We start from the raw sequence: 363,466 nt of genomic DNA on the forward strand, positions 1-363,466 counted from the left end.
ATGCATCCAGTATGCGGCAGAATGAAAATGATTGTCAAAATCCAGCGCCCGGCGGGTGCCCGCGAGGGAGCGCCGTCACCTGGAGGAGCGGCGGGAGCCTGCGAGGGAGTGCCGTCACCTGGAGGAGCGGCGGGAGCCTGGCGAGGGAGTGCCGTCACCTGGAGGAGCGGCGGGAGCGCAGCGACCAGAGCGGGGGAAGGTGGCGGCGTCTGGCGACCGAGCCCGCCTCCACGGAGTGGAGGCCATGAACACAGCGACCAGAGCGGGGGAAGGTGGCGGCGTCTGGCGACCGAGCCCGCCTCCACGGAGTGGAGGCCATGAACAGGGCCATGAACAGGATGCCGGACGGCGGCTGGGGGCCCAGGCACGCCGTTCGGCATCCCGCGGTCGCCCGGTGGTCGTACGCCGGCAGAGCCGTTGCCGGCGCACGGAGCGACGTTCGCGGCCCCGTTCCGCGAGGCGCGCGTTCGCCCGGCGCCTCGCGGAGCGGGGTTCAGTCGGGGAGCAGGGCCTCCTCGGCCAGCCGGTGCTCGCCGGCGTAGACGTTCATCGAGTCGCCGCGGAGGAAACCGATGAGCGTCAGCCCCTCCTCCGCGGCCAGCTCGACCGCGAGCGAGGAGGGCGCGGACACCGCGGCGAGCACGGGGACGCCTCCCATGACCGCCTTCTGCACCAGCTCGAACGACGCCCTGCCGGACACCATCAGCACGGTGCCCCGCAACGGCAGCCGCCCGTTCCTGAGCGCCCAGCCGAGCAGCTTGTCGACGGCGTTGTGCCGGCCCACGTCCTCGCGCACGCACAGCGCCTCGCCGTCCGCCGTGAACAGGCCGGCCGCGTGCAGCCCTCCGGTCCTGTCGAAGACCCGCTGGGCCGCCCGCAGCCGCAAGGGCAGGGACGTGATCACCGGCTGCGTCAGCTCGACGGGGTCGTCGCCGGCGCTCCAGCGGGCCACGGTGCGCACCGCCTCCAGCGACGCCTTGCCGCAGACGCCGCAGGAGGAGGTGGTGTAGAAGTTGCGCGGCTCAGGCGCCGGGACGCCTGGTGCGAGCCGCACGTCGAGCACGTTGTACGTGTTTCCGCCGTCCACCGTCGCGCCCGCGCAGTAGCGGATCGTGGCGATGTCGTCCGGCGAGCCCACGGCCCCCTCGCTGACGAGGAAGCCGGCGGCCAGGTCGAAGTCGTCGCCGGGCGTGCGCATGGTGACCGTCAGCGGCGTGCCGTTGAGCCGGATCTCCAGCGGCTCCTCGGCGGCCAGCGAGTCGATCTTGCGCGTGCGGGCGGTGTCCTTCACCCGCAGGATGCGGCGTTTGACGGAGACCCTAGACATAGCCGTACCCGAAGCGGCCCTTGACGCAGAGGTTGCCCTTGGTGACCGGGTTGTCGTGCGGCGAGGTCACCTTGACGATCTTGTTGTCCTGCACGTGCAGGGTCAGGTTGCACCCGACCCCGCAGTAGCTGCAGATCGTCGTCGTCTCCGTCTGCTTCGACTCGTCCCAGGTGCCCTCGGCCCGCATGTCGAACTCGGTCTTGAACGACAGCGCGCCCGTGGGACACACCTCGACGCAGTTGCCGCAGTAGACGCAGGCCGAGTCGGTGAGCGGGGCGTCGAACTCCGTGGAGATCGTCGTGTCGAAGCCCCGGCCCGCGACGCCGATGGCGAAGGTGTTCTGCCACTGGTCGCCGCAGGCGTCCACGCACTTGTAGCACATGATGCACTTGCTGTAGTCGCGTACGTAGAGCTCGTTGTCGACCTTGGCGGGCTGCTCGACGGTGGCGGCGTCGTCGCCGAACCTGGCCGGGTCGGCGGCATATTCCTCCACCCACTCGGCCGCCCTCGGGGTGGTCGACATGTCCACCGAGGAGCCGAGCAGTTCGAGCACGACCTTGCGGCTCTGCCGGGCGCGCTCGGTGTCGGTGCCGACCTTCATGCCCTTCTCGGCCTTCCTGGAGCAGGCGGGCGCCAGCGTCCGCGCGCCCTCCACCTCCACGACGCAGACCCGGCAGGCGTTCTTCGGGGTGAGCGTGTCGCCGTAGCAGAGCGTCGGGATGTCCTTGCCCGCCGCGGCGCACGCGTCGAGGATCGTCGAGCCCTCTGGCACGCGCACGGGCTCGCCGTCGATCTCGACGTCGATGAGCCGGCGGGGCGGCTGGAGCGGGATCATCTGAAAACTCCCAGGCGGTCGATGGCTGATTCGACGGCGTTCCAGGCGGTCTGTCCGAGGCCGCAGATGGAGGCGTCACGCATGGTCTGTCCGACCTCGCGCAGCAGCACGAGATCGTCCTCGTCGACCCGGCGCGAGAGCCGGTGCAGGGCCTCCTCCTGGCGTACCGTACCCACCCGGCAGGGCACGCACTGGCCGCACGACTCGTCGCGGAAGAACTCCGCGATGCGCAGCAGCAGGCTCTTGAGATCCACGCCGTCGTCGATGACGAGCACCACGCCGGAGCCGAGCGTCGCGCCGGCGGCCCTGGTGCCCTCGAAGGTGAGCGGGATGTCCAGGTCGGTGACGAACGCGCCGGCCGCGCCGCCGAGCAGCACCGCCCTGGTCGTCCCGGTGGTGCCGGACAGGTCGAGCAGTTCGCGCAGCGTGGCGCCGAACGTCAGCTCGTACACGCCGGGGCGTTCCACCGCGCCCGAGACGCAGAACAGCTTCGGCTCGGCCGCCGCGTACGCCTGCGCCCCGTTCTCCAGGATCGGCAGCACGTTGACCAGCGTCTCGACGTTGTTGACCACGGTCGGCTTGCCGAACAGCCCCTTCTCCACCGGGAACGGCGGCTTGCTGCGCGGCTCGCCCCGCTGCCCCTCGATCGAGTTGAAGATCGCGGTCTCCTCGCCGCAGATGTAGGCGCCCGCGCCCCTGCGCAGCTCGATGTCGAAGGACAGGCCCTTGCCGAGGATGTCGTCGCCGAGCAGGCCCCGCGCGCGGGCGGTCGCGATCGCGTGCTGGAGCCGCGCGACCGCCCGGGGATATTCGCCCCTGATGTAGAGGTATCCCTTGGCGCAGCCGGTGGCGTAGGCGGCGATCGTCATGGCCTCGACCAGCGCGTACGGGTCTCCCTCCATGATGACCCGGTCCTTGAACGTGCCCGGCTCGCTCTCGTCGGCGTTGCAGACCAGGTAGTGGGGGTGGTCCGGCTGGCGGGCCGTGGCGTCCCACTTGCGTCCCGTCGGGAACGCCGCGCCGCCCCTGCCGACCAGCCCCGACTCCAGCACCTCGCGGATCACCCCCGCGGGGCCGAGGTCGAACGCCCGCCTGAGCGCGGTGTAGCCGCCGGCCGCCCGGTAGTCGTCCAGGCTGGCCGGGTCGACGGCGCCGATTCTCCTGAGCAGGAGCAACCCGTCCTGCCCGGCCTGCGGCACCGCCGCCCGTTCTGGGGTCTCACCGGTGACCTTGACGCTCGGCGTGCTGCCGTTGGAGCTCGGCGGCGCCTCGGCCATGGTGGTGATCGTGTCGGGGGTGGCGGGGGCGTACACCTGCGCCACGGGCGGCGTGCCCGCCTCCAGGGCGAGCGCGGCCGGGGCCCGCTCGCACATCCCCAGGCAGGGGCTCTCCTGCCACGACGTGCCCGCCGGGCCGAAGTGGTCCTCGACGCGCCTGCGTACGGACTCCGCGCCCTTCGCCTGGCAGGCCAGGTCGGTGCAGACGTGCAGCATCCGTTTCGACCTGGGCTTCACGGAGAACAGCGCGTAGAACGTCGCCACCCCGTACGCCTCGGCCGGCGGGATCGTCAGGCGGCGGCAGATGTACTCCAGCGCCCCCTCACTGATCCACCCGACCCGGTCGTTGACCGCGTGCAGCGCCGGCAGCAGCTGGTCGCGGGCGGCCTCGGCACGGGCGGCGAAGCGCAGGTCGGCCGCGGTCCTCGATCCGCCGTCCCAGGCGGAGGCGGGTGGCCCGAGCAGGGCGTCGACCGCCGCGCGCTCCTCCTCGGACGGCTCCGCACCACGAAATCTCAGATCCATCTGATCACCCAGCCTTGACGAGCTTCTCGACGCGTACGGCGGCGGCCTTGAACTCGGCCGTGCCCGAGATCGGGTCGGTGGCCTCGATGGTCAAGGAGTTGGTGTCCACCTCGTCGGGGAAGTGGAACGTCATGAACACGAGCCCCGGCCGCAGGGCGGGGTCGATGTACACCGGCGCGGTCACCGAGCCGCGCCGCGAGGTGATCCGCACCTCCTCGCCCTCGGTCAGCCCGAGCCGCTCGGCGTCCTCGGGGCAGAGCTCGATGGTCTCTCCGCGGCGCAGCGGAGAGGCGAAGCCGGACGACTGCACGCCGGTGTTGTAGGAGTCGAGCCGGCGGCCCGTGGTCAGCCGCAGCGGATACTCGTCGTCCAGCAGGTCCACCGGCGGCGAGTGCCGCAACACCGCGAACGGCGCCGGCATGCCTCGCCTGGACGGGTCGTTCTCCCAGAGCCTGCCGTGCAGGTATGGGGGCTCCAGCTCGTCCTCCGACGGGCAGGGCCACTGGATGCCCTGAAGGTCGGCCAGCCGCTGGTAGGTCATGCCCGTGTGCTGGGGGGACAGGGCGCGCAGTTCGTTCCAGACCTCCTCCGCGCCGTCGTAGTGCCAGTCGTGGCCCAGCCTGCGGGCGATCTCGCACATGATCCAGATGTCGTCGCGCGCCTCGCCCGGCGGCTCCAGGGCCTTGCGCACCCGCTGGACGCGGCGCTCGCTGTTGGTGAACGTGCCGTCCGCCTCGCACCAGGCGGCGCTGGCCGGCAGCACGACGTCGGCCATCTGGGCGGTCTTGGTGAGGAAGATGTCCTGCACGACGAGGTGGTCGAGCATGGACAGGCGCTTGACGCAGGCCAGCGAGTCGGCCTCCGACTGCACGGGATTCTCACCGATGAGATAGCAGGTGGTGACCTCGCCCTCGGCCATCGCCTCGAGCATCTCGGTGAGGTTGTGCCCGTACGTCGGCTGGATCGGCCGGCCCCACACGCTCTCGAACCTGGCCCTGATGTCGGGGTCGAGGATGTCCTGGAAGCCGGGCAGGCGGTTGGGGATGGCGCCCATGTCGCCGCCGCCCTGCACGTTGTTCTGCCCGCGCAGCGGCGACAGGCCCGACCCGTAGCGGCCGACGTGGCCGGTCAGCAGGGACAGGTTGATCAGTGCCCGTACGTTGTCGGTGGCGTTGTGGTGCTCGGTGATGCCGAGCGTCCAGCACAGCTGGGCGCGGTCGGCGCGGGCGTAGGCGTGGGCCAGCTCGCGGATGGCGGCCGCGGGCACGCCGGTGACCTGCTCGGCCGCGCTGAGCGTCCACGGCTCGACCGACTCCTTGAACTCCTCGAAGCCGATCGTGGCCCGCTCGATGAACGCCTCGTTGTGCAGGCCGGAGTGGATGATCTCGCGGGCCACCGCGTGGGCGAGCGGGATGTCCGTGCCGACGTTGAGCCCCAGCCACAGGTCGGCCCACTGGGCGGTGCCGGTGCGGCGGGGGTCGACCGCGAACATCCGCGCGCCCTTGCGGATGCCCTTGAGGACGTGCTGGAAGAAGATGGGGTGGGCGTTCCTGGCCGCCGAACCCCACATGACGATCACGTCGGTGTCCTCGACCTCCTGGTAGGAGGAGGTGCCGCCGCCACTGCCGAACACCGCCGACAACCCGGCCACGCTCGGCGCGTGGCACGTGCGGTTGCAGGAGTCCACGTTGTTGGTGCCTATCACCACGCGGGTGAACTTCTGCCCGACGTAGTTCATCTCGTTGGTGGAACGGGCGCACGACAACATGGCGAAGCAGTTGGGGCCGTGCTTGGCGACGTTGCGGCGGAATCCCTCCGCCGCGCGCTCCAGCGCTTCCTCCCAGCTCGCCCTGCGCAGCACGCCGTTCTCGCGCACCAGTGGATGGGTCAGGCGGTCATAGCTCATGATCCCTCCATTCTGTATACAATCACGGTATTCCCAGCTAGACCGCGCGGACAAGGTTCGCGTTCAGCAGATCGCTCACAGCGTGGATCGCGCGCAGGGTCGGCACCTCCGCTCCAGTGAGGTCGGCCAGCTCGACCACCGCCGCCAGCAGCACGTCGAGCTCCAGCGGTTTACCCTTCTCCAGATCCTGGAGCGTGGACGTCTTGTGCTCGCCGGCCTTCTCGGCTCCCCGCAGCCGGCGCTCGATCGAGATGCCGGGATCGCAGCCCACCCGCCGCGCCACCTCGACCGTCTCCCGCATCATGGCCACGACCAGCTCCCTGGTGCCGTCGTGGCGGCAGATCCCGGCCATCGTCGCCCTGGCGAGCGCGCTGATCGGGTTGAAGGCGATGTTGCCCATGAGTTTGATCCAGACATCCCGGCGCAGATCACGCTCCACCGGGCACTTCAGCCCACCCTCCACCGCTGCCTGGCTGAAGGCGGTGCACCGCTCGGTCAGCTCGCCGTTCGGCTCGCCGATGGAGAACCTGGTGCCCTCGAGGTGGCGGATCACGCCCGGCTCCTCGATCTCGGTGGCGGCGTAGACGACACAGCCGATCGCCCGGTGCAGCGGCAGCGCGGCCGTCACCGCGCCGCCCGGGTCGACGCTCTCGATGCGGTAGCCCTCGTACGGGCCCTTGAGCCCGTGGAAATACCACCACGGGATGCCGTTCTGCGCGGCGATGACGCTCGTGGCCTCGTGCAGAAGCGGCCGGATCATGGGGCCGGCGGAGGCGTAACTGTTCGCCTTGAGGCCCAGGAAGATGTGGTCCACCGGGCCGACCTCGGTGGGGTCGTCGGTGGCATGGGGATGGGCGACGAAATCGCCCCTGGGGGTGAGCACCCGCACACCGGCGGCGCGTATCGCCTGCAGGTGCTCGCCTCTGGCGATGAGGTGCACCTCGACTCCCGCTCTGTGGAGGGCGGCCCCCACGTATGCGCCGATGGCGCCGGCGCCAAGAACAGCGACCTTCATCATCCGCTCCGTTCTCGCGTCGGACTGTTTGTACGGCCCCCGTACCGTGCATTCGGTATACAGTATGGAAAAAGTCGGGTCAAGGAGCGTACCTGTGACCGTTGTTCGGCATGAACCAGTGGTGGAAGCGATGTCATGGGCCGCCGCGCGGGCCCTCGCGGCACGGTCGGTGGGGCGGTTGGAGCCGGCGCGAGTCCCGCTCCAGGAGGCGCTGGGCCGCCGTCTGACCGCCCCCTTGAAGGCGCTGGTGCCGGTGCCGGGCGTGGACGTCGCGGCGATGGACGGCTACGCCGTGGCGGGCCCTGGGCCGTGGCTGGTCGTGGGCGGCGTCCTGGCCGGGGGAGCGCCGTACGGGGGAGTGTTGCGGGCGGGGGAGGCGGTGGAGATCGCTACCGGCGCCCCCGCCCCGGCGGGGGCGGAGGCGGTGCTGCCCTACGAACACGCGGTCGCGGCACCGCCTCCCGGACGTCCCGACGCCCGTGCGGTCCCGGGGCCGCACCGGCGTCCGGGGGCGGATCCCCGGTGGGTGGACGGCGCGGTCGAGGCCGGGCGGCACATCCGGCGGCGGGGCGAGGACATCGCCGAGGGCGCGGTCGTGCTCGGGGCGGGCGCCATGGTCACTCCCGCCGTGCTCGGACTGGCCGCCTCGCTCGGCCACGACACCCTGCGGGTACGGCCCCGGATCCGGGTGACGGTCCTGGTCACCGGCGACGAGGTGGTGCACGAAGGGCTCCCCGCGCCGGGCCGGGTCCGCGACGCCATCGGGCCGTTCCTGCCCGGCCTCGTGGAGTGGGCGGGCGGCCGCGTCGTCGGCACGGCCCGCCTGCCCGACGGCCCCGGCGCCCTCCGCGAAGCCCTCTCCGCGCCGCCCTTCACGACAGGGACGGGCGGCGACGTGGCCGTCGTGTGCGGGGCGTCGTCGAAGGGGCCGGCCGACCACCTCCGGGGTGTGCTGGCCGAGCTCGGGGCGGAGCTCCTCGTCGACGGCGTGGCCGTGCGTCCGGGGCACCCGCAGATGCTGGCCCGCCTGCCGGGCGGCGGGCTGGTCGTGGGGTTGCCGGGCAACCCGTTCGCGGCCCTCGCCGCGGCGCTCACCCTGCTGGCCCCGATCGTACGCGAGGCGGCGGGCACGTCGGCCGGCACGTCGGCCGGCAGGTTGGCCGGCAGGGAGACGAGCGCGCTCGCCGGCCCGGTCAGGGCGCACCCGAGGGACACGCGGCTGGTGCCGGTCAGGAGGTCCGGCCGCGGGGCCGTGCCTGTGGGACATGACCGGCCCGGTTCGTTGTGGGGCGCCGCGCTCGCGGATGCCCTGGCCGTGGTGCCTCCGGGGTGGTCCGGTGAGCAGGTCGAGCTGATCGAGTTGCCCCCGGGGGGCTAGACAGGCCGTTCAGGAGGGAGTAACCATTGCGTTCATACGGTATGCAGTATGCGGAAGACAGCGCTCCGTCCCCCGGAAAGGGTTGAAGGATGTCGGAAACGATCTCTGGCGGTCATCTCGTAGCCAAGGCACTCAAGGCCGAGGGCGTAGAAGTGATCTACACGCTCTGCGGCGGCCACATCATCGATATCTATGACGGCTGCGTCGATGAGGGCATCGAGGTCATAGACGTACGCCACGAACAGGTAGCCGCGCACGCCGCGGACGGATACGCGCGCATCACCGGCAAGCCCGGCTGCGCGGTGGTCACCGCCGGACCGGGCACGACCGACGCGGTCACCGGCGTGGCCAACGCCTTCCGCGCCGAGAGCCCCATGTTGCTCATCGGCGGCCAGGGGGCTCTGAGCCAGCACAAGATGGGCTCACTCCAGGACCTGCCGCACGTGGACATGATGGCCCCCATCACCAAGTTCGCGGCCACGGTGCCGAGCACGGAACGGGTGGCCGACATCGTGTCCATGGCCTTTCGCGAGTGCTACCACGGCGCTCCCGGCCCGTCGTTCCTGGAGATCCCGCGCGACGTGCTCGACGCGAAGGTCCCGCTCGAGAAGGCGCGGATCCCGGAGACCGGGCGCTACCGCGCCTCCACCCGCCAGGCCGGCGACCCCGAGGCGGTCGAGCGGCTGGCCGACCTGCTGGCGCACGCCGAGAAGCCGGCCATCCTGCTCGGGAGCCAGGTCTGGACGTGCCGGGCGACCGACGCGGCGATCGACTTCGTCAGGGCGCTCAACGTGCCCGCGTACATGAACGGCTCGGGCCGCGGCACGCTCGCGCCGGGCGACCCGCACCACTTCCAGCTCAGCCGCAGGTACGCCTTCACCGAGGCCGACCTGATCATCATCGTCGGCACCCCGTTCGACTTCAGGATGGGGTACGGCAAGCGCCTGTCGCCGACCGCGACCGTCGTCCAGATCGACCTCGACTACCGCACCGTCGGCAAGAACCGGGACATCGACCTGGGCATCGTCGGCGACGCCGGCCTCATCCTCTCCGCCGCGGCCCAGGCGGCGAGCGGCCGCATCGGCGACGCCGCGGCCAAGCGCAAGGCGTGGCTCGAGGAACTGCGCACGGTCGAGACCCAGGCGTACGAGAAGCGCCTGCCCCGCCAGCACTCCGACGCCCAGCCCATCGACCCCTACCGCCTCGTCCACGAGATCAACGAGTTCCTTACCGAGGACACCATCTACATCGGCGACGGCGGCGACATCGTCACCTTCTCCGGCCAGGTCGTGCAGCCGAAGTCGCCCGGCCACTGGATGGACCCGGGACCGCTCGGCACGCTCGGCGTCGGCACCGCCTTCGCGATGGCGGCCAAGCAGGCGCGGCGCGACAAGGAGGTGCTGTGCCTGTTCGGCGACGGCGCCTTCAGCCTGACGGGCTGGGACTTCGAGACGATGGTCCGCTTCGACCTGCCGTTCATCGGGGTCATCGGCAACAACTCCTCGATGAACCAGATCCGGTACGGCCAGGCCGCCAAGTACGGCGAGGATCGCGCACGCGTCGGCAACACCCTCGGCGACATCCGCTACGGCGAGTTCGCCAAACTCCTCGGCGGCCACGGCGAGGAGGTCCGGGACCCGGCCGACATCCGTCCCGCGCTGGAGCGGGCCAGGGAGTCGGGCAAGCCCTCACTGATCAACGTATGGGTCGATCCGGACGTCTACGCCCCCGGAACGATGAACCAGACCATGTACAAGTAGGGGAAAAGCGACATGAAGGCTCTCGAAGGTGTCCGCGTCCTCGACATGACCCATGTCCAGTCCGGCCCGTCCGCCACCCAGATGCTCGCGTGGCTGGGCGCGGACGTGGTCAAGCTGGAAGCACCCAAAGGCGACATCACCCGGCAGCAGCTCCGTGACGTGCCAGACGTCGACAGCCTCTATTTCACGATGCTCAACTGCAACAAGCGCAGCATCACCCTCAACATGAAGAGCGAGCGCGGCAAGGAGCTCTTCACCGAGCTCGTGAAGAACGCGGACGTCCTGGTGGAGAACTTCGGGCCGGGCGCTGTCGACCGCATGGGCTTCACCTGGGAACGCCTCCAGGAGCTCAACCCCCGCCTCATCTACGCCTCGATCAAGGGCTTCGGCTCCGGCCGGTACGCCAAGTTCAAGGCGTACGAGGTGATCGCGCAGGCGATGGGCGGCTCGATGAGCACCACCGGCTTCGAGGAGGGCCCGCCGCTGGCCACCGGGGCGCAGATCGGTGACTCGGGCACCGGCATCCACGCGGTCGCCGGCATCCTGGCAGCCCTCTACCAGCGCCAGCAGACCCAGCGCGGCCAGCGCGTACAGGTGGCCATGCAGCACGCCGTGCTGAACCTGTGCCGGGTCAAGCTGCGCGACCAGCAGCGGCTGGCGCACGGCCCGCTGCGCGAATATCCCAACAGGACGTTCGGCGACGAGGTGCCCCGCTCGGGCAACGCCAGCGGCGGCGGCCAGCCGGGCTGGGCGGTGCGCTGCGCTCCCGGAGGCCCCAACGACTACATCTACGTGATCGTGCAGCCGGTCGGCTGGGAGCCGATCGCGAACATCATCGGCCGTCCCGAGCTGGCGGACGACCCCGAGTGGGCGACACCGGAGGCTCGGCTGACCAAGCTGGACAAGATGTTCCAGCTCATCGAGGAGTGGACGATCCGCCACGACAAGTGGACGGTGCTCGACCGGCTCAACGGCGCCAACGTCCCTTGCGGGCCGATCCTGTCGACCAAGGAGCTGGTGGAGGACGAGAGCCTGCGCGAGGAGGGCATCGTCGTCAAGGTCGACCATCCGGAGCGCGGTGAGTTCGTGACGGTCGGCAGCCCGCTGCAGCTGTCGGACTCTCCGGTGGACGTCGTCACCCCGCCCCTGCTCGGCGAGCACAACCAGGACATCTACGGCGAGCTCGGCGTCAGCGCGGACGAGCTTGCCGAACTCAAGACGAACGGAGTCATCTAAGTGGAGCGGCGAGTAGGGCCCGACAGCGGTAGCCCGCGTAACCAGGGAGGGCCCGTAGCGAGCGCGACCATAAGCGTGGTCAGGGAAGTCATCGACAAGGCGCTCGCCGAAGGGCGCACCGCCCTGACGGCACCCGAAGGGCGCAGGCTGTGCGAGGAGTACGGCATCGCGACCCCGGGCGAGGGGCTGGCCACGTCGGCCGCGGAGGCGGCGGAGATCGCCGAGAAGATCGGGCTCCCGGTCGTCCTCAAGATCGTCTCGCCCGACATCCTGCACAAGACGGACGCCGGCGGCGTGCTGGTCGGCCTGAAGAGCGCCGACGAGGTGCGGGAGGGCTACGACACGATCCTGGCCAACGCCCGCGCCTACGACCCCGACGCGAAAATCGACGGCATCCAGGTGCAGCAGCTGGTCGGCGGCGGCCACGAGGTCATCGTCGGCGCCGTCACCGACCCCACGTTCGGCAAGGTCGTCGCCTTCGGACTTGGCGGTGTCCTGGTCGAAGTTTTGCAGGACGTTACCTTCAGGCTGGCCCCGCTTTCGGGCGAAGATGCCTTTGGGATGCTGGACGACATCAGGGCGGCAGAAGTCCTCCGTGGTGCTCGCGGTGCCGAACCCGCCAACCGGGAGGCGCTCGCGGGCCTGATCGAGCGGGTCGGCCGGCTGGTCTCCGACTTCCCCGAGATCATCGAGGTCGACCTCAACCCCGTCTTCGCCGACGCGAACGGCGCGGTCGCCGCCGACGTGCGCATCCTCATCGGGGACAAGCCCGCGGAGGTCACCCGGCTGCCGCGCGAGGAGATCCTCCGGCAGATGACGCGGATCTTCAAGCCGCGCTCGGTCGCGGTGATCGGCGCCTCCGCGGAGACCGGCAAGATCGGCAACTCCGTCATGCGCAACCTCATCAACGGCGGCTACCAGGGGCAGATCCTGCCGATCAACCCCAAGGCCGACGAGATCATGGGGTTGCCCGCGTACAAGAGCATCTCCGACGTCCCCGGCGACGTGGACGTGGCCGTGTTCGCCATCCCCGCCAAGTTCGTCGCGGCGGCGCTGGAGGAGACCGGGAAGAAGGGCGTGGCGGGCGCCGTCATGATCCCGTCGGGGTTCGCCGAGACGGGCAACGTCGAGGGCCAGCAGGAGATCGTCGAGATCGCGCGCAGGCACGGCGTGCGCATGCTGGGCCCCAACATCTACGGCTACTACTACACGCCGGAGAACCTCTGCGCGACGTTCTGCACGCCGTACGACGTCAAGGGCAGCGTGGCGCTGACCTCGCAGAGCGGCGGCATCGGCATGGCCATCCTGGGCTTCAGCCGCACCACCAAGATGGGCGTCTCCGCCATCGTCGGCGTCGGCAACAAGGCCGACGTGGACGAGGACGACCTGCTCACCTTCTTCGAGCAGGACGACAACACCAAGGCCGTGGCCATGCACCTGGAGGACCTCAAGGACGGGCGCGGCTTCGTCGACGCCGCCCGCCGCGTGGTCAAGGAGAAGCCGGTCATCGTGCTCAAGGCGGGACGCACCGCGATGGGCGCGCGGGCGGCCGGCTCGCACACCGGGGCCCTGGCCGGCGACGACAAGGTCTACGACGACATCCTCCGGCAGGCCGGGGTGGTGCGCGCGCCGGGCCTCAACGACATGCTGGAGTACGCTCGCGCGCTGCCGATCCTGCCCGCGCCCAAGGGCGAGAACGTCGTCATCATCACCGGGGCGGGCGGCTCGGGCGTGCTGCTCTCCGACGCCATCGTCGACGCCGGGCTGACGCTCATGGACATCCCGCCCGACCTGGACGAGGCCTTCCGCGCCTACATCCCGCCCTTCGGAGCGGCGGGCAATCCCATCGACATCACCGGCGGCGAACCGCCATCGACGTACGAGAACACGGTCCGCCTCGGCCTGGCCGACGAGCGCATCCACGCGCTCGTCCTGGGCTACTGGCACACGATCGTGACGCCGCCGATGGTCTTCGCCGAGCTCATCGCCCGCGTCGTGGCGGAGGAGCGGCAGAAGGGCAACGTCAAGCCGGTCGTGGCGTCGCTCGCCGGGGACACCGAAGTTGAGGAGGCCAGCGAATACCTGTTCGAGCATGGCGTGGTCGCGTACCCGTACACGACTGAGAAGCCCGTGGCGGTCCTCGGTGCGAAGTACCGCTGGGCCAGGGCGGCCGGGCTGCTGAGCTAGAGCCGATTGATCGCACAGCAGCCAGGCGAGGGGGCCATTCGGGGCAGCAGCGCAGAAAGGCAACAACCCCCCAGGAGGTCCGTAGGTGGACACATCGAACACACCGCCGGCGGCGCAAACCGCGCCACCAGCGGAGGACGAACGAGTATGGAAAGCGGGCCGGCTCGAGCCGATGCCCATCAGGAAACTCCCCGACGCGCCTCCTTCGGTGCACATTCTCGGGCCGACGGTCTTCCTCGTCGCCCTGGGCGTGGGCATGGGCGAGTCGTACATGTGGCCCCGGCTGGTGCTGCTGTTCGGGCCGGAGATCCGGTGGCTGTTCCTGATCGGCGTCACCCTGCAGGCCGTGGTGATGCTGGAGATGGCGCGGTACGCCATGGCCACGGGGGAGAGCATCTTCTCCGGCGCGGCCAGGGTGTTCAAGCCGCTGATGTGGTTCTTCTTCGTCGTCGCCATCGCCGTCTACATCTGGCCGGGGCACCTGTCGGCGGGAGCGGCGGCGTTCGAGGAGATCACCGGAATACCCTGGGTGGTGACCGCGGTCGCCGGGTTGCTCCTCGTGGGCGTGATCTTCAGCCTGGCCAAGGTGATCTACAACGTGCTGGAGAACGTGCTGTCGCTGCTCATCGGCGCGCTCGTGCTCGGCACGGCCGTGGTCGCCGCCATGGTCGGCACCTTCAACGACGTGGTCACCACGATCACCGGCATGTTCTCCTTCGGCTACCTGCCGCAGGAGGCCATGACCGCGGCCTGGTTCCCGGTGATCGTCGGGGCGTGCGCGTTCGCCGGACCGTCGGGCATGCAGCAGATGTGGTACACGCTGCACCTGCGTGACTCCGGCGCCGGCATGGGCGCGCACATGCCGAAGGTCCGCGGGCTGCGGCACGCGGGCGAGCAGGAGGAGATGCCCGCGCGCGGGTTCATGTTCGACACCGACGACCCGGCTGAGATGGCCAAGTGGAAGGGCTGGCGGCGCTGGGTCACCTTCGACGCCCTCCTGCTGTTCTGGGGCATCACCATGCTGGTCACGATCTCCTTCACGGTGATCGCCCAGTCGGCGGTGCGGCAGAACCCGGGCGTGCGCGAGGTGATCGCAGGCGATGACCGGGAGGTGGCGCTCACCGCGATGGCGGACGCGGTCTCCTCCGCGGGCAGCTCGGTACTCGGGGTGGTTTTCCTCGGGTTCATCGCGCTCATCGGCCTGAACGCGACGCTGGGGTTGTTCGACTCCTTCTCCAGAGGCCAGGCCGACATGACGTACAACTTCGTGCCCGGCGCGAAGAAGGTCCGCATGTCGCACCTGTACGCGATCTTCCTCTGGGGCGTGATCATCTTCGGCATCCTGATTCTGCTGTTCGGCCCGGCCGACGGACCCAGCGGGATCCTGGACACGCTGGCGTTCCTGTCGACGTTCGCGATGGGCGCGTACTGCGTGACCCTGCTCCTGGTGAACAACCGCATGTTGCCCAAACCGATCAGGCCCAAGTGGTGGACCAACCTGATCATCGGGTTCGGCGCGGTGTTCTACCTGGGGATGTTGTTCTACAGCCTGTTCGCCTACGGCGTGGTCGTGGGCTGATGATCGGACGGCACAGCCTCGAACTCGCCCTGCCAGGGGCGTCGATCGGAGCCGCCGCCGGTGCCATGGCCGGTGGGCTGACCCTGCTCGCGGGGCAGCCCACCGGGATGGTCGCGCTGTCGGCCCTCGCGCTCGCCGTGCCGCTCGGCCTCTTCGGCGGGCTGTACGGCGTGCTCCTGGGCCACGGCGTGTTCCGGCCCGGGACCTTCGGGCCCGTCGGACTGTTCTGGATGGCGGCCTTCCCCGTGTCCCGGCTCATGCAGGAGAGCGTGGCCGGGGTCGGCATGGCCGACGGCGTGCTGCCGTTCCTGGCATACCAGGCGATGGTGGCGCTCGGCTTCGCGATCGGCTTCGTCTGGCTGCACGAGCGGCTCATGCCGCACTGGCTCATGCGCAGGGCCGGCGCGAACCCTGAGGCCGAGGCGCTGCTCGGTGAATACATCAAGCACGCCCAAGCCCTGCAGGCGGCCAGGAAGGGGTCGCGTCGATGAACCTGCCCGTCTGGGTCTGGCTGGTCACGATCGGCGGATTCTGCATCGTGCTCGCGTTCGACTTCTACCTCGTCGCCCGCAACCCGCACGAACCCTCCTTCAGGGAATGTGTGGCCTGGGTGTCGTTCTACGTGGGTCTGGCCGTGGCCTTCGGCGCCGGCCTGCTCCTGTTGTCGGGCCCCGCGCACGGCGGGGAGTTCTTCGCCGGGTGGATCACCGAGTATTCGCTCAGCGTGGACAACCTCTTCGTCTTCCTGCTGATCATGAGCCGATTCCAGGTGCCGCGTCAGTATCGCCAGAAGGTGCTGCTCATCGGGATCATCCTGGCGCTGATGATGCGCGGCGCCTTCATCGCGGCCGGCGCCGAGGCGGTCTCCAGGTTCGACTGGCTCTTCTACGTCTTCGGCGCGTTCCTCGTCTACACCGCGTGGAAGCTGATCGGCCACGAGGACGACGACGCGGAGTTCTCCGAGAACCTCGCCCTGCGCACGGTGCGCCGGGTGCTCCCGACCACGGACACCTATCACGGCGCCCGGCTCACCGTGCATCTGGGCCGCAGGATGGTCACCCCGATGCTGATCGTGATGGTCGCCATCGGGACGACCGACCTGTTGTTCGCGCTCGACTCCATCCCGGCCATCTTCGGGCTCACCAAGGAGCCCTATCTGGTGTTCACCGCCAACGCCTTCGCCCTCATGGGGCTGCGGCAGCTCTTCTTCCTCATCGGCGGGCTGCTGGACCGGCTCGTCTACCTGAGCAAGGGGCTGTCGGTGGTGCTGGCCTTCATCGGGGTGAAGCTGATCCTTGAGGCCCTGCACCACGACGGCGTGTCGTGGGCGCCGGAGATCCCGATCATGGTCTCTCTCGGCGTCATCCTCGGCACCCTGGCGGTGACCACGGTGCTGAGCCTGATCAAGTCGGCTCGCGACGCCAGGGCGGAGGTGGCGGAGCCGGAAACCGCCGATCGTTGACCCCGGGACCGGCGCCGCGCTGCCAGCCCTCGCGCTCTCCGTGCCGCCCGCCGGGTCCGGCGGGGTGACGCCGGCGCCGGGTCCGGCGGGGTGACGCCGGCGGTCGGGCCCATGCACCCCGCCGTGCTCGGCCCCGCCCGCCCTGGGCGAGGTCACGACGTGTCGTTCCCGGTGTGGCCGGGGGACCGGCTCAGGGGATGACGCGGCGTTCGCGCATGTCGGCCAGGATGCCGAGGAACATCTCCTCGGTGTCGACGAACTCGTGGAAGCCGAGGCGCCGGGCCTTGGTGCCGTCGGCGAACATGTCGTAGTCCCAGGAGAACACGAAGTCGCCGAACCCCCACGATGACAGCTCCTCGTACGTGTGCGGCTCCAGGCCGTACTTGCGCGTCATCTCCTCCCAGAGCGGAGCCTTGTCGGCCATGACGGTCGCCAGCGACATGGGAAGCGGGTCGGAGACCTCAAGGTCGAAGAATCTGGCGATCTTCGGCCACATGTCGTTCCACCGGAACAGGTCGCCGTTGTTGATGTTGAACGCCTGGTTGGCGCATCGGGGATCGGTCGCAGCCCAGACGGTCGCCCTGGCGAGCAGCCCGGCGTCGGTCATCTCGAGGAGGCTGTGGTAGGCCCCCGGCTTGCCGGGGAAGCGCATGGGCACGCCGAGTTCCTTGGCGATGGAGCCGTAGACGGCGATCACCATGGCCAGGTTCATGGGGTTGCCGAGGGCGAAGCCGCACACGACGGACGGGCGGATCGCCGACCACGTCCAGGACTTGCCCCGCTGCCGCTGCTCCAGGAACTCCTGCTGGTCGACGTTGAACTCGGGCGGCATGTGGGGCGGGTCCGACTCGCGGGCCGGCGTCTTGAACGGTCCGAGGTGAGCGCCGTACACCTTGTAGCCCTGCATCAGGCTGATGTGAGCCAGGTCGTGTGCGAAGGGCTCGACGGCGTCGACGACGTTGACGAGTATCGCGAGGTTCGGCGGTACGAGTTCGGCCCAGGTCGGCCGTTCCTGGTAGGCGGCGTAGAAGATGTGGGTGACCTCGTTCAGGCCGGAGAGTTTCTTGCCGCAGTCCTCCGGGTCGAGCAGGTCGACCGAGATGTTCCGGACGCGGCCGCTGTCCGGCGCGGAGCGGCGCGACAGGCCGATCACCTCCCAGTCGTCGCAGCCGGAGAGGTGGTCGACCAGGTTGCGGCCGATCACCCCCTGGGCGCCGACGACGAGGGCGACCTTGCGCTGGGTGCTCATGGGGTGGTTCTCCTGTTCGAAGGGTGGTGGTCGGTTACTGCAGAAGGTGCTCGCGCGTCACGTCGCCGATCTGGGCGTAGAGCGCGTCGGTGCGTCGGAAGGCACGACCGGCCAGGTAGAAGGCGTGGATCATCCCGTCGTAGCGGGTGAGTGTGACGGGCGTTCCGGCCGCGGCCAGGCGCGCGGCGTACAGTTCGCCTTCGTCGCGCAGCGGGTCGAACTCCGCGGTGGTCACGAGCGCGGGCGGCAGCCCGTCGAGCCGGGCCCGCAGCGGCGAGGCGTAGGGGTCCGCCGGGTCGTGGGTTCCCAGGTACTGGGCCCAGTTCCATCGCATGGTGCGGCTTTCCAGCCCGTAGCCGCGCGCGTAGGTCTCGTGGGAGGCGGTTGCGCAGGCCGCGTCGGTGGCCGGATAGATGAGGATTTGGAGGCGGAGCGCGGGCCCGCCCGCGTCGCGGACGCGCAGGCACGTCGCAGCGGCCAGGTTGCCGCCGGCGCTGTCGCCGGAGACACCGATCCGGTTCGCGTCGATCTGCAGGTCGGCGGCGTTCCCGGCGATCCACGACACGGCCGCGTGGCAGTCGTCGAGCGGGGCGGGAAAGCGGTTCTCCGGAGCCTTGCGGTAGCCGACCGTGATGACGGCGCAGCCTGTGGCGTTCGCCAGCCTGCGCGAGGCCCGGTCGTATATCCCGGGGTCGCCGCTCACCCAGCCGCCCCCGTGGAAGTGGACGAGGCACGGGTACGGCGGCTCGCCGTGGGGATAGTGGGCCCGGGCTGGCAACGCGGAGGCAGGCCCGGGAATGGCCACGTCCCGGACACGGGCCACGGGCTCCGGCTCGCCCTGCAGCTCCAGGTACTTCACGATGCCGGCGCGGGCCCCGGCGACCGTCATGCGGCCGGCGGGGGTGTGGTTTCTCGTCGCGCTGTCCAGCAGAGCGGCGGCCTGCGGATCCAGGGGCATGGCTGCGTGCTCACCGCGTCGCGTGAAGGGCGGCGCGGTTGCGGTGCAGCAGAGCGCCGCCGATCATGGTGGCCAGGCCGGACAGGCCCATCATCGTCATCATCGGCACGGACGATCCGCCCAGAGCGCCTACGGCGGTCAGAGTCGGGAGCGGCAGCAAGCCGCCGCCGACCAGCGCGCTGATCGCGATGACGGTGGCGACGCCGACGTAGCGCACCTCGACCGGGAACAACTGCGACATCATCGCCGGCACCACCCCGCCGAAGATCCCGTACGAGACGGCGCCGACGGTCATGGCCAGCCACAGCGCGTACCGGTCGCCTGTGCCGATCAGCAGGTAGGACGGGACGGCCCACGCCATCGTCAGCACGCCTGAGACGATCACGACGCGCTCGCGGCCCCACGCGTCGCCGTACCTGCCGCTGACCGCCACGAGGACGACCAGGGTCAAGCCGGTCAGCACCAGCCCGAGCTGCACGTCCATGGCGGACAGCGTCGGCTGGTACGTGCCGACGTACGCCAGCAGGCTGGTGAGGAACGCGTAGCCGAAGGTGACCGGCCCGATCCACATCAGCACGCAGATCAGCAGCGGCCGCCGTGCCTGGCGGAACAGCGTGCCGAGCCGCCCGTGGGATGCGCGGCGCTGCGCGGCCACCCGGCTCGACGCCTCGACGAACTCCGGCGTCTCGGAGAGCCGGGTGCGCAGGAGGAGGCCGAGGACGACCAGCACTCCGCTGAGCAGGAACGGCACCCGCCAGCCCCAGGCCTGCCAGGTGGCCTGCCCGACCACGAGGTTGACGACCAGCATCGACGCGCCGGCGGACAGGATGCCGATCATGTTCCCGATCTGCGGGAAGGCGCCGTAGAGCGTGGCGAGCCTCGGAGGCGCGTGTTCGACGGCGACGACGACGGCGCCGGGATATTCGCCGCCCACGGCCAGTCCCTGCAGCATCCGCAGCGCCACCAGGATGACGGGAGCGGCCACGCCGATCGCGGCATAGGTCGGGAGCAGCCCGATGCCGACCGTGGCCACTCCCATGATGGCCAGCGACGCCAGCAGGGCGGGTCTGCGGCCGAGCCGGTCCCCCATGCGCCCGAACACCGTCGCCCCCAGCGGCCGGACGAGGAAGGCGACCGCGTGCCCCGAGAACGCGGCCAGGGTGCCGAGCCACGGCTCGAAGCCGGGGAAGAACAGCGGGCCGAACACGCTGGCCGCGATGAAGGAGTACAGGATGAAGTCGTAGAGTTCGATCGCGTTCCCGATCATGGCCGCGAAGCCGACCTGGCGGGGGGTCAGGGTTCCGCGCCGCCGTGTGGTGGTGGTCGCGTCTGGGTCGGTGATTGCCATGGGACCATGCCTTTGCCGTGGTGCCGTCGTCAGCTGAGTGGGAGCGGGGGGTTCGCGCTGCGGAGGTGTTCCACCGTGATGAAGGCCAGTTCGTCGCCGCCGACGTTCTCCAGGTCGTGCAGCAGGTACTCCCCGGCGCCGAAGACGTACTCACGGGTTTCGCCGCGGCGGTAGGAGACTTCGCGCGTGGTGCCGTCGTGGGTGTGCTGGCGGCTGCGTCCGTCGGTCAGCGCCGTCCAGAAATAGTCGAGCACGTGCCGGTGCGCCGGCAGCCGCTCGCCGGGGGCGAGCGTGATCTGCCAGACGCGCACCCGCTCGGACTCATGGAGCAGCAGCCCGCCGACCTGGCCGTTGTGAGCGTTGGCCCGGAACTCCTCCCGGAGGCTCGCCGGCCAGTCTCTGAAGTCCGTCGCCACGACGTCGCCTGCGAGGGGGAGCTCGTCCAGGTAGGTCACAGTGGCCTCTTTCCGTCGAACGTGGGCTGTGGAAAGAGTTTCGTGGCAGGCGCACCGATTAGTCGAACTCATATATGTCATAGATCCGATAGGCTCTGTTTATGGTGAGCCTGCGTCAGATCGAATACCTCGTCACCGTCGTGGAAGAGGGCTCCTTCACGCGGGCCGCCGCGCAGCTCCACGTCACGCAGCCCGCGCTGTCCCACCAGATCCAGGCGCTCGAACGGTCCGTAGGCGCCACGCTGCTGGAACGAGCATCACGCGGCGCGCATCTCACCCCGGCCGGACGCGCCTTCCTGCCCCACGCCAGGGCCGTCCTCCTCGACGCGGCCAGAGCTCTGTCGGCGGCCAGGCAGTCGGTGGGGCTGGCCGGCGGCGAGCTGCGGCTCGCGACCACCTACTCGATCAGTCTCGGCCTGCTGCCCGCCGCCCTGCGGCTGTGGAGCCGGCGCCACCCCGACGTCGACGTACGCCTCCACGAGCACCGGCACGCGGACGAGCTGACCAGGGCCATGGCGGAAGGGCAGGCGGACCTGGCCATCGGGCCCCGCCCGTCGGACTGGACGGGCCCCATCCACACGCTCGGCATCGAGAACTTCGTCATCGTGGTCTCGCGCGACGACCCGCTCGCCGTCCGCAGGGCCACGGAGGTGCGGCTCGGCGAGCTCCGTGAGCGCCGCTGGGTGCACTACGCACCCGACAACGGCCTCGCCGACGTCCTCAACGCGGCGTGCGCGAAAGCGTCGTTCCAACCCGGCATCGCGGTGCGGACCGAACAGACCGCGTCCGCGCCCGTCCTCGCGGCCGCAGGCCTCGGGCCGGCGATGGTGCCTGCCAACATCGTGCCGGACGGATACGAGGGCTACGCCCTTCAGCCGTCACCGGCGGTGCACCGGGAACTCACCGCCTACACGCGTACCGTTCCCGATGCACTCGGCAAGGCCTTCCTCGTCATCCTGCAGGAAAGCACGCGTGAGCGTCTGTCTCGTTCCGCATCATGACCTGGCCATCGGCCTCAAATCGCGGGACATCTCCGCGCCGGCTCCCAGACCACGATCCACATCGCTCTTCCTCGCCGGCGCGTGGATCAACCGCCCCGGCGGAAATCGTTCACTGACGTTGCGACCCGCTCAGCATCGGGGGCTCTGGCGTACGTCGTGCTCCGCGGTCCACTGGCGCAGGTAGCGCTCCGCGTCGTCGGCGGAGTAGTGCTTCCTGAGCGCCGTGCTGAGGCCGAGGCCGATCATCCGGCCGTCGGCGGAATGCCCCGCGGGATCACCTAGGAGAAAGCGGATCAGCGCCTTCACGGTCATGCACCTCCCATCTCTGCTACGCATCCTCTGCCCGAGGTGTTACGCAGCATGTCGTCTTCTGTGAACGTCAGATCACCCCGCGGGTCATCCCCGCAGGTCACCCCGCGGCGGGTCCGAGCAGGTCCTTCTGGACGCTCCGCGCGGGTCGCCCCGCGCGGGTCTACACCGCGGTCAGCCCGCGGACGGAGTGCGGGGGCGGCGCCGGCGCACCGGCTTGGGCGCGGGCTCCACGGGCTCGTTCTCCCGCTGCTCCATGTAGGAGGCGCGGGTGTGCTCGGTGTGGTCGCGCATGATCTTGGCGGCGCGGTCCTCGTCGCCCGCCTCGATGGCGTCGATCAGTGAGGCGTGCTCGTCCCACGAGGCCATGCCCCGCTGGCGGGCCACCGGCGTGTGATACCACCGCACGCGCCTGGCCACCTGGGCGGCCAGCTCCGCGAGGACCTTGTTGCCCGACAGGTCGGTCACCAGGGCATGCAGCTCGGAGTTGGTGGCGACGGCCGCGTCGACGTCGTCGGACTGCACCGCGGCGATGCCGCGTGAGCACAGCGCGCGCAGCCGTTTCACGCCGTCCTCGCCGGCGTGCACGGCGGCCAGCCGGGCCGACTCGGTCTCGAGCAGCGTGCGGACGGCCAGCAGCTGGTCGGCCTCCTCAAGCGTCGGGACGTGCACGAACGCCCCCTGGCCCGGGTGCAGGTCGACCCAGCCCTCGCCGCTGAGCTGCTGCAGCGCCTCGCGGACCGGCTGCCGGGAGACCCCGAGCAGCTCGGCCAGCTCGCTCTCGACGAGGTGCTGGCCGGGCTTGAGCTGGCCGGAGACGATGAGCTCTTGGATAGCCTCTATGACGCTCTCCCGGAGCGTGGCGGGACGGGGAATCTTCGCGGCCGCCGTCTGACCGGCCTGATCCGACAGCAACATGGGCACGTCTCCAGGGCTGAGCTAAAAAGTTTTTGGTCGACTGCCTACAGCATACCGGCCAACGATTGTCCATGGTCGTGAGTCTCATCACAGCGGGATCGTCGCGGGCAGGCCGGGGATGCGCAGGCGGGGCGCCGCCAGCGCGGGCAGCGCGGCCAGGGCGGCGGCGGTCAGCAGCGTGGCGCCGGGAGCGGTCAGGGCCGCCACGGCCAGGGCCACGGCGCCGACGCCCGCCAGCGCCTTGGCGCTGTAGATGACGGCGTGGATCTCGCCGGCGCGCTCGGTGCCGAAGAACTCGCGCACCAGGCTGGCGAGCAGCGGGTAGAAGGCGCCACCGCCCAGCCCGGCCGCGATCGCGCCGAGCCAGAGCAGACCGGCGCTGACGTTCGCCTGCGCCGGCGAGCCGCCCACGTGTGCGCCGCCGGCGGCCAGCAACACCTGGCCGACCGCGAGCGCGCCCAGCACGGCGGCCAGCACCCGCCTGCGGCCGAACAGTTCAGAGCAGCGCATGGCCACCGACCTGCTGGCGCCGTTCAGCGCCACCATGAGGGCCACCGCGCCCCACGTCCCCGTGCCCGCCACCACGATCACGTCGAAGACCGACACGGCGCCCGAGCAGGTCAGGATCAGGGCGAGCGCGGGCAGCGTCCGCGTGCGCAGCGCCTGGGCGAGCAGGAACTGCTTGGCCGCCTCCGGGGTGACGCGCAACCGCGCCGCGTCGAGGGCGTGCGTGCGTGGGTCGACGTCGTCGGGCCACCACAGGGCCGGAGGGAGCCGGAGGTGGCGGGCGGCCGTCCCGATGACCGCCACCGCGACGGCCGCGGCGGTCAGGAAGGCGGCCTGCGTGGCGCCGGGGGCGATGCCGGCCCAGAGCAGCAGGGGTACCGCCCCGTACCCGAAGGCGCCGGTGATCAGGCCGACCCGGGCGGCGGGCCGTTCCGGGAACCAGGAGGAGACGACCTCGCCGCAGACGCCGTAGACCAGGCCCGCGCCCAGCCCGCCGAGCAGCCCGTAGCCGGTGAGAGCGGCCAGGCTCACGGAGCCGAGGGCGCCGCCCGCGAGCGCGGTGGCGGCGCCCTCGGCCGACGGCGCCGCGACCGTGAGGGCCGCCGTGACGAGGCCGAGCCCGCTCAGCGCCGCTCCGAGCGCGAGGCTCACGCGTACGCTGAGGCGCCCGCGCCGCACCAGGTGAAGGGCGGGCAGCGCGCCCGCGGCCTGGCAGGCGATCCAGACGGCCAGCAGGGTCGGCTCTTTCTGGGCGAGCAGCGCGGCGTAGCCGTACTGCAGCGGGCTGATCGCGGCCATGGCGGCCAGGGACAGCCAGAACATGCGCTTGCGGTCGGCGGGGACGGGCCCGGGAAGGTACGAGCGGCCACGCCAGTCTCGAACTGCATTCTCCATACTGTATGGAATATCCAGTAGACGGAGCCCTGTCGAGACCCTAGACGAGGGATATTCCATACGGTATACCGTCTACAAAGGAGGCTCGAATGGACCTGTACGAATACCAGGCGAAGGAGCTCTTCGGGCGTCACGGGATCCCGGTCCCCGCCGGCAGGGTCGCCACCACCCCCGCGCAGGCCGGCGCGATCGCGGCCGAGCTGAACGCGCCCGTTGTCATCAAGGCCCAGGTCAAGACCGGCGGACGCGGCAAGGCGGGCGGCATCAGGACCGCGGCGGGGCCGGTCACCGCGGAAGTGGAGGCCGACCGCGTCCTCGGCATGGACATCAAGGGGCACGTCGCGCGGAGCGTGCTGGTCGAGACCGCGACCGTGCCGTTCGAGGAGTACTACGCGGCCTTCCTGGTCGACCGGGCCGAGGGCGGGTTCCTGGCCATGGTGTCGAGCCAGGGCGGCATGGAGATCGAAGAGCTCGCCGCCACCGACCCAGACGCGCTGGTGAAGCTCCCCGTCGACCCGGTGTCCGGAGTGGACGCCGAGACCGCTCGGGCGCTCGCCGCCAAGGCGGGCCTGCCCGAGCAGGCGGCCGAGACGCTGGAGAAGCTGTGGCGGGTGCTGGTCGCGGAGGACGCCCTGCTGGTCGAGGTGAACCCGCTGATCTGCACCACCGACCAGCGGATCGTGGCGCTCGACGGCAAGGTGACCCTGGACGGCAACTCCGCCTTCCGGCACTCCTGGGAGCAGGAGGAACACGCGGACGGCCTGGAGGCCCGCGCCCGGGCCAAGGGACTGAACTACGTCAAGCTCGACGGCGAGGTCGGCGTGATCGGCAACGGCGCGGGCCTGGTCATGAGCACGCTCGACGTGGTCGCCGGAGCGGGGGCCGCCCCCGCCAACTTCCTGGACATCGGCGGCGGCGCGTCCGCCAAGGTCATGGCCGACGGGCTGGAGATCATCCTGGACGACCCCGGCGTGCGCTCGGTGCTGGTCAACGTCTTCGGCGGCATCACCGCCTGCGACGCGGTGGCGAACGGCATCGTCACCGCACTCGAGCTTCTCGGCGAACGCGGCCACGGCAGGCCCATCGTCGTACGGCTGGACGGCAACAACGCCGAGGTGGGCCGGCGCATCCTGAGCGACGCCAGGCATCCGGCCGTCCGCCAGGTCTCGACCATGGACGGCGCCGCCGAGACGGCGGCCAGACTCGCGGCAGGTGCATGATGGCGATCTTTCTGACCAAGGACAGCCGGGTGCTCGTGCAGGGCATGACGGGCGCCGAGGGCAGCAGGCACACGGCCCGCATGCTCGCCGCGGGCACCGACATCGTGGCCGGGGTGACACCCGGCAAGGGCGGGCGCTCGGTGGACTTCGGCGAGCGGACGGTGCCCGTGTTCGGCTCCGTGGCCGAGGCGATGACCGAGACGGGGGCCGACGTCTCCGTGGTCTTCGTGCCGCCCCGGTTCACCGGCTCGGCCGTGGAGGAGGCCGTCGAGGCGGGGATCCCGCTCTGCGTGGTCATCACCGAGGGCGTACCCGTGCACGACGCCGTACGCTTCCGCGCGCTGGCGAGCGGCCGCACCAGGATCATCGGGCCCAACTGCCCCGGCCTGATCAGCCCCGGCCAGTCCTCCGCCGGCATCATCCCCGCCGACATCACCTCCGCCGGGCGCATCGGGCTGGTCTCCAAGTCGGGCACGCTGACGTACCAGCTGATGTACGAGCTGCGCGACCTCGGCTTCTCCACCGCCGTCGGCATCGGCGGCGACCCGGTCATCGGCACCACCCACATCGACTGCCTCCAGGCGTTCGAGGAGGACCCGGGCACCGACGCCATCGTCATGATCGGCGAGATCGGCGGCGACGCCGAGGAGCGAGCCGCCGCCTACATCGCCGCGAACGTCACCAAGCCGGTGGTCGCCTACGTCGCCGGCTTCACCGCGCCGGAGGGCAAGACCATGGGGCACGCGGGCGCGATCGTGTCCGGCTCGTCCGGCACCGCCCAGGCCAAGAAGGAAGCCCTTGAGGCCGTCGGCGTCCGCGTCGGCCGGACCCCCTCAGAGACGGCCCGCCTCCTCCGCGCCACCCGCGAAGGGAGGTCTTCGTGAGGTTCACCGTCAATCTGTCCATCCTGTTCACCGACCTGCCGCTGCTGGAGCGTCCGGCCGCGGCGGCCAAGGCGGGGTTCGACGCCGTGGAGATGTGGTGGCCGTTCGACGGCCCCGACCCCGCGGGCGCGGAGCTGGCGGCGCTGCGGCAGGCCGTCGAGGACGCGGGAGTGCGCCTCACGGGGCTCAACTTCGACGCCGGGAACATGGCGACGGGCGATCGCGGCCTGCTGGCCAGGCCCGGCGGCTCGGCGAGGTTCCAGGCGAACGTCGACGTCGCGGTCCGGCTGGCGGGCGAGCTGGGCTGCGGGGTGCTCAACGCCCTGTACGGCAACGGCCCCGGCACCGACAGGGACCTGGCCGTGGCGAACATGAGGAGGGCGGCGGACGCGGCGGCGGAGATCGGCGCGACCGTGGTCGTCGAAGCCCTCAACTCCCACGAGAACCCGAAATATCCAATCACGTCGTCGCAGGCGGCGTTCGAGCTGATCGACGAGGTCGGCAGGGACAACGTGGCCTTCCTGGCCGACCTCTACCACCTGCACCGGATGGGCGAGGACGTGCTCGCGCTCATCGACGGGCACGCGGAACGCTTCGGCCACGTGCAGATCGCCGACGACCCCGGCAGGGGACGGCCGGGCAGCGGGCGCATGCCGTACCAGAAGATCTTCGCGCGGCTGGAGGCCGCCGGCTACCGCGGCCACGTCGGCCTGGAGTACCGGCACGAAGGGCCGGGCGCATTCGACTGGAGGCGCACATGAACGTCGGCTTCATCGGCTTGGGGATCATGGGCAGCCCCATGGCCGCCAACCTCGTCAAGGCCGGGCACGCCGTGACCGGGTACGACATCAGCGCCGAGCGGGTCGAGCAACTCGCCGGGCTGGGCGGCAAGGGCGCGGCCGGCGTGGTCGACGCGGTCGCCGGCGCGGACGTCGTGATCACCATGCTGCCCGACTCGCCGCAGGTGGAGGAGGTCGCGCCGCTGGTCGTCGAGTACGGCAAGCCGAACCTGCTCTACGTCGACATGAGCACCATCAAGCCGGAGACCTCCCGCAGGGTGGCGCGCCAGGCGGCGGCCGCTGGGGTACGGGCGCTGGACGCCCCGGTCAGCGGCGGCGAGCGCGGCGCGATCGACGGCACCCTGTCGATCATGGTGGGCGGCGACGCCGAGGACGTCGCGGCGGCCGGGCCGGTGCTGGGCAGCCTCGGCACGACCGTGGTGCACGTCGGCCCCGCGGGCGCGGGCCAGACCGTCAAGGCGGCCAACCAGCTCGTCGTCGGCGGCGTGTACGGGCTCGTGTCGGAGGCCATCGTGCTGCTGGAGGCCTCGGGCGTCGACCCGGCCGCCGGCCTGGACGTGCTCGCGGCCGGCCTGGCGGGCTCCAGGATCCTCGAGCTCAAGCGCCACACCATGGTCAAGCGGGAGTTCGCCCCGGGGTTCCGCATCGACCTGCACCACAAGGACATGGGCATCGCGGTCGCCGCGGCCCGCGAGGCCGGGGTCAGCCTGCCCCTCACCGGGCAGGTCGCCCAGCTCATGGCGGCGGCCAGGGCGCAGGGCCACGGCTCGCTCGACCATTCCGCCCTGCTCAAAGTGATCGAAAGGCTGAATGGATGAATCGCATTCCATGCATGGAGGCCGTGGTCGCGGTGCTGGAGTCGGAGGGCGTGGACACCGTCTTCGGCATCCCCGGCGCGGCCATCCTGCCGCTCTACGCGGCGCTCCAGAAGAGCTCGATCCGGCACATCACGGTACGCCACGAGGAGGGCGGCACCCACGCGGCCGACGGCTGGGCCAGGGTGACGGGGAACGCCGGCGTCTGCATCGGCACGTCGGGCCCCGCCGGCACCAACATGATCACCGGTCTCTACACGGCGATGGCCGACTCGATCCCGATGATCTGCGTCACCGGCCAGGCCGCCACGTCGAAGCTGCACCAGGAGGCGTTCCAGGCGGTCGACATCGTGGAGATCGCCCGTCCGGTGACCAAGTGGGCGGTGCAGCTCAAGGAGCCCGCCCAGGCGCCGTGGGTGTTCCGCGAGGCGTTCAGGATCGCCAGGTCGGGCCGGCCGGGGCCGGTGCTCATCGACCTGCCGATCGACGTCCAGCGCGGCACCTGCCTGTACGACCGCGACGTGGACGCGCCGCTGCCCGTCGAGGCGCCGCGCCCGCTGCCGAAGGCCGTGCGCAAGGCCATGGACCTCCTGGCGGAGGCCAGGCGGCCCGTCATCCTGGCCGGCGGCGGCGTCATCATCGCCGACGCCTGCGGCGAGCTGCGCGCGCTGGCCGAGCACCTCCAGGTGCCGGTGCAGGTGACGCTCATGGGCAAGGGCGCCTTCCCCGAGGACCACCCGCTGTTCGCCGGGATGCCGGGCATCCAGACCCAGACGCGGTGGGGCAACGCCGCGTTCCTGGACAGCGACCTGGTGCTGGCCGTCGGCGCCCGCTTCGGCGACCGGCACACCGGCGACCTCGACGTCTACCGCCGGGGACGCAAGTTCGTGCACGTCGACATCGAGCCCATGCAGATCGGCCGGGTCTTCGAGCCCGACCTGGGGATCGTCGGCCACGCCAAGCCGGTGCTCGCCGACCTGCTGGCCGAGGCGCGCGGGCGGAGCGGGCCGAAGGAGCCGGGCAAGTGGGTGCGCAGGGTCTCCGACCTGCGCCGCACGATGACGCGCCGCGACGACTTCGACGACGTGCCGATCAAGCCGCCCAGGGTGTTCAAGGAGATCAACGAGTATTTCGGCAGGGACACCACGTTCGTCACCGCCATCGGGCTCTACCAGATCTGGTCGGGTCAGTTCCAGACGACCTACCTGCCGCGGCGCTACCTGGTCTGCGGGCAGGCGGGGCCGCTGGGCTGGGAGGTGCCCGCGGCCATGGGCGTCAAGTGCGCGCATCCCGAGCGGCAGGTGGTGGCCGTGGTCGGCGACTACTCCTTCCAGTTCCTGATGGAGGAGGTCGCGGTCGCCGCCCAGTACCGCGTCCCGTTCGTCATCGTGATGATCAACAACGAGTACCTGGGACTCATCCGGCAGGCGGAGATCCCGTACGACATGAACTTCGCCGTGGACCTGCACTACGGGGAAGGCGGCATCGACCATGTCAAGGCCATGGAGGCGTTCGGCTGCCCGGCGCGCCGCGTGGAGCTGCCGGGCGACCTGCCCGGCGCGCTGGCGTGGGCGTCGGCCGAGTCTGCGCGCGAGCGGCTGCCGGTGCTGGTGGAGGTGATGGTCGAACGCGAGGCCAACGCCGCCATGGGTCCCTCGCTCGACGCGGTCAAGGAGTTCGAGCCGCTGCCCGAGCTCATCACCGCCGACTGGTCCGACTGAGAGGAGCTCTCATGCAGCTCAAACCGGGTACGGCCTGGCAGGACGCCTACGACCGTTGCCACACGGCGGCTCCCGAGGCCTTCCACGACGACCGCGTGCTGAACCACTGGGGCGGCATGTGGCACCGCGACGGGCGCCCCGTGCCGGGGTTCTCACCGCTGGACGGCACGGCCATCGCCGGCCTGCCCCGGCTCGACCGGGCCGGGGCCGCGCGGGCGGTGGCCGGGGCCGTCGAGGAGCACAACCGGTGGCGGTACCTGCCGATGGCCGAGCGCAAGGCGATGGTCGCGGCGGCCGTGGAGTCCATGGCCGCCCACCGCGACCTGCTGGCCCTGCTGCTGGTCTGGGAGATCGGCAAGCCGTGGAAGACGGCCTGCGCCGACGTGGACCGCTGCCTGGACGGCGTGCGCTGGTATCTCGACGAGATCGACCGCATGGTGGCGGGACGCTCGCCGCTGCCGGGGCCGGTCAGCAACATCGCGAGCTGGAACTATCCGATGAGCGTGCTCATGCACGCCATGCTCGTGCAGGCGCTGGCCGGCAACGCGGTGATCGCCAAGACGCCCACGGACGGCGGGTTGTGCTGCCTCACGCTGGCCTGCGCGCTGGCCGTGCGGGAAGGGCTTCCGTTCACGCTGGTCAGCGGGGGAGGGGCCGAGCTGTCACCGGTGCTGGTGGCGGGGCGCGCGCTGGGCTGCGTGTCGTTCGTGGGCGGCAGGGACGCGGGCGCCAAGGTGGCGACCTCGCTGGCCGACCTCGGGCGCCGGCACGTGCTGGAGCAGGAGGGGCTGAACTGCTGGGGCGTGTGGGAGTACGGCGACTGGGACCTGCTCACGAGGCAGATCCGGGCGTCGTTCGACTACGGCAAGCAGCGGTGCACGGCCTATCCGCGGTTCGTGGTGCAGCGGTCGGCGTTCCACGAGTTCCTGGGCGCGTACGTGTCGGCTGTGGGGTCGCTGCGCTTCGGCCACCCGCTCGCGGTCGCCGAGCCGGACGACCCGCTGCCGGAGCTGGCCTTCGGCCCGCTGATCAACGCCTCGAAGGCCAAGGAGCTGGCCGACCAGGTGGACGAGGCCGTGGCGCGGGGCGGCGTGCCGATCCACCGCGCGGCCATCGAGTCCGGACACTTCCTCCCAGGGCAGGATATTTCCGCATACTTTGCCCCGACCGCGATCCTCAACCCGCCCCCCTCCTCACCCCTGCACCACGCCGAGCCCTTCGGCCCCGTCGACACGATCGTCCTGGTGGACACGGAGGCCGAGTTGCTGGCCGCCATGAACGCCAGCAACGGCGCGCTCGTCGCCACCCTTTCCTGCGACGACGAGGAGACCTTCCACCGCCTCGCCCCCGAGGTGCGGGCGTTCAAGGTGGGCCACAACAAGCCGCGCTCGCGCGGCGACCGCGAGGAGTTGTTCGGCGGGCTCGGCGCGTCGTGGCGCGGCGCGTTCGTCGGAGGCGAACTGCTGGTGCGCGCCGCCACGAGCGGCCCCGACAACGAACGCCTGCCGGGCAACTTCCCGCACTACACGCTGCTGCCCTGAGGCGATCCCTCAGGAAGGCCGCGCAGGCGCCACAGCGGGTCCGTCAGAAGGCGGCCGAAGCGGGCCCGCAGAAGGCGCCGAAGCGGGTCGCCGCGAGCAGGACGAGAAACGTCAGCATGGCGACCCGCAGCAGCTTCCCGCCGGCCCCCAGAGAAGGCCACGACAGATAGGCCAGCCACCCGATGAACGCGATCACGGGCAGGACGGCGACCCCGCCCAGCGGATTGCTCACGGCGAACCCGGCCAGCAGCAGGACCACCAGCACCACCGGCGCCACCCACCGGGGCACCTGCGTGAAAAGGAACGTCATCGGCACGGCGCTGCGCTGCTCGACGGCCTTGCGCAGGCCCGTCGCGCCCGGCGTGAAGAACTGCTCGCCCTGCGGGACCGGACGTTTGCCACCGGGCCGGTCGCCGGGCCGGCCGGCACGCCGGTCGTTGTGCTGGTCGCCGCGCTTGCCGCCGGGCTTGCTGCCGTGCCTGCCGCCGCGTTCACTGTCAGGGGCCACGGGGAAGAGCCTACGCGTGTCGCGCGGACGCGGTGCTCCGGAAGGGGCCTCTAGGCTGGTCGCGTGCTCGCCGTGATCCGATACTCCGTTCCAGAGTCCCAGTCGCAGGACTTCGTCAAACAGGGCCACGCCATCCTCGACCTGCTCGCCACCCAACCGGGCTATCAGCGCGGCCGGCTGGCCCGCTCGGTCGACGAGCCCAACCTGTGGGCCCTGGTCAGCGAGTGGGAGGGCGCCGGTTTCTACCGCAGAGCCCTCTCCGCCGCCCGGATGGTGATGTATCCATTGATGATTCTCATGGTCAACGAACCCAGCGCATATGAGGACGTCCACGTTCGGGACGGTGCGTAACAATACTCGCGCGCGAGAGCGTTCGAGAGTCCCCTAAGCTGGGATCTCACCAATTTCACTCGCCGACCTCCAGCCGGAAAGAGAATCACCGACATGGCACGACGCACCGACGTCATGGACACCATCGTCAGCCTCGCCAAGCGCCGCGGGCTCGTCTACCCGTCGAGCGAGATCTACGGCGGACTGCGCGCGTCGTGGGACTACGGTCCACTGGGCGTCGAGCTGAAGAACAACGTCAAGCGGCAGTGGTGGCTGTCGATGGTCCAGTCGCGCGACGACGTGGTGGGCCTCGACTCCTGCGTCATCCTGGCGCCCGAGGTGTGGCGGGCCAGCGGCCACGTCGACACCTTCAGCGACCCGCTGACCGAGTGCCTGTCCTGCCACAAGCGCTTCAGGGCCGACCACCTCATCGAGGCCTACGAAGAGAAGAACGGCAAGACGCCCGAGGGCGGCCTGGCCGACATCACCTGCCCCAACTGCGGCAACAAGGGCACCTTCACCGAGCCCCGGCAGTTCAGCGGGCTGCTCAAGACCTACCTCGGCCCGGTCGAGGACGAGTCGGGCCTGGCCTACCTTCGGCCCGAGACCGCGCAGGGCATCTTCATCAACTACCTCAACGTGCAGCAGTCGGCGCGCAAGAAGATCCCGTTCGGCATCGGCCAGATCGGCAAGTCGTTCCGCAACGAGATCACGCCGGGCAACTTCATCTTCCGCACCCGCGAGTTCGAGCAGATGGAGATGGAGTTCTTCGTCAAGCCCGGCACCGACGAGGAGTGGCACCAATACTGGATCGACGAGCGCTTCCGGTGGTATTCCGACCTCGGCATCAACAAGGACAACCTGCGCCTCTACGAGCACCCGCAGGAAAAGTTGTCCCACTACTCCAAGCGCACCGTCGACGTCGAATACCGCTTCAACTTCGTCGGCTCCGAGTGGGGTGAGCTCGAGGGCATCGCCAACCGCACCGACTTCGACCTCACCTCCCACGCCAAGGCGTCCGGCGCCGACCTCAGCTTCTTCGAGCAGGACAGCGGGGAGCGCTACGTCCCCTACGTCATCGAGCCGGCCGCCGGTGTCGACCGCGCCACGCTGACGTTCCTGATCGACGCCTACACCGAGGACGAAGCGCCCAACGCCAAGGGCGTCATGGAGAAGCGCACGGTCATGCGGCTCGACCACCGGCTCGCCCCGGTCAAGGCCGCGGTGCTGCCGCTCTCGCGCAACGCCGACCTGTCGCCTAAGGCGCGCGATCTGGCCGCGCAGCTGCGCCGCCGGTGGAACGTCGAGTTCGACGACGCGGGCGCGATCGGCCGCCGCTACCGCCGCCAGGACGAGATCGGCACGCCGTTCTGCATCACCGTCGACTTCGACACCCTCGAGGACAACGCGGTGACGATCCGCGAGCGTGACTCCATGGCCCAGGAGCGCATCTCCATCGACGGCGTCGACGCCTACCTGCGCCAGCACCTGAACGACTGATCGCGCCGTTGCCGTCAGGGCCGCCCGCCGTCGTCCGGCAGGCGGCCTTCGGTGTTTCCGCAGGAGCAGTCCAACAGTTGGTGGGCGCGGCATTTGCTGGTCCTTGGATGGGCGCCTACCACGAGGTCGGCAACGGGGTCCACAGCCGATCGGCGGGCATCACGAAGAGCCTGTCGTCGTGTCTGAAGGACTGCTGACCGAGATTGATCAGGACCCCTCCTGCGAAGGTGGCGCCAAGCCGGTCTCTGAGCAGGCGGAGACCGCGGAAGTCGGCTTCTTCGACCGAAGATTTCGCCTTGACTTCGACACCGATGACCTCGCCTTCACCTGACTCGATGACCAGGTCCACCTCTCGCTGGTCACGGGTGCGGAAGTGGCTGAACTCCACCACCGACTCGGCCCAGCCCGCTTGCTTGAGCAACTCGTTGACCACGAAGGTCTCCACCACCTTGCCGAACTCGGTCAGCGTGGCTGGGTCGCGTCTGTTCAACTTGCGCTGGCTGATGCCGAGCAGGTGTGCGGCCAGCCCGCTGTCAACCAGGTGAATTTTTGGTGATCTGCCTACTTTGCTGCTCAGGGTGCGACCATAGGAGTCGAGCCGATGCGCCAGGAAAACCGACTCCAGCAGCGTGATGTAGTCGCCGACCAGTCGCTGATCGACCCCCACGTGCTGCGCGATGTCCGCGGCATTGACGACGCTTGCCGTGCGCGCCGCGAGATGGCGCAGGATGAGCGGCAGAACGTGGCGCTGCCTGACCTTCCTGATCTCCAGCACGTCCCGGTCGATCACCATGTCCACGAAATCCCTGAACCAGTGACCGCGCTCCGCGTCAGGCATGTCCAGCACCATCGGGAACCCGCCGGCGAGAATCATGCGCTCGTAATCGGCGCGTGTGGTCTTTGAGGGGATCGCCGTCACCAAGCTGCCAGGTTCGGCGAACATCGCGTCGATAAACGTCTCTTTGTGTCCCCCGAGCTCGCCCTGCGACAACGGCCACACCGTCATGATGTGCGCGCGCCCCGTGAGCGCCTGCCCAAGCCGTGGGAGCGCGCTGTAGCGAGTTGAGCCGGTGAGGATGTATCGGCCGGGTCGCAGATCGACATTGAGCTCCGCCTTGATGGCGGAGAGGATCTCGGGCACGTGCTGGAACTCATCGATGCAGACCGGCTCCAGCGGGCCGGCGGCGAAATGTGTCGGGTCTTGGGCGACCTGTCGGCGAACGGGTGGGCTGTCCAGATCGATGACGGGAACCTGATGCTTGCGGGCGCACGTATTGAGCAGTGTGCTTTTGCCGATCGTCCGGGGGCCGGTCAGGACGATGACCGGTCGCGTGGCGAGGCGATGCCGGATCACCTCGATCACATGCCGTGGGACAAGCGCTCCCTGATCCATCGCCCCTCCATATGTCAGCATCGTCTCCCCGAAAATATCAGATCTGTCCGGGGCCAAACGCGGGAATCGTCGCCTGTTGTATGTCAGGAGTGTCCCTGGAGGTCGGGGCTGGATCGCGGTGTCTGTGTCGCGTCAGGGGGAGGCGGGACGGAGACACTGGAGACCGAAAAATCGTATAAAGGCGGGAGTTACGCGGGCTTTCGCGCTTGCCTGATGACATGCCCTCTAAGCCGATAACGGCCATACGAGGGACGAGGGTCATCATGCGTACATCACGTTTCGCTCTTGTGCTGCTCGCCGCGGGCGCGGTGCTCATGACGGGGAGCGCCGCGTTCGCCGAACCCGAACCGACCGCGCTGGAGCTGCGGCTGGTCGTGGACGACTGCCCCGACAAGGTCGTGCAGCCATGACCGACCCGGCACTGCTCGAACGGGCGCTGTTCGAGGTCAAGCGGGTGATCGTGGGCCAGGACCACATGGTCGAGCGGTTGATCGTGGCGGTCGTCGCCAAGGGGCACTGCCTGCTCGAAGGTGTCCCGGGCATCGCCAAGACGCTGGCCGCCGAGACCACGGCGAGCGTGGTCGGGGGGACGTTCGCCCGCATCCAGTTCACGCCGGACCTGGTGCCGTCCGACATCATCGGCACGAGGATCTACCGGCCCTCGACCGAGTCGTTCGACATCGAGCTCGGTCCCGTCATGGTCAACCTGCTGCTCGCCGACGAGATCAACCGGGCGCCCGCCAAGGTGCAGTCGGCCCTGCTGGAGATCATGGCCGAGCGGCAGGTCAGCATCGGCGGCGTCACCCACGAGGTGCCCAGGCCGTTCCTGGTGCTGGCCACCCAGAACCCCATCGAGTCCGAAGGCGTCTACCACCTGCCCGAGGCGCAGCGCGACCGCTTCCTCATGAAGATCGACGTGGGCTATCCCAGCGAATCGGAGGAGCTGGCGATCGTCTACCGCATGAGCGTGGACCCGCCCGCGCCGCACGCCGTCCTCGACCCGGCGCAGGTCCTCGCGCTCCAGCGGCGGGCCGAGGAGGTCTTCGTGCACCACGCCGTCGCCGAGTACGCCGTCCGCCTCGTCTACGCCACCCGCGACCCCGACCGGTACGGGGTGCCGGACGTGCGGCGGTTGCTGGCGTTCGGGGCCAGCCCCAGGGCCACGCTCGGCCTGCTGTCGGCCGCCCGGGCACTGGCGCTCCTGCGGGGGCGCGACTACGTGCTGCCGGAGGACGTACGAGACCTGGCGCACGACGTGATGGCGCACCGGCTGGTGCTCTCCTTCGACGCGCTGGCCGACGGGGTCGTGCCCCGGGAGATCGTGGACCGGGTGCTGGCCGCCGTGCCGCTGCCCCTCATCGCGCCCCAACAGGAGGCGACGCGGCAGGAAACGATGCGGCAGGACGCGGTGGCATGAAGCCGTATCTGATCGCGGAGCCCGCGCTGCGCAGGCTCGAGCTGACGATCACCAGGAGGCTGGATGGACTGCTCCAGGGCGAACACCTCGGGCTGGTGCCAGGTCCCGGGAGCGAGCCCGCGCAGTCGCGGCCGTACCAGCCGGGGGACGACGTGCGGCGGATGGACTGGAACGTCACCGCCCGCACGAACGAGCCCCACGTGCAGGATCTGGTCGCCGACCGCGAGCTGGAGATCTGGGCCCTGCTCGACTCCACCGCGAGCATGGACTTCGGGACCGCCGCGCTGGAGAAGCGGGAGCTCGCCCTGGCCGCGCTGGCGGCGGTCGGTTTCCTCACCCAGCGGACCGGCAACCGGATCGGCACCCACCTGCTGCACGGCGGCGGCGTCAGGACGCTGCCCGCCAGGACGGGCCGGCCGCACCTGATGGCGCTGCTGCAGGCGGCGTTCGCGCTGCCGCGGACCCCGCCCGGCGTGGCGGAGCCGCTGCTCGGCGTGGCGGCCGAACAGCTCAGCCGGGTCGTACGGCGGCGCGGTCTCGTCGTGGTCGTGTCCGACTACCTGGACGCGCCGGAGACCTGGGAGCCGCCGCTGCGCAGGCTCGCCGCCCGACACCAGGTGCTGGCCGTGGAGGTGGTCGACCCCCGCGAGCTGACCCTGCCGGACGTAGGGATCCTCACGCTGATCGACCCGGAGACGGGACGGCGGCGGGAGGTCGCCACCGGCAACGCCCGGCTGCGCCGCCGGTACGAGGAGGCGGCGGCCGGGCAGCGCGACGCCATCACACGGGCGCTGCGCCGGGCCGGAGCCACCCACCTGCGGCTGCGTACGGACCGGGACTGGGTACGGGACCTGGTCCAGCACGTCGTACGGCAGCGCCGCCTGGCCGCACTGGCCCCGAGCCCGATGTTGCCCGCCCGGGGACCCGCCCGGGGACCCGCCCGGGGCTGCGGCACGCCTGGCACAGGAGGTGAGGTGGCGTGAGGCTGATCTCGCCCGTCTGGTTGCTGCTGCTCGTCCCCGTGGCGCTGCTCGCCGTCGCCTACGTGCTCATGTCGCTGCGCCGCAGCGCGTACGCCGTCCGGTTCACCAACCTCGACCTGCTCGACAGGGTGGCTCCGACAAGCCCCGGGTGGCGCAGGCACCTGCCGGCGGCGGCGCTGCTGCTCATGTTCGCGCTGGTGGTCGTGGGCTTCGCCAGGCCGACGGCCGAGGTGCAGGTGCCGAGGGAACGGGCCACGATCATGGTGGCGTTCGACGTGTCGGCGTCCATGAGCGCCACCGACGTCAGCCCCGACCGGTTCTCGGCGGCCCGGCAGGCGGCCAGGCAGTTCGTGGAGGGGCTGCCCGAGCGGTTCAACCTGGGCCTGGTGTCGTTCTCGTCGTCGGCCTCCGTGGCGGTGCCGCCGACCACGGACCGGCAGGCGGTGCTGAGCGCGCTCGGCCGGCTGAGCACGGCGTCGGGCACCGCCATCGGCGAGGCCGTCTACTCCTCGCTGGAGGCCATCGCCTCGCTCGACTCGGAGGAGGAGGCGCCGCCCGCGCACATCGTGCTGCTGTCGGACGGCTCCAACACGACCGGCCGCACGCTGAACGACGCGGCGGCCGAGGCGTCCTCGAAGGGCGTCCCGGTCACCACCATCGCCTACGGCACCGCGGGCGGCACCATCAGCCTCTCCGGTCAGGAGGTCCCGGTGCCGGTGGACGGTCCCGCGCTGCGCGGGCTGGCCGAGGCGGCGGGTGGCGGGTTCTACGAGGCGGCCAGCGGCAGCGAACTGCAGGCGGTCTACGAGGACATCGGCACGTCGGTCGGCTACCGCACCGAGCAGCAGGAGGTATGGCAGTGGTTCGTGGCGGCGGGACTGATCTGCGGGCTGATCGCGGCGGTGACGTCGATGGTGTGGTTCTCGAGGCTGCCGTGAGAGGCCTGGGCCGGCCGAGCGGGCCGGATTTCCGTACGGTGCCGCCCGGCGCCCGCCGGGACCCCGTACAGGAGCCGCCGCCCATGCTCGGCCCGCCACCTCCGGCGCAGCCGCCGCCCATACCGGGACCGCCGACCCCCGCGCAACCGCCGCCCGCGCAGGGCTCGCGGCCCGCGCAGGCGGCGGTGGGGAGAGGACGCCTGCTGGTGGTCGCCGCGCTCGTCGCGGCGGTCGCCGGCGGGGCGGCAGGAGCGGCGGGGGCCCGGCTCTCCGGGGTGTCCGAGCCGGCCCCCGTCGCGGCCCTGCCGAGGGTCGCGCCCGCGCCGTCGTCCGGCCTGGCCGGGCTGAGCGCGACGGCGGCGCGGGTGCTGCCCAGCGTGGTCTCCGTGGAGGCCGGCAGCCGGGGCGGGTCCGGCTTCGTGGTGGACGGGCGCGGCCACATCCTCACCAACGCGCACGTGGTCGGTGACAGCGGTCTGGCGACCGTGGTGCTGAGCGACGGCCGCAGGCTGAGCGCCCGCGTGGTCGGCGCGGACGACGACGAGGATCTGGCCGTGCTGGCGGTCGACCACCCCGGCGACCTGGCGCCCGTCACCCTCGGCCGGTCGTCTGACCTGTCCGTCGGCGACCAGGTGCTGGCCATCGGCTCGCCGCTGGGCCTTTCCGGCACGGTCACCGCGGGCATCGTCAGCGCCCTGGACCGGGAGGTGCGGCTGGGCGGGGCGCGGCGCACGGCCGTGCAGACGGACGCGTCCATCAACCCGGGCAACTCGGGTGGGCCGCTGGTGAACGACAGGGGCGAGGTCGTGGGGGTGAACACCGCCATCGCCGCCGGCCGAGGGGGCGGGAACATCGGCATCGGCTTCGCCATCCCCATCGACCGTGCCGCGCCCGTCGCGGAACGCATCATGCGAAATTAGGGTCACAAGCATGCGACTGCTGGTGGTGGAGGACGAGGAGGACCTGGTCGACGCGTTGCGGGTGGGCCTCGCCCGCGCGGGCTACGCGGTGGACGTGGCCTACGACGCGCCGTCCGCGCACGAGAAGTTGCAGGTCAACACGTACGACCTGGTCCTGCTCGACCTCAACCTGCCCGGCGGCGACGGCTTCCAGCTCTGCCGCACCGTGCGAGCGGCGGGCCAGGGCGTGCGGATCATCATGGTGACCGCGCGCGACCGGCTCGACGACCGTGTCCGCGGGCTCGACGAGGGGGCGGACGACTACCTGGTCAAGCCGTTCGCGTTCCCCGAGCTGCTGGCCCGGGTGCGGGCGCTGCTGCGCAGGGAGAGCGGCGGCACCTCCGTGCTCGAGGTGGGCGGGCTGCGCATCGACACGGCCAGGCTGGAGGTGTCGCTGGACGGCAGGTCGCTGGCGCTCACCCCCAAGGAATACGGCGTGCTGCACTACCTGATGACCAGGCCGGGTCACGTGGTCTCCAGCGAGGAACTGCTGGAGCACGTCTGGGACGAGCACGCCGACCCGTTCACCAACACCGTGCGCGTCACGGTCGGCAACCTGCGGCGCAAGCTCCAGGAGCACGGCCTGATCGAGACGGTGATCAGCCGGGGCTACCGGCTCAAGGAGCCGACATGATCCACACCATCCGCTTCCGGCTCACCGTGCTCTACTCGGGCCTGCTGTTCGTGCTGGCCGCGCTCGTGCTCGGCGGCATCTATTTCGCCGTCTCGAAATCCACCGACCAGCGCCCCTACACCACCGAGTACGCCAAGGCCTACTCGGGCAACCAGTACCTGGGCAAGCGGGAGGTCGTCTTCGTCCAGGAGGTCGAGAACGCGGTCAACGTCAAGACGCTGGCCACGCTGCGCGACTATTCGCTGGTCACGCTGGTCGGGCTCTATCTCGCCAGCCTGGGCATCGGCTGGGTGCTGGCCGGCCGCGTGTTGCGCCCCGTCAGGTCGATCACCCGCACCACGGAGGAGATCCAGGCCACCGACCTGGCCCGGCGCATCAAGCTCAACGGGCCGCGCGACGAGCTCAAGGACCTGGCCGACACCATCGACACCATGCTCGACCGGCTGGAGGAGGCGTTCAGCGCGCAGCGCCAGCTCATCGACGACGCCTCGCACGAGTTGCGCAGCCCGCTGACGATCATCCGGGCGAACGTGGACGCCGTGCTGTCCGCCCCCGACGCCAGCGACGAGGAGCGCGCCAGGGCCGTGGCCATCGTGGACCGCGCGACCACCCGCATGACGCGGCTCGTCGAGGACCTGCTGGCCAGCGCCAGGCGCCAGGGCACCGCGTTCGCCGACGCCGATCTCGACCTGGCCAGGGTGGCGGCGGAGGCGTGCGAGGAACACGCCACCCCGGCCGCCGCCCGGCACGTGCGGATCACCCGCGACCTGGGCTCCGGCCTGGACATGACCGGCGACTCCGACGCCCTGCGCCGCGCCGTGGCCAACCTGCTGTCCAACGCCGTGCGCCTCTCGCCGCCCGGCGCCACGATCCGCGTGGTGGCGGGCCGCGCGGAGGGCTGGCTGTGGGTGGCGGTCCGCGACGACGGGCCCGGGCTGGGTGAGGCGGACCAGCAGCGCGTCTTCGACCGCTTCTGGCGCGGCGAGGCCAGCCGCCGCGACCGCCACACGGGGCTCGGCCTGGCCATCGTGCGCCAGATCGTGGAGTCGCATGGAGGGCGGGTGGCGGTGTACTCGCGGCTGGGGGAGGGCGCGACGTTCGTGCTGTGGCTGCCGCCGCGTGACGGGGCGCCGGGCTCGCCGCCGGAGGACAATCCGCTCGCCTAGCGCCGTACGGAGGCGCCTTCGCCGGTCGGCGGGGGCGCCTTCGCCATGCGTGGGGAGGGGACCCGGATCGCGTGATCGCGGACCGCGATCCGGGCCCGCCTGCCGTTCTCCTTTCCCAAGAATTGGTTTAAACCAATTGGTCTAATCCAATTTTCTGACTTGCGGTCGTATAATTGGATTAGACCTGTGTACGGGTGTTCACCTGCATAAATGTTGTCTTAGGGGAGGGGTGAAGTTTCGTCATCAATTTCGCCGGTAGAGTCCGGTTCAGAGGCGTCGGATTGGAGTTGTGGTGGCGAAGTACGTTTACGATTTCACCGAGGGCAACAGGAATCTCAAGGATCTTCTCGGCGGTAAGGGAGCCAACCTCGCCGAAATGACCAACCTCGGGCTGCCCGTTCCTCCCGGATTCACGATCACCAGCGAGGCCTGCCGCCACTACCTGGCGGAAGGCTCGACACCGGGAGGCCTGGAGCAGGAGGTCGCGCAGCATCTGAACGCGCTCGAGGGCCGGATGGGCAGGAAACTCGGGCAGGCCGACGACCCGCTGCTCGTGAGCGTACGCTCCGGGGCGAAATTCTCCATGCCGGGCATGATGGAGACGGTGCTCAACATCGGGCTCAACGACGAGTCGGTGCACGGCCTGGCCAAGCAGGCGGGCGGCAACGAACGTTTCGCCTGGGACTCCTACCGCCGGCTCATCCAGATGTTCGGCAAGACGGTGCTCGGGATCGACGGAGACCTGTTCGAGCGGGCGCTCGACGCCGTCAAGGGCAGGCGCAACGACACCGACCTCGACGCGGGCGAGCTGCAGCGGCTCGTGGAGACGTACAAGGGCATCGTCCGCGAGCAGACGGGCGACGACTTCCCCGCCGACCCGCGCGAGCAGATGCGCCTGGCCGTCCGGGCCGTCTTCGACTCGTGGAACGCACCACGCGCCATCCTCTACCGCCGCCAGGAACGCATCCCCGCCGACCTCGGCACCGCCGTGAACATCATGGCCATGGTCTTCGGCAACTACGGCGACGACTCCGGCACCGGCGTCGCCTTCACCCGCGACCCCGGCTCCGGCCGTCAGGGCATCTACGGCGACTACCTGCAGAACGCCCAGGGCGAGGACGTGGTGGCCGGCATCCGCAACACGATCCCGCTCCAGGAGCTCGAAGGCATCGACAAGCACTCGTACGACGAGCTCCTCGGGATCATGGAGATCCTGGAGAACCACTACAGGGACCTGTGCGACATCGAGTTCACGATCGAGCGTGGCAAGCTCTGGATGTTGCAGACGCGCGTCGGCAAGCGCACGGCGGCGGCCGCGTTCTGCATCGCCACCCAGCTCGTCGACCAGGGCCTGATCACGCTAGACGAGGCCGTCACCCGCGTCACCGGCGACCAGCTGGCCCAGCTCATGTTCCCGCGTTTCGACGCGGACGCCGACCGGAAGAGGATCGGCAAGGGCATGAACGCCTCACCCGGCGCCGCCGTCGGCAGGGCCGTCTTCTGCTCGGAGCGGGCCGTCGAGTTGTCGGAGCAGGGCGAGGACGTCATCCTGGTCCGGCGCGAGACCAACCCCGACGACCTGGCCGGCATGATCGCCGCCAGGGGCATCCTGACCAGCCGCGGCGGCAAGACCTCCCACGCGGCCGTGGTCGCCCGCGGCATGGGCAAGACGTGCGTGTGCGGGGCGGAGGAGCTGGAGGTGTCCACGGAGGAGCGCAGGTTCACCGCGCCGGACGGCGTGGTCGTCTCCGAGGGCGAGCTCATCTCCATCGACGGGACCACGGGGGAGGTGTTCCTCGGGGAGGTGCCGGTGGTGGACTCTGCGGTCGTCGAATACTTCGAGGGCGCCGAGCCGGACGACGAGCTGGTCAGGGCCGTCGACCGGATCATGCGCCACGCGGACGCCGCCCGCCGGCTCGGCGTGCGGGCCAACGCGGACACCCCGGACGACGCGGCGCGGGCCCGCCGGTTCGGCGCGCAGGGGATCGGGCTGTGCCGCACCGAGCACATGTTCCTGGGGGAGCGCAGGCGGCTGGTGGAGGACCTGGTCCTGGCGTCGGCGGACGACGAACGCCAGGCCGCGCTGGACGCCCTGGAACCGCTCCAGAAAGCGGACTTTGCAGAGATTTTTAGGGCTATGGACGGCGATCCCGTCACCATCCGCCTCATCGATCCGCCCCTGCACGAGTTCCTTCCCGACATCGTGGACCTGTCCGTCAAGGTCGCCACCTCACCGGACGTCACCGACAAGGACCGCGGGCTCCTGGCCGCGGTCAAGCGCCTGCACGAGCAGAACCCGATGCTCGGGCTGCGCGGCGTACGCCTCGGCCTGGTCATCCCCGGCCTGTTCGCCATGCAGGTGCGCGCCATCGCCCAGGCGGCGAAGGAGGTGCCGGGTGCCCGGCCGGAGATCATGATCCCGCTGGTGGCCGCCGTACAGGAGCTGGAGTCCGTACGTGAGGAGGCCGTCAGGATCCTCGCGGAGGCCGGCGTCGAGGCCCTGATCGGCACCATGATCGAAGTGCCCAGAGCGGCGCTGACGGCGGGCAGGATCGCCGAGGCCGCGGAGTTCTTCTCCTTCGGCACCAACGACCTCACCCAGATGTCCTGGGGCTTCTCCAGGGACGACGTGGAGGCGTCGTTCTTCTCCCGCTATCTCGACCTCGGCATCTTCGGCGTCTCTCCCTTCGAGACCCTCGACAGGGAGGGCGTCGGCCGCCTGATCGAGATCGCGGTCGAAGAGGGCAGGGCCACCCGCCCCGGCCTGCATCTGGGAATCTGCGGCGAGCACGGCGGCGACCCGGACTCCGTGCACTTCTGCCACGACGTGGGCCTCGACTACGTCTCCTGCAGCCCGTTCCGCATCCCGGTGGCCCGCCTGGAAGCCGGCCGCGCCGCGCTGAAGGACACCGACTCCGACACCCGCTGATGAGTCGGTGATGAGGATGGGCCGGCGTTACGGGCACCATGAAAACGGTGCCGGCTGACGTCACCTGGTATTGCGCTGGGCGATCCGGAAAGCCTCAACATCATTGCCGTGGAAACAGCGCGCATCGATTCTGTAGGGCCCGCGGCCGGCACGTTTGTGGACGTGATGAACCGCCGCCGGTTCGCGCACTTCACCATTTAACCGTTGATTTCGGGTATGCAGCTGAACCCGCGGAACGGCCTGCCGCTCCGCGGGTAGACTGCTCGGCGTGTCTGTAGTTCCGGTTCGCACACGTTTTGCGCCTTCCCCCACAGGGATGTTCCACGTTGGAGGCGCGCGGTCTGCTCTCTATAATTGGGCAGTAGCGCGACAATCAGCTGGCAAGTTCGTGCTGCGGGTGGAAGACACCGACACGGCGCGAAATCGCCCAGAGTGGATGGAAGGCATTATCCAGGCTCTGGCCGCGATCGGCATCGATTCCTCAGATCCCGCTTTCGAGGGCCCTTACCTGCAGTCGCAGAGCGCCGATCGGCACCGGCAGGCGGCGCTCCAGCTTTATACGAGTGGCCGGGCATACTTCTGCGACTGCACGCGTGAACAGCTCACGGAGCGGCGCGAGTCCGAGCATCTGGGATATGACGGATTCTGCCGCGAGCGCGGGCTGGAGCCCGCGCGGGGACGCGCGTTGCGGTTTCGGACGCCGGATGACGGCGAGACCCTGGTCGTGGATCTGATCCGCGGCAAGCCCGCCTTCCCCAACAGCGCGATCGAGGATTTCGTCATCGCCAGGGGCGATGGGTCGCCGGTCTTTCTCCTGGCCAACGTCGTCGACGACCTGGACCAGGGCATCACGCACGTGATCCGGGGCGAGGAGCATCTGTCCAACACGCCCAAGCAGCAGCTCCTGTGGGAGGCCCTGGGCTCGGCGCCGCCGATGTGGGCTCATCTGCCGGTCCTCGTCAACGACAAGCGGCAGAAACTGTCCAAGCGGCGGGACAAGCTGGCGCTGGAGGATTATCTGGCAGAGGGGTTTCTGCCGGATGCTCTGGTCAACTACCTGATGTTGCTGGGCTGGGGGCCGGGCGACGATCGGGAGATCATGCCATATCCGGAGATGGAGCGGCTGTTCAGAATCGAGGACGTCAACACCTCGCCGGCGTTCTTCGATGTGAAGAAGCTGAGCGCGTTCAACGGTGAATACATCCGGGCGTTGTCTGAAGAGGCGTTCGTCGCCGCATGCGCGCCATGGCTCGCCGGGCCACACGTGCCGTGGCGATCGGACGCCTTCGACCCGGACGTGTTCGCGGCGGTGGCGCCGCTGGCGCAGACCCGGCTGGCGTTGTTGTCGGAGATCACGGGTTATGTGGATTTCCTGTTCCTCGACGAGCCCGTCTTCGACGAGGCGTCGTGGACCAAAGCCATGAAGCCGGGCGCCGCGCAGCTGCTGCGCGATGCGCGGACGGCGTACGCCGCTGCGGCGTGGCGGGCGGAGACGCTGAAGAACGTGCTGATCGAGGTGGGCGAGCGCCACGGGTTGAAACCGGGGAAGGCGCAGGCCCCCGTCCGGGTGGCGGTGTCGGGGCGGACGGTCGGTCTGCCGCTGTTCGAATCACTGGAAGTCCTTGGCCGCGACCGGACGGTGCAACGTCTGGACGCCGCGCTCGCACGCTTGACCGGGCCGTGACGCTGCGCGGCCGGCCGCCCGCGCCCGCGGTGCCCGCCGGTGCGGGTGGCCACGTCGGCGGTCAAGCTGTGAGGTCCCGCACCACACCGGACATGTCCTGGGCGGTCAGACGCGGCCGCCACGGCGAGGGACTCCATCGCGCAAAGGTGGCAGGAGTGACGTGTCGGCCCGCAGTGAACAACCAAGGGCCGGCGGTGATCGGCGACACCGGCTATTCTCCGCCCGCCGGCCGGGCTAAGACGGAACGGCGCCGAGCTGTCTCAGCTGCGTCAGGAGGTCGACGACGCCCCATATCTCGGCGATCCGGCCTTCGGCGAAGCGGAAGATGAAGATCTCGTTGTACGTGACGGACCGGCCGGTCGGCGGAAGGCCCCTGAACTCGCCCCGGTGGGTGCCGGTGACCGTGTTCCTGGAGACGATCTTGTCTCCTTCGGCGATCACGTCCTCGACCTCGACGCGCATGTCGGAGAATCCGCGAAGAAGCACCGCCCACACCTGCTTGAGCGCCTGCGGCCCCGGCAGGTCCGTCGGCACCGGCGCATGGAAGATCAGGTCAGGGTCGACGACCTCGTCGATCGTCGTCGCGATGAGCTCCGCGTCGCCGCTGTTGACGGCCTCGTGGAAGCGCTGGAACGTCGCTCTGTTGCTGGACATGGGCTTTCCTCGGATCGACGGGGCCGCCGGTGGCGACTGGACGGTACTCCACCGGTCTGACGACGCACCGCCGCGGAATGTGACGGGCAGCGCCGTCACAGCGCCGTCACAGCGCCGTCACGGCCGGCGGATCGCGCGGATCACGCCCCTGGTCCAGAAGCCGAGCACCACGACGCTCGCCGTGCCGAGAATGGTGATCAGCAGCCAGTCCGAGGAGCCGCTCACCGGATAGACGATGTACGGGTTGCCGGTGTCCTCGGCCGGAACGCTGTCGCCCACCCGCTCCAGGCCGTCGCCCGTCGCCAGGGTGACGCGTCGCCGGACCGGCGAGTCGTCGGCGACGAAGTAGCCCACCCACGTACACGTCCGGCCGCCGCAATCTCGCTTGGTGGCGGTGAAGACGCCGGGGACGCCGGAACCGAACTGGGCGGTGTACGCGGGCACGATGTCGCGCGCCGCCAGGACCAGCAACATCCCGGCGAGGACCGGCGCCCCCAGCCACCAGAGCCAGCGCAACAGCTTCCCTTCCGTGCCGGACCTCGGTCGGCTCGGATGCTCTCCGGCCGACCGGGTCGCGCTCAGTTCGGACGTTACCCGTTCGACCGGGTCGCGGGCTCGTCGTGCCAGTCGGGGAGCGTCACCGTGCCAGAGAGCCAGTCGCGCCGGAGCACGGCGTAGCCGACCGAGTCGTGGAGGGTGCCGCCGTCCCGGCTCGGCCAGGCCTCGCGGTAGTGCGCCTCCTTGGCGTACCCGCTGCCGCGCAGGATCGCGCGCATGGCGTGGTTGTCCTGGCGGGTCGTGGCCTCGATCCGCATGACGTGGGGGAACTCGGTGAAGACGTACGGTGTCAGCCAGGCGACCGCGGCCGTGCCGAGGCCCTGACCGCGCCGGGCCTCACGGATCCGCAGGTCGAACATGGGGGTGTCGTCAGCGAGATCCTGCAGCCGCACCAGGCCCGCGCGCTCTCCGTCGGCCAGCACCCAGAACGTCCGGCTCTCGTCGTTCCAGTAGAGCCCGTCGGCGGCCCGCCGCTTGACCGTCTCCGCGTCCTGCGTGCCCGCGTGGAAGGGCCAGTCGTTTCCCGTCAGGAAGTCCGCCAGCGGGCCGATGTCGTCGGACGAGAACGGGGAGAACTCGATGCGCATTGCCGGATTTTTCCACACAGCCGCCCGCCGGTCATACCGGTTTTCCGCCAGCTCAGCGGTAACCCCAGGCCTTGGCGTACTCGGCGAGCTCGGGTGAGAGCGCGGTGTTGTCGAAGGTGCGGGCGGGCTGGATCCGTCCGGACTTGATGGTGTCGCTGCGGTCGCCCAGGTTGGGGACGAACCGGCCCTGGTCGTGCTTGCTGTACTCGAGCATCTCCGGCTCCCACGCCACGCCCAGATATTCGCAGACCTCGCGGGTGACCCGTTCCGGCTCGGCGGTCAGCTCCTCGTAGCGCAGTGTGAGACCGTCGAGGGTACGGCGGGCCTGTTCCAGGGGCTTGAAGTATTTCAGCGCGTTCGTCTCCAGCGCTTCGCGGGTGGAGGTGTTGGTCTTGCGGTTCTCCAGCGAGGACACCACGCCCTGCGGATGGCGCAGCAGGAAGAGGAACTTCGCCTTCGGCCAGGCGTAGTGCAGCCGCTCCCAGACGAAGACGTTGCCCGGGGTCTTGTCGACGATGATCTCCTTGCCGCTGCGCTCCAGTTCCAGGCGCAGGATGCGGTCCCACAGCGCGTGCTCGAGCTCCACCTTGTCCAGCCCGAGCTCCTGCATGGACTGCTCGGAGAAGTCAGGGGTCAGGTGGACCTCGACGGTGCGCAGGTGCAGCTCATGCGGGGCGCGGATGCGGGAGTGACTGTTGAGCAGCATGCGCAGCAGCGTGGAGCCGGAGCGCACCGAGGCGATCACGAAGACCGGCGAGTCCACCTGCCGCGGCAGGATCGGGATGGAGTAGTCGACGACGTGCGTGCGCTTCGGGGGACGCGGGCGGGAGGCCTTGAGCAGCGGGGCCGGCTCGGGCGCCGAGCGCTGACGCGGTGGGCGCAGCGCCTCGTTCAGCAGCCGAATTCTTCGCTTGATGCCGGTTCTCACAACGCCCATGCGCGCCTGCAGCCCTTTCGTTACCGCGCGTTACCTCATTCCCCTCGGGAATGGGCAGCCGAAACCCGAGGTAACGGCCGCCGTAGTCGGACAAAGGTAACGTAAGAGGGAGGGGTCAGAAAGGCGTTGGCGCAGGTTCACAGCGCATTCTCAGGGAGGGGTGGCGGCGAGCCGTCCAGCGGGCGATCGGGGAGGCGTCCCGGCGCCGCCCATGGCTGACGGTTACCTCGCTGGTAATCGACGGGCATACCCCGGGCCGGGCAGGCTGTGCGGCATGACCAACGAGATGCAGAACACCCGTGACATCGTGCAGGAATTGCTGCGGCGCATCGCCGGGCGCGACCACGACGGCGTGGCCGGGATGTTCGCCGAGCAGATCGACTGGCGGCTCAGCTGGCCCGCCGAAGGGCATTCCGAAGTGCCGTGGATCCGGCCGCGATCGACCAGAGCCGAGGTGGCGGAGCACTTCCGCGCGCTGGACGCGCACCACGTGCCCGAGCTGAACGGCACGTCGGTCGCCCGGATCCTGGTCGACGGGGCGGACGCCGTGGTGCTCGGGGAGATCGTGCAGACCGTGCGGGGAGGCGGGGCCGCGTACACGTCGCCGTTCGCGCTGCACCTCACCGTCGAGGACGGCTTCATCACCCGTTACCACATCTTCGAGGACAGCCTCACGGTCGCCCGCGCCCTGAGCGCCGCGAGCCCGCTCACGGGCTCGCGGCGGTCACGGCTGGTGTCCGCTCACGGTCACGGTGTGCAGGAGCGCGTTCAGGCAGCCGCCGGCCTCCCAGCCGCCGAGCGCGCCGGGGTGGTACCGATAACGACGCATCGGCGCTGATCGCGCGACGCCGGGGCCCTCCGCACGGACCCCCGCACGCCGGCCGGCCACGGAAACCGGTCCTCCAAGCCGTGGCCCGGCCGATGGAGCGGCGTCCCCCGGCCTGATCGGGCAGGCTGGGACGCATGCCCGAAACACACCTACCCGGCGGCTACGTGAACGCCGTCGTCCGGGTCGGCGACACCGTCCGCCGCCCGCCCGCGCAACGGGCCGCGTACGTGCACGAACTGCTGCTCCTGCTGGAACGCGGCGGATGGCCGGGCGCGCCGAGGTTCCTGGGGACGGACGAGCGCGGCCGCGAGATCCTCAGCTTCGTGGACGGCCACGTGGCCTGGGAGGACGTCCAGCCCGACGGCGTCACCTCCGACGAGAGCCTGGCGCGGGTGGCGGAGCTCGTACGCGCGTTCCACGACCTGACCGCGGGCACACCCCTGGCCGGCGACGACGAGGTCGCCTGCCACAACGACCTGTCCCCGAAGAACACCGTCTACCGCGACGAGGGCGCGGGCCTGCGGCCGGTGGCGTTCATCGACTGGGACATCGCGGCGCCGGGACGGCGGATCCACGACGTGGCGCACGTCTGCTGGCAGTACCTCGGCCTCGGTCCAGGAGCCGTCGACGCCGGCAGGCGGATCCGGCTGATCTGCGACGCGTACGGGCTGCGTGAGCGGGGCGGCGTGGTGGAGGCGATCCTGTGGTGGCAGGACCGCTGCGCGCGCGGCATCGAGACGGACGCGGCCGCCGGGACGCCGCACGCGATCAGGCTGCGTGACGACGGGGTGGTGGCCCGGATCCGCGCCTGCCGCGACTGGGTCGCCGAGCACCGGGACGAGCTGGAACGCCCGCTGCGCTGACCACCTTCCCGCTAACGGGGGGCGTCCGGGTTCGGGTCGCCCAACGTGTGCGGCACCGGCTCTCCCTCCGAGAACAACCAGGAGTCTCCGGAGGTGTCCGGGGCGGCGGGGCCGGACTCGTGAGCCCCGGGTTCTGGGGTGGCAGGTCCCCAGGTGTTCGGGGCCGCGGGTGCCGGGTCGTCCGGGGCTGCGGGGCGGGACTCGTGAGCCGCGGGTTCTGGGGCGGTGGGTCCCCAGGTCTGCGGGGTCGCGGGTTCCGAGGTGTGTGGGGCGGCCGGTCCCCAGGCCTGCGTGGTCTCGGATTCCGGGGTGTGGGGGACGGCGGGGCCCGAGGCGTGCGGGGGGACGGGTCCTGAGAAGTGGGGGGACTGGTCGCCAGGGGCGGGGGGAGCGGATTGTCCCGGGGAGGGCGGCGCGAACGGTTCCGGAACGTGCGGGCCCGGGATTCCAGGAGCAGGCCCGGCAACGGGTCCCGAGACGGGTCCCGCACCGGAGGGAGGCCCCGCAGTGGGGCCAGGGGTGGGTCCCGCACCGGAGGGAGGCCCCGCAGTGGGCCCAGGGGTGGGTCCCGCACCGGGTCCCGCACCGAATCCCGCACCGGGTCCCGCACCGGGTCCCGCACCGGGGCCGGAGGGGGGTCCCGCGGCGGGCAGGGCGCCCGGCGGGGGCGGTTGCTCGATGGGTACGTAGTCGTGGCGCATGCCGTGGTCGCCCAGCCATTGCCGCAGCCCGCCCACCGCCGACGGATCGGCCGCCACCCGGGCCGCGTACTCCGACAACGCCACCTCCTCGCCGTCGTCGAAGAGCAGCCGCGCGGGCCCCGACCAGGACAGCGTCCACCTGGCCTCGCCGAGCTGGATCATGACGGCCTCCAGCGCCTGCCCGAGCACCCCGGCCAGCAGGGTGTCCGACGCGTTCCAGCCGAGCTCGCGCAGCTTGTACTCGAGCTCCGCCTGCCGCCCCCGCGCGATCGCCTCGAAGGCGGCGTCCAGGTACGGCCGTGACGCACCCATCACCTGCTGCCCGGCCAGGGCCAGGTCGCGCAGGGCGTCGGCGTTGCGGGTGGCGTACATGCCGTGCGCGACGAGCTCCTCCCACGAGACCGCCCGCAGCGTCAGCAGCGCCTCGGACGACCACATGGACTGCTCGACCGCCTGCACGGCCACGTTCGGGTCGCGCAGCAGGGTCAGGGCAGAGCGGGGGTCGGGCACCTGCTGCGGCTCCGGCAGGCGCTCGATGGCGGCCAGGCGGTCGGCCAGGCTCGGGTGGGAGTCGTACGGGGAGACCTCCTCGGGCTGATCGCTCAGCCTGGCCAGCTCGGCCTGCCGTTCGGCGTCGCTCATGAAGGCGTGGAAGCCGCCGAACACCGACGCGGGCCTGGTGCCGCCCGCGCCCGTCATCGACAGGTACGCGTTGACGTACAGGTCCCAGCCGATCGCGGTGGTGTGGATCTTGTGCAGGGCGCCCGCCATGGCCTGCCGGCCGCCGATCGCGACGGCGAACTGGTCGGCCTCCAGCTCCTGCTTGCGCGAGACGGCCTGCGACACCCGCAGGTAAAGCTTGGCGTACCAGGTGAACAGGCGCTGGACGAACGGGTGGTTGCGCAGGCCCTGCACGGTGGCGATCAGCGAGACGCGCCCGCGGTAGACGGGCGCGCCCAGCCGCGTGTGGGCGCCGCTGTAGTGGCCGAGCTCGTGCCCGAGCACCGCGCGCAACTCGTCCACGGTGAGCGTCTGCAGCAGCGGCAGCCCGACGAACATGCGCCGCCGCGTCGCCTTCATGCCCAGGAACCGCGTGTCCTCCGAGACGGCCGCGTTCACCTCCGCCACCAGCCGGATCTCGTCGGGCGGCGCGGTGCGTACGCGCTGGGCGAGCTCCTCGACCGTCTGCCACAACACCGGCTCGTCCTCGCGCGTGACCGGGACGCCGGGCTGCTCACCGCCCCGGCGGCGGCTCACCATGATCAGGGTACGGACCAGCGCGAGCGCGGCCAGGGTCAGCACGGCCGCGAACTTGATGAGGTTGACGTGGAAGTCGACCACTAAGAGGACGTCGAAGAAGACCGCCGCGGCGAGGATCAGACCGACCAGAACGTAGAAGCCGGCGAGCAGGGTGAAAGCCAGGACCGCTCGGAACGCTGTCGTCATGGGGGAGGGCTCCCGGGGAAGGGGTACTCGCGAGGCTCGACACTAGCGGAGACGGGAAACTGGATAAAATCGCTGCACCCATGTCGTACTACGACCAACATGACCAGGACCGATGGGTTCCGGAATCTTCCGGCAATCCGGATCGTTCCGCGTTCGAGCGTGACAGGGCCCGCGTGCTGCACAGCGCGGCGCTGCGCAGGCTGGCCGCGAAGACGCAGGTCGTCGGCCCCGGCGAGACGTTCGGTGGCGGCCAGCACATCCCGCGCACCCGGCTGACCCACTCGCTCGAATGCGCCCAGGTGGGCAGGGAGATGGGCGCCACCCTCGGCGTCGACCCCGACCTCGTGGAGACCGCCTGCCTGGCGCACGACCTGGGGCATCCGCCGTTCGGGCACAACGGGGAGGTGGCGCTCAACGCGCTGGCGGAGTCGTGCGGCGGCTTCGAGGGCAACGCGCAGAGCCTGCGCCTGCTCACCCGGCTCGAGGCCAAGGTGCTCACCGAGGACGGCAGGAGCGCCGGTCTCAACCTGACCCGGGCGGCACTGGACGCCTCGATCAAATATCCATGGACGTGTGACAAGTCTCCCAAATTCGGCGTCTACGACGACGACCTTCCCGTGTTCGAGTGGATCAGGGAGGGCGCGCCGGACGGGCGGGTCAGCTTCGAGGCGCAGATCATGGACTGGGCCGACGACGTCGCCTACTCCGTACACGACCTCGAGGACGCCCTGCACCTCGGTCATGTCACCCCGGAGGCGCTCCTGTCCGCCGAGGAGCGCAGGCAGGTGTGCGAGATCACCCGCACCTGGTACGCCCCCGGCGCCGACCTGAACGAGTTGGAGGCCGTCTTCGCCGAACTGATCACCGATCCGCTCTGGCCCCGCAGCTTCACGGGCACGCTCGCAGACCTGGCCGGCCTCAAAGCCCTCACCAGCGGTCTCATCGGCCGCTTCTGCCGCTCCGCGCAGGCCGCCACCAAGGAGGTGTACGGCAGCCGCCACCGCGCCGACCTCGTCGTGCCGCCCGCCACGCGGCTGGAGTGCGCGCTGCTCAAGGGCGTCGTCGCCCACTACGTCATGACCACGAAGGACCACCACGCCAACCAGGCCAGGCAGCGCGATCTCATCACCGAGTTGGCCGCGCTGATCACCCGCGGCGCGCCCGGCACGCTGGAGCCCGCCTTCCGGCCCGCGTACCAGGATGCCTCGGACGACGCGGCCCGCGTCAGGATCGTGATCGACCAGATCGCCTCCCTCACCGACACCTCGGCGGTGGCCTGGCACAAGCGGCTCACCCGGTGAGGCAGGCCGTCTGACCCAACCCGCTTCCCCCGGCGCCCCCGGCGGGCGGATACTGCGCCCATGGCCACATTTGTGATCGCCGGCGCCGGGCTGGCAGGAGCCAAGGCCGCGCAGGCCCTGCGCGAGGAGGGCTTCGACGGCGAGATCGTGCTGATCGGCGCGGAGGCCGAGCGGCCCTACGAGAGACCGCCCCTGTCCAAGGACTACCTGAGCGGCAGGAGCGAACGAGACCAGATCTACGTCCACCCGCCGGAGTGGTACGCCGACAACGACGTCGACCTGCGGCTCGGCCGGCGGGTCACCCGCATCGAGCCTGGCAATCACCTGGTCAGGCTCAGTGACGGGTCGCGGCAGCCGTACGACAAGCTGCTCCTCGCGACCGGATCCGTCCCCAGGCGCCTGCCGGGACCCGGCTACTACCTGCGCACCGTCCAGGACAGCGACGCGCTCAAGGAACGGTTCGCCGCCGGCGCCAAGGTGCTCGTCGTCGGCGCGTCCTGGATCGGGCTCGAGACCGCGGCGGCGGCCCGCACGGCCGGCTGCGAGGTCACCGTCGTCGAGCCCGAGCCCACCGCGCTCAACCGGGCGCTCGGTCCCGAACTGGGTGACCTGTTCGCCCGCCTGCACGCCCGCAAGGGCGTGCACCTGCGCTTCGGCACCGCCGCCGCGGAGATCACCGACACCGGCGTGCGGCTCAGCTCGGGCGAGCGGCTCACGGCAGACCTCGTCGTCGTCGGCATCGGCGCCGCCCCCGAGGTCTGGCTCGCCCGCGACGCCGGCCTCGACGTCGGGCAGGGCGTGCTCACGGACGCCGCCCTGCGCACCTCGCACCCCGACGTGTTCGCCGCCGGCGACGTGGCCGAGCACTTCCATCCCGTGTACGGCCGCCGCGTGCGCGTCGAACACTGGGCCAACGCCCTGCACGGCGGCCCCGCCGCCGCGCGGTCGATGCTGGGTCAGGACGTCACCTACGACCCGATCCCGTACTTCTACACCGACCAGTACGAGCTCGGCATGGAGTTCTCCGGCGACGTCGAGGGCTACGACGAGATCGTCTACCGCGGCGATCCGGACAAGCTGGAGTTCATCGCCTACTGGCTGCGCGCCGGACGCGTGATCGCCGGGATGAACGTCAACGTCTGGGACGTCGTGGACGACATCCAGGCCCTCATCAGGTCGGGCGCCGTCGTCGACCAGAAGGAACTGCCTACGGGGTGACGCTGACCACGCCGCCGTCACCGTCGTCATCGACGGACGGCGGCTCGCTCCTGGCCGCCTGCGGCGTCGTCTTCGGCTTCTTCGGCTGCTTCGACGCGCACAACACGGTGCAGCGCGGCGTCTCCCCGAGCTTCGCGCGCAGTTTCAGCGTCTCCTCCCTGGGGGAGAGCGTGCGGTTGCCCGTACGCCAGGCGTCGAGGTAGTCCCACGGCTTGACCATGCCCCTGCGCACCCACCAGAACGTCGAGCCGGTCTTCCACGAGATCGCGAAATACAGGTTGGTGGCGGTGTCCCGGGCGTTGCCCGACCTGCCCACCCGGCCGAGCAGCCGGCCGGCCTTGACGCGGACGCCCGGCCTGATGCCGTCGGCCACCGTGTCGAGGTGCCCGCCGAGATAGCGCACGCCGTCGTCACCGATGATCGTGACGAACCTGCCCTCGCGGTCGGCGCCCGCGTCCGTGGACGGACGCCACCGGTTTCTGGTGTTCACCTCGTCCACGACGCCGTCGACGGGCGCCACGAACGCGCACCCCGCCTGCGCCCAGATCGTCGTCTTGGGCAGCACGAGCAGCTTGCGCGCGTAGGTGACCTCGCAGCCCTTGACGGGGAACGTGTAGGTGTATTTCGACAACTTCGGCGGCGGCACCTTGACCGGGTCGTCGCCCTCGGGCGGCTCCCCGACGGCCGGCTTCCCGGCCGTCGGGGTCGGCGTCGGGTCGGCGGGTGAGGCGGCCGTGCCCGCTCCGGTCGCGGGGCCGGAGGGTACGGCGGAGCGCAGGGTGGCGCCGACGCCGGCCAGCCCGGTCGCCTGGCTGCATGCGCCGGTCAGCAGCACGGCGCCCATGACGGCCGCCCATCGCGCGATATGCCCCGATTGCATGGTCTCCACCCGTGTCACCGTTTCCCTACGACCTTTACCTTTGTAGCCGACCAGGGGTGCGCGTACAGCGGCTTTCCTGCTTTAGCAACCCACAGGTAATGCCCCTCTTCCCCCAGCCGCACGCGCCAGAGTGCGCACCGCGGGGGCGGGAACCGTCGGCGGGGCGGAATAGACTCACGGGCGTGGCTGGCCGGATCCGTGATGTCGACATCGCGCTCGTTCGCGAGCGCTCACCCATCGCCGACGTGATCGGCGAGCACATCCAGTTGCGCAACGCCGGAGGCGGCAACCTCAAGGGGCTGTGCCCGTTCCACGACGAGAAGAGCCCGTCGTTCAACGTCACCCCCGAGCGCGGGATGTTCTACTGCTTCGGCTGCAGCCAAGGCGGCGACGTGATCACGTTCGTCGAGAAGATCGAGCACCTGCCCTTCGGCGAGGCGGTCGAGCGGCTGGCGCAGCGGGCCGGCGTCCAGTTGCAGTACGAGCAGGGCGGCTACGTCCCGAGGCGCGACCACGGCGAGCGGGCCAGGCTGGTCGAGGCGCACCGGGTGGCGGCCGAGTTCTACGCCGACAAGCTGCTGAGCCCCGACGCGGCGGCCGGGCGGCGGTTCCTGTCGGAGCGGGGGTTCGAGCGGGCCGACGCCGAGACGTTCGGGGTGGGATACGCGCCGGCCGAGTGGGAGGCGCTCGCCCGCCATCTCATGGGGCGCGGCTTCTCGGCCGACGAACTGGTCAAGGGCGGGCTGGCCAAGGAGGGGCGGCGGGGGCCGATCGACCGGTTCCGCGGGCGGCTGATCTGGCCCATCAGGGACGCCACGGGCGACGTGATCGGTTTCGGCGCGCGTAAGCTGCTCGATTCCGACGATGGCCCGAAATATCTGAATACACCTGACTCGCCGCTTTACAAGAAGAGCCAGGTGCTTTACGGCATCGATCTCGCGAAACGGGAGATCTCCAAGCGGTCCCAGGCGGTGATCGTCGAGGGCTACACCGATGTGATGGCCTGCCATCTGGCCGGCGTGCCGACCGCCGTGGCCACCTGCGGCACCTCGTTCGGCGAGGAGCACATCAAGATCCTGCGCCGGTTCCTGCTCGACCAGGCCGAGTTCAGGGGCGAGGTGATCTTCACCTTCGACGGCGACGCGGCGGGCCAGAAGGCGGCGCTGCGGGCGTTCGCCGACGAGCAGAAGTTCGTCACCCAGACCTACGTGGCGGTGCAGGCCGACGGGCTCGACCCGTGCGACCTGCGGGTCAAGCAGGGCGACGCGGCCGTGCGCGACCTGATCGCGAGCAGGGAGCCGCTGTTCCAGTTCGCGATCAGGAGCACGATCTCGCGCTATGACCTGCGCAGCAACGAGGGCAAGATCGCCGCTCTCGACGCGGCCGCCCCGATCGTGGCCGGCATCAAGGACGTGGGGTTGCGCAAGCGCTATGCCATCGACCTCGACCGGTGGCTGGGGTTCATGGACGAGCGGTTCGTCATGCAGCGCATCTCCGAGGTGTCGGGCGCGCAGCAGGGCCGCGGCCGGCGGGCGCCCAGGGCGGCGCCCGCCGACCCCAGCGTGCGGGTCGAGGGCGAGCTGCTCAAGCTGGCCGTGCAGCGGCCGGCGTTGCTGGGGCCGCGCTTCGACGCGCTCGACGCGCAGGCGTTCACCACTGCCGACCACGCGATGATGCACAAGGTGATCGCCGCCGCCGGGGGCGTCGCCGCGGCGGGGCACGGCGGGCGGGAGTGGGTCGACCGGTTGCTCGAGCACGCTCACGAGGAGGGCGCCAGGGCGCTGGTGACCCGGTTCGCGGTGGAGGCGATCCAGACGGACGCGCACACCGAGGAGCGTTACGCCGGCGACATCATGGCGGCGGTCGAGGCCATGCCGGTCGATCGGGCCATCGCGCAGGTGAAGTCGCGGATCCAGCGGCTCAACCCGGTGGAGGAGCAGCAGGAGTACAACAAGCTGTTCGGGGAGCTGGTGGCGCTGGAGCAGCAGCGCAGGGTCCTGCGCGACCGGCTCGCGGGCAGCTGACCAGGCAGCACCGGCGCCTGCCGGCCCCGGACCTGCGCCGGTCCGTGCGCGGCGACCGGTCCGCGCGGGACGGGCGGAAAGCGGCGGCTGCGCGGCTCGCGCATGCGCGTGGAACGCCTCATTCCCGTCATGGCGCGGCGGGGGTAGATAACGGTTCGGCTGCGATCGCCGGCTGGAATACCAGGCGGTTGACCCGGGAATGTGGCGCGGTCCAATCGGCGGTGAAGCGCGGCAGGCGGCGCTTCGGGGCAGCGAAAGAGGTGCGTCCGGCTGGCGGCGTCGCCGGGCGCGTGAATCCAGAGCGCGTAATTGACTTTACTTTCCTGATCAAACTCGGCCCAAACCTTTAGGCGATCTCAATTCGGTAAGGACAGCGGCCTTACCTTCGGTGACAAAAATGGGTCTGCCATTTGATGGAACCAATACTGCAGACTGTCTCCCGTGGGTGCATCGGTGCTGCCAAGCGGACCGCCATCGGTAGATCAGGTGGCGGACCTCGTCGCGAAAGGAAGGGAGCGCGGGAGCGTAACCGTCGATGACGTCGCAGCCGCGCTTGACCGATCCGAGTTGCCGTCCGACGCGCTGGAACGCGTCGTGCGGATGCTCGCCGAGAATGGTGTGGAGGTCCTCGAGCCCCAGGGCGACGAGGAGCCTGCCCGCGCCGATGAGGAAGACGTAGGCAAGCGGGCGCCGACCAGCGATCTCGTCCGTATCTATCTACGGGAGATCGGCCGCGTCCCGTTGCTGACCGCCGAGGAGGAGGTGGAGCTCGCCAAGTCGATCGAAGCCGGTCTGTTCGCCGAGGACAGGCTGGCCAACGGGGTCTCGCGTCTGGCCTTCCCGGAGCTCAGGGAGCTCGTCTGGCAGGGCACCCGGGCCAAACAGCGGCTCATCGAAGCCAACCTCAGGCTCGTGGTGTCGATCGCCAAGCGATACGTCGGCCGCGGCATGTTGTTCCTGGACCTGATCCAGGAGGGCAACCTCGGGCTCATTCGAGCGGTCGAGAAGTTCGACTACACGAAGGGCTACAAGTTCTCCACCTACGCGACCTGGTGGATCCGGCAGGCGATCACGCGGGCCATCGCCGACCAGGCGCGCACCATCCGCATTCCGGTGCACATGGTGGAGACGATCAACAAGCTCGTCCGCGTGCAGCGCCAGCTCCACCAGGACCTCGGCCGCGAGCCGATTCCCGAGGAGATCGCCAAGGAGATGGACCTCCCTGTCGATCGTGTGGTGGAGATCCAGCGCATCGCCCAGGAGCCCGTGTCGCTGCAGTCGCCGATCGGCGAGGAGGACTCCGACCTCGGTGACTTCATCGAGGACTCCGACGCGGTCGTGCCGATGGAGGCCGCGGCCTTCATCATGCTGCAGGACCAGCTCGACGACATCCTGGCCACGTTGTCCGACCGCGAGCAGCGCATCATCCAGCTCCGGTTCGGCCTGGCCGACGGGCATCCGCGCACGCTGGAGGAGGTGGGCAGGGAGTTCGGCGTCACGCGGGAGCGCATCCGGCAGATCGAGTCGAAGACCCTGGCCAAGCTCCGCCATCCGACGCGGGCCCAGATGTTGCGTGACTACCTCGACTGATCCAAGGGGAACGGGCCCGGGCGAGCGTGCCCGGGCCCGTCCCATGTCCAGGAGCAGCCCTCCGGTCAGGAGCAGCCCTCGAACTGCGGCACGGCGATCGTGTCGAGGTCCAGCCCCGACGTGCCGAACCACTTCTTCAGCAGCTTCGCGGCGGTGCCGTCCTGGTACATGTCGGTGATCGCCCGGTTGACCGCCTCGCAGGCGGGCACGTCGCCCTTGGGCAGGCCGATGCCCGAGCGCTGCTCGTTGAACTGCGCGTTGGCCAGCCGCAGCCCCGAGCCGTCCTGCGCGGCCAGCCCCGCCAGGATGACGTCGTTGGTGGTGACCGCGTCCACCTGGTTGTTCTTCAGCGCCGCCAGGCACTGCCGGTAGTCGGGGAACGGCACGACCCGCGCCGCCACCTTCCGCTCCTCCACGACGCGCTGGGCCGCGTTCGCGCCCGTGACCTCGCAGATCCGGCGGCCCTCCAGGTCGCGCACGTTCTTGATCGTCTCGTCGGCCCGGGTCAGGATGTCCTGGTACGAGATGTGGTACGGCCCGGCGAACGACACCTTCGCCTTGCGGTCCTGGCTGATCGTGTACGTCGCCACCACCATGTCGGCCCGCCCGTCGACCAGCACGTCGTCGCGGGCGGCCGCCAGCGTGGGCAGGAAGGTGAACTCCTTGTCCAGCTTGCCGGCGACGTAGCGCGCCACGTCGACGTCGAAGCCCTCGAATTGGCCGTCGGGTCCGCGGAACCCGACCAGCGGCAGGTCGGGGCGTACCCCGATGACGATCTCGTCCTTGTCCAGGATCGACTCCTGGTCGCTCATGCCGCAGCCGGTCACGAGGACCGTGGCCACGGCGAGCACCACTGCCAGCGCCCGTTTCACCGGTACTCCTTGAGTCGGGGCCACACTCCGGCGATCACCAGCAGGCCGATCGCGCCGATGGCGAAGGGAAGCAGCAACCACAGGGTGTTCAGCGCGCCCTCGCCCCTGTCGATCGCGCGTTTGAAGACGCCCTGGTGCGTCTCGGCGAGTTCGAGCAGCGCCTCGTCGTAGGCGGTGAACGTGGTGGTGACCGGCCCGAGCCGTTCGGCGACCGCCTCGTTGGCCTGGCCGCCCAGCACCAGCCGGCGGAACTTCACGTCGGCGGCCTGGAAGGCGCGGTAGGCCTCCAGCGCGTCATTGCCCTGCTTGCCGAAGAGTTCGGGGCCGAGCAGCCCGAGGAAGTCCTTCGCGCCGGTGGTCACCTTGCGGTGGTAGGCGTCGAGGTTGCCCGCCTCGAAGTAGATGACCGACATCGACTTGTCGAGGTAGGTGTGCTCGTAGGTGTCGGCCCGCTCCTTGTCGAGCAGGTAGCGGCTCTGGTCGCCCTGCATGCTGTTGCTGATCGCGCGCGCCTTGGCCAGGGTCAGCACCGAGTCGAAGCCGTCCGACTTGGCGGTGCGCAGCGCATGCAGGTCCTGGCCGAGCACGCTCACCCCGGACACCAGCGCGACGGCCGTGATGAGCGTGGCGGCCATCAGCGCGGGCCCGAAGATCCGGCGAAACCGCCGGGCCAGGAAGATCTGCAGCCAGATCAGGCAGCCGATCGCGACCACCCCCGCGACCACCACCGCGCCGCGCACGAGAGGCACCGTGAACGCCTTCTCGTCGTAGGTGCGCCGGACGATCGTGCCGTTCTCCAAGGTCAGGTTGTACGCCTGCGGCAGCAGCACCTGGCGCATCAGGTCGGTGGCGTCGCGGTAGGCCCGCACCACCTCGCCCGGCGGCGGTCCCGGCGCGTGCCCGGACCGCTCGGCGAGCAGCAGCGCCTGCCCGGCGAGCCGCTCGTAGCGGCCGAGCGCGTCGAGCACCGACTGCACGGTCCGCCGCTCCGCCGGATTGTCGCCGGACAGCTCGAACGCCTTCAGCAGCGCCTGGTTGGCGACGGAACGTTGCTGCTCGTAGCGGGTGACCGCGGCCGCGCGCTCCCGGGGATAACCGTCGCCCATCACCAGGACGTTGGCCACCTGCGCGTCCATGTCGCTCAGCGCCAGGTAGAGCCCGGCGGTGGCGACGACCTGCGGGCCGGCGTCGCGGCCGATGACCCGCAGCCCGTCGCGGGCCGCCGAGCTGCCGACGGCGAGCGCCACGAACAGCAGCGCCAGCGAGGCGACGGTGATGCCGGAGATGACCCGGATGCGGCCGGGTACGCCGCGCTCCACGGGTAACGGGGCGCCCGGCCGGGTCCGCACCAGGGTCACGGCGTGCCCTCCCTGATGGTGATCACGGTCCAGGCGCCCAGGTGGACGCGGTCGCCCGGGCCGATCCTGACCGGCACGTTGACCTGGAGCGGCCTGCCGTTCACCTGGGTGCCGTTGGACGAGCCCGGATCGACCAGCATCCAGGAGCCGTCCGGCTGGGCCAGCAGCACGGCGTGCAGGTGCGAGACGCCCGGGTCCTCCGGCGGGCCGGTGAGGTCGATCTCGGGCGCCAGGTTCCTGGCCTTGCTGCGCCGCCCGATGCGGACCTGCTCGCCGTGCAGCCCGAACGAGCGTTCGGGACAGTACGGCGGGAACGCCACCGCGTCGGCGTCGGGGCCGCCCTCGGCGATGACCTTCTCGTAGTAGGTGCGGTCGGCGGCGGTGACGGCCTCCCACCGGGTCCCGGTCACGGGGAGCGGGACGGCGCCGGCGGCGCCGCTGTAGTCGTGGCCGCACACCTCGCAGAACTGTCCGGCCCGCGGCGTCTGGCAGATCGGGCAGCTCTCGGCGCCGGGGCTCTCCTGGGCCGGCGGCTGTACGGACGGCTGGGGCGCGGCGGGGGCCGGGGAGGCGCCCGCCATCTGGGTGCCGCACACGTCGCAGTAGTCGTCGGCGCCCGACGGGTGCCCTTGCGGACAGGTCGCCATCAGCTTCCTTCCCCGCGCAGGCGGCTGGTGCGGACGGAGCCGGTGTCCAGCTCGATCGTGTCCTCCTTGTCCACGTTCTTACGCAGCCGCGCCGTACCGGTGGCCGGATCGACCTCGACCACCCGGTCGAGCAGCTTGGCGGTGTTCTCGCGCCCGGACGCGCCGGCCAGGTCTCGCGCCTTGGCCAGGCGGGCCGTCGCGGTTTCGACGTCGCCCATCGCCCGGGCGCTGAGCCCGTCCTGGATGAGGTCGTGCAGCTCGGCCTGGCCGGTGTAGTGGGCGACGTTGCCGTTGATCTGGGTGGACAGGGCCAGGTCGTCGGTCCACTGGGCGAGCACGTTGCCGCTGGCCAGGACGTCCTGGGTGTCGGGGTGCACGAGCTTGACCCAGCCTGCCCTGATCTCCTGCCCGATCCGCCCGGGGGGCACCTCGACGCAGATGTGGTATTTGCGCTCCTCAGCGCCCCAGGAACCCGTCGGGTAGTCGCCGGTCAGCGGGTTGACGTCGGCGCGTTTGCCGGTGAGGTCGAGCAGCACCGGGTCGACCTGCTTGACGAACATCAGCCGGGCGGCCTGCGGCACCCACACGCGCAGCGACAGGTCGGCCACGGTCTTGCTCATCGACGCCTGCGTGAGCCGGCGGAAATACTCCGGCAGGTCCCCCTGATCGCGCACGTAGTCGAACGTGCCGAGCATCGCCTCGGCCACCTTGCGCAGCTCGGCGGGCGCCCAGTCGGCGCCGATCCCGAGGCAGTCGCACACGAACGTGCCGCTCCACGCCGACAACACCGAGGCGAACACGTCGGCGCGCTCGTTGTTCTGGCCATCTGTCATGAGCAGCGCGTGTTTGATCGCCTGAGGGCGGGTGGACAGCAGGTGCCCGGCCAGCTTCAGCCACTCGCCCATGGCGGTGCCGCCGTACGAGAGCAACCTGTCGACGGCCTTGGCGGCCTCGGCCCTGGTGGCCGGGTTCGCCTGGACCAGGCTCGGCGTTGCGCCACTCGGATAGACGACCTTGGCGCTCCCCGTGCCGGAGACCACCGCGAAGTAGACGCCGTCACGCAGGGTCTGCACCGCCGTGGCGGCGGCCTGCCTGGCCTCGCGGATCTTGGAGCCGCTCATCGAGCCCGACGTGTCCACGATGATCACTTCGGCGGCCTCCGCGGGGACGGCCTGCGTGGTGAGGCCGCCGGTCGAGCTCACCGTGAGGATGGCGTGCACCTCGCGCCCGTCAAGCGGAAGGAACTTGTTCTGGTCGATGGTCAACGTGAAAGCGGCCTGATCACTCATGTGCTTCTCCTAAGGGGATCACGACAATGGTCACGTTGTCCTGGCCGCCGGAGTCCAGCGCGTGGCGCAACATCTCGCGTGCCAGCTCACGCGGGGTGCCCGCGCGGGGGAAGGCGTAGCCCTCCAGATAGCGCCAGAGGCCGTCGCTGCAGACCAGCAGGTGTCCTGGTCGGCGCGGGGTGAGCGTTCGCACGTTGAGCCTGACGCCGACGGCGTCGGCGCCCAGCCAGGCGGTGATCTCGCCGGTCGGCACGGCGTCGTCCGTGGTCAGCGGGGTCCCGTCGGGGATCCAGTACGCGCGGCTGTCGCCCGCCCAGCCGAGCGTCACGCGGCCCGGCTCGACCACGGCGGAGACGTACGTGCAGGCGGGGGCGTCGTGCACGGAGGTGGCGAGCTTGCTCACCGCCCGCCCGGCCAGGTCGAACGCCTCCTCCGACGACAACCCCCTGGCCAGCGCGGCCGCCGCGGTCTCGACGGCGACCGCGGACGCCTCGTCGGCCCTGGGCGAGCTGCCCACGCCGTCGCAGACCACGGTCACGGTCGAGCCGCCGGCGGTCAGCAGGGCCATCGCGTCCTCGTTGCGGCTGCGGCGCAGCCCTCTGTCGGTGACGCCCGCGGCGCCGCCGACGAGCACGATCTCGGCGTGGTCCCGCTCGGTGGGCTGGCGCAGGCCGCACCGCTCGCAGTAGCCGTCGGAGTCGACCGCCGCGGCGTCGCAGAACGCGCACACCGGGGAGCCGAGCGCGTGGCCGCACGCCTCGCAGTAGACGTCGCCTTCGAGTACGGAGGCCTGGCACACCGGGCAGGCGGCGCCCGGCGTGTCGTGCTGGATGGCCTGGGGATCTGTCACACCCACGTCCTCGGTCGTACGGCGTTGGCCTGGTCGATGAGCGCGTGGCGCTCCTGGCGGGAGTCGGCGGCCCCGGCGAGCCTGCGGAAGATGGACTCGATGCGCCTGCGCAACCCCGGCCCGGTGAACGGCGCGCCCGCGAGCTGCCCGTTCGCCGGCGCCTTGTTCGTCTCCAGCCAGGTCAGCGCCGCGCCGAGCAACTCAGCGGTGAGCAGGTCCCGGCGGCGCGGATCGAGGTCGGCCTGGGCGGCCACGCGCTCGACCGCGCCCGTCAGGTCGGCGGCGGTGAGCCCGCTCAGGTCGGCCCGCCGCACCACCGACGCGGCCAGCGCCACCTGCGCCGGCACCCGGTAGAACGACGTGGCGGGCACCTCGTCGAGCACGCTCATCCGGCCCGTCCTGGCCAGCCCGAACGCCGCGCTCACGTAGGCGTGGTCGGTCCGCCAGACACACTCGTACCAGGTGGCGGCCGGCTTGCCCGCGTGTTCCAGCGCGAAGGCCAGCGCCAGCTTCGGCGCCGGCTCTCCCGGCAGCGCCGACAGGCAGGCGTCGAACATGGACACGGCCACCTGCTCCTGGCGCAGGGCCAGCACCCCGCGGTACCAGGTGGGCCGCCAGTCGCCCGGCAGCTCCGCGGCCAGCTCGTCGAGCACGTCGCGCGCCTCGTCCGCCCCGCGCTCGGCCAGCAGCCTGGCGCGCATCAGCTTCGTCTCGGGGGTCTGCGGCATCGCGGCGAGCTGGTCGACCAGCGTCGCGCTGTCACGGCCGAGCAGCCCGGCCAGCGCTCCGGCGGCCGGGTCCGCAGGATCGACCAGCGGCACGGGTAAGGCCGTCGCGACCGCCGCGGGATCGAGCGGCTCGAACACCTCGTCGTACGCGTCCGACAGCGCCGTCCCCACCGCCGTACGCTCCGGCCCGAACAACGTCGAGAGCGCCGGGTACGGCACCCCCTCCTCCATGGCGCTGATCTCCCGCAGCACCCCGACGAGCTGCTCCTCCATCTCCCACGCGCTCTGGAACCGGTCGGCGGGATCGGCGGCGGTGGCCTTGCGCAGCAGCCGGGTGAACGACGGATGCCCGCAGTCCACCGGCAGCGGGACCTCCATGTCGTCCCTGGCCGGGCTGAACCCCGGGATCGCCAGGACGGCCATGGTCCTGGCCACGGTGTAGAGGTCGGAGGCGACCGACGTCGGCCGGGTCTCCAGCTCGGGGGCGTGGTAGCCGACCGTGGCCCACGACGAGCCGGGCGGCGAGCCGATGGGCTGCACCGCGCCCAGGTCGATGAGCTTGAGCCGCTTGCCGACCCTGATCACGTTGGCCGGCTTGAGATCGCAGTAGGCCAGGCCGTGCTCGTGCAGGTAGCCGAACGCGTGCAGGATCTCCCTGCCGTACATGAGGGTCTCGCGCAGCGGCAGCGGGCCCTGGCGGCGCAGCTCGTGCAGGGACTGGCCGCCCACGTACTCCATGACGATGTAGCCGAGGCCGGCCGAACGCTGGAAGTTGAAGATCTTGACGATGTTGGGGTGGTCGACCGTGGTGAGGAACTTCCGCTCGGCCTCGGCCGCCGCCAGCGCCTCGGCGTCGTTGGTGTTGAGCAGGCCCTTGAGCACGACCCACCGGCCGTCGAGGTTCTCGTCGGAGGCGAGGTAGATCCAGCCGAGCCCGCCGTGCGCCAGGCAGCCGAGCACGCGGTACTGGCCGGCCACCAGATCGCCCTTGCCCAGCTTGGGGGTGAACGAGAACGCCGTACGGCAGTGCGGGCAGAACCCGTCCGTCAGGCCCGGCCGGCCGTTCCTGGAGCGGCCCACGGGTTTCCCGCACGCCGGGTTGGCGCAGCGCCTCTTGTTCTCCGGCACCTCGGGGTCGGCCATCACCGCCGTGGCCGGGTCGCGGTAGGGCACCGACGGCAGGTCCGCGATGGTGGCCAGCACGCCGGCCCGCGACCTGCCGCTGCTGCCCGTCGGCCCGCTCATCGACCTGCTCACCGGCTGGGTCACCACCGGAGCGGACGCGGGCCCGGAAGCGGATCCCGGCGCCGGCCCGGCAGGGGACGCTGAAGCCTGCGCCGGCGCGGCCCGCGGCGGGCTCTCGGCGGTGCCGCACAGGTCGCAGTAGCCCTCATCGATCGTTCCCGTGCAGCCGGGCTGCGCGCAGCGGGTCATCACGTACCTCCGTGGATCGCGCGCTGGTAGTTCTCGACGGCCGCCGCCGCCTTCGTCAGGTCGCAGGGGGCGTTCCACAACAGCCTGTGGGCGCGCGCGAACGACTCGAACACCGCCTGGTCCTCCGCCAGGCCCTTGCGGGCGGCCATCGCCTCGCAGGCGCCGAGGCGCCCGCGCAGCTCGTCGCGCCTGCTGATCAGGCCGTAGAGCGCCTTCGCCGTGGTCCGCGCCTGCTCGGCGGCCTTACGGGTGTCGTCTTCGAGACGGGCGAGGCGCTTGGCCCTCACCACCCAGGGGTCGGCCGAGACGTCGAGCGCGTCGAGCTCGCCGGCCAGCGCGCCGACGCGGCTGCGCGGCTGGGCCTGCGGCGGCAGGGCGATCTTGACCACGACCGCGCCGTGGGCCAGCCGGGCCTCGCTCTCGGCCGCGCGTACCAGGTCGAGAGCGGCCACCAGGTTCTCGCGCCGCGCGGCGAACTCCCGTTTCACGGTGATCGCCAGGTCGAGCTCCGCGCGGGAGGAGGCGAGCAGGCGCGTCAGCCGGTCGAGGCGCGGCTCGACGGTCGCGCCAAGCGGGTCCTCCAGCACCGCGGTCCTCAACCGCGCCAGCTCGCCCGCCTCGGCGGTCAGGCCGGCGGTCTCGCCCAGCTCGTTCTCGAGGTCGTGGATCTTGATCAGGTCGGCGTCGGCGCCGTCGAGCCGCGGCAGCACGCTGTTCCACACGGCGTCGACGTCGTTGAGCGCGGAGGTGACCTCGCGGAAAGCGGCGTCCATCCGGGTCACGGCCTCGTCGAGGGTCAGCCGCAGGTCCGCCTGGGGGATGAGGGAACGCTGCTCGACCGGCCTGGCGGCGGCCCGCAGCACGACGGAGGAGCCCGCGAGCAGCTCGGTGAGCGCCGTGAGCTGCTCGGCGCCGGGCCGGGCGCGCGAGGCCCTGATCTGCTCGGCGCGGCGCAGCACGGCGCGGTAGGCGTCGTTGAGCCGCCACAGGGCGGTCAGGGACTCCTGCGTCGCCGTCCATCGTTGTTCGGTGGTCCCACGTAAGGAGGCGCCTTTGAGCACCTGGTAGGTGGTGTGGGATTCAAGATCGAGCAGGTCCCCGGAGATCCGGTCGCGTTCGTCCGCGCGGGCACGCAGCGCATATTCCGCGGCTTCCCTGCTCATGGGCGGTCCCAGGCTCATCACGCTCCCCGTGAAGCGGGCCCCCGATGCCCCGGTGCTCCTTACCGACTCAACGCGAAGGTGATGCCGGTTGGTTCCGGGGTGGGGGGAACCCCTGACTTGCCCCTGATTCAACCCTGTGTCACCTGCAAATGACTTAAAAGATCTCGTACCGTTTCGAACATGGGACGTATTCTTCTGATCATCGCGGCGGTCGTCGCCGCGCTCGTGCTCCTCGGCCCCCTCGTGAGCTTCGCCCTCACGCTGCTCAAGTGGGGCCTGATCATCGGCGGCGTGGCGCTGGGCGTCATGTTCCTGGCGAAGTGGGCGAAGAGGGCCTGACGAGCGGCGGGTTCCCGCGCAGTAGCTTCCCGCGGGATCCCCAGGCATAGTTGGGTGATGGAGGCGCGGCCGGCGGTCGACGACGCCGCGCTCGGGCGCGAGGCAATGGCCGTGCTCGAGGCGAACTGGACAGGCACGGGCACCGTGCCCGCGCCGGGCCTCTACCCGCACCAATGGAGCTGGGACTCCGCGTTCGTCGTCATCGGCCTGGCCAGGCACCGGCCCGACCGGGCCCGCGAAGAGCTGCTCAGCCTGCTGCGCGGGCAGTGGGCGACCGGGATGGTGCCGCACATCGTCTTCCACACGCGGGAGGCGTACTTCCCGGGGCCCTCCGTCTGGCGCTCCCAGGAGCACGACGCCGCGCCGCGCGTGCTCACCTCGGGGCTCACCTCGCCGCCGCTGCAGGGACTCGCCCTGTGGTGGCTCTACCGGCACACCGGCGATGTCGCTTTCGTCAGGAAGGCGTTCCCCGCGCTGGTGGCCCAGCACGACTACCTCGCCTCGGCCCGCGACCTGGGCGGGGCCGGGCTGGCCGCGATCGTGCATCCGTGGGAGTCGGGCATGGACGACAGCCCGGCCTGGGACGACGCGCTCGCCGCCCTCCCCGTGATCAGGTACGGCTACCGCAACGTCGACATGGAGGAGCGCCACCCCGACAGCGCCCACGACCGCTACGTCTGGCTGGCCATGCGCTACCGCGACGCCGGATACAACGCCGGCTACCTGCGCGACGAGCATCCGTTCGCGATCGAGGACCCGATGTTCAACGGCATCTGGCTGGCCTCCTGCCAGGCGCTGGCGGAGCTGGCGCCGCTGGCCCGCGCCGATCCCGCGCCCCACGCCGAGCAGGCCGAGCGCATCCGGCGGGCCATGATCGAGCGCCTCTGGGACGGCTGCTTCTACGCCAGGGACCTGCGTACCGACCGGCTGATCAAGGTGTGCACGGTGGGCGGGTTCGGGCCGCTGCTCGACCCGTGGCTGCCAGGCGACCACGTGCGCGCCACCGTCGAGGTGCTGGAGTCGGCCAGGTTCATGGGAGCCACCGGCTACCCGGTGCCGAGCTGCGAGATCCGCGCCGCCCAGTTCGACCGCACCCGCTACTGGCGCGGCCCCTCCTGGGTGAACACCAACTGGCTGCTGCGCAGGGCCGCCGCCGTGCACGCGCTCGACCCGCTCGCCCGGCAGCTCACCCACGGCACCCTGCGCCTGGTGCGGCAGGCCGGCTTCCGCGAGTGCTTCGACCCCTTCGACGGCAGCGGGCGCGGGTGCCGGGACTTCTCCTGGAGCGCGGCGCTCACCCTGGATCTGCTCGCCGATACCGTTGTGGAATGAGCATTTTCCGCCGGCTGCCCGCCGACGTGCGCAGGTCCCTGACGATGGAGCCTGGAGAGCGGGTGCTGACCTTCACCCCTGCCGAGGACGGCCACGTGGTGGCCACGAACCTCGCCCTGCACCTGGCCGACGGCACGCGCCTGCCGTACGAGGAGATCGACAGGGCGTCGTGGGACGACGAAGGGGTGCGGGTGCTCACCACCGACGGCAGGTGGCACGCCGGGCGGATCGCCGAGCCGCGCATGGTGCCCGAGACGCTGCGCGAGCGCGTCAACGCGACGATCGTGGTGAACAAGCACGTCAACCTGCCGGGCAGGGGCGGCGTGCGGCTCGTGGCCCGGCGCCGGCCGGGAGGTGAGGTGCTGGGCTGGACCTTCGTCTTCGACGACGGCCTCGACCCCGAGGACCCCGGCCTGCGCGCGCAGGCCGAGCAGGCCCTGGAGGGGGTGCGGCGCAGCATGGGCGTGTGAGCCGCGGCCCCCACGCCCACGCGCCGCTCAGTAGGGGATGCCGGTCTCCTTCGCACTCCTGCCCTCGACGCCGTCGTCCGGCCAGCCGGTGCCCGTGTCGGGCTTGTGGTCGTCATGCAGGAACGGGATCCGCTGCTGCAGCGTGTCACCCACCCTCGTCCTGGCCATCCCGGCGAACTTCGACGCCTGCGCGCCGACCACCCCGGCCGCCTCCTGGAACCTGGGGTTGTCCGCGACACGCTGCGCCGTCCGCTTGATCTGCTCGTACCGCTCGCGTCCTGCCCGGCTGCCCAGCACGTAGCCGACCGCCAGTCCAACAGCGAATGTCATCCGATAACGCATTTCGCACCTCCGCTGCCTCCGGGCCTACCCCGCTTATGATGCGACACGCACTCCCAGAGTGCGCTAATCTAGTCGTGCGCACGGCGGAGGGGCCCGAAAGCCCCGATGACGTGGGCAGAAGCCCGATCCCGCGTAGCTCAACGGCAGAGCAGCCGGCTGTTAACCGGCAGGTTATTGGTTCGAGTCCAATCGCGGGAGCTTCGATAGTCACCGAAGGCCCTCTTCCTGGATCGGGAAGGGGGCCTGAGTCGTTCCTGGAACAGGCACCACCCAGGGGTCCTCGGTGGCCCGCATCTTGCTCGCGAACTCATCGCCCGGCCCTACAAGGTGTCCGGGGTCCCGTCCGGGTGCCAGGCCTGGCTCGAGACGAGCTTCCCGTGATCGTAGTTCTGATCCTCGGCAAGCTGTCCGTTCGGGTGCCACCGCAGATGTGAGCCGTGCCGGCGGCCGTGGTCGAGCCGCCACTCCGACTCGACGCTGCCGTCCGGGTAGAAGGCGCGCGCGATGCCGTGCGGGACGCCCTGGTCGAAGGTCTGCTCGGTCATGACCGTGCCGTCGGCGTAGAGCTCGCACGCGGTGCCGCTGTAGAGAGCGCCCTGATAGCGGACCCGCTGGTCCAGGTCATATTCCAGATCGTTCATCGTGATGCGCATGGTTTTTCCCGACCGTCATATTGCCCAGGGTGGTGTGAACTCGGCCAGCGGGGTGTCACCCAGGGAGGGATATCGGGTGAAGTATCCGGCGGAGTTCGGCGTGTCGTACAAGAAGTTCGTGCAGTTGGCGCAGCACGGTATGCGTTGCCGGGCGGCGATGCCCTGATAATGGTCGGACAGTAACCGATTGTCGAAATAGAGTTCGCGCAACGTCTCGGGCGTCACCGTCTCGCCGTTGCGCGTGCGATCCCAGAGGGCCCGGCTGGTCGCGGTGACCTCGGAATGTGTGCCCGGCTCGCTCCAGTGCGGGAATCCGCCCGCCGGCCAGCCCTCGTCATGCTTGAAAGGGCCGTTGGCGCGAGCCCAGCGGGCGAAGTTCTCGTAACGCTCACGAAGGAGAGGGTGCAGGTCGTCGGGCACGTGCCGCAACATGTCGTTCAGACCTTCGTACAACTTGCCTGTGCGCCGATCCATGAGCAGCGTGTACACCGGACCGGCCTTGGCTCTCGAGTAGGCGAGGTCGGTCGCCTGCTCGCGACGAGCCAGATATTCCGCTGACCTGATCGACGTCATCTCCTCCACGAATTCCCGTGTCGGTTTGCCGTTCACGGCGGTGATGAGTCCTTCGTCGTTGCGTTCGAAGCGCAGGTCTGCGGGCCTGGGCAGCGGCATGTCGCGTTCGAGCGGCCCGGACGGCTGCGGGCGGTCGATGGCCTGACGTTCTCGAGCGGAGATCGCGGTCGCACGCCCGGTTCCGGCTCGAACCACCCCACGGTTGATGCCATCGGGTGCCCGGCTCGTTCTCGACGCGATTCTGGCGATGAGCTTGCGGTAGATGTCTCCGAATTTGGCCAGGATGCTGCGGAACTGTTGATACAGGCGGTGGGCTCTGGCTCTGACCCAGGCGCGGACTTGGGGGACGGCCAGGGCGAGCGCGGCGGCGGCGGCCGCGTATGCCGCGATCCTGGCCTTCCCGTGCTGGACGAACTGCGCGGCGCTGTTGTGGATGCCGGCGGCGAGGCTGAAGTGGTCGGCGAGGCTGCTGGTCTGGGGGAGGGTGCCACCGGGGCCGCTGATGTGCTGGTCCGCGGCGGTCGCGGCGGGGCCCTGGTTGAGGGCGGCGCGGCGGGAGGCCAGAGCACCGTCGCCGGTGAGCCGGGTGTGGTGGTCCGCGAAGGCCCGCAGGGTGTCGGCTCGCAAGTAGGCCGGGGAGGGGTCGGGGATGGAGGGGAGGCCCAGGATGTTGAAGTCGGCGGCGATCGCGGGGTCGTCGGTGACGCTGGTCACAGCCGGGCCTGGACGTTGGCGCTGTTGAGCTGCTCGACAGCGAGGTTCCGCTCGGCCATGACGACCTGTCCGGCCCCGGCGACGCGCAGGCCGTCGCCGGCCGCGATGTGGTGGTGCAGCAGGTGTTCGGCCAGTTGGTTGAACGGGCCCTCGATCTCCTCGAAGGGCAGGCCGCTGCCGGCCTGCAGGCTGCCGCGCAGTGCGGCCGTCAGCTGCTCGTGTTGATCGGCCAGTGCCTGGAACTCTCGTCCGGAGGTGCGCCGGCCGTCGGCGTCGATGGCCAGGACGTCAGGATCGGGTGCGGTCACGTCACCTCCCACATCAGGTGGACACTGTACTACCGGCAAGATCCACTTTGTGAAGCGCTTGCGACCATGTTTCCTTCGGGCCCTGCCGTCGGGCACACCTGGTGCGGCCCGGGGTGCTCGCTGCGGTGTTGTTTCACGCTTTGTAGTGGGATCATCACGTATTTTCAGGTTGGCCGGACAAAGCGGGTCTCGGCGGGGAAAGATGGTGCCTCCGGTCCGGTGGACCGGAGCCGCGGGACATCATGCCGGGGGCGAGGAGAGGGCGCCCGCCACCAGGACGTGCCGCCGACCCGGAATCGGCGGGGCGATCCGACGACGGAGGAACGGGTTGCCGCGTGCCCACCTGGATCAAGTCATTGCGCCCCTTCGAAACGCCCGCCGTGCAGGCCATGAACGCCGTGCTCGGGCGAACCGCCGACCTGCGCGAGGCGGAGCGTTTCCTCAGGCTCTTCCACGCCGAGAACCCCGCCGCGGGCGGACTTAACGCACGGCTGCGGGACGTCACCAGGGAGGTGGCCCGCACCGGGACCTACACGCACACGTACGAGGAACTCGAGTTCGGCGCCCGGGTGGCCTGGCGCAACAACAACCGGTGCATCGGCCGGCTCTACTGGCGGTCCTTGCGGGTACGCGATCGCAGGCAGGTGACCACGGCCGAGGGAGTGGCCCTCGAATGCGTCGCCCACCTGCGCGAGGCGACCGGCAACGGCAAGATCAGGCCCACGATCACCGTGCTGCCCCCCGACACCCCCGCCATGCGCGGGCCGCGCGTGCTCAACGACCAGCTCATCCGGTACGCCGGCTACCGCACGCCCGGCAGCGTCGTCGGCGACCCGCGCAACGTAGGGCTGACGGAGCTGGCCCAGAGCATGGGGTGGCGTGGCGGCTCCGGCCGGTTCGACGTGCTTCCGCTGATCATCCAGCCGGGCCTCGGCGAGGCGCTGCTGTGCCACCTGCCCGGGGACGCGGTTCTGGAGGTGCCGCTGACGCACCCCGAATATCCGTGGTTCGCCGACCTCGGCCTGCGCTGGCACGCCGTTCCGGCTATTTCGGATATGTGCCTGGAGATCGGCGGCATCTGCTACCCGTGCGCGCCCTTCAACGGCTGGTACATGGGCACCGAGATCGGCGCCCGCAACCTGGCCGACGAGGACAGGTACGACCTGCTCGGGGTGACCGCCGAACGGCTCGGCCTGGACACCTCCACCGAGCGGTCGCTGTGGCGCGACCACGCCCTGGTGGAGCTGAACGTGGCGGTGCTGCACTCGTTCGAGCGGGCCGGAGTCACGATGACCGACCACCACACGGAGTCGCGCCGCTTCCTGACGCACCTGTCGAAGGAGGAGAAGGCGGGGCGCGCCTGCCCGGCCGACTGGTCGTGGATCGTGCCACCGCTCTCGGGCGCCGCCACCCCCGTCTTCCACCGCTACTACGACACCCGCGTCCTCACCCCGGCCTTCGTCCACCACCGTTAGGCTTGCCACCCACGGCTAGAACATGGTTCGGTTGGGGTCATGGCGGAACTCGTGCTCTCAACGGTCGACCAGGGCGTGCTCACGCTGACCTTCAACCGTCCCGACACCCTCAACGCGTGGACGGACGCCATGGGGCGGCGCTACTTCGACCTGCTGGCGGAGGCGGAGAAGGACCCCGCGGTCCGGGCCGTCGTGGTCACCGGCGCGGGCAAGGGGTTCTGCTCGGGCGCCGACTTCAAGACGCTCGACGCCGTCCGCGCCGGCACCTACGACGAGCGGCCCGACCCCCGGCCCCACACCTTCCCCACGACCATCGGCAAGCCGATCATCGCCGCGGTCAACGGGGCGTGCGCGGGGCTGGGCATGGTGCACGCGCTCGTCTGCGACCTCGTCATGACGGCCGAGGAGGCCAAGTGGACGACGGCCTTCGCGCGGCGCGGGCTCATCGCCGAGTACGGGCTCTCCTGGGTGCTGCCGCGCCTCGTGGGGCAGCAGCGGGCCATGGACCTGCTGCTGTCGGGCCGGGTGTTCACGGGGCGGGAGGCGTACGAGCTGGGGCTGGTCAACCGGGCGGTGCCGGGGGAGCACCTGGTGGCGCAGGCGCGGGCGTACGCGCTCGAACTGGCGGCGCACAGCTCGCCCGCGTCGATGGCGGTGATCAAACGGCAGGTCTGGCACGACTGGGAGTCGACGCTGGAGGAGTCCGCGCAAACGGCCGTCCGGGAGATGCTCGCCTCCTTCGAGCGGCCGGACTTCGCGGAGGGCGTCGCCAGTTTCCTGGAACGCCGCCCGCCGGACTTCCCCGCCCTCTGACCGCCGCCACTCAGACGCGGTGGGCGCCGCGGGCAGGGGTGGCGGGCAGGAACCGGGGGGCCTGGAAGCCGCGCTCGGCGTACGCGGCGGCCACCGACTCCTGGACGCGGTCGAGCCGATCGACCGGCACCAGGGCGATGGCCGAGCCGCCGAAGCCCCCGCCCGTCATGCGCGCGCCCCTGGCCCCGCCCTTGACCGCCGCCTCCACGGCGACGTCCAGTTCGGGTGACGACACTTCGTACTGATCCCTGAGCGAGAGGTGTGAGGCGTTCAGCAGCGCGCCGATCTCCGTGACCGCGCCCGCGCGCAGCAACCCGACCAGGGCCTCCACGCGGTGGTTCTCCGTGACGACGTGCATCGTGCGCCTGCGCTCGTCGCCCTGGAGGAGCTCGAGCGCCGCGGGCAGGTCGGTGACGTCGCGCAGCGCGGAGACGCCGAGCTTGCGTGCCGCCGACTCGCACTCGGCGCGGCGCTTGGCGTATTCGCCGCCCGCGTGCTCGTGGTGCGCCTGGGTGTCGATGATCAGCATGGCGAGGCCGTGGGAGGCCAGGTCGAGCGGGATGGTCCTGGAGGCGAGGGAGCGGCAGTCGAGGAACAGCGCGTGCCCCTCCTCGCACAGCGCCGAGGCCGCCTGGTCCATGATGCCGCAGGGCATGCCGACGAAGTCGTTCTCGGCCTTCTGCCCGAGCAGGGCGATCTCCATGGGGGTCAGGCCGAGGTCGTGCAGGTCGTTGAGCGCGGAGGCGACGGCCACCTCGAGGGCGGCGCTGGAGCTGAGGCCCGCGCCCTGGGGGACGTCGCCGTCGATCGCGATGTCCGCGCCGGAGACGCGGTCGCCGAGCATGGCGAGGACGCCCACGACGTAGCGGGTCCAGCCCGTCGACTCGTCGTGGCTCGCCATCGTGACGGGGCCGCCGTCGGCCTGGAGGGACAGCAGGCGGATGGTCCCGTCGGTGCGCGGGGTGATCGCCGCGGTGACGCCCCACGGCACCGCGAAGGGCAGGACGAAGCCGTCGTTGTAGTCGGTGTGCTCGCCGATCAGGTTGACCCGCCCGGGGGCGTGCCAGACGGTTTCGGGGGACGCGCCGTAGGCGGCACGAAAAGCTTCAACAATGCGCATTATCGAACACTCCTCAACATAGGCCCGACCGTAGACTAGCGGCATGGAGGAACTCCTGGACCCAGGGCTCGGTTAGGTCCGGGTGTTCCTGGCGCACGACGACAACAAACCGCGCAAGCTGAAGTACAACCTCGGGCATTCCCGGCTGCTGACGTTCGGCGGCGCCTACTCCAACCACATCAGGGCCGTCGCCGAGGCCGGCCGGCGGCACGGGATCGAGACCATCGGCGTCATCAGGGGCGAGGAGCACCGGCCGCTCAACCCGGCACTCGCGTACGCCGCCGCCTGCGGCATGACGCTCACCTACCTCGACCGGGCCTCCTACCGGCTCAAGCACACCGATGAGATGCAGGCCCGGCTGCGGGAGCGGTGGGGTGACGACGTGGTGATCCTGCCGGAGGGCGGGAGCAACGCCGCGGCCGTGCGCGGGTGCGCGGAGCTGCCGGGGGAGATCGCGGAGGACTACGACGTCATCTGCTGCCCGGTCGGCACCGGCGGCACGCTGGCCGGGATCTCGGCGGGGCTGCCCGAGGGGAAGCGGGCGATCGGGTTCGCGGTGCTGAAGGGGGCGGGGTTCCTCGCCGGAGAGGTGGCCAGGTTGCAGCGGGAGGCGTACGACCGTACGTGGCCGAACTGGGAGATCAACCTGGACTATCACTTCGGCGGATATGCCAAGTCGACGCCAGTCCTAGAGCGATTCATCGCGAAATATCGTGTCGAACGGATCTACGTGGCGAAAATGCTCTACGGCATCCTCGACCTGGCCCACCAGGGCGCCTTCAAGCCCGGCACCAGCGTCGTCGCCGTGGTCACCGGTCAGCCCTCCACCCCCGTTGAGGCGTGCGGCGCCCCGACCGGCTTCGACTCGGGCGAGCCGCGCTGCCGCAGGTAGATCGAGAGCACCACCATCGACAACACGGCGAGCAGTTCCGACTGCCAGTTCTGCAGGCTCCGGTTCCAGAACTCCGGCGAGGTGACGTACGCGCTCCACGAGACCGGATCGCGCAGGTCTTTCAGCCGGTCGGCGTTGTAGGCCGCCTGCCCGGCCACCGACTGGGCCAGCCACGACAGCAGGAAGACGGCGCCCATCACCAGCCCCAGCGAATTGCTGAACAACCACAACCGCGGCCCTCTGGCCCGCGCCCAGGCGGGCGAACCGGCTTCGGCGTACCGGCCGATCCGCTGCTGCTCGTCGGACTCCGCCCCCTCCTCGCCCGGCTCCTTCGACTCGGGCGAGCCGCGCTGGACGAACCAGACGGTCACCGTGATGAACAGGAAGAACTGCAGGTACTCCGACTGCCAGTTCTCGGCCACGTCGACCGCGAAGGACGACGAGGCCACGTAGTCCGGCAGGGAGACCGGCTCCGCGCCCGCGGCCATCTGCCGGTCGTTGTAGTCGAGCAGCCCCGCCACGGCCTGCCCGCACACCGCCAGCACGAACAGGACGAGGAACATCAGGGAGAGGGCGTTGTCCTTGAGCCACCTCACAGCCGCGACCATCCGATCGCGAAGAACCACGCCAGCCCCACGACGATGACGAGCGTGGTGAGCGTGAACATCACCCGCATCAGTCCTCCACCTCGCACTCGTAGGGAAGGTCGGGAACCGGCCGGCAGCCCGCGGCCCTCACCCGCCAGCCGTCGCTGAACCGGTGCAGGAAAACCGTGTCGCCGGTCAGGCGCACCTGGGCCTCCTCGCCCCACACGCTGACCGCGGTGGGCCGGCCGCCGGGACCCAACCGCACCTCGCGCAGCGCGTCGGCGCACGTCTGGCCGGGGCCGGGCAGCTTGTCGGCCGTCCTGCGGGCGAGCATGGAGCACGCGCTCGCCTCCTGCCGCCCGGCGATCGCGGCGTGGAAACGCTCCGCGGCCCGCGCGGGGGACGCGGTGTCCACGGAGCAGCCGGCGACGGCGAGGACGGCCAGCGCCGGCACGGCGAACGGGAACCTCATGCGCCTCCCGCTACCCGGCCGTACGCCGGGCATGCCGGAGCGGCCGCCCGTCAGCCCAGCTGGTCGAGCACCGGCGACACCAGGGCGTTGAGCTCGCGGGCCAGCACCACCACCGCCCGGTGGGCGCTCTGCTCGACCTCGTCGTGCGGGCCCTCGGGTTCCGGCGGCAGGTCGTCGAGCGGCACCGGCGCCTCGACCAGCAGCGTGGCCCGCAGGAACGGGATCCTGGCGAGATCCTGCTGGGTCGGCTCGACGTACTGGCCGAAGGTCTCCTGCCAGCCCAGCCATCCCCGGTCGCGCCACCAGGCCCGCGACCGGGTCAGCTCCTCCGGCAGCGGCGAGACGACCCTGACGCGCGCGTAGAGGGTGCCGTCCCAGGTGTTGCGGTGGCAGGTCGCCTCGAGGACGCGGCGGTCCCACCGTACGTAGCCGGGGGTCAGCGACGGCGGCGTGGCCAGCCGCCAGGCCGCGCACGCGAACCTGACGGGCGCGATGTCACCCCACTCGAACTCGTCGAGGTTCTTGCGCACGTGTACGGCATAGCGCCCGTCACGGTCCCTGTCGAACTCCTGGTCGATCCAGAACGCTTTGCCCATGGACTCCACGCTACGGCGCGGCCCCGCTTCCCGGTGCGTCGACTCCGAGATCCCGGAATGGCTGTGACCAAGCATGGCGTATGTGTAGCTTTTTCACATTATTGGATGACCTTGGAGAGATGATGGCGTCAGAACAGCTCGACGCGGCCATGAAGCACTGGGAGGCGGGAGATCTCGACGAGGCCGCCGCGCTGTTCAGGCAGATCGCGGCCACGGGTGACCCGGAGGCGTCCCACCTGCTGGCAGGGGTGCTGCAGGAGCAGGGAGACCTGGACGGCGCCGAGGCGGCGCACCGCTCGGTGATCCAGTCTGGGGATCCGGTGTTCGGGCAGCGCTCGGCCATGGCCATGGGCATGATGCTGGTCAACGCCAAGGAGTGGCCGGCGGCCCACCGGGTGCTGACGATCGCCTCCGACGGCGCCGACTTCGAGGTGGCCGCGCTCGCCGAGACGGCCATGGTCCTGGTGTGCACCCAGCTGGGCGACGCGCAGGGCGCCCAGGAGGCGCTCGAACGTGCCCGCAGGTGTGACAGCCCCGCCGTGGCCGAGCTGGCCGCGCGGCTCGAACTGCCGGACTTCGAGCAGGATCCCGCCTCGGCCCACGACCTGTACGAGGCGGCCGACGGCGAGGACGACTACCAGGCGCTGCTGACCTGCGGCGACCCCGAGGTCGTGTCGCTGTCGGCGTTCCGCCTCTACCAGCTGTACGCCGAGGCGGAGGAGTTCGACGCGGCCCGTGAGGTGTGCGAGCACGCCATCGCCGTCGGTCACCCCGACCACCTGGCCATGGCGCACAAGCTGCTCGGAGCCGTCCTGGTGGACCTCGGCGAGTACGCCGACTCCGCGGCCGCCTACCGAGTGGCCGCCGAGGACCCGAGGCCCGACATCCGGTTGCCGTCGCTGATCGAGCTGGCCAAGGTGACCGCGCAACTCGGCGACGAGGACGAGACCAAGGCCATCTTCCGCAGGGTGATCGCCAGCGGGCAGCGCGAGCACGCCGTCGAGGCCCAGGCGTGCCTGGCCCAGATGCACACCGAGGCGGGCGAGGTGCCCGAGGCGCTGGCCGCGCTGCGGGCGGTGCTGGAGGCCGGCGAGAGCGAGTGGGCCTCGATCAGCGTCACCCTGCTCGGCATCCTGCTCGAACAGCACCCCGGCGCCCACGACGAGATCATCGAGCTGACGGAGTCCGCGGCCGGGCACGCCGACGCCGACGCCGCGTACAAGGCCGGGCTGCTGCTCGACCACGACGCCATGCAGCAGCCGCTGCCCGACCCCGTCGAGGAGCAGGCGCTCCAGGACACCGACAACGGTCTCGCCCGGCTGCGCGGCGGCGACCTGGCCGAGGCCAGGCGGCTGCTGCGCAGGGCCGCAGACTCGCAGGCGCCGGCGCAGTCGCTGCGGGCCATGGTGGCGCTGGCCGAGCTGGAGCTGGGCGAGGGCGACCGGGAGCAGGCCGACGAGCTGCTGACGTACGTGGCCGAGAGCGACGACCTGGTCCAGGGGTTCAGCGCGACGTTCCTGCTGCACCTGCTGGGCGAGCCGGGCGACCAGCCCCACCCCGTGCTCGCGGCGATGCTCGACCACCAGCGGCTGGGCAGGGAGGAGGGCCTGGCCCGCTACCGCGCGACCATGGACCACCCCGATCCCGGCGTGGCCGCGATCGGGACCGTCGTGTTCGCCCAGATGCTGGTCTCCATCGGGTTCGACCTCTCCGACGCGGCCGAGCTGTTCGAGCGGGCGGCGGGCTCCGGCGATCCGCTGGCGCTGTCGTACGCCGCCCTGATCCGCAAGGACGTGCTGCAGGACCCGGACGAGGCGACCGCGCTGCTGCGCCGGGCCTGGACGGACGGTCATCCCGCGCTGGCGGCCTGGGTGGCGTACGCGCTGGGCGGGTTCGTCGCCGAGGACGACCCGCTCCTGGCGCGGGCCGCGTACGAGCGGGCGACGGCGGCGGAGCACCGGGGCCTGCGCGTGGAGGCCGCCGCCGACCTCGTGGGCCTGTACGAGCAGCAGGGCGACCTGCTGGCCGCCTGCCGCCTGCACGAGCGGCTGATCGCCCAGGGGGAGGGGGAGCGCAGCGCGCTGCTGCTGGGGTACACCAGGGTCAGGCTCGACGATCTCGACGCCGCCCGCGCGGCCTTCGCGCTGGGCTCCGACGAGGTCAGCACGTTCGGGCACGCGCTGCTCGGCCAGGACTTCGAGGCCGCCGCGGCGGCGTTCCCCGAGGGAGACGCGCAGGGGATGGCCGGCGCGCTCGCGATGGAGTGCGCGCACGCCTGGCAGCGCACCCGCCAGGCCGGCGCCGCGGACCGGGCGCTCTCCCTGGTGGTCGCGGCGGGCGGCCCGGACCTGCGGCAGCGGGCCGGCTGCTACCTGGGCGCCCTGCGCGACGACGCCGGTGACAAGCGCGGCGCCGTGGACGCGTGGCGGCAGGCCGCCACGGGAGGCGACGACCACCTGACCGCGGTGGCGCTGCACTCCGCGGGACGGGCGCTGATGAAGCTCGGCGAGCACGCCGAGGCCGCCGAGGCGTTCGCCGGGGTGCCGGAGACCGGCGACGAGAGCCTGCGGGCCCCGGTGGCCCTGGGGCTCGGCGAGGCGCTGGTGGCCTGTGGCCGCGTGGACGAGGCCGGCGAGCGGCTGGTCGCGGCGCTGGGCGAGAACGCGTCGCTGCACCTCGCCCGGTTCCTGCTCGGCCACGGCGACGCGGAGGGCGCGCTCGCGGCCATGACGGCCGCGCCGCCCGAGGTGACGGGGGAGTCGGAACGGCTGCGCGGCACCCTGCTGGCCAGGACCGGCGACCTGGAGCCCGCGCGCGCGGCGTTCGAGCGGGCCGCGGCCATCGATCCGGCCTCGGAGCCGCGGACCATGCTGGAGGCCGGCCGCTGCCTCATGGCGGCCGGTGACAGCGAGTCCGCGCACTTCGCCCTGGAGCGGGCCGCCGCGCAGGAGGACGACGCGTACGCCGCCGCCGTCTCCCGCCACCTCCTCGGCCGGGCCACCCCCGAGGAACTGCCCTGGGTGCTGGCGGCCGAGGGCGACCGGCAGGGCGCCCTGGCGGCGCTGACGGAGCAGACCGGCTCCGAGCTGACGGCCGGGCTGCTGCTCGCGCTCGACGCCGAGGACCTGCCCGGCGTCCGCGACCTGCTGGCCGGCGCGGACCCGGCCGGCCTGCAGGAGGCCCTGCGGGAGGTCCTGTCCAGGGCGCAGGACATGGACGACGGCGTGGCGGGCCCGTTCTGCGAGCTCGTGGCCGAGCTGGGCGAGCCCGCGCTCGCGGCGGAGGCCAGGATCGACCTCGGCGTCGTCCTCACGAACGAGGGCCATCACTGCCGGGCCGAGCTGAGCCTCCTGCCCGCCACCGAGCGGGCGGAGACGGCCGCGACGGCCTGGCGCAACATCGCGGTCGTACGCCGTCGCCGCGGCGACCTCGACGGGGCCGTGGAGGCGGCCAGGGCCGCGCTGCCCGCCACCGCCATGGTCCTGGCCGATCTGCTGGGCGAGCGCGGCGACACCGGAGGCGTGCGCGTGGCGCTGGCCGAGGGGGCGGCGGCGGGCGACCTCGAATGCCGCCGCCACTTGCTCGTCCATCTGCTCCAGGAGGAGGACCACGACGCTCTGGAGCGGGAGGCCGAGCAGGCCGTGGCCACCGGTGACCCGGAGACCGTCGCCATGGCCCACTGGACGCGGGGCGACGCCTGCAAGGCAAGGGGCGACATGGAGGCCGCGGCGCGCGCGTACGGCATGGGCGTCGACGCCGGCTTCCCCGCCACCACGTCGAGCATGCGGGTGGACCTGGCCAGGGCGCTGCGCGAGCTGGGCGACACGGAAGGGGCGGCCCGCGAGGTCCGGCTGGCCATCGAGTCCGGCGACCCGGACGCGATGGCCAGGGGCGGCGTGCAACTCGGCGTCTGGCTGCACGAGGAGGGCGACGATCTCGGCGCCGCGCGGGCGTTCGAGGCGGCCGCGGGCACCGGCACCGACCTGGCCGGGACCGCCGTGAACAACCTCGGAACCCTCGCCCATCAGGCCTGCGGGCGCGGCGATCACCCGCTGGCCATGCAGGTGCTCGCGCTCATGGGGGAGAGCGCCGCCGAGGCGGCCCGCGGGCTGGGTGACCTCTGCGAGGACCCGGAGGCCGTCCGCGGGTACTACGAACTGGGCGGAGCCGGGCCCTTCACCGACCTGCGGGTGGCCGAGCGGCTGGCCGAGCTCGGGCGTACGGAGGAGGCCCGCGCGATCTACGAGCGGTTGCACGAGCACGACAACCCCGACGTGCGCTTCGTGGCCGGCGGCAGGTTGCTTGAGCTGCTCGACCCGGAGGGCGACTCCGAGGCCCTCTACGACCTGACCGAGCGCCAGGCGGGCGACGCCGACAGCCCCGCGAGAGGCGTGTTCGCCAGCCTCCTCGGCATGCTGCAGAGCGACCAGGGCGACACCGAGCAGTCGCTGCGCACCCTGCGGGAGGCGGCGGAGGGCGGCGACCCGACCGCGCTTGTCGCGTTCGCCCAGGCGCTGGTCCGGGCGGGCGAGGTCGACGAGGGCCGCGAGGTCTACCGCCGGGTGCTCGACGCCGGCGACGCCGACCGGGCCGTGCGAGCCATGATCGGGATCGGGCACACCTACCACGACGAGGACGGGGCGCGGGCGCGCGAGTGGTACCGCAGGGCCGTCGACGCGGGAGACGGGCACAACGGCGCCCTGGCGGCCATGTACCTGGGCGCGCTGGCCAAGCGCGAGCGGGACTTCGGCGAGGCGCTCACCTGGTACCAGCGGGTCATCGACGCGGGCGACTCCGAGTCGGGGCTGGCATCCGCGCACCTCGGCGAGCTCTGCTACTGGCTGGGGGACCGCGACGGAGCGCTGCGGTACTACGAGCAGACCCTGGGTCTGACCGAGCAGCCGGACCTGGTGGCCGAGGCGGCCTGCCGGCTGGGCGAGATCCGGTACGAGCGGGGCGACCTGGAGCAGGCCAGGCGGATGTTGCGCAGGGCGGTGGACACCGGCGACGCGTCGTTCGCCACGGAGGCGGAGGCGCTGCTCGCGAAGATCGGCTGACCGCGGCACGAGCTTGCGCATAATTTAATGACCGTTTAATCTCATCTAGTCAAACAAACGGGGTGAGATGCATGGTCAAGCCAGGACGACCGCCACAGGATCCGGCGCGCCAGCGCGAGCGGGCGCACCGGATCCTCGACGCCGCAAGCGAGCTGGTCCTGCGGTGGGGCTACGACAAGACCACGATCGACGACGTGGCCAAGCGCGCCGGCGTCGCCAAGGGCACGATCTACCTGCACTGGAAGACCCGCGACGAGCTGTTCACGGCGCTGCTGCGCCGCGAGCGGGTCCTCATGCTGGACGACGTGCGCCGCGGCGAGCCCGCCACGCTCAGCGCGCTCTACGGCGCGTTCGCCCGCGAGCTGCTGCGCCGGCCCCTGCTCCACGCGCTGCTGGGCGACGACTCCGCGATGCTCGGCAAGCTGACCCGCCAGAAGTTGCGCGGGACGAGCGCTCCGGAGCTGCTCCCGGCCCTCGACTCCTACCTGGCCGAGCTGATCAAGCGCGGCGCCGTGCGCGAGGAGCCTGGAGACCACGCCATGGTGGTCGGCGCGACTCTTTACGGGTTCCTGCTCATGCCCGAAGGCATGCAAGGGATCACCCGGCCCTCCGACGACCAGGTCGCCGACCTCGTGGCCGACACCATCGAGCGCACGATGAGCACCGGCCACCCGCCCTCCGGCGACGACGCGGACGCCGTGGCCCGGGCCACGCTCGACTACCTCGACGCCGTCATGGAGATCGCGCAGGCGAAGCTGGCGGCCTCGATGAACGGCAGCACCGCGGGGAGTGCGCGATGAAGGCCGTGATCCCCCTCGACGACGCCGCCGCCGACCTGGCGACCGCGGGCGGCAAGGGCGCCTCACTGGCCCGGCTGGCCAGGGCGGGGCTGCCCGTCCCCGGCGGGTTCCACGTCACGACCGGCGCCTACCGCGCGTTCGTGGCCGACTTCCGTGACGAGGTCCTCAGGGCGTCCTCCGCCGACCCCGCCGTGATCGCCCGCATGTTCGCCGAGCACGACATGCCCGCCGAGATCGCCGAGGAGATCCGCCACGCGTACGCGGCGCTCGGCGGCGACGTGCCCGTCGCCGTCCGGTCCTCGGCCACGGCCGAGGACCTGCCCGGCATGTCGTTCGCCGGGCAGCAGGACACCTACCTCAACATCAGGGGCGACGCCCTGCTCGACGCGGTCAAGCGCTGCTGGGCCTCGCTGTGGAACCCGCGAGCCATCGCCTACCGTGACCAGAACGGCGTCCCCCACGACGACGTGGCGCTGGCCGTGGTGGTGCAGGAGCTGGTCGACGCGGACGCGGCCGGCGTCATGTTCACCGCCAACCCGGTCACCGGCGCCCGCGACGAGACCGTGATCAACGCCTCGTGGGGGCTGGGCGAGGCGGTCGTCGGCGGGCAGGTCACCCCCGACACGGTGGTGGTGTCCGGCGGAGCGGTCGTCCAGTCGCGCATCGCCGACAAGACGGTGATGACCGTCCGCACCGCCACGGGCACCGAAGAGCGGACCATGCCCGGCGACCTGCGCGGCACGGCCGTGCTCGACGACGCGCGGGCCGTGGAGCTGGCCGGGATCGGCGCGCGCATCCAGACGCTCTACGGCACGCCGATGGACGTCGAGTGGGCCTCGCGCGACGGCGCGTTCGCCATCGTGCAGGCCCGCCCGATCACCGGCCTCGCCCCCGAGGTCGAGGAGTGGAACGACAGCCTCAAGGGCGACTACCTGTGGACCGGCGGCAACCTGGGCGAGGCCATCCCCGACGTGATGACGCCGCTGACGTGGTCGTTCGTGCGGCTGTTCATCGCCGAGGCGATGTCCGCCTCGACCCTGCCCGGCTTCGACCTGGTCGGCAACATCGGCGGCCGCTTCTACATGAACCTGAGCGTCGTCCACTCCATCGCCACGGCCCTCGGCATGAAGAGCCGGCTCAGCGCGGTCGAGCAGGTCTTCGGCAAGGTCCCGCCCGGCCTCGACGTGCCGCTGGTGAAGGTCTCCCGGTGGGAGATCCTCAAGCGCGTGCTGCCCATGGCCGTGCGCATCCGCCGCCGCGTGCGTACGAACCTCAAGGGCATGCACGCGTTCCTGGCCACCTCCCAGCAGCGCTGCGAGGACCTGCGGGAAAGGGTCGCCGCCACCGGCTCCGCCGCCGAACTGGCCGCCCTGTGGGACACGGAGATCCGCGAGCACACGGTCACCGCCTGCAGCATGCTGGAGGCGGCCGGCCGCCAGGGCGGCACGACCCTGGTCTTCACCCGCGACCGCCTGCGCCGGCTGATGGGCGAGCTCGACGCGGAAGCCATGCTGACCGGGGTCAACAGCGGCGGCGAGCTGGCCAGCCTGGGCCCGGTGATGGGGCTGTCCAGACTGGCCAGGGGAGAGATCACCAGAGCCGAGTTCGCCCGCACGTACGGGCACCGCGGCGCCCACGAGTTCGAGGTGTCGATTCCCCGCCCGGGCGAGGACCCCGGCTGGATCGACGCCCAGCTCGCGGGGCTGGGCGGCCTGCGGGACGACACGGAGGCGCTGCTCACCCGGCAGGCCAGGGCCAGGGAGGATGCGTGGGCGCGTTTCGCCGAGCGTTATCCCCGCAAGGAGGCCAGGATGCGCGCCCGGGTCCAGCGGTGGAGCGCCGTGGTGCGCGACCGCGAGGCGACCCGTTCCGAGAACATCAGGGCCTTCTGGGTGCTGCGGGCCTTCGCCGTACGCGCGGGGGAGCTGACCGGCCACGGCGACGACGTGTTCTTCCTGTACCTGGAGGAGCTGCTCGCCCTGCTGCGCGGCGACCCGGCGGCGCTGGAGCGGGTGCCCGTGCGGCGGGCCACCTACGAGCGGTACGCCGCGCTGCCGCCCTACCCGGCGCTGATCGTCGGGCACTTCGACCCGGTGCGCTGGGCCGCCGATCCCGGCCGCCGGGGCGACCTCCACGACGCGCGCGGATCCTCCGTCACGGTGAGCGACACCGTGACCGGCTTCCCCGGCGCGCCCGGCGTGGTCGAGGGCGTCGCCCGCGTGCTCTCAGGCCCCGAGGAGGGCGAGCGGCTCAAGCCGGGCGAGATCCTGGTCACGACGCTGACGAACGTCGGCTGGACGCCGATGTTCCCGCGGGCCGCCGCCGTGGTGACCGACCTGGGGGCGCCGCTGTCGCACGCCTCGATCGTCGCCCGCGAGCTCGGCATCCCGGCCGTGGTCGGCACCGGCAACGCCACCATGCGGCTGCGCGACGGCGACCGCATCAGGGTCGACGGCGAGCGGGGCACGGTCGAGTCGCTGGAGTCACAAGACTCCGCCAAGGCGGTCGCGCCCGCGGGCGAGGTGTGATCAGGCCGGCCGCCCTGAGCGCGGCGGCCGGCCTGGTCGAGCGTCCAGGAAAATTCGTTTGCCCCGCCGGTCGCGGCTCTGGTGTGCTGACCTCAGCCGAACGATCAGAAGGAGCACCACCATGCGAGCACCTGTCATGTCCACCCAGGAAGGAAGCCCCATCTCAATGAAGGACATGACGTTCGGTGCCTATCCTCAATCTCGGGATCCTCGCGCATGTAGACGCCGGTAAGACCAGCCTGACCGAGCGGCTGCTGCACGCCGCCGGCGTCATCGACGAGCCCGGCCGCGTCGATGACGGAAACACCCAGACCGACTCCCTGGCCCTGGAGCGGCAGCGCGGCATCACGATCAAGTCCGCGGTGGTCTCGTTCGTCGTCGGGGACACCACGGTCAACCTCATCGACACGCCCGGACACCCCGACTTCATCGCCGAGGTGGAGCGCGTGCTGAGCGTGCTCGACGGCGCGGTCCTGGTCGTCTCGGCCGTGGAGGGCGTGCAGCCGCAGACCCGCGTGCTCATGCGCACGCTGCGCCGGCTCGGCATCCCCACACTGATCTTCGTCAACAAGATCGATCGCCGGGGCGCCGACCCCGGCCGCGTGCTGGGCGAGCTCGCCGAGAAGCTCTGCCCGGCCGTCGTCTCCATGGGGTCGGCCGCCGGTCACGGCACGGCCGGCGCGTCCTTCACGCCGTCCGGCGACGAGCCCGCCTTCGCCGGCCGCCTGCTCGACGTGCTCGCGGACCAGAGCGAGTCGCTGCTGGCCGCGTACGTGCACGACGAGAGCTCCGTCTCCTACGCCGGGCTCCGCGCCGAGCTCGCCGCCCAGACGGGGGAGGCGCTGGCGCACCCGGTGTTCTCGGGCTCGGCGATCACCGGCGCCGGCGTCGACGCGCTGATCGCCGGCATCGAGGAGCTGCTCCCGGCCGCCGAGGGCGATCCTGAGGGCCCGCTGTCCGGCACGGTCTTCAAGGTCGAACGCGGCCCGGCGGGAGAGAAGATCGCCTACGTGCGCATGTTCTCCGGCAGGATCCGCATCCGCGACCGGCTGACCTTCGCCCGCGAGGGGGAGTCCGGCGCACCCCGCGAGGGGAAGGTCACCGCGATCAGCGTCTTCGACCGGGGCGGCGCGGCGCCGGGCCCTGAGGTGGGCGCGGGCCGCATCGCCCGGTTGTGGGGCCTGGCCGACGTCCGCATCGGCGACACGATCGGCCTGCCGCGCAAGGCCGAGGCGCAGGGCCATTTCCCGCCGCCGGCGCTGGAATCGGTGGTGACGCCGGTGCGGCCCGGCGACCGGGGCGCGCTCCACGTGGCCCTCGCCCAGCTCGCCGAGCAGGACCCGCTGATCTCCCTGCGCCAGGACGACGTGCGCCAGGAGGTGTCGGTCTCCCTCTACGGCGAGGTGCAGAAGGAGGTCATCGAGGCCACGCTGCGCGACGACTACGGCATCGACGTCGCCTTCCGGGAGACGACCACGATCTGTGTCGAGCGGCCGATCGGCACGGGAGCCGCGGTCGAGGTGATCGCCAAGGATCCCAACCCGTTCCTCGCCACCGTCGGGCTGCGCGTCGAGCGGGGCCCGCGCGGCGGCGGGGTGGAGTTCCGGCTGGAGGTGGAGCTGGGCTCGCTGCCGTACGCGTTCATGAAGACGATCGAGGAGACCGTGCACGAGACGCTCCGGGAGGGTCTGCACGGCTGGCAGGTCGTCGACTGCGTGGTCACGCTGACCCACACCGGCTACTGGGCCAGGCAGAGCCACATGGGAGGCGGGTTCGACAAGAGCATGTCGAGCACCGCGGGAGACTTCCGCAACCTGACGCCGCTGGTCCTGATGAGCGCGCTGGCGCAGGCCGGCACCATGGTGGAGGAACCGATGCAGAGCTTCCGCATCGACCTGCCCGCGGACACCGCCGGTCAGGTGCTGCCCGTGCTGGCCCGGCTGGGCGCCGTGCCGCGCGCCCAGTTCCCCGGCATGCTGGCGGGCGACATCCCGGTGGCCGGGGTGCACGCCCTGGAGCAGCAGCTGCCGGGGCTGACGCGGGGCGAGGGCGTGCTGGAGTGCGACTTCGACCGCTACCAGCCCGTACGCGGGCCGGTTCCCGAGCGCCCGCGCACCGATCACAACCCGCTCAACAGGAAGGAATACCTGCTGCGCGTCGTCCGGCGGGTCTAGCGGCCGTCCCGGTCGGGGTCGGCCGACAGGACGATCGCGCCCAGGTAGCCGTCGCCGTCCTCCACGACCGTCATGAGCATGCCGTCGCGGTAGTCCTCGTCCTTCTCGTTGACCGTGTCACGCCCCGGGTTCGCGGAGTACGGGGGCCTCGCCAGGACCGCGGCGTTGAGCGACTCGTCGAACATCAGCTGCGTGCACAACACGCGCCGGTCGCTGACGTGGACCATGACGTGGATGTGCACGGTGCGCCCGGGGTACCAGCCCGGCCAGATCGTGGTGAACTGCACGATGCCGTCGGGGTTGGTGACCTGGGCGCCCCGCAGGTAACGCTTGTCGTCCGTGGGCGTCATATCGGTCATGAGCGGCATGCCGACGCTGCCGCTCTTCGACTCCTGCTCCGCCCCCGAGTACAGGCCGGCAGCGTCGCAGTGCCAGATCTCCACCACGGCGTCGTGCACCGGCCGGCACGTCGCGCTGTCCTGGATCCTGATGCCCAGCCGCAGCCGCACGCCCGGCTTGCCCTCGCGGATGTCGCTGCGGATCCGGCCGGCGTCGAAGTAGAAGGGTCCCTGCGTCGCGCTGGGCGTCAGCGTGCACGTGCCGGCGCCGGCGAGCAGCGAGGAGAGATCCGTGGTGACCGTGCCGGCCCTGGCGCCGGAGGCCGACAGCAGGCCGCCGAGCCCGAGCGAGCTGACACCGGCGATCAGCCGCCGCCGGCTGACCCGCTGTCCCTCATGATCGTGTCGCATCTGAGTTCCTTCTGGGCGTTCCGTCCCCTCGCACGAACGTCTCACGGAACGACGGAAATCCTCCGAAGGCGCGGCGGTGACCAGGCGTTCTCGCCTGCACGCCGACCGATCCTTTACGGCGGGGCATCGCGTACGCGCTCCGGCCGCTCTGATCGATCAGGGCCCCGGCGGCGGGCCGTAGATCTCCGGGATCGCCCGCTTGATCACCGCCACCGTCCGCTCGGGCGTCATCCCCGTGTTGTCGATGCCGAGGTAACGGTAGCCGTCCTGATCGGCGGCGATGGTCGTGTCGCCGGTGTCGACCAGGCCCACACGGCCGCGCCACGCCGGCGGTCAGCGCTGCCGTGCCGGACGGATGATCAGCTCGTTCACGTCCACCTCCGGCGGCTGGCCGACCGCGTACGCGATGGCGTCGGCGATCGCGGAGGGCGGGATGGAGTCCGCCCGGTAGGTGCGCATCGCCTCCTGGGCGCCGGCCTCGGTGATGGTGTCCGCGAGCTCGGACTCCACCACGCCCGGCGAGACGGTGGTGACGCGGATGCTCGGGTCGAGCTCCAGGCGCAGGCCCTCGGTGATCGCCCAGGCGGCGTACTTCGTGGCGCAGTAGACCGCGCCCGTCGGCACCACCTCGTGGGCGCCGATGGAGGCGACGGTGACGAAATGGCCGCCGCCCTGGCGCTGGAAGTGCGGGAGCGCGGCGGCGATGCCGTGCAGCAGGCCGCGCACGTTCACGTCGATCATCCGGTCCCACTCCTCCACCAGCAGGGAGTCGAGCCGGGACAGCGGCATCACGCCCGCGTTGTTCACGATCACGTCGATCCGGCCGTGCCGTTCGGCGGCGGTGTCAGCGAACGCGGCGACGTCCTCGCGGTCGGTCACGTCGAGGCGCCGCACGTCGACCGTGCCGCCGGCCTCCTTGATCCGGGTGGCGAGGTCATCGAGACGGTCCGTGCGGCGGGCGCCGATGACGACGTGGTTCCCGTCGCCCGCCAGCCGCAGCGCGGTGGCCTGGCCGATGCCGCTGCTGGCGCCCGTGATCAGGACGATCTTCTCGGTGGTGGTCATGTCGGTCGCTCCCTTTCGTTGCGGTACGTCGGCCGGCTTCGGACTGCCGTCCTATTTCGGGAAGTCGGCGCTGAGTGTGAGGTCACGCCAGGCGTCGAAGCCGGTTCTGAGGGTGTCCAGCCGGGCCGAGGCGACGTCGTACGCCGCCCTGCCCAGCAACAGGCGGAGCGGCGGAGCATCGGCTCCGACCGCGGCGATGATCGCCTGGGCCGCCCGTTCAGGGTCGCCGGGCTGGTTGCCGTAGGTCGCCAGCGTGGCGGCGCGGCGCGCGCCCGCCGTCTGCGCGTAGTCGTCGATCCGCACGGGAGACTGGCGCATGGAAGGGCCGGACCAGTTGGTACGGAACGCGCCGGGCTCCACGATCGTGACCTTGATGCCCAGCGTGGCCACCTCCGCGGCCAGCGACTCCGACACGCCCTCCACGGCGAACTTGGTGGCGTGGTAGTAGCCGGTCGCGCCGAAGGCCGCCAGGCCGCCGAGCGAGGAGACGTTCACGACATGGCCGGCGCGGCGGGCGCGCATGCCGGGGAGCACGGCCTTGGTCACGTCGAGCAGGCCGAAGACGTTCGTGTCGAACAGCGCGCGGACCTCGCGGTCCTCGCCCTCCTCGACGGCGGCCAGATAGCCGTACCCGGCGTTGTTGACCAGGACGTCGATGCGGCCGAAGACGGACTCCGCCCGGGTGACGGCCTCCTTGATCTGGTCCTGGTCGGTGACGTCGAGCGGCAGGGGCAGGGCCCGGTCGCCGTGGCGGGCGGCCAGGTCCGCGACCTGCTCCGGGTCGCGGGCGGTGACGGCCGCGCGCCCGCCGCCCGCCAGGACGGCGGCGGCCAGCGCCCGGCCGAGACCGGTGGAGCAGCCGGTGATGAACCAGACGGGCGTGTCATGGGTGGTCATACGAGGGGTCACTCCAGAGTGGTGTTCCACATGTTCACGTGGTGGTCGTTGTGCGTGGTCGTCGTGCGTGTGGGCGGCATGGCCGTTGGCCGGTAGCCGGTGGTTGTCGGTCGTGTGCGGGCGTGGTCGGTGTGGGTGTTGCCGGGCGTTTTCCGGCATGACATATCGGCGCGCCGGCCATCGGGGCGGGCGCGTGGCTGGTGTGGGGGATCAGTCCTCGGTGACGGGCGGTCGTTCGGTGGCGTGCGCCGGGCGCCGTACTTCCTGCTCGGTCGTCAGGCTGCCCAGCAGGGCCAGCGCCTCCTCGGAAGGGCTGCCCGGGTCGGCCTGGTAGACGACCAGCTGCTGGCCGGGGGTGCCGTTCACGGTCAGTGACTCGTAGTGGAGCGTCAGCTCGCCCACCAGCGGGTGGCGGAACCGCTTGGTCTCGCGGGTCTTCTGGCGGATGTCGTGGCGGGCCCACAGCGTGCGGAAGGTCTCGCTCCTGACCGACAGCTCGCCCACCACCTCGATCAGCTTCGGGTCGTCGGGGTCGGCGCCGGCCGCCGCGCGCAGCCCGGCGACGGTGTTGACCGCCACCCGGTCCCAGTCGGGATAGAACTCCCGCGCGTCCACGTCGAGGAACACCAGCCGCACCAGGTCGTCGCTGTGGGCGTGTCCGGCGAACAGGGCCTTGCCCAGGGCGTTGCCCGCCAGCACGGTCAGGCAGCGGCCCAGCACCACCGCCGGCGTGTGCGGCCAGGCCCGCATCATGCGCAGCAGGTGCGGGCTGACCTGCTCGCGTCCGGGAGCCGGCCGCCGCCCGGTGGACGCTCCGGCCAGCCGGTGCAGGTGGGCGGCCGCGTCCTCCTCCAGGACGAGGGCGCGGGCCAGCGCGTCGACCACCTGCGCGGACGGGTGGCGCTCGCGGCCCTGCTCCAGCCGTACGTAATAGTCGGTGCTCACGCCCGCCAGCTGGGCCACCTCTTCGCGGCGCAGCCCTGCCACCCGGCGGCGCGCGCCCAGTGGCAGGCCCAGATCCTCCGGCCGGAGCAGCTCGCGGCGGGCTCGCAGGAACTGGCCGAGCGGGTTGTCCCTGTTCATACCTTCGAGGCTAGGACAGGAGCCGCCCGAGCAGGAGCTCGGAGGGTGGGTGGGCTACTCCCACGCTCCGGGCGGCAGCGGGTCAGGCCGCGCAGGGCGCTTTGTACGGGACGCCGGGAAGGTGGTGGGTCCACTCGGCCTTGGTGATCGTCATCCCCGAGGTCTCGCAGACGTTGGCCCGCGCCTGCTCCACGTCCAGCCCCCACAGCTGGGCCGCGACGCCGGAGGTGCCGGCCAGGACCGTGCCCTCGGGGCCGAACTCGACGTCGTTGACCGAGCCCGACCCCGTGAGCACCGCCCACAACACCGGCCGGGCGCGGTCGGCGATGTTCCACACCCGGATGGTGTCGTCCCGTGACGCCGTGGCCAGCGTTTTGCCGTTCGCGTTGAACGCGGCGGCGGTCACGTCGGCGGAGTGCCCGGGCAGGATCGACAACCGTCGCGGCCGCTCAGGCCGGGTGACGTCCCAGAGGCGGGTCGTGCCGTCGGTGGCCGTCGTGGCGAGCGTCTTGCCGTCCGGGCTGAACCGCACGTCCAGCACGCCGCCGGTGTGGGCGGGGACGTCGGCCAGCCGGCGCGGCTCGGTGGGCGTGGACACGTCCCACAGCCGCAGGTTGGAGGAGCGCGAGCCGGTCGCGATGACGCGGCTGTCCGGCCGGAACGCGACCGTGTCGAGCATCTCGTCGGCCACGCCCGGCGCCGCCACCCGCTTGGGGGCGGCGGGTGTGGACACGTCCCACAGGTAGAGCTTGCCGTCCTTGCCCGCCGTCACGACCTTCTTGCCGTCAGGGCTGTACGCCGCCGACCGCACGCCGTCGGTGTGCCCCTTGAGCGTGGCCACGAGCTTGGGCGTGGCGGGCTCGGAGACGTCCCACAGCCGGGCGGTCCTGTCGAGCGAGGCCGTGACCAGGTGCGTGCCGTCAGGGGCGAACGAGGCCGCGACGACGGCGGCGGTGTGCCCCGACAACGTCGACAGCGGCGTGGACACCGCGGGGTCGGAGACGTCCCACAACTTCACGCTCTCGTCGTCGGAGGCGGTGGCGAGGGTGTCGCCGTCCTTCGACATGGCCAGCCCGCCGACAGTGGACGTGTGGCCGGTGAGCCTGGCGCGTGGCGAGACGCGGGCGGCGTTGGCGACGTTCCACAGGCGGGTCGTGCCGTCCACGCCGGAGGTGGCGAGGTTCTGGCCGTTCGGGCTGAACGCCACGCCGGTGACCGCGCCGCCGGCGCCCGCCAGCGTGGCGACGGCCTGCGGCGAGCTCGGGCTGGACAGATCCCACACGCGGGCGGTGCCATCGGTGGAGGAGCTGGCCAGGATCTTGCCGTCGGGGCTGAACGCCACGTCACCGACCGTCGAGCCGTGCCCGCTCGCCGTGCCGACGAGCTTGGTGGCGGTGACGTTCCACACGTGCACCTTGCCGGTGTCGGAGCCGGTGGCGAGGTAGACGCCGTCGGAGGAGAACGCCACGCTCCTGACCGCGCCGTCCTGCGCGGGCAGCGTCGCCAGGCTGGTCGGCTTGGCGGGGGTGCGCACGTCGAGCAGCGCGACGCCGCCGGTGGACGACGTCACGGCGATCAGGCTGCCGTCGGGGCTGAAGGCCACCTCGGAGATGTCGGAGCTCTGCTGCAGCACGGCGACCCGCTTGGGCTTGCGCGGGTCGGCGAGATCCCACAGCAGGACGGTCCGGTCGGCGGACGCGGTGGCCATGATGGTGCCCTTGGGGCTGAACGCCACGGAGAGCACGCGCTCTTTGTGCCCCTTGAGCGTGGCCATGGCCGCGGGCTTGGCGGTGTCGGAGACGTCCCACAGCCGGGCGGTCCTGTCGGCGGACCCGGTGGCGAGGATCCGCCCGTTCGTGCTGAACGCCACCGCTCCCACGCCGCCCGTGTGACCCTTCATGACGCCCAGAGCCTTCGGGCGGAGGGGGTCGGCGACGTTCCACAGCCGGGCGGTGAGGTCGCTGGACACGGTCGCGGCCACCCGGCCGTCGGGGCGGTAGACCACCCGCTCGACGGGCGCGGTGTGCCCGACGAGCCGCGCGCCGATCGGGCGCGAGAGCGTGCCGAGCAGCGCCCCGCGGGCCTCGGCCGTGGGCGAGACCTGGAAGGCGCTGAGCGCGAGCTGCGCCGCGAGCGACGTGTCGGGCATGTGGCCGGCGGTGGCGGCGACCTGGCGCGACAGGGCCTGGTCGCGTTGCGTGGCCGCCGTCGTGGCCCGGCTGCTCGCCTGACCCCGCTGCACCAGCGCCACCACGGCGCCGCTCACGGCCACGAGCAGGAGCACCGAGAGGGCGGCGATCACCCCGCGGGCGATCTGCACGCGGCGGTTCTGCCGCTGCTCCGACGCGTCGAGGAACTCCCGCTCCGTCCGGGAGATCGCGTCCTCGACGGGCGCCGGGCCGGGGCGCGCGGCGCCGTCGGTGCCCGCGGGACCTGGCACGTCGCCGTGGGAGGCGGGGCGGCCGCCCACCACCGCGAGCGCGGCCGCGAGGCGGCCCGCGTCGTACAGGTAGGCGGGATCCTGCTCCTGTTGCTGCCAGAGCCGGGCGTCCTCGGTCAGGCGGCGCTGGACGAGCAGCCCGGCGCGGCCGGCGTCGATCCAGCCGCCGAGCCTGGGCCAGGCTCGGATGAGCGCCTCGTGGGTGATCTCCGCCTCGTCGTTCCGCACGGTGACGAGCCGGGTGCGGACGAACTCGGCCAGCACCTGCCCGGCCACCGAGGGGTTGCCCGGCAGCAGGTCGGCGAGCGCGACCCGGCGTTTCGTACCGCCGATCTGGTCGTCCACCTGGACCAGCCGGATCAGCAGGTCGCGCGCCATCGGCTCGAACTCCGCGCCGAGCCCTCGCAGGGTGTCCTCGGCGCTCGACGCCAGCGCCCCGGTGACGCCGCCGGCCGACCGGTAGCCGGTCATGGTGAGCATGCCGCCGGAACGCCGCTGCCAGGTGGCCAGCAGGGCGTGGGAGAGCAGCGGCAGCGGGCCGCCCGACCGTTCGAGCGCGTCGGCGTTCGCCTGGAGATCCTCCAGCAGCAGGTCGGTGAGCCCGGGCTCGAGCGAGAGGCCGGAGCGCAGGGCGGGCTGCTCGATCACCGTGCGCAGCTCGGCCCCGGTCATGGGCGAGACGATCTCGGGCCGCTTCATGGCCTCCAGCAGGCCGGGGTAGGCCGCGCAGCGCCCGAAGAAGTCGGCGCGCACGGCGAGTACGACGGCCACGTTCCTGGACAGCCCGGCGAGCGCCTCGACGAACCGGCGCCGGGCCCGCTCGTCGGTGCAGGCGATGAATAGCTCCTCGAACTGGTCGACCACCAGCAGCGTGCGTCCCTTGACGCCCGTGAGCGCCCGCCGCGCCGCGCCGGGATCGGAATCGATGGCCGCGCGCAGCCGGTCGGGCGCGCTGCCGCCGAGCGCCGCCAGCTCGCGCGCCAGCGCCGCCGTCGGCTCCGCGCCGGGGGTCAGCACGAGGCACGACAGCTCGTCACCGAGGTCGCGCCGCATGGCGGGAACCAGCCCGGCCCGCAGCAGCGACGACTTCCCGCAGCCCGAGGCGCCGGTGACGATGAGCGGCCCGCCGGCCTCGAACGCCTGCGAGCCGACGACCACGGGCGGAGGGTCCTCCCGCAGGGCCTGCCGCACCCGCGTGGCCAGGGACCTCGTCGCGCTCTCCCGGCCGAAGAACAGCTCGGCCTGCTCGGCCGTGTAGGGGACCAGGCCGCGGTAAGGGCTGGACAGGTCGCCGGGCGAGGCGATCGGCGGGCCCGCATGGGGGCGGCGGGCCGTCTGGGCGGGGTTGGGCGCGAGCGGCGGGCGTTCGGCCAGGATGGCCGGCCGGCCGGCGGCCTGGCGGCGCGGGCGGGGGAACCCGCCTTCGGGGAGCACGCGGGTCAGGTGGTGATGGACGTGGTCGAGGGTTAAGTCGTGGGGCCCTGCGGGGTCGCCTTCGTTCAGCAGCCGCAGCAGCGCCCCGCTGAGCGCCGTGTGGCGGACGCCGGGCAGGGCCCACGAGTTCTCGTCCTTCGCGGACGACGTGAGCACGTAAGCGCCCGGCCAGGGCGCGCCGGTCACCTTCTCCATCGCCTTGGCCGGCACGGGCCGGCCGGCGCCGGTGAAGCAGCAGTCGAGGACCACGACGGTGAGCTCGGCCCGCGAGGACGCCAGGATGTCGCGCACCGCGGACCAGGGGAGCGCCTGGTAGCCGGGCATCCCGTCGCCGAGGTCGACGGTGGCCTGCGTCGCCAGGTGCGGCTCGTCGTCAGGCCCGAAGACGGCGTGGCCGATGTAGTGGAACATCAGCACGGACGTCGCCTCGCGCGCCGCCCGCTCGAGCGCCTCGCCCAGGGCGGCCGGGGTCGCCGGGTCGAGCAGCACGTTCAGGCCGGACGCGGCCAGGCCCGCCCGCTCCACCAGGCACTGGGAGACGTCGTTGACGGTCGGCGGCACGGCGGGCACCTGCGGCAGCCGCGACGGCGCGCGGTGCGCGCCCGTGCCCGCGACCAGCACGCGGGCGCCTTCGTCGGACAGCAGCAGGGAAGGACCGCTTCGCCGTGGAGGCCACACCAGCCGGGTCTTCTCGAGCGTCGCAGCATCGTCCTCGGTCATCCGGCGCTCCACGGCATGGGGAGATGGGTGCGTCGAGGGCGCCGTGCGCAGCGGCATCAGCTCACCGGACGACCCCCCGATCGGCGTACGCAGGGAAACGAACGGGCTGGCCCGCCTTCCCCGGGTGACAGGGTACGCAGGTCTCCGCCCGTCGTCGAGTCGGTCGTCACCAGTTGGCGGGCAGCCCGGGAGTCGTTGCGGGCAGGGTGTGGCCGGGCGGGTGGATGACGTACGCCACTCCGCCGCTGCTCGAACTGCGGAGCCACACGTTCTCGAAGTTCGCGCGCGGATATACGCGGCGTACGGCGGAGTTGGAGGAGGAGGCCGGGTCGTTGGCGATCACGTCGCCGCCGGAGGTGAAGCCGACGATCGCCATGAGGTGACCGTTGGTGCCGTAGCCGGCTCCGGGCAGCTCGCTCGCCTTGAACGACTGCGAGGTGACGACCGGGATGCCCGCCTTGATCAGGTGTTCCAGCTCGGTCAGCGAGCGCAGCCGGGTGACGAACCCGTCCATTCCGTACCGTCCCGCGTAGGCGGTGTTGAACGGCCAGTTGCCCGCGCCCTCGTACGCGTGGTCGTAGGTGTGGCGGGCGGCGTGATCGACCTCGGGGTCGGGGTCGGAGGGGTCGACCCAGGAGGTGTCCTGGGCGCTGGGCCACCTGTCCCAGTAGCCGAGGACCATGGTGGTCGAGGTCGGGCTGCACCATGCCTCGCCGCCGCCGTCCCACTCCGGGTAGTGGCCCTGGTGCACGTTCTGGGAGCGGCGCGGCACGTCCAGCTCGGTGCCCCACGCGCCGCCGCCGGGGCTGACCGGCACCGTCGCGCGGTCGGGCACGTTGGAGGCCATGACGCCGGACGTGCGCACCCGCGGCGTCGCCGAGGAGCCGGGCGCGCGGTAGAGGGTCAACCGCAGCTGGTAGGCGGTCATGGGTTTGCCCGCGGCCGCGACCAGGGTGTCCACGGCCACCGACGCGTCGCCGTCGCCCTGCCCGGGGACCGACGTGCGGCGGATGTCGCCCTCCGCGTACGCCCACCTGCCCAGCGAATACCACTTCGTGAGGCCCTCGGCGTTCCTGGCGCGGGTCTCGACCTGCATCCACGAGCCCGCCGGGACGTCCGCCGTCCAGGAGGCGATCAGTTCGGTGGCGGGGAACCCGACGGCCCGCTCGGGGCCCGTCCAGCGCGCGTACTCCCAGGTCCTGGTGCCGAGCGCGTCGGTGTGGGAGACGGTGCCCGCGGCCGAGCCGAACGTCAGCCCGTCGCCCGCCGCGGTGCCCTCGGACGTGCCGGTGGCGAAGTCGGCCCGCTGGAAGACGACGTCGGGGACGACCTTCGCGGGCCTCGCCGCCGCGCCTGCCGGAGCGGCGGACGTCGCGGTCACGAGCAGGCCTGACAACAACGACAGGAACACGGGCAGCGTACGCATGGACCCACCTTCTCCGAAGGCGCTCGATCTTGCTGACAATAGGCGCAACCGGCCCGTAAAGCATCGGGAAATCTACGTATCGCCCTTCCGGTTTCATGACAGCATTTGCCGGTCCGGCGCGCATGAACACTGATGGGATGGTGACGATGCGCAAGAGATAAGAAATGACCCCCGGGAAGTGTGACATGCGGAAATATGTGATCATGGGCGTGCAGGGGAGCGGCAAGGGCACCCAGAGCGCCCTGCTCGCCGACGACCTCGATCTGGTGCACATCAGCGTGGGCGACATCTTCCGCTGGCACGTCAAGAACCACACCAAGCTCGGCGCCCAGGTGCGCCGCGTCGTCGCGGCGGGGGAGCTGGTGGGGGACGACCTGGTGGAGGATGTCGTCAGCGACCGGCTCCACCTGCACGACTGGAACTACGGGTTCATCATCGACGGCTTCCCGCGCAACCGCCGCCAGGCGGAGTTCTTCCTGGAGAGCTACGACATCGACGGGGTGATCCATCTCGACCTGCCGGACGAGGAGGTACGCCGGCGCGTCCTCGCCCGGCGGCTGTGCTCGCGCTGCGGCATGGACTACAACCTGATCGCGCACCGGCCCACGACCGAGGGGCGCTGCGACGTGTGCGGCGGCGAACTCGTCACCCGGACCGACGACACCCCTGACGCCCTGGCCAGACGGCTGCGCGACTACCACACCAAGATCGATCCGGTGCTGGAGCTGTTCCGGCGCAAGGAGTACGTCATGACGGTCGACGCCCGGGCCGGCAAGACCACGGTCCAGCAGGCCATCCGCACCAGCCTCGGCCTCCCGCCCCACCCCGGCGAGACCGCCTGACCGCACCTCCCGGCGGGTCCTCCCGCAACCGGTGAAACCCGGTCGAGGGCGCCGTGAAACCGCCGCCGCCCAGAGTGAGGCCATGAGCATCACAGAACTCGGCCGCACCCGCGGCGGCCCGGCCCTCCGCGGGTCCACGGAACCGGCCGTACGCACGGAAGGGCTGGTCAAGACGTTTGGCGAGCACCGTGCCGTCGACGGGATCGACCTGCACGTGCGCGCCGGTGAGATCTTCGGCGTCCTCGGCCCGAACGGCGCCGGCAAGACCACCATGCTCCGGATGCTGGCCACCCTGCTGACGATCGACGCGGGCCGCGCCGAGATCTTCGGCGTCGACGTGGGCGGCAACCCGCACGTGATCCGTCAGCTGATCGGCGTCACCGGACAGTACGCGTCGGTCGACGAGAACCTGACGGCCCGCGAGAATCTCTGGCTGTTCAGCCGCCTGCAGGGCGTCGCGGCGCCACGCGCCCGGCGCGTCGCCGCCGCACTGCTGGAACGCTTCGGCTTGGAGGAGGCCGCCGACAAGGCCATCGCGCAGTTCTCCGGCGGCATGCGCCGGCGCCTCGACCTGGCGGCCAGCCTGATCACCAGGCCACCGCTGATCTTCCTCGACGAGCCGACCACGGGTCTGGATCCGCGTACGCGCGGCCAGATGTGGGACACCATCCGCGGCCTGGTCGCCCAAGGGTGCACGGTGCTGCTGACCACGCAGTATCTGGACGAGGCCGACCAACTGGCCGATCGCGTCGCCGTCATCGACCACGGCCGCAAGGTCGCCGAGGGCACTCCCGACGAGTTGAAGAGCGCGGTGGGCGACTCCGCACTCCAGCTGCTGCTCGCCGAGCCGGACGAGGTGCCCGCCGCCGTGGAGGTGGTGCGGCGCGTCCTCGGCTCCGATCCGGTGCTCAGCCCGGAGCGGGGCCGCCTCAACGTCGCACTCGGCCAGGCCGACCTGGCCGGCGACGTGCTGATCGCGCTGCGTACCGCAGGGGTGTCGATCTCCTCGGTGAGCGTGGCCAAGCCCAGCCTGGACGAGGTGTTCCTCGCCCTCACCGGCCACGGAACGGAGGAGACCCGATGACCACCACGCTGGCTCCCGCCCACGAGACGGTCCGCGCCGCCGACCGCGTGGCGGCCGCCCGGCGGCGCGTCACCATGGGGGAGACGATCGGCCAGACCATGACGATGGCGTGGCGGGCGCTCAAGAAGATGGTGCGCAACCCGGAGCAGTTCTTCGACGTGGCGCTGCAGCCCATCCTGTTCACCGCGATGTTCGCCTACATCTTCGGCGGCGCCATCTCCGGCGACGTGGGAAGCTACCTCCCCCTCATGATCCCCGGCATCCTCGCCCAGACCGTGCTGACGACGTGCATGGCCACCGGCACGCAACTGCGCGAGGACATGGAGAAGGGCGTCTTCGACCGGTTCAAGTCGCTGCCGATCGCCCGGATCGCGCCGCTCGCCGGGCCGATGGTGGCCGACCTCCTGCGCTACACGATCGCGGCCACGCTGACCTTCGGCATGGGCCTGGTGATGGGCTACCGTCCGGGCGGCGGCGCGGGCGGCGTGCTCGCCGCGATCCTGCTGGCGATCTTCACGGGCTGGTCGCTGGCGTGGGTGTTCACGTGGATCGGCACGATCGCGAGGAGCGCCCAGGCCGTGCAGGGCATCTCCATGATGATCTTGTTCCCGCTGACGTTCCTGTCGAACGCGTTCGTCCCCGTCGAGACCCTGCCCGGCTGGCTGGCCGCGTTCGTCCGGGTCAACCCGGTCTCCCACCTGGTCACGGCCGCCCGCGACCTCGCCAACAGCGCCCTGGTCAGCGGAGAGGTGGCCTGGACGCTCCTGGCCTGCCTGATCGTCATCGCGATCTTCGCGCCGTTGTCGGTGCGGAGCTACAAGCGGCACATGTGACCGCCGCCGTCGCGGCCGGACACCTGCTCGACCTGCCTGCGGGCCTCGTCGAGCAGGTCGGAGCCGCGCCGGCCGCCGTATCCGGCCCGCACGGCGGCGATCACGCCCGGCGCGGCCCGCTCCGCATGCGGCTCGATCCGCTCGAAGGCCATGGTCGGCATGCCGCTGTTGAACGAGAAACGCTCGGCCAGCACCAGCAGCCTGATCGCGTCGCGGGGGGACGTCACCTCCCGCAGCAGCCCCCACGCGCCGAGCGCGAAGAGCATCGAGCCGCACAGCGGGAAGTCGAGCACGGGGGAGGACCCGGCCAGCAGGTCGTGGCCCCGCACGGCGGCGAACAGCTCCTCGCCGTAGCGGACGTCGTCCGGCCCGGCGTGGTACGCGTACGCCGTCAGGGCGACCGATTCCGCGACGATCGTCCAAGGAGTGGTGTCCGTGCGCGGCACCCCGGGCGGCCGCAGGTCGCGCGCCCGCTGGACGGCCCGGCGGTATTCCGCGAGCGCGGCGGCCGTCTCGCCCCGGGCGAGGGCGAGCTCGGCCGCGCACAGCGACACGAGCGCGACCCCGCCCAGCACTGCCTCGTTGTCGTTGATCCGGACGATCCTGGCGAGCTCGGCCTCCGCGGCGCCGACCTCGCCGTCGGCCAGCGCCGAGGTCAGCAGCACCGCGCGGAGCTGGGTCTCGTCGTCGACGGCGCCCAGCCGGCTCAGCGCCGGAATGGCGGTGCGCGCGTGCCCGACAGCCCGCCGGTGGTCGCCGAGGTGCGTGGCCAGGTGAGCCAGCACGGCATGCATGGTCGCGGCGATCCACGGGCCTTCGTCGTCGTGGAGCATCGCCAGGGTCTGTTCCGCGGCCTCGGTCGCCCCGGTCAGGTCCCCCGCGTTCTCCAGGACGTGCACGCTCGCCTGCGCCGCCGCCAGGGCCACGTCACGGTCGGCGCTCCCGCGCAGCTCCTCCAGCCGGGGGCGTACGTCGTCGCCGTCGGCGCTCGCCAGCACCACCGCTGCCATCGCCGCCACACGGGGATCGGTCGCGTCGCCGGCGGGCAGCCTGCGCAGGAGGTCGCGCAGGGGGTCGCCGCGGCGGTCGGTGATGATCATGGTGTTCATCAGCGTGATCAGAACGGCGACCCTGGTCGCCTCGACGAGGTCCGGCGGCGGCGCCCAGCCGCCGACCACGTCGGTGATCGCGTCCAGGTGCACGAGGATCCTGACGTGATCGCCGCGGATCGACCACAGCGCGCCGGCGCCGACCAGCAACCGGACCGCCGTGGCGGGATCGGGCTCGCCGAGGGCCCTCCTGAGCAGATCGGCGAGGTTGCTCTCCTCGGCCCGCAACGCGTCCGCCGCCGCGAACTGCGCCGGGCCGAACAGGGCGGAGGCGTGTTCCTCGGAGTATGCCGTCGCCCAGGCCAGTTGCGCCGCCCGTGCGGACGCCTCCTCGCCGGCCTCCTTGAGCCGCATCCGCCCGAACTCCCTGACGGTCTCCAGCATCCGGTAGCGCAGGCCGTACGCCGTCTCGCGGACGCTCAGCATCGACTGCTGGGTCAGCGCGTCCACGGCGCCCAGGGCGTCCTGGCCGAGGACGTGCTCCGCCGCGGCCAGCGTGAAGCCGTCGCCGAAGAGCGACAACCACCGCAACGCCCGCCGTTCCGGCTCACCCAGCAGGTTCCACGACCAGTCGATGACCGCGAGCAGCGTCCGGTGCCGGTCGGGGGCCGTACGGTTCCCGCCACGCAGCAGGGCGAACCGGTCCGCCAGGCGGCGCTCGATCTCCTCCACCGACATCACCCGCACCTTGGCCGCGGCCAGCTCGATCGCGAGCGGCAGTCCGTCGAGGCGGGCGACGACCTTCTCGACCGCGCCCGCCTCGATCCGCACGTCCGGGCGGGCGGCCGTGGCGCGCTGGCGGAACAGCGCGACCGCGTGGCCCGGGGGCAGCTCGCCGAGGAGGTAGACGTGTTCGGCGGGGATCGACAAGGGGGCCCGCGAGGTGACGAGCACCCGCAGGTCGCGGGTCGTCACGGCCAGGAAGGCCACCAGGTCGGCGACGGCCTCGATCACGTGCTCGCAGTTGTCCAGGATGAGCAGCGCGGGAGCCTGGTCGAGATGCTGGGCGATCCGGGCGCGTACGTCTGAGCGCTGCTCGGCGGTCAGGGCACGCCGGCCGCTGACCGAGTCGCGGACCCCGAGCGCCGAGCCCACCTCGCCCACCACGCCCTCCGGCGAGGAGACGCCGACGAGCTCGACGAAGTGAGCGACGGGCTGCGCGGCGTTCCTGCCCACGACGTGGGCGAGCCGCGTCTTGCCCAGCCCGCCGGGGCCGACGATGGAGACCACCCGATTGGCCTGCACCAGCGCGCGCACCGCGCTGATGTCGCCGCCACGGCCGAGCAGCGAGGAACCGTCGAACTGGATGCCCGTGCGCACCGGCCGGTCCGCGGCGAGAAGCTCGGCGTGCACGCGGGTGAGCCCGGGCCCCGGCCCGGTGCCGAGCCGGGCGGCCAGGCGCGCGCGATAGCGCTCGTAGCGCTCCAGAGCGGCGGCGGCGCCGCGTACGGAGGCCTCGCTGCGCAGGAGGCAGGCGAGCAGCTCCTCGTCGTGCGGACGGTCGGCCGCGGCCTCCTCCAGCAGCGGCAGCGCGCTCTCGTGAGCGCCGCTCCTGCCCCGCGCGATCGCCGCCACCCGCCGCGCCTCGGCCGCCCGCGCCGCCGCGGCGTCCTTCAGCTCTGCCACCGCGCCCGTGGCGCCGTCCACGCCGCCGGCCGCCAGACTCATGGCCTCCTCCGCGCGGCGGACCGCGAGCGCCATGTCGTCCTGGGCCAGCGCGGCCCGTGCCTGCTCCACCAGCGTGCCGAGCAGCAGCGCGTCCACCTGGTCGGCGGCCAGCCCGAGCCGGTAACCGCGCCGGACCCGCACCACGACGTCGGCGCGGGTCGCCGCCCTGGTCCGCGAGACGACCACCTGCAGCGCCTTCGTCGGGTTGGCCGGCGCCTCGTCGGGCCACAACTCCTCGACCAGGCGCTCGTCACTGGCCCCTGCCCGCCCGTGCAGGGCGAGCACGGCCAGCAGGGTGTGCGCGCGATCACCGACCACGCGGGCACCCCGCCAGCGGACGCCGTCGAGCAGGATCAGTGCGGGGGACACACCCTCAGCTTACGGAAGCCGGGCCGGGGGAGCTCCTCGCGCGAGGGTTTGTCGATGACGGCCGGCCGGGACTACGTTCGAATGCCATGTGCGGCATCGCGGCTCTCTACAGCGAACAGAACGGAACCGACCCCCTCCATACCCGCGCCGCGGGCGAGTGGATGCTCTCCCGCATCACGCACCGCGGCCCGGACGACAGCGACCACCGGCTCGTCGGCGAGCGCGCGTGGCTCGGGCACACCCGGCTGTCCATCGTCGACCTCGAAGGGGGAAGGCAGCCGATGGCCGCGCCCGACGGCTGGTCGCTGGTCTGCAACGGGGAGATCTACAACCACGTCGACCTTCGCAAGAGCCTCGGGCAGGAGTGGTTCGCCACCGCCTCCGACAGCGAGCCGGCGCTCGTGCTGCTGCGGACGTGCGGGCCGGACGCGCTGGACCGGCTCCAGGGGATGTGGGCGCTGTGCGCCGCCGCGCCCGACGGCCGGTTCGTCGCCGCCCGTGACCCGCTCGGCATCAAGCCTCTCTACTGGGCGCGCACCGCGGACGGCGTGCGCTTCGCCTCCGAGCTGCGGGCCTTCCCGCCCGAGGCGCAGGCCGCCGCCGAGGCGTTCCCGCCCGGGTGTCACTGGACGCCGGAGACCGGCCTCGTGCGCTTCGCCGAGGCCGTGCCACGGGTCCGCACGCGCCGGTGGGACGGCGTCCCCGCCGCCGACGCCGAGTCGGCCACCCGCGAGGTGCTGGCCGACTCGGTCGTCCGGCACCTGATGGCGGACGTGGACGTCGGCGTGTTCCTCTCAGGCGGCCTCGACTCCAGCATCGTCGCGGCCGTCGCCGCCGCCGAGTACGGCTCGAAGGGCGAACGGCTGAAGACGTTCGCCGTCGGCACCCCTGACTCGCCCGACCTGCTGGCGGCCCGCGAGGTGGCGGAGTTCCTCGGCACAGAACACCACGAGACCCTTCTCGACGCCGACCGGGCCATCTCCGTCGTGGACCAGGTGGTGACCTCGGTGGAGTCGTTCGACGCCAGCCTGATCCGCAGCGCCGTACCCAACTGGTTCCTGTCCGAGCTGGCCTCCCGGCACGTCAAGGCGGTGCTGACCGGGGAAGGGGCCGACGAGCTGTTCGCCGGCTACGACTACTACCACCGCGGCCACGCGGCGCCCGGCCGGCTGGAGGTCGAGCTGCAGCGCACCCTCGGCCAGCTGCACGGGCTCAACCTCCAGCGCTGCGACCGCGTCACGATGGCGCACGGCCTGGAGGCCCGCGTCCCCTTCCTCGACGCGGACGTCATCGCGCACGCCATGTCCCTGCCGCCCGAGCTCAAGTCGCTGGAGCCCGGCGGCATGGAGAAGGGACACCTGCGCCGCGCGTTCACCGGCTGGCTGCCCGAACGGCTGCTGTGGCGGCGCAAGGTGCAGTTCGGCACCGGCAGCGGCGCCCAGGACCTGCTGACGCCGCACTTCGAGGCGCGCGTGAGCGACGGCGAGCTGGCCGCGGCGGTCAAGGAGTCCGGCATCGAGCTGCGTACCAAGGAGGAACTGGCCTACTACCAGGTGTTCCGGCGGGCGCTGCCCCTCGTCCGTCCCGAGGCGGTGCTCACCCGCTTCGCCACCGCCTGAACCGGCCAACGGCGATGCCGAGGAAAACCTCAGTGGCCGAGCACTCCGGCACCATGCATCGCTCCATGAACCAGCCCCACGTCAGATCCCCGGGCAATGAGGCCCGGGATCCCGACGACCGCCGTGCTCATAAGCACTCCTGGGTACTGCGGAGACATCCGCGTGCGGCGAAGTCGCCGACGCGTATCCTCGCGTCCATGGACGACAAGAGCCCGCTCATCACGGACGTCTCCTGGGGCCGGATGGCGGTCGAGCGAATCGGCGAAGGCAAGGACTTCAAGCTCTACCCGGGCGGTGGCCGCCCATGGGACTGGAACGAGACCGGCACCAGGCATTCGCCCGGCATTCAGCCCGCCGACGTGCGCGAGCTGCTCGACCGAGGCTGCCAGGTCGTTGTGCTGTCCCGCGGCATGCATCTGGCGCTGCAGGTCTGTCCCGAGACGCTTAGCGAGCTGGCGGACAAGGGCGTCGAGGTGCATGTGGAGGAGACGACGGCCGGCGTCGGACGTTACAACGCGCTGGCCGCGGCGTCGGTGGCCGTGGGTGGGTTGTTCCACTCGACCTGCTGAGCTCCGCTCGGGGTGCGGACACGGCTCTGGTCACCCTCGTTACCGCCACCTTTCTGTGTCGCCGACGGGGACAATGACTGGTATATACGGTCTGCAAAGCTTTTATCCTGATGAAGGGGAGTTTGTGGCGGACCAAGAGGGGCTTGGTGTCGAAGGGCTCGATCGGATGATCGAGCGTGCCCGGGAAGCCCTGGCCTCCGCCCAGGCCCTCGGCGACGGCTCGGCCGATGGCACGTCCACGGAGCAGACCACCGTGCTCCAGGGCGAAGGCGCGGCGGCCAAAGGTCGGGTGCGGGTCACGGTCGTGGCCGGTGGGCGGCTCTCGTCCCTGACAGTCGATCCGCGCCTGATGCGGTCCGGTTCCGAGGAGATGTGCTCGGAGATCGTCAGGGCTGTCAACGCGGCCGTCGACGATCTGAGGGCGAAGGCGGTCGAGCAGGCCGGCGCGTCGCCTGACGCGGAGGAGGTCTCGTCAACGTTGCTCACCCTGCAACAGGAATCAGTACGCCAGATGGAGAAGTTCACCCAGGCGATCAACGACGTCGTCATGCGGTTCGAAAGGCGAGCATGAATAGAAATGACGGCGGGATGGAGTTACACGGTCCGAGTCTGCGGTCCGCGAGCTCCGGTCTGCACGCGTCGATGGAGGACCTGAGCAATCACTGGGTGGCGCTGGGCAACGCGTTGAACGCGCTCGAACCCATGGTCGGCGAAGACCTCATCAGCCAGCTCGTCGGAGCGTCGTACAAGGCGATTCGCGAGGCCGCGGATGAGACCCTCGGCTCGGTGATGAGCGGCCTGCACAGCTACGGGGCGGGCGTGCTGCAGATGGACGTCAACCGCTCGTCCGCGGAGCAGCGCTCTGTCGTCGACCTCGGCCAGGAAACCCGGGCATGAGCCTGCAACCCCCGGGGTGGGCGGCCTCGCTGCTCGAAGACCTCGGCTACTGGTGGACGAACGCCGACGAGGGGAAGCTCGGCCAGGCGGGCACCTTGGTCGTGGAGGCCGAGCCGCTGCTCGACGCGGTGAGGGATCTCGCGCGGATATCGGCGGCCAAGGTGCGGGACGACAACGCAGGTGAGGGGGTCAACGCGTTCCAGACCGCCTGGGACGACGAAGACGCGCCGGACAAGGTGCTCTCCGACGCCACGACCGGCATGCTCACCGTGGGCGCGGGGCTGTTCGTCTCAGGGGCGATCGTGCTGGCACTCAAGGTCCATGTTCTTACCCAGCTCGCCTCGCTGGCCACCGCGATCATCCGGGCGATCGCCGCCGCGGGCCCGACCCTGGGCGCCTCTCTGCTGCAGATACCGGTCTTCAAGGAGATAACCGGCCGGCTGATCGGCCTGCTGATTGTCATGGCCGCTACCCCGCTCATGGACTGAATTGGCGGCGAGAGGGGGAAAAGGAGTTTCCCGTAAGGTCGGAGGGCTGTTCGGCAAACTTGGGGCGCCTTTCTTCCGCAGGTCGAGGAACGCGCGGGCCGCGGCGGTGGCGACCGGCGTACGGGTGCGTGAAGGCCTGACGGGACCGGAGGCCTGGAACTCGCTGACCAATCTCAGGACCAGCAGTCCGGCCCGTCTGGACGACTTCCGGCCCGGCTCCGCATTTTCGGGGGTGTACGACCCCGGTTCGCGCCGGTTCCTCGCCTATCCGAGCGGCGAAGCGAAACTGCGGTCCGGTCTGGTGCCCGAAAATACGGTGCCGCGCTACGGCGGGCACGGCGACGTCAGCGATATTTTTGGTTATTTCACGACGGCGGGCATGGACGAGATCGTCGGTTTCACCGCGACTCTGCGTAGTGACGGGTCCATCGGTATGCATTGGGTCTCCCGATCCGTCAATGGGCTGAATCGCTCCTTCGAGGGGAACGAGGTGCCCCAGAGCCTGCGAGGGCCCATCATGGACCTCATCCAGCAAACTACCAACCGACAAGTCTGGCCTAACCGGTGAACAGTAACGTGATCAATGGGTTGACACTCCCGGTGGCGCTTCTCGCCGCAATGAGGGAGGGCCGGTGGACGCCGCCCGACTCCGCCGTACTGGCGAAGGTGTTCGGCGAGCAGCCAGAGGAGCCTTCCTTCTACACCCTCGATCAGATGGAATTCGAGAACCGCCATTGGCTGAAGCGTACGCGGCCAGTGTTTCTGGGCACGTCCGATCCCGCGCACCCACCCGGCGATCTCGATCCCCGAAGCTCGCTCATTATCGGGGACCTGGGACCTGACATGCCGTTCGCGCTCGACTACCGGCCCTTCGACGGGGCCACGGTCGTGTACCGCAAGGCCGACGGCAAGTGGGTGATGGTCGCCCCTTCGATCGACCGGCTCCTGGCGCGTCTCGTGGAATGAGGCCGGGGTGGACGTGAGCGCCGAGCGTCGCGTCACCAGATTCCTGACAAGTACCTGGCCGCCCTGTACCGAGGCGGGATGCTGGAATGCGGCGACCGGACGGATGGACCCGCCGCCGCCGGGCGTGCGGCCTCACATGCGGGCTCTCAGCACGTCTACCTCGCAGCCGGGTGCGCCTGGGTCGAAGCCGTGCTCGAACAGCCAGCGGATCGCCAGCAGGCTTCGCAACGACCACCACGCGCGGATCACGTCGACGTCGACGGGGGCGCCGTAGCCGGCGATGACGTCGCCAAGGCGCTCCTCGTGCCCGAGCGTCAGGACGGCGAGGTCGTACAGGGCGTCCCCCGGGGCCGCCTCGGTCCAGTCGATCACGCCGGTGATCTCGTCACCGTCCACGAACACGTGGGTGATCTGCAGGTCGCCGTGCGCGAACACCGGTGTCCACGGCCGGAGCGCGGCCTCGGCGACCTGGCGGTTGCGCGTGACCAGGTCGGTGGGAAGGACACCGTTCGTGACGAGCCACTCGCATTCGCCGTCGAGGCGCGAGGTGATCTCGTCGAGGCTCCGGCCGGGCCACGGCGGCAGCGGCGCGTCGTGCAACATCCGTGCGGCGGCGCCCGCCGCACGCCACGCCGCCGGCGACGCGGTCGACGGCTCGCCGAGCCGGCCGAGCGCCGTCCCCCGGAGGGCGGCGAGCGCGAGCACGGGCGGCCTGCGCCACAGGACCTCCGGAGTCGGGATCGGCGCCCTGGCCATCGCCTCGACCTCGACGTCGCTGCGCGTCTGATCGCCGTCGATCTTCAAGAACACGTCGCCGACGCGCAGGGTCGCGCACTCGTCATGGGCGACGACGACCTCGACCTCTTCCACGCCGGTCATTATCACGGGATGATCACCGGCGTCGCCACACCTTTTTCGCGCGCTGCCGCGACTCCCTGTACTGCTGAGGGGGTGTCAGAGCCGGAAGCCGATGCGGCCGGCCACGAGCTCGGCACGGACCAGTTCGAGCAGCCGGCCCACCCAGTTGCGCCCGGCGGAGCCGCGAACATCCCAGAATTGCGAATTGGCGGAGCCGTAATGGATGCGCCCGTCGCCTGTGGCCAGGAGCACCTCGCCCAAGTCCGGATGCTGGACGAACTTCGCGCGCAGCAGATCGGCCATGACCGTGAGACGCACGTCCGCCCAACGCGGTCGCCGCTCGGCCCCGACCCCGATGTCACGCACGGCCTGGGAGTTCGGTGCTGTACGGATGCGCTCGCGCAGGGATTCGTCGTCGGTGGACAGGGCCCAGTAGGCGTGCTCGACCGTCGGATAGAGAACATCGGCGACCTTGATCACGGCCGGGAACTCGTTCCGCAGCCCGTGCGCACGCGGATCCATGGGACGGCCGTAGTTGACGTGCACGGTCGGCGATCCGGCTTCGGCGGGCCCGTCGGCCTCCCGCAGCGCCTCTGCGGCCGGATGCGGCGCCCGCCAGTCCGCGAAGTACCGGAACGCCCCGCGCCGGCCGCCCTCGGTGACGACGCCGTCCTCGTCCAACGCCTCACTGCCGTCCTCGAACTCGAAGAACACGTACTCATCCCAGGTCTCGCCCGCCTCTGAAATGAGCAGGCGCAGCGGGATGTCGCGGGCATCCATGTCCCCGAGCGCGTAGATCCGGTGATGCGCCGGGATCGCCAGGTAGGCATCGCGCAGCACGATCCGGTCGGTCTCCGAGCGCGAGTCGACGTAGCGCAGCGCCGCCGCGACGCACCGGTCCGTGGAATCCGGACGCCCGTTCAGGCGGTCGATCGCGTCGACGACCTCCCCGAGCAGTTCCTCGGCCGTGGTCCAGCAGACGACCTCGCCGAACCGCCAGCGTGCCAGATCATGCGCGCTCGCCCAGGCGCCCTCCTCCAGAGCCGTCGCCACCCAACCGGCCTCAAGCTTCGCGCGGAGCCCGTCGAGGTCGCCCCACTCCCAGTAGAAGATCGCACCGTCCGCGAAGACCTGCAGATCGGTCAGGTAGTAGTCGCCGCCGTTCCGAATGAAGATCGGCCGGAGGACTCCCTCGATCCGCTCCCCGTCGACGATGCGATAGGTCTGTTTTCCCACCATCCGAGCCAGCGTAGGCCCTGCGCCCGAACAGGGCTCAACGCCCGGTTCCCGTCACACGGTCATGGCTACTTGACCAAGCTGCTGATCACCATGAGCTGGATCTGGTTCCTGCACTCGAAGATCTGCATGGTCTCTGACCCGTGACCTGGCCAGCTGCGAAAATAGCTCGATCATGTTGGTGAGCAGTAGTTACGCTTGTGGACGTCTCGCATCACTTGCCGCTGCTTCGGGGGTTCCCACGGAACAGCGACGGAACAGAGGGGAGCTTGGAGGCGACTGTGGCGATCCCGAAGAAGGGCTCGCGGCTCATCACCGTCGATGGCGCCGTCTTCCGCTGGCGTATCCGCCACAAGCCGACCTATTGTCAGGGCGATGGCTGGACCCCGCTCCGCTTCGCCGTCGAGCGAGCATGAGGTCGTACGACCACCGTCATGCGAGGTCCTACGCGTACACCACCACCCACAGCACGTCCGCAGCGACCGCGGTGAACTTCCGCCTCACCAAGTCCGGCGCCGCCGGCCGCTTGCCCTGCCGGGTCAGCGAGCGCAACCTTTTCGGCGGGCCGCGCTTGGTCGATCCCGAGGCGGACTGAGCAGCAAGATCCATGCCGCGGTCGATGAGTCCGGGCTGCCTCTGGTCTTCGTGCTCACGCCCGCGCAGGCCGCCGACTGCCCGCGATTCATCACCGTCCTGGACAAGATCCTACTCCTCCAAGGCGAACCGTGCCTATCTGCGCCGCCGTGGGATCGGCGCGGTCATCCCCGAGAAGAGGGACCAGCAGGCCAACCGGAAGAAGAAGGGTCGAGCTGCCATCACAGGCCACCCTCTACCGAGCCGTCGGTAAGTCAGCTCGGCGCGTTTGGCGAAGGACATGTGTAAGAGCGGAGAAGGGCGCCGTGGACAGCAGGGCGCGCGCCAGGGTTCGTGATGGTCGGCGAAATGCGGCCCGAAGAGCGCGGCGGCCAGGTGGGATGACGTGGCGGACAATTCACAACTCCACATGTAATCCTTGTGCAAAGTCGCCATAGTGCTACTTTCAGTCACCGACCTGTCCGTCCGCGCTCAACGCGCGAGCCGTCCGATCACTTAGAGCGCATTGCCCGTTTAATCACGAGGATCCCGACCAGCCAGATAGCTGCGTATGCCAGGGGCCGCATCGTCAAGTAGATCACCGTGATTTGTCCTGGATCCTCGAAAAAGTAGTCGATGGCCAGATTGGCTAGAAAGGAACCCGCGACGACGCAGGTCCAGGCCAGCCAGGCCATCCGTGCCTCACGGCTCCATCTCTTGGGGCCGATCATTGGCTAATGTAGATCTTGTCGGTTTGCCTCCAGGCCGTGTATGAGACGGAGATAGTGGCGCGCTCCACCTTCCATCCTGTGTCGCGGGCGATCCTGCTCCCCCAGCGGAACACGTAGTAGGTGACCTCCCTGATCCAGTGGGTGCGCTCGGTTTCAACGCGATTCCGCTTCCACACGATAAGGTAGGTACGCCCCTTGCACTTTTCGTAGAGTTTTCTCCCCCAACACGGATTGAAGATCTTCTGCTTTGTCTGTACATAAGTTCTGATTCGGGTGACATCCTTCACGTACTGACGTACCTCCGTTCCTTTAAAGGCGAGCATGCATGCAACAGAGGCGTAACCTAGACAGGCGACGTTGACGGCGATGTCGTTGGCGTTCTCCAACCACGTCGATGTGTACATGCCATGGTCGACCACGTGCTCCGTGTAGCCGGTCTGCTCTTCCGGATAGGTTCCCGCCAGATCGAGTTTGCCGATCGGATCGGCGTCGCAGTAGTCGTAGGCGTTGGAGCTGCCTCCCACGACCGGGTCCTCCTGCAGGAAACGCCCAGTGATGGGATTGTAGAGCCGCACGCCCATTAGCACGAGGCCGCCCTGGGCGTCTCCGGCGCGCTGTTTGCTGCCGAGCCAGCCGTAGCGCGGGTTCGTGTCGGCGGTGTCCCGGGAGACGCCGTACTCGGTGGTTTCGGTGTAACTGTCGACGCCGACGGCGGCACCGCTGACCGTTGAGACGATGTCGCCGTCCAGGTTGATGAGTTGGAGCGTGACGGCGCCGCTACTGCTTTGGATGGCGCCGAGCCCTTCCAGGCTCGCGACGTTCCTGCTCCACGTTCCATCGGCCTCGCTGATCCAGGCGGGGGAGTCCTCCAGCCCGGAATAGTGGTGGGTGACCGTACCCGGGTTTGCGCCACCCGTGGTGGTCGCGCTCTTGACCCTGCCGGCCGGGTCGCGAGTGTAGGTGGTCGTCGTGCCGTTCTGTGTGATGGAGGCCACGGTGTCGTGCACGAAGTAGCCGATGGACAGGGCGGCGCCGCCGAGCACGTCCGATGCGGGCACGGACGTCGTCCTGCCGAAGGCGTCGTACGCGTAGCCCTGGCGGGTCAGCCGGTCGGCTTGGTCGTATGTGTAGTTCACTGTCGTCGGATCGGTGCTCGTGGTGCACTGCCCCGAGTCGTCGGCGGGATGGGTGATGAGGCTGGTGCGGTTGGTGTTCTGGTCGAACGCGTAGCTGCGGGTGACGCATTCTCCCTGGTACGCGTCCTGAACGCGCTCCAGCCGCCCCGCGAAGTCGTAGCCGTAGTCCTGGCGGCTGCCAGGACTGTGCTGCGTGACGGTCCGCCCCTGGAAATCGGGCACCGCGGAGAACGACAGCCAAACCTGGTCATCCTTGGTGTAGGCGAGCCTGGTCCGCTTACCGTTGCTGTCATAGTTGCTTGCCGCGACTATGCCGTTCGGGTAGACCTGTTCGATCAGCTTTCCCGCCTGGTCGTAGGCGCCGCGGAACGTGCCGGCCCCGCCAGTCTCCACCTGCGTGATCATGCCACGGCGCTCGGCCTTGCCGTTTGCGTCCGTGCCGTTGTAGGTGAAGGTGACGGTGCCCTTGCCGTCGTTGGTGGTGGCGATGCGGCCGTCCAGGTCGTAGGTGACAGTGGCGAGGTTTCCCGTGGCGTCGGTGGTTTTCCACGGGCGGCCGAAGCTGTCGTAGGTGACGACGACCGTATCGTTCCCGGCCTCCTTCCTGGTCTGCAGACCGGTCGCCTCGTCGTAGACGTAGCTCATCTCCGGGAACGGCGCACCGCCGGCGGTCTCCGGAGAGACCTCGGCCTTGGCTTTGATCGAACGACCCGCGACGTCGTAGGTGGTCGTTGCTGTGCGGATCACGTCCTGCACGGTCTCGGTCTTGGTCGTGATCGCGCCGTAGATGTTGTAGCTGGTGGTGTGCTCGACGGCGAGTGGCTTGCCCGTCGCCGGCTGAGTCACAGGCGTGACCTTGCACGTCCAGCCTGCCCAGGCGGGGCGGTTCCCGCACTCGGCCGCCACTGGGTGCGCTTCGGCGGCGTAGGTGTAGGTGGCGATGCTGCCCGCGTCGCGGCCGGACGAGGCGGGCTGTCTGCGCTCGACCTCGCGCCCCGCCACGTCGTAGCGGATCCGGCTGACAATGTCGTCGCCGTCCGGGTTGACCGTGGTAGTGCTCGTCGGCTTGCGCAGGCTCCAGCCGGACGCGTCACCCGAGGCGATCGGGTCGTAGCCGATCTTCTGCGTGCTGACGTCGTCGTCTGTGGGGACCGCCGTACCGTCCACCACCACGGGCACGGTCTTGGACTCGGTCACCAGGTGGTAGGCGAGGTCGGAGACGGGCTTGCCCACGTCGTACTGCTGGGTCGTGCGCTGCCTGGCGGTGACCAGTTGCCCGTCACCGAGCGCGATAGTGGACGCGGGGCCGTCGGTTGACACGAGGTCCCCATCGGCGTTGTACTCCGAGATCGTCGCTAGCAGGTTCGCTCGCTCCGCAGAGTCGGCCCGCGCGGCCGTGTAAGGATCGGTGTCGGCCGTCGGCGTCACTGCCCGCGCCCGGTTCTCCCTGGTGAGTTGCCAGACCGCGTTGTTCTCCTTGTCGTAGCGTGTGGCATCGATCTGCCACTCGCCCGCGCCGAATGCGGCCGTGTTCACGGCCCGGCCGAGGCCGTCCATGTAGGTGAGTGATCCGTGCTCCCAGTCGGCGGCCTGAGGGTGGTACGCGCCGTCCGCGCCTCGGGCCGGGACGTGCGAGGCGGGAAAGACTGCGGCTCCGACCACGGGCAGGTTATCGGTCTGCCCCCACGTCGCGGTGCGCGCGAGCGTGAGGTCGTTGGGCGCGGACGCCCCGCCGACGGGAACGTCGTAGGCCACCGCCCAGGTGGGGTCCTGATCGCCGTTCTCACGCTGGGCGTGGGCCAAGCGGCCCGCGGCGTCGTACTCCAGCCGCCACGGCGCGAGCCCGGGCGGCGTCACCTGTGAGATGCGGCCCTCGCCTGTGTAGTAGTAGAGCGTGGCCAGGTTCGAACGGGGATCCGTCACCTGACGTAGCCGCCCCGTGGAGTCGTAGGCGTATGCCGCGAGAGTAACGGTCTTCATAGCGTTGGACTCGGGGTCGAAGGCGGTCAGCGACAGGCTCTTGACGTTGCCCTTGTAGTCGCCCCACCCGGAGGGCACACCCGTCGCGGTTGTCTCGGCGGCGTACTGCAGTTCGAGCGCCCGGCATCCGGGCACCAGCGTCGTCCCGCACTGCACGCCACTGGCGGCGGGCGTCAGGACGCGCGTGATCCTGGCCTGGTCGTCGCGGAAGTAGGTCACAGCCGACTCGGCCGCAGGCCCTTCCGTACGTGCGACCACCCAGGTCCCGTTGACCTTCACGAAGGTGGTCTTGGCGCCGGTCTTGTCGGTGACCGTCAACTGCTCGTCGGTGACAGAGATGAAGGTGCCGTCAGCCGCGTCGCCGGTCCCGGTGTAGACGTCGCCGTTCTTCGTGTAGGTAAACGTGGAACCGTCCGGGCCGATGAGCTGCATCCAGCCCTTGTTGGAGCCGTCCACGGGGACGTACGCAGCCACCCACGACGGAACCGCCGGAAAGGCCACTTGCCAGCCAGGGCCGAACACCTTGTACTCGTCCGGCACGGTCGAGTCGAACTCGGTGCTCAGCGTCCTGTGCACGCGAGCGACCTTGACCCCGAAGACCTCGGCGTCCGTGGCCTGCAGCGCGAAGTCGCCGTTGACCAGCGCCACAGAGCCGGGTCCCATCTCGCTGCTGGCATGGTGGTCACCGGTCGCAGCCTTGGTGAGCGAGACCTCGATCGGGTTGGAGCACTCGAAGCCGACCGAGCCGCCCTCGAAACAGGCCCGCAACTGGACGAAGCCCTCCGCCTCCTGGCTCTCCTTCAGGGTCGCGGCGAGGTCCCACGACAGGGCGCCGAAGTCCTTCGTGGTGTCGGTGCGGGTCTGCGGCCAGGAGGCGATCGGGGTGCCACTGCCCGCCGCGAAGACGTGCTTGGTCGGAACAGGGCTCCATTCGGCCCACGGCATCGTGCTCGTCGTGTACTCGTACGTCACCTCGTCGCGGGCCGGAGGCGCGGACGCGTCGAGGGTCACAGTGCGGTAGGTGCGGGGCTGCCTGCGCGCGGTCACGATGCCGCCGGGGCCGACGCCCAGGGTGTAGGCAGCGACATCGGAGGTGTTGTGCGCCTTGTCCCGCGTCCTGACGTAGAGCGTGTGCCAGCCGTCGCCGAGCGTCTCCTTGATCTCACGCGTCTCACCGAGGGAGTCCTCCCAGACGCCCGCCTCTTGGATGGTCGAGGGGACGGGGTTGTCGAAATCCCAGAGGTACTCCGTGACGTCCTTCGAGGCCGATTCGACGGAGCAGGTGATTTCCCCTCGCGGCCTCCACGCGCCTTCAGGGACCGTGCCGTTGCAGTGCACCGTCGGCTCCTGCGGTCTGGACGCGTCGATGCTCACCGGCTGCCACTGCGACCAGGCCGATTCGACGTCGCCATCCACAGCCCTGCTGCGCCAGCGGATGCGCCAACCGTCTTGGAGCGTTCCTTCAGGAACGGTCAGCTTCGCCACCTCGCCGGCGGGCGCTTCGGCGCTGCCCGACCAGATGAACCCGCTCCCCTGCCCAGTGGCGGCGGGATCGTGCTCGATCTCGAAGTCCGCACGTAGGGTGGTGCCCGTCCCTCGGAGCCCGCTCTGCAGCGTGGGACGTGTGGTCGTGGTGAACAGGCGCCCGGAGATCTGCGGCTGCTCGCCCACCGGGGGTTCGAGCTTGCGGGTCGGGCTGGACACCGGCACTGTGCGCAGGTGCTCGACCCAGGGCGCGGCGCCGTACGTGACCACGAGCTTGGGGGCGTCGTCCACGGTGTCGTGGAAGTCGAAGCTGAACATCGGCCGCGACTTGTCCTCGATGGTGGCCCGCAGCATGAGGCCGCGCCCGCTCGATCCAGTCGCCCAGGACTTGGCGATGTCGGTGATGGCGATGCTCCACGGCACGTTGGCGGTCGGCTCCGACGCCGGGTTGCAAATCGCCGGAGGAGGCGAGGTGACCGCCCCGGCGTCCGTAACGGCGGGCTGGTTGTCCCAGAAGACGTCATTCGGGTACCACGCGCCGGTGATGCGCTGGACCATGAGTTGCTGCCCCGTCGGGCACGTCCACAGGTCGCCGACGAGGTCGAGGCGCGCGTTGACGACCTCCTGCCCAGCCAGCGAGGTGGTGTCGAAGTCGAGCAGGGCCCGCGAGAAGATCTTGGCCGACCAGTTGGAGGAGCAGTTGTTGTCGCTCAGACCGACGTGGACCGCCCAGTCCGTCGTCAGGTCGCCGTCGGGACACGGCGAGTTGATGCTACGGCCCTCCCTTATAGGGAGGGTGAAGGCGGGATCGACAGTGACGGGGTAAGTGGTCGCAGGGTCCTCGAGGAACTCCGGATCGGGCCGCAGGACCAGTTCGGAGCCAGTGATCTGCACGTCGATGTCACCGACCTCCGGAGCGGAGGCGCCGTCGAGCCGCTCGGCCTGCGTGACACGGGCGTCCAACATGTACGACCGGGGCGCCGCCGCGAGCACTTCGCCCTTGTCCGTGGTGACCTTGAGCCCGCCCTGCTTCGTCTTGGACAGCGAAAGGTTCTTGGTCCTCATGGGGAATCGGAACTCGAGGGGACCCTCCGGCCGCTGCCGCAGGAGCACGTCGTGCCGTACCCCCGTCGGCAGCGCCGTCACTACGATGTCCGCGCCGGGGCCCGCCGCATCGGTGTAGACCGCCTTGTTCCCCTGCACCACCGGGGCCGGCAGCTTCACCGGCGCGGAAAGCGCGTACTCCGTGTCTTCGCCGGGGACGAGCTTCACCAGCGGCTTCTCGTCACCGCCCGCGGAAATCTCCAGCCCGCCGAACGCGGCACGCGGTTTGAGCACGCCCTCGGCCTCCACGAGGGTGGTGTCGATGTTGGACCAGGTGTCGCCCTGCCTGATCCTGGAGGGTCCGCTGGACGCCTCCAGGGTGACGGTCCCGTCGGGATTGACGTACGTGGTGGTGCTCTCGGTCAGCTCATCCATGACCAGGACTCGGCTGCCCTGGAGCCGGGCCGACAGCGCCGCGGAGACACGGTCCGGCCGTTCCGCGACGGGCTTCGGCGCGGTTTCCACCTGCGCCGCGGGGTCGGCGAGCGCACTCACCCCAGCTTCCGCCGCGTGGGCAGTGCCCAGGAGCAGCGTGGCCGTGGTGCCGACGGCCAGCACCGCCCGCGCGCGGGCCGAGCCGCGCCGACGCAGCGGTGGGCTGTCCGATAAGAAACGGCGGCGGTCACGTTCAGACCCCGATGAGAAGAAGCCCACCCAATCCTCCATAGATGTCGGTGCTCGCTGACCTGAGGCATTAGCCCCGATCAAGAACGGAAACTTAAGTCTGGAAGACGGCTCTGTGAAGATTCTCCGGCGATTGTCGCGATCTTGTAATTCCGAATGGTGCGGAACGTGAGACACGAGTACTCGATCATGAAGACTCGTGACTTCAGCGGATGGCACGTGCGGTTTCGGGTGCTGGGGCCGGCCGGCGGAGACCTGGCGGGACGGGAGCAGTTGGCCGGTCGTCGGGGAGAAACAACGCACGCCGCTTGCGCTGCTCATCCCGCGGGCCAACCAGGTGGTGCCGCACGATGCGCTCCTGCACGCCCTGTGGAGTGAGCACCGGCCCGGCACCGGGCGGCGGACGCTGCACAACCACTCGTGGTCCCTGCGCCGGCCGGGGCGGACACGTGCCTGTCCACCAGCGGGGACGGCTACTCGCTGCGGTCTCGCCCGGCAGCTCCGACTTGTCGGCGTTCCTCGCCGAGGTCGCCGCGGGCGAGGCCGCCCGCGGCACGGACACCTGTTCTTGGCCACCGAATGCTTGCGCGCCGCTCTATGAGCCTGATCCCCACACCAAGAACCCCGCCTCCCATCACAGGGAAGCGGGGTTTCCGCACGTCAGGGGCTACTTTGCCAGGTGACGGCTGATCACCAGGCGCTGGATCTGGTTCGTGCCCTCGAAGATCTGCATGATCTTGGCCTCGCGCATGTACCGCTCGACCCGGAACTCCCGCGTGTACCCGTACCCGCCGAACACCTGCACCGCGTCCGTCGTCACCTTCATCGCCGCGTCCGTGGCGACCAGTTTGGCGATGCTCGCCTGCCGGCCGTACGGCAGCCCCGCGTCGCGGCGGCGGGCCGCGTCGAGGTACGTCGCCCGCGCGCTGTCAACCCCGGCCGCCATGTCGGCGAGCAGGAACCCGAGCCCCTGGTGGTCGATGATGCGCTTGCCGAACGTCTGCCGCTCCTTGGCGTAGGCGACGGCTTCGTCGAGCGCGGCCTGGGCGAGGCCGGTGGCGCAGGCGGCGATGCCGAGCCGGCCGGAGTCGAGGGCGCTGAAGGCGATCTGCAGCCCCTGACCCTCCTCGCCGATGAGCCGGTCGGCGTCCAGGACGGCGCCGTCCCAGTGGGCGCTGGTCGTGGGGACGGCGTGCAGGCCCATCTTCTCCTCCGGGCGTCCGAAGGAGAGCCCTTCGGCGGTCCCGGGGGCGAGGAAGCAGGAGACGCCGCGCGACCCCTCACCGGTGCGGGCGAACAGGGCGTAGAAGTCGGCGATGCCGCCGTGGGTGATCCACGCCTTGTTGCCGGTGATCCGGTAGCCGGTCTCGACCCGCTCCGCCTTGCAGCTGAGGGCGCCGGCGTCGGATCCGGCCTGCGGCTCCGACAGGCTGTAGCCGCCGATGACGCGTCCTGCCAGCATGTCGGGCAGCCACCGCTCGCGCTGCTCGGGGGTGCCGTAGGCGTGGACGGGGAAGCAGGCGAGGGTGTGCACGCTGGTCGCGACCGCGACGGCCGCCCACCGCATCGCCAGTTCCTCGATCACCTGCAGGTAGACCTCGTACGGCTGCCCGCCGCCACCCATTTCCTCCGGGTACGGCAGCCCGAGCAACCCCGCGCCGCCCAGCGTGGCGAACAGCCCGTCGGGGTAGGTTTCGGCGCGTTCGTGCTCGTCCACGCGGCGCGCGAGCTCCTTGTCGGCGATCTCGCGCGTCAGGTCGATGAGGTCCTTGGCGTCCTGGTCGGGAAGCAGACGGTCGACGGTCACGGTCACTCCTGGGTCGGGGCGGGCTCGTCCAGCCGCGCCAGGGCGGTCCTGGCGCGCTCGCGGAAGTCGGCGACCCGGGCGAGCTTGATGTCCTCGTACCCGCGGACCAGGTCGGGCAGGCCCGCGATCTCGGTGACGGCGGCGGCGGTGCCGGGGGTGAGCCGGGACAGGGCGGCGCGCATGAGATCACGATATTCGGTGACGAGCTCGCGTTCGACGCGGCGTACCTTGGCCTGGCCGAACACGTCGAGCGCCGTCCCGCGCAGCACCCGCGCGGCCCGCAGCCCGCGGAACAGCACGGGGGCCGAGCGGCGCAGCCTGATCTTGCGCTTCATGCCCATAGCGCGCAGCAGCGGCGGGTGCAGCAGCACGGACACGGCCGCGTCGGCGCCGAACTCGCGCTCGCGCCGCTCCTGCTCGGCCGGGTCGAGGTGGAGGCGGGCGACCTCGTACTCGTCCTTGTAGGCCATGAGCTTGTGCAGGCCGCGGGCGTAGGCGAGGGCGATCTCGGCGCCCGCCTCCTTACCGGCGCGCTGGACGGCGGCGGCGCGCACCCGGCGCACGTCCTGGGCGTACGTGCGGGCGTACGTCGCGTTCTGGTAGCCGGTCAGGTCGGCGGCGCGCGCCGCCACCACCTCGTCGAACCCTTCCGGCACGGGCGCCGGCGCCATGATCTCGCGCACCGCGGCGGGGTCGGACACGGCGGTGCGGCCCCAGCGGAAGGCGGCGAGGTTCTGCTCGACGGAGGCCCTGTTGAGGGTGATGGCCCGCTCGATGGACGCGGCCGAGACCGGCAGGCAGCCGAGCTGGTAGGCGGCGCCGAGCAGCAGCAGGTTGGCCGGCATGTGGTCGCCGAACAGGACGTCGGCCAGCTCGTGGGCGGCCACGCACTCGACGGCCTTGACGGCCGGCTCGACGCGGGCGACCGCGCCGGCGTGTCCCGGCACCGGCGCGCGACCGGTCACCATGGCGGCGGTGGGCACGACGGAGGTGTTCAGCACGGCGATGGTGCGTTCGGGCGCGGCCACGGCCAGGTTGGCGTCGGCCGCCGCGCCGAGCAGGTCGAACCCGATGAGCACGTCGGCCATGCGGTGCGAGGCGCGTACGGAGCCCGCGAGCGGGCGCGGCGAGATCCGCACGTCGCTGACCACGGGCCCGCCCTTCTGCGCCAGCCCGGTCTGCTCCAGCCCGGCCGTGTGCAGGCCGTCGAGGTGCGCCGCCATCTGCAGGATCTGCGAGACGGTGACGACGCCGGTGCCGCCGATGCCGGGCATCCTGATGAGCACGTCGTCGCCCACCCGGACGGCGGGCTCCGGCGGTTCCGCGGGCAGCGGCGGAGCCTGGTGCGGCCGCCTGGTGCCCGGCTCGACCAGCAGGAACGAAGGGCAGTCGCCCTTGAGGCAGCTCAGGTCGGTGTTGCAGGACGCCTGGTGGATGCGGGTCTTGCGGCCGTACTCGGTCTCGACCGGCTGCACGGACAGGCAGGTCGAGACGTCGCCGCAGTCGCCGCAGCCCTCGCAGACCCGCTCGTTGATCACGACCTTCTCGGTGGGCGTGGGCAGCTTGCCGCGCTTGCGCAGCCGCCGCTCCTCGGCGGCGCACCGGTCGTCGTGGATGAGCACGGTCACGCCGTCGAGCGCGGCCAGTTCCTTCTCGACCTCGGGCAGGTCGTCGCGGTGCCGTACGGACGCGATCGGCGCCAGCCGCACCCCGCGGTACGTCTCCGGCTCCGGCGTGGTGACCACGACGCGGCGCACGCCCTCCAGCGCCAGCTCCCGCGTCAGCGTGGGCACGTCGAGCCGGCCCTCCGCGCGCTGCCCGCCGGTCATGGCGACGGCGTCGTTGTAGAGCAGCTTGTACGTCATCGTCACCCCGGCGGCCACCGCCGCCCTGATCGCCAGCGAGCCGGAGTGGTGGAAGGTGCCGTCGCCGATGTTCTGCACGAAGTGCCGGTCCTCGGTGAACGGCGCCAGCCCGATCCACTGGGCTCCCTCACCGCCCATCTGGGTGATGCCGACCTGGGTGCCGCGCCCGTGCCCGTCCAGCGCGATCATGGCGTGGCAGCCGATGCCGACGCCGACGAGCGTCCCGTCGGAGGTGCGGGTGGAGGTGTTGTGCGGGCAGCCCGAGCAGAAGTACGGCGTGCGCGCGGCGACCAGCGGAAGCAGGGGCCGCGGCTTCTTCGCCGCGTTCTTGGCCGCGTCCTTTGCTGGGCCGGTGGTGACGGAGGCCCGGGGCAGCCGGTCGGGGTCCAGGCAGGCGACCAGGGCCTTGGCGACGTCCTCGGAGCTCAGGGTGCCACGGGCGCTCAGCAGTTCCCTGCCCAGCACGGCCGGCACCCGGTCGCGGCCGTACAGGGCCTGCTTGAGCTGCCCTTCCAGGAACGGCACCTTGTCCTCGACCACGAGCACCCGGTCGAGGTCGCACGTCATGGCGGCCAGCTCGGCGTGGTCGAGCGGGAACGGCATCGCGAGCCGGATCAGCCGCAGCCCGGCGTCGTCCAGGGCTGACCGGTCGAGGCCCAGGTCGGCCAGCGCCCGCAGGACCACCGCGTACGTCGTGCCGGACGCGACGATCCCCAGCGCGGTGTTGCCCTCGCCGGCCATCACCCGGTTCAGGCGGTGCGTGCGGGCGTACGCGCGGGCCAGGTCGAGGCGGCGGGTCAGCAGGTCGTGCTCGGCGTCCAGCGCCGCCGCGCCCAGCAGGATCGGGGACGACGCGCGGGCGGCGCGGTCCGGGAACGGGATGTGCTCGCGCAGCGGGCCGAGGTCGACCGTGGCGGACGCGTCGGCGATGTCGGCCACGATCTTCAGCCCGGCCCAGAGCCCGGTCGCGCGCGACAGGGCCACCGCGTGCAGCCCGAACTCGATGATCTCGGCGATCGAGCCGGGCGCGAGCAGCGGCATGGCCAGGCTCTGGCACATCGGCTCGCACGAGCTGGGCAGCGTGGACGACTTGCAGCCGGGGTCGTCGCCGATCCAGGCCACCGCGCCGCCGAGCGGGGCCGTGCCCGCCGTGTTGGCGTGCCTGATGGCGTCGGCGGCCCGGTCGAGGCCGGGGTTCTTGCCGTACCAGAAGCCCGTCACGCCCTCGTGACGGCGGCCCGGCACCTGGTCGAGCAGCTGGGTGCCGGCCACCGCCGTGGCCGCCAGCTCCTCGTTCAGGCCCGGCTTGAACACCACGCCCATGTCGTCCAGGAACCGCGACGCCCGCCCCATCTCCAGGTCGACACCGCCCAGCGGGGACCCTTGGTAACCGGACACGAACGCCCGCGTGTCCAGCCCGCGCGCCCGGTCGAGCCTGCGCTGCTCCAGCGTCAGGCGGACCAGGGCCTGCACGCCGGAGATGAGCACCCGGCCGTCGAGCGCCGCGTACTTGTCGTCGAGTGACACGGGGGCGGGAGTCTCGCTGGGGCTCATGCGGACCTCCTGGCTTCGTACGTGGGATTCCCAGCACAGCAATGCGGGCACACTATGCGCAAGTATGAGCCGAGAAAGCGCTCGCAAGACGCAAACAAAATACGGCGTCGTGCCTGATGTCCGAAGTTGTTTGCGCCCAGGGGAAGGTTCTCGCATGCCCGACGTCGACGACATCGACCACCAGGTGCTGCGCCTGCTGCGGGAGGACGGGCGCAGGACGTTCTCCGAGATGGCCGAGCGGGTCGGCCTGTCCGTGGCCGCCGTCAAGCGGCGCGTCGACCGGCTCAGGGACCTGGGCGTCATCACCGGGTTCACCGTGCAGATCGACTACGCCAAGCTCGGATGGGGCATCGAGGCGTTCACCGAGCTGCGCTACCCCGGCACCACCCCGGTCAGCGAGATCGTCCGGACGGCCACCGACGTGCCCGAGGTGCAGGAGGTCTTCACGATCGCCGGCGACCCGGACGCGCTGATCCACGTACGGGTGCGGGACCTCGGGCACCTCCAGCAGGTCATCGACCGGCTGCGCAGGGCCGGCGACGTGACGGGCACGAAGACGCTGCTGGTGCTCGGGACGTGGACGCGCGACGCGCTGGCGCCGCGCAGCGGCTGGAATCAGGGCATCCCGCTGGCCCGGTCGCGGCGGGAGAAATAGCGTACGAGCAGGCCGATCGCCAGCAGCACCGCCGTCCCGAGACCGAGCATCCAGATCGACACGCCGGTCATGGGGAGCGGCCGCTGGTCTTCGAGCCCTTCCGCGCGCGGCGCCCGGTCGTGCGCCGCGGAACGGTGCTCGTGCCGGCCCGCCCGCTCGCCGGGGGCGGCCTCGCGCGGCCCGGGCCCCGGCGCCGCGCCCTTGACCTCCGTGGGCTCCGCGGCAGGGGTGGGCTCGTCGGGGGCGGGCTCGTCCGTGGTGGCCGCCCGTACGGGTTTCACGGCGGTGGAGGTGCAGGAGCGGTTGTTCGCGGTGTTCGCCTCGTCGCCGTCGGCGCTGACCGTGGCGCAGTTCCTGACCAGACCGGGCTCGCCGGGCGCGAGGGTGAACATGAACGTCCTGCGTTCCGACGGCGCGAGCGTGCCGAGGGAGCAGACGAGGGCAGGACCGGTTCCAGGGCACTCCGGCGGGCGGTCGGCGATCGTCGCGCCGCCGGCCGGATGGCGTACCGTGACGCCGGTCGCCGGCGTGAGCCCCTCGTTGACGACCGTCACCGCATAGGCGATGGCGCCGCCGGCGGTGAGCGTCGCCGCCTTGGTGATCGTGACGTCGGCCCTGGCGGCCCTGGCCTCGGTGAGCAACTGCGCGGAGTCGCCCTGCGCGCCCGAGGCGATGACCTCGGCCCGGCTGCTGAGCGCCGTGCCGTCGGAAAGATCGGGGTCGATCACGACAGGGAACGAACGGGTCACGCTCCGGCCCGCCGGGATCGTCAAGGCCGGCCCGCCGCAGGTGATGGTCCGGCCGTTGAGGACGCAGCCGTCGGGGAGCGGGCCGGGGGCCACGTGCTCGTCGAGGGTGCCGGTGATGGTCACGGCCTCGGCGGCCGAGTCGCCCACGTTCGTGACGGTCACCGTGTAGACGGCCTGACCGCCGATGACCAGCGGGTCGGGAACGGCGGCCTGGCCGATGCGCAGGCTCGCGGACGGCGGCCCGACCGGTCTCGGCCCCGGCGCCCCCCGCCCGCTCTTCGGCGCCGGTTCGCCTGCCGACGGCGATCCGGTCCTCGACCGTGGTCCGCTCGCCGACGCCGGCCCGCTCCTGAACGGTGGTTCGCTCGCTGACGGTGGTCTGCTCCTGAACGGTGGTTCGCTCGCTGACGGTGGTCTGCTCGCCCAGGGTGGTCCGCCCACCTCCGGTCCGCTCGCCGCTGATCCGCCCGCCACGGCCGGAGCGGCTCCGCCGCCGCTCAGCGCGGCCAGCGCGATGACCGCCGCGACCCGGGCCATGCCCATCTCCTACCCCCGCGTTGACCGCCGTGCCTGCTCGACCCCGGAGCCGATCTTTCTATCGCCCGGAGAGGCGGCGGCGGGATGCACACCGGAATCATGCGCTGCCGTGGCACAGTCTTTGCCGGAAGGCCGTTCCGTGCTCGACGAACATCCCTCGGCCCGCCCCTCGGTGGCGCGTAGGGCCGGCGTCATGCCGAAGGCCGCCCGCTATGACGACGTCGCCGGCTTCTACGCGGCCGGCTGGTCCGACGACGTCGATGAATTTCGCTGGGGAGCCGGGTGCCGGTCTTTGGCGTGCTGGTCGGTGCTACGACCTGGCCATGGCCGAGGTGCGCTTGAGGCAATGGAGTCGCCATCCCTCGTGAGAGCTACCGCGACTGTTCGTTCCAGGGGGATGGTAGGCCCCGTTCCGATCTCTAATCTTCCATGGACCGCGGAGAACACTGCGGGAACCTGATCGAGAGGATCGCGGTCGTGGCGTCCACGGAGCACCAGGAGAACACCTTTCCGCAGGACGGCCTCTCCCCGGGCCGGCACCGGTTGCGCAAGTTCCGGTTTCCCGTGCTGCTGGTCGCGTTGTTCGGCGTGATGATGGCGACCGCCGGGATCAACCAGATTGTCTCGCCCGTACCGGTTCTCGCCCTGCCGGTGGGCGTCGGTCTGGCCGTCGCCGCTCTGACCTGCTACCGCTGGCTTGGCCGGACCGTCGAGCTCCGCCCCGGCATCCCCGAACTCGGGAAGACGGGCAGATGGTCGCAGTTGCGGCGCGGGGCGCTGCTCGGGTCCGGCCTGTTCATCGTCTTGATGGCGCTGATCGCGGTGTTCGGTGGCTGGCAGGACGTGTCCTGGGGCTCCTTCGGCGGCTTCCTCGGCACCGCGGGCATGATGGCGAGCGTCGCCGTCGCCGAAGAACTCCTGTTCCGCGGGGTCCTGTTCCGCATCATGGAGGAACGAATCGGCACCGTGATCGCCCTGATCGTGTCCACGCTGCTGTTCGGTGCCACACACCTGGTCAACGTCAACGCCACACTGTGGGGCGCGCTCGCGATCGCCCTGACGGGCGGGACCATGACGACCGCCGCCTACGTCGCCACCCGCTCGCTGTGGCTGCCCATCGGCCTGCACTTCGCCTGGAACTTCACCCACGCCGGGGTCTTCGGTGTCATGCTCTCCGGATCGGACGCGCCGCCCCACGGCCTGCTGAACGTCACGCTCTCCGGCCCGTCCGCGCTGACCGGCGGCGCCTTCGGCCCCGAGGCCAGCCTGCTCGCCCTGCTGGTCTGCCTGGCGCCCACGATCGTCCTGCTGCGGCGGGCGGCACGTGCCGGCCAGATCCGGCGGCGCTCCCACCGCACCAAGCTCCCCGCCTGACCGCTTCAGCAGTCGGCCCCCGCGGTTTCGAAGGTCCTTCCGTCGTTGATCTGGAGCGCTCCGATCCATTTGCGGTCACACGGATAACTGACGTTCCAGGTCCTGGTTATGCTCTGCCCCGCGAACACGGTGTACCACGTGGAGTCCCATTTGACGGTGCTTGTTTGGTTGCTCCTGTATCCGACCCGTGCGGTGACGGCCGACCCGCCCGTCTTGTTGTAGGTGACCCTGATGCGCTGCGGGCTCTGGAGCAGCGTGATGCAGACGGTTCCGTTCTTGAGAGGCTCACACTGCCTGGGCGGGGCGGCCGAGGCACCCGCGTCGGATTGCGCGGACGCCGCCGCCGGGGCGCACGCGATCACAGAGCCGGCAACGGCTACGGCGGCCCCGAGAGAGGCGAGTCGGTAGCGCATCATCTTTCCTTTCGATCCAGAACTGCCAGGAGAATCGGTCGGCGCCGGCAGTGCCTCCGGCGCATCCCCTCAATGGCGACATGTTTAGTCCTTGAGCTGTTTCCTCTGTGTTTCCAGGCGAGCCCAGGCGGCCAAGGCAGGACGTGCCGTTCGAAAGGCGTCCGCCGCCGCGGCGCACAGATGTCGTCCTGAACTTGCCGATCGTGGACTGGATCGAGCGGGTCGCCTGCCCGCGGCTGAAACCCCACGGACGGGGGTGGAGCACGCCGGTGGCGGCCGCCCCGTGAAGGCGGCCGCCACCGGACGAGAAGTCAGGAGCTGGGGCAGGTGTCGCGGTACTCCTCGATGGCGAGCCCGCCGGGCGGCGGGCACAGGAACTGCTCGTAGCGGGTGTCGTCGTCGACGAACCGCTTGAGCCAGGCCACCATCGACTTGGCCATCGTGGTGTTGGGGGTCTGCGGGAAGAAGTGGCTCGCGCCGTTGAGCTCCAGGTACGCCTTCTCCGACGAGGACGGGATGCTCTCGTAGAAGCGCTCGGAGTGGGTGGAGACGGGGGCGATGCTGTCGCTCTCCCCGCCGATGATCATGGTGGGGACGCGCACGCCCGACCAGCTCTTCGTCAGGTTCCACGGCGCGATCGGCACGGCCGCCTGGAGCGAGGACCGGTCGTCGGCGGCCTCCAGCGAGCCTCCGCCGCCCATCGAGTGGCCGGCCACGGCCAGCCTGGACGGGTCGATGCGGCTGCGTACGGTCGACGGGCTGTCCTCCACCAGGTAGTCGAGGGCCGCGAGGAGCTGGCGGCCCCGGCTGTCGGGCTGGTCGTAGAGGGTGTTGGTCTCGATGCCGATCACCACGAAGCCGTGCGAGGCGATTCGCGGGCCGAGCCAGGCGAGGCTCGACCACCTGGCGGTGTAGCCGGGCGAGATGGCGATCGCCCCGAACGTGCCCTGGCTGGTGTCGTCCGGGTAGTAGATCTCTCCGCCGCCGAAGCCGAGTACCAGCGAGGAGACGCTCCGCTGGGACGTCGAGAATGGGCCGCGGCTCGCCTCGAGTAAGGCGTCCGTGGGGTCCGGGCCGCGCTCGTACGGGCCGGCCGCCTGGGCGGCGGGAGCGGCGGCGAGGCCGCCGCCGAGGAGTGCGAGGGCGAGGGCGAGGGCGGTCAACGTTCGCGCGCCGCGGTGGGGGGTGATGAGCTGCACGTCGTCATACTCCCTGCTCGAAGTGGGGGTGACTGCTTTCTGTCGCCATTGTTCGGATGAGCGGTCAGCCGTGCATCGGTGAAATCACCGGTCTCCGATCAGGACATGAGGCGTACCAGATCGACGCGGGAGCGGACGCCGAGCCGGTCGAAGATGTTCCTGAGGTGGTGCTCGACGGTGCGCCTGCTCAGGAACAGCCGCTCGGCCACCTCCTTGTTGGTGGCGCCCTCGGCGACCATGCGCGCGATCCGCAACTGCTGCGCCGTGAGCTGCCGCGTGGTGTCCGGCCTGGTGAGGCGTACCGGGTCGCCGGACGCGCGCAGCTCGGTCCTGGCCTGTTCGGTCCACAGGCGGGCGCCGTGGCGTTCGAACGTCTCCAGCGCCGCGTGCAGGTGGTTCCTGGCGGCGCCCGGGCGGCGCTCGCGGCGCAGCGCGCTGCCGTACAGCAGCCGGGTGCGGGCCGACTCGAACTCGCACACCCCCTGCCCGTGCAGGTCGAGCGCCTCGCGGAACAGCTCGTCCGCCTCGCCGGGCGCGGCGAGCAGCGCCCGGCAGCGGGCCACGAGAGCGCGCAGGTCGGGGCTGCGGGTGCTGCCGACCCAGCGTTCGAGCACGCGCAGCGCGGCGGCGGCGCGGTCGCGGTCTCCGGTACGCGCGCACGCCTCGATGAAGTGCGGCGTGGCCATGACGCGGATCACGACGTGGTTGTTGCGCCGCTCGGCGCGCAGCCGGGCGGCGGCGTCGGCGGGACGACCCGCGGCCAGGTCGAGGCAGGCCAGCGCCCAGGTGCCGATGGCACCCGCGATGCCCAGCTCGTGGGCGTCGGCCAGCTCGATCGCGGCGTTGGCACGCACCCGGCAGGTTTCCCTGTCGCCTTCGACGGCCGCCGTCATCGCCAGCCAGGCCAGGTGCTGGGCCGCCGTGTTGAGCTGGCCGGTGTCCTGGGCGAGGCGCAGCCCTTCGGCCGCGGTCGTCGCGACGGAGGCGTACCTGCCCATCCAGAACTCCGGGTAGATCATGTACTCGAGCAGTTGCGGCACGGCGGAGGCGGCGCCGCGCACCCGGGCGGCCTCGACGGCGCGGGCCGACAGGCGGTGCGCGGTGGCGTCCTCACCGAGCAGCAGGCTGGCCACGCAGGCCCACACGAGCACCGCCGGATCGCGGACGGAGCCGGCCAGCTCGACCACCCGCCGCAGCGGCCCGGCGGCCTCCTGGTGCGAGCCGCTGAACGTGGAGGCCATGCCCGCCAGGTACTCGAACATGAGCTGGGCCGGGGCGGCATCGTCGGGGCGGCGCAGCGCGGCGGCCTGGCGGGCGATCGCGATGAACGCCCGGTTGTCGCCCGCACGGTAGCTGGCGTCGGCGGCCCTGACGAGCGCGCGCACACCCAGCGTGCGGTGGCTGGTCAGCAGGCGGGCCGCCGCGGCCAGCAGCTCCTCGCGGGCGCTGCCGGTCTCGCCGCGCAGCAGCTCCAGGCTGCCGTGCAGGAGCTGTACGCGGCCACGCACCTCGTCGGGCGCGGTGAGCGAGCGCAGCCTGGCCAGCAGCGCGCGGGCGACCTGGGGCCGTCCCGCGATCCACGCGTGCCTGGCGGCGGCGGCCAGCCGCTCGACCTTGGCCGGACCGTGCCCGGTGAGCTCGGCGGCGCGTTCGAGCGCGAGGTAGGGCTCCGGCCCGCCGGGCGGCCGGGCGTTCGGCGCCGCCGCCGCCAGCTCGCCGGCCAGCCGTTCCGCGTCCGGTCCTGCCGGCGCGTCGAGCGTCCAGGCGCGGTGCCAGGCCCGCCGCAGCCGGCCCTCGGGGGTGTCGGCGTGCTGCTCCTCCAGAAGCCCTGCCAGTACGCGGTGGGCGTCGCGGCGACGGGCGAGAGGAGCGCCGTGGTAGGCGACCCCGCGTACGGCCGGATCGTGGAAGTCGTAGCGGTCACCACCGGTGTGCAGGATGCCCGCGCTCTCGGCCGGTTCCAGCGCTGTGAGCGCGCAGGCGGGGCGGGCGGCGCGGACCAGCGTCGCCACGTCCAGGCCGGGATCGGCGGCGATCAGCAGCAGGAGCCGCCGGGTGTCCTCCGGGAGGGCCGCCAGGCGGGCGGCGTACGTCCGCCACAGCCGCCCGTCACGGGGGAGCGTGGCGGGCGGGGCGGCCAGGCCCGCGAACTGGTCCGGGGTGAGACCGCCGATCAGCTCGGCCAGGGCGAGGGGGTTGCCGCGGGCGATCTGGTCGAGCGCCGCCAGCAGGTCGCCGGCGATCCTGCCGGGCGCCAGGTCGTCGGCCAGCTCCCGCACCGCCGCCTCGTTAAGCCCGCCCAGCACCCGGACCGGCACACCTTCCAGCCGGTCCGCTGTCGTGGTGAACAGCAGCGCCACCGGCTCGTACGACACCCGCCTCGCCACGAAGGCGAGCACCTCCCGGCTGGCCGGATCCAGCAGGTGCACGTCGTCCACGCAGGCCAGGACCGGCTGGCACGCCGCCACCGCCGTCAGCAGGCCGAGGACGGCGGCCGGCAGGGCGAGGCCGGAGGGTGTCCCCGCCTCCATGGCCTCCGTCAGGGCGCGCTGCTGCGTCCCGGGCAGCGTCGTGGCGTGCGCGGCGACCGGGCGCAGCACGGCGTGCAGCCCGGCGTACGGAAGGTGCGACTCCGACGCGACCCCCGAGACGCGCAGCACGCGAAAGTCCTGGCCGGCGTGCGCGGCGGCCAGGTCGAGCAGCGCCGTCTTCCCCATCCCTGGCGCTCCCGCCAGGAGCAACGCGCCGCCGGAGCCGGAGCGGGCGCCGTCCAGTAACCGGAGCAGGACACGTTCCTCCTCGCCCCGGCCGCGCAGCGGGGGAGCGGGTGCGATATTGGACATGCCGTCCAGTGTCGCCCGGGGACGTCGTACGAGAAAGGGATGATCCGGGCCGGCCGATGATCTCACGCCTGCAGGTATCTATCGGAGGTGGCCCATGAGGAGGGCGTTCCACTGTGCCGCCGCGATTCCGCGCGCCACCGATCGCTCTCCTCGACCAGGGCGTTCCTCTTCTCGATCCTGCGGATGAAGCGCAGGCCGCAGGCTTGGCGCAGCTCGTAGAAGGTCGGTTCGCAGTCGCACGTCCAGGCCAGAACGCGCCCCGCGGGAGCCCATCGTTCTGGAACGGTCCAGACGAGCTGTTCGCAATGGGACGTCGGCGGGCTCACGTGAGGGCTGAAGCAAGGGGGCGGCCGGTCGCGCCGGCTGATCCATCGGGGGTCGCCCGCCGGTTCGCGCGGCGGAGTCACGTGTCCGGCCTGCTGGTCGGGCCCGAGGTGATCGCCTCGGGAAGTTCGCACCAGGCGATGTGGCCGCCTTCCATGGACGTGCTCGTGCCGAAGCCCCTCACCATGCAGGAGATCTTCGCCCAGCAGCCGACGTGCGGAGCGGCGGGCGAGTTGGGGTCCTTGACCTCGATGACGAGCCCGCCGTTCCGTGCCGGGATCAGCTTGATCTCGACGACGCCGTCCTTGGGAGTGTGGCGGACTGCTGTGGCCACCAGGTGGGTGCCGACGTGGACGGCGTCGGCGACGGAGATCTGGGGGCGTTGTCTGGCGCTCAGGGCTTTCTTGATCCACGTACGAGCGTCTTCGACGGCCTCTGGGGTGCCGGGAAGTGTCTGGTGAAGCATTGGGGGCTCACCTGCATCCTAGGAAGGATTGTGCGTGTCATAGATAGCTTGCTGCCTGACTAGGTAACCCGTCAAGCTGTCTTCGTGAATCAGGACGCCGAGCGGCCGAAGTATCTGCGCATCGCGGACGAACTCCGAGCCAAAATCCGCTCAGGGGAGTTGGCCGTAGGTGATCGCCTGCCCTCCATTCCGGAGATCGCGAAGGAACACGGCATCGCGCGCAATACCGCAGCCGCGGTACTCGACGTGCTCACCGGAGAAGGGCTCGCCACCGCGCGACCCGGCTCAGGCACGTATGTGCGTAAGCAGCCGGAGAAACGCCGACTCGTTCGGAGCTGGAATCGGAATGCCCGGGGCGGGAGTCCCTTCGCCGGTGAGATGGCAGATCAGGGCTTGGCGGGATCCTGGGATTACAACAGCAGGACGACGTTGGCGCCCGAAGAGGTCCGGGAGCGGCTCGCGCTCGATGAGGCGGCCGGGGATGACCCCGACGTCGTCCGGACGGACTACCTGTTCCGTGGGGACGGCCGTCCCGTCATGGTGTCGACCACCTGGGAACCGTTGGAGCTCACCCGGGGAACGCCGATCGTGCTCCCTGAGGACGGGCCGCACGCGGGCAAGGGCGTGGTCGAGCGCATGCGGCAGATCGGCGTTCAGGTGACCCACGCGGCCGAGGTGGTGTCCGCCCGCAACGCGACCGTGGAGGAGGCGAAGCTGCTCGACATCGGGGCTCCTGCCATCGTGCTGACGATCGAGCGTACGTACTACGCCGATGCGCGCCCGGTCGAGACCGCAGACCTGGTCATCCCCGTCGATCAGTACCAGGTGCTCTACGGCACCTCGACCTGGGACGAGCCTGCGGCGCACTAGGCCGGTTGTTCGCCCTCCGGTCGTCCGGCGAAGCGCACCGAGGAGACAGACGTGCGGCGGCTTGTGCAATGCATCGCGATGGTGGGCCTGCTGTCGTTGTTCGCCGCTGCGGTGGCCGGCATGGCGTGGGCGATCACCGCCGGGCCGGACGACATGAAGGGTGGGGCGCTGCTGGCGTTCGTCGTGGCGGCTCTCCTGATGATGAGGGGATGGTTGGCCCTGTTGGCCAAGGCCGGCGCGCACCCGCTTGGCGTGGTCGTCGCCGGGCTCGTCGCCTTGTTCTTCACCGGTACCGTTCCGGCCGCGTTGGCCGGTGACGACGAACCTGTGTCGGGGGTGGACGCCTCCGTGCTCGCCGGTGTCGCACTGGGCCTGCTCACACTCGCGTCCCTCGGTCTGATCATTTTCGGCCGTCCCGACTCATGAGCCGACTCATGAGATCGCGCCGCCCCTCATCGAGCGCGCGCCGGAAACGTCGCCGGGACCCCTCCCGGACCCGGGCGCCCACAATGGTGGGCGGCTTGAACAGGGGCGATGAACCGTTCACAGGAGGAGGCGCCACGATGGATCCGATCCCGGTGAGCCCCGGTGACCGTTCGTCTCGACCGGAGCCGGCCCCCGACTCGCCGGCCGTGGCCCTCGGCAATGCTTCACTGCTCGGCCTCGGCTACCTGATGATGGGCCGGCGTGGACTCGCCCTCGGCACCGGGGCGGTCACGGTCGTGCTCCTCGCCGTGCTCGTCCTGGTCGCGCGGGTAGCCTGGTTCGAGGGTGTGGTGCTCCTGTGGTGGGCCGGTGTCGTCGTGCACGGCTGGTGGCTTGCGGGCGGGCGACTGCGGCGGAGCGAACCGGTGCGGACTGCCGGGCCGGCGGCCTCGGCGGGAGGACGCGGGTGGGTGCGGCCGCAGCGGCTCGTCGGACTCGGTACGGCCCTCGTCGTGCTGCTGGCCGTCGGTTACCTGAGGTTCGACGCCTCCAGGATCGAACAGGACGCCGCAGCGGCCCACCGCCGGGACGACTGCATGCGGGCGCTGTCGATCCTGGGAGAGCTGTGGGCCGGGCACCGGGTGGCCGACGCCCCACGGACCGCCCGGGCCGAGGACAGCATCGCGGCCTGCCGGCTGCTGGTGAAAGCTGGGCGGCAGGCCGCGGACGATCCGCTGCTGGCCGCCGGCACGCTCGAGACCTACCGCGCTCATCCGGGGGCGTTGTGGCAGGGCGTGGAGGGGCGCAGGGCCGACCTCTTCCTCGCGCAGGCCGCCGGCGAACTGAACACCGCCCTGACCGGCGACACCAAAGCCCTGGCGGCGGGCTTCGGCCGCCTGTCGCAGGTGCTGGGGGAGTTCGCCGGCCAGGAGAGCGAGGTGGGCAAGGTCCTGGACGGGTTCTTGGGCGGCCTGCCCGTCAAGGACGCCTGCGACACCAAGACGATCACCGACTGGCTGGCCGAGCGTCCGGCCGGCGGCGGCGTACTGGACCGCGCCGCGGACGTCGTCCCGAAGGTCGCGCCCGCGGCGATCGTCGGATGCGGCGACGACCTCGCGGAGGACAAGGACTGGAAGCAGGCCAAGGCGCAGTACGAGCAGCTGCTCGACCAGTACCCCAAGGACGACCTCGTGGCCAGGGCGAAGAAGGGGAAGGACCGGGCCGGGCTGCAGATCGAGCTTGCGAACGTACGGCGGCTGCTCAAGGGCGGCTCCGGTGACGAGCCGAAGTACTGCGCCAAGCCGGCGCCCTATCGCGGCGCGGCCCCCTACCGGGGCAAGGGGCCGCACCGCGCGATGTTGTTCGGCAGGGGCGATCACAAGAAGAACCTGCCCTCCTCATGGCTGGCCAAGGACGCCGCCGACGCGGTGCTGGTGATCTGCGCCGGCGACACCAAGGACGGGACCGCGGTCAGAACCTGCCCCTACAACTCCACCTTCGTCATCGGCGGGATCCAGAACGTGACCTTCAGGAAGCGGAAGATCCCTGTTCGCGTCTACGAATTGCGGACCGGCAAGCGCGTGGGCCCGCGCAGCGTGCAAATCGGTGGCTCCAGCTGCCCGCCTCGCATCCACTACACGTACTACGGCCCTATCGACACCGGCCCGCCCTCGGAGAAGTTCGTCAAGTCGTCCAGGTCGGACGTGCGTGCGGCGTACGGATCGCTGATCAAGCCGTGAACCGGGACCGCTGTCACGAACAGGGCTGCAAGGACGTGTGGCTCTCAGGTGACGGTGGGGACCGGGTCCTTGCCGAAGACCCAGGGCGCGAAGACGATCATCCACCCGTCAGGGTCGGCGAAGGCGACGGCGCCGCGGTCGGCCCAGTAGGGGTTGTCCAGCGGGGTGGGCCGGTGGCCCAGGCCCGCCAGCCGTTCGACGACGGCCGCCACCACCTCGGCGCCGGGCAGGTAGAGCACGAGCTGGTTCTCCGCCGACGGCGCGGGGATCTCGGGTGTCTCGCCGTGCTGGGTGAGCTCCAGGTGGACCGGCGTTCCCGGCAGGCCGAAGACGGCTCCGTCGTAACCGTCGTGCCCGCGCCAGGACGCGATCACCGGTAGTTCCAGCACGTCGCGGTAGAAGACGAGGCAGTCGTCGAAGCGGGCCGTCGGCCGGGCGAAACGGATCGCCCCCACCGGCAGGAACTTCGGCCAATCGTGCGCCATGCCGTACCTTTCCCCGATATATCGTGGCGCGGGCCACCTTATCCAGTACGGCGTCAGCGGGTCCGCGCGGGAGCGGCCTGCCGTTTCCTGGACAGCCGGTCGGCGACGGCGGGTAGGAGGCCCTGGGGGAGGAAGAGCACGACCACGATGAGGAGCAGGGCGTAGACGGCGTACGACAGCACGCTGGGCGCGTACGTCGGCATGCCGGGCAGCGAGCTCAGCGTGCTGAGCCCCTGCAGGAGCAGCGTGATCGCGCTCGCCCCGATGACGGCGCCCCACGTCGTTCCGAGCCCTCCGACGACGGCCATGACGATGTACTGGATGGATATGAGCACCGGGAACGACCCCGGGGCCACGTAGCCGGTGTAGAAGCAGTAGATGCCGCCCGCCAGCCCGGCGAAGGCCGCCGACAGCGCGAACACGGTCAGCTTGTAGCGGCCGACCGGGATCCCCGAGGAGGCGGCCGCGGTCTCGCTGGTGGCCAGGGCACGCAGGGCGCGGCCGGGCCGCGAGGTGATGACGTTGTGCGTCACCAGCATCACCAGCGCGACGCCCGCCCAGGTCAGGTACGCGTACGTGGTCGCGTCCTGCGCCTCCCACGACCCGAGGGAGAATTGCGGGATGGCCTGCAGCCCGATGTCGCCGCCGGTGAACTCGAGCTGGCCCGCCAGCGACAGCAGGATGAGCTGCATGGCGAGCGTGGCGAAGGCCAGGTGGTGCCCGCGCAGCCGCAGCAGCGGCGTGCCGATCACGAGCGCCGACAGGGCGGCGACCACGGGTGCGGCGACGAGCCCTGCGAGGGGCGGCACGCCGTTCAGGGCGAGCAGCGCGGCGGTGTAGGCGCCGATCGCGTAGAAGGCGCCCTGGCCGAGCGAGACCTGCCCGGCGTACCCCATGAGCAGCGACACCCCGACCGTGACCATGGCGGCCAGGCCGAGCAGGATGTACACGGCAAGGGCGCTGTCGTCGAGCACCGCGGGGAGGGCGAGCGTGACGGCGGCGATCAGCAGCCCGGCACCGGTTTTCAGCGGCAGCCTGATCATGTGGACTCCAGGGAGATGGCCGAGCGGCGGCCGGCCTGGACGATCATGACGACGAGCATGAGCCCCAGAGCCACCTCCAGCTGGTGGGAGCCGTAGCCGTAGCCGGCGGCCATGGTCTCGGCCACGCCGAGCACCAGCGCGCCGATGAGCGTGATGACGGGCCGGGTGAGCGCGCCGAAGACGGCGGCGGCGAAGCCGTTCACGATGAGCGTGACGTCGGTGTCGAACGAGATGGGCCGCAGCGGCGTCACCAGCACCCCGGCGATGCCGCCGAGCAGCCCGCCGAGCACGAACGCCAGCAGCCCCATCTTCCTGACGTCGATGCCGACCACCCGGGCCGCGTACGGGTTGGACGCGCAGGCCGTCAGCGCCTTGCCCAGGTAGGTACGGCCGAAGAAGAGCGCCAGCAGCACGAACGTGGCCACCGTCACGCCGATGACGAGCAGGTGCTGGGTCTGGATACGCGCGCCCGCCACGATCACCGAGCCGGCCAGACCGGGCGCCGAGCGCGGCTGGTCGCCCCACAGGACGATCTCGACGGCGTACGCGAGCACCCCCACGCCGAGCGTGACGATCAGCGCCGACAGCGGCGTGGTGCCGCGCTTGCCGATGGCGGCCAGCCCGGTGAGCAGGCCCGCGACCGCCGCGGCCAGCACGGCGGCCAGCTCGCTCAGCCCGTGGGGGAACCCGAGCCCGAGCAGCGAGGACGTGCACAGCCCCGCCACGACGGCGAACGTGCCCTGCGCGAAGTTGACCACACCGGTGACCCGGTGGATGGCGACCAGGCCGCTGCCGATGAGCGCGATCGCGCACCCGACCGCCAGGCCGTTCAGGAGATAGGTGAGGAAGGCGCTCATGCGGCCGCCTCTCGCCGGCGCGTTCTCATGTGACCGCCCTTCCGAGGTGCGCTCAAGTGATCGCCCCTCCCAGGTACGCGCTGGCCACGCGCGGGTCGTCGGCCAGCACCGCGCACTCGCCCTCGGTCACCAGCCGCCCCGACTCCAGCACGTACGCCCGCCGGCACAGCTCGAACGCCAGGCGCGCGTTCTGCTCGATGAGCAGCACGGTCAGCCCCTGCTCGGCGTTGAGCGCGGCGAGGTGCGCGGCCAGGTCGGCGGTCACGTTGGGAGCCAGGCCCAGGGAGAGCTCGTCCACGACGAGCACGTCGGGCCGCGACATCATGGCCCGCCCGAACGCCACCATCTGCTGCTCTCCGCCGGACAGCACGCCCGCCCGCCGGCCGGCGAGCTCGGCGAGCCGGGGCAGCAGGCCGTAGACGAGGGACGGGTCGCGCTGCCCGGAGCGCCAGCCGCCGAGCGCGAGGTTGTCGGCCACGGTCAGGTCGGGGAAGAGCTGGCGGCCCTCGGGGATGAGCGCGACCCGGCCGCCGGCCTCCACGGTGCCGGAGGTGGGTGCGAGCAGGCCGGCGAGCGTGTTGGCGAGCGTCGACTTGCCGGCGCCGTTCGGGCCGAGCAGGGCGACCATCTCGCCGCGCCGCACGGTGAGGGTGACGTGTTCGAGCGCGGTCGCGGTGCCGTACGAGACCACCAGGTCCTTGACGTCGATCATGAGGCCTGTCCGAGATAGGCGGCGAGCACCAGCGGGTCGGCCCGCACCTCGGCGGGGGTGCCGTCGGCGATGACCTGCCCGAGGTCGAGCACCACGACGCGGTCGGCGAGCCGGGTCACGAACGCCACGTCGTGCTCGATGAGCAGGATCGTCAGGCCGCTCGCCCGCAGTTCCTCGATCAGCGTGGCGAGGTGTTCGCGTTCGTTGCCGCGCAGGCCGGAGGCAGGCTCGTCGAGCAGCAGCAGCCTGGGCCGCGCGCACAGGGCGCGGGCCAGTTGCAGCGCCCGCTGCTGTCCGATGGGCAGCAGGTCGGCGGGCCGGTCGGCCCATTCGGCCAGGCCCACGCGCTCGAGGGCGCGGTCGGCCTCGGCGGCGATCTCGCGCTCGTCGTGCCGGTGCCGCGGCAGCCGCAGCGCGGCCGAGACGAACCCCGCCCGGGTGCGCCCGTGCAGCCCCACCATGACGTTCTCCCTGACCGTCATGCCGCGGAAGACGCGGGCGGCCTGGAAGACGATGGACATGCCGAGTTTGGCCCGCCGGTGTGCCGCGAGCCGGTCGACGCGGTGCCCGAGGAAGGAGATGCGGCCGTGCTCGGCGGCCAGATGGCCGGTGATGAGGTTGAACAGCGTGGACTTGCCGGCGCCGTTCGGGCCGATGACGCCGCAGACTTCGCCGTCCGCGACGCTCAGCGAGACGTCGCGGACGGCGTAGACGCCCCCGAAGGATCGGGACACTCCGGTGACCTCCAGCACGCGCTACCCCGCCGCGGCGACGGTCTTGGCGAGCTCGTCCTTGGCCCATTCGGTGGGGACGAACTGGCCGTCCTTCACCGTGTTGACCGAGATGTACTCGGGGGAGAGCCCGGAGTGGTCGGTGGGGGAGTAGCGGAAACGGCCGTTCGGCGTGATCAGGTCCATGGTCTCCAAAGCCTGCTGGATCTTGGTCTTGTCGGTGCTGTTCGCCTTCCTGATCGCCTCGAACAGCAGCAGGCTCGCGCTGTATCCGTCCTGCGCGAACTGCGGGGGCGGGTAGCCGTGCTTCTGCTCGTACGGCGTGGCCATCTGCTCGATCACCTGTTTCTGCTTGCCGTCGGGCAGGTGCTCGCCCACCACGCCGATGGCGCTCTGCACGGTCATGCCCTCCGCGGCGTCGCCCATCGGCTCCAGCCACAGCTTGCTGGCCTGCGACGCGGTGAGGAACAGCGGCGTCTTGAGCCCGGAGGCCACGTACTGCTTGGCGGCGGTCACGCCGGGCGCGCCCGAGCCCCAGAACACGAGCGCCTCGGCCGGCGAGTCGCGCACGTGCTGGAACAGCGGGCTGAAGTCGGAGGTCGTGGTCTCGTACGACTCGTCGACGGCGATCGTCACGCCGTACTTGGGGGCGAGCTCGACCATCGCCTCGTGTCCCGAGACCGAATAGGCGCTCTTGGAGTCCCAGGCGACGGCGACCGTCTTGATGCCCTCGGCCTGGATGTACTGCAGGTAGCGCTCGGCGTACATGCTGGACAGGGCCGGGGTGACGAAGATGTACGGCTTGATCGGCTCGACCTGCTCCTGCGTGGGCGCCAGTGACAGGTACGGCATCTTGTCGCGCTGCGCGAGCGGCTCGATCGCGAGCGCCGAGTTGGAGAACACCGGGCCGATCAGGGCGTCGATCTCGCCCTTGATCTGGTTGTAGGCCACGATGCCCTGGTCGGGGGCGGTCTTGTCGTCGCGGGTGACCAGCTCGACGGTGCGGCCGAGCAGCCCGCCCTGCGCGTTGACCTGCTCGACGGCCAGCTCGACGGCCTTCTTGTCCTCGCTGCCTAGCGGGGTGTAGTTGCCGGTCAGGGAGACGATGAGGCCCACCTTGATCGGATCTTGCGCGCCTGGTCCGTCACCGCCGCCGCTGCCGCCGCACGCGGCGACGGCGAGCACGAGAACGGCCAGGGACGGGAGCAACCTGCGCATCAGGACCTCCGTGCTCACTGCGTGAAGCGGCTCGGTCGCTAGGGAGCCGTCGCGTGTGGCCTGAATGTAGGCAGGTACATTACGGCTGTCAATAGATTGCCGAATATCTGGGGAGGGCTGCCATGCGGCCTCAATCGGTGATTCTCACCTTTCTTGGAGATCACGTATACGGCCGCGGGGTCTGCGTCGCGTCGAGAAGTTTCATCGAGGCGTTCGCCAGGGTGGGGATCTCGGAGGAGGCCACGCGCTCGACGCTGACCCGCATGGTCCGCCGTGGCCTGCTGCGCCGGCGCCGCTCGGGCCGCCGCATGTACTTCGGCCTCACCCCGACCAGCGCCGAGGTGCTCAAGGACGGCGAGCGGCGCATCTGGCACAGCGGCGTGGTCAACGACGCGGGCGACGACCGCTGGACGCTGATCGGCTTCTCGCTGCCCGAGTCGTGGCAGCGGCAGCGGCACGAGTTGCGCTCGCGGCTGATCTGGGCCGGGTTCGGGCCGCTGCAGAACGGGCTCTGGATCGCTCCCGGCGAGGTGGACCCCGCTCAGGTGGTCGAGGATCTCGGCGCGAACGTGAAGGTCTTCTCCGCCGAGCCGAGGTGCCCGACCGACATGCACACGCTGGTGCGCGACGCGTACGACCTGGAGGGCCTGGGCGATCGTTACCGGGAGTTCCTGAGCCGCTGGGACCGGGCCGATCCCGCGCCGGAGGCGCCCGACGACCTGGCCCGCTCCCTGATGTTGCTCACCGGCTGGCTGCAGATCATCAGGGCCGATCCGCGGCTCCCGCTGCGCTACCTGCCGCACGACTGGCCCGCGGAGAAGGCGCAGCGGGTCTGCCACGCGCTGCACGAGCGGTTCAGGGCGGAGGCGGTGGCGGTCGCGGATGGGCTCCTCGACACCGTCCCCGACGAAAGTTGGGCAGAACGATGACAGCGATCGTGAAGTGGCCTAACTTGAGGACTTGAGCGTCAAGGAGTGCCGATGCGGAATCAGGGGACGGGATCGTGGCCGGCACGCAGGGCGCGCATGACGCCCGAGCGGGTGGCGCTGAGCCATCTTGGGCGCGACCACACCTACCGTGACCTGCGCGATCGTTCGTACCGGCTGGCTTCGGCGCTGGCCGGTCTCGACGTGGGGCGCGGCGACCGGGTGGCCTTCCTGGGGGCCAACCAGCCCTCGATGGTGGAGACGTTCTTCGCCGCCGGGCTGCTGGGCGCGGTGTTCGTCCCGCTCAACACCCGGCTGGCCACGCCCGAGCTGCGCTACATCCTGGAGGACGCCGGCGCCGAGATCGTCGTGCTGGGCGAGGGGCAGGACCGCGAGGATCTCCCCGGCGGGCTCCTCCGGCCGGATGCGTATGAGGACTTCCTGCAGAGCGGGTCGTCCGAACCCATCGACGAGCCCGTTGGCCAGGACGACGTGTGCCTGATCATGTACACGTCCGGCACGACCGGCCGCCCCAAGGGAGCCATGCTCACCCACGGCAACCTGACGTGGAACACCGTCAACCTGCTGGTCGACGTGCCGCTCGCGCATGACGAGGTGACGCTGGTCAGCGCCCCCATGTTCCACATCGCGGCGCTGGCCCAGACGCTGATCCCGACCGTGCTCAAGGGCGGCAGGGCGATCCTGGAGCCGTCGTTCGACGTGGAGCGCACGTTCGACCTGATCGAGTCGGAGCGGGTCACGGTGATGTTCGGGGTGCCGTCGATGTTCGGCTTCCTCGCGCGGTCGCCGCGCTGGGCGGGCGCCGACCTGTCGAGCCTGCGCCACCTGCTGTGCGGCGGCGCGCCGGTGCCCGAGCCGCTGATCAGGACCTACCAGGAGCGGGGGCTGACGTTCCTGCAGGGGTACGGCATGACCGAGACCGCGCCTGGCGCCCTCTTCCTGGGGGCCGAGCACTCGATCGCCAAGGCGGGCACGGCCGGGGTGCCGTGCTTCTTCTCGGATGTCCGCCTGGTCGCGTCCGACGGCTCCGCGGCGGGTCCCGGCGAGCCGGGCGAGGTGTACGTCCAGGGCCCGAACGTGATGCCCGGCTACTGGGGGCGGCCCGAGGAGAGCGCGAAGGTGCTCTCGCCCGACGGCTGGTTCCGCTCCGGAGACGTCGGCGTCGCCGACGCGGACGGCTACGTACGCATCTCCGACCGGCTCAAGGACGTCATCATCTCCGGAGGCGAGAACGTCTACCCCGCCGAGGTGGAGAGCGTCCTCTACGGCCACGAGGCGGTCGCCGAGTGCGCGGTGATCGGCGTGCCCGACGACAGGTGGGGCGAGGTCGGCAAGGCCCTGGTCGTGACGCGGCCCGGCGCGAAGGCCGAGCCCGCCGAGTTGCTGGCGCACCTGGACGGCCGGCTGGCGCGCTACAAGATCCCGAAATATCTGGAAATCGTCCCCGAACTGCCCAAGAACGCGGCGGGCAAGCTGCTCAAAGCCCCGCTCCGCACGCTCTACGGAGGCCCCGACGGCCTCGATCCGAGGAGATGATCAGCAGTGCGCACCACACCCCCTTTCCGCGCTGACCACGTCGGCAGCCTCCTGCGCCCGCCCGCGCTGCTCCGCGCCCGCGAGAGCCTCACCGGCGACGCGCTGCGCGAGGCCGAGGACGAGGCCATCAGAGAGGTGGTACGCCGCCAGGAGGAGACCGGGCTGCAGAGCGCGACCGACGGTGAGTTCAGACGGGCCTCCTGGCACATGGACTTCATCTACCAGCTCGGCGGCATCGGCCAGGCCTCCGACGAGCACATCACGGTCCGCTTCCACAACGAGCAGGGCGACATCGAGTTCACCCCGGCGGCGCTGCGCGTCCACGACCGGATCAAGCTGAACGAGCCCGTCTTCGCCGACGACTTCACCTACCTGCGCGACACGCTCGCCGTCCGCGGCGCCGGCGTCGTGCCCAAGCTGACCATCCCCTCGCCCAGCATGGTCCACTACCGGGGCGGGCCCGCGGCCATCGACCCCGCGGTCTACCCCGACGTGGAGGAGTTCTGGAGGGACCTCAGCGCCGCCTACGCCGAGCAGGTGCGCAGGATCGGCGCGCTGGGCTGCACCTACCTGCAGTTCGACGACACCAGCCTGGCCTACCTCAACGACCCGGCCCAGCGGGCCGAGCTGGCCTCGCGCGGCGACGACGCCGACCACATGCACCTGCGCTACATCCGGCAGATCAACGCCGCGCTCGCCGCCAAGCCCGACGGCATGACGATCACGACGCACATGTGCCGCGGCAATTTCCGTTCCTCCTGGGCGGCGGAAGGAGGATACGACTTCGTCGCCGAGGCGCTGTTCAGCGAGCTGAAGGTGGACGGGTTCTTCCTGGAGTACGACGACGAGCGGTCGGGCGGGTTCGAGCCGCTGCGGTTCGTGCCGCCGGGCAAGATGGTGGTGCTCGGGCTCGTCACCACCAAGTCGGGCGAGCTGGAGTCGAAGGACACGCTCAAGCGGCGCATCGACGAGGCCGCGAAGTTCGTCGACCTCGACCAGCTCTGCCTGTCGCCGCAGTGCGGGTTCTCCTCCACCGTCGAGGGCAACCAGCTCACGGCCGACCAGCAGTTCGCCAAGCTCGCCCTGATCGTGGAGACCGCCCAGGAGATCTGGGGCTGAGCGTCAGGATCCCTGGAGGGTCACGACCGTGCCCGTGAGGCGGGCCTGCTCCGCGGTGCTGCAAAATATCGATAAGTCAGATTTGGTCCGGCTTCCAGGCGGTCAAATCGTATTTCGTTGCTATTGAGCGCCACATCTCGGAAAAGCGGACTTTCGCCGCCTGTGCGTCTTCGGATCTGTCGATGCCGCGGCGGAAGTCGCGGTCGCCGGCGGTGGATCCCGTACAATTCCCGCCGCTCTGCCGCCGCGCCCAGGCGAGGAACGCCGCGTCGGCTTCGTACGAGGCGCTGAGCGCGGCGACGAGGGCGTCCTTGAGCTCCGTGCCGCCCGCGAGCGCCGTGACCTCCAGCGCGCGGGCTTCGGTGAGCTGCCCGCGCCGGCGGTCGGTGATGTCCTGGATGGTGTCGCGCCCGCGCCGCTCGCACCTCCGTGCGCGCTCGATCGCGTCGGAGAGGCTGGTACGGGCGGAACTGCTGCTGGACAGCAGATCGTTCACGGCTGCGGCCTGCTGCTCCGCCGACGCGCCCGGCGAGGGGGTGGGCTCGCCCGCCGGCGAGGCGGGTGCGGTCTCGCCGGCGGACGGTGGGAGCGCGTCGCCCGCGGGCGCGGACGCCGTGGCCTCTCCCGCGCCGGCGGTCTCGGCGGGCGCCGGGGCGCGGCCGGCGACGGCCCACCAGGTCACGGCGATCACCAGACCGGCGGCGGCCAGGCCGGTGAGCAGGGGCATCCGACGCCAGAGGGGTGCGCGCCGCCGGGGACGGCAAGGCCCTGGGCGGTGCGTGCCGGGTGAGGGCGTGCCGGGGGAGGAGAGCCGGGCCCGGCAGCGCGGGCACTGGAGCAGGCCGCCGACGTCGGACCCGCATCGTCCGCACAGACGGCTGGAGCCGGGGTCGTGGGTCAACGCGTCCTCCCGCATATTTCATCAATTCTGGCGAAATGCTGCATTTGTCCTACGCCTTTTTACGTGCGCTTTGCTGACGCCGAGACTATTTGAATAAGCTCCCCTAGGGTCGGTTCCGAACGTAAAAGGAAGGGCGGAACACATGGCCGTCGACAGCTCGTCCGCGAAATTCCGGCGCACCGCGGATTCATCATCGGGCCCGCCGCCCGTCAGCAACGCCACGCGCTACCTCTGCGCCGCCGCCTACCTCGACCACGGCTTCCGTGACCGGGTGCTCGAGGAGCTGTTGTTCGACCCCTATCGTGCGATCCCGCCCTCCTACGGCGGATTCGACCTCATGCCGGTGCTGCACCACTGCCGGCGCGCCCGCGCGATCCTCACCGTCCGCGACGCGCTGATCACCCTGCTCTTCGCCGCCGGCCTGCTGCTCACCCCGTTCACCACGATCATGTGGATGCTCGTCCTCGTGCCCTTCGTCCTGCTCACGGTCGACAGCGTCCGCCGAGCGCCGCTGCGGGTGCGCGTGACGATCCTGCTCGCGGGGGCGTTCCTCGTCCTGTGGCCCTTCATGTACGGGCTGGCCCCGATGCTGGACGACCTGACCGGTTCGGGATCGTCCTACTCCAGCGCGTACGAGCCGGAGTCCTCTCCCGGCGACGGCGGCGGGAGCACGCTGGTCGAGATCCTGTCCATCCCGGCCGTCACGCTCACCATCGTCGTGGTCTACCGCGTGGCGATCTACCTCACGCTCGCCGGCACGCTCAGGCCGGGCACGCCCGAGCCGGTCACCGGGGTCACCCACCCCAGGACGGCCCGCCGCCTCGACTACATCCGCAGGGCCCAGTGGGGCAACGTGACGATGTACGCCAACGAGGACGCCTTCATGGGCGCCGGGTCCATCGAGCGCAGCTGGTCGATCGCCGTCGAGCTCGACCGCGTCCGCCACGACCACGTGAGCAGGCGGCGCAACGACCCCGTCGACATCGACCCGGTGGAGTTGCACGCGTTCGTCCGCGAGCGCCTCAGGGACATGCGCGACCGCGTCCTGCGGCCCAACGAGGGCATCCAGCGCCTCGACATCGGCGACCACGTGGTGACCAGGGGCATCTTCACGGTCAGCGACTGGCACGGTGATCGCACCAGGACGGCGCATCCGATGATCGGCCAGCACGGCCTGCCGAAATGCGAGGTCACGCCCGAGGAGATCGAGGCCATCATCCGCCACCCCCAGGGCGGCGTGCGCTACTACCAGCGGCTCACCATCAACAACGACGGCCAGGAGATCCGCGACCCCGGCGGCAACCTCGTCGCCCCCGCGGAAGACCAGGAGGCGCTGACGTCCGCCTTCATCTACCTCGCGGTCGAGGGGCGGATGCTCTACACCCAGTTCGTCGTCACCGTGCTGCCGCCGGCCCTCGGCGCCTACCACGTGGTCGATCAGCTGCCGACGATGACCGGCGTGCGGATCGCGTGGGAGGCGGTCAAGATGTTCAAGCTCCGGTTGCTGCGCGACGTGCTGGCCGCCCCAGCGCGGGTCGCCCGCACCGCGGTGCAGGCCGTGCGCCAGAGCCTGATGACGCCCGACCCGCACAAGCACATCGTCTACCCCTACGGCGCCCGCTTCAGCGTCCGCGAGCTCGGGGCGAGCGAAGAGCTGCAGACCCACATCCAGGTGCTCGACGTCGCGAAATACACCCGGATGATCGAGCAGCGGCTCACCGAGGCAGTCCTCGACTTCCTGGAGGACCACGAGGTCGACACGGGGGCCTACCGGTTGCAGGCGGCCAGCGTGACCATGAACACCGTGTCCGTGGGCGCGGGCGGCTCGGTCAGCGGCCCCATCGCCTTCGGCCGGCACGCGTCGGCGACCGTCCACACCAGCGCCCGGCCGGGCGCGTGACGAGCGAGGAGACTCCATGGGCGACGAATACGGCGTGCACGTCAGCGGCGACGGCCGGATCAGCGGCCCGATCGCGATGGGCGCCCACGCCCGCGCGGTCGTCGTCAACGCCGGCGATCCGGCGGGCGGCGAGGCGGGGGCGCTCCTGGAACGACTGGAGCGCCTGCTCGCGGCGCACGAGGCCGACCTCGCCGAGCCGGCGCGGGCGCGCAGAGACGCGGGTGACATCCGGCAGGAGCTGGCGGAGACCGAGCCCGACCGGTCGCGCATCCTCGACGCGCTCAGCCGGCTCTCCGCCCGCGCCGCCGAGGTGGCCCCCATCGTCGAGGTCGTCTCACAACTCCGCGCCCTCTTCCCCTGACGCCCTCCCCGCCCTGCGGCCGCTTCCTGCGGGCCCGTCGGTGGTCCGGCCGCTTCCTGCGGGGGCGGTCGGTCAGCGGTAGACGGCGACGGCGGCCTCGCCGACGAGCGCGTCGACCACCGTGACCACCTCGCCGACCACAGGGGAGCTCTCGCGGGCGATCTCGCGCAGGCGGCCGACCAGCCGGGAGCTCGGCTGGTCCAGATAGAGCTCCTGTTCCACCCGCAGCACGGCCACGAGCCCGCACAGCGCGGCGCACCGCGCGTCCGGCTGTTTCCAGCCCTCGACCGCCGAGCGCGCCCCGGCGGAGGCCCGCACGATCGAGGCGATGTCGGCGGGCTCGTACCGCGTGTACGGCAGCACGCCCAGACGGCGCCCGCTCACCTGGACGAGCACGCCCGAGGCGAGCAGCGCCTCCCGGGTGCGGTCGTGGATGCCGTGCGCCGTCTTCTTGAGCAGATACCTGAGCTCCCTGCCGGCGTGGTGGCGCAGGAGGAGGGAGACCAGGTCGTCGGCGATCGCGTCGCCGGTGGGAGCACGCCGGGTGGCGGCGGCCTGGCTCTTGGCGACGGCGACGCGTCCGCCGAGTGCGAGGTCGAGCAGCACGGCGCCGGCCAGCCCGAGCGACATCGACGACGGATGGATCAGGGGCCTGCCCGACTGGTCGTGGGCGATGAGGTAGAGGTCCTGGTGGAGGGGCAGCGCGTTCATGGAGCGGAGGTCCTCGTCGGCATCCGGCCAGCCTCGGAGGGCATGCCGTCGAGGGCCGGCCGGCGGCCCAGGGCATAGAGGACGGCCAGCGCCACGACGCCGGCGCCCAGCCAGGCGAGGCCCACCACCTGGGCGAGGACGTTGGCGTTGATCACCACGAAGACCAGGATGCCCATGCCGATCAGCGGCGCGACGAGGTGCGACCACAGTTTGTCGGAGCCGCGCCGCAGCGCGTAGTGCACGATCACCGACACGTGCAGGACGATGAAGGCGGCCATGGCGCCCATGTTGATCAGGCTGGTGAGGAGGTCGACGCCGTCGGAGCGGTTGGACATCCACAGGCCGATGCCCACGGACAGCAGGGAGACGAAGACGATGGCGTTGGCCGGGACCGAGTGCCTGACCGACACCTTGGCGAGGAACGACGGGAGCTGCCGGTCGCGCGCCATCGCGTAGAGCAGGCGCGACACCGCGACCTGGGCGACCATGGTGTTGGCCACGCCCCAGGAGAGCGCGGTGGCCGTCAGGGTGACGTCCTTGAGCCATTCGCCGCCCGCCACGGCGGCGGCGTCGTAGAACGCGGTGCCGCTGTCCTTGACCAGCAGCTCGCCGGGGTCGGGCACCAGCAGGGAGGCGACCCAGACCTGGGTGACGAAGAGCAGACCGGCGAGCAGCAGCGCCACCCGCATCGCCCTGCCCACCTGGGCCGAGCCGCCGGTGGACTCCTCGACGAGCATGCTGATGCCGTCGAAGCCGATGAACGACAGGACCGCCACGGAGACCGCGGCGAACATCACCGGCCAGGAGAAGGTCTCCAGGTTGAACAGCGGTGAGAGGCTGAACCCGTGGCCCTTGCCCTGCAGCAGCGCCCAGAGGCCCACGACGAGGAACAACCCCAGGACGAGCAGTTCGAAACCGATCATCAGGCGGGTGAGCCGGACCGTCATGCGGATGCCGCGCAGGTTGATCCCGGTGTTGACGGCCACGAAGACGATCAGCCAGGCCCAGACGGGGACGTCCGGCACGAGGTCGTGCATGGCGAGCGAGGCCACCAGATAGAGCAGGCAGGGCACGAGGATGTAGTCGAGCAGGACCATCCACCCGGTCATGAAGCCGACCGGCGGGGCGATGCCGCGCCCGGCGTAGTTGTAGACGGAGCCCGACAGGGGGAACGCCTTGACCATCTGCGCGTACGAGGCGGCGGTGAAGAGGAGCGCGATCATCCCGACGAGGTACGCCAATACCAGCATGCCGCCGGAGCGGGAATAGACCAGGCCGAAGATCGCGAAAGGTGCGATCGGCACCATGAAGGCCAGGCCGTAGGACACGAGGTCGGTCAACCCGACCCCGCGGCGTAACTCCTGCCGGTAACCGAACTGCTCGATGTTCTCTGAAGCGCGCACGACAAGCCTCTCCGTGTCGTCATGCAGGGTGGGGATCCAGTCCGGCGATCCTCGCGTAGCCCGGTGCCGGGTCGCAAGAGTGATCAAAGTGATGTGCCACATGGCAGTGCCGGCGCGCGTCAGTGGCCGCCGTGGCGGCTCTTCTCACCAGATGAGTGGCTCTCCTTGCCGGAGGTGTGTCCGCCGTGGATCATGCCGGGGCGCAGCGGCGGGGCCTGGCCGTAGCCGATGGCGCCCATCATGCCCTGCTCCTGGTGGTACAGGTTGTGGCAGTGGAACATCCACTCGCCGGGGTTGTCGGCGTGCACGTCGATGTGCAGGCGCTCGCGTGGCTTGATGTTCACGGTGTCCTTGCGCGGCCCGGACCGCCCGCGGGCGCGCAACTGGAAGGTGTGGCCGTGCAGGTGCATCGGGTGCCACATGGGCGACTGGTTGTCCAGGACGACCCTGAGCGTCTCGCCCGGTTCGACGCGCAGCCGCAGCGGGTCGCTCGCGAGCCGGCCGTTGAGCGTCCACTCGTTGCCCGACTCGCGCATGCCGAGTGTCACGGCGACGGCTCTGGTCGGGAGGGGGAGGTGGTCGGTGGGCCGGGCGTCCATGTCCTGATATTTCAGCATCCGTCGTTTGAGCTCCGGCACCTTGACCCGCGGCGGCGGCGTGTCGGCCTTGCGCGAGGTCCGCACCACCGCGTACGCCCGCCCGCCCTTACCCTCCGCCTGCGCCACCAGCGGGAACGCGCCCGATTTGAGGGTGACGACGAAGTCGTACCGCTCGCCCATGCCGATGACGAACGTGTCCACGGTGACGGGCGAGCACGGGAATCCGTCGGCGTGGGTGATGGTCATGCGGTGCTCGCCGAGCGCGACCCGGAAGGCGGTGTCGGCAGCGGCGTTGACGACCCGGAACCTGACGCGCCGCTTGGGAGAGCTGGTGAGCGTCTCGGGGGCGGCCGGCGGGCGGCCGTTGATCAGGTAGAGCGGGTGTCGCAGCTCCGCGGCCACGCCGCCCAGCGCCTCACTGCGCAGCGTGTCGTCGTGCTCGGTGGAGGAGTTCAGACGGCGCAGGGCGTCGTCGGGGGTGCCGTTGATGCCGTCGAGCCAGTCGTCGAGCACGATCGTGAACTCCTCGTCGTACCGGAGCGGCTCGTGCGGGTCGGCCACGACCAGCGGGCCGTACAGCCCGCGGTCGAGCTGGGTGCCGACGTGCGAGTGGTAGAAGTACGTGCCGGGGTCGGGCACCCGGAAGACGTAGTCGAAGGTGCCGCCGGGCCGGGTGGGATCCTGGGAGAAGCCGGGTGCGCCGTCCATGGGGAAGTCGATCCTGATGCCGTGCCAGTGCACGGTGGTGGGCGCGGGCAGGTCGTTGACCAGCCGGACGGCGACCGTCTCGCCGGCCGTGGCCCTGACGAGCGGGCCGGGGAGCAGGCCGTTGTAGGTCCAGGTGGAGACGGTGCGCTTGCCCAGCCTCACCTTGGCGGGCGTGGCCCGCAGCACCGTCCCGCGAGGCCGCGCCACGACACCGGCCGCCGGCGCCTCCAGGGCCGCGCCGAGTCCCAGAGCCGCGAACGTGCCGGTAACGAACGTCCGGCGTGATACCCGCCCGATTGCCAGATTCTCCACAGTTCCTCCCCCGTTCACCTGGCAAGGTAACGGAGAGTGACTGAAAACGCCTTGCGCCACGCTGGGGGATCGGGCAAGGGCCTGGAACTCCGGGCGCGCTCACCTATTGATCGGGCGGGGTGGCGCAAAATATGGTGTTAATCGATTCACACGCCTGAGGATGCTTGGGCGTGAAGCCTCCTACATGTCCACCCTGGTCGCGATGTTTCCCCAGAAAGTTTCCCTGTATCCCAGTCGGAAATGCTACGTTATTCGACTAACATGAGACCTACCGCACGACAAGTGGCCGAGCTGGCGAACGTGTCCGTGGCGACCGTCTCCTACGTGCTCAGCGGCCGGGACCGCCCCGTGGCCGCCGAGACGAGGAAGCGGGTGCTCGAGGCCGCCAGGCAACTCGGCTACACCCCCAACCAGGCCGCCAGGAGCCTGCGCAAGCGCCGCACGCAGCGGGTCTGCCTGGTGCTCAGCTCGCTTGGCGGCGTTCCCAGCGACGAGCGGCTGGCCACCGACCTGCACGAGATGGCCGACGCCCGCGGCTATTCCGTGGTCACGCTCACGGTCTACTCAGAGGCGCGCGCGGCCGCGGCCATCGACGTGCTTCGCGGCGGCATCGCCGACGGCGCGCTGGTCAACGTCGTCGGTGACCACTTCACCCACGACCTGCTCACCGGGCTCGCCGCCACCGGCCTGCCGATGGTGGTGCTGAGCAACGAGAGCGGGCTCGAGGGCTGCGACGTCGTCCACACCCCCGAGACCGAGGCGTGCGCGCAGGCGGTCGCGCACCTGCTGGCGGAGGGCAGGCGCCGCATCGCGTTCATGGCGCACCGCTTCGAGCTCTACCGCGACAAACCCGCCGGACGGCTGCTCGGCTACACCACCGCCCTCGAACGACACGGTGTCGACCAGCGGATCGTCACCTCCGGCGCGGACGACCGCGTCTCGGCCTACCAGACGGCCGTCGAGCTCCTGAGCTCCCCCGACCGTCCCGACGCGATCTTCGCCGCCTCCGACCGGGCCGCGATCAGCGTGATCTGGGCCGCCAGGGACGCCGGGCTGCGCGTGCCCGACGACGTGGCCGTCGTCGGCGTCGGCAACATCGACGAGGGCCTCATCAGCAATCCGCAGCTCAGCACCGTCGGCCCGCTCCACCACGACTACACCGACGTCGTACGCCTGCTCTTCGACCGCCTCCAGGCCGAGGAGCCGCCGCCCGCCCGCGAGATCGTCCGCTCCTGGACCTTCCTGCGGCGGGGCTCCTCCTAGAAGGGAATCCGAGATGTCTTCCCACGCCCCCCACATGACCCGCCGCGACCTGCTCCGCCTGGCCGGCGCCGCCGCCGCGGTGCCGGTGTTGTCGTCCTGCGCGGGAGCGCCGCCCGCGCAGACCGCCGCCCCCGGCACCTTCACCGTCTACTGGAACGCCGGCCACGACTACCAGGCCTACCGCAAGGTGATCGCCGAGTTCGAGCAGGCCAACAAGGTCAAGGTCAACCTGCAGAAATACCAGTGGCCCGACCTGCGGACGAGGCTGCTGGCCGACTTCGCCTCCGGCACGGTGCCCGACGTGGTCGAGGAGCCCGGTGGGTGGGTGCAGGAGTTCGCCATCTCCGGCAACGCCCGCTCGCTGCAGGACTACGTCGACCGCGACGGCGAGGCGATGGGTTTCCCCTCCGACTGGCAGCCGGTCACCGTCGAGCGCAACTCCTACCAGGGCAAGGTGTACGGCGTGCAGCTCCACCTGACCTGCAACACGCTGCTCTACAACAAGGGCATGCTCAGCGAGGCCGGGCTGGAGGCGCCGACCACGTGGGAGGAGTTCCTCGCCGCGGCGAAGAAGCTGACCACGGACGGCGTGCACGGCGTCGCGCTCAACCAGGACCACGCCTACATCTGGCCGTGGATGATGCAGGCCGGCGTCACCCCCTTCGACCCGGAGACCGGCAAGGTCATGACGCCGATCGAGGACGCGATCGCCGCCCTGCAGTTCCAGGCCGACCTGATCCACAAGCACAAGGTGGCCCCGGTGCCGGTGTCCAGCACCGACTACTCCGGCCCGCAGAAGTTGTTCTCCGCCAAGCGCGCCGCGATGATTCTCACCGGCCCCTGGGACCTCGAACCGATCAAGAAGACCAGCGCCGACATCGACCTCGGCGTCGCGCCGCCGCTGAAGAACAAGGAGCAGGTCACCCAGGCGGCCGGCACCAGCATGCTGGTGCCGGCCAAGGCCACCAGGCCCGACCTGTCGTGGGACTTCATCAAGCGCATCACCGCGGTCGAGGTCGAGCAGGCCGCCACGAAGGAGACCGGCATGCTGATGCCGCGCGTCTCCTGGGCCAAGCTGCCCGAGGTGCAGCAGGACGAGGCCATCAAGGTGTTCGCCGAGGCACTGCCGATCGCCAAGGACTCGACCCAGGAGGTGCGGCTGACCGGCCAGCTCGGCAAGTGGGACGAGCAGCTCAAGGTCGTCTACCAGCAGGTCATCATCCAGAACAAGCCGGCCGCCGACGCCCTGCGGGCGTTCGCCGAGGCCGCGGAGGGCTTCCTGCGATGACGATGTTGCGGCCACGCACCCTCTCCGGCCGCTACGCCAGGACCGCCTACCTGTTCCTGATCCCGGCGATCCTGTTCTTCGCGGCCTTCTTCTACCTGCCGATCGGCAACGTGATGGCCACCAGCCTGCGCACGGGGCCGCAGGCCGACCAGTGGGCCGGGCTGGGCAACTACACGCAGGCCCTGGCCGACCCTGCGGTGCGGCACTCGTTCCTCGTCACGGTGATCTTCTCGGTGATCGTGGTGGTCGGCTCGATCGTGCTCGGGCTCGGGCTGGCGCTGGCGCTCGACCAGCCGCTCAAGGGCCGGGTGGTGTTCCGGGTGCTGCTGCTGGTGCCGTACCTGACCTCGGTGGCGATCGTCGGGCTGTTGTGGCGCAACATCCTCGACCCCGAGCTCGGGGTGCTCAACCGGGTGCTGGGCGCGGCCGGGCTGCCCGAGCAGACGTGGCTCAACACCTCCCCGCTGCTCACGATCGCCGCCGTCACGCTCTGGCAGAGCGTCGGCTACACGATGGTGTTGTTCCTGGCCGGGCTGCAGGGCATTCCGGAGACCTACCACGAGGCCGCGAAGATCGACGGGGCGGACGCGTGGCGCCGCTTCTGGCGGATCACGCTGCCGCTGCTCGCGCCGACGACGTTGTTCGTCTCGGTGATGGCGGTCATCTCGGGGCTGCAGGCGTTCGGGCAGGCGTACATCATCACCAACGGAGGTCCTGGCGACGCCACCGACCTGTCCGTCTTCCACATCTTCAACGTCGCCTTCCGCGCCAGGGACTTCGGCTACTCCTCGGCGCAGTCGGTGCTGCTGCTCGTCGTCATCGTGGCGTTCACGCTGGTGCAACTGCGGGCCGGGCGGCGCGGGGAGGTCACGTACTGATGCGCAAGCCGCTGCTCTACGTCCTGCTCGGGCTGGCCTCGCTCGCGACCGTTGTCCCGCTGCTCTACATGGTGTCGCTGTCGCTGCAGACCGAGGCGGAGACGCTCTCGGCGAACGCGGTCATCGTGCCGGACTCGCCCCAGTGGGGCAACTACGCGGAGCTGTTCACCCGCGCGCCGTTCGGCAACTTCATCATCAACAGTCTCGTCGTGGCGGGCGCGATCACGCTCGCGCACCTGCTGTTCGACCCGCTCGTCGGGTACGTCTTCGCGAAGTTCCGCTTCCCGCTGCGCAACACGCTGTTCGTGGCGCTGCTGGCCACGCTCATGGTGCCGTTCTTCGTGCGGATGATCCCGTTGTACGTGCTGATGGCCACCATGGGGTGGCTCGACACGTACCAGGGGTTGATCACGCCGTTCCTCATGGACGCGTTCGGGATCTTCCTCATGCGGCAGTTCATCCAGCCCATCCCCGACGACCTGATCAGCGCGGCGCGCATCGACGGCGCCTCCGAGCTGCGGATCTACCGGAGCGTCATCCTGCCGCAGACGCGGCCCGCGCTGGCCGTGCTCGGGCTGTTCACGTTCGTCTTCCAGTGGAACGAGTTCCTCTGGCCGCTGGTGGCCACCACGACGCCCGAGATGCGTACCATCCCGGTCGGGCTCACCCTGTTCAACCAGGAGTACTTCACGTTGTGGCATCTCACGGCTGCGGGCTCGGTGATCCTCTTCGTGCCCACCGCCGTCCTGTTCATCTTCACGCAGCGATACTTCGTGCGTGGCATCGCGCTGACCGGCATCAAATAGTCAGTCCGTTAGGAGAGTTCCCTTTTGCGCCCGAACGTGCCCCCGAACGTGCCCCCGAACGTGCCCCCTAACGTGATCGTCGTCTTCACCGACCAGCAGCGGTGGGACACCGTCGGACCCTTCACCCCCAACCTCGACAGAATGGCCAGGCACGGCACGCAGGCCACGGTCGCGCTCACCCCGCAGCCCGTGTGCGCGCCCGCCCGTTCGGCGTTGCAGACGGGGCGCTACCCGACCACGACGGGCGTCCACCGCAACGGCCGCGTCCTGCCGGCCGGGGAGCGCACGCTGGCGCACCACTTCGGGGAGGCCGGCTACGCCACCGGCTACATCGGCAAGTGGCACCTGGCGGGCAGCGAGCCGGTGCCGGAGGAGGAGCGCGGCGGCTACCGGTCGTGGCTGGCGGCGAACGCGCTGGAACACACCTCCGACGCCTACCGCACGATCATGTACGACGAGGCGAACGAGCCCGTCATGCTGCCCGGCTACCGCTCCGACGCCCTCGTGGACGCGGCCGTGCGCTTCGCCGCAGACCACCACGACGAGCCGTTCTACCTGTTCCTGTCGTTCCTGGAGCCGCACCACCAGAACGAGGTGGACAACTATCCCGCCCCCGACGGCTACGAGGAGCGCTATCAGGGCCGCTGGATGCCGCAGGACCTGGCCGCGCTCGGCGGCACGGCCCACCAGCACATGGGCGGCTATCTCGGCCAGGTCAAACGCCTGGACGAAGGGCTCGGCCGGCTGCTCGACGCGCTGCGCAGCATGGACCTGCTGGACAACACGATCGTGGCGTACACCTCCGACCACGGCAACCACTTCAAGACCCGCAACGGCGAGTACAAACGTTCCTGCCACGACGCGTCGCTGCGGGTGCCGCTCGCGCTGCGCGGGCCGGGCTTCGACGGGGGCGGGGCGATCTCCCGTCCCGTCAGCACCGTCGACCTGCCGCCGACGCTGCTGGAGGCCGCAGGGTTGCCGGTGCCCGCGTCCATGCAGGGCCGCTCGTTCCTGCCGCTGGTGCGCGATCCGCGCGCGCCGTGGCCCGAGGAGGCGTTCTTCCAGGTGAGCGAGTCGGAGGTGGGGCGCGGCATCCGCACGTCGCGGTGGAAGTACTACGCCGTCGCCGAGGACGCCGACCCGTGGGACGTCCCGGCCGCCGCCCGCTACCGCGAGCAGGCCCTGTACGACCTGGACAACGACCCGCACGAGCTGGTCAACCTGGCGGGGCGCACGTCGCACGCGGAGGTCGCCGCGGGGCTGCGGGAGCGGCTGGTACGGCGGATCGTGGCGGCGGGGGAGGCGGAGCCGGTCATCGAGCCGGCCGCCGAGCTGGCCGGTCCCGACCAGGGCATGACCGACCCCGCCGTCCGCCTCCACGGCCCGCAGCCGGTCAGGTTCGGCCACCGGCGCGGGCGATAGGGCTTCAAGGGATTGGAGTTGTTCGTCTATCCGTTATCACTATCGAGGCCGACGGATCCCCACATCATGGACAACCAGCCTGGCATACGTCTGATCCAGCGGCATGGCTTCGTGCAGAGCCCGCCCTTGTGCGGCGCCTCTGGGCACAGGACGATCGCGAGTCGCAGGTCCGGACATGACGTAGAAGGAGCCCTGGTAGAAAGGTTGATCACCCCCGGTTCGCCCGTCGCCACCAAAGGCCTCGGAACAGCACGACGCAAGAACCTGTGCTCGTGGCGCTGCGGTGCGTAACCACTTCAGGTTATGAGAGATCCACGATCGCATCTGTTTCGTAGCGTCGTTTCCAAATCGTTTCAAGCGCCGACCTTGCCGAAGTGCGAACCTCGGGTTCGACCTGGAGCATGTCGTCGGTCACCCGGCCCATGATGAAGTCCTGATCCACCGTGTTCGATGGAAGGGTGAGCTGGCCGGAGTCGTCGAGCACGATGAACCAATCCCGCTGAGAGTAGTCATGAACTTTCGTTCCTCCCGGTAGGTGGTTGGCGCAGCCGGACACCGCATCTCTGAGTCTCTCAATGGCCTGCTGCGTGTTCTCAAGCGCAAATCTGCGATCGATATGCGTGCGCCGGTTGTATATGTAGGTCTGAAACAGTACGTCGTTGAATCCGTTCGTTGCCATGTCGTCCATGAATGCCCCGAGGTGATCCATCGATTTCATGGACAGCATGTAGTTGGCGCCGACTGTGACATTGTGGTCCGTTATCAGCCGGTTGGCCAGTGAAAGCTGCTGATCGTAATTTCCTTTTCCCATCAAGCTGTCGTGCACAGGACGTGATCCATAGAACGACAGTTTCACATGCTCGAAAGATTGGATCCAGTTGGGGATGCCGGTGAACAGCTGATCCCCGTTCGTCGTGACGAGTTGGAGTATGCCAAGTGTGCGGACATGTTTCACCAGACGGGAGAACAACGGATACTCGAAGGGCTCGCCGCCGGAGTAGGAAATCTTTCCCACTCGTAAATCCAGCAAGCGATTAGCTATTATGAGCGGATCGTGTCCTGGGTGCTTGATACGTGGGCCACTGGCGGAGAGGCAGAAAACGCATGCCCGATTGCAATGACGAGAAAGGCGCCAGCAAACCATACGGTGGGTGCTGAAGTGGCGTGCCACGACCGACCACGACCCCTAAGAATCAAGAGACAGCTTGGAAATCCAAGGGCTCAGCCAGACATCAGAAGGACTGCGAGCTAAGACGTTCCGTAGCGTCACCCTTGATCCGGATATTTGTTCAAGGCCGCATAGTATCCACGAGAGGTGATGAAGGTACACTACCTGCTTGGCAGAGGTACGTATACGTACCCTGCGGGGCATGCCGAAACTTGATCCCAAACTAGGCTCGATGACACCCGAACAGTCTGTCAGAAGGAGATCCTCCAATTGGATGTCCGGAATTCTCGTTCCACTGCCGGCCAGGAAGAAATCGACCACTGCTCCATCGAGGCTCAGTGCGCACCAACTTCTGCCGAGTATCTGAAGAACGTCTTCTCTGCTGACCGAGCCGATAGTGTTGGCCTCATACGAGGTGGCAATACTGGAGATCGCCCGCAGCCCCAGAAAAGGGCCAGGACGCGATCGGCAGCTTTCCAGAAGTTCGGCGAGGTTTCCCTGATGGTCGAGGATGAAGTCCCAGTCGGAGCCGACCGACCCGCGCCCGAGCAGACGCGACCCGTAGAGGTAGACGTGGACCCCTCGGGAACGCAGTTCGGAGATGAGATTGCGTAGACCAGCAGGATGCTCGCCTTCTGAGGATCCCGATGTGTCAGGTGTCTGAGACCTCCACGAGGTCACGAGCGTGACCTCTTCCTGCCGGACCAGCGCACAGTCTCGGTCGAGCAGGAGATGCCTCCGCCCAGGGAGAGCCGCTGCTGTAGGCGATGTCAACTTGGTCCAGCTGTCGCCGGAGCGCTGGTAGACGGGTCGAAAAGCTATGTCCCCGCTCTCCGTGCAGGCACGGAACGCGCCCAGGATACCGCTTGAGGTGACGACGTAATCATATGGCTCATACATAAGAATTGATCATGGGGAGACTAGTTTGAGACATTCGTCGCGCATAAATTCTTCGTGCAGTCTGAGAATGGGTGTGCCGTGTGCCACCACGTAGGATGCCTTTATGCTGATCTGGCGCCACGAGAAGCTTGGGCCGGACTTGCGGGCGAAGTCAGAAGAATCCTCCAGGCACGCCCCATAGACGATGCCCTCTACCTTGGCCCATATAGCGGCGGATGTGCACATCGGGCATGGTTCCAAGGTGGTGTATAGGAAGCAGTTGGGCAAGTATCTCCTGTTCACACCTGCGCACGCACGACGAAGGGCGAGTATCTCGGCATGCGCGGTCGGATCTGGCTGTGAGTGCAATTCGGTGAAAGCTGACCCGATGACCTCCATCCGACTGTCGATGACAATCGCGCCGATTCGGTAGTTTCCCGATAGTTCTGCTTGCTCGGCGACTTTTATCGCTTCGCCCATCGCCTGCTCGTTGGGATGTACGTTATGCATGCGCAGTCGCCTCTTCTTCCGACTCCAATGCCTTGAGTCGGACAATGACGTCTGTCACGCCCACGGCCAAGCTCTGAAAACTTCGACGGACGGTTGCCTCTGTCAACACTCTTTTATTTCCGAATGCGCACAGAACTCCCGCCGGGGAATCGTTCTCGCGATGCATCGGAAGCGCCAGAACCCATGTTATCTGCGGATCCACCTTGTTCTTGATCCTCGCGTTGTATCGTTCTGGGTGCGTCGCCGGCAGCTCTTCATAAATAATCTCGTCACTCCTGAAGGAGTCACATATGACCAGCTCGTCAGTTTCCGGATATGCTATATCGAGGGAAAAATTGTGCGGAAGATCTTCACACTCGTAATACACTAGACGATCTTTGCGTAGCACCGTGCGATCGTCGATCACGTCGGCGTAGAAGAGGTGTATGTTCACGTTCCCTCGTCGCGGGCTTCGACCTATCAGTTGCAGGAGTGATGAAATTATCTGCCTGTTGTTTTCCTTGAGCCGCTTCAGGGATTCCAAGTGGGCATTTCGTTCTGCGGTGGCGGCCGCGCGCCGCGTCAAAATGTCGTTCATAAGGTCAAAGACAAGCAAGGCAACTCCTAGAGGCAGTAGGAGGTTCCACCAGCCGAGGCGGCTTGGCACCGATTCTAATTTGTGCCCGTCTGAGACGGCGTTTGCTGCTAAATTGGCAAAAAATCCCAATGTTGCCGGTACGGCGAGTTTTATCAAAATGCGCAGGGTGACTGAGTTCTTCCGCCCGTACCATCGGCGTGAAGCGCCTGAAGCTTTTGATGCAATCATTGTCCGGGGCATCCTTCCCTGTTGGCTTCCGGCACAGTGCTGTAAACGTGCGAGGCGAACAAGGGAGCAAGTATTCACCTGTACTTGTATCACGGTTGCAAGTCTTCTTCCAGGGTGGACCATCGTTGGTTGCGCCTTCGTCTCAGAAGATCCAGCGCTTCGAAAAGTTTCGAGGCGTTTGCGGCGCATATTCCTCGTTTCAGAGATTTTCGCAACCTGTATTGGCATGACCGAAAGTCGGTGACCTTGCCTGGCGGTGCAAATGCCTGGCCTGGTTTGTGGGTTGGTTCGGTAGTGGACCGCTGCGACCGTTACCGGTACGCACCGCTGAAGTGATGTCGCCGAGGCGGCGGCTCAGTCCGCGGGTGGGCCAGGGACGACTGGGATGATGCTGGAGCAGGGTAAGAGCGGGAGTACCAGCCGGCCAGGGCACGGAATCCGTGCTGCTGGTAGACAGGAGCCATCGACGTCTTGGCGGGGTGTTGCGCATGTCCATAGATTTCGAGTCGCCCGGCACGTTCACCGTCGGCGGCAAGGCCGTCCGCCGGCTCGGCTTCGGCGCCATGAGCCTGACGGGTCCGGGCGTCTGGGGGCCGCCGCGCGACCACGACGAGGCCGTCCGGGTGTTGCGCAGGGCCGTCGAGTTGGGCGTCGAGCTCATCGACACCGCCGACTCCTACGGGCCGTACGTCAACGAGGAGCTCATCCGGGAGGCGCTGCACCCGTACCCCGAGCGGCTGCTGATCGCGACCAAGGCCGGGTTCGTCCGCCCGCGACCGGGCCAGTGGGAGCCGGTGGGACGGCCCGCGTACCTGCGGCAGGAGGTCGAGATGAGCCTGCGCAGGCTCGGCGTGGACCGGATCGACCTGCTGCAGCTGCACCGCATCGACCCGGCCGTGCCGCTGGAGGACCAGGTGGGCGAGCTCGGGGCGCTGCGGGACGAAGGCAAGATCGGCAGCGTCGGCCTGTCCGAGGTGAGCGTCGAGGAGCTGGAGCGGGCGCGGCGCGTCGTCGAGATCGCCACCGTCCAGAACCGCTACAACCTCACCCTCAGGGTCTCCGAGGGAGTGCTGGAGCACTGCGAGAAGGAGGGCATCGGGTTCATCCCCTACAGCCCCATCGCCAAGGGCCGGCTGGCGGAGCCCGGCGGCCCCGTGGACCACGTCGCCCAGGCCGTCGGCGCCACGCCCGCGCAGGTCAGCCTGGCCTGGCTGCTGGCCCGCTCCCCGGTGACGATGCCGATCCCCGGCACGTCGACGGTCGCCCACCTGGAGGAGAACCTCGCCGCCTCGGCCGTGTCGCTGACGGCCGAGCAGGTGCGCGAGCTGGGCTGAACCCGGGAGGGCCGGCCCATGGCGGGGCCGGCCCTCGACGGTCAGGTCAGCCCAGGCCGTTCCGCATGGCCGTGAGCAGCTCGGCGTTGGAGGTGTCGCCGCTGAGCTCCCAGAAGAACGCGCCGCCGAGGCCCTGGTTCTTCGAGTAGCTCATCTTGCCGCCGATCGTGGCCGGCGTGTCGTAGCTCCACCATTGGTTGCCGCAGTGGGCGTACGCGGTGCCCGCGACGGTCCCCGTGGCCGGGCAGCGGGTCTTGAGCACCTTGTAGTCCTCGATGCCCGCTTCGTACGTGCCGGGCGCCGCTCCGCTCGCGGTGCCGCCCGGCGCGGCCTGCGTGACGCCGGTCCAGCCGCGGCCGTAGAAACCGATGCCCAGCAGCAGCTTGCTCGCCGGGATGCCCTTGGCCTTCAGCTTCTGGATCGCGGCGTCGGAGTGGAACCCGGGCGTCGGGATGCCGTTGTAGGAGGTGAGCGGAGAGTGCGGGGCGGTCGGGCCCTGCGGGGCGAAGGCGCCGAAGTAGTCGTAGGTCATGACGTTGTACCAGTCGACGTACTGCGCGGCGCCGGCGTAGTCGGCCGCGTCGATCTTGCCGCCGTTGGTGCCGTCGGCCGTGATGGCGGAGGTCACCAGGTTGCCGGAGCCGAACCGGGCGCGCAGTGCCTGCATCAGGTTCTTGTACGCGGCCGGGCCGCTGCTGTCGCAGGACAGGCCGCAGGCGTTCGGATATTCCCAGTCGATGTCGATGCCGTCGAACACGTCCGCCCAGCGCGGGTCCTCGACCAGGCGGTAGCAGGACTCGGCGAACGCGGCCGGGTTCCGCGCGGCCTGGGTGAAGCCGCCGGACCAGGTCCAGCCGCCGAACGAGAACAGCACCTTCAGGTGCGGGTGCTTCTGCTTGAGCTTGCGCAACTGGTTGAAGCTGCCGCGCAGCGCGCCGGCGTCCCAGGTGTCGGCGACGCCGTCCACGCTCTCGTTCGCCTGGTAGAAGCGGTCGTAGTCGGCGTAGCTGTCGCCGATCGTGCACTGGCCGTTCTGCACGTTGCCGAAGGCGTAGTTGATGTGCGTCAGCTTGGCCGCCGAGCCGCTGGTGTCGATGTTCTTGACGTGGTATCCGCGCTGGTAGACGCCCCACTGCACGAAGTAGCCGAGCACCTTGTTCCCGCCGTCGCCCGGGCCGCCGGGGTCGCCGCCGTCGTCACCCTTGGCGGTGGTGGCGTTGACGGTGCCGCTGGCGGCCGAGCGGTTGCCCGCGGCGTCGCGCGCCCTGACGGTGTAGGAGTAGCGGGTCTCGGGGCTGAGCCCGGTGTCGGTGTGGGTGGTGCCGGTGACCGTGGCGACCCGGGTGCCGCCCCGGTAGACCTCGTAGCCGGTGACGCCGACGTTGTCGGTGGAGGTGTTCCAGGCGAGGGAGACGCTGCGGTCGGTGACGCCCGTCGAGCGGAGGTTGCCGGGGACGCTCGGGGCGCTGGTGTCGCCCCCGCCGTCGCCACTGACGGGCTTCCACAGTGCGGGGACGTTCGGCGGCTCCCAGCCGGGCTGGGAGGTGTGGCTCTGGATGCACTCGTACGTGACGCCGTTGTAGGTGACGCGCGTGCCCGCCGTGTAGGCCGTCCACGCGGACCAGTCGGCCATGGCGGCGCTGGCGGAGGAGGTGGCGGCCCAGGAGGGGGCGGCGGCGAGGACGGTGAGCGGCAGCACTAACGCCGCCAGCCCGGCGAGGGCCTTGCGCAGGATGGTGTGTCTCATGATGCTCCGACATCCGGTTGGGGGGTGTACGGGATGGGATGCCACAGAAACTATTAGTAAAGTTTCCTTATAAAATGGACGGTAACCGCAGGCCGGGGAGGCGTCAATACGCGACGCACAGATGGTGAAATCTCATCAGAATCCGGAGCGGGTTCCGTGCGGTTCGCCGGGCTGGTCGTGCGCGCCGGCGATCTCACCCGGAGGGTAGATAACGGTTGCGGAACGGTCGCTGACGTGGAGGTGTACCGTGCCTCAGCATTGAGGCGTGGCAGGGATTACCGCCTGGCGGCGGACCGCTGAACGCCACGGCCCCTACGTGGTCCGTGCGGTGGCCGAATTCCGATCCTGGCCGGCGCTGGCGGTGAGCGACACCCGGCGCGGCCCCAGATTCGCCGTACACGGCACCGAGATCCTGCGACTGGCCGGCGCCGACGAGGTCCAGGTGCGCCTGACGGCGCCGGCGATCGACCGGCTGGCCCCCTACCTGCGCGAGTGCGGCCAGGTGCAGGCGTGCCCCGATCGGGCCTGGGTGGCCGTGCAGGTCGACGCGGAGCCCGACCTCGACCTGCTGTTCGCCCTGACCAGCGTGGCGATCAAGGAGCACGTGGCGTAACCCGCCGATTGTCGACACCTTCATCGCCAATCACTGCGAGAGGCGGGCGATCCGGCGGTCAGGCGCCGGAGGCTTCCAGGGCCTTGGCGACGCTGCGCAGGTGTTGCTGCATCGCCGTCTGGGCGGCCTCGGGGTCGCCGGCGACGATGGCCGCCACGATCAGCTCGTGCTGCGGCAGCGACACCGAGGCCCGCCCCGGCTGCCGGGCGAGACGGAACTTGTGCCGCACCACCTGCGCCCCCAGCCGTTCGACGATCTTCGCCGAGGTGCGGTGGCCGGCGATCTCGCGGATCTCGGCGTGCAGGGTCGCGTTCAGCTCGGAATAGCGGTCGAGGTCGTGGGACTCCACGGCCGTGCGCATCGCGGCGACGATCTCCCGCAGCCGCGCACCCTGCTCGGGGGTGACCCGTTCGGCGGCCTTGGCGGCCGACAGGCCCTCGAGCACCATCCGCACCTCGGTGATCTCGACGGCCTCCGCCTTGGAGACCGCCCGCACGCGGGCACCCTTGTTCTTGAGGATCTCGACCAGGCCCTCGGCGGCCAGCTCCTTGAAGGTCTCGCGCACCGCGGCCCGGGTGGCGCCGAACTGCTCGCACACGTCGGCCTCGACGAGCCGCTGGTTGGGCACGAAGTCCCCGCTGAGCACGGCCGCCCTGACCCGGCCGGTCAGCGTCTCCTCCTGCGGGGACCCTGGGGCCACGCGATCCTCCCGATGCCGTGCGAACTCGTCCTGGTCAGCAATATTATCGACAACCCGCCCCCGCGCGTGGGGTGTGCCGCAGGATCGAAGCCTGTGATCGTTCGGCCCCGTTCTGTCGGTCGTGTGGGGTAAGTTCCCGGACCATGATCAGCCGTTCGCGGCGGCGTGGGCACTCCCGCCCGCGCCCGCGCACCGGCTGGGGCGGGAGGTTCTGAGGTCGTGGACGCGGACGGAACCGCGTGGGAGCGGCGCAGCGTGGTGCGTGTGGTGCCGCCTGTCGCGCCGCGCAAACTGGCGAAGGTGCCCTTCGTCGAGCTGGCCGACGGGCGGCTGCAGGGGGTCGTGTCGAGCGGATCCGACATCGAGCGGGTCTACGTCTCCTCGATCACCGCCGGCACCCATGCGCTGAGCTGCAGCACCAACAACAACCGGCCGTGCGGCGCGCTGCACGGCTACGCCTGCAAGCACATCCGCATGCTGGCCGACGAGGCGGTCGTGCAGTACGGCCTCGACCGGGTGGCCCGCTACCTGCGGGTCGAGGTGCCGGAGGGTGACGCGCTGATGAGCTGCCTCCACGGGCAGCCCGAGCGCACCCCGGCGGCCGTGGTGTTCAGCAGGTTCCTGCGCCATCTGGCCTACCTCGAGGTGCCCGACAGCACCGACCCGCTGGTCGAGCTGCACTGGTTCCCCTCGACGGCGGCGGAGACGGGAGCGGCGCGCTGATGCTGGACGTACAGCTGGAAGAGGTGCTCGCCGGCGCTCCCGAGGGGGCGGGCGAGGCGCTCGGCCTGGTGGAGGGGTTCGACGACGCGCTCGCACTCGGGTTCGCCAGGGTCGGGGAGGAGGCGGCCGGTGCGCTGGCCGCCCTGGCCGGCGCGCTGGCGGCCAGCCCGATCGGCGAGCGGGTGAGCGAGGCGGCGGGCAAGGTGGCCGCGGGATCGGTCGGCGACGAGCACCTGGCGGCGCTGGCCGGCGGGCGCGCCGCACTGGCCGGCGCGGTCCACGACGCCCTGCTCGGCCGTCTCGACACGGCTCTGGGCAGATCCCGCGCCCCCTGGGAGCCGGCACGAGACGGCCAGGGCGGTTCGGCCGGTGAGGGGCCGGCATTCGGGAATCTGCTCGACGGTTGCCGGGTCTGGCTGCGCGAACTGGCCATCGTCGGGTGGCGTGGCGTCGACCACGACCTCGCCGGCTCGGCCGACCAGACGATCGAGGCGCTGCTCGCCGTGCCGGAGTTGCGCGGGCTCGCGGTGCTGCTCGACGGCCTGGCGGCGGAGCTGCGGGCGTCGAGCCCGGTCGCGACGATGGACCGCCTGCCCGCGCGCAGGTGGGCCGACCTGTGGGCACGCGGCCTGCTGCTGGCGCAGCGGGGTCCGTGGCAGGGCGGCGCCGAGCCGGTGTCGGGGCGGCTGCTGATCCTCGGCGCCGACGTGCACGAGCACGCCACCGTGGTGCGGGCGCAGGTGCACGGCGTCCTGGAGCCCGCGGGCGGCGGCCCTGCCACGCTGGTGCGCACCAGCGTGGCGGCCGCCAAGGTCGACACGATCGTCGGCCCGGCCGCGTGGCGGCTGATGGGCGGTCATCCGGTGCTGCTGGGCGCGCTGGCCGGTCACCACAGCCTGGAGATCACGGACATGCCGTTGTTGCCGGGCGGCGACCTCGTGTGGCACGACGACCGGGCCGCCGCGGGCGAGCCCGCCGACCCGTTCGCGACGGCCCGGGTGGCGCTGTCCGGGGCGAGCGCTCCGGCGGTCGCGCCGCTCGACCGCCATCCCGTGCGCATCGCCGAGCCGGTCTTCCTGGAGGGCTACTCCGTCGACAGCGGTTCCTGCGACCTGGTGCCGGCGGGGGGAGGCCGCGCGCTGCCGCTCGACCTCGACCGCCTGCCGCGCGGCGGCCCGCTCACCCCCGAGCTGGTGGCCGCCTCCTCGGCGTGCATCGGCCTGATGCGCTGGGACGGCCGCTGGCTGCTGCAACCGCTGGCCGTCCAGGCCACGGTGAAGAAGAAGCCGGTCGCCGCGCACAACGGCGACTGGGCCATGGGCCCCACAGACCCCAAAGTGGTCAAGGCCGAGGCCAGGGCCGGCGACGTGGTCGCCGTGCTGCGCGAGCGAGCGGGACGGCTGCTGCGGAAATGACCGACATCCTGGAAGACGCCGACATGACCCGGCGCCAGGTGCTCTACTGGCGCCTGCTGTCCCGCCTGTTCGGCCCCGACGAGCAGCCGGCGCTCGAGACGGCCAGCATGGCCATCGTCGAAGACCTCGGCCTGCCACCCGCGCTGCTCGACCCCGGGGTGTCGGTCGACACCCTGGTGCAGCGCTTCCCCAGCCTGGGCGAGGAGTTGCAGGACCTGATGGCGGAGCAGGAGCACGAGCAGGGCGCCGAGGTGCGCCGCGCGGCCCTGGTCTCCAAGCTGCTGCTCAACGTCTTCGCCACCGGCACGGGCAACGTCACCGCGAGCCGGCTGGAGAGCTGGAAGAACGACGCGGGCTGGTTCGAGAAGGGCATGGGCTGCGAACCCGGCGGGCTGCGCCACCGCGTGGGCGACGAAGAGCTGGCCGCGGTGCTCGCCGGCATCGAGGGCGACCTGGTCAAGCGCATGCACCTGCGCGAGGTGCTGGCCGACCCGGTCCTGTCCAAGCAGCTGACGCCCAGCATGTCGCTCATCGAGCAGTTGCTGCACGACAAGCACAACCTGTCGGGGGTGGCGCTGGCCAACGCCAAGGCGCTGATCCGCAGGTTCGTCGACGAGGTCGCCGAGGTGCTGCGGACCCAGGTCGAGAAGGCCAGCGTCGGCGAGATCGACCGGTCGGTGCCGCCCAAGCGGGTCTTCCGCAACCTCGACGTCGAGCGCACCATCTGGAAAAACCTCACCAACTGGAGCCCGGAGGACGAACGCCTCTACGTCGACCGGCTCTACTACAAGCAGACCGCGCGCCGCACCACCCCCGCCCGCATGATCGTGGTCGTCGACCAGTCGGGGTCGATGGTGGACGCGATGGTCAACTGCACCATCCTGGCGTCGATCTTCGCCGGCCTGCCCAAGGTCGACGTGCACCTGGTGGCCTACGACACCCGGGCGCTCGACCTGACCCCGTGGGTGCACGACCCGTTCGAGGTGCTGCTGCGCACCACGCTCGGCGGCGGCACCGACGGCACGGCCGCGATGGCCATCGCCAGGCCGAAGATCTCCGATCCGCGCAACACCGTGATGGTGTGGATCTCCGACTTCTACGACAACCGTTCGCTGATCACCGACTTCGAGGCGGTGCACCGCTCGGGGGTGAAGTTCATCCCCGTCGGCTCGGTCAACAGCTCCGGCTCCCAGAGCGTCGACCCGTGGTACCGCCAGAAACTCAAGGACCTGGGCACTCCGGTGCTCTCGGGCCACATCCGCAAGCTCGTGTCCGAGCTCAAGAACTTCCTCACCTAGGAGACCCCCGCATGAGTGACGATATGCTGCGCGCCCCCGCAGAGGTGAAATACGCCGAGGAGCTCGACTGGCTGGAGTCGGTCGACGACGGCCCCAAGCCGTTCTCGTGGCGGCTGAGCCCGCGCATGATCCGGCTGTTCATCCTCGGCTCCGAGCGCTCCGACGGGCTCGACCGGGAGATCGCGCAGAAGTGGTTCGGCGACCGCAGCTTCGTCGAGCGCAGCATCGTGACCCTGGCCTCCGACCGGGGCCTGCTGCTGATCGGCGACCCGGGCACGGGCAAGAGCTGGCTGGCCGAGCTGCTGTCGGCGGCCATCTGCCGCAACTCCACGCTCGTGGTCCAGGGCACCGCCGGCACCACGGAAGACCACATCAAATACTCATGGAACGTGTCCATGGTCATCGCCAAGGGCCAGTCCCGCGACTCGATGATCCCCTCGCCGATCATGACGGCGATGGAGCAGGGCGTGATCGGCCGCTTCGAGGAGCTGACCCGCTCCACCAGTGACGTGCAGGACGCGCTCATCTCGATCCTGTCGGAGAAATACGTCTCCATCCCCGAGCTCGACGACGACAACATCGTCTTCGCCCAGCCCGGGTTCTCCATCATCGCCACCGCCAACAGCCGCGACCGGGGTGTCAACGACCTGTCGTCCGCGCTCAAGCGCCGCTTCAACTTCGTGCGCATCCCCGTCGTGACCAACAAGAAGAGCGAGGCGGAGATCGTCCGCTTCCGTACGGAAGAGCTGCTGCGCCGCCACCGGATCGAGCTGGACCTGCCGCCCACGCTGCTCGACATCCTCCTGCAGAGCTTCGCCGACCTGCGCTCCGCCGCGGCCTCGGCCACCAGCGACGACGAGAAGCTTGAGTCGGCGCTGTCGACGGCCGAGCAGATCGGCGTGCTGGAGGACGCCATCCTGCACAGCCACTTCTTCGGCGACCGCACGTTGCGCGCGCAGACGCTCGCCGGCTCGCTGGTCGGTTCGCTGGCCCGGCGCAGCCCCGAAGACCTGGCGATCCTGAACAAATACTGGCACGGCGTCGTCGAGCCCCGCAGTAAGAAGGACGGCGGGCAGTGGCCGGAGTTCCTCGAGGGCGGCCGCGAGGCCATCGCCACGCTCTCATGATCGGCCAGACGAGCACGTTCGGCTCGCTCCGCGAGCAGCTGCTCGACGCCGCCGCGGCGTTCGCCGACAGCCCCGTGGCCGTGTCGGGCATCCTTGCGGGGCTGGTCGACGACGTGGACAGGGCGCTGCGCGAGAAGCTGGAGATCTTCCCGGTCTGCCACCACTCGCCGGCCTCGGCGCTGGCGATGGTGCGGCGGCTGCGCGAGAAGCAGCCGAAGGTCATCTACCTGGAGCTGTGCGAGGACCTGCAGCCCCTGCTGACCGAGCTGCGCAACTGCCGGCTGCCGGTGGCGGTGCAGGCGTTCGCGACCGACCTCGACGGTTTCCCGAAGTCGTGGGCGCCGCTCAGCGTGGTGGCGCCGATCACCGAGGCGTCGGCCGAATACCAGGCCATCGCCTACGCCCTCGAAACACCCGGCGTCGAGCTGGTGCTGGTCGACCGCTCGACCGACCACGTCTTCCAGTGGGCTCCGAAGGAGGAGGCCGAGGAGCGCAAGGAAGAGGCCGGCCTGCACGGCGACGCGGTGGGCGTCGAGATCGGCGATCTGCGCCCGCGCTTCGCCGAGCTGGAGGAGCACCTGCTGCACCACGGCAAGGTGCGCCACTGGTCGGAGTGGTGGGATCAATATGTCGAGCAGCCGCTCTCGGGGGCCGACTACGACACCTACCGCCAGGTCATGGTGCTGATCGGCAGCCTGTTCCGGCGGCTCACCCCCGACGGTGACCGGCTGGCCGTCGACGAGGACCGCGAGCGCTACATGTGGACCCGCATGCGCGAGCACCTGGCCGCCGGCGGCGCCGACCCCGGCGACTGCCTCTACGTCTGCGGCGCCTTCCACGCCGCCAGCCGCGTCGAGGAGTTCGGCCTCGACTCCACGGCCACGTTCGAGATCAGCCCGCGCACCGGCACGACATGGCTGTACGGGCTCATCCCCTCCAGCCACTCCGCCATCGAGGCGCAGTTCGGGCTGGCACCGGGGTCGGTGTCGATCGCGGCGGCGACCTGGGCCAAGGCGGTCACCCGCACCAAGCTGACCCCGTTCCAGCTGGCCGGCCAGAAGGGCACGCGCAAACGCGCCGGAGCCCGCGGAGCTCGGGCCAAGCTGCCGCCGCCGAAGGCCGACGCCGCGCCCGCCGACCGGCTGACCGGGTTCCTGTCCCGGCCGCCCGCCCTCGACGCGCTCGACGAGGCCGAGCTGCTCGGCTGGTGCGTCGACATCGTCAGGCTGGCCCGGCGCAACGGCTACCTGGCCAGCACGGCCGACGCCATCGCCGTGTTCGAGACGTCGATCCTGCTGGCCGGGCTGCGCAACAGGGCCAGGCCCACCCCCTACGACTTCCAGGACGCGGCCGTCACCTGCATCGAGAAGGACGTCGTGCCGGGCCGCCGCGACGTGCGCCGCCTGTGCGAGATCCTGCTCGGCGGCGACCGCGTCGGGGAGGTGGGCTACGACGCCCTGCCGCCGCTGGCCAGGAACGTCTATGACCGGCTCGCGCCGCTCGGCCTCGACCTGGACAAGCGCACGATCCAGCGGGCGCTGATCGACCTCGACGCCCACCCCGAGCTGGTGCCCTGCTCCGACCTGCTCTGGATGTTGCGCTATCTCCTCCCTGACGACGCCGTACGCCCCATCATGGGCGAGCGCGGGCTGGGGGAGCGGTCGATCCAGGAGAGCTGGGACCTCGCGTTCGGCAAGCACCAGCGCTCCATCATCGAGCTCGGCTACGAGGGCGTCACCATCGAGCAGGTGCTGGAGCAGCGGCTGCGGCGCTCCGTGTGGGACCCCAAGGCCACCGCGGCCGTCGCGCTGGCGGCGGTCGAGGAAGCCGTGCTCTTCCTGGGCAGCCGGCGCTTCGCCGACGAGCTGGGGGCGCGCGCCGTCGAGCTGCTCGCGGCCGAGCGCGGCGTCGACGACGCGCCGGAGGTGCTGCGCAGGATCCGGCGGCTGCTGGCGTACTACCGAGCCAACGAGCCCGAGCTGCCGGCCTGGTGCGAGGCGTTCGTGACCGCCGGCTACGCGCACTACTGCACGCTGCTGCCGACGGCCTTCGTGGACGACGACACCGGCGTGCGGCAGGTGGGTGCCATGCTGGGGTTCCTGTTCACGATGGAGAGCCTCGCGCTGGCGCTCGGCTGCGACCGGGCGCAGCTGGAGCTGGCCGTGCGGCAGTCGCATCCGGAGGCCCCGGCCAAGGTGGCGCTGCTGTGGGCGGCGCACACGCAGCTCGGGCTGCTCACGATGGCCGACCTGCGGGCTCGCTGCGACGAGTTGCTCGCCAACCCGCTGGTCATCCCGTCGGTCCCGCAGTACATCATGGGGTTCGTGCAGGCGATGGAGCCCGCTCCCGCGCTGTCCGGGTTCGTGGTCGAGGTGATCTCCAAGGCGTTCGGGCGGCTGCCCGACAGCGTGCTGCTGCCGTGGTTGCCCAAGCTGATCACCACGCTGCGCGCCGGGGCGGCCGAACTGGTGCCGGTGCTCGTCCGGGAGGCCGGCCGTACGTTCCCCGGCTCGTTGCCGGCGGTGGACTCCTGGGTGCCGCCGTGGTCGGCCCGTCCCAAGCCCGCCGCCGCCGGCGTGCCCGTGGCGTCAGGGCCGGTGGCGGAGCTGCTCATGGGGCATCCGGCGGCCTGCGACGGGGTGGCGGCGCTGCTCGGGTGCGAGGGTGAGTGGCGCGACCCCGGCTCGGGTGGCGATCGCGCGGCTCCGGAGGTGACCGCCCTCCTGGCCGCTCACCCCGAACCCGCCCTGGCCCTCGCGGGGCTGCTCGCCTGACGCCTCGGGGGCACTTCCCCCGTGCGGGGGGAACGCCGAGCACCGTCCGTGGCGGCCGTGGACGGCTGCGACGCAGGTCGCGGTGCCTCCGCCGCGCCAGGGCCGGGCGCCTCGCAGGAGGTGGCCGGGCCCTGGCGCGGGGTCTCGTGTCCGCCGCCTGAGGGTCGAGGGGGTCGCCGCGTTGCCCGGCTCAGGAGCCGGACCCGGCCGGGGTCATGACGTCGGCGGGTGGCAGGTGGTGCCGGGTGCGGGGAGGCGCAGGTCGGTGAGGTAGGCGTTGGCGTGGGCGATGACGCAGGCGTTGCCCGTGAGATAGAGCCCGTGGCCGTGCCCGTCGAAGCGGACCGTCGCCGACCCCGGCACCCTGCGGACGATGTCGGCCGTGTCGTCGTGGTCGGTCCACGTGCCCGCGCCGAGGAACGGCGGCAGCCCGGACGGCAGCGGCTTGGCGGGGTTGGTCACCGGCACGGGCCAGCCCGTGCACCCGAGGCGGTGCCACAGCCCCATGCCGGCGAGGTTCGGCGAGACCCGCTCGCCCATCGCCCGCACGGCCCGGTATTCGCGATAGCCGCTGAAGCGCAGCCCGTCGGCGCACTGGGTGGCGTTCATGCCCACGAACGACGGCGGCTTCAGGCTTCCGACCCCGGCGTCGACATAGCTCGCGAACCCGGCGGCGTCCCCGCGCTCGGCCTGCCGCATGGCCGTGGCGAGCTGCCGCCAGCGCGGATGGTCGGGCGCGGGACCTGGTCCGACCAGGTTCGGCATCGCGGCCACCTGCAGGTCGAACCCGCTGTACGCGACCGCCTCGCCGTCCGGCCGGCCCTTGACGGGGATCGGCGTACGGTCCGCGCTCGCGACCAGCTTCCGCCAGCGCTCGCCCATGTTCCCGCCGCACACGTCCACCGTCCGGCACCACGTCAGGAAGCGGCCGAACTGCGCCTCGTACGTGCGATACCGCACGCGGGCCTCCGTCGCCGCGTCCCGCAGCTGGTTGACCGCCCCGTCCAGGTACATGGCCCGCACCCGTCGCGGGAACAGCCGGGCGTAGGCGACGGCGGGCACCCCTCCGTACGACGTGGCGACGAAGCTCAGCTGCTCGTCTCCGAGCGCGGAGCGGACGGCGTCGATGTCCCGCGCCACGGAAGCCGAGTCCAGATGGTCGAAGAAGGCGGGGTCGAGCTTCCTGCACTCCTGCGCGCCGCGCCGCACTTCCGCTCCGAGCTTCGCGTACGCGCTGGGCGTGTCCGGCCGGGTGAGCCACGGCCCGGTGCCGAAGCACCTGACCGGCAGCCTGCCGTACGTGGTGGCGTTGCGCGGCTCGAAGCTGACCACGTCGAACCTCTTGCGCAGGGCGGAGAAGTTCCCGCCCCGGTAGGAGAGGTCGTCGATGCCCGACCCGCCCGGCCCGCCGGGGATGCTGAACACCGTCCCCTTGCTGGTCCCGGTGGCGGGCAGGCGGGCGATCCGCAGGGTCAGTGCGCGGCCCTCCGGCTTCTCCCAGTCGAGCGGCACCTGGATGGAGGCGCACTCCAGGTCCTTGGGGCGGTCGTCGCCCTGGCACGTCCCCCAGTCGAGAGCCTGGGAGGAGGGAACGACGGCGAGCGAGCCGAGCAGGAGGAGGCTGGTGGCTGTCAGATGCATGCCTCCCAGGCTGGCCGCCGCGCCGCCGGATCTCGATCGTGCGGCGGCCCGTTCTCGAGGTAGTGCCAGGACTACCGGCCACGGGCCGATCTCCCACGCCGGCCCGGACATAGCGGATGGAGCGGCTAACCGAAGACGCGCGCGGCCGCCGGGATCCGGCGTAACACCAGCCAGTCCAGCAGCAGCACCGCCGCCATCGTGATCCCCGCCAGCGGGAACAGCAGGCCGAGCAGCGCCATGATGGCCATCACGCCGTACGCCGTGCGCCGGTCCGTGGCGCGGGCAGGGGCGCCGGCCCGGCCGCGCGGGCGGCGCTTCCACCACATCCACGTCCCGGTGACCACCAGCGTGATCAGGGCCAGGCAGGCGCCGAGCATGACGACCAGGTTGGCGGTGCCGTACCTGCGGCCCTCGTGCAGCGCGATGCCCTGCTCGACGGCCTTGGCCATGACGCCGTACTCGGCCCAGCCGTACGAGACGAGCACGCGGCCGCTGTACTGGTCGACGTGCAGGGTCTGCGCGGCCGACGGGTCGCGGCGGTGGTCGGTCACGATCGTGTAGACGCCGCGCGGCCCGTCGGGCAGCAGCACCTTGACGTCGCACTCGGCGGCCGGACACTGCCTGATCCTGGGCTTGGCGGCGGCCAGGGCGGCCTCGACGGGCAGGGCGCCGGGCTGCAGCACGCCGGTCGTGCTCCCGTGCCCGGCGTGCTCGTCGCCGGACGGCGGTACGGGAAGGCGTTCGGCGGCCCAGGGCACCTTCGCGTCCGGGTGGTCGGACAGGTCCCCGGACAGGGGCGGGTTGGACGTGTTCGGGTAGTCGTCCGCGCTCGGCGTCGTGGAGCCCGTGCCGGCCTGGATGCGCGCGAGGGGCCGGTTCAGCGGTCCCAGGAGCGCTGGAGGGCGTCGCGGAACCTGCGGCCGGCGGGTGGCGGCACCTCGCCGTTCCCCGGCCTCTTCCCGCCGTCGCCCGAGCCGTTTCCACTGGGCAGGGCGGGCCGCGCGGCGGGTACGAGCACCGCGGTCTCCTCCTCGGTGACCGGCCGCTCGATCTCGCTGTACGCGCCGTCGTGGCCGCGTACGATGACCCCGGTCTCCACGCCGTGGGCCACGGTGTGCCGGTCGCGCGCCAGCAGCCCCAGGGCGATGCGCCGGGTGATCACGTAGCCCAGCACGGGGGCGGCGACGATCGCGACGCGGAAGATCCATGTGGTGGCGTTCAGCGAGATGTGGAACGTCGAGGCGATCACGTCGTTGCCGCCGGCCAGCCAGAGCACGCCGTAGTAGGCGATCCCGGCGACGCCGAGGCCGGCGCGTACGGGCACGTCCCTCGGCCGGTCGAGGAGATGGTGGATGGCGTGGTCACGGGTGATCCACCGTTCCAGGAACGGGTAGAGCGCCAGCGCCGTGAACAGCAGCCCCGGCGCCACCAGGGCCGGGATGAGCACGCTCATGGGCACCGTGTGCCCGAAGACCGTGAACTCCCACGGCGGCATGATGCGCAGCGCGCCCTCCAGGAAGCCCATGTACCAGTCGGGCTGCGAGCCCGCGCTGATCGTGCTCGGCAGGTACGGGCCGTACAGCCAGATGGGGTTGATCTGGAACAGCGTCGCCAGCAGCGTGATCACCGCCAGCACCCACAGGAAGAACACCGTCGTCTTCGCCAGGAACGTGGGGAAGAACGGCGCGCCGCGCACCACCCGGTCGCTCAGCCCCTTCGCCCTGAACTGCGTGTGCGTCTGCCGCCAGGTCAGCACCACCGCGTGCAGCGGGATGAGCAGGAGCAGCAGGGCGGGGAACAGCAGCACGTGGAGGCTGTACAGCCGGGAGATGATGTCTCCGCCGGGGAACTCCCCGCCGAACAGGAACATGGCGAGATACGTGCCCACCAGCGGCACGGAGATCGTGACCCCGTGCAGGATGCGCAGACCGGCGCCCGACAGCAGGTCGTCGGGCAGCGAGTAGCCGAACAGCCCGTTCAGCAGCACCAGGCCGAACAGGGCCACGCCGATCAGCCAGTTCAGGTCGCGGGGCTTGCGGAAGGCGCCGGTGAAGAAGTTGCGCAGCATGTGGGCGACGATGGCGGCGAGAAAGACCAGCGTGCCCCAGTGGTGCATCTGCCGCATCAGCAGTCCGCCGCGCACGTCGAAGCTGATCTCCAACGTGGAGGCGTACGCCTCGCTCATCGCGACGCCCTGCAGCGGCACGTACGAACCGTCGTAGACCACCTCCTGCATGCTCGGCTTGAAGAAGAACGTGAGGAAGACGCCGGTGAGCAGCACGACCACGAACGCGTAGAGGGCGATCTCCCCGAGCAGGAACGTCCAGTGGTCGGGGAAGACCTTCCGCATCGCCTTCTTCAGGAAGCCGGCCCCGCCGATCCGGTCGTCGAGTGCTCCGGCCAGTGAGCTGCCCTTCATCGTCAATCCGCCTATGTCTCGATTGGCTCGTCACCTATAAGACGGGGAAGACCCGGAAAATGTGACACAAGGGCACCTCGGGGAAGCTGCGGTTCGGCAACGGGCCGACGCCGTGGGCGAAGTCGTGGGAGGACTGGCTGGCGGGCAGCGCGCTCGGCGCCTCGATCAACGGCTGACGCCGGCCTCCGGGCAGGGCACCATGCCGGGGACGGGGTGTGCGGCCCTGACGTGGGCCTCGGAGATGTATCCCCACCCGCCGTGCGCCCACGGCTCGTCGGCCACGGTGCGGTACCAGTGTCCGTCGCCCGTCTCGACCACGCACAGGAAGATGTCGGGGCCCTCCCGGTCGAGCCGCCCGACCTTCGCGGTCGCCGCACCGGGCCCGGCGTGCACCGTGCCTCCGGCGTTCGCGCAGGCGAAGCCTCTCTCCCAGGTCACCCCGAGGTCCGGGTCCTCGACCGGCGGCTTGATGGACGCGCGGGGATCGGCCTTCGCGCACGCGGGCGCCTCGCCGGGGGACACGGGCGCGAGGACCAGGAAGCCGGTCACGACGACGGCGACCAGTGACACGGCCGCCGCCCGCACCGGCCCGCCGAACCACCGCGACGGCCCGGCCAGCAGCAGACCGGCGTGCACGGCCAGCACCGCCGCGAGCGCGCCCCACAACCACGGATTGCCCATGTTGCCGGCGGCCAGGTTGCCCGTCACACCCGTCGCGGCCGGGAAGAGCAGGCCGGCGGCCCTCTTGAGCGACCGGCCCCGCGCCCCGGGCTCCTCCCGTGCGCCGAGCGCGCCGTCCTGTGTCACTGGTCACCGCCATCGATCCGTACGGTCCGGCGTCACGTAGCGTACCCGGTCAACTACGTTTAGTGCGGCCCTTGTGTACGGTGTCCGCCCGGCGATGGCGTCGGGCCCCGAAACCGGGCGGACAAACCACCTACTTGACTGGATAGGGGACAATTCATCGGATGACATTTTCGCCCCTCGTCTGATCGAGCTAGGAGCAGGCATGCAGATCGTACGGTTCACCAGCCCTATGACCGGCGCGGACGCGGTCGGCATCGACGACGGTGAACAGGTGGTGGAGCTGTCCGGGGTCACCACCGTCGGCGAGTTGCTCGGGCTCCCGACCGCAGAGTTCCGCGCGCGGTGTGAGGGCGCCGACGGCCCACGCCACGCCTCCGCGGACGTGCGGATCCTGCCTCCGGTGGACGGCCGGATGGAAGTGTGGGCCGCGGGCGTGACCTACCGGCGCTCGCGCGAGGCCAGGGTCGTCGAGAGCGAGCGCGCCGCCGACGTGTACGAGCTGGTCTACGACGCGGAAAGACCCGAGCTTTTCTTCAAGTCGGCGGCGTGGAAGGTCTCCGGGCACGGCGGGCGCATCTCGGCGCGCGCCGACTCGGAGATCGACGTGCCGGAGCCGGAGCTCGGGCTGGTGCTCAACGCCTCAGGGGAGATCGTCGGCTACACGGTGGTCGACGACGTGAGCTCGCGCACCATCGAAGGCGTCAACCCGCTCTACCTGCCGCAGGCGAAGATCTATCTGGGCGCGTGCGCGGTGGGCCCGGCGATCAGGCCCGCGTGGGAGGTCGCCGACCCGTACGCGCTGGACATCACGCTCTCCATCACCAGGGGCGGCGAGACGGTGTGGGACGGCAAGGCGAACACCTCGCAGCTCAACCGGCGCCTCGACGACCTGGCCGCCTACCTGTTCCGCGCCGACGACTTCCCCGACGGCGCGGTGCTGGCGACCGGCACCTGCCTGGTCCCCGACCTGCCGTTCACGCTGCAGGAGGGCGACACGGTGAGCATCGCCGTCTCCGAGGTCGGCACGCTGACGACCAGCGTGGTCAGGGGCCTGGACGCCATGCGCTGACCTCCTCGTACGCCGCCCCGCCCGGTCACGGGGCGGCGTGACCCTCAGCCGGCGCTGCCCTCCTTCTCGAAGGAGCTCAGCGTGGGGTCGTAGTCGAGGGCGCCGATGTCGTACATCGGGGTCATCCAGTGATAGAAGTTGTCGCCGCGCTCGCGCAGCAGGTCGTACAGGCGGCGCATCATGCGGCGGCGGACCGGGGCCAGCTCCTGATGGGTGTACCGGTTGCTCAGCTCGTGCGGGTCGGCGTGCAGGTCGTACAGCTCGTTGACCGACTCCGGGTTGACGACCAGCTTGTAACGGTCGTCGCGGATCATCCGCTGCGGGTAGGGGAAGTGGTGGCCGTGGAACTCGGCGAGCAGCTCGCCCGGCCATTCCGGGTGCTCGCCGCGGACGATCGGCGCCAGGCTGCGGCTGTCCACGGCCGGCTTCGTGTCGCAGCCGGCCAGCTCCAGGATCGTCGCGGTGCAGTCGGTGAGCGTGACGAACTCGTCCCTGACCTGCGGCTGCTCGCCGGGAATGCGGACGATGCCGGGGATGCGGTAGATGTCCTCGTACATCGCGGGGCCCTTGTCGTGCAGCCGGTGCGCCCCGGTGAACTCGCCGTGGTCGGCGGTGAAGAACACCGCCGTCTGGTCGGTCAGCCCCAGCTCGTCCATCCGGTCGAGGATCCGGCCGATCTGCTGGTCGATCAGCGTGACATAACCCCAGTAGACCGCGATCAGCTTGCGGGTGACCTCGATGGGGATCGTGTCGAACGTCCAGTGCGCACTGTAGTTGCGCTGCACCGGCGGCTTGCCCTCGAACGTCTCCGCGATCGACGGCGGCAGCTCCACCAGGCTCGGGTCGTACATGTCGAAGTACTCGTCCGGCAGCAGGTACGGCAGGTGCGGCCCGAAGAAGTGCGTGGCCAGGAAGAACGGCCGCCCGTCCGCGGCGTAGCGCTCCATGTGCTCGATCGCCCTGGTCGCCAGGTAGTGCTCGAACGTCGCCTCCACCGGCTGGTGCAGCCGCGCCGCCAGCAGGTTTCCCTGGTTGCCGTTGGGCGTGGTGCCCCGGATCAGGTCCGAGATCCGGTACGGCGGCAACCCCCGCTCCTCCAGGTACGCCAGGTAGTCGGGGTGGTCGACCGGGTTGTGCCAGCCCGGCAGGTCGGGGCCGTCGAAGCCGTAGGAGGCGGCGTTGCGGCTGGTGCCGCCGTGCCACTTGCCGATCAGCCCCAGCTGGTAGCCGCGCTCCTTCAGCGCCTCGGGGAAGGTGAACGCGTCCTCCCGCAGGTCCTCCAGGTAGCCGACGTTGCGCTCGTAGTTCGCCAGCAGCCGGTGCCGGAACGGCGCCTGCCCGGTGAGCAGGCTCGCCCGCGCCGGCGTGCAGATGGCCGTCGGCGTGTAGAACCGGTCGAACCGCGTGCCGGTCGCGGCCAGCCGGTCCAGGTTCGGCGTGGCCACGTGCGGGTTGCCGTAGCAGCCCAGGGTGTCGACGCGGTGCTGGTCGGTCATCAGGAACAGCAGGTTCACTTCGAGTAGGTCTCCGTGTAGAGGTCGCCGGTGTAGTAGGTCGCGGGATCCGGGCGGGACTTCAGCTGGCCGGTGCTGACGAAGAAGTCGCTCAGGCTGTTCAGCCACGTGGCGACCGTGCCGTCCTTGGTCTTGGCGACCAGGTCGGAGGTGCTCATGACCTGCACGTTCGCCGCGTCGGCCTTGACCTTGGCCACGTCGAGCTTGAGCAGCGCGGCCGCCTCGGCGATCGCTTCCTCGGGGTGCGCCGCCCGCCAGTCGTTGGCCGCCTGCAGCACCTTGATCACCTTACGGGTGACCTCCTGGTCCACGCCGGTGCCGCCGACGAACGCGGTCGGGAACGAACTGTCCGGGAACTCCTTGGTGCTGGCCAGCTCCACCGTCTCCGGCACCTTCTGCTTGATCGTGTCGATCAGCGGGTACCAGATCCCGGCGCCGTCGATCTGCCCGGCCGAGAACGCCGAGACGACCGTGGCCGGGTCCATGGGGATCTTCTGGATGTCCTTGGCGGTCATGCCCGCCTTCCCCAGCGCCAGGTTGAGCACCATGTCGCCGGACGTACCCTCGGGCACGCCGACCTTCTTGCCCTTGAGGTCCTGCATGGACTTGACGCCCGGCCGCCCGATGACGCGGTCGGCGTACGCGAGCGTGTTGATCGCGACGACCTTGGCCTTGCCGGTGGCGGGCAGCCACATGGCACCCGGGCCGATGTAGCCGAAGTCGAGGTCGCCGGAGCCGAGCGCCTGGATCTGCAGCGGCCCGTTGGTGAAGACCTTGATGTCGGGGGTGAGGCCCTGCTTGTCCCACAGGCCCTGCTTGTCGGCGATGGCGAGCAGGCTCGCGCCGTTGTAGTCGCTGATGTAGCCGAACCTGACCGTGGAGCCGTCGTCGCCGCAGGCGGTCACGGAGAGTGTCAACAGGCTCACCGCCGAGGCGGCCGTCAGGGCGCGGCGAAGAGAACGCATGGCGGATCAGTCCTTTCCGGGAGGTGTCTGCGGGGCGGGGCCCCTGGGTGGGGGCAGGGTGGGGGTCAGGCCGCGGCCGGGGCCTGGTGGTAGACGGCGTGCCAGACCTCGTTGCGGATCCGTCCGAACTCGGGCGACAGCCGCATCTCCTCCGTTCTGGGGTACGGCAGGTCCACGTCGATGATCTGCTGAATGCGGCCCGGCCTGGCGGCCATGACGATGACCCTGCTGGCCAGGTAGACGGCCTCGTCCACGTCGTGGGTGATGAACATGACCGTGCGCTGCTCCTGGCTCCAGGTGTCCAGCAGCTGGTCCTGCAGTTGCACCCTGGTCAGCGCGTCGAGCGCGCCGAACGGCTCGTCCATGAGCAGCACCTGCGGGTTCACCGCGTACGCGCGGGCGATCGCGCAGCGCTGCTTCATGCCGCCGGACAGCGTCTTGGGCAGCGCGTCGGCGAAGTCGGACAACCCGACCAGCTCGATCGCCCGCTCGGCCCGCCGCCGTCGCTCCGCGGCCGGGATGTCGGCCAGCTTCAGCCCGAACTCGACGTTGTTGCGCACCGTCAGCCACGGGAACAGTGCGTACTGCTGGAAGATCACCCCCCGGTCGGGGCCGGGGCCGGTGACCGGCACGCCGTCCACGAGCACCTCGCCCGAGGTCGGCTCGACCAGCCCGGCGGCCATGCTCATCAGCGTGCTCTTGCCGCAGCCCGACGGGCCCACGACCGTGACGAACTCGCGGTCGGCGATGTCCAGCGACACCCGGTCGAGCGCGGTGAACGTGCCGTCCTTGACCGGGTAGGTCTTGACCACGTCGGTGAAGGAGATCTTGGTGTTCATCTGCGCTCCTGCCAGTCGGTGAGGCGCCGCTCGGCCAGCAGCAGCAGCCGGTCCATCAGCAGGCCCAGCAGGCCGATCGCGATCAGCCCCACGAAGATCGTGGACAGGTCGTAATAGAGCTGGGCCTGCTGCATGCGGAAGCCGAGGCCCTCCTGGGCCGCGATCAGCTCGGCGGCGACCAGCGTGCCCCAGGCCGAGCCGAGACCGACCCGCATGCCGACCAGGATGAACGGCGTGGAGGCCGGCACCACGACCTTGAGGAAGATGGTCCGGTCGGAGGCGCCGAGCACGCGGGCCGCGTTGATGAGGGTCCTGTCCACGTCCACCACGCCCTGGAACGTCGCCACGACGCTGGACAGGAACGACGCCAGGAAGATCACGAAGACCTTCGGCACCTCGCCGATGCCCATGAGCACGATCGCCAGCGGAATGATCGCCAGCGGCGGGATGGTGCGGAAGAACTGCACGTACGGCTCCAGCAGGCCGCGCGCGGTGGCGTACCAGCCCATGAGGAAGCCGATCGGGACGGCCAGCAGGGTGCCGAGCAGGAAACCCAGCAGCACCCTGCGCAGGCTGGCCAGCGCGTCGTCCAGCAGGGTGCCGTCGGCGATCAGCTCGCCCGCCTTGGCCGCCACCTGCAGGGGGCCGGGCAGGCCCTGCACGCCGATCGACGCCAGCAGCGTCCAGACGAGCAGGCCGATGACGACGGCGATCAGATTGAGTGCGATGGCGCGCCGCGGGCGTCTGGCGCCGCGCCGTGCGGCCGGGGCCGCCGGCGGCTTGCCCAGCGCGGTGAGCTGGGTCATGGGTTCTCCTTCGCCGGTCTCCTGCCGGACTGGGTCGTCGGGGGGTCCTCCGCGAGCTCCGGCCCGGCCGGATAGCGCGAGAGCAGCGGGGACTCGTGCAGCACCAGGGCGATGCCGCCGAGGGCGCCGGCGACCTCGCCGAGGGTGGCGCGGCGCAGGCTCACCCGGTGCCGGGAGATCGGCATGACGTGGGCGCGCAACTCCCGCTCGATCGGGTCCATCAGCGAGCTCCCGGTCTCCGCGAGCTCGCCGCCGACCACGATCACGCTGGGGCCGATCGCGTTGCACAGGGCGGCGAGCACACCGCCGATGCCGGCGCCCGCGCCGTCCAGCACGGCCAGCGCCGCCGCGTCGCCCGCCCTGGCCGCCTTGGCCAGCTCGGGCACGTCGCCGGCGCGCCCGCCGGCGGCGCGGTAGGCGTCGAGTACGGCCCTGATCGAGGCGATGGTCTCCAGGCAGCCGGTGCCGCCGCAGTCGCAGCGGGCGCCGTCCTGGTCGACGGTGATGTGGCCGAACTCGCCGGACAGGCCGTACGCGCCGCGGTGCAGCGACCCGCCGACCACCAGCCCGCCGCCGACGCCGTGGGACAGGCGCAGGTACAGCACGTCCTGTACGCCGGCCGCGGCGCCCCAGATCGCCTCGCCCAGCGCGGCGAGCCTGGTGTTGTTGTCCAGCAGCACCGGAACGCCGAACCGCTCGCGCAGCAGCACCTGCGCCGGATGCGGCCCGGCCGGCTCCCCGGCGCCGTCTTCCTCGGGCCCCCGGTCTGGGTCAACGGCTGGGTCAACGGCTGGGTCACCGACCGGGTCACCGACCGGGTCACCGACCGGGTCACCGACCGGGTCACCGACTGGGCCGACCACGCCGACGCCGATCGCGCTGAGCGCTCCCAGGCTGAGGGTGCCGCCGGTGAGCGAGCCGACGAGCCGGCCGGCCAGCTCGACCCGCTGCTCCCACGGCAGGTCGGCGTCGTGCGGCTCGCTGGCCGAGCCGACGATCTCGTGCGCCAGGTTGATGGCCGCGACGTGCAGCCCGCGCCGGGCGAAGTCGATGCCGATCGCCTGGCCGGCGTCCGGGTTGAGGGTCAGGGTCTCGGCCGGCCTGCCGCGCCCGCGCGGCGTCTCCCGCTCGCTCGCGGTGACGACCGCGCCGCCGGCCACGAGCTCGGCGAGGATGTCGTACAGGGTGGTGCGGGACAGCCCGCAGCGCCTGCCGAGTTCGCCGCGGCTGAGCGGGCCGTGCTTGCGCAGCAGCCCGAGCACGAGCTCCTCGTGCCCGCGCCGGAGCTGTGACAGGGGGCCACCGGGTTGTGACATACGGCAGAGTCTGCCTACTCACCGTCTTTTTCGTCAATAACCCGGAAAAATCCGTCCTACCAGCACGCTCGCCGCGCTGACCTGCGAAGACGAGGACACCAGAGGGTCCGAGGACAGGCTATAACGTTCACGTAACGGCCCCTGGCGCCGCGTGAACGCGAGGGACGGCGACCGCAGGGGGGCGGCGCGGCTGAGTCAGTCGCGGGAGGGCACGGCCATCTCGCCGAGCTCGGACCAGTCGTCCTGCGGGACGGTGGTGTTGACGATGCGCGGGGTCTCGGCGAGGTGGGGCGGCAGCGTCTGCCGGGCCTGCCGGAAGTGGTCCGAGCCCACGTGTTCCGCGCCGGCCTGGTCGTCGCGGAACGCCTCTACCAGGACATATTCGGTGGGGTCGTCGAGGCTGCGTGACCAGTCGAACCACAGGCAGCCGGGCTCGGCCCGGGTCGCCGCGGTGAACTCCGCGGTGATCTCCGGCCACCGGTCGGCGTGTTCGGGCAGAACGCGGAACCTGGCGGTGATGAAGATCATTTGACTGCTCCAACGGTCGGCGACGCCACGGGCCGAGCCTATCGGGGTTACCACCGCCCCACCTCTCTCAACTCCAGAGAGGCCTAGGCTCGGAGCATGAAGTTCCTGTTGCTCATCTGCGGAGATCAGCAGGCCCACGAGGCGATGCTGGCCGATCCGGACTTCCTGCCCGACTGCAAGGCGTGGGCCGAGGCGCAGGGGGACCGGTTGCTGCAGACCGGTGGTCTGGAGGCGCCGGCGGAGGCCACCACGGTCCGGGCGCGTGACGGTGAGGTCCTGCTCACCGACGGCCCGTTCGTCGAGGCCAAGGAGGTCGTGGCCGGGTTCAGCCTGATCGAGTGCGCCACCAGGGAGCAGGCGCTCCAAGCGGCCATGGCTCATCCCGTCGCGCGGCACGGCACGATCGAGGTGCGGGCGCTGCTGCCGTGAACGTCCGGGAGACGGTCGACGCGCTGTTCCGCGAGGAGTGGGGGCAGATCATCGCGACGCTCATCCGGATGACCGGCGACTGGGACCTGGCGGAAGAGTGCGCTCAGGACGCCTTCACCCAGGCGCTCCAGCGGTGGCCGGCCGACGGCGTGCCGCCCGCGCCCGGCGCCTGGCTCACCACCACCGCCCGCAACCGGGCGATCGACCGTCTCCGCAGGGCCGCCGTGGGCGCGGCCAAGCTGCGCGAGTTGGCGGTGGCCGGGTCCCCGCGGCCTGATGACGGCGAGGAGGAGTTCGGCGACGACCGGCTGCGGCTCATGTTCACTAGCTGCCATCCCGCCCTGCCGTTCGAGTCGCGGGTGGCGCTGACGCTGCGCACCCTGGCGGGGCTGACCACGGCCGAGATCGCCCGCGCCTTCCTGGTCCCCGAGGCCACGATGTCCAAGCGGCTCACCCGGGCCAAGGCCAGGATCCGCGACTCGGGCGTCCCCTTTCAGGTGCCGGACGCGGCGGAGCTGCCCGGCCGGCTCGCCACAGTGCTCGGCGTGCTCTACCTGCTGTTCAACGAGGGGTACGCGGCCGCCGCCGGTGACGACCTGATCCGGCGGACCCTGTCCGACGAGGCGATCAGGCTGGGGCGGATGCTCGTCTCGCTGCTGCCCGGCGAGCCGGAGGCGGCCGGCCTGCTGGCGCTGATGGTGTTGCACGACGCCCGGCGCCCGGCCCGGCTCGACGCGGGCGAACTGGTGCCGCTCGAAGAGCAGGACCGCTCCCTGTGGCGACACGAGCGGATCGGCGAGGCGGTCACCATGCTGGAGCGCGTGCTGCGCCAGGGCCGGGCGGGGCCGTACCAGATCCAGGCCGCGATCGCCGCCTGCCACGCGAGCGCCGACTCCTTCGAACGCACGCCGTGGGCCGAGATCGCGGCGCTCTACGGGCGGCTGGAGGCGCTCGTGCCGTCCCCTGTCGTCCGGCTGAACCGGGCGGTCGCCGTGGGGATGGGCGAGCCGGCGCGCGGGCTGGCCCTCGTCGAAGCGCTCGCGCCCGAGCTGGGCGGCTACCACCTGCTGCCCGCCGCCCGCGCCGACCTCCTGCGCCGCCAGGGCCGCCGTGCCGAGGCGGCCGCAGCCTACCGCGAGGCCCTGCCGCTGGCCCCGACCGAGCCGGAACGCCGCTACCTCGCCCGGCGTCTCGCCGAGATTTCTCCTGACGAGGTGTCCGCCGGGGCGCCCGCCGTTCGTGGGAGGGGCGAAACGGACCACGGGAAAGGGTGGTGACCATGACCTCCACACGTTCCGCCGACGGAACCGAGATCGTTTTCGACCGGCTGGGCTCGGGCAGCCCGGTCGTGCTGGTGAGCGGCGCCTCCTGCGCCAGGGGCGTCCACGCGCCGCTGGCCGAGCTGCTGGCGGACGGGCACACGGTGATCAGCTACGACCGGCGGGGGCGCGGCGACAGCGGCGACACCCCGCCGTACGACGTGCGGCGCGAGATCGAGGACCTCGCCGCGGTGATCGCCGCGGCGGGCGGCTCGGCGGCCGTGTTCGGCAACTCCTCCGGCGCGGTGCTGGCGCTGCGCGCGGCGGCCGAGGGGGTGCCGATCACCCGGCTCGCCCTGTGGGAGCCGCCGTTCCAGCTCGACGCCGGTGCGCCCGAGCGGGCCCGCGCGTACGCCGCCGAGCTGGCCGCCTGCCTGGCCGATGGCCGTCGCGGGGACGCCATGGCGCTCTTCCTGAGCTCCGTGGGCATGCCGCCGGGCGTGATCGGCCAGATGAGGCAGGCGCCCATGTGGGCGTCGATGGAGGCGATCGCCCCGACCCTCGCTTACGACGCCGCGATCATGGGCGACGGCCGCCCGCCGGCCGAGCTGGCCGGCGTCAAGGCGCCCGCCCTGGTCCTGACCGGTTCCGAGACCGGCGCGTGGAGCCTCGCCGCGGCCGAGGCGCTGGTGGACCTCCTGCCGTCCCCCCGGCACACGGTGCTGCAGGGGCAGGACCACAACGTCTCGTGGGAGGTGCTGGCGCCGCACGTCCGGTCCTTCTTCTCCTGACATGGCCGAGGCCCGGCGGGTGGCCGCCGGGCCTTGGTGATCGTGCTGTGGTGATGTCTAGTAGATGCGGTACTTGCGGCCGCAGTTGTCGAACTTGCCCGCCCAGCAGGTGAACGTGTAGGCCTTCCTGATGCCCCGCCCGCTCCAGCTGCCGGCGACCTTGCCGTCCCAGGCCCTGTTGAACTTCTTCCAGTGGCCGTTCTGGTAGACCTCGAACCAGACCCAGGCCTTCTTGCCGCCGCGCTTGTCGACGCCGTACCACTTCGTGTGGACCTTGCCGTGCTGCTTCCAGGTCTTCCCGAACGTGTACGCCTTGCGGTCGCTGGAGAAGAACTTGCCCCAGCTGCCGCCGTAGGAGGCGGTGGCGGTGGTCGTCGCGGTGGACTGCGTGGCCGCCTGGGCGGCGGGGGTGAGAGCGATGCCGGTGACGGCCATCGAGCCGGCCAGAGTGGCGATCGCAAGGGTCTTACGCATTGGGTTCCCTCCCCGTGTCGGTGTGCCGGTCGTTCCCGGCATCAGGGACATTACGGAGACTCGCCGCGATCATCTGTGGACAAATCCACACATGAAGCGTGTGTGGACAAATCCACAGATGAGGCACCCCGCGTAGGCCTGCCCGCCCCCGCCTGCCCGCCGCCGGCCGCGGCGGCGACGGGCGGTCAGCGCTTGACGGCCATCCGGCTCGTCGGGAGCGGCACGAACGGCTTCTTTTCCGACTTCGCGGTCGCGCCGCCCTTCCCGCACAGCGCGAGGATCAGGTGGTTCGCCATCGCGGTGTCGATCTCGCTGGGCTCCAGCTGGCCGTCATCGCCGATCTTCTGGTACTTCATGAGGTTCATGCCGAACGAGATCTGGCGGTTGCCGTCCGGGCTGGACAACGACTGGGCGCCCATGCCGAATACGGCTCCGTCGTGCCCCCAGAACCGGCCGCACGGCAGGTCGGCGGCGTAGAGGCCGAGGCCGTAGGGCAGATATCCGCCGCCCGCGTTCACGGGCACCGTCTTCCGCATCTCGGCCAGCTGCTCCGCGCCGATCAGCCGCCCGCGCAGCAGCTCCCGGTAGAACCGGTTGAGGTCGTCCATCGTGGACACCACGTCACCAGCGGTGCGCACGTAGGACATGTCGTAGACGCTGTAGTCGCGCGGCGGGTCGATCAGCCCGTACCACGACTCGTACGCCTTCGAGTGGGCCCCGGGGATGCGCGGTGTGCGCGGGTAGGACGTGTGCCGCAGGCCCGCCTTGCGGATCACGTTGCGCGTGATGTGGCGCTCGGCGTTCTCGCCGGTGACCTTCTCCAGGAGCAGGCCGATGAGTACGTAGTTGGTGTTGGAGTAGGAGCCCGGCGTCGCGCCCGGCTCACCCGTCGGGGTGCCCTCCAGGCCCATCTTCACCAGCTCCGCAGGCTTGATCTTACGGAAGCGGTGCTCGTCCAGGCTGCTGGTCTTGCCCTCCAGCAGCGAGGGGAACGCCGGAGCGATGTAGTCGGCGATGTGGCTGGTGTGGTTGAGCAACATCCGTACGGTGATCTTCTCGCCGCGCCCGCCCGGAACGAGGCCGGGCAGGTAGCGGCCGATGGGGGCGTCCAGTTCGACGGTGCCGCGCGCCACCTGCTGCAGCACGGCCACGGACGCGAAGGTCTTGGAGATGCTGCCGACCCGGTGCGTCATCCTCGGGTGCATCGGCCGCTTGGTCGTCACGTCGGCGACGCCGGTGGCGCCCTGCCACGTACGGTTCCCGTCGCGGACCGTCGAGAGCATCCCGTACATCCCCGCCTTGTGCGCGGCGTCCAGCGACTGCTGCAGCGCCTGCCGGTCGAGCGCGGGCTCCTGAGCGGCCGCCGCCGTGCCCGGGGCCATGAGGGTGGCCGTGGTGAGCAGTGCGGCTGCGGCGGCCAGCCGCCTGGTGTGTCGCATTCGAGGGGAAATCATGGCCAATATCTTGATGTATCTGGGCAGGTGGTCGGCAGTCAGCCGAATCACCACCTCGACATGACACGCGTCATCTCGGCGCCATGACATCGGCCCTGACTCTCCCTCCACGGGGCGCGGGGCGGTTAATGGCAGGCGCGGAGACGGGGGGAGCGGGCATGATCGCGGCATGGGGTACGACGAGCTGATCCGGGAGGCGCCGGCCACGCCGTTCGAGGGCTGGAACTTCGCCGTGTTCGATGGCCGCATGACGACGGCGGGTGACTTGCCGTGGGACTACGAGGACATGGTGCGCGAGCGGCACCGCCGTCGCGGGGCTGGCCGACGCGGGGCTCGACGTCACCTGGCGGCAGGAGGCCGGCTCCCCGGTCACGATCGGCGACGTGGGCGCGCTCGTGTTGTACCTGCGGATCATTCCGTGGCAGGTGCCCGGCTTCGACGTGGACCGCTACGGTGACCGGCTGCGCGCCCTGCACGAGGACATGGAGCGCGGCCGCCCGCTACGGGCGACCGCGCGCCGTTTCGCGCTGGTCGCCAGCCACACAGGCTGACCATTCCCGCCGGACAGGCTACCCAGCCGGCACGCAGGCCTGGCCTCCGGCGGAACCACTAAAGTGGTCGGCGCGAGGGGAGGCCAGGGTGGCTGCAGTGACTCGACCCAAGGTCGACAGCATTTCACTGGGCGATCTGGTGGAGCTTACGCTCGATGGCCGGATACGGGTGCCTTCGTTCCAACGCTCTTATCGGTGGGAGCGTAACGACGTCACCCAGTTGTTCGACAGCATTTTCCGGAAATATCCCATCGGTAACGTGCTGGTATGGCAGCGTCCCGCGGAGGCGGGAAAGGTGTTCATCGGTCATCTTCACATCGAGGCCGAGGCGGCCGGAGATGCGTACTGGGTGGTCGATGGCCAGCAGCGGATCACCAGCCTGGTCGGAGCGCTGACCGCCACCGAAGAAACTGTTGACCCGCGTTTTCGCATATATTTCGACCTTGCTCGCCGAACGTTCGTATCACTGCCACGCCGGCGTCGGCCGGGGAACTTTCACTTGCCCATGTCTCTCGTTCTCGACACGGCTGGGACGAACGCGTGGATCCGTGCTCGGCCGCACCTGAGCAATGAGCAGATCGCGCTGGCGGACCAGGTGGTGGCGGCCGTACGCGATTACAAGATCCCTCTGTACATCGTCACCGGTGAGGATGATCGAGTTCTGCGCGACATCTTCGACCGCATGAACACCTTCGGCAGGCCGTTGAAGAGCGCGGAAGTCTTCAACGCACTGCATTCGATCACGGGAGAGCAGCAGCCGGGCGACTTGCGAACGCTGAGCAGCAGTGTTCGGACGTTCGGCTTCGGGGAGATCTCCGAGCAGATCCTCCTGCAGAGCCTGCTGGCCATCCGCAGTGCGAAGGTGGATCGGGATTTTCGGGACGAGTTCGCCGACGAGGACGATCGGCGCAACGCTTTTGCCCGTACGGAAATGGCGTTGGGCCACGTCATTGACTTCCTGCGCGATGAGGCCGGCATTCCCCATGCCAAACTCGTTCCTTACGCCCTCTACATCCCGGTGCTGGCCAGGTTCATGGCGACATTCGGTCTGCCAGGAGGCAGGACAGCGGATCTGCTTTGTCGCTGGATCTGGCGCGGCGCGGTTCTCGGAGTGGCGCCTCAGGGCAACACGGTGGGGCTGCGGCGGGGCGCGGCGGCCGTGCACACCGACCCGCTCTCAAGCGCTCAACGGCTGCTCGAGCTCCTCCCGGCGGCGTCGCCGTGGAGACCCGACATCGCGCAGACTCGCCTCAATCGCGCGCAGGCGAAGGTCAACATCCTCGGTCTGCTGTCTCTGACCCCCAGGCACCTCACTCCCGACCGTCTCGGCGAACCGATCGACGCCGCACGATTGCTCGAAAGCGGCGAACCACTTGTTCCCATCCTTGGTGGCAGAAGGGCTCTGGACAGTGGGCTGGCCAACCGGCTCATCCAGCCGCACGACGTCGGCGATGTCGCGGAGTTGCTCCTGAGCCAGGACCTCGACGAGCGCGTGTTGGCCAGCCATTGCCTGAACGAGGGCTCTCTCGCGCTGCTGCGCGGCGGGCAACAGGTCAGCTTCATGGTCAGACGTGCCAATGATGTCGAAGAAGCCATCTACCGCCATGTCCAGAGCCGTGCACTGTTCGGCTTTCCGGACGGGCCGGATGTGACCGCGCTGTTCGATGAGGATGAGGACCATGAGTGACACGGCGACGGCCGGGGTGTTTCTCGGGGATCGCCGGGTGGGCACCCTCGGCTATCGCGATGGCAACACCTGGTTCGACTACGAGGACAGAGCTCCTGCGCATCCCGTCCTTGGGCAGGCCTTCGAGGCGAATCCGGGAAAACGCCGGATGGCGAGCGGCTCCGTGCCGGAGTGGTTCGCCAATCTGCTGCCAGAGCCGGGCAGCGGGTTGCGCAACCTGATCGGACGCGAACTCGGCCGAGCTCATCCGCATGACTTCCAGGTGCTGATGCTCCTGGGGGAGGATCTGCCCGGCAACGTACGTGTCGTGCCCGAATCCGACGTGCCCGCCATCCCTGAACCGGCTGCCCTGTCACGTGACGACGGCACAGGAAAGGTTCGTTTCTCGCTGGCCGGGGTGCAGGCGAAGTTCTCCATGCGCTGGGAAGGGAAAGGGCTGGTCCTTCCCATGTCGGGACAGGGCGGTGATTGGATCGTCAAGCTTCCCGATCGGCGTTTTCCCGAGGTTCCCGCCAACGAGTACTCCATGCTGAAGTGGGCGAAGCTGGTCGGCATCGAGGTGCCGGAAATCAGGCTGGTGAACGGAGCAGAACTCATCGGTCTGCCGGATGGGCTGATCCATCCTGAGGAGAGCGCCTTCGCGGTGCGGCGGTTCGATCGCCCGGCCGCGGGCCGCGTTCATCAGGAGGACTTCGCGCAGATCAGGGAGGTCGCCGTGGCTTCCAAGTACGACAGAGCGACGTATGCCGGGCTGGCCAAGTTCATCGGCGCGGTCTGCCCGCGGGACTTGGCCGAATATGTTCGCAGGCTGACCGCGATCGTGGTCATGGGGAACCTCGACGCTCATCTGAAGAACTGGACGCTTCGATATCCGGACGGCATCACTCCCCGGCTCTCCCCGGCCTACGACTTCGTCTCCGTGTCCTCCTATGACGAGTTCCGCGCCGAAGAGCTCGCCTTCGCGGTGAACGGCGGCAAAGTGGCCAAGCTCATCACTTTGGACAATTTTCGGAACCTGGCCCGGCGCGCGGGTCTCGACGCCGACTGGGTCACGAGTGTCGTCAAAGACACCGCGGCCACGCTCGTGGAGACGTGGCCGCACGTCAGAGCCGAAAAGTCTGTACCCCCTTTCGTCGCCGATCATGTGCAGAAGCGGCTGGGGTCGCTTCCTTTGATCGCGGAGGCGAGGCGGTGAGGTCGATCAGTAGGTCCAGGCCTGGCGCAGCTCGGCCTGCCAGCCGTTGTCCGGGAAGTAGTTGTGGATGATGAACGCCGGCCCCATGCCCTTGGCGAAGATGTTGTCCCGCTGGTGCCGCAGTTCCAGTGGCCCGCCGACGTCGCCGTTGCCCCGGTTGTTGTCCTTCCAGATCTCGAACTGCTTGATGCAGGTCCGGCCCTGGAAGTACTTGTTGGCGCACGTGGGCCCGGAGGGCGGGAACCACACCTGCTTGTGGTAGAAGTCCACGTCGGTGCCGCCGGGGATGAGGATCTTCCCCCAGGCCTCGAGGCAGTACGCCTCCGGCTGGATGGTCCACTTCACATAGTGCTGCTTGCCGTCGAGCGACAGCAGCGGCTTCATGTTCTTGCAGTTGACGTCGCCGATCTGCTCCTTGGTGACGCGCTGCTTGAGCATGCCTTCGTTGTTGCCGTAGCCGTCGAGCTTCACCCAGTCGCCGACGCGCTCGAACTTCTCGTAGTTGGCCGGCGGCCACGTGGCCGGGTCGCCCCACCTGATGTGCGAGACGTTGCCGCCCTTCGGCTCCCATGCCCACTGGTTGCGCCACGAGCCCGACCAGAACTGGCCGGCGCTCCTGTCGAACATGCGGGAGAAATCGCCGTACGTGCCCAGACCGGCGGCGTTCGCTGGTGCGGCGCCGGCGACGAACACCATGGCCAGCGCCACCACGGCCGTCGCGGACTTTCTGATAGCGGAGAACATTCGGCCGACGCTAGCGGTCATCCCTGACGGGAGGTCCCACTTCAAGAAACGGCTAATCGTCAAAGCGGGGTGGTGGCGCCGACGGGGCGAAGGGCACCACCACCCTGAGCCCTACGCTGGGTGTGAAGCCCAGCAGCGAGCTCTGCGCCATCGGCGGGAGACGCTTGAACCAGGTGGGCGACGGCACACCCCACTGGCCCTGACGCGGGTTGAACGCCCGTCCCACCACGCCGTTGAACCCGCCCGCGATCCCGCTGAACAGTGCCACGTCGCCGAAGGTGGCGCCCCACGACTTGCCCTCGATCCTGGCGTTCCAGAAGGCGGGAACGCCGCCCGCGAGCGCGCCCATGGTGACGTTGTTGGAGAACGGCCGTCTGGAGGCCAGGCCGGTGAAGGAGCGGGTCTGGCCGAGAGGGCCGGTGAGGCCGGCGACGGTGGAGGCGTTGGCGGTCTGCGCCAGCGAGAGGATGGAGACATCGAAGGGGTTCTGGCCGAAGACGCCCCTCGCGACGCCGCCCGCGAGCATGTTGCCGCCGAACGACCAGCCGTAGATCTGCCCGTACTTGCGCAGCGAGGCGAGCGCGGTGGCGCGGAACCCTTGCCCGCCGTACATCGCGAGCCCGCGTACCAGTTTCGATCGGCCGACGGTGGCGAACGTGCGCATGGCCGCGGCGGCGGCGGCGCGCACGGCGGAGAATCGGCTGAGAATGCCCTTGGCGACCGACGCGCCGCGGGCGGCTGTGGCGGCGCTCGACGCCCACACCGCGTACGTGCTCAGGCCCGCCGCGGCGAGCGAGGCGAGCGCGCCCGCGGAGACGGAGACGAACAGTGACGTGATGAGCTCGTTGAGCGCCTTCCTGGTCTGCTGGGACGACTCCACCGCCTGGTGCAGCACCGCCGCGGCGTTCTCGAGGTGAGCGGCCGCCTCCTGCCTGTACTCGGGGGCCAGATGCTCACGCCACTTCTCGCGGAACATGTCGGCGTCCTTGCCGGCCCAGCCGTCGAGGGTCCGGGGCACGGCTTCGAGGGACGGCTCCAGCCCTTCGATGGTGCTCTTGAGCCGGCGGCACGCGGCGGCCATCTCCGTCAACCGCCGCTCCTGCTCCTTCCCGCCGATGGACGCCACCGCGTTGGTCAGCGTCTTGACCAGGTCCAGGACCGGGTCGAAGGGGCCCGCCACTCAGAGACCTCCCATCGTGCGCGCGGTCTCGCGCAGCCCGGTGGCACTGTCCTCAAGCTTGGCGGCCAGGTCGAAGGTGAAGGCGTGCAGTTCCTCGTGGAAGCTCTTGTACGACTCGGCGAGTTCGTCCGCGCCCCGCTCCACGAGACCGAAGCAGCCGTCGGTGGGCGCTGCGCCGCTCTCGAACGTGCGTGCCTCCCCGGCCAGGGCGAGCGCGGCCTCATGGCAGAGTTTGCCGGCGGTCAGCAGCGTTTCCGGCTCGATCCGGATCATCGTGCTCCTACGGTTGGGAAGGCCTCTCGCCGGCGGGGATCTCGGGGATGTCCAGCCGCCATCCGGGTTCGATGTGGTCAGGGGTGATGCCGTCGATGTCGTCGTTCGCCTCGTAGACGGTCCGCGCGTGCCGCGGGTCGCCGTACTCGTCCACGGCGATGTGTCCCAGCGTGTCGCCGGGCGCCACGACGCGCTCCCCGCCGCCCAGCGCGGGCGGCGTCTCGGGGACGGCCTGCTCCGGCGGCGGGGCGGGGGCCCTGGACGTCCAGTCGTCGTGCTCGGGGACGGACAGTGCCGGCGTGTCGACCTGGCCGCGCGGCACCAGGCTGTAGGAGATCGTCCCGGGCAGGAGGCCCAGCAGGCGGCCCTTCACGAACGGCGAGCCGTCGAGGAAGGCGCTGACCGGCTTGGAACTGAAGTTCACCAGCCCCTGCGCGGGCGCCTGCATGGCCTTGGGCCAGGTGCTGATCTTGTTCAGCGCCGACTGGGGGTTCCACAGCTGGAACTCCCGCACCCTGGCCGACACGCTGGTCTTCGGCGCCCAGACGGTCGTGGAGTCGCCCGCGCCCCTCCCCACCACCGGCACGTACCCGTGCTTGGCCGGGTCCATCCAGGAGAAGAGGTGGCGCGGGGTGAAGCGCGCGTTCATCGGCGTCAGCGGCTTCGACGGGTCCGCCGCCGACAGCTTGAGATCCCACTTTTCCGCCTTGTGGAAGGCGTGGTGCCGCAGGCCGGTCTTGTCGCGCAGGAGACGTGCGTAGCCGCCGCCGAAGATCGCACTGACGGCTCCGACGGTCAGGCCGTCCTTCAGCGCCGCCCCCAGCGGCTTGCCGTCGTACAGCAGGCTGAGGCCGGTGCTGGCGCCCCCGTTGAGCGCCCCTTCGAGCCCGACGGCGAACGCCATCGGATGGTTCTGCGCCAGCCGCGCCACGGGGGCGAGGCCCTTCACGAAGCCGACCCCTCCGCCGAGGACCGACAGCCCCGCCAGGGTGCCGGCCATCTTGACGTTCACCCCCCACGGGTCCTCTTGCCCCCTGAGGGTGTTCGCCAGGCCGGAGTTGACGTAGTTGGTGCCCGCCACGAGCGCGGAGTTCTTCACGTACGCCGACAGCGCCGCGCGCCCGGCTTCACCGGCGCCCAGGAGCCTCGTGCCCGAGCGGAACGCCAGTTTCTCGGCGACGCGGACGAGCATGGCGCCGAGCTTGGCGTGGCGGCCGGACAGCAGGAGTGCCACCCTTCCGAGGGCCTGCCGCGCCGCCAGCCGGTTGATGGCCCTCGCGCCCAGGCTCAGCGCCGCGCCGGCCCCGACGGCCACGCCGAGACTGGCCAGGAGCAGGGTGACGTACTTCTTGGTCTCCTGGGTGGCCTTGATCGCGTTGTCGACGATCGCGGCCGCCTCGTCGCTCCGCGCGGCCAGGGCCGCGAGGCTCGGCGTCTCCGCGTCCCCGTCCGGCGGGTTCACGCGGGTGCGCCAGGTCTCGCGGAAGGCGTCGGCGGCGTCGCCGCGCCAGTCGGCCCGCTGGAGGCGCGCCTCGATCGCGGAGATGTGCGTGTCGTGGACGCTTCTGAGGTTTTCCGCGGTGGCAAGGCAGCTCTCGCGCATCTGGGCGAGCCGCTCCTCGTACGCGCCGCCCATCCCGAGCATGTCCAGCGTGGCGTTCCAGATGATCGACACCGTGCCGGGCGACTGCGGCTCGGCGGCCCGGGCCACCGGCGGCGCCCCGGATCGCCCGCTGCCGGCCGCGTCGTAGGAGACCGCGCCCGCCCGCAGCCCCTCCCCGAGCTGCCGCATGATCGTCTCGCGCTGCCACAGGGCCGACGACAGGCCGTTGAAGAACGCCTCGTAGCCCTTCGCGAACTCGGCGGCGCCTTCCTCGATGAGGTCGTACGTGTCCACGTCAGGGGCGGCGCCGGCCTGGAAGTCGCGGAGAATCCCGGACAGCGCGGCGGCCGTGTCGGCGCACGCCTTTCCCGCCCTGCCGAGCTCGTCGAGACCGCCGGGGCCGATGGACACGAACCCTTGACTCACATGAACACCTTCCCCTGGGAGGACATGGGACGCGCGGCGTCCTGACATCTGGAGCAGGTGTGCGCACGCCGCTCGGGTGAGGCGTTTTTCCTGCCGGCCACTCGGGGGAAATGTGCCATTGATGTGTATGTAAACGCAACGACTTCTTGCACCCTTCAACTTTTTCCGAAGTGGAGTCCGCCCGCCGTACTCTCCCCGCAGAGACCGGGAGGTACGTTGAACGACTTCGACCCCGAGGACCTGGAACGCATCACCGCGCGGGCGGAGGAGATGCTGGCCCGCGTCGAGGAGCTGAGGAGCGAGATCGACGTGGCGGTCGGCCACGGAGCGGCGGCGGACGGGCAGGTGCGCGTGACGGTCGCAGCCTCGGGCCGCCTGACGGAGGTCGAGCTGGCGCCGCGCGCCATGCGCATGGACAGCAGGCGGCTGGCCGAGGCGATGTTGCGGGCCGCGCAGGAGGCCCAGGACGACGTGGCGCGGAAGGTGGAGGCGGTCATGGCGGGCACGCTCGGCGGCGACCTGCCCGACGAGCACTTCAGCGATCTGCTGGAGTCGTACGAGGCGTCGATGGAGGAGCAACTCCGCGCGCTGGAGGAGCGGCAGCGCGACGCGCGCTGAGCGACATTTCCAGGTTGTTTGAAGGGACGGAGCACGGCGCGGGTCCGCCCCTAGTGTGTCCGCGGACACGTATGTGCGGAATCTCGCGGGATGTGAACAAGTGGCCATGAGGTGGCGTAGCGCGGCAGGGCGGCGCGCGGCGGGAGTCGTCGCGTCCGCACTCGTCGCCGTGCTGGTGGGTGCCGGCCTGTTCCTGGGCACGGGAGTGTCGAGCGCCCGGCCCGAGCTCTCCGACGTGGGGGCCTGGCTGGCCAGCGCGCTCAACGGCGAGGTCGTGCACGCCAACGGCCTGTCCGGGCAGGTGGACGGCCGGGTCGACCTCGCCTCCGCCGAGGGCGACGCGCTCAAGGTGGTGCAGGACGGCGACAACGTGCTCGTCGTCGACGAGACCACGGGCAAGGTCAGCCGCATCGACTCCACCCAGCTGGAGGTGGCCCAGACCGGCAAGCTGAGCGCCGCAGGGACGGAGGTCGTGATGGCCGCCGGCAAGGCGTACGCCGTCGACCCGCGCGGCGGCACCGTGCAGCAGCTCGACCCGCTCACCGTTGCCACGATCGGCACCCCGATCAGCCTCAAGCCGCCGCTCGGGCAGGCCGGCATCGACAGGAACGGCACGCTCTGGGTGCCCGTCCCCGAGGAGGGCACGCTCGTCCAGGTCAACGGCGCCCAGAAGGGCAAGGCCGTGACGGTCGGCGAGCCGGGCGACCCGCTCACGCTGACGATCGCGAACGGCGTGCCGCTGGTCACCAACTCCGCCGCCGCCTCCGCCATGGTGATCGGCTCCACCGGCACCCGGCTCCAGGTGAGCCTGCCCAGCACCGTCACCGACGCGGGCACCGGAGGCCTGCTGGTGCCCGCCGTGGCCGAGAGCGACATCGTGCCCGTCCTCGCGCCCGCGCAGGGTGCGCTCGTCCTGGTGAACACCTCGAGCGGCGCCCTCACGACCGTCGCGGTGAAGGGCGGCAAGCTCGGCCCGCCACAGGCGCTCGGCCGGCGGATCTACATCCCGGACGAGAGCACGGGCCGGCTCATCGTGTACGACACCGTGGCCAAGAAGTTCGAGCCCGAGAAGGTCGTCACGGGCAAGGCCGGGCCGCTGGAGGTGTTCGTCAAGGACGGGCTGCTCTGGGTGAACGACCAGTTCAGCGAGACCGCCCTGGTCATCGAGAAGGACGGCAGCGGCCGCCGGGTCGGCAAGTACGACGAGGCGCTCGGCCAGAAGGACACGCCCACGCCGCTGCCGATCCCCACCTACACGCCCACGGCGGCACAGCCGACCAGACGGGCAGAGCAGCCCACGGGCACGCCGACGTCCGTCCCGACCAGGACGGGGACCGCGCAGGCGACCGTGACCGTCACCGCCACCCCGACCCCGACCTCCACGCCGACCCCCACCGAAACCACCGCGACGCCCACCCCGACCCCGACTCCCACGCCGACCCCGACGCGCACCCCCGACCCTCCGAGGTCGGTCACGGCCGACTCGGGGCCCGGCTGGATGGAGGTCGTCTTCACGCCCTCCGGCCAGGGCGAGGTCACCGGCTACACGCTGAAGGGGGCGCCTCCCGGCGCGGACGTCACCCCGGCGAAGGCCAGGCCGGACGGCCCGTTCCAGTTCCGCATCACCGGCGGCCGGTGCGACCAGGAGTACACGTTCAGGGTCGCCGCCGAGTACGACGGCGGCGAGGTGGTGTCCGAGCCGTCGATCCCCGTACGCCCCTGCGTCGCGCCCGGCAGGCCGGCCGGCTTCACCGCCAAGGGCAAGAACCACGGCGCCGACCTGACCTGGTCGGCGCCGGAGAACGCCAAGGGCGGCGGCGTCACGTACACGCTGGAAGGCCCCGGCGACCACCCGGCCGACCCCGGCGGCACCGGTGCCGAGGTCACCGGGCTCAAGAACGGCCAGTCCTACACATGGACGTTGCGGGCGAAGAACGAAGCGGGCGAGAGCCAGGAACGCGCGGAGGCGACCGCCGACCTGCGGCCTCCGCCCGCCCAGTTCCGCAACGCCAACAACGACCACAGGAACACGCTCATCCGGCCGGGACCGGGCCCCGGCGGCGAGGCGGGGCGCATCCCCAAGGGCGAGTACATCACCATGACCGTCATCTGCCAGCAGCGAGGCGCCTCCTACACCGACACCGACACGGGGATGAGCAGCAACGTCTGGAACAAGGTCGAGTCCAGCAGGGGCAGCGGCTGGCTGAACGACGTGCTGATGGACACCCCGAAGGGGGGCTTCCCCGCCGCCCCGCTCTGGGAGTGCGAGTGATCACCAGGGCGGGCTGGGGCCTGGCCGCCGCGTCGGCGCTGGTCTACGCGGTGGGGGCGCCGTTCGGGTACCCCCAGGCGGCGGTGCTGGCGGTGGCCGGGATCACCGCCGTAGGCGCGGGCGCGCTGTGGACGCTCAGGGGCGCGGGCCTCGACGTGCGGCGCGAGGTGACCCCGGCGAAGGTGACGCGCGGCGAGCCCGCCGTGGCGATCCTCCACGTACGCAACACCGGCCGGTGGCGGCACGCGGGGCTGGTGGCCCGCGACACCTGCCGGGGCACGACGGTCGCCGTGGAGGTGCCCGCGCTGGCCCGCGACACGGCGCGGACGGTGTCGTACCGGCTGCCCACCCGGCGGCGCGGCGAGACCCCCGTCGGGCCCCTGCGCCTGGACCGCACCGACCCGTTCGGCCTGGCCCGCCGCTCCGTCGCGTACGGGCGCCCCGACCTGCTGCTCGTCCGGCCGCGTACGGTGCCGCTCCGGCCGCCGCACTCGGGGCGGCGGCGCCACCTGGACGGCCTGGCCTCCCGATCGGCGCCGAACGGCACGGTCGGCTTCAACGGGCTGCGCGACTACGTGGTCGGCGACGACCTGCGCCACGTGCACTGGCGCTCCACGGCCCGCACCGGCGTGCTCATGGTCAAGGAACTGACCGACGTCACCCTGCCCAGCACCGTCACCGTCCTGGACACCCGGCACTCCGCGTACGAGGGGGACGACGAGTTCGAGCTGGCCGTCGACATCGCGGCGTCGGTGGCGTGCGCGGTGACCCGCGACCGTTTCCCCGTGCGGCTGCTCACGGGGGCGGGCGAACTGCTGCACGCCAAGGGTTCCCCCGGGGAGGCGGAGGAGGTGCTCGACCGGCTCGCGCTGGTGGAGCGCGAGCCGCGGGCCGAGCCGCCCGTGCAGGCCCTGCGCCGCGCCGGCTCCGGCGGGGCGCTGGTGCTGGTCAGCGGCACGTACGCGGCGCTGGCCGACGCGGCGGCGGTGCGGCGGCGCTTCGACCAGGTGCTGTTCGTCCGCGTCGGGGATCCGCGCGACGGCGGGCCGCCGGCCGCGGCGGGGGTGACCGTGCTCGAAGCCGGCGACCTCGACGAACTGGCGACCGCATGGCCACGCTGACCACCCCGCCACGGACGTCCTCCGCCCCCGGCGCGGCACCGGACCCGGGGGCGGCGGCCCCCGGGTCGCCCGCGCGCAGGGCGGGGTCGGCGGTCGTCGTGGCGCTGCTCGTCGCGACGGCCGGGCTGGCGTTCGACGGGGTGTTCCCGCCGGCCGCGCTGCTCCCCGTCGTCGCCCTGGCCGCCGTGGCGCCGTGCATGGTGTCGCTGCTGCTGTCCGGGCGGTTGCCCCTCTGGGGCACGATCCCGGTGCACGTGCTGGCCTGGCTGGTGGCCGTGTCGGCGACGCTCTACAGGGCGGAGGCGTGGCTCGGCGTCGTGCCCAGCCCGGCCGGCGCGCGGGCCGCGCTGCTCGGCGTGCGCGACGCGACCGGCTGGCTGCTGACCACCATCCTCCCCGCCGCCCCGGACAGCCCGGCGATCGTGCTGGTCAGCTTCCTGGTGTGGGCGGGCACGGCGGCAGGGTGCGAGCTCGCGCTGCGGTCCAGGGCCGTCCTGCTGCCCGCCGTGGCCGCGCTGCCCGTGCTCGCCGTCGCCGTCGTGCTCGGCGTCGCGGGGACGGGCTCCGTGGTGCCGTACGCGGCCGTGTTCGCCGGGGTCGCGCTGCTGCTCGCGCTGGTCAGGGCAGGCCGGCCGGCGTGGACCTGCGCGGTGGGCGTGCTGCTGGTGGCCTGCCTGGTGCCGGCCGCCGTCGTGACGGCGCCCGTCCTGCCCATGGCGGACCGCCCGTACGACGTGCGCCGGCTCGTCGAACAACCCCCGCCGCGCCCGATCTCCGGCGTGAGCGCCCTCGACCAGGTGTCGGCGTGGCTGCAGCACCCCCAGCGCGAGCTGTTCACCGTCAGCACCGGCTCCGACGTCAACCTGCGGCTGGCCGTCCTCGACACGTTCGACGGCGTCACCTGGGCGTCGAACGCCGGGTTCGTCCCCACGGGCGGGCGCGTGCCCGGCCAGGACGGCGCCCGCGACACCGTCCGCCAGCGGCTCACCCTGCAGAAGTTGCCCGGCCCGTGGTTGCCCGCGGCCGACCGGCCCCTGCTCGCCAGAGGGTCCGGCATCGTGGTCGACCCGGCCACCGGCATGCTGGCCAGCGCGCACGCGGGGCAGGGCATGACGTACGAGGTGACGTCCGGGGTCCGCCGCTACGTCTCCGGCGAGTTGCGGGACGTGACCCCGCTCGCCGACCCCGCCCTGGTCAGCCTGCCGGACGGCCCCGGCGGAAGCACGCCGCCGCAGCGCGCCCGGTTCGCCGAGATCGCCCGCCGCGCCACGGCCGGGGCGCGCGGCCCGGCCCAGCAGGCCGCGCGGCTGGCGACCTACCTGCGCGAGCACGCCGAGAACGACGTCACCGCGCCGCCCGGGCACGGTTACCGGGCCATCGAGTTCTTCCTGACCGAGTCGCGCAGGGGGACGACCGAGCAGTTCGCCGCGTCGTTCGCGCTGCTGGCCCGTTCGATCGGCCTGCCCAGCAGGATCGTCGTCGGCTTCCGCCCCGGCAGTGCCGCCGAGGGCGGCGTGCGGCAGGTGCGCGGCGGGGACGTGCTCGCCTGGGCCGAGGTCGGGTTCGAGGGGATCGGATGGGTGCCGTTCTACCCGACGCCCTCGCGTACGCGCTCGGGCGGGGGCGGCGACGTGGCGGAGGGCACGCCGAAGCAGGCCAAGGAGATCGAGCAGGCGATCAACAGCGACTCCTCGGAACCCGAGCCGACCCCGACAGCGGCTGGACGGCCCACTCCGGCACCGACCCCGGAGCCCGCGGAGCGTGAAACCCCGGCCGGGCCGCTCGTCTGGGTGGCGGTGGCGGCAGGCGTGGCCCTGACGTACCTGCCGGCCGTCGCCGTCGTGCCGCCCGTGCGGCGGATGCGCCGCCGCCGCGGCTCCTCACCCGCAGACCGGGTGGCGGGCGCGTGGCGGGAGACCGTGTTCCGGCTGCGCGGAGCCGGGCTCCCGCCCTCGGGCGCGTTGACGGCGCACGAGGTGGCCGTACGGGCCGAAGCCGTGCTGGGGGAGCCGGCGCGGGAGCCGCTGACGGCGCTCGCCGACCTGGCGAACCTCGCGACGTTCGGCGACGCGCCCGTGGACGAAGCCGACGCCGACCTGGCCTGGCGGCACGTCGCGGAGATCGACCGGCTGGTCCGGCAGCGGGCCGGGCTGCCGCGTCGGCTCGCCCGCCGCCTGTCACCTCGATCCCTGCTCGGCTGAGGGTGTCAGCGGGGGCGGTGGAGAGCCGTCAGGAGGGAGGCAGGGTGGCCGGGGGGAGCACGATGGGAGGCCGGGTCTCGTCGTCATGCCCGCGCGGGTCCGCCTCCGTGGCTCCGCGGATGCACAGCGCCGGCGACCAGGCGACGGACGAGGGCTGGCCGAGCGCGACCACGGCGCCGACCTTGAAGCAGTAGCCGGTGGCCGGGTCCAGGCCGCCGACGGTGTACGTGCCGGCGTCGCCGGTCGCCGACATCAGTCGATCGCCCGGGGCCTGCTGCACGACCGTGGGATAGCCGCTCTTGCGCACCGCCTTCCAGGCCAGCGTCACCGTGGTGCCGTTGTCGGCGACCACCTTGAGGCTCTTCGGACGGTACCTGGCGACGTCCCGCGGGTCGGTGACCGGCCGGTCGGCGGGCGGCGACGTCGCGGGGCCGGACGATGGCCGCGTGCGCGACTCGTCCGGTTGCGAGTTCTGGTCCGGCTGGGAGGTCTGCGGGACGGCCGGCGGTTGCCGGTCGGCCCGAGGCGGGGTGGCGGGGTCCGGGTCGCCGGGGGCGGTGGCTGCCACGGGCTGCCGCTGCCGCACCTCGGTGCCGGAGCCGCCGCTCATGGCCAGGGCCACGCTGCCCACGCCCACGAGCACGGCCAGCGCCGACGCGCCCGCCACGAACAGCGGAACCCTCCTGCCGGAGGGTTGCTCCTGCGCGGGCGCCTCCTCAGGAGCGACGTCGGGAGGCGGCGGCAGGAAGGGCTGAGGTCCGGCGGGCGGCCTCACCTGCGAGCGCTCGGGGTCCACCGTCCAGACCAGCTCGCGGGGGGCCGACCGCTCGAACCTCTCCGGGTCCTCCTCCCCGTCCGGCGCCCCGGCGTACGGCCGGTCGGCGGGCGGGCGGGGGAGCGGCCGGTCCGGCCCCGGAGCGGGCAGGCCCTCGCCGAGCGGCGCCCGCACACCCCCGGCGGGCGCGCGACCCGGGGCGGACGCGGGCGCTCGTCCCGCGCCGCCGAGGGTGAAGGCGGCCAGGTCGGTGGCGGCCGGGCGGGCGGCGGGGTCCTTGGACATCGCCTTGGCCAGGAGGTCCGCCAGCTCGTCCGGCACGCCGGCGGGGAGCGGCGCAGGGCTCTCCGTCAGCACCCCGAGCGTGAACTTGGCCGTGCTCGCCGGCCCGTCCAGCGGGAACGCGGGCCGCCCCGCGAGCAGCTCGTACACCATCGACCCGAGCGCGTACACGTCGGACGCGGGCGCCGGCGCGCGGCCCTCGAGCTCCTCCGGCGCCGCGTGCACCGAGGGCACGGTCCCGTCGGGCAGCTCCACGATGGACATGAGCGCGGACATGGCGAACCCGGTGAGCGCCACCCCGCCGGCCGTGACGATGACGTTCTCCTGCTTGACGCGCCCGTGCACGCCGCCCACCGCGTGGGTGGCGGCGAGCGCGCCCGCCACCGCCCGCAGCAGCCCCGCCGCCTGGGCGGGCGGCATCGGCAGGCTCCGTCCGGGCCGCTCGGCCAGCGTGAGACCCTCGTGCACCGGCGTCACGAGGTACGGCCGCCCGTCCCCGGTCGCCCCGACCTCCAGCACCGGGATGACGCCCGCGTGGGCGGCCAGCGCCTCGGGGAAACCGAACCCGCGGACGATCCGCTTGAGCGCCCGCTTGTCCACCCGATGGCAGGCGAGCGTCTTGACCAGCACGCCGGCCCCGGCCGCCGCGGACCGCGCCAGGTGCACGGCCCAGGGGCCGTCCTGGCCGGCCCGCTCCAGCAGCCGGTAGCCGCGGACGCGCTCAGTGATCATCGTCATGTGATCAGGGACGGTCCGCCCATGTCATCGGTCTCGAAGGCCTCGTCCTCCACCAGCGGGAACGTGGCGCGCTCCCGGTCCCGCCCCTGCCCGCCCTGCCCGGCGCCGCCCATCATGGGCGGGATCATGCCCATCGGCATGCCGGCCGCCCCGGCCCGCCCGCCGACCGGGGGCGTCGCCGTCGTGCTCCCGAGCTGCGTGGCGGGGGCGCTGCCGGAGGGCGCGCTCGGCCCGGTGGCGGGGACGTTCCCGAGATTCTGCGGTGAGGTCGGCGGCACGGCGGACAGGTCCGTCGGGGAGGGGGTCTGGGGCAGGTCCGGCGACTTGACCTCGGGGGTCTTCAGGTCCGGCGTCTTGAGGTCGGGGTTCTGGGCGGCGTCCTGCAGTGACGGGTCCTTGAGCGACGGGTCCTTGAGCGACGGGTCCTGCAGGGACGGGTCCTGCAGCGACGGGTCCTTGAGCGAAGGATCCTGCTGCGAAGGATCCTGCAGGGACGGGTCCCGCAGTGACGGGTCCCGCAGGGAGGGGTCGTCGAGGCCGGGGACGTCCGGGCCGCCCAGCCCGGGCGTGCCGCCGAAACCGGGCGACTCGTACGGCGAGCCCAGGTACGGGTCGCCGGTCGGCCCCAGGCCGGGCTGCGCGACGAACGGGCCGTACTCGCCGCTCATGCCGGTCTGCGGCGCCCTGGACCGCTGCTCGACGTAGTCGCCCATGGCGTTGTACGCCTCGCCCATGAACCGGTTGAGCTGCCGCAGGTGGTGCCGGGCGAGGGCGTGGCCGTTGGTGTCGCTGCCGAAGAAGTCGCCGACCGAGTCGTCGAGCCCGACGCCGCCCGTCCTCGGCACGTTGTTGTGGAACCAGGGGAGCACCTCCTCGCCGTACCAGCGCAGGGGCTCGCCGACGGACCGGGCGGCGAAGGCGATGCGCGCGAGGTCCTTCTGCAGTTCGCCGATGGTCTTGAAGACCTGCTCAAGGGTCTCGCCGCCGAGCGTCTCCGCGATGGACCCGGCCTGTTTGTGCAGCAGTTCCACGGAGTGCTCGCACATGTCGGCGATCTCCTTGTACTGCCGGCCCGCCTCGGCGACCCGGTCCGGCTTGGTGCTCTGGATGAGCGCGGAGACACCGTCGCTGCTCTCGGCGTCGCCGTCGCCGCCGACGGGCATCGTGTCCTCGATCTGCGGCGCCCTGGTGTCCTTGAGCGGTTCGACCCAGTACTCAGTCATCGTCCCCTCGTCGCTGCGCGGGATCAGGCGCCGGTGGCGGCCTGGTCGGCGTTCTTGGCGGTCTTGACGGTCTCGTCGAGCGCCTGCAGCACGGCGGCGTACACCGAGTACACGCGCTCGACGGCCGCACCCAGCGTGGACTGCGCCATGTCGGTGGTCGCCTTGAAGTCGGTGGCGGCCTGCCAGGCTCCGAGGTCGCGCTCGCTGAGCGCGGCGAGGGTGAGGCGCACCTTGAGGCTCTGCCCGCCCGTCTCGCCCTGCAGGCGTTCGAAGTCTTGCCGGAGCTGTTCCACCGGGGAGGTCGGCGGCGTCTTCCCGGAGGCGGGGTCCTCGTAGGCGCCGATCTTGATGAACAGCTCGTCCTTCGCGGTGCCCGGGTCGATGCGGTTGCGGGCGAGCAGGTCGGCGTACTCCTGCTGGGCCGCAGGGGCGGGCGGCTCGGCGGGATAGTCGCCGTTGCGGTGGAAGTGGATGTGGTCGGCGTACGCCTCCTCGACGTTGCCGGGGTCTTCGGTCCACTCCGTGGTGAGCCCGGTCTTCGGAGAGGTGTAGCTGTGCACGCCACGCTGCTCGGCCGACAGGCCCAGGCCCGCCCTGGGGTCGCCGTGCGCGTCGCCGCCCTCGGCCTGAGGTGTCCCCACTGTTCACTCTCCACGTCGACGAACCTGCCGACACCTGCCTATCTCGGGCCTGACCTGACAAGGCCTTATTTCAAGATATTTGTAAGAGAGTGACCACAAAACGGAAATATCGCCAGACTCCGTACTGTGCCATTTCCCTGGACCGGCGCCACGGCCATCGGCCTGGCACTCGCCCTCAGCCCCACCCCCTCACCCACCCCCTCACCCACTCCCGCGACCACTCCCGTGGTGCGCTGCGAACCCGAGCCCGGGGTGGCGGAGGTCACCGGCGAGCCATGGCCGCAACAGCGGCTGCGGTTCCAGCGGGTGTGGCGGCTCACCAGGGGCGAAGGAGTGACGGTGGCCGTGGTCGACAGCGGCGTGGACGCCACGCACCCGCAGCTGTCCGGCGTGGTGATCCGGGAGGAGGACCTCACCGGCACCGACAGGCGCGACTGCGTCGGCCACGGCACGGCGGTCGCCGGGATCATCGCCGGTCGTGACCTCACCTCGCGCGGCGTGCCCGTGATGGGCGTCGCGCCCGACGCGAGAATCCTGTCGATCAAACAGACGGAGGGGCGCTCCGGCGACGTGGCGAGGCTGGCCAGGGGCATCCGGCGGGCCGCGGACCTCGGCGCCGACGTGATCAACGTGTCCGTGCAGGCCCAGGACCACCCGGACCTGAAGGCGGCCGTGACGTACGCGCAGGACAAGGACGCGGTGATCGTGGCGGCCGCGGGAAACGTCAAGCAGGACGACGGCGCCGTCGCGGCGGCGTACCCGGCGGAGTATCCCGGCGTGATCGCGGTCGGCTCGGCCTCGCCCGACGGCGCGAAGTCGGAGTTCTCCAACGGCGTGACCCGCATCTCGGTCACCGCTCCGGGAGCCGGGATCACCAGCGCCTGGACCGGCGGCGGCTACCGTACGGAGCTGGACGGCACCAGCTTCGCCGCCCCGTTCGTCTCCGGCGTGGTCGCGCTGGTCAGAGCCAGGCACCCCGACCTCGACCACTGGCAGATCAAGCGCAGGCTGGAGCGCACGGCCGAGGGCGGAGGGGCGGCGGGCACCGGAGCCGGCCTGATCAACCCGCTGCTGGCGGTCACCTCGGTGACGCCGCCCACCGAGGAAAGGGCCGCCGCGCCGCCGATCGTGCTGGCCAGGGCGCCGGTGCCGGACGCCCGCAAGCAGGCCATCGCCATCGGGATCGCCGCGAGTGCGCTCGGCGCCACCACGCTGGTGGTCTTCCTGGCGTTGACGCTGCCCAGGGCCCGTCGCCGGGGCTGGCGCGCGGGGAACGCGCGGGGAACGCGCGGGGAGCACAGTGACACTTACAGGAAAGTTGAAAGGGTAGCCCGCCTCGTTCGCCCCCGCTTACGTTGATCGGAAAGTACGGGAACCCGGTCGACTTCCGGGCCACGAGACCGAGAGGTGCACGTGCCAGAGCCCACACGTTATGAGGCGGGCAGCCAGCACAGCGCCGCAGAACGCGCGCTGATCGCCCACCAGAACATCATGCAGATCCACAACCGGCTCACCCAGATCCCGGCGACGCTCGGCGGCGCGTGGCAGGGCCAGTCGGCGACCGTTTTCACCCAGGTGCTCAACGAGTGGAACCCGCAGTTCAAGAGGGTCATCGACGCGCTGCACACGATCGCGGAGAACCTCAAGGGCTCGGGCATCCAGTACGACGAGGCGAACACCAACGCGAGCGACGTCGCAGCCCGGCTCAAGGCCGCGCTGAGCGCCGGCCAAGTCTGACGAACGGAGAATTATCATGACCGGTGGCGGAGAGATCATCCTCGCGAACTTCGACGAGATGGATGAGATCGCGGCGGAGCTGGGCCGGGCCTACACGAACCTGACCGGCGAGCTGGCCGACCTGGAAAGCGACCTGAAAATGCTGGAGACCTGGGACGGCGCCGCCAAGGACGTCTACCTGGCGGCCAAGAGCGAGTGGAACAGCGCGGTGGTGTCCATGGGCGACACCATGCAGCGTTTCAGTCCCGCGCTGCAGGACGCGACGCAGATCATGCGGGACGCCGAGCACGCCAACATGCGCCGCTGGGGCACCTGAGCCACGGTGGACGAGCCGCTCATCGACCCGGCCACCGCGGGCGACACCGTGAGGTGCAAGCCTGAGGTGCTCCTCGACGTGGCCGGCAAGCTGACCAGGGAGCTGCTGCCCCGGCTGGAGGCGGCCAGGTACCAGGTGCCCGACCTGTCCCCGGCGGCGCCGGGCGAATGGGACATCGCCCAGGGGTACGCCGGCACGGTGGTCCGGACCAGGGTGGCCACCTGCGACTCACTCGACTTCGTGCTGGAGCAGGTCCAGCGGGTCATCGACGACCTGGCGGCGAGCGCCGGCACCGTGCTGGAGGCCGATCAGCGGGCCGGCGCGGCGCCGGGCAAGGAATAGAGGAAACGCGGTGCCGGAACCGAAGCCGATCAAGAACGGCTGCCTCCAGGGCGGGAACGCCCACGGGTACGGTGGGCGCGAGGAGATCCGGCGGATGGTCATGGGGACCAGGCCGGAGGAGTTCGGGCCCGTCGCGGACGCCTACAGGGCGGCGTCCGAGCTGCTCACCACCACCATCACGACGCTGGGAGACAGCGCGGCCCGCCTGGTGGCCGACGGCAACTGGGGCGGGGAGTCGGCCAGGGCCATGCTCGCCCGGATGAACCGGCTCCAGACGTACCTGCAGGCGCTGCGGGACGGCGTCGACGGCGTGCCGCCCTCGCTCGATCTGGTGAGCCGCGAGCTCGTCTCGGCCAAGGAACGCTTCGACCAGGCCACGGAGCAGCGCACGTACTGGGTGGAGGCCAGCGGCATGGGGGCGGGACAGTCGATGCCGGCCAACGATCCCGACGCCGACGCGCGGGAGTTCATGACGAAGCTGAACGGCGCCTACCATCAGGCGCACGCGGCCCTGCCGGAGCGGCTGCCCTGGGACGCCGAGCTGGCTTCGCCGGCGCCGTACCTGCCGCCTTCCCAGCAGGTGGCAACGCTGTTGCGGAGCGGTGACCACGGATTCCCGCCGTACGACGGCGCGGGGCGGGCCGCCACCGACCTGGCCGCGACGCCGGGCTCCGAGCCCGCCCCCGCCGGCAACCCCGCCGGCGGGACGGTGGCGGGCAACCCGGGCGGCGGGCGGGTGGCGGGCAACCCGGGCGGCGGGACGGTTCCGGGGAACGTGGCCGCGCCGTACCCCGCTCCCACCACGACGGCGGCCGGGGCGGGTACCGCGCGGCCGGGTACGGCGACTCCGGCGGTCGCGCACCAGGACGGACGCCCGGCGGGACACCCGCCCGCGTTCGGCACGCCCCCGCCCGTCACGGCCTCCGTACCCGCTCTCAGGCGCGACGGCGGGCCGTCCCCTGTCACGGGCCACGATTCGTCCGCCACCAGGGACCCGGCGCGGACCAGGAGCGTCGCGGCCGAGACCGGCCCCTCCGTGCGGCCGGGCACCGTGCCGGTCGTGGGCGCCTCGCCGCCCGCGATCCGGGCACCCATGGCCGGAGGCGAGGCGGGCGTCACGGCGAGCGGCGGAGTGCCGTTCATGCCCATGGGCGGAGCGGTCCCGCAGGACGGGCGGGCGGGCCGCCGCTCGCTCGCGCCGAAGAGCGACGACGACTTCTTCCGGCCGGCGATCGACTGCGGCCCGCCGGTGGTGGGGTGAGATCATGACCCAGGATTCGGTCGCGGCCCAGGTGGAGTCGATCCGCGAGATGGGCCGGAGCATGGCCGCCGCGCCCATGCGGGATCTGGAGGAGATGAGCCGGGCCATCGGGCAGGTCGAGCTCACCTCCGGGGCGTACGGCGCCTTCGGGCTGTTCGGCGGGTCGCTCGGGCAGGCCCTGGACGACGTCAAGGCGGCCGCGCGCAGATATCTGTCGGCCAAGCGCGACGAGGTGGCCGACATCCACGACAAGGCGTACAGCACGGCCAACGGCTACATGGACGGCGACGCGAGCGCGGCGGGGCCGGCCGCGGACATGCCGGCCGACCCGCGAACCCAGTCCCAGACCGGCCTCCAGGCGTGAAAGCGAGGCTCCGTGCTTGAACAACCGTGGTCGGTCATCGAGGGCTCGGCCATGGCGACGACCGGCTCGATGCTCCTCGGCTGGAACCGTGCCCGCTACGCCACGCTGCTCCTGCCCCTGATGTACGGCGACACCGCCCAGCAGCAGGCGGCGGCCGACGGGTGGGAGAGGCTGGCCGCGGCACTGGAGCGGCACCCCGACCTGGTGGAATCCGCCACCCGCGGCGTCGAGTGGTCCGCCCCCAGCGCCGAGCTCTACAAGAACACCGTGCTGGCCTACTCCGACGACGCCGCGCAGAAGGTCGCCTCGCCGAGGGCGACGGCCGACACCCTGCGTGTCACCGCCAACGTGTACGACGCCCTCGGCAAGGCCGTCTTCGCCACCGGCGCGGGCATCCTCGCGGCGGGCGTGATGCACAAGGTCGCCGCGGTGAACCCGTTCACCAGGGTGGCCGCCGAGGTGGCCGCCACCGGGTTCGGCCGCAGGGCGGACCACCAGGCCGCGACGATCGCGGCCAGGGCGAGAACGTTCGCCGAGGGCGGCAAGGGCGTGCTCGGCAAGGTGGCGCAGAAGCTGGCGCAGATGTCGCCGGCCAAGCAGGCGCTGGTGGGCGGCACGGTCGCGCTGACCGCCGGGACGATGGGTCAGTCGGCGGTCGCGGGCCGGCTCAGCGACACCCAGCTGGAGAGCTTGCCGCAGGTGAACGCGGGTCTGACCGGGTCCGCGGAAACCGCGGGTGTGACCGGGTCCGCGGGGACCGCGGATCCGACCGGGCCCGCGGAGAGCGCGTGATGGCAGGGGAAAGGATGACCGGGTGATGGCGGCGTTCGACGAGGAGGCCATCGACCGGCTGGTGGCCGAGGCGCAGCGGCCCGCCGCCGAGATGGACGAGCTCTACCAGCAGGTGCTCGCCGTCAAGGGCGTCGCGCGCGACCAGGCCAAACTGGTGACGGTCGAGTGCTCCGCGCAGGGCGTCACGGGCCTCGACATCGACCCGCGCGCCATGCGGTGGGGCTCGCAGCGGCTCTCGGAGACGATCCTGACCCTGATCGCCGAGGCGCTGGCCGACATGCAGGCCAGATCGGCCGGGCTGCTCGGCGACGTCCTGGGGGAGGGCCCGCTCGACCTGGCCGCCGAGGCCAACCCCGCCGACCTGCGCATGCGGGAGGCGCAGGAAGCGTACGAGGCCGCCATGGACCAGGCGACGGCCGAGCTGGCCCGCATCCAGCGCGACCTCGACCGCTGAGCTCCAGAAGACCCGGGCCCCCCGGAACCCCTCAGCCCAGGTAGGCGGTCTGGATGAGCCTCTCGCCCGACCGCCGGTCCACGTAGAGGCCGCGTCCCACCGGGAGCTTGCGCGGCCGTACGTTGCCGAACAGCTGCCCCTCGTCCCTGGGCCCCGACAGCAGCACGGCCGGCGAGTTCATCTCCTTCAGCCGCCGCACGACCGGGTCGAGCATGCTGCGTCCCGCCCCGCCCATGGCCCGTGCCAGCACCACGTGCAGGCCGATGTCCCTGGCCTGGGGCAACAGATCGCCGAGCACGGTGAGCGGGTTGCTGGAGGTGGCCACGAGGTCGTAGTCGTCCACGATCACGTACAGGTCCTGCCCGGTCCACCAGCTGCGCGTCCGCAGCTGCTCAGAGGTGAGGTCCGGCGGCGGCAGGCGTGTCTGCAGCACCTCCTGCACGCCTTTCAGCAGGGTGGCGGCGGCGGTGCTGGAGGCGGCGTAGCCGATGCGGTGCTCGGTGTCGGTGGCGTCGAGGAGCGTGCGCCGGTAGTCGATGACGACGAACCGCGCCTGCATGGGGGTGTGCGTGCTCGCGATGCCGCCGGCGATCAGGCGCAGCAGGTTGGTCTTGCCGCTCTCGGTGTCGCCGAACACCACGAAGTGCGGGTCGGCGCCGAAGTCCAGCGACACCGGCGCCAGGGCGGCCTCGTCGATCCCGATCGGCACGCGGGCCCCGTCCTCGGCCGGGTCTCCGGTGCCGCGCGGGAGCGTGTGCGCGGGCAGCAGGGAGGGCAGCAGGCGTACGGGCGGGGCCGGGTGGTCGTGCCACGCGGCCGCCGCGGCCTCGACGAGGCCGCTCACGCCGTCGGACAGGTCGTCCACGGTGGAGCGGCCGTCGATGCGCGGCAGCGCGGCGAGGAAGTGCAGCGCCTCGCGGGTGAGCCCGCGCCCCGGAGCCCGCTCGGGCACGTTGGCGGCCGCCTTGCGGTCGATCTCGGAGTCGAACGTGTCGCCGAGCCGCAGCTCCAGCCGGGTGCCGAGCAGGTCACGGACGGAGGCGCGGAACTCCATCCACCGGTTGGCGGTGCCGGCGACGTGGATGCCGAAGCCGAGACCGCGGGTGACCAGGTCGGCGAGGTCGGGTTCGAGCTGCTCGTACTCCTGGCGCACGATCGCCCAGCCGTCCACCACGAGGAACACGTCGCCCCAGCCGTCACCCTCGTAGGCGCCCGAAGCGACCATCCGCCGGTAGGTGGCCATGGAGTCGATCCCGCGCTCCACGAACAGCTGCTCGCGGCGGTCGAGCAGCGTCCTCATCTCGGCCACTGTCCTGCGCACCGCGTCGGCGTCGAGCCGGGTGGCGACGCCGCCCACGTGCGGCAGCCCGGACAGCGCCGAGAGCGTGCCACCGCCGAAGTCCAGGCAGTAGAACTGCACCTCCTTGGGGGTGTGGGTGAGCGCGAGCGAGGTGATCAGCGTGCGCAGCAGCGTGCTCTTGCCGGTCTGCGGCGCGCCGACGACGGCGACGTTGCCCGCCGCCCCCGACAGATCCAGCCAGTACGGGTCCCGCCGCTGGTCGAACGGGCTGTCCACGATGCCGGCCACGGCGTGCAGCCGCCCGGGACGCTCCTGCCCGGTGCCCGCAGCGGTGAGCCCGTGCCCGGGGGTGGCCTGGATGGGCGGCAGCAGCCGGTCGAGCGAGGCGGGCTCCTTGAGCGGCGGCAGCCAGATCCGGTGCGCCGCGGGACCCTGGCCGGTCAGCCGCCCGACCACGATGTCCAGCAGGCTGTCCTGCTTGCCCTGCTTGCCCTGCTTGCCCTGCTTCTCCGCGTCGTCCTCGGGCGGGGGCGTCTCGGCCGCCGGCGGCATGGGCACCCGCTCGGGGCCGTACCAGACGATCTTCCCGCGGTGGCCGGAGCGCGCCGACACGGTCTGGCCGCGCGCCGCGTCCGCCCGGTGCGGCCCCGACACGTACGCGGCCTTGAACCGCGTCATGCCGGTGGTCTCGAACATGAGGTAGGCGTTGCCCGGCTCGGGCGGCAACGAGTACGCGTCCGCCACCCCGAGCACGGCCCGGCTCTCGGCCGCCGAGAAGGTGCGCAACCCGATCCGGTACGACAGGTGCGTGTCCAGCCCGCGCAACCGCCCCGCCTCCAGCCGCTGCGAGGCCAGCAGCAGGTGCACGCCCAGCGACCGGCCGAGCCGGCCGATCATCACGAACAGCTCGACGAACTCCGGTTTGGCCGTGAGCAGCTCGCTGAACTCGTCCAGCACGATGAACAACGTCGGCAGCGGCCGCAGGTCGGCGCCCTGCTCGCGGGCCTGCTCGTAGTCGCGCAGGGAGGCGTGGTTGCCGGCCGCGCGCAGTAGTTCCTGGCGGCGCACCATCTCGCCGTGGAGCGCGTCGTGCATGCGGTCGACGAGGGGCAGCTCGTCCTCCAGGTTGGTGATGACGGCCGAGACGTGCGGCAGCGCGTCGAGGCCGAGGAACGTGGCGCCGCCCTTGAAGTCGACGAGCACGAAGTTCAGCGTCTCGGACGAGTGCGTGATCGCCAGCGCCAGCACCAGCGTGCGCAGCAGCTCCGACTTGCCGGAACCGGTCGCGCCGACCACCAGCCCGTGCGGCCCCATGCCGCCCTGGGCGGCCTCCTTGATGTCGAGCTCGACCGGCCGCCCGTCGGCGCCGAGCCCGATCGGGACCCGCAGCCTGTTCCTGACCGGCCGGGGCTGCCAGGTGGACGCGGGCGACAACCGCCGCGCGTCGCCGATCCTGAGCAGGTCGGTGAGGGTCGTGTTCGTGGCGAACACGTCCTGCTGCTCCTCCTTGCCGCCGGAGCTGGACCGCATCGGCGCGAGCTGCCTGACCAGGGCGGCGAACGCGGGCCGCGCCATCCGGTCGGGCCGGCCGAGCCCCGACCTGAGCTCCTTGCCGAGCTCGTCCTCGACGACCCTGACCACCTCGTCGGGGCCGACCTCGAGGTGCAGGGTGAGCTGCGCGGGCGCCTGCGGGGCCGCCCCGCCGAGGTCGATGACGGTGACGCCCTCGATGACGTCCAGGGCGAGCTGGCTGCCCGCGGGCACCGTGCCGCCGTCCACCACCACGACGTGGTAGGGCAGCGCGTCCGGCGCGAGCCCCTTGCTGAACCGGGGCCGGTCCTTCAGCTCGAACCCCAGCAGGGCGTCCAGCTCGCCGAGGTCGCGCACGACCAGCCGTACCGGGCCGGCGCCGTCCTCCTCGGTCGGGTGCAGGGCGTGCGGCAGCCACTTGACCGGCTCCCACTCGGCGGCCCGTTCCCCTCCGGCGCACACCGAGATCCGCAGCTCGTCGGGCGAGTGCAACGCGGCGGCCTGCGCCAGCGCGGCGCGGACGAGGTCGCGCCCGGCATCCGGATCCCCGCTGATCGTGATCCTGGCGAACGAGTGCAGCGCCAGCGCGACGGGCAGCCCCGGCACGGTGGCGTGCGTGCGCACGAACCGGCGCAGCGCTCCCGCCGTCATCGGGTCGAGGTCCTCGATCGGCTTGGTCTCCGGCGGGATCATCGGCAGCGCCAGCCGCTGCGCCGAGGTGGCGATCCTGATCTGGGCGAAGTCGTCGTCGCGGGGCCGCCGCTCCCACAACCGGCTGGTCATCACCAGCGACCAGAGCGCCGCGGGGTCGGGGTGGTTCCAGGTCATGGCCCGGTGCTGCTGCGCGGCGGCGCCGCGGACCCGCTTCCTGACCTGCTCCAGGTAGCGGTAGTAGTCGCGGCGCTGGCCGTTGAGCTGGTTCTTGCGCTCACCGGCGTTGCGCATCATCTGGCCCACGGTCATGCCGATCATGGAGACCGCGAACAGGCCGCTGGACACCATCATGATCGGGTTGCCGGTGCCGCCGCCGGTGACCATCAGCGCCATCGCCCCGGCCCCCGCGATCATGGGCAGGTAGGTCAGCAGTTGCGTCAGCCCGCCGCCGGTGACGGTTTCGGGGATTTCCGGGGGCGACTCCAGCAGCACCTCGCCGCCAGGAGGCTCGGGCGGCGTGCGCCGCTCGGGTCTGCGAACCACGATCAGGCTGCCACTCATCAGGGCCCATAAAAGCCGCTGACAAAGCGTTATATGCGATATTTCAAAATTCCTCGATGTTTTTAGCGCGCCGCCTGCGATGTCCGATCCATAAACTCGTCCGGGTGAGTGCCACCGGAACCGACCTGTGCCGGGTCACCGTCGTGACCCCGCGCGGATTCCTGGATTTGGGCCTGCCGCCTGACATGCCGCTCGGCAACCTGCTGCCCACCCTCCTGCGCATCGCGGGGGAGGGGCTCGCCGAGGCGGGCCTGGCCCACGGCGGCTGGGTGCTCCAGCGGCTCGGCGGCCCGCCGTTCGACCTGAACGCCACGCTGTCCGAGCTGGCCGTGCGCGACGGCGAACTGCTGCACCTGCGCCCGCGCGGGCACGAGCTGCCGGAGATCGTCTTCGACGACGTGGCCGACGCCGTGGCGACGGGCGTGCTGGAGCGCACCGGCCGCTGGCAGCCGGCCACCACCAGGTCCTACGGCCTGCGCGCCGCCGCCGCCCTGCTCGGCACGGGCGCCGCCGCGTTGCTCGCGACCGGACCGCCCTGGGCGCCCGCGGCCCTGGTCGCGGGGGTCGTCGCGCTGGTCCTGCTGATGGTCGCGGCGGCGCTGTCGCGGGCGCTCGGCGACGCGCGATCGGGCGCGGTCATCGGGTACGCGGCCCTGCCGTACGGGTTCGTCGCCGGGCTGCTCGGACCGGCCACGGACGGCGCCATCCTCCAGCCGGCCAACCTGCTGTCCGCCTCCGGCGTGGTGCTGATGCTGGCCACGGCGACCGGGTTCGCGGTCGCGGACGGGTTGCCGGCGTTCCTCGGCGTGGCCGCCGCCGCGCTCTGCGGGCTGCTCGCGTCGGGGCTGGTCATGGGCTTCGACCTGGCCGCGGCCGGGGTGGCGGCGGTGCTGGCCGCCCTCGTGGTGGGGCTGACCACGGCGATCCCGTCCCTGTCGTTCCGGCTGGCGGGCATGCCGCTGCCCGCGCTGCCGACGACGGCCGAGGAGCTGCGGCGCGAGGGCGGTGACCTGGACGGCGAGCTGGTGATCGACAAGACGGTGGCCGCCGACCGGTTCTGCGGCGGGCTGCTCGGCGGGGTGGCGCTCGTCGTGCTCGGCGCCCAGGTGCTGCTCGTCCTCGACGGCTCCTGGGCCGCGATCGCGCTGAGCGTGGCGCTGTCGACGTCGATGGTCATGCGGGCCCGCGTCTTCGAGGGCCGTGGCCAGCGGATGTGGCTGCTGACCACGGCCCTGCTCGGCGTGGCGTCGGCCGCCTCGGGAGCCGTGCTCGGGGCGGCGGACGGGGTGGTGCGCTACGGGATCGTCCCCGGGCTGGTGGTGCTCGCCCTGGGCGTGGCGGGCACGGCGTTGTGGCTCACGTCCGGGAAGCCGTCCCCGTTCTGGGGCCGGGTGGGCGACATCGCCGACATCCTGCTGATGATCGCGCTGATCCCGCTGGCGCTGGCCGTGCTCGACCTGTACGAGACCATCCGCGGCCTGGTCGGCTAACGGGAGCCACCGGCCTCGCCGGCGGTGGCCTTCGCCGTCAGCGGGTGGTCACCGGAGATGACGCACGGAGCGACTCCTGCCTTTCTCTCGGCGGCACCTGCTGGAGACCGGAAGCCATCTTCACGCGTTATGGATTTGCCGATCGACGGCAATGAAACCGGGTTCACACTGGTCTTCACACACGTTGTCGTGGCTTCGGAAGTCTGCCAGCATCCGAATTAGTGGATTCCCGTGTCAATGAAGGGGATGAGTCGGATGATCGCCCACGACCTGGCGCATGATTTCCCGGCTGTGCGGCCCTGCGCGAGGCTGGTGGACGTGCTGGCCGTCATGGTGCGCGACAGCCTGCCCGGAGTCGTGGTCCTGGATTCTCGTGGTCGTCCTCAGGGGACGATCTCGCTGCCGGAAGTGCTCGATCTGCTGCTGCCGTGGCCCTTTAGAGAAAGCCCGAACCTGGCGAAGGTCTTCCCGGCAGAAATGGGGGACGACATTCTGGCCGAGGCGGCCCGGCGCCCGATCGGTGACCTGCTTCTCTCCCCCGTCCAGAATTGCCGTGTCGGCGAAAAGTCGACCACCTTGGAGGTGGTCACCGCGATGTCGCGACGGCGCAGCCCGCTGGCCACGGTCCCGGACGCCCGCGGCGGATCACATGTGATCTCCGCTCACCGCCTGTTCGAGCGCCTGATTCAGGCCTGCGATGAGGGCTCTACGCGACGGGGGGCGGGTTACGGCTGGTGACGGTGTCGCCGGGCCAGCCCAGCAGGCGCGCGCCGAGGGCCGCCGTCTCCAGCGCGTGCCGCTGAATCGGGTTGTCCAGGGCGTAGCCGGTCAGCTCACGGATGCGCTCCAGGCGATAGGTCACCGTACGCACGCCGATGTGCAGGCGGCCGGCGGCCCGCGTGGCGACACCGCCTGTGACGAAGTAGGCGAACAAGGTGTCGAGCAGAGGGCGGGGCCCTCCTCTGGCCGCCCGCAACGGGCCCAGCACGGTCTCGACCAATTCGCTGATCGCCGCGTTGTCCCGCAGGAGCACCTGCAGGACGAGCAGGTTGGACGCGTACAGTGTTCGCTCGGGAAGCTCGAGGCGGCGGGCGAACGACACCACCCTGCGGGCCTCCTCGAAGGAGCGCACCACCCCGCCAGGGCCATGATGGGCACGGCCCACGCCGATGCGCGGCGACGGGTCGCCTTTCGTCGCCTCCTGGACGAGGGAGCCGAAGGCCTCGCTCACGCCTGGCACGGAGCCGGGGGACACGCAGACCAGCAGGCCCTCCTTCGTGGCGACCAGGATGTCACGCGCCCCGAACCTGGACAACAATGACGCCTCCACGTTCCGCGAGACCGGGCCACCGTCGAAGAAGGGCTGTTCGGCCTCGGCGATCGTCACGACGTGGGCGCTGGCCAGGCGCAGCCCGAAACGCTCCGCTCGCTCAGCGAGGGTGCCCACGTCGCTGCGTCCCTGGAGCAGGTCGTCGATGAACTCCCTGCGCTGTGCCTCCTCGCGACGAATCATCAGGCGCTGAGCCGACTCATAACCCTCCACCAGAGCCACGATCGACCGGTCCGCGGCCCTGAAGACCGCTTCCCCGGCAGATCGCAGGTCACCGACCCGCCGGCTTCGGACGATCCCCGGCAGAACGGGCCAGGCCAGCCAGGTCGCGCTCAGGTGCACATCGATGATCGCGCGCAGGGGAACGCCGTCCCGCGCGGCGGACTCACCACACTCCCGCATGCGCGACAGCGCCGCCACGTCCACACGCCGCCCTGTCATGCTGACATCGGCCAGCAGCGGAAGGTATTCGCTCAGCCACTGGGCGGGAACACCACCGGCGTCGGCGCTGGCCCTGGCGGCTATCTCCGCCAGGTCCATGGGCCGCGCGTAGTCGCGCGGTTCGGATGAGCCGGCCCTGCCGCGGATGTCGTTCATGGTTCCAGACTCTCCTCTGCGGCCACCTCACGGCAAGATAGAGCCGAGTATGTGCGGCAATGCCTGTTACTGCTTGCCATGCCCCGGCAAACAAGAGGCGTCCCAGCTTTCGGGAGAGAGGAGGACGCGGAAACTCCAGCTCCTGGCAGGCGATCACGACAAGGGCCGGAGTCATGCGGGCCTGTTGCGCCGGCTGTGCCGGGCGTCGCCGATGAGTCCGCCGTCCACGTCACCGGTCCGGTGGTGGACGGCGAGGTCGGCCGGGCCGGGGCACTGGTAGACGTCAGGAACGCTGTCACGGTCGTGGTCGGCCACCTCCGCCTCGTGCAGGTGCCGGTACGCGCGGTTGCGCAGGCGCAGGATCACCGCCGCCAGCAGAGCCGCGATGAGAGAGCCGGTCAGCACGGCCATCTTGACGTGGTCGCCCCGCTCGCTTCCGGCGCCGAAGGCCAGTTCGCCGATGAGCAGGGACACCGTGAAGCCGATGCCTGCCAGGATCGACAGGCCGAGCACGTCGACCCAGCTCAGCCCTTCGTCGAGCTGGGCTCGGGTGAAGCGGGCCACCAGCCAGGTCGCAACCATGATCCCGATGGGTTTGCCGACGACCAGTCCGACGATGATGCCGATGGCGACCGGGTCGCTCAGGGCGGTGACGGCGCCGTTCAGCCCGCCGAGGTACACGCCCGCCGACAGGAACGCGAAGAGGGGCACCGCCACCCCGGCAGAAAGCGGCCGGAAGCGGTGCTCGAAGTGCTCGGCCAGCCCTGGGCCCGCCTCCGGACCGCCGGCGCGCCGGCTGCGCGTCACCGGCACAGCGAAGCCCAGCAGCACGCCCGCGACGGTGGCATGCACGCCCGAGGCGTGCACCAGCGCCCAGACCGTCACGGCCAGCGGCAACAGCAGCCACCACGAACGCACTCGGAGCTGCACCAGCACGGTGTAGATCGCCAAGGGCGCCAGCGCTCCCACGAGCGGGACCGGCGACAGGTCACCGGTGTAGAAGACGGCGATGATGGCGATCGCCAGCAGGTCGTCGACCACGGCCAAGGTGAGCAGGAACGTGCGCAGCGCCGCGGGCAGGAACCGGCCGATCACCGCAAGCACCGCCAGCGCGAAGGCGATGTCCGTGGCAGTGGGGATCGCCCACCCCGTGGCGGCTCCCTCGACGCTCCGGGTGACCAGCAGGTAGAGCACAGCTGGGAAGATCACTCCACCGAGGGCGGCGGCGACGGGCACCGCGGCGCGCCTCGGGTGGCGCAGGTCTCCGGCGACGAACTCGCGTTTGAGCTCCAGCCCTGCCACGAAGAAGAAGACGGCCAGCAACCCGTCGGCGGCCCACTTCTCCAACGCCAGATCCAGGTGCAACGAGGCTGGACCGATCGTGTAGGTGCGCATGCTGTCGTAGGCGGCCGACCAGGGGGAGTTGGCCCAGGCCATCGCCAGCGCCGCGCCGGCCAGCAGCAGGGCCCCGCCGATGGTCTCCTTGCGGAGAATGTCGGCGATGCGGCGGGTCTCCGCCCACGAGCCCCTGCCGAACAGGCGCGTGCGACGTCCCGGGTCAGTCATGAACGCTCCAGGTCAGATCTCCAAACGGTCAGGGCGGGTGGCAACGCGGTCACGTGGCGGCAAGCGGGCCCTCGCCCGCGCGCAGGGCGTGTGCACTGGACGACCCCCGGCCCATTATCTGAAGGCTGCCGTGCGCGAACGGTTCATGACTAGGTCAGCCGGTCGCAGTGTCGACCGGCGGTACTTGCCGAAGGGCGGCAACGTCAGATCGGGGGAAGGCGCCCGGCTACCTGGCACCGCGACCAGGTCGGTGATGAGCGGGACCGGCGCCGGCTAACCCCTGTTCCTGACCACGTCGTCCAGGCTCATGTCGCCGTCGGGCGTCCTGACCCGCCAGCCGAAGGACCGTGTGGTCTCCGGCAGCGGTTCGCCCTGCTCGGGCCGGGTGAACGTGCCCGCGTTCGCCGTGTCGATCGCCGCCTCGGTGAAGTCGATCGCCGCGCCGCCGTCCGGTCGCATGAACGCGAGCTGCACGGCGGCCGAGCCGCCGATCCCCGCCGCGACGCCGCTCAGCACGTCCTTGAGCCCGAGCGAGCCGAGAAAGCGCTGGAGCTGCCCGGTCGACGCGGCCAGCGCGGCGCTCGCCTGGGCGCCCGTCCTGCGCATCGCGATCCTGGCCGCCACCCGGGTCTGCGGGGCCAGGGCGAGCACCTGCAGCGCGGCCAGCCGCAGGTACGTCTCCTGCGCGATCTTGAGCGCCGCTCCCCAGTAGACGAGGAAACCGTCGCCGACGTTGTCGACGTGCCCGGCCACCCACTGCACGTTGGTACGGAAGGCGTCGAGGTGCGTCCGTAGCACGGCGGCCGCGTCGGCGAACGCCTTCTGGTCCTCGGCGATCCACTTCTGCCCCGAGGCGTTGATCACGCCGGTGAGCGCGTTGTTGGCGCCCTTGTCGAGCCGGCCGCCCACGCCCGCCTGCAGGTTGGCGGCGGCCGTCCAGATGGCCGGCACGTTCGCCACGGCCGGGGCGGTGGCCAGCAGGCCGATGAGGACGGACGGCTCCAGCCGGGCGGACCTGCGCAGGACGGCCCGCACGGTCTCGGGGTCGGGCGGGGTCCTGCGCGAAGGGCGCAGCGGGGAGCCGTCCCTGGCCAGGCCGGCGACTCTGCGGGTCACGGCCGGCTCACCCGCCGGACGGCGAGCTCCTCGGCGGCCCGCCAGTTGTGCTCGGCGAAGCGCAGGTGCTCGCCCTCCCACGTCCTCATCACGCCGAGCGCCGCGTCCGTGTCACGGACGAACGTGTCGATGAGCGACCGGTAGAGGGCGCCGACCGTCCACTCGCCCAGCGCCCCCCAGCCTGGGAAGTCCAGCGCCCTGTTCTCCTCGAGGATCTGGCGGATCTCCGCGAAGAGCGGCAGCAGGTCCTCCCTGATGTCGCGCCGGACTTCGCCGATCGCGTCGGGAGTGATGAAGACGGTGTGCTGATTCACGATCATTATCCTGTGACGCCGCCTGCGGATGTGGCGGGGATGTCACGAAATGGTCCGGCATTGTTCGCTTCTGCGATACCGTGCGGCTTCGCATCTTTTATCCCGATAAATTGGGTTTAGTAAGGACTAGTGGGAAGCAAGGGGCGTTAGTGCACAGCCAGCGCGACCTTTACCAGGCGTACCGCCTCACCATCCAGCGCATCGGCCTCGCCCTGCTGCGCGCCCAGCCCAACCAGCCCGAGTGGCCGCTGCGCCGGCAGAACATCGGGTTCCTGGCCGGGATCATGGTGGCGGTTCTGCTGTGCGTCGGTTTCGCCGTCTTCGGCCTGCTGCGCCCCGGCGGCACGAAGTCGATCGAAGAGCCGGGCACGCTCGTCATCGAGCGCGAGACGGGCGCCCGATACGTCTACAGCCACGACCAGCGCAGGCTCATCCCCGTCGCCAACTATGCCTCCGCCCGCCTCGTGCTCGCCTCGGGGCAGATCAAGGAGCGGGTCGTGGCGCGGGAGGCCCTGGCCGGATACGAGCGCGGCGCGCCCGTCGGCATCCCCGGCGCCCCCGACTCCCTGCCCAGCCCCGCCAACCTGGCCAAGGGTCCCTGGGCGGTCTGCGTGCAGGAGCGCGCCGAGCCGACCGGGCGCGAACCGTACGTGACGCTGGTCGCCGGCCGTAAGGTCGGCGGCACGCCGGTCGCGGAGGGTGACGCGCTCCTCGTCGACGTGGGCGGCCGGCAGTGGGCCATCTGGCGCGGCACCCGCATGCGCGTGGCGGGCGGCATCGCCCGCGGGCTCACCTCCACCACGCCCGCACCGGTGCCGGTCGCCTGGCTCAACGCCCTGCCGGAGGGCCCCGACCTGGCCGCGCCCGCCATCAGCGGCCGCGGCAGGCCGGTCACCGGACCCGGGGGCAAGGCCGCCGCCGTGGGCCAGGTGTTCCGCGCGGACGGCGTGGCCGGCGGCGAGGCCCGCTGGTACGTCTTGTTGTCCGACGGCCTCGCCCCCGTCACCCAGGGCCAGGCCACGCTCCTGCTCAGCGACCCCGGCAGCAGGCAGTCCTACGGCGGCGGCGCGGTGAAGGAGATCGCCATCGACGCGGCCACCGCCAACGCCGCGCGCCGCTCGCGGACCGCGATCCCCGCCGACGGCCTGCCTCCCGTCATGCCGCGCATGACCGCCTACGACCCGGCCAGCCCGCTCTGCGTCGTCTACGCCGACACGGGCACCGGATCCACCCGCGCCCGCCTCACCACCGGCGCCACGCTGCCCGAGCCGCACGGGGACGCCACCGACCTCGTACGCCTGCCGCCCGGCAAAGCCGTGCTGGCCGGTGTCCTGCCGGGCGACGGCCAGCTCAAGGCGGTCCAGGCCTACTACCTGGTCACCGCCGACGGCCGCCGCTACGCCGTGCCGGGCGCCGACGTGCTGGGCAAGCTCGGCTACGACGCGAGCCAGGCCACCCCCGTGCCGGCGAACGTGCTCCAGCTCATCCCCGAGGGCCCCGTGCTCGACCCCGCGCGGGCGGCCAAGCCCGCGATCGAGCAGGATCAGTAACCGCGGTAGCCGCCGCCGGTCTTCATGCCGACCACGCCGGGCACGTTCGAGACCGAGCCGTAGCGGTCGATGGCGTAGCGCACGCCCGCGATGATGTTGTGGACCGGGTCGTAGATGTTGCCGTGTCCCGGCAGCTTGTGGGCGTCGAACGTCGGGTCGATGGTCTGCATCAGCCCTTTGGAGGGCGTGCCCTTCGCCGCGTTGGAATCCCAGTTGTTGATGGCGTGCGGGTTGCCGCCCGACTCATGCTTGATGATCATCCAGATGTCGTTCGCGTTCATCTTCTCCAGGGGGTAGCCGTGCGCCCTGAGAACGGCGATCGCCTGGTTGATCCAGCCGGCGACCTGGCCCTGCGGGGCCGGCCCGCCTCCGGCCGGCGGCGGGCCGCTGGAGCCGTACCCGCCGAAGCCTCCAGAACCGCCGCCCGACGCGCCTGACGGCGTCGACGCGGCCAGCGCGGTCGTGCGTGACTCCGCCTCCGCCGGCGACCAGTCGAGCCTCCTGCCCGGCGCGGGTGCGAAGGGCTGGGCGTCCGGCTCCGGGAGCTCCTTGGCGACGTCCGGGATCGTGCCGAGCGCGCTCTGGAGCCTTCCGGCGGTGTCGGCGAGCGCCTTGCCGGTGTCGGCGACCAGCTTCTGCAGCGCCGAGCGGGCCTCGCCGAGCGCGGGCTGCATGCTCTGCGCGACCTGCTCCTCTGTGGGCCTGGGCGTACGGCCGCGCAACTCCTGGGCGGCGGAGGCGTACCCCTGGCAGATCTCCAGCGCCTGCGTCTCGGCGGAGCTCAGCGTGCTCGCGGCCGCGTCGAGGTGGCCCGCGCAGTTCTGCAACGCCTGCTGGAACCGGTCCCCGCAGCCCGCGAGCCTGCCCATGTAACCGGCGAACGCGTCGGCGCCCGACCCCTGCCAGGCCTGGTCCACGTCGGACACCGCGGTGCGCAGCGCGCCGGTGTGCTGCCCGCCGGTTCCCGCGGCGGTGCGCCAGGCCTGCGCCGCAGCGGTGATCGCCTCAGGCGCGCCGGCCACCCGGACCGCCAGGTCGGCCAGCTCGCCGCCGCCAGGCGCGGCCCTGACGTCGTCGAGCGCGCTCACCGCTGGACCGCCGCGCCGTCGGCGGCGGCGACCGTGCGCTCGACGCCGTCGAGGGTGCGCTCGACCGCATCCAGGCGGCCGCCCAGGGTCCTGGCCGTCTGCTCGGCGACCCGCAGCAGGTCGCCCGCCGCCGTCGCCATGGCCGCCGACCCTGACACGTTCCCGAAGGCCGCCGCGTCCGGCGCCTGGCCTGTCATGCCCGCGAAGGCCCCCGACGCCGACCTGGCCGCGGCCGCGCACGCCTCCAGCGCGCCGCGGTGGAACTTGAGCACCACGCTCGCCCTCCTTCCCCTCCTCAGCGCCGGAAGAGCTCCAGCAGCTCCTCCGCCCGACGGGTGCGGGCGATCCACATCTCACGCCCGCGACGTTCCCGCGTGATCAACCGCCCGGCACGCAGCCGGTCGCAGTGGTAGGTCAGGCCGCTCGGAGCGATCTTCATGTCCGTCGCCAGCATGGACATGGTCATGGGCTGGTCGAGCGCGCAGAGCAGGTCGGCCCGGATCGGACCGACGAGCGCGGACAGCTCGTCCACCGCCGGTCTGACCGGTTTGCGCCACAGCGAGTCGGCGCCACGGACCGGATAGGCGATCCACACCGCCTCGGGGTCGTCCAGGCTGACGATCACGGAGTCCTTGCCGGCCAGCGTCGGCACCAGGACGATCCTGCGGTCGCCCAGATCGTGCGCGATGGGTTCCGGGTCGGAGATGAGCAGGCCGCGCTCGGTGCAGACGATGCGGTCGCTGAGCGAGCCGAACAGCAGCTCGGGGCGGCCACGTACGGCCGCCACGCCCACCCGCTCGATCTCCCTGTCCAGCAGCGGGCGGGCCCGCTTCCACAGGGGTTCCGTGGTGTTCCAGACGTCGGTCACGGCGCTGGCGTAGCCGCGCAGCCAGCGGCGCGGATGTTCGGCGGCCGCACGCCAGTGCGCGGGCGGCGCCCCCGGCCCGAACGCCTGCTCCATGTCCTTGAGCAGGGCGTCCGGCGCGATGTCCTGCAGCGCGCTGATCTGGCTCTGCACGGTGACGTCCCCGTCGATCGGGGATCTGGCCACGAGACTGTCGGGCGCGACCGTGCGGCCGGGCGCGGCCAGCGGGCGTACGGACTCGTGCCCGTACGGGCCGACGCGCGCGCTGATCGCCCTCCGCCAAAGCTCGGGCAGGCCGCGACGGCGGCCCGCGAGCGCGTCGGCGATCATGGCGAGGACGGTCAGGTTCGGCGCGATGGAGATCGAGATCTGTGGCGTGGAGCTGAAACGCAGCTCGCTCCACGCCTCGGTGCTGATTACGTGAGCCCCCACGGGTTGGACTGTAGGCAGCGCAGTCATCACTGGAGCAATGCTTCAACGAAGCTAGAAACATCCATAGGTCGGACGATCCAGCCCTATGTGATGCGAACACTCCGGACGGTCGCGTGGTTGTCCGTCTGCTTCGGGGTCACCTGCATGACATGTCCTCTGTGTCGGGTCGTGTCGTGATTGGGATCGTTAACGTACGCTCCTCCGCTAACTTCTCACTTAAAAAAGTCCCCCTAGCCGCCTGAACAGCGGAAACACGCTCGGGGGTCGTACCCCTGCACCGACCTGATCTCCAGGAGCGGAGCCTCGTCAGCGCGGTGCGGTGTGGACCGCCTCGCGCCGGAAGTCGCGGGGGGACACTCCATAGGCCCGGCGGAAGGCCCGGCTGAAGTCGGCGGCGTGCGAGAAACCCCACTTGGCCGCGATGCTGTGGATCGGGACCTCTCGCAGCGCGGGATCGGCCAGATCACGCCGGGCGCGGTCGAGCCGCTGCGCCCTGATGTAGCCGCCGACCGTGCTGCCCTCCTTCTGGAAGAGCCGGTGCAGGTAGCTGGTGGAGATGTGGTGCTCGACGGCCAGCGCGCGAGGGCCCAGGCCGGGGTCGCGCAGGTGCTCCTGGACGAACGCCTGGACACGCAGGAGGAGCGCGTCACGGTTGGAGGGCGGGATGAAGGGGCTGGTCTCGATGGCGTGCGCGAGGAGCGCCGAGACCAGATCGAGCACCACCATGCCGAGCCGCGGGCCGTCGGCGGGCCGGTAGGCGCCCGGGTTCTCCGCCAGACCGGTGACGAAGCTCGCCAGCAGGGCGCCGATGCCGTCGGTGGCCGACATCCTGCTGCCCAGCATCGCGTCCACCTGGTGCGTGGGCAGGGAGACCAGAGACCAGGGCACGGTGACGATGGCGGCCTCGAACCGCGAACCCTGCCGCGGTGCGCGGAAACGCGCGGCCAGGACGCGCGTCATGTCGTGCACCAGCAGGTCGCCGACCCCCGACGTCGCGTGGCGATCGGCCCAGATGACCTGCAGCGACCCGGCCAGGGGCACCAGCAGCTGCCAGGTCTCCTCCAGCTCCGGATCCTCGGGGTGCTCCGCCGCCCGCCACAGGCGCTCCGGCTCGAAGCTCTTCCTCTCCACGGTCACGGCCCCGAACTGCGCGCTGGTGTCGCGCGCCTCGACCGCCGGCTCGCACAGGGGCTCGCCGTCTCTGACGCGGTCTTCGTCCCATGGCTCGGCCAACGGCATACCGGCAAGCCTATGCCGATCAGGCGCGGCGCGAGCAGCCACAGGGCCGGCCCGGGATGAGCGCAGCGAAGGCCCTGGCCGCTTTGCGCAACGTGCCTGTTCCAGGGGCCCGCACACGAGCGATCGCCCGCGGACGCCGGCCCGGGCGGGGAGGACATCTTTGCACCGGGACCCAAAGATCGAAGCCCGCGAGTGGGATTTCCCATCCACGCTCGACCCGGCGCCGGTGGCAGGTGCGACCACTCGGATGGAAGGCTTCCCCCAGCCGCCCCGGTCCTCCTGCGAACGGATGGCCGGGGCGGAATCTCCGCAGGCTACTGAAAGGAGTGCTGCAGATGACGTACGACGCCGGCCGCGTCGCGGCGAAGCGGATCAATGATCACGTGGAGGTCATCCACGTCGACCACCCGGACACGGTGCTGGAAGTGCCCCGCCGCGACTGGGAGTCCTTCACCGCGGCCGTCAAGTCGGGTGCGTTCGACCTCGAAACCCTCGAGCGGGCGCGGGAAGAGAACGTGGCCTGACCGCAGCACCAACGGCGCCCGCCCGCCCGCCGGCGAGCGGGCGCCTCCCCGGCTCTCGGAGACTCAGGGCAAGCGCAACTCGGCGAAGACGCCGCGGTGGTCGGTGCCCGGCACGTCGAAGATCTCCACCCGGCGCACGCTCACCCTCCGGTCGGCCAGGATGTGGTCGATGGAGATGATGGGCGGGAACTTCCTGAAGCTCGGCCAGGTCGGCACCAGGCCCTTGCCCACCTGGTCGGCGGCGTCCACGTAGCCGCGGTCGAGCAGGTCGCGCATGGCCCGGTGGTCGAGGCTGGCGTTGAAGTCGCCGGCCAGCACCCGGATCGTCGAGGATGTGGCCGGGGGAAAGGCGCTCAGGGCGGCGTTCCACTCCTCCGTCTTGCGGCCGAGCGGCGGATTAGGATGCACCGCCACGAACTCGACCGTGCCACCGCCCGGCAGCGTCACGGTCGCGGCCGGCATGTTGTGCCCGACCGGGGTGAACAGGCCCGTCAGCTCCTTCACCGGATGTTTGGAGAAGATGCCGCTGCCGGTGGCGCCGAACGAGGGCTGCAGCACGCGGTGCGGCAGGAGCCGCGCGAGCCCGGCCGCGTCCAGCCGCTCCACCTCGGCGTAGCTGAGCTCCAGGGCGCTGAACACGTCGACGTCGTGCTCGCGCACCAGGTCGACCACGGTCTCGGCGTCGGCCCGGGTGAACAGGTTGATCGCCAGCACCCGCAGCGGCGCGCCCTGTGCCGGAGGCTGCTCGGCGGCGACCGCGCGCGGCGCCACGATGGAGACCATCACCGCGCACACCACGGCGGCGGCGAGCGCGGCCGGGCGGTTGCGCCGCAGCAGCGACAGCAGCGCGGTCAGCGCCGCGAGCCCCGCTCCGATGGGTGTCACCGTCATGAGCTGGGTGAGGAAAGAGCCCTGCTCCAGGCCGCCGGCGCGGATGACGGCCCAGACGGCCAGCAGCGTGACGACCGTCCAGGACAGCCACCGCCTGCGACGTCTCTTCCGGGGCGGCGGGTCATCCGTCGTGGCCCGCTCGACGCCGACTGCCGCGCTCACTTCGTCATCCTGTCCCCGAACCGCTTCACAGTTGAACCCTAAACGGCTGCGGGACGACACGGCGCGACGCGGACAGATTCAACGATCGGCGCGCCGCCGCATCCCGGCGTCGCGGTCGGGCGCCTTGCTAACACGAAGGAAACGTGCCCTCGTGTTGGGTGATCGCAGGCAGGGCAGAACGGAAGGGATGGTGTAGTTCAGTGACCACGTTCAGGCGGAGAGCAAGGCTCTCACTTGCCACCGCGGCGCTGTTCGCCGGGTCCGTGGCAGTCAGCGGCCCGGCGCATGCGGCGTCGTCCCCGATCGAGGCATGCGGTGGTGGTAGTTACCACGTCATAGACAAGGAGGACTTGGGAGCGGTAGCCACCGTCTACCTGCTGTACAACGGAACATCCAATTGCGTGATCACGTGGAAGAAGGACGCGCACGCGGGAACCAAGACGTGGATGATGGCCTCCATCGCGAAGCAGGATAGCGACGGCGGCTTCTCCGACTACAAGACCGACAGCGGAAATTATGCCTACTACGCCGGCCCGCGGAAAGTGAAGGCACCCAATACGTGCGTCGACTGGGGAGGCGGCGTACCGGTCAACGGGGTCAAAGTTTCCTGGTACTCCCCTCGCTCGCGGTGGCACTGCGACTGATCGCTGAGAGTTCGGCCGCTTGTGCTCGCGTGCCCGACGCCCAGGTCGCCGGGCACAAGGGTCATCCACTCCGGCAAGCCGGATCTTACGGCCCGGGTACCTCACACGCGCGGCTCCCTCGGCGGGCTCGGCGACGCTCTCGGGAGCCGTGACGGGCTGATCGCCGGGCGGCCTGTCCGGATCCGTACGTCGGGCTCACGCGGTGACCACGTCGGCGATGATCACCGTGGCGTCGCCCTCCGGCTCCAGGGCGGACATCTCGTCGTACAGACGGTCCAGGCAGGCGGCAGGTGACGAGCCGCTCGCGAGCAGCGCCTTCAGCCGGGCGGCGCCGAGGGCGCGGGTCACGCCCTCCGTGACGATGGCCACGCGGTCGCCTGAGCGCAGGGGCAGCGTCCCGGTCTCCGGGGTGAGCGCCGACGGCAGGCCGGACCCGCCCGTCACCGTGCCGCCGTCGAAGGCGTGCGCCGTCGTGAGCGGCCGCGGCTCCGCACCCTTCGCACAGTGCCAGATGGCGCCGTCGCCGACGTGGGCGTAGCGCAGGCGCGGTTGCTGATCCTGGTCGAGGACGACCAGATCCAGCGAGCTGACCGGCCCTGTTCCGCCAGGGACGGACCCGGATGCGGCAGGTCGGGGCCCGGCGGACGGGGTGGACCCCGATGTGGCGGGGTCGGTGGCGTGGAGCAGGGCCGCGGCGCGTGCTGCGCGGTGGGCCGCCTGGGCGCACTCGCCGAGGTCCTTCTCCCGTGTCCCCGCACGCTGCGGCCGGGCGGCCACCACCGATGCCAGGGCGAGGGCTGCGGCCGTGTGGGCGTGTTCCGCGCTGCCCGCGCTGCCCGCGCTGCCCATGCCGTGCGCCGCCGCGATGAGCCGTTCCTGGATGACGTACGCGTCCGACGGCCGGCCCCGCGAGCCGTCGTACGTGCCGCCCGCCGCCACCAGCCTCGGCCGCGCGACCGGCAGGCCGGCCGGCCGGCTTTCCCCGCGTCCGCGGACCGTCATGACGGACAGGCAGCTCACCAGGATGGGGATCACCACGAAGAACATCAGGTTCCCTCTCTCTTTCGCGTTCCCAGCGGCCCGCGCATCAGTACACGCGTGTACAAGGAGACACGACTGACGGCTGTTCGGCCGTCGTGGGGATGACGGCCGAACAGCCGTCATGCCGCAGGAGGAGCGGCGGATCAGGGTCGGGGGAGGACGGTGATCAACCGCAGCAGTGCCGGCCCGAGGACACGACCATGCGACCCATCTCCCCATCCGCCGCCACGGCTGGCGCGATCTTCCCGCCCACCCCTGCGGCGTGCGTTAATCTGAGATCCGTCTTGTGCTCTCACTGCGAGCGGGCGGCGCATGTCTCACCGCGGTTCCACGAGGTACGACTCGGCGGCCAGGCAACTGGAGCAGGCCGCCGCGCGCACCGGGGCCGGTTCCCGGGCCGTGATCGGCCTGGTGGCGGTCGTCGCGGCGGTCCTCGGCGCCGTGCCGCCCGTCTCGGTGTGGTGGCTGGCGCCCGCCCTGGCGGTCCACCTGCTCTGGACCGTTCTCTTCCTGCGGATGGCCTGGCGCAGGAAGCCGCTGCCGTCCTGGCTGGCGGCCGGTGATGTGGCCGTCACCGTCATGCTCTGCCTCGCGCAGCGCCACCTCGTGGCGGTGGACGCGCTCGCCGCGAACGCGAGCTGGATCTCCGGGCTTGTCACCATGAGCGTGGTCATCGCCGGCGTCGCCTGGCGGCCTGCGATCGCCGTGCCCGCCGGGCTGGCCGTGGCGGCGTCGTACCTGGTGGGGGCCCGGTTAGCGGTGCCGCATCAGGACGTCGTGAGCACCCTGGCGATCCACCTCGTGCAGATCCTGTCCATCGCGCTGCTGATGACGCTGCTGCGCCGCTCCGCCGCCTCGGCCGACGCCTTCCTGCGCCGCAGCGCGCGCGCCGAGGTCACGCTCATGGTCGAGCGGCTGCGCCGCGAGGACGAGCTGCGCCAGGTCGGCAGCGTCCACGAGACGTCGCTGCACACGCTGACCATGGTCGGCCTGGGCACCTACGACCGGCCGTCGGACACGCTGCGCCGCCAGGCCGTGACCGACCTCGCGGCGCTGGAACGGCTGCGCGACAGGCCGTACGCGGGCACCGCGGCCATCGCCCTCGACGCCCTGCTCGACGAGGTGGCCGGCCGGGCCACGAGCCTGGAGGTACGCAGGAGCCTGACGCCGGAGACGGTGCCGGGGGACGTGGCCGAGCGGTTCGCCCGCGCCGTCAACGAGGCGCTGGCGAACATCGCCCGGCACGCCGGCGTGCGCGAGGCCGAGCTGGTCTCCAGCACCCGCGACGGCGAGATCAGGGTGGAGGTCGCCGACGCGGGCGCCGGCTTCGAAGTCGAACGGGTGCCGCCCGACCGGTTCGGCGTGCGCGGCTCGATCCTCGGCACGATGCGCTCCCTGCCGAACGCCGGCGCCGACATCAGCTCGGGGAGCGGCGGCACCCGGGTGAGCCTGTGGTGGCGGCCATGACCGGCGACATCGAGGAGGTCGCGCACCGCTACACGCTCTACACCGCGATCGGCGCCGTGGTGATCGCCGCGCTCTGGCACACGGGCTACGACCTCACCGTCACCGTCACCGGCTGGGAGTCGTTCCGCTGGCCCCTGCTCGCGGCCGCCGCCTGGATCGCCTACACCGCGATCGGCGTCGTCGCCGCCCTGTCGCTGTTACGCACGTTCACCGGCCCGGCCAGGGCCCGCGAGCTGGCCGTCGCCGTGCTCGTCCTGGACGTCGCGGTGATCGTGGCCTGCCGGCCGCACGACCTGATCGGCCCCATCGACTGGGGATGGGGGTCGGTGGGCTGGCTCGGTGTGATGGTGTTGTGGAACCGGCCGCGCTGGCGGGCCGAGGCCATCGTGTTCCTGTCGGCCAACGCCGGCATCATGCTGGTGGCGATGATCGCCACGGGCACGGTCGACCGCGTCTCCCTCGCCAAATACCTGATGGTCATCGCCGGCAGCGTCACGCTCCAGCTCGGCTACATGGCGGGCTGCCACACCCTGCGCGTACGCGCCGAGGACGCCGCGCTGCTGGCCCGCCGGCTGGCCGCCGACGACGCGTGGCGCGAGTCCGCCCAGCGCATCCACGCCGACCGGCTCCGCCGCTACGAAGCCATCCGCGAGGTGGCGGAGTCGATGCTCAAGCAACTCGCCGACGGCGCCGACCCCGGCGAGTCCCGGGTGCGCGACGACTGCACGGCGGGCGCCATGCGGCTGCGGCGGCTCATCACGGAGCGCGAGGAGGTGCCGGACGAACTGGTGTCGGCGCTGCGCGAGCACATCGACGCGGCCGAGCGGCGGCAGGTCCTGGTGACGGCGCCGCCGTTCGGCGAGCGCCTGCCCGCGCTGCCCGACGGCGTGCGCGAGGACCTCCTCAGAGCACCCGTCGCGGCCCTGGACGGGGCCAGGACGAGGGCCAGGGTGACCGTGTCCGCGATGTCGGCCATGGTGAGCGTGGCGGTCGTCGCCGACAACGACGACCTGCCGGTCAACCCCGCTCCGGTGCGAGAGCCCAGCGGGGTCGTCGTCACCTATCAGCGGCAGGGAGGCGAGGTATGGGTCAACAGCATCTGGCAGCGCCCATGACGGGGCCCATGACGGGGCCCATGACGGTCGCGCTGGTGGAGGACCATCAGGTCGTGGTGGACGGCGTGCGCTCGTGGTTCGGGCCGGACAGCCAGGTGGAGCTGGTCGCGCAGGGGCCCACCATCGAGTCGGTCCGCGGCACGCCCGCCGACGTGTTGCTGCTCGACCTCAACCTCAACGGCACCATGGTCATCGACCGGGTCGCGGAGTTGTGCGCGGGCGGGCAGCGGGTCATCGTCTTCTCCGAGCACGAGGAGCCCGAGACGGTGCGCGCGGTGCTCGACGCGGGCGCCTCGGCCTTCATCGGCAAGGGGCGGGCGACCCGTGACTCGTGTCTGGAGACGATCCTGGAGGTGGCCGCCGACCGGCCGAGCATGACACCGCCGATGGCCCAGGCCATCGCCACGGACGAGGGGCCGCACCGGCCGCAGCTGTCCGACAAGGAGCGGGCGGCGCTGCTGTTCTGGTTCCAGTCGATGTCGAAGGCCTCGGTGGCGGCGCGGATGGGGATCAAGGAACGGACCGTGCGGCAGTACATCGACCGGGCCAGGGTCAAGTACGCGGCGGCCGGGCGGCCCGCGCCCACCAAGGAGAAGCTGCTCATCTGCGCCATCCAGGACGGCCTGCTCCAGCCCGACGAGGTGACCGTCTACACGTCGCTGGCCGTTCGCACACCACCCGATCGGGGATAACGCCTGGCCTCGGTCCTCCTGGCAGGAGGGGGCCGGCAGGGCCGAGGACCAGGTCAAGGCGGGCGAGCGCTCAGCGCCGCGCGCGAACGAGCTCGACAAGGGCTCCAGCCCGGGCGGCGTTACTGAGGGTCACGGAGAACTACACTGCGGTTGGTCTGGTTTCCCTCGCGGAGGTGAAACTTTCACCCCGCGCCACGTGCGGTGGGAAAGCCCTTTCCGCTGCTCACTCCACTCGCCGCACAGAAGCGGTGAAAGCGGCTGAGACATTGACATGTCCCGTCATTTGTACGACCTTCCCCGGTCAGATACCGTCCCGGCGGGAGCGCTCCCAAACCATCGGACCCCCGACCGGAACACGGAGACCGCCATGCCCCGAGTCCGACCCCACCTGCGGCGCGCCCTCGCGCTGCTGCTGTCCGTGGTGACGATCTGCGCCATCGCCCTGTACGGCCCCATGACCGGTACGGCCTCGGCGCACGGCTCGGTCATCGACCCGGCGTCCCGCAACTACGGCTGCTGGCTGCGCTGGGGCAGTGACTTCCAGAACCCCGCCATGCAGCAGCAGGACCCGATGTGCTGGCAGGCCTGGCAGGACAACACGAACGCCATGTGGAACTGGAACGGGCTCTACCGCGACAACGTCGGCGGCAACCACCAGGCCGCGATCCCTGACGGCCAGCTCTGCAGCGCCGGCCGGACGCAGGACGGCCGCTACCGCTCGATGGACACCCCCGGGGCGTGGACCATGGCCAACCTCGGCGGCACCTTCGACATCCGGCTGCACGACCAGGCCCGCCACGGCGCCGACTACATCAGGGTCTACATCACCCGCCAGGGCTACAACGCCACCACCACGCCGCTGGGCTGGAACCACCTGGAGCTCGTCCGGGAGACCCCGCGTTACGCGCCCGGCGAGACGTACATGGTCAACGGCATCAGCAAGGGCTCGCGCACCGGCCGTCACGTGGTCTACACGATCTGGAAGGCCTCGCACATGGACCAGACGTACTACATCTGCAGCGACGTCAACTTCGGCTGAGCCGCGCACCCGCGCGCCGTAAGTGTCCGCCTTGGGACACGACCAAGGCACTCGCCCCTCCGTCGCGGTCCGTCGCGTCGGCAACAAGTGGAGGAGAAGCTGGGCGACGGCACGGGTGTCGACCCAGCGACGGTTCGGTTCGCAACGAACGAGTGTGGGAGGCGAGAGCCCGTCCTCACCCGGAGGACGGGCGTACCCATAAAGATAAGACCCTGCTCTGGGCGGGGTCTTATCTGCGGTTCAGGAGGTCTCTGAGGAACTGGGCGAGTCTTCGATACTGGCTTTGATGCTGCTCATCTTCTGAATCAGCCGCATGGTCCCGGGGATGCGTGTGAAGCCGTATTTCTCATAGAACGTGGCTGCCGACTCGTCGATAGCGTCTACCACCATAAGCCGCGCCGCGACGTTCATCGAGGCCTCGACGGCCCTCGCCAGGGCATCCACCAACAGCACCCCTCCCAGTCCGCGACCGTGAAGACGCTCGTCAAGGGCAAGACGGGCAAGGATCACGGCCGGGATCTGGTCGGGGCTCCCGCGCCCGATCTTCTTGGGGAGCACTTCTCGTTCGACGACATGCCCCGCAAGGGAGTAGTAGGCCAGGACATCGGTTTGGTCGGCCTCCGTCCAAACGAAGGTGCGTGCGGTGCTACTCGACTGAGCGTGCAAAGCGTGCTTGCTCAGCCAAGTATTGAGTTCCTCCTTCCCGCAATCGAAAGAATCGATTCGATGCCTGGGCGAAAGGGCTGCGGCCACGTACATAGGGGACTACCTCTTCACGGTGTCACTTCTTCTCCTCGCCGCAGCGGTCAACGCTTCGTTTCGCTGTGGTGGCTCTTCGAGAGAGGCAATGACCGCCTCGAAGAAGTCAGGCGGAACAGAGGTCACCTGCTCGCGACGTAGGACCTCTTGAGCAGCCTCCCGAAGGGCGTTGAGGACGAAGCTGGTCGTCGTCTCCCGTGCGGCATCGGCTGCGCTTTCGATCAACTCTTTGTCTTCTGCAGAGATGCGTACTTCGAGGCGGGTTTTGGGGGTTTTGTGGTTGATGCGAATTTTGGTCTTCGCGTGGGGGGGTGTCGTAGGTGGTGAGGTGCGAGAGAGATCAGTTCGAGTCATGTGAGGGTCCTTATCGCGCACGTCGAGGTCTTTCCCGACGCTGGTCACCAAGGCATGTCTGGGAGTAGAGCGTCGCTCTTTCCCCTTTTCCCAGTCGTCCTCTGGCGGCCGTGCGGAGTTGGTCGGTCTCCGCACCGCGGTGGCTGTACGGACATTGTCCGTACAGAGAGAAGGGTTGTCAAATGAGTGCCGCCACCATCGGCCCGTGGCTGGACGATCTGGGCGGCGAGCTCGGCCCGCCAGTCACCGGCCGCTGCGGCGATATTCCAGCAGAGCCGGGTGCACAGCGCTGATGGACAGGCTGATGGACAGGCTGATGGACAGGCTGATGGACAGGCTGATGGACAGGACAGGCGAACAGGGCTGAGGGTCGAGTCATGACATTTCCTACTTTCACGTCCAGCCAGGGTGAACCCCGAGCCCGCGGCGAGGAGCTCGGCTCCCACCGCCGCGCGGCCATCGCCGCCAACCTCGCCGGCTACCGCGACCTGTTCAGGGTCGCCGGCGCCACCCCCGCGCAGGTCCGCGCGTGGGGCGAGCAGGCGCTCGACCGCAGCGCCGCATGGGCGCCCCGGCTGGCCGACGAGATCGCCGGGATCGCGTCCGGGGCCGGGCTGGAGCCGTGGCAGGTGGCCGTGGTCAACGCCAGGACCGAGATCCTGGCCGCCCTCCACGCGAGCGGCGAGGGGGAGTGCTCGACGTCCGTCGTGCTGCCTGGCCCCGGCCTGCCGCCGCGTACGGTGCAGACCTGGGACTGGCACGACCACCTGCGCGAGGCCCCCATGTTGTGGGAGCTGGAGCCCAGCCCCGGGCACGTCGTGCGCACATTCACCGAGTCGGGGGCGCTGGCCAAGATCGGGGTGAACACGGCTGGACTGGGCGTGCACTTCAACATCCTGCGCCACGACGCCGACACCGCCGAGGTCGGCGTGCCCGTGCACCTGATCGCCCGCCGCATCCTGGACGAGGCGGCCACCGTGGAGGAGGCCGCCGGCATCGCCCGCTCGGCCACGGTCTCGGCCTCCACCGTCATCACCGCCGTGACCGCGGGCGGCGCGGGCGCGATCGAGATCTCCCCGGCCGGCGTGGCCGTCATCCCGCCCGATCCCGGCGGCGTCCTGATGCACTGCAACCACTTCCTCGACCCCGCGCTGGCCGAGGGGGAGCGGCACGCCACCGAACGGCCCGGCACGTACGCCCGCCTGCGGCACCTGCGCGACCACGCCGGCGAGCTCAGCGGTGACGACCTGACGAAACGTGCGCTCGCCCTGCTCAGCCACGGCCCCGTCGAGGCGCCCGTGTGCGCCCACCCCGACCTGTCGCAGCCGATCGACCAGCGGTGGGAGACGCTGGCCACGATCGGGCTCGACGTGCGGGCCGGGCGGCTACGGGTGCACCGGGGCGGGCCCTGCCGGGTCACCGAGGCGACCTGGCAGACGTTCTGATCGGCGGCCCGTCAGCTGAACGCGCCGATCCCGGTGAGCGCCCTGCCCAGCACCAGCGTGTGGATCTCCGACGTCCCCTCGTAGGTCAGCACGGACTCCAGGTTCACGGAGTGCCTGATCACCGGGTATTCCAAAGTGACGCCGCTCGCGCCGAGCAGCGTGCGGCACTTCCTGGCGATCTCCAGGGCCTCGCGCACGTTGTTCAGCTTGCCGGCGCTCACCTGCTCGGGGGTGATCGTGCCGGCCTCCTTCAGCCGCCCGAGGTGCACCGCGAGCAGCAGGCCCTTGCCCAGCTCCAGCGCCATGTCGGCGAGCTTCTCCTGGGTGAGCTGGTAGGAGGCGAGCGGCCTGGCGAACACCTGGCGGTCGCCCGCGTACGCGATCGCGGTCTCCAGGCAGTCGAGCGCCGCCCCCATCGACCCGAACACGATCCCGAACCGCGCCTCGTTGAGGCAGCCCAGCGGCCCGGACAGGCCTCTGGCGCCCGGCAACATCGCCTCGCCGGGCAGCCGCACGCCGTCGAGCACCAGCTCGCTGGTCACGCTGGCGCGCAGCGAGATCTTGTGCTTGACGTCGTTCACCGTGAAGCCCGGCGTGCCCGCGGGGACCAGGAAACCCCTGACGCCCTCGTCCGTGCGGGCCCACACCACCGCGACGTCCGACACCGAGCCGTTGGTGATCCACATCTTGGTGCCGTTCAGCACCCAGTCGCCGCCCTCGCGCTTCGCCGTGGTGCGCATGCCCCCGGGATCGGAGCCGAAGTCGGGCTCGGTCAGGCCGAAGCAGCCGATGCGCTCGCCGGCCGCCATCGCGGGCAGCCACTCCTGCTTCTGCTCCTCGCTGCCGTACTTCCAGATGGCGTACATGGCCAGCGACCCCTGCACCGACACCAGGCTGCGCAGCCCGGAGTCGGCCGCCTCCAGTTCCAGGCAGGCAAGCCCGTACGAGACCGCGCCCATGCCCGCGCAGCCGTAGCCGTCGAGGTGCATGCCGAGCACGCCGACCGAGCCGAGCGTGCGGGCCAGCTCGCGCGCGGGCAGCTCGCCGTCCTCGAACCAGCCGGCGACGTGCGGCCGGATCTCCCGGTCGCAGACGCGCCTGACCGTGCTCCTGATCTCGCGTTCCTCCTCGGTCAGCAGCGTGTCGAGGGCGAACAGCGCGGTGGGTGAGATCATGACTTCTCCATATTTTGGATCCAATATTGAAAATCCAATATGCCACGGTTAGGGTGCGGTGACCATGGACGTTCTCAATCTCATCGACGGCCAGTGGGTCGAGGGGGACGGCGAGGAGTTCGCCGACACCAACCCCGCACGACCGGGCGAAGTGGTGGCACGCGGGCGCTTCGCCTCCGGCTCCGAGGTGGAGCGGGCAGTGGCCGCCGCCAGGAAGGCCGCGCCCGGCTGGGCGGCCACCCCCCACCACGCCCGCGCGGAAGTGCTCACCGCCGCCGCCGGCCTCGTGGACGCCGAGGCCGAGGCGTGGGGTGCCGAGCTGGCCCGCGAGGAGGGCAAGACACTGCCCGAGGCGGTCGCCGAGGTGCGCGGCGCGGCCCGCATCCTGCGCTACCACGCCGCCGAGGCCGACCGCGAGAACGGCGAGGTCTACGCCTCCCCACGCCCCGGCGAGAACGTGCTCGTCGTCCGCAGGCCGGTCGGCGTCGCCGGCCTGATCACGCCGTTCAACTTCCCCATCATCATCCCCGCCTGGAAGATCGGCCCCGCGCTCAGCCACGGCAACACCGTCGTGTGGAAGCCGTCCTCACTGGTGCCGCTGCTGGCCTACCGGCTGGCGTGGGCGCTGACGGAGGCCGGCCTGCCCGACGGCGTGCTCAACCTCGTCTACGGCGAGGCCGCCGCCGGCTCCGCCATCGTCGACCACCCCGGCGTGGACGCCGTGTCGTTCACCGGCTCCACGGCGGTCGGCCGGGCGGTCATCGCCCGCTGCGGCGAACTGGGCAAACCCGTGCAGACGGAGATGGGCGGCAAGAACGCCTCCATCGTGCTCGCCGACGCCGACCTCGACCACGCCGCGGAGCAGGTGTGCCTGGGCGCGTTCCGGTCCACCGGGCAGAAGTGCACGGCCACCTCGCGGCTCATCGTCGACTCCGGCGTGGCCGACGACCTGCTCGAACGGGTGGCGGAACGCGCGGCGCGGCTGGTCGTGGGCGACCCCCTGGAGGCGGGCGTCGACATGGGCCCCCTCGTCAGCGCGGCCGCCCGCGACCGGGTGAGCGCCGGGGTGACGCGGGCCGTCGGCGAGGGCGCCAGGGCGCTGGCCGGCGCGGAACCGCACCCCGGCGAAGGATGGTTCGTGCCGCCGACCGTGCTCGACCTGCCGGGCACCGGCGTGGACTTCTGGCGTACCGAACTGTTCGGGCCCGTCGTGGGAGCCGTGCGGGCGTCCGGCGCGGAGGAGGCGCTCGGCCTGGCGAACCTCAGCGACCACGGGCTGTCCGCCGCGATCTTCACCCGCGACCTGGGGGTGGCGCTGTCGGCCGTCGACCGGGTCGAGGTCGGCGTGCTGCACATCAACTCCGAGTCCGCGGGGACGTTCCCGTACGTGCCGTTCGGCGGGCACAAGCAGAGCGGATTCGGGCCCAAGGAGCAGGGCCGGGCGGCCAGGGAGTTCTTCACCCGGACGGTGACCGTCTACCTCGGGGCGCCGGCGTGAGCGGCGGGGCGCTGTCCGGGCTGCTGGTGGCCGACTTCAGCCGGGTGCTGGCCGGGCCCTACGCCACGATGTTGCTGGCCGACCTGGGCGCGGAGGTCGTCAAGGTGGAGCGGCCGGGCACGGGGGACGACACCCGCGCCTGGGGGCCGCCGTACGCGCCCGGCGGGCAGGCGACCTACTTCCTCGGCGTCAACCGCAACAAACGCTCGATCGCCCTCGACCTCGGCGACGAGGCGGACCTGGAGGTCGCGCGGGCGCTGGCCACGCGGGCCGACGTGCTGGTGGAGAACTTCCGGCCGGGCACGATGGACCGGCTCGGGCTCGGCTACGACGCGCTGCGCGCGCTCAATCCGGGGCTGGTGTACTGCTCGATCACCGGGTTCGGGTCGGGCGCAGGGGCGGGGCTGCCCGGCTACGACCTGATCGTGCAGGCCGTGGGCGGCTTGATGAGCGTCACGGGCGAGCCGGACGGGCCCGGCACCAAGGCGGGCGTGGCCCTCGTTGACGTCATCACCGGCCTGCACGCCGCCCTTGGCGTCCTCGCCGCGCTCCGCCACCGCGACCGCACCGGCGAAGGCGGCCACCTCACCGGAACCGGCCGGCCGGGTGCGGGCGGGACGCACCCCGAGGGCCCCACGTCGAAGCCGGACATCCGCGAGCCCGGCGGTGGTGAGCGGGGACCAGGGGCGGGGCAGCGGGTCGAGGTGTCGTTGCTCTCCTCCCTCCTGTCGGCGCTGACCAACCACTCCTCCGCCTACGCCGCCGCCGGCGTGGTGCCGAAGGCCATGGGCAACCGGCATCCCAGCATCGTCCCGTACGAGGTGTTCCACGCGGCCGACCGCCCGCTGGTGATCGCGGCCGGGAACGACCGCCAGTTCCAGGCCCTCTGCGCGGTGCTCGACCGGCCGGACCTCGCCACGGACCCCCGGTACGCCACCAACGCGGGCAGGGTCGCCGCCCGCGACGGGCTCGTCGCCGCGCTCGACGACGCCCTGCGGGAACGCCCGGCGGACGAGTGGTTCGGGCGGCTCACCGCCGCCGGGGTGCCCTGCGGCCCGATCAACGACCTGGCCGCCGCGTTCGCGCTCGCCGAGGAGCTCGGCCTGGAGCCGTCCGTACGGCTTGACGGGGTCGGGCAGGTCACCGCCCCCGTACGCCTCAGCGCCACCCCGCCCTCCTACCGCCGTCCGCCGCCAGAGCTCGGGCAGGACGACGCCTGGGTTCGTGAGATATTGGGGCCGTGAGTTCGGACGGTGCAGGGCGCAGGCCACCGACGGCCCAGCAGTTCGTGCTGGCCGAGCTGCGCCGCGCCATCACGACCGGCCGCCTGCGCCCCGGAGCCCCCATCCGGCAGGACGCGCTGGCGGACGAGCTCCAGGTCAGCCGGGTGCCGCTGCGCGAGGCGCTCAAGACGCTCGAGGGCGAGGGGCTGGTCACCCACCAGGCGCACAAGGGCTACTGCGTCGCGACGCTCTCGCTCGACGACCTGCGTGAGGTCTACCGCATCCGCGAGCTGCTGGAGGAGGAGGCCGTGCGCCGGGCCGTGCCCCTTCTCACCGACGCCGACCTCGACCGGCTGGAGGCCGCGCAGCGCGACGTCGAGCGGGCCGCCGCGGCGGGCGACGTGCTCGCCATGGCCACGGCCAACCGGCTGTTCCACATGACGCTGTTCGACTGCGCGGGCATGCCCCGGCTGGCCCGGCTCATCAGGACCTTGTGGGACACGACGGACGCCTACCGGTCGATGTACTACGGCGACGGGGGCAACCGCGAGCGGGTCGTCAAGGAGCACCGGGCCACCCTCGACGCGCTCCGCCGCCGCTCCGCCGACGAGGCGGTCGCCACCCTCGACGTTCACCGCGATCACGCGGTCACCGAGCTGCAGTCCCTGCTCCCCGCTTCACCCTGAGCAGGCGCGCGCCGTCCACGCGGGCCCGTTGACGGGCACCCTCGCGGCTCAGGGCGCGAGGCTCGCGGCGACGCCGTCGAGCACCAGTTTCAGCTTGCGGTCGAACCACGTCGCCGCCGGGTCCGTGAGCGCCTGCCGCATGATCGGAGCGAGCTCCGCGCCCACCGCCTCGGCCCAGGCGTCGGCCGTGCTGTCGCGGACGACGCTCTCGCCGGCCGGCGCGTCGAGCTGCTTGCCCCTGCTGAACACGTCGATCGTCAGGTCGAAGACGGTGTCGACGGCGAGGAAGGCGTTCTCGGCCGTGAAGCCGTAGCCGATCAGGCTGCGCACCGCCGCACCGAAGCGGAGCATCACCTCCTCGGGGAAGCGGGTGAGCCTGAGGAACTCCTTGACCAGCCCCGGATGCCGTTCCAGTACGTGCCAGACCGCGGCGGCCTGAGCCTCCAGGTCGGAGCGCCACTCGCCGGCCGGCTCCGGCCACGGGGCGGCGGCGATGGCCCGGTCGATCGCCACCATGACCAGCTCCTCGCGGTCGGCGACGTGGCGGTAGAGCGCCGAGTGGGCGACCTGGAGCCGGTCGGCGACGGTGGCCAGGGTGAGGTTGCCGAAGCCGACCGCGAGGGCGGCGTCGGCGATGGCGGGCCGGGTGATGCGCGGGGGACGGCCGCGCGGGCGGCCGCGCACGCGCCACTCCCGTCCGGAAACCCCGGGGCCCGCCTGCTCGCCGCCCATCACGCTCCCCGATCCCCGCTCATGCGCCCGCCTCTCGCACGAGCACGTCGCGGCGGGGGCGGCTCGCCGGACTCATGCCGGCTGGGTCAATCGCCAGCCGCGGGCTCGCGTTCGTTCCGTCCAGAACGCAGCGTACCGGCCGTCGAGGTCGAGCAGTTCCCGGTGGGTGCCGCGCTCCACGACGGCGCCGTCCTCCAGCATGACGATCTGGTCGGCGGCGGCGATCGTGGTCAGCCGGTGCGCGATGACGAGCAGGGTGCGGTCGCGGGCGAGCGTGGCGAGCGCGTCGATCAGGGCGGACTCGTTCTCCGGGTCGAGCGCGGCGGTGGCCTCGTCGAGCAGCACGATGGGGGCGTCCTTGAGCATCGCGCGGGCGATGGACACCCGCTGCCGCTCGCCGCCCGACAGAGTGGCGCCGGCCTCGCCGATCCTGGCCTGCCAGCCGCCGGGCAGGCGCTCGGCGATCTCGTCGACCCGGGCCAGCCGGCCCGCCTCGCGCACCTCCTCCTCGGTGGCCTCGGGACTGCCGATCCTGATGTTGTCCTCCAGGGTGCCCTCGAACAGGTAGACGTCCTGGAACACGATCGACAGCTGCGCCATCAGGTCCTCCGGCGCGTAGTCGCGCACGTCGTTCCCCGACACCCGCACCACACCCGAGCCCGCGTCCCAGAAGCGGGCGATGAGCCGGGTGAGCGTGGTCTTGCCGGAGCCCGACGGCCCGACCAGGGCGGTCACGGTGCGGGGGGCGACGGTGAAGCTCACGTCACGCAGCACCGGCCGCTCGGCGTAGGCGAAGCCGACGCCGTCCAGTTCGATCGACGGCTCACCCGCCCGCGCCCTGCCGGTCGCCGGGCCGGTGACCGGCAGCGGCGGGGTGTCGAGCACCACCTTGATGCGGCGCAGGCTGCCGCGCGCCATGCGCAGCTCGCCGCCGACGTCTGCGGCGGCGAGCAGCGGCTCGGTGAACCGCACGGCCAGCACCAGCACCCCGACCAGCTCCGGTACGTCCACCGCGCCGCCGAGCGCCAGCGCGCAGCCGGCGATCAGGATCGCGGTGAAGGCGAGCTGTACGGTCAGCGCGACCGTGCCCAGCCCCGGCAGCGTGGTGCGCAGCAGCCGCCGCAGCGTGCTGCGCTGCCGCACCAGCGCGTCGTCGAGCAGGTCGTAGCCGTCGGCGGTGCGCCCGAACGCCCGCAGCGAGGGCTGCTGCCTGGCGAACTCCACCACCCGGTCGGCCCCCTCGGCGCCGGCGTCGTCCATCGCGGTGTCGCTGCGCTGCACCAGGCTCTGCGTCCACCGGAAGGCCAGCCACAGGAACGGCGCCGTGAGCAGGGCCGCCAGCCCGAGCCGCCAGTCGAAGACGAACATGCACACCAGCACGGTCGCCGGCGCCGCCACCGCGCTCACCACGACCTGCAGCAGGTGGGCGGGCACGCTCATCACGTCCATGACGCCCTTGCCGACGAGCTGCCCGAGCCGCCCCACGCGGTCGGCGCTGAACCAGCCGACCGGCAGCCCGGCCACGTGGTCGCCGAGCCGGTGGTAGAGGGTGCGCAGGGCGGCCAGGCCGACCGCGTAGCCGTACTGGGCCTGCACGTAGGAGGCGACGGCGGTGGCCACGACCACGGCGGCGAACGCGGCCAGCCACGGCCCGACCGCCTCGCCCGACAGCAGCGCCCGCAACACCGGCACCAGCATGGCGAACGACAGGCCCTGCAGCACGCCGTACACGGCCATCGCGAGCAGGCTGCGGCGCAGGCGCGCGCCGTGTTCTGGGCCGAGCACGGCCCCCAGCTCTCCGATCATTTTCTCGTCCAATCCCGCTCGTCGTCGCGTACGTGCGCCGCCCACATCCGGGTGTAGAGCCCGCCCGCCGCGAGCAGCTCGTCGTGAGTGCCGCGTTCGGTGATCCGGCCGCCGTCGAGCACGGCGATCTGGTCGGCGCCGGTGATCGTGCTCAGCCGGTGCGCGATGACCAGCAGCGTGCGCCCGGCCACCAGCGTGGACAGCGCGTCCTGGATGGCCGACTCCGACTCGGGGTCGGCGAAGGCGGTGGCCTCGTCCAGCACCAGGATCGGCGTGTCGGCCAGCAGGGCGCGGGCGATCGCGACGCGCTGCGCCTCGCCGCCGGACAGGTGGGCGTCCTCGCCGACCACCGAGTCGTAGCCGCGCGGCAACTCCGCGATCCGGTCGTGGATCTGCGCGGCGCGGGCCATGCGCTCGATCTCCTCGCGCCCCGCGCCCGGGCGGCCGAGCGCGATGTTGTCCGCCACGGACGTGCGCAGCAGTTGCACGTCCTGCAGCACGAAGCCGACATGGTGGTACAGCTCGGCGGAGCCGATAGTGCGTACGGCGGCCCCGCCGACCGTGATCTCCCCCGCGTCGGGGTCATAGAAGCGGGGCAGCAGCTTGGCCAGCGTGGACTTGCCGGAGCCCGACGGCCCGACGAGCGCGGTGACGGTGCCGGGCTCCAGCGAGAGGCTCACCTCGCGCAGCACCGGCGTCGTGCCGTCGTAGGAGAACGACACGTCGCGGAAGTCGACCGCGTGGCCGACCGGGCGCACCGGGGTCTCGGGCTCGGGCAGCGGCGGCGTGTCGAGCAGCGCGGCCACCCGCCCCGCGGACTCGGCAGCGCTCCTCAGCCGCATCGAGCCCATGTCCAGGGCCAGGAAGGGCGCCGTCAGCGCCACGCCGACCAGCACGAACGGCAGCACGTCGACCGGCTCGATCCAGCCGTTCGCGGCGAACAGCGCACCCCCGGCCGCGGACACCAGCAGCATGGCGGGCGGCGAGATGAACGCCATGGACAGGCCGCTGAGCCGGAGCATGGGGCGCACCCAGGCGCCGAAGAAGCCGGCGAAGTCGTCGGCGGCCTCGGCGAAGCGCCGGTAGGAACGCCGGGTCTGGCCGAACGTCTTGATCACGGCGATGCCCTGCACGAACTCGACCACGGCCGAGCTGATCCGGCTGTTCGCCTCGCTCCAGCGCCGCATCTGCTCGTCGTAGCCGCGCATCATGATCGCGAAGGCGGCGGCGAACAGCGGGACCGGGATGAGCACGACGAGCGTGAGCCGCCAGTCGACGTACAGCAGGTAGGCCAGCGCGGCCAGCGGGGTCACCACGGCCGCGAGCAGGTCGAGCGCCGCGTGCGCGACCAGGTGGTGCATCTCCCTGACGTCGTCCTGGAGCACCTTCTTGACGTGGCCGGAGTTGCGCTCGCCGAACCAGCCCAGCGGCACCCGCGACAGGTGCGCGGCCATCCGGCGACGCAGGTGGAGCTGCAGGTCGGCGTCCGCGAAGTGGGTGATCGCGCCGGCCACCCCGAAGGAGACGAACCTGACCAGCAGGCCCGCGACGGCGAGTGCGGCGATCGGCCAGACCCGGCCGGGGCCGCCGGCTCCCGGGCTGAGCAGCACGCGGGCCAGCTCCGCCACGCACACGAAGGGCACGAGCGCCGAGATCGCGTACACGACCTGGAACGCGGCGGCGGCGATGAGCCGTGGCCTGATGGGGGCGAGCAGCGCGATGAGCGCGGCGCGGCCGGGGGCGGGCGTGTCGTCGCCGTCCGGCGCGGGCGCCACGGGGACGGCCGCCTCGGCGGTGATGGTCATGGGATGGGCCTCCAGCGGTTCGCGTGGTGCCCTTCATTTTGTTACAAGCTGTCTTGAATAGGCAAGGGTCACCTAACAAGCTTCACGCGCACAGGGGTGTTGCGGGGGAGCATCGCTTCGTGATCATGTGCTGACCAGGCGTGATTTATGGTGATTTGCCCCGTTCCATTTCCTGAAGTCACCGCAGGACGTTCACCCGCCCCCTTAGCTTGACGGTGATCTTTCGGCACGAACCCATAGGAGGGTCATGTTCTCCCGGCACCGGCGGGTGGGACCCACGTTGATCGCCGTCGTCCTGTCACTCGGCATGACGGCCGCGGCGGCGCCCGCGTCCGCGCGCCCGTCATCCACGCGTACGTCATCGACCGCGTTATCCGCGGAACGCGTCACGATCCCCGCCACGGCCGACGTGTTCGTCAGCCAGGCCGAGCCCGCCAAGAGCTTCGGCACCGCCACGTGGATGTCCGTGTGCGGCGCGGCCTGCGGCGGCAAGACCTCCGCGCAGCGGCTCGCGCTCACCAGATTCAAGGTCTCCGGCATCCCAGGTGACGCCACGAACGTCAAGGCCACCATCGAGGTCACCTCAGCCAGGACGACCGGCACGAAGGTGTCCGCCCGCCCGGTCACCGGCGACTGGACGGAGACCGGCACCGTCTGGAACGACCGGCCGGAGACCGGCGCCGTGATCGCCTCGCACAGCGGCTTCACCGCCGGCGAGAAGGCCGAGCTGGACGTCTCGTCCGCCGTCACCGGCAACGGCACCTACTCCTTCGCCCTCACCGGGACCGACGAGACGACGACGGTCCTGTTCTCCTCGCGCGAGACAGGCGACCGCGGTCCCAAGCTGACCGTCACCTACACCACAGGAACGCCTGCGCCCTGCGCCGCGCTGCCCTTCGACAAACCCTCGGTCGCCGCGCTGCGCGCCTCCGCCAAGAAGGCGTTCGCGTTCTACTTCCCGCCCTTCCCCGTGTCCATCGACAACAAGGACCCCGCGAAGGACCAGTACGCCTCCTGGCTCGACCCGGACGGCTCCGGCGGCGCGTACAAGGACCGGGGCGGCTACCTCAGGGACCGCCCGGTGACCCGCTCCGTGCGGCCGGAGTCGCACTGGCGCAGGCTCGACTTCGAGATGGAGGTGCGCCAGGCGATCAAGCAGGGGCTCGACGGGTTCATCTACGAGCACCACACCTCCAGCGACCAGCGCTGGAACCACCTGCCCGAGCTGCTGGACGCCGCCAGGAACGTCGACCCCGGTTTCAAGATCATGCTCAGCCCGGACTTCCCGACCGAGTCAGGCGCGTCCGTCTCGAAGGTGGTCTCCGACATCCTGCTGGTCAAGGGGCATCCGTCGCTCTTCACGCTGCCGGACGGCAGCGTGCTGCTCACGCCGTACCACGGTGACCGCCAGCCGCCTTCCTGGTGGCAGCAGGTGCGGGACGAGCTGGCCGCCAAGGGCATGAAGACGTCGCTGATGATGTCGTTCAACTACTGGAGCGGCAGCGGCAAGACCGAGTGGGACGACCACGTCCACGGCTACTCCTCCTGGGGAGCCAACCGGCCCGAGGTGACGGACGCGTTCCGTCGCGCCTCCGAGGCCACGCACGCGCGCGGCCTGAAATACATGGCCCCGATCGGTTTCGAGGACACCAGGGCCAAGGAGCTGCACTACTGGGAGGCGCAGAACAGCAGCACCCTGCGCGGCTCGTGGAAGGCCGCGATCGACGGCAAGGCCGACTGGGTGCAGCTCGTCACCTGGAACGACTACGGCGAGTCGCAGCAGGCGCCCTCCAAGGTGCGCGGCGAGGTGCTCGCCGAGGTGAACACGTACTACACGACGTGGTTCAAGACGGGCGAGGCTCCTGAGATCGTCCGCGACGGCCTCTACTACTTCCACCGCAGCCACAAGGCGAACGCCCCCTACGACACGAGCAAGCAGACGGCCGGCAAGTTCACCATCCCGGCGGGTCCCGGGCCGGTCGACGACGTCGAGCTGCTGGCCTTCGTCAAGGAGCCGGGCACGCTGGTCATCAAGCAGGGCTCCGACGTGAAGACCAAGGAGGTCACCAGCACGGGCGTGGTGTCGTTCAAGGCGCCGATGGTGCCGGGCACGACGCCGGTCTTCGAGCTCCGGCGTGACGGCGAGACCGTCCAGACCCTGACGAGCAAGACACCGATCAGGGCCAGCGTCACGTACCAGGACATGATCTACCACGCCGGTGGCGGCACCGGCTGCTCCGGCTAGCGCGCACTCCGTCCTGGCGCGGCCGTCCGCGCCAGGACTACGCCCCGCGGACCCGCCCGGCCAGGTCCACCACGGCTCCGATCAGCTCCTGGCCGGACAGCAGGGCCAGGTCGTTGTGGCCGGCTCCGGGCACTTCGACGGTCCTGACGTTTCCCGCCGCATCGGCGACGGCCTTGCTCAGGCGGGGCGGCACGATCGTGTCGGCCGTGCCGTACACGACCACGACGGGCGCCCGCACGCCCCCGATGTGCTCCGCGACCGGGAAGCGGTCCCGCAGCAGCGCCCTGACCGGCAGGAACGGATAGGCCTCCTGGCCCGCCGCGGCCAGGTCGGTGAACGGCGAGCGCAGCACCAGCCCCGCGGGCGGGCGCTCGCGCGCCAGCCGGGTCACCACCCCCGCGCCCAGGCTCTCACCGAAGTAGACCACCCGCGCGTCGCCCAGGAAGGCCCGCGCGGCGAGCGCGTCGAGGCGCAGGCCCTCCTCCGTGGGCGTGCCCGGGTTGCCGCCGTAGCCGCGGTAGTCCATCAGCAGCACCGGCAGGCCGCGCGCCGCCAGCGCCCTGGCCAGCGGCGCCCGGTGCAGCCTGTTGCCCGCGTTGCCGCCGGCGACCAGCACGGTCACGTCGTGGTCGCCGGGCACGTACCAGGCTCCGAGCCTGAGCCCGTCGCCCGTCGTGAACGAGACGTCGCGCGCCCCGGGGATGACCTGGCTCGCGGGCGGCACCCGCGCGCCGTCCGGCAGGTAGATCAGCCGCCGCTGGAAGATCCAGAGCAGCCCGAGAAGCAGGACCAGCACCGCGACGATCACCAGAACGGTGCGCGCCATCGTCGTCACCCTGCCCACGGTACGCACCCGGCGCCGGCTCAGGCGATCACGCCCGCCTGCACGACGTGGCGGATGTGCTCCGGGCCGGCCAGCACGCCGGCGTCGCCGAGCGGGTCGCCGTCGAGCACCAGCAGGTCGGCGTGCGCTCCCATGTCCAGCGTGCCGATCTCGCCCGCCATGCCGGCCAGCTCGGCCGCGACCGTCGTGGCCGAGCGCAGCACGTCGATCGGCTGCTGCACCTCGCAGCGCAGCCGGAACTCGTGGTTCTGGTGCCGATGCATGTCGCCCAGCAGATCGCTGCCGTAGACCAGGCGCACGCCGCCGCGGGCGGCGCGCTCCAGCGCGGCCAGCCCCGCGCCGAGCACCTCGTCCACCTTGCGCACGCTCGCTTCGGGCAGCCCGGACGCGCGGCCCTCCTCCTTGAGCGCCCAGTACGTCACCAGCGTCGGCACGAGGAACGCGTCGTGCCGCAGGAACAGCTCGACGCTGTCGTCGTCGATCAGGTTGCCGTGCTCGATGGAGCGGATGCCCGCCTCCAGCGCCCGGTTGACGGCCCGCGCCGTGTAGGCGTGGGCGGCGACGTACCGGTTGGCGGCCTCGGCCTCCTCGACGGCCGCGCGCAGCTCGTCCATCGAGTACTGGGTCGAGTCGATCCTGTCGGTGGGGGAGGCCACGCCGCCGGAGGCCATGACCTTGATATGGTGCGCGCCCTTGCGCAGCTCGTCGCGGGCGGCCGCGCGCACCGCGTCGACGCCGTCGGCGACCCGGCCGAGGCCGGCGCAGCACGGGTGGTCGTCGTGCAGGTGCTCGCCGGGGCGGCGGAAGTCGGCGTGACCTCCGGTCTGGCTCAGCCCCTTGCCGCCGAACAGCAGCCTGGGGCCGCGGATCAGCCCCTCCGCCTGGGCGGCGGCCAGCCCGAAGTCCGCGCCGGACGCGTCGCGGACCGTGGTGAAGCCGCGCTCCAGCATGCCGCTCATGATGCGGGCGCTGTGCGCGGCCACGTACGACGGCGCCATGGAGCCGATGGCGCCGAGGTCGGCGGTCAGGGCGGTGACGTGCACGTGCGCGTCGATGAGGCCGGGCACGACGTACGCGCCCGCGAGGTCGAGCACGCGGGTGCCGTCGGGCGCGCTCAGCCTGGGGCCGGTCTCGACGATGCGGCCGCCGGCGCAGCGCAGGTCGGCCTCGGTGTACGCGCCGGTCGTCACGTCGAGCAGCAGGCCGTTGCGGAGCAGCAGGCTCATGCGTCACCTCCCTGGACGGCCGCGCGCAGGGCGGGCGCGGCCGCGGGCGCGAGCGACCGGGCGGCGGCCACCGACGCCTCGTCGTACCGGCCTTCCGCGTCGAGCAGGTTGAGCACGCCGAGCACCCGGCCGCCGTCGGTCACGGGCACGTTGATGACCGCTCCGCACCCCAGGCTCTCGATCAGCTCGTGGTCGGCGAAGATCTCCCGCACGGCGGCCCGGTCCGCGCCGGGGTACGGCTGCCCGCCCTCGATGCACCGGGCCAGCCGGCCCTGGGCGACCTCCACGCTCTTCTCGCCGCCCACCGGGTACTGCTCGGGGTGGCTGCTGTGGACGCGGCGCAGCGTGCGTCGTCCGGGGATCCAGGCGAGCACCGTGAAGAGCCGCACGCCCACCTCTCGCCGCACGCGCTCCTCCACCTCGGGAAGTCCGTTCATCGGGTCGCCTCCTTGGCAGGTTCCGTCAGTTCTTCATGACGTCCTACAGCCAGCCGGCGCGGACGCTGGTCGCCGGTTCCGTGCCAGGCGGGGTGCCGAGCCGGCCGGCACGCACGCCGTCGAGCATCCGGCCGACCGTCTCCACGATCTCCGGCGCGCTCTCGCGCAGCCCGGCCACGTCGGCGGGGCTCGCCTCGTCACGGTCGGCGCCGGCCCGGTCGAGGACGTCTCCAAGGTCGGCGAGGCGCTCGGCCAGCCACTTCAGCGGCTCGGCGGACAGTTGCCGGTCGAACACCCGCTCACCGGGCTCCCACCCGCTGGTGCCGGGGTGGTGGTGGGTGCGGTCGAAGCTGCCGGGCGTGCCGTCGACCGACTCCAGCAGGTCGACCCGCCAGATCGGCCGGTCGATGGTGATGGGCCTGGCGGAGTAGATCGACCCCTGTAGCTCGCCTGGCTCGAGCCTGCGCAGCTCCAGGCGCACGCCGCGCTCGGCTCCCTCCTGGCCTTTCATGGGGTTGGGGTCGACGAAGTAGATGTCGCTGACGGCCACGCCGATCCGATCGAAGCCGAAGAGGTAGAGCACGGGGAACCACTCCTCACGCCGGTGTCCTGGGGGCTCTCCGCTCACCGTACCCGTCGCGCGCGGAGGCTAGCCGCCCTCGGGTTTCAGGTGCTCGTCGGCCCACTGGGAGATCTGGTGCAGCGCGGGCATCAGCGCCTTGCCGCACTCGGTCAGCTCGTAGGAGACCGTGACGGGCGGGCCCTCGTCGACGGTGCGCGCGACCAGGCCCTCCTTGGTCAGCTCGGACAGCCGGTCGGACAGCACGGAGTCGCTGAGCCCGTCGATCGCCCGGGACAGCTCGCGGAACCCGGCGGGGCCGGCGCGCAGGCTCCCGAGCACGACGGCGCTCCAGCGTTTGCCCAGGATCGTGAACGCGCGGGTCAGTGCGGCGTCGCTGCGGACGCACTCGTGCATGTCGTGCGTAGGTGCCGTCGCCATGCCTCCAAACTAGCGCATTCAATGGCGCTTTGATTTTCCTAGCGAGTATGAATACTGTAGCGACATCTTGATTCCTAGCAAGGAGATGTCATGGTGGAGAGTGCCGTCACGCGCCCGAGCGTCGTGGTCCTCGGCGGTGGTTACGGCGGCCACAAGGTGGCCAAGCTGCTCGACGACGTGGCAGACGTGACCCTGGTCGACCCGTCGGAGTCGTTCGTGCACAACCTCGCGTCATGGCGGGCGCTGGTCGATCCGCAGTGGCTGGACCGGATCTTCCTGCCCTACAGCCGCCTGCTGGTTCACGGGCGATACCTGCGTGATCGCGCCGTGGCGGCGGACGGGCGCCGGGTGACGCTCGCCTCGGGCCGCACCCTCGAGCCCGACTACCTGGTCCTCGCGACGGGCTCGTCGTACCCGTTCCCCGCCAAGATGGAGGAGCCCGACACGGAGGCGGCCAAGGCCCGGGTGCGCGACGCCCACGAGGCCCTGCGCAGCGCGGAGCGCGTGCTCCTGATCGGCGCGGGACCGGCCGGTCTCGAACTCGCCGGGGAGATCAAGGCGTCCTTCCCCGGCAAGCACGTGACCCTCGCCGACGCGGCGCCCGACATCCTGCCGGGCCCGTTCGGCCAGGAGCTCCGCGACGAGCTGCGCAGGCAGCTGGACGCCCTCGGCATCGAGCTCAGGCTCGGAAGCAGGCTGCGCGAGCTCCCGGACGTGGCCCCCGCCACGGCCGCGCCCGTCGCGATCGCCACGGAGACGGGTGACAAGATGACCGCCGACATCTGGTTCCGCTGCTTCGGCGCGACGCCGCGCACGGACTACCTGCGCGGCTCACTCGCGCTCGCCCGTGACGGGCGGGGACAGGTGCGGGTGGACGAGCACCTGCGCGTCCAGGGTCACGACCGGGTCTTCGCGATCGGCGACATCTCCGACGCCGACCGCGACATGGCCGCGTTCGCCGGCGCCCAGGGCGAGCTCCTCGCGGCGAACCTCCGTACGCTGATCACCGGTGAGGGCGAGCCGGCCGCCTACGAGAAGCAGCCGACCGTGATCCTCGTCCCGCTCGGGCCCGAGGGCGGCGCCGGGCAGTTGCCCGGGCAGGACGGCATCGTCGGCGCCGAGACGGCCTCCGAGATCAAGGGGCGCACCATGCTGGTCGAGCGGGCCGCCGCGCTGTTCGACGCCCGCTCCGCCTGACGCGAGCCGCCCGCCTCGCGCGCGGCCGGCGTCATGGCTCGACGAGGCCGGCCCTGATGGCGTAGCGGGTCAGCTCGAGCCGGTCGCGCATGCCGAGCTTCTGCAGGATGTTCGCGCGGTGCCGGTCGACGGTCTTCACGCTGATGACCAGCGTCTCGGCGATGTCCTTCGCCGAATTGCCCTCGGCGATCAGCTTGACGATCTCCTCCTCCCTGGGCGTCAGGATGCTCTCGGGCATGCGCTCGCCCTCGCGGTCACGCTGCAGGTAGTCGCGGATGAGCGCGGTGACCGCGCCGGGGTAGAGGAACGGCTCGCCGCGCATCGTGGCCCGGCAGGCCTCCAGGAGGTCCTGGTCGGCGGCCGACTTGAGCACGTAGCCCGAGGCGCCGACCTTGAGCGCCTCGAAGAAGTACTGCTCGTTGTCGTACATCGACAGGATCAGGATGCGGATGCCGGGCGCGCGCCTGGAGATCTCGCGGGCCGCCTGCAGGCCCGTCATGCGCGGCATCGCGATGTCGAGAATGGCCAGGTCGACCGCGTCGTCCGAGGCCGCGGCGACGGCTTCGGCGCCGTCGGCGGCCTCGGCGACCACCTCCAGGTCGGGCTCGGCGTTGAGGATCAACCGCAACCCCTGACGGACCAGGGAGTGGTCGTCGGCAAGCAGGATCCGGGTCTTGTTCACGGGCGGAGGCTCCGATTCGCGATGTCCGGGACGACCAGGCTCACGCACGTGCCCTCGCCTGGCGGGGAGTCGATGTCCAGGCGGGCACCTATGAGCAGGGCGCGCTCCCGCATGCCCCGGATCCCGGCGCCCTCCCGGAGCACGCCTCCCCGGCCATTGTCGGTGATGCGCAGGGCCAGCCGGCGGCCGTCCGTGGTCAAAGAGAGCTCGGCGCGGGTGGCGTCGGCGTGCCTGGCGATGTTCGTGAGGCTCTCCTGGGCGATCCGGTAGAGGACGAGCTCCACGTCCGCCCCCAGGTCGGGCAGGTCCGGGTCGATGGCGCGGGTCACCCGCGTGCCGCTCCGCTGCGCGAGGTCGCTGCTCAACGCGCTCAGCGCGGCGTGCAGGCCGAGGTCCTCCAGCACGCCGGGGCGCAGCCTGCGGGCGACCTGGCGCACCTCGTCGAGGCTGGCCCGCACGCTCTCCTGGACGTCGCGCAACTCGTCCTTGAGACCGGCGGGGGCGCGGTCGACCACCCGCTTGAGGCCCAGCAGCACCACCGTCAGGCTCTGGCCGATCTCGTCGTGCAGCTCGCGGGCGATGCGCTGGCGCTCGCCCTCCTGGGCGGCCAGCGCGTGCGCGCTGCTCGCGCTGCGCTCCGCCTCCAGCCGGTCCAGCATCGCGTTGAACGTGTCGATCAGGTGGGCGAGGTCGCTGTTGCCGCTGCCGGCCAGCCGGTCGCCGGTGCGCAGCAGGTCTACCCGCTTCATGAGCGTGGTCAGCGCGTCGAGCGGCTCCAGGCTGCGGCGCAGCAGCAGCGCGTTGGCGGCCAGCATCAGAGCCAGCCCCACCAGCAGCACCGGCACCTCGGCCAGCACGACAGGCGCCGACACCGTGGCCGGCGAGACCGCCAGCACCAGTGTCCCCACCGCGTAGACCAGCCCGTTGATCACGAACAGCCGCCGGAACAGTGCCTGCGCAGGCGGACGTGGCACGGCCATGGCCGCCTGCCGGTCGGTACGCTCGGTCATCTTCCCAGCCTCGCACTGACGGGGCTCGGCTCGGCATGGTGGTCCATCCCGTCAGGGTCCTTGCCCCGGGTGCCGATGTCCATCCGGCCCGCCTCCCAATTGTCAGGGCCGCTGCTACACGTTCTACCCCGGCTCATATGGGTGCCAGACCCGATGGTGGCGGCAGGTGCCCGGCCACAAGACTGAGGCGAAGCCGGATTGGAGTCAGCGACATGCACCACACCACGCCCGGCATTGACGCCGTGACCCCGCCGGGAACGCCCGGTCACGCCCCCGAACCGGAAGATGCCATGCGCGCCAGAACCATCGCCGTGAACCTGCCGACCGTCACGGTCCGCGACCCGGTGACGAAAGCCGTGCGGCTCATGGCGTTGGGGCGGATGCCCGGCCTGATCGTCATCGACGACGCGGGCCGTCCCTGGAGCGTGCTTCCCGGCACGCAGGTTCTGCGGCTCGCGGTGCCGGGCGCGTACCAGGAGGACCCCGCGCTCTGCCGGACGGTGGACGAGGCCCACGCCGACCTGTTCTGGGGCGAGCTGGGAGACCTCACGGTGGGTGACTGCCTGCCGGTGCGACCAGCCGTCCCCGCGACCGTGCCACAGGACGCGACGCTGCTCGAGATGGCCGCCCTCATGGCCAGGCTGCGCAGCCCGATCATCGCGGTCGTCGCCTCCGACGGCACGCTCACCGGGGCCATCACCCTGGAACGGCTGCTCACCAGCCTCGCGCTCTCCGACCCGGACCACTGACCGCCCGAACCGACCGAACCGCTCCCCCCTCGGGCGTGTGCCACCGGCCACGTCCCGCTGCCGCGTGCTCACCTTTCCGTTGCCCCTTCTCGTGCCCGCTTTTGTCCGCCTCGTTTTCCGTGCTCCCTTCGGAGGCCATCACCATGTTCCGCCGGCAACCCTTGACGCCGTCATGTCCCGCGCCCGCACCATCCGCCTGCGACCAGGCCGTGCCGCCAGGGCATGACGGATGAGCGCCTTCTTCGCGCTCGGGATCTTCACGGTGGCGTTCTTCTTCATCGCCACCGAGAAGGTCGACAAGGTCAAGGTGGTGCTCATCGCCGCCGGGCTGATGGCCGTGACCGGCCTCATCCCCGGCGCCGGGGTGTTCTTTTCCGAACACGAGGGCATCGACTGGAACGTCATCTTCCTGCTGTTCGGCATGATGGTCATCGTCGGGATCATCAAGCAGACGGGGCTCTTCGACTATCTCGCGATCTGGGCCGCCAAACGATCGCGCGGCCGGCCCTACCGGCTGATGGTCATGCTGATGGTCATCACCGCGGTGGCCTCGCCCTTCCTGGACAACGTCACCACCATCATGCTGGTCGCGCCGGTCACCGTGGTGGTGTGCGACCGGCTGCACATCCCCGCGCAGCCGTACCTCATCGCCGAGGTCCTCGCCTCCAACATCGGCGGCGCGGCGACGCTCATCGGCGACCCGCCCAACATCATCATCGGCAGCCGCGCCGGCCTGACCTTCAACGACTTCATCATGCACATGGCACCCATCGTGGTGATCATCTTCGTGGTGTTCGTGCTGTTCACCCGGGTGCTGTTCCGCAACTCGTTCGAGTACCACGAGGAGCACGTCGCCGAGGTGATGGCGCTGCAGGAGCGGCGGGCCATCACCGACCCGCGGCTGCTCGTCCGGTGCCTGGCCGTGCTCGCCGGCGTCGTCGTCGCGTTCGGGCTGCACGCCGTGGTGCACATCGAGCCGTCGATCGTCGCCCTGGTGGGCGCCGGGGTGATGCTGCTGGTGTCCCGCTCGAACGTGCACGACACGCTGCGCGAGGTCGAGTGGCCCACGCTGGTGTTCTTCATGGGCCTGTTCGTCATGGTCGCGGGCCTGGGCCACACCGGCGTGATCGAGGCGATCGGCACCTGGGCCGTGGACGTGCTGGGCGACAACTACTTCCTCGCCGCCACGTCCCTGCTGTTCGGCTCCAGCGCGCTGGGCGCCTTCTTCGACAACATCCCGTACGTCGCCACGATGGCCCCCATCGTGGAGGGCGTCGTCGCGCAGGTGCCCGACCCGCAGACCGGCCAGGCTCTGTGGTGGGCGTTCGCCCTGGGCGCCGACTTCGGCGGCAACGGCACCGCGGTCGCCGCCAGCGCCAACGTGGTCGCCATCGGCATCGCCGCCCGCACCGGACACAAGATCAGCTTTTGGCGGTTCACCCGGTACGGGATCGTCGTCACCGTCCTCAGCACGGCGATGGCCTGGCTGTACGTCTGGCTGCGCTACTTCACCTGAGCCCGCCCCCGAGGACGGGCCAGGGTGAAATCAGGGACGATCACTGATGGGCCGGGCAGGCGCGAAAGGGCATCGTGATTCCCATGAACCCTGCGAACCGCCTGGCCCAGGCGTCCTTCACCGCCGGGCCGGCCGCCCTGCTCGGCGGCTGGCTCCTCATGCGTCCCATCGACGGCGATCTCGTGCCAGGCCCCTGGTGGACGGCCGCCCACGCGGTCTGGCTGGCCGGCTTCGCGATGTTCGGCGTCATGGTGCCGGCGCTGCGCGGCGTGGCCGGGCCCGTGACGGGCGGGCGGCGCGCGGCGGTGGACGCGGCCGTGGCGGCTGCCCTGCTCGGCGTCGCCGCCAACGTCGTCCAGCTCACCATCGACCTGTACGCGGGCTTCACCGCCGTGGACGAAGCGGCCATGCGGGCGGTCTTCGAGCGGGTGAAGGGCTATCCCGGGGTCGAGGTGCTGGTCTACTCGGCGGGCGCGCAGCTGTTCTACGCCGCCCTCGTGGCGCTGGCCCTCATCCTGGCCGCGCTGCGCCGGGTCACCCCCGTGGGCGCCGGCGTCACCGTCGTCGGGGTGGCCGTGATGGCGGTGGCGACGTTCCAGACGGGCCGCGACTCGGCGCTGGTGGCGGTGGGCATGGCGCTCATCTGGCTCGGCGTGCTGCTCCTCGGCCGCGGGCCTCATGAGCAGGGCCGCGCCCCGCTCATGAGGCCCGTCGCCTAGACGCGCCGGCCGTTGACCCACACGTTGCGCAGTACCAGGCCCGTCACGTCGGTCACCACGTCGTCCTCCGCCATCTCCTCGAACACGCTGTTCGACACCCGCAAGCCCCTGATCGGGTTGCCCGGGTTGCCGATGAGGGCGAACGCCCTGGGCGCCCGCCCGGCCCGCAGCCGCCGGATGTCGATCCGGCCGACGTCGGGGAAGTAGGGGCCGGTGTGCTTGTTCTCGTAGTTGAGCGCCACCTCGATGACCGCGTCGGCCGCCTGCCCCACGGTGATGTCCTTGACGTAGACGTCCCTGACGTACCCGCCGCGCTCGGGGTTGGTCTTGATGCGCACCGCCCGCTCCAGGCGGGCGCTGCTCATCGTGCAGTTCCACGCGAACACCCAGCTCACCCCGCCGGTGGTCTCGCTGCCGATGGTCACCCCGCCGTTGCCGTCGCGCATCACGCACGAGTCCACGAGCACGTTCGTGGACGGCGCGTCCACCCGGCGGCCGTCGGCGTTCTTGCCCGCCTTGATCGCCACGCAGTCGTCGCCCGTGTTGAACTCGCACCGCTCGATGAGCACGTCCACGCAGGACTCGGGGTCGCAGCCGTCGTTGTTCGGGCCGTGCGGGCTGTCCACGGTGACCCCGCGGACGGTCACGTTCGTGCACAGGACCGGGTGGATGTTCCACATGGGGGAGTCCTTGACGGTGACGCCCTCGATGAGCACGTTGCGGCACCGGTAGAGCTGGATCAGGTTCGGCCGCAGGTGGTGGCCCTCTCCGAACACCCGCTCCGCGACCGGCACGCCCTCCTCGGCCATGCTCGCGAGCAGCTTCTTGTCCGGGCCCTCCGTGGGGGGCGGGTCGCTCGACCAGTCCCACCAGTGCTCGGCGTCGGCCTGGCCGTCGATGACGCCGTCGCCGGTGATCGCGACGTTGGTCCTGCCGTGGGCGTAGATGAACGGGGAGTAGTTCATCAGCTCGATGCCCTCGTACCGGGTGTGCACGACGGGCAGGTAGTCGGCGGGGTCGCGGCTGAACCTGATCGTCGCCCCCGCCTCCAGGTGCAGATCGACGTCGTCGGCCAGGTGGATCGCGCCCGTCAGGTACGTGCCCGCCGGCACCAGCACACGCCCGCCGCCCGCCGCCGAGCAGGCCGCGATCGCGTCACGGAAGGCCTGGGTGCACATGGTGTCCCCGTCACCGGCGGCCCCGTGGTCGGTGATCGGGAAGGTGCGGCTGGGGAAGCGCGGCGGCTTGATGCGCCGCCTGATCCGTGGCACCCGGCTCCACGCCGCCGCGGCGGGGTCGGTGCTGGTGGCCAGGGCGGCGTCCGCACGGCCGGCCACCCCGGCGGCCAGCACGCCGCCCACGGCTCCGGCCAGCAACCTTCTGCGTAACTGGTCCATCGAAATCCTCCGTCTGCGCTAAGGGTTCTTCAGCCGCGGGCCATCGAGATGCCCCGCCGCTCCGCCTGGGTGTGCTCGCCGACCTGGTACGGCTCGCAGCGCCGCGCCGCCGTGTAGAAGTGGTACGGCCGTCCGTCCCGCGAGACGACGGCGGGTTTGTGCGCGTACGTCTCGTCCACCGACCCGGGCGGGCCCACGTCGACGAGGATCTCGCCGCTCTTGTGCCAGGTGCGCAGGTCGCGGGAGACCGCGTAGCTCTCGCGGGCGTGCCCGTCGAAGGAGAGCCCGAAGTAGAACATCACCCACCAGTCGCCGTCGCGCAGCACGCACGGGTCGGAGGCGAACCGTTCGTCGAAGGCTCCCTCGCCGCCGTGCGGCACGACCGGCTCGGAACCGGGCCGCTCCCAGCGGTCGAGGTCGGGGGAGACGGCGTAGCCGATCTGCTCACGCCAGCCGCCGTAGGTGCGGTTCTTGGCGTTGTAGAAGCAGTAGTAGAGGCCGTCGTGGCGCAGCAGCCACGACTTGTACAGGCCGCCGCGCTCCCAGGGGCCGCCGTCCTGGGGACGCAGCACCGCGCCGGTGTCCTTCCAGGTCCGCAGGTCGTCGCTTTCCAGGAAGCCGATGACGCCGGCGCCCACCTCCATGCCGGCCTCCGGGTAGGCGTGGTAGGTGGCGAGCGCCCGGCCGTCCAGCCAGGTCACCTGGCCGGCGGAGCCCAGCCGGTTGTCGCGCACGATCGACGTGAGCGCCGCGTTTTGACGCCGGTGGGGGTGCGCGGGGTCGCGCGGCAGGATCACCTCGCCGGGGCTCCACGACTCCAGGTCCGGTGAGCGGCTCAGCGCGGTCTGGTAGCCGGTCCCGTCGAAGCCGACGTACGTCATCAGGTATTCGCCGCCGTCGGAGCACACGAACGGGCAGTCCACGAAGAGGCTGTCGAAGCGGCCGGGCTCGCGCGACGGCTCGACCAGCAGCCGGCCGGCCTTGTCCGGCGTCCTGACGCGCGCCGGGTCGTACGCGTTCACCGCCTCGTTCGCCGTCTCGTTCACTGGCCCGCTCATCGGCCCGCTCACCGGCTCGCCCCGAACGTCCAGCGTCCTGCGGGCACCTCGTAGGCGCGGCCGCCGAGCGCGACGGCACCGCCGGGGGCGGCGTGCCGGGGCAGGCCGAGGTCCGGCAGCCGCACCTCGGCCGACGAGCCGGGCGGGACCTCCACGTCGAGCGCGAACCCGCCGTCGTGCCGCTCCCACGACACCGCGACCCTCCCGTAGGGCGTCGCGGTGGCCGCCCGCACCGCCTTCAGGTCGCCGGGCGCGGCCGGCTCGATCAGCAGCCGGCGGAAGCCGTTCGAGCCGGGCGCCTGCCCGATGCCGCCGAGCCCCCGGTAGAACCAGGAGTCGATCGCGCCGAGCATGTAGTGGTTCTGCGACAGCCCGCGCGTCGGACCGTCCCACGCCTCGGTGAGCGCCGTGGCGCCGTGCCTGACCTGGTAGCCGTAGCTCGGGTTGCTCGTGGAGACGGCGAACTCCCACAGCGCGTCGTGCCGTCCCGCCCGGGACAACACCCGGAACAGCGCGGGCAGCACGACCTCGCCGACCGTGATGCCGCCGCCCCGCACGGCCTCGCTCACCTGGTCGAGCATCTGGGGGACGAGGTCGCCTGGCACGACGCCCATGTCGAGCGCCAGGACCTCCGACGCCTGGGTGGCCTTGCCGAACCCGCCGGAGAAGGCACGGGTGAACGCCGCCGCGATCCCCTCCGCCAGCGCGCCGTAACGTGCGGCGTCGTCGTCGCGGCCGAGCACGCCGGCGGCGCGCGCCATCGTACGGGCGGCCTGCCAGTAGCCCCACGTCGACACCAGCGGCACGGGTGTGCCGGAGTCGGGGGCGAGCCAGTCGCCGAGCCCGTGGCCGAGGATGCCGTCCTCCGACCGCCCGGTGAGATAGTCCACGTAGCGGCGCATCGCGTCGTAGTGGCGCTCCATCGCCGACGTGTCGCCGTACCAGCGGTAGAGCTGCCACGGCACGCGCACGATCGCGCCGCCCCAGTTGGGGTCGTCCCTGAACGGGCCGTCGAACACGACGTACTCGGGCGCGATGTCCGGCACCAGCCCGTCGCCGGTCTGCGCCTCGGCCATCGTGACCAGCAGCTCGCGATGGTAGGCGGCCACGTCGTAGTTGTAGGCCACGACGTCGAAGAGCAGGTGGGTCTGCTCCAGCCAGCCCAGCTTCTCCCGGTGCGGGCAGTCGGTCAGGACGCTGTACATGTTGCCCCGCACCGCGCGGTCGATGATCCGGTGAATGTCGTTGACCAGCGGGTCGGACGTCTCGAACACCCCGGTGGGCGTGTTGTCCGCGCGCAGCACCAGCGCCGCCACCGCCTCGGCGCCGACGTGCTCGGGCAGGCCCTGCACCTCGACGTAGCGGAAGCCGTCATAGCGGAAGCTCGGGTGCCAGGTCTGCGGGCCGTCCTTGGTGACGTACGTGTTGAAGATCGGCGCGCCCGTCGTGGGCTTCGACTGGATCACGCGGCCGAAGTCGTCGATCTGGTCGCCGGGCAGCAGCCGCAGGTAGCGCCCGGCCGGGAGGTCGAGCCGGAGCTCGGCCCAGCCGGCGACGACCGTGCCGACGTCGAACACCGCCGTGCCGTCCTTGGCGACCAGCTTCTCCACGGCGGGCAGCGTCTCCGTGACCCGGATGGGCGGGCAGGCCCGCGCGCGCAGCGAGACGCCCGGCTCGTCCGGCACGGTCACCGGCCGCCAGTCCGAGCGGTCGGTGCCCGGCGTGTCCCACCCGGCGACGGCCAGGCGGGCGTCGTGGTCCTCGCCGCCGAACCAGTGCGAGCGCGTGGTCGGCCCCTCGGTGGCCAGCCAGTCAGGCCCGGTGCCGAACGTGCGCGACGACCCGTCGGCGTAGGCCACCTCCAGCTGCGCGATCGCCTTCGGCGCGCCCTTGGAGCCGTAGAACTTCATGTAGCGGTCCTGGTGCGGGTACACGTGCGCGATGCCGGGGCCCAGCGCGATCCCGACCGCGTTCGCGCCCTCGCGCAGCAGCGCCGTCACGTCGTGCGTCGCGTACGCCACCCGCCGGGTGAAGTCGGTGTACGCCGGCTCCAGCACGGCGTCCGTCACCGGCCGGCCGTTCACCGACGCCACGTAGACGCCGAGCCCCGCGACGTGCAGCCGGGCCCGCGCGACCGGCCCCGCCACGGTGAACTCGCCGGCCAGCAGCGGCAGCGGGAGCCCCTCGCCGGCGCGCGGGTTGCCCGGGTCGTGCCAGCCGGGGTGGGTGATCCAGGAGGCCGTCCAGTCGTCCGCGCCGAGCAGCCCCGTCTCGAACCGCGCGCCGGGGCTCCACGCGGACCACGCGCCGCCGGCGTCGCGGACCCGCACCCGCCAGTGCACGACGGTCCGGCTCGGCGGCTCGGCGCCGCCGTACGTCACGCGCTGCCCGGCGGACTCGACCTCGCCGGTGTCCCACAGGTCGGCCGCTCCCTCCGCGGTGCCCGCCTGCACGTGGTAGCCGGTCTGCGCGAGGCCGCCGGTCAGCTGCCAGCTCAGCGGCGGCCGGGTGATCTCGATGCCGAGAGGGTCGGTCAGGTCGCACGTTCGCAGGTTGCTCACCAAGACAGGCTCCTCAGGTGACTTTGATCATGTACGCGGCCGTGGTGGGCGGCTCCGGCGGCAGGTCGGCGTGGAGAGCGTCGGGGGCCAGCCGCCAGCCGACGGGGCCGTGGCCGAGCAGTTCCACGGCGGCGGGACGGCGCTCCAGCAGCCCCGCCGAGGTGCCCAGGCTGGTGATCCTGGCCGTGCGGTCGTCCGGCCAGGCGAGCAGGGTGGCGTACACGGCCTCGCCCTTGCGGGTGAAGCGGATGTCGCCCGGCCGGTACGCGCGCTCGGCCTCGTTGTAACCCTCGTAGCCCTTGACCTCGCCCAGTCCCGTCGTGCCCTCGCTCGCGCGCAGCCAGGGCGTGGTGCCGTAGACGCCCTCGCCGCAGACCCGCAGCCAGCCGCCCACCTCGGCCAGCAGCGCGCGGGCGCGGGCGTCGACGGTGCCGTCGGCGTGCTGGGGGATGTTCAGCAGCAGGCAGCCGTTCTTGCTGACCACGTCGATCAGCGTGTGGATGATCTGCTGCGGGGTCTTGCGCGGATGGAACATCGGGCCGTCGTCGGCGCAGTCGAACCACTCGCCGTCGCTGGTGTCGAACTGCCACGGGTGGGGCTGGGCCTCGTCGAGCTGGCGGCGCTCGCAGTCCATGACCACCGCGGTGCGGTCGGCGTCCGGCACGTCCTTGATCGTCACGATGCCGCCGGTCGGGCACGTGTTGTAGTAGCGGGCCAGCAGCTCCAGCCCGGCCGTGCTGACCGGCTCCGACTCCACCACGCTGCCCGCGTCGAACGGCAGCCGGCCGTCGTCGAGATAGACCAGGTCGGGACGGTAGCGGTCGAGCGCCTCGCCGACCCGGGCGTAGAAGCGCTCGGCGACGTGCGCGGGCGGCCGGGCTCCCGGGTCGTGCCGCTGCGGGTAGAGGGTCGCGGGATCGAGGCCGTCCCACCAGGTGCCGGCACCGTCGGCCCTGGTCAGCGCCCCGTCGTACGGCTCGCCCGTCTCGGGGTCGCGGCCGTGCGCCACGTCGAGCCAGCGCCACGTCCAGTTGTGGTGGAAGCTGAGGCCGAAGGGCAGCCCGGCGGCGCGGGCCGCCCGCTCCCACGCGCCGACGATGTCGCGGCGGGGGCCGACGCGGGCGGCGGTCCAGTCGTGCTGCCGGGAGTCCCACAGGTCGAAGTTGTCGCAGTGGGTGGCCAGGGCGACGAAGTAGCGGGCGCCGCTGGAGACGTACAGGTCGATCAGCTCGTCCGGGTCGAAGCGCTCGGCGCGCCACCGGTGGAACAGCTCCTTGGCGCCGCCCGCACCGAAGTGGGCGCGGTGGTGGGCGTGCTGGCGCCCGGCGCGCTCGCGCTCCCACGGCTCCGACCAGGGTTGCATGCCGTAGAGGTGGCGGGCGTACCAGTCGCCGGAGCGGGCCACGGACTGCGGGCCCCAGTGCGACCAGATGCCGAACTTCGCCTCACCGAACCACGCGGGCACGCTGTGCCGGCGCAACGACTGCCAGTCCGGCCGGAAACCGCTCACGTGATCACCCTTATGTCGAAGGGGGCCAGCCGGAGCGGGCCCGGTTCCACCGGCTGCCGCCGGCCGGTGACCTCGACGGCCGGCCGGGTCACCGTCACCGCGCGCTCGCGGTCCGACCAGTTGTGCGCGAACCACAACCGCCGGCCGCGCGCGTTGACCGCGGAGCGCACGGTGACCTGCGGCTGCGCGCCGGCGGAGACGAGGGCGGGGGCCGACCCCGCGCTGACCCGGGCGGCGATGCGCCGGAACACCGCCGCCGCCAGCTCCCTCCCGGGCAGGGTGCCGACGTAGGTCACCGTGCCGCGCCCGGCGCGGTGCTCGGTGACGGCGGGCCAGCGGCCGAAGTGGTGGTGCTCGTAACGGGCCAGCTCCTCGGCCCCCTCCAGCTCCAGCGCGTCCGCCCAGTGGCGGGCCACCCCCTGCTCCCCGAGCCCGCGCACGGGGACGGGGCCGAGCAACGTCGAGTACTCCAGGTAGCGCACCCCGGCCAGCTCGCGCAGCGGCCCAGGCGCCACCTCGGCCCGCGCCCGCGCCTCCTCGTCCGCGTACCCGGTGCGGAAGGTCAGCACCAGGTGCCCGCCGTCGCGCACGTATGCGGTCAGCGCTTCCGCCGTCGCGGCGGACAGGCAGTAGAGGGCGGGTGCCACCACGACGGGGAAGCGCCGGGCCCCGAACTGCTCGGGCGTCACGAACCCCGCCTGCAGCCCCGCGTCGCTCGCCCCCTGGTAGAACGCCGCGACGATCCGCTCGTAGGAGTCGCGGTCGGGGTCGCGCCCGTCGAGCGTGAGGGGCGGCTGGAACGCCAGCGCCCACTTGTCGTCGGGGGAGCAGACGAACCCGGCGTCGGCGTCGGGGGTGAGCCCGTCGAGGTCGTCGCCCGCCCGGTCGAGCTCCGCGCCCAGCGCCGCGATCTCGTCGTAGATCCGGCCCGGCGTCATGGCGTGCCCGAGGATGCCGCCCCAGTACGTCTCGGCGCCGTCGTGCAGCGTGTTCCAGTGCCAGTACGAGATCATCTCCGCGCCGCGCGCGACCAGCGCCCAGGCCGCCTGGCGGAGCTGGCCGTCGTAGGGCGCGACGTTGAGCTGGGATCCGGCGATCGACGCGGCGTTCGTCTCGGTCACCCAGTAGCGGCGCTGCTTGGAGCCGTACATGCGGTCGGCCGCCTGGAACAGCGCGTCGGGCCCGGCGGCGAACCAGCCGATCTCGGCGGGCCGGTCCTCGGCGTCGCGGGTCAGCGCGTCCTGCGCCAGGTAGTAGGCGTTCCCGCTGGTGACGGTCAGGTGCTCGGACAGCCGTACGTCGTCCAGGGCCGGCCGCTGGTAGGCCAGGCACGTGGTGAGCGCGCGGTCGCCGGGCACCAGCTCGCGCACGAGATCGGCCTGCCAGGCGATGAACCGGGTGGTGAGCTCGGCCTGGAAGCGCCGCCACGCGAGGTCGTACGAAGGGGTGGTGTTGCCGTCGGGGCGCCAGAGCTCGGCCCAGTCGCCCAGGCGGTGCGACCAGTACGCCAGCCCCCATTCCTCGTTCAGCCGTCCGACGTCGCCGTACCGTTCGGCGAGCCAGGCCGTGAACCGCTCGAACACCGGCTCGTTGTGGATGAGGTGCAGCCCCGGCTCGTTGTCGAGCTGGATCCCGATCACGGCGGGGTGGCCGCCGTGCCGGCCGACGACGGCGCGGATGACGCGCTCGGCGTGGCGCAGGAAGGCCGGCGAGGTGAAGTCGACCTCCTGGCGCGCGCCCCACGGGACGCGGGCCCCGCCGGCGCGCACGATGGCCAGCTCGGGGTGCTTGCGCTGCAGCCAGGGCGGGACGGCGTACGTCGGGGTGCCCAGCAGCACGCCGATGCCGCGCTCGTGCGCCGCGTCCAGGACCGGCGTCAGCCAGTCGAGGTCGAACTCGCCGTCGCGGGGCTCCCAGGTGGACCAGACGGATTCGCCGACGCGGATGGTGTCGATCTTCGCCTGGGTCATCAGGTCGAGGTCGCGCTTGGGGTCGGGGGCGCGGAGGTATTCGGGATAGTACGCCGTGCCGAATCGGATGCCGGGGCCGCGGGTGGGGGGCGGTGGAGTCATGAGCTCCCCGAGGTCGTGACGGACCAATGACAATCTTAAAACGATTTACTGGATGATATATTTATTCACGCCCTCATGTCAATGCCCTCAGGATGCTTCGTTGCTGTCCCGTTTCCTACGGCCCGTGCCCGGGCGGCGGATCGCCGGAGGCGAGAGAGGGATGGTGTCGGCGGAACGCCGCGTATAGGCTTAAAACGTTTTGTCTCACGGAGGGACGTTCGGATGGTCGACTTCCACGAGGACCCCGGGCCCGGTTCCGGGCGGCGGGCGGCGCGCGCGGACTTCGTCTCCGACGCGCCGCGCCTGTCGCTCAACGGCCTGTGGCGCTTCCGCCTGTCGGGCACCGCCGCCGGAACGGGGCCCGCGCTGCCCGACCCGGCGCTCGACGACGGCGGCTGGCACACGATCAGGGTGCCGTCGCACTGGGTGCTTGAAGGGCACGACCGGCCCCTCTACACCAACACCGCCTACCCGTTCCCCATCGACCCGCCCCACCTGCCCGACGACAACCCGACCGGCGACTACCGGCTCCGCTTCGACCTGCCCCCGGACTGGCCCGGCGGCCGGACCGTGCTGCGCTTCCAGGGCGTCGACTCCTGCGGCACGGTGTGGCTCAACGGCGAACTTCTCGGGCACTCCAAGGGCAGCAGGCTGCCGTTCGAGTTCGACGTCACGGGGCTCGTGCGGGCCGGCGGCAACCTGCTCGCCGTACGCGTGCAGCGCTGGTCGTCCGGCAGCTACCTGGAAGACCAGGACATGTGGTGGCTGCCCGGCATCTTCCGCGACGTGGAGCTGCTGGCCAGACCCGAGGGAGGCATCGACGACCTCACCGTCCGGGCCTCCTACGACGCCGCCACCGGCTCCGGCGCGCTCCTGGTCACCGCCGACGCCCCGGGCCTGGTCGAGATCCCCGAGCTCGGCATCGCCGTGCCCACGGGCGAGGAGGTCACGGTCGCGCACGTCGAGCCGTGGAGCGCCGAACACCCCCGCCTCTACCGCGGCACCCTCCGCGCCGCCGGCGAGACGATCGACCTGCCCGTCGGCTTCAGGACCGTCGAGATCACCGGCGGCCGGCTGCTCGTCAACGGCAGGCCGGTCCTCTTCCGCGGCGTCAACCGGCACGAGCACGACCCCGTACGCGGCCGCTCGCTCGACCGCGCCACCATGATCCGCGACGTCGAGCTGATGAAGCGGCACAACGTCAACGCCGTCCGCACCGCCCACTACCCCCCGCACCCCGAGTTCCTGCGGCTGTGCGACGAGTACGGCCTGTGGGTCGTCGACGAGTGCGACATCGAGACGCACGGCTTCATCTACTCCGGCTGGGAGGGCAACCCGCCCGCCGAGCCGATGTGGCGCGACGCCCTGCTCGACCGCGCCCGGCGGATGGTCGAGCGCGACAAGAACCATCCCAGCGTGGTCGTCTGGTCGCTCGGCAACGAGAGCGGGAGCGGGGCGGCGTTCGGCGACATCGAACGCTGGATCCGCGAGCGCGACCCGACCAGGCCCCTGCACTACGAACGCGACCCCAGCTACCGCCACTCCGACTTCTACAGCCTGATGTACCCGTCGCTGGACGACCTGGAGCGCATCGGGCAGCGCAAGGAGGAGACGCCGGAGGGGGTGAGCGCGGAGTCGCCCGACGACGTGCGGCGGCGCGGAATGCCGTTCCTGCTGTGCGAGTACGCCCACGCCATGGGCAACGGGCCCGGCTCGCTGGCGGACTACCAGGCGATCCTGGAGTCGTACGAGCGGTTCTGCGGCGCGTTCGTGTGGGAGTGGATCGACCACGGGCTGGCCGGGACCGACGAGCACGGCCGCCCCTTCCACCGGCACGGCGGCGACATCGACTACCAGCCGAACGGCGGCCGCTACTGCCTGGACGGGCTGCTGTTCCCCGACCGCGCGCCCTCGCCGGGCCTGGCCGAGCTGCACGCGGCCATCGCGCCCGTGGGGATCGCGGTGGAGACGGTCTCGGGCGAGGTGGCCGTCACCAACAAGCACGACCTGATCGACCTCGCCCACCTGTCGTTCCGCTGGTCCACGGAGGTGGACGGCGAGCCCTGGGACAGCGGGAGGCTCACCGTGCCGCACTGTCCGGCCCGCGGGACGGTGCGCGTACCGCTTCCCGCCGTGGAGGTGGCGGCGGAGGGCGAGACCTGGCTCACCGTCGAGGCGTCGCTGGCCGCCCCCGCCCGCTGGGCGCCCGCCGGCCACGTCGTCGCCTGGACCCAGGCCCGGCTCGGCACCGCCTCCCACCGCCGCCCGCACCCTGCCCGGCCCGCGAGCGTTTCTCCCTCCGCGGCCGGGGCGGTGGCCCTGGGCGCGGCGGCGTTCGACGCCAGGACAGGGCGGCTGATCGGCCTGGGGGACGCCGAGCTCGACGGGCCGGTGCTGGACGTGTGGCGGGCACCCACCGAGAACGACCGCGGCCAGGGCCCCAGAAACGCGCTCGCCGCCGACTGGGAGGCCGTCGGCCTCGACCGGTTCCTGCACCGCACCGCGAGCGTCGAACGCCCGGACGACCGCACGCTCGTGGTGCGCGGCCGCAGCGGCCCGGCCACCCGAACCCTGGGCTTCCGCACCACGTACACCTGGCGATGGCGACACGGCGCGCTCCACCTGACGATCGAGGCCGACCCCGTCGGCGACTGGCACGACACCGCCTACGGCCACCTCAACGTCACCCCGCCGCGCATGGGCGCCAGGTTCGCCCTCCCCGGCGGCTACACCGACGTCGCGTGGTTCGGCCGCGGCCCCGGCGAGTCGTACGCCGACAGCCTGGCCGCCGTCCGCGTCGGCCGCTTCGCCCGGCCGGTCGACGACCTGCAGACCCCATACCTCTTCCCGCAGGAGAACGGCAACCACGTCGGGACCCGCTGGCTGGAGCTGTCGGGCGACGGCCTGCCGACGGTGCGCGTGGACGGCGAGCCGCACCTCGACTTCACCGCCCGCCGGTGGACCGGCGAGGCGCTGGCCGCGGCGCTCCACCCGCACGACCTGGCGGACTCCGGCCGGGTCTGGCTGAACCTGGACCACGGCCAGCAGGGCCTCGGCAGCGCCTCCTGCGGCCCCGCGCTGCCCGAGCGGTACCGGTTGCCGGTCCGCCGCTACACCTGGTCGATGACCCTGTCCTCCCCGGAGCCCCCGCGAAGGAGTTACCGATGACGTCGACGTTCGACTTCTGCCCGTGGCTGTACTGGGACCACGCCACCGACGAGGACCGCCGCGCCCAGGAGGGCCACCTGGCCGGGCTGCGCGCCAGGATCGCCGTGGAGGCCGCGGAGAAGGTCTTCGTCTCGCCGCTGGCGGCCGTGCACGCCGACAGCCTGCGCATGGGCGACCACAGCTACATCGCCGCGCATGCCTACGTCACCGACACCCTCGTCATGGGTGACGACTGCACGCTCAACCCGTACGCCGTGGCGCGGGGCCGCGTCGTGCTCGGCGACGCCGTACGCGTGGGCGCCCACACGTCCCTGCTCGGCTTCAACCACGGCGTCGAGCCCGACCGGCCGGTGTTCCGCCAGCCGATCAGCTCGAAGGGCATCACCATCGGCGACGACGTGTGGATCGGCTCCAACGTCGTCGTCCTCGACGGGGTCACCATCGGCGACCACGCCGTCGTCGGCGCGGGCGCGGTCGTCACCAAGGACGTGCCCGCCTGGGCCATGGTCGCCGGCAACCCGGCCCGCCCCATCCGCGACCGCCGCACGGGGTCACGGCCAGGGGCCGACCTGGAAGGGCTGCTCGCCGCCTTCGCCGACCGCGCCAGGGACCAGGCCGAGGCGGTGCTGGCCCGCTGCTGGACGGGCGAGCGGTACGTCGACCGCCCGGGCGCCCCGCCCACCGTACGCGCCTGGTGTGACGCCGTGGAGATCGCTGACCTGCTCCTGGGCGGCCCGCCCCTGGTGCCGGCGCGCGAGGAGATCGTCGCCTTCCTGCGCGACCGCCAGGACCCCGCCACCGGCCTGATCTCGGAGATCGGCGCGCCCGGCTCGCCGGAACGGGCGGGGGAGCCGGGCGGCGGCGGGCCGGAGCTGGAGGGTGTCACGGCGTACCACGTGCTCTGCGCCGGCTACGCGCTCGACCTGCTCGGCACCGGCTTCCGGCACCCCGTCCACGCCGTACACGACCTCGCCGGCAAGGACCTGACCGCCGCGCTCGACGCCCTCGACTGGGACCGCGAGGCCTGGACGTCGGGCTCGGTGGTGGACGCCGTCGGCACCGGCCTCTACCGCAACCTCGCCGGCTTCGGCCTGCGCGGCGACCTCGAGACCCTGTACGGCTGGCTGCTCACCCGCTGCCGGCAGGGCCACGGCATGTGGGGCGAACCGGACTCCGACGCCGGCTGGCTGATGGTGGTCAACGGCTTCTACCGGCTCACGAGGGGAACGTACGCGCAGTTCGGATTGCCGCTGCCCTACCCGGAGCGGGCCGTCGACACCGTGCTCGCCCATGCCCGCGACCCCCGCTACTTCCACGGCGACACCGGCAACGCCTGCAACGTGCTCGACGTCATCCACCCGCTGTGGCTGGCGGGCAGGCAGACGGCGCACCGCCGCGAGGAGGGCGAGGCGTGGGCCCGGCGCCACCTGCGCCGCGCGCTGGGCGGCTGGCAGGACGGCGCGGGGCTCAGCTTCGCCCTCACCGGCGGCACCGGCGCGGCCCGCGTACCCGGCCTCCAGGGCACGGAGATGTGGCTCGCCATCATCTGGCTGCTCGCCGACCACCTGGGCCTCTCCGGCGCCCTCGGCTACCGCCCCCGAGGCATCCACCGCCCCGAACCGGCGATCCACCTCCCGAACCGCTGACGCGTCGGCGGACCGGGGCGGCGCGCGATTGTCGGTGCCGCCGTCTATCCTCGCCAACCATGGATCTTGAGCTTGGTCGGCGGCGGGCCCTGGTGACGGCGAGCAGCGGCGGGATCGGCGCGGCCGTGGCCAGGCGGCTGGCCGCCGAGGGGTGTGCGGTGCTGGTCCACGGCCGCGACGCCGCGCGGGCGGGCGAGGCCGCAGAAGAGCTGCGGGCGGCGGGCGGCACGGTGGAGGTCGTGCTCGGCGACCTGACCGATGACGGCGCCGCGGCCGAAGTGGCCGAGCGCGCCGCGGCGTGGGGTGTGGACATTCTGGTCAACAACGCCGGCCCGGTCGCGGAGCACGACTGGGACGACGCCGACCCCCCGGCATGGCTGGCGGCGATGAACGGCAACGTCCTGTCGGCCGTGCGCCTGATCCGCGGTGTGCTGCCCGGCATGCGGGGGCGCGGCTGGGGCCGGGTCATCAACCTGGGCAGCCGCGCGGCGACCACGCCGCTGCCCAACCTCGTCGACTATTCGGCCGCCAAGGCGGCGGTGGTCAACATGACCACGAGCCTGGCCCGCCATCTGGCCGGCACCGGCATCACCGCCAACACCGTCAGCCCCGGCGTGATCGTCACTGAAGGAATGCGCAGGATGTTCGAGGAGGGCGCCGCCCACCGAGGCTGGCCACAGGACTGGAACGAGCTCGAACCCCTCGTGGCGGCGGAATACGCGCCCAATCCGACGGGCCGGCTCGGCACCGCGGACGACGTGGCCGCGGCGGTGGTGTTCCTCGCCAGCCCGCTGGCCGGCTACGTCAACGGCATCGACCTGCGCGTGGACGGAGGGATCGTGCCCGTCCCCTGACGGGTGCGCCTCACCGCGGGTCCGGCAGCGTGGCGGTCGTCCTGGCATCGGAGGTCAGCTGGTCGTGGGTGCGGACGGCGATCACGCACACGATGCTGATGACCGCCGCGAGCCCCCCTACAACTCACCGACCTCCTCATCGCCCTCCACCACCTCGACATGGACTCCGCATCCGCGCATGCCGGCCCCTGCTGAGGCCCCGCGAACCACGGCGCGCTCCCACCGCAGGGGGAGACCTGCCCCGGAATTCACCCCTACAGGGGAGGACGCGATGTGCGGGACGCATGTCGACTGGTCACATGGGTTCCCCCGTGTTTTCTCCTGATCGTGCCGCGGCTCCCGTGCGACCTGGCACCCGTATCGTCGTGACCGGCCTGCTGGTGGCCTTGTGCTGCGTCGGATTCGCCGTCGTCAACGTCATCTTCGAGCTGACCGGTCGTTTCGACGGCGGCCCCTACGCCGCGTACGCATCAGGCCTTCTCGTGATGAACTGGCTCGTCGTCGTCCTGAAGCTGGTGGGCGCGGGCGCGGCGCTGTCGTCGATCGCCAACCGTCCCACGGTGCTTCCCCCGGCGGTTCTCGGCGTGGTGTTGTGGAGCGCGTTCGCCCTGCTGTCCATCTACGCTCTCGGCGCGATCGGTCAGGCGTTCGGCATGGCGCTGGGCCTGATGGGCTCGGCCGATCAGATCACCCTGGCCGGAGTCGGTTACGTGCTGTTCTTCACGCTGATGGCGATCGGATTCGGCGCCCTGGCGATCTCCTACTCGCGGCGCCTGCAGCTCCGCAAGGGCGTCATCGCCCTCGGCGTCCTGGGCGGGCCCGTCGCGCTGGGGCTGATCCTGCTGGCCATGCCGATGCTCCTGACCGCCCTCGGCGTCATGCCCGCCGCCTGATGGGAGCCCCGTTTCCGGGCAGCTTCCTGATCACCACGAGGTCAACGGCATCCCCGCCGCACTGGTCGTCACGGACCATCCCCCGTCCGACGAGCGAGCGGCCCGGTTATGTCGGCTGTTCATCGCAAACGCAGGCCTCGGCGCACTCCAGTTCGCCAACGCCACGGTCACCTGGTTGTCCAGTCAGGAGGACGACATCCTCACCATCGCCGACGGCTTGGTGCCCTCGTAACCCCAACTTCCCGTCCCCGGGTTCCTGCCGCTCCCACTCAGCCGGATCAGCGACCTGGCACAACGCCTACCCCGCGATGCCCGGACTGCTCGCCAGGACCCCTGCCGCTGCGACCATGTAACGAGCGAGGCGACGCCCTGGCCGGTCCATCCGAGGACGGCAGCCTGGACGAGTTCCAGGAAATTCTCCGCCAGTTCACGCCGTCATGTCCTGGTGATGGTGGGTTGCGGTGACTTCGAGCCACACCTTGACGGCGTGGCCGTACCTGCCTCGGCTGGTCTCCTCGTAGTGGTCGCCGTTCCAGCGGAGGACGAAGTATTGGCCACCCTCCGACGCGAGGTCGTACTCGCCGCAGCAGGAGGTCTCGTGGACGCGCAGGCGCGGGGTTCGCGGTGCGTACGGTTCCCAGTGGCGCATCCGTTACGCTCGCGAGCGCATGTGGTGGAGGACCAGGGCGGACTGCCAGGCGAGCGCGGCAGCGAGTGCGATCGCGTCCGGCTGCCTGACGGTGTGCAGGATTCCGGCCGTCGCCATGTCGAGAGTAAGCGTCCAGCGGATTACAGCCGTCCACCACACTTGGTCTGGGGCGTATTCGAGGTCGATGTCCCATATGGGGTACGTGTTGCGAAGCACCGACAGTTGACGGCCCCTCAGATCCTGGAGGAGCGCTGCCTGCGCCAAGACGTCACGGATGTTCTGGTCAGCGGCTCGAACCGGAGTGTACGCACCTGAATCGCTCAGGGCCGCCTCAGCCCTCGCCGGAAACGCAAATCGGGTAGCTCTACTCGTTCCGATTGCTGCGCGGGGAATCATGCTTACGTGCCTCTCTGGCCAGGGAGTTCATGTCGAGCAGACATCTCGCGCTTCGGGGAGAAAAGCGCAGTGCCATAGTGAGAGGGTTCGGGGAGAACATCCAAGAGGCTGATGGTGGAGCCTGACTTTCCACCACTCCAGCAACGAGGAGGCCGAAATGCCTCGCCGACCTGACGCCGTCGACCCCACCGCCTCGCCATGGCATCTTCTAGGCTCCGAGCTGCGGTATTGGCGTGATGAGGTGAGTGATCTAAGTCAGCGTGAAGCAGCGGCGCAAGCGCTGTGCGACCATGGCGACCTGTCCAAATGGGAACGCGGCCTGGCACACGTGCAGCCGGACGTGATTCAACGCCTGGACGAGTTGTATGGTGCACACGGGCGACTTATGGCGCTTCGCACCTTTGCCGCAGAGCTTGACCAACTCCGCCGGGTTCTCCTGAAAGACCTGCCTCCGATATTGACGAGGGTGATGACATGCATCGGCGAGCCGCGATGCAAGTGCTAGCCGCGTTGAGTGCAGGAGCGGTCATCCCACCGGGCACTTTGGAAACCCTCTTCTCCGGCATCGAGGACACCATCGCCGATCGCGGAATCGGCGCCGACGACTGGGAAGAAATCGCCTGGGAGCACGGCTTCTCCTACTACACTCAGGAACCCGGCACGCTCATTCACGCTGTGACAGCCGATTTCGCCGAAATCTCCCGGGTTCTCCGCCGGACCTCCTCAACGGTGGTTCGTGCCGGGCTGCTCCGGGTCAGCGCGCAACTTGCTGTGCTCTTGGGGCTGGAGATGAGCGACGTCGGAGAGCACAGACCCTCACTGCAGTCGTGGCGGCTGGCTCGGCGTGCCGCCGATGCCGCAGGCGATCGTGACCTGCAGGTCTGGGTGCGTGGCTGGGAGGCGGAATACGGGTTCTGGTCCGGACGGCCTGCTCCGGTCCTCGCCCGCTTGACCGGCGAGGCCGCCCACATCGCCAACGGCATGCCCAGCGCAGGCCTCGCGGAGGCGCTTCGTGCCAGGGCGTTCATCTCCGCTTCGCAGGGCGACGCCCACGGCACCCGAGCTGTCTTGAGTGAACTGAATGACGTGTGCGAAAGGCTTGCTGACAACGCGGCCAGTGACCGGACCTCGCCCCTGTGGAGTTTCGTGGAGCGGGACGCCGCCTGGGCACACGCCTATTCGTCGGCCGTCATCGGAGACGCGGCGCAAGCGGCCAGCGCGGTGGACAAGGCGCTCGCTCTCTGTCCGGCCACTTTCACCGGGAACATCGTCCACTATGAGCTTGTGCGTGCTTTGACGCTCGTCAGTGAGGGCGACATCGGAGGCGGACTCGCGCACGCGCTGACGACTGCCCATGCCTGGCCGATCAGCACGATCCGCCGCCGTACCCTCGGTCGCATCCTCGAAGCCCTGCCTGAGAAGGCTCGCGCTCTGGATGCCGCCCGAGAGTTGCGCACCTTGACGACCGCACCTGCGGGCCCCGCGTAACACATGACGTCAACGGCCGGACGTGCCGTGGACTCTTTTCAGCGGCGCCTCAGCCGCGGCGGCCATCGCCCGGTGGCCGGCCGCGCTCGGGTGGAGGTGGTCGCCGCAGTCGTGGCGGGGGAGCAGGCGGGCAGGGTCGGCGGGGTCTCGGAGGGCGGCGTCGAAGTCGGCCACGCCGTCGAACGCGCCCCCGTGCCGGACGTACGCGTTGACCTGCTGCCGGGCCCGTTCCCCCTCCTCGGTGTGGTATTCCGCGCCCGCGTACGGGGTGAGCGTGCCGGCGATCACGCGGACCCCGGCGGCGCGGGCTGTCACGGCGATGCGGGCGTATGCGGCGATGAGGTCGTCCGCCCGCGCGCCCGCCCCGAGGTCGTTGAGCCCGGCGAGCAGGATCACGGCGGCGATGCCGGGTTTGGTCAGGACCTCGGTGGTCAGGCGGGCCTCGGCGGGACGTCCGGTGCCCGCCGCCAGCACGCGCCCGCCGGAGACGCCCTCGTTGACCACGGCCAGCGGGGGAGACCCCAGTACGGCCAGGTCGGCGAGGAGGTCCACCCAGCCGTGGCCGGTCTCGGAGCCGACACCGGTGGCGATCGAGTCTCCCAGCACCGCCACGGTCGACACGGGGGTGGGCGCGGTGACCGTCAGCGCGTCCAGCCAGTGCCAGACCGCCACCTGCTCGGTGAACGCCCCCGAGCCCTCGTCGGCGGCGTGGTCACCGGGGACCGACCGGTAAGCCGGAGAGGTGGCGGACTCCAGTACACCGCCCGTCAGCCGCTCCAGGCCGAAGCCGGGCGGCGGGTAGGCGGGGGCGGTGGCGCGGTTGCGGCCGGTCAGGGTGCCCGCCTCGCCGCGTACATGGAGGCTGATGGCGAGGCGGCGGCGCGGGCGCACCCGTACGGGGAGCGGGTCGCTGAGGGCCGTCGCGCCCGGCGCCACCGTCACCTCGGGGCTCCCGCCGAACGTCAGCATCCGGTTCGACCCCGGCTCCAGCGCCGCCCCGGCCAGCGGGACGCCCACGTGGACGTGCCCGAACGTCACGGGCCGGTCCCCGAAGGCGTTGGTCAGCCGGACGCGCAGGCCGCTCCCGCCCACGGTGGTCCGCACGATGTTGCGCACGGTCAGGTCACGCAGGCCGCCGCCGAGGCGTTCCGCGGCGGCGGCCCACGTGGTCACCGGCCGGTACGTCACCGTCCCCACGACGCGGTGAACGTGTACCGGCCGGAGCCGACCCGGCACACCGAGGCGGCCCCGGTCGACTCGATCACGTCGATGCCCGCGGCGGCAAGCGGCGTGCCGGACTCGCGGACCGACGACGGGTCCGTGGTGGGCACGTGCACGGTGGCGAGCGCGCCCGGCGGGACGCGCACCTCCAGCGTCAGCTCGCCGCCGGAGATCTCCCACCGGCTGCTCAGCCGCCCCAGCGGCGTGTCGTACGCCGCGGCCGCCCACCGCAGCCGGCCCCCGGGCAGCGGCCGGATGAGCGGCCGCCGATATCCCACCGAGTCCTCCTCCTGCCCGATCCCCGCCACCCCGCTGTACAGCCACTCGCCCACCGAGCCGAGCGCGTAGTGGTTGAAGGAGTTCATGGCGACGGGCCCGAAGCCGTTCTCCTCCGTCCAGCCGTCCCACCGCTCCCAGATCGTGGTGGCCCCGCGCTTGATCGAGTAGCCCCAGGACGGGTAGCGGTCGTCGTGCAGCAGGTCGTAGGCGAGGTCGTGGTGCCCGTACGCGGACAGGACGGGCCCCAGCAGCCCCACGCCGGCGAACCCGGTGGTCAGCCGCCGCCCCCGCCGCTCCAGGTCGGCCACCAGGTGCCCCACGGCCGCGGGAACCAGATCGTCGGGGACGAGCCCGTGCGCGAGCGCCAGCAGGTATCCCGTCTGCGTGTCGCCCGAGACCCGCCCGTCGGCGGAGACGAACTCGCCTGCGAACGCCTCCCCGATCCGCGCCCGCAGCCCCGCGTACCGTTCGGCGACGTCCGCGTGACCCAGCACGGAGGCGGCCCGGGCGGTGAGGCCGGCGCTCAGCGCGAAGTACGCGGTGGCCATCACGTCGCGGGAGGTCCGCACGCCCGCCTGCAGCCAGTCGCCGTAGTGGCTGCCCACCCGGTTGCGCCAGATCAGGTCGGGGTTGTGGCGTTCGACGTGGTCGACCCACCGGCGCATGCTGGGCAGGCTGTCGCGCAGGATCCGCTCGTCGCCGTAGACCCGGTAGAGGTGCCACGGCACGACGGTGGCGGCGTCGGCCCAGCCGGGGGCGCCGTGCCGCTCCGTCATCACGTGCGGCACCACGTCGGGCACCGCGCCCTCGGCGGTCTGCGCGCAGCGCAGGTCGGCCAGCCAGCCGGTGAAGAACGCGGCCACGTCGGCGTTGTAGCAGGCGGTGGGCAGGAACACCTGCGCGTCGGCGGTCCAGCCGAGCCGCTCGTCCCGCTGCGGGCAGTCGGTCGGCACGGACACGAAGTTGTCCCGCTGGCTCCACCGGATGTTGCTCGTCAGCCGCCGCACCATGTCGTCGGAGCAGGAGAACTCGCCGGCGACCGGCGTGTCCGAGTGCATGGCCCGGCCGACCAGGTCGACGTCGGCGTGCCCGGTGACCTCCACGTAGCGGAAGCCGTGGACGGTGAAGCGCGGCTCGAACGTCTCCTCCGGCCGCCCCGCGGCCACGTAGTGGTCGGTCGCCTCGGCCGAGCGCAGGTTGGCGGTGTAGAGGCCGCCGCCGTCGTCGAGCGTCTCGCCGTGGCGCAGCGTGACGCGGGTGCCGGCCGGGGCGCCGCGCAGCGTCAGCCGCACCCGGCCGGCGATGTTCTGCCCCAGGTCGACGATGGTACGGCCATCGCCGTTCCGCCGGGTCTCGACGGGCACGAGGTCCTCGGTGACGCGCACGGGCTCGGCCGCGGCGGGCACGAGGACGTCGTGGCGGGTGTCGACGACGCGGGCGGGGGCCCACGACGAGTCGTCGAAGCCGGGCAGGTCCCAGCCGGGCTGCTCCAGGCGGGCGTCGTACCACTCGCCCATCAGCAGGTCGGCGTAGCGCAGCGGCCCGGTGCTCTCCCGCCAGCTCCCGTCGGTGCCGACGACCGTGCGCGAGCCGTCGGCGTGCTCGGCCACGAGCTGGACGAGCAGCTCGGGACGTCTGCCGTAGTGCTGGGCCTGCTGCCGGCCGTCCCAGCCGAGGCTGCCCGACCACCAGCCGTCCGCGAGCACCGCCCCCACGCAGGCGGGGCCGTCGCCGATCAGGCCGGTGACGTCGTACACCTGGTACGGGACGCGGTGGCGGTAGTCGGTCCAGCCGGGGGTCAGCTCGCCGTCGCCCACGCGGTGGCCGTTGACGCGCAGCTCGTACAGGCCGCGGGCGGTGCACGCGACGCGTACGGCGGTCACCGGCGACAGGTCGACGACGCGCCGGAAGTAGCGGGGCGCGGGCAGCGACCCGGTGCGTACGCTGCGGGGCTCGCGGTCGTCGGCGGGCGGTTCGAACGGGGGCAGGGTCTCCGGGTCGTGGCCGATCCAGGCGGCCGCCCACTCGTCCGGGTGCAGCACGCCGGTGCCGAACCACGACTCGGCCGCCGCCGTCTCACCATCCGCGGAGCGGACCTGGACCTGCCAGGTGTAACGGGCGAACGACGCCAGTGGCGCGCCGCCGTAGCAGGCGCTGGTGTCCTCGCCGTCGATCCAGCCGCTGTCCCAGGCCGGGGCGCCGGCGGCGCGGACCGTGATCCGGTACGCGGCCTGCGCGTCGCCGCGCCGGTCGGACGCCAGCCGCCAGCTCAGCCTGGGCGCGCGGGTGGCGATGCCCTGCGGGGTGGCGAGGTGCTCGCAGCGCAGGTCGTACGGGTGCAGCGCGCCCCCGGCGGGAGCGGGGGGAAGGGACCATCCGCTCATGGCGCTCACCAGGCCCATTCCGTGGCCGGCCGGGCCAGCGTGTAGTCGCGCCGTGGCGCGGTGGGGTGGATCTTGCGCCCGCTGTACATCGGCCGGGCGGTGCCCTCGGGGCTGATGCCGATCACGTCGTCGCCGCGCCAGCGCACCTGGAACTCCCGGCCGGAGGCGACCTCCGTGCTCGTCGACTCGGGCACGGGGAACGTGACGGTGATCCGCTCGCCCCGCCTGGGCGCGCGGACGGACAGGTAGCCGTCGGGCGCCCACGCCCCCGTCTCGGTCCCGCCGAACCCGTCGCCGTCGCGGGTCACGCGCACCTTGGCGTACCCGGCCCATTCGGGCACCCGCATCCGCAGCTCGCGCAGGTCCTGGTGCACGTCGAGGTCGACGCGGCCCTCGTGGGGGAGGTGGCTGAGCACGGTGACCCGCTCGGTGGCCCGGGTGAGCAGCAGGTTGACCCGCACGTCACGGTCGTCGCCGGTGACGATGGAGTTCCACCCCCAGAACAGCCCGCGCAGGCCGGAGCCGACGCAGCACGCCTGCACGTCGGCGGTGTGCCCGCGGCCCAGCTCGATGTCGCAGACGTAGTCGTTGGGCGCGCCGTACCCGGCGAAGGCGCCGCGCACCCGCTCGCCCACCCGCACGTGCGTCACCCAGCCGGGCTCGTCGCCGGAGGTGTCGGGGGCCGACTCGACCCAGCTCAGGTCGAGCAGCTGGGACTCGACGAGGTGGTTGCGCAGGAACCGCTCCACCACGCCCCAGTAGGCGGTGTGCCCGGACCGGGCGAGCGTGACGCCGGTGCCGATCAGGTCGACCAGGGAGCAGCTCTCGTGCTCGTAGCGCTGGCCTTCGAGGTCGCCGGGTGTCCAGCCGAACCGGGTGGCCTGGGTGAGCGCCCAGTCGTAGGAGCGGCGTACGAACGCGGTCAGCTCGTGGTCGCCGGTGTGGCGGGCGTAGCGGGCCAGCCCTTCGAGGGTGCCGAGGCGGGTGTGGAAGTGGCCGCTGCGGTAGGCGCGGGCGGCGTTGAAGCTGCCGTCCTCGTGGTAGACGCCGCTCTTGTGCACGATCAGCCGGGCGAACCAGCCGCACAACTCCAGCGCGTCCTCGTTGCCGGTCGCCTGGTGGTAGCGGAGCAGCGGCATGATCAGCCGGCCGCTGAACGACGCCGGGTCGGGGGCCAGGTGCAGCGCGATGGCGTTAGGGGACGGCCAGCCGTCGGGGGTGTACTCGGAGGCGGGGTAGAACCAGACGTCCCGCTCCTTGATCGCGATCCGTTTGAGCGCGGCCACGTGCCGGTCGGCCAGCTCCTTGGCCCTGGGGTCGCCGTCGGACACGTACCACGTGGTGAGCGACAGGAGCACGGCCCGCTGGTCGATGAGGTTGGCGTTCGGGGCCCAGCCCGCGTCGGGGCGGGCCCGCCGGTAGCTCAGCCCGTCGGGGCCGAAGAAGCTCGTCAGCCGCCGCCTGAAGCCGTCCTCGACCTCCCGCCAGGTGTCCTTGCCGGTCATGTGCCTGGCGAGCAGGCACGCGTCGAGCAGCCGGCCGTGGCTGGAGCCGTAGTCCCAGTCGCCGTGCCGCAGTGCCGCGGGCCGGGCGAGCAGGTCGGCGCTGAAGTACGGAATGCCGTCCATGCCCGTGTCCGGGTCCGTGTCGGGCAGTCCGGCCACCGCGTTCATCGCCAGTTCGGCCCGCTCTTCGAGCAGCACGGTGTCGGGGATCTCTGGCATGGCCATCCCTTCGTTGCATATAAATATTCAAGCGTGCATAGATGTCACATTCAGCCTGCTTCGCCGGTTGACTCGCGTCAAGGTGTGCATAAGTATTCGTATCTTGTTGGATATGTATTGCTGAGGGAGGATGGTGGCATGAGCGTTGATCCGGTGGTGCGGCCAGGTGCTGGTGCGGCGGTGACCCTGCGGCCCGTGACGGGAGCCCGCCTCCAGGACGGGTTCTGGGGGTCCCGGCAGCGGGTCAACCGCGAGGTGACGATCCCGCTGGGCGGCGAGCGGGTGCGCGAGTCCGGCGCCTTCGACAACCTGCGGCAGGCCGCCCGCGGTGCCGGAGGGGAGCACCCTGCCGAACACAGGGGGAAGATCTTCGCCGACTCCGACGTCTACAAGTGGCTGGAGGCGCTGGCCTGGGAGCGGGGCAGGCGCGAGGACGACGGCCTCGCCCGGTCGTACGCGCAGGCGTCGGAGCTGGTCGCCGCCGCGCAGTGCGCCGACGGCTACCTCCACACGCACACCCAGCTCACCGGCCGGCGGCGCTATTCCGACCTGGCCTCCAGCCATGAGCTCTACTGCGCGGGCCACCTCATGCAGGCCGCCGTAGCGGGCCGCCGCGCCACCGGCGACGAGAGGTTGCTGCGGGTCGCCGCCCGCTTCGCCGACCACCTGGCCAAGGACCTCCCCGCCGACGCGCTCGACGGGCACCCCGAGGTCGAGATGGGCCTGGCCGAGCTGTACCGCGAGACCGGCGCGCCCGCGTACCTCGATCTCGCCGCCCGCCAGGTGGCCGTGAGGGGCCGCTCGCTCATCCAGCTCAAGGGCCACCACGGCCCCGGCTACCGGCAGGACCGCGTGCCGGTCGCCGAGGCCACCACGGTCGAGGGGCACGCGGTCCGCGCGATGTACCTCGCCGCGGGGGCGACCGACGTCGCCGTCGAGACCTCCGACCTCGACCTGCTCGCCGCCCTCCACCACCAGTGGCGCGACATGGTGGCCACCAAGACCTACCTGACCGGCGGTCTCGGCTCCAACTGGTACGGCGAGGCGTTCGGCGGCCACCACGAGCTGGCGCCCGACACCGCGTACTGCGAGACCTGCGCGGCGATCGGCAGCATCCAGTGGTCGTGGCGGATGTTGCTGGCGACCGGCGACGCCGCGTTCGCCGACCTCATCGAGCGCACCCTCTACAACGCCGTGCTGCCCGGCGTCTCGCTCGACGGCGAGCACTTCTTCTACGTCAACGCGCTGCGCGTGCGCGCGGGCGCTGACCCCGACGACCTGCGCGCCCCCGCCCGGGGCCGGCAGGGATGGTACGGCACCGCCTGCTGCCCGCCGAACGTGATGCGCCTGTTCTCCTCCCTCGACCACTACCTGGCCACCGGCGACGGCGACGGCGTCCAGCTCCACCTCTACGCGCCCGGCACCGTGCGCGCCGGCGGCGTGCTGCTGGAGGTGGAGACCGGCTACCCGTGGACCGGCCGCGTCGAGATCGTGGTCAGGGAGACCCCCGATCAGCCCTGGACCCTGTCGGCCCGCATCCCCGCCTGGGCCGACGCGGCCGGGATGGACGGGCGGCCGGCCGAGCCGGGCGGCTACCACCGCGTGCGCAGGTCGTGGCGGCCGGGCGACCGGGTGGTGCTGGACCTCGGGATCCGGCCCCGGCTGACGGCCGCCGTGCCCCGGCTCGACGTCGCCCGCGGCCAGGTCGCGGTCGAGCGCGGGCCGCTGGTCTACTGCCTGGAGCAGGCCGACCACCCGGGCGTGATCGTCGACGACCTGTGCCTGGCCGCGGCGGACCTCCGCGACGCGAGCGCGGTCGCCGGCCTGCCCGCCGACGTGGTGCCGGTCACCGCGCGCGGCCGCGTCCACGTGCACCGGGAGGACGACGGCGGTTTCCCCTACCGCACCGCCGCCGCCCCCCAGGACCCGGAGCACGCGGGCCCGGCCGATCTGACGTTCGTCCCGTACTACGCGTGGGCCAACCGCGGCGCCGGGCCGATGACGGTCTGGACGCCCATGCACCGGACCTGACCCGCGTGCCGCGAGCGCGTCCGGCCGGACGCGCTTCCTCGCATGGCCGCCTCAGCCAAAGGAACCGTCATGATCTGTGATCACAGGTGGAAAACGGGTATGTCGTAGCGGCCGTTCGCGTCCGATGTCGATCCCGAGAGCGGAGGCGACCCCGGTGGAAGCGGTGGACGGCGGGATGTGATGATGTCCCCAACGCTACGGGGAGGAAGCGATCGTGGGGTCCCTCGCGGGCAGCGGGCTGCCCCCGGATGACGTCGTCGTCTCCGCTCTGCGTGCGGGCGACGAGGAGATGTTCGCGACGCTGCTCGACACCTGGGCGCGGGGCATGTTGCGGGTGGCCCGCTCCTACGTCTCCACCGACGACTCCGCGGAAGAGGTCGTCCAGGACACGTGGCTGGCGGTGATCGGCGCCATCGACGGGTTCGAGGGCCGCTCGTCCGTGAAGACCTGGGTCTACCGCATCCTCGTGAACACGGCGAAGAAGCGCAGCGTGCGCGAGAGCCGTACACTGCCGTGGAGCGCCTTCGAGCGGGACGCCGGCCCGGCCGTCGATCCCGCCCGGTTCAACGGGATCGACGCGGCCCTGCCGGGCAGCTGGAAGGAGGCACCCGCGGCCTGGCCGACGCCCGAAGGGCAGGCGCTCGCCGCGGAGGTGCGGGGCCTGATCGGCGAGGCGCTGGCGACGTTGCCCCCACGGCAGCGCATCGTGATCACGCTGCGCGACGTGGAGGGATGCACCTCCGAGGAGGTGTGCGAGATCCTGGAGATCTCCGCCGTCAACCAGCGGGTGCTGCTGCATCGAGCACGTGCGGCGGTCCGCGAGCTGTTGGAGAGTTACTTCGAGTCGGTGAAGCAGCCAGAATAGGTGAAACGGTTCAATACGCAGAAGGTAAGGCGGTTAACGTCGTGAAGCGGTTCACGTGCGACGAACTGGTGGAATCCATCACCGCTTACCTCGACGACGCCCTCGACCCGCCCGCCCGCGCCGGATTCGAGACCCACGCGGCCTGCTGCGACGACTGCCGGCGCTACGTCCACCAGTTCCGCGTCACCATCCGGGCGGTCGGCGACCAGCCTCAGGAGAAGTTGTCGGGCCGCACGCGTGAGCGGCTGATGTCCGCCTTCAAGCAGCGGCGACAATCCTGACAATTCCCCCGTAACGCTCGCGCGGCCGGCGGCTCTATAGAGCCATGTGCCACGCGAGGGCAAGACGATGATCGGGCTCACGGCCGAGGGCTCGCCGCTGAGAGACGCCTCGGAGGTCGGAGACTACGCGCTCCGGTGCTTCCGCTCCACCGGTGACGACCGGGTGGGCGTGGAGCTGGAGTTCCTCGTCTTCGACCGCACGTCGGCCACCCGCCACGTCCCGATGGACAGGGTCGAGCGGGCGCTGCCGCCACTGCCCGGCGGGAGCCGGGTCACCTTCGAACCGGGCGGCCAGCTGGAGTTGTCCGGCCCGGCCGGCTCGCTGACCGGCGCGATCGACGGCCTCACCGCCGACGTGGCCGCCGTCCGCCAGGCCCTGGCGCGCGACGGCATGGTGCTGGCGGGCGTGGGCCTCGACCCGATGCGCCCGGCGGTGCGGCAGTTACAGCAGCCGCGCTACGACGCGATGGCGGAGTTCCTCGGCCGGCCGTACGGCGCGCTGATGATGTGCTGCACGGCGTCCATCCAGGTCAACCTGGACCTGGGGGAGCGACCCCGCACGCGGTGGGAGCGGGCACACCTGCTCGGGCCGGTGCTGACCGCCGCCTTCGCCAACTCGCCGCTGAGCCGGGGCCGGCCGTGCGGATGGATGTCGGGCCGCCAGGCCGTGTGGGAGCACCTCGACCCGACCAGGACGGCGCCCGTACCGGCGTCCGCCGACCCGGTGGCCGATTGGGCCCGCTACCTGCTCGACGCCCGCGTCATGCTGGTGCGGGAGGGCGAGGAGCGCTGCCGCACGGTCCGCGACGGCTCGACCTTCCGCGACTGGCTGGGCTCGCGCGAGCGCCCGCCCACCGCCGAGGACCTGGCCTACCACGCCACCACGGTGTTCCCGCCCGTGCGGCCCAGGGGCTGGCTGGAGATCCGCTTCCTGGACGCGCAGCGTCCGGCGGACTGGCCCGTGTGCGTGGCCGTCACCCACGCCCTGATCGGCGACGACCGCGCCGCCGACGCCGCGCTCGCCGCCGTCGAGTCCTGCCTGGGGCCCCGGTGGCGGCGAGGATCCGGGGCGGAGCGCGCGACGTGGGCGGCGGCCGCGCGCCGCGGCCTGGCCGACCCCCGGCTCGCCCGCGCCGCGGACGCCTGCTTCCGGGCCGCCATCGAGGCGCTGCCCCGCCTGGGCGCCACTCCCGCCCTGATCGGCGAGGTGGCGGCGTTCACCGACCGGTACGTGACGACCGGCCGCTCCCCGGCGGCCGACCTGATGGATCTGGTGAGGAAACCGGGGCGGCGCCTGCCGGCCTGGCTGACCGAAGAGGGACGAGGATGAGCGACTTCAAGGAACGCATCGCAAGCGATCTGCTCGCGGTGCGCAGCCGGTCCCTGACCTACACGGAGGCCGACGACGACCTGCTCGTACGCCAGCATTCACCGCTGATGTCGCCCCTGGTGTGGGATCTCGCGCACGTCGGCAACTACGAGGAGCTGTGGGTGCTGCGCGAGGCCGGCGGCATCACCCCGCTCAGGCCCGAGATCGACGACATCTACGACGCCTTCAAGACCCCGCGCAAGGACCGCCCCAGCCTGCCCATCCTCGGACCGGCTGAGGCGCGCCGCTACATCGAGGGCGTGCGCGGCCGCGTCCTCGACGTCCTGGACGCCATCGACTTCGACGACCCCGCGCCGCTGCGCCGCGACGGCTTCGTCTTCGGCCTGGTCATCCAGCACGAGCACCAGCACGACGAGACCATGCTGGCCACGCTGCAACTGTCGAAGGAGCCCGGCCTGGTGCGCGACGGGCACCTGCCGCCGGCCCGCACCGCGGGACAGGACGAGGTGTACGTGCCCGGCGGCCCCTTCCTCATGGGCACCGACACCCAGCCGTGGGCCTACGACAACGAGCGCCCCGCCCACCGCGTCGACCTGCCCGGCTACTGGATCGACCGGCTGCCCGTCGGCAACGGCGCCTACGCCGCGTTCATCGAGGACGGCGGTTACCACGACCCCCGCTGGTGGACCAGGGAAGGCTGGGAGTGGCGACAGCGGCAGGGCGTCTTCGCCCCGCTGTTCTGGACCAGGGACGGCGGCGCCTGGCACCGCACCCGCTTCGGCCGCACCGAGCCCGTGCCCATGGACGAGCCGGTGCAGCACGTGTCCTGGTACGAGGCCGACGCCTACGCCCGCTGGGCCGGCAAGCGGCTGCCCACCGAGGCCGAGTGGGAGAAGGCCTGCGGCTGGGACCCCGAGGCGGGCCGGGCGCGGAAATACCCGTGGGGCGACCACGAGCCCACCCCCGACCTGGCCAACCTCGGCCACCGCGCCGCCCGGCCCGCCCCGCTCGGGGCCTACCCGGCCGGCGCGGGCCCGTACGGGACCGAGCAGATGATCGGCGACGTGTGGGAGTGGACCGGCACGTGGTTCGACGGCTACCCGGGGTTCCGCAGCTTCCCGTACCGGGAGTACAGCGAGGTCTTCTTCGGCCGGGAGTACCGCGTGCTGCGTGGCGGCTCGTGGGCGGCCGACCCGGCGGCGATCCGCACCACGTTCAGGAACTGGGACTACCCGATCCGGCGGCAGATCTTCACCGGGTTCCGCTGCGCCCGTGACGCGGAGCGGGCCTAGTGTGCCGGCACGCGGCCTGGCTCGGCGCCCCTCGCGCCCTGGCCACGCTGATCCAGGAGCCCGAGCACGGCCTGCTCGCCCAGTCGTACGCGCCCCGGCGGCAGCGCCACGGCACGGTCAACGCCGACGGTTTCGGCATGGGCTGGTACGACCCCGCCCGCGCCGAGCCCGTCCGCTACCGGCGCGCCATCCCCATGTGGGCCGACGCCAACCTGCCCGCGCTCGCCCAGGTCGCCCGCTCGGGGTGCCTGCTGGGAGCCGTACGGTGCGCCACCGTCGGCATGCCGGTCGAGGAGAGCGCCACCGCGCCGTTCACCGACGGCCGGTGGATGCTCAGCCACAACGGCCGCGTCGAACGGGACGCGGTCAGGGCGCTCGCGGACGGCGCCGAGAGCGCCTGCGACTCCGCCTGGCTCGCCGCCGCCGTCTTCCAGCGGCTGCGCGCCGACCCCGACCTCGGGGAGGCCCTCGCCGAGGTCGTCGCCCACGCCGGGGAGAAGGACCCCGGCGCCCGCCTGAACCTGCTCGCCAGCGACGGCGCGTCCATCGCCGCGACCGTCTGGGGCGACACGCTCTTCGTCCACCGTCACCAGGACGGCGTGGTCGTGGCGAGCGAACCGCTCGACGACCTGCCCGGCTGGCAGGCCGTGCCGGACCGCAGCCTGCTGCTCGCCTCGTCCGAAGGCGTGCGCGTCCAGCCCATGTGACCCTTTCCTTGAGGAGGCACCGTGCCTGTCAGCCATTCGACCGTGCGCCTGATCAACCACCTCGACCTCGACTACCTGCGCTCCTCCCTCGAAAACGACGTCAGGGCTGGGCTGACGTCGACGCCGAAGTCCCTGCCGCCCAAATGGTTCTACGACGAGGCCGGCAGCGACCTGTTCTCGCAGATCACCAGGCTGCCCGAGTACTACCCGACCCGGCGCGAGCTGGCCATCCTGCGGGAACGAGCCGCCGAGCTCGCCGCCGCCAGCGGCGCCGACACACTGGTCGAGCTGGGATCGGGCACCAGCGAGAAGACCGTGCTGCTGCTCGACGCCCTCACCGAGGCGGGGACGTTGCGCGGCTACACGCCGGTCGACGTCGACGCGGTCACGCTGGCCGCGGCGGCGCAGCGGCTGGCCGAACGCCACCCCGGGCTCGCCGTACGCGCGGTGTGCGCCGACTTCGAACGCCACCTGCGGCTGCTGCCCCGCACCGGCCGGCGCATGGTGGCCTTCCTCGGCGGCACGATCGGCAACCTCGAACCCGACGCCCGCCGGGTCTTCATGAAGGAACTGCGCGGCACGCTCCGCCCCGGCGACACGTTCCTGCTCGGGGCCGACCTGGTGAAGGACAGGAAGCGGCTGGTCGCCGCCTACGACGACGCGGCCGGGGTGACGGCCGCCTTCAACCGCAACGTGCTGCACGTCATCAACCGGGAGCTGGACGCCGACTTCGAGCCGGACGCGTTCGAACACGTCGCCCGCTACGACGAGGACAACGACTGGATCGAGATGCGGCTGCGGGCGTCACGGGCCATGCGGGTGCACGTCGCGGCGCTCGACCTGGACGTGGACTTCGCCGAGGGGGAGGAGACGCGTACGGAGATCAGCGCCAAGTTCCGCCCCGACGGGCTGCGCGCCGAGCTGACCGCGGCCGGCTTCACCGTCAGCCGCTGGTTCACCGACCCCGCCGGCGACTTCGCCCTGGTGCTGGCCGAGGCATGATCGGCCAGGCGGTGATCGGCCAGGCGTGGCGGGCGGCACGATCCGTCGTGCCGCCGGGCCATCTCGACGCGGCCGGCTGCAACGTGCCCGGCGACCGGGTGTTCGACGCGGTCGTCGGGCACCTGCGGCTCGAACGCGAGCGCGGCGGCTACGCGGCCGAGCCCGACCTCACGGGGGCGAAGTCGTCCCTGACCACCCTGATCGGCGCGGACGGCGCGTCTCCCGGGGATGTGGCGTTCGTGGAGAGCGGCACGGCGGCCATGGCGGCGTTGCTCGGCGGCTGGCGGTTGCCGCCGGGCAGCCGCGTCGGCTTCGCCCGCACGGAGTACGGCAGCACGCTGATGTTGCTGCGCCGCCTGGCCGCCGCCCGCTCATGGACGCTCGTCGAGCTGCCCGTGGACGCCGGCTCCCGCCTCGACCTCGACGGCCTCGGGTCCGCGCTGGCCGCGGGACTGGACCTGGTCACCCTGGTCCACATCGCCTCCCACCGGGGCGTCGTCCAGCCCGCGCGGGAGGCCGGCGCGTTGTGCCGCGCCGCCGGGGTCCCGCTGGTGCTGGACGCCTGCCAGTCCTTCGGCCACACGGACGTGAGCGGGGTGGGCGCGGCCGCCTACGTGGGCACGTCCCGCAAGTGGCTCGCCGGCCCGCGCGGGGCCGGCTTCCTCATCGTCCCGGGACTTACGACGGGCACGGCGCCGGGACCCGGAACGGGCTCAGCGCCGTCGCCGACGTGGAGGCCGACGACGGGAATGGACGCCGCCGCCCCCGCGCTCGGCGGCCACACGTGGGGCACGGACGACCTGCCCGAACCACTGCCGGGGGCGATCCGCTACGAGAGCTCGGAAGGAGCCATCGCGTCCCGGGCGGGGCTCGGCGCCGCCGTACGGGAGTACCAGGAGCTCGGCCCCGCGGACCTGCACGAGCACATGGCGGATCTGGGCCGCACGGCCCGGCATCTCCTGCACGGGGCGGGCGGCTGGCAGGTGGGGGAACCGCTCGACGAGCCCTCCGCCATCGTCACCCTCCGGCCTCCGGCGGGCGACTCGGTGGAGGACGCGAGGGCTCGTGCCGCCGAGGCCGGCCTGCTCGTGGGCGCCGCCCCCGTCGCCAGGGCGCCGCTGGACCTGCGCGAGCCCGTACTCCGCGTCTCACCCGCCCCCGGCACGGAGCCAGAAACCCTGCACACAGTCGCCCAGGTCCTCAGCACACCGCACAGGCGTTGACGACTATCGTCCGACCAGTAAAAACAATCCCTATCCTGATTCTCTGACCCGGGACCACGCACCTGCAGTGCGGGTGCCTTCTGCAGTGGGCACACTGGAAACATGACTTGGAGCTCGCGCTACGCCAGCCGTCGCGTCTATGTGGTACCCGCTGATCTCAGTGAGTTGACGGGTCCCATCGCGGGTGTCGTGGAGTTGCCCACTGAGTTGGACTGGTCCGAGCAGCGCATCTACGACATGTTGGACAACAGTCACGTGGGACTGATGTACGAACGTGTGATCCGCGAAGCGACTCAGCTGGACGATCTGCGTACCTACCTGAACCGTGAGAAATTGATCGAGCTGTGGCCCCGTCTCTTTCTGCCCATTGAAGCGAGACGGGCGTGGGAGGCATCGTTCCCGCAGCTTCGACGAGCGGTGTAGCCGGCGTGGATGCCTTGCACGAACTGGTCGCGCGCATCGGCCTCGCGGCAACAGAGCGGTTCGGGTTCGCACTCGCCGGTGGATATGCAGTCCAGGCTCATGGATTCCTCGCCCGGCAGTCTGAGGACGTAGACATCTTCACAGCTCCAGGAGGGGACTTCGACGCCGCTGTGTCGGCCGCTGAGGCGGCCTATCGCGATGCGGGGTTCCAGACAAAGACCATGCTGCGCAGCCAAGGCTTCGCTCGTCTGCTGGTGAGTACTGAGGGAACAATCGGTCAGAGTCGAGATGGGCGTCGACTGGCGTGCCCATCCGCCCGTTCGGCTGGAGATCGGCCCCGTGCTGCACCCTGACGATGCAGTGGGGAACAAAGTCGCTGCCCTGTACGGCAGAGCGGAAGTGCGGGATTTCGTCGATGTGTTCGCTGTGCTCGGTAGCGGCCGGTACAACACCAGTCAATTGATAACTCTGGCCACAGCAGCAGACCCCGGGTTCGATGTAGCGATGTTCCGGGTCGCTCTGTCGGCTCTGGCGCGTATCCCTGACCAGGCCTTGGAGCTCCATGGCTTGAGCCCTCATGAAGTTGCGGAGCTCCGCCGTTGTTTCCACGACTGGGACGTGTCGCTCGATCGATGACAACGGCGGACCGAAACTTCGCACACGCTCTAGCGCGTCCTCAGTACCGCACGGGGGTTCACGGCTATCTACGTCCGGTTATCTCCGCTGCTGGGTCCTGATGTCCGCCAGGGAGCGTTTCAAGCGTGGAGGATGAGTTTCGTACATACTGGGGGAAATCGATGGGGCAGGAGAAGAACAATGACAGCGGGTTCGGGGGCGGGCGAGCGCCTCACGGCATTGGGTACGCAGCTGCTGGAGGTGCACATCTGGCTGCGCGAGATGCTGGAAGACCTCCAGGACAGCGTCGACGACTACCTGGACGCCAAGGGCATGCCGCCCCGTGACCTGCGCGCCCACTGCCTGTCCTTCTGCACGGCGCTGACCCGCCACCACACCGGCGAGGACAGGGCCGCGTTCCCGGCGATCGCCGAGGAGTTCCCCGAGCTGCGCAAGGTGCTCTCCGACCTGCGCACCGACCACAACCAGATCGACTGGCTCATGGGGAACCTGCGCAAGCTCCTCGACTCCCTCCCGGAGCAGCCGGACCCGGCCACGGCGGCCGAGGTGCGCGAAGAGGTGGGGGCGCTGTCGGCGGTCATGCAGACGCACTTCATCTACGAGGAGAAGAAGCTGATCTCCGTGCTCAACTCGATGGACGTGCCCGAGTGGCGCGACCAGCGGCCCGACTTCCTGCTGACCGACGACGAGGACGGCGCCTGACGGCTGCCGAATGCGGCCGGATCACGCTCCTTGTCTCGCACCGCATTCTTACGTGCGTAAACGTCGGCCACATCGTCGTCTGGAGGACGGTCGGGGTCGTTCCGACGAAGGACGGATGGCACGTGTCCATCGCTTGAGCAGCAGCTATATGGATCTCGCTCATTGGCCGACACCTCGATCTTCATCGGCATGGACGCCGAACGCTTCGATACCGCTCGGTTCGCGGACTTCGAATAGGGCGTCTCGGTCGTGACCCTCGGCGAGCTCAGGCTGGGCGTGCTGCAGGCTCGTGACTCCGAGGCATCGGCACGGCGGCTGTCCGCGTACCAACTCGCCGAGCGCTTCGAACCCATCGTCATCGACGAGGCGGTCTCGGACGCTTGGTCACTGAGGGCGCGGCCTCACGAGGTTGTCGAGTGGATCATGCTTTGGGATCGGACACAAGGTCAGCCGCACTCGTACTCGTCGAGTTTCTTCCGCCTGGCCTGCGCCTTGTCGCTGTACACCGGGTCGGTGACGTCCCGGACGTTGCTGTCGGTCGACAGTTTGCTTGATGACTTGCGAACGGCCTTCACCTGGCTGTGAAAGGCGTCGGCGATGTCGGGCGGCACGCTGTCCTCCATCGCCTTGCCGTACTGGGCGATGAGCCGGGCGATCCTGCGGGCCTCCTTGAAGTCCACCGGCTGGCCCGCAAGCGCCTTCCCTACCTCGGCGGCGTACATCACCTGCGCGATGTTGAAGACGTTCAGGTCACGGCAGAAGGCTGATTCCGATGGGGTGGCTGTCGCACGGGCAGTTGTGGGGCTCGCGGCCGGTTCGGCCGTGGCGGAGACGCTCGCCTGCGGACTGGCTGGTTCGGGTCCGGCGGTGGGTTGTTCTCCGCCGCATGACACGAGCGCCGTCGCAGTCAGAAGAAGGAATGCGCAGCGCACCAGGCGGACTCGCATGGTTCCTCCATGACCGTCGGTTGCCGCGACCCTAGCCCACCGAGTCCGGGAGCCCTCCCCGCCGGCAGCCTCATGAGTCCTCTTGCGCTCCATGGTTCCGGGACACGAGTCGCCGGTGGGCCCGGAGGAGGACGGAGGGCACGGCCTCACGCGGTTGTCGCGGCCCGTTCGGACTCGCTGCGAAGGACGCAGAACTCGTTGCCCTCGGGGTCGGCGAGAATGGCCCAGCCCGTGCCGTCGGGATTGCGGTGATCGGCGACGAAGGTGGCGCCCAGCCCCAGGAGGCGGTCGACCTCCTGTTCGCGCGAGGTCTCGGGACGCAGGCAGAGGTGGAGCCGATTCTTGATCGTCTTGCGCTCCGGCACTTGGTTGAAGTGCAGGAGTGGCCCCTGCGGTAGCAGGACCTGTGTCTCCTCGTCTCCGGGCCTGTCTTCGGGATGCATAGGACAGCCGGTTACCTGACTCCAGAACCGGGCGAGTCCGTAAGCATCCGCACAATCGATCGCCACGTTCTGCACTACCGAGATCACGCAGACATTCTGCAGCACCGCAGGATCTGGGTAGCCCGGGGCCGACGGCATTGGAAGAATCAGCACGTGTTCCCGCCGCAGCAACGTATGACGGCGCTTGTCTCCGGAGCCGGCTATCGCGGCGACGAACCCATCGTCGTCGGGGTGCAGCGACACGACGAGCCGCCGGTGATTCTGGCCCAAGGGGTGACCGCCGCCGATGAGCCGGTGACCGCCACGACCCGTACCTACGCAGCGTCACTGTCGAAGCAGATGACCGCGGCCTGCGCCGCGCTGCTCGCCCAGCAGGGCGCGCTCGACCTGGAATCGCCCTTGTCCCGCTGGTTGCCCCGCCTGCCGGCGTGGGCCGCCACCGTCCGGCTGCGGCACCTGATCCATCACACAGCAGCCCTGCCCGCCGACGCGAAGATCGATGCCACCGTCGGCGACGCCGACCGGACCACCCCTGGCACCATCGAGGCACTCGCCCGATTCCAGGCCCTCGACCACCGGCCGGGCACCGTACACGTCTATTCCAACGCCGGATACGTCTGCCTGGCCGCGGTGGTGGAACGAGTGGCGGACACGGCGCTGCCCGACTTCGCCCAGCGCAGCCTCTTCGCACCGCTGGGGATGGCGGACACCCGCTACTGGTCGGGTCCTGGCCCAACGCCGCCGGGCGCCGCACCGCTTGCCCGTCCTCATCCCGCCCCGCTGTCCCTTGGCGACGGAGGTGTGTGGACGACGCTCAGCGATCTGCTGCGCTGGGGTCAGGCGCTCAACGCCGATGCGCTCGGCATCTCGGAGCTCATGCAGACCCCGGGACGGCTCGACGACGGAACACCGATCGGCTACGGCTGGGGGATAGGCGTCCGGTCACACGCCGGCCACCGCGTCTACCGGCACGGGGGAGGCTGGACCGGTCTGCGCGCCCTGCACGCCCGGGTGCCCGGCCTGGACGTGAGCGCGGCCCTCCTGGCGATCGACGACCATGCCGAACGCCGGGTCCCGCTCATGGGCAGCCTTCTCGACGAGGTGATCAGAGCCATCGAGCCGGGTGCGCCCGCTTTCGTGCGGCCGTGACCGGTGGTTTTCGTACGGGTCAGCGCGGCGGGCGGTGGTCCTTGTGCACGACGACGGACCCCTTGCCGCGCCTGGTGACGATCAGTCCTTCTTCCCGAATGATTTCCATGGCGAGCCGCACAGTACGCCTGGCGACGCCGAATTCTTGTTCCAGGGCCACTTCGGACAGCAGGGTTTGCGGCGGGTAGGCACCCGACCTGATCCGCTCGCCGAGGATTTGCGCGATCTGCTCGTACTTGTAGAGCGTCGCATCCCACTCGATGTGTCCATGGTCCGTCACATGCATAACGCTACGAGTCTATTGACGTTCAACCATAGAGCTGCTAAGGGATTGATTGAGCGCCATATGTATACACAGGGCTGAACAGGTTGGTTCGACGATGTCGTACGAACTCTGTGTGGCCGGCGGCCTCGGCCACATCCGCCGTACGAGGAGATCGAGCGCAGGCATCCAGGTCAGCGAGAGTCCTTGGCTCCGGATCGGGCAGGCCAAGCGGCTGTGGGAGGACCTCCTCGACGGCCGCGCCCGTTGACCGTGGCGACGCCCCGTGGATCTCTTCAGCCGTGTTACCTGGTTGTTCAGGCTTGCGGGGCCACGTTCGATGGGCGGACTATCATGACGGCATGACCGCTCCCCAGCGCCGCGCGCACATCGCCGGACGCGTCCAGCATCTGGAATCGTGGGCGTTCACTGCGGGTGGCGAGATCGCGGACATCAAGGCTGCGATTGATCAGCTTCCCACGGTGATCCGCCAAGAAATCCTGGAGTACACCGAGCCGGTGTTCGGGGAGATCATGGCCGGTCGCGCCACCCTCGCGACGCGGCAGGACCTGGAAGCCCTGGAACGCCGGCTTACGGGCCGCGTGGACGGTCTTGCGGGCCGCGTGGACGGTCTTACGGGCCGCGTGGACGGTCTTACGGACCGCGTGGACGGTCTTGCGGGCCGCGTGGACGGTCTTACGGACCGCCTGGTCGGTCTTACGGACCGCTTGGGCGCTCTTGAGGGTACGGTGGAACGTCGCCTGTCCGGTGTGGAGTCGCGTCTCGATCGGGTCCTGGCCGCCCTCGCCAAGCCTGAAAGCTGAAGGGGACACACCTTCCGCCCTCCTCTCTTGGCGCCGCCGTCCCGGGACATGGCCGAGCCCCGAAGAAACGATCAGGCGGTGCGGCACCCGCCTTGTCGTCCGAAAGGTCGATCTCTAGACAGCGGAGGTCCTAGCTTCTCCAGGCGCCCGTTTCGCCGAGAGCGGTACGGCGCAGCGCCCGGTACGGCCGCGGCGCACGGTCGAGGTCATTCACCGTCAGAACGCCGACGGAAGCTGGACTGCCGCTTCGCCGCAGCTCCAGCGGCTACGAGAGGAGGGACGCTGCCCGCTGGAGACCAGGCGGCTGGTCGAGGCGCGTCTGAACGGTTGGATTGATCCTGAAGTGGCTGTTCGTCATGTTGAGCGCCTGTTGTTGTCTTCGGTGACGTTCGCCGTACGAAAGGCTCCCGAAGAAACGGACTGAGCGCGTCGTCACGGTCTGGACGGTGGTTCGGCCACCTTGACGTCCGAAAGGGTCAGGCCGACGACGTCGCCGGCCACGTCCGCGCGCTGGACGTGGGCGAACGTGCTGTCCCTGATCGTGACGTCCCTCAGGGGCTGCTCGGGATAGCCCCGCAGCAGGTACGCGCTGCGCGTGCGGTCGCTGCGCAGCCCCGCCACGTTGATGTTGCGGATGGGGGGCGGGTCGTCGCCGTTGTGACCGTCGCCGTGGTAGAGGTCGATGGAGACGGCCTCCTTGGTCAGCTCGCTGATCTCGACGTCCTTGACGAAGACGTTCTCCACGTAGCCGCCCCGCACGGAGTTCGTCTTGATGTAGAGGCCGAAGTAGAGCCCGGGGCCGCCCCAGCGGCAGCGGCGGACGAAGACGTTGCGGATGCCGCCGGTCGTGTCGGTGCCGATGGCGACCGAGCCGTACCGGTAGCGCATGTCGCAGTCCTCGATCAGCACGTCCTCGCACGGGACCCCCACCCGCCGGCCGTCGGGACCGCGGCCGGCCTTGATGGCGATGCAGTCGTCGCCGACGTCGAAGACGCAGCCCGAGATCACCACGGAGCGGCAGCTCTCGGGGTCGCAGCCGTCGTTGTTGGGCCCGCGCGAATAGATCGACACGTTCCTGACGAGCACGTTCTCGCACCGTACGGGATGGATCTCCCACATGGGGGAGCGCACGATGCGCACACCCTCGACGAGCACGTTGCGGCACAGGTACGGCTGGATCATGTTCGGCCGCAGGTGGTGGCCCGCGCCGAACACGCGCTCCTCCACCGGCACCCCATCCGCGGCCATCCGCTGCAACGCGGCCCAGTCACCGGCCTCGTTCGGCATGCCCGGCTTCCAGCCGAAGGCGGGCGTGCCCACCCACCACCACCAGTGCTCGGGCCCGGCTCCGCCGTCGAGCGTCCCGGCGCCGGTGATGGCGATGTTCTCCTGGCCGTGGGCGTAGATGAAGGGGGAGTAGTTGTAGCACTCGATGGCGGAGAAGCGGGTGAAGACGGCCGGGAGGTAGTCGGCGGGGTCGGTGCTGAACAGGATTGTCGCGCCCTCCTCCACGTGCAGGTCCACGTTGCTGAGCAGGTGGATCGCGCCGGTGAGGTAGGTGCCGGGCGGCACCCGCACGTGCCCGCCGCCGCTCTCGTGGCAGGTCTCGATCGCGGCGCGGAACGCCCCGGTCCACATGTCCCCGTCCACGAAGTCGGTGACGTCGAACCACCGGTCGGGGAACTCCGGCGGCCGCACCCGCTCGCGCAACTCGTCCGCGTACCGCCAGGCCTCTTCCTCGTTCATGACACCTTCCTCGTGTGCAACGCGTGGTGGAGGGGCAGGGCGATCACCCAGGACGGGTTCCACGTGTTCGCCTCGCCCTTGCGCTGCCAGTTGGTCTGGAAGAACCCCTCGCCCTGCTCGCCGGGCACGTCGAAGCCCCAGTCGCCGGGTTGCGTGCAGATGCCCTGGCCCATGGCGTGCAGGATCGTCTCGGCTCGTTCCGCGTAGTGGGTCTTGCCGGTCATCAGGCCGAACTCCATCAGCTCGGACGTCGGGAAGAACACGTCGAGGTGGTGGTTCTGCACGCTGACCGAGGGCCAGCCGCACGCCTTGAAGCCGCGCCGCTGGAACGTGCTGCCCGCGTCGAACTCGGGCGACCACACGTAGACGAACGTCAGCAGCCAGTCGGCCGCCGTCTCCGCCCATCGCGCGTACGTCTCGCGCCCGGTGAGGCGGTAGAGCTCGAAGGCGGCCTGGAAGTAGTACATCCCGGCCTCCTTGTCCTCCCCGCTGGCGTCGAGGGTGGCGTGGGCGAAGGGCCGCTCGAACGTGGCCGCGTGCAGCCGGTGGTAGCGGCCGAGCAGCTCCTCCGCGCGCCGCAGCCACACCTTCTCGCCGCTCAGCCGGTACGCGCCCAGCAGGGCCTGCACGCACGACACCCCGGCCGCGGTGATCATGGGGGAGAACGGGACGCCGCCGGGGGTCCAGCCGAGCGGCGCGATGCCCTCGGGCAGCCGGGTCCGCCAGAAGAACGCGGCGGCGTCCTCCACCGCCTCCTCCCAGGCCGGCGGCGGGGTCAGGCCCGCCGCGCGGAACCGCAGCGCGAGCTCGGCCAGGTCGGCGACCGTCTCGCCGTGGGCGCGGCTGGAGACGAAGGCGGCGCCGTCCTTGCGGAACGACTCCCACCTGTCCTCGTCGAGCAGATAGCGGCCGTGACGCAACCCGCGTACGGAGGTCTGGCTGCCCTCGACGTAGAAGCCGGCGGCGCGGCGGGCGCGCTCGACCCGCTCCGGCTCGTCGCGGCCGAGGCCGAGCTCGGCGTCGCAGCGGGCCAGCTTCATGCACTGGCCCGTCCAGCCGTACAGGTACGACCGGGGCTTGCCCGGCCGGGGCCTGTCGTAGGCGAGGTAGCCGTCGCCCGCCCAGCGCGCGTCCATGGCGTTCGTCTTGAGCCGCACGATCTCGTCGCGGGACAGCGGCCCGGCGCCCCGGTCGTCGTAGAGCCGCGTGTGGACGAGTTTCGTGAAGCCGAGGCCGCGCGGCTCGACCGGGCCCCAGTCGAGGGTGTGGCGGGTGGTGACGGCCTCGCCGGGCGCCAGGTCGCGGTAGCCGACGGGCCGGTCCGCCACCTCCGCCTTGCTGACGTAGCAGACGTCCGGCTTGCCGTCGAAGGCGATCACGCCGGTCATGGCCGCGACGGTGAGGCCCGGCGACCGTACGACGCCGAGCGAGCCGTACGCGACGGTGCCGTCGCCCAGCCTGGTCGCCGCGGGATGGGCGAACAGGCTGACGTAGCGGCCGTCCCAGGCGGCGTTGACGGCGGGGATGGGCAGGCGGTGCTCCTCGCCCACGAACCCCTCGCGGGGGACCCGCTTGCGCGGGTCGGACGAGGGGTTGCCGTTGTAGAGCACGCCGGGCATGGTGACGTGCGCGTCCGCGGTGGGGAGGGGCAGCAGGAGGCCGGCCGCCACGTCGGCGACCTCCTGCTCGGCGTCGTTGCGCCAGGTGGTGGTGAGGGTGAGCAGGCCGCCGGGGGCGAAGGCCAGCTCGAGCCGGGCGCTCAGCGGCCCGAGCCCGGCCGTGACCACGACGGTCCCGCCCGCCGAACGTACGCGGACGGAGTCGCCGAAGGCGGGCTCGATGCGCCACGGGCGGCCCGTGGACGCGGTGAGCATGCCGCTCAGCGGGGCCCGCAGGTGCGGCCCGTCCGCGTCGCGGCGGCGCAGCACCAGCTCGGGCCCGCCCGCGCCGGACACCACCTCGACGACCTTCCCGCCCGGCTCCTCGACGGCCATGAGGACGCCCGCCGTCATGGGCGCCGCCGGATCCTGACGGCCTGGCCGACCGTCCCCGGCAGCGGCACCGCGATCGTCCCGCCGTCCAGCACCCCGAGCGGCGTGACGGTCATCTCCCACGTGTCGATCACCTCGACCTCGTACCGCCCCTCCGGCACCTCGTACGTCCTGTCGGGGAAGCGGTGCTCCCCGCAGTACTCCAGGTAGAACTCCCCGGGCACCTCCAGCATCGGCGCGTCCCGATCCCGGTAGCGCGCCTCGTCCGGGGTCCCGGCGATGACCTGGCGCAGCAGCGCGAGCCTGGGCACCGCGGCGCCGGTGAGCGTGCCGCCGTCCTGCGACCAGGTCAGCCCGTCGTCGTCCGCGTACGACTCGCCGTGCGTCAGGTAACGCCGCCGCACCGACCCGTCCCAGGCCATGGTGACGACCTTCTCGGGCGGCAGGCTCAGCGACGGGTCCTCGCCGTCGCCCTCGTACCCGCACGCGTCCATCAGCACCGGCTTGTGGTGGTCGCGCGTCGGCACCCACGCGTCGCGCGGGCTGGGCGCGCGGACGCTGCCGTGCGTGAACGTGCGCCGCCACAACAGCGGCGAATCCGCGGGGACGGTGATCGAGCGCGGATGGTGGCCGGGGTCCTCCTCGGCCACCAGGTCGGCCAGCCGCACCCAGTCGTGCTCGGTGAACGCGGGGAACGGCGACGGGTCGGCGGCCAGCGACCACCACACGTTCGGGTGCGCGGCCAGGCGGGGAACCACGTCCCGCACGTAGCGGCAGGCGGTCTCGACGTCGGACACGCCCTCGCCGGGATGCATGAGCACCAGCTCGGCGGTCACGCCGATCCCGGCCAGCTCCGCCACCCGCTCCTCCAGCGCGTCGAGCGAGCAGCGGGTGGCGAACGCCGCCATCCGCACCCGGTCGAACGGCGACGACTCCAGCGAGGCGAGGGTCCGCGTCCGCCGCTTCTCGTCGTGCAGGTGCCAGCCGAGCGCGGTGGTCGCCATCGGCCCGATGCTCATCGGTCTCCCACTCTCGTCATCCGCAGCGCCAGGTACGGCCTGCGCGGCAGGCCGACCCGCACCTGTTCGCGGTGCACCCCGTCGATCGGGGTGATGGTCATGTTCCAGGTGTCGATCAGCTCGACCTCGTAGGCGTCGCCCGCCGGCAGGTCCACCGTGACCCGGGCCGGTTGCCGCCGCCCCAGGTAGCGCAGGAGGGTGCCGTCGCGGCGCTCCTCCATGATCGTGCGCAGGAAGGCGATCCTGGCCGGACTCTCGCCGTACAGGCCGCCGCCGTTGCCGATCCACGCGCGTTCCTGGAAGCCGGACAGCGACTCGCCGTGGCCCACGTAGCCGCCGCGCGACATGCCCTCCCAGAACCGGTCCATCAGCTCCTGGGCGGTGACGTTGCCCCAGCGTTTGCCGATGTTCCCCTCGTAGGAGATCTCGTCGATCACGACGGGCTTGGGGCAGGCCGCCAGCCAGGCGTCCGTCGGGGTGGCGTCCCAGTGCTGGATGCTCTGGTGCGTGATCCACGGCTTGGAGTTGTCGTACACCGACGCGACCTCGAACATGCGCGTCCCGTTGTGGATGGAGCGCAGGTGCTCGTACGGGTCGTGGCGCACGATCGTGCGGAGGATGTCGTCCCAGTCGGCCACGGTCTTGGACCGGTTGAAGTCGTACTCGTTGGCGGCCGACCACCACACGTTGCGGTAGGCGGCCAGGCGGGCGATGACGTAGCGCACGAAGGCGTGGTCGACCTCGCGGCCCATGTCCTGGAAACCGCGCACCCCGCCGTCGTACGGGTGGAAGAGGATCACGTCCGCCTCCACCCCGATGTCGCGCAGCTCGCGGACCCCCGCCTCCAGGTGGCGGAAGAACACCGGGTTGAACCGGGTCAGGTCCAGCCCGTCCGGGTCCTTCCCGGCGAACGGCACCTCCGGCGGCGCCATCGGCCCCGTCGGCAGCACGCACATGCGCAGCTTGTTGAACGGCGACGCTTTGAGCGTCCGCAGCGTCTGGCGTTCCCGCTCCTCGTCCATGTCGTGCGTCCAGTGGTACGCGGTCGTGCCGAACGGCAGGTACGGCGTGCCGTCCGCGTACTCGAAGCCGGTGCCGGCGGCCCGTACGGGGCCGTGGTTGCCCGGGCCGGGCGGCCCCACCTCGAAGCCGCCCGAGCACCCGTCCAGCTCTTCCACGTTGCTGACAGTCGTGAACCGCCACGGACCCACCGCGTCCGGCATGAACCGGACGCGGTAGACGCCGTCCCCGTCGTAGAAGCCCTCGGCCTCGACGACGCGGTTGCGGTACTGGTACCGGGCCGACAGGCGAACGTCCGCGAAGGGGTTGCCGCCGGTCGGTCCGGCCAGTTCGATCTCGTGGACGCCCCAGCGTTCCACGGTGGTGGAGAACGTCACCAGTCCTTGCCCGCTTCCGACTGCGCCTTGATGTAGTTGGGGATGTCCTGCTGCTGGGACAGGCTCAGCGCCTGCTCGGGCGTCCCGCCGTCACGCAGGATGTGCTGGCGGTAGACCGACCACAGCGGCAGGTCCCAGTACTCGGTGTTCTGGTAGTTCGAGATCGCGGCGTTCTCACCCCAGTAGACGGCCGAGGTGTCGATCTCGGCCAGTTCGGGGATGGCCTTGCCGAAGCTCTGCACGACCTTGTCGGTCTGCAGGACCGCCTTGACGCCGTGGCTGGAGAGCTCGGTCTGGCCCTCCTCGGACACCAGCCACTTCACGATCTGCAGCGCCTGTTCCTTCTTGGGCGAGGACGGCGGGATGAACGCGGCCCGCGTGTTCGGCTGGTAGGTCGTCGTGGCGCCCCTCTCGAGCACCGGGATCGCGCTGACGCCGATGTCGACGCTCTTGGCCTGCTCCGCGAAGGCGGCCTCGTCGCCGTCCTCGATGAACAGCTCGCTGCCGGCGTACATGTTCAGCCGCGACAGCGTGTCGACCGCCATCGCCAGGTGGCCAGGCTGGCTCATGTCGCCCTTGAAGAAGTCGGTGACGGTGGTGAAGTCGTTGCGCGGGATCTCCAGGAAGCGATACAGGTTGTCGACGTACGTCTTCCAGGCGTCACTGCTGATGTCGACCTTGACGTCCTCGGGCGCGGGCTCCTCGCTCGTCGTCGGCAGGAACGGGTAGAGACCGGCCTGGTTGAAGTCCAGGTACTGGTCAGGGTGCTGCATGTAGCCCTTGTAGTGATGCAGTCCGTCGTCCGCGGTCAGCTGCTTGGCCTTCTTGAACGCCTCGTCGTACGTCATGCCGGGCTCGGGGTACTTCACCTTGAACTTGTCGAAGATCTTCTTGTTGTAGAGCAGCACGTGCTCGTCGATGAACAGCGGCACGCCGTAGATCCCGCCGTCGGAGCGCGACTTGGTCAGCTCCACCGCGGACTTGTTCAGCGTGTTCAGGTCGATGCCGGCCTTCTTGAGGTCGGGGGTGAGGTCGCCGACCCAGCCCATCGGCTCGAGGTCGCGGTCGATGCGGTTCTTCGGGTCCTCGATGACGATGTCCGGGGTGACCCCGGCGGCCTTGAGGTCCTCGTACCGCACGGGGTAGTCCCACGTCGCGTACTTGATCTTGACGTCGGGGAACGTCTCGCGCAGTTTGTTGCCGACGATCTCGTCGAAGACCCTGGTGGCGGCTCCCTGCTCGTCCTCGACGGTCGACTCGAACGGCTTGTAGTTGGCGGCGAAGATGAACAGCTCGTCGTCGCACACGCTGAACGGCAGGTCGTACCTGTTGGGCACGTCCTTGCAGGCGGCCGACGGCTGGGGTGAGGCGTTCGCGGCGGCGGGGACGGCGGTGGTCACGGCGAGGGCGAACGCGAGCAGCGCGAAGCCGCGGGACTTCTTCATGGTGATCTCCCTGAGACTGTTTCGCGAGGGCTATTTCGCGGGCGAGTAGCTGCACTGGCGCACCACGTTGCGCCGGACGCCGTTCTTGAACTCGGTGATCGTGTGCTCGGGCCAGTTGGACAGCAGGCCCACCGCGTCGCGGAGGTACGGCTCGTTGAAGACCACGTGCCGGATGTTGTTGCGGTTGTAGGAATAGACCATGTGGATGAAGCCGTCGCTGCTCTGGGTCAGCACGGGATAGGTGAACTGCGGCCCCGACTGCGCCTCCACGTCGACGGAGTTCTCCCACGTGCGGCCCTTGTCAGGCGACAACGACAGCCGCATGGGGGAGCGGTGCTCGACCCACGGGTTGTAGGCCAGCACGAGCTTGCCGTTGTCGAGCTTGAGCGCGGCGACGCGCGAGTTCGGGTTGCCGATGGGCTCGGCCACGGGCGCGCTCCACGTGCGCGCGAAGTCGGTCGAGTCGCTCGTGTAGATGGCGCCGTCACCGGTGCGCATGTAGGCGCGCAACCGTCCCGGCTCGACCTCCACGACGGTCGGCTGGATCGACCCCTCGGGCGTGCGGATCCAGCTGCCGTGCTCCTCCGGGTACGCCTTCCACGACGACATGTCCTCGCTGAAGACGTAGAAGCCGGAGCTGGAGCCGCCCTCGTCGTAGATGGGCAGCAGCACCTCGCCGTTGGACATGCGGATCGGGTTGGTGCCCACCATCCATCCCCACTCCTTGCGGATGGTGGTGGGCTCGCTCCAGGTCTTCCCGCTGTCGTCCGAGGTGATCAGCCGGATCGGGGCCTGTTCCCAGCCGTGGCCCTCGATCGTCACGAAGAACAGGTAGAGCCGCTTGCCGTCCGACCACAACACGGGGTTGCCGTCGGCCTTGCCCGCCTCGTCGAACACCACCGCGGGCGCGGACCAGGCGTGCTTGCCCGCCGTCAGCCGCGACATGTAGAGCGCCTGGTTCGGCGCCCCTTCCGTGGTGCCGCCGTAGTAGACGGTCAGCATGTCGCCGTTCGGCGCCTGCGCCAGCCCGGCCGCGTGCACCTTGGGGACGTCCGGGTCGGGTGCGGCGACATCCTGGCGGCAGGCGTAGGAGCCGGTCGGCTCCACCCGCACGTCGCCGTCTCTGTCACCGGCACTGTTCGAGAGGGAAGAAGGGACCGCCACTGCCACCGCCAGAGCCCCGTATAACATGCTCTGCCGAAGTTTCATCACAGGCCAATCTCTAGATGTTTGATGGTTTTCCGGAGATAGGAGAAGGCGACGTCCACGCGCCCGTCACCGCCGCCGATGACGCTCGGATAGGAGTAGCCGAGCTCGTTCTGCCAGTACTCGCGGTCGGAGTCCTGCAGGACCCGCCGGTACGGCCAGCTCTCGCCGCCGTCGTCCGACACCGCGAGCACCAAGGGGGTGCGCAGCGCCTTCTTGCGCTGCTTGCCGTTCTTGACCACCCACCTGTACTGCTCGCGCTCCAGGCTCGCGTCGTTGTAGACGAGCGCCAGCCGTCCGTTCCCCAGCTTCGTGAGCTGGACGGCGGAGTCGTTGTTCGGCAGGCCGGTCCGTTCCGGCACCGACCATGCCCGGCCGTCGGCCGAGGTGGAGGCGTAGATCCGCCCCGCCCGCCGGTCGCGGTACATCGCCAGCAGCCGGCCGTCGGGCCGCTCGGCGATGGTCATCTGCACGAGGTCGCCGCTGTCGGGGACCCCGTGCTCGGCCCACGTGCGCCCGCCGTCGTCGCTGACCTGGACCACGCTGCGGTCGCCGGCCTTGCCGCAGTGGTAGGCGGGCAGCAGCCACGTCCCGCCGGCCAGGACGACCGGCGGGTGCCGGACGAAGACACCCGGCTCGGCGAAGAGCACGTCCGGCTCGCTCCAGGTGCGGCCCGCGTCGGCCGACGTCCTGACCACGACGTGCGCCGTCGTCTGGTCGTACGGTTCGCTGGAGGTGTGCAGCAGCCGGATCAGCCCGTCGCCGCCGTCGAACAACACCGGGTTCTGCTCGCTGCGCCGCGGGTCCGTGGCGACCAGCCGGGGGGTCTCCCAGCGCTCGCCGGCCAGCCGGGAGACGACCACGTTGGTGCCGGGAGCGCCCTCCTCGGGGCCGCTGAACCAGGTGCACAGCAGCTCGCCGTCCCGGGTGCGCAGCAGGTTGGCGGCGTGGTTGTCCGGACCGTGCGGCGCGGGCAGCAGCGCCTCCCGAACGCCCGGCAGCGCGCCGGACGGGCGGATGACGCCGTCGAAACGGGGGTCGGTCATGCGGTCACCACCGGATCCTCGCGCACGTCCGGGTCGGGGACGCCGCGCAACTCGAGTTCCTCTGCGAAATGGCAGGCGACGCGGCGCCCTCCGACCTCGCGCAGCGGCGGCTGGTCCGTGCGGCACACATCCTTGGCGTACACGCAGCGCGGGTGGAAAGGGCAGCCGGGCGGCACGTGCGCCGGGTCGGCGATGTCGCCGAGCAGCTTGATGCGCTCGCGGCGCTTCCTGGCCGCCGGGTCGGGGTCGGGCACCGCCGACAGCAGCGCCTCGGTGTAGGGGTGCAGGGGGCGCCCGTAGAGCTCGCCGGTCGGGCCCTGCTCGACGACCTTGCCGAGGTACATCACCGCGACGACGTCGGCGACGTGCTCGATGATGCCGAGGTCGTGGCTGACGAACAGGAAGCCGATGCCCGACTCCTCCTGCAGGTCGGTCAGCAGGTTGAGGATCTGCGCGCGGACCGACACGTCGAGCGCGCTCACCGCCTCGTCGGCGACGACCAGCCGGGGCGACAGGGCCAGCGCCCGCGCGATCCCGACCCGCTGGCGCTCGCCGCCGCTGAAGGCGTGCGGGTAACGGTTGGCGTACTCGGGGCGCAGGCCGACGCGGTCGAGAAGCTCGCCGACGCGGGCGTGGATCTCCTCCTTGGTGCCGTACCGGTGCGCCCGCATCGGCTCGCCGATGATCTCGCGCAGCGTCTTGCGGGGGTTGAGCGACGAGTGCGGATCCTGGAAGATCATCCGCACCTGCCCCCTGTACGGCTTGAGCTCCTTCTCCTTCAGCCCCGCCACGTCGACCACCGAGCCGTCCGGCCGCCGGTAGAGCATGCGCCCGCCGGTGGGGTCGTGCGCCCGCACGATGCACCGGCCCAGCGTGGTCTTGCCGCAGCCGGACTCCCCGACCAGCCCGATCGTGGTGCCCTCCTCGATGGTCAGGTCCACCGCGTCCACGGCCTTGACCGCGCCGACCTGCCGCCCGAGCAGGCCGCTGCGGATGGGGAAGTGCTTGGTCAGCCCTTCGATCTTGAGCAGGGGTTCCGTGCTCATGGACGCGCCTCCTGCTCGTCGTCGTAGAGGAGGCAGGAGACCTCGCGGTCGCCCACCGGGATGCGGCTCGGGGTCACGGTGTCGCACCGGCCGGCCATGGCGCTGTCGCAGCGCGGGTGGAACGTGCAGCCGCCCGGCCGCGCGAACGGCGGCGGCACCATGCCCTTGATCGCCGCCAGCCGGGTCCGCGAGGCGCGCCCGAGCCGGGGCATCGAGCGCAGCAGCGCCTGCGCGTACGGATGTCTGGGCGCGGAGAGCACCTGCTCGGCGGCGCCGTACTCGACGACCCGGCCCAGGTACATGACCGCCATCCGGTCGGCCACCTGCGCGGCCACGCCGAGGTCGTGCGTGATCAGCATGATCGCCATGCCGAACTCCGCCTGCAGGTCCCTGAGCAGTTCCAGGATCTGCGCCTGGGTGGTCACGTCCAGCGCGGTCGTCGGCTCGTCGGCGATGAGCAGGCTCGGGCGGCACGACAGCGCCATCGCGATCATCGCCCGCTGCCGCATGCCGCCGCTCAGCTCGAACGGGTAGGCGTCGACCCGGCGCCGCGGCTTGGGAATGCCGACACGGTCGAGCATGTCGATGGCCCGCTCGCGCGCCTCGGCCTTGCCGACGTTGTCGTGCAGCCGGACCGCCTCGACGATCTGGCTGCCGATGGTGTGCACCAGGCTCAGCGAGGCCATCGGCTCCTGGAACACCATCGCGATGTCCTGCCAGCGGACCTGCCGCAGCAGCCGCTTGTCCGCCCCGACCAGCTCGACGGGTCCGTCGTCGCGGTGCAGCGTGATCCGCCCGCCCTCGATCTGTCCCGGCGGGTCCACCAGGCGCAGGATCGAGCGGGCCATGACGCTCTTCCCGCAGCCGGACTCGCCGACGATGGCCAGCGTCTCGCCCTTGTGAACGCGCAGGTCCACGCCGTCGACCGCGCACACCACGCCGTCGTCGAGCAGGAAGTGGGTGCGCAGGTCCTCGATCTCAAGCAGCACGTCGTCCGCGGGCACGCCTGCTCACCTCCCCGTCGCCGTGTTGATGGTCGCGCTCGCACGTCGCCCCGCGCGGCGCCAGAAGGGCTTCCTTCTCCGGGCTCCGCTCGCCGATCCGTACGGGTCGGCCGCGTCTCTCAATCCGTCTCCGAAGAAGTTCATGGCGACCACGACGATCACCACCGCGACGCCCGGCGCCAGCAGCCACGGCGCGTTCGCGACGACGCGCACGTTCTGCGCGCCCTCCAGCAGCACGCCCCAGCTCACCGCCGGCGCCTGCAGCCCCAGGCCGAGGAAGCTCAGGCTGGTCTCGCCGAGGATCATGGCCGGGATGGCCAGCGACAGCGAGGCGATGATGTGGCTGGCGAACGACGGGATCATGTGCCGGAAGATGATCGACAGCCGGCCGACGCCGTCCAGCCGGGCGGCGGTGACGAAGTCCTCCTCGCGCAGCGACAGGAACCGCCCGCGCACGTCCCTGGCCAGCCCGGTCCACCCGATCAGCGACAGCAGCACCGTGATGGCGAAATATCGGGTCAGCGGCCCCCAGTCCGTGGGGAGCGCGGCCGACAGCGCCATCCACAGGGGCAACGTCGGGATCGCCATGAGGAACTCGATGACCCGCTGCACGACGTTGTCGACGCCGCCCCCGAAATATCCTGAAATGCCGCCTATGAGCATGCCGAGTAAGAAGCTGGCGGCGACCCCGACCAGCCCGATCGACAACGACACCCGGGCGCCGTGGATGAGCCTCGACAGCAGGTCCCTGCCGTTCCCGTCGGAGCCCAGCAGGAAGACCGGCTCGCCCTTATTGACCGGGCCGATCAGGTGGATGTCGGACGGGATCAGTCCGAGCAGCCTGTACTCGTCGCCGTGCACGAACAGCCCCACCCTGACCACCTTGGCGGGGTCCTCGGTGTAGGTCTGCGCGTACGTCGTCGCGTCGCGTTCGGTCGTGTACCCGTAGACATGCAGGCCGTGCTCACCCGAGTACCGCACCATCTGCGGCGGCGCGTACGTCATCGACGTGTTCGCCGTCGAGCTGGACATCGGCGCGAAGAACTCCGCGAAGATCGCCACGAAGTACACCGGGATCAGGATCGCCGCGCCGGCCATCGCGAGCCGGTGCCGGCGGAACTGCCGCCACATCAGCCGCCACTGCGGCAGCGTCCCTACTTCCTTCGTCGGTCGCCTGAGGAACATGTGGCGCTACTCTCTCTTGTACCGTTTGCGGATTCGCGGGTCCCACCAGGCCAGCGCCAGGTCGCTCACCACGGTGCCGACCACGGTCAGCGTGCTGAGGATCATGATGAAGCTGCCGACCAGGTACATGTCCTGGCTCATGACCCCGCTGAGCAGCAGCGGGCCCCCTGTCGGCAGGCTCATGACGACCGACACGATGGTCTCCCCGCCGATGAGCCCCGGGAGCAGCCAGCCCACCGTGCTGAAGAACGGGCTGAGCGACATCCGCACCGGGTATTTCAGCAGCAGCTTCCACTCCGGTAGCCCCTTGGCCCTGGCCGTGTGCACGTAGGGCCGGTAGAGCTCGTCGAGCAGGTTCGCCCTGGTCACCCGGATCATGCCGGCCGTGCCGGACACCCCGATGACCAGGATCGGCACCCACAGGTGTCCCATCAGGTCCAGGACCTTGCCCAGGTTCCAGGCCGCGTCCTGGAACTCCGGCGAGAACAGGCCACCCACACTCGCCCCGAAGTAGCGGAACCCGATGTACATGAGGACCAGCGCCAGCATGAACTCGGGGACCGCCATCCCGATGAAGCCGAGGAAGGAGAACCCGTAGTCACCCCAGGAGTACTGCTTGACCGCGCTGTAGATCCCGATGGGGAACGCGATCGCCCAGACCATGAGCAGCGAGCTGATCGACAGGATCGCCGAGAGCGCGACCCGCTCGCCGATGAGCGTGGCGACCGGCTGGTTCCAGGCAAACGATTGACCGAAGTCGCCGTGCAGCACGATCGCGGTGATCCAGCGCCAGTACTGTAAGAAGATCGGATCGTCCAGGCCGTAGCGCAGCCTGAGGTTCTCGATCTCCGCCGGAGTGAGGCCCTCGCCGCCCGCCTGCGCGTTCGCGATCAGCGTCGAGACATAGTCGCCCGGCGGCAGGTTGATGATGACGAAGGTGGCGATCGAGATCGCCCACATCGTCACCACCACGTACAGCAGGCGGCGGCCGAAATAACCCAGCATTCCGGCGCCTCAGAAGGAGTACTGCTCGGGCTGGGTCGGCCCGGGGTTCACGGGACAGACGGACATGGAGTCGGGCACGTTCTTGACCTCGTTGGAGACGATGCCGTACTCGTCGGGGTGCGAGCTGACGCCGATCGCGTAGAACTGCTCCTTGGCGATCCGCACGACCTCCTTGGCGTGCTCCAGCGCCTTCATGAAGTCCGGCTCCGTGCGCATCGCGGTGAACGCGTCGAGCTGCTGGCGCACCACTGCCGGCGGCTCGTCGCCGTTCTTGCCCTTGCTGCCGTACCACAGGGCCCAGCGGATGGCGTAGCGGGCGCTGCCGGAGTTGCTCGGCACGTAGTAATGGTCGCCGCCGGTGCCGGTGATCACGTCGAAGTCGCTGCACGTGAACGTGGACGCCTGCGGGTTGTTGCCCATCGTGCGCTCGGTGAACAGCGTGTCCGAGACCGGATCGACGCGCAGGCTGACCCCGACCGCCTCCCAGTGCTTCTTGACGAACTCCAGCGCCTGGACGTGGTGCGGGAACTCCGCGCTGGTCATGACGGTGACGATCAGCGGCTTGCCGTCGGGGCCCAGCCGCCTGCCGGCGGAGTCCTTCTCGGTCAGCCCGGCCTTGTCGAGGTACTCGCCCGCCTTGGCGACGTCGTACTCGGTGTACTGCTTGGCGAACTCCGCGTCGTAGAGGGCGTTGTTCTTGGACGGAGCGGCCTGCCACGGCTCGCCCTGGCCCGCGTACACCCCGTCGATGATCTCCTTGCGGTTGATCGCGTACGACAGCCCGATCCGGAAGTCCTTCTTCTGGAACAGCTCGCGCAGGTCGTCGTCCCCGATCGTCTGGTTGAACTGGATGATCATCGTGTTGCTCAGCCGGCTCGGCACATTGAACAGCCGGTACTCGCCCTTCCCGGCGTTCTGCGCGACCACCGGCTTGTTCTCCGGCGTGTTGAAGTTGCGAAGCTGCATGTGGATCTCGCCGTTCATGATCTTCAGCAGCTCCACCTCGACGTCGCCGAGGAGGTCCGACCTGAACCGGTCGATGTAGGGAAGCTGGCGCCCCTGGTCGTCGACCTTCCAGTAGTACGGGTTCCGCTCGGCCACCACCGCCGTGCCGTCGCCGATCGCGGCGGTGATCTTCCACGGGTGCAGCGTCGGGATGTCGGCGTTGTGCGCCCAGTCGTTCTTCTGCATGAACAGCTGCGTCCAGTCCTCGAACTGCTGTTCCTTGGCGAGCTTGTCGGCGTCCGGGTTGTACTTCTTGTGGAACTGCTTGAGGTAGTGCTTGGGCAGCAGGAACCCGGCCGCCCCGCCACGCTCGAACGTGGAGACCGCGATCTGGAAGAGCAGGCCCGCCTTCGGCTCCTTGTAGACGTAGCGGACCGTCCGCTCGTCCACCTTCTCCACCTTGACCAGCTCGTCCGTGGTGCCGTTCTCCAGGTAGAGGTCGTAGACGCCGGTCGTGTGCAGGTCCTTGTAGACGGCCACGTCCTCGAAGGCGAACAGCAGGTCGTCGGCCGTGCAGGGCTGCCCGTCCGACCACTTCAGGCCGTCACGCAGCCGGAAGACGTATTCCCGGCCGTCGTTCTTGACCTCGAACTCGGCCACGTTGGGGATGATGTCGTCCGGGCCCTTCTGGCCGTTGGTGCCGGGCTTGAGCCGGACGGCGGGCTCGTAGGCGAGGGTGTAGATCAGCCAGTCCCAGTCGTCCTCGCCCACCATGGCCGAGTTCCATGTGCCGCCGTACGCGCCGGGCTCCTTCAGCGGCTTGACCACCAGGGGGTTCTTCGGCAGGCGCTCGGCGAGCGGCGGCAGCTTGCCGTTCCTGACCAGTTCGGCCAGCGCGGGAGCCTCCTTGGCCGACAGGTCGGCCGCCTTCGCGACCTTGCCACCCGTGTCGGGGCTGGTGTCGAAGAAGCCGCACCCACTGGCGGAGGCCAGCAGCAGGAAGCCGCCGCCGGCGAGCAGACCCCTCCTCGTCAACGGTTGTGGTGTCATGAGCATGCTCCTGTCTGGTCAGCCATTGATCTTCACGAGGCTGAACTGCGCCGTGGTGTAGTTGCGGACGGCGATCGCCTCCTGGTTCCCGTCGACCGCGAGGCCGATGTAGAACCGGGCGCTGCGCATCGCGATGCGCTCGTAGCCGATGCGGTCCCAGTTCAGCGAGTTGTCCGAGAGGAAGGCCTCGAACTCGTGGTCGCCGGTCGGCAGGCTCCGGCAGACCAGGCGCAGCCAGTACGGCTTCACGCTCAGCGGATCTTCGTCGTACGGCCAGAGGCCGACGCTGGGCTCCTTGCCGTTCTGGGCGACCCTGATGGCCTTGGCGCGCAGGCCGGCGCCGTCGTCGCCGCTCGCGGAGTAACCGATGCCGGCCATCATGAACGGCGAGTTCGGAGCGAGGTCCTGGCGCACCATGACGCCCGCCACGGCGTCGATGTGGCCCGTGCTCATGCTGTCCAGCCGCGCGGTGATCTCGATGACCTCGCCCTGCTTGGTGAACCCGACCGCCTGGTGGGCGAAGTGGAAGGAGTCCTTCCAGCCGGCGATCTTCCCCGATCCCTTCAGCGTCAGCACGCCGTCCTTCAGCGCCGTGCTCCCGGGGATGGGCACCTCGCCGATGTCCTGCGCCTTCCACGGCTTGTGGGTCCTGGTGCGGGTGACGTGGATCGGAACCAGCGACGAGGTGGTCGCCGATCCCGTGCTGTCGGTCGCGCGGGCCGTCAGGCAGTAGCTGCCGTCGGTCGCGTCCGCCCAGGTCACCTGGTACGGCGCCGCGGTGGCCTCGCCGATCTTCTTGTCGCCGTGGAAGAACTCGACCGTGGCGACGGACGCGCCGTCGAGGGCCTTGGCGTCGGCCTTGACCACGATGGACTGCTTGTCCTGGTCGGCCGCGAACAGCTGGTCGGCCGTGGGGGACAGGATCGCCACCTCGGGGTTGCGGGCCCCGGCCCGCTGGATGGAGTTCAGGTAGCGCTCCAGGTTCGTGTAGCCGTTGCCGTCCACCGTCTTGGCGTCGTCGGCGTTCTCCGGGTCCAGCCCCTGCGCGGTCTCCCAGTCGTCCGGCATGCCGTCGTGGTCGCTGTCGGCGGGGGCGGGCACCTCGGACGGCAGCGGCAGCGGGCCGCCCACGTCCTTCTGCGAGTTGATGTGCCGCCCCGTGCCTGTGCGCGCCTCGTTGACCAACCGGGCGTCGATGGCGTCCCGCCGCGGCAGGGTCGCTCCGGCCTGCTCCAGGACCGTGGCGTACGCCTGCGCCGAGGTCTGCTCCGTGATGCCGTGCTCGAACTCCACCGGCCTGGGCAGCAGCGTGATGCCGCCGATCGGGTAGGTGATGCCGAGGCTGTTGTCGGCCGTGATGTCGTCGTGGCCCTCGACCGTGTTGCCGCTGACGTGCCACTCGCCGAAGCGTCCCGGCGCCACGATCGTCCTGGCGATCGGGGGCCGCGTGTTCGGTCCTGGCTTGTAGTAGTTGCCGACGATGTTGATGCCGTTGGACCACTCGCCGCCGTAGCAGGACGTGATGCCGGGGTTGTAGATCACGTTGTTGCGGTGGTCCACGACCAGGCTCATGCCTTCGGTGAAACTGAAGCGCGGGTTGCGGCCGTTCTCGTGGACGAGCAGGTTGTGGTGGTAGGTGATGGTGTCGCCGCCCCACAGGCCGCCCATGCCGTGGCGGCCCTTGGGATGCACCGAGTTCACCAGGCCCTCGGAGATGATGCACCACTGGACGGTCACGTTGGTGTTGCCGTAGACGGAGAAGCACTCGTCCACGCCCCAGCTGAACGAGCAGTGGTCGATGATGAGGTCCCGCACGCCGCGGGCGCCGAAGGTGTCGATGGGGGTGCCGAGCTCGTCGCCGCCGCGGAAGCGCAGGTGGCGCAGGATGATGTTGTCACCCTTGATCTGCGTCTCGTTGCCGATGACGGTGACGCCGTGGCCGGGGGCGGTCTGGCCGGCGATGGTGAGGTTGGAGCCGGTGATGTCGAGGCCGCCCTTGATCCGGATGTTGCCGGCGACCCGGAAGACGATCGTCCCGTCGGACTTCGCCACCGCCTCGCGTAACGAGCCGGGGCCGTCCTCGTCAAGGGTGGTCACCTCGTACACGGCGCCGCCCCGGCCGCCCGTGGTGTACAATCCGGCCCCTTCGGCGCCGGGGAAGGCGGGCACGCCCTTGGCCCGCACCTTCGCCTCGACCGTGGGGGTCGGGCTCGGGCTCGGGCTCGGCTTCACCGCCACGCTCGGTGTGCTCGCCCACGCCACAGCGGGCGGGGCCAACGCCGCGGATCGCACGAAATTCCGGCGGCTGAATGATGAATGATGGCGATCGAAGCCAAGGGCCTCGGTCATGCGGAACGCTCTCTTTCCGCCCCGAATAGACAGGGCTGTGCCGTCTTTCGGCACGACTCCGGAACCACGCTGGTGCTTGCTGAGAATTTTTATTCAGGCATGAATGGAGTGGATTCATCACATCGTGAACGACACGGTTGTGGCTGTCAAGAGTCGTTACGTACGCGGATGAAACAGTCAGTTAACAGACCCGTCACGACATCCTGGGAGCGAGACGGCGAAGGCCGCCGGGCCAGATGCCCGGCGGCCTTCGCGCACGAGAGAGAGCCCCAGGGCGGGATCGCCGCCCGGGGGAGCGGGAGTCAGTCCTTGAGCAGCTGCTCGGCCACGCCCACGTCCGTGATCAGGGTGTTCACCCAGCCGCCCTTGAGCGCCGCGCGGATGGCGGCCGCCTTGCGGCGGCCCCCGGCGATCGCGATGCGCCGGGGCACCCGCAGCAGGTCAGCGGCCGGAATGCCCAGGATGCGCCGCTCCAGCGGCGAGTCGATCAGGTGGCCATCGGCGTCGAAGAATCTCAGGCACACGTCGCCCACCGCGCCCAGGCCGCGCAGCGTCTCCAGCTCCTCCTCGTCGATGGCGTTGCCGCTGTCACGCAGCAACGGCGACGGGTCGAGGCTGCCGATGCCGACCAGCACGGTCGTCAGCCGCGACCACGCGTCGACGACCTGCCGCACCACGTGGTCCTCCGACAGCGCCTGGCGGGCCTCCGGCGTGCCGACCAGGCCAGGAGCGGGCAGGAACACCGGCTCGGCGCCCGTCAGATCGGCCAGGTGGGCGGCCAGCCGGGTGGCCTGCACCTGCGCCGACCCCTTCCCCACGCCGCCGATGAGCTGCACGACCTCCTCGGCCACCCGCACCGGACGGCGCTGCATCGCCTCGACCGTGGCCAGCAGGCTGGCGCTCCACGACGAGATGCCGAGGTGCTCGCCGCCGATGAGGGTGGCGTCGAGGTGGGTCGCCCCGGCCGAGCCCAGCGCGGCCACCACGTCGTGGTTGTCGCCCGCGGCGTCCACGACGATGATCTGCTCCACGCCGTATTTGCGCTCGAGGTCCTCCTCCAGCAGCGCGTGCACGCCGCTCGGCACCACGACGACCGTGCGCACGATGCCGATCTCCGCGGCCTCCTTGAGCAGCCGGGACACCCTCGGCTGCGAGATGCGCAGCTGGGCGGCGATCTGCGGCTGGCGTACGCCGTGCTCGTGGTAGAGGCGCGCGACCCGCACCAGCAGCCGCATGCGCTCGGACTCCTGGCTGAGCCGGCGCCCGGTGTATCTCACGGGCTCGCCGCCGGCACGGCTCTTCTCGAACTGACTGTCAGCTCCCACGATCGCTGGCCTCCGCTTCGGCTCCGCCGCTCCTGCTGGTCCGGTGGCGAGCCCGGGCCACTGCTGAGTGCCATTCTGCTAGGGCGCGGCGGCGCTCGCACACCGGAAGGCCGGGCGTGTAGCACCGGCCGTGGCGGGGCAGCCCGGACAGCTCCCGGCGGGACCATACACCGGATGACACCCCGGCCAGGTGAGCGGCCCCCAGCGCGGACAGCTCAGGCCGTCGCGCCACCCGCACCGCGCGCCCGGTGACGTCGGCCTGCCACTGCATGAGGTCGGCGTTGGCGGTGGGGCCCCCGTCGGCCAGCAGCTCGTCGACCGGGCCCGCCGCCCGTTCCAGGGCCGCCACGACATCGCCGACCTGCAGCGCGACCGAGTCGACCGCCGCCCTGGCGAGGTCTTCCCTGCCGGTGCCGAGGCCGAACCCCGTCATGACCGCCACCGCCTGGTCGTCCCACCACGGCGCGCCGAGGCCGCCGAACGCCGGCACGAGGTGCACCGCGCCCCTGCGCCCCCTGGTCGCCAGCCGCGCCAGCTCCTCCGGCTCCGTACCGAGCACCTCGGCCAGCCAGGTGATCGTCGCCCCCGCGGCCAGGATGTTGCCCTCCAGCGCGTACGCGGGCGCCTCGTCCTGCCAGCCGATGGTCAGGCACAACCCCTCGTCCCCATCGGTCCCCTGGTCGGCCAGGCCCATCACCGAGGAGCCCGTGCCGTACGTGACCTTGACCCGTCCAGGACGGCCCGCCGCGTGCGCGAACAGGGCGGCGTGCGAGTCGCCGAGCACCGCGCTGACCGGCACGCCGGCCAGGGACGGGTGCAGCGCGGCAGCGTCGGCGTGCGGCCCTGCGGACGGCGCTGCGGAGGGCGCTGCGGAGGGCGCTGCGGAGGGCGCTGCGGAGGGCGCTGCGGAGGGCGCTGCGGACGGCACGATCGCGGGCAGCGTCTCCTCGGGGATCCCGAACAACTCCAGCAGGTCCGGGCTCCACCGGCGTTCCCGGACGTCCATGAGCTGGGTACGGGAGGCGCTGCCTACCTCGATCACGTGCCCGGCGCCCAGCCGGTACAACAACCACGAGTCGACCGTGCCCAGACAGAGCCCGCCGAGCCGCCCACCGAGCTGCCCGCCGAGCCGCCCGCCGAGCCGGTCGTTCGTCCGGACGCTTGTCCGGCTGTTCTCCCGGCCGTGGTGGTCGAGCAGCCAGGCCGCCTTGGCCGCCGAGAACATCGGGTCCAGGGGCAGGCCGCTGATCCTGCGGACCACGGGCGCGGCGCCGGAGGCGGCCAGCCGGGCGCACAGGTCGGTGCCCCGGCGGTCCTGCCAGCTCACCAGCGGGCTCAGCGGCGCGCCCGACGCGCGGTCCCAGAGGATCAGCGACTCGCGCTGCACGCTCAGCCCCACGGCGACCACCCGTCCTGGCGGCGCGCCGGCCAGGCAGGCCGACACCGCGTCGCGGACGCTGCGCCACAGCTCCTCGCCGTCCTGCTCGACCATGCCCGGCGCCGGATGCCGCTGCGCGAGCGACGCGGAGGCCCGCGCCACCGTCTCGCCCGCGGCGTCCACGAGGATCGCCTTGGTGGCGCTGGTTCCCTGGTCGACGCCCAGGACCAGCGGGTCAGCCGTCGTCAAGGCCCAGCACCTCCAGCGCCGAGCGGGCGATGCCCTCGGCGGTGAGCCCGAAGTGTTCCAGCAGGAACGCCGTCTCCCCGGTCGGCGCGAACGTACGGGGGCCGAGCAGCCGCATCGGCACCGGCCTGGTCTCCAGCACGACCTCCGCCACCGCCGCCCCGAGCCCGCCGGTGGGCACCGCCTCCTCGGCCGTGACGACAGCCCTGGTCTGCCGGGCGGCGGCGATGATCTCCTCGCGGTCGAGCGGGGAGATCGTCGACACGTTCACCACCCGGGCGTCCACCCCGCGCTCGGCGAGCAGCTCGGCGGCCTGGAGCGCGCGGCTGACCATCGTGCCGGTCGCCACGAGCGTCGCGTCCCGGCCATCCCGCAGCCGCGCCGCCCGCCCGTAGGCGAAGGCCGGGCCGCCGGGCGGCGAGACGTCCGGCACGGGGAAGCGGCCGATCCGCAGGAACACCGGCCCCGTCGTCTCCGCCGCCCACCGGATGGCCGCGCTGGTCTGCGCGGGATCGGCGGGCACGACGACGGGCAGGTCGGCGATGGCCCGCAACCACGACAGGTCCTCCGTCGAGTGGTGGGTGGGCCCGAGCGCGCCGTAGGCGAGCCCGGGGCTCATCCCGCACAGTTTGACGTTGGCCAGGCTGTAGGCGATGTCGGCCTTGATCTGCTCCAGCGCCCGCGCGGTCAGGAACGTGGCCGCCCCGCACACGAACGGCACCAGCCCCGCGTTGGCCAGCCCCGCGCCGATGCCCACCATGTCCTGTTCGGCGATGCCGACGTTGATCAGCCGGTCGGGGAACTCCTGAGCGAAGGCACCCAGCTTGCTCGACCCCACCGAGTCGTTGCACACGGCCACGATCCGGCTGTCGTCGCGGGCCAGCCGCACCAGCTCGGCGGCGAAGGCGTCCCTGCAGTCGTGTGTCTCTTCGACGATCAACGCAGTTCCTCGAGAGCCATGCGGGTCTGCTCGGCGTCCGGCACCTTGTGATGCCACTCCACCCGGTCCTCCATGAACGACACCCCTCGCCCTTTCACGGTCCTCGCGATCACGCAGCGCGGCCTTCGTCCGGTGCGCGGCGCGGTCACGGCGTCCAGCAGCGCCAGATGGTCGTGCCCGTCGACCTCGGCGACCTCCCACCCGAACGCCCGCCACTTGTCCGCCAGCGGCTCCAGGTCGTTGGTGTCGCCGGTGGGCGCGCCCTGCTGCAGCCCGTTGCGGTCGATGACGGCCGTCAGCGACGACAACCCCCGGTGCGCCGCCGTCATGGCGGCCTCCCAGTTGCTGCCCTCCTGCAGCTCGCCGTCGCCGAGCACGACCACGGTCCTGGCCGGTGACCCGCGCAGGCGCAGTCCGACCGCCACGCCCACGCCGACGGGCAGCCCGTGCCCGAGCGGGCCGGAGCTGGTCTCGACGCCCGGCACCGCCTTGCGGCTGGGATGGCCGTTGAGCGGAGACATCGGGGCCGCGAACGTGGCCAGCCGGTCCGCGGAGAAGAAGCCGCAGGTCGTGAGCGTGGTGTAGAGGGCGACCGAGCAGTGTCCCTTGCTCAGGATGAGGCGGTCGCGCTCGGGCCAGTCCGGCCTGGCCGGGTCGATGCGCAGCACGGCGCCGTACAGCGTGGTGAGAATGTCGGTCACGGACAGGTCGCCTCCGGTGTGCCCGAGGCCCGCCGCGTGGATCGTGCTGATCACCGTGCGCCGGATCCCGCCCGCCAGCGCGGCCAGCGCGGCGGCGGAGGTGGCCCGGTCGGCGTGCGCCAGCCGGTCGCGCAGCCGGCGCCATTCACCGATGGCGTCGTGGTCGGGCAGCAGGAGGCCGCCGGCGGTCCGCGTGAGGGTCACGGCGTCTCGCGTGCGGTTCCGAGCGCCGCCCAGAGCAGCGCCTGGGCCCTGAGCGCGTCCTGCCGCTCCTGCGCGTCACGCAGCTCGTCGAGGTCGACGCGGTCGCACACCTGCTCCAGCATGCGGATGGTGGCGATGCTCTGCGACAGCGCGCGCACCGGGTCCTCCCTGAAGGGGAACTGGTCGAGCAGGACCGGCGCGCTCCAGCCGATGCGCCGCACCGCCAGCAGGCATTCGATGGTCTCGAACAGGTGCACCGAGGCCACCGGCAGGTCGTCGTCCCAGCCGCGCCAGTTGTCGTTCAGCTCCACCGACACGAGCCGCCCGCGCCGGTGCACGAGCTGCACCGCCTCGGCGGGCGTCTCGCCGGCCAGCAGGGAGTGGCCGAAGTCCATGACGATGCCGACGTTCGGCTGGCCGGCCTCCTCGATGGCCAGCAGGGTGCGGGCCGCGTCGGAGAGCGTGATGCGCACCCGCGGCTCCTTGGCCTTGTACTCGATCGCGAACTGCACGTCCGGGTGCGCCGAGGCCAGCTCCCGGATCGCGGAGACGGTCAGGTCCCACAACCGCGCGTAGTCGGCCTGTCCCGGCATGTCGAAGCCGTCCTGGCCGGGCCAGAACTTCACGTAGCCGGCGCCGAGCTCCCGCGCGACGGCGACCGCCTCGTGCACGCGCTCCACGGCGCGCTCCCGCACGGCGGGATCGGGGTTGGTGAACGCCCCCTTGACGAACTCCCGCGTGTACAGGTGCGGCGTGATCGCCCTGGCCCGCAGGCCGCGCTCGGCCAGCGCCGCCGCCAGCTCGGACGTCTTGGAGACGCCCTCGGCGAACGGCACGTTGATGTCGAGGCACTCCAGCCCGTCCACGGACGCCGCCAGGTCGAGCATCTCGGTCATACTCCTCGACGGCCCGTAGCCGTCGGTCGCGTACCGGTCGACGATCTGCCCGAACGCCCATATCCCGGCGCCGAACGTCAGCGCGCTCATGTCACACCCTCCTCTGCGCGAAGGCCCGCAGTTTGGCGAAGAAGTCCTCGTGGATGAACCGTGCGTCGATCGAGTCGTAGGTGCGGATCGGCCGGTTCGCGACGGAGAAGTCGTACGAGCCGTCGTGGCGGAAGTTCGGCGCGGGCCGCTCCACCCAGGTCCCGCAGGCCGGGTGCAACATCAGCCCGATCGCGGGGGAGTCGCCCAGCACGCGGAACTCGATCGACCCGCCGTGCTGGCTCTCGTTCCACTCGACGAGCTGGCGCACGAGGTAGTCGCCGATCTCGCCGTACGGCGCTACCTTCTCGTCCAGCTCGGCGTAGCCGACCGCCATCATCCGGTACGTCGGCGCGGGGATCTGCCAGACCCGCAGCGCCGACGAGAACACGATGTTGGCCGCCACGATGTCGTTGGACAGGTTGAACTCGGGGCGTCCCGGGTCGCCCCCTGTGCCGTCGTAACCGCCGCCGCCGATCCAGATCACGGTCACGTCCCGCTCGGCGATGCGCGGCTCCAGGAGCAGGGCCGAGGCCATGTCGGTGAGCGGGCCGAGGAACGCCACGAAGAGCGGCTCGGCCACGTCGCGCATGGCCTCGGAGATGATCAGCTCGACGCCCGGCGTCATGACCGGGGTGCCGACGTCCGGCAGCGCGTACGGCACGCCGTCGGCCACCGGCACCTGGCCGTCGAGCTTCATCAGCCGCAGCAGCAGCTCGATCTCCTCCCGGCTTTCCTCAAGGCTCGACCGGGTGCGTCTGTTGCCGAAATGCGCGGGCACCAGACCTCGAATGTCGAGGCTCGGGGAGAGCAGGGCGTGCACGATCGCGAATTGGTCGTCCGCCTCATTTTTGGCATCGGTGTTCACGATCACCCGGCGCCGGTGGGAAAAAGTCCTGACCGCCACGCAATCCTCCGCCTGAATATTTATTCAGTAATGTATCTATATTCCGATATTAGGTTGTGATATTTGAGGTGTCAAGATCCCAGAGGATCACGGACAGCGCGTGCGGCGAGATGGTGTGGTCCTCGTGCGTGGCGTCCTCGAGGATGTCCCACCGCCCCTCCTCGGGCCGCCCGCCCGCGAGCAGCGCCACCCGGTCGCGCACCGGGGCGTGGTAGGCGCGGTGCCCGACCCCGTTGAAGCAGCAGTCGTCGAAGCGGTTGAGGATCTGCAGCTGGCCGCGCCCCCGGCCGATCGAGGCCAGCACGTACATGTCGAGGAAGTCGTCGGACTCGGCGGCGTAGAAGCCCGGCAGCGCCGCCTTGGTCTGCTCGAAGTCGCCGATCGTCGGGCTCGGCTTGGGCGAGGCCGGGCGCAGGAAGAACGGCAGCGACCCGGCCACCGGATAGCTGCGCGCCACCCGCGGGTCGAGCGCGGAGTAGACCGTGGTCGTCCAGCCGCCGCCCGACAGTCCGACCATCTCCACGGAGGCCGGCCGGTACGTCGCCATCGCGTAGTTCAGGGTCACCGTGAGCGGTTCGAGGAAGAAGGTCAGCGTCGAGAACCCGGGCCGCTCCCATGGCGGGAGCTCCCGGTGCGAGGGGCCGGGCAGCAGCGTGTCCGGGTCGTCCGGGTCGGCGATCTGCTGGGCGTTCCAGTGGTGGAACGGCATCGCGTACGCCATCACCCGGTAGCCCCGGTCCAGCAGCGCCTGGACGGTGCGGAGCATGGTGTCGAACGGCTCGCCGTGCCCGTTGTGGTAGAGGGCCAGCCGCCGGTTCCAGCCCTTGCGCGGCAGGAGGTCGTACACCTTGGCCGAGACGCGGTAGCGCAGCGGGACCGTCAGCAGGTCGATCCTGCGCACGCCGGTCAGCGAGGCGAAGTCGGGCGCGTCGACGCCCTTCTCCACCTCCGGCAGTGAGGTGGGCAGGCCCGCGCCCTTCCAGATGTAGTCCGTCATGGCCGTGCGCCTGGCCGCGATGTCGGCCTCCGAGTGGATGCCGATCAGCGGCTCGATGTCGACGCCCGCAACGGCCTCGGGCAGCGTCCTGTACTCGGGGCCGAACCTGGCGGCGATCTCCTGGTTCACCGGCGCCACCGGGCGCGGCGGCCGCTTGGCCGCCGCGGCCGTCCCCGTCGTGGCCTGGGCCGCGCTCTGGGCCGCGCTCTGGGTCGCGACCTGTGTCGTGGCCGCCGAGGCCGGCGCCGCCGTGCCCGCGACGACGGCCGCGCCGAGCCCGCCCAGAATCCCGCCCAGCACGCCGCGCCGGCTCGCCGCGCCACTCACAGGGCCGGCCGCGTCGGGGCCCGTCTCGTCACTCGTGTGCATCAGATCGGCTCCCGTGCTCTCCGCGGTGGCCCCGCTCCGGATCCCAGCCGCCCAGGACGAACGCCGGGTCGCTCCACTGCTTCGCCTCGGCGTCCGTGAGCTGGCGCGAGCAGGCGAGCCGCTGCGAGGTGTCGATCGCGCGGCCGGACAGGTCGGTGCTGCCGTACTCCCAGAAGGACGTCTGCTGGGCCTGCGCGCAGTCGTCCGGGTCGATCTGCCAGCCGGCCGGGTCGATGTGGCCGTCCATCTCGGTGTCGATGTACACGACCTGGCTGTGCGTGAACCGCCACACCGCGCTGCGGCTCAGCGCGACCGAGCCGTCCGGCACGCCGGGCGCCCGTGTCAGCTTGGTCCTGACGAACACCGTGCCCGGACGGGTCTCGTCGTTGCGGCTCTGCGAGATGTAGCCGCGGTCGGTCGACTCCAGCACCGTGTCCTGGATGAACACCGTGCCGGTGCCCCAGACGAAGTCGGTGTCGCCGCTGATGTGGCTGTCGGTCACGAAGCCCTTGCCCTGCAGGCGCAGCGTGTCCTGGAAGCTGCGCAGGTGCACGCGTTCGAGCGCGATGCGCTCGTTGTTGCCCCGGAACGCCTCGGCCTGCGAGCCGCCGTCCGGCGTCGTGTTGTGCACGGTGACGTCGCTCATCCGGAAGTCGGACGCGTCCACCCCGAACGAGGCCCGCCAGCAGTTGTGCAGGTCGGACGTCTCCAGCACGCGGCGCGGGCACACGTCCTCGGGGCCGCCGTCGCTCAGCGCCTTGTCGCCGTTGCGCAGGTCGTTGTTGGGATAGCGGATGACGGTGCGCTTCGCGCCCGCGCCCTTGACGGTGATGTGCGGGCGGTCCTCGCGGACGTAGACGATCTCGGTGTAGACGCCGGGCCGCACGTCGATCGTCACCGGGGTCGTGTTGCCGGTCGGCACCGCGTCGATGGCGCCCTGCACGGTGCAGAAGTCGCCGGTGCCCTTGGCCGACACCGTCAACCGGCCGGGCTTGGGCTCGCGCCTGGTCGTCGTGAACCGCCAGGCGCGGGGGTCCCGCACGCCGTCGAAGCCCGCGAACACGCCCTGGTCGACGGTGACGTAGTACTCCTGGCCGTACTCCAGTTGGTGGTGCAGGTAGACGTCGGCTCGGCGCCCCTCGATCATGATCGATTCGTACGAGAAGTCGTGCGGCAGTCCCGTGTCGGAGATCGCGCTGCCGACGTTCTTCCTGTCGGTCCTGGCGGTGGCGGCCTCGATGCGGTCGGCGAGCGTGCCGTCGGCGCGGCGCACCTCGATCGCGCCGGTCGTGCCCAGGGCCGGCGGCTCCGGGAACGTGATGGTCAGGGGCGCGTCGACGCAGGTCTCGCCGCCCCGCCCGGGCACCGAGAAGCGCGGCTCGTCACCCGCCTCGGCCTGTGCGGTCACCGGGCATAAGACGAGCGCCGCCGCGGTCGCGAGCACCGTGATGGTTGCCTTCACCTGCACCTCTCAAGGGCGAATGTTTATCTGGCTGTGAATAGATATGTATACGCCTCGGCAGGTCCGGTCAAGGGCTGGTGGCCCTGTCGGTCTTCGGGTCAAGCCGAACGGCGGCTCTCGCCGCGAAGTCCGGAGGCCGTCAGCGCCGCCGCCCTGTGGGTTGCCTCAAGCTCGCGCGGTATCCGGCCTCGTTGCATGATTCCCATCACCCATCGTGTGTGAGATGTGACAATGGGTGCCATGCCGTCCCCCCGACATGATGCTCTCGTCCAGATGTTCGCCGACCGTCCCCAGTTGGTGGTGGAGATCCTGCGTGACCAGATGGGAGTGAACCTGCCCGACACTCCACTGATCCAGCGGGAGGAGCGCACCTTCAACACGCGGCCCTCCGACGACATCGAGGCCGACCTGGTTCTCACTCTTGGGCCACCGCAGTCCCCCGCGCACGCTGTCATCGTGGAGATCCAGCAGGGCACGTCCAAGGATCCTCGGCAGTTCGCCCGCTACGCCGCCTCGTTGTGGCTGCTGCTGGGCTGCGACGTCACAGTCCTGGTCGTCTGTCCCGATCGTGCGACCGCCGCCTACTACGCGCAGCCGATCGATTCAGGGCTGACCGGCTACCGCCTGCAGGCGCGCGTGTTGGGGCCGGACGGCATTCCGGTCATCACCGACCCCCAGGAGGCCGCCGCTCACCCGGGCCTTGCAGCCATGTCCGTCATGGTCCACGGTCGTGACCGCAAGGTCATCGAGGCGTTCGCCACAGCACTGTCCACCACCCGTGACGATCACGCTACGAAGTATGCTGAATACGCCTACAGCATGTCCGCGCCCGAAATTCGCTGCCTCATGGAGGAGATCATGACGTCCACCGACTGGCCGGTCTACACACCCTGGGGTCGCGAGCACTACGGCCGCGGCCTCAAAGAAGGCAAAGCAGAAGGCAAAGCAGAAGGCAAAGCGGAAGAGGCGGCCAGGATGGTGCTGCTCGTGCTGGCCGCCCGCGGCTTCGATGTTCCAGACGATACCCGCGTCCGGATCACCTCCTGCACCGATCTGGCCCTACTCGAGACCTGGGCCACGCGTGCGGCCACAGCCCGGACCCTCCCGGATCTGTTCGACGAACCGGGCGATCAGGCGCGTTAGCGCATCTCTGGTCACGGGCGCAACCGCTCCTCCCTGTACGGCACCAGCTGGACCGGTCCCTTCAGCCCGTACGGTTGCCGGCGCAGCCCGCCGTAGACGTCCGGGTCCGCGACTCTGAGCCGGTTGCCGAGAGGGGTGGCGACCTCGACCTTGATGGTGTTGGTTCCGCGCCGGATGTGGGGGCCGAGGTCCACGATCGGGTGGAGTTGGTCGACGGCGGCGAGGCGGCGGCCGTTGACGCGCACCCGGCACGTGTCGGTCACCTCGCCCAGCTCCAGGTACGCGGGGCCGTCCAGGTCCACCGTGGTGGTGTAGGTCCCGACGCCCGACACGTCGGCCAGTCCGGGGAGTTCCGTCCAGGGGGCGAGCGTGTCCAGGTCCAGTTCGTGGACGACTTTCGAGGTCTGCGTCGGCGTCGCGCCGGGCTGCCAGTCCTCGACCTTGAGCCGCCACGACGACAGCTCCACGGGCGGCGGCACCTCGCCGACGACCGTGGTGACGGTGCGGCCGGTGGAGAGGGCGGTGGTGTAGGTGCCTGCCCTGGCGGCCCGGACGGCGAGGCCTCCGCCGGAGTAGAGGGCGCGGTCCGCGTCGGTGGCGGTGGCGTGGGGGAGCCGGCCCGTACGGTCGCCGAACAGCCCGGCCCGTGCGATCGCGACGATCCGGGCCTGCCCGGGCTGGAGGGCGACGCGCAGGCGGATCGCGTCGGGCTCCTCCGTGTACAGCGCGATCCGCTCGGCCCGTCCGGTCCACGGGTCAAGCAGGTACGGGACTCCGTGGCGGTCCGCGCGGGCCAGCGTGACGTCGTGGTCGATCGGGGCGACCGGCGGTTTGGGGTTCTCGACGTGCCTGCCGTTGCACAGGTAGTAGTAGTCGATCTCCCCGGCTGCCCGCCGGAGGGTGAGCAGTGTGCTGGGGGTGGCGTAGCGCACGTCGGGCCGCACGCCGAGGGAGGCGAGCGCGCCGGGGACGTCCGCCTGGCCGGCGACCATCCGCACCGTGGGCTCGGCCAGCAGCGCGGCGACGAGGTCGCGCAGCCGCTCGTTCTCGCCGTCCGCGGGCAGGCCCGGCACCGAGGCCGACTCCCACGCGCCGAGCAGCACGATGGGCAGCCCGGCCCGCGCGTACTCCAGCAGCCGCCCGGCCACCGGCACCGTCATCGTGGGCTCGCCCGCGTAGAACTTGTCGCCCTCGACGAACAGCGCCTTGTAGGCGGGTCCCGACGGCGCGAGCCGGCCGCCGGAGACGCGGGCGGCGGGCAGGTCGAGGAGAGGGCCGCTGACGAACTGGTGGGTCCAGCCGGTGGGGATGCCGTCGCGGGTGAACCAGGAGGCGCCGATGCCGGTCTTGGTGTAGCCGGTCTGCCGCAGGACGGCGACGTCGGCGCGCGGGACGCCCTCGCGCAGGACTTCATGGATGCGGGCGAAATAGCCAGAAATATCGGATATGTGGTGCCAGGTCGGCTGGCGCGGCCCCCACGACTCGGCATAGCCCGCCGTCCCGCCGTACGGCGTGAACGCGGCGAACCCCGGCCAGGCCGCCCCCGGCGCGCTCGCGTAGGAGAACCCGTGCAGCACCGTCTGGTTGAGCCCCGCCGCGTACGCGCCCCCCATGGTGGTGAGCAGCGTCGTCCACGTCGTGGTGTAGGCGCCGCCCGCGTACGCGCCCGCCTCGCTGGACAGCAGCTCGTGCCCCGCCAGGTCCCGGCCGCCGGCCAGGCAGCGGTAGTCGTCGAGGTTCTTGAACCCGAGCGACTCGCCCTCGGGGATGTCCAGCACGGCCGCCGCCGCGATGGCGTCGGTCCGCAACCCGTACGGCTGCGCGCGCAGCTTCAGCCCGAGCGAGTGCGCCCAGTCGCGCAGCCCGGCGAAGTGGTGCTCGTTGCACAGCTCGGAGATCGTGTCCCAGTAGTCCTTACGGGCGTGCCGGGTCATGGCGGCCTCGTACGCGAAGACCGGGTCCTCCTCCGCCAGCAGCACCACCGGCAGCAGGGGCGCGAGCGGGTGGCCCCGCCGCCGCCCGAACTCCTCCAGCAGCCCCGGCGTCCACGGCAGCGCGTCCGTCTCGATCTCGATGGAGTCCTCGAACAACGCGCCGCCCGCCTTCTTCAGCAGCCGGCGCGTGGCGGGCGTGAGCAGCTCCGACTCCCAGTGGTCGATGACCGCCTGGGTGCCCGCCGCGCTGAAGTGGTCGACCACGTACGCCTCGGGCGCGGTGTGCGGGCCGGACTCGGGGCGCTGGCCTGAGCTGCGCTCCCAGTAGGAGATCAGCACCCACTCGCCGTCGGCGGGCGCGGTCCAGGTGACGTTCTCGCCGGTCACGGGCACCTCCCGCACGGAGGCGGGGTCGAGGCCGGTCTCGTCGCCGGTGGAGTGGGCGGGCTCGATCCTGGCCGCCTGGACGAGCAGCAGTTTCCGCTCGGTGACGCCCTCGCCGGGCGGCACGGCCGGTGGCGGCGCGGCCCCCGCGTACGTGGCGCCCGCGGCGACCGTGACCGAGCCGTGGGCGAGCTCCTTGACCGCGGCCGGGCTGTCCGGGGTGATGGACGGCACCGCGGCCGGCCAGGACGGGCCGATGGTCAGGTCGATGCGGATGCCGCGTCTGGCCGCCTGGTCGAGCGCGGCCTCGACGGCGGCGTTCCATGCGGGGGTGCCCCAGCCGTGGCCGGCGGGGTCGAGCACGGACTTGTCGCGGATGCTGTGGTGCACCGCCGCGATCTCCGCGCCGCCGAACCCGGCGGCGGCGAGCTGGTCGACCTCCCTCCTGATCTCGGCGGGATCGACGTGGGCGTCGGGCCACCACCAGCGCACCATGGGCCGCGCGGACCGGGCCGGGCGAGAGGACCAGATCCTCCCCGGAGCGCCGACGGCGGGCGTTCCGGAGAGGGCGAGCGTGGCCGTGGCGGTGCTCAGGAAGAGGAAGCCGCGGCGCGTCAGATCGTTCATGGGGGTGCTCCAGCGGGCCGGAGGGCGGGGTGGAGAACGCCCGCGGGCGGGGGATCGGTCGCCGCCCGCGGGCGCCGTCTAACTCGGGACGGGGTACGGGAAGGCGCTGGTCACGCCGATCTTGTCGTACTCCATCTTCGAGGCGTCGAAGCCGTCCGCCCAGTTGGCGTTGGTGACCTCGTTGCACTGGTAGCTCTGGTACTTGTCGTCGGTCACCTTGCCGACCTCGATGTCGGCGAAGGAGAAGCCGCAGCCGCCGGCGTCCATGTGCACCCCTCGCGTCCCGCTGTCGGGCATCGACGCGTCGGGGATGACGTCGCCGATCACGACCTGGGAGACGTGGTTGGTGATCGGGTGCGGATCGGTGTTGCTGACGCCGTAGGTGTAGAAGGCGCCCATGTCACCGCTGTCCAGGCCCGCCTCCTCGATGCGGAGATACTTGAACACGTTCCCGTGCGCGTACCCGTCGCCGTCCTTGACCTCGGGGCGCACCTCCAGGCTGATGCCGTAGCGGGCGCTGTGCCGGACGACCGTGTGACTGACCTCGTTGTTGCCGGTGTTCATGAGCTCGACGCCGGCCGCGTCGCCGGGCACGAGCTCGCCGACGTGGTGGATGTAGTTGTTGGTGAAGACGTTGTGACCGGCCACGTCGCCTTCGCCCGGGTAGCCGCCCTCGACCTTGATGCCGTCGGCGCCGATGTTCTCCAGCAGGCTGTCGGAGATCCGGATGTGGTCGTTGGCGAACAGCAGGTAGACCGCCGTGAAACCGGTGTCGGCGATGTGCAGCCGGGTCAGGTCGATGCCGCGGGTGTTGGTGAGGGTGACCGCGCCGAACCGGTTGCGCGGCATCTCGATCTGCCGGTCGTACTCGGGGTACTTGTGCGGCACGCCGGCGTCGCCCGCGCTGATCCAGCCGTTGCGGTACCAGCCGACGAAGTCGCTGTACTGCAGGGCCAGCCCGTCGAAGGTGAGGTTCTGGACCCGCTTGTCCGGGGTGCTGCCCGCCAGCGAGACGATCGTCTGCACCGTCGGCGCCATGACCTTGTCGATCGAGCCGCGCGGCCAGTAGTAGACCTCGCCCTTGTCGAAGTCGAAGAAGTACTCACCCGGCTGGTCGAGGAAGTCGAGGGAGTTCTGCAGGAAGTAGCGCGAGCCGCCGCGGCTGTTGACCAGCGCGTAGCGCGTCCAGTGCTCCAGGGTGAGCTGGTTGTCGTCCCACGACGGGTTCTGGATCGGGACGGTGTCGGTGAACCAGCTCCAGCTGCCGCCCGACCAGACCGTCACCTGCGCGTTGTCGAGGTTCCAGCTCTTGTCCCACTCGCCCGGCCTGGAGTAGAGCCACTGGTACACCGCCTCCTTCTCCGGCTCCTTGAGCACGGAGGTGAGGTAGGGCGCCCACTCGTCGTCCGACCTGCGGTTGGGGTAGCGGGCGGTGGTGGCGCGCCTGCCGTCCTCGAACAGCGTGTAGAAGTTCCGGTCGACCTTCGTCTTGTAGATGTCGCCCTTGTGCTTCTCCCAGCCGGTGAGCGGCTCGGCGCCGAGCAGGCGGGCCTTGCCCGGCCCGTCCACGCTGCGGTAGACGATCCGGTGGCCGTTCTCGCCCGAGTCGGCCTCGGTGAACGCGATGGTCTCGCCGACGACGTAGTCACCGGCTTTGACGTTGACCACGATGTCGCACTTCTGGTGCTTCTTCTTGGCCCTGACCTGGTCGCGGGCGTGCTCGATCGTCTTCCACGGGCGTTGCGCGTTGCCGGCCCCACGGTCCGCGCCGCCGGGCGCGACGTAGAACTCCACCGGCTTGCACGGGGCCTGGGCGCTCGCGGCCGGGGCGACGACCAGCGCCGCCAGGACGACCACCGCCGCGCTCACGACCTTCACTGCTTCACCTTCCCGGCCGCCGCCTCAGCTTCCGGCAGCGGGTACGGGAACGCGTCGGTCACGCCGATCTTGTCGTACTCCATCTTCGAGGCGTCGAAGCCGTCCGCCCAGTTGGCGTTGGTGACCTCGTTGCACTGGTAACTCTGGTACTTGTCGTCGCTGACCTCGCCGACCTCGATGTCGGCGAAGGAGAAGCCGCAGCCGCCGGCGTCCATGTGCACGCCCCGGGTGCCGCTGTCCGGCATCGCGCCGGCCGGGTCGTTGATGACGTCGCCGATCACCATCTGCGAGACGTGGTTGTCGATCTCGTGCGGTTCGGTGTTGCTGACGCCGTAGGTGTAGAAGGCGCCCATGTCACCGCTGTCGAGCCCCGCCTCGTCGATGCGGATGTAGGAGAAGCGGTTGTTGCGGGCGTAGTTGTCCTCGTCCTTGATCTCGGGGCGGACCTCCAGGCTGATGCCGTAGCGGGCGCTGTGCCGGACGTTGATGTGGCTGATCTCGTTGTTGCCCGTGCTCAGCAGCTCGATGCCGGCCGCGTCGCCGGGGACGAGCTCGCCGACGTGGTGGATGTAGTTGTTGGTGATCGTGTGATGGCCTGAGATGTCGCCCTCGCCGGGATAGCCGCCCTCGACCTTGATCCCGTCGGCGCCGATGTTCTCCAGCAGGCTGTCCGACACCCTGACCCGCTCGTTGGCGAACAACATGTAGACGCCCATGAAGCCGCTGTCCGACAGGCGCAGCCTGGTCAGGTCGATGTCCCGCGAGTTCGTCACCGTGATCATGCCGAACCGGTTGCGCGGCATCTCGATCTGCCGGTCGTAGACCGGATACTTGTGCACGTAACCCGAGTCGCCCTCGCTGATCCAGCCCGCGCGATACCAGTCCACGAAGTCGCTGTACTGCAGCGCCAGCCCGTCGAAGGCGAGGTCGTGCACCCGCTGCTCGGGGGTGCTGCCCGCGATCTGCAGGATCGTCTTCACCGTCGGCGCCATGACCTTGTCGATCGAGCCGCGCGGCCAGTAGTAGACCTCGCCCTTGGCGAAGTCGAAGTAGTACTCACCCGGCTGGTCGAGGAAGCGCAGCGTGTTCTGCAGGAAGTAGCGCGAGCCGCTGCGGCTGTTGACGAACGAGTAGCGGGCCCAGTGGTCGAGCGTGAAGAAGTTCTTGCGGAAGTCGGCGCCGCCCAGCGGCACGGTGTCGGTGAACCAGCTCCACGAGCCGCCCGACCAGACGACGACCTGGGCGTTCTGGTCGAAGTCCGCGTCCCACTCCTGCGGCACGTCCTCCGGCTTGAAGTACAGCCACTGGCGCACCGCCTCCTTCTCCGGCTCGCCGAGGATGGAGAACAGGTAGGGGGACCACAGGTCGTCGCTCGTCCTGTTCGGGTGGCGGGCGGTGGTGGCGCGCCTGCCGTCCTCGAACAGCGTGTAGAAGTTCCGGTCGATCTTGGTCTTGTAGATGTTGTCCTTGTACTTCTGCCAGCCGGTGAGCGGCTTGGCGCCGAGCAGGCGGGCCTTGCCCGGCCCGTCCGCGCTGCGGTAGGTGATCGTGTGGCCGTTCTCGCCCGAGTCGGCCTCGGTGAACGCGATGGTCTTCTCGACGACGTAGTCGCCGGCCTTGACGTTGACCACGATGTCGCACTTCTGGGGCTTCTTGTCGGCCCGCAGGGCGTCGCGGGCCTGCTCGATCGATTTCCACGGGCGTTTGTCGCTGCCGTCGCCCTGGTCGCTGCCCGAGGGGGAGACGTAGTAGTCACAGGTGGGCTTGCCGGCCGCCGACGAGGCGGGGGTGGGGGTTGGGGCGGTCAATCCGCCGATGAGTAAGACGATCGCGCCGACAGACCTGAGAATCACTGGCTCTCCTTGACCTTCCGCCACCGCTCGTACTCGGCGCGGGTTTCGGGGGTGAGTGGGTAGTAGTCGGAAAGCGCCCCGCCCTCCTCGATGCGGGCGCGGCTGTAGAGCTCCCACTGCTCGTGGTCGGCCGCCGCCTCCAGCACCTGCTGGGCGCGACGGCGCGGCACGATCACCGCGCCGTCGTCGTCGGCCACGCACAGGTCGCCGGGCAGCGCCAGCGTCCCGCCGACGGCCACCGGCACGTCGTACGCCCACGGGAACAGCTCCGCCTGCGAGGCGTAGTGGGGGGTGGCGCCCGTCGACCAGATCGGCAGGCCGAGGCCGCCCACCCTGGGCAGGTCCCTGATCCGGCCGTCGACGACGATGCCCGCGCCGCCCTTGCGCTTGAAGTAGCGGACCAGCATGTCGCCGAAGCACCCGGTGTAGGCGCTGCCGTACGCCTGCACGACCAGCACGTCACCGGGCCGGATCTCCTCGAGCACGGCCCACAGGGCGGTGTGCCGCTCGACGTACTCCTGCCCGAGCCCGGAGGCGATGTCCTCGCGCTGCGGCATGAACTGCAGCGTGCGCACCCGGCCGGCGATCTTCTGTCCTTGGGCGATGGGACGCGGTCCCTCGACGAAGGTGCGCCGGATGCCCTGCGCGTGCAACTTCGCGCAGGCGGTGGCCGCGCTGATCCGGGACAGTCCCTCCACGAGGGCGGGATCGGGTTCGGCGGGCAGTTCCCCGCGAACAGGCAGATCCCAGATGGCGTCGTCCATGAAACTCCTCAGTAGTGCTGGTGCGACGGCGTGCGGGCGCGCGCGGTCGTGTGCAGGTCGAGCCGGATGCGGCGGCCGGGCGGCAGCTCCACGAGCAGGCGCGGGCCGCCCACCGCCACCTCCTGCCCGGTCTCGGTGATCGGGGGAGGGGTGTAGGCGCGCGGGTCGCCCGGGTAGCCGTCGCCGCCGGACCGGGTGACCACCGCGCGGTCGATCCGGTGCTCGCCGAACGCGCCCGCCTGCACCACGACCCTGCGGGTGCGGGCGACGCCGAGGTTGACCAGCTCGACGCCGGTGGCGCCGGGGCGTACGGAGTCGACCAGCGCGGCCACGTCCGGAGGCAGGCCGGGACGGCGGCGGTCGGCGTCGAAGTAGGCGAGCCGGGCGGGCAGCAGCCCGCCGTTGTAGAGCACCTGCGGGGTGCCGGTGGCCAGCTGCAGCAGCGCCTCCGTGACGACCGGGTTGAGCCGCTGCCAGTGGTGCACGTGGATGGTGGACAGGTCCGCGGTGTCGGCGTCGATGAGCGCCATGCGCCGCTGCACCTGGCCGAGCGCCGCCGACAACATGGCCTCGGGGAAGCCGGGGTTGGCGCCGCGCAGGAACTCCAGCCAGGGCGCCTCGTGCCCGGCCTCCTCCTTGTTACGGAACGGGCGCACGGTCGTCCAGTCGTAGCCGGAGCCGGCCCGCAGCCGGTCGAGCCGGTCGGCGTCGCCGCCGGACTGGCTCGCGTGCCAGAGCCAGACCGGCAGGCCCAGCTGCGGCGGCTGGAAGTCGAACCAGCCCTGGTCGTCGTGCCGGTTGGGCACCAGCATGGTGGGCTTGCCCGCCTCGTCGCCGAGCTCGGCCAGCCAGCGGTCGCTGATGCTCATGTCCGTCTCGGTCACGCTCGCCTGGACGGCGTGGCCGTACACGGCCTCCAGAGGGTCGCGGCCGATGACGAGCGCGGCGTCGTCGCCGGTCAGCAGGTGGGCGTTGACCGCGGCGATCGCGGCGGCGGCGCCCACGCTGTAGATGCCGTGCGGCCACTGCCAGCCGTAGTTGCCGCCGTACCAGCGACCGCCGTGCAGCTCGCCGACGACGCCGGACGGGCCGACGTTGTCGGGCAGGATCCCGCCGTTGGCCTCCGCCCTGCGCTGCCAGGCGCCGATGTAGCGCAGCGCCCAGTCGCGGTAGCGCTCGTCGCCGTCGTACAGCCAGGCGTTGACGGCCAGGCTGGTCGCGGCCAGGTTGACGGCCACGTCGCCGCGGCCGATGCGCTCGCTCATCGCCGCGCCCATGCGGGCGGCGTTGTACGGGTCGGCCAGGTCCTCCCACCGCGTGATGCCCGGGAGGTCGCGCAGCGGCAGGCCGAACGGCCGCATGCTGACCAGGTCGGTGTGGTAGGAGGCCCACTCCCACTGCAGGCCGTAGCGGGGGCCGCCGGCGCCGTTGTGCGGGGCGCGGATGATGTCGCGCTCGGCGTCGTAGTTGGCCGAGCCCGGGAGGTAGAGGTCGGCGAAGCGGCGGGCGCGCTCGCGGAAACGTTCGTCGCGCGGGTCCGCGGCGCAGATGCCGTAGAACAGCAGCAGCGACTCGCCCTGGTGGAACCAGTCATAGCCGCGCTCGAACTCGTCCACCAGGTAGCCGAGCTCCGTGAGCTGCGTGGTGACGCCCTCCCAGTGGTGCTTGGCGGCGTCCAGCAGGTCGTCCGCGCCGCCCAGCTGGTAGAGCGTCGGCCAGTTGAAGAACGCCTCGTAGAAGTCGTCGGCGCCGTCCCGGTCGGCGGCCGGCCCGTGGTAGATGAGCCGCCCGTCGGGCCCGCAGTAGCGGGCGGCGAAGGCCCGCCAGGCCTCGTCGAGCGTGTCGAACAGGCGGCGCTCCAGCACCGCCCAGGCGGGCGGCGTGCCGAGCGGGACGGTCGCGGTGACGGAGGGCACGGTTGGGTCGGAGGGCACGGTGGGGTCGGAGGGCACGGAGAGCTCGGAGGACTCGGGTTTCGAGGGCTCGGACGGCGAGGGCACTGTGCGCATCTTCAACCTTTCGTGGCCCCGGCGGTGAGGCCGCTGATGATGTGCCGTTGCATGAAGACGAAGAAGACGAGGAGCGGGGCGATGGCCAGCAGCAGCGTCGGGAAGACCACGGTGTAGTCGGTGGAGTACTGGCTGACGGCGGCGTAGACGCCCGTGGTCACCGTGTAGAGGCCGCTGCCGGGGCCCAGGATGATCTGCGGGTTCACGAAGTCGTTCCACACCGAGAACGTGTTGAGGATGACCATCGTGGCGACCGCGGGCCGCATCAGCGGGAAGACGATCTGCCAGAACGTGCGCAGCCGCCCCGCCCCGTCGACGGCCGCCGCCTGGTCGAGCACGGCGGGGATAGTGGCGATGTAGCCGGCGTACAGGAAGATCGAGAACGGCAGCGTGAGCGTGGTCTCGAACAGCACGAACCCGCGGATCGTGCCCATGAGGCCGAGGGTCTTGAGCACGTACACGACGGGGATGACCAGCACCTGGCCCGGGATGAACGTCCCGGCCAGGAAGAACAGCATGAGCACCCGGAACCGTCGTTTGGGGCTGCGCGCGATCGTGTACGCGGCGGGCGCCGCCAGCAGCACCGACAGCACGTTGACGGCCACCACGAACAGCAGCGTGATCGCGTACCCCTTGACCACGTCGAACTGCGGGTTCGTCAGCGCCCTGCCGAGCGGTTCCAGTGTGAGGCCGCCCAGGCCGAACGGGTCGTTCAGGATGTCCTGCTGGCCCTTGAACGCGTTGACGGTCAGCACGTAGAGCGGGACGAGCATGAAGGCGACGGTCGCCCAGAGGAAGGTCTTTCTCACTGGTGCACCGCCATCTCGCCGCGCCGGCGCAGCTTGGTCACCACGAACGCCAGCGCCGCGGTGACCAGCATGAGGATCACCGACTGCGCCGAGCCGAAACCGAGGCGGGCGTCGTGGAAGGAGTTCCACAGGATGAGGTAGGCGACGGTCTGGGTCTGCCCGGCGGGGCCGCCCGCCGTCAGCGACACCACCAGGTCGTACGTCTTGAGCAGCGTCACCAGCGACAGCACGATGTTGATCGTCACTGACGGCCCCAGCGCGGGCAGTGTCACGTTCCTGAACACCTGCCACCGGGTCGCCCCGTCGATCTTCGCGGCCTCGATCAGCGAGTGCGGCACCGCCTGGAGCCCGGCCAGGTAGAGCACGACGTTGACGCCGAACCCGGCCCACACCAGCACCGCGATCATGGTGACCGTGGCCCAGGCAGGGTCGGACAGGAACGGCAGCACCTCACCGCCCCACGTGGTCACCAGGTTGTTGACCGCGCCGGTGGTGCCGAGGATGGCCGACCAGAGGAAGCCGACCACGAGGGCGCTGAGCACGTGCGGGTAGAACAGCACGATCCGGAAGAACGTGTTGGCCCGGGAGGCACCGTTCACCAGGAGGGCGAAGCCGAGGCCGAGCAGGTTGAGCCCGGCCGTGCCCGCCGCAGCGACCAGCAGGGTGACCAGGGCCGCGCGGCGCAGTTCGGGGTCGTCGAGCAGGCTCGCGTAGTTGGCGGCGCCGACGAAGGCGGGGTCGGCGCTGAAGCCGTCCCAGTCGGTCAGGCTCAGGTAGAAGGCCAGGCCGACCGGGATGACCAGCATCACCACGTAGAGGATGGTGGCCGGGCCGGCCATCAGCGCGGTCGTCAGGCCGTCGTGCCGCCGCCTGGGCCTGCGTGGCGTCTCGCGCACGGCGGCTACGGGCGCTTCCCGGGTGAGGGTCATGAGCGTCCGGCCAGCCAGCGGTCCACGCCCTCGGCGACCTCCTTGGGCGACTTGCCCACGTACAGGCCCTGGACCTCGGTGTTCCACGCGGAGTTGAAGCCCTTGGGGAGGGTGGCGTCGCCGTAGCCCTCACCCTGCGGGACGCCGGCCGGCGCCTGGTCGAGGATCTCCTGCACCTGCTGCTCCAGCGGGGTGAACTCGCGCTCGACGCCGGTGCGGAAGTTGCCGTCCTGCTTGAGCTGGCTCTTGACCGCGGCCGGGTCGGTGACGAGCCACTGGACCAGCTTGAGCGCCGCGTCCTTCTGCGGGGTCGACTTGAGGATCATGTACGGGGCCGCGAGCGTCGCGCCCTGCGGGCCGGGGTGCTGCTGGCCCTTGTCGACCGGGGCGGGGAAGACGCCGACCTCGAAGTCCTTCTCGGCCTTGGCCTCGGCGGCGGTGAACCAGCTGCCCATGACGTACATGCCCGACTTGCCGGACAGGAACGCGGTCTCGGCGTCGGCGTACTTCATGCCCAGGGCGTTCTTGTCGACGTACCCCTTGCCGATCCAGCCGTGGTAGCGCTCCAGGTACGGCAGCAGCGACTCGCCGGCCTTGATCTTGCCCGACGTGACGTCCTGCTGCCAGGTGGGGTGGTGCTGGGCCCGGGAGGGGTTGGAGAGCTGGAGCAGCTGCAGGCCGGTCAGGAAGTCGCCGCCGGTCTGCAGCGGTAGGTAGCCGGCCGACTTGAGCTTGCCCATGGCCGCGTCGAGCTCGTCCCACGTGGTCGGCGGCTTGTCGATCCCGGCCTTGCCGAAGGCTTCCTTGTTGTAGAAGACCAGCGACTGGGCCTGCACGCCGACGCCGACGGTGTAGATCTTGCCGCCCAGCTTGGCCTGCTCGACCAGCGGCGTGTCCTTCGCCCACGGCTGGTCGCTCAGGTCGAGCATCTGCTTGGCCAGCGTCTCGTCCGCCATCAGCGTCTCGACCACGTCGGGGGCGTTGCCGGCGGCGAGCTGCTGCGGCAGCGTGTCGGCCACGCCCTTGCCGGTGGGCGCCTCGATCTTCACGTCGATGCCGGGGTTCGCCTGCTCGAACGGCTTGACCAGGCCGTCCCAGTACGCCTGCGTGAGGTTCGGGCTGATGTTGACCAGCATCCTGACGGTGACCTGGCCGCCCTCGCTCTGCTGCGCTTGGGAGTCGCCGGCGAAGCCGCCCCCGCCGCAGCCGGTGAGCAGGAGCAGGCATCCGATGCCTGACAGGACGGGGAATGAACGGGGGGACCGCATCGCACCTCCAAGGGGGCGAGATCTGCGACGCCTTTTTAATGGGTCGGTACTCGATTAGCGATTATTTAATACGTTGGCAACCGGGGTCGGTCAAGGGGTTATGCTCTGCTACAAATATGTTTCATGCGGTCGTCTGAGTCATAAGTGCGTTACAGTTGGGGCGTGACTGGACGCGTTGACGACAAACGGCTGGTAATGGGCGCCGAGGAGCGCGCCACGCTCGAGGCGTGGGCGGAGGAGGCCGGGGGAGGGCTGGGCCTGCGCAGCCGCATCGTGCTGGCGTGCGCCGACGGGCTGTCGCGCAAGGAGATCGCGACCCGGCTCGCCGTCAGCTCGGCGACCGTCGCGAAGTGGCGCGCCCGCTTCGTGGAGCGCGGCCTCGACGGCCTGGCCGACGCGCCGAGACCCGGGCGGCCGCGCAGCACGGAGCGGCAGGAGGCCGAGCGCGTGATCGCCGCCGCGGCTCATGGCTCCGCCGTGCCCTCCACCCGCTCGATGGCCAGGCAGCTCGGGCTGTCGCAGTCGACGGTCGCGCGCATCTGGCAGGAGCAGCAGATCGCGCCGCCCGCCAGCCAGGTGCTGCCCAGGGAGCTGCTGTCCGACCGGGTCTACGCGCTGCTGCGCGGCTGGATCGTCTCGGGAGAGCTCGTGGCCGGGCAGCGGCTGGTGGAGGCCGAGATCGCCCGCAGGGTCGGCACCAGCCAGGCCCCGGCGAGAGAGGCTATCAAGCGATTGGCGCACGAGGGACTGGTCATCTCCTATCCCAACCGGGGCAGCTACGTCGCGGAGATCTCCGACGAGCAGGCCCGGGAGGTGCGTGACATCAGGGTGTTGCTGGAGGAGTATGCCGCACGCGGCGCCGCCGTCCGCATCCAGCCCGAGACGTTGCAGCAGCTCGCGGGGGATGTGCTGGCCATGCGGCGGGCGGCGGGCGAGGGCGACATCGGAGCGTTCAGAGACGCCGACCTCGCCTTCCACCGGCGGGTGTGCGCCGCGTGCGGCAACTCCTTCCTGCTGCGGTTGTGGCGGACCATCGAGTCGAACCTGTGGAGCCTGCACGTGGTGGGCAACCCGCTCTACGAAGGTGACTGGATGGCGATGGCCGGCCACCACGACGACCTGGTGACGGCCCTGTCGTCCGGTGACCCGGACGAGGCGGCCCGCCTCTTCGCCGCCCACGCCCGCGGCGAGGCCTCCCGCACGCGCCCGCGTTCCCGGCCCGGCGCCGCCGCGCCGGGCCCGGAGGCCGTCAGACCGGGGTGATCTCGTACATCGCGCCCTTGCGGGTGTCGAAGACGAGGACTCCGGGTTCGGGCCGGTCGGCCCTGACCGGGCGGCCCCGTTCCGTGACGGTGACCGGGCGGGCGGTGCGGAGGGTGAGCTCGCGTCCGAGGTCCGAGCGGATCCGGCCGCGCCGCAGGGCGCCGCCCTCCCACGTGAGGTCCACCTCGAACCCGCCGCGTGCCCGCAACCCCCGGTACGACCCGGCGGGCCAGGCGGCGGGCAGGGCGGGCAGCAGGTGCACCTGGCCGGCGTGGCTCTGCAGCAACATCTCCGTGATTCCGGAGACCCCGCCGAAGTTCCCGTCGATCTGGAACGGCGGGTGCAGGTCGAACATGTTGGGCGCGGTGCGCGCGGGCACGAGCAGGTTGCCCAGCCGCTTGTACGCCTCGGCGGAGTCCAGCAGCCGCGCCCAGAAGTTGATCTTCCAGGCGAGCGACCATCCCGCACCCGCCTCGCCGCGCAGCTCCAGCGTCCGGCGGGCCGCCTGGGCCAGGTCGGAGGAGAGGCGCGGGTCGATCTGGTGGCCGGGGAACAGCCCCCACAGGTGGGAGATGTGCCGGCTGCGCGACAGGGCGGCGTCGCCTCTGTAGTCCTCCTGCCATTCCTGGATCTGCCCGAGATGTCCCACCTGGTTGGGCACGAGCCGCGAGCGGGCCTCGCCGGCCTTCGCGCGCAGGTCCTCCTCGACCCCGAGGACCTCCGACGCCTCCGCGAACGCGCCGAACAGGTCCCGCAGGATCTGCATGTCCATGGTGGGCCCCGCGCAGATGCTGACGTTCTCGTCGCCGTCCTCGTGGTGGCCCACCTCCGGCGAGTGGGAGGGGTTGGTCACCAGGTGGCCGGTCCTGGGGTCGGTCTGGAGGGTGTCGAGGAAGAACTCCACCGAGCCCTTGATGAGCGGGAAGTGCTCGCGCAGCCGCCGCTCGTCGCCGGTGTAGAGGTAGTGCTCCCACAGCGTCAGGCACAACCACGCCCCGCCGGTCGGCCACACGCCGTAGAAGGCGAAGTCCACGGGCGCCGTGCCCCGCCAGCCGTCGGTGTTGTGGTGGGCGACCCAGCCCTTGGCGCCGTACTGCGTCCTGGCGGTGCGCGCGCCGGTCTCGGCCAGGTCCTTGATCAGGTCGAACAGCGGGTCCATGCACTCGATGAGGTTGCCGGGCCCGGCCGGCCAGTAGTTCATCTCGCAGTTGATGTTGATGGTGTACTTCGACTCCCACGCCGGCGTGAGGGAGTCGTTCCAGATGCCCTGCAGGTTGGCCGCGTGGCCGGGCGCCCGGGAGCAGGAGATCAGCAGGTAGCGGCCGTACTGGAAGTAGAGGGCGGCCAGCTGCGGGTCCGTGTCGAGCTGCCGGCGGGCGATGCGCTCGCCGGTCGGCAGCGCGACCGCCTCCGACGTGCCGAGGTCGATCTCGACCCGGCCGAACAGCTTCTGGTAGTCCTGGACGTGCTTGCGCCGCAGCACCTCGTACGGCTGCCCGGCGGCCCGCTTCAGATGCCGTTCGGCCACCTCGGCGGGGTCGCCGCCGACGTCCTTGAAGCTGCGGTAACTGGAGCCCATGGAGATGAGCAGCGTCACCTCGTCGGCGCCGGTCACGGTGAGCGTGCCGCCGTCGGTGCCGACCGTCCCGCCCTTCGCCTCGGCCCTGGCCAGGGCGCGGAAGCGCACCTCGCCCTTGAGCCCCTGGGTGTCGCCGCTGACGCCGTCGAGGGCGATGGTGCCGGACCCGGCGGCGGCCGTCGTGGTGGCCTGCGGGCTGGAGAAGGCCGCCTGGAACGTCACCGAGCCGGGCTTGTCGGCCGTGTGCCGCACGACGATGACCTGGCCGGGGTTGCTGGCGAAGACCTCGCGGGTGTGGCGGACGCCGTCGCGGACGTAGGTGACGGTGGTGACGGCCCGGGTCAGGTCGAGCTCGCGCCGGTAGCCGGTGAACTCGGCCGAGCCGGGGAAGGTCAGGGTGAGGTCGCCGAGCACCTGGTACGGCGCCTGCTCGCTCGGGATGCCGAGGAACTTCTCGTCGGCCAGGTTCTGCGCCTTCTGCCACTTGTCCTCCCAGACCCACTGCCGGATCTGCGGGAGGGCGGCCAGCGCCTCGGGGTTGTCGTAGGTGTGCGGCCCGCCGGCCCAGATGCTGTCCTCGTTCAGCTGGAACCGCTCGGTGGCCACGCCGCCGAACACCATGGCGCCGATCCGCCCGCAGCCGACGGGCAGCGCTTCGAGCCACTCCTCGGCCGGGCGGGTGTACCAGAGGGTGAGCGGGTTCCCCTCCGGGCCGTGCCGCGTACCGGCCCGCGCGGGACCGGCGCTCACCCCGGTCACGAGCACGGATCCGGCCGCGGCGCCTAAGCCCGTCGCCAGCACGCCTCGTCGTGTGTAGCCGTCGTTGGTCACCGTTACTCCTCTTCCAGAACGCATGCCGCCGCCGGGGCGGGATGTCATGAGAGCGATGAGGGCGATCGTGCCGTCAGGGGGTCCGGATGTCTCTCGGACCGCGGGGGACGTCGAAGGCGAGGTGTTCAGCGGAGGTTCACCGTGAACATGGGATGTATGTCTACGCGAAGAGGGCTCTGATGTCTATACCTCCCTCAGTTCTGGCTCTAACGTAGGATGTATGTTAGGTTCCGGTCCGGAAACGATCTCCTTCTGGAGAGGGCGGCCATCGCCCGCTCCCGACCGAGCCGGAAGCCGTGATGACCCGCATCGACGCCCACCACCACGTCTGGGATCTGTCCGTCCGCCCCCACGCCTGGCTCGACCCGGAGCCCATGGCGCCCGTGCGCCGCACGTTCACCCTCGACGACCTCGCCGGGCCCGCCGCCGCGGCAGGGGTGAGCCGCACCGTGCTGGTGCAGGTGCTGCCCGACCTCGACGAGACCCGCGAGTTCCTGGCCCTGGCCGCCGGGTCCGAGCTCGTCGCGGGCGTCGTCGGCTGGATCGACCTGACCGCGCCCGACGCCGCCGACACCCTCGCCGGGCTGACCCATGGACAGCGCGGCGGGCTGGTCGCCGTCAGGCACGGCGTGCAGTCCGAGCCCGACCCCGGCTGGCTCACCCGCGCCGACGTGCGCCGCGGGCTCGCCGCCGTGGCCGCCGCCGGGCTGGCCTACGACCTGCTCACGCTCCCGCACCAACTGCCCGCCGCCATCGACACGGTGGCCGCCATGCCGGAGCTGACGTTCGTTCTCGACCACCTGTCCAAGCCGCCGATCGCCTCGGGCGAGCTGGAGCCGTGGCGCGGCCGGATCCTCGAACTGGCCCGCCACCCCAACGTCTTCTGCAAGCTGTCCGGGATGGTCACCGAGGCCGACCGGGCGTCCTGGCAGGTGGCCGACCTGCGGCCGTACGCCGAGATCGTCCTGGAGGCGTTCGGGCCCGAGCGGGTGATGTTCGGCTCCGACTGGCCCGTGTGCCTGCTCGCGGCCGGCTACGAGCGGGTCGCCGAGGCCGCCGGCGAGCTCTGCGCGGGCCTGTCGGACAGCGAGCGCGCCGACGTCTTCGCCGGGGCGGCGCGGCGCGCGTACCGGCTGGGCTGACGGCCGCCCGGCGGCCTCAGGGCGCCTCGACACGAAACGTGGTGTGGTACGCCCGCGACTCCTGCGGGCCGAGCCAGATCATGCTGCCGTCCTCCCTCGCCGCGGCGTCGCCGGCGACGTGGTGCGTGGACGGCTCGAGCCCGACCGCGTAGTTGCCCGAGCGCAGGTTCAGCCACTCGAAGAAGTACGGAAACTCCTCCGCCGGCCACTCCACGGACACCTTCATCCCGAGCCGGTCGTTGACCACGGCCACCCGGTGCAGCCCGTCGTCGCCGGGGACGAGCGCGTGCTCGTACACCTGCTCCACGAACCCCGGCACCGGCCCGGGGAAGACGAGGTGATCGGCCTTCTGCTCGGCCACGCTGTCGCTCTGCCAGAGCGTCTCGCGGATGGCGGCCTCGAACCTGGCGCCCTCGTCGAGCAGCGGCCAGCCCAGGTTGATGTGGTAGAGGTACATGTGCGGCGTCGGCTCGAACCCCGCGTTGGTGACGGTGTCGACCAGCCTGATCTCCTCGCCCCCGAGGTCGGCTTCGATCCGCCGCACCATTCGCAGGTTCTCGGCGAAGACCGCGGCCTGGCGCACCTCGCCCTCGGCCCACAACACGCAGCGCTCGCCGTCCCAGCGCTCGCCGTAGCCGGTCAGCCGGGCGGGCAGGTTGCCCGCGCGCCCGTGCAGGCCGTGCCGCACCGACGTGCGGGGCGGGTAGCGGTAAGGGCCGGCGGGCACGTCGCCGCCGAACAGCGTGTGGTCGAGCCCGGCCGTGACGATGAGCCCGGAGAACGAGCGCAACCAGGACAGCCCGTCCTCGTCGGCGTTCTCGTGCAGCCCCGGATGGCGGAAACCGGTGGGGGAGCGCCAGCCGAACGCGCGCCCGCCGTGCTCGGCGTGCCCGATGTCCATGCACCTGTCCACCAGCACGTCGAACGCCAGCCCCGAGCCCGTCCTGAACTCCAGCGTCCTGATGCCGCGCTCGGCCCCGTCGCCGAGCGTCACCAGCCGGACTCCGCCGGCCGCGCTCAGATCGCCCGTCAGCTCGGCCAGCCGCCTGCGGTCCGGCGTCATGCCATCACCCACCCTCCGTTGACTTCGATGGTCTGGCCCGTGACGAACGAGGCGTCCGGACCGGTCAGGAACGACACCACGGCCGCCAGCTCCTCCGGCTTGCCGCGCCGCTGGAGCGCCTGCCGCTCCAGCACCATCCGCTCGTACGCCTCCGGATCCGGATGGATGCTCTCCGCCGCCGTCGGGAACGCGCCGGGCGAGACGCAGTTGACCCGGATCTCCTTCGGGCCGAGCTCGCGGGCCAGCGCCCTGGTGAGCGCGGCGGCGGCGCCCTTGGTGGCGACGTAGGCGGCCAGGTCGGACCAGCCGCCGTGCATGGTGATGGAGGCGATGTTGACGATCGCGCCGCCCCGGTCGCCCATCTGCCTGCTCATCTGCTGGGCCGCGAGCTGGGCCGCCAGCCAGTAGGCGCGCTGGTTGACCGCGTGCACGTCGTCGTACTCGGCCAGCGGCACCTCCAGGAAGGGCCGGGCCGGGTAGACGGCCGCGTTGTTGACGAGGATGCCGACCGGCCCCAGCCGCGCCTCCGTCTCGGCGAACGCGGCCTCGACGGCGGCCGGATCGCGCAGATCGGTCTCCAGATTGAGCGCGCCTTCGAGCGTCCCGGCGTCGACGTCGAGTGCCGCCACCCGGTGGCCGTCGGCGGCCAGCCGGCGGACGATCGCCCGGCCGAGCGCGCCGGCGGCGCCGGTGACGAGCGCCGTGGTCATGGGTTCCTCCATTCGTCGTGGTGCAGGTCCTTGAGCAGGTCGCGGGCCTGGACCCGGGCGAGCAGCCCGTCGCGGATCAGCGCGGACGCCCTCTCCTGCAGGGCGATGTAGCCGGGGAAGCGCGGCCTGATCCAGGCGGCCTCCAAGGTGGCCCGGGTGTCGCGGTAGAAGCCGTCGCCCTCCCCGGCGGCCTCCCACATGGTGCGGGCCGCGGGCTGCCCGCCGGCGGCGGGGAACAACCCCGCCTGCACCGGCTCCGACAGCAGGCGGCGCAGGTGGGCGCGGACCTCCTCGCGGATCGTGCCTGCGCGCCGCCTGGAGACGGCCAGCCCGGTGCCGCCGAGCACGCTGCCCGGCGGCCGGCCCGGCCAGGCGGGCGCGTCGGAGAAGGACAGCGGGTAGGCGGAGTAGCCGTACAACAAGGGGCAGCAGTCGGCCTCACCAGCCGCCAACGCGTCGAGCACGCCGATCGGGTTGCGCAGCGACAGCCCGGGGTCCGCGACCGCCAGCAGCTCCGCCATCAGCTCCAGCGCCCTGACCCCGGCCTCCTCGTCCAGGAAGTCGCCCGAGCAGAGCGCGCAGAACATGAGGAACGCGTGCGGCCCGCCCAGGCACAACGCCATGCGCGTGCCCCGGGCGAACTCCGCCATCTCCGTCCACTCCGCCGGCACCCGCACGCCCGGCCTGGCCGCCGCCACCTGGGTGGCCGCGTCGAGCGGCAGCGCCCACTGGCGCCCGTCCAGGTGGTAGCTGTCGAAGCACCGGCCCGCCGAGCCGGCCCGCAGGCCCGCCAGCTCGTCCGGCTCGAACAGCTCCTCCATCGGCACCAGCGCGTCCACCGCCGCGCCCAGCCCCGGATGGTCGATGACGAGCACGTCGTACGTCTCGCAGAGCCGCGCGATCGGCTCCGACTCGAACCCCTCAAGCGGCTGCCGGTCCCACACGATCGGCTCGGGCACGTCGCCGTACGGGTTCTGGCCGGCCAGGTCGAGCCGGGTCAGCTCGTCGAGCGGCGCGTACCCCCTCGGATGGTCCCAGGTCAGTCCTCGCATGCCAGCACGCCCTCCGCCACCAGCTCGGCCGCGCGCTCCGGCGGGTATCCGAGCTCGTCGAGCAGTTCCCTGGTGTGCTCGCCCACCAGCGGCGCGCCCCTGCGCACCTCGGGAGGGGTGGCGCTCAGGCCGTACGGGAAGCCGGGCGTGGTCACCGTGCCCTCGGTGCGGTGCTCGTAGGTGACGAACGACCCGTTCTGCCTGACCTGCGGATCGGCCACCAGGTCGGCGTAGCCGTACACCGGGCCGGCCCACAGGTCGTGGCGGGCGCAGATCTCCAGCCACTCGGCGGTCGTGCGGCCGGGCAGGCGGCGGGCCACGATCGCGGTGATCTCGTCGCGCCTGGTGTGGCCGTCGGCGTCGCCGTCCATGCCCGCGAGCTCGGGCAGGTCGAGGGCGACGGCCAGCGTGTCGAGCCGGGGCATGCCGAGCGCGAGATAGCCGTCCTTGGTGGCGAACACGCCGTAGGGCGCGCGGATGTAGGTGTGGCCGTGCGGCTCGCTCCCGCGGCGCTGCGGCACCCCGCCGACCGTGAAGATCGACAGCTCCTGCATCTGCACGGCGACGGCGGCGTCCAGCATGTTGACGCTCACCCGTTGCCCCTCCCCGGTGCGCTCGCGGTGCAGCAGCGCGGCGAGCGCGCCCTCGAAGGCGCTGTAGGCGGTGATGGCGTCGATGGCGTACGTGCCCGCGGGGGCCGGCGGGTCCCCCTCGCGGCCGGTGCTCAGCATGGCGCCGCTCATGGCCTGCAGCAGCAGGTCCTGGCCGGGCCGCGACGCGTACGGCCCGGTCTCGCCGTAGCCGGACATGGAGACGTACACGATGCGGGGGTTGAGCGCGCTGATCGTGGCGTAGTCCATGCCGAGCCGCTCGGCGACGCCGGGACGGTAGTTCTGCAGGAACACGTCGGCCGTCGCGGCCAGCTTGTGCACGATGGCCCGGCCCTCGTCCGCCTTCAGGTTGACGGCCAGGCTGCGCTTGTTGCGGTTGAGCGACAGGAAGGACGCGTTCACCCGGTTGCCCGTCGCCCCGCCCGCCGGCGCGTGCCGCTGCCACTCGCCGGTCACCGGCTCCACCTTGACCACGTCGGCGCCCAGGTCGCCCAGCCGCATGGCGGCCAGCGGGCCCGCCATCGCGATGGACAGGTCGACCACGCGGTAACCGTCGAGAACGCCCATCAGCGCCCCTCGAAGACGGGCTCGCGCCGCTCGGCGAAGGCGGCCCTGCCCTCGGCCGCGTCGGCGGTGGCGAAACAGACGGTCTGCAGGTCGCGCTCGTACTGGATGGCCTGCTCCAGCGGCATCGAGTAGGCCGCCCTGACGTTGGCCTTGGCCGTCTGCGCGGCGATCGGCGGCCTGGCCGCGATCCGGCCGGCCAGCTCCAGCGCGGCCGGCAGCAGCTCCTCCCGCGGATGCAGCTCGGTGACCAGGCCCCACCGCAGGGCGCGGGCGGCGTCGATCGGGTCGCCGGTGAGCAGCATGGTGGCCGCGTTGCTCGGGCCGACGGCGTGGGCGAGCAGCGCCGACTGGCCGCTGCCGCCGATCCAGCCCAGCTTGATCTCGGGCGCGGCGAACGTCGCGGTGTCGGCGGCCAGCCGGATGTCGCAGGCCAGGGCCAGTTCCAGGCCGCCGCCGTAGGCGTAGCCGTTGACGGCCGCGATGATCGGCTTGCGCAGGGCTCGTACGGCGTCGCCGTAGTCGCCGCGGTTGCGGAACTCCCACGGCGTGGCGTAGTCGTCGAGCTCGCCGATGTCGCTGCCGACGCAGAACGCGCGTTCGCCCGCGCCCGTGAGCACGGCCACCCGTACGGCCGGGTCGGCGTCGACCCGGTCCAGGCCGGCGCGGAGCGCGGCGGCCATGTCGGGGGTGATGGCGTTGAGCTTGGCGGGTCTGTTCAGGGTGACGACGGCCACGGGGCCGTCGACGTCGACGTGAACGTGCACTTGTTCGCTCTTTTCGGTGAAGTCTTCAGCAGCAGAGGCGGACGTGCTGCTCGGCGTCGGCGCGGGCGACCTCGACCACCTCGCGCATCGCCTCTTCGGCCTTGCGGTGGTGGTGGCGCCTGATCGCCACGGCCACCCGCTCGTGGCCGGGCAGCGTCTCCTTGTTGTGGGCGACCGAGCGGGTGTGCACCTGGCGCACGGACCGCAGGGCGAGGCTGATCATGTCGTAGATGTAGAGCAGCAGGTCGTTGTCCGCCGCGGCGAACACCGCCTTGTGGAAGGCCAGGTCGGCCTCGATGAACGGCTCGGGGTCGTCGGCGGTGGCGTAGAGCGCGGCCAGTGCCTCGTCGATGCGCCGGACGGCCACCGCGTCCGCCCGCTCGGCCGCCACCCGCGCCGCCCCTGGCTCCAGCGCGACCCGCAGGTCGGCCAGCACCCGGATGTCGCCGGGCCGCGGCTCGGGCATGAACCGCCAGCTCAGGACGTCGGCGTCGAGCAGGTTCCAGGACTCGCGGGGGCGCACGATGGTGCCCGCGCTCCTCCTGGTCTCCAGCAGGCCCTTGCCGGCCAGCACCTTCACGCCCTCCCTGACGGCGGAGCGGCCCACGCCGAGCTCGCCGACCAGCTCCTCCTCGATGGGGATGGACGTGCCGGGGGCCAGCGCGCCCCCGACGATCTGGGCGCCGAGCGCCTGGACGACCTGGACGTGCCGGGCCGCGTCCGGCTGGGGATCTGTTGCCACGGTTCCGCAAGGTACCCCGAGCGCGCACCTTTTCCTAGACCTTTCATCGGATGAAGTTCGAATTTCATCCGATGAAGACCCTTAACAATCCACGATCTCGGTAGTACGTTGCCTGGGAGCGGCACGACCAGTCGCCCGAGCAGACCGCCACCGCCACCCGCTGGTCACCGACCCCATAGGGAGACACCATGAGGCTGGGACTGATCCACACCTCGGCCACGCTGGTCGACGTGTTCGCCAAGCTGTGCGCCGAGCACCTCCCCGGCATCGACACGTTCAACATCGTCGACGACAGCCTGATCAAGAACACCGTCGCCGCGGGCCGCCTCACCCCCCAGACCGCGCGCCGCGTCGCCGGTCACGTCGGCTCCGCCGAGGCCGCGGGGGCCGATCACATCCTGGTGACCTGCTCGTCCATCGGCGCGGCCGTCGAGGCCGCCGAGCCGCTGACCGGCGTGCCGGTGACCCGGGTGGACCGCCCGATGGCCGACCGCGCCGTCGCGCTCGGCCGCCGGATCGGCGTGCTCGCCACCCTGAGCACCACCCTCGAACCCACCGCCGACCTGGTACGCCGGCGCGCCGCCGCGGCCGGCAAGGAGATCGAGCTGACCGCCAGGGTGTGCGAGGGCGCGTTCGAGGCGCTGATGAGCGGCGACGCCGCCACCCACGACGCGCGCGTGGCGCAGGCCCTGAGCGAGCTCGGCGGGGACGTCGACGTGGTCGTGCTGGCCCAGGCGTCGATGGCCCGCGTCGCCGGTACGGTGTCGGCGGCGGCGCCGATCCTGGCCAGCCCGCCCCTCGCCATGGAACACCTGGCCGGGGAGCTCCTGGGCGAGCGGACGCGCCGATGACCGCCTCGCCGGGGGCGGAACACGTACCGGCCGCCTCGCACGGGGCCGGGCGCGAGCTGACCGTCGCCACGTACCACGTGCTCACCCGCCTCCCGCTCGACCAGGCGGTGAGCGCGATCGCGGGAGAGCAGAGCACCGGCACGTTCGTCAGCGTCGCGGGGGAGACCGACGAACTGCGCGCCCGGCACGGCGCGGTGGTGCTCGGCATGACCGAGATCCCCGCGCCGGTCGCCGAGGCCCTGCCGGGCGCGGCCGGCGACGGGCCGCTCACGGCGGGCCTGGTGCGGATCGGGTTCCCGCTCGGCAACACCGGGCCGTCGCTCACGAACGTGCTCCCCGTGGTCGCGGGCAACCTGTTCGAGCTGCGCGAGCTGGCCGGGCTGAAGCTGGTCGACCTCGACCTGCCCGCGGCCTTCGGGGAGGCGTACCTGCCCGCCCGGTTCGCGGTGGAGGGCACCCGGCGGCTGGCAGGACGTCCGGACGGGGTGCTGATCGGCACCATCGTCAAGCCCAACGTCGGGCTGCGCCCTTCCGACTACGTGGACCTGGTGCTCGAACTCGGGCTGTCCGGGGCCGACTTCATCAAGGACGACGAGGTGAACGGCGACTGCCCGCCCGCGCCGCTGCCGCAGCGGGTGCGCGCGGTCACGGGCGCGCTCGACGAGGTCGAACGGCGGACCGGGCGGCGGCCGATGTACGCGTTCAACATCAGCGACGAACCCGACCGGATGCTCGCCAACCACGACCTCGTCGTGGCGGCGGGGGGCACCTGCGTCATGGTCAACCTGAACGTCGTGGGCCTCCCGGCCGTCGCGATGTTGCGGCGGCACTCCCGCGTGCCGATCCACGGGCACGTCACCGGCACCGGAGCACTGTTCCGCCACCCGGGGATCGGCATCGCGCACGTCGCCTACCAGAAGCTGGCCCGCCTGGCCGGGGTCGACCACCTGCACTGCGGCGGGTTCCACAGCAAGTTCTACGTCACCGACGACGACGTGCAGCAGGCGGTGGCGGCCGTGCGCGAACCGCTGCTCGGCGGCTTCCCGTGCCTGCCCGTGTTGTCGTCCGCCCAGTGGGCCGGCACCGCGCCGGTCACCCTGGAACGCACCGGCACCAGCGACCTGCTCGTCCTGGCGGGAGGCGGCGTGCTCGGCCACCCCGACGGGCCCGCGGCCGGGATCACCAGCATCCGGCAGGCGTGGACGGCGGCGGAGGCGGGCGTGCCGCTGGCCGAGGTGCGCGAGCCCGAGCTGGCCCGGGCGCTGCGGCACTTCGGCGGGGTGGTGCGCCGATGACGCGCATCGCCTTCGCGGCCGACGACTTCACGGGCGCGACCGACGCGTTGTGGCAGTTCAGGCGGTTCGGGCTGAGCGGATCCCTCGTCACCGACGTGGCGCACCTGCACGACCGGGACGACGTCATCGGCATCGCCACCACGGCCCGGGCGTCGGCCGACCCGGCGTCCGTGGTGCTGCCCGCGTTCACGGCGCTGGCGGCGCTGCGGCCGCTGGTCATCCAGTACAAGGTCTGCTCGACCTTCGACTCGTCCCCGGAGCACGGGAGCATCGGGGCCGTCATCGCGGCCCTGCACCGTGCGGGCCTGGCGCGGGGCCCCGTGCCGGTGCTGGCCGCGCAGCCCGAACTGGGCCGCTACACGTGGTTCGCCAACCATTTCGTACGCGCGGGCGACGAGGTCCACCGGCTCGACCGGTACCCGCCGGCGCGCGACCACCCGGTCACCCCCGCGACGGAGGCCGACCTGCGGGCGCGCCTGGCCGGGCAGGGCGCTGGACGGACCGGGTGGTTGCCCGCGTCGCCGTCGGAGGAGGCGTACCGGGCGAGGGCCGGGGACACCGGGAACGCGGCCTTCGTCGCGGACGCGATGACGGACGACCACGTCAGGGCGCTCGGCCGGCTGCTGCTCGCCGACGCCGCCACCCGTACCCCGCTGTGCTGCGTCGGTTCCGGCGGCCTCAGCCACGCCCTCGCCTCAGCCCTCACCGCCGACCCCACCCCAGTGACAACGGTGGAGCAGGCAGCGCTGGGAGCGGTCGCGCCGGTGCTCGTCCTGTCGGGGAGCCGGTCGCCGATCACCGCCCGCCAGATCGACACCGCCGAGCGCGCGGGATGGCGGGTGCTCGGAGACCTGTCCGGCCCTGCCGGCCTCACCGAGCAGGTCGAGGCGAGCCTGCGCGACGGCCGTCACACCGTCGTCGAGTCGACGCGTGGACCGGCCAGGGACCCTGACGGCATCGGGACGTCGCTCGGCCGGATCGCCGCGACCATGGTGCGGGCCGGGCTGGTGCGGCGGCTGGTGGTCGCGGGCGGCGACACGTCAGGGCAGGTCGTGGCCGCGCTTGAGACCCGGTCACTGGACGTGGTCGCCTCGCTTGCGGCCGGCGGGCCGGTGTGCGTGCTGGCCTCGGACGATCCCTCGGTCGATGGGATCGAGGTGGCGCTGAAGGGCGGCCAGGTGGGCGGCGACGACTTCTTCCTCCGCGCCGCGGCCGGTCTCGCCGCCATCGGCTGATCCGCCGGCCGGCACCGTGCCGTCCGCCCCGCTCAGCCGGGGGAGTGATCCACGAAGCGGTAGCCGGGCGGATACGACGGGAGGAGTAGCGCGGGCGGTGGCGCGCACTCCGGGAGACGCAGGCGGGAAACACCCGTGTGTCCGGCGCCGCCGGCCGCCCGCACCGGGCAAGGTGAAGCCGGAAACACCGACGACGGAGGGAGCACGGTCATGATGTATCCGGACCTTGAGGGAAAGGTGGCGCTGGTCACCGGCGGTTCTGGCGGCATCGGGAGCGAGACCGCCCGGGTGCTGGCCGGGCAGGGCATGCGGGTCGTGGTGAACGGGCGCGACCCCGTCGCCATCGAGAACGTCGTGCGGTCCATCGGCGGGACGGCGATCGGCGTCGCGGCGGACACCACCGATCCCGCCGCCGTCGAGTCGATGCGCGAGGAGGTCGAGCGCCGGCTGGGCCCCGTCGACGTGCTGGCGGTCTTCGCCGGCGGCGGCACCGGCAGGCCGCGGCCCATCGACCAGATGAGCGAGGACGACTGGCACGCCACCGTGCACGCCAACCTCACCTCGACGTTCCTGGCCGTCAGGAGCTTCCTGCCCGGCATGCGACGGCAGGGGAGCGGCTCGATCATCACGATGGCGTCCCTGGCGGCGCGCACCCCCACGCCCGCCTCCGTGGCCTACACGGCGGCGAAGGCCGGAGTCATCGCGCTGACCAGGCAACTCGCGCACGAACTCGGCCCCGCAGGCATCCGGGTCAACGCCGTCGCCCCCTCGACGATCATGACGGACCGGCTGGAGGAGCGGATGCCGCAGGAGTTCAAGGACCGCATGCTGGCCGAGCATCCGCTGGGGCGGCTCGGCACGCCGCTCGACGTCGCGAACGTGGCGGCCTTCTTGGCCTCCGGCGCCTCCTCGTGGATCAGCGGGCTGACGATCGACGTCGCGGGCGGCAAGTGGATGCCGTAGTGCCCGCTGTCGCGGCTGGGCGCCGTGGGCCCGCCGGCGGCTCGGCGAACGATCCGTCGAGAGACGGTGGCGCCCTCGACGCCGCACACACCACAATCGCAAAGACAAAGTGGATCACCTTGCGCGATCGTCAAATAGTGTCCGGATTCTGTGACATTACCCTCGGCGGCGGCGCCGTGAAGCGGATCAGGTGAGGAGGTGTTCTCGCAGGTGGAGCCGGTGATCCAGGGGTGCGCGGCGAGGGTTTCCGGGCTAATGCGCTTGACCTGACCGTTACGTCGCACGGTTTCTGCCCGTTATATTTTTACATATATTCTGCGCTCTGATCGCCATCTCGGCGTCAAGTGGATTTCACCAAGCGAGATGGGTTTACGTTGCGAGGGCGCCTCTCTCCCGCTGGAAAGTCCGCGCCCACGGTCAGCGCGAACGGAGAGTAATGGGCAAGTACCTGCTCCGCAGGTTGGCAATAAATGTGATCTTGGTCGCCATGGCGGCCAGTCTGGCGTACATGCTCGCGGCCACCACCATGAACCCGCGGGGGGCGTACGAAGGTCGCCAGCCACCGGTCGCAGAGGCGGTCATCGACGCGACGCTCGATGAGTACAACCTGAACGACAAGACCCCGGTGCTCGTCCGTTACGGCACGTGGGCGAAGGGCGTCATCACCGGCGACTTCGGCCGCACCTGGAACGGTGGTTCGGTCAACAACGAGATGGGCCGGCGGATCATGGTGAGCCTCCGGCTGCTGCTCATCGGCACGCTGGTCGGCTTCGCCGTCGGTGTGGCGCTGGGCGCGATCTCCGCGGTGAAGCAGTACAAACTCACCGACCGGTTCATCGGGGTCAGCTCCTTCGTGATCATGGCCGTTCCGGTGTTCGTGCTGGCCACTCTCCTCGCGATCGCCACGTACAACCTGAACAGAGGGCTGGGGTTCTCGCTTATCGAGTACACCGGCGAGTACAACCCCCGGCTGTCGGGCTTCGACCAGTTCCTCAACCGGCTGAACCACCTGATCCTGCCGACGATCTCGCTCAGCCTCGGCCTGATCGCCTTCTACAGCCGCATCCAGCGCAACATGATGCTCGACGTGCTCAACCAGGACTTCGTCCGCACCGCCATGGCCAAGGGTCTGAGACGCAGGACGGCGCTGACCAAACACGCGCTGCGCACCGCGCTGATCCCCGCCGCCACCTATTTCGCCTTCGCGTTCGGGACGATGTTCACGGGCGCCACCTTCACCGAGAAGATCTTCGCCTGGCACGGCATGGGCGCCTGGCTGGTCGACTCGATCAACCAGAACGACGTCAACTCCGTCGCCGCGGTGACCTTCTTCACCGCCGTCTGCGTGCTGTTCGCCGCCTTCCTGTCGGACCTGCTGGTGGCGGCCCTCGATCCTCGGGTGCGGGTGAGCTGACATGCGTTCGAAAGTCGTCCTGCGGCGCCTGCTCCGCAACAAGCAGGCCCGCTATGGCTCCATCGCCCTGATCGTGCTGGTGGCACTGGCCTACCTCGGGCCGTTCTTCGGCCCGTACGACTGGACCGAGAAGGACTTCCTGGCCTTCCTGTCGCCCCCCGGCGGCGACCACTGGTGGGGCACCACCACGATCGGCCAGGACATGTACGCGGTCACGCTCCGCGGCATGCAGAAGTCGATCATCATCGGCCTGCTCGTGGCGCTCATCTCCACAGGGCTCGCCGCGATCGTGGGCGCGTTCGCCGGATATTTCGGTGGCTGGGTGGACAAGGCGCTCATGTGGGGTGTGGACCTGCTGCTGGTCCTGCCGAGCTTCCTGATCATCGCCATCATCTCGCCGCGGCTGCGGGAGGGCGCCTCCTGGCTCTGGTTCGTGGTGCTGCTCGCCGCGTTCTCCTGGATGATCACCTCCAGGGTGGTGCGCAGCATGACGCTCTCGCTCCGCGAGCGGGAGTACGTGCAGGCCGCCGTCTACATGGGCATCCCCCGCTGGAAGATCATCTTCCGGCACATCGTGCCCAACCTGTCCTCGCTGCTGATCATCGACGCCACGCTCAACGTCAGCGGCGCGATCATCGGCGAGGCGGCGCTGTCCTTCTTCGGCTTCGGCATCCAGCCGCCGGACGTCTCGCTCGGCACGCTGATCGCCGAGGGCTCGCGCAACGCCACCGGCTACCCCTGGCTGTTCGCCTTCCCCGCGGGCCTGCTGGTGCTGCTCGTGCTCAGCGTGAACCTGATCGGCGACGGCCTGCGTGACGCACTCGACCCGGGGAGCAACTCGTGAGCATCTTGGAGGTCAGGGACCTCACCGTCACCTTCCCCGGCGGCATCCAGGCCGTGCGCGGCGTCAGCTACGAGGTCGAGCGCGGCGAGGTGCTCGGCATCGTCGGCGAGTCCGGCTCGGGCAAGTCCGTCACCTCTCTCGCCGTCATGGGCCTGCTGCCGGCCAACGCCGTGGTCAGCGGCTCGGTCAAGCTGCACGGCCAGGAACTGCTCGGCATGAAGGAGGACGAGCAGATCAAGGTACGCGGCAGGACGATCAGCATGATCTTCCAGGATCCGCTGTCGGCGTTCACGCCCGTCTACACCATCGGCGACCAGATCGCCGAGGCCGTCCGCGTCCACCAGAACGTCGGCAAGGACAAAGCCGCCAAGCGCGCCGTCGAACTGCTCGACCTGGTCGGCATCCCCAATCCGAGCCTGCGCTCCAAGGCGTTCCCGCACGAGTTCTCCGGCGGCATGCGGCAGCGCGCGATGATCGCCATGGCCGTCGCCAACGACCCCGACCTGCTCATCTGCGACGAGCCCACCACGGCGCTCGACGTGACCATCCAGGCCCAGGTGCTGGAGGTGCTCAAGACCGCCCAGCAGGAGACCGGCGCCGGCATCGTGATGATCACGCACGACCTGGGCGTCATCGCCGGCATGGCCGACCGGGTGGTCGTCATGTACGCGGGCCGCCCGGTCGAGCAGGGCCCCGTGGACGACATCTACTACCGGCCGCGGATGCCGTACACGATGGGTCTGCTCGCCTCGATCCCGAGGATCGACGGCGAGGAGGGCCCGCTCGTGCCCATCGACGGCAACCCGCCCTCGCCCGCGTCGCTGCCGCCCGGCTGCCCCTTCGCGCCGCGCTGCCCGATGAAGGTGGACATGTGCGACGACGAGGAGCCGCCGCTGACCCCCTTCGGCAGCGGCCGCCACGTGGCCTGCATCCGCTCGCACGAGATCGAGCACAAGGGCCTGACCGGGGCCGACGTGTTCCCCGTGCCGGTCATCCCGCCCAACGAGGTGGTCAAGGTGCCGCGCGCCGAGCGCCCCACGGTGCTCGAGCTCGACGACATGATCAAGCACTATCCGCTGCTGAAGGGCGCGATCGTCAAGCGCCGCGTCGGCACCGTCTACGCCGTCGACGGCATCACCTTCGACATCGCGCAGGGCGAGACGCTGGCCCTGGTCGGCGAGTCCGGCTGCGGGAAGACCACCACGCTGCAGCAGATCATGCAGCTGCAGCCGCCGGAGGGCGGGCGGGTCGTGGTGCTCGGCAAGGACAGCGCCGAACTGGACAAGGCAGGGCGTAAGGGCCTGCGCCGCGATCTGCAGATCGTCTTCCAGGACCCCATGGCCGCGCTCGACCCGCGCATGCCGGTCGGCGACATCATCGCCGAGCCGCTGCGGGCGCACGGCAAGAAAGAGGTGCGCGGGAAGGTCGAGGAGCTGCTGGAGCTCGTCGGGCTGGCCGCGGAGCACGCGGAGCGTTACCCCCAGCAGTTCTCCGGCGGCCAGCGGCAGCGCATCGGCATCGCCCGCGCGCTCGCGCTGGAGCCGAAGCTGCTCGTGCTCGACGAGCCGGTCTCCGCGCTCGACGTGTCCATCCAGGCGGGCGTGATCAACCTGCTGGACGAGCTCAAGAGCAGGCTCGGCCTGTCCTACCTGTTCGTGGCGCACGACCTGGCGGTGGTCAGGCACCTGGCCGACCGCGTGGCCGTCATGTACCTGGGCAGGATCGCCGAGATCGGTACGGTCGAGGACGTCTACGACAGTCCCGCGCACCCGTACACGCAGGCTCTGCTGTCGGCGATCCCGCTGCCCGACCCCGAGCTGGAACGCACCCGCAAGCGGATCCTGCTCGAAGGCGACCTGCCCAGCCCGGCCGACCCGCCGTCTGGATGCAGGTTCCGCACCCGCTGCCCCAAGTTCGCCCTGCTCAGCGAGGCGGAGCGGCGGCGGTGTGTGGACGAGGAGCCCTCGGTTGCCCGGCTGGCGAGCGCCGTCGACCACGGCGCCGCCTGCCACTACGCGGAGGAAGTCGAGGTCATCACGGCCTCGGACAATCAGGAGGAAGAGTGAAGGTTCGTTACCGTGCAGCCGCTGGGCTGACGGTCCTGGCCATGGCCGTCGCGGCCTGTGGCGGCGGCGGCGAGACCAAGCAACCGAACGCCGAGCAGTCCAAGCAGGCTCAGCAGCAGATGTCGGAGACCCCGGCCATCAGCATCAATCCCGTCCCGTACGAGCAGGTCAAGGACGGCGGCACGCTGACCGTGGCGATCGGCCAGTGGCCGAGCCAGTGGAACGGCCAGCACGTGGACGGCAACCAGGCCGACACCGCGTTCATGCTCGACGCGTTCCTGCCGCAGCTGATGGTCTCCGACGAGAATGCCACTTTCACCGCCAACCCCGACTACCTGACCGACGTCAAGAGCGAGATCACCGACGGCAAGCAGGTCGTCACCTACACGCTCAACGACAAGGCCCAGTGGTCGGACGGCACGCCGATCACGTGGAAGGACCTCGAGGCCCAGTGGAAGGCCAACAACGGCGAGAACGAGAAGTTCAAGCCCGCCTCGAAGGACGGCTGGGACAAGATCGCGTCGGTCGAGAAGGGCGACTCCGACAAGGTCGCCATCGTGACCTTCAAGCAGCCCTACCTCGAGTGGCAGGGCCTGTTCAACCGCGGCACCTCGCACCTGCTGCCGGCCAAGCACATCGAGACGCCTGACGCGTACGACAACGACTACCTGCAGAAGATCCCGGTCACCGCCGGGCCCTTCAAGGTCGAGAAGCTCGACGAGGGCACCAAGACCCTCACCCTCGTGGCCGACGACAAGTGGTGGGGCAAGAAGCCCAAGCTCGAGAAGGTCATCTTCCGGACGATCGAGACGCCCGCCGCGCAGGTGAACGCCTTCGCCAACGGCGAGATCGACGCCGTGGAGATCCCGCCGGGCAGCCCGGCCGACCTCAAGCGGGCCAAGGAAGTCCCCGACGTGGACATCCGCAAGGCGCTGAGCCCCAACTGGCGGCACATCACGGTCAACAACCAGAGCGATTTCCTGAAGGAGAAGTCGGTCCGGCAGGCCGTGCAGTACGCGATCAACCGTGACGTGATCACGCAGTCCGACCTGAAGGACATGGACTGGCCGCTGCAGACGCTCGGCAACCACGTCTTCATGAACAACCACAAGAGCTACGTCGACAACTCCGGCGACCTCGGCAAGTACAACCTGGAGAAGGCCAAGCAGCTGCTCGACGCGGCCGGCTGGAAGCAGGAGGCGGAGGGCCAGCTCCGCAAGAAGGACGGCAAGGAGATGAAGCTGACCTTCGTCGTCCCGGCGGGCGTGCCGTACGCGAAGACGGAGGGCGAGCTGACCCAGGCCATGCTCAAGGAGGCCGGCGTCGGCCTGACCATCCGACCGGTCCCCGATGACAAGTTCTTCACCGACTTCATCATCAAGGGCGACTTCGACCTGGTGCCGTTCTCCTGGATCGGCACGCCGCTCCCGATCGGCAGCCTGGCGCAGATCTACAGGACCGGCTCCGAGAGCAACTTCCCGAAGTCCGACGACCCGGCCGTTGACAAGGCGATCGACGCCGCGGTGTCCGCGACGGACGAGACCCAGGCCGCCCAGCTGGCCAACGAGGCCGACAAGCTGATCTGGGACATGGTGCACACCATCCCGCTGTACCAGCGTCCTGACATCCAGGCGACCAAGAAGACCCTCGCCAACTATGGCGCTGAGGGCTACAAGTACAACAACTGGACGGAGATCGGCTTCACCGGCTGATCCTCGCGCACGACGAACCCCCGGCCGGGCCTGCCCCGCCGGGGGTTTCGCGTGTCCGCGCGGAGCCGGTTGGCGGGCTCTGTGGTCGTCGGGTAGGGTCGTGCCCCGAATCGGTGCTTTCGGTCGATACGAAGGCATGGTGGTGTGGCGAGCGCCCGGAGGCGTCGCCGGAGGAGCAGGAAGGAGCGAGGAGCGTATGACCGCCCGCCGGGTGGCTGCCGTGAGCAGCATCCGTTCCTCTGCCCGTCCGGGCTCCCTGGGAGCCGGTCACCGCAGCTGAGCCGGGTCGCCGCGTGGTGTCACGCGGGCCCCGCCCTGCGCGCCGGCGCGGGAGTCCTCCCTCTCAGAAGGGCTTCTCCCTTGTTCGATCCATCCCCGTACGCGGATGCGACGACGTCCACCTCACCCTGCCCGCAGCACACGACTGGAGCACACGCATGACCGACGATCTCACCCTGCGCGCCGAGACGGCCGGCGACGAGGTTGCCATCAGGGCCGTGACCGCGGCCGCCTTCGGCAGGCCGGAGGAGGCCGACCTCGTCGAGGCGCTCCGCCTCGACCCGGCCTGGATCTCCGCCCTGTCCCGGGTGGCGGTCTCCGGTGGCCGCGTCGTCGCCCACGCCCTGCTCACCCGCTGCCTCGTCGGCGAGACACCCGCGCTCGCCCTGGGCCCGGTCGCGGTCCTGCCCGAGGTGCAGCGCCAGGGGCTGGGCACGCTGGTCATCGAGGACGCGCTGCGGGAGGCGCGGGAACGCGGCGAAAGCGCCGTGGTCGTGCTCGGGCACCCCCCGTACTATCCCCGTTTCGGCTTCACCATCGCCTCCCGCCACGGCATCGGCGTCACCTTCGACGTGCCTGACGAGGCGTTGATGGCCCTGTCGCTGGACGGCGAGCCGCTGCCGTCCGGCACGATCCGCTACGCGCCTCCGTTCGGCGTCTGACGAACAGCCGCGGGCGCCCCTCCCGGCGGCGCCCGCGGCGATCAGCGCCGGAACGCGCGCAGCGTGGTCGGCGGCCGGCCGCCGTAGCGTTCGATGCTCTCGGTGACCCGGTAGAGCGGGTGGTCGCCGGACCCGATGAGGCGGAAGATCGCCCACAGGTGCGTCAGGTGCTCGACCGTGTACGGGTCGCCGTAGACCTTCATGGCCCTGGCCTCCCACTCCTCGGGCGGCACGTCGGCGTACTCCGCCCCGAAGGCGTCGGCCACCTCGCCGATCGTCGCCATCTGCCCCGTCACCAGGCACACCGGGTCGGCGGGCGCCGGGTCGAGCAGCAGGCCGGCCGCCACCCTGGCCACGTCGGCGGCGGCGACGAGGGGGATCCGCGTGTCGCGCGGCCCCAGCGGGAGCGCCAGCCGGTCGCCCTCGGCGGCCACGGCCAGGTTCTCGAAGAACACCGCGGCCCGCAGGTGCACCGCGCCCACGCCGGCCCGGTCGAGGACCTGCTCGGCCACCCAGTGCCGGCGCATGCGGGGCGTCAGCGCCTCGGGCGAGGCGTCCAGCTGCGACACCTCGACGACCCGCTCCAGCCCTTCCTCCCTGGCCGCCGCCGCCAGCACGGCCGTGGCGTCCAGCAGGCCCGCCGTCACCGGGTAGGTGAGGAACGCCCGGCGGACGCCGCGCACGGCCTGCCGTACCGAGGTGATCTCCCGCAGGTCGCCGACCACCACCTCCGCGCCGCGCTCGCGCAGCTCGCCGGCCCGGTGGTCGTCGGAGCGCACGAACGCCCGCACCCGCGCGCCGCGCTCCAGCAGCAGTTCGGCGACGTGCCGGCCGGTGGATCCCTGCGGCCCGCCCGCCGCGCCCGTGACGAGGATCATCGTTCCTCCGGCAGGGTCAGGGTGAACAGCCCGAGCCGCTCCAGGTCGCGCAGGAACGGCTCGGCGGGGAACGCCTCGGCCGGGCCGTACACGCCGGGGGAGCCGGGGCCGGCGCCGTCGGCCAGGCGCACTGCGGCCTCCACGGAGGTCAGCGCGCTCATCCGCCACAGGTCACGGCCGCTCGCCCGCCCCGCGCGGCCCCCGTCTTCGGTGATCACCTGTGTGGCCACGGTGAAGTCGGAGCCCGCCCTGGTGGCGGCGTCGACGTGCTCGCTGGCGAACGCCTGCTCCTCCTGGAAGGTGTGCGCCGTGAGCTGCGCCTCGACCTGCCGCGCCGGCACGTGCCTGGGCACGGTCAGCACCTCGGAGAACGGGACGGGCGCGATCATCGTGCGGGGGCCGAGCGGCGGGGGGAAGGGGAAGACGGCGTTGCGCGGCTCGACGTAGCCGATGTGCTGGGCGCCGTCGGCGTAGGTGATGCGCCGGGTGTCGGCGAACAGCAGCTCCGCCGTGCTCTTGGCGCCCGTGGTCAGCCGCCAGCCGCTCACCGCGTACGCGGTGATCACCCGGTCGACGCCCGTCATGCCCGCCGCCACGGCGCCGGCGAGCAGGTCTCCCAGGCCGCCGTAGAAGCTCATCGCCGTGACCATGGTGATGCCCGCCCGCCGGGCCGGCTCGGACATGGCGTCGAACATCCACTTCGTGTGGTGCTGCTCCAGGGCGTGGTCCACGTAGTGGCAGCCGCCTTCGGCCGCGGCGGTGGCGACGGGTTCGCCGGTGTGCGTGAACGGGCCCGCGCAGTGGATCAGCACGGCTGCCCGCTCGGCGAGCCGTCGTAACGCGGCGGGGTCGTCGAGTGCGGCCCGGTGCACGGGCGCGCCGCCGAGCTCGCCGGACAGGGCCTTCAGCCCGCCCTCGTCGCGCCCGGCCAGGATGACCTCGCGGCCGCGGGCATGGAGCTCGGCCGCCACGAGGCGCCCGGTGTGGCCGGTGGCGCCGTAGACGGCGATGTGCTGCGGTGCGGACACGGCTCGCCTCCATATTCCATACTTGGGGTACGTAACTAGCCTCGAAGTTACGTACCGCGAGTATGCAAGTCAAGGGGAGAACGATGGCCGGCCGCACGCAGGCAGAGCGCTCGGACGAGACCACGGGGCGGCTGGTGCGAGCCGCTCGCCAGATGTTCGGCGCCGGGGGGTACGCGTCCACGTCGATCGACGCGGTGGCCGCCGCCGCGGGCGTCACCAAGGGAGCCGCCTACCATCACTTCGGCGGTAAGGTCGCGCTGTTCCGCGCCGCGTTCGTGCGCGAGCTGGAGGAGGTCTCCGCCGCGCTGGAACGGGCGACGGGCGAGGAACGTGAGCCGATGGAGGCGCTGCGGCGCGGTTGCCGTACCTTCCTTGAGCACTGCCTCGACCCGGGGTTCCGGCAGATCGTGCTGCTGGACGCGCCGTCGGTGCTGAGCTGGGAGACCGTCCGGGCGATCGAGCACGATCACCTGCTGCGGGTCCTGCACGACGGCCTGCGCGCGGCGGTCGCGGGCGGCCAGGCCGCGGACGGCGATCTGCTCGTCCGCGCCCGGCTCGTCTTCGCTGCCCTGTGCGAGGGCGGGATGTTGCTGGCCCGCTCCCAGGACCCGGCGGCCGACCTGCCGCGGCTCGCCGCGGAGGCCGACCGTTTCCTGGAGGCGCTCAGGCGTTGATCAGCCGTGCGAGTCGGTGACGGTGCCCTTGAGCGTGGTCTGGCAGGACGGGCCGTTCGGGCCGTCGAAGCGGACGGAGTCGAAGAAGTCGCGGAAGCCGGGGTAGAAGTTCCCCTGGTCGCGCGGGCTGGTCACCGCGGAGCAACCGCCGTAATCGGCCTCGGAGAACAGGTGGATCCACGAGTCGGTACGGTTCCAGTCGGACTTGGCGCGGTCGGCCATGCCCAGAGCGGCGAGGTCGGGGGTGTCGGCGTTGATCTCGATGAGGTCGCCCGTGCCGTCGAGGCCGGAGAACATGCAGTAATAGCCGTCACGGCACCGGTCGTACCCGTCGGCCGCCTGGGCCGGGGTCGCCAGTGCGGCCAGAGCGGCGGCGGCGATCGGTAACGCCAGCATGTGAAGCTTCTTGCCCAACGTTCCTCCATGCTTGAAACTTTCCTTCGCCCCGAACATACATCGCACGATCTTGTCAGGAAAGGGGTTGATCGGCCCCGCTTCCGAGCCGTGCTCCGACGCCCGCGCCGACCACGTCGCGGGCGCCCGGTTCACCCGCGTGCGCCTCCTCGCGGGGACGTCCTCACCCCTCCGTACGGGTGCCGGCGGCGCGCACGGCCCGGGTGCGGGCGGCGAGCTCCGCGTAGCCCTCGGAGGGAGAGCCCAGGCCGACCACGAACCCCGCGGTGCCGGCGTCGGCCCAGCCGCACACCCGCCGCCACGTGCCGGCGAGCTCGCGGGTGGTGCACCACAGGCTGCCCGCCCGCGCGCCGGGGTCGAGCCGCTGGGCGTCCGCCCCTAGAGCCTGCCGGAGGAGGCGGGGAGGGCTCTGCACGGTGCCCTCGCCGCCGAGCACGAAGTATGCGGGCCGCTTCCCGCCGTCGCGCACGTAGGTTGCCGCGGCGTGTGTGTCGAGGTGGACGCGGGCCACCCCGGAGAAGGCCGGGCCCACGTCGCCGATCAGGCGGGCGTCGTCGCGGCGCACCAGGTCGCCCGCGCGGTCCGGCAGCGCGAACGCCGTGCGGCCGGCGGCGGCGCCGACGTACCAGACCAGCCCGCCGACGACGAGGCCCGGCAGCACGACCACCAGCGCGACGGGCAGCAGGACACCTGTCCTCCGCGGCTGTGACGGCCCGGTCGCCGGGGTCTCCGGCACCACATCGAGCAGCGCCTCCACCAGCCCGGCAAGGTCGCGCGTAGCCACCTCGACGGCCGACCCGCCGGCCAGCAGCAGGGGATGGGTGCTGACGCCGAACGGCGCGGCGAAGGCCCCGCCCAACGGCTTTCCCGACCATCGCGCCTGCCTGGCCAGCAGGCGCAGACGCGGCCAGGGCAGGTCGGGCAGCGGCTCCAGCCGGGCCCGCAGTTCGGGCAGGTCGCGGGCCAGAAGGTAGAGGTGGTCGCGGCTCAGCCGGTCGACCGGTAAGCGGTGCCGGCCCACGCGAAGCTCGGTGCGGGTGACGACGACGCGCCCGAAGTGGCGTACGGACCACATGGTCAGCAGCGCCACCCACGCCGGGATGCCCCAGACGAGCGCGTAGCCCAGCGCGTCGACGACGAACGGCACGTCACCGCGGGCGGGCTGGACGATGGGCATGACGACGGCCAGCGCGGCCAGTGCCGCCCAGCACAGCGCGAGCGGCCACCACGGCAGGACGTTCCATCGGTAGAGGATGTCGCCGCGTCCCATCCGCCCGCGCTTCCTTCCCAAGGGTCGCCTGTAGCCGTCGAGCCTACGACTGCACCTGACCGCACGGTACGCCGCGACCGGAGCACCGTGCGGCCGGGTGAAGGAGTCAGCGGTCCACGTAGAGTCTGCCGAACTCGATCTGCGGGGTCGCGCCGGCGAAGTTGCGGTCGACCTCGGCCCGCTCGGCGCTGCTCGGGTTCGCGTTCGTGCAGCTCACCGGCGCGCTCGACCCCGACATCAGGTCAGAGCACCGGCCGGTGCGCCGGTCCGGCAGGCCCAGGATGTGGCCCATCTCGTGGGCGGCGATGCGCAGCGGGTCGTAGCCCTGGCCGGTCGCCTGCCGGCCCATCCAGATCGTGCCGCGGCCCAGCCCGGTGGGCAGCGCCCGCGGCCAGCCGTTGTCGGCGTACACGACGAAGTCGGCGGGTGTGCCACGGACGAGCCGGACGTTCGTCACGCTGGAGTTCCAGACCTGCGCAGCCTGGTCCACCGCGCTCACGAACTCGGCCGCGCGACTCGCGTCGTACCGGATCACCCTGACCATGGATGTGGCCTGCGCGGGCGAGCTGACCAGCAGGATCGCGAGGCCGACGGCTAAGGAGAGCATGAGACGGAGGGATCGTGGCATTGGGGGCCTCCTCGGAGAGTGGGGGTGCTGCAACGGTATGGGCACCCCGCGTCCGGGGAGACGTCCCAAATCGCCCCTATTACGGTGATATGGAGCTACGGCCGACCTAGGGACCCGCGCGTGTGGACGGTCGCCGTGCGAAGGAGCCGGCCGGTTCACGAAGGCCGCGGCGGTGACCCTGCTCAGCCTGTTGGGCGGCGTCTTCACGGCGTTCGGCCTGCTGGCCACGACCGGCGTGCTGACGGCGCTCTTCAGCGAGGGTCCGACCCCCGACCGCGTGATGGCCGCGCTGCCGGGCCTCGCCCTGGTCGGCGGCGCCGCGGTGCTGCGCACCACGATGCAGGCGGGCGCCGGCTGGGCTCAGTCGCGGCTCACCCCGCAGATCGTCCGGCTCTCCGAGGAGCGGCTCTACGGCCTGACCAGCCAGGTGGAGCTCATCTCCTACGACGACCCGGAGTTCCACGACGCCTTGGAACGCGCCAGGGCTCGCGGCGTCGGGGTGGCCGACTCGGTGGTGTCGTCGGCCGTCGAGGTGGTCACGGCCGCTGTCGGCATCGCCGCCGCGGCGGGCGTGCTGGGCGTGCTGCACCCGGTGTTGCTGCCGCTCCTGCTGCTCGCCGTGGTGCCCGACGCCTGGGCCGCGGTGCGCAGCGCCAGGATGCGGTACAGCACCCTCTACTCCCTCATCCCCGCCGCCCGCCGCAAGTGGATCATCGCCGAGCTGC

The 363,466-nt window shown here is 71.1% G+C and carries 310 protein-coding genes, 1 tRNA gene and 2 pseudogenes; 148 read left to right on the forward strand and 165 right to left on the reverse strand.

Annotated elements, in window-relative coordinates:
- Positions 1–493: 493 nt before the first annotated feature.
- Genes fdhD through ABGB01_RS01895 form a run of 5 tightly spaced genes read right to left on the reverse strand, consistent with a single transcriptional unit; the run spans position 494 to position 6,885 of the window.
- The gene (gene fdhD, locus ABGB01_RS01875) at positions 494–1,327 is read right to left on the reverse strand and encodes a formate dehydrogenase accessory sulfurtransferase FdhD (protein ID WP_347769556.1); all 834 of its coding nucleotides are present in this window, start codon (positions 1,325–1,327) and stop codon (positions 494–496) included.
- The gene (locus tag ABGB01_RS01880; RefSeq protein WP_347769558.1) at positions 1,320–2,162 is read right to left on the reverse strand and encodes a 2Fe-2S iron-sulfur cluster-binding protein; all 843 of its coding nucleotides are present in this window, start codon (positions 2,160–2,162) and stop codon (positions 1,320–1,322) included. Before ABGB01_RS01880 ends, fdhD begins: the two co-directional genes overlap by 8 nt.
- The gene (locus tag ABGB01_RS01885) at positions 2,159–3,964 is read right to left on the reverse strand and encodes an NAD(P)H-dependent oxidoreductase subunit E (RefSeq protein WP_347769560.1); all 1,806 of its coding nucleotides are present in this window, start codon (positions 3,962–3,964) and stop codon (positions 2,159–2,161) included. The genes ABGB01_RS01880 and ABGB01_RS01885 overlap by 4 nt, the downstream gene beginning before the upstream one ends.
- A gap of 4 nt (positions 3,965–3,968) precedes the next feature.
- A complete protein-coding gene (locus tag ABGB01_RS01890; RefSeq protein WP_347769562.1) occupies positions 3,969–5,870 on the reverse strand; it encodes a molybdopterin-dependent oxidoreductase in 1,902 nt (633 codons plus the stop codon).
- A 37-nt stretch (positions 5,871–5,907) separates the two neighbouring features.
- Positions 5,908–6,885, reverse strand: coding sequence for a 2-dehydropantoate 2-reductase (locus ABGB01_RS01895; RefSeq protein ID WP_347769564.1), 978 nt, complete (start codon positions 6,883–6,885; stop codon positions 5,908–5,910).
- Positions 6,886–7,015: 130 nt separating this feature from the next.
- On the opposite strand from ABGB01_RS01895, the gene ABGB01_RS01900 reads away from it, so the two are divergent.
- From ABGB01_RS01900 to ABGB01_RS01930, 7 genes are all read left to right on the forward strand, one after another.
- Positions 7,016–8,263, forward strand: a complete 1,248-nt coding sequence (locus ABGB01_RS01900; RefSeq protein WP_347769566.1) for a molybdopterin-binding protein — start codon at positions 7,016–7,018, stop codon at positions 8,261–8,263.
- An 89-nt stretch (positions 8,264–8,352) separates the two neighbouring features.
- Positions 8,353–10,023: a thiamine pyrophosphate-binding protein gene (locus tag ABGB01_RS01905; protein ID WP_347769568.1), complete on the forward strand. Its 1,671-nt coding sequence runs from the start codon at positions 8,353–8,355 to the stop codon at positions 10,021–10,023.
- Between the two features lie 12 nt (positions 10,024–10,035).
- A complete protein-coding gene (gene frc / locus ABGB01_RS01910) occupies positions 10,036–11,259 on the forward strand; it encodes a formyl-CoA transferase (protein ID WP_347769570.1) in 1,224 nt (407 codons plus the stop codon).
- Between the two features lie 69 nt (positions 11,260–11,328).
- Positions 11,329–13,446 carry an acetate--CoA ligase family protein gene (locus tag ABGB01_RS01915; protein WP_347770166.1) on the forward strand — a complete coding sequence of 706 codons (2,118 nt, stop codon included), beginning with the start codon at positions 11,329–11,331 and terminating at the stop codon, positions 13,444–13,446.
- 172 nt (positions 13,447–13,618) lie between these two features.
- A complete protein-coding gene (locus ABGB01_RS01920) occupies positions 13,619–15,025 on the forward strand; it encodes an Nramp family divalent metal transporter (RefSeq protein ID WP_347769572.1) in 1,407 nt (468 codons plus the stop codon).
- Positions 15,025–15,516: a hypothetical protein gene (locus tag ABGB01_RS01925; RefSeq protein WP_347769574.1), complete on the forward strand. Its 492-nt coding sequence runs from the start codon at positions 15,025–15,027 to the stop codon at positions 15,514–15,516. The genes ABGB01_RS01920 and ABGB01_RS01925 overlap by 1 nt, the downstream gene beginning before the upstream one ends.
- Positions 15,513–16,487, forward strand: a complete 975-nt coding sequence (locus ABGB01_RS01930) for a TerC family protein (RefSeq protein WP_347769576.1) — start codon at positions 15,513–15,515, stop codon at positions 16,485–16,487. Before ABGB01_RS01925 ends, ABGB01_RS01930 begins: the two co-directional genes overlap by 4 nt.
- Before the next feature lie 190 nt (positions 16,488–16,677).
- Here the strand turns inward: ABGB01_RS01930 and ABGB01_RS01935 are convergent, their stop codons facing one another.
- Genes ABGB01_RS01935 through ABGB01_RS01950 form a run of 4 tightly spaced genes read right to left on the reverse strand, consistent with a single transcriptional unit; the run spans position 16,678 to position 20,497 of the window.
- Positions 16,678–17,736 carry an SDR family oxidoreductase gene (locus ABGB01_RS01935; protein WP_347769578.1) on the reverse strand — a complete coding sequence of 353 codons (1,059 nt, stop codon included), beginning with the start codon at positions 17,734–17,736 and terminating at the stop codon, positions 16,678–16,680.
- A gap of 34 nt (positions 17,737–17,770) precedes the next feature.
- Positions 17,771–18,694 carry an alpha/beta hydrolase gene (locus tag ABGB01_RS01940; RefSeq protein WP_347769580.1) on the reverse strand — a complete coding sequence of 308 codons (924 nt, stop codon included), beginning with the start codon at positions 18,692–18,694 and terminating at the stop codon, positions 17,771–17,773.
- A gap of 10 nt (positions 18,695–18,704) precedes the next feature.
- Positions 18,705–20,042 carry an MFS transporter gene (locus ABGB01_RS01945; RefSeq protein WP_347769582.1) on the reverse strand — a complete coding sequence of 446 codons (1,338 nt, stop codon included), beginning with the start codon at positions 20,040–20,042 and terminating at the stop codon, positions 18,705–18,707.
- A 29-nt stretch (positions 20,043–20,071) separates the two neighbouring features.
- Complete coding sequence (locus ABGB01_RS01950; RefSeq protein ID WP_347769584.1) at positions 20,072–20,497, reverse strand: hypothetical protein; 426 nt, start codon at positions 20,495–20,497, stop codon at positions 20,072–20,074.
- Positions 20,498–20,598: 101 nt separating this feature from the next.
- Here ABGB01_RS01950 and ABGB01_RS01955 point away from each other — a divergent pair, with 101 nt between their 5' ends.
- The gene (locus tag ABGB01_RS01955; protein WP_347769586.1) at positions 20,599–21,498 is read left to right on the forward strand and encodes a LysR family transcriptional regulator; all 900 of its coding nucleotides are present in this window, start codon (positions 20,599–20,601) and stop codon (positions 21,496–21,498) included.
- Positions 21,499–21,627: 129 nt separating this feature from the next.
- On the opposite strand, the gene ABGB01_RS01960 is transcribed toward ABGB01_RS01955, so the two are convergent.
- The 3 genes from ABGB01_RS01960 to ABGB01_RS01970 all read right to left on the reverse strand — a co-directional run bounded on the left by ABGB01_RS01960 (position 21,628) and on the right by ABGB01_RS01970 (position 24,126).
- Positions 21,628–21,810, reverse strand: a complete 183-nt coding sequence (locus tag ABGB01_RS01960; protein WP_347769588.1) for a hypothetical protein — start codon at positions 21,808–21,810, stop codon at positions 21,628–21,630.
- A 171-nt stretch (positions 21,811–21,981) separates the two neighbouring features.
- Positions 21,982–22,725: a GntR family transcriptional regulator gene (locus ABGB01_RS01965; protein ID WP_347769590.1), complete on the reverse strand. Its 744-nt coding sequence runs from the start codon at positions 22,723–22,725 to the stop codon at positions 21,982–21,984.
- A gap of 87 nt (positions 22,726–22,812) precedes the next feature.
- Positions 22,813–24,126 carry a hypothetical protein gene (locus ABGB01_RS01970; protein ID WP_347769592.1) on the reverse strand — a complete coding sequence of 438 codons (1,314 nt, stop codon included), beginning with the start codon at positions 24,124–24,126 and terminating at the stop codon, positions 22,813–22,815.
- Between the two features lie 89 nt (positions 24,127–24,215).
- Between ABGB01_RS01970 and sucC the strand changes: the two genes are divergently transcribed.
- Genes sucC through ABGB01_RS02000 form a run of 6 tightly spaced genes read left to right on the forward strand, consistent with a single transcriptional unit; the run spans position 24,216 to position 31,107 of the window.
- On the forward strand, positions 24,216–25,346 hold the full coding sequence (sucC, locus tag ABGB01_RS01975) for an ADP-forming succinate--CoA ligase subunit beta (RefSeq protein WP_347769594.1): 1,131 nt from the start codon (positions 24,216–24,218) through the stop codon (positions 25,344–25,346).
- Positions 25,346–26,230 carry a succinate--CoA ligase subunit alpha gene (sucD, locus tag ABGB01_RS01980; RefSeq protein WP_347769596.1) on the forward strand — a complete coding sequence of 295 codons (885 nt, stop codon included), beginning with the start codon at positions 25,346–25,348 and terminating at the stop codon, positions 26,228–26,230. The genes sucC and sucD overlap by 1 nt, the downstream gene beginning before the upstream one ends.
- Positions 26,227–26,991 carry a TIM barrel protein gene (locus ABGB01_RS01985; protein ID WP_347769598.1) on the forward strand — a complete coding sequence of 255 codons (765 nt, stop codon included), beginning with the start codon at positions 26,227–26,229 and terminating at the stop codon, positions 26,989–26,991. Before sucD ends, ABGB01_RS01985 begins: the two co-directional genes overlap by 4 nt.
- Complete coding sequence (locus tag ABGB01_RS01990; protein WP_347769600.1) at positions 26,988–27,848, forward strand: NAD(P)-dependent oxidoreductase; 861 nt, start codon at positions 26,988–26,990, stop codon at positions 27,846–27,848. Before ABGB01_RS01985 ends, ABGB01_RS01990 begins: the two co-directional genes overlap by 4 nt.
- Positions 27,845–29,566 carry a glyoxylate carboligase gene (gcl, locus tag ABGB01_RS01995; RefSeq protein ID WP_347769602.1) on the forward strand — a complete coding sequence of 574 codons (1,722 nt, stop codon included), beginning with the start codon at positions 27,845–27,847 and terminating at the stop codon, positions 29,564–29,566. Before ABGB01_RS01990 ends, gcl begins: the two co-directional genes overlap by 4 nt.
- A gap of 11 nt (positions 29,567–29,577) precedes the next feature.
- Positions 29,578–31,107 (forward strand): aldehyde dehydrogenase family protein, encoded by a 1,530-nt coding sequence (locus ABGB01_RS02000; RefSeq protein ID WP_347769604.1) that lies wholly within the window; start codon positions 29,578–29,580, stop codon positions 31,105–31,107.
- Between the two features lie 43 nt (positions 31,108–31,150).
- Here ABGB01_RS02000 and ABGB01_RS02005 read toward each other — a convergent pair whose 3' ends face one another.
- Complete coding sequence (locus tag ABGB01_RS02005) at positions 31,151–31,615, reverse strand: DUF6703 family protein (RefSeq protein ID WP_347769606.1); 465 nt, start codon at positions 31,613–31,615, stop codon at positions 31,151–31,153.
- A gap of 63 nt (positions 31,616–31,678) precedes the next feature.
- Here ABGB01_RS02005 and ABGB01_RS02010 point away from each other — a divergent pair, with 63 nt between their 5' ends.
- Together ABGB01_RS02010 and ABGB01_RS02015 are read left to right on the forward strand one after the other, a co-directional pair.
- Positions 31,679–31,966 carry an antibiotic biosynthesis monooxygenase gene (locus tag ABGB01_RS02010; protein ID WP_347769608.1) on the forward strand — a complete coding sequence of 96 codons (288 nt, stop codon included), beginning with the start codon at positions 31,679–31,681 and terminating at the stop codon, positions 31,964–31,966.
- A gap of 93 nt (positions 31,967–32,059) precedes the next feature.
- A complete protein-coding gene (locus ABGB01_RS02015; RefSeq protein WP_347769610.1) occupies positions 32,060–33,445 on the forward strand; it encodes a glycine--tRNA ligase in 1,386 nt (461 codons plus the stop codon).
- A gap of 115 nt (positions 33,446–33,560) precedes the next feature.
- Here ABGB01_RS02015 and ABGB01_RS02020 read toward each other — a convergent pair whose 3' ends face one another.
- Complete coding sequence (locus tag ABGB01_RS02020) at positions 33,561–34,838, reverse strand: ATP-binding protein (protein ID WP_347769612.1); 1,278 nt, start codon at positions 34,836–34,838, stop codon at positions 33,561–33,563.
- Between the two features lie 263 nt (positions 34,839–35,101).
- Between ABGB01_RS02020 and ABGB01_RS02025 the strand changes: the two genes are divergently transcribed.
- The 9 genes from ABGB01_RS02025 (at position 35,102) to gltX (ending at position 45,548) form a co-directional block, all read left to right on the forward strand.
- The gene (locus ABGB01_RS02025; protein ID WP_165974692.1) at positions 35,102–35,248 is read left to right on the forward strand and encodes a hypothetical protein; all 147 of its coding nucleotides are present in this window, start codon (positions 35,102–35,104) and stop codon (positions 35,246–35,248) included.
- A complete protein-coding gene (locus ABGB01_RS02030; RefSeq protein ID WP_347769614.1) occupies positions 35,245–36,255 on the forward strand; it encodes an AAA family ATPase in 1,011 nt (336 codons plus the stop codon). The genes ABGB01_RS02025 and ABGB01_RS02030 overlap by 4 nt, the downstream gene beginning before the upstream one ends.
- Positions 36,252–37,238 carry a DUF58 domain-containing protein gene (locus ABGB01_RS02035; RefSeq protein WP_347769616.1) on the forward strand — a complete coding sequence of 329 codons (987 nt, stop codon included), beginning with the start codon at positions 36,252–36,254 and terminating at the stop codon, positions 37,236–37,238. Before ABGB01_RS02030 ends, ABGB01_RS02035 begins: the two co-directional genes overlap by 4 nt.
- Entirely contained in the window at positions 37,235–38,176 is a 942-nt protein-coding gene (locus tag ABGB01_RS02040) for a VWA domain-containing protein (protein WP_347769618.1), read from the forward strand. The genes ABGB01_RS02035 and ABGB01_RS02040 overlap by 4 nt, the downstream gene beginning before the upstream one ends.
- On the forward strand, positions 38,173–39,096 hold the full coding sequence (locus tag ABGB01_RS02045; protein ID WP_347769620.1) for a trypsin-like peptidase domain-containing protein: 924 nt from the start codon (positions 38,173–38,175) through the stop codon (positions 39,094–39,096). Before ABGB01_RS02040 ends, ABGB01_RS02045 begins: the two co-directional genes overlap by 4 nt.
- 10 nt (positions 39,097–39,106) lie before the next feature.
- Positions 39,107–39,769, forward strand: coding sequence for a response regulator transcription factor (locus tag ABGB01_RS02050; RefSeq protein WP_347769622.1), 663 nt, complete (start codon positions 39,107–39,109; stop codon positions 39,767–39,769).
- Entirely contained in the window at positions 39,766–40,935 is a 1,170-nt protein-coding gene (locus ABGB01_RS02055; protein WP_347769624.1) for a HAMP domain-containing sensor histidine kinase, read from the forward strand. Before ABGB01_RS02050 ends, ABGB01_RS02055 begins: the two co-directional genes overlap by 4 nt.
- 292 nt (positions 40,936–41,227) lie before the next feature.
- Positions 41,228–43,864 carry a pyruvate, phosphate dikinase gene (gene ppdK / locus ABGB01_RS02060; protein ID WP_347769626.1) on the forward strand — a complete coding sequence of 879 codons (2,637 nt, stop codon included), beginning with the start codon at positions 41,228–41,230 and terminating at the stop codon, positions 43,862–43,864.
- 268 nt (positions 43,865–44,132) lie between these two features.
- A complete protein-coding gene (gene gltX / locus ABGB01_RS02065; protein ID WP_347769628.1) occupies positions 44,133–45,548 on the forward strand; it encodes a glutamate--tRNA ligase in 1,416 nt (471 codons plus the stop codon).
- 234 nt (positions 45,549–45,782) lie between these two features.
- On the opposite strand, the gene ABGB01_RS02070 is transcribed toward gltX, so the two are convergent.
- The 4 genes from ABGB01_RS02070 to ABGB01_RS02085 form a co-directional block, all read right to left on the reverse strand.
- A complete protein-coding gene (locus tag ABGB01_RS02070) occupies positions 45,783–46,202 on the reverse strand; it encodes an ester cyclase (RefSeq protein WP_347769630.1) in 420 nt (139 codons plus the stop codon).
- A gap of 117 nt (positions 46,203–46,319) precedes the next feature.
- Complete coding sequence (locus tag ABGB01_RS02075) at positions 46,320–46,718, reverse strand: hypothetical protein (protein WP_347769632.1); 399 nt, start codon at positions 46,716–46,718, stop codon at positions 46,320–46,322.
- A gap of 74 nt (positions 46,719–46,792) precedes the next feature.
- Positions 46,793–47,347: a GNAT family protein gene (locus tag ABGB01_RS02080; protein WP_347769634.1), complete on the reverse strand. Its 555-nt coding sequence runs from the start codon at positions 47,345–47,347 to the stop codon at positions 46,793–46,795.
- Between the two features lie 52 nt (positions 47,348–47,399).
- Positions 47,400–48,284 carry a sulfotransferase gene (locus tag ABGB01_RS02085; RefSeq protein WP_347769636.1) on the reverse strand — a complete coding sequence of 295 codons (885 nt, stop codon included), beginning with the start codon at positions 48,282–48,284 and terminating at the stop codon, positions 47,400–47,402.
- A 274-nt stretch (positions 48,285–48,558) separates the two neighbouring features.
- On the opposite strand from ABGB01_RS02085, the gene ABGB01_RS02090 reads away from it, so the two are divergent.
- Together ABGB01_RS02090 and ABGB01_RS02095 are read left to right on the forward strand one after the other, a co-directional pair.
- Positions 48,559–49,122, forward strand: coding sequence for a nuclear transport factor 2 family protein (locus tag ABGB01_RS02090; protein WP_347769638.1), 564 nt, complete (start codon positions 48,559–48,561; stop codon positions 49,120–49,122).
- A gap of 125 nt (positions 49,123–49,247) precedes the next feature.
- Positions 49,248–49,976, forward strand: coding sequence for a phosphotransferase (locus tag ABGB01_RS02095; RefSeq protein ID WP_347769640.1), 729 nt, complete (start codon positions 49,248–49,250; stop codon positions 49,974–49,976).
- A gap of 11 nt (positions 49,977–49,987) precedes the next feature.
- Here ABGB01_RS02095 and ABGB01_RS02100 read toward each other — a convergent pair whose 3' ends face one another.
- The gene (locus tag ABGB01_RS02100) at positions 49,988–52,123 is read right to left on the reverse strand and encodes a M48 family metalloprotease (RefSeq protein WP_347769642.1); all 2,136 of its coding nucleotides are present in this window, start codon (positions 52,121–52,123) and stop codon (positions 49,988–49,990) included.
- A gap of 80 nt (positions 52,124–52,203) precedes the next feature.
- Here ABGB01_RS02100 and ABGB01_RS02105 point away from each other — a divergent pair, with 80 nt between their 5' ends.
- Together ABGB01_RS02105 and ABGB01_RS02110 are read left to right on the forward strand one after the other, a co-directional pair.
- Positions 52,204–53,424: a deoxyguanosinetriphosphate triphosphohydrolase gene (locus ABGB01_RS02105; RefSeq protein ID WP_347769644.1), complete on the forward strand. Its 1,221-nt coding sequence runs from the start codon at positions 52,204–52,206 to the stop codon at positions 53,422–53,424.
- 60 nt (positions 53,425–53,484) lie between these two features.
- Positions 53,485–54,642, forward strand: a complete 1,158-nt coding sequence (locus ABGB01_RS02110) for an FAD-dependent oxidoreductase (protein WP_347769646.1) — start codon at positions 53,485–53,487, stop codon at positions 54,640–54,642.
- Here ABGB01_RS02110 and ABGB01_RS02115 read toward each other — a convergent pair.
- Positions 54,632–55,522, reverse strand: coding sequence for a M23 family metallopeptidase (locus tag ABGB01_RS02115; RefSeq protein ID WP_347769648.1), 891 nt, complete (start codon positions 55,520–55,522; stop codon positions 54,632–54,634). The two genes, ABGB01_RS02110 and ABGB01_RS02115, sit on opposite strands and share 11 nt — an antisense overlap.
- A gap of 182 nt (positions 55,523–55,704) precedes the next feature.
- Here ABGB01_RS02115 and dnaG point away from each other — a divergent pair, with 182 nt between their 5' ends.
- Both dnaG and rpoD read left to right on the forward strand, forming a co-directional pair.
- On the forward strand, positions 55,705–57,546 hold the full coding sequence (gene dnaG / locus ABGB01_RS02120) for a DNA primase (protein ID WP_347769650.1): 1,842 nt from the start codon (positions 55,705–55,707) through the stop codon (positions 57,544–57,546).
- A 453-nt stretch (positions 57,547–57,999) separates the two neighbouring features.
- Entirely contained in the window at positions 58,000–59,136 is a 1,137-nt protein-coding gene (gene rpoD / locus ABGB01_RS02125) for an RNA polymerase sigma factor RpoD (RefSeq protein WP_132628221.1), read from the forward strand.
- Between the two features lie 65 nt (positions 59,137–59,201).
- Here the strand turns inward: rpoD and ABGB01_RS02130 are convergent, their stop codons facing one another.
- Genes ABGB01_RS02130 through ABGB01_RS02155 form a run of 6 tightly spaced genes read right to left on the reverse strand, consistent with a single transcriptional unit; the run spans position 59,202 to position 66,083 of the window.
- Positions 59,202–60,008 carry a glutamate ABC transporter substrate-binding protein gene (locus ABGB01_RS02130; protein ID WP_347769652.1) on the reverse strand — a complete coding sequence of 269 codons (807 nt, stop codon included), beginning with the start codon at positions 60,006–60,008 and terminating at the stop codon, positions 59,202–59,204.
- A complete protein-coding gene (locus ABGB01_RS02135) occupies positions 60,005–61,366 on the reverse strand; it encodes a hypothetical protein (protein ID WP_347769654.1) in 1,362 nt (453 codons plus the stop codon). Before ABGB01_RS02135 ends, ABGB01_RS02130 begins: the two co-directional genes overlap by 4 nt.
- Positions 61,363–62,013, reverse strand: a complete 651-nt coding sequence (locus tag ABGB01_RS02140; RefSeq protein WP_347769656.1) for an FHA domain-containing protein — start codon at positions 62,011–62,013, stop codon at positions 61,363–61,365. Before ABGB01_RS02140 ends, ABGB01_RS02135 begins: the two co-directional genes overlap by 4 nt.
- Complete coding sequence (locus ABGB01_RS02145; RefSeq protein WP_347769658.1) at positions 62,013–63,302, reverse strand: VWA domain-containing protein; 1,290 nt, start codon at positions 63,300–63,302, stop codon at positions 62,013–62,015. The genes ABGB01_RS02140 and ABGB01_RS02145 overlap by 1 nt, the downstream gene beginning before the upstream one ends.
- The gene (locus tag ABGB01_RS02150) at positions 63,295–64,152 is read right to left on the reverse strand and encodes a protein phosphatase 2C domain-containing protein (RefSeq protein ID WP_347769660.1); all 858 of its coding nucleotides are present in this window, start codon (positions 64,150–64,152) and stop codon (positions 63,295–63,297) included. The genes ABGB01_RS02145 and ABGB01_RS02150 overlap by 8 nt, the downstream gene beginning before the upstream one ends.
- The gene (locus tag ABGB01_RS02155) at positions 64,149–66,083 is read right to left on the reverse strand and encodes a tetratricopeptide repeat protein (protein WP_347769662.1); all 1,935 of its coding nucleotides are present in this window, start codon (positions 66,081–66,083) and stop codon (positions 64,149–64,151) included. The genes ABGB01_RS02150 and ABGB01_RS02155 overlap by 4 nt, the downstream gene beginning before the upstream one ends.
- Between ABGB01_RS02155 and ABGB01_RS02160 the strand changes: the two genes are divergently transcribed.
- Complete coding sequence (locus ABGB01_RS02160; RefSeq protein WP_347769664.1) at positions 66,070–66,267, forward strand: hypothetical protein; 198 nt, start codon at positions 66,070–66,072, stop codon at positions 66,265–66,267. The genes ABGB01_RS02155 and ABGB01_RS02160 overlap by 14 nt on opposite strands.
- A gap of 46 nt (positions 66,268–66,313) precedes the next feature.
- Here the strand turns inward: ABGB01_RS02160 and ABGB01_RS02165 are convergent, their stop codons facing one another.
- Positions 66,314–67,477, reverse strand: a complete 1,164-nt coding sequence (locus tag ABGB01_RS02165; RefSeq protein ID WP_347769666.1) for a hypothetical protein — start codon at positions 67,475–67,477, stop codon at positions 66,314–66,316.
- 180 nt (positions 67,478–67,657) lie between these two features.
- Between ABGB01_RS02165 and ABGB01_RS02170 the strand changes: the two genes are divergently transcribed.
- From ABGB01_RS02170 to ABGB01_RS02180, 3 genes are read left to right on the forward strand one after another with little or no spacing between them, the layout of a single operon-like run.
- A complete protein-coding gene (locus ABGB01_RS02170; RefSeq protein ID WP_347620031.1) occupies positions 67,658–67,816 on the forward strand; it encodes a hypothetical protein in 159 nt (52 codons plus the stop codon).
- 57 nt (positions 67,817–67,873) lie between these two features.
- Entirely contained in the window at positions 67,874–69,148 is a 1,275-nt protein-coding gene (locus tag ABGB01_RS02175) for a hypothetical protein (protein ID WP_347769668.1), read from the forward strand.
- Positions 69,145–69,618, forward strand: coding sequence for a hypothetical protein (locus ABGB01_RS02180; RefSeq protein ID WP_347769670.1), 474 nt, complete (start codon positions 69,145–69,147; stop codon positions 69,616–69,618). The genes ABGB01_RS02175 and ABGB01_RS02180 overlap by 4 nt, the downstream gene beginning before the upstream one ends.
- 27 nt (positions 69,619–69,645) lie before the next feature.
- Here ABGB01_RS02180 and ABGB01_RS02185 read toward each other — a convergent pair whose 3' ends face one another.
- Entirely contained in the window at positions 69,646–69,960 is a 315-nt protein-coding gene (locus ABGB01_RS02185) for a YtxH domain-containing protein (RefSeq protein WP_347769672.1), read from the reverse strand.
- Positions 69,961–70,086: 126 nt separating this feature from the next.
- On the opposite strand from ABGB01_RS02185, the gene ABGB01_RS02190 reads away from it, so the two are divergent.
- Positions 70,087–70,158, forward strand: a tRNA-Asn gene (locus ABGB01_RS02190).
- Positions 70,159–70,280: 122 nt separating this feature from the next.
- Here ABGB01_RS02190 and ABGB01_RS02195 read toward each other — a convergent pair.
- From ABGB01_RS02195 to ABGB01_RS02205, 3 genes are read right to left on the reverse strand one after another with little or no spacing between them, the layout of a single operon-like run.
- On the reverse strand, positions 70,281–70,613 hold the full coding sequence (locus ABGB01_RS02195; protein WP_347769674.1) for a hypothetical protein: 333 nt from the start codon (positions 70,611–70,613) through the stop codon (positions 70,281–70,283).
- 15 nt (positions 70,614–70,628) lie between these two features.
- Positions 70,629–71,900, reverse strand: coding sequence for a hypothetical protein (locus ABGB01_RS02200; RefSeq protein ID WP_347769676.1), 1,272 nt, complete (start codon positions 71,898–71,900; stop codon positions 70,629–70,631).
- Positions 71,897–72,208, reverse strand: a complete 312-nt coding sequence (locus ABGB01_RS02205; RefSeq protein WP_347769678.1) for a hypothetical protein — start codon at positions 72,206–72,208, stop codon at positions 71,897–71,899. Before ABGB01_RS02205 ends, ABGB01_RS02200 begins: the two co-directional genes overlap by 4 nt.
- Positions 72,209–72,564: 356 nt before the next feature.
- On the opposite strand from ABGB01_RS02205, the gene ABGB01_RS02210 reads away from it, so the two are divergent.
- The gene (locus ABGB01_RS02210) at positions 72,565–73,683 is read left to right on the forward strand and encodes a nitric oxide synthase oxygenase (protein WP_347769680.1); all 1,119 of its coding nucleotides are present in this window, start codon (positions 72,565–72,567) and stop codon (positions 73,681–73,683) included.
- A 39-nt stretch (positions 73,684–73,722) separates the two neighbouring features.
- The gene (locus ABGB01_RS02215; protein ID WP_347769682.1) at positions 73,723–74,496 is read left to right on the forward strand and encodes an enoyl-CoA hydratase-related protein; all 774 of its coding nucleotides are present in this window, start codon (positions 73,723–73,725) and stop codon (positions 74,494–74,496) included.
- Between the two features lie 10 nt (positions 74,497–74,506).
- Here ABGB01_RS02215 and galK read toward each other — a convergent pair whose 3' ends face one another.
- A complete protein-coding gene (galK, locus tag ABGB01_RS02220; protein WP_347769684.1) occupies positions 74,507–75,616 on the reverse strand; it encodes a galactokinase in 1,110 nt (369 codons plus the stop codon).
- 82 nt (positions 75,617–75,698) lie between these two features.
- Here galK and ABGB01_RS02225 point away from each other — a divergent pair, with 82 nt between their 5' ends.
- Entirely contained in the window at positions 75,699–76,508 is an 810-nt protein-coding gene (locus ABGB01_RS02225; RefSeq protein WP_347769686.1) for a pyridoxal-phosphate dependent enzyme, read from the forward strand.
- On the opposite strand, the gene ABGB01_RS02230 is transcribed toward ABGB01_RS02225, so the two are convergent.
- From ABGB01_RS02230 to ABGB01_RS02240, 3 genes are all read right to left on the reverse strand, one after another.
- Positions 76,433–77,104, reverse strand: coding sequence for a DUF6766 family protein (locus ABGB01_RS02230; protein WP_347769688.1), 672 nt, complete (start codon positions 77,102–77,104; stop codon positions 76,433–76,435). The genes ABGB01_RS02225 and ABGB01_RS02230 overlap by 76 nt on opposite strands.
- Before the next feature lie 79 nt (positions 77,105–77,183).
- Positions 77,184–77,567, reverse strand: coding sequence for a hypothetical protein (locus tag ABGB01_RS02235; protein ID WP_347769690.1), 384 nt, complete (start codon positions 77,565–77,567; stop codon positions 77,184–77,186).
- 50 nt (positions 77,568–77,617) lie between these two features.
- A complete protein-coding gene (locus tag ABGB01_RS02240) occupies positions 77,618–78,163 on the reverse strand; it encodes a hypothetical protein (protein ID WP_347769692.1) in 546 nt (181 codons plus the stop codon).
- Between the two features lie 122 nt (positions 78,164–78,285).
- Between ABGB01_RS02240 and ABGB01_RS02245 the strand changes: the two genes are divergently transcribed.
- The 4 genes from ABGB01_RS02245 to ABGB01_RS02260 all read left to right on the forward strand — a co-directional run bounded on the left by ABGB01_RS02245 (position 78,286) and on the right by ABGB01_RS02260 (position 88,722).
- The gene (locus ABGB01_RS02245; RefSeq protein WP_347769694.1) at positions 78,286–83,220 is read left to right on the forward strand and encodes a tetratricopeptide repeat protein; all 4,935 of its coding nucleotides are present in this window, start codon (positions 78,286–78,288) and stop codon (positions 83,218–83,220) included.
- Between the two features lie 71 nt (positions 83,221–83,291).
- Positions 83,292–84,020, forward strand: coding sequence for a TetR/AcrR family transcriptional regulator (locus ABGB01_RS02250; protein WP_347769696.1), 729 nt, complete (start codon positions 83,292–83,294; stop codon positions 84,018–84,020).
- Positions 84,017–86,548 carry a PEP/pyruvate-binding domain-containing protein gene (locus tag ABGB01_RS02255; RefSeq protein ID WP_347769698.1) on the forward strand — a complete coding sequence of 844 codons (2,532 nt, stop codon included), beginning with the start codon at positions 84,017–84,019 and terminating at the stop codon, positions 86,546–86,548. Before ABGB01_RS02250 ends, ABGB01_RS02255 begins: the two co-directional genes overlap by 4 nt.
- 185 nt (positions 86,549–86,733) lie before the next feature.
- The gene (locus ABGB01_RS02260) at positions 86,734–88,722 is read left to right on the forward strand and encodes a translation factor GTPase family protein (RefSeq protein ID WP_347769700.1); all 1,989 of its coding nucleotides are present in this window, start codon (positions 86,734–86,736) and stop codon (positions 88,720–88,722) included.
- Here the strand turns inward: ABGB01_RS02260 and ABGB01_RS02265 are convergent.
- The 7 genes from ABGB01_RS02265 to ABGB01_RS02295 form a co-directional block, all read right to left on the reverse strand.
- Positions 88,719–89,471 carry an intradiol ring-cleavage dioxygenase gene (locus ABGB01_RS02265; protein ID WP_347769702.1) on the reverse strand — a complete coding sequence of 251 codons (753 nt, stop codon included), beginning with the start codon at positions 89,469–89,471 and terminating at the stop codon, positions 88,719–88,721. The two genes, ABGB01_RS02260 and ABGB01_RS02265, sit on opposite strands and share 4 nt — an antisense overlap.
- Positions 89,472–89,627: 156 nt before the next feature.
- Positions 89,628–89,783: a hypothetical protein gene (locus ABGB01_RS02270; protein ID WP_347769704.1), complete on the reverse strand. Its 156-nt coding sequence runs from the start codon at positions 89,781–89,783 to the stop codon at positions 89,628–89,630.
- 21 nt (positions 89,784–89,804) lie between these two features.
- Positions 89,805–90,536, reverse strand: a complete 732-nt coding sequence (locus tag ABGB01_RS02275) for an SDR family oxidoreductase (RefSeq protein ID WP_347769706.1) — start codon at positions 90,534–90,536, stop codon at positions 89,805–89,807.
- A 51-nt stretch (positions 90,537–90,587) separates the two neighbouring features.
- Positions 90,588–91,433: an oxidoreductase gene (locus tag ABGB01_RS02280; RefSeq protein WP_347769708.1), complete on the reverse strand. Its 846-nt coding sequence runs from the start codon at positions 91,431–91,433 to the stop codon at positions 90,588–90,590.
- Between the two features lie 210 nt (positions 91,434–91,643).
- Positions 91,644–92,516 carry a helix-turn-helix transcriptional regulator gene (locus ABGB01_RS02285; RefSeq protein ID WP_347769710.1) on the reverse strand — a complete coding sequence of 291 codons (873 nt, stop codon included), beginning with the start codon at positions 92,514–92,516 and terminating at the stop codon, positions 91,644–91,646.
- Positions 92,517–92,598: 82 nt separating this feature from the next.
- Positions 92,599–97,110, reverse strand: coding sequence for a hypothetical protein (locus tag ABGB01_RS02290; RefSeq protein WP_347769712.1), 4,512 nt, complete (start codon positions 97,108–97,110; stop codon positions 92,599–92,601).
- A 166-nt stretch (positions 97,111–97,276) separates the two neighbouring features.
- Positions 97,277–98,536, reverse strand: coding sequence for a C39 family peptidase (locus ABGB01_RS02295; protein ID WP_347769714.1), 1,260 nt, complete (start codon positions 98,534–98,536; stop codon positions 97,277–97,279).
- Between the two features lie 185 nt (positions 98,537–98,721).
- On the opposite strand from ABGB01_RS02295, the gene ABGB01_RS02300 reads away from it, so the two are divergent.
- The 3 genes from ABGB01_RS02300 to ABGB01_RS02310 all read left to right on the forward strand — a co-directional run bounded on the left by ABGB01_RS02300 (position 98,722) and on the right by ABGB01_RS02310 (position 101,295).
- A complete protein-coding gene (locus ABGB01_RS02300) occupies positions 98,722–99,378 on the forward strand; it encodes a nucleoside monophosphate kinase (RefSeq protein WP_347769716.1) in 657 nt (218 codons plus the stop codon).
- Positions 99,379–99,460: 82 nt separating this feature from the next.
- Positions 99,461–100,462: an ATP-binding cassette domain-containing protein gene (locus ABGB01_RS02305; protein ID WP_347769718.1), complete on the forward strand. Its 1,002-nt coding sequence runs from the start codon at positions 99,461–99,463 to the stop codon at positions 100,460–100,462.
- Entirely contained in the window at positions 100,459–101,295 is an 837-nt protein-coding gene (locus ABGB01_RS02310) for an ABC transporter permease (protein ID WP_347769720.1), read from the forward strand. The genes ABGB01_RS02305 and ABGB01_RS02310 overlap by 4 nt, the downstream gene beginning before the upstream one ends.
- Here the strand turns inward: ABGB01_RS02310 and ABGB01_RS02315 are convergent.
- Positions 101,277–104,441, reverse strand: coding sequence for a BTAD domain-containing putative transcriptional regulator (locus tag ABGB01_RS02315; RefSeq protein ID WP_347769722.1), 3,165 nt, complete (start codon positions 104,439–104,441; stop codon positions 101,277–101,279). The genes ABGB01_RS02310 and ABGB01_RS02315 overlap by 19 nt on opposite strands.
- A gap of 86 nt (positions 104,442–104,527) precedes the next feature.
- Here ABGB01_RS02315 and asnB point away from each other — a divergent pair, with 86 nt between their 5' ends.
- The 7 genes from asnB (at position 104,528) to ABGB01_RS02350 (ending at position 108,980) form a co-directional block, all read left to right on the forward strand.
- Positions 104,528–106,060, forward strand: a complete 1,533-nt coding sequence (gene asnB / locus ABGB01_RS02320) for an asparagine synthase (glutamine-hydrolyzing) (protein WP_347769724.1) — start codon at positions 104,528–104,530, stop codon at positions 106,058–106,060.
- 197 nt (positions 106,061–106,257) lie between these two features.
- A complete protein-coding gene (locus ABGB01_RS02325) occupies positions 106,258–106,629 on the forward strand; it encodes an Mth938-like domain-containing protein (RefSeq protein ID WP_347769726.1) in 372 nt (123 codons plus the stop codon).
- 73 nt (positions 106,630–106,702) lie between these two features.
- Positions 106,703–107,200, forward strand: a complete 498-nt coding sequence (locus ABGB01_RS02330; RefSeq protein ID WP_347769728.1) for a YbaB/EbfC family nucleoid-associated protein — start codon at positions 106,703–106,705, stop codon at positions 107,198–107,200.
- 71 nt (positions 107,201–107,271) lie between these two features.
- On the forward strand, positions 107,272–107,526 hold the full coding sequence (locus tag ABGB01_RS02335) for a hypothetical protein (RefSeq protein WP_347769730.1): 255 nt from the start codon (positions 107,272–107,274) through the stop codon (positions 107,524–107,526).
- Positions 107,523–108,014 (forward strand): hypothetical protein, encoded by a 492-nt coding sequence (locus ABGB01_RS02340; RefSeq protein ID WP_347769732.1) that lies wholly within the window; start codon positions 107,523–107,525, stop codon positions 108,012–108,014. Before ABGB01_RS02335 ends, ABGB01_RS02340 begins: the two co-directional genes overlap by 4 nt.
- Positions 108,015–108,138: 124 nt before the next feature.
- Positions 108,139–108,582: a hypothetical protein gene (locus ABGB01_RS02345; protein WP_347769734.1), complete on the forward strand. Its 444-nt coding sequence runs from the start codon at positions 108,139–108,141 to the stop codon at positions 108,580–108,582.
- Positions 108,579–108,980 (forward strand): hypothetical protein, encoded by a 402-nt coding sequence (locus tag ABGB01_RS02350; protein WP_347769736.1) that lies wholly within the window; start codon positions 108,579–108,581, stop codon positions 108,978–108,980. Before ABGB01_RS02345 ends, ABGB01_RS02350 begins: the two co-directional genes overlap by 4 nt.
- 132 nt (positions 108,981–109,112) lie before the next feature.
- Here ABGB01_RS02350 and ABGB01_RS02355 read toward each other — a convergent pair whose 3' ends face one another.
- Positions 109,113–109,850 carry a phosphotransferase gene (locus ABGB01_RS02355; protein WP_347769738.1) on the reverse strand — a complete coding sequence of 246 codons (738 nt, stop codon included), beginning with the start codon at positions 109,848–109,850 and terminating at the stop codon, positions 109,113–109,115.
- Between the two features lie 84 nt (positions 109,851–109,934).
- Positions 109,935–111,077, reverse strand: coding sequence for an NADAR family protein (locus ABGB01_RS02360; RefSeq protein ID WP_347769740.1), 1,143 nt, complete (start codon positions 111,075–111,077; stop codon positions 109,935–109,937).
- A 278-nt stretch (positions 111,078–111,355) separates the two neighbouring features.
- Between ABGB01_RS02360 and ABGB01_RS02365 the strand changes: the two genes are divergently transcribed.
- The 3 genes and pseudogenes from ABGB01_RS02365 to ABGB01_RS02375 form a co-directional block, all read left to right on the forward strand.
- The gene (locus tag ABGB01_RS02365; protein WP_281284040.1) at positions 111,356–111,490 is read left to right on the forward strand and encodes a hypothetical protein; all 135 of its coding nucleotides are present in this window, start codon (positions 111,356–111,358) and stop codon (positions 111,488–111,490) included.
- Positions 111,487–111,669, forward strand: coding sequence for a hypothetical protein (locus tag ABGB01_RS02370; RefSeq protein ID WP_347770174.1), 183 nt, complete (start codon positions 111,487–111,489; stop codon positions 111,667–111,669). Before ABGB01_RS02365 ends, ABGB01_RS02370 begins: the two co-directional genes overlap by 4 nt.
- A pseudogene (locus ABGB01_RS02375) lies at positions 111,633–111,728 on the forward strand (IS5/IS1182 family transposase); the annotation flags it as partial. The gene ABGB01_RS02370 and the pseudogene ABGB01_RS02375, both read left to right, overlap by 37 nt.
- Before the next feature lie 431 nt (positions 111,729–112,159).
- Here ABGB01_RS02375 and ABGB01_RS02380 read toward each other — a convergent pair.
- The 4 genes from ABGB01_RS02380 to ABGB01_RS02395 form a co-directional block, all read right to left on the reverse strand.
- Positions 112,160–112,342 carry a hypothetical protein gene (locus ABGB01_RS02380; RefSeq protein ID WP_347769742.1) on the reverse strand — a complete coding sequence of 61 codons (183 nt, stop codon included), beginning with the start codon at positions 112,340–112,342 and terminating at the stop codon, positions 112,160–112,162.
- Positions 112,343–112,374: 32 nt separating this feature from the next.
- The gene (locus ABGB01_RS02385; protein ID WP_347769744.1) at positions 112,375–118,737 is read right to left on the reverse strand and encodes a DNRLRE domain-containing protein; all 6,363 of its coding nucleotides are present in this window, start codon (positions 118,735–118,737) and stop codon (positions 112,375–112,377) included.
- Positions 118,738–119,374: 637 nt separating this feature from the next.
- Positions 119,375–120,514, reverse strand: a complete 1,140-nt coding sequence (locus ABGB01_RS02390; RefSeq protein ID WP_347769746.1) for an acyl-CoA dehydrogenase family protein — start codon at positions 120,512–120,514, stop codon at positions 119,375–119,377.
- A gap of 2 nt (positions 120,515–120,516) precedes the next feature.
- Entirely contained in the window at positions 120,517–123,933 is a 3,417-nt protein-coding gene (locus tag ABGB01_RS02395; RefSeq protein WP_347769748.1) for an indolepyruvate ferredoxin oxidoreductase family protein, read from the reverse strand.
- A gap of 154 nt (positions 123,934–124,087) precedes the next feature.
- Here ABGB01_RS02395 and ABGB01_RS02400 point away from each other — a divergent pair, with 154 nt between their 5' ends.
- Positions 124,088–124,588: an Lrp/AsnC family transcriptional regulator gene (locus tag ABGB01_RS02400; protein WP_132508840.1), complete on the forward strand. Its 501-nt coding sequence runs from the start codon at positions 124,088–124,090 to the stop codon at positions 124,586–124,588.
- On the opposite strand, the gene ABGB01_RS02405 is transcribed toward ABGB01_RS02400, so the two are convergent.
- The gene (locus ABGB01_RS02405; protein WP_347769750.1) at positions 124,549–125,874 is read right to left on the reverse strand and encodes a hypothetical protein; all 1,326 of its coding nucleotides are present in this window, start codon (positions 125,872–125,874) and stop codon (positions 124,549–124,551) included. The genes ABGB01_RS02400 and ABGB01_RS02405 overlap by 40 nt on opposite strands.
- A gap of 477 nt (positions 125,875–126,351) precedes the next feature.
- Here ABGB01_RS02405 and ABGB01_RS02410 point away from each other — a divergent pair, with 477 nt between their 5' ends.
- A complete protein-coding gene (locus ABGB01_RS02410) occupies positions 126,352–127,248 on the forward strand; it encodes a type II CAAX endopeptidase family protein (RefSeq protein ID WP_347769752.1) in 897 nt (298 codons plus the stop codon).
- Between the two features lie 5 nt (positions 127,249–127,253).
- On the opposite strand, the gene ABGB01_RS02415 is transcribed toward ABGB01_RS02410, so the two are convergent.
- The 4 genes from ABGB01_RS02415 to ABGB01_RS02430 all read right to left on the reverse strand — a co-directional run bounded on the left by ABGB01_RS02415 (position 127,254) and on the right by ABGB01_RS02430 (position 132,493).
- The gene (locus ABGB01_RS02415) at positions 127,254–127,661 is read right to left on the reverse strand and encodes a hypothetical protein (RefSeq protein ID WP_347769754.1); all 408 of its coding nucleotides are present in this window, start codon (positions 127,659–127,661) and stop codon (positions 127,254–127,256) included.
- Positions 127,662–127,972: 311 nt separating this feature from the next.
- Positions 127,973–128,860 carry an alpha/beta hydrolase gene (locus ABGB01_RS02420; protein ID WP_347769756.1) on the reverse strand — a complete coding sequence of 296 codons (888 nt, stop codon included), beginning with the start codon at positions 128,858–128,860 and terminating at the stop codon, positions 127,973–127,975.
- A 98-nt stretch (positions 128,861–128,958) separates the two neighbouring features.
- Complete coding sequence (locus ABGB01_RS02425) at positions 128,959–131,703, reverse strand: AAA family ATPase (RefSeq protein ID WP_347769758.1); 2,745 nt, start codon at positions 131,701–131,703, stop codon at positions 128,959–128,961.
- Positions 131,704–132,106: 403 nt separating this feature from the next.
- Positions 132,107–132,493 (reverse strand): ATP-binding protein, encoded by a 387-nt coding sequence (locus ABGB01_RS02430; protein ID WP_347769760.1) that lies wholly within the window; start codon positions 132,491–132,493, stop codon positions 132,107–132,109.
- A gap of 84 nt (positions 132,494–132,577) precedes the next feature.
- Here ABGB01_RS02430 and ABGB01_RS02435 point away from each other — a divergent pair, with 84 nt between their 5' ends.
- The 3 genes from ABGB01_RS02435 to ABGB01_RS02445 all read left to right on the forward strand — a co-directional run bounded on the left by ABGB01_RS02435 (position 132,578) and on the right by ABGB01_RS02445 (position 135,528).
- A complete protein-coding gene (locus tag ABGB01_RS02435; RefSeq protein ID WP_347769762.1) occupies positions 132,578–133,363 on the forward strand; it encodes a GntR family transcriptional regulator in 786 nt (261 codons plus the stop codon).
- Positions 133,364–133,414: 51 nt separating this feature from the next.
- The gene (locus ABGB01_RS02440; RefSeq protein WP_347769764.1) at positions 133,415–133,789 is read left to right on the forward strand and encodes a hypothetical protein; all 375 of its coding nucleotides are present in this window, start codon (positions 133,415–133,417) and stop codon (positions 133,787–133,789) included.
- Between the two features lie 137 nt (positions 133,790–133,926).
- A complete protein-coding gene (locus ABGB01_RS02445) occupies positions 133,927–135,528 on the forward strand; it encodes a hypothetical protein (protein ID WP_347769766.1) in 1,602 nt (533 codons plus the stop codon).
- A 44-nt stretch (positions 135,529–135,572) separates the two neighbouring features.
- Here ABGB01_RS02445 and ABGB01_RS02450 read toward each other — a convergent pair whose 3' ends face one another.
- The 6 genes from ABGB01_RS02450 to ABGB01_RS02475 are packed head-to-tail and all read right to left on the reverse strand — an operon-like array spanning position 135,573 to position 140,574.
- Positions 135,573–136,013 carry a VOC family protein gene (locus ABGB01_RS02450; RefSeq protein ID WP_347769768.1) on the reverse strand — a complete coding sequence of 147 codons (441 nt, stop codon included), beginning with the start codon at positions 136,011–136,013 and terminating at the stop codon, positions 135,573–135,575.
- A 53-nt stretch (positions 136,014–136,066) separates the two neighbouring features.
- Positions 136,067–137,056: a branched-chain amino acid ABC transporter permease gene (locus tag ABGB01_RS02455; protein ID WP_347769770.1), complete on the reverse strand. Its 990-nt coding sequence runs from the start codon at positions 137,054–137,056 to the stop codon at positions 136,067–136,069.
- Positions 137,053–137,913, reverse strand: coding sequence for a branched-chain amino acid ABC transporter permease (locus tag ABGB01_RS02460; protein WP_347769772.1), 861 nt, complete (start codon positions 137,911–137,913; stop codon positions 137,053–137,055). Before ABGB01_RS02460 ends, ABGB01_RS02455 begins: the two co-directional genes overlap by 4 nt.
- 52 nt (positions 137,914–137,965) lie before the next feature.
- Positions 137,966–138,625, reverse strand: a complete 660-nt coding sequence (locus tag ABGB01_RS02465; protein ID WP_347769774.1) for an ABC transporter ATP-binding protein — start codon at positions 138,623–138,625, stop codon at positions 137,966–137,968.
- A complete protein-coding gene (locus ABGB01_RS02470; RefSeq protein WP_347769776.1) occupies positions 138,622–139,377 on the reverse strand; it encodes an ABC transporter ATP-binding protein in 756 nt (251 codons plus the stop codon). The genes ABGB01_RS02465 and ABGB01_RS02470 overlap by 4 nt, the downstream gene beginning before the upstream one ends.
- A 3-nt stretch (positions 139,378–139,380) precedes the next feature.
- Positions 139,381–140,574, reverse strand: a complete 1,194-nt coding sequence (locus ABGB01_RS02475) for an ABC transporter substrate-binding protein (protein ID WP_347769778.1) — start codon at positions 140,572–140,574, stop codon at positions 139,381–139,383.
- Between the two features lie 122 nt (positions 140,575–140,696).
- On the opposite strand from ABGB01_RS02475, the gene ABGB01_RS02480 reads away from it, so the two are divergent.
- From ABGB01_RS02480 to ABGB01_RS02490, 3 genes are read left to right on the forward strand one after another with little or no spacing between them, the layout of a single operon-like run.
- Positions 140,697–141,503 (forward strand): PaaX family transcriptional regulator C-terminal domain-containing protein, encoded by an 807-nt coding sequence (locus tag ABGB01_RS02480; protein WP_347769780.1) that lies wholly within the window; start codon positions 140,697–140,699, stop codon positions 141,501–141,503.
- A 51-nt stretch (positions 141,504–141,554) separates the two neighbouring features.
- Positions 141,555–143,057, forward strand: a complete 1,503-nt coding sequence (locus ABGB01_RS02485; RefSeq protein ID WP_347769782.1) for a long-chain fatty acid--CoA ligase — start codon at positions 141,555–141,557, stop codon at positions 143,055–143,057.
- A gap of 6 nt (positions 143,058–143,063) precedes the next feature.
- Positions 143,064–144,176 (forward strand): 5-methyltetrahydropteroyltriglutamate--homocysteine S-methyltransferase, encoded by a 1,113-nt coding sequence (locus ABGB01_RS02490; protein ID WP_347769784.1) that lies wholly within the window; start codon positions 143,064–143,066, stop codon positions 144,174–144,176.
- 76 nt (positions 144,177–144,252) lie between these two features.
- Here ABGB01_RS02490 and ABGB01_RS02495 read toward each other — a convergent pair whose 3' ends face one another.
- Complete coding sequence (locus ABGB01_RS02495; RefSeq protein ID WP_347769786.1) at positions 144,253–144,903, reverse strand: hypothetical protein; 651 nt, start codon at positions 144,901–144,903, stop codon at positions 144,253–144,255.
- A 316-nt stretch (positions 144,904–145,219) separates the two neighbouring features.
- Here ABGB01_RS02495 and ABGB01_RS02500 point away from each other — a divergent pair, with 316 nt between their 5' ends.
- Together ABGB01_RS02500 and ABGB01_RS02505 are read left to right on the forward strand one after the other, a co-directional pair.
- A complete protein-coding gene (locus ABGB01_RS02500) occupies positions 145,220–146,977 on the forward strand; it encodes a hypothetical protein (RefSeq protein WP_347769788.1) in 1,758 nt (585 codons plus the stop codon).
- A 16-nt stretch (positions 146,978–146,993) separates the two neighbouring features.
- On the forward strand, positions 146,994–147,338 hold the full coding sequence (locus ABGB01_RS02505; protein WP_347769790.1) for a hypothetical protein: 345 nt from the start codon (positions 146,994–146,996) through the stop codon (positions 147,336–147,338).
- A gap of 72 nt (positions 147,339–147,410) precedes the next feature.
- Here the strand turns inward: ABGB01_RS02505 and ABGB01_RS02510 are convergent, their stop codons facing one another.
- The 3 genes from ABGB01_RS02510 to ABGB01_RS02520 form a co-directional block, all read right to left on the reverse strand.
- Positions 147,411–148,049 carry a GPP34 family phosphoprotein gene (locus tag ABGB01_RS02510; RefSeq protein ID WP_347769792.1) on the reverse strand — a complete coding sequence of 213 codons (639 nt, stop codon included), beginning with the start codon at positions 148,047–148,049 and terminating at the stop codon, positions 147,411–147,413.
- Positions 148,046–149,452, reverse strand: a complete 1,407-nt coding sequence (locus tag ABGB01_RS02515) for an APC family permease (protein ID WP_347769794.1) — start codon at positions 149,450–149,452, stop codon at positions 148,046–148,048. The genes ABGB01_RS02510 and ABGB01_RS02515 overlap by 4 nt, the downstream gene beginning before the upstream one ends.
- Positions 149,453–149,571: 119 nt before the next feature.
- Positions 149,572–151,071, reverse strand: a complete 1,500-nt coding sequence (locus tag ABGB01_RS02520; RefSeq protein WP_347769796.1) for a multicopper oxidase family protein — start codon at positions 151,069–151,071, stop codon at positions 149,572–149,574.
- A gap of 261 nt (positions 151,072–151,332) precedes the next feature.
- Between ABGB01_RS02520 and ABGB01_RS02525 the strand changes: the two genes are divergently transcribed.
- The 5 genes from ABGB01_RS02525 to ABGB01_RS02545 are packed head-to-tail and all read left to right on the forward strand — an operon-like array spanning position 151,333 to position 156,728.
- Positions 151,333–152,334, forward strand: a complete 1,002-nt coding sequence (locus ABGB01_RS02525; RefSeq protein ID WP_347769798.1) for a LacI family DNA-binding transcriptional regulator — start codon at positions 151,333–151,335, stop codon at positions 152,332–152,334.
- A 13-nt stretch (positions 152,335–152,347) separates the two neighbouring features.
- Entirely contained in the window at positions 152,348–153,622 is a 1,275-nt protein-coding gene (locus ABGB01_RS02530; RefSeq protein WP_347769800.1) for a sugar ABC transporter substrate-binding protein, read from the forward strand.
- Positions 153,619–154,500 (forward strand): sugar ABC transporter permease, encoded by an 882-nt coding sequence (locus ABGB01_RS02535; protein ID WP_347769802.1) that lies wholly within the window; start codon positions 153,619–153,621, stop codon positions 154,498–154,500. Before ABGB01_RS02530 ends, ABGB01_RS02535 begins: the two co-directional genes overlap by 4 nt.
- Positions 154,500–155,306: a carbohydrate ABC transporter permease gene (locus tag ABGB01_RS02540; RefSeq protein ID WP_347769804.1), complete on the forward strand. Its 807-nt coding sequence runs from the start codon at positions 154,500–154,502 to the stop codon at positions 155,304–155,306. The genes ABGB01_RS02535 and ABGB01_RS02540 overlap by 1 nt, the downstream gene beginning before the upstream one ends.
- A gap of 60 nt (positions 155,307–155,366) precedes the next feature.
- Positions 155,367–156,728 (forward strand): sulfatase-like hydrolase/transferase, encoded by a 1,362-nt coding sequence (locus ABGB01_RS02545; protein WP_347769806.1) that lies wholly within the window; start codon positions 155,367–155,369, stop codon positions 156,726–156,728.
- A 301-nt stretch (positions 156,729–157,029) separates the two neighbouring features.
- Here the strand turns inward: ABGB01_RS02545 and ABGB01_RS02550 are convergent, their stop codons facing one another.
- The 3 genes from ABGB01_RS02550 to ABGB01_RS02560 form a co-directional block, all read right to left on the reverse strand.
- On the reverse strand, positions 157,030–157,743 hold the full coding sequence (locus ABGB01_RS02550; protein WP_347769808.1) for a hypothetical protein: 714 nt from the start codon (positions 157,741–157,743) through the stop codon (positions 157,030–157,032).
- Between the two features lie 1,062 nt (positions 157,744–158,805).
- Entirely contained in the window at positions 158,806–159,285 is a 480-nt protein-coding gene (locus ABGB01_RS02555; protein ID WP_347769810.1) for a nucleoside deaminase, read from the reverse strand.
- Positions 159,278–160,090, reverse strand: a complete 813-nt coding sequence (locus ABGB01_RS02560; RefSeq protein ID WP_347769812.1) for a hypothetical protein — start codon at positions 160,088–160,090, stop codon at positions 159,278–159,280. Before ABGB01_RS02560 ends, ABGB01_RS02555 begins: the two co-directional genes overlap by 8 nt.
- Positions 160,091–160,578: 488 nt before the next feature.
- On the opposite strand from ABGB01_RS02560, the gene ABGB01_RS02565 reads away from it, so the two are divergent.
- Complete coding sequence (locus ABGB01_RS02565; protein WP_347769814.1) at positions 160,579–161,424, forward strand: aldo/keto reductase; 846 nt, start codon at positions 160,579–160,581, stop codon at positions 161,422–161,424.
- A gap of 46 nt (positions 161,425–161,470) precedes the next feature.
- On the opposite strand, the gene ABGB01_RS02570 is transcribed toward ABGB01_RS02565, so the two are convergent.
- Positions 161,471–163,171 carry a glycosyl hydrolase family 18 protein gene (locus ABGB01_RS02570; protein WP_347769816.1) on the reverse strand — a complete coding sequence of 567 codons (1,701 nt, stop codon included), beginning with the start codon at positions 163,169–163,171 and terminating at the stop codon, positions 161,471–161,473.
- A 265-nt stretch (positions 163,172–163,436) separates the two neighbouring features.
- Between ABGB01_RS02570 and ABGB01_RS02575 the strand changes: the two genes are divergently transcribed.
- Complete coding sequence (locus ABGB01_RS02575) at positions 163,437–163,784, forward strand: luciferase family protein (RefSeq protein ID WP_347769818.1); 348 nt, start codon at positions 163,437–163,439, stop codon at positions 163,782–163,784.
- A 58-nt stretch (positions 163,785–163,842) separates the two neighbouring features.
- Here ABGB01_RS02575 and ABGB01_RS02580 read toward each other — a convergent pair whose 3' ends face one another.
- Entirely contained in the window at positions 163,843–164,484 is a 642-nt protein-coding gene (locus tag ABGB01_RS02580; RefSeq protein WP_347769820.1) for a GntR family transcriptional regulator, read from the reverse strand.
- A gap of 219 nt (positions 164,485–164,703) precedes the next feature.
- Between ABGB01_RS02580 and ABGB01_RS02585 the strand changes: the two genes are divergently transcribed.
- The 5 genes from ABGB01_RS02585 to ABGB01_RS02605 are packed head-to-tail and all read left to right on the forward strand — an operon-like array spanning position 164,704 to position 171,821.
- On the forward strand, positions 164,704–165,207 hold the full coding sequence (locus tag ABGB01_RS02585) for a hypothetical protein (RefSeq protein ID WP_347769822.1): 504 nt from the start codon (positions 164,704–164,706) through the stop codon (positions 165,205–165,207).
- A complete protein-coding gene (locus tag ABGB01_RS02590) occupies positions 165,207–166,622 on the forward strand; it encodes a hypothetical protein (protein WP_347769824.1) in 1,416 nt (471 codons plus the stop codon). The genes ABGB01_RS02585 and ABGB01_RS02590 overlap by 1 nt, the downstream gene beginning before the upstream one ends.
- Positions 166,619–167,920 carry a VWA domain-containing protein gene (locus ABGB01_RS02595; RefSeq protein WP_347769826.1) on the forward strand — a complete coding sequence of 434 codons (1,302 nt, stop codon included), beginning with the start codon at positions 166,619–166,621 and terminating at the stop codon, positions 167,918–167,920. Before ABGB01_RS02590 ends, ABGB01_RS02595 begins: the two co-directional genes overlap by 4 nt.
- Before the next feature lie 11 nt (positions 167,921–167,931).
- Positions 167,932–169,047 carry an AAA family ATPase gene (locus ABGB01_RS02600; protein ID WP_132641624.1) on the forward strand — a complete coding sequence of 372 codons (1,116 nt, stop codon included), beginning with the start codon at positions 167,932–167,934 and terminating at the stop codon, positions 169,045–169,047.
- Entirely contained in the window at positions 169,044–171,821 is a 2,778-nt protein-coding gene (locus ABGB01_RS02605; protein WP_347769828.1) for a DUF5682 family protein, read from the forward strand. Before ABGB01_RS02600 ends, ABGB01_RS02605 begins: the two co-directional genes overlap by 4 nt.
- Positions 171,822–172,034: 213 nt before the next feature.
- On the opposite strand, the gene ABGB01_RS02610 is transcribed toward ABGB01_RS02605, so the two are convergent.
- From ABGB01_RS02610 to ABGB01_RS02625, 4 genes are all read right to left on the reverse strand, one after another.
- A complete protein-coding gene (locus ABGB01_RS02610; RefSeq protein WP_347769830.1) occupies positions 172,035–173,462 on the reverse strand; it encodes an alpha/beta fold hydrolase in 1,428 nt (475 codons plus the stop codon).
- Positions 173,463–173,587: 125 nt separating this feature from the next.
- Entirely contained in the window at positions 173,588–174,220 is a 633-nt protein-coding gene (locus tag ABGB01_RS02615) for a PepSY domain-containing protein (RefSeq protein WP_347769832.1), read from the reverse strand.
- A 119-nt stretch (positions 174,221–174,339) separates the two neighbouring features.
- Positions 174,340–175,881: a ubiquinol-cytochrome c reductase cytochrome b subunit gene (locus ABGB01_RS02620; protein ID WP_347769834.1), complete on the reverse strand. Its 1,542-nt coding sequence runs from the start codon at positions 175,879–175,881 to the stop codon at positions 174,340–174,342.
- A 165-nt stretch (positions 175,882–176,046) separates the two neighbouring features.
- The gene (locus tag ABGB01_RS02625; RefSeq protein ID WP_347769836.1) at positions 176,047–176,688 is read right to left on the reverse strand and encodes a hypothetical protein; all 642 of its coding nucleotides are present in this window, start codon (positions 176,686–176,688) and stop codon (positions 176,047–176,049) included.
- Between the two features lie 202 nt (positions 176,689–176,890).
- Here ABGB01_RS02625 and ABGB01_RS02630 point away from each other — a divergent pair, with 202 nt between their 5' ends.
- Complete coding sequence (locus tag ABGB01_RS02630) at positions 176,891–177,757, forward strand: fumarylacetoacetate hydrolase family protein (protein WP_347769838.1); 867 nt, start codon at positions 176,891–176,893, stop codon at positions 177,755–177,757.
- Positions 177,758–177,801: 44 nt separating this feature from the next.
- Here the strand turns inward: ABGB01_RS02630 and ABGB01_RS02635 are convergent, their stop codons facing one another.
- From ABGB01_RS02635 to ABGB01_RS02660, 6 genes are all read right to left on the reverse strand, one after another.
- Positions 177,802–179,271 (reverse strand): sulfatase-like hydrolase/transferase, encoded by a 1,470-nt coding sequence (locus ABGB01_RS02635; RefSeq protein WP_347769840.1) that lies wholly within the window; start codon positions 179,269–179,271, stop codon positions 177,802–177,804.
- Complete coding sequence (locus tag ABGB01_RS02640; protein WP_347769842.1) at positions 179,268–180,236, reverse strand: aliphatic sulfonate ABC transporter substrate-binding protein; 969 nt, start codon at positions 180,234–180,236, stop codon at positions 179,268–179,270. The genes ABGB01_RS02635 and ABGB01_RS02640 overlap by 4 nt, the downstream gene beginning before the upstream one ends.
- Positions 180,237–180,301: 65 nt before the next feature.
- Entirely contained in the window at positions 180,302–181,075 is a 774-nt protein-coding gene (locus ABGB01_RS02645; protein WP_347769844.1) for an ABC transporter ATP-binding protein, read from the reverse strand.
- Entirely contained in the window at positions 181,072–181,881 is an 810-nt protein-coding gene (locus ABGB01_RS02650) for an ABC transporter permease (protein WP_347769846.1), read from the reverse strand. Before ABGB01_RS02650 ends, ABGB01_RS02645 begins: the two co-directional genes overlap by 4 nt.
- Positions 181,878–183,197 carry an ROK family protein gene (locus ABGB01_RS02655; RefSeq protein ID WP_347769848.1) on the reverse strand — a complete coding sequence of 440 codons (1,320 nt, stop codon included), beginning with the start codon at positions 183,195–183,197 and terminating at the stop codon, positions 181,878–181,880. Before ABGB01_RS02655 ends, ABGB01_RS02650 begins: the two co-directional genes overlap by 4 nt.
- 195 nt (positions 183,198–183,392) lie before the next feature.
- Positions 183,393–183,725 carry a putative quinol monooxygenase gene (locus ABGB01_RS02660; RefSeq protein WP_347769850.1) on the reverse strand — a complete coding sequence of 111 codons (333 nt, stop codon included), beginning with the start codon at positions 183,723–183,725 and terminating at the stop codon, positions 183,393–183,395.
- A 96-nt stretch (positions 183,726–183,821) separates the two neighbouring features.
- Between ABGB01_RS02660 and ABGB01_RS02665 the strand changes: the two genes are divergently transcribed.
- Genes ABGB01_RS02665 through ABGB01_RS02675 form a run of 3 tightly spaced genes read left to right on the forward strand, consistent with a single transcriptional unit; the run spans position 183,822 to position 186,204 of the window.
- Positions 183,822–184,154 (forward strand): YciI family protein, encoded by a 333-nt coding sequence (locus ABGB01_RS02665; RefSeq protein ID WP_347769852.1) that lies wholly within the window; start codon positions 183,822–183,824, stop codon positions 184,152–184,154.
- Positions 184,151–185,431: a sigma-70 family RNA polymerase sigma factor gene (locus tag ABGB01_RS02670; protein WP_347769854.1), complete on the forward strand. Its 1,281-nt coding sequence runs from the start codon at positions 184,151–184,153 to the stop codon at positions 185,429–185,431. The genes ABGB01_RS02665 and ABGB01_RS02670 overlap by 4 nt, the downstream gene beginning before the upstream one ends.
- A 2-nt stretch (positions 185,432–185,433) precedes the next feature.
- Positions 185,434–186,204, forward strand: coding sequence for an alpha/beta hydrolase (locus ABGB01_RS02675; protein ID WP_347769856.1), 771 nt, complete (start codon positions 185,434–185,436; stop codon positions 186,202–186,204).
- Positions 186,205–186,261: 57 nt separating this feature from the next.
- On the opposite strand, the gene ABGB01_RS02680 is transcribed toward ABGB01_RS02675, so the two are convergent.
- Both ABGB01_RS02680 and ABGB01_RS02685 read right to left on the reverse strand, forming a co-directional pair.
- Complete coding sequence (locus ABGB01_RS02680) at positions 186,262–186,678, reverse strand: hypothetical protein (RefSeq protein ID WP_347769858.1); 417 nt, start codon at positions 186,676–186,678, stop codon at positions 186,262–186,264.
- 185 nt (positions 186,679–186,863) lie between these two features.
- Positions 186,864–188,117, reverse strand: a complete 1,254-nt coding sequence (locus ABGB01_RS02685; protein ID WP_347769860.1) for a serine hydrolase domain-containing protein — start codon at positions 188,115–188,117, stop codon at positions 186,864–186,866.
- A gap of 275 nt (positions 188,118–188,392) precedes the next feature.
- On the opposite strand from ABGB01_RS02685, the gene ABGB01_RS02690 reads away from it, so the two are divergent.
- The 3 genes from ABGB01_RS02690 to ABGB01_RS02700 all read left to right on the forward strand — a co-directional run bounded on the left by ABGB01_RS02690 (position 188,393) and on the right by ABGB01_RS02700 (position 191,565).
- Positions 188,393–188,683 carry a hypothetical protein gene (locus ABGB01_RS02690; RefSeq protein ID WP_347769862.1) on the forward strand — a complete coding sequence of 97 codons (291 nt, stop codon included), beginning with the start codon at positions 188,393–188,395 and terminating at the stop codon, positions 188,681–188,683.
- A gap of 97 nt (positions 188,684–188,780) precedes the next feature.
- On the forward strand, positions 188,781–190,370 hold the full coding sequence (locus ABGB01_RS02695; protein WP_347769864.1) for a DUF262 domain-containing protein: 1,590 nt from the start codon (positions 188,781–188,783) through the stop codon (positions 190,368–190,370).
- Entirely contained in the window at positions 190,363–191,565 is a 1,203-nt protein-coding gene (locus tag ABGB01_RS02700; RefSeq protein WP_347769866.1) for a type II toxin-antitoxin system HipA family toxin, read from the forward strand. Before ABGB01_RS02695 ends, ABGB01_RS02700 begins: the two co-directional genes overlap by 8 nt.
- Before the next feature lie 6 nt (positions 191,566–191,571).
- On the opposite strand, the gene ABGB01_RS02705 is transcribed toward ABGB01_RS02700, so the two are convergent.
- Genes ABGB01_RS02705 through ABGB01_RS02720 form a run of 4 tightly spaced genes read right to left on the reverse strand, consistent with a single transcriptional unit; the run spans position 191,572 to position 195,791 of the window.
- Entirely contained in the window at positions 191,572–192,309 is a 738-nt protein-coding gene (locus ABGB01_RS02705) for a hypothetical protein (protein WP_347769868.1), read from the reverse strand.
- A gap of 52 nt (positions 192,310–192,361) precedes the next feature.
- A complete protein-coding gene (locus tag ABGB01_RS02710) occupies positions 192,362–193,489 on the reverse strand; it encodes a hypothetical protein (RefSeq protein WP_347769870.1) in 1,128 nt (375 codons plus the stop codon).
- Positions 193,490–193,762 (reverse strand): hypothetical protein, encoded by a 273-nt coding sequence (locus ABGB01_RS02715; protein WP_347769872.1) that lies wholly within the window; start codon positions 193,760–193,762, stop codon positions 193,490–193,492.
- 7 nt (positions 193,763–193,769) lie between these two features.
- The gene (locus ABGB01_RS02720) at positions 193,770–195,791 is read right to left on the reverse strand and encodes a hypothetical protein (RefSeq protein ID WP_347769874.1); all 2,022 of its coding nucleotides are present in this window, start codon (positions 195,789–195,791) and stop codon (positions 193,770–193,772) included.
- 216 nt (positions 195,792–196,007) lie between these two features.
- Here ABGB01_RS02720 and ABGB01_RS02725 point away from each other — a divergent pair, with 216 nt between their 5' ends.
- From ABGB01_RS02725 to ABGB01_RS02740, 4 genes are all read left to right on the forward strand, one after another.
- Positions 196,008–196,409 carry a YbaB/EbfC family nucleoid-associated protein gene (locus tag ABGB01_RS02725; RefSeq protein ID WP_347769876.1) on the forward strand — a complete coding sequence of 134 codons (402 nt, stop codon included), beginning with the start codon at positions 196,008–196,010 and terminating at the stop codon, positions 196,407–196,409.
- A gap of 106 nt (positions 196,410–196,515) precedes the next feature.
- On the forward strand, positions 196,516–198,681 hold the full coding sequence (locus ABGB01_RS02730; protein ID WP_347769878.1) for a hypothetical protein: 2,166 nt from the start codon (positions 196,516–196,518) through the stop codon (positions 198,679–198,681).
- Positions 198,678–199,802 carry a DUF58 domain-containing protein gene (locus ABGB01_RS02735; protein ID WP_347769880.1) on the forward strand — a complete coding sequence of 375 codons (1,125 nt, stop codon included), beginning with the start codon at positions 198,678–198,680 and terminating at the stop codon, positions 199,800–199,802. The genes ABGB01_RS02730 and ABGB01_RS02735 overlap by 4 nt, the downstream gene beginning before the upstream one ends.
- Positions 199,790–202,003, forward strand: coding sequence for a transglutaminaseTgpA domain-containing protein (locus tag ABGB01_RS02740; protein ID WP_347769882.1), 2,214 nt, complete (start codon positions 199,790–199,792; stop codon positions 202,001–202,003). The genes ABGB01_RS02735 and ABGB01_RS02740 overlap by 13 nt, the downstream gene beginning before the upstream one ends.
- A 28-nt stretch (positions 202,004–202,031) precedes the next feature.
- Here ABGB01_RS02740 and ABGB01_RS02745 read toward each other — a convergent pair whose 3' ends face one another.
- From ABGB01_RS02745 to ABGB01_RS02755, 3 genes are read right to left on the reverse strand one after another with little or no spacing between them, the layout of a single operon-like run.
- A complete protein-coding gene (locus tag ABGB01_RS02745; protein ID WP_347769884.1) occupies positions 202,032–203,798 on the reverse strand; it encodes a protein kinase in 1,767 nt (588 codons plus the stop codon).
- Positions 203,795–205,021, reverse strand: coding sequence for a hypothetical protein (locus ABGB01_RS02750; RefSeq protein WP_347769886.1), 1,227 nt, complete (start codon positions 205,019–205,021; stop codon positions 203,795–203,797). Before ABGB01_RS02750 ends, ABGB01_RS02745 begins: the two co-directional genes overlap by 4 nt.
- A gap of 23 nt (positions 205,022–205,044) precedes the next feature.
- Positions 205,045–205,662, reverse strand: a complete 618-nt coding sequence (locus tag ABGB01_RS02755) for a hypothetical protein (protein ID WP_347769888.1) — start codon at positions 205,660–205,662, stop codon at positions 205,045–205,047.
- Positions 205,663–205,788: 126 nt separating this feature from the next.
- Here ABGB01_RS02755 and mycP point away from each other — a divergent pair, with 126 nt between their 5' ends.
- From mycP to ABGB01_RS02795, 8 genes are read left to right on the forward strand one after another with little or no spacing between them, the layout of a single operon-like run.
- A complete protein-coding gene (gene mycP, locus ABGB01_RS02760; protein WP_347769890.1) occupies positions 205,789–207,021 on the forward strand; it encodes a type VII secretion-associated serine protease mycosin in 1,233 nt (410 codons plus the stop codon).
- Positions 207,022–207,075: 54 nt separating this feature from the next.
- Positions 207,076–207,399: a WXG100 family type VII secretion target gene (locus tag ABGB01_RS02765; protein ID WP_347641977.1), complete on the forward strand. Its 324-nt coding sequence runs from the start codon at positions 207,076–207,078 to the stop codon at positions 207,397–207,399.
- A gap of 16 nt (positions 207,400–207,415) precedes the next feature.
- On the forward strand, positions 207,416–207,715 hold the full coding sequence (locus ABGB01_RS02770) for a WXG100 family type VII secretion target (protein WP_347769892.1): 300 nt from the start codon (positions 207,416–207,418) through the stop codon (positions 207,713–207,715).
- Between the two features lie 6 nt (positions 207,716–207,721).
- Complete coding sequence (locus tag ABGB01_RS02775; RefSeq protein WP_347769894.1) at positions 207,722–208,057, forward strand: hypothetical protein; 336 nt, start codon at positions 207,722–207,724, stop codon at positions 208,055–208,057.
- Between the two features lie 10 nt (positions 208,058–208,067).
- On the forward strand, positions 208,068–209,318 hold the full coding sequence (locus ABGB01_RS02780) for a hypothetical protein (RefSeq protein ID WP_347769896.1): 1,251 nt from the start codon (positions 208,068–208,070) through the stop codon (positions 209,316–209,318).
- A 4-nt stretch (positions 209,319–209,322) separates the two neighbouring features.
- Positions 209,323–209,682, forward strand: a complete 360-nt coding sequence (locus ABGB01_RS02785) for a hypothetical protein (protein WP_347769898.1) — start codon at positions 209,323–209,325, stop codon at positions 209,680–209,682.
- A gap of 12 nt (positions 209,683–209,694) precedes the next feature.
- On the forward strand, positions 209,695–210,474 hold the full coding sequence (locus ABGB01_RS02790; protein WP_347769900.1) for a hypothetical protein: 780 nt from the start codon (positions 209,695–209,697) through the stop codon (positions 210,472–210,474).
- 25 nt (positions 210,475–210,499) lie between these two features.
- Positions 210,500–210,928, forward strand: a complete 429-nt coding sequence (locus tag ABGB01_RS02795; protein WP_347769902.1) for a YbaB/EbfC family nucleoid-associated protein — start codon at positions 210,500–210,502, stop codon at positions 210,926–210,928.
- 31 nt (positions 210,929–210,959) lie between these two features.
- Here ABGB01_RS02795 and eccCa read toward each other — a convergent pair whose 3' ends face one another.
- Entirely contained in the window at positions 210,960–214,973 is a 4,014-nt protein-coding gene (gene eccCa, locus ABGB01_RS02800; RefSeq protein ID WP_347769904.1) for a type VII secretion protein EccCa, read from the reverse strand.
- Between the two features lie 104 nt (positions 214,974–215,077).
- Here eccCa and eccD point away from each other — a divergent pair, with 104 nt between their 5' ends.
- Positions 215,078–216,463 carry a type VII secretion integral membrane protein EccD gene (gene eccD, locus ABGB01_RS02805; protein WP_347769906.1) on the forward strand — a complete coding sequence of 462 codons (1,386 nt, stop codon included), beginning with the start codon at positions 215,078–215,080 and terminating at the stop codon, positions 216,461–216,463.
- 255 nt (positions 216,464–216,718) lie between these two features.
- Entirely contained in the window at positions 216,719–217,201 is a 483-nt protein-coding gene (locus ABGB01_RS02810) for a hypothetical protein (RefSeq protein WP_347769908.1), read from the forward strand.
- On the opposite strand, the gene ABGB01_RS02815 is transcribed toward ABGB01_RS02810, so the two are convergent.
- The 4 genes from ABGB01_RS02815 to ABGB01_RS02830 all read right to left on the reverse strand — a co-directional run bounded on the left by ABGB01_RS02815 (position 217,170) and on the right by ABGB01_RS02830 (position 221,386).
- On the reverse strand, positions 217,170–218,390 hold the full coding sequence (locus tag ABGB01_RS02815; RefSeq protein WP_347769910.1) for a helix-turn-helix domain-containing protein: 1,221 nt from the start codon (positions 218,388–218,390) through the stop codon (positions 217,170–217,172). The genes ABGB01_RS02810 and ABGB01_RS02815 overlap by 32 nt on opposite strands.
- Before the next feature lie 171 nt (positions 218,391–218,561).
- A complete protein-coding gene (nhaA, locus tag ABGB01_RS02820) occupies positions 218,562–219,956 on the reverse strand; it encodes a Na+/H+ antiporter NhaA (protein ID WP_347769912.1) in 1,395 nt (464 codons plus the stop codon).
- Between the two features lie 273 nt (positions 219,957–220,229).
- Complete coding sequence (locus ABGB01_RS02825; protein ID WP_347769914.1) at positions 220,230–221,072, reverse strand: hypothetical protein; 843 nt, start codon at positions 221,070–221,072, stop codon at positions 220,230–220,232.
- Positions 221,069–221,386: a hypothetical protein gene (locus tag ABGB01_RS02830; protein WP_347769916.1), complete on the reverse strand. Its 318-nt coding sequence runs from the start codon at positions 221,384–221,386 to the stop codon at positions 221,069–221,071. The genes ABGB01_RS02825 and ABGB01_RS02830 overlap by 4 nt, the downstream gene beginning before the upstream one ends.
- Before the next feature lie 149 nt (positions 221,387–221,535).
- On the opposite strand from ABGB01_RS02830, the gene eccB reads away from it, so the two are divergent.
- Positions 221,536–222,936 (forward strand): type VII secretion protein EccB, encoded by a 1,401-nt coding sequence (gene eccB / locus ABGB01_RS02835; RefSeq protein ID WP_347769918.1) that lies wholly within the window; start codon positions 221,536–221,538, stop codon positions 222,934–222,936.
- Here the strand turns inward: eccB and ABGB01_RS02840 are convergent.
- From ABGB01_RS02840 to ABGB01_RS02855, 4 genes are all read right to left on the reverse strand, one after another.
- Positions 222,930–224,024 carry a transglycosylase SLT domain-containing protein gene (locus ABGB01_RS02840; protein WP_347769920.1) on the reverse strand — a complete coding sequence of 365 codons (1,095 nt, stop codon included), beginning with the start codon at positions 224,022–224,024 and terminating at the stop codon, positions 222,930–222,932. The genes eccB and ABGB01_RS02840 overlap by 7 nt on opposite strands.
- Complete coding sequence (locus tag ABGB01_RS02845; protein ID WP_347769922.1) at positions 224,021–224,299, reverse strand: hypothetical protein; 279 nt, start codon at positions 224,297–224,299, stop codon at positions 224,021–224,023. The genes ABGB01_RS02840 and ABGB01_RS02845 overlap by 4 nt, the downstream gene beginning before the upstream one ends.
- 20 nt (positions 224,300–224,319) lie before the next feature.
- Positions 224,320–225,321 carry a winged helix-turn-helix domain-containing protein gene (locus ABGB01_RS02850; protein ID WP_347769924.1) on the reverse strand — a complete coding sequence of 334 codons (1,002 nt, stop codon included), beginning with the start codon at positions 225,319–225,321 and terminating at the stop codon, positions 224,320–224,322.
- 306 nt (positions 225,322–225,627) lie between these two features.
- Positions 225,628–226,560, reverse strand: a complete 933-nt coding sequence (locus ABGB01_RS02855; protein ID WP_347769926.1) for a helix-turn-helix domain-containing protein — start codon at positions 226,558–226,560, stop codon at positions 225,628–225,630.
- 335 nt (positions 226,561–226,895) lie between these two features.
- On the opposite strand from ABGB01_RS02855, the gene ABGB01_RS02860 reads away from it, so the two are divergent.
- Positions 226,896–227,084 carry a hypothetical protein gene (locus ABGB01_RS02860; protein ID WP_132503917.1) on the forward strand — a complete coding sequence of 63 codons (189 nt, stop codon included), beginning with the start codon at positions 226,896–226,898 and terminating at the stop codon, positions 227,082–227,084.
- A gap of 63 nt (positions 227,085–227,147) precedes the next feature.
- On the opposite strand, the gene ABGB01_RS02865 is transcribed toward ABGB01_RS02860, so the two are convergent.
- The gene (locus tag ABGB01_RS02865; RefSeq protein WP_347769929.1) at positions 227,148–228,137 is read right to left on the reverse strand and encodes an endonuclease/exonuclease/phosphatase family protein; all 990 of its coding nucleotides are present in this window, start codon (positions 228,135–228,137) and stop codon (positions 227,148–227,150) included.
- A gap of 200 nt (positions 228,138–228,337) precedes the next feature.
- Between ABGB01_RS02865 and ABGB01_RS02870 the strand changes: the two genes are divergently transcribed.
- Complete coding sequence (locus ABGB01_RS02870; RefSeq protein ID WP_347769931.1) at positions 228,338–228,781, forward strand: spore-associated protein A; 444 nt, start codon at positions 228,338–228,340, stop codon at positions 228,779–228,781.
- Positions 228,782–228,976: 195 nt separating this feature from the next.
- On the opposite strand, the gene ABGB01_RS02875 is transcribed toward ABGB01_RS02870, so the two are convergent.
- Positions 228,977–229,828, reverse strand: a complete 852-nt coding sequence (locus tag ABGB01_RS02875; protein WP_347769933.1) for a hypothetical protein — start codon at positions 229,826–229,828, stop codon at positions 228,977–228,979.
- A gap of 306 nt (positions 229,829–230,134) precedes the next feature.
- On the opposite strand from ABGB01_RS02875, the gene ABGB01_RS02880 reads away from it, so the two are divergent.
- The 4 genes from ABGB01_RS02880 to ABGB01_RS02895 all read left to right on the forward strand — a co-directional run bounded on the left by ABGB01_RS02880 (position 230,135) and on the right by ABGB01_RS02895 (position 234,135).
- On the forward strand, positions 230,135–231,289 hold the full coding sequence (locus ABGB01_RS02880; RefSeq protein WP_347769935.1) for an ATP-binding protein: 1,155 nt from the start codon (positions 230,135–230,137) through the stop codon (positions 231,287–231,289).
- A complete protein-coding gene (locus tag ABGB01_RS02885; protein WP_347769937.1) occupies positions 231,286–232,404 on the forward strand; it encodes a hypothetical protein in 1,119 nt (372 codons plus the stop codon). Before ABGB01_RS02880 ends, ABGB01_RS02885 begins: the two co-directional genes overlap by 4 nt.
- Positions 232,374–233,096 (forward strand): response regulator, encoded by a 723-nt coding sequence (locus ABGB01_RS02890; protein ID WP_347769939.1) that lies wholly within the window; start codon positions 232,374–232,376, stop codon positions 233,094–233,096. Before ABGB01_RS02885 ends, ABGB01_RS02890 begins: the two co-directional genes overlap by 31 nt.
- Positions 233,097–233,463: 367 nt before the next feature.
- The gene (locus ABGB01_RS02895; RefSeq protein WP_347769941.1) at positions 233,464–234,135 is read left to right on the forward strand and encodes a lytic polysaccharide monooxygenase; all 672 of its coding nucleotides are present in this window, start codon (positions 233,464–233,466) and stop codon (positions 234,133–234,135) included.
- Positions 234,136–234,375: 240 nt separating this feature from the next.
- On the opposite strand, the gene ABGB01_RS02900 is transcribed toward ABGB01_RS02895, so the two are convergent.
- Entirely contained in the window at positions 234,376–234,894 is a 519-nt protein-coding gene (locus ABGB01_RS02900; RefSeq protein WP_347769943.1) for a GNAT family N-acetyltransferase, read from the reverse strand.
- A 6-nt stretch (positions 234,895–234,900) separates the two neighbouring features.
- Positions 234,901–235,248, reverse strand: a complete 348-nt coding sequence (locus tag ABGB01_RS02905; RefSeq protein ID WP_347769945.1) for a DUF1778 domain-containing protein — start codon at positions 235,246–235,248, stop codon at positions 234,901–234,903.
- Between the two features lie 377 nt (positions 235,249–235,625).
- On the opposite strand from ABGB01_RS02905, the gene ABGB01_RS02910 reads away from it, so the two are divergent.
- Positions 235,626–236,693, forward strand: a complete 1,068-nt coding sequence (locus ABGB01_RS02910; protein ID WP_347769947.1) for a C45 family peptidase — start codon at positions 235,626–235,628, stop codon at positions 236,691–236,693.
- Positions 236,694–236,704: 11 nt separating this feature from the next.
- Here ABGB01_RS02910 and ABGB01_RS02915 read toward each other — a convergent pair whose 3' ends face one another.
- A complete protein-coding gene (locus tag ABGB01_RS02915) occupies positions 236,705–237,868 on the reverse strand; it encodes an acyl-CoA dehydrogenase family protein (protein ID WP_347769949.1) in 1,164 nt (387 codons plus the stop codon).
- Between the two features lie 64 nt (positions 237,869–237,932).
- Between ABGB01_RS02915 and ABGB01_RS02920 the strand changes: the two genes are divergently transcribed.
- The 3 genes from ABGB01_RS02920 to ABGB01_RS02930 are packed head-to-tail and all read left to right on the forward strand — an operon-like array spanning position 237,933 to position 241,275.
- Entirely contained in the window at positions 237,933–239,366 is a 1,434-nt protein-coding gene (locus tag ABGB01_RS02920; protein WP_347769951.1) for an aldehyde dehydrogenase family protein, read from the forward strand.
- Complete coding sequence (locus ABGB01_RS02925) at positions 239,363–240,610, forward strand: CoA transferase (RefSeq protein ID WP_347769953.1); 1,248 nt, start codon at positions 239,363–239,365, stop codon at positions 240,608–240,610. The genes ABGB01_RS02920 and ABGB01_RS02925 overlap by 4 nt, the downstream gene beginning before the upstream one ends.
- Complete coding sequence (locus ABGB01_RS02930) at positions 240,607–241,275, forward strand: GntR family transcriptional regulator (RefSeq protein WP_347769955.1); 669 nt, start codon at positions 240,607–240,609, stop codon at positions 241,273–241,275. The genes ABGB01_RS02925 and ABGB01_RS02930 overlap by 4 nt, the downstream gene beginning before the upstream one ends.
- 48 nt (positions 241,276–241,323) lie before the next feature.
- Here the strand turns inward: ABGB01_RS02930 and ABGB01_RS02935 are convergent, their stop codons facing one another.
- The 3 genes from ABGB01_RS02935 to ABGB01_RS02945 form a co-directional block, all read right to left on the reverse strand.
- On the reverse strand, positions 241,324–242,007 hold the full coding sequence (locus tag ABGB01_RS02935) for a TetR/AcrR family transcriptional regulator C-terminal domain-containing protein (RefSeq protein ID WP_347769957.1): 684 nt from the start codon (positions 242,005–242,007) through the stop codon (positions 241,324–241,326).
- A gap of 72 nt (positions 242,008–242,079) precedes the next feature.
- The gene (locus ABGB01_RS02940) at positions 242,080–243,813 is read right to left on the reverse strand and encodes an ABC transporter ATP-binding protein (protein WP_347769959.1); all 1,734 of its coding nucleotides are present in this window, start codon (positions 243,811–243,813) and stop codon (positions 242,080–242,082) included.
- On the reverse strand, positions 243,810–245,618 hold the full coding sequence (locus ABGB01_RS02945) for an ABC transporter ATP-binding protein (RefSeq protein WP_347769961.1): 1,809 nt from the start codon (positions 245,616–245,618) through the stop codon (positions 243,810–243,812). Before ABGB01_RS02945 ends, ABGB01_RS02940 begins: the two co-directional genes overlap by 4 nt.
- 247 nt (positions 245,619–245,865) lie before the next feature.
- Between ABGB01_RS02945 and ABGB01_RS02950 the strand changes: the two genes are divergently transcribed.
- Complete coding sequence (locus ABGB01_RS02950) at positions 245,866–247,863, forward strand: endo-1,3-alpha-glucanase family glycosylhydrolase (protein WP_347769963.1); 1,998 nt, start codon at positions 245,866–245,868, stop codon at positions 247,861–247,863.
- Between the two features lie 37 nt (positions 247,864–247,900).
- Here ABGB01_RS02950 and ABGB01_RS02955 read toward each other — a convergent pair whose 3' ends face one another.
- The 5 genes from ABGB01_RS02955 to ABGB01_RS02975 all read right to left on the reverse strand — a co-directional run bounded on the left by ABGB01_RS02955 (position 247,901) and on the right by ABGB01_RS02975 (position 251,370).
- The gene (locus ABGB01_RS02955) at positions 247,901–248,689 is read right to left on the reverse strand and encodes an alpha/beta hydrolase (protein WP_347770168.1); all 789 of its coding nucleotides are present in this window, start codon (positions 248,687–248,689) and stop codon (positions 247,901–247,903) included.
- Between the two features lie 38 nt (positions 248,690–248,727).
- A complete protein-coding gene (locus tag ABGB01_RS02960; protein ID WP_347769965.1) occupies positions 248,728–249,933 on the reverse strand; it encodes an amidohydrolase family protein in 1,206 nt (401 codons plus the stop codon).
- Positions 249,930–250,370: a GAF domain-containing protein gene (locus tag ABGB01_RS02965; RefSeq protein WP_347769967.1), complete on the reverse strand. Its 441-nt coding sequence runs from the start codon at positions 250,368–250,370 to the stop codon at positions 249,930–249,932. The genes ABGB01_RS02960 and ABGB01_RS02965 overlap by 4 nt, the downstream gene beginning before the upstream one ends.
- Positions 250,371–250,413: 43 nt before the next feature.
- Positions 250,414–250,953, reverse strand: a complete 540-nt coding sequence (locus tag ABGB01_RS02970; protein ID WP_347769969.1) for a hypothetical protein — start codon at positions 250,951–250,953, stop codon at positions 250,414–250,416.
- A gap of 66 nt (positions 250,954–251,019) precedes the next feature.
- The gene (locus tag ABGB01_RS02975; protein ID WP_347769971.1) at positions 251,020–251,370 is read right to left on the reverse strand and encodes a helix-turn-helix domain-containing protein; all 351 of its coding nucleotides are present in this window, start codon (positions 251,368–251,370) and stop codon (positions 251,020–251,022) included.
- A gap of 90 nt (positions 251,371–251,460) precedes the next feature.
- Between ABGB01_RS02975 and ABGB01_RS02980 the strand changes: the two genes are divergently transcribed.
- The gene (locus ABGB01_RS02980; protein ID WP_347769973.1) at positions 251,461–252,567 is read left to right on the forward strand and encodes an FAD-dependent oxidoreductase; all 1,107 of its coding nucleotides are present in this window, start codon (positions 251,461–251,463) and stop codon (positions 252,565–252,567) included.
- Between the two features lie 31 nt (positions 252,568–252,598).
- Here ABGB01_RS02980 and ABGB01_RS02985 read toward each other — a convergent pair whose 3' ends face one another.
- Positions 252,599–253,249: a response regulator transcription factor gene (locus ABGB01_RS02985; protein ID WP_138207519.1), complete on the reverse strand. Its 651-nt coding sequence runs from the start codon at positions 253,247–253,249 to the stop codon at positions 252,599–252,601.
- Entirely contained in the window at positions 253,246–254,259 is a 1,014-nt protein-coding gene (locus tag ABGB01_RS02990; protein WP_347769975.1) for a HAMP domain-containing sensor histidine kinase, read from the reverse strand. Before ABGB01_RS02990 ends, ABGB01_RS02985 begins: the two co-directional genes overlap by 4 nt.
- Positions 254,260–254,549: 290 nt before the next feature.
- On the opposite strand from ABGB01_RS02990, the gene ABGB01_RS02995 reads away from it, so the two are divergent.
- From ABGB01_RS02995 to ABGB01_RS03005, 3 genes are all read left to right on the forward strand, one after another.
- Positions 254,550–255,008, forward strand: a complete 459-nt coding sequence (locus ABGB01_RS02995) for a CBS domain-containing protein (RefSeq protein ID WP_347769977.1) — start codon at positions 254,550–254,552, stop codon at positions 255,006–255,008.
- 229 nt (positions 255,009–255,237) lie between these two features.
- Entirely contained in the window at positions 255,238–256,524 is a 1,287-nt protein-coding gene (locus ABGB01_RS03000) for an ArsB/NhaD family transporter (RefSeq protein ID WP_347769979.1), read from the forward strand.
- Positions 256,525–256,607: 83 nt separating this feature from the next.
- A complete protein-coding gene (locus ABGB01_RS03005) occupies positions 256,608–257,243 on the forward strand; it encodes a hypothetical protein (RefSeq protein WP_347769981.1) in 636 nt (211 codons plus the stop codon).
- Here the strand turns inward: ABGB01_RS03005 and ABGB01_RS03010 are convergent.
- Genes ABGB01_RS03010 through ABGB01_RS03030 form a run of 5 tightly spaced genes read right to left on the reverse strand, consistent with a single transcriptional unit; the run spans position 257,240 to position 265,841 of the window.
- Positions 257,240–258,640 carry a glycoside hydrolase family 28 protein gene (locus ABGB01_RS03010; RefSeq protein WP_347769983.1) on the reverse strand — a complete coding sequence of 467 codons (1,401 nt, stop codon included), beginning with the start codon at positions 258,638–258,640 and terminating at the stop codon, positions 257,240–257,242. The genes ABGB01_RS03005 and ABGB01_RS03010 overlap by 4 nt on opposite strands.
- Before the next feature lie 29 nt (positions 258,641–258,669).
- Positions 258,670–259,698 carry a family 43 glycosylhydrolase gene (locus ABGB01_RS03015; RefSeq protein WP_347769985.1) on the reverse strand — a complete coding sequence of 343 codons (1,029 nt, stop codon included), beginning with the start codon at positions 259,696–259,698 and terminating at the stop codon, positions 258,670–258,672.
- A gap of 8 nt (positions 259,699–259,706) precedes the next feature.
- Complete coding sequence (locus ABGB01_RS03020) at positions 259,707–262,259, reverse strand: family 78 glycoside hydrolase catalytic domain (protein WP_347769987.1); 2,553 nt, start codon at positions 262,257–262,259, stop codon at positions 259,707–259,709.
- Between the two features lie 13 nt (positions 262,260–262,272).
- Complete coding sequence (locus tag ABGB01_RS03025) at positions 262,273–263,769, reverse strand: alpha-L-fucosidase (RefSeq protein ID WP_347769989.1); 1,497 nt, start codon at positions 263,767–263,769, stop codon at positions 262,273–262,275.
- Positions 263,766–265,841 (reverse strand): beta-galactosidase, encoded by a 2,076-nt coding sequence (locus tag ABGB01_RS03030; RefSeq protein WP_347769991.1) that lies wholly within the window; start codon positions 265,839–265,841, stop codon positions 263,766–263,768. Before ABGB01_RS03030 ends, ABGB01_RS03025 begins: the two co-directional genes overlap by 4 nt.
- Before the next feature lie 222 nt (positions 265,842–266,063).
- On the opposite strand from ABGB01_RS03030, the gene ABGB01_RS03035 reads away from it, so the two are divergent.
- The 4 genes from ABGB01_RS03035 to ABGB01_RS03050 all read left to right on the forward strand — a co-directional run bounded on the left by ABGB01_RS03035 (position 266,064) and on the right by ABGB01_RS03050 (position 272,402).
- The gene (locus tag ABGB01_RS03035; protein ID WP_347769993.1) at positions 266,064–269,009 is read left to right on the forward strand and encodes a glycoside hydrolase family 2 TIM barrel-domain containing protein; all 2,946 of its coding nucleotides are present in this window, start codon (positions 266,064–266,066) and stop codon (positions 269,007–269,009) included.
- Positions 269,006–270,655, forward strand: a complete 1,650-nt coding sequence (locus ABGB01_RS03040; RefSeq protein ID WP_347769995.1) for an acyltransferase — start codon at positions 269,006–269,008, stop codon at positions 270,653–270,655. The genes ABGB01_RS03035 and ABGB01_RS03040 overlap by 4 nt, the downstream gene beginning before the upstream one ends.
- Before the next feature lie 59 nt (positions 270,656–270,714).
- Positions 270,715–271,509 carry an SDR family oxidoreductase gene (locus ABGB01_RS03045; protein ID WP_347769997.1) on the forward strand — a complete coding sequence of 265 codons (795 nt, stop codon included), beginning with the start codon at positions 270,715–270,717 and terminating at the stop codon, positions 271,507–271,509.
- 365 nt (positions 271,510–271,874) lie between these two features.
- On the forward strand, positions 271,875–272,402 hold the full coding sequence (locus tag ABGB01_RS03050; RefSeq protein ID WP_347769999.1) for a hypothetical protein: 528 nt from the start codon (positions 271,875–271,877) through the stop codon (positions 272,400–272,402).
- Positions 272,403–272,829: 427 nt separating this feature from the next.
- On the opposite strand, the gene ABGB01_RS03055 is transcribed toward ABGB01_RS03050, so the two are convergent.
- The gene (locus ABGB01_RS03055; protein ID WP_347770001.1) at positions 272,830–273,051 is read right to left on the reverse strand and encodes a hypothetical protein; all 222 of its coding nucleotides are present in this window, start codon (positions 273,049–273,051) and stop codon (positions 272,830–272,832) included.
- 870 nt (positions 273,052–273,921) lie between these two features.
- Between ABGB01_RS03055 and ABGB01_RS03060 the strand changes: the two genes are divergently transcribed.
- On the forward strand, positions 273,922–274,935 hold the full coding sequence (locus ABGB01_RS03060; protein WP_347770003.1) for an XRE family transcriptional regulator: 1,014 nt from the start codon (positions 273,922–273,924) through the stop codon (positions 274,933–274,935).
- Between the two features lie 9 nt (positions 274,936–274,944).
- Here ABGB01_RS03060 and ABGB01_RS03065 read toward each other — a convergent pair whose 3' ends face one another.
- Genes ABGB01_RS03065 through ABGB01_RS03075 form a run of 3 tightly spaced genes read right to left on the reverse strand, consistent with a single transcriptional unit; the run spans position 274,945 to position 280,543 of the window.
- Positions 274,945–276,123, reverse strand: coding sequence for a GDSL-type esterase/lipase family protein (locus tag ABGB01_RS03065; RefSeq protein ID WP_347770005.1), 1,179 nt, complete (start codon positions 276,121–276,123; stop codon positions 274,945–274,947).
- A complete protein-coding gene (locus ABGB01_RS03070) occupies positions 276,120–278,819 on the reverse strand; it encodes a family 78 glycoside hydrolase catalytic domain (RefSeq protein WP_347770007.1) in 2,700 nt (899 codons plus the stop codon). Before ABGB01_RS03070 ends, ABGB01_RS03065 begins: the two co-directional genes overlap by 4 nt.
- 5 nt (positions 278,820–278,824) lie before the next feature.
- Positions 278,825–280,543 (reverse strand): hypothetical protein, encoded by a 1,719-nt coding sequence (locus tag ABGB01_RS03075; protein ID WP_347770009.1) that lies wholly within the window; start codon positions 280,541–280,543, stop codon positions 278,825–278,827.
- A 138-nt stretch (positions 280,544–280,681) separates the two neighbouring features.
- Between ABGB01_RS03075 and ABGB01_RS03080 the strand changes: the two genes are divergently transcribed.
- The 11 genes from ABGB01_RS03080 (at position 280,682) to ABGB01_RS03130 (ending at position 291,035) form a co-directional block, all read left to right on the forward strand.
- Positions 280,682–282,574, forward strand: coding sequence for a beta-L-arabinofuranosidase domain-containing protein (locus ABGB01_RS03080; RefSeq protein ID WP_347770011.1), 1,893 nt, complete (start codon positions 280,682–280,684; stop codon positions 282,572–282,574).
- A gap of 214 nt (positions 282,575–282,788) precedes the next feature.
- Positions 282,789–283,439 carry a sigma-70 family RNA polymerase sigma factor gene (locus tag ABGB01_RS03085; RefSeq protein ID WP_347770013.1) on the forward strand — a complete coding sequence of 217 codons (651 nt, stop codon included), beginning with the start codon at positions 282,789–282,791 and terminating at the stop codon, positions 283,437–283,439.
- 41 nt (positions 283,440–283,480) lie between these two features.
- The gene (locus ABGB01_RS03090; RefSeq protein ID WP_347770015.1) at positions 283,481–283,720 is read left to right on the forward strand and encodes a zf-HC2 domain-containing protein; all 240 of its coding nucleotides are present in this window, start codon (positions 283,481–283,483) and stop codon (positions 283,718–283,720) included.
- A gap of 67 nt (positions 283,721–283,787) precedes the next feature.
- Positions 283,788–285,050 (forward strand): ergothioneine biosynthesis glutamate--cysteine ligase EgtA, encoded by a 1,263-nt coding sequence (gene egtA, locus ABGB01_RS03095; RefSeq protein WP_347770017.1) that lies wholly within the window; start codon positions 283,788–283,790, stop codon positions 285,048–285,050.
- Entirely contained in the window at positions 285,047–286,342 is a 1,296-nt protein-coding gene (gene egtB, locus ABGB01_RS03100; RefSeq protein WP_347770019.1) for an ergothioneine biosynthesis protein EgtB, read from the forward strand. Before egtA ends, egtB begins: the two co-directional genes overlap by 4 nt.
- Positions 286,342–287,049, forward strand: a complete 708-nt coding sequence (gene egtC / locus ABGB01_RS03105) for an ergothioneine biosynthesis protein EgtC (protein WP_347770021.1) — start codon at positions 286,342–286,344, stop codon at positions 287,047–287,049. The genes egtB and egtC overlap by 1 nt, the downstream gene beginning before the upstream one ends.
- Positions 287,050–287,097: 48 nt before the next feature.
- On the forward strand, positions 287,098–288,051 hold the full coding sequence (gene egtD, locus ABGB01_RS03110) for an L-histidine N(alpha)-methyltransferase (protein ID WP_347770170.1): 954 nt from the start codon (positions 287,098–287,100) through the stop codon (positions 288,049–288,051).
- Positions 288,048–289,274 carry an ergothioneine biosynthesis PLP-dependent enzyme EgtE gene (gene egtE / locus ABGB01_RS03115; RefSeq protein ID WP_347770023.1) on the forward strand — a complete coding sequence of 409 codons (1,227 nt, stop codon included), beginning with the start codon at positions 288,048–288,050 and terminating at the stop codon, positions 289,272–289,274. Before egtD ends, egtE begins: the two co-directional genes overlap by 4 nt.
- Positions 289,275–289,376: 102 nt before the next feature.
- A complete protein-coding gene (locus ABGB01_RS03120) occupies positions 289,377–289,697 on the forward strand; it encodes a hypothetical protein (protein ID WP_347770025.1) in 321 nt (106 codons plus the stop codon).
- Positions 289,698–289,985: 288 nt separating this feature from the next.
- Complete coding sequence (locus ABGB01_RS03125; RefSeq protein WP_347770027.1) at positions 289,986–290,333, forward strand: hypothetical protein; 348 nt, start codon at positions 289,986–289,988, stop codon at positions 290,331–290,333.
- Positions 290,334–290,513: 180 nt separating this feature from the next.
- Positions 290,514–291,035, forward strand: coding sequence for a hemerythrin domain-containing protein (locus tag ABGB01_RS03130; protein WP_347770029.1), 522 nt, complete (start codon positions 290,514–290,516; stop codon positions 291,033–291,035).
- Between the two features lie 446 nt (positions 291,036–291,481).
- On the opposite strand, the gene ABGB01_RS03135 is transcribed toward ABGB01_RS03130, so the two are convergent.
- Together ABGB01_RS03135 and ABGB01_RS03140 are read right to left on the reverse strand one after the other, a co-directional pair.
- Positions 291,482–291,982 (reverse strand): hypothetical protein, encoded by a 501-nt coding sequence (locus ABGB01_RS03135; protein ID WP_347770031.1) that lies wholly within the window; start codon positions 291,980–291,982, stop codon positions 291,482–291,484.
- A gap of 146 nt (positions 291,983–292,128) precedes the next feature.
- On the reverse strand, positions 292,129–292,512 hold the full coding sequence (locus ABGB01_RS03140) for a VOC family protein (protein WP_347770172.1): 384 nt from the start codon (positions 292,510–292,512) through the stop codon (positions 292,129–292,131).
- Positions 292,513–292,656: 144 nt separating this feature from the next.
- On the opposite strand from ABGB01_RS03140, the gene ABGB01_RS03145 reads away from it, so the two are divergent.
- A complete protein-coding gene (locus ABGB01_RS03145; protein ID WP_347770033.1) occupies positions 292,657–293,574 on the forward strand; it encodes a serine hydrolase domain-containing protein in 918 nt (305 codons plus the stop codon).
- Between the two features lie 19 nt (positions 293,575–293,593).
- Here the strand turns inward: ABGB01_RS03145 and ABGB01_RS03150 are convergent, their stop codons facing one another.
- Entirely contained in the window at positions 293,594–293,854 is a 261-nt protein-coding gene (locus ABGB01_RS03150) for a GntR family transcriptional regulator (RefSeq protein WP_347622486.1), read from the reverse strand.
- 100 nt (positions 293,855–293,954) lie between these two features.
- Between ABGB01_RS03150 and ABGB01_RS03155 the strand changes: the two genes are divergently transcribed.
- Positions 293,955–294,107 carry a hypothetical protein gene (locus ABGB01_RS03155; protein ID WP_347770035.1) on the forward strand — a complete coding sequence of 51 codons (153 nt, stop codon included), beginning with the start codon at positions 293,955–293,957 and terminating at the stop codon, positions 294,105–294,107.
- A 91-nt stretch (positions 294,108–294,198) separates the two neighbouring features.
- Positions 294,199–294,660: a hypothetical protein gene (locus ABGB01_RS03160; RefSeq protein WP_347770037.1), complete on the forward strand. Its 462-nt coding sequence runs from the start codon at positions 294,199–294,201 to the stop codon at positions 294,658–294,660.
- A 432-nt stretch (positions 294,661–295,092) separates the two neighbouring features.
- On the opposite strand, the gene ABGB01_RS03165 is transcribed toward ABGB01_RS03160, so the two are convergent.
- The 21 genes from ABGB01_RS03165 to ABGB01_RS03265 all read right to left on the reverse strand — a co-directional run bounded on the left by ABGB01_RS03165 (position 295,093) and on the right by ABGB01_RS03265 (position 322,606).
- Positions 295,093–296,406 carry a glycoside hydrolase family 28 protein gene (locus tag ABGB01_RS03165; RefSeq protein ID WP_347770039.1) on the reverse strand — a complete coding sequence of 438 codons (1,314 nt, stop codon included), beginning with the start codon at positions 296,404–296,406 and terminating at the stop codon, positions 295,093–295,095.
- Positions 296,403–298,418 carry a hypothetical protein gene (locus tag ABGB01_RS03170; RefSeq protein WP_347770041.1) on the reverse strand — a complete coding sequence of 672 codons (2,016 nt, stop codon included), beginning with the start codon at positions 298,416–298,418 and terminating at the stop codon, positions 296,403–296,405. Before ABGB01_RS03170 ends, ABGB01_RS03165 begins: the two co-directional genes overlap by 4 nt.
- On the reverse strand, positions 298,415–299,416 hold the full coding sequence (locus ABGB01_RS03175) for a DUF5605 domain-containing protein (RefSeq protein WP_347770043.1): 1,002 nt from the start codon (positions 299,414–299,416) through the stop codon (positions 298,415–298,417). The genes ABGB01_RS03170 and ABGB01_RS03175 overlap by 4 nt, the downstream gene beginning before the upstream one ends.
- Positions 299,413–300,813 (reverse strand): DUF5060 domain-containing protein, encoded by a 1,401-nt coding sequence (locus ABGB01_RS03180; RefSeq protein WP_347770045.1) that lies wholly within the window; start codon positions 300,811–300,813, stop codon positions 299,413–299,415. The genes ABGB01_RS03175 and ABGB01_RS03180 overlap by 4 nt, the downstream gene beginning before the upstream one ends.
- Positions 300,810–302,258, reverse strand: a complete 1,449-nt coding sequence (locus tag ABGB01_RS03185) for an extracellular solute-binding protein (protein WP_347770047.1) — start codon at positions 302,256–302,258, stop codon at positions 300,810–300,812. Before ABGB01_RS03185 ends, ABGB01_RS03180 begins: the two co-directional genes overlap by 4 nt.
- A gap of 30 nt (positions 302,259–302,288) precedes the next feature.
- A complete protein-coding gene (locus ABGB01_RS03190) occupies positions 302,289–303,371 on the reverse strand; it encodes a sialidase family protein (RefSeq protein WP_347770049.1) in 1,083 nt (360 codons plus the stop codon).
- Between the two features lie 95 nt (positions 303,372–303,466).
- Positions 303,467–304,510 (reverse strand): sialidase family protein, encoded by a 1,044-nt coding sequence (locus ABGB01_RS03195; RefSeq protein ID WP_347770051.1) that lies wholly within the window; start codon positions 304,508–304,510, stop codon positions 303,467–303,469.
- Positions 304,507–305,556 (reverse strand): oligopeptide/dipeptide ABC transporter ATP-binding protein, encoded by a 1,050-nt coding sequence (locus tag ABGB01_RS03200; RefSeq protein ID WP_347770053.1) that lies wholly within the window; start codon positions 305,554–305,556, stop codon positions 304,507–304,509. Before ABGB01_RS03200 ends, ABGB01_RS03195 begins: the two co-directional genes overlap by 4 nt.
- Entirely contained in the window at positions 305,553–306,560 is a 1,008-nt protein-coding gene (locus ABGB01_RS03205; RefSeq protein ID WP_347770055.1) for an ABC transporter ATP-binding protein, read from the reverse strand. Before ABGB01_RS03205 ends, ABGB01_RS03200 begins: the two co-directional genes overlap by 4 nt.
- A 6-nt stretch (positions 306,561–306,566) precedes the next feature.
- The gene (locus ABGB01_RS03210) at positions 306,567–307,745 is read right to left on the reverse strand and encodes an ABC transporter permease (RefSeq protein ID WP_347770057.1); all 1,179 of its coding nucleotides are present in this window, start codon (positions 307,743–307,745) and stop codon (positions 306,567–306,569) included.
- Between the two features lie 6 nt (positions 307,746–307,751).
- A complete protein-coding gene (locus ABGB01_RS03215; RefSeq protein ID WP_347770059.1) occupies positions 307,752–308,750 on the reverse strand; it encodes an ABC transporter permease in 999 nt (332 codons plus the stop codon).
- Positions 308,751–308,759: 9 nt separating this feature from the next.
- On the reverse strand, positions 308,760–310,745 hold the full coding sequence (locus tag ABGB01_RS03220; RefSeq protein WP_347770061.1) for an ABC transporter substrate-binding protein: 1,986 nt from the start codon (positions 310,743–310,745) through the stop codon (positions 308,760–308,762).
- An 18-nt stretch (positions 310,746–310,763) separates the two neighbouring features.
- Complete coding sequence (locus ABGB01_RS03225) at positions 310,764–312,983, reverse strand: Ig-like domain-containing protein (RefSeq protein WP_347770063.1); 2,220 nt, start codon at positions 312,981–312,983, stop codon at positions 310,764–310,766.
- A 413-nt stretch (positions 312,984–313,396) separates the two neighbouring features.
- Positions 313,397–314,419, reverse strand: a complete 1,023-nt coding sequence (locus ABGB01_RS03230) for a sugar-binding domain-containing protein (RefSeq protein ID WP_347770065.1) — start codon at positions 314,417–314,419, stop codon at positions 313,397–313,399.
- Positions 314,409–316,046, reverse strand: a complete 1,638-nt coding sequence (locus ABGB01_RS03235) for an FGGY family carbohydrate kinase (RefSeq protein WP_347770067.1) — start codon at positions 316,044–316,046, stop codon at positions 314,409–314,411. Before ABGB01_RS03235 ends, ABGB01_RS03230 begins: the two co-directional genes overlap by 11 nt.
- The gene (locus ABGB01_RS03240) at positions 316,033–316,983 is read right to left on the reverse strand and encodes a transketolase C-terminal domain-containing protein (RefSeq protein WP_347770069.1); all 951 of its coding nucleotides are present in this window, start codon (positions 316,981–316,983) and stop codon (positions 316,033–316,035) included. The genes ABGB01_RS03235 and ABGB01_RS03240 overlap by 14 nt, the downstream gene beginning before the upstream one ends.
- Positions 316,980–317,888: a transketolase gene (locus ABGB01_RS03245; protein ID WP_347770071.1), complete on the reverse strand. Its 909-nt coding sequence runs from the start codon at positions 317,886–317,888 to the stop codon at positions 316,980–316,982. The genes ABGB01_RS03240 and ABGB01_RS03245 overlap by 4 nt, the downstream gene beginning before the upstream one ends.
- Positions 317,885–318,874 (reverse strand): TIM barrel protein, encoded by a 990-nt coding sequence (locus ABGB01_RS03250; protein ID WP_347770073.1) that lies wholly within the window; start codon positions 318,872–318,874, stop codon positions 317,885–317,887. The genes ABGB01_RS03245 and ABGB01_RS03250 overlap by 4 nt, the downstream gene beginning before the upstream one ends.
- 1 nt (position 318,875) lies before the next feature.
- Positions 318,876–319,739, reverse strand: a complete 864-nt coding sequence (locus ABGB01_RS03255) for a nucleoside hydrolase (protein ID WP_347770074.1) — start codon at positions 319,737–319,739, stop codon at positions 318,876–318,878.
- 88 nt (positions 319,740–319,827) lie between these two features.
- Positions 319,828–321,144, reverse strand: coding sequence for a hypothetical protein (locus ABGB01_RS03260; RefSeq protein WP_347770075.1), 1,317 nt, complete (start codon positions 321,142–321,144; stop codon positions 319,828–319,830).
- A complete protein-coding gene (locus ABGB01_RS03265) occupies positions 321,131–322,606 on the reverse strand; it encodes a pectinesterase family protein (RefSeq protein WP_347770077.1) in 1,476 nt (491 codons plus the stop codon). The genes ABGB01_RS03260 and ABGB01_RS03265 overlap by 14 nt, the downstream gene beginning before the upstream one ends.
- A 273-nt stretch (positions 322,607–322,879) precedes the next feature.
- On the opposite strand from ABGB01_RS03265, the gene ABGB01_RS03270 reads away from it, so the two are divergent.
- A complete protein-coding gene (locus ABGB01_RS03270; RefSeq protein ID WP_347770079.1) occupies positions 322,880–323,749 on the forward strand; it encodes a hypothetical protein in 870 nt (289 codons plus the stop codon).
- Between the two features lie 11 nt (positions 323,750–323,760).
- On the opposite strand, the gene ABGB01_RS03275 is transcribed toward ABGB01_RS03270, so the two are convergent.
- The 8 genes from ABGB01_RS03275 to ABGB01_RS03310 all read right to left on the reverse strand — a co-directional run bounded on the left by ABGB01_RS03275 (position 323,761) and on the right by ABGB01_RS03310 (position 336,204).
- Positions 323,761–326,694 carry a glycosyl hydrolase gene (locus ABGB01_RS03275; RefSeq protein WP_347770081.1) on the reverse strand — a complete coding sequence of 978 codons (2,934 nt, stop codon included), beginning with the start codon at positions 326,692–326,694 and terminating at the stop codon, positions 323,761–323,763.
- 78 nt (positions 326,695–326,772) lie between these two features.
- Positions 326,773–328,572 (reverse strand): right-handed parallel beta-helix repeat-containing protein, encoded by a 1,800-nt coding sequence (locus ABGB01_RS03280; protein WP_347770083.1) that lies wholly within the window; start codon positions 328,570–328,572, stop codon positions 326,773–326,775.
- Entirely contained in the window at positions 328,569–330,425 is a 1,857-nt protein-coding gene (locus ABGB01_RS03285; protein ID WP_347770085.1) for a right-handed parallel beta-helix repeat-containing protein, read from the reverse strand. The genes ABGB01_RS03280 and ABGB01_RS03285 overlap by 4 nt, the downstream gene beginning before the upstream one ends.
- Entirely contained in the window at positions 330,422–331,189 is a 768-nt protein-coding gene (locus ABGB01_RS03290) for a hypothetical protein (protein ID WP_347770087.1), read from the reverse strand. Before ABGB01_RS03290 ends, ABGB01_RS03285 begins: the two co-directional genes overlap by 4 nt.
- Before the next feature lie 8 nt (positions 331,190–331,197).
- On the reverse strand, positions 331,198–333,198 hold the full coding sequence (locus tag ABGB01_RS03295; protein ID WP_347770089.1) for a hypothetical protein: 2,001 nt from the start codon (positions 333,196–333,198) through the stop codon (positions 331,198–331,200).
- A 2-nt stretch (positions 333,199–333,200) separates the two neighbouring features.
- Complete coding sequence (locus ABGB01_RS03300; RefSeq protein WP_347770091.1) at positions 333,201–334,007, reverse strand: carbohydrate ABC transporter permease; 807 nt, start codon at positions 334,005–334,007, stop codon at positions 333,201–333,203.
- Positions 334,004–334,936 carry a sugar ABC transporter permease gene (locus ABGB01_RS03305; protein ID WP_347622523.1) on the reverse strand — a complete coding sequence of 311 codons (933 nt, stop codon included), beginning with the start codon at positions 334,934–334,936 and terminating at the stop codon, positions 334,004–334,006. The genes ABGB01_RS03300 and ABGB01_RS03305 overlap by 4 nt, the downstream gene beginning before the upstream one ends.
- Entirely contained in the window at positions 334,933–336,204 is a 1,272-nt protein-coding gene (locus ABGB01_RS03310) for an extracellular solute-binding protein (protein WP_347770093.1), read from the reverse strand. The genes ABGB01_RS03305 and ABGB01_RS03310 overlap by 4 nt, the downstream gene beginning before the upstream one ends.
- Before the next feature lie 162 nt (positions 336,205–336,366).
- Here ABGB01_RS03310 and ABGB01_RS03315 point away from each other — a divergent pair, with 162 nt between their 5' ends.
- The gene (locus ABGB01_RS03315) at positions 336,367–337,467 is read left to right on the forward strand and encodes an FCD domain-containing protein (protein WP_347770095.1); all 1,101 of its coding nucleotides are present in this window, start codon (positions 336,367–336,369) and stop codon (positions 337,465–337,467) included.
- On the opposite strand, the gene ABGB01_RS03320 is transcribed toward ABGB01_RS03315, so the two are convergent.
- The gene (locus ABGB01_RS03320) at positions 337,454–339,877 is read right to left on the reverse strand and encodes a glycoside hydrolase family 95 protein (RefSeq protein WP_347770097.1); all 2,424 of its coding nucleotides are present in this window, start codon (positions 339,875–339,877) and stop codon (positions 337,454–337,456) included. The two genes, ABGB01_RS03315 and ABGB01_RS03320, sit on opposite strands and share 14 nt — an antisense overlap.
- 299 nt (positions 339,878–340,176) lie before the next feature.
- Here ABGB01_RS03320 and ABGB01_RS03325 point away from each other — a divergent pair, with 299 nt between their 5' ends.
- A complete protein-coding gene (locus ABGB01_RS03325; protein ID WP_347770099.1) occupies positions 340,177–341,019 on the forward strand; it encodes an amidohydrolase family protein in 843 nt (280 codons plus the stop codon).
- Positions 341,020–341,035: 16 nt separating this feature from the next.
- On the opposite strand, the gene ABGB01_RS03330 is transcribed toward ABGB01_RS03325, so the two are convergent.
- From ABGB01_RS03330 to ABGB01_RS03355, 6 genes are read right to left on the reverse strand one after another with little or no spacing between them, the layout of a single operon-like run.
- Positions 341,036–342,082, reverse strand: a complete 1,047-nt coding sequence (locus tag ABGB01_RS03330; protein WP_347770101.1) for an aldose 1-epimerase family protein — start codon at positions 342,080–342,082, stop codon at positions 341,036–341,038.
- Entirely contained in the window at positions 342,079–342,792 is a 714-nt protein-coding gene (locus ABGB01_RS03335) for an SDR family oxidoreductase (RefSeq protein ID WP_347770103.1), read from the reverse strand. The genes ABGB01_RS03330 and ABGB01_RS03335 overlap by 4 nt, the downstream gene beginning before the upstream one ends.
- A complete protein-coding gene (locus ABGB01_RS03340; protein ID WP_347770105.1) occupies positions 342,789–343,844 on the reverse strand; it encodes a hypothetical protein in 1,056 nt (351 codons plus the stop codon). The genes ABGB01_RS03335 and ABGB01_RS03340 overlap by 4 nt, the downstream gene beginning before the upstream one ends.
- Positions 343,832–345,022 carry a CoA transferase gene (locus tag ABGB01_RS03345; RefSeq protein WP_347770107.1) on the reverse strand — a complete coding sequence of 397 codons (1,191 nt, stop codon included), beginning with the start codon at positions 345,020–345,022 and terminating at the stop codon, positions 343,832–343,834. The genes ABGB01_RS03340 and ABGB01_RS03345 overlap by 13 nt, the downstream gene beginning before the upstream one ends.
- Positions 345,022–345,786, reverse strand: coding sequence for an enoyl-CoA hydratase/isomerase family protein (locus ABGB01_RS03350; RefSeq protein WP_347770109.1), 765 nt, complete (start codon positions 345,784–345,786; stop codon positions 345,022–345,024). The genes ABGB01_RS03345 and ABGB01_RS03350 overlap by 1 nt, the downstream gene beginning before the upstream one ends.
- Before the next feature lie 25 nt (positions 345,787–345,811).
- Entirely contained in the window at positions 345,812–346,528 is a 717-nt protein-coding gene (locus tag ABGB01_RS03355) for a FadR/GntR family transcriptional regulator (RefSeq protein ID WP_347770111.1), read from the reverse strand.
- A 188-nt stretch (positions 346,529–346,716) separates the two neighbouring features.
- Here ABGB01_RS03355 and ABGB01_RS03360 point away from each other — a divergent pair, with 188 nt between their 5' ends.
- From ABGB01_RS03360 to ABGB01_RS03400, 9 genes are all read left to right on the forward strand, one after another.
- Positions 346,717–347,379: an aspartate/glutamate racemase family protein gene (locus ABGB01_RS03360; protein ID WP_347770113.1), complete on the forward strand. Its 663-nt coding sequence runs from the start codon at positions 346,717–346,719 to the stop codon at positions 347,377–347,379.
- A complete protein-coding gene (locus ABGB01_RS03365) occupies positions 347,376–348,674 on the forward strand; it encodes a RuBisCO large subunit C-terminal-like domain-containing protein (protein WP_347770115.1) in 1,299 nt (432 codons plus the stop codon). The genes ABGB01_RS03360 and ABGB01_RS03365 overlap by 4 nt, the downstream gene beginning before the upstream one ends.
- Positions 348,671–349,909 (forward strand): four-carbon acid sugar kinase family protein, encoded by a 1,239-nt coding sequence (locus tag ABGB01_RS03370; RefSeq protein ID WP_347770117.1) that lies wholly within the window; start codon positions 348,671–348,673, stop codon positions 349,907–349,909. The genes ABGB01_RS03365 and ABGB01_RS03370 overlap by 4 nt, the downstream gene beginning before the upstream one ends.
- A 210-nt stretch (positions 349,910–350,119) precedes the next feature.
- Positions 350,120–350,872 carry an SDR family NAD(P)-dependent oxidoreductase gene (locus tag ABGB01_RS03375; RefSeq protein ID WP_347770119.1) on the forward strand — a complete coding sequence of 251 codons (753 nt, stop codon included), beginning with the start codon at positions 350,120–350,122 and terminating at the stop codon, positions 350,870–350,872.
- A 436-nt stretch (positions 350,873–351,308) separates the two neighbouring features.
- Complete coding sequence (locus ABGB01_RS03380) at positions 351,309–352,286, forward strand: ABC transporter permease (RefSeq protein ID WP_347770121.1); 978 nt, start codon at positions 351,309–351,311, stop codon at positions 352,284–352,286.
- A 1-nt stretch (position 352,287) separates the two neighbouring features.
- Entirely contained in the window at positions 352,288–353,130 is an 843-nt protein-coding gene (locus ABGB01_RS03385; RefSeq protein WP_347770123.1) for an ABC transporter permease, read from the forward strand.
- Complete coding sequence (locus ABGB01_RS03390) at positions 353,127–355,196, forward strand: ABC transporter ATP-binding protein (protein WP_347770125.1); 2,070 nt, start codon at positions 353,127–353,129, stop codon at positions 355,194–355,196. Before ABGB01_RS03385 ends, ABGB01_RS03390 begins: the two co-directional genes overlap by 4 nt.
- Entirely contained in the window at positions 355,193–356,908 is a 1,716-nt protein-coding gene (locus tag ABGB01_RS03395) for an ABC transporter family substrate-binding protein (protein ID WP_347770127.1), read from the forward strand. The genes ABGB01_RS03390 and ABGB01_RS03395 overlap by 4 nt, the downstream gene beginning before the upstream one ends.
- 437 nt (positions 356,909–357,345) lie before the next feature.
- On the forward strand, positions 357,346–357,849 hold the full coding sequence (locus ABGB01_RS03400) for an N-acetyltransferase (RefSeq protein ID WP_347770129.1): 504 nt from the start codon (positions 357,346–357,348) through the stop codon (positions 357,847–357,849).
- Between the two features lie 41 nt (positions 357,850–357,890).
- On the opposite strand, the gene ABGB01_RS03405 is transcribed toward ABGB01_RS03400, so the two are convergent.
- Both ABGB01_RS03405 and ABGB01_RS03410 read right to left on the reverse strand, forming a co-directional pair.
- On the reverse strand, positions 357,891–358,727 hold the full coding sequence (locus ABGB01_RS03405) for an NAD(P)H-binding protein (RefSeq protein WP_347770131.1): 837 nt from the start codon (positions 358,725–358,727) through the stop codon (positions 357,891–357,893).
- Positions 358,724–359,755, reverse strand: a complete 1,032-nt coding sequence (locus ABGB01_RS03410; RefSeq protein ID WP_347770133.1) for a saccharopine dehydrogenase NADP-binding domain-containing protein — start codon at positions 359,753–359,755, stop codon at positions 358,724–358,726. Before ABGB01_RS03410 ends, ABGB01_RS03405 begins: the two co-directional genes overlap by 4 nt.
- Positions 359,756–359,838: 83 nt before the next feature.
- Between ABGB01_RS03410 and ABGB01_RS03415 the strand changes: the two genes are divergently transcribed.
- A complete protein-coding gene (locus tag ABGB01_RS03415; RefSeq protein ID WP_347770135.1) occupies positions 359,839–360,429 on the forward strand; it encodes a TetR/AcrR family transcriptional regulator in 591 nt (196 codons plus the stop codon).
- Here ABGB01_RS03415 and ABGB01_RS03420 read toward each other — a convergent pair whose 3' ends face one another.
- From ABGB01_RS03420 to ABGB01_RS03430, 3 genes are all read right to left on the reverse strand, one after another.
- Positions 360,430–360,825: a peptidase inhibitor family I36 protein gene (locus tag ABGB01_RS03420; RefSeq protein WP_347770137.1), complete on the reverse strand. Its 396-nt coding sequence runs from the start codon at positions 360,823–360,825 to the stop codon at positions 360,430–360,432.
- A gap of 181 nt (positions 360,826–361,006) precedes the next feature.
- Positions 361,007–362,113, reverse strand: a complete 1,107-nt coding sequence (locus ABGB01_RS03425; RefSeq protein ID WP_347770138.1) for a hypothetical protein — start codon at positions 362,111–362,113, stop codon at positions 361,007–361,009.
- 106 nt (positions 362,114–362,219) lie between these two features.
- Positions 362,220–362,741: a snapalysin family zinc-dependent metalloprotease gene (locus ABGB01_RS03430; protein WP_347770140.1), complete on the reverse strand. Its 522-nt coding sequence runs from the start codon at positions 362,739–362,741 to the stop codon at positions 362,220–362,222.
- Between the two features lie 172 nt (positions 362,742–362,913).
- Here ABGB01_RS03430 and ABGB01_RS03435 point away from each other — a divergent pair.
- Positions 362,914–363,466: pseudogene (locus tag ABGB01_RS03435) on the forward strand (ABC transporter ATP-binding protein); the annotation flags it as partial.

Origin of the sequence: Nonomuraea sp. B5E05 (genome assembly GCF_039880665.1) — a bacterium.
Lineage (GTDB): Bacteria > Actinomycetota > Actinomycetes > Streptosporangiales > Streptosporangiaceae > Nonomuraea.

Bases quoted from the DNA above. Each gene is read 5' to 3' on its own strand.
- fdhD (WP_347769556.1), bottom strand. From the start codon at position 1,327: ATGTCTAGGGTCTCCGTCAAACGCCGCATCCTGCGGGTGAAGGACACC.
- ABGB01_RS01880 (WP_347769558.1), bottom strand. From the start codon at position 2,162: ATGATCCCGCTCCAGCCGCCCCGCCGGCTCATCGACGTCGAGATCGAC.
- ABGB01_RS01885 (WP_347769560.1), bottom strand. From the start codon at position 3,964: ATGGATCTGAGATTTCGTGGTGCGGAGCCGTCCGAGGAGGAGCGCGCG.
- ABGB01_RS01890 (WP_347769562.1), bottom strand. From the start codon at position 5,870: ATGAGCTATGACCGCCTGACCCATCCACTGGTGCGCGAGAACGGCGTG.
- ABGB01_RS01895 (WP_347769564.1), bottom strand. From the start codon at position 6,885: ATGAAGGTCGCTGTTCTTGGCGCCGGCGCCATCGGCGCATACGTGGGG.
- ABGB01_RS01900 (WP_347769566.1), top strand. From the start codon at position 7,016: ATGTCATGGGCCGCCGCGCGGGCCCTCGCGGCACGGTCGGTGGGGCGG.
- ABGB01_RS01905 (WP_347769568.1), top strand. From the start codon at position 8,353: ATGTCGGAAACGATCTCTGGCGGTCATCTCGTAGCCAAGGCACTCAAG.
- frc (WP_347769570.1), top strand. From the start codon at position 10,036: ATGAAGGCTCTCGAAGGTGTCCGCGTCCTCGACATGACCCATGTCCAG.
- ABGB01_RS01920 (WP_347769572.1), top strand. From the start codon at position 13,619: ATGCCCATCAGGAAACTCCCCGACGCGCCTCCTTCGGTGCACATTCTC.
- ABGB01_RS01925 (WP_347769574.1), top strand. From the start codon at position 15,025: ATGATCGGACGGCACAGCCTCGAACTCGCCCTGCCAGGGGCGTCGATC.
- ABGB01_RS01930 (WP_347769576.1), top strand. From the start codon at position 15,513: ATGAACCTGCCCGTCTGGGTCTGGCTGGTCACGATCGGCGGATTCTGC.
- ABGB01_RS01935 (WP_347769578.1), bottom strand. From the start codon at position 17,736: ATGAGCACCCAGCGCAAGGTCGCCCTCGTCGTCGGCGCCCAGGGGGTG.
- ABGB01_RS01940 (WP_347769580.1), bottom strand. From the start codon at position 18,694: ATGCCCCTGGATCCGCAGGCCGCCGCTCTGCTGGACAGCGCGACGAGA.
- ABGB01_RS01945 (WP_347769582.1), bottom strand. From the start codon at position 20,042: ATGGCAATCACCGACCCAGACGCGACCACCACCACACGGCGGCGCGGA.
- ABGB01_RS01955 (WP_347769586.1), top strand. From the start codon at position 20,599: ATGGTGAGCCTGCGTCAGATCGAATACCTCGTCACCGTCGTGGAAGAG.
- ABGB01_RS01960 (WP_347769588.1), bottom strand. From the start codon at position 21,810: ATGACCGTGAAGGCGCTGATCCGCTTTCTCCTAGGTGATCCCGCGGGG.
- ABGB01_RS01965 (WP_347769590.1), bottom strand. From the start codon at position 22,725: ATGTTGCTGTCGGATCAGGCCGGTCAGACGGCGGCCGCGAAGATTCCC.
- ABGB01_RS01970 (WP_347769592.1), bottom strand. From the start codon at position 24,126: ATGGAGAATGCAGTTCGAGACTGGCGTGGCCGCTCGTACCTTCCCGGG.
- sucC (WP_347769594.1), top strand. From the start codon at position 24,216: ATGGACCTGTACGAATACCAGGCGAAGGAGCTCTTCGGGCGTCACGGG.
- sucD (WP_347769596.1), top strand. From the start codon at position 25,346: ATGGCGATCTTTCTGACCAAGGACAGCCGGGTGCTCGTGCAGGGCATG.
- ABGB01_RS01990 (WP_347769600.1), top strand. From the start codon at position 26,988: ATGAACGTCGGCTTCATCGGCTTGGGGATCATGGGCAGCCCCATGGCC.
- gcl (WP_347769602.1), top strand. From the start codon at position 27,845: ATGAATCGCATTCCATGCATGGAGGCCGTGGTCGCGGTGCTGGAGTCG.
- ABGB01_RS02000 (WP_347769604.1), top strand. From the start codon at position 29,578: ATGCAGCTCAAACCGGGTACGGCCTGGCAGGACGCCTACGACCGTTGC.
- ABGB01_RS02015 (WP_347769610.1), top strand. From the start codon at position 32,060: ATGGCACGACGCACCGACGTCATGGACACCATCGTCAGCCTCGCCAAG.
- ABGB01_RS02020 (WP_347769612.1), bottom strand. From the start codon at position 34,838: ATGGATCAGGGAGCGCTTGTCCCACGGCATGTGATCGAGGTGATCCGG.
- ABGB01_RS02025 (WP_165974692.1), top strand. From the start codon at position 35,102: ATGCGTACATCACGTTTCGCTCTTGTGCTGCTCGCCGCGGGCGCGGTG.
- ABGB01_RS02030 (WP_347769614.1), top strand. From the start codon at position 35,245: ATGACCGACCCGGCACTGCTCGAACGGGCGCTGTTCGAGGTCAAGCGG.
- ABGB01_RS02035 (WP_347769616.1), top strand. From the start codon at position 36,252: ATGAAGCCGTATCTGATCGCGGAGCCCGCGCTGCGCAGGCTCGAGCTG.
- ABGB01_RS02050 (WP_347769622.1), top strand. From the start codon at position 39,107: ATGCGACTGCTGGTGGTGGAGGACGAGGAGGACCTGGTCGACGCGTTG.
- ABGB01_RS02055 (WP_347769624.1), top strand. From the start codon at position 39,766: ATGATCCACACCATCCGCTTCCGGCTCACCGTGCTCTACTCGGGCCTG.
- ABGB01_RS02070 (WP_347769630.1), bottom strand. From the start codon at position 46,202: ATGTCCAGCAACAGAGCGACGTTCCAGCGCTTCCACGAGGCCGTCAAC.
- ABGB01_RS02080 (WP_347769634.1), bottom strand. From the start codon at position 47,347: ATGCGCATCGAGTTCTCCCCGTTCTCGTCCGACGACATCGGCCCGCTG.
- ABGB01_RS02085 (WP_347769636.1), bottom strand. From the start codon at position 48,284: ATGGGCGTTGTGAGAACCGGCATCAAGCGAAGAATTCGGCTGCTGAAC.
- ABGB01_RS02090 (WP_347769638.1), top strand. From the start codon at position 48,559: ATGACCAACGAGATGCAGAACACCCGTGACATCGTGCAGGAATTGCTG.
- ABGB01_RS02095 (WP_347769640.1), top strand. From the start codon at position 49,248: ATGCCCGAAACACACCTACCCGGCGGCTACGTGAACGCCGTCGTCCGG.
- ABGB01_RS02100 (WP_347769642.1), bottom strand. From the start codon at position 52,123: ATGACGACAGCGTTCCGAGCGGTCCTGGCTTTCACCCTGCTCGCCGGC.
- ABGB01_RS02105 (WP_347769644.1), top strand. From the start codon at position 52,204: ATGTCGTACTACGACCAACATGACCAGGACCGATGGGTTCCGGAATCT.
- ABGB01_RS02110 (WP_347769646.1), top strand. From the start codon at position 53,485: ATGGCCACATTTGTGATCGCCGGCGCCGGGCTGGCAGGAGCCAAGGCC.
- ABGB01_RS02115 (WP_347769648.1), bottom strand. From the start codon at position 55,522: ATGCAATCGGGGCATATCGCGCGATGGGCGGCCGTCATGGGCGCCGTG.
- ABGB01_RS02140 (WP_347769656.1), bottom strand. From the start codon at position 62,013: ATGGCGACCTGTCCGCAAGGGCACCCGTCGGGCGCCGACGACTACTGC.
- ABGB01_RS02145 (WP_347769658.1), bottom strand. From the start codon at position 63,302: ATGAGTGATCAGGCCGCTTTCACGTTGACCATCGACCAGAACAAGTTC.
- ABGB01_RS02160 (WP_347769664.1), top strand. From the start codon at position 66,070: ATGGTGGCCAGCACGCCGGCCCGCGACCTGCCGCTGCTGCCCGTCGGC.
- ABGB01_RS02165 (WP_347769666.1), bottom strand. From the start codon at position 67,477: ATGAGCAGGGAAGCCGCGGAATATGCGCTGCGTGCCCGCGCGGACGAA.
- ABGB01_RS02170 (WP_347620031.1), top strand. From the start codon at position 67,658: ATGGGACGTATTCTTCTGATCATCGCGGCGGTCGTCGCCGCGCTCGTG.
- ABGB01_RS02175 (WP_347769668.1), top strand. From the start codon at position 67,874: ATGGAGGCGCGGCCGGCGGTCGACGACGCCGCGCTCGGGCGCGAGGCA.
- ABGB01_RS02180 (WP_347769670.1), top strand. From the start codon at position 69,145: ATGAGCATTTTCCGCCGGCTGCCCGCCGACGTGCGCAGGTCCCTGACG.
- ABGB01_RS02185 (WP_347769672.1), bottom strand. From the start codon at position 69,960: ATGCGTTATCGGATGACATTCGCTGTTGGACTGGCGGTCGGCTACGTG.
- ABGB01_RS02195 (WP_347769674.1), bottom strand. From the start codon at position 70,613: ATGCGCATCACGATGAACGATCTGGAATATGACCTGGACCAGCGGGTC.
- ABGB01_RS02215 (WP_347769682.1), top strand. From the start codon at position 73,723: ATGGCGGAACTCGTGCTCTCAACGGTCGACCAGGGCGTGCTCACGCTG.
- galK (WP_347769684.1), bottom strand. From the start codon at position 75,616: ATGCGCATTGTTGAAGCTTTTCGTGCCGCCTACGGCGCGTCCCCCGAA.
- ABGB01_RS02235 (WP_347769690.1), bottom strand. From the start codon at position 77,567: ATGAGGTTCCCGTTCGCCGTGCCGGCGCTGGCCGTCCTCGCCGTCGCC.
- ABGB01_RS02240 (WP_347769692.1), bottom strand. From the start codon at position 78,163: ATGGGCAAAGCGTTCTGGATCGACCAGGAGTTCGACAGGGACCGTGAC.
- ABGB01_RS02245 (WP_347769694.1), top strand. From the start codon at position 78,286: ATGGCGTCAGAACAGCTCGACGCGGCCATGAAGCACTGGGAGGCGGGA.
- ABGB01_RS02250 (WP_347769696.1), top strand. From the start codon at position 83,292: ATGGTCAAGCCAGGACGACCGCCACAGGATCCGGCGCGCCAGCGCGAG.
- ABGB01_RS02255 (WP_347769698.1), top strand. From the start codon at position 84,017: ATGAAGGCCGTGATCCCCCTCGACGACGCCGCCGCCGACCTGGCGACC.
- ABGB01_RS02265 (WP_347769702.1), bottom strand. From the start codon at position 89,471: ATGCGACACGATCATGAGGGACAGCGGGTCAGCCGGCGGCGGCTGATC.
- ABGB01_RS02275 (WP_347769706.1), bottom strand. From the start codon at position 90,536: ATGACCACCACCGAGAAGATCGTCCTGATCACGGGCGCCAGCAGCGGC.
- ABGB01_RS02280 (WP_347769708.1), bottom strand. From the start codon at position 91,433: ATGACCACCCATGACACGCCCGTCTGGTTCATCACCGGCTGCTCCACC.
- ABGB01_RS02285 (WP_347769710.1), bottom strand. From the start codon at position 92,516: ATGAACAGGGACAACCCGCTCGGCCAGTTCCTGCGAGCCCGCCGCGAG.
- ABGB01_RS02290 (WP_347769712.1), bottom strand. From the start codon at position 97,110: ATGACCGAGGACGATGCTGCGACGCTCGAGAAGACCCGGCTGGTGTGG.
- ABGB01_RS02295 (WP_347769714.1), bottom strand. From the start codon at position 98,536: ATGCGTACGCTGCCCGTGTTCCTGTCGTTGTTGTCAGGCCTGCTCGTG.
- ABGB01_RS02300 (WP_347769716.1), top strand. From the start codon at position 98,722: ATGCGGAAATATGTGATCATGGGCGTGCAGGGGAGCGGCAAGGGCACC.
- ABGB01_RS02305 (WP_347769718.1), top strand. From the start codon at position 99,461: ATGAGCATCACAGAACTCGGCCGCACCCGCGGCGGCCCGGCCCTCCGC.
- ABGB01_RS02310 (WP_347769720.1), top strand. From the start codon at position 100,459: ATGACCACCACGCTGGCTCCCGCCCACGAGACGGTCCGCGCCGCCGAC.
- asnB (WP_347769724.1), top strand. From the start codon at position 104,528: ATGTGCGGCATCGCGGCTCTCTACAGCGAACAGAACGGAACCGACCCC.
- ABGB01_RS02325 (WP_347769726.1), top strand. From the start codon at position 106,258: ATGGACGACAAGAGCCCGCTCATCACGGACGTCTCCTGGGGCCGGATG.
- ABGB01_RS02330 (WP_347769728.1), top strand. From the start codon at position 106,703: ATGACTGGTATATACGGTCTGCAAAGCTTTTATCCTGATGAAGGGGAG.
- ABGB01_RS02335 (WP_347769730.1), top strand. From the start codon at position 107,272: ATGGAGGACCTGAGCAATCACTGGGTGGCGCTGGGCAACGCGTTGAAC.
- ABGB01_RS02340 (WP_347769732.1), top strand. From the start codon at position 107,523: ATGAGCCTGCAACCCCCGGGGTGGGCGGCCTCGCTGCTCGAAGACCTC.
- ABGB01_RS02360 (WP_347769740.1), bottom strand. From the start codon at position 111,077: ATGGTGGGAAAACAGACCTATCGCATCGTCGACGGGGAGCGGATCGAG.
- ABGB01_RS02370 (WP_347770174.1), top strand. From the start codon at position 111,487: ATGAGGTCGTACGACCACCGTCATGCGAGGTCCTACGCGTACACCACC.
- ABGB01_RS02380 (WP_347769742.1), bottom strand. From the start codon at position 112,342: ATGGCCTGGCTGGCCTGGACCTGCGTCGTCGCGGGTTCCTTTCTAGCC.
- ABGB01_RS02395 (WP_347769748.1), bottom strand. From the start codon at position 123,933: ATGAGCCCCAGCGAGACTCCCGCCCCCGTGTCACTCGACGACAAGTAC.
- ABGB01_RS02400 (WP_132508840.1), top strand. From the start codon at position 124,088: ATGCCCGACGTCGACGACATCGACCACCAGGTGCTGCGCCTGCTGCGG.
- ABGB01_RS02405 (WP_347769750.1), bottom strand. From the start codon at position 125,874: ATGGCCCGGGTCGCGGCGGTCATCGCGCTGGCCGCGCTGAGCGGCGGC.
- ABGB01_RS02415 (WP_347769754.1), bottom strand. From the start codon at position 127,661: ATGCGCTACCGACTCGCCTCTCTCGGGGCCGCCGTAGCCGTTGCCGGC.
- ABGB01_RS02425 (WP_347769758.1), bottom strand. From the start codon at position 131,703: ATGTCCAATATCGCACCCGCTCCCCCGCTGCGCGGCCGGGGCGAGGAG.
- ABGB01_RS02430 (WP_347769760.1), bottom strand. From the start codon at position 132,493: ATGCTTCACCAGACACTTCCCGGCACCCCAGAGGCCGTCGAAGACGCT.
- ABGB01_RS02445 (WP_347769766.1), top strand. From the start codon at position 133,927: ATGGATCCGATCCCGGTGAGCCCCGGTGACCGTTCGTCTCGACCGGAG.
- ABGB01_RS02450 (WP_347769768.1), bottom strand. From the start codon at position 136,013: ATGGCGCACGATTGGCCGAAGTTCCTGCCGGTGGGGGCGATCCGTTTC.
- ABGB01_RS02455 (WP_347769770.1), bottom strand. From the start codon at position 137,056: ATGATCAGGCTGCCGCTGAAAACCGGTGCCGGGCTGCTGATCGCCGCC.
- ABGB01_RS02460 (WP_347769772.1), bottom strand. From the start codon at position 137,913: ATGAGCGCCTTCCTCACCTATCTCCTGAACGGCCTGGCGGTCGGGTGC.
- ABGB01_RS02465 (WP_347769774.1), bottom strand. From the start codon at position 138,625: ATGATCGACGTCAAGGACCTGGTGGTCTCGTACGGCACCGCGACCGCG.
- ABGB01_RS02475 (WP_347769778.1), bottom strand. From the start codon at position 140,574: ATGCGCAGGTTGCTCCCGTCCCTGGCCGTTCTCGTGCTCGCCGTCGCC.
- ABGB01_RS02480 (WP_347769780.1), top strand. From the start codon at position 140,697: ATGCGGCCTCAATCGGTGATTCTCACCTTTCTTGGAGATCACGTATAC.
- ABGB01_RS02485 (WP_347769782.1), top strand. From the start codon at position 141,555: ATGCGGAATCAGGGGACGGGATCGTGGCCGGCACGCAGGGCGCGCATG.
- ABGB01_RS02495 (WP_347769786.1), bottom strand. From the start codon at position 144,903: ATGCCCCTGCTCACCGGCCTGGCCGCCGCCGGTCTGGTGATCGCCGTG.
- ABGB01_RS02500 (WP_347769788.1), top strand. From the start codon at position 145,220: ATGGCCGTCGACAGCTCGTCCGCGAAATTCCGGCGCACCGCGGATTCA.
- ABGB01_RS02505 (WP_347769790.1), top strand. From the start codon at position 146,994: ATGGGCGACGAATACGGCGTGCACGTCAGCGGCGACGGCCGGATCAGC.
- ABGB01_RS02510 (WP_347769792.1), bottom strand. From the start codon at position 148,049: ATGAACGCGCTGCCCCTCCACCAGGACCTCTACCTCATCGCCCACGAC.
- ABGB01_RS02525 (WP_347769798.1), top strand. From the start codon at position 151,333: ATGAGACCTACCGCACGACAAGTGGCCGAGCTGGCGAACGTGTCCGTG.
- ABGB01_RS02530 (WP_347769800.1), top strand. From the start codon at position 152,348: ATGTCTTCCCACGCCCCCCACATGACCCGCCGCGACCTGCTCCGCCTG.
- ABGB01_RS02535 (WP_347769802.1), top strand. From the start codon at position 153,619: ATGACGATGTTGCGGCCACGCACCCTCTCCGGCCGCTACGCCAGGACC.
- ABGB01_RS02540 (WP_347769804.1), top strand. From the start codon at position 154,500: ATGCGCAAGCCGCTGCTCTACGTCCTGCTCGGGCTGGCCTCGCTCGCG.
- ABGB01_RS02555 (WP_347769810.1), bottom strand. From the start codon at position 159,285: ATGCATAACGTACATCCCAACGAGCAGGCGATGGGCGAAGCGATAAAA.
- ABGB01_RS02560 (WP_347769812.1), bottom strand. From the start codon at position 160,090: ATGATTGCATCAAAAGCTTCAGGCGCTTCACGCCGATGGTACGGGCGG.
- ABGB01_RS02565 (WP_347769814.1), top strand. From the start codon at position 160,579: ATGTCCATAGATTTCGAGTCGCCCGGCACGTTCACCGTCGGCGGCAAG.
- ABGB01_RS02570 (WP_347769816.1), bottom strand. From the start codon at position 163,171: ATGAGACACACCATCCTGCGCAAGGCCCTCGCCGGGCTGGCGGCGTTA.
- ABGB01_RS02590 (WP_347769824.1), top strand. From the start codon at position 165,207: ATGCTGGACGTACAGCTGGAAGAGGTGCTCGCCGGCGCTCCCGAGGGG.
- ABGB01_RS02595 (WP_347769826.1), top strand. From the start codon at position 166,619: ATGACCGACATCCTGGAAGACGCCGACATGACCCGGCGCCAGGTGCTC.
- ABGB01_RS02600 (WP_132641624.1), top strand. From the start codon at position 167,932: ATGAGTGACGATATGCTGCGCGCCCCCGCAGAGGTGAAATACGCCGAG.
- ABGB01_RS02605 (WP_347769828.1), top strand. From the start codon at position 169,044: ATGATCGGCCAGACGAGCACGTTCGGCTCGCTCCGCGAGCAGCTGCTC.
- ABGB01_RS02610 (WP_347769830.1), bottom strand. From the start codon at position 173,462: ATGCATCTGACAGCCACCAGCCTCCTCCTGCTCGGCTCGCTCGCCGTC.
- ABGB01_RS02620 (WP_347769834.1), bottom strand. From the start codon at position 175,881: ATGAAGGGCAGCTCACTGGCCGGAGCACTCGACGACCGGATCGGCGGG.
- ABGB01_RS02630 (WP_347769838.1), top strand. From the start codon at position 176,891: ATGCAGATCGTACGGTTCACCAGCCCTATGACCGGCGCGGACGCGGTC.
- ABGB01_RS02640 (WP_347769842.1), bottom strand. From the start codon at position 180,236: ATGCGTTCTCTTCGCCGCGCCCTGACGGCCGCCTCGGCGGTGAGCCTG.
- ABGB01_RS02645 (WP_347769844.1), bottom strand. From the start codon at position 181,075: ATGAACACCAAGATCTCCTTCACCGACGTGGTCAAGACCTACCCGGTC.
- ABGB01_RS02650 (WP_347769846.1), bottom strand. From the start codon at position 181,881: ATGACCCAGCTCACCGCGCTGGGCAAGCCGCCGGCGGCCCCGGCCGCA.
- ABGB01_RS02655 (WP_347769848.1), bottom strand. From the start codon at position 183,197: ATGTCACAACCCGGTGGCCCCCTGTCACAGCTCCGGCGCGGGCACGAG.
- ABGB01_RS02660 (WP_347769850.1), bottom strand. From the start codon at position 183,725: ATGATCTTCATCACCGCCAGGTTCCGCGTTCTGCCCGAACACGCCGAC.
- ABGB01_RS02665 (WP_347769852.1), top strand. From the start codon at position 183,822: ATGAAGTTCCTGTTGCTCATCTGCGGAGATCAGCAGGCCCACGAGGCG.
- ABGB01_RS02675 (WP_347769856.1), top strand. From the start codon at position 185,434: ATGACCTCCACACGTTCCGCCGACGGAACCGAGATCGTTTTCGACCGG.
- ABGB01_RS02680 (WP_347769858.1), bottom strand. From the start codon at position 186,678: ATGCGTAAGACCCTTGCGATCGCCACTCTGGCCGGCTCGATGGCCGTC.
- ABGB01_RS02685 (WP_347769860.1), bottom strand. From the start codon at position 188,117: ATGCGACACACCAGGCGGCTGGCCGCCGCAGCCGCACTGCTCACCACG.
- ABGB01_RS02700 (WP_347769866.1), top strand. From the start codon at position 190,363: ATGAGTGACACGGCGACGGCCGGGGTGTTTCTCGGGGATCGCCGGGTG.
- ABGB01_RS02705 (WP_347769868.1), bottom strand. From the start codon at position 192,309: ATGTTCTCCGCTATCAGAAAGTCCGCGACGGCCGTGGTGGCGCTGGCC.
- ABGB01_RS02715 (WP_347769872.1), bottom strand. From the start codon at position 193,762: ATGATCCGGATCGAGCCGGAAACGCTGCTGACCGCCGGCAAACTCTGC.
- ABGB01_RS02730 (WP_347769878.1), top strand. From the start codon at position 196,516: ATGAGGTGGCGTAGCGCGGCAGGGCGGCGCGCGGCGGGAGTCGTCGCG.
- ABGB01_RS02740 (WP_347769882.1), top strand. From the start codon at position 199,790: ATGGCCACGCTGACCACCCCGCCACGGACGTCCTCCGCCCCCGGCGCG.
- ABGB01_RS02745 (WP_347769884.1), bottom strand. From the start codon at position 203,798: ATGACGATGATCACTGAGCGCGTCCGCGGCTACCGGCTGCTGGAGCGG.
- ABGB01_RS02750 (WP_347769886.1), bottom strand. From the start codon at position 205,021: ATGACTGAGTACTGGGTCGAACCGCTCAAGGACACCAGGGCGCCGCAG.
- ABGB01_RS02770 (WP_347769892.1), top strand. From the start codon at position 207,416: ATGACCGGTGGCGGAGAGATCATCCTCGCGAACTTCGACGAGATGGAT.
- ABGB01_RS02785 (WP_347769898.1), top strand. From the start codon at position 209,323: ATGACCCAGGATTCGGTCGCGGCCCAGGTGGAGTCGATCCGCGAGATG.
- ABGB01_RS02795 (WP_347769902.1), top strand. From the start codon at position 210,500: ATGGCGGCGTTCGACGAGGAGGCCATCGACCGGCTGGTGGCCGAGGCG.
- eccCa (WP_347769904.1), bottom strand. From the start codon at position 214,973: ATGAGTGGCAGCCTGATCGTGGTTCGCAGACCCGAGCGGCGCACGCCG.
- ABGB01_RS02810 (WP_347769908.1), top strand. From the start codon at position 216,719: ATGATCGCCCACGACCTGGCGCATGATTTCCCGGCTGTGCGGCCCTGC.
- ABGB01_RS02815 (WP_347769910.1), bottom strand. From the start codon at position 218,390: ATGAACGACATCCGCGGCAGGGCCGGCTCATCCGAACCGCGCGACTAC.
- nhaA (WP_347769912.1), bottom strand. From the start codon at position 219,956: ATGACTGACCCGGGACGTCGCACGCGCCTGTTCGGCAGGGGCTCGTGG.
- ABGB01_RS02855 (WP_347769926.1), bottom strand. From the start codon at position 226,560: ATGCCGTTGGCCGAGCCATGGGACGAAGACCGCGTCAGAGACGGCGAG.
- ABGB01_RS02860 (WP_132503917.1), top strand. From the start codon at position 226,896: ATGACGTACGACGCCGGCCGCGTCGCGGCGAAGCGGATCAATGATCAC.
- ABGB01_RS02875 (WP_347769933.1), bottom strand. From the start codon at position 229,828: ATGTTCTTCGTGGTGATCCCCATCCTGGTGAGCTGCCTGTCCGTCATG.
- ABGB01_RS02880 (WP_347769935.1), top strand. From the start codon at position 230,135: ATGTCTCACCGCGGTTCCACGAGGTACGACTCGGCGGCCAGGCAACTG.
- ABGB01_RS02885 (WP_347769937.1), top strand. From the start codon at position 231,286: ATGACCGGCGACATCGAGGAGGTCGCGCACCGCTACACGCTCTACACC.
- ABGB01_RS02890 (WP_347769939.1), top strand. From the start codon at position 232,374: ATGGGTCAACAGCATCTGGCAGCGCCCATGACGGGGCCCATGACGGGG.
- ABGB01_RS02895 (WP_347769941.1), top strand. From the start codon at position 233,464: ATGCCCCGAGTCCGACCCCACCTGCGGCGCGCCCTCGCGCTGCTGCTG.
- ABGB01_RS02900 (WP_347769943.1), bottom strand. From the start codon at position 234,894: ATGTACGTGGCCGCAGCCCTTTCGCCCAGGCATCGAATCGATTCTTTC.
- ABGB01_RS02905 (WP_347769945.1), bottom strand. From the start codon at position 235,248: ATGACTCGAACTGATCTCTCTCGCACCTCACCACCTACGACACCCCCC.
- ABGB01_RS02910 (WP_347769947.1), top strand. From the start codon at position 235,626: ATGACATTTCCTACTTTCACGTCCAGCCAGGGTGAACCCCGAGCCCGC.
- ABGB01_RS02915 (WP_347769949.1), bottom strand. From the start codon at position 237,868: ATGATCTCACCCACCGCGCTGTTCGCCCTCGACACGCTGCTGACCGAG.
- ABGB01_RS02920 (WP_347769951.1), top strand. From the start codon at position 237,933: ATGGACGTTCTCAATCTCATCGACGGCCAGTGGGTCGAGGGGGACGGC.
- ABGB01_RS02935 (WP_347769957.1), bottom strand. From the start codon at position 242,007: ATGGGCGGCGAGCAGGCGGGCCCCGGGGTTTCCGGACGGGAGTGGCGC.
- ABGB01_RS02940 (WP_347769959.1), bottom strand. From the start codon at position 243,813: ATGATCGGAGAGCTGGGGGCCGTGCTCGGCCCAGAACACGGCGCGCGC.
- ABGB01_RS02945 (WP_347769961.1), bottom strand. From the start codon at position 245,618: ATGACCATCACCGCCGAGGCGGCCGTCCCCGTGGCGCCCGCGCCGGAC.
- ABGB01_RS02950 (WP_347769963.1), top strand. From the start codon at position 245,866: ATGTTCTCCCGGCACCGGCGGGTGGGACCCACGTTGATCGCCGTCGTC.
- ABGB01_RS02955 (WP_347770168.1), bottom strand. From the start codon at position 248,689: ATGGCGCGCACCGTTCTGGTGATCGTCGCGGTGCTGGTCCTGCTTCTC.
- ABGB01_RS02960 (WP_347769965.1), bottom strand. From the start codon at position 249,933: ATGAGCCTGCTGCTCCGCAACGGCCTGCTGCTCGACGTGACGACCGGC.
- ABGB01_RS02965 (WP_347769967.1), bottom strand. From the start codon at position 250,370: ATGAACGGACTTCCCGAGGTGGAGGAGCGCGTGCGGCGAGAGGTGGGC.
- ABGB01_RS02975 (WP_347769971.1), bottom strand. From the start codon at position 251,370: ATGGCGACGGCACCTACGCACGACATGCACGAGTGCGTCCGCAGCGAC.
- ABGB01_RS02980 (WP_347769973.1), top strand. From the start codon at position 251,461: ATGGTGGAGAGTGCCGTCACGCGCCCGAGCGTCGTGGTCCTCGGCGGT.
- ABGB01_RS02990 (WP_347769975.1), bottom strand. From the start codon at position 254,259: ATGACCGAGCGTACCGACCGGCAGGCGGCCATGGCCGTGCCACGTCCG.
- ABGB01_RS02995 (WP_347769977.1), top strand. From the start codon at position 254,550: ATGCGCGCCAGAACCATCGCCGTGAACCTGCCGACCGTCACGGTCCGC.
- ABGB01_RS03000 (WP_347769979.1), top strand. From the start codon at position 255,238: ATGAGCGCCTTCTTCGCGCTCGGGATCTTCACGGTGGCGTTCTTCTTC.
- ABGB01_RS03005 (WP_347769981.1), top strand. From the start codon at position 256,608: ATGAACCCTGCGAACCGCCTGGCCCAGGCGTCCTTCACCGCCGGGCCG.
- ABGB01_RS03010 (WP_347769983.1), bottom strand. From the start codon at position 258,640: ATGGACCAGTTACGCAGAAGGTTGCTGGCCGGAGCCGTGGGCGGCGTG.
- ABGB01_RS03015 (WP_347769985.1), bottom strand. From the start codon at position 259,698: ATGAGCGGGCCAGTGAACGAGACGGCGAACGAGGCGGTGAACGCGTAC.
- ABGB01_RS03030 (WP_347769991.1), bottom strand. From the start codon at position 265,841: ATGACTCCACCGCCCCCCACCCGCGGCCCCGGCATCCGATTCGGCACG.
- ABGB01_RS03035 (WP_347769993.1), top strand. From the start codon at position 266,064: ATGGTCGACTTCCACGAGGACCCCGGGCCCGGTTCCGGGCGGCGGGCG.
- ABGB01_RS03040 (WP_347769995.1), top strand. From the start codon at position 269,006: ATGACGTCGACGTTCGACTTCTGCCCGTGGCTGTACTGGGACCACGCC.
- ABGB01_RS03045 (WP_347769997.1), top strand. From the start codon at position 270,715: ATGGATCTTGAGCTTGGTCGGCGGCGGGCCCTGGTGACGGCGAGCAGC.
- ABGB01_RS03055 (WP_347770001.1), bottom strand. From the start codon at position 273,051: ATGCGCCACTGGGAACCGTACGCACCGCGAACCCCGCGCCTGCGCGTC.
- ABGB01_RS03060 (WP_347770003.1), top strand. From the start codon at position 273,922: ATGCATCGGCGAGCCGCGATGCAAGTGCTAGCCGCGTTGAGTGCAGGA.
- ABGB01_RS03070 (WP_347770007.1), bottom strand. From the start codon at position 278,819: ATGAGCGGATGGTCCCTTCCCCCCGCTCCCGCCGGGGGCGCGCTGCAC.
- ABGB01_RS03075 (WP_347770009.1), bottom strand. From the start codon at position 280,543: ATGCCAGAGATCCCCGACACCGTGCTGCTCGAAGAGCGGGCCGAACTG.
- ABGB01_RS03080 (WP_347770011.1), top strand. From the start codon at position 280,682: ATGAGCGTTGATCCGGTGGTGCGGCCAGGTGCTGGTGCGGCGGTGACC.
- egtA (WP_347770017.1), top strand. From the start codon at position 283,788: ATGATCGGGCTCACGGCCGAGGGCTCGCCGCTGAGAGACGCCTCGGAG.
- egtB (WP_347770019.1), top strand. From the start codon at position 285,047: ATGAGCGACTTCAAGGAACGCATCGCAAGCGATCTGCTCGCGGTGCGC.
- egtE (WP_347770023.1), top strand. From the start codon at position 288,048: ATGATCGGCCAGGCGGTGATCGGCCAGGCGTGGCGGGCGGCACGATCC.
- ABGB01_RS03120 (WP_347770025.1), top strand. From the start codon at position 289,377: ATGACTTGGAGCTCGCGCTACGCCAGCCGTCGCGTCTATGTGGTACCC.
- ABGB01_RS03125 (WP_347770027.1), top strand. From the start codon at position 289,986: ATGGGCGTCGACTGGCGTGCCCATCCGCCCGTTCGGCTGGAGATCGGC.
- ABGB01_RS03130 (WP_347770029.1), top strand. From the start codon at position 290,514: ATGACAGCGGGTTCGGGGGCGGGCGAGCGCCTCACGGCATTGGGTACG.
- ABGB01_RS03135 (WP_347770031.1), bottom strand. From the start codon at position 291,982: ATGCGAGTCCGCCTGGTGCGCTGCGCATTCCTTCTTCTGACTGCGACG.
- ABGB01_RS03155 (WP_347770035.1), top strand. From the start codon at position 293,955: ATGTCGTACGAACTCTGTGTGGCCGGCGGCCTCGGCCACATCCGCCGT.
- ABGB01_RS03160 (WP_347770037.1), top strand. From the start codon at position 294,199: ATGACCGCTCCCCAGCGCCGCGCGCACATCGCCGGACGCGTCCAGCAT.
- ABGB01_RS03165 (WP_347770039.1), bottom strand. From the start codon at position 296,406: ATGAACGAGGAAGAGGCCTGGCGGTACGCGGACGAGTTGCGCGAGCGG.
- ABGB01_RS03170 (WP_347770041.1), bottom strand. From the start codon at position 298,418: ATGACGGCGGGCGTCCTCATGGCCGTCGAGGAGCCGGGCGGGAAGGTC.
- ABGB01_RS03175 (WP_347770043.1), bottom strand. From the start codon at position 299,416: ATGAGCATCGGGCCGATGGCGACCACCGCGCTCGGCTGGCACCTGCAC.
- ABGB01_RS03185 (WP_347770047.1), bottom strand. From the start codon at position 302,258: ATGAAGAAGTCCCGCGGCTTCGCGCTGCTCGCGTTCGCCCTCGCCGTG.
- ABGB01_RS03195 (WP_347770051.1), bottom strand. From the start codon at position 304,510: ATGACCGACCCCCGTTTCGACGGCGTCATCCGCCCGTCCGGCGCGCTG.
- ABGB01_RS03200 (WP_347770053.1), bottom strand. From the start codon at position 305,556: ATGAGCACGGAACCCCTGCTCAAGATCGAAGGGCTGACCAAGCACTTC.
- ABGB01_RS03210 (WP_347770057.1), bottom strand. From the start codon at position 307,745: ATGTTCCTCAGGCGACCGACGAAGGAAGTAGGGACGCTGCCGCAGTGG.
- ABGB01_RS03215 (WP_347770059.1), bottom strand. From the start codon at position 308,750: ATGCTGGGTTATTTCGGCCGCCGCCTGCTGTACGTGGTGGTGACGATG.
- ABGB01_RS03220 (WP_347770061.1), bottom strand. From the start codon at position 310,745: ATGACACCACAACCGTTGACGAGGAGGGGTCTGCTCGCCGGCGGCGGC.
- ABGB01_RS03250 (WP_347770073.1), bottom strand. From the start codon at position 318,874: ATGAGCGCGCTGACGTTCGGCGCCGGGATATGGGCGTTCGGGCAGATC.
- ABGB01_RS03260 (WP_347770075.1), bottom strand. From the start codon at position 321,144: ATGCACACGAGTGACGAGACGGGCCCCGACGCGGCCGGCCCTGTGAGT.
- ABGB01_RS03270 (WP_347770079.1), top strand. From the start codon at position 322,880: ATGTTCGCCGACCGTCCCCAGTTGGTGGTGGAGATCCTGCGTGACCAG.
- ABGB01_RS03275 (WP_347770081.1), bottom strand. From the start codon at position 326,694: ATGAACGATCTGACGCGCCGCGGCTTCCTCTTCCTGAGCACCGCCACG.
- ABGB01_RS03290 (WP_347770087.1), bottom strand. From the start codon at position 331,189: ATGGACGACGCCATCTGGGATCTGCCTGTTCGCGGGGAACTGCCCGCC.
- ABGB01_RS03295 (WP_347770089.1), bottom strand. From the start codon at position 333,198: ATGCGCACAGTGCCCTCGCCGTCCGAGCCCTCGAAACCCGAGTCCTCC.
- ABGB01_RS03305 (WP_347622523.1), bottom strand. From the start codon at position 334,936: ATGACCCTCACCCGGGAAGCGCCCGTAGCCGCCGTGCGCGAGACGCCA.
- ABGB01_RS03310 (WP_347770093.1), bottom strand. From the start codon at position 336,204: ATGCGGTCCCCCCGTTCATTCCCCGTCCTGTCAGGCATCGGATGCCTG.
- ABGB01_RS03325 (WP_347770099.1), top strand. From the start codon at position 340,177: ATGACCCGCATCGACGCCCACCACCACGTCTGGGATCTGTCCGTCCGC.
- ABGB01_RS03330 (WP_347770101.1), bottom strand. From the start codon at position 342,082: ATGACGCCGGACCGCAGGCGGCTGGCCGAGCTGACGGGCGATCTGAGC.
- ABGB01_RS03335 (WP_347770103.1), bottom strand. From the start codon at position 342,792: ATGACCACGGCGCTCGTCACCGGCGCCGCCGGCGCGCTCGGCCGGGCG.
- ABGB01_RS03340 (WP_347770105.1), bottom strand. From the start codon at position 343,844: ATGCGAGGACTGACCTGGGACCATCCGAGGGGGTACGCGCCGCTCGAC.
- ABGB01_RS03345 (WP_347770107.1), bottom strand. From the start codon at position 345,022: ATGGGCGTTCTCGACGGTTACCGCGTGGTCGACCTGTCCATCGCGATG.
- ABGB01_RS03360 (WP_347770113.1), top strand. From the start codon at position 346,717: ATGAGGCTGGGACTGATCCACACCTCGGCCACGCTGGTCGACGTGTTC.
- ABGB01_RS03365 (WP_347770115.1), top strand. From the start codon at position 347,376: ATGACCGCCTCGCCGGGGGCGGAACACGTACCGGCCGCCTCGCACGGG.
- ABGB01_RS03370 (WP_347770117.1), top strand. From the start codon at position 348,671: ATGACGCGCATCGCCTTCGCGGCCGACGACTTCACGGGCGCGACCGAC.
- ABGB01_RS03375 (WP_347770119.1), top strand. From the start codon at position 350,120: ATGATGTATCCGGACCTTGAGGGAAAGGTGGCGCTGGTCACCGGCGGT.
- ABGB01_RS03380 (WP_347770121.1), top strand. From the start codon at position 351,309: ATGGGCAAGTACCTGCTCCGCAGGTTGGCAATAAATGTGATCTTGGTC.
- ABGB01_RS03385 (WP_347770123.1), top strand. From the start codon at position 352,288: ATGCGTTCGAAAGTCGTCCTGCGGCGCCTGCTCCGCAACAAGCAGGCC.
- ABGB01_RS03400 (WP_347770129.1), top strand. From the start codon at position 357,346: ATGACCGACGATCTCACCCTGCGCGCCGAGACGGCCGGCGACGAGGTT.
- ABGB01_RS03405 (WP_347770131.1), bottom strand. From the start codon at position 358,727: ATGATCCTCGTCACGGGCGCGGCGGGCGGGCCGCAGGGATCCACCGGC.
- ABGB01_RS03415 (WP_347770135.1), top strand. From the start codon at position 359,839: ATGGCCGGCCGCACGCAGGCAGAGCGCTCGGACGAGACCACGGGGCGG.
- ABGB01_RS03420 (WP_347770137.1), bottom strand. From the start codon at position 360,825: ATGCTGGCGTTACCGATCGCCGCCGCCGCTCTGGCCGCACTGGCGACC.
- ABGB01_RS03425 (WP_347770138.1), bottom strand. From the start codon at position 362,113: ATGGGACGCGGCGACATCCTCTACCGATGGAACGTCCTGCCGTGGTGG.
- ABGB01_RS03430 (WP_347770140.1), bottom strand. From the start codon at position 362,741: ATGCCACGATCCCTCCGTCTCATGCTCTCCTTAGCCGTCGGCCTCGCG.